This is a genomic window from Dolomitihabitans soli (genome assembly GCF_022213955.1).
Taxonomy (GTDB): Bacteria; Actinomycetota; Actinomycetes; order Streptosporangiales; family Streptosporangiaceae; genus Streptosporangium_A; species Streptosporangium_A soli.
Window position 1 is genome coordinate 57,672 of record NZ_JAKNTW010000005.1, and the last position, 461,373, is coordinate 519,044.

Genomic DNA, 461,373 nt, shown 5'->3' on the forward strand with positions numbered 1-461,373 from the left:
GACTGCGCCGCGGGCGAGATCGCCCTGAAGCTCGGCGCGACCGGCCCCTCCGGCGCGGTGAGCACGGCGTGCGCGTCAGGCACCTCCGCGGTGGGCGAGGCGATGCGGATGATCCAGCGCGGTGACGTGGACGCGGTCATCGCCGGCGGCGCCGACAACTCCATCACCTCCTTCGACATCGGCTCGACCGCGATGTCCAGGGCGCTCTCCCGCCGCAACGACGACCCCCAGCGGGCCAGTCGTCCCTTCGACAAGGAGCGGGACGGGTTCGTGATGGCCGCCGGGGCGGGGGCCCTGGTGCTTGAGGACGCCCGCTCCGCCGAGCGCCGCGGCGCCCCGATCCTCGCCGAGGTCGTCGGGTACGGCGCGACCAGCGACGCCTACCACCCGACCGCGCCGCACCCGGAGGGGCTCGGCGCCCGCCGGGCCATGCAGCTCGCGCTGGACGACGCCAGCGTGGCCGCCTCCGACATCGACCACATCAACGCGCACGGCACCAGCACCGTGCTCAACGACCGGACCGAGGCCGCCGCCATCCGCAGGGTGTTCGGCGACCACGCTCCCAACATCCCGATCAGCGGCGTGAAGTCGATGACCGGGCACATGATCGGCGCGGCCGGCGCGGTGGAGCTCATCGCGACGGTGCAGGCACTGCTCACCGGATGGGTGCCGCCGACCATCAACTGCGACGACCCCGAGGACACCGGGCTGAACTTCGTTCCGCACCGGCCGCAGGAACACGACGTCAAGGTGGCGATGAGCAACTCGTTCGGCTTCGCCGGGCACAACGCCACCCTCGTCGTGCGGCGCTACGAGCCGTAACCGACCCACCAGATCAGACCGACCCACCAGATCAGACCGACCCACCAGATCAGACCGACCCACCAGATCAGACCGACCCATCCGATCAGCCGACCCATCCGATCAGACCAACCGATCGAACAACCCACTGGATCGAACACCCCGCACGACCGAACAACCCGCACGATCGCACGACCGAAGAACCCGAACAAAATCAACGAAAAACCACGAAACACCACGAAAGAGGAACACGACATGAGCAACGAGCGGATTCTCGCGGAGCTGGCCGAGATCGTCAACGAGGTCGTCGGACTGTCCGCCAACGAGGTGCAGCCCGACCGCCACCTGCGCGACGACCTGGACATCGACTCCCTCTCCATGGTCGAGATCATGGTCGCCATCGAGGAGAAGTTCGGCGTGGCGACCCCCGACGAGCTGGCTGCCGAGCTGGAGACCGTCGCCGCGGTCATCGCCCACATCGAGAGCAACAGCCCGGTAGGCGTGGCCTGAACCGGGTGAGTGGCGGGGACGGCCTACCTGTGGCCGTCCCCGCTCCCCGGTCCCCCCCATCACATCAAGGAGGTTGCGCACGTGAGCAGCACGGTTGACCACGAGAGGTCGGCGGCCCTGTTCCGGGAACTTGAGCCGGTCGTCGCCGAGAACATGAATCGCCACCTCGCGGTGGTGCGGGACTGGAATCCACATGACTACGTGCCGTGGAGCGAGGGCCGCAACTACAAGCTGCTCGGCGGCGCCGACTGGGAACCCGACGACTCCAAGATCGATCCGGCGGCCCGGGCCTCGTTGATCGTGAACTTGCTGACTGAGGACAATCTGCCCGCCTACCACCAGAATCTCGTCACCGCCCTCGGCACCGGCGGCGCCTGGGGCGAGTGGGTCTACCGCTGGACGGCCGAGGAGGCCAGGCACGCGATCACGTTGCGCGACTATCTGGTGGTGACCCGCGCCGTCGATCCGGTCGACCTGGAGCAGCGCCGCATGCAGTTCGTCGCGTCCGGTGGCGCCGGCGAGCCCACGGAGCTGTTGCCCAACGTGGTCTACACCGCCTTCCAGGAGCTGGCCACCCGCCTCTCGCACCGCAACACCGGCACGGCCACCGGCTGCGCCATCGGCGAGCAGCTCCTGGCCAGGATCGCCGCGGACGAGAACCTGCACATGCTCTTCTACCGGAATCTCGTCGCTTCGGCGCTGGAACTGGCGCCCGACGAGACGATGGAGGCGATCAGGGACGTCGTCATGAACTTCGAGATGCCCGGTGTGGGCCAGCCAGGCTTCCGGCGTTTCGCCGCGATGATCGCCAACGCGGGGATCTACGACCTGCGGCTGCACCACGACAAGGTCATCATGCCCATCCTGCGGCACTGGCGCATCTTTGAACGCGAGGACTTCTCCGGCAGAGGCGACCAGGCCCGCTCGGAACTCGCCGCCTTCCTGCACCGCCTCGACACCCTGGCCGGCCGCTTCACCGAACGCCGTGCCGAACGCAATGCCGCAGTGGCCGTGTAGCGCCCGGCGAGGCGCCGCCCTTACGGCGGCGCTTCGCTTCAGGCCGGACAGGCCCGCACGACGTCGTGCCGACGCCGGAACCGCCGCCCTGAGGGGCGGCGTTTCCTTTGCCGGTGTGCGGTGCCGCCGGGTGAGCGCACCGTTCAGCCCGTTCCGGGCGGTCGGTCTGCCGAGGTGCCGGGTGAGCGCGCCGCTCAGGCCGTCCGGTCTCGGTGGCGTGCGGTGGCGGCGAGCGCGCCGCTCGGGCCGTCCGGGGCCATGGGCCTGCCGGGGTGCCGGGTGAGTGCACCGTTCAGCCCGTCCGGGGCCGTCGGTCTGCCGAGGTGCCGGGTTAGTGCGCCGCTCGGCCGTCCGGGGGCCGTCGGTCCGGGGCCGTTGGTCTGCTGGGGTGCCGGGTGAGTGCACCGTTCAGCCCGTCCGGGGCCGTCGGTCTGCCGAGGTGCCGGGTTAGTGCGCCGCTCGGCCGTCCGGGGGCCGTCGGTCCGGGGCCGTTGGTCTGCTGGGGTGCCAGGTGAGAGTGCGCCGCTCGGGCCGTCCCGTGCGGCGCCGGTGAGCGCGCTGCTCAGGGCGGCGGGTGGTGTATCGGGCTGACGGCGAAAAGCGCCGCCCTGGTGGGCGGCGCTTCGCTTCGGCCGAGGTCGGTTCGGGATGCGGGTCGTGCCGGGCCGGCGGCGGGAGCACGGGCCAAGGTCAGCTCGCCTTGACGAGTGCCACCCGGCTGGAGACGTTCAGCTTCCGGTAGATGTTGGTCAGGTGGAGTTCGACGGTGCGCTGGGAGACGAACAGGATCTGTGCGATCTCCCGGTTCTTCCTGCCCTCGACCACCAGCTGGGCCACCCGCCGCTCGGCGGGGGTGAGGGCGGCCCATCCGGTCTGCGCGCGCCGCCGGGGCCGCGCGCCGTACCTCACCAGTTCGGCGAGGGCGTGGTCGGCGAGGGCGGTTCCGCCGCAGCGCTGGGCGAGGTCCAGGCCGCGGCGCAGCATGTCGCGGGCCTCGCTCTCCTGGTTGTCCTCCGCCAGCGCGGTGCCCAGATCGACGACCGCGCGGCCGAGATCCAGTGCGGCGGGCGACCTCTCCAGGACCTGTACGGCCTCGCGGAGCATCGTCAGCCGCTTGCCCGAATCGGTGGTGAGCAGGGCGAGCGCTCTGAGGCTGACGCCGAGGGACCGGCCGGCGAGCCAGCTGCGCGCGGCGATGACCTCCTCGCGCGCGAGCGCCCGTGCCCTGGGGCGTTCGCCGAGCCGGTCGAAGGCGAGTGCCGCGTCCGACCGCCAGGTGCTCACCGACGGGTTGGTCACCCCCCAGCGCGCCAGGCGCTCGCCGCACGCGAGCAGGTCCTCGATGCCGGCCCGGATGTCGCCGCACGCGATCCGCAGCCGGCCGCGGCTGTGCAGCAGGTGGTTGTGCCGCCAGGTGACGGGCAGTTCGTGGGGGAGCCCGGCCTGGCGGAGCATCTCGGCCGCCTCCTCGTGCTCGCCCCGTTCCAGCATGACGTCGACCAGCACGGCGAGATGGTGCAGCAGCACGGGTTCTGGGAGATCGTCCGCCACGGCCGCGGTGGCGGCCCATGCGGCTACCTCGGCCTGCGCGACGTCTCCCCGTCGTAACGCGACGTGCGACCGCAGCGCCGCCAACTCGGGAACCTGTACGGCGGGCAGGTGCTGCTCGGCGTCGAGCAGTTGCCGCTCCACCGCGTCGAGACGGTCGGCGTACACCATGGGCAGCAGGGCGAAACCGATCACCAGGGAGCCCGCGCCGGTCAGCCGCCCGGTCGCCAGGGCCGCCTCCGCCTCCCCGGCCGACCGCTCCAGGTTCTCGCCCTTCCAGGCCAGCCCGGTCGCCAGGGCCGCCCGCGTCCCGCTGTCGCATTCGATGTGCGTGGAGCCCCGGCTCGGCTGCTCCCACGCGAAACCCTCTGAGGACCCGCCGCGGAGCATGCTCAGCATCCGCCGGTACCCTCTCAGCCGTCGCCCCAGCCCCGGATCTCGCTCGTGGAGCAACCCGACGTGCTCGTCGAGCACGCCGATCGCGCCGTCGAGGTCGCCCAGCGCGGCGGTGGCGAGGGCGAGGTGCTGCCCGATGACGGCGTGCTCGGCGGAGGTCCTGACCCCGGTGCTGGCGTGCCGCAGATGCTTGATCGACGCCCGCGCGTCGTAGCCGCCGAGGGCGACGCCGAGTTGCAGGGTCAGTTTCGCGCGATGGGCGGGGGACAACGAGCCCTGGATGGCCCGTTGCAGGCAGGCGGTGGACTGTTCGAGGTCGCCCATCGACGCCAGCCGTACGGCCACGTCGCAGAGCAGGTCGGTGATCTCCGGGTCGGTGGTGGAACCGGCCGCGAGGAGGTGCCGGCCGAGGAGCGCGGCGTCGGCGTCCCGGGCGGCCAGCACCTTCGCGGCGGCCAGGTGGCGGGTGCTCCGTTCCGCGGTGCGCATGCACCGGTACAGGGTGGTCCGCACGATGGGATGGACGAACGCGACGGTTCCTCCGGCGCGCAGCAGCCCCAGTTCGGTGAGCGACTGGATGGTGTCGTCGCACGTCGACCCCTCGAACCCGCACAGCTCCCGCACGACGGAGGGCCGGGCGGTGCCGCCGAGGACGGCGAGGACCTTGGCGACGTCCAGCGCCTGGGCCGAGTGGCGGGCGAGCCTGTCGGAGATGTACCGCGCGATGCGCGGCGGGGCCAGACCGGCCAGCAGCCCGGTGGACTCGTCGTCCGCGGCGATGCCCTCGGCGTTGAGCAGCCGGGCCAGATCCCAGGTGAAACGCGGGTTCCCGCCGGTCAGCCGCAGGCACAGGGCCGCGAACTGAGGGCTGACCGGAGTCTCCCGGTTGGTCGCGAGGACCTGCTCGACGTCCTCCTGCCCGAACGGGTTCAGGTGGATCTCGGTGAGGTTGAGCGTGTTGCGCAGATCGTCGTACGGCTCGCGGGCGGCGGGCCGTTCGCCGGTGGACACGGAGGCCACCAGCAGGAGCGGGAGCCCGGACAGTCCGCGGGCCAGGTGGGCCAGCCAGCTCAGCGACGGCTCGTCGATCCGCTGCACGTCGTCCACCACGAGCACCAGCGGTCCTTCGGCGGTGAGGTGGTGGACCCGGGCGTCGAGTTCGGCGAACTGGTCGTCCAGTCCGGGGTCGGGGCCGAAGCCGAGTCCAAGGTCGGGGCCGGAGGAGAGGGTGGGGACGGCGGGCGGCACGCCGAGAAGTTCTCTCGCGCAGCCGAGGATCCGCTGCGGGCGCCGATGGCCCCCGGAGGTGTAGAGGACGCGGAGCTCACGCTGTCGCGCGGTCTCCACCACATAGTCGAGCAGGGCGGTCTTCCCCGCCCCCGCTCCGCCTTCTATGATCACTACGGCGGAGCGGTTCTCCGCGACACCGTCTATGAGCCCCTCAATGATCTCGGTTTCCCGGCTGCGGCCGAACAATGGATGGTTTTCGTGCACGTCATCCCCATCTCATCGGGTGAAATAGCTGCACCTGCCGTCAGTATCGTGATGAGCGGTAGCAGCTGACTCGAAGCGGGTTCAGCGTGACACGACGCGACCGGGCGGCCCTCCGGCAGCCGGATGGAGGGCCGTGACGCGGTCAGCGGCAGGATGCGCTCCCCCGGGACCGGCAGCCGGGTGCCGGGGCCGTGAGGTCACTCCCCGTTCCGGGGCCGGTCGCGGAGCCGGACCGGCCGCGGTGTCGGGGCCGTGAGGTCACTCCCCGTTCCGGGGCCGGTCGCGCAGCCGGGCCAGCCGGTTGCGGACGCCGTCGAAGTGGGCGCAGACCGCGGTGACGGCGGCCTCCCGATCTCCCGCCGCGACGGCGGTGTAGATGTCGCGGTGTCTGCGGGCCACGTCGGCGGCCGGCTCGTCCGGTGTGCCCAAACTGTCGCGCAGTTGGAAGTAGACGTCCCAGAACGCTCCCAGTAACTGGCTGACCAGGGGGTTCTCCAGCGGACGGTAGAGCAGGTCGTGGAAGAGCCGGTCGGTGTCCGGGGAGACCTCGCCCACCAGCGCCTCGGCCTCCATCCGGGTCAGGACCTCGGCGACGGGGGTCAGGTCGACCTCGTCCAGCTCGATCAGCCGCTGGACCAGGCCGCTCTCCAGGATCTCGCGGATCTCGATCAGGTAGCCGAGGTCGTTGCGGCCGTCCTGGAGGGTGATCCGGCTGTGGAAGGCCAACTCGTCGACGAGACCGGTCAGGGACATCGTGCCGACGAACATCCCGAAACCGTGGCGGATGTCCACGATGCCGACGGCCTGGAGGGCTTTGAGCGCCTCGCGGACCGAGTTGCGGCTGATCCCGAGGTCCTCCATCAGTTCCGTCTCGGTGGGCAGGGGGTCGCCTGCCACCAGCCTTCGTCGAAGGATCATCTCCTTGACGGCCTCCTGGGCCTCGACCGCACGGCTGAGCCGTCCGCGCAGCGGGCGTGGGGCAGTAGTCATCCGGTAATCCCATCGGATCGAGAAGGCAAAGACGAAACAATCCGGCAACATCCTGTTGACCTGGATCACAGTCTCCCTTTACCGTCCAACACTAACGCACAACATGGGACATGGGACGTCCTATGTTCAGAGGAGGCACAGTGAGCGCCCCGTCATCTCGGCCGGTCTTCAGCCGTCGCGACTTCCTGCGCTACAGCGGGGCGACCGGTGCGGCCGCGGTCATCGCGTCCACCCTCGCGGCCTGCTCGGGAGGCCCCGCCTCGACCGGCTCGGTCGGCGCCGGTACGGACAAGGACCTGATCACCGCCGTCATCGGATACGGAAACGACGGCAGCTGGGATCCCACGCAGACCGCCTCCGCCTTCGGGATGGCCGGCATCCAGCACATCTACGAGGGGCTGCTGGACACCGACCCGATCACCCGCGAGCCGTACCCGGCCCTGGCCACCGCGCTGCCCGCCGACGTCGAGGCCACCACCTGGAAGTTCACCCTCCGGGAGGGCGCCAAGTGGCACGACGGCAAGCCGGTGACGGCCGACGACGTGGTCTTCACGTTCCAGCGGGTGCTCGACCCCGAGGCGAACGTGCTGGTCGGCTCGTTCTTCAAGTCCTGGCTCAAGGAGGTCAAGAAGATCGACGACCGCAACGTCGAACTGGTCTTCAAGTTCCCCTTCCCCGACGCGGCCCCCCGGCTGTCGATCGCCAAGATCATGCCGAAGCACGTCTTCGAGGCCCCCGGCGCCTGGGACGCGGCCAAGGGCGGCAAGACCTGCGGCTCCGGGCCGTACAAGATGACCTCGCACCAGCCCAAGTCGAACACCACCTTCGAGGCGTTCGCCGACTACAACGGCCCCCGGCCGGCCACCGTGAAGAAGATGAACTGGCTGACCATCGTGGACGCCTCCGCCCGGGTCGCGAAGATCTCCGGCGGCGGGGCCGAGGCGCAGATCGCGGACAACGTCCCGTACGCCAACATCGACCAGCTCACCAAGTCGGGGCTGACCGTCGAGGGCGGCAAGGGCATGAACCACATGTTCCTGATGTTCAACACGGCCACCAAGCCCTTCGACGACGTCCGTGTACGGCAGGCGCTGCACTACGCCATCGACAAGCAGAAGATGATCGAGGTGGCGCTCAAGGGCCACGGCACGGCGTCCAGTTCCTTCCTCAACGAGGAGAACGCGGCCTACGCCAAGGCGTCCACGGTCTACGACTACGACCCGGACAAGGCCAAGGCGCTGCTGAAGGAGGCCGGGGTCGAGAACCTCACGGTCAACCTGATGTCGGTCAACGTGAGCTGGATCGTCGACTGCCTGCCCACCATCGCGGCCTCCTGGGAGGCGGTGGGCATCAAGACCACCCTGGAGCCGCAGGAGACCACGGCCGTGTTCACCAAGATGGACCAGTTCCAGGACTACCAGGTGGTCGCGGCGGCCTCGAACCCCAACCAGTTCGGGCTCGACGCCGACCTGATCATGCGTTACAACTACGTCGCCGAGGGCCTGTGGATGCAGTACAGCAAGTGGGACAAGAGCGCCGACGCCAAGGCCCTGTTCACGCTGATGGACAAGGCCACCGAGGAGCTGGACCCGAAGAAGAAGCTGCAGCTGACCCACGAGTACCTTGACGTGATCGCCGAGAAGGCGGTGCTCTACCCGGTGGTGCACACCGAGCTGATGACCGCCTGGGATCCGAAGAAGGTGTCCGGGCTCAAGGCCCAGGCGTACCCGGGGATCAACGTGCTGCAGGCCAAGCGCGTCTGACCATGGCCGTCATCGTCAGAATGCTGGTCCGCCGGCTGCTCATCCTCGTCCCGTTGCTGCTGGGCGTCATCCTGTTCGTGTTCATCGTCATGCGGTTCTCGAACAACAAGCCGGAGTACGCCTACTTCCAGGGCGCCAATCCGAGCCCGGCGCAGATCCACCAGTTCCAGCTGGAGAACGGCCTGCTGGATCCGCTGCCGGTGCGTTACCTGCGCTTCGTCGGCGACCTGTTCCAGGGGGACATGGGCACCAGCGTGCTCACCAAGGCGCCGGTGCTGGACTCGGTGCTCACCGCGCTGCCGCTGACCTTCCAGCTCACCCTGCTGGGGCTGGCGATCGGGATCGTCCTCGCGCTGCTCTTCGGCGTCACGGCGGCGATCTTCCGGGACCGCTGGCCCGACCAGCTGATCCGGGTGGTCTCGCTGGTCGGGGTGGCGGCCCCGTCGTTCTGGCTGGCCCTGCTGATGATTCAGTGGCTCGCGGTGGGGGAGGGGCTCTTCCCCACCGGCGGCTACATCAACCCGGCCGACTCCTTCCTCGGCTGGCTGCGGTCGATGACGCTCCCCGCGCTGTCGCTGTCCCTCCCGATCGCGGCCCAGCTCATCCGGATCATCCGCACGTCGATGGTCGAAGAACTGGACCGCGACTACGTGCGGACCGCGATCGGCAGCGGCCTGCCGCCGATCGTGGTGGTCGGGCGCAACGTGCTGCGCAACGCGCTGATCAACCCGCTCACGGTGCTGGGCCTGCGGGTCGGCTACCTGATCGGCGGCGCGGTGGTCATCGAGCAGATCTACTCCCTCCCCGGGATGGGCCAGCTCATGATCAACGCGGTCCGCGACGGCGACCCGGCCGTGGTCCAGGGCGTGGTGCTGACCATCGCCGTCGGTTTCATGGTCGTCAACCTGCTGGTCGACGTCCTCTATCTACTGATCAATCCCCGACTCAGGAGCGCCGCTTGATGAGAAGAGGACTGGCGGAGGCCCTCTCGCGGCCGGGCATCGACTTCAAGAGGCTCTCCTGGTCCTCCTGGGTCGCCCTCGCGGTGCTCGCGGTGGTCATCCTCGCCGCCGTGCTCGCCCCCTGGCTGGCGCCGCACTCGCCGTACTTCCAGGACGCGGCCGGCGGCGGCCCGTCCGCCGCGCACTGGATGGGCGCGGACAGCGCCAACCGCGACATCCTGAGTCGCCTGATGTACGGCGCGCGGTGGTCGCTGCTGATCGGCCTCGGCGCGACCGGGCTGGCCCTGGTCGCCGGGGCCGCGATCGGCGCGGTGGCCGCGACCTCGCGCAAGGCCGTCGACGAGACGATCATGCGCCTGCTCGACGTGATCATGGCCTTCCCCGGCATCGCGCTGGCCGCGGTGCTGGTGGCGGTCTTCGGCGGCAGCGTCCCGGTGCTGGTGATGGCCATCGCCTTCCTCTACATGCCCTCGGTCGCCCGGGTGGTGCGGGCCAACGTGCTGGCCCAGTACGGCGAGGACTACGTGGCGGCCGAACGGGTCATCGGCGCCCGCACCCCGCACATCCTGACCCGGCACGTGGCCGTCAACTGCGCCGCGCCGGTGCTGGTGTTCTGCACGGTGATGGTCGCCGACGCGATCGTCTTCGAGGCGTCCCTGTCGTTCATCGGCGCCGGGGTGCGCCCGCCCGACCCCTCCTGGGGCAGCGTCATCGCCGACGGCAGGAACATGGTGCTGCTCGGCGGCTGGTGGGCCACCGTGTTCCCCGGCCTGCTGATCCTGATCACCGTGCTGGCGCTGAACATCCTGTCCGAGGGCGTCTCCGACGCCTGGGCCGCGCCCGCCACCCGTACGGCGGGCAGCGGCGGCAAGGGCGACGCGTTCGAGCAGGCCCGGCCGGGTTCCGGCGAGACGACCGAGTTGCCCGGACTCGCCGAGGCCGCGCGCCGCCTGGCGGAACGCGCCCGCCCCCTCCCGGACGGCCCGCCGATCCTGCGGGTCACGAACCTGGCCATCGGCTTCGAGGGCAGGCACGACGGGGTGGACATCGTCGACGGCATCTCCTTCGACATCCGGCCGGGCGAGGTGCTCGGGCTGGTCGGCGAGTCCGGCTGCGGCAAGTCGCTCACCGCGCTGGCCGTGATGGGCCTGCAACCACGCGAGGCGAGGATCCGCGGCGAGATCCACTTCGACGGTCAGGACCTGCTGAGCCTGTCCCGCAAGGCGCGGCGGCGGCTGCTCGGCCACGACATGGCGATGATCTACCAGGACGCGCTCTCCTCGCTGAACCCCGCGATGACCATCAGAGCCCAGCTCAAACAGGTCGTCAGGCGCGGCGGCAAACGCAGCGCGACCGAACTCCTCGAACTGGTCGGCCTCGACCCGCCGCGCACCCTGTCCTCCTACCCGCACGAACTGTCGGGCGGCCAGCGTCAGCGCGTGCTGATCGCGATGGCCCTGTCGCGCAACCCCAAGCTGATCGTCGCCGACGAGCCCACCACCGCCCTGGACGTCACCGTGCAGGCCCAGGTGATCGAACTGCTGCTGCGGCTGCGCGAGGAACTCGGCTTCGCGCTCATCCTGGTCTCCCACGACCTCGCGCTGGTCTCCGACGTCACCGACAGGGTCGTGGTGATGTACGGCGGGCAGATCGTCGAGACCGGCGTCACCTGGGAACTCGTCGGCGCCCCCGCCCACCACTACGCCCGTGGACTACTCGGCTCGGTGTTGTCGCTGGAGTCCGGCGCCGCCCGGCTCACCCAGATCCGCGGCGTGGTCCCCTCACCCGCCGACTTCCCGGCCGGTTGCCGCTTCGCCGACCGCTGCCCGATGGCCACCGACGTGTGCCGCGCCGAGACCCCGGCCCTGACCGGGGACGCGCACCGGCACTCCGTGGCCTGCCATCATCCGGCGAAGATCGAGGTGCCCGCATGAGCCTGCTGGAACTGGACGGCGTGCATGTCGTGCACCGGGCCCGGTCGGGCGGCCTGTTCACCCGGGACCGGGTGCACGCCCTCACCGCCGCCGATCTGACGCTCTCGGCGGGCGAGACGGCCGGAGTGGTGGGCGAGTCGGGGTGCGGGAAGTCCACGCTGGCGAAGGTACTGGTCGGGTTGCAGCGGCCGACCTCCGGCACGGTGTCCTTCAAGGGCGAGGACCTGTGGTCGATGAAGGAGAGCAGGCGCAGGGCGGTCATCGGGTCCAGCGTCGGGATGATCTTCCAGGATCCGTCCACGGCGCTGAACCGGCGGCTGTCCGTCGGGCAGGTCCTGCGTGACCCGCTCAACGTGCACCGCCGCGGCACCCCGGGGCAACGCGACGAACGGGTGCGGGAACTGCTCGACCTGGTCGGCCTGCCGCGGAGCGCCGCCGGCCGGCTGCCCGGCCAGCTCTCCGGCGGCCAGCGGCAGCGGGTGGCCATCGCCCGCGCGCTCGCCCTCGAACCCGAGCTGCTGATCGCGGACGAGCCGACCAGCGCGCTGGACGTGTCGGTCCGCGCCCAGATCCTCAACCTGCTGCTGGACCTCAAGGACCGGCTCGGCCTCGCCCTCGTCTTCGTCTCGCACGACATCCAGACGGTACGGCGGATGAGCGACCGGGTGATCACCATGTACCTGGGCCGGATCGTCGAGGACACTCCGGCGCACGCCGTGCCGATGAACGCCCGTCACCCCTACACCCGGGCGCTGTTCTCCGCCACGCCCGGCCTCATCTCACCGATCACCCCCATTCCGCTGGTGGGATCCGTGCCGTCGGCGACCCGCCCGCCCAGCGGCTGCCCGTTCCGCACCCGGTGCTGGAAGGCTGACGACGCGTGCGCGGCGAGCATGCCCGCCGTACAGAACACCACCGGCCATCTCTTCCGTTGCCACCACCCGGTCCCCGCGGGGGCCACCGACCTCGAACTGATCAGCCAAGTACAGGAGCGTCCTTGACATCCTCTCCCCCGTGAACGAGGGGATTCCCACAGTCGCCCGCAGGGTTTCCTGCCCCGCCTCAAGGCAGGGGTATCCACGCTCAAGGAGAAACGATGAATTCCGCCGCCGCACTGACCGGCGTGATCCCCCCGGTGTGCACCCCGCTGACGCCTGATCACGAGGTGGACACCGGCTCGCTCATCCGGCTGGTGGACCACCTTCTGGACGGCGGGGTGGACGGGTTGTTCGTGCTCGGCTCCACCTCGGAGGTGGCGTTCCTGACCGACGCGAAGCGTGCCGTCGTGCTGGACACCGTGCTCGGGCACGTGGCGGGGCAGGTTCCGGTGCTGGCCGGGGCGATCGACATGACCACGCCCCGGGTGCTGGACCACGTGGCGGTGGCGGTCCGGGCGGGGGTGCAGGGCATCGTGGCGACCGCGCCGTTCTACACCCGCACCCATCCGGCGGAGATCGCCGTGCACTTCCGGATGATCGCCGACCGGGCCGGGCTGCCGCTGTACGCCTACGACCTGCCCGTGGCCGTGCACAACAAGCTCAGCGCCGAACTGGTGCTCGGCCTGGCCGCCGAGGGCGTGCTCGCCGGGGTCAAGGACTCCAGCGGCGACGACGGCGCGCTGCGCGAGGTGATCCTCGGGCGGCGCGGCTCCTTCAGCGTGCTGACCGGGTCGGAGCTGACGGTCGACTCCGCGCTGTGGATGGGGGCCGACGGCGTGGTCCCCGGCCTGGGCAACGTCGACCCGCACGGTTACACGCGGCTGTTCCGCGCCGCTTCCCAGGGTGACTGGGAGGCCGCGCGGCTGGAGCAGGAACGACTGTTCCAGCTGTTCGAGCTGGTGCACGTCGGCGGCGGCCGGATGGGCGGCTCCTCCTCCGCCCTGGGCGCCTTCAAGGCCGCGCTGTACCTGCGCGGGATCATCGACCACCCGACCACCGCGCTCCCGCAGATCCCGCTGGACGAGTCCGAGATCGCCCGGGTCGGCAAGCATCTGGCCGCCGCCGGCCTGCTGTGACGGGGCGCACCGGCCGGTGATACCACTGACGCGGACCTGCTGGGGAGGCCGGTCCGCGTCAGTCGTCGATGGTCACGCCCGGACGTAGATGACCCCGTTCTCGATGATGACCTGGTGAACCCGGACCGGCCGCCTGGCCGGGAGGCCGGTGGGGATTCCGGTGCGCAGGTCGAAGCAGGAGGAGTGCAGCGGGCACTCGATCGTGCGGCCCTCCAGCCAGCCGTCGGCGAGGGAGGCGTCCTGGTGGGTGCAGGTGTCGTCGATGGCGAAGATCTCGCCCTCGACGTTGAAGAGGGCGATCGGCACCTCGCCCTCCATCCGATGGGACTCTCCGGGACGTAGCTCGTCGAGCCGGCAGACCTCGGTGAATCCGAGGGGCGCAAGCGCGGCAATCTCCATGGAACGCACCTCCGCAGTAAGTTGCCTATAACGCAACTTGAACTCCTATACGCAACAAAATGCGCTTATCGCAGGCCGCTCGTCAAGTGCCGATTCGATCCAAGGCTTACAGTTTCGCCATGAGAAACAACGCGGGACCGGGAGCGCTGGTGCAGTCCGTCGACCGGGCGGTGAGCGTGCTGGAGCTGCTGGCCAGACGGAAGGAGGCGGGCGTCACCGAGATCGCCGCTGAGCTGGGCGTCCACAAGTCCACGGCCTTCAGACTCGTCGGGGTCCTGGAGAACCGGGGCCTGGTGGAACAGGTCACCAGCCGCGGCAAGTACCGCCTGGGCTTCGGCCTGGTACGGCTGGCGGGCGCGACCGTGGCGCAGTTCGACCTCGTCAGGGAGAGCCGCTCCATCTGCGAACGGCTCACCGAGGAGACCGGGGAGACCGTCAACCTCGCCGTGCTCGACGAGGGATACGCGATCAACATCCTCCAGGTGCGCGGGTCGTCGGCCATCTCCTCCTACAACTGGATCGGCCAGCGCACCCCGCTGCACGCGACGTCGAGCGGCAAGGTGCTGCTCGCCTTCCAGCGGCCGGAGACGCGCGAGGCGCTGCTGAACCGGAAGCTGGCCGCCTACACGCCCAGCACGATCACCGACCGCGAGTTGCTGAGCCGTACGCTCGACGCGGCCCGCGAGCTCGGCTGGGCCTGCACGGAGGAGGAGCTGGAGATCGGCCTCAACGCGGTCGCCGCGCCCATCTTCGCGCAGGACGGCTCCATCCTGGCCGCGGTGAGCGCCTCCGGCCCGTCCTACCGCCTCACCTCCGACCACATCGCGCAGGTCGTGGAGCCGATCAGGGCGGCGGCGGCCGAGATCAGCGCGCGCGGCGGCTATCTGCCCGCCGGAATGGGCTGAGGCGCGGGCGCTCCCCGCCCGGAGAGCACCCGCGCGGTGGATCAGACCGGCGACTTCTCATCCACGGGTCGCTCCGGGGCCGCCGCCGCGAACCGGGGCTCGCGCCGCAGCTCCTTGACCAGGCTGACGCACATGCCGCAGATGACGAGCAGGAACGGCCCGGCGACCAGGATGCACAGCGTCTGCAACGCCGACAGGCCGCCCGCGAGGAGCAGCACCGCCGCGACCCCGCCGGTGAGCGTGCCCCACACGATCACCACGGTCCGGCTCGGCTCCAGCACCCCACGGCTGGACAGCATGCCGAGCACCACCGATCCGGCGTCGGCGCCGCTGACGAAGAACAGCGCCACGAGCACGATCGCGATCACCGACATCAGTCCCGCCAGCGGGAACTCCTGGAGCAGCGCGAACAACGCGAACTCCGCGCCCTTGGCGTTCGCGACGGACAGGTCGGCCTGCCCGGTGAGCTGCACGTTCAGCGCGGTGCCGCCGAGGATCGCGAACCAGACGAAGCTGACCAGGCTCGGGATCAGGATGACGCCGACGACGAACTGGCGGATCGTGCGGCCCTTGGAGATGCGCGCGATGAACATCCCGACGAACGGGGTCCAGGAGATCCACCACGCCCAGTAGAAGAGCGTCCAGCCCGACAGCCAGTCGGCCCCGCCGAACGCCCCGGTCTGGAAGCTCATCGGCAGCAGGCTCCCCATGTAGCCGCCGATCGACTCGGTGAAGGTGTTCAGGATGAACACCGTCGGCCCGACGACGAACAGGAACGCGAGCAACACGATCGCCAGCACCATGTTGGTGTTGGACAGCCACTGGATTCCCCGCCGTACCCCTGTGACGGCCGAGATGACGAACGCGACGGTGAGGACCGCGATGATGCCGATCGCCAGTGGTGTCGACTTCGGCACGTCCCACAGTGTGGTCAGGCCGCTGTTGATCTGGAGCGCGCCCAGGCCGAGCGAGGTCGCCGAGCCGAAGAGGGTGGCGAAGATGGCGAGGATGTCGATGGCCTTGCCCGGAGCCCGGCCGGCGCGCGCCCCGATCAGCGGGAAGAAGGCGGAGCTGATCAGGTTGGCGCGTCCCTTGCGGAAGGTGAAGTAGGCCAGGGCCAGGCCGACGACCGCGTACATCGCCCACGGGTGGACGGCCCAGTGGAAGTAGGAGTACTCCATGGCGATCCTGGCCGCCGCCGCGCTGCCGGCCGCCGCCTGGCCCAGCGGAGGGGTGCCGAGGTGGCTGAGCGGTTCGGAGACGCCGAAGAACATGAGGCCGATGCCCATGCCGGCGCTGAACATCATCGCGACCCACGACGCGGTGCGGAACTCCGGCCGGTCGGTGTCCTTGCCCAGCCGGATCCGGCCGTAGCGGCTGACGGCGAGCACCGCCGCCAGGACGACGAACATGCCCGAGGTGAGGACGAAGACCCAGCCGAAGCCCTTGATGACGGCGTCCAGGGCCGACTGGGCGACGCTCGCCAGGTTCTCGGTGGCCAGCACGCCCCAGACGACGAAGACGGCCGAGAGGCCTGCGGCGATGGCGAACACCGGCAGGTCGATGCGTTTTTGGTGCGCTTGCGGGATGGACTCTTCGGTCGGTGGTGCGGACACGGAGGCAACCTCCCAGGGGGTGTTGGGAGCCGCGGGACCAGAGCCCGCGGCGGACTCCGGGCGGCCGGTCGTCCAGGCCGGCCTCCCCGCCCCCAAGCTGTTGCTGATTATGCGCTTCATCGCCCACCACGCAACAGCCCTCACGTGTTACCAGTCGATCACGTGTGCCCCGCCGTCCCCGGAGATCACCTGCCCCACTCCTCCGGCCGTGCCGGTCACGTGTGCCCCACGGTCCGCGCCGGTCACGTGTGCCTACCGGCCGCGCCGATCACGTGTGCCCCACGGTCCGCGCCGGTCACGCGTGCCCACCGGCCGTGCCGATCACCTGTCCTCCTTCGGGCGGGCGGACGCCGACCGGGGTTCCCTGCGCAGCTCGATGACCAGGCTGACGCACATGCCGAGCACGACCAGCAGAAAGGGGGCGGCGGCCAGGATGAGCACGGTCTGCAGCGCGTCCAGCGCGGTCTCGCCGCCGGCGAGCAGCAGCACCGCGGCCACCGCGCCGGTGAGGACGCCCCACATGATGACGACCGTCGTGGCCGGCCGCAGGGTCCCGCGCGAGGACAGCGTCCCCAGCACGACGGACGCCGCGTCGGCCCCGCTGACGAAGAACAGCGCGACGAGCAGGGTGACCAGCACCGCCGTCACCCCGAACAGCGGGAACACCCTGAGCATGGCGAACAGCACGTACTCCGGGCCGGAAGCGGCGGCGGCGGCCAGGTCGGCCCGGCCGCTTTGCTGGAGGTGCAGCGCGGTGCCGCCGAGGATCGCGAACCAGACGAAGCTGACCAGGCTGGGGACCAGGATGACGCCGACGACGAACTGGCGGATCGTGCGGCCCTTGGAGATGCGCGCGATGAACGCGCCGACGAACGGGGTCCAGGAGATCCACCACGCCCAGTAGAAGAGCGTCCAGGTGGACAGCCACTTCGCCCCGCCGAACGCGGCGGTCTGGAAGCTCATCGACACCAGGCGGGTCAGGTAGGCGCCGATCGACTCGGTGAAGGTGTTCAGGATGAACACCGTCGGCCCGACGACGAACAGGAACAACAGCAGCAGTACGGCCAGCACCATGTTGGTGTTCGACAGCCACTGGATGCCGCGATGGACCCCGGTGACGGCGGAGATCACGAACGCGACGGTGAGCGAGGCGATGACGCCGATCGCCAGCGGGATGGAGCCGGGCACCCCGAACAACGCGTTGAGTCCGCCGTTGATCTGGAGCGCGCCCAGGCCGAGCGAGGTCGCCGAGCCGAAGAGGGTGGCGAAGATGGCGAGGATGTCGATGGCCTTGCCGGACCCCCCTTCGACGCGTTCCCCGATGAGCGGCCGGAAGGTCGAGCTGACCAGGTTGGGCGCGCCCTTGCGGAAGGTGAAGTAGGCGATGGACAGCCCGACGACGGCGTACATCGACCAGGGATGGATCGCCCAGTGGAAGTAGGAGTACTGGATCGCCAGCTTGGCGGCCTGCGGCGACTCCGGGGCCGCCTGGCCGAGCGGCGGGTCCTCGAAGTGGCTGAGCGGCTCGGCCGCGCCGAAGAACATCAGCCCGATCCCCATCCCGGCGCTGAACATCATCGCCACCCAGGAGACGGTGCGGAACTCCGGCCGGTCGGTGTCCTCGCCCAGGCGGACCCGGCCGTAGCGGCTGACGGCGAGCGCCGCCGCGAGCACGACGATGGCCGCCGCGCTGAGGATGAAGAACCAGCCGAAGGCCTCGATCACGTAGGCCAGGGCGGCGTTCGACACGCGTACCAGGCTGTCCGTGGCGAGCACGCCCCACAGCACGAACAGCAGCGTCAGCCCGGCCGCGACGAACAGCACCGCCCGATCGACGTCCTTCCGCACGGACACGACAGCACCCCTCCCGGGGGGTGTAGGTCCTGACGTCTCTCTTCCCTCACCGGTCGCTCCCATGCGAACGAGCACCTGAGAAATCGACCGTTACGCGAGGCTTGACACCCCTGATCGGATGGGCGCAATCTGTTGCTTATGGAGCTGTCTGTTCCATCAAGCGCAACAAATCCGCGTCTCTGGCGCGATGCCCGTCCGCGAAACACCTACGACGTGGTCATCGTGGGAGCCGGCGGTCACGGCCTGGCCACCGCCTACTACCTGGCCAGGAACCACGGGATCACCGACGTGGCGGTGGTGGAGCGCGGCTGGCTCGGCGGCGGCAACATGGCCAGGAACACCACCATCATCCGCTCCAACTACCTGCTGGACGAGAGCGCCGGGATCTACGAGCACGCGCTCAAGCTGTGGGAGGGCCTGGCCGAGGAGCTCGACCACGATCTGCTGTTCAGCCAGCGTGGCGTGCTCAACCTGGCGCACACGCCGCAGGACGTGCGCGACGGCATGCGGCGGATCAACGCCAACCGGCTCAACGGGGTGGACGCCGAATGGCTCACCCCCGAGCAGGCCAGGGAGTTCTGCCCGATCCTGAACATCTCGCCCGACTCCCGGCACCCGGTGCTCGGCGGCACGCTCCAGCGCAGGGGAGGCATCGCCAAGCACGACCGCGTCGCCTGGGCGTACGCCGGTGCCGCCGACGCGCTCGGCGTGGACCTGATCCAGGACTGCGAGGTCACCGGTTTCACCACGGCCGGCGGCCGGGTGACCGGCGTCCGCACCACCCGGGGCGACATCGGCGCGGGCCGGGTCGCGCTCGCCGCCGCCGGGCACACCTCCGTGCTGGCCGCCCTGGCCGGGTTCCGGGTGCCCATCCAGAGCCATCCGCTCCAGGCGCTGGTCTCCGAGCTGCTCGAACCCGTCCATCCCTGCGTGGTGATGTCCAACGCGGTGCACGTCTACGTCAGCCAGGCGCACAAGGGCGAGCTGGTCATGGGCGCGGGCATCGACTCCTACAACTCCTACGCCCAGCGCGGCGGCTTCCACGTCATCGAGCATCAGATGGCCGCGGCGCTGGAGCTGTTCCCGATCTTCGCCCGCGCCCGGGTGCTGCGCACCTGGGGCGGCATCGTCGACGTCACCCCCGACGCCTCGCCGGTGATCGGCCGCACCCCCGTCGACGGGCTCTACGTCAACTGCGGCTGGGGCACCGGCGGCTTCAAGGCCACCCCCTCCTCCGGCTGGGTCTACGCGCACACCATCGCCACCGGCGAGCCCCACCCGCTGAACGCGCCCTTCTCCCTCGACCGCTTCACCACCGGCGCCCTGATCGACGAGCACGGCGCCGCCGCCGTGGCGCACTGAGGAGGGTGCCGTGCTGCTGATCCCCTGCCCCTGGTGCGGGCCCCGCGCCGAGATCGAGTACCGGTACGGCGGGCAGGCGCACGTCGCGTACCCGCCCGAGCCCGCCGCGCTGACGGACGCCGAATGGGCCGCCTACCTCTTCCTCCGCGACAACCCCAAGGGCCCCTTCGCCGAACGCTGGTGTCACGCGGCCGGGTGCCGCCGCTGGTTCAACGTGCTGCGCGACACCGCCACCCACGAGATCCACTTCTCCTACCGCGCCGGGGAGCGTCCATGACCAGGCTCGCCACCGGCGGCCGGATCGACAGGTCCGCCCCGCTGACCTTCACCTTCGACGGCGCCCCGTACACCGGCTACCAGGGGGACACGCTGGCCTCCGCGCTGCTCGCCGCCGGGGTCCGCACGGTCGCGACGAGCATCAGGTACGGCAGGCCGCGCGGGATCTTCGCGGCCGGGGTGGAGGAGCCCAACGCGCTGGTCGAGGTCGACGGCGAGCCCATGGCGACCGCGACCACGGTAGAGCTGCGTGACGGGCTGACGGCACGGAGCCTGACGGGCAGGGGACGGTTGACCGCGCCCGACGACCAGGCCGATCAGGCCGGTCATGACCGGATGCACGCCCACTGCGACGTGCTCGTCGTCGGGGCGGGACCCGCCGGGCTGACCGCCGCCCTGGAGGCCGGCCGTACCGGGGCCCGGGTGATCGTGGTGGATGAGCGGACCGAGGCCGGCGGCACCCTGCTGGAGACCCGCGACCTGGTCGGCGACGCGCCCGCGCTCGCCTGGGTGGCCGCCGCCACCGGCCTGCTGGCCGAGCTGCCCGAGGTCCGGGTGCTCACCCGGACCACCGCCCTCGGCCGCTACGACGACGGTTACGTGGTCGCCGCCGAACGGCGGGGGTCGCGCGGGCGGCTGTGGCGCATCCGGGCGGCTGAGGTGGTGCTGGCGACGGGCGCGCACGAGCGCCCGCTGGTGTTCGCGGGCAACGACCTGCCGGGGGTGATGCTCGCCGGCGCGGCCCGAGCGTACGCCAACCGGTACGCCGTGCTGCCGGGGCGGCGAGCGGTCGTCTTCACCACGGACGACAGCGCCTACGCGGCGGCGGCCGAACTGGCCGAGGCGGGCCTGGAGATCGCCGCCGTCGTCGACCCGCGCCCGGGAGGCGGCCCTGACACCGCGTTCGAGGTGCTGGCCGGGCACGTGGTGGCGGGCGCGACGGGGACGGCGGAGGTGACGGGGGTCCGGGTCGCGGGCCGGGAGATCGCGTGCGACCTGGTGCTGGTCTGCGGCGGCTGGAACCCGGTGGCGCACCTCTACGGCCAGGCGGGCGGCCGGCTGAGATACGACGACGACCTCGCCTGCTTCGTGCCGGAGGGGACGGCCGGCCGCTGCCGGGTGGTGGGCGCCGCCGCCGGGGAGTTCTCGCTGGCGGGGTGCCTGGGGGAGGAGCCGCGCCCCGGCCCGCCCGCGGCCCCGGTGTGGCTGGTGCCAGGGGACGAACCCGGCTACGACACGCACTTCGTGGACCTCCAGCGTGACGTGACGGTCGCCGACATCGAGGCGGCGCTGGCCACGGGCATGACCTCGGTGGAGCACGTCAAGCGGTACACGACCGCGGGGACCGCGCACGACCAGGGCAAGACCTCGGCCGTCACCGCCGTCGGCGTGATCTCCGCGTTGCGCGGCGTGCCGATGGGCGACCTGGGCACCACCACGTTCCGCCCGCCGTACACGCCGGTGTCCTTCGCGCTGCTCGCCGGGCGGGACCGGGGGGTGCTGCACGACCCGGTGCTGACCACGGCCATGCACCCCTGGCATGTGGCGCGCGGCGCGGTGTTCGAGGACGTCGGCCAGTGGAAGCGCCCGCACCACTACCCGGGGCCGGGCGAGGACATGGCCGCCGCGGTACTGCGGGAGTGCCGGGCGGCGCGCGAGGGGGTCGCGGCGATGGACGTCTCGACCCTCGGGAAGATCGACGTCCAGGGGCCCGACGCGGGGGAGTTCCTCAACCGGGTCTACACCAACGCCTTCGCCAAACTGCCCGTCGGTTCGTGCAGGTACGGGGTGATGTGCCGGGCGGACGGGATGGTGTTCGACGACGGCGTCACGATGCGCCTGGCGCCGGACCGCTTCCTGATGAGCACCACGACGGGCAACGCGGCGGCCGTGCTCGACTGGCTGGAGGAGTGGCTGCAGACCGAGTGGCCCGACCTGCGGGTGCGCTGCACGTCGGTCACCGACCAGTGGGCCGGGGTCGCCGTCGTCGGGCCGCGCTCGCGCGACGTCGTCGCCGCCCTGGCGCCGGGACTCGTGCTGGACAACGCGGGCTTCCCGTTCATGACCTGGCGGGAGACGGACGTGCCCGGGGCGGGGGGCGCCGCGCGGGTGGCCAGGATCAGCTTCTCCGGCGAGCTGGCCTACGAGGTGTACGTCCCGTGGTGGTACGGCCTGGCGCTGTGGGAGGCCGTGCTGGCGGCGGGCGAGCCGTACGGGATCACGCCCTACGGGACCGAGACCATGCACGTGCTGCGGGCGGAGAAGGGCTACCCGATCATCGGGCAGGACACCGACGGCACGGTGACGCCGGTCGACCTGGGCCTCGGCTGGGCCGTCTCGAAGACCAAGGACTTCATCGGCCGCCGGTCGCTCTCCCGCTCCGACACCTCCCGGCCGGACCGCCGGCAACTGGTCGGGCTGCTGCCGATCGACGGCGAGGAGTCGCTGCCCGAGGGCGCGCAACTCGTCGAGGACCCGGACGTGCCGGTGCCGGTGCCGATGATCGGGCACGTCACCTCCAGCTACCGCAGCGCGGCGCTCGGCGCCACCTTCGCGCTCGCGCTGGTGAAGGGCGGCCGGGACCGGATCGGCACGACGGTCTTCGCCCCGCTCGGCGACCGGGTGGTCGCCGCCCGGGTGGCCGATCCGGTGCTGTACGACAAGGAAGGAGCACACCGCGATGGGTGAGCCCCCGCAGGCCGTACGGCGCAGCCCGCTCGGCCATCTCGCCGCCGAACTGCGGGCGGCCTCGGTGCCCGGCACGGTGACCGTGCGCGAGGTGCCGTTCGTGCGGCAGGTGAACGTGCGCGGCCCCGGCGGGAAGCCGTTCCCCGCCGAGCCGAACACGGTGGCCACGACCGGCGACGCGGCGGGTGACGCGGCGGGTGACGCCGAGGGTGACACCGTCCTGGTCTGGCTCGGCCCCGACGAGTGGCTGGTCGTCGGGCCGGGAGAGGTGCCCGGCATGCCCGGCGCGGAGCACGAGTCGGTGGCCGACGTCTCGGCGCACCGGACCGTGGTCGAGCTGGCCGGTCCTGCGGCGCGCGAGGTGCTGCTCAAGGGCTGCCCGATCGACCTGCATCCCGGCGTGTTCCCGCCGGGCCGGTGCGCCCAGACCCTGCTCGGCCGGGCCCAGGTGATCATCGTGTGCGTGGACGAGCGCCCGGCGTACCGGCTGTTCGTGCGGGCCTCGCTGGCCGGTTACCTCGCCGGATGGCTGATCGACGCGATGAGGGAGTACCAGTGCCACACGTACTGATCATCGGTGCCGGGATCGTCGGCTGCGCCCTCGCCGACGAGCTGACCGAGCGCGGCTGGACCGAGGTGACGGTCCTGGACCAGGGGCCGCTCTTCACGACGGGCGGATCCAGCTCGCACGCGCCGGGACTCGTCTTCCAGACGAACCCCTCCAAGACGATGACCGAGTTCGCGGCCTACACCGTGGGCAAGTACTCCGGGCTGACCCTGGACGGGCGGTGGTGCTTCCGCCAGGTGGGCGGCCTGGAGGTGGCCACCACCCCGGAACGGTGGGCCGACTTGTCGCGCAGGCAGGGCTGGGCCGCCTCCTGGGGCGTCGAGGGCCGGATCCTGTCGGCCGCCGAGTGCCTGAAGCTGTACCCGCTGCTCGACGGCGAGCGGGTGCGAGGCGGCTACCACGTGCCCTCCGACGGGCTGGCCAGTTCGCCGCGCGCCGCCGAGGCGCAGGCCCGCCGGGCGATGGGACGCGGTGCGCGGTTCCTCGGCGGGCACGAGGTCACCGGCTTCACCCGGGCGGGCGGCCGGATCACCGGGGTGGAGACGAGCGAGGGCGGGTTCGCCGCCGACGTGGTGGTGATGTGCGCCGGATTCTGGGGCGCGAGACTGGCCGCGCTGACCGGTCTCACGGTGCCGCTGCTGCCGCTGGCCCACCAGTACGCCAGGACCGGTCCGGTGCCCGCGCTCGCCGCGACCGCCGACGAACGGCTCGAAGCCGTCCTGCCGATCCTCCGCCACCAAGACCGTGACCTGTACTTCCGCGAGCACGTGGACCGGATCGGGATCGGCTCCTACGGGCACCGGCCGATGCCCGTCGAACCGGCGGAGTTCCTCGGCCCGGCCGACGCGCCGGTGATGCCGTCGATGCTGCCCTTCACCCCCGACGACTTCGCCGACGCCTGGTCGGCGAGCGTCGAGCTGCTGCCCGCGCTGGCCGCCACGAAGGTCGAGGAGGGTTTCAACGGCATCTTCTCCTTCACCCCCGACGGTTTCCCGATCATGGGCGAGCACCCGGAGCTGTCCGGCCTGTGGGTCGCGGAGGCGGTGTGGGTCACCCACTCGGCCGGGGTGGCGAAGGCGATGGCCGAATGGCTCACCGAGGGCCGCCCGCGCGCCGACGTACACGAGTGCGACCTGAACCGGTTCGAGGACGTGCAGCTCTCGCCGGCCTACATCCGCGAGCGCGGGATGCGGAACTTCGTCGAGGTCTACGACATCATCCACCCGTCGCAGCCGATGGAGTCGCCCAGGCCGCTGCGGGTCAGCCCGTTCCACGCCAGGCAACGGGAGCTGGGCGCGTACTTCCTGGAGGCGGCCGGCTGGGAGCGGCCGCACTGGTTCGAGACGAACGACGCGGTCCCGGTTCCCCGGCGGGACGCCTGGTCGGCGCGTTACTGGTCGCCGATCGCCGCCGCCGAGTCGGCGGCCACCCGGGAACGGGTCGCGCTGTACGACATGACGCCGCTGAAACGGCTGGAGGTCACCGGGCCGGGCGCGCTGGACTTCCTGCAACGGCTCACTACCAACAACCTGGACAAACCGCCCGGTGCGGTGACCTACACGCTGCTGCTCGACATCGACGGAGGGATCCGCAGCGACCTCACCGTGGCCCGGCTCGGCGAGCACCGGTTCCAGGTGGGCGCCAACGGCAACCTCGACCTCGACTGGCTCAGCCGGCACCGGCCGGACGACGTCCAGGTGCGCGACATCACCGCCGGCACCTGCTGTCTGGGCGTCTGGGGACCGCTGGCCAGGGACCTGGTCCAGCCGCTGTCCCCGGACGACTTCTCGCACCGCGGGTTCGGCTACTTCCGGGCCAGGCGGGCGTACGTCGGTGACGTCCCGGTCACCGCCATGCGGCTGTCGTACGTGGGGGAACTGGGCTGGGAGCTCTACACCACGGCCGATCTCGGCCTGAAGCTGTGGGACACGCTGTGGGCGGCGGGCGAGCCGCTCGGCCTGGTCGCGGCGGGCCGCAGCGCCTTCAACAGCCTGCGCCTGGAGAAGGGCTACCGCGCCTGGGGCGTCGACATGACCCCCGAGCACGACCCCTACGAGGCCGGTCTGGGCTGGGCCGTGCGGATGGACAAGGGCGACTTCGTGGGCCGCGCCGCCATCGAGGGCCGCTCCGCCGCGACCGCGCGGCGCAGGCTCACCTGCCTGACCCTCGACGACCCGGCCACGATGGTGCTCGGCAAGGAGCCCGTCTACCTGGGGGACGTCCCGGTGGGCTACGTCACCAGCGCCGCGTTCGGCTACACGATCGGCCGGCCGATCGCCTACGCCTGGCTGCCCGCGGCGGTCGCGGAGCCGGGCACCCATGTCACCGTGGCCTACTTCGGCGAGCGGCTGCCCGCCACGGTCGCCGCGGAACCGCTGGTCGATCCGGACATGAGCCGGATCCGTCGCTGAAAGGTCGTGATCGCCGGTGACGAGCCTGGTCTCCACCCTTCCCGGCCGCTACTACACCGATCCCGCGGTGTTCGCCGAGGAACAGCAGCACGTCTTCGAGTCCATGTGGGTCTGCCTGGCGAGGTCGGCCGACCTCGCCGTCCCCGGCGCGTTCCGGACGTTCACGGTCGGGTCCGAGAGCGTCATCGTGACCAGGGCCAGGGACGGCTCCTGCCGGGCCTTCCTCAACGTGTGCCGGCACCGGGGCGCCCGGCTGTGCGTGGCGGAGTCCGGCCAGGTACGGCGGGCCTTCCAGTGCCCCTACCACGCCTGGACCTACGACCTCGACGGCAGGCTGATCGCGGCGCCCAACCTGACCAGCATGCCCGACGTCGACCGCGTCGCCTACGGCCTGATCAACGTGCACGTCCGGGAGTGGCTCGGCTACGTGTGGGCGTGCCTGGCCGACGAGCCGCCCTCCTTCGAGGAGGAGGTCGTGGGCGCCTGCGTGGAGCGGCTCGGCGACCTCGGCGTCCTCGACCGCTACCAGGTGGGCGAGCTGGAGGTGGGCCGCCGGATCACCTACGACGTGCGCGCCAACTGGAAGCTGATCATCGAGAACTTCATGGAGTGCTACCACTGCGCCACCATCCACCCCGAGCTGACCGAGGTCCTGCCGGAGTTCGCCGACGGCTACGCCGCGCAGTACTACGTCGGCCACGGCGCCCGGTTCGGCGACGACGTCCGCGGCTTCACGATCGACGGGAGTGAGGGGCTGGACCGGATCCCGGGCGTCTCCGGCGACCACGATCGCCGGTACTACGCGATCACCGTGCGCCCGCAGGTCTTCATCAACCTGGTGCCCGACCACGTGATCTTCCACCGGATGTACCCGCTGGCCGCCGACCGCACCGTCGTGGAGTGCGACTGGCTCTATCTGCCGGAGGTGGTGGCGGGCGGCAGGGACGTCTCCCGTTCGGTGGAGCTCTTCCACCGCGTCAACCAGCAGGACTTCGACGCCTGCGAGCGCTGCCAGCCCTCGATGTCCTCCCGCGCCTACGCGGACGGGGGCGTGCTGGTGCCGAGCGAGCACCACATCGCCGGTTTCCACGAGTGGCTGCTGGCCAGGCTGGGCCGCGCCTGATCCACGCGTCGGGAACGCGTAACCTGGCGGGCAGGTGGGCGGCTCGGCACGTCGAAGGGGATCGCTCCCGGGACGGCGATCGGCGCGCTAGCATGGAACGCAGCGCAGCTATTGAGAGGCATACTGCCTCGGTTAATTGTCTCACGGAGGACCAAATCTTGTCAAGCGGAGAGATCGGCCACGAGCAGGAAAACGTCTCGATGCTCTACGGCAAGCTCGACGAACTCCGGGAGAGGACCTCGAAACGGCTGGCGGTCGCACTGACGGACGAGGCGGAGAACGATCAGGCCAAAGTCGAACGCGACGCCGCCGCGGCCCGCTACACCGAGCGGCTCGGCCACCTCGACGCCGCCGAGAACGGCCTGTGCTTCGGCAGGCTCGACTTCCGTGACGGCGAACACTTCCACATCGGCAGGATCGGGATCACCGACGACGAGGGCGACTACGAGCCGCTGCTGCTCGACTGGCGGGCCCCGGCCGCGCGGCCGTTCTACCTCGCGACCGCCGCCGCCCCCGGCGACGTACGGCGGCGCAGGCACATCCGGACGAGCGGCAGGACCGTGACCGCCGTCCACGATGAGACCCTCGACCCCGACAGTGCGGGCCCGGAGGGGCTCGTCGGGGAGGCGGCCCTGCTGGCGGCGCTGGACGCCGGCCGTACGGGCAGGATGGGCGACATCGTGGAGACCATCCAGGCCGAGCAGGACCGGATCATCCGCTCCGGCCATCGGGGGGTGCTCGTGGTGCAGGGCGGTCCGGGCACCGGCAAGACGGCGGTGGCGCTGCACCGGGCCGCGTTCCTGCTCTACACCCACCGTGACGTGCTCTCCAGGCGCGGTGTGCTGATCGTCGGCCCGAACACCACCTTCCTGCGCTACATCGGGGAGGTGCTGCCGTCGCTGGGCGAGAGCGGGGTGCTGCTGTCGACGGTCGCCGAGTTGTTCCCCGGCGTGCTGGGGGACCGGGTGGAGCCGGACGAGACGGTGGCGGTCAAGGGCCGGGCCGCCATGGCGGAGGTGCTGGCCGGGGCGCTCGCCGACCGGCAGTGGGTGCCGGACGAGGTCCTGGAGGTCGCGGGCGAGACGGACACCCTCCAGCTGGACGGCGCGACCTGCCGAGGGATCCGCGACCACGCCAGGGAGTCGCTGCTGCCGCACAACGAGGCCAGGCGGATCGTCGTCACGGAGGTGATCGGCACGCTGGCCGGGCAGGTCGTCCGGCGGCTGGGCGGCACGGACCTCGTCGACGACGGGGAGATCAAGCGGATCTGCGCGGATCTGATCGGCGACGAGGGAGTGCAGGCGGCCATCGACACATTGTGGCCGAGCCTGAGCCCGCAGCGGTTCCTGGACGACCTGTTCGGTTCGCCGGAGCGGCTCGCCTCGGCGGCGCCCGAGCTCACCGAGCGGGAGCGCGCGGCGCTGCTGCGCGAACCCGGCGGCTGGAGCGCCGCCGACGTGCCGCTGCTGGACGAGGCGGCCGAGCTGCTCGGCGCGGACGAGCGGCTGACCGCTGTGCTCGCGGAGCGTGAGCATCGCCGCCGCGTGGAGTACGCCCAGGGCGTGCTGGAGATCGCGCACGGCTCGCGGTCCACCGATCACGATGTGCTGTCGGCCGCAGACCTGGTCGACGCCGAGTGGCTGGCGGCCCGGCACGAGGCCCCCGACCACCGCACCACCGCCGAGCGCGCCGCCGCCGACCGCTCGTGGACCTTCGGCCACGTCATCGTGGACGAGGCTCAGGAGCTGTCGCCGATGGCCTGGCGGATGCTGATGCGGCGCTGCCCGACCAGGTGGATGACGCTGGTCGGCGACGTCGCGCAGACCGGCGACCCGGCGGGCACGTCGTCGTGGGAGGCCGTGCTCGACCCCTACGTGCGGGACCGGTGGCGGCTGGAGCGGCTGAACGTGAACTATCGCATGCCCGCCGAGGTCATGGCGGTCGCGGCCGACGTGCTCGCCGCGCTCGGCACCGCGCTGGAGCCGCCCCGCTCGGTGCGCGAGACCGGTGTCGTCCCCTGGCACACGGGTCCGGACGCGCTGGCGGAGATCGTGGCGGCCGAGGCGGCCCTGCCGGGCACGCTCGCGGTGATCGCGCCGGAGGGCCGGCTGGCCGACCTGGCCGAGGCCCTGCCCGACGCCGTGCTCGGCGACCCGGAGAGCCCGTTCTCGATCCTGGGCGTACGGCAGGCCAAGGGGCTGGAGTTCGACTCGGTCGTGCTCGTCGACCCCGCCCGGATCGTCGCCGAGTCGGCACGCGGTCTGAACGATCTCTACGTCGCCCTGACGAGGACGACCCAGCGCCTCGGCGTCGTCCATTCCGGCGACCTCCCGGCGACGCTCGCCCGCCTGCGTCACCGCTGAACCACGCCTGAACCACACCGCCGCGCGTAACACGGTTGAAACTTTCATCGGTGCCGACCGTGCGCGCGGTGGTGTTGTACGAGGTCAACTGTGGGACGCCTGCTCCGCGCCGGTCAGAGAGCCGGCGGCCTGTGTACTTCCGCCCGAAATCCCAACACTCTGGGAGCGCTCCCACCGGCGACTGCCGAGCTGGGTGCTGCGAGGCCGTCCGCACGAGGCGGCGGACTCATCGGTTTCATTAAGGGAGACGAAACAGCGATGGAACCCCAACGGAGTTCCTGGCGCAGAGCGCTGACGACGGTGGTCGTCTCGATGCTCGCCGCCGTCGGACTCATCGCCAGCCCGGCCCCGGCCAGTGCTGCGGTCGCATGTGAGGTCACTTACGCCAAGGCATGGGAGGGCGGGACCGGATTCGGGGGAAACCTCACGATCCGCAACCTGGGCGATCCCCTCACCTCGTGGCGGCTCACCTACGCCTTCCCGGGTAACCAGCAGGTGACCCAGGGGTGGAACGCCACCTGGTCCCAGTCGGGCCAGAACGTGACGGTCGAGAATCTGTCATGGAACGGCGCCCAGGCGACCGGCGCCCAGTGGACCGCCGGATTCAACGGCAGCTTCTCCGGCACCAACGCCAACCCGACCAGCTTCTCGATCAACGGGACCGTGTGCACCGGGCAGCCCGGCCCGACCCAGTCACTGGTCGTCACCCCCACATCGGTCAACGTCCCCGAGGGCGCCAGCGCCACCTACGGCGTACGGCTCGCGAGCCAGCCGTCCGGCAACGTCACGGTCACCTCGGCCGCCGCCTCCAGCGGTGACGCCAACCTCACCGTCTCCGGCGGCGCGAGCCTGACCTTCACCTCCGCCAACTGGAACACCGCCCAGAACGTGACCGTGTCGGCGGCGCAGGACACCGACACCACCAACGGCACCCGCACGATCAACGTCTCCTCCTCCGGCCTGACCACCGTCCCCGTGACGGCCACCGAGGTGGACGACGACTCGGGCACCGGGACCCAGGCGCTCGTGGTGACCCCGACCAGCGTCAGCGTCCCCGAGGGCTCGACCGCGACCTACGCGGTACGGCTCGCGGTTCAGCCGACCGCCGGCGTGACGGTCACCTCGGCCGCCGCCTCCAGCGGTGACACCAACATCACCGTGACCGGTGGCGCGAGCCTGACCTTCACCACCGCCAACTGGAACACCGCCCAGAACGTGACCCTGTCGGCGGCGCAGGACACCGACACCACCAACGGCACCCGCACCATCAACGTCACCTCCACCGGCCTGACCGCCGTGGCCGTCAGCGCCACCGAGGCGGACGACGACGGCGGCGGCGGCGAGGGCCACGTCAACAACCCCTACGCCGGCGCCACCGGCTACGTGAACCCCAACTGGTCGGCCAAGGCGCGTTCGGAACCGGGCGGCAGCGCGGTGGCCAACGTCTCGACCGGTGTGTGGCTGGACCGCATCGCCGCGATCACCTCGGGCTCCGCCGGGAGCAACACCATGGGTCTCCGCGAGCACCTGGACGAGGCGCTGGTGCAGGACGCGGCCAACGGCAGCTCGGCCCTGACGATCCAGATCGTCATCTACAACCTGCCGAACCGCGACTGCTCGGCGCTGGCCTCCAACGGTGAGCTCCACATCGCGCAGAACGGCCTCAACAGGTACAAGACCGAGTACATCGACCCGATCGCCGCGATCATGGCTGACCCCAAGTACGCCGGCCTGCGGATCGTGTCGGTCGTCGAGATCGACTCGCTGCCCAACCTGGTCACCAACCTGAACATCGCGAAGTGCCAGGAGGCGCAGTCGACCGGCGCCTACGTGCAGGGCGTCCAGTACGCGCTGAACAAGCTGCACGCGGTGCCCAACGTCTACACCTACGTGGACGCCGCGCACCACGGCTGGCTCGGCTGGGACTCCAACTTCGGACCCGCGGCGGACCTGTTCGCCAGCACGGCCCGGGGCACCACCGCCGGCATGGCCAGCGTGGACGGCTTCATCACCAACACCGCCAACTACTCGGCCCTGTCGGAGCCGCACTTCACCATCAACTCCACCGTCAACGGCACCTCGGTCCGCCAGTCGAAGTGGCTTGACTGGAACTTCTACGTCGACGAGCTGACCTACGCCCAGGCGTTCAGAAACCGGCTCGTCTCATCGGGCTTCTCCAGCAACATCGGCATGCTGATCGACACCTCGCGCAACGGCTGGGGCGGCTCCGCCCGCCCGGCCGCGCCCAGTACCTCCACCGTGCTGGAGACCTTCGTCAACGACTCCCGGATCGACCGCCGGTTCCACGCCGGCAACTGGTGCAACCAGAGCGGTGCCGGCCTGGGCGAGCGGCCGCGCGCCAACCCGGCCACCGGTATCGACGCCTACGTCTGGATCAAGCCTCCGGGCGAGTCGGACGGCTCCAGCGAGTTCATCGAGAACGACGAGGGCAAGGGCTTCGACCGGATGTGCGATCCCACGTACCCCGGCAACGAGCGCAACGGCAACAACATGAGTGGCGCGCTGAACGGCGCCCCCCTCTCCGGGCACTGGTTCTCCGCCCAGTTCCGCCAGCTCCTGCAGAACGCCTACCCGCCCCTCTAGATCACCTGGTAGATCACCTGAAGTGAGAGGGCCCCGCCACCGGTGCGATCCGGTGGCGGGGCCCTCGCCGTTCCCCGCGGGCCGTCAGTCCGTGCCGGGGATCGGGGGCGGCGAGCGCGAGCTCGGCGAGGCCCCGAGTCGCGACGGAGGTTTCGCGACGCTTCGAAGAGGGCCCGCGCCGCGTCCCCATTCGTCAGCCGAGGAGCCTGGACAGTTCGACGCGGGAGCGGACGCCGAGCCTGGCGAAGATGTTGCGCAGATGGTGCTCGACGGTCCGGGGACTGAGGAAGAGCTGGGCGGCGACCTCGCGGTTGGTGGCGCCCCCGGAGACCATCCGGGCGATCTGGTGCTGCTGGGCGGTCAGCTCGGCGCCGGGCGGGGCGGTGCTCGGCCGTACGGCCTCGCCGGACGCGCGTAACTCGCTGCGGGCCTGGTCGACCCAGAGGCGCGCGTCGAACCGCTCGAAGGTCGCGAGGGCGCTGTGCAGGTGTTCGCGGGCGGCTCCGGGGCGGCGGCTGCGGCGCAGCGCGCTGCCGAACAACAGCTGGGTCCTGGCCAGCTCGAACTCGGACGAACCCCGCCGGTGCAACTCCAGCGCCTCCTCGAACCTGGCCGCGGCCTCGGCCACGGGCGCGAGCAGGGCGTGACAGCGGGCGGCGAGCGCGAGCCGGTCCGGGCTGCCGGTGCTGATCACCCACGGGTCGAGCACGCCGAGCGCGGCGCGGGCGCGCTCCCGGTCGCCGGTCCGCACAGCCGCCTCGACGAAGTGCGGCGTCGCCATGACCTGGACGACGAGGTGGCCGTTCCCCGATCCGGACCAGGCCGTGGCGCGCAACCGGTTCGCGGCGCTCGCCGTACGGCCGCCGGACAGGTCGAGGAAGGCCAGCGCCCAGTTGCTGAGCGCGCTGGTGAGGCCCAGGCCGTGCGCGCCGGCGAGTTCGATGGCGGTCTTCGAGCGGATCCGGCAGGTCTCCTCGTCGCCCTGGATCGCGGCCATCAGGGCCAGCCAGGCGAGGTGCTGCCCGGCGCTGTTGTGCTGCCCGGTCGCCTTGGCCAGCCGGAAGCCCTCCAGCGCGTTGGCGGTGACCGAGGCGTAGCGCCCCATCCACATCTCGGCGTTGACCAGGAACTCCAGCGCGTGCGGGACGGTGGCGTTCGCGCCGCGGGCCCGCGCGGTCTCCACGGCCCGGCCGGACAGGGAGAGGGCGTTCTCGTCCTCGCCGAGCATCAGGCTGGCGACGCTCGCCCACACAAGCACCGAGGGATTGCGCACCGAGGGGGCGAGCGAGAGCACCTGCCGCAGCGGGCCCGCCGCCTCCTCGTGCCGGCCGCGGAAGGTGGCCGAGATGCCCGCGAGGTACTCGAACATGAGCTGGGTCGCCGCCGGGTCGTCCGGCCTGCGCAACGCCCCGGCGTGCCGGGCGATGGCCAGGTAGCGCTGATGATCGCCGGCGAGGTAGCTCGCCTCGCCCGCCCGCATCAGGGCCCGTACGGCGAGCGCCCGGTCCCGGTCGAGCAGCCATTCGGCGGCGGCCAGCAACTCATCGCGCGCCTGGCCGGTCTCGCCGCCGCGTAACTCCAGGTTGCCGCGGATCAGCTCGGCCTGGACCCGCAGTCTCGGCGAGTTCGTCAGCGGATACAGGCGGGCGAGCAGCATCCGGGTGCGCTGCGGCTGGCCCGCGAGCCACGCGTCGTAGGCGGCGGCGGCCAGCCGGGTGGCCTTGGGGCCGCGCGGCGCGGTCAGCTCGGCGGCGCGTTCGAAGGCGAGGGACGATTCGAGGTGGCCGCCGTGGTGGCGGGCCTCGGTGGCGGCGGCGTCCAGCTCGTCGGCGAGCGCCTCGCGCGGCCCGTCGAGCGCCGCCGCCCGGTGCCAGGCGCGGCGCAGCCGCTGGTGCTCGTGGTCCAGCACGGCGGCGAGCCGGCGGTGCGCCGCGCGGCGCTGGGCCAGCGACGCCTCCTGGTAGATCACCGGCCCGATCAGCGGCTCGTGGAAGCCGATGGCGCGGCCGGTCACCCGGGTGATTCCGGCGGCCTCGGCGGGTTCGAGCGCGGCCAGCGCGTCCTCGGGCTCGACCGCCCGCATGAGGGTGTCGGTCTCCATCTCCGGATCGGCCGCGATCAGCAGCAGCACCCGCCGGGTGCGGGCGGGAAGCGGGGCCAGCCGTTGCCGGTGGGCCCGCCACAGCCGGCCGCCCTGCGGCAGCGTCTCGGGCGGCGGGGCCTCGCCGGAGCGTTGCCGCGCGGTGAGCGACGCGGTGAGCTCGATCAGCGCCAGCGGGTTGCCGCCCGCGATCTGGACGAGGGGGCCGCGCATGTCGTCGGCGAGCCCGCTCGTCCCGGCACGCGCCGAACCGGCGACGGGTCCGGTCGCCGAGCCCGTCTCAGGGCCCGTCTCGTGGCCCATGACGGGGGCGGCCGCGGGGCCGGTCACCAGGTCGTCGAGCAGTTCGTGGCTCGCCTCCTCGCTCAGGGCGGCCAGGCGGAGTTCGGGGATCGCCGGGACGTCCGCGCCGTCGTGCCCGCCGAAGAGCAGCGCGACGGCCTCGCCGCCGAGCCGTCTGGCGGCGAAGAGGAGCGCCTCGCGGCTGGGCGGATCGAGATGGTGCACGTCGTCCACGCAGGCGAGGACCGGTCGCTCACGGGCCGTGGCGGAGAGCAGGTTGAGCACGGCGGCGGGCACGACGATCCCGTCGCCCTCCAAGCCCGAGGTGAGGGCCGTGGCGAGCGCGGCGGCCTGCGCGGGCGGCAGGCGGGGCAGGCGGTCCATCACCGGCCGGAGCAGGGCGTGCAGCCCGGCGAACCGCAGACCCGCCTCCGGCGCTGCCGCCCCGGCCCGCAGCACGGTGAACCCGGTCGCCTCCGCCGCCGCGTGATCGAGCAACGAGGAGACGCCCGCGCCGGGCGGGCCGAGGAGCGTCATCGCCCCGCCGGAGCCGTTCCTGGCCCCGTCGAGCAGTCGTTTGAGCGCGAGTTGCTCGGCGCGCCGCCCGCGTAACGGGGGCACACCCGAAACGTGCGCGAACTGCGAGGGTGCGGACACGCCACAAGTGTTACGCCCTGATGTCCCGGCGTGGAAGGGCCCCTCCCCGCCGGCGACGGCAGACCGGTGAATCCACCGATGCGCCGGGGAAGCGGTCACGGGCATGGTTGTACGCGCCGTGTGCCCGGGGCTCGAAAGATAACGTCACGGCGTCAAGCTGGCATAGAACCCATCAAGAGATATTGCTACCCGCTCAGCGTGACATGAGACATTGCGCTCGCTCTTCCCCACTTGTCAGGTGAATAACGGGAGGAAACGCGTGTCACGAACACGACGGCGTGGCGGTTTAGCCTGCCTGTCGATGGCGCTCGTCTGCGGCATCATGGCGAGCCCACAGGCCCAGGCGGCGACGGAACCCACGATCACCATCGAGCAGGGGCGCACCCAACCGGTGTTCTCCTACGCCGAGGCCATCCGCGAGCACGTCTACGTCGAATCGAGCCTCGACAGCGACGGCGACGGCAGGAACGACCGCGTCCGGGTCGACATCATCAGGCCCAAGGAGTCGGGTCCCGGTCTCAAGGTGCCGGTGATCATCGACGAGAGCCCCTACTACGACAACTCCGGGCGCGGGAACGAGGCCGAGCGCAAGGTCTACGACGACGCCGGCAACCTCGCCAGGTTCCCGCTCTACTACGACAACTACTTCGTGCCACGCGGCTATGCCGTACTCAACGTGGACATGCTCGGCACCACCAGGTCCGAGGGGTGCCCCGACACCGGCGGCAGGGCGGACGTCCTGGGCGGCAAGGCCGTCATCGACTGGCTGAACGGCCGCGCGAAGGCCTACGCCCCGGACGGCGGCCCGGCCACGGCGACCTGGACCACCGGCAAGGCCGCCATGATCGGCAAGTCGTACGACGGCACGCTCGCCAACGCCGTCGCCGCCACCGGCGTGCGGGGTCTGGAGACCATCGTGCCGATCTCCGCGATCAGCACCTGGTACCGCTACTCGCGCTCCAACGGGGTCGTCTACAACTACGACTACTCCTCCTGGCTGGCCGGCCGCGTCGACACCGACGGCGCCGAGAAGTGCGCCGCCGTACGGGCCAGGATGGACGCCGAGGACGCCGACGACACCGGTGACCACAACGCCTTCTGGGCGGAGCGCGACTACCTCGACGGCACGCTGGCCAAGGCGTCGAACGTGCGCGCCAGCGTCTTCGCCGTGCACACCGTCAACGACCTCAACGTCAAGCCCGACCACTTCTCCCTGTGGTGGCAGGCCCTGGCCGACCGCGGGGTGCCGCGCAAGGTGTGGGTCGGGCAGTACAGCCACGTGGATCCCTTCGACTTCCGCCGCGAGGAGTGGGTGGACACCCTGCACCGCTGGTTCGACCGCTGGCTGTACGGCGTGCGCAACGGCATCGAGCACGAGCCGCGCGCGGACGTGCAGACCAGCCCGGACACCTGGGTCACCCAGCGCGACTGGCCCGCGCCGAACGCGCTCAAGCTGCCGCTGTTCCCCGCCGCCGACGGCTCGCTCGGCCTGCTGCCGGCCCGGAAGGGCTCCGGCGCGACGTTCACCGACGTGCGCCAGACCGAGGACGCGATGGTGGCGGACGCCGGCGAGGTCAAGCCGGGCCGGGCGGCGTTCGTGACCGGACCGCTGCCGCTGGACCTGCGGCTGTCCGGCACCCCGACGGTCGATCTGCGGGTCAAGCTGGACAAACCGACGGCCAACCTCACCGCGTTGCTCGTCGACTTCGGCGACGACACCCGTGTCGACTGGCGGCGTCTGCAGGGCATCACGACCCTGCCGGAGGAGAGCTGCCACGGCGACGCCACCGCCGCCGACGACGGCTGCTACCGCAAGACGGTCACCAACGTGGCGACCCGCCCGCTGGAGATCGTCGGGCGCGGCTGGATCGACGTGCAGAACCGCGACTCGCTGAGCCTGCCTTCCCCGCTGCCGGTCGGCGACTACGGCAGGGTCCGCTGGCAGACCCTGCCGCACGACTACACCTTCAAGAAGGGGCACCGCCTGGCGCTCGTGCTGGCCGGTACGGACGCGAACTACAGCCAGGAGGCCGCCACCGGCGCGCTGGTCACGGTCGACCTGGCCAAGAGCAAGGTGACCGTGCCGCTGGTCCTGACCGGGACGCCGGCTGATCTGCGCAAGAAGGACAACTGGCGCGGACCACCTCAGATCAACCTGCCGATCCCCCAGGAACGCCTGTTCTGATCCCCTCCCCGCCGCCCTCGCCACGGGCGGCGGGGAGGTGTTCCGGCGTATCGCGGGTGTGAACGCGGTCTGACGGGCCATACCAATCCGGGGCGGGAAAAGTCCCTCCAGGAAAGGGGATCGCGTGCCGACGGTGCAAGCCGTCCCGCCCCGGCTTTCGATCTGGCGACGGCCGGCCGCTCCATCAGCTCCATCCCCTCGCGGAAAGGTTCCCGGTGACCCGACAGGACATCCTGGCCCGGCTCAGATGGGCCGTCGTCGACGGCAAGCCGATCATCGGCGCGGGCGCGGGCACCGGCCTGTCCGCCAAGTGCGCCGAGGCCGGCGGCGTCGATCTGCTCATCGTCTACAACTCCGGCCGCTACCGGATGGCCGGTCGCGGCTCACTGGCCGGGCTGCTGCCGTACGGCGACGCCAACCAGATCGTCGTCGAGATGGCGGCGGAGGTGCTGCCGGTCATCGAGGACACGCCGGTGCTCGCCGGGGTGTGCGGCACCGACCCGTTCAGGCTGATGCCCAAGTTCCTCGACCAGCTCGCGGCGATGGGCTTCGCGGGGGTGCAGAACTTCCCGACGGTCGGCCTGTACGACGGCGTCTTCCGGCAACACCTGGAGGAGACCGGCATGGGCTACGACCTGGAGGTGGACATGGTACGGCTGGCCGCCGAGCGCGACCTGCTCACCGCCCCCTACGTCTTCGACGAGGGCCAGGCCCGCGCGATGGCCGAGGCGGGCGCCGACGTGCTGGTCCCGCACGTCGGGCTGACCACCAAGGGCAGCATCGGCGCGTCCACGGCCCTCACCCTGGACGAGGCCGTGGAACGGGTGCAGGCGATGCGCGACGCGGCCGCCGCCGTACGGCCGGACATCCTCGTGCTGTGCCACGGCGGGCCGATCGCCGAGCCGGACGACGCCCGTTACGTGCTCTCCCGCACCGAGGGGGTCGTCGGGTTCTTCGGCGCGTCGTCGGTGGAGCGGCTGCCGACCGAGCGGGCGATCACCGGTCAGGTGGCCGCCTTCAAGTCGCTGAAGATCTGAGCGGGAGCCTCCCGCGCGGCAGGTGGGCGGTGGCCGGTGCGCCCTCGGCCCGGCTCGCGAAGGGGGCGGGAGACTCCGCCCGTAAGGGGTTCCCAGGGGTCGCGTTGATCCACATTGCGAAATGGGTTGGCGAAGACCCCGGGGGGGTTGCCTATCCTTGCGGTGGGGCGGCCGTCCGGTGAGGCGGCCGGGAAAGCGACCATGGGAACCTCTTCGGTGAAATCTCCGCTCGATGATCTGCGCATCCGCCTGTCCGAGCTGACGCTGCGTGACCAGCGCCGGTTGCGGCGGCGGCTCGACGGCGCCCGCAGGACGCGTGACCGCGCGGCGCAGCAGAAGATCGCCACGCAGATCGCGGCCGAGGTGGAGCGGGCGGAGGCGCGCGTCGCGGCGCGGCGCGAGGCCGTGCCCGAGGTGAGCTACCCCGAGGCGCTGCCCGTCAGCCGGCGCAGAGACGACATCCTGGCCGCCGTGCGCGACCACCAGGTCGTGATCGTCGCGGGGGAGACGGGCTCGGGCAAGACCACCCAGCTCCCGAAGATCTGCCTGGAGCTGGGGCGCGGGGTCAAGGGCCTGATCGGTCACACGCAGCCGCGCAGGATCGCCGCGCGCACGGTCGCCGAGCGGGTCGCCGAGGAGCTGAAGACGGAGCTCGGCCACGCCGTCGGCTACAAGGTGCGCTTCACCGACCAGGTGGGCGACGACACCTTGATCAAGGTGATGACCGACGGCATCCTGCTCGCCGAGCTGCAGAACGACCGGATGCTCGACCAGTACGACACGCTGATCATCGACGAGGCCCACGAGCGCAGCCTCAACATCGACTTCATCCTCGGCTACCTGAAACAGCTGCTGCCCAGGCGTCCCGATCTCAAGGTCATCATCACCTCGGCGACGATCGATCCCGAGCGGTTCTCACGGCACTTCGGCGACGCGCCGATCGTGGAGGTGTCCGGCCGTACATTCCCCGTTGAAGTGCGATATAGGCCGATAAATGATGAACAAGAGGATCAGATCGGGGCGATCTCCGATGCCATCGACGAGCTGTGCGCCGAGGGGCCCGGCGACATCCTCGTCTTCCTCAGCGGTGAGCGGGAGATCCGCGACACCGCCGACGCCCTCGCCAAGCAGAACCTCCGGAACACCGAGATCCTCCCGCTCTACTCCCGGCTCTCGGCCGCCGAGCAGCACCGCGTCTTCCAGCGGCACTCCGGCCGCCGCGTGGTCCTCTCCACGAACGTGGCGGAGACCTCGCTGACCGTCCCCGGCATCAAGTACGTCGTGGACCCCGGCTTCGCCCGGATCTCCCGCTACAGCCACCGGACCAAGGTGCAGCGCCTGCCCATCGAGGCCATCTCGCAGGCGTCGGCCAACCAGCGCAAGGGCCGTTGCGGCCGCGTCTCCGACGGCATCTGCGTCCGCCTCTTCTCCGAGGACGACTTCGTCGGCCGGCCGGAGTTCACCGACCCGGAGATCCTGCGCACCAACCTCGCGTCCGTCATCCTGCAGATGACCTCGATCGGCCTCGGCGACATCGCGGCCTTCCCCTTCGTCGAGCCACCCGACCAGCGCCAGGTCAAGGACGGCGTCAACCTCCTGCAGGAACTCGGCGCCTTCGACGAGGGCAAGCGGATGACCCCGCTGGGCCGCAAGCTGGCCGGCCTGCCGGTCGATCCCCGCCTGGCCCGCATGGTCGTGGAGGCCGACAAGAACGGCTGCGTGCGCGAGGTCATGGTGATCGCCGCCGCGCTGTCGATCCAGGACCCCCGCGAGCGCCCCGCCGAGAAGCAGCAGGCGGCCGACGAGAAACACCGCCGGTTCGCCGACAAGGAATCCGACTTCGTCTCCTACCTCAACCTCTGGGAACACCTCCAGGAGCAGCAGAAGGATCTCTCCTCCAGCCAGTTCCGCCGCGCGTGCAAGACCGACTTCCTCAACTACCTGCGGGTCCGCGAGTGGCAGGACGTCTACGGCCAGCTACGCCAGATGTCCAAGTCGCTCGGCGTGACCCTGAACAGCACCCCGGGCGACCAGCACAAGATCCACGTCTCGCTGCTGTCCGGCCTGCTCTCCCACATCGGCCTGAAGGACCTGGACAAGAAGGACGGCCCGCGCCGCGCGATCCAGGAGTACACCGGCGCCCGGAACGCCCGCTTCGCGATCTTCCCCGGCTCCGCGCTGGCCAAGAAGCAGCCCCAGTGGGTGATGTCGGCCGAACTGGTGGAGACCTCCCGCCTCTGGGCCCGGGTCAACGCCAAGATCGAGCCCGAATGGGTCGAGCCGCTCGCCCAGCACCTGGTCAAACGCACCTACTCCGAGCCGCACTGGGAGAAGACCCAGGGCGCCGTCGTGGCCTACGAGAAGGTCACCTTGTACGGCGTGCCGATCGTGGCGCAGCGCAAGGTCAACTACGGCCGCATCGACCCCGAGCTGTCCCGTGACCTGTTCATCAGGCACGCCCTGGTCGAGGGCGACTGGAACAGCCACCATGCGTTCCTGAAGGAGAACAGGAAGCTGCTGGAGGAGGTCGAGGAGCTGGAGAACCGGGCGCGGCGACGCGACATCATGGTCGACGACGAGGCGCTGTTCGACTTCTACGACGAGCGGGTGCCGGCCGACGTCGTCTCCGCCCGCCACTTCGACAGCTGGTGGAAGCAGGCCCGCCACGAGCAGCCCACCCTGCTCACCTTCTCGACCGACATGCTGGTCAACGAGGGCGCGGACGTGTCCACCCGCGACTACCCCGACACCTGGCGGCAGCTCGGCCAGCGGATGAAGCTGACCTACCAGTTCGAGCCGGGCACCGACGCCGACGGGGTGACCGTGCACGTACCGCTCCAGGTGCTGAACCAGGTCAGCGCCGACGGCTTCGACTGGCAGATCCCCGGCCTGCGCGGCGAGCTGATCACCGCGCTGATCAGGTCGCTGCCCAAGAACGTGCGGCGCAACTTCGTCCCGGCGCCCGACTTCGCCAGGCGGGTGCTCGCCGGGGTCGAGCCGGGGGGTGAGCCGCTGCTCGCCGCGATGGAGCGTGAGCTGTTCAAGCTGACCGGGGTCAGGGTGGCGCGCGAGGAGTGGCAGGTCGACCAGCTTCCCGACCATCTGCGCGTGACCTACCGGGTGGTCGACGAGCGGAAGCGGACCATCGCGGAGGACAAGGACCTGGCGGCGCTGAAGAAGCGGCTGGCGCCGAAGCTGCGCCAGACGCTGTCGGCCGCCGCCGACGACCTGGAGCGCTCGGGCCTGCGCACGTGGAGCTTCGGCACCCTGCCCAAGCTGTTCGAGCAGGGCCGGATGAAGGCGTATCCGGCGCTGGCCGACGACGGTGACAGCGTCTCGGTCAGGATGTTCGAGACCGAGGCCGAGCAGCGCAGGTCGATGTGGCCGGGCACCCGCAGGTTACTGCTGCTCAACGTCACCTCTCCGGCCAAGTCGCTGCTGGGCGGGCTGAACAACCAGGCGAAGCTGGCGCTCTCCCGCAGTCCGCACGGCGGCGCGATCGCGTTGTTCGACGACTGCGTCCAGGCCGCGGCCGACAAGCTGATCATCGATCTGGGCGGCCCGGCCTGGGACGCCGCCGGATTCGACCGTCTCTACCAGCACACGCGCGCCGAGCTGTACGAGACCGCGCGGGAGGTCGTCTCACGCGTCGAGCAGATTCTGAGCGTCTGGCACTCGGTCTGCACCCGCCTGGACGCCCTGCGCTCCGGCGTCTCCACCCAGGACGTCAAGGACCAGCTCGACCAGCTCGTCTACGCCGGTTTCGTGACCGCCACCGGTTACCGGCGGCTCCCCGACATGTTGCGCTACATCCGGGCGATCGATCGGCGCCTCACCAAGCTCCCCGAGGAGCCCTGGCGCGACGAGGAGTGGATGGCCAAGGTCCACAAGGTCGAGGACGACTACCACGACCTGCTGGCGAAGCTGCCGCCCGCGCGGCGGTCCGATCCCGACGTGCTGGAGATCCGCTGGATGATCGAGGAACTCCGGGTCTCCTTCTTCGCCCAGACCATCGGCACCCCCACCCCGGTCTCGGAGAAACGCATCGCGAAGGCGATGGACAAGATCACTTAAAGATCGACGTGTCCATTGCTATCCCTTCGTGTTCGAACAGGCACGCTAAGTATTCCATGCAGTCGGCGCGGGCGCGTGGTGTTTCGGCGGGTGCAAGGGAGCAAAGCCGGAACTCTAGAGTGGATGACGTCGTCGTCGTCTCAGCAGGGGGTTCCGTGGTCAGGGCGCTGGTTTTCGACGTGGGGGAGACGCTGGTCGATGAGACGCGGATCTGGTCGCGGTGGGCCGACAGGCTGGGCGTGCCGAGGCTGACCATGCTGGGGGTGCTCGGCGGGATGGCGGCGCTCGACCGGTCCTACGGTGACGCGTTCGAGCTGCTCCGGCCGGGGCTGGACGTCGAGGCCGAGCTGGCCGCGTGGCGTCGTGACGACCCGTCCGGCCTGAGGGAGAACTTCGACGCCGCCGACCTCTACCCCGACGTGCGGCGGTCGCTCACGGACCTGCGCGAGGCCGGCTACCGGATCATCGTCGCGGGCAACCAGCCGCCGCAGGCCGCCGCCACGCTCGCCGCGATGGACCTGCCGGCGCACGCCGTGCACACCTCGGCGGAGTGGGGCGTGGAGAAACCGGATCCCGCCTTCTTCGACAGGGTCGTGGCCGTGTCCGGGCAGGATCCGGACGAGATCCTCTACGTCGGGGACCGGCTCGACAACGACGTGCTGCCCGCGCAGCGAGCGGGGCTGCGGGCCGCGCTGCTGCGCCGTGGCCCCTGGGGCCACCTGCACGCCGTACGCCCGGAGGCCGCCGTGGCGGACCTCGTGCTGGACGGCCTCGACGACCTGGTCGTCGCGCTGGCCGAGGGCCGGCTACATCCGGTGGGGTAGTCAGGGAACCGCCTGGCGGCGGATGCCGCGCCGCCGCCGTACGGCGATGCTGGGCGACGTTCGTTTCGGTCGCGCAGAAGGACGGTTCCCATGCAGTCAGTCGACACCGCGAAGATGACCAAGAGGCCGGGGGCGGCGCTGATCACCCTGCGGTACGCCGCGGTGCTGCACGTCGTCGCCATTCTGATCCAGGCGGTGACCGCCGGGCAGATCGTCGGCGGAGCGGACATGGCGGGCGCGCACGGGGTGGGCGCCGGCCCGGTGCACCTGTTCGGGCTCCTGCAGCTCGTGATGGCCGTGCTGTTGTGGCGGCCGGGACGCGGGCCGGGCTGGCCGGCGATGGCCTCTCTGATCCTGTTCCTCATGGGAGGCGTCCAGTCGGCGATCGGCGGGCGGGGCGACATCGCCCTGCACGTGCCGCTGGGGATGGCGACCTTCGGCCTGGCGGTCGCGGTGCTCGTGGGGGTCTGGTCCTCGCGCGTCCAGCGAGCCGGCCGCTGAGCACCCATGCGGATGCCGGGTGGGGTCCCGCGTGGCCGCGCGGGACCCCACGTCCTTCCCTCGTGGCGGAGGTCAGCGCGCGGTCTTGGCGGTGGGCTCGGCGGTGGGCTCGGCGGTCGCGAGGTCGAGGTCCCGCGTCTCCGGGGCCAGGGCGAGGCCGATCACGGTGATGACCAGGGTGACGACCACGTAAAGGGAGATCGCCACGGTGGTGCCGGTGGCCTGGAGCAGGGCGAGCGAGATGATCGGGGCCAGCGCTCCGCCCAGCACCCCGGCGATCTGGTAGCCCATCGAGGCGCCGCTGTAGCGCAGCCGGGTGCTGAACAGTTCGGCGATGAACGCCGCCTGCGGGCCGTACATCGCGGCGTGGGTGATCAGGGCGATGACGGCGGCGAGGATGATCAGCGGGGTCGAGCGGGTGTCGAGCAGCGGGAAGAAGGCGAACACCCAGATCCCGGCGCTGACCGCGCCGATCAGGTAGACCGGGCGCCTGCCGTACCGGTCGGAGAGGGTGCCGAACAGCGGGATCAGCACGAGCTGGCAGGCCGATCCGATGAGCACCGCGTTCAGGCCGACCGTGCGGTCCAGGCCGAGCGTGCCCGAGACGTACTGCACGATGAACAGCGCGAAGGTGTAGAAGGCGACGTCCACCCCGACGCGCGCGGCGATGGCGGCCAGCAGCGCGCGGGGGTGCGAGCGGATGACGTCGATGACCGGCATCCGGGCCTTCTGGTTGTTCCGCTCGACCTCGGTGAACAGCGGGGACTCCGAGATCCGCAGCCGGATCCAGAGCCCGACGATCACCAGGACGCCCGACAGCAGGAACGGGATCCGCCAGCCCCAGGACAGGAACGCCTCGTCGGAGAGCGTCAGCGACATCACGCCCAGCGCCGCCGCGGCGAGCAGGTTGCCCGCGGGGACGCCGACCTGGGGCCAGCTCGCGTTGAGGCCGCGCCGCCGGGGGTCCCCGTGCTCGATCGACATGAGTACGGCGCCGCCCCACTCGCCGCCGAGCCCGAGGCCCTGCAGGAACCGGAACGTCACCAGCAGCAGCGGCGCCGCCGCGCCGATCGTCGGATAGCCGGGCAGCAGGCCGATCAGGACGGTCGCGACACCCATGATCAACAGAGTGATGATCAGCACGTTCTTGCGGCCGACGCGGTCACCGAAGTGGCCGAAGACGATGCCGCCCACGGGCCTCGCGACGAAACCGATCGCGTAGGTGGTGAAGGCGAGGAATGTCCCTGTCAGCGGTTCGAAGGTGGGGAAGAACAGCTCGTTGAAGACGAGGATCGCCGCGGTTCCGTAGAGGAAGAAGTCGTACCACTCGAGTGACGTGCCGATGAGACTGGCGATGATCACCCGCCTGGCCTGGTGCTGGGAGCCTGCCATGGCGTTCGCTCCTGTCGGGGGTGGCTTTCACTCAACATAAGTATTGTTCAACAATTCGACAAGAGTTTTGTGGGATGATTTCTCACATGGACGATGTCGCCGGGCTTGAACACGACCGTGACCGCCTCGGCCGGAGCAGCACCGCGGAGCGGGTCGCCGACATCCTGCGCGAGCGCATCGCGCAGGGCTTCTTCTCGCCGGGCCAGCGATTGTCGGAGGAGGCGATCGGGGCCGCGCTCGGCGTCTCGCGCAACACCCTGCGGGAGGCGTTCCGGCTGCTCTCCCACGAACGGCTGCTGGAGCACCGCCTCAACCGGGGCGTCTTCGTCAGGGTCCTGTCGACCGACGACGTGGCCGACCTCTACCGGGTGCGCCGGGTCATCGAGGTCTCCGCCGTACGGCACGCGTCGGCCGAGGGGATCGCGGCGATGCGCGAGGCGGTCGAGGACGGCGAGCGGGCCGCCCGGGAGAACCGGTGGCGCGAGGTCGGCACCGCCAACATCCGCTACCACCAGGCGCTGTCCCGGCTCAACGGCAGCCAGCGGCTCGACGACCTGATGCGCCAGCTGCTCGCCGAGCTGCGGCTGGTCTTCCACGTCATGCGCAACCCGCGCTCCTTCCACGAGCCGTTCGTGGCCCGTAACCGCACGTTGCTCGAACTCCTCGCGGCGGGGGAGACGGAGAAGGCCGAGCGTGAGCTGGTGAGCTACCTCGACGACGCCGAGGCCCTCCTCATGGAGGCGTACCGGCCACAACCGTGACGGATCACGCGACCGCCTCGGCGGGAGCGGCGCGCGTCGTGCTGACGTGCCGTGCCTTCGGGTGCGTGCCAGGGCCACGGCGGCGGCAGGCGTGGCGGCGATCGTCAGCACGCCGGCGAGCTGGATCTCTCGCACACCCTCCGTGCGCGGCTCCGCAGGCGGTTCACACGCGCGGGCGGTACCGTCCGGACAACCGGGCGAGCTTCAGGCTGAGGTGCAGGGTCAGCCGCTCGGCGCCGTCCTTGAGATCGGTTCCGGCGAGGGTCTCCAGCCGTTGCAGCCGGTAGTAGAGGGAGGTCCGGTGCAGGCGCAGCGTGCGCGAGGTGGCCACGGCGCTGCCCGCGAGGTCCAGGTAGGTCTCCAGGGTCTCCAGCAGCGGCAGGTGAGCCTCGTCGCCGAGTAGCGGTTCCAGCCCGGGATGCAGCCCGACCGTGCCCGGCGGGAACTGGGTGAGCAGCCGGTAGACGCCCAGCTCGGCCCAGTGCGCCGTGTCGCCGAGCCCGGGGACCCGCGCCGCCACCTCGGCGGCCTGCAGCGCCTCCGCGTACGAGGCGGCGGCCTGTTCGAGGAGCGGCCGGGGCCGTCCCACGCCGACCACCACGGGCGCGGCCATCGCCGCGTGCACCTCCTCCGGGGCGACCGCCGCCCCGGCGGCCAGCAGCACGCCGTGGTCGTAGCGGACCAGGTGCAGCGGATTCCGCGCGCCCATCCTCCGGCGTACGGCGAGCAGCCCCTGCTCCAGGCCGAGCCGGGACGCCTCGTCGGCCGGAGCGGCGGACGCCGGACGCGCCACCAGCACGGTGACCGGCTCGCCCTGGGGAAAGCCGCCCGCCTCGATGAGGGTCCTGGCGGCCGGTTCCGGCGTGCCGGACAGCAGTTCGGTGACCGCCTCGAACTCACGCCGGGAGGCGAGACCGGTGGCCAGGCTCTCGCGGAACAGCGCCAGGGCGACGCCGGGGGCGGCCTCGGTGGCGAGCGCGATCTCGACGGGCGTCATGGGCGGGTCCACGTCGATGAACCAGAGGAAGCCGAGCAGCCGGCCGCCGTGCCTGGCGGGCAGGCAGATTCGGGGGAGCAGGCCGAGCGCCGGCGCCCCCGGGGTCCGCAGCGGCCCGGAGGCGTCGTGGATGCCGGCGCCGCGCAGCCAGGCGCGCACCTCGGGCGCGGTGTGCCGGCGCAGGATCGAGTCGCGGCGGATCTCGTCGAGCGGGCCCGTCTGCTCGCTGTAGGCGATCACCCGCTGAACGTGGTCCTCCAGCAGGAGCGGCCGGCGCAGGCGCAGCGCGAGATCGTCTACGAGCCGCTGCAAGTCGCCCGCCATGTGTGCCTCCGGAGCAGCCCGTTTCAACATTTGTCGGAAAGATGACTGTGCACCTTCTCTACAACTGATCGATGATCTCCGTCAAGGGCGTCTATAGCGTCCTTCGCTGAGTGTGTGCCGGTTTCGCTCAGGTGGAAGGTGTCCGTGACCATCGGAAAGCTTGCGAAGATCCTTGTGGCGACTGCCGTACTGCTCCCCGTGGGGCTGGCGGCGGCGCCCGCGTCGGCCGAACCGCCGCCAGAGCCCGCTCATCCGTGGCGATACGACCACTGGCCGCAGCAGCAGCCGTGGCAGCAGGACGCGCCCGCGTCGACGTTGAAGACCAAACCGGGCGCGCCCGCCCCGATCGACCCGCAGAACTGGAAGAACCCCGACAACATGACCTGGGCGGACTACAAGCAACCGCCGGGGACGAATTGGGCTGATCCAGCGGCGAAGGGCACGAAGCGCACCTTCAAGGGCGCTCTGGTGCTGCTCGACTATCCCAACCAGCCCTTCGTGGTGACCCAGCCCAAGGGTTCGTCGGTGTTCAAGAACCCGAGCGCCGAGGCCCACGACGTGCCGCGGGACAAGGTCGCCCAGTTCTACAAGGACTTCCTCAACACCCCGAACGACCTCAACCGGGGGCACACCATCCACGAGTACTGGATGGAGGACTCCGGCGGCCGTTACGGCGTCGACCTGACCGCGTTCGGCCCGTTCACGATGCCGGGCAAGGACCACGAGTACGGCATGGAGTTCCAGGCCGGCACCGCCTGCCCCGCCGGCGACACCTGCACCAGGAACATCCGGACCGACGGCCGCGCCGCCTGGGTCGCCGAGGTGGGCGAACAGGTGCCCGCCGGATACGACTTCATCTTCTTCCTCAGCGCCGGACAGGACGAGTCGGCCACCTGGCAGGAATTCGGAATGATGAAATTTCCGGATAAGGAGGCGGTGACCGACGACTTCGGCCCGCCCGACGACGCCCTGCCCAACTGGTCTGCGACCCGCTACGTCGACTGGACCTCCTGGGCGGCGGGCTCGTCGATCTGGCCGAACGCCGGAGGCGGCTCCTCCACCCAGGCGGAAAGCTCCGGCCAGGGCGTCTACGCCCACGAACTGAGTCACATCCTGGGCATCGGCGACAACTACAACAACCCGTACGGCGTGCCACCCCGCCGCGCCTACACCGGCGTCTGGGAGATGCTCAGCCGGGGCAGCTTCAACGGCCCCGGCGGCCCGCACAGCCGCTGGATGATCCCGCCGACCGGCGGCGGCTCGATGGGCGCGCAGCACATGCTGCGTAACAAGATCAAGCTGGAGATGGTCGACGAGGCGAACGTGCTGCGGCTCTCCCGGGCGGCCCTCGCCCAGTCGGGCATGGTCGTGGCCAAGGTGACCTCCCGGGTGGCGCAGCCGGGCGACAAGGGCCTCTCGGGCGTCAACATCGAGTTCGGCGACGGCGACAAGAGCCCGGCCTGCGACATCCGGACGCAGCCGCTGTGCGACGGCGGCGGCTACCAGAACTACACCGTCGAGGTCGTGGACCGGATGGGGGCCGACTCCTTCACCCCCGACTCCGGCGTGCTGCTGGCCAAGACCAAGAACGAGGACCGCGCGCCGTTCGAGTGGGTGATCGACGCGAACCCGCAGGACATCGGCATGACGGACTACGTGCTGCCCGACGGCACGCAGGTGCCGATCACCGTCGGCGACTACCGGCAGCTCTCCGACGCCCTCTTCCACGCGGGCACCGATTCGGGCAGTGAGTTCGAGTTCACCGACGAGGGCAACCGCCTGCACTTCTACGTGCTCGACGTGCACCGTGACCGCAAGGGCGTGTTGTCCTACACGGTGGCGGTCCGATCGCTCGACGGCGCGGGTCCGTACCAGCGGGGCGTGAAGGTGCTCCCGGCGGCGGGCGTGCCCACCGGCGACGGCTGGGCCAAGTGCGCCTTCCCGCTCCGCAACACCGGCAAGACGGCGCCGGCCGCGGGGCAGCACCCCGAGGACGTCTCCGCCCACCTCGGGTCGGACGTCTACCGCCTGTCGGCCAAGGCCGGAACCAAGGGCTGGTCGGTCCAGGTGCCCAACCAGCTCGCCAGCGCCGAGCCGGGCAAGACCGTGCTGGTTCCCGTCCACGCCAAGCGCGACAGCGGGAACCGGCTCGCCAAGATCGAACTGACCGCGACCTCGGAGAGCGACCCCACGAAGACCGCCACCGCGACCTGCGTCGCTGTGGCCACCTGAACCCCCGGTAACCACGCGTCTCACCGGCCGCCCCGAACGCCCGGTGAGACGCGTCACGCCGGTCACCTGAACGGCCGGTGAACAGTCTCCGTACGCCCCGCTTCGTCCCCCCGGAAGCGGGGCGTACGGTTGCCGCCACCCCGGCCCCTTGGTTGAATCATCCAGAAACCGATCTCTCCCCGAGTAGGTGTGCCGATGCCCCGGGCGTCGCGATTGCCCGACAAGCGGGACGATGGCCGGCGGCGTACCGTGCCTCTCGCGGCGCCCGCCGCGGCCGGGATCGCGGCGGCGGTCGCCAGCGTCCTGGCCACCTCCCTCGACGTGTGGGACCTGCCCACCGAGGCCAAGGTCGGCGTCACCGTCCTGGCCGGCCTCCTGGTCGGACTGCTGACCTGGGCGACGACCAAGTCCACGCCACCGCCCGACCAGGACGCCACTCCCGCGGGCCCCTCCTGGCGCCCGCCCGACCAGTGGCCGCCCGTGCCCGCCCACTTCACCGGCCGCCACGAGTCGCTGGCCGAGCTGGGCCGCGTCTTCGCCGACCACCGGGACCGCCGCCACCAGGTCGAGGAGATCACCTCCCCGCTGGTCGTCTCGATGTACGGCAGGGCGGGCGTCGGCAAGTCGGCGCTCACCGCGCGGTTCGGGCACGAGATCGCCGACTCCTTCCCCGACGGGCGGCTCTACGCCGACCTGCGGGGCGGCGGCGACACCGGGGTCGGCCCCGAGGAGGTGCTGATCGGCTTCCTGCGCGCCCTCGGCGTACGGCTGACCACCGACCCCGGCGGCCTCACCGAACTGCGCAAACTCTGGCTGACCTGGACCAGGGGCCGCCGGATCCTGATCGGCCTCGACAACGCCCGGGACGGCGACCAGATCAGGGAACTGCTGCCCGCCGAGCCCGGCTGCGCGGTGATCGTGACCTCCCGCCAGCCGCTCTACCTGCTCAACGCCTACGACAAGCGCCTGACGGTGTTCACCCCCGAACAGGGCGTCGAACTGCTCGCCCGGCTGGCCGGTCGCGAGCGGGTGGCGGCCGAGCCCCCGGCCGCGGCGGACATCGTGCGGATGTGCGACAACCTCCCGCTGGCCATCAGCATCTGCGGCGGGCGTCTCGCCACCCGGGAGAACTGGTCGCTCGCCGAGCTGTCCCTGCGCCTGGCCGACGAGCGCAGGCGGCTCGACCAGCTCGAACTGACGGGCAGGATCGACAAGAGCGTGCGCGCCTCGCTCCAGCTCAGCTACGCCGACTGCACCGGCATCCAGCGCCGCCTGCTCCGCCTGCTCAGCCTGCTCAGGGCGCCCGACGTGCCCGGCTGGGTCGCCGGCGAACTGCTGTCCATCTCCTCCCTCGAAGGCGCGGACCAGCTCGAAGCGCTGATGGACGTGCAGCTCGCCGATTGCTCGGGCACCGACGCGGCGGGCGTCCTGCGCTACCGGCTGCACGATCTGGTGCGGGTCTTCGCCCAGGAGATCGCGCGCCAGGACGAGCCCGAGGACCGCCGCCGCGCCGCCATCGAGCGGGTCCTGTCGGGCTATCGCCGCCGTGCGGAGGCCGCCGCCATGGCCCGCTGGCCGCAGGACTGGGGCCGCGCGGGCAGGCACGGCGACCGGGACGCGCAGGGGCCCGCCGCCGACTGGCTCAACGCCGAGCGGCTGACCCTGGTCGCCGTGGTCGCCGAGGCCCGGGACCTGGAGCTGTGGGAGCTCACCTGGGGGGTCGGCCGGGCCTTCTGCTCGCTGTGCCACTCGCTGCGGGCGTACTGGTCCGACTGGCGGGCCGTCGCCGAGATCACGTACGACGCGGCCGTGCGGATGGACGATCCGCGGTCCCTGGGCATCGCGCTGCTGGAGCGCGCGGCGGTGACCGGGGGACAGGGCAGTCACGAGAAGGCCCTGGCCGACGCCGAGCGGGCGCTGGAGATCTTCACCGGGCTCGGCGAGTCCTGGTGGGCGGCGCGCGCGATGCGCAGCGTCGGCATGACGCTGTTCGGCAACGGCAACGTCGACCGGGGCCAGGAGTATCTCATCGCCGCCGTCGCCGCGTTCAAGGGCGAGGACGACCGGTGGTGGTCGGCGCGCACCCAACGCAACCTGGCCGAGCTACGGCTCGCCCAGCGCCGTCCCGAGGAAGCCCGAGACCTGCTCGAAGAGGCGCTGGGGGTGTTCAAGCGCGACGGCAACCGCTACTCCGAGGCGCAGACCCTGCGCGTCTACGGCGAGGTGCTCGCGGCCCAGGCGCGCGGGCTCCGCGCCGAAGGACAGGCGCAGGCGGCGGCCGACTCCTTCGCCAAGGCGGGATTCAGCCTCGACCGGGCGGCCGAGATGTTCCGGCTGCGCGGCGAACTGTGGGAGGAGGCACGGTGCCTGCGCGCCGCCGGCGACGTCGGCGACCCGGGCAACGGGCTGCGCGAGCTGACCTACGTGCGCCGCGCCGCCGAGATCCTCAGCGCGCTCGGCGACACCTGGGGGGAGGCGCGCACCCAGCTCTCCGCCGGGCGGGCGCACGCCAGGCTCGGCCGTTTCGCCGAGGCCGACGCGACCCTGAACGGCGCCGTCCGCGCCTTCACGGAACTCGGCGACCGCTCGTGGCTGGCCCGCTGCCTGCGCTACCTCGGGGAGATCCGGCTGGAGGCGGGCAGACCGGACAGGGCCCTGACGCCGCTCGTCCAGGCCCAGGACCTCTATCGCAGCCTGGGCAACGAGTCGGGCATGGCCCGGACCCTCGAACTGCTCACCCGCGCTCGGGATCGGTGAGGTCACGGCTCGCCAGCAGGTGCGCGGCGGCCAGCCTGGCGTCCTGGATGCTCTGCTTGAACAGCTCGCGCACCTGGTCGGCCCGGCCGGAGAGCTGCTCGATGTGCGGTACGGCCAGCTCGTCGTCGACGATGTCGGCGAGCAGGCTCTCGTACTCCGGGGTCCGCTCGGCCAGCACCTCCAGCCGGCCGTACGCCCGATACATCCGGTCGGCCTGGTGGACCCGCCACGCGTAGTCCTCCAGCGCCCGCACCCGCGCGGTCAGCGAGCCCAGCGCCGTGTTCAGCGCGGCCGTGTAGGGCCGGAACGCCTCCGCCAGCTCGCGGGGCAGGTCCTGGGGCACGATCCGGTAGTGCTCCGCATGCATGCCGGAGAGCCGGGCGAGCTGCCGCGCGATCCGCCACGTCTCCTCGGGCAGGGTGATCCGGTTGTCGATGGTGTCGATCAGCCCGGCCTGGTTGACCTGCGAGGCCAGCACCGACTCCACGGCGTCCTGGGTACGGCGCAGCAGATCCTGGCACGCGTGGTCCAGGTCCTCCGGCAGGACGTATCTGTCGGCGTTCTCGATCGCGACCCGGAGCTGCCTGCGGGCCTTCCTGTTGCCCGAGCCGGCCGTCGCCCACTTGACCGTGGCGACGGCGCCCACGACCATCATCGCGAAGATCACGCCGCCGGCGTTCGCCAGGCCGGTCATCAGCACCATGAACGCGACCACCGAGAAGAACGTGAACAGGTCGGCGTTCCCGGCCTTGCGCACCTGCCCGGCGGCCTCCCCGCTCTGGTGGGCGACCGACCGGGCCGCCGCCGCCGCGCTCTCCGCCCGCCGGCGGCCGTCGTGGTCCCGTGCCAGGTGCGCCCGTGCCTCGCGGAGCAGCAGCGGGTTCGACCGCAGGGTCCACGACACCTCCGGTGCGAGCAACGGGTCGATCACCAACCGCGGCCCTCGTGGCGGCCGCTGCTGCTGCCACGCCCGGTACCCGTGGCCCGGTTCCCTGGCCCGCCCGGCGCCATACCCCGGCCCATACGCGGCGGTGTTGTGCCCGTGGGTGCGGGGGTCGTAGCGTCCGGGTTGATGGGGCGGGCCGACTCCCGGGGCGGGTGGCCCGTTGCGGTACGGAGCGCGGAAGCCGATGCCTCCGGGGGCGCGTGGCGGGCCGCCAGGCTCCGCGACGGGAGCGCCGTCGCCGGACGGGGCCGGTGCGGGGAAGGGAAGCGGCGGGCGGCCGCCGCCGGGCGTGCGGGTGGGATGCTCGTCGCCGGTGTCGTAGGCCTGTTCCCGTGGATCCACGTGATCTCCCGATGGCTGCGGACCCTTCCGTTCCTAACCCATCTGACGCGAGATATGACTATTTAGGTCACCTAGTCGCCAACATCGGGATTTACGGAAGCTCTCGCAGACCATTAACCGACGGTCCATAAATCGCCATATAAGCTGACCCGTGATGAACGACTTCAGACGATGGATCGATCTCGAAGGCGCCGCGAACGTACGCGATCTCGGCGGTCTGGCCACGGCGGACGGCGGGACGATCCAGTCCGGCCGAGTCTTCCGCTCCGACAACCTCCAGGGACTGACCGACGGCGACATCGCCGTACTCGTCGGCGACCTGAAGCTCCGGCAGGTCGTGGACCTGCGCTCCGGTCCCGAAGTCACGCTTGAGGGCCCGGGACCGCTGACCCGGGTGCCCGAGGTGACCATCCACCACCTCACGCTCTTCGCCGAGGGCGGCGTCCACACCGACGTCGAGGCCGACACCGTCGACGCCGACCGGGTGCTGCCCTGGCAGAACGAGCGCGTCGACGAGGACCTCGCCGAGCTCCGCGTCACCGGCTACTACTACGCCTACCTGCGTGACCGTCCCGACTCCGTCATCGCCGCGCTCCGCGTGCTCGCCCACGACGACGGCGCCGCGATCGTCCACTGCGCGGCCGGCAAGGACCGCACCGGCGTCGTGTGCGCCCTGGCCCTGGAGGTCGCCGGAGCCACCCGCGAGGCCATCGTCGCCGACTACGTGGCCACCGGCGACCGCCTCACCGCCGTCCTGGCCCGCCTCCGCGCCAGCGCCACCTACCGCGACGACCTGGACACCCGCCCCGCCGACGCGCACCGTCCCCAGGCGGAGTTCATGGAGCAGTTCCTCGCCACCCTCGACACCCGTTTCGGCAGCCCTCTCGCCTGGCTGACCGCGAACGGCTGGACCCCCGCCGACACCACCGCCCTCCACTCCCGCCTCCGCGACTAGGAGCTGTTCCGTCAGATCGCCGAGGCGGCGGCCGTTGCGCCGCGCCGTCCTCCGGCGGCAGCGGGATCGTCGTGCCCGGTTCTCAAACGATCGGAGGGCGACCGGCTCGGGCCAGCCGCAGCACCGTGCTCCAGGACATCGGCCGGCGCTGTCCGTGCCCGCCCCTGAGACCTTCTCTCAGGCCGGCGAACCAGACGGCCAGGTTCGCGCGGGAGCGGACCCGGGCGAGGCTGAGCAGCGTCCATGTCGTCAGGTAGACGGGGATCAAGAGGGCGGGGAGGCGGCGGTAGGCGAGCCAGACCCTGTTGCGGGCGACGAGACGGTAATACGTGGCGTGCCTGGCGGGGTCCGTGGCGGGGTGATGGATGACGATACTGGGCGCGTACCAGCCGGTGCGCCCGAGGTCCCACAGCCTCCAGCTCAAGTCGATGCCTTCGTGGAAGAGGAAGAAGTGGCCGGGCCAGCCGCCGGCCTGCTCGTAGTCGGCGCGGCGTACGAGAACGACGCCTTCGGCCATGACGGTGATGGTGCCGGGCCGAACGGCGTCGCCGGCGCGCAGGCGCGGAACCCAACGGCGCAGGGTGGCACCGGTATCCGGATCGGCGATGCGGGGTTGGATATAGGCGGCTTCTGGATGACGGCGGGCTTCGGCGACGAGCCCCGCGAGGATGTCGGGGGTGGGCAGGACGGCGTCGTTGTCGAAGAAGAACACGAATTCACCACAGCCCGTCCCGGCCAGGGCGTCAGCGCCGACGTTGCGCCCCTGGGGGATTCCTTCGTTGACGGGCAGGACAACCGTCCGCACACCGGCGGGCACATGGTCGGGCTCGACCCCGTTGCCCACGATGACCACACGCAGATCGACACCCTGCTGGGCGAGAAGCGACGCCATCGCCTGCGGAAATGCGACAGGCCGATCGTTCATGGTGAGAACCACCACGTCGATGGTGGTCTTCGGGCTGGTCATTCCGTCTCCCGGGCAGGTGAAGCGCTCGGCGTGGATAAGCGGCGCCACCTGCCGGGGGACAAGCGAGGTGGATCTTACGATGTGAGTTCGTCATCCTACTGACCTCTCCGTTCCCAGTCAGCCGAACATCGCCCAGCTGACCGCGGGCGTGATGCCGGGGCCGGGTGTGGAGGGTGGGCGTGACGGTCAGAGGAGGGGGACGACCTGGCGGTGGGTCGCCGAGCGGCGGGCGGCTTCGAGGACGGTCAGGGTCTCGATGGCCTCGGCCGGGTCGACCGGCGGTGGCGTGCCGTCGGTGAGGCTGGCGGTGACGGCCGTGTAGAAGTCGGGGTAGGCGCCGGGAACGGTGGGGATCACGCGGCTGTCGTCGTCGTTGCCGAGCACGCCCCAGTGTTCACGCGGGTCCTCTCCGAAGCCCGGGTCGCCGGGGAACGCTCCGGCACGCAGCCGCTCCTCCTGCACGTCGAGCTCGTATTTGACGTAGGCGGCCCGCTCGCCGAGGACGCGGAAGCGGGGCCCCAGCCGGGCGGCGACGGCGCTCACCCACAGGTGGGAACGGGCGCCGTTCGCGTGGGTGAGCGCGATGAAGGTGTCGTCGTCGGCGTCGACCCCCGGGCGGCGCACGTCGCTCTCGGCGTAGACGTCGCGGGCCGGGCCGAGCAGGCGGAGCGCCTGGTCGACCAGATGGCTGCCGAGGTCGTAGAGCAGGCCGCCGATCTCCTCGGCGCCGCCGGTCTCGCGCCAGCCGCCCTTGGGGACCGGCCGCCAGCGCTCGAACCGCGACTCCAGCCGCCGCACCTCGCCCAGCTCGCCGGTCTCGACCAGCCGCCGCAGGGTCAGGAAGTCGCCGTCCCACCGGCGGTTCTGGAACACGGTCAGCATCAGCCCCCGCTCGCGGGCCAGCCGTACCAGGGATCTGGCCTCGTCGGCGGTGCCGGCCAGGGGTTTGTCGACCACCACGGGGAGCCCGGCGCGCAGGGCGGCCTCGGCGAGCGGCACGTGGGTGCGGTTGGGGGAGGCCACCACGACGAGATCGCAGTGCTCCCACAGTTCGGCGGCGTCGGCGACGACCCTGGCGCCGGGATGGGCCGCCTTGACCTTGGCGGCCCGCCCGGGATCGCGGGTCACGACGGCGGACAGGGTCAGGCCCGGCGCCGCCTGGATCAGGGGCGCGTGGAAGACCTCGCCCGCCGTGCCGTACCCGATCAGACCGGTGCGCACCGGCTCAGCCCCCATGAGCTTGATCCTAGGACATGCCGCGCAGATCCCAGAGGGCTATGTCGATGGCCGCCACGGCGGGAAGGCGCACCGGCGCGCGGGCCTTCACCCCTCCGGGGGCCCCTACCATACGCGCATGGCCACGTACGGATTCACGCTCACCGCCGAGGGCCCGTTCGACTTCGGCGCCTCGCTCCGCTTCGTCGAGGACTGGCCGGCCACCAGCGCGCTGCCTTCCGACGGGCGGGCGCTGCGCTTCGCCTACAACGCGGAGTCCGACTGGCTGCCGATCGGTGTGACCGTGACGGCCGCGCCGGGCGGGGTCGCCGTCGCCACGACGCGGGCCGCAGGGCCGGGAATCCGGGGCGAGGTGGCGCGAATCCTCTCCCTCGACGTGGACGGCACCGGCTTCGCCGACCTCGGCGAAGCCGACCCGGTGCTCGGTGACCTGCAGCGGCACAGCCCCGGCCTGCGGCCGGTGTGCTTCTGGAGCCCGTGGGAGGCGGCGTGCTGGGCGGTGATCGTGCAGCGCTCGTCGATGCTCATCGCCTCCCGCCTCAAGCAGCGCATCGCGGAGCGGTACGGCGCGAAGGTCACCGTGGACGGGCAGGCGTACGCGGCCTTCCCCCCGCCCATGACGCTGCTGGAGGCCGGCGGCCTCGGCCTGCCCGCGCAGAAGGAGGAGTGGGTGCGCGGGCTGGCCCGGGCGGCGCTTGACGGCGTGCTCACCGCCGAACACCTGCGGGCGCTCGATCCGGCAGAGGCCCTGGCCGAGTTGCGCGCCCTGCCCGGCGTGGGGCCGTTCTCCGCGGGCCTGATCCTGATCCGCGGCGCGGGCGCGCCGGACGCGTTCCCAGGCGACGAGCCGCGCCTGTTCGCGATCCTGCGCGAGGCGTACGGCCTGCCGGAGGACGCGGCGCCGGCCGCCTACCGGAAGCTGGCCGAGGCGTGGCGGCCCTACCGCTCCTGGGCCTCCTTCTTGTTCCGGGCGTCCACCTATGGCGTCATAAACGATCGAGAGTGACGCAGAGCTGATCAGCGAGGTGGACCAAGGGCCGCTCCGCCACCCGGCCGGGTGGCGGACACGTCGGCGCACCCACCGACCGCCACGACGCCGACCGTATGAGATCGATTGAGCCCCACGTCGCTCACCGACCGGATGTGAACCATCGCGAAAAGTGGCGACCAGAGGCCGAGCTGACGGCCCTCGGATACGCCGATCAGGCCGCCCCTAGAGGCCCTCGCGGTCGTCGCGCTCGGCGAGGAACCGTTCGAACTGGGCGGCGAGTTCGTCGCCGGTGGGCATCGGGGCGCTCTCGGCCATCAGGCTGTCCTGCGCCGCGCCGGCCGCGAACGCGTCGTACTGCTGCTCCAGGCCGGTGATCGCGGTGGACAACTCGGTCGAGGTCTGGATCTGCTCCTCGATCTCCGCCGTGGTCTTCTCCGCCGAGTTGCGCAGGCTGTCGGTCGGGAACACCAATCCGGTGCTTTTGGTGACGGCCTCCAGAGCGGCGACCGCCGCCTGCGGGTACTCCGCCTGTGCCAGGTAGTGCGGCACGTGTACGGCATAGCCCAGGGCGTCGTGCCCGGCCGTACCGAGGCGGAGCTCCAGCATCGCCGACACGCTCCCCGGCACCTGAACCTTGCCGAAGGAACTGGTGGTCTGACTGCTGATCAACTCAGGACGGCTGGCGTGCGCGGTGATACCGAGCGGGCGGGTGTGCGGGATGGCCATCGGGATGCCGTGCACGGTGACCATCTTGCCGACGCCCAGCCGCTTGGCCAGCCCGCCCACGGCCGTGATGAACAACTCCCACTCCCGGTCCGGCTCGGGACCGGTCATCAGCAGGAACGGAGTGCCCGTGGTATCGGTCACCAGGTGTACGGCGAGCTCCAGCGACTCGGCCTCCACCCAGTGGTCGGTGTCGAAAGTCATGATCGGGCGACGGGACCGGTAGTCGAGCAGCCGGTCGACGTCGAAGGTCGCGACGACCCGGTGCTCCAGTTCGGAGAGCAGGTGGGCGATGGCGAGCCGGCCGGCGCCGCCCGCGTCCACGAACCCGTCGAAGTGGTAGAGCAGCACCGGATCGGTCAGCTCGGGAAGCTCTTCACCGAGCCGGTAGAGATCCGTCGGGTCGAACACCTTATCCAGCCTTTCCTCGAGTCCTTCCTCCCACCTCAACCAAGGGTGTACCGGGGGGAATTCCATCTAGCGCACCTTATCGGTGCAGAATTGGATTCATGGACCCGGATCAGGACGTCGAGGAGCTTGCCACCCGGATGTTCGATCTCGCCCGTTCTGGGGAGACCGAGCTGCTGGCCGACTATGTGGACGCGGGAGTGCCCGCCAACCTGACCAACGGAAACGGCGACACCCTGGTGATGCTGGCCGCCTACCACGGGCACGCCGAGACGGTCCGCGCGCTGGTGGCCAGGGGAGCCGAGCCCGGGCGGCCCAACGACAAGGGGCAGACGCCGCTGGCGGGCGCGGTCTTCAAGAAGGCGCCCGAGGTCGTGAGGGCCCTCCTGGATGCGGGCGCCGACCCGGAGGCGGGGGCGCCCTCCGCCGTGGAGACCGCCCGGATGTTCGCCAACGAGGAGTTCCTCGGCTGGTTCGCCGAGGTCAGTCGGCCAGCTCCCGATGGAAGCTCCCGGTCTGACCCGGAAGCACCGGGTCGGTGAACCGGCGGGTCTCCAACGCCCAGTCGAGGTAGCCGCGCATCCAGTCCTCAAGACCGGTCACGCATCGTCGGGTGGCCAGCCTGACCGGCTCCGCGATCCCGAGACTGTCGAACCTGACCTCGAGCGCATCCCTCGCGGCCAGGAAGTGCTCGATGCGGTCGTAGATCGTCTGCTCCACCTGGTCGACGGCCTCCTGGAGCGTGCAGTCGGTGGCGTTCCACAGCACGATGGCGAGGTTGTGGAACTCGCCCTGCACCAGCTCCCTGCGCAGCCCGATGATGTCGTTGGTGCACACGACGACGTGTCCGGCCTCGTGCAACAGCATGGAGTACTCGCGGGAGGCACGGATCGCCGCCGGCACGTCGAAGTGCTCCACCAGTTCGATGAGATCGAACGACGGGGGCACGTAGGCGATCTCCAGCTTGCGCTCCACGTAGGCGACCGGGTCGGGGATCTTGCCGGAGGCCCGGTTGTCCACCTCCCACAGCGCCGCGTCGAAACAGGTCCGCAGGTTCCCCGCGAACCGGTCCCACCAGAGGTCGCCGGCCCTGATCCGCATCCGCTCTCCCAGGTCGGCCAGCCCGTGCAGCAGCGCGCCCGCCGCAGGACCCGGCGGCTCGCCACGCAGCAGGCCCTCGGCCCGGTCGGCGAGCCTGCGGGCCAGCTCCAGGTCGCGACCCACCTCGGCCAGCTCGAACTGGTCGTCAAAAACGTGAAACCAGCTGTTGAGGTCGGCGGCCAGTTCCAGGTCGGGCAGTGAGGCCTCGGGGTAGAGGCGCGCGACCAGCCGGGCGTACGACTCGCCCGCGAACCTGGCGGCTGCCAGTCCCTCGGTGATCAGGCCGTGCCGCATCGCCCAGCTGGTCGTGTGCCGGGCCACCTGAGCTTCAAAGGGATTGACCCGTGAGGGGAAGGGGATTCGCAAATCGGGCAAAACTATATTTTCCACCCAAACCTCCCTAGGGGCTGCAACAGTCCGAAAAGAGTATTTATGGCACTAAAAGTGCCGAATAACGATACGGCCATACCCCGGGCGGGAGACGATCAACCCTGCCCAGGGGACAAGTCACGTGGCCTACTCCGGCCACTCCAGCCCCAGGAGCACCGCGTGGCGGTTCCCAGCAGCCCCATGAGGTGTCCGCACGCTCTCCTTGCACAGATTCCCGTAAGCGCGATTACCTCTTTAGAATGAGGGGTATGCGGAGATTCAGGCACTTTCCCCCTACGACTCATAATTGAGGCTCTATATCTGGTTCCGGACACTGGTGCGATTACGGAGAGTACAAATGCCGGCCGATGTGACCTTCGATATTCCTCTCCCGCTCAAACAACACAATGGCTGGCACGCCGCCGCCGAACGCAACCTCTCCTGGCTCACTCGCCGTCGTCTGATCAGTGACGGGACCATAGGTCTCTACGACCTGTTCAAATCGGAGAAACTCGTCGGCTACACGTTCCCCGACGCCACCGAACGCGGTCTCGACCTGGCCAACCGGATCGTCTCTGTGTGCACCCTGCTCGACGACCAGTTCGACGGCCCCGCCGGACGTGACCCGGCCAAGGCGCGCGAGATCAGCGACGGCTTCACCGCCCTGCTCGAACCGCTGGTCCGGGAGCCCAGGCCACGCACCCCCTTACAGGCCGCGTTCTGCGAGACCTGGAGCGACTCGTGCAACGGGAAGACGCCCGCGTGGCGCGCCCGCGCCGCCGAGAGCTGGCGGCGCTACTTCGGCTCGCTGGTCCACGAGTCGGGCAACCGCCGCCGGGGCGTATTCCTGTCGCTGGACTGCTATCTGGAACAACGCCTGGTCACCGGGGCCATGCAGCAGTTCACCGACGCCTGCGAAGTGGCCGGGGAGTTCGAGGTCCCGCCGATCGCCTTCAATATTCCACACGTGCGCATCATGCGCAGGCTCACCGCGGATTTCGTGAATCTGGCCAATGACCTGGCCTCCCTGGAGAAAGAGATAGCCGCCGGCGAGACGGACAATCTGGTGATGGTCATCCGGCACGAGCGGAACTGCTCGATGGACGAGGCGATTCAGCGGGCCTACCATTTCGTGGAGGGCCGGGTGGCCAGATTCGTGCAGCTCAGGAATGAGATTCCCGAGGTGTGCGACGGCCTTCAGCTGCCCGACGCGGAAAGGGCGGTCCTGCACCGTTACACCGACGCGCTCGCCGCCTGGATCAGCGGCTACGAGCGATGGCAGCGCGAGACCTTCCGCTACCGCCGGGCCGGCGACGTCAGCGAGGTGACCGGCGCGGGCTACCGGCTGGAGGACCTCCTGGAGCGTTAGTCCGGCCTGGAGCGTCAGTCCGCCGGCGAATTGCCGGAGACGTCGTCGTCGAGCGCGTAGGCGATGGCCTCCTCCAGGTTGAGCCGTGCACCCTGCTGGAACTGCCGGTCGTAGTCGGCCTCGCCGATGAGCCGCTTGCACTCCTTCACGCTCTGCTCGTGCTCGCCGCTCAGGAACGGCGAGCCGAGGAGCGGCAGGCCGAACAGCGGCCAGTTGGTCTCCGCCGCGCCCAGCAGGTGGGCCGCGCGGTTCGCGTCGCCGGAGTCGGCGGCGATCCGGGCCAACGCCTCCAGGCACATCATCGCGCCGAGCACGTCGTGGAAGTGGCCCTTGATCCGCAACGCCTCGCGGGCGTGGCCGAGCGCCTCCTCGGGCCGCCCGGTGGCCCGCTGCGCCAGCGAGGTCGCCCAGTGCGCGTAGGACCGCAGCCACAGCTCGCCGCGCTGGTCACAGGTCTGGCGAAGGTCGCCGAGCAGAGCCTCGGCCTCGGTCGCCTCGTTCTGCGCGGTGAGCACGAACGCCAGCTCCAGAATGGCCGGCAGCAGGCCGGGATTCAGCTCGGGCCCCGACCGGTTGAACTCGATGGCCACGCCGAGCAGGGCCGTCGCCTTCTGCAGGTCGCCCTGGAGCGCCGCGGCCGTCCCCTGCATCTTGGTCGCCAGGATCACCGCGCCCGAGTCGCCGACCAGCACCGCCTGGGTGCTGCACTCCTCGGCGTACCGCTGGGCGGACTCGATGTCACCCTGCGCGCTGCACAGGTAGGACAGCACCCACAGCGCCTTGCAGCGCTCCTTGCTGGCCTCGGTGTTGGCGGCCAGAGCACGGTCCAGATAGACGCGGCCCTCACGGGCGAACCCGCACGCCACCCACATGAACCACAGCGAGGACAGCAGCCGGAGCGCGACCTTCTTGTGCGCCGGGTGGCCCAGGCAGTATTCGAGCGCGGCGCGCACGTTGTCGTGTTCCTGGCGCATGCGGACGAACCAGTAGACCTGCCGGGGACCCGACCAGGCGTGCTCACCCGTCTGGGCCAGCTCCAGGTAGTAGTCGCGGTGCCGCTCCTTGATCGCGTCGGTCTGGCCGAGCTTGTCGAGCCACTCCACGCCGTACTCCCGCAGCGTGTCGATCAGCCTGTAGCGCACGCCCGCGTTGTTGCTCTGCATGAGGAGCACGGACTTCTCGACCAGCCCGGTGACGAGATCCATGATCGAATCGGCGGGCAGGTGGTCGGGATCGGCGCAGACGAACCTGGCCGCGTCGAGTTCGAAGTCGCCCGCGAAGACCGCCAGTCGTGCCCACAGCAGGCGCTCCGCCGGCTCGCAGATCTCGTGGCTCCACCCGATGGCCGCGCGCAGCGTCTGGTGACGGGGCAGCGCCGTACGGCTGGCGCCCGCCAGCAGGCTGAAGCGGTCGGTGAGCAGCGTCAGGATCTGCTGCACCGACAGCGCGCGCAGCCGCACGGCGGCCAGCTCGATCGCCAGCGGGATGCCGTCGAGCCTGCGGCACAGCTCGGCCACCGTGCCGATGTTGCCCTCGTCGAGCGAGAAGTCGGGCACCACCGCGCCCGCCCGCGCCCCGAAGAGCTGCACGGACTCGTTGGTGAAGAGGCTCTCGTCAGGGTCGTCACCCGGTACGGCGAGCGGCGGGATCGGCACCACGTGCTCGCCCGGCACCTGCAACGACTGGCGGCTGGTGGCCAGGACCGTCAGGTTGGGCGCCTGGTTGAGCAGCTTGACGACCAGCGCGGCGCAGGACTCGATCAGGTGCTCGCAGGTGTCGATGATGAGCAGCATCTGGCGCTGCCCCACCCACTCGGTCAGGGTGTCGGACTCCGAGCGGGCCGACTGGTCGGCGATGCCCAGCGCCGCGGAGATGGTGTGCTCGACCATCCCGGCGTCCTGCAGCCTGGCCAGGTCGGCGAACCACACGCCGTCCTCGTACTGCACCCGGACCTGGTGGGCGAGCCGCAGGGCGGTCCTCGACTTGCCGACGCCGCCGATGCCCGTCACCGTGACGAGCCGGGACTCCCGGAGCTGGCGCTTGAGATTGGTCAGCAACCTGGTGCGCCCGACGAAGCTGGTGAGCTCCGCGGGCAGATTTCCCTCTCGCCGCCATCCTGATGGCGTTGCCATGGCCGCCTCACGGGGGGTAGCTGACACCTGCCACCGCATCGTACCGCCGATGCCCGGGCCTGTCCTTGGGCCCGGAGAGCCGTGGTGGATGAGCTTTCCACCGGACCGAGAAGATCTCAGCCTTCTCTCAGCAGTGCTAAGTAGGCTCTGCGCATGAAGTTCGCGGGGAGACACAGAGTCGTGGTCCTGCTGGTCGTGCTGGCGCTGGTCGGCGTGGCGGCCTGGGCCCTGTGGCCCGCCCCGCCGCCCCTCGACCGGCTCGACACCGAGATCGCGGTCGTCGACGGTCCCGACGACGACCAGAACGTCGTCCTCGACGCGACCTACTTCGCGCCGGACGGGGGCGGCAAGGCGCCCGCCGTCCTGCTCGCGCACGGGTTCGGCGGCAGCAAGCAGAGCGTCAGGGAGCCCGCCGAGCGGCTCGCCCGCGAAGGCTATGCCGTGCTCACCTGGTCGGCGCGCGGCTTCGGCCGGTCCACCGGCGAGATCGCCCTCAACTCGCCCGACTACGAGGTCAAGGACGTCAAGCAGCTCCTCGACTGGCTCGCTGAACGTCCCGAGGTACGGCTCGACGCCGCCGGCGACCCCCGCGTCGGCATCGCCGGCGGCTCGTACGGCGGAGCCATCGCGCTGCTGGCCGCGGCGTACGACCAGCGGATCGACGCGATCGTCCCGCAGATCACCTGGCACGATCTGTCCGATGCCCTCTTCCCCAACGCCGTGGTCGACGACGACGTCGAGGACGGCGTCGGGAAGGCGCGGACCGGCGTGTTCAAGCGGATGTGGGCCGGCCTGTTCTTCAGCAGGGGCGGCGCCCCCACCGGCGCGCAGGACGGTGCGGACGAGCGGAGCGGGCTGGCCGCGCTGGGCGGCTCCGCGCGGTCGCCACGCCCGTTGAACGAGCAGGAGGCCGCCTGCGGCCGGTTCCTGCCGGAGATCTGCGCCATGTACCAGTCGGTGGCCACCACGGGGGAGGCGACGCCCGAGGCCGTAGAGCGGCTCAGGAGGTCGAGCCCGGTCTCCGTGCCGGGACGCATCAAGATCCCGACCCTGCTGTTGCAGGGGCAACGCGACTCGCTGTTCCCGCTGGACCACGCCGACGCCAACGCCAGGGCCGTCGCCGCGACCGGCGCGCCCGTGCAGGTGGCCTGGTTCGACGGCGGCCACGACGGCGGCGACGGAGAGATCGACTGGACCCACGACCGCACCCTCGCCTGGTTCGACCACTGGCTGAAGCGCGACGGCGGGTCCGGCATCCCCGGCAGCGGCTTCGAGGTGACCAGGGACGGCGGGCGCGACCCCGGCACCCGGCGTCCCGTCCTGCTGCACGCGGGCGCGGACGGCTATCCGGGGCTCGGCGGCAGCGGGCAGAGCACCGTGCTCCTCTCGGGCCCCGACCAGAACGTGGCGTCCCCGCCCGGCGGATCGCCCGCCGTGGTCTCCTCCGTGCCGGGCTTCGGCGGCCTGCTGGGCAACGGCAACCTCAGCGTGTCCGTCGACGTGCCGGGGCAGAGCGCCAGCTTCGACTCCGCGCCGCTCACCGGCCCCCTCCAGGTCACGGGCAGTCCCACGATCAGTGTGCGGGTGCACGGCGGCGGCGAGACCGGCGAGGTGACGCTCTTCGCCAAACTGCAGGACGTGGCCGGCGGCACGCAGCCGCCGACCCTGCCGGAGGGCCTGGTCTCCCCGGTCAAGATCTCGGTTCCCGCCGAGAAGGACGAGGAGGACGGCGGGACCACGGTCACGATCCGCCTTCCCGCGATCGACCACCGCTTCGACGCCGGGCACCGGCTGCGGGTCACCCTGAGCACCACCGACCTCGGCTACGCCATGCCGGCCACGCCGTCCGTGCACCGGATCGGCCTCGCCTCCCAGACGCTCACCCTGCCCACCGTGGCGGCGCTGCGCACCCCCGCCGCGGGCCCGGCCTGGTGGACCTGGGCGCTGCCGGCGGCGGCTCTCGTGTTGGCCGCCGGCATCCTGCTCGCCGGGCGCCGCCGTACCCAGGACATCGTCGATCCCGCGTCGGCCGAGGTGCCGCTGCGCATCAGCGGCCTGACGAAGGCCTACCGCAACGGCGAGCTGGCGGTCGACGACCTGTCCTTCCGGGTGGAGCGCGGGCAGGTGCTCGGCCTGCTCGGGCCCAACGGGGCGGGCAAGACCACCACGATGCGGATGCTGCTCGGCCTGATCCATCCCGACGCGGGCGAGATCCACGTCTTCGGGCGGCGGGTGACCCCCGGCGCCCCCGTGCTCTCCCGGCTGGGCTCCTTCGTGGAGGGTCCCGGATTCCTGCCGCACCTGAGCGGGCGGGCCAACCTGGAGCTCTACTGGCGGGCGACCGGCCGGCCGGCGGGAGACGCGCGGATGGCGGAGGCGCTGGAGATCGCCGGGCTGGGCGCCGCCCTCGACCGCGCGGTCCGCACCTACTCCCAGGGCATGCGGCAGCGCCTGGCCATCGCGCAGGCCATGCTCGGCCTGCCCGACCTGCTGGTGCTCGACGAGCCCACCAACGGGCTCGACCCGCCGCAGATCAGGGAGATGCGCCGGGTCCTGATCCGCTACGCGGAGGGCGGCCGCACGGTCATCGTCTCCAGCCACCTGCTCGCCGAGGTCGAGCAGACCTGCGACCACGTGGTGGTCATGCACCGGGGCCGCCTGGTGACCACCGGCCCGGTCAGCGACCTGCTGGCGGGCGCGGCCAAGGACAACGGCTCCACCCGCCGACTTGAGGACGTCTTCCTCACCCTGATCGGAGACCACAGTTGACCGAGCGGACCGAGACGCACGGGAGCCCCGCTCCCGGATACGCCGCCCGGCACACGCTGCCGCTGTCGGTGGAGATCGTCAGGCAGTTCAGACGCCGGCGCACACTGGTCATGTTCGGCCTGCTGCTGGCCCTGCCCTGGGTGCTGGTGATCGCCTTCAAGGTCGGCACGGGAACGACCGGGCAGAACACCCTGCGCCTCTCCGACCTGGCCACCGAGAGCGCGCTCAACTTCGCGGCGTTCGCGCTGTCGGTGTCGGTCGGCTTCCTGCTGGTGGTCGCCGTCGGCCTGTTCTGCGGCGACACGGTGGCCAGCGAGGCGAGCTGGTCGTCGCTGAGATACCTGCTGGCCGCGCCCGTGCCGCGGAGCAGGCTGCTCCGGCAGAAGCTGATCGTGGCGCTCGGCTACTCGGCCGCGGCCGTGATCTCGCTGCCGCTGATGGCCCTGCTGGCCGGCACCGTGGCCTTCGGCTGGGACGACATCCAGGTGCCGATCACCGGCGAGATCATCCCCGCCGCCGCGGCGCTGCCCAGGTTCGGCATCGTGATCGGCTACGCCCTGGTGAGCCAGCTCGTCGTCGCCTCGGTCGCGTTCCTGCTCTCGACCACGACCGACTCCCCGCTCGGCGCCGTGGGCGGCGCGGTCGGCCTGGTCATCGTCAGCAACATCCTGCAGGCCGTCGAGGCGCTCGGGGTGCTCCGCGAGTTCCTCCCGACGTTCTGGAACTCGGCCTGGCTCGACGCCCTCGCCCCGGAACTCGAGTGGGGCGGGATGCTCAAGGGCGCCTCGGTGTCGGTGACCTACTCGGTGATCCTGCTGGCGCTGGCGTTCCGCCGCTTCCGCCGCAAGGACATCGTCTCCTGACCGGCCACTCCTGACCGGCCACCGGGCCACCGGTCTCCGGCTCGCTTCGGCGCGTGCCGTTCGCGTGACCCGCCGTACAGTGTGCGCCGGTGACGCCGAACGGTGTCGTGGCCCGCTCAGGCGGCTGCGCCGGGAGGCGGGCCGGTCACCAGTGCGGCGGGCGTTCCGCGATCAGCCGTGCGGTGTCGTCGTCAGGCTCACGCCAGCCGCCCCACCCGAGGTCGGTGTCGTCACTCGTCTGATCTTCCAGCACCGGTGGCCCCTCGTCGGAGAGATCCACGGGGCGCAGGTCGTCCGGCCCGTGTGTCACGTCCTCCATCGTAGCGCCGCACCCCTTGGCCTGCGCCTCCATCAGGGTCATCCCCGATTGCGCGGCGGGTGGTCGCCCGGCATCATTCGACGCGTGAACGTAGGAGCAACCCTCAGACAAGCCCCCTCCCGGATCCTGGCGTGGGCCCTTCCCTACTGGACTCGCGGGGAGGCGGGACGCGAGACCCCCACCGAGCTCTTCAGGGTGCTCTACCTCGGTTGGCTGGTGGCCTTCGCGCTCAAGGTCCTCGGCTCGTCGTGGGACGTGTCGTGGCACTTCAAGTGGCTGCGCGACGACCTTGCGCCCCCCCATCTGATCAACAGCGTCGGGACCGCCATCGCGGTCGCCCTGACGATCATCCACGGTTACACCGGCTACGGCGCCGACAAGACGGCGCTGCGGCTCATCCAGTGGGGCACCGGCATCTTCCTGGTCGCCGTCCCGCTCGACCTGATCAACCACGCGGTGAACGGCCTGGACATCACGTCGTGGAGCCCGTCCCACGTCATGCTGTACGGCGGGACCGCCGTCATGATCGCGGGAGTGACCCGCGGCTGGTTCCTCGGCGCCCCCGAGGGCAGCCGCCGCCACCTGATCCTCGCCGCCTTATTCCTCTTCTCCCTGGAGAACACCTTCTTCCCCAACCAGCACCAGGAGTACGGCGTGCTGGGGATCGCCGCCTGGGACAGGGGCACCCCCACGGCCGAGCCGATCCTGCTCCAGTTCGCCGCGGACCAGCTGAACCGGCCGGTCGACCGGGGGATGGTCGTGCAGTTCTCGTTGCCCATGCCCGACTGGCTCTACCCGGTCTACACGGTGGCCGCCTGCCTGCTGGTGCTCGTCATCGCCCGCATGCTGGTCGGCAGGACGTTCACCGCCACCGCGATCGCCGCGGCCTTCGTCGCCTACCGGTGCGTCATCTGGCCGCTGCTGACCGTCGCCGACTTCCCGCCCTCCGCCGTGCCGTTCTTCCTCATCGCGGGGGCGCTCTGCATCGATCTGGCGTTCCTGATCCGGGTCTGGGCCGTCCGGGCCGTCGCCGGGGCGGCGCTGGTGACCGCGGGCACGTACGGGGCGCTGGCCGTACAGGGGGAGGTGCTGGCCGCGCCGCCGGTGGCGGTGGGCTCGGCGCCCGTCGCCGCGGCGTTGCTCGGGGTGCTGTGGCTGGGCGCGGAGTGGGCGGCCAGGCGGCCGGCCGTTCAGCCCACCGGTGCCCTGCTCAACACCACCGCGATGCCGTAGGCCACACCCATCACGGTCAGTTCCACGGCCACCCAGCCGACCAGGGCCGTCGCCTGCTGCCGTTCGATCCGCGGCAGCAGGCGGTAGCGGATGTGCGCGGCGAGCGGGATCAGCACCGCCACGCAGGCCACCTTGGCCACCCCCAGCAGGCCGTACGAGCTGGTGAGGATCGCGCCCGGCAGTTCCACGCCGGGGGTGAGGGCCAGCGTCGCCAGCCCGGTGATCACGCCTGACGCCGAGACGAGCAGCAGGCAGACGGTGGCCAGTCTGGAGAACCTCGGCAGCACCTCGGCCAGCAGGTCACGCCGGCGGGCGAGGTACAGCACGGTCACGGCGAGCCCGCCGGTCCAGGCCGCCGCGCCCATCACGTGCAGCTCCATCGAGATCATGATCGGGTCGTGCCAGACCGAGTCGACCGCGTGGCCGGTCACCGGGATCGGCAGCAGCCCGAACAGCGCGACCACGATCCGCAGCTCGGCCGGCACCTTCTCGCCGAACCGCACCGCCAGCAACCCCACCGCCGCGTACGCCAGGGCGCACGCTCCGCTGATCACGAGTCCCTGGCCCGCGCCGACGTCGTTGACGTAGCTCGCGATCGACCCCGGCGTCGGGAACGCGCCCGGATTCAGCTCGGCCGCGTGGAACACGACCGCGGTGAACGCGCACACCGCCCAGATCCACGCCGCCGTCACCGCGACGGGCCTGACCCGGCGCATGACGGGCTCGGTCCGGTCGGGGTCGCGCCAGCCGAGGAGCTTGGGCAGCAGGCTCAGGCCGACCACCGCCAGCGCGGCGAGGTCGAGCAGCACCCGCACCACCGGCAGGCCGTACTCCACGACCGGCCCCGGCAGCATGATCGCCGGCACCGCCTCCGCCGCCGTCAGCGACGTTCCCGCGAGCGCGGCCAGCACCGCCGCCGTCACCATCGGCCCGGCGAGCACCGTCCACCGCCATACGGGTGCGCCGGTGGACGGTGGACTGCCGGCGGGCGGGGACGCGGAAGGGCCGGGGCTGGTCTCTGTCAGGGACATGGGAGCGGCGCCTACTTGTCTGAGGGCTTGTCAGAGGGCTTGTCAGAGAGCTGGGTGGAGTCGCGGGGGGCGCTTCTGCGCATGGCCACGACGGTGGCGCCGCCGAGCAGCACGAGGGCTCCGGCGATCCAGACGACCGCCATGCCGGCGCCGCCGTTCTGCGCCGCCTCGGTCGCCTGCGCGCTCAGCTCGCCGCCGTCGGCCTGCCGGGACTGGAGGGTCGCGGTGGCGGCCGGTTCGTCGACGGGTACGGTGACCGCGTCGCCGCCCTCGGAGGCGTCGAGCGTGAAAGTGATCTTTCCGGTGACCGGGTGGCCGTCCGACGACAGGATCCGGTAGCCGATCACGTAGGAGCCCGCTGGACCGGGAGCCTTCAGCTCGGCGGTCACCTTGACGCCCGACGTAGACGGCTTGCCCTGGTCGAACCGCACTCCGCCCGGCCCCGTCACGGTCACCTGCGAGAAGCCCCGCCGGGCCGGCTGGTCGAATTCGAGGGTGACCTTCGAGGGCCACCGGGACAGCTTCGCGTTCTTCTCGGGATCGCTGCCGACCAGTACGTTGTGGGCCTGCGCGGGGGCCGCCACCGTCGTGAGCGCGGCGCAGGCGAGCAGCAGGACCGTCAGTAGCCGCCTCAACGAGATTCCTTCCAGCGGGACACATCCGTCACTCAGCCATGGTCCCACCAGTCAGCCGCGGCCCTCCCCTGGACATGGCCCGGGACATGTCCATGGGACGGCGGCCGGTCCCGCGGGGCGCTCGCTCCGTCCGGCTCGCGTGCCGTACGGACGAGGGAAGTCGTGTGGCACCGGATGCTCGCCGGTATTAAGTCTGACATCTAATAACGTGTGAAGAGCGTGCATAATTCATTACCGTCAGCTATGAAGACGCTTTAAGAATGAGACTCGGTGTGAGGCCATCCACCCCGAGTGGAACAGGAGCAAACCCCTCTGCGAGGAGTGACACGCCGGTAGCGATTGGTAGTGGGAGGCTGCCTGCCATGGCAGTACCCGCTCCCCGCCCCCTGATGGGAGCCGTGCTTCTGTTGTTCGTCAGTGCCGCCTGGGGGTCGGCGTTCCCACTGATGAAGGATCTGATCATCCGGATACCGGTCGCCGATCTGCTCACTGAGCGTTACGGACTGGCCGTACTGGTCCTGCTGGTGATCAGGCCGCGCTGCCTGCGCGGGCTGACCGCCGGCACCTGGTCACGGGGAATTCTGCTGGGCCTGCTCTTCGGAGTGGGACAGACCGCGCAGGCCTTCGCGTTGCAGAGCCTGCCCTCCGCCGTCTCCGGCTTCGCCGTGGGATGCAACGTGGTGATGACGCCGATCCTCGGCCTCGTCCTGCTACGTGTGCGGGTGTCCAGCCGCATCTGGACCGCCGTCGTGCTCTCGGTCGCCGCGATGGCGGCGTTCACCCTGCTGCACGGGTTCGAGGGCGGCGACATCTCCGGCCCGGCCCTGTCCGCCACGCTCCTCGCGGCGGCGCTCTACGCCGGGCACACGCTCATGCTCGGCGAGCTGCCGGGCGCCCGGAAGGAGGGCTACGCGATCACGGTGATCCAGCTCGGCACGATCGCGGCGCTGACCGGCGTGCTCGCCGCCCCCGGCGGCCTGACGCTGCCCGCCACGAACGCCGACTGGATGGTGCTCGGCCATCTGGCGATCGTGTCGTGCGCGCTCGGCTTCCTGGCCAGGACCTTCGGCCAGGCGCACGTGCCCGCCGTACCCGCCGCCGTGATCCTCTCCTCGCAGCCGCTGTGGGTGGCCGGCCTCGCGGTCGCCCTGTACGGCGAAGCGCTGACCTGGAGCGTGACACTGGGCGGCTGCCTCGTGGCGTTCTCGATGCTGCTCGTGGTGATTCCGGGCCGGGCCAGACCCGAGCAGGAGGCCGCCCCGCTCCCGGACGAGAACCGTGAACAGCTTCTCCGGATCCGATGGCGGGCGTCGGAGATCCTGCTCTCCCTCCGGGAGGAGAGCCGGGGGGAGGCGGCCCGGGCGCCCGCCGACGACTCCTTTCCCGGCTGGCGTCAACTGCCGGCCGGCGCCCCCGCGGAGGCGCAGCCCGCGGAGGACGGTCGGGACGCACCCGACGACATGGTCGAGCAGGTCGTACAGCACGCGATCGCCGTGGTCCGCGGCAGGACGACCCCCGCCCTCACCGAGAGCTGCGCCCCTCTCATCGCGGTCGTCGACGGGGAGGCGCCGGCACCGCCGGACATCGGCTCCGACTCGGGCTCTGGCTCGGGCTCCGGCTCCGGCTCCGGCTCCGGCTCCGGCTCCGGCTCGGGCTCCGGCTCGGGCTCCGGTGACGCTCTCGTCGAGCATCCCGGCCGTGATCCGAACACCGCTCTCGGTGGCCGTCCGGCCGGATTTCCCGGCTGTGACCTGGATGCCGGGCTCGGTGGCCGTCCTGCCGAGTCTCTCGGTTGTCATCCCGACGCCGGTCCGGGCGGCCGGCTGGGTGAGCGTCCTGGCGGTGATACGGCCGCCGGTCTCGGCGCGAACCCCGGCCGTGATCCCGGCCATGATCTCGACCTCGGTCTCGGCGGCCGTCTCGCGGAGTTCTCCCGCCGCGACCTGGACGCCGGCCTCGGGCGCCGTACCGCCGGCCATCCCCGCCACGCCCTCGACACCTGCCGTGGCCTGTGACGGCGCCCGAACCGGGGGATCGATGAGAGGAGTGGGGGAGCGCCGGTTCGGCGTCAGCGGGTCGCGCTGTGGCGGGGGACGATGTTCTCGCAGTGCGCGAGCGGGAAGCGGGCGACCAGCTTGGCGCCGTGGGGGGAGTCCTCCACCGTGAGGGTGCCGCCGTGTTCCTTGGCGATCTCCCTGGCGATCGGGAGTCCCAGGCCGGTGCCGCCGGCGTCCTTGCTGCGGGCCGCGTCGAGGCGGGTGAAGCGCTGGAAGACCTCCTCACGCTTCTCGGGCGGGATTCCCGTGCCGTCGTCGACGACCTCCACCACCGCCATGCCGGCCTCCGGGCGGACCGTCACGGCGACGTGCCGGCTCGCGTGCCGTTCGGCGTTGTCCACCAGGTTGGTCAACAGCCGCGCGAGCCGTAGCTGGTCGCCCGTCACCTTCACGCCGGGGGTCAGTCTCCTGGTGATCGGCACCCGGCGGGGGCGGCGGTCCAGTTCGCTGCGTATCAGCTCGGTCAGGTCGAGCCGCTCGCGCAGGGCGGGCGCGCCCGCGTCCAGTCTGGCCAGCATCAGCAGGTCGCTGACCAGCGCCTCCAGGCGTTCGAGGCTGCCGAGCAGGGCGACGGACACCTCGGGCCAGTTGGTCTCGCGGGGGTGCAGCAGCGCCGCCTCCACCTGGGCGCGCATCGCGGTGAGCGGGCTGCGCAGGTCGTGTGAGGCGTCGGAGGCGAAGCGGCGCTGACGTTCGACGAGGGACTGCAGCCGGTCCAGCGTCTGGTTCACCGTCTCGGCGAGCCGCCGGATCTCGTCCTTGTACTGCGGGATCGGGACCCGGCGGCCGATGTCGGTGGCCTTGATCTCGGCCAGTTCCGAGCGGATGGCGTCCACGGGCGCCAGGGTCCTGCTGACGGTGCGGTAGGTGCCCGCGGCGGTCACCCCGACCAGCAGGAGCGATCCTCCGAGGAGCACGAGGATCAGCGCCGGGCTGACGTACCACTCGACATGGGGGCTGGCGGCGTAGACGATGTAGTCGCCGTTCGGCTGGTAGACGCGGGTGCCCACGATGATCAGGCACTCGCCGGGCGGGAAGGCGGGGGAGTCGCAGACCACCCGGTCGGTTCGCACGCGATCCTCGCTCCCGGCGAACCGTGCCATCGGGGGCTTGCCCCTCATCGGGGGCGTGATTGCGACGATCTTCCCCTGCGGGTTCAGGACCTGGATGTACGGCACGTTCTCCACCGGGAGATCCGGCCGCAACTGGTCGCGCTGCACCAGGTGAGTGACCCTGAGCGTCGCCTTGACGGTCTGCTCGCGCCGGTGCTGGGCCACGAGGTCGCGTAGCCCGATCAGTACAAGAACGGAGCAGAGCAGGCAGATCAGGGCCATCGCGGCGCTGGCGATCAACGTCATGCGCTTTCTGACCGACCAGTCATGCCTCCGGCTCACCCGACCCCCCGGCAATCAAATGATCACACTAGGCATATGTTGCTCGGAGTCGTGGAGATTCATCCCCAAGGCAGGCTAAAAATAGCTTTCTATGATGCAAACGGCGTTATATGCATGATTAAGGCGTTATGACCGGTATCGCATCCCGGGGCCTGGACACCCACCTGACGTCCGGACGGCCGGGCACGTGACAATGGGACGGTGAGTGACTTCGCCTATCGCGAGCCGGTGGCTCCGGCGTTCCTGTTCGACCTCGACGGCACCCTGATCGACAGCGTCTATCAGCACGTGATCGCCTGGCGTTCGGCGCTGGAGGGGCTCGGCATCGACCTGTCGGTGTGGCGGATCCACCGGCGGATCGGGATGAGCGGCGGGCTGTTCGTCTCCGCGCTGCTGCGGGAGACCGGTCTTTCCCTGACCCAGGAGCAGATAGACGACCTGCAGCGGGCGCACGCCGCGGCCTACACGGAGCAGATCGACACCGTGGGCCCGCTGCCCGGCGCCGTCGACCTGCTCGCGGAGCTGACCGAGCGTGCGATCCCGTGGGCGATCGCCACCAGCGGATACGCCATGACCGCGCGCCCCGCGCTGAACATGCTGGGACTCCCCGAGGACACCCCGATGGTCACCCGCGACCGGGTACGGCACGCGAAACCCGACCCCGACCTCTTCCTGGCCGGTGCCGCCCTGCTGGACATCGACCCGCGGTCCGCCATGGTGGTCGGCGACAGCGTGTGGGACCTGCTGGCCGCGCGCAGGGCGGGCGCGCTGGGCATCGGGCTCCTCTCCGGCGGCTACGGGCGCGACGAGCTGGAACGCTCGTCCGCCTTCCGCGTCTACGCGGACCCCGCCGAAATGCTCAGCCGCCTCGACGAACTGGGCGTCCGGTAGGACGGCCACGGGGTCCCGTGCCCCGTGGCCGTCATCCGGCTATCTCAGCGCGTACGCCCGCTTGACGGTCTGCGTCGTCGAACCGCCCTTCTTGTCCGAGGCATGCACCCGGAGCGACACGTAGCCACTGGTGGCACCCAGCGGCGGGTGGTCCACGGTGACCCGGTAGCCGTCGTGGCCGTGCTTCCACACCCGCCGGGCGTCCCGCCAGGTGGCTCCGTCGTCGACGGAGTACTCCACCTCGACCTCGCGCACGTCGGGCGCGCGGCGGATCGACGAGTGCGCGCCGGCCCGCAGGCCGAAGGTGAACGCGCGCCCGGCCGGGGCCCGGTTGAGCAGGTCGAGCGGCACGTCGTAGGTCACCTGGATCGCCGGCTGGAACGAGCAGGCGGGGCCGAAGGTGCAGGAGTACCCGCCGGGCGTGCCGGTCGGCGGCGTGGAGGTGAACCGCGAACTGGTGGTCACCTGCTCCGACAGCTTTCGGTCAGAGGTGTCCACGGCGTCGAGCCGGTAGGCGGCGGAGCCGTCCGGGACGATGAACGAGCGGGGACGCCGCCCCTGCGGAGTGATCACCGCGTCGCCGGCGGTCAACCGGGGATCGGCTTTCAGCGGGCTCAGGCGGCTGTAGTGCCGGGGATCGGAGTCCAGCCAGTACTCGGCCGGGACGAACCGGTCGCCGTCCCGGCACAGCACGCACGGCACCTGGGCCGGATAGCCGTCCGGCACGTCCGCGGCACCGGGCACCAGGGGCGCCTTGAACCAGCTCTCGTCCAGCCGGGCGCGGGAACGCGGGAACCGGTCGTGCGCGAAGAGGTCCAGGCCCTGGCTGCTGATCTCGCGCGACCAGACCACCTCGCCGGACGCCGGGCCGAAGTACTCGGTCCTGGAGAGCGGCAGCTTCATCGCTTCGCCGTACGACAGGCTGGTGGACGCGTCGCCCGCGGTGGACTGGCCGAACTCCCAGCCGCTGGTCTCCGGCTGGTCGGCGTGGTAGTCGGACTCGATGCGGATGAGCTCGCGGTTGTCGAGGCGTTCCGGCTTGGCCGGCACCCGGCCGCGTTCCTCGAAGCGCAGCCGGTAGACGGTCTCGCGCCCGGTGTACGGCTCCAGCTTGATGGACAGGCCGTTGCCGGACTCCACGGCGGCGCGCAACGCGCGTCCCTCGGTCACGTTCAGGCCGAGCCGGTGGGTGGTGTAAGCCCCGCCGGGAACGCGCGGCCCGGCCCCGTCCACGTCGAAGTAGCCGACGAAACCGGCCGCGCCCCGCTGCCCGGCGAATCTGGCCGCGGTATCCATCTGCTTCGCCGCGTCCAGGTACGGCGAGGCGCCGGAACCGACGGGGACACCGGTCAGCACCAGCTGGCCCGTCACGTCGAGGTTCTCGAAGTCCTCGGCCCGGCCCTGACCGGCCCACACGACCGGATACGACACCGGGCCGGTCAGCATCTTGCTCATCGACACGCGGTCGTAGGTCGGGTGCAGGTCCAGCCGGCCCGCCGTGGCACGATCCAGTACGGCCCGCTCCAGGCTCCACTGGTGGGAGAGCCGCATCTTGCCCGACTTCACCTTGGAGACGGGCGTGATGAAGAGATCGTGGTCGGCCCCTCCGTCGGACGTGCCGCCGTAGACCATCACGGGGGAGGGCCTGTCGGTGAACGTCCGGGTGTAGCGCACGTGGCCGCTGCCGTCGGTGGCCTGCGGGGTGATCGGGCGCAGGGGCACGGTCTCGCGGGCGTCCAGGGCGACCTTCTGGTCCTTGTCCAGGGACACCTCCTTGATCACCCAGCTGTTGCGGGTCCGGGGGTAGTACTCGCTGGCGATGCCGACGATCTCCCAGTCGCCGCCGGGCAGGTAGAGCTCGCCGTCGCCGGAGAGGTCGAGCCGGAAGGAGTACCAGGCGTAGGGGTTGAAGGGATCCTCGGGGCTGTTCGTCCGCTTCATCGGGATCGCGTAGACGAGCGGGCCGAACTGGGAACTGGTGTAGAACTCCTTGGTTCCGTAAGAGTTGGTCATGGAGAACGAGAGCCGGTGCGTGTCCGGGCCGGTGTAGTAGCTGAACGGGGTGGTGAGCCGGACGTCGCCGCCGCTCGCGGTGACCCACCCGCCGTACGCGCCGGTCCTGGCGGCGGCGGGATCGACCCTGAGGTCGACGGTGGCGGTCCCGCCCGCCGGCACGGTGACGGTCTGGGAGCCGAGACCGATCGCCTCGGCGGGGGCGGCGGCGCCGCTCCAGCCACGGGTGTGCAGCGCGACGTCCAGCGTGACCGCCTCGCCGCCCGTGTTGCGGTAGGTGACCTGCCTGGTGACCGGTCCCTTGGCCGGATCGAGGAGACGGAAGTCGACGACCGAGGTCGCGAACACCGTCTGGGTCACCGCACGGCCCGCGTCGAGACGACCGGAGCCCTGCTCGAACCAGTTGTGCGCCTCGTTCCGTTCGGCCGTCGAGGTCAGCGCCTCGCGCAGTTCCCCCGCCCGCCAGTCCGGGTGCTGCTGGGCCAGGAGGGCGGCGGCCCCGCTGACGTGCGGGGTGGCCATCGAGGTGCCGCTGTTGGCGGTGTACCTGTCGTTGCCGGGGATCGGCTTGGCGGCCGAGTCGGCGGAGCGGGCGGCGACGATGTCGACACCCGGGGCGACGATGTTGGGCTTGACCGCCGCGTCGTCGAGCCGGGGCCCGCGGCTGGAGAACTCGGCGAGGGTGGTGCCGGTGGTCTTGTCCACCGCGCCGACCGCCAGGGCCTGGTCGGCCGCCGCGGGGATGCCCACGGTGAGCGGGTCGGACTCGTTGCCCGCCGCGACGACGAACAGCGTGCCGTGCTGCTCGGTGAGGCGGTCGACCGCCTGGCTCATCGGGTCGGTGCCGTCGCCGCAGCAGGAGCCGAGGCTCAGGTTGACCACGTCGGCGCCCTGCTCGGCGGCCCATTCCATGCCGGCGATGGCCCAGGACCAGTCGCCGTTCCCCGCGTCGTTCAGCACCTTGCCGACGAGCAGGGAGGCGGCGGGCGCGACACCCTTGTACTTGCCGTCCGAGGCGCTGCCGGAGCCCGCGATCGTGGAGGCGACGTGGGTGCCGTGCCCTGACCGGTCGGCGAGGGCGGGGGCGTCGGAGAAGTTCTCACCGGCGACGATCCGGCCCGCGAAGTCAGGATGGGCGGCGTCGATGCCGGTGTCGAGGACGGCGACCTTGGTTCCCTTGCCGTCGAAGCCGCGGTCCCAGGCGGTGGGCGCGCCGATCAGGGGGACGCTCTGGTCGAGGGACACCTCGATCCGGCGGTCCAGCCAGATCTTGGACATGCCGCCCGCCAGGGTGGGCCGGTCGCCGAGCGCGGCCCAGAACTTCGGCGCCTCCGCGACACGCACCGTGACCGCGGCGCCGTTGACGGCGTCGAGGGTGCGGGTGGTCTCGGCGGCGGGCAGCGCCGCCGCGGCCTTCGCGACGGCGGACTCGGCGGGGTCGCCGGCGTAGGTGACGATCAGCGGGATCGTCTCGGTGCGCTGCTCCGCGGCCAGCGTCTCGACGTCGAACAGTTCGTCGTCGAGGGCTCCCGAGGCGATCATCCCGGCGGCGTCGGAGGGCATGACCAGGTGGCCGCCGTCGCGGTCGGGGAGGGTGGTGAAGGTGACGGGCGCCCCGTCGGGCCTGGGCGCCTCGCGGATGTCGAACGACGGCACGCCGCCGTCCTTCGCCGGGGTGTACTCGACGACGTCACCGGTGATCAGCGTGACGGTGGTCGTGGCCGTGACGGCCTGCCCACCGGGTTCGGCGCCGACCGGTTCGGCCGGGGTGGCCGCCGATCCGGGAGCGGCGAACGCGGTGAGCACGAGTGTGGCACCGGATAAGACCGCGGTGATTCTGGCGCGGGTGCGAGACAAGGGGTTTCCCTCTCGATCTATGACGTGGAGCGGGAGCGCACCCGATCGCGGGAGCGCTCCCATATGCAAGATGCATGCTTCCACGCCCAGTGATCAAATCATGCCGAATGTCGCCATATGGGATGACCGAATTCGAGTGACCTGTCAGGTGCTCCGCGTGATCGCCGCGCGGAGTTCTGGGGCAGTGAGCCGGCCACTGGCGATCGAGGGGGTGGCCGCTCTGCCGTACAGATCAATGCTCTGTACGGGTGGTGGGTCGCTGGTTAGAGTAAGTAAGCACTGATTTCCGATGCGGTGGAGCGAAGATGGATCTTGAGGAATACCGTCGCCGGGCCAGGGCGTGGCTCGTTGAGAACGCCGTGGAGGGTGCCGAAGGGGTCGCGGCGGCCAGGCGTTTCATGGCCGCGATGTACGACGCGGGCTACTCGGGGATCTCCTGGCCGAAGGAGTGGGGCGGCCAGGGGCTGACCCAGGCGGAGGAACTGGCCTTCGCCGCGGAGGCCCGCGACTTCACGCTGCCGATCTACGCCTTCTCCATCGGGCTGGGCATGTGCGGTCCCACGATCGTCGACCTGGGCACCGACGAGCAGCGCCGCCGCTGGGTCCGGCCGCTGCTGCGCGGCGAGCGGATCTGGTGCCAGCTCTTCTCCGAGCCGGGCGCGGGCAGCGACGTCGCGAGCCTGCAGACCAGGGCCGAGCCCGCCGAGGACGGCTGGATCGTCAACGGCCAGAAGGTGTGGACCAGCGTCGCCCAGTACGCCGACCTGGGCCTGCTGCTGGCCAGGACCGACGTCGAGGCGCCCAAGCACCGCGGCCTGACGATGCTGGTGATCGACATGCACGCGCCCGGCGTGACCGTCAGGCCGCTGAAGGACATGAGCGGGCGCAGCAACTTCAACGAGATCTTCTTCGACAACGTGCACATCCCGGCGGAGAACCTGATCGGGCAGGTCGACGACGGCTGGAGCTGCGCGGTCACGACCCTGCTGCACGAGAGGCTGTCGATCTCCGGCGGGGTCGGCATGAGCGGGGCGCGGGACAACCCGGCCTCGTTCGAGCGGCTGCGCGAGGTGGTCGACACCGGCGACCCGATCGTCCGCGACCAGCTCGTCGAGCTCTACGTGCGCTCCCGCGCGCTCACCCTGTTCAACCAGCGGCTCGCGGAGGAGACCAGGGCGGGCGTCTTCCCCGGGGCCAGGGGCAGCGCCGCCAAGCTGCTGCTGGCCGAGCTGACCAACTTCGGCGCCGACCTGGCGATCTCGCTCGCCGGTCCGGAGGCCGTCGCCTACGACGACGACGGCGGCGGCCTGGCCCGCGCCGTCTCCCAGGCGCCGGGGCTGTCCCTCGGCGGCGGCACCAACGAGATCATGCGCAACATCGTCGGCGACCGGGTGCTGAACCTGCCCCCCGAGCCGAGGTCGGACAAGAACGTGCCGTTCAAGGACCTGAAGGTGGGGACCCAGCAGTGAAGCTCGTGCTCAGTCAGGAGCAGCAGGATCTGCGTGGCTCGGTCCGCTCCTTCCTCGCCTCGGTCTCGCCCATGTCCGGGGTCCGCGAGGCGATGGAGTCCGCCGACGGCTACGACCGTTCGGTCTACGACCGCCTGAACGGCGAGCTGGGCCTCGCCGGCCTGATCGTCCCCGAGGAGTACGGCGGGGCCGGGGCCGGGCACGCCGACCTGGCCGTAGCGCTGGAGGAGACCGGGGCCGCGCTGCTTCCCGGGCCGTTCCTGGCCACCGTCTTCGCCACGATCGCGCTCCTCCCGGAGCGGGACAAGGAGTTGCTCACCGCGGTCGCCGGCGGCGGGCTCACCGCGACCGTCGTCTCCGGGCCGTCGGCCGGGCCGGACGGCGTGGTCAGCGGCATCGCCCCCCAGGTGATCAACGGCCTGGACGCCGAGGTGCTGCTCGTCCGCGACGGCCGGCACGGACTGGTGGCCGTCGACGCGGACGCCGGCGGTGTCACCCGCGAGGCGCTCGGCACCCTGGACCCCACCCGCCGCCAGGCCAGGATCACCTTCGACCGGGCGTCCGGCCGGGTCATCGCGGGCAGCGCGGCGGGGGAGGCGCGCAGCCGCGACCTCATCGCGGTGGCGCTGGCCGCCGAGCAGCTCGGGGTGCTGCGGGCGAGCCTTGACGCGATCCTCGCCTACAGCAGGATCAGGGTCGCCTTCGGCCGTTATATCGGGTCCTACCAGGCGGTGAAGCACAAGCTCGCCGACATGCACTGCAAGCTGGAGCAGGCCGAGTCGATCGTCCGCCACGCCGCCTGGGCGGCCGACGAGTCGCCCGGCGAACTGCCGGAGGCCGCCGCGCTCGCGCAGATCTACCTGGGCCGCGCCTGCTTCGAGGTCGCTCGCGACCACTTGCTGCTGTTCGGCGGCATCGGCTACACCTGGGAGCACGACGCGCACCTGTACTACAAGCGGGCCAAGGCGGACGAGGTGCTCCTCGGCCCGCCGCGCGCCGCCCGCGCCCGTCTCGCCGACCTGCTGGAGCTCTGACGATCGGAGGCCCCGATGCCTGAGATCAGCCGGTTACCCGGCTTCTACAAGATTGCGGAGGCCGACCCCGGCCGCCGGGCCGTGATCGACGCCGACGGCTCCGTGACGACGTACGGCGAGCTGCTCGCCCTGGTGAACCAGGTGTCGCACGGCCTGCGCGCGCGGGGTCTCGGCACGGGCGACGTGGTCGCGGGGGTGCTGCCCAACGGGCTGGACGCGGTGGCCATGCTGATGGCCACCGGGCAGCTCGGCCTCTACTACGTGCCGATCAACTGGCATCTCACGCCGGGCGAGATCGAGTACATCCTCGGCGACTGCGACGCCCGTCTCGTGGTCTCCGCCGAGCCGTACGCGCAGTCGGTGCGGGCCGTCGCGAAGGAGGTCGTGACCGGGGCCGGGGCGCTGGCGGCCGGGCAGCCCGCCACCGCGCCCGCGGACCGTACGGCAGGCAACGTGATGTGGTACACCTCGGGCACCACCGGCTTCCCCAAGGGGGTGCGGCGACCGCTCTCCGGCGCCGAGCCCGAGCAGGTCGTGCCGCTCTACCTCTGGTTCCTCGGCGAGGTGTGCGACCTGGTGCCGGGCGACGGCGTCCACCTGGTGACCTCGCCGATGTACCACTCCTCGCCGTGCGCGCACTCCACCTTCGCGCTGCACCTCGGCCACACGCTGGTCATCACCCCCCGCTTCGAGCCGCAGACCATCCTGGAACTCGTCGAACGGCACCGGGTCACCAACGCGATGATGGTGCCGACGATGTTCCACCGGATGCTCCAGCTCCCCGAGGAGACCAGGCGGGGATACGACGTCTCCTCACTCGCCCAGGTGATCCATACCGCCGCGGCCTGCCCCGTCGCGGTGAAGAAGGGAATCATGGACTGGTGGGGGCCGGTGCTGTACGAGTACTACGGCTCGACCGAGTCCGCGATCGCCTTCGCGGTCAAGCCGCACGACTGGCTGGCCCACCCGGGCACGGTGGGCAGGACCGCGCCCATGTTCGAGGCGCGGATCCTCGACGAGGACGGCGCCGAGCTGCCGCCGGGCGAACCCGGCATGATCTACGTCAAGTCGTCCCTGGGCCGGTTCGAATACCTCAAGGACCCGGCCAAGACCGCCGCCGCCATGCGCGGAGAGTGGTACGCCCCCGGCGACATCGGCTACCTCGACGAAGACGGCTTCCTGTTCCTCTGCGACCGGCGCACCGATCTGATCATCTCCGGCGGGGTGAACATCTACCCCGCCGAGATCGAGGCCGCCCTGCTCGAACACCCCGCGGTGGCCGACGTGGCGGTGATCGGCGTGCCCGACGAGGAGTGGGGCCACTCCGTGGTCGCGCTGATCCAGCCGGTCGAGGGCGTCACGGGCGACCCCGGCCTCACCGCCGCGCTGCTGGCGCACTGCGGCCCCCGGATCGCCCGCTTCAAGCACCCCAGGCGGATCGAGTACCGCGCCGAACTGCCCCGCACCCCCACCGGGAAGCTCTCCCGGTCGAAGGTGCGCGAGGAGTATCTGGCCGCCCGCTAGAGGGGGATCCACTCGGTGGCGGTGGTGACCTCGTCGAGGATGGCGGTGATCGGCTCGACGCCGAGGCCGGGGCCGGTCGGGACGGGGAGATGGCCGTCGTCGAGGATGAACGGCGGGGTGATGTCGGTGGCGAAGTAGCGGTCCGAGGCGGAGGTGTCGCCCGGCAGGGTGAAGCCGGGCAGCGCGGCCAGGGCGATGTTGGCGGCGCGGCCCAGGCCGGTCTCCAGCATGCCGCCGCACCACACGGCGACGCCGTGGGCGCGGCACAGGTCGTGGATGCGGCGGGCTTCGAGGTAGCCGCCGACCCGGCCGGGTTTGACGTTGATGATGGAGCAGGAGCCCAGGGTGATCGCCGCGGCGGCGTGCTGGGCCGACTCGATCGACTCGTCCAGGCAGATCGGCGTGGTCAGGCGCTTGGCGAGCAGGGCGTGCTGAACGAGGTCGTCGTTGGCGAGGGGCTGTTCGATCAGTAGCAGGTCGTAGAGGTCCAGGCGGGCCAGGTGGGGGGCGTCGGTGAGGGTGTAGGCGGCGTTGGCGTCGACCTGGAGCAGGACATCGTCGCCGAGCCGTTCGCGGACCGCCCGCACCGGGGCCAGGTCCCAGCCGGGCTGGATCTTCAGCTTGATCCGCACGTAGCCCTGCGCGCGGTAGCCCTCGACGGCGTCCAGGAGCTGCGGGATGGAGTCCATGATGCCGACCGAGACTCCGCACGGGACCCGGTCGCGGGCCGCCCCCAGGAAGGACCCGAACGACTGGCCGGTGGCCCGGAGCCGGGCGTCGAGCACCGCGGTCTCCAGCGCGGCCTTCGCCATCCGGTGCCCCTTGACCGGTGCCAGCGCCCGTTCCACCGCGTGGACGTCGGCTCGGTCGGGGAGCGCCGGGATCAGGAACCGCCGCAGCACCTCGGCGGCGCCCTCCACGTACTCGGAGGAGTAGAGCGGCTCGGCCATCGCCACGCATTCCCCCCAGCCCTCCGCCTCGGGGGTCACCACCCGGACCAGCAGCACGTCCCTGGCCGTCTCGGTGCCGAACGAGGTGCGGAACGGCGACACCAGCGGCAGCGCGATCCGCCGCAGCTCCACTCCGGTGATCTTCATGCTTTCCTCTCGAGCACGTAGTAGGTCCTGCGATGGAAGCCGGTGACCCGGGCGCCGTCCGCCAGCAGCCCGCCCAGCACCTCCCGCACCGCGTGCCGCCACTCCGCGGCGACCTCCGGCGCGCCGCGGCGCAGCGCCTCGACGTCCTCGGGCACCGCGACCAGCACCACCGCGGCGTCGGCCCGCCCCGGGACGGGACGGCCCGCCCGGTCCTCCAGCGCGATCACCGCGTCCGGCGGCACCTCCGGCCGGTACGGCTCGCCCCCGGCGGCGGCCACCACGTGCGGCGCGCCCAGCTCCCATGCGGCGAGAATCCGGTCGGACTCGTCGCCCGCGTTGACCTCGTCGTCCATCGCGCCGTAGAACCGCTGGAGGTACTCCACCGGTGCGGCACCCAGCTTGGCCAGATTGAAGTAGGCGTTGCGGCGCACCAGCGGGTCGTAGGTCCAGGTGATCCGATCCAGGCCGCGGGCCAGCGCCCAGGCGCGCTGGTGCAGTTTGAGCGCGAAGCCGGTGCCGCCGAGCGTGACCCCGGTGACGTGGGAGTGCATCCCCCGCCCCACCGGCTCGGCCAGGAACCCCACCGAGCCGCCCACCAGCTGATCGTTCCGGTAGGCCCCGGCCACGTAGTTGCCCGAATGCGCCAGCGCGCGCATCAGCTCCACCGTGATCGGCGGGTTGGTCGGGGTGGGATGCCAGATCTCGTCGAAGAGGCGGGACACCTGTTCGAAGTCCTCGATCTCCCGCAGCTCGCACACCCGTACGCCACGGCTCGCTGCGGCCAGGCTCGCCGCCTCCCCGGCGTTCACCGGGCGGCCGTCCGCCCCGAGAGGACCGCGGTGACCAGCGCGGCCAGCAGTTCGGTACGGCGCGGCAGTTCGGCCACGATCATGTGCTCGTGGTCGGCGTGCGCGCCCCCGCCCACGGCTCCCAGCCCGTCGAGTGTCGGGCAGCCGACCCCCGCCGTGTAGTTGCCGTCGGACGCGCCGCCCACCGCGACCTGTTCGAGCGGGCCGAGGCCCAGTTCGGCGGCCAGTTCGGCGGCGAGCGCGAACAGCCCGGCGGAGGACGACGGCTCCATCGGCGGCCGGTTGGGGCCGCCGATGAGCTCCAGGCGGGTGCCGGCCAGCCGTGGCGTCAGCGCCCGCATCCGCCGGTCGACGCGCTCCTGGGCGACGAGATCGGTCACCCGCACGTCGACCTTGAGCCGCGCCTCGGCGGGCACAGTGTTGGGGCTGGTCCCGGCGGACAGCACGGTCGGGGTGACCGTCGTGGCGCCCTCGGCGAGTCCGGCGATCGCGATCACCTGGTACGCCAGCTCGATCCCCGCGTTCGCGCCCAGTTCGGGCTCCAGCCCGGCGTGCGCGGCCTTGCCGTGCACCACCAGTTCGTACCGGGAGACGCCCTTGCGGGTCGTCTTCAGCGCGCCGCCGTCGGCGCTCGCCTCCAGCACGAAAGCGGCGTCCATGCCCCGCGCGCAGTCTTCGATCAGCGTCCGGGAACTCGGCGAGCCGAGCTCCTCGTCACCGGTGACGAGGACGGTCACCCCGTCGAGGGACGGCAGCGAGGCGAGCGCGTGGAAGGTCTGCACGAGTCCGGACTTCATGTCGAACACGCCGGGCCCCCTGGCGACCCCGTCGACCACCGACCACGGGTGGGTGGCCAGCGAGCCGATCGGCCAGACCGTGTCGTGGTGCCCCACCAGCAGCACCTTCGGCGTGCCGAAGCGCCAGCGCAGGTGGGTGACGCCGTCGATGACGATCGTCTCCGGCGCGGCGCCGAGCAGGCGGGCGCCCAGCGTGGCGACCACCTTGGCGCTGCGCGCGACGGCGGCGAGGTCGGCGGAGAAGGACTCGCACAGGACGAGCTCCTCCAGGTCGGCCAGCATCCGCCGCTGATCGAACGGGCTCACGCCTGGCGTCCGAGCTCGGCGCGGAACAGGCGCAGCACGTTACCGCCGACGATCTTCGTGACGTCGTCCTCGGCCAGGCCGCGTTTGAGCAGCCCCTCGGTGACCAGCGGCAGGCCGGCGGGCCCGTCGACGCCGGGCAGGACCGCCTTGACGTCGACGCTGCCGTAGCTGAAGTCCTCGCAGCACGGCGGGGTGAGGTCGGCCATCACCTCGCGGATGAAGTCGGGGCCCAGGCCGACGTGGTCGATCCCGGCGACGCCGGCGACGTGCTCGATGTGGTCGAGCAGCCGTTCGACGGTGAAGTCGACGGGGTCCTCGGCCAGGAAGCCGGGCAGGAAGTTGACGCAGACCACGCCGCCCGTCGCGGCGACGCCCCTGAGCTGGTCGTCGGTCAGGTTGCGGTGGTGGTCGCGCAGGGCGCGGGCCGAGGAGTGGGTGGCCATGACCGGCCGGGTGGCGAGTTCGAGCACGTGGGCGACGCCCGAGGCGCCCAGATGGGACACGTCGAAGATCATGCCCAGCCGTTCCATCCGGGCGAGCGCCGCGACCCCGGGCGCGGTGAGCCTGCTCCCGGTGGCGTCCTCACCGCTGCCGTCGGCCAGTGCCGTACGGCCCCAGTGGGCGATCGACGCGACGCGCACTCCGAGCCGGTGCATGGTCGGGAACAGTTCCACGTCGGCGTCGAGGCCGGGCGCGCTCTCCAGCGCGAGCACCAGCGCGATCCGGCCCGCGGCGAGCGCGTCGTCGATCTGCCGGCCGTCGAGGCAGAGCCGTACGGTGTCGGGGTTGCCCTCGGCGATCACGTGTGCGCACTCGATCATGCGCAGTGTCTGCCGGAGCGCGCCCTCGGGACGATACTGGTTGTCGATGAAGACGGGCAGCACCTGGAGGTTCACCCCGCCGGCGGTGAGCTGGGGGAGCCAGCGTTCGCGGAAGAACGACGCCCAGTGCTCCGGTGGCCGCGCGCTGACCGCCATCAGCAGGTCGTTGTGGGTGTCCGCGACGACTGCGCGGTCATGAAGATCAGGTGCCACGGTCTCGCCCTCCGATACGTCGATGCCTCAGCCCCAACCGTAGGCTTCCAGGCGGGGGGAGCGGGTCAGGCGGCGGTAGAGCGTCGTGGTGCCGGGCCAGTTGCCGGTCACCTTGCCGTCGGCGTTCTGATACCAGCTGCGGCAGCCGTCCTGCCAGACCATCTCGCCCATCTTCCGCTCCAGCCGTTGACGCCAGGCGTCCATCGCGTCCTGACGCACCTCCATCGGACCTCGCGCGGCGATGTGCGGGAGGCAGGCCATGATGTACCGCACCTGACATTCGATCATAAAGACGATCGAGTTGTGGCCGAGGTTGGTGTTGGGCCCGTACAGCAGGAAGAGGTTGGGGAAGTTCGGCACCGTGATCCCCAGATACGCCTCGGCGCCCCGCTTCCACTGCCCGGCCAGCGTACGGCCCGCCCGGCCGGTGATCTCGATGGGGGCGAGGAAGTCGGAGGTCTCGAAGCCGGTGGCGTAGATGATCGTGTCGTGCTCCCTGGAGCCGACGCCGCGGGGTGTGATCCGGGTGATCGGATCGGTGACGACCTCCACGTTCGGCCTGGTCAGCGCGGGATAGAAGGCGTTGTCCAGGAGGATTCGCTTGCAGCCGATCCGGTAGCCGGGGGTCAGCCTGGCGCGCAGCTCCGGGTCCGGTACCTGGTCGCGGAGGTGTTTGAGCGCCAGACCGCGGACGTATCCGGCGCTCCAGCCGTTCCTGCGCAGCGCCGGGTAGAACGTGGCCTCCACCCGCCGGTAGATCCACTCGCGGTAGGCGCGCTGGAGGAACGGCAGGTAGCGGAAGGAGAGCCGGTGCGGCAGGGTGAAGCCCGCGTCCGGCTTGGGGATCACCCAGTTGGGCGTGCGCTGGTAGAGGTCCACCCGCCGGGCGATCGGCGCGATCCGGGGGACGAACTGGGCGGCCGACGAGCCGTTGCCGATCACGGCCACGTCGCGGCCGGTGAGATCGTGGCCGTGGTTCCACCGGGCGGAATGGAAACTGGTGCCCGTGAACTCCGTCATTCCCTCTATGTCGGGGAGATGGGGGCGATTCAGCTGGCCCACTCCGGCCACGAGCACGTCGAACTCCTCGACGTCGCCCGCGGCCGTGGTGACCCGCCATCTCTCGCCGGTGAACTCGGCGGCGACGACCTCGGTGTTCAGCCGGATCCGGGGCCGCACGCCGTACTTGTCGGCGCATCGCTCCAGGTAGGCGAGGATCTCGGGTTGCTCCGGGTAGCGGCGGGTCCAGCTCGCGTACTTCTCGAAGGAGTAGGAGTACAGGTGGGAGGGTACGTCGCAGCCCGCGCCCGGGTAGGTGTTGTCGCGCCAGGTGCCGCCGATGTCTCCGGCCTTCTCGAAGACCGTGTAGGTCGCGGTGCCCGCCATCTGGAGGCGGATGGCCATGCACAGCCCGCCGAAACCGGCGCCGATGATCGCGACACTGGGCATGCCCGGCCTCCTCGCTGTCAGTAATCACTTACATTACGAGATCTGGCGCGTGTAGTGAATACCGTTCTGCGGTACGGCGATAGGGTGCGCAACGTGCCTGGTTCAACGCTCGCCGCCATGGTCGCGGAGCTGGAGACGATGTACGACCCCACGTGGGCCGAGACGTGGGACGCGGTCGGCCTGGTCTGCGGCGACCCCGGGGCGGAGGTGCGCAGGGTGCTGTTCGCGGTCGATCCCGTCCGCGCGACGGTGACCGAGGCGCTCGACTGGAAAGCCGACCTGATCGTCACCCACCACCCTCTCTACCTGCGCGGCACCACCAGCGTGGCGGCCACCACCGCCAAGGGCCGGGTGATCCACACCCTCATCCGGAACGACGTCGCCCTCTACACCGCGCACACCAACGCCGACGTCGCCGACCCCGGCGTCTCCGACTCGCTGGCCCGTGCCGTCGGCCTGACCGGCGACCTCGTCCCGCTGCTGCCCGCGGGCGCGGAACCCAGGCGCGGCCTCGGCCGCGTCGGCTCACTGCCCGCCCCGCTCACCCTCGCCGAGTTCGCCGCCCGCGCCGCCGCCGGCCTGCCCCGCACCGCCTCGGGCCTGCGCGTCGCCGGCGACCCCCACCGCGTCCTGCACAGGGTCGCCGTCAGCGGCGGAGCCGGCGACTCCCTCCTCAGTACGGCCCGCGCCGCCGGCGTCGACGCCTTCCTCACCGCCGATCTTCGCCACCACCCGGCCAGTGAGTTCGTCGAATCCGGCGGCCCCGCCCTGATCGACGCCGCCCACTGGGCGACCGAATGGCCCTGGCTGGCCGATGCGGCCCGCCAGTTGACGACCAGACTGCGCGCGCGGGGGATTACTGTTGAGACGCGCGTATCCGAGACGGTCACGGACGCCTGGACGACAACAGCACAGTGCGAGGAAACGTAGTGAAAGCAGCCCCGGAAGCCCAGAAGCGCCTGCTCGAATTGGCCAAGCTCGACTCCGTCCTCGACCGGCTGGCACATCGCCGGCGCACTCTGCCCGAGCTCGCCGAGATCGACGAGCTGTCCGCCCAGCGCGCCCGCCTGGGCACGGCCGCCATCACGGTCGCCACCGAGGCCGGCGACCTCGGACGCGAGCAGACCAAGGCGGAGAGCGACGTCGACGCGGTGCGTGCCCGCGCGGCACGCGACCAGCAGCGACTCGACTCCGGCCAGGTCTCCTCCGCCAGAGACCTGTCCGGCCTCCAGTCGGAGATCGCCTCCCTGCAACGCCGCCAGAGCGACCTTGAGGAGGTCGTCCTGGAGATCATGGAGCGCCGGGAGGCCGCCGACGCCCAGGTCGCCAAGCTCGGCGGCGAAAGCGAGCGGGTCGCCGCCGACCTCGCCGCCGCCGAGGAGCGCCGCGACGCCGCCCTCGGTGAGATCGACAAGGAGCACGGCGAGGTGGCCGGCACCCGTTCGGGCCTGTCCGGCGAGATCCCCGCCGACCTGCTCGCCCTGTACGAGAAACTGCGCGGCCAGTACGGCGTGGGCGCGGCGATGCTGCACGGCGGACGCTGCCAGGGCTGCAAGGTGACCCTCTCCATCGCCGACATCAACCGGATCAGGGTCGCCGCCCCCGACGAGGTGATCCGCTGCGAGGAGTGCCGCCGAATCCTCGTCCGCACCCCCGAGTCAGGACTGTGACCTCCTTCGTCATCGAGGCCGACGGCGGGTCCCGCGGCAACCCCGGGCCCGCCGGCTACGGCGCGGTCGTCATGGACGCGGCCGACGGCCAGACCCTGCTGGAGACCGCCGAGGCCATCGGCACGGCCACCAACAACGTCGCCGAGTACCGCGGGCTGATCGCCGGCCTCGCCGCCCTGCTGACGCTGAGCGGCGACGGCGCGGTGGTCGAGGTCCGGATGGACTCCAAGCTCGTCATCGAGCAGATGGCCGGCCGCTGGAAGATCAAGAACGAGGGTCTGCGTCCGCTCGCCCTGGAAGCCGCCTCCCTGGCCCGGCGCCTCCAGGTCACCTGGACGTGGATCCCCCGCGAGCGAAACCGGCACGCCGACCGCCTGGCCAACGAGGCCATGGACGCCGCCGCCAAGAACCTCCCCTGGCACCCCTCCGGAGCTGCCCCCGGAACCTCTCCGAAGGGCGACCGTCCGGCTCAGGACGGCCCGGGGCGCACCCGTGACGGCGCCGGCGCCGCCTCCCGAGGCGGTGACCGTACGACGGCTCAGGACTCCGCGAGCGGCGTCCGTGTCGTGTCCGGCGAGATCGGGCAGGCGTCGCTCTTCGACGAACCCGACGCCGACACCCCCGTCGCCGCCGCGGCCACGCCGGGAACCGGCTGGCGCGCCCCGGCCAGTTCGGCGATGACCCTGCTGCTGCTCCGGCATGGTGAGACCCCGTTCTCGGTGGAGCGCAGGTTCTCCGGGATCGGCGACCCGGAGCTGACCCTGAACGGCGTGGCCCAGGCGGAGGCCGCCGCCGCCCGTTTCAAGCGCGAGCCGTACGAGGTCGACGTGATCGTGACCTCCCCGCTGAGACGGGCACGGGCCACCGCGGAGATCATCGCCGGGCGGACACGCGCCAAGGTGGTCGTCGACGAAGGGTTCAGGGAGACCGACTTCGGTGACTGGGAGGGCCATACCTTCACCGAGATCCAGCGTCGCTGGCCCGATGAACTGGCCGCGTGGCTCGCGGATCCGGACGCCGCGCCGCCGCGAGGGGAGAGTTTCGCGGTCGTGGCAGAGCGGCTCCAGGAGACCAGGGAGCGGCTGCTCGGCGAGTACACGGGCAAGACCGTGCTCGTCGTCTCCCATGTGACCCCGATCAAGATGCTGCTCCGGTTCGCGCTGATGGCTCCCCCCGCCGCGCTCTACCGGATGCACCTCGACCTGTCCTCCCTCTCGGTGATCGAGTACTACGAGGACGGTCCCGCCGTCGTCAAGGCGGTCAACGACACGGGCCACCTCCACTGACCTGACCGGGTGGATCTCCGGCCGGCGCGCTCGTCGGCCGGTTGGAGCCCGCTTGGGACGCGTTAGGCTGGATATACGGCGGACGAGCCGGCCGGGCGGTCGCGTCGGGTCCTTCAACGGGCCCGCCGAGGAAGGTCCGGGCTCCACAGGGCAGGGTGGTCGGTAACGCCGACCCGGGGTGACCCGCGGGACAGTGCCACAGAGAACAAACCGCCTCCCGGCGACGGGAGGTAAGGGTGAAACGGTGGTGTAAGAGACCACCAGCGCCCACGGTGACGTGGGCGGCTAGGTAAACCCCACCCGGAGCAAGGTCAAGAAGGGGCGGTCCGCAAGGATCGCTCCGCGCGCGACGTTCGAGGGCTGCCCGCCCGAGCCGCGCGGGTAGACCGCTTGAGGCCGTCGGCAACGACGGCCCTAGATGGATGGCCGCCGCCCGCCAAGCGCGGGCACAAAACCCGGCCTACAGGCCGACTCGTCCGCCCTTAACGCGCTGGCCTGGTGTGGAGAATCCACCGGGCAAGATGGCGCATTTAGCTGGCAATCGTCGTAGCCCGTGCCGGCCGGTGGATTCCGCCGTTCTGTGCGCGACTGCCGGGCGGATTGTCGGTGAAGCCCTCACTCGGAGCCTCGCCGCAGCCGAACGACCCGGTTGTGAGGAAGGCTCGGGAGCTAGATGCGCCAGAAGGCGCAGGTGAACGGCCTACCTGGAATTAACCAGGTGAGAAGGAAGCTCTCGAATGGCCTCACGACCGGGATGCGAGGAAAGCGGGGAGACTAGAGTCAAAAAAATCATTTTTTGAGAAGGAAGTCCTCCCATGGCCTCGCGGGCCCAACCGTATCAGGCAGGGATCAGTTCATGCAGAGTCCCAGGCGTGTACACCTGCGATCCCGGTGGGAGGTCGGCCGGAGCCTCCAGTCCGATGTAGGTCGTGTGCTCGGCTGAGGAGCCTTTCGTGTTCAGCAGGTCGGCCAGGTAGCGCACGCGCAGGTGGTCGCGTTCCACGATCGAGCGCACCAGCAGGGCCGCGGTGACCCGGTTGCCTTCCACCTGGTTGAAGCTGGGATGCCCCTTCAGGTAGAGGTGCAGCCATTTGACCCGCCATGCGCCATCGTCGCCGCGGAGGAAGACGAGCGGCAGGGCGACCCGGCCGGAGCCGCGCAGATCGGACTTCATACGCACGGTGCGCGGCTCGAACGGCCTGCCTTCCTGCTCGGCGTCCCTGGTCATGTATCCGAAGAACGCCTCGGCTGCTTCGCCGAACGGCTCGCCGTCGTAGACGTTCACCTGGGGAATGATGATCGGCTGGGTCGCGTCGGCGAGCCGGATGTTGACGAACTCCGACGCGCCGTCGGGGGCCTCGGTGAGGTCGCCGGAGTACTCGGCGAAGCCGTTGGCGTAGTTCGTCCACGAGATGTGCGTCGCATTGTCGTAGGAGGCGTCGAGCATGAGCGCCGACAGGTCGTAGTCGGTGCGCCGTTCGGCCTGGCGCCAGTGCACGAAGAACCTGAGCAACTCGCCGTCCACCGCCGAGAGCGAGCCGCGAGGCAGCATGCCGAGCCCGGGAGAGAAGGCTTTGCCGGACAGCGGCAGGGCGACGTCGAGTACGTCGGGATCGACGATCAGCCGGCCGGGTTCGGGGAGGCGGCGGGTGATCTCCTCGTCCAGGATGGCCACCGCCCGCCAGAGGACCTCCTCATCGAGCGGTGAGCGGGAGTCGGGCACCGTCCACGCCTTGCCGTGCTGGTTGGTGAAGATGCGGCCGGCGGCGGGGGCGAGCCGATTCTGCAGGTGCTCGCGCAGAGACAGCAGGACGCGGCCGGAGGCGTCCGCCACGGTTCTCTCCACGGCGTCCAGTACGGCCGACGCGGACTGGCTGGTCCGCAGCAGATGGTCGAGGCGGCGCAGCAGCGCGCCGGGCGCGTTCTCCAGCAGCTTGACGGCGTCGGCGGTACGGCCCGCCGACAGGGCGGCTTCGACGCGGCTGTCGAAGCCGGCGGCCTCGCGCACGCCCCTGGCCACCTCGAAGACGCCGGCGGCACGTGGGAACTGCGGGTACTCGTGGGGATGCAGCCGCTCGCCGAGCCGCTTCCACTGCTCCCGGTGGCGCCGTACGTCGCCGAGCTTGGCCGGGGTGGCGACGGTGTCCAGGGCCTGCAGGAGGGCACGGCGCTCGGCGCGGCGGAACGAGCGGAACCTGGTGCGGGTGGCCAGCGTGACATCGCCGCCGGAGCAGCCGCAGGCGAGCCGGAGCACGTCGGTCACCGTGTCGACGAGCAGCGTACGGCCGGCGGCCAGCCGTACCTCGTTGACGACGGCGCGGTTCTCGCGAACGGGGATGTGCTCCGGCTGGTCGGCGCAGAACGAGGCGAGGGAGCGCAGGGCCGTCAGATCCTCGGCGGCCGGCGGCGTCTCGGAGCCCGCCAGCGAGAAGTAGAGCTCACGCGCCTCGGACTCCAGGCTCCCGCCCAGCTCCAGCACGGTCACCCGGTCCCCGGCCAGCGGGATCAGCTCGGCGTGCGCGGCCAGCAGGTCGGTGTAGGCGTGCTGGTAGCGGCCGTAACCCGGCAGGGTCAGCAGGTTGAGCGTCGGCGCCTGGACACGCGCGGCGGTGACCGGGTCGAGCAGGGCCTCGCGCAGCAGGCCGGCCCAGAACTCCAGGGTGTCGGGCACGTTCTCGGGGAAGTCGATGAAGTAGGCGTTGTGCTGGACATGGTCGCCTACCAGGTCGCGGACGGCGGCCAGGACCCGTACGCCGAGATCCACCACGGTCTCACCCCGTAGCCGCGTCAGGCGTTCGAGCAGGGCCGCCGAGCACGTGAAGCCGACGCTCAGCAGCGCGGCGTCGAGTTGGCGGGCGGCAATCTCTCCCCAGTCCGGCGTGGAGTCGGCGGGGGCGTCGATGGGGACGCGTAGCCGCCTGGCGATGATGAGGCTTTCAAGATTGTCCACGAGCGCACCTTATAGCCGAACCACGCCTGCAATCTGCGGGTTTCTTGTGCTAGAGGCGTGCAAGCGTAGTTCCTGCTCAGAGGCCCTGAATGCGGTGTGAGAACGGACGTCCGCGCGGGTCAGCGGCGGCCGGCGGCGCAGGTGACGCAGGTCCTGGTGGCCGGGAGGACCATCAGGCGCTCGAGGGCGATGCGTTGCCCGCAACCCGCACAGATCCCATAGGTGCCGTCGTGCAGTCGCTCGAAGGCGAGGTCCAGCTCGGCGAGGTGCGTCAGGGCCTGGTCGAGGAGAGCCTGGATGTGGGCCCGCTCGAACGCGGTGGACGTTCCCTCGGGGTCGTGCTCGTCGTCGGAGGCCGTCGTCGCCGACGATTCGACCATCTCGTCCCGGTCACGGCCCAAGATGGCGACGCGGGCCGTGGTCATCTGATGGTCGGCGTCGAGAAGTTCTCGCATGGTCGCCTGTTCCGAGGGGGAGAGCGCGGCGTCCCCATGGCGTTCGGTCATCACGGTTCTCACCTTCCCCGACCAGGCTGTTCGCAGTCCTTTCAACTGGTACGGGCGGCCGGTGGCCGGGCGCTTGTCCAACGAAAGCCGCATGCCCTAGCTTTGCGGCGAGTTGACAGGGTGTGGTGGGTCGCCGCGTGTGGTGCCGGTCACGGTCCAGGCCAGGCGGCGCCGTCATGAGCAGCTCAGCGCTGTACCACGTAGTCGGTGCCGGTCGTGTGCGATCCATGGGCGATGGCGTCGAACGCTGCGAACACACCGGTAGGTCGAGGAAGTAGTCGGCCATGCGGGACTGCTGGCCCGCCCCACGTCTTCGACGTGGGGCGGGCCGCGCGCAGGTTCGCGAGGGTCCAGAGTGCGCCCGTGGGGAACGCCGCTTCGATGCTGTGGTCGGCGGTCAGGCCGGCATGGGTGTCGGCTTGTTGATGAGCGCGATGTTCATCCAGAAGCCGGCCGAGGCGAGCACCATCATCAGGGTGGCCATCGCCTTGTCGTCGTAGTGTTTCGCGACCTCGATGTACTGGTCGTCCGGTACCCGTTCCCCGCCACGCGCGGCGGGCTGGAAAACGGCGTCGGTCAACGCCAGTGCCGCCCGCTCGGCGTCGGTGAAGTACGGCGCGTCCCGCCAGGTCGCCACGGCGGCGATCCTGGCCTCGGACTCGCCCGCCTCACGCAGGTCGACCGAGTGCCGCTTCACCTGGTAGGTGCTGCCGACGATCTGGCCGGCACGCAGGTAGACCAGGCTGGTCGTGGTCGCCGGCACCGAGCCGTTGCCGGTGGCCTTGACCATCGCGCCGGCCAGCTCCTGGATCTCGGGCAGGTGTGTGTTGGCGTCGGGGATCCGTGGTCCCACGGTGTCCTCCATGGTGCTCGGGAAATGTTGTCGCCCCTATGAACCCTCGCGTGCCGTAGATGTGACAGGCGGCGGAGGAATCCCGGCGGCGTCGGCGAACTGGCGGACCCGCTCGGGGTCGCGGAGCCCCCGGGCCACAACGGTGGTCAGCCAGCCGCCGAGGTTGTCGATCTGGTCCGCGTCGGACCGGCAGAGCCGCAGCCAGGCGTCCTGGACGGCGTCATCGGCCTCGGCCATCGAACCCAGCATCCGGTAGGCCGCCGCCCGCAGCCGGGGCCGGTGCTGCTCGAAACACTCGGCCAGCCACTCGGTCTCCTCCATCGGTCACATCATCCCCTCGTCAAGGCTCAAGGACATGAACCCGCGAAGGCGCCGAATGTGACAGGAGACCGGCTCAGGAACATCGAAAAAGCCTCAACAAATGGGGTTCTACGTCATCTCCATGCACCGCCGGTTTCCGTGGAAGGGCGGATGCTGGAGGAGGTGTGCACCGAGCTCGGGTTCGATCTGGAGGCTCACGACGGCGCCCAGGCCCGCCAGTCCAGCACCTCACCTCGACCAACTCCGCGGGAACATTTGTCCAAGACTGATAGTCGACCGCCCGTGCATAGTCTCCGCATGAGTCAGTACGACATTGAGCACTCGCATGGGATGCACGTGGTCCACGAAGGCCCGCGGCAGGCGCCGCCGTTGTTGCTGATCCACGGATCGGGGGCCTCGGGCGGCTTCTGGAGCCCGATGGTCCCGGCACTGGTCGGCCACCATCACGTCATCCGGGTCGACCTCCCGGGCTGCGGCCAATCCCCGCCCGCGCCCTCGTACGACGTGCCTGCGCAGGCGGGCCGGCTGGCGGCGCTGCTGGACGACCTCGGTCTTCGTCACGTCGCCGCGGTCGGGCACTCCAGCGGCGGCTACGTCGCCACCGCGCTTGCCGAACAACGTCCCGACCTCGTGGGTTCGCTTGCACTGATCAGTAGCGGCCCGAGTCTGGATGCGCTCCTTCCGCAGCCGTTCATCCTTCGGGTCCTGTTGGCCCCGCCTGTGGGCCCGCTCCTGTGGTCGAGGCGTTCGGATGCGTTGATCCGCAGGGGGATCAGCGCGACGGCCGCTCGCCCGGTGGACGTCCCGGACGACGTGGTCGCCGACGTACGGGGCATCACCTACCGCGTGATGAGGACGGTGCTGCGCTGGAACACCGCGTACATCGCCGAGCGGAGCGTGCCCGAGCGTCTCGCCGTCCTCGGGGTCCCCGTGCTGGTGATCTTCGGCGCTGCCGACCCCCGTTGGGAGCCGTCGTCGGCGCACCAGTACGACGCGGTGCCGAACGCGCGGGTCGAGCTGCTGCCCGGCGTCGGGCACCTACCCCTGTTGGAAGCGCCCGAGACGACCAGCGAACTGCTGCTGGGCTTCACGGCAACGGACCGCTGACAGCCCGCCCGAGATCCCTGAGACCTAGACCGGTCACGTGTTGTCGACCGGGACGCCACCTGACCGGGCGTGGGTGGACTGGAGCCGGCCGGAGGCAGGGACGCTGCAGCCGCGTCGTGTCCACCACGAACCCGGGTCCGGGTGTCGCTGAACTGCACCAACCCGGCACCGCGCAGGATGATCCAACACCGGGACTTGGCGGCCGGTTCAAACGGCTGCGGTGCTCGCCGTACCTTTTTTGGGTGAATGTTTGTCAGGTGGGTTCTTCCCAGTTGACGGGGCGGCTCAGGGGAGGGATGAGCCAGTTCGCGACCCGGTAGCCGGGTTGGATGTAGCCGATCGGGACATAGTCGTCCTGGGGGCAGGATGATTCGGGTGGGGAGTGGTGACGGTCGCCGCGTTGAATTCTTTCGGCGACGATGTCCTTCTCGTTCTGCCCGTAGGCGGTCCGCACCCCGGAAATGGACATTCCGGTGGCGGTGGCGAGCGCGTGGAGGCGGTACGGCTCGGGGCGGGTGAAGTCGCGGGCATAAGCGAGGAGCAGGCGAATCAGCTCCTCCAGGTGCTGTTTGGCGATGCTCAGCTGGTTGAGCTGGTCCAGGACGGGGTCACTGGGCTCTATCGAGGTGAAATATGCCTCGGCCGCTTTTCTGGCGGCTTTGATGGCCTTTAGTTGCTCTTGGTAGAAATTGTCGTTCTCTTCTGTGCTTTCCGGGGGATCCGGATGAAAGATCAGGGCAAGCTCACGTGCGGTATCCGTCATGTGCTGCGCCTTACGTGAGGTGCTGTGGTAGGCGCACGAGAATACCCGTTGCGTCGTCCTCGACAGCACCGTCCGCCGTGCTCTGTGGATACTGCGGTGGGGTATATATACGCGTTTGTGGGATATATATGTGTTCAGAGGTGGATAAATCCTACTCTGGGATTCCAGCGACGCTCATCGGTTGGATCGCTTCACGATCACTGCGGTGAGGGAAGGCCGGGAGGCCACGGGACGGATCACTCCGGTGTCGCCACGCGCCCCGAGTACAGGTGACTCGACGGGGAGGGGCCGATCCGGGGCTGGAGTGGGTACGGTCGGAAGCAGGTTCCCGGTGTGGGATCTGATGACTTGTGTGAAGGATGAGATCGATGAGTGGAATACCCGCGGCCCCGACCGCTGACCTGGTCAACGGGGCGTCGATCCCGCGGATCGGGCTCGGCACCTGGCCGATGTCGGACGCCGAGGCGGAGAAGGCCGTCGCGCAGGCGGTCGAGCTGGGCTACCGGCTGGTGGACACCGCGTACGCCTACGGCAACGAGGTGGGGGTCGGGCGTGGGCTGCGGGCGTCGGGAGTGCCGCGGGAGGAGCTGTTCGTCACCACCAAGCTCAACGGCGAGTGGCATGGTCACGACGCGGCCCAGGAGGCGTTCGCGGCCAGCGCCGAGCGGCTGGGCGTCGACTACGTCGATCTCTACCTCATTCACTGGCCGTTGCCCGCGCAGGACCGATACGTCGACGCGTTCAGGGGTATGGCCGAACTTCTGGAAGACGGCAGAGTCCGGGCGATCGGCGTGTCGAACTTCAAGCCCGCGCAGATCGACCGGCTGCTCGCGGAGACCGGGGTGGTCCCCGATGTCAACCAGATCGAGCTCGACCCGACGCTCACCCGCGACGCCGCCCGGGCCTGCCACGCCGCGCACGGCATCCTCACGCAGTCGTGGAGCCCCATCGGCCAGGGCGGCGACCTGCTGGAGAACCCGATCGTGCGCCGGATCGCCGAGCGGTACGGCAGAGCCCCGGCGCAGATCGTGCTCCGCTGGCACATGGAACTGGGCCTGGCCGCCGTGCCCAAGTCGGTCAACCCCGAGCGGATGCGGGCGAACATCGACGTCTTCGACTTCGAGCTGACGCCCGAGGAGGTCGCGGAGCTCTCGTCGCTGGACCGGGGCGAGGCCGCCGCCACCGACTCCGACCTGGCCGGTCACTGAGCCGGTCACTGAGCCGGTCACTGAGCCGGAGCCCGGCCATCGTCCCTGGGGGTGATCGTGAATCCTCCTCAGGGGCGATGCGGCCGGCGGGCCCCAGGCCCTAGGTTTCTCAACCGATGACGCCGGATGCCACGGGAAGGATCAGATGACGCGGTTGCGCGAGATTCCAGACATGATGCACCGGGTGCTCTTCAAGAGCCTGTCGCTGCTGGCTCCGGGCAAGCAGGGGGCGGTGCTGGGCCGCTACTTCGACTGGTGGCACCGCAGACCTGATCCCTGGAGTCTGTCGAGCGACGCCTACGAGCGCTACAAGTACACGACCACGCTGAGTCAGGTGCCCGGCCGGCCGTACCGGAAGATCCTCGACGTGGGATGCAGCGAGGGGGTCTTCACCGAACTCCTGGCCATGACCTACCCCGAGGCGGAGGTGACCGGGGTGGACGTCTCCGCGCGGGCGCTCGGCCGAGCCCGTGACCGTGCGGGCGGACGGGCCAGGTTCATCGAAAGCGACATCCTGACCCACAGCTCGAAGGAACGCTTCGACCTGGTGTTCTGCGCCGAGACGCTCTACTACCTCGGCCGGGACGAGCGACTCCGCCTGGCCTCCACACGGCTGAGCGACCTGCTCGAACCGGGAGGGCTGCTGGTCCTGGTCCACCCGTGGCCGGAGGCCCGCCGGCTGCATGGCTACCTCGACTCCAACCCCGCGGTGTCGCGGATCGCGGAGCAGGTGGACGAGATCGAACAACGACCCTTCGCCGTCTCGCTCTACCAGGCGCCGCTAGGAACTGTTTCTTAGATCTCCTGACAGTAGGTGCCTGACTTGTCACGCTTGGCGTATGGGTCGTGGTGACTTAACGAACGCCGAACGGGAACGGCTGGCGCCGCCTACTGACTGCCGTCCAGGCCGCCACCGATGCCGAGGGCCGCGTGGACTGGGACATCTCGGTGGACTCCACCACTATCCGGGCGCATCAGCACGCGGCTGGTGCGCCTCGCAACGCCCCACCGCCGGCCCAGTTGCGATCGCACCCAAGCTAGGCCGCCTGCTCACCGAACTGCTCGACAACGCCCGCCGGCACGCCCGGCACACGGTGCGGGTACTGGCCTGCCGGACCGGGGGCCTGAACACCCAATCGGGGCCCGAGCGACAAATGCTCGTGTATCCCGGCGGCCGACAGCAATGATGCATGGGAGGCACGCCAGGCACATGGAAATCGCCGACCGCGACGAGTTCGGCAGCGTGACGCTTCCAAGAAGCCTCGCGTGATCAGCCGCTACATCGCCTGACGATACAGGCACGCTTGAGACGAATGGCTACACGTAGTCACCAGCAAGGCGAGCGTTGCAGATGCTCTACCCCTCGGGCACGTCACGCGCGTCAGAGCCGGCCGGGTATTCCTCAAGGGGGACAAGGTCTCTGGACCAAGCGGACATGACAGGTTCGAGCACCCGCCATGCCTCTTCCGCTTCGTCGCCCCGGATCGACAGGGCGGCGTTCCCGTTCAGTACGGCGAGCAGGAGCCGGCCGTAGGCGGGGAGATCGGCGGGCTCCATCTGGGCGGTCAGCGTGAGTGGGGCAAGGGCGCGCGTGCCAGGGCCGATGCCGGTCAGGGCCAACGTCATGCTCTCCGGTTCGAGTCCGAATCGAAGCACGTTGGGGGTGGCCTCCTCGCTCTCCTCGAACGGCAGATGAGGCACCGATCGGAAGCGTACGGCGACCTCTTTGCGGTCGTTTCCGAGCGCCTTGCCGGTGCGGAGGCGGAAGGTGGTGCCGGACCAGCGCCAGTTATCGAGTCGCAGCTCCACCTCGGCGAAAGTCTCGGTGCGGCGGCGGGGGTCCACACCGTCCTCCTCAACATATGCGGGGACTTCGCGATCACCGATGCGGCCGGCCAGGTAGCGTGCGCGGCGCGTACGGCGTACGACGTCGTCGTCGGTGAGCGGGCGTACCGAGCGCAGCACGTCGATCTTCCGGTCACGGAGGTCACGTTCGCCGAGGCTGAGCGGTGGTTCCATGGCCACCAGGCACAGCACCTGGAGCAGGTGGTTCTGCACCATGTCCTTCAGCGCCCCGACCCCGTCGTAGTAGCCCGCTCTGCCCTCCAGAGCCAGGGTCTCGTTCCAGACGATCTCCACTTCGGCGATGTGGGAGCTGTTCCAGATGGGCTCCAGCACGCGGTTGGCCAGCCGGCTGCCGAGCACGTTCTGGACGGTCGTCATGGCCAGGAAGTGGTCGACGCGGAACACCGCCTGCTCTGGCACGACGCCGGCGAGCAGCCGGTTCAGCTCCGCGGCACTGTTCAAGTCCTCGCCGAACGGCTTTTCCAGCACGATGCGGCTGCCTGAGGGCAGGCCCGCGCGGTGCAGCGCGGTGACCGTGCTGGGAAAGATCACCGGCGGGAGGGCCAGGTAAACGACGACGGGCCCCTCCCCTGCGATCATCGGCGCGAGGTCAGCGGCTTCGGTGGCGTCCGCCTGACGGTAGCGTGCTAGGTCGGCGATCGCCTGCTTGACGCCGGCGGGCTCGGACGGGCAATGCCGGTCAAGCTGATCGTTCACCCAGGCTCGGAACTGCTCGCTGGTCCAGTCTTCCCGGTCGGCGCACGTCAACACGAAGCGGTCGTCGAGGTGTCCGGCCGCGCGCAAGGCGGTCAGCGCCGGTAGCAGGTAGCGGGCGTTGAGGTCGCCGGTGGCACCGACGATGACCAGCCGGTCGATCATGCCGTGCCACCTGCTTTCGCTCGCGCGAGGTTGACGCCGCTGGCGATGATGCCGATGTGGCTGAACGCCTGCGGGAAATTGCCCATGAACGTGCCGGTGGACGGGTCGATCTGTTCAGGCATCAGCCCGAGCGGGCTGGCGCGGGCGCACAGTGACGCGTACAGGTCTTCGGCTCGTTCGAGGTGGCCTTGCAGGATCAGGTTGTCGACCAGCCAGAAGCTGCACAGCAGGAAGGCGCCCTCGTCACCGGGCAGCCCGTCGGGTGAGCGATGGTGCAGGTAGCGGTAGAGCAGGCCGTCACCGGCGGACAGGCGTTCGGCGATGGCCGCGGTGGTGGCCGCCATCCGCGGATGGTCTGCCGGGATGACCTGCCGCAGCGGAAGCGCGAGCAGGCTGGCGTCGAGACTTCCACCGCCGTCGAGGTGCTCGCTCAGGCACTGTGCCTTCTCATCCCAGGACTGGTCGAGGATGAGCCCGCGCAGCTTCTCGGCTTCTGCGCGCCATCTCGCTATCTGTCCGGGCAGGCCGAGCCGCTCGCCGATCGTCGCGGCCCGATCGAGGGCGACCTGGCACATCCCGGCCGAGTAGGTGAAGACCCGGCCTTCGCTGCGTACCTCCCAGATGCCCTGATCCGGCTGCCGCCACATGGCCGCGGCGGACTCGGCCAGCTCCGCCAGGCCGGACCACAGCGCGGACTGGAGCTCGTGGCCGGGGCGCAGCCACTGGTCGGCGCAGTCCAGCACCTCGCCGTAGACGTCGTGCTGGCGCTGGTCGGCCGCGCCGTTGCCCCATCGCACCGGAGCCGAGCGCCGGTAGCCTTCCAGCTCGGCGTCCTGGATCTCCTCGGGTACGGGGTCGCCGCCCAGGGTGTACATGATCCGTGGATAGCGGCTCTGCTCGAAGGCGTCGAGAACCCAGCCGAGAAAGGCGTCGGCCTCCTCGCCGAAACCGACGCGGCGCAATGCGAACACGGCATAGGCGGCGTCCCTGATCCAGGTGTAGCGATAGTCCCAGTTGCGGACACCGCCGATCGGCGCGGGCAACGAGGAGGTGGGGGCCGCGAGGAGCGAGCCGTTGACCCAGTCGTCGCACAGTTTCAACGTGATCACGGCGCGCCGGACCAGCGCTTCCTGCGGGCCGCTGTAGTCGCACTTCGACATCCAGCGGCGCCACGCGTCGGCGGTCTCCCGCAGCATCACCTCGGGCGCGAACCGGTGATGGCGGTGGATGCGCCCCCAGGACAGCACCAGATCGAGCCGGTCGCCCTCTTCCAGGTCATGCACGGTGCGCAGACCGGTCAGGGGTCGGTTGGACCGCAGATGCAGGCGCAGATCCGGCCGCCGCAAAGCCCGTACTTCCAGGCCGCTGCCCAGGGCTCGGGCCTGTCCGCCGCCACGCGGCTCCAGCTCCGCCCGCAGGCGCACGGTCCCGGTCAGGACGACGGCGGAACGGACGAGCTCGGCCCGGCCGGCGCCCGCGTCATCGCTGAGGTCGGCGCCGGCGCGCAGGGCCAGCGCGTCGGTGATCCTGACCAGGCCGGTCGGGCCACGCATCTCGGTCACCAGCACCGCGGTGTCGGGCTCGTAGCGCTGGCGCCCCTCCAGCAGATCCTCCACGGTCAGCGTGAAATGCCCGCCCTGCGCGTGATCCAGCAAGCCGCACAGCAACGGCTCGCTGTCGAAACGAGGCAGGCACAGCCACGGAATCGAACCGTCCAGGCCGATCAGCGCCGCCGTCGCGCCATCGCCGATGAGACCGAGATCTTCCAGAGGCAGGTAGCCATCCCGGCGGCGTACCGGGCGAAACGGTGGATCAGGATCAAGCATTGCCGAGTTCTCTTCCGTTGGGCGCCCTTAGCGTGGACGAACATCGCCCGGTCGTGGCCCTAGAAGGTGATCAGAACCTTCACGACATCTTCCAGTTTCTTGTCCGAGATCTCGAAGCCTCGTTCCATCTCGTCGAAGCGAAAGGTATGGGTCGTCAGGTGTGTGGGGTCGAGTCGCCGCGTCAGGAGCATGCGCAGCAGCCGTTCCATGCGCAGCCGACCTCCTGGGCACAGGCCGGTGGTGATCGTCTTGTCAGCCATCCCGACACCCCATTCGACACGGGGAATGCGGACGAATTCACCTTCTCCGTAATAGCCGATGTTGGACACCGTCCCACCGGGCTTGGTGATCTTGATGGCCGCCTGGAAGGTCGCGTCCGCGCCGAGGGCCTCGATCGCGGTGTCCACCCCCTGCCCCTGGGTCAGTTCGTGAACCCGTTCGACGACGTCCACAGCAGTGAAGTCCACGATTTCGTCGGCGCCGTAGGTACGCGCGAGTTTCTGCCGGCTGGGGACCGATTCGACCCCGATGACAAAGCCGGCGCCGCGGAGCTTGGCACCTGCGGTGGCCATGAGTCCCACCGGCCCCTGGGCGAGCACGGCCACGGTCCCGCCCATCGGGATGTTTCCGTGCTCCGCGCCCATGAATCCGGTCGAGAGCATGTCGGCACAGTAGACCGCCATCTCATCGGGAATCTCATCAGGTATTTTCGCCAAATTAGCGTCAGCGTCGTTCACATGGAAGAACTCGGCGAACACCCCGTCCTTGGAATTGGCGAACTTGAACCCTCCCAAAGGCCCGCCCGACTGGGACGGGTGGCCGTTCTGCGAGGCGAGGTCGCCCCAGTCCGGAGTGATCGCGCCCACTAGGACGCGATCGCCAGGCCGAAAGACCCGCACCTCGCTTCCCACCTCACGCACCACGCCGACCGCCTCATGGCCCAGGGTCAGGTTCTCGCGCGGGCCGATGCCACCCTTGACGGTATGCGAGTCGGACGTGCAGATCAGGGCTGCCGTCGCCTGCACGACGGCGTCGAGCGGGCCCGGTTCGGGAAGAGGTTTCTCCATGAAACCGACGCGCCCGATCTCCTTCATCACGAACGCTTTCACGTCGCCCCCGGTTCGTTCTTACGCCTGTACTTACCGATGTGCCGACACCGCCGACGACTAAGCGCGCCATCCGCCTAATCCAACAACCCTCGAACGGGCGGCATCATCGGTCACGAGAAATGCCGCGATCCCCTGACGTGTCTACCCTCAAGAAATCATCTCTTAACGCCGATCTCTTCACCCGGCCGTTAATGTGTTCTTGATGAATATCTGGTCGCCGAATTACTGCGCGGCAGGGTGCAGGTCGCTCGCCTGGCAGTTGACGCCGACCACGGTGGGCCCGCCCGGCGGGCTGTCCACCCAGAAGCGGCTGTCCAGCCCCACCCCGGACGGCAGTGGGCCGAACGCGGTGGAAAGCACAAGGACCCCGATCGCGATCCCAGAGCCCGCCGCCGGGCGACCTACACCCGGCGGAACAAGCACGCCGCCGACGAACAACTACACAGGGTCGTCAACAGGGCAAACGCTGCCTGACACGGCACTAGGAGTGGGCCTCGGCGAGCACCTCCTCGGGGATCACGTCGGGGACCCCGCGCAGTCCGAAGAGCGAGACCACCGCGAGAACGGCGACCACCACGCTGGTGGCCAGGGTGGTCACCGCGATCGCGTCGACGAATGACTGTTTGGCGGTGGCGGCGACCGCTGTGGCCAGTTCTACGGGCAGGGCCGAGGCGGCCTCCAGGGCGGTGGGCAGCGACTCCCTGATCGGGTCGACGGCCTCGGCGGGCAGCCCGGCGGGAAGCCGCAGGTTGGTGCGATAGAAGCCGCTGAGGATGCTGCCCAGAACGGCGATCCCCAGCGCGCCGCCCAGCTCGAAGGAGGACTCCGAGATCGCCGCCGCCGCGCCCGCGCGCTCCCTCGGGACGGAGGCGAGCACCGTGTCGTTGGTGACGGCGAAGGTCAGCCCCATGCCCACGCCGCCGATGATCATCGGGGCGAGGAAGTAGAGGTAGGTGCTGTCGAGGCCCATCTGGCTGTAGAAGACGAAGGAGACGGAGGCCATCGCCAGGCCCAGGGCGACGACTCGCGCCCGGCCCCACCATGAGATCAGCGTGCCCGCGATCATGCCGCCGACCGCCGCGGACATGCCGCCGGGGAGTCCCGCCAGCCCTGCCTGGAGCGGGGACCAGCCGAGGACGAGCTGGAAGTACCACGCGAAGACGAGTGACAGCGCGGACATGCCGAAGATGGCCACCAGGTTGGAACCGACCGAGGCGGTGAAGGCCCGGCTGCGGAACAACCGGACATCGATCAGGGGCTCGGTGAGCCGGGTCTGGCGCTTGGCGAATACCACCATGGAGAGCACGCCGACGACGGCGGAGACCAGGACGTTCGTCTGGGCGAGGCCGCCGGTGGCCGCCTCCTTGATCGCGTAGATGATGCCCACCATCCCCAGCACGGACAGCAGCACGCTCGCCGGATCCAGCCGTCCGGCGCGGGGGTTGCGCGACTCGGGGAGCACCAGCGCGCCGCCGATCAGGACGAGCGCCATCACCGGCAGGTTGATCAGGAAGACCGAGCCCCACCAGAAGTCGTCGAGCAGCAGACCGCCGACCACCGGGCCCAGCGCGAAGCCCGCGGCGCTCATCCCGCTCCAGATGCCGACCGCGGTGGTCCGCTCGCCCGGCTCGGTGAAGACGTTCCGGATGATCGACAACGTGGACGGCATGATGGTCGCTCCGGCGACGCCGAGGAGCACGCGGGCCGCGATGAGCAACTCGGCGCTCGGCGCGTAGGCGGTCACCAGCGAGGCGGCGCCGAACGCGGCCGACCCGATGAGCAGCAGCCGCTTCCTGCCGATCCTGTCGCCGATGTTGCCCATCGTGATGAGCAGGCCGGCCAGGGCGAAGCCGTACGCGTCGCTGATCCAGAGGATCTGCGTGGCCGAGGGCGAGAGGTCGGCCGCCAGCCTCGGCAGCGCCAGGTGCAGCACGGTCAGGTCGATGGCCAGGAGGAGTACGGCGAGGCAGGCGATGACGAGAGTCGCCCATTTGCGCCGCCCGCTGACAGGGATGTGGTTCATGCCCGTGAGCGTGACGGGAGCCGCTGACGGGTCGCGCACCATTCGCTGACGGCGCGGGTCAGCCCCGGCCGGGGCGCTTCTCCAAGGTCAGGACTTTCTGGCTAGGCCGCCGACGAAGGTATGGTAGGTGATGCCCTGATCGGAGAGGTGGCCGTCCTCGGGACGCCACTCCGGCAGGGGCACCAGGCCCGGCTCCAGGAGGTCCATGTCGCCGAAGAAGGCGAGGATCTCCTCCCGCGAGCGCCACCTGCCGGTGCCCAGCGTCTCGTTGAAGATCTTCTCGGCCGATGCGGCCTGCGCGGCCACCTCGGGACGCAGCGCGCCGGGATTGTGGAAGTGCGAGATGGCCAGGTGGCTGCCGGGGGAGAGGGCGGTACGGTAGCGGGCCGCCAAATCCTGCGGATTCTCGTCGTCGTTGAGGTGGTGCAGGATCGCGAAGAGGAGCAGGCCCACCGGCCGGCTGAAGTCGATCAGTTCGAGCACCTCGGGGTGGGTCAGGATGCCCTCCGGTTCCCTGACGTCGCCGGCGAGGACCAGGGTGTGGCTGCTCTTGGTGAGCAGCGCCCTGCCGTGCGCGAGCACCATCGGGTCGATGTCCACGTAGACGATTCGTGCGTCCGGCGCGATCTCCTGGGCGATCTCGTGCACGTTGCCCTGCGTCGGCAGGCCGGAACCGATGTCCAGGAACTGCCGGATCCCCGCCTCGGCGGTCAGGTGGCGTACCACCCGGCGGAGGAAGTCACGGTTGGCGCGCGCGGCCTCGGGCGCGTCCGGCGCGATCTTCAGCGCCATCTCGGCGACCTTGCGGTCGGCGGCGAAGTTGTCCTTGCCGCCGAGCATGAAGTCGTAGACACGGGAGATGTTGGGCTGGTTGACGTCGATTTCCGGCGGCACCCGCTCGGGATCTGTGTCGGACACGGCAGACCTCCCCGTTCGACCCCTTTGTAGTGGAGCGTAACGCGAATTCTCCCGAAATATCGTGATTCTGTGGTCTTTAGGTATTTCTAGGGCTGTGTACGGCGGGCGGACAGAGCCGAAGGTAGGGGGCGGGAAATACCTTCGTTCGATGACGGCTCCGCAGGGCCGTAGAACCATGGGGACATGGCGTTCATCGGTGTCCTTCTTATGATCCAAGGCTTCGGGAGTCTTATCGCCAAGCACTTGTTCGACCGGGATTTCGGATTGTTGCAGCGGGTGTTCGATGGGGGCGCACATACGTTGGCAGGAGCCGCCGAAGGCCTGCTCGGTCTGGCGTTGGTGGTGCTCAGCGTCCGGCGCGAGGCGAAGAAGGGGTCGTGAGGGCTTCCTGCGCTGGTGTCCCCGCGGTGTTTCGCGGCCGGTCCTGACGGGACGCGGCCGGTCCTGACGGGACGCGGCCGGTCCTGACGGGACGGCCGGTCCTGACGGGACGCGGCCGGTCCTGACGGGACGCGGCCGGTCCTGACGGGACGGCCGGTCCTGGCGGGGTGCGGCCGGCCCTTGGCGGGGCGAGTGCCGGACGGCGTTGGCCCCGGCCGCCCAAGCCGACAACTATCGTCGCCTTGACAATAAAGATTGTCGGTGGCACGCTGGTCTCATGTTCGATGTGGCGGTGATCGACGACCCGGCCGCGGCCGAGGCCTCCCTGGATCCGATGCGATCCAGATTGCTCGCCGAGTTGGCCGAGCCCGGCTCGGCCACGATGCTGGCCGTCAAGGTCGGCCTCCCCCGGCAGAAGGTCAACTACCATCTGAAGGCGCTGGAGCGGCACGGGCTGGTCGAGCTGGTGGAGGAGCGCAGGAAGGGCAACGTCACCGAGCGGGTGATGCGTGCCACCGCCGCCTCCTACGTGATCTCACCCGCAGCGCTCTCGGCGGTGCAGCCGGATCCGTCCCGCTCGCCGGACCGGTTGTCGGCGCGCTGGCTGCTGGCGGTCGCCTCCCGCCTGGTGCGCGATGTCGGCGACCTCCTCGCCGGCGCCGCCAAGGCGCGTATGCGGGTCGCGACGTTCGCGCTCGACGGGGAGGTGCGATTCGCCTCGGCGTCCGACCGCGCCGCCTTCGCCGAAGAACTGGCGACCGCGGTCACCGCACTCGTCAGTAAATACCATGATGAGACGGCAGAAGGCGGGCGCGAGCACCGGTTGATCGTTGCCGTCCATCCGAGCGTCAAGGCAGAGACCAAGGAGCCCTGAGAGATGCCGCACGCGTTCGAGGTGCACAAGGAGCTGACGCTCGACGCCACCCCCGAGCAAGTCTGGCAGGCGATCGCCACCGGCCCCGGCATCGACTCGTGGTACATGGGACGCAACGAGATCGACCCCGGCGCGGGCGGGGCTACCCGCCTCACGATCGGCGGTCACACCGAAGCGGCGGATGTGACCGCCTGGGAGCCGTCGAAACGGCTTGCATATCGGGGTGAAACAGGTGAAAACGGGGCCTTTATGGCCTTCGAGTGGCTTATCGAGGCCCGCGATCGTGGCAGCACCGTGCTCAGGCTCGTGCACAACGGATTCCTCGGCGACGACTGGGAAACCGAATACGACGCCCTGAACAAGGGCTGGGATATGTATCTCCACAAGCTGGTCCAATACCTCACCTACTTCCCCGGCCGGACCGCGACACCCGTCTTCGCCGCGCGCCCCGAGGCAGGCGCCCCCGATCACGCGTTCGCGTCGATCAGAGCCGCCCTCGGCCTCACCGCTCCCGTCGCCGAGGGCGATCACGTCCGGCTCACCCCCGACGGGTTCGCCCCCATCGAGGGCGTCGTCGACTACGTCTCCCCGACCTTCCTCGGCGTCCGCACGAGCGACGCGCTCTACCGTTTCATCTACGGCATGCGCAGCACGTTCGTCGTGGGCCACCACCTTTTCGCCGGCCACCCGGACCCGGAGCGGGCCGACGCGGCCTGGCAGTCCTGGCTGGACCACACCTTCGCCTGATCAACTCCTGCCGGGTTTAGCGCCTGACCTGATTCGCCAGATTCGCCGTCCAACGAGCTTTGCGCCTGACCGACCTGAGCGGGCCGACGCCGGGACGAGCCCACCCCGAAGATCCCTGGAGTCAGGACCGCCCCGCCACGGCATTCGGGCGATCGACCAGTCGGCTGACCCCCGGGTGGATGTCGCCCCGGCGCCTTCGGCCGCTTGTCAAGAGAGCGGGGCGGTCGGAGCCCCCGGAAACAGTCGCCGGGGAGCATACGGCCGCCGACCGGGGCCGGCCGCGCCTTCGACGCCAGAACCCTTTCCTGTCCCTTCTGCGGAGCGATGCAGACTCAGCGGGACGACCATTCGGCCAGGATCTTTGCCTCCTTGGCGGGATCGATTCCGTGCTGGAGCTTTTCGGTGCTGAAGACCCGTCGCTCCTCCGGGATGTCGCGGAGCCACTCCCAGGTGTCGCGGACGGTCTCCGCGACGGGACGGCAGCGCAGTCCGGCGCCGAGGGCCTTGGCCGACGACATCTTCCAGAGGTTGGGCATGGTTCCCGTCCACAACGGGAACTCCGTCCAGGGCTGCACACTCCTTTCGAGCAGGAAGGAGTCGTCGGCCCAGACGAACTCGGCGTCTGCGCCGGTCACCGCCGCGCACTCGGCGAGCCAGCCCCCGTAGGTGACGGCGCCGGGCACCCCGCTGGTCAGGAACCGGTCGTCGGTGCCCGCCTCCGCCTGGTCGAGCGTGAAGACGGCGATGTCACGCGCGTCGATGAGCTGGATGGGGGTCGCCGGGTCGCCGGGCGCGAGGACCTGGCCGCCCCGGGCGATCCTGGTGAGCCACCAGGGGAGCCGGCCCACGTTCTCGTGCGGGCCGATGATGAGACCGGGCTGGATGATCAGCCGGTTGCCGTCGAAGCCCTCCTCGACGGCTCGCTCGCAGCCTGCCTTGAGCGTGCCGTACTCGCCGTCGTCGGGACCCGCGTCGGAGGCGCAGGCGAACAGCGGAGAACTCTCGTCGACCGGTTCGGCCGGAAAAGTGGAGATCGCGGAGATGCTGGAAATGAAGGCGTAGGTGGCGGCGTGACCGGACAGCGCGCGCACCGACTCGCCCACGTTGCGGGGCACGTAGCCGCACACGTCGATGACCGCGTCCCACTCGCGGCCCTCGGCGAGGCGATCGAGGTCGGCCGGTACGTGACGGTCGCCGCGCACCGCGTCGACACCGGGCAGGTCGGGCCCGGTTCTGCCCCGGTTGAACGTCGTCACCTGGTCCCCGCGCCGCAGCGCCTCCGCCACGATCGCCCTGCCGAGAAACTGGGATCCACCGATGATCAGAACTTTCATACGCGCCATTCTTGGCGGATCGCCCGCGCCGCGTCGCCTTCCTTTCACTCGCAGCGCAAACCGTACGCGCAGAGCTGATCGGCAGAGCTGATCGGCAGAGCTGATCAGCAGATCTGGCGGCTGCGGTCGGTGGCGAGCGGCTCGAAGTTCTCGCGGTCGAGGACGTGCACCCGCGCGGACGGGATGTCGAAGTAGAGGCCGACCAGCTCCAGCCGGCCCGCCGCGACCTGCTCGACCACCTGCGGATACGTATGCAGGTTGGCCAGTTGCTGGATCACGTTCAGCCGGCAGAGCCGGTCGAGCGGCCCCGCGTCGGTGCCGTCGCTGTCCGTGCCGATGAACCTGGCCAGGCTGTGGTCGCCGTGCCGCAACCAGCGGCGCAGCCCCGGCAACTCCTCGACCTCGACCCCGCCGCTGAGCAGGGCGGCCATCGCCCCGCAGCCGGAGTGCCCGCAGACCGTGATCGTCCGTACGCCCAGGACATGGATGGCGTACTCGATGGTGGCCATCACCGAGTCCTCCGGCGGAGCTGAGCCCATGCGCGGCACCAGGTTGCCGATGTTGCGCAGGGTGAACAGGTCGCCCGGCCCGCTCGCGGTGATCAGGCTGGGCACGATCCGCGAGTCGGCACAGGTGATGAACAGGTGGGAGGGCTCCTGCTTGCGGGCCATCCGGGTCAGGATCGGCCTGATCAGGTGCGCGGTCCTGCGGTGGAACTCGTGCGCGCCCGCCAGCAGATCGGGCCCGCCGGGGCCGCCCGCGGGGCTCCGGGCGGTGGTCACGGCGGTCGCTCCCGCGTTCGGCAACCCCTTGCGGCGGCGGTCGGCCCACGGCAGCCACCACCGCTCCGGGGCCCGCAGGGGTGTCTTGGCGGGGAACATCCTGGCGCCGCTGGCGGCCAGGGAGTACCACTCGTCGTGGAGTTCGTCGATGTGCACGATGCCGCCGGACCGCTCGTGCTCCAGCCGCCACGCGTGGATCGCCTCGAAGGCGGCGTTGTCCATGAAGTCGATGTTGAGGTCGAGGTCGACCGCCGTTCCCGGTGGTACGGCCCGCAGCCCGGCGGTGACCCGTGGCACGCCGAGAAAGGTGAGCGAACCGGCGATCAGCACATGCCACCGGCCGCCCGCGTCGGGCCTGAGCCGAACCGTCACCCAGGTGAGGCGGCGCAGGGCGAGCAGCGCGGCCAGGCCGAGGCCCAGCAGCACCCCCTCGGCCAGCCCGAGCAGCGCGACACCGCCGAACGTCACCACGTAGACCGGCACCTCGCCGTGGCCCCGCAGGTGCGGGATGTGGCCCAGGTTGATCATCTGGATGCCGATGAAGACGAGCAGCGCCGCCAGCGCCTCCATCGGGATGAGCTGGACGGTCCAGGCGAAGCCGACGGAGAACAGCAGCACCCACACCCCGTGCAGCGTCGCCGACCAGCGGCTGCGGCCGCCGGCCCGGACGTTGGTGGTGCTCCGGACGATCACCCCGGCGACCGGCAGCCCGCCGAGCGACCCGGACACGATGTTGGCGAGACCCTGCCCGGTGAGGTCCCTGTCGAGATCGGTGCGGGGACCGTCGTGCAGCCGGTCCACACCCACCGAGCAGAGCAGGGACTCCACCCCGGCGAGCAGCGCGACCAGCAGGACGGCGCCGACGATCCCGTGCCAGTCACCCTGCGGCCACAGCGGCGACACCCAGCCGTCGAGGCTGCCGGACAGGTCGACGCGGCTCACGTCCCACCCGAACATCCAGGCGGTGATCGCCGCGACCAGCAGCGCGGCCAGCGGCGCGGGGAACATCCGCAGTCCGGCGGGGAGCCGGGTCCAGATGATGAGGACCACGATGGTGAGCAGCCCGACACCCACCGCGTGGCTGTGGTTGCCCGCGATCTGGGCGGGCAGTTCCACCAGGTTCTCGATCGCGGACCGCTGCGGGCTGCCGCCGAGCACCACATGGAGTTGCGACAACGCGATGACCGCGCCGACGCCGGCCAGCATGCCGTGCACGACCGCGGGAGAGACGGCGAGCGCCGCCCGGGCGACCCTGAAGACCCCGAGGACGAGTTGCACGACCCCGGCCAGCAAGGTGATCATGCAGGTCGCGCGCCAGCCGTAGGTGTGGACCAGGTCGGCCACGACCAGCGAGAGACCGGCGGCCGGACCGCTGACCTGCACCGCGGAACCGCCGCACAGACCTGCCACCACACCCCCCACCACGGCTGCGATGAGGCCGGCCACCAACGGTGCGCCGGAGGCCACCGCGATGCCGAGTGAGAGGGGCATGGCCACGAGGAAGACCACCAGAGAGGCGGGCACGTCGTGTCTGAGCACGGAGGTGAGGCGACGCTGTGGAGTCGTCGTATCACTCAGAGTGTTCGTCATGAAACAGACCCTACGTGCAGGGCCCGTGCAGATTTGAAGTGGCTGAGAAACTGCTTTACATCTGGCGGAGAAAGGGTCGGGAAATCAGCGGTAATAGTCGGGATAGTCGGGCTCGGCGGGGGCCCGGTGGTGGCCGCCGCGTCCGCCCGTCGCCGGCGAGGTGTCCGGCACGGCGGTCGGCTCGGGAGCTCCGCCGTACAGGTCGCTGTAGGTGGGCCAGTTGTTGTTGCCCGGCACGGCCGCCGAGGTCTGCTCGGACCAAGCGGGCGCGGGAACGGGGGCCGGGGTGGGCGCCTGGTAGCCGCCGGTGTTGTAGGAGTAGCCGGAGCCGCCGGACAGCACGTCGTCGGCGGGCGGTGTGTAGTCGTAGCCGGAGCCGGAGACGGCCCTGCTCGGACTGGTGGGTGTGCCGGTCGCGGGGGAGGGGCCGGTCACGGTGTCGGAGTCGTCGATCGTGGCCCAGCCGGCGCTGACCTCGTAGGACGGCGCCGCGTAGGAGCTGTCGTACGACGCCGCGGGGCGCTGGGGCTCGGCGGGGGCCTGCCAAGGGGAGGTCGAGGGGCCGGGGTCGTCGAGGATGTCGGCGGTGGCGGGCCAGCCGCCGTATCCCGGCTGCTGCTCGGAGACGGGGCTGGACAGCGGGTCGGACCCGCCGTAGGGCGTGGTGGCGAACGAGGTCGTCGCGGCGGGGGCGGCGGGGAACTGGCCGCTGGAAGCCGCGGGCCTGGCACCGGAGTGCGCGGCCGCGGGCCTGGCGCCGCTGCCCAGAGGATCGACGGAGAAGGAGCCGGCGCCGCGTGTCTGGGCGGCCGGGTAGGAGCCGCCCGACAGCGGGTCGTTCGTGACGGTGGGCCGGGGGCCCGTCAGCGGATCGGAGGAGATCACGGGGCGGGGCCCGGTGAGCGGGTCGGGCCTGACGGCGGGTCGCGGGCCGGTCAACGGGTCGTGCCCGTTGGCTCGCGAATCCATCAGCGGGTCGCGGGGTCCGGCGAGCGGGTCGTTCGTGACGGTGGGCCGGGGACCGGTCAGCGGGTCGTGTGCGGCGCCTCGCGGGCTGGTCAGCGGATCGTGTGCGGCGGCTCGCGGAGCGGTCAGCGGGTCGGGGCGCGACGGGGTGCGCGGGTCCTGCCGGGACGGGGTGCGCGGGCCGGTCAGCGGGTCGGGACGCGACGAGGTGCGGGGCTCGGGCCGGGCAGGAGTGCGCGGTGCGGCGGGATCGGGTCGCGAGGGTGTGCGCGGCTCGGAGCGGGGAGCGGGCGGCGTACGGCGCGTGGCGCCGTTGGACCCCCGCCGTGGGGTGCCCGCGGGAGCGCGACGAGGAGACCCGGCGGACGGCTGCGGCCTGGAAGGCAGGCGGTTCGGAGCCTCGCCGGCCTCAGGAGTCGGCGCGGAGAAGGTGACCGTCCGCTGCTCGGACGCCATGGCCGCGGCGGAAACGGGGGCGGGAGTGACGGGCTCGACGAGATCGGCCAGACCGCTGGCGCGCGAGGCCGCCGGGGCGGGCATCTGGGTGGTCCGCTCGCCGGAGTCGGCGGCGGACTTCGCTTCTTCCTCGGACAGCGGGCGGCTGGCGCCCTTCCTGGCCGCGATGGTTCCGCCGAAACCGCCTTCGTCGGCGCGGACCCTGGTCCAGTAGCCGTCGTCGTAGTCGTCGGCGCCGCCGAACTCGTCTACACCGCGTTTACCGCGGGGCCCGGGGCGGCCGCCCGGCGGGCGGGGGCGCGGCGCGGGCTTCTCCACCGGCTCGTCGATGGGGCTGAGGTCGGGGCTGAAGTGGTGGACGCGCGGCTCTCTGGTGGCGAAGTCGTCGCAGGAGAGCTCACCCGCGACCTCCGCCTGTTCGGCCATCTTCTTACGCCGGTCGGCTGGAAGGGAGCTCTCCCGTCGGTTCATCGACCGCATACCCAGCACGACGACGACGAGCACGAGGAGCACGACGGCGACCAGACTACCTACGACCGGGATCATTGCACCACCCTCAAGGCCATGGCCTGCCAGCGGCGCCGGTGAGATCGCGCGGCCATTGACGCGACCTGCCCAAATTGATCATCTACGCTCAGCGGTTGGATCTGATTGTGTCGGACCACTATGACCGTTGTCACACCCTAAGTGAAGAATTGGTAACCATTACTACCTCCGGTGCTCGGCAGGTCACTCGATGTGAACCGATGTCAGGCGACCCCGGGCGATGGTCCGGTCCGCGATGCGCTCCAAGGTGTCGGAGAGTAGGGCACCCTCCTTGAGGTTCACCTTGGCACTGAGCGCATAGACAGTGAAACGATAGTTGCCATCGGGCCTGCATGGGGCCGAGTAGCCAACCTTGCCACTCGTCGTGCGCCCCTGTCTGGCACCTTTCGGGAGGTTGGCGTCGAGGTTCTCCCCCAGCTCGGTGGTGCGCGGGTCGATGTCGAACAGCACCCAGTGCACCTCCGCTCCGGCTCGAGCGTTGTCGGCGTCGACCACGACGGCCATCGACTTGGTCTGTGGTGAGGGGACCCCCGACCAGCGCAACGGCGGGCTGCCGAGCTTGCCCTTGCAGGAGTAACCCGCCGGAAGCGGGGCACTCTCACTGAGGCGCGGGCTTGACACGCTGATCGAATCGAGGGGCTGGCCCGTGGCCGAGCCGTCGCCCAGGATCCCGCAGCCGGTGGCGACGCTCGCGAACGCGCAGGCAGCCACCGTGTGTACGGCGGCGCGCCACGCGTGCGCTGATCTCCTAGGCTGCCCCATGACCGTTGATGCTACGCGGATCTGGAAGAAGTGCTGACCGGATCGACGGGTTCAGTACCGTCGAGATGACCGGGAATCAGCCACAATCGAGGGCATGGACAGGGTGAGCGGGGACCCGCGCGTGAGCTTCGCCGTCCTCGGCCACCTGGAGATCCGTCTCGACGGCGAGGTCGTCGAAGTGAGCGGGCACCGGCTCAGGACACTGCTCTGTCTCCTCCTCCTGGAACCCGGCCGGACGGTCGGTCTGGGCACCCTCGTCGCGGGAGTCTGGGAAGATCATCCGCCGGTGGGCGTCGGCAACGCGCTTCAGTCGCTGGTCTCCCGGTTGCGATCGGTGCTGGGCCCGCGACTGGTCGCCGCCGACAACTCCGGCTACCGTCTCGCGATCGAGCCCCGGCAACTCGACTCCCATCGCTTCGCCCGCCTGGCGGCCGAGGGAGCGAGGGAACTGGACGGGGGAGCCCCCGACGCCGCCGCCGAGACCCTCCGGGCCGCGCTCGCGTTGTGGCGCGGTCCCGCCTTCGCCGACCTCACGGGCAACCAGGCCGCCGCCGCCGAAATCACCAGGCTCGACTCGCTCCGGCTGGCCGCCGTGGAGGACCGCTTCGAGGCCGGCCTCCTGCTCGGCCGTACCGCCGAGGCGGTCGCCGAACTGCCCGCGCTGATCGCCGCCCACCCGCTCCGCGAGCGACTGCGCGGCCAGCAGATGCGCGCCCTGTACGGCACGGGCCGTCATGTTGAGGCCCTCGCCGCCTACGAGAGGGCACGCGCGAGTTTCGCCGCCGAACTCGGCGTCGATCCCTCGCCCGAACTCTCCCGCCTGCACGTCGCGATGCTCCGCCGTGACTGGACCGAACCCCGGCCCGCCCAGCCGGTACGGCCCGCCCGAGACGCCCACGACGACGGCCGCACCCAGGACACCCCTCCCACCCAGGACACCCCTCCCACCTGGGGCGACCCGGACGCCCGGGGCGTCCGCGAGCCCGCCGCCGGGGACGTCTCCGATGCCCGGGAGCTTCGCGAGCCCGCCGCCGGGGGCGTCGAGGACGTCCGTGAGTCCGCTACCCGCGACGCCCCTGCCGCCCAGAGTGTCCGCGATCTCGCCACACTGGACGCCCCCGGGACCCGGGAGGCCGCCGATGCCCCCGGACCCCGGCAGATCCACCGTCCCGCCCCCCACGACGACGACAGGGGCAGACGGCGAGGCAACCTGCGGGCCCGTCTCACCAGCTTCGTCGGGCGTGAGCGCGACGTGGCCAGGACCGGGGAACTGCTCGCCGAGCGGCGGCTGGTCACCCTGCTCGGCCCGGGAGGCGCGGGCAAGACCCGTCTCGCGATCGAGTCGGCCGAGGCCATGGCCGAAACAGGGACCGAAACAGGGACCGGAATAGGGGCCGGAATAGGGGCCGAGGTCGAGACCGGGGATGCGATCAGGCGGATGCCCGACGGGGTGTGGCTGGCCGAACTGGCCTCGGTGCGGGATCCGGGGGAGGTGCCGCAGGCGGTGCTGACCGCGATGGGCGTGCGTGACCCGATCGCGTCGGCGGCCCGGCCGGCGACGCAGCCGGACGGCGACCCCGTCGACCCGAGCACCCGGCTGGTGGACGTGATCGCCCGGCGTGAGCTGCTGCTGATCCTGGACAACTGCGAGCACGTGGTGGAGGCCGCCGCCGTACTGGCCGACAGGTTGCTGGCCGAGTGCCCGAGGGTGCGCGTCCTCGCGACGAGCCGCGAACCGCTCGGCATCACCGGCGAGACCCTGTGGCCCGTCGGACCGCTCGGCCTGCCCCCCGACGACGTGATCGGCGACCTGACCGAGGAGGACGCCCTGCGCCACCCGGCGGTCAGGCTGTTCGCCGACCGGGCCTCCGCCGTACGCCCGGGATACCGTTTCGGCGATGAGGTGTCCGCCGTGGCCCGGATCTGCCGCGAGCTCGACGGCATGCCGCTGGCCATCGAGCTCGCCGCGGCCCGTCTGCGCGCACTGTCCGCCCGTCAGATCGCCGATCGGCTCGGCGACCGGTTCCGGCTGCTCACCGGCGGCAGCCGTACCGCGTTGCCCCGCCACCAGACGCTGCGCGCGGTCGTCTCCTGGAGCTGGGACCTGCTCGACGACGCCGAGCGCACCCTCGCGGCCCGGCTGGCGGTGTTCGGCGGCGGCGCGACGCTCGACAGCGCGGAACAGATCTGCGCGGGCGGCGGCGTCGACCCGGCCGACGTGCTCGAAGTGCTGGCCCGCCTGGTCGACAAGTCCCTGCTGACCGCCGAGGACGGCCGCTACCGCATGCTGGAGACCGTCCGCGCCTACGCCGCCGAGCGCCTCGCCGAGTCCGGCGAGGAGGACCGGGTACGGCAGGCGCACGCGCGGTTCTTCACCGGATTCGCCGAGTCGGCGGAGCCGGGGTTGCGTGGCGGCGAGCAACTCGGCCGGATCGCCGATCTGACGGCCGAACACGACAACCTGGCCACGGCCCTGCGCTGGTCGATCGACGCGGGCGTCAGCGATCTGGTGTTGCGGCTGGTGGGAGCACTCGCGTGGTACTGGTGGCTGGTCGGGCACCGGGTCGAGGGCGCGCACCGGGCACGCGAGGCGCTGCGGCTGGCCGGTGACGCGGATCCGGACCTGCTGGCGATGGCGCACATGTCGTTCGCCATGAACGCCAGTGGCGCCTCGATCTTCGGCCAGGAGCCGTACGCCTCACTGGAGACCGCCGTCAAGCTGGTCCGTGATCACTGCACGCCGCCGCTGACGCCGTTCCTCGCGCTGGCCGAGCCGATCCACGCACTCTACGGCGGCCGCTGGTCCGAGGAGGTGGAAGAGATGTTCGACGGGCTGATCGGGCATCCCGACCCGTGGGTGATCGCGGCGGCCTACATGATGCGCGGGCACGTCCACTTCAACGGGGGCCGGATCGCGGAGGGCCGGGCCGACCTCACCGAGTCGCTGCGGCGGTTCCGGGTGACCGGCGACCGGTGGGGCATCGGCAACGCCCTCGCCACGCTCGCCGAACTGGACTTCCTCAAGGGCGAGCCGGCACGGTCGATCTCCGCGATGCGCGAGGCGATCGCCTACATCGAGGAGCTCGGCGCGGTGGAGGACACCCTGTACATGCGGTGCCGCCTGGCGGCCGGACTCAGGCTGGCCGGTGACCGGGAGGCGGCCGACCGGGTCCTCGCGGAGGCGCTGGCACTGGCGTCCGGGGTGGGAGACGTGATCGGGGAGTCGGGCGTGCAGACCGTGCTCGGCGACTTCGCCCGCGAGGACGGCGACCTGACGACCGCCCGCCGCCGTTACGCCGCCGCGTCGGCTCTGATCGACGACCGGGAGAGGATGCCGGAGCAGGTGAGGTCGCTGCTGGACAGTTCGCTCGCGATGCTGGCAGAGGCCGAGGGCGAGCTGGAGCAGGCCCGGCTGCTGCACATGCGGTCGCTCGCGCAGGCCGAGCGAGTCGCCGACGGGCCCGCGCTCAGCGTGGCGGTCATCGGCTGCGCGGCGCTGGCGCTCGCCGACGGGGACGCCCCGCTCGCCGCCACCCTGCTGGGCGGTGCGGCGGCCATCAGGGGCATCGACCAGGTGATCGACTTCGATCATGTACGGGTCACCGAGACGGCGAAGGCCGCGCTCGACCCGGAAGACTTCTCCCGGTGCTTCGAGCGCGGCCGTGGCCTGCCGTCCACCGAGATCGCCGCCCTCGCGGGCGACCTCGGCCGAGGCGGCGATCCTGGCGCGGAGATCTAGCCGGCCGCCCCGGATCGCGTCGATCTCGCCGCAGCCCGCCCCCCCGGCGCACGCTGCGGCGCCCACTCACGTCCGGCGGAAGACGCGGATCGCCAGCGGGGCGAACACCAGCACGAAGCCCGCCGACCAGAGCAGCGAGATCAGCGCCGGCTGGGCCACGTCGCCGCCGATCAGCAGCCCGCGGATGGCGTCGGCCAGGTGGGTGACCGGGTTGATGTCGGACCAGGTCTGCAGCCAGGAGGGGAAAGTGCTGGAGGGCACCAGCGCGCTGCTGGTGAAGGTCAGCGGCATCATCGTCGAGAAGGCGATCATCTGCACCTTCTCCGGGCTCGACGCCTTGAGCCCGATCACCACCGACATCCACGACATCGCCAGCGCGACGACCACCAGCAGGGCCAGCGCCCCGACCAGCCCGGCGACGCTGGTCGTCACCCGGAAACCGAGGATCATGCCGAACCCGACGAGCAGCAGGAACGCCCACACCTGCTTGAAGGTGTCGGCGATGATGCGGCCGGACAGCGGGGCGGTGCGCGCGATGGGCAGGCTGCGCAGCCGGTCGAACACGCCCTTGGTGATGTCGGTGTTGAGCCCGATCGCCGTCGACAGGGTGTAGAACAGGGCGTTCTGCACCAGCAGCCCCGGCAGCGCGAACTGCAGGTAGTCGCCCGTCGAGCCGGAGATCGCGCCGCCGAACACGTAGGTGAAGAGCAGCAGGAACATGATGGGCTGGATGCTGAGATCCAGCAGTTCCCACGGGTTGTGCTTGATCTGGACCAGGCTCCGCCAGGCCAGCGTCATCGTCTGGCTGATCGTGGCGCCGGGACTGACCCGCTTCGCCACGGGGGGCGCCGTCGTCGTCATCGTGGTCATGCGAACGCCTCCTCCTTCTCCGTCGCGATCTCGTCTTCGGCACGGTGTCCGGTCAGGGCCAGGAACACCTCGTCGAGGCTCGACTTGCGCAGCGTCAGCTCCGAGGCGATCACCCCGAGCTCGTCGAGGCGGCGGACGATCGCCGGCACCACCGCGGGGTCGTGGACGGCGGCCGTGACCTTGCCGCCGGACGTCTCGGGCGCGGTCTCGACCATGTCGCCGACCACCTGGACGACCAGGTCGAGATGGCCCTCCTGGAGCGGCCGGACCTCCAGGACCTGGGCCCCGGTGGTCGACTTGAGCTGGTCGGAGGTGCCTGAGGCGATCACCTTGCCGTGGTCGAAGACGATGATGTCGTCGGCGAGCTGGTCGGCCTCCTCCAGGTATTGCGTGGTGAGCAGCACCGTCACCCCGTCGGCCATCAGACCGCGCACGACCTCCCACAGCTCGGTGCGGCTGCGCGGGTCGAGACCGGTCGTCGGCTCGTCGAGGAACAGCACCTGGGGCCTGCCGATCAGGCTGGCCGCGAGGTCGAGCCGCCGGCGCATGCCGCCGGAGTAGGTTTTGGTCGCCCGTGCGCCCGCGTCGGCCAGGTTGAAACGGGCGAGCAGCTCGTTCGCCCGCTGCTTGGACGCGCTCCGCGACAGGCCGAGCAGCCTGCCGATCATCACCAGGTTCTCCGCCCCGGTCAGCATCTCGTCGACCGCGGCGTACTGCCCCGTCAGCCCGATCAGCGAGCGAACCTGGTGAGACTCACTCGCGATGTCGTACCCGCCGACGGCGGCCCGGCCCGCATCGGGTCGGAGGAGCGTCGCCAGGATGCGCACCGCGGTCGTCTTGCCCGCCCCGTTGGGACCGAGCACGCCGAGCAGGCGGCCCTGCGGCACCACGAGGTCGACCCCGTCGAGCGCCTTGGTCTGCCCATAATGCTTCACCAGCCCCTCGGCTTCGATCGCATATGCCATGTCCGTGGATCCCTTCTTCGTCACCTCCGCAACGATGCACCAAGGCACTGACAATTCTCTGAGCCGCGGCCGTCCCGTCCGCCGCCCGCTGAGATCTCGCTGGCACCACGCTGAGACCCCCCGCGAAACCGCAGGCCACGGACTCGCCGTACGCGTGGCGCCCGACAAGCCGACCTGCTTGCCCGGCAGCGCCCAGCTGTGCCACCCGAGCGTGTGGACCGGCTCGCGGGGCCTGGCGCGGTCCGGTGAGGTGAGCGGGTGGACCGCGTCCGGTGAGGTGAGCATGATGGGCCGGCTCGCGGGGCCCGGCGCGCACCGGTGAGGCGAGCGGGTGAACCCGCTCGCGGAGGACGGCTCACACTGGTGACGTGAGCGGGTGAATCCGCCCGTACGGCACGGCTTAGGCTGGCAATGTGAGCGAGCGATCGAGCTTGTACGGCACGGCCGTCCACCGGGAGGCCCGGTGACCGTTCCCCTGCGTGCGCCCGCCAACCAGGTCTCCCGCAAGGCCATCACGTTGTGGCTGCTGGAGGCGTTGTTCGGCTTCGTGCTCCTGGTGGGCGGCTCGATCCTGGCCGCCACCTGGATCGGCGGCAGCGGCTGGTCCTGGGTTCCCGGCTGGCTGTCGGACAACATCTGGCTGCTGCCCGTCGTGGTCGGCGTCGTGATGGCGCCCCTGGTGGTCATCGAGCCCTTCTGGCGCTACGCCGTACACCGGTGGGAGCTCTCCGGCGACGTGGTCTACGCCCGCGCCGGTTGGATCAGCCGTGAATGGGTCTTCGTCCCGGTCAGCCGCATCCAGACCGTCGACAAGGCCCAGGGCTGGTTCGAGCGGCTCCTCGGCCTGGCCACCGTCGAGATCCGGACGGCCTCGTACGCGGGCTCCTCCAGCATCAAGGGCCTCGACTACGCCATCGCCGCCAGGCTCTCCGAAGACCTCGCCCGCCGCGCCGAGGAGCTCAGGGACGACGCCACATGACCGCCGGCGAGCCCCCACGAGACCCGGACGTCCCACCGTCCCGCAGACCTGGTCCCCCCTGGCCGCCGCCTGACCCGGGCGGGGCCCGGCGGCCGGGTGCCCCGCCGGCCGAGGAGGGGCGGCGAGCTGAGGGAGGGGCAGATCGGCCGCCGTTCGAGAATCAGGGCGGGGCAGGTCGGCCGCCGTTCGAGGAGGGGCAGGCGGCGCGGCCCGGAGCTGAGGGTCAGGCCGGTCCGCAGGAGCGTCCGGGTGCCGGAGACCGGGCCGTGGCCGAAGGGTTCGCGGGGGCTCCGCCGTACGGGGTGGCGCCGGTGGGGGTGCCTTCGAGGCTGAGCCCGCGGGTGCTGTTGATCGATCCGGTCCGGATGCTGCCCTCGTTGTTCCTGCCGCTGGCCGGTGTGCTGTTCGTCGGCGGGTTCTCCCCGGCGTCGTTCGGGTGGGCGGCGATGGGGATCGTCGGGTCGATCGTCTTCTCGGTGGTGCGGTGGGCGACGTTCACCTATCAGATCGTCGGGGGACGCCTGGAGCTGACGCGTTCGCTGGTCAGCCGTTCGGTCAGGACCATCCCGCTGGAACGGGTGCGCGGCGTGGACATCAGCACGCCGCCGTTGCACCGCCTGCTCGGCCTGTCCGTGCTCAGGCTCGACACGGGCGCCCACGGCGGAGGCGACAAGCAGGAGGGGGAGCTCAACGGGGTCACGGTCGCGGAGGCCGAGCGGCTCAAGACCGTTCTGCTGCGTACGGCGAAGGCCCGCCGCGGAGAGCCGGCCGTACTGCCGCAGGACGTCTCCCGGTCGTTCCCCGGCATCCCCGAATCGCGCGCGGAGCCGGGCGATCCGTCCGGCCCGCTCGCCCGCCCTCCAGCGCAGGAGGGCGGGCCGGGAGACCGGGAGGGGCAGCGGGCGGGCGATCAGGCCTACGGACGTCCCAGCGTGCCCTTCGAGGGCCGCGCGGGGGTGGCTGAGGGTGGGGGAGTGGCGAGTTCCGGGGCGGAGGAGGTCGTCTACGCCCGGGTGTCTCGCGGCTGGCTCACCTATGGGCCGCTCTCCGGCGCCTATCTGCTCACGCCGTTCGCCCTGATCGCCGGTGCGGTGGGGCTGGTCTTCCAGTGGGGGGAGCAGCTCGGGCTGAGCCGGAACCAGGCGTGGAGCGCGGGGATGTGGCTGTGGGAGCGGCCGTACCTGCTGGTGGTCTTCGTGATCCTGTTCATCCTCGCCATGCCCGTCGCCGGCGGCGTGATGTACGCGGTGTTCAACTGGGATTTCACGCTGCGCGCGCGAGACGGTTACCTGGTCGCCGAACGCGGGCTGATCAACCGGCGCAGCGTGTCGCTCGAACGTCGCAGGGTCAGGGGCTACGAGATCGTCGAGGGACTCGCCGAGCGGTGGGCCGGGGTCATGAGGGTCTGGGCCATCGTGACCGGCCTCGGCGACTCGGAGACCCGCGGTCAACTGCTGCCCGTCGTGCCGCGCGCGGCGGCGCTCGGCGTCACCACGGAGGCGATCGGCGCCCTCGGCGCACCGCTGCGCCCCCATCCGCCGGCCGCCCGCCGGAGGCGGCTCTTCCGGGCCATCGCCCCCTGGCTGGCGGTCGCGGTGGCCGGCGCGGTTCCCGCCCTGCTCACCGGGCCGTGGGAGTGGTGGCTGCCGGCGTCGCTCGGACTGCTGCTCGCCGTACTCGGCATTCCCCTCGGCCTCGACCGCTACCGCTCACTCGGGCACACCTACGACGGGACGCGGCTGTCCGTCCGATCCGGCTCGCTGCGCCGTTCCCAGGCGGTCGTCGAGCGCCGGGCCGTGGTCGGCTGGACCATCAGGCAGACCTGGTTCCAGCGGCAGGCAGGAGTCCTCACGGTGATCGCGGGCGTGGGCGCGGGGAGCGGCGGGTACGCCGCGCTCGACGTCGCGGAATCCGCGGGCCCGGTCTTCGCCGCCGAGGTGACCCCCGACTGGCTCACCCCGTTCCTGCTGACGGAGCCTGCTGCCGGGACCTCGCGGCCGGAGTGACCCGGCCGCCGGGTCGGCCCGGTCCTCGTGGCCCAAGCGACGCGGCCGGTCCGTTGACGGGCCGGCCCGGGTCCTCGTGGCCGGAGTGACGCGGCCGGCTCACCGACGGACCCGGCCGGTCTCGTAGTCGTGCGGGTCGATCTTCGGCCGGAGCTCGATCTCCTTGATGATCGTGTGCGCCTGGTTGCGGCGCGTCCCAGGGCTTGATGATCATCGCTTGGGTGTGTTCTGCGCCGTTTGCGGAGCCGCTGGGTGTGAGGTGGCTGGGCATTCCGCGTGAGGGCGGCGTGCCGGAGCCGTTGAGGTAGCCGGGTATCAGAAAGCTGGGCGTCCCGCGTGAGCGGCGTGCCGGAGCCGTTGAGGTGGTCGGGCATCAGAAAGCTGGGCGTCCCGCGTGCGGGCGGGACGCCGGAACGTGGCTGGTCGGAGTCAGTCCTGGCGGCGGGCGCCGAACATGATCTCGTCCCAGGAGGGGACCGAGGCGCGTCGGCCACGGCTCTTCTTGGCGGGGCGGGCGGGGGCCGGCTTGGGCTGGGGCGGCGGAGCAGGCTGGGCAGGGGGCTCCGGCACCTGGTCGGACGGGGGTTCCTCGGCGGGTGCCTGGGCGTCGTCCTGCTCGGCGGGGTCGTTCTTCGGGGCGTCCTTCGCCGCGGGCTTGGCGGACGCCGCCGCGGCGGGTGCGGCCTGCTCCTCTGACCGGGCCGGTGCCGGGGACTTCTTCTGCGCCGTCTTCTCGGCGGGCTCACGCGAGGTCGCCGCCTCGGTGGACGCCGTGGGCGGCACCTCCTGCGCCGCCTTCTTCTGCTCGGTGGCGGCCTCGGAGGGATGCTCCTCCTGGGCGGTGGCCCGCTCGGCTGGGGCCGGGGGCGCCGGAGGGGCGATAGAGGCCGCGTCGTCGGCCGCCGCGGCGTGCTCTGCGGCGACCGGCTCCGCGGGAGTCACCGGGGGCGCGGATTCGGGAGCGGTGGGCTCGGCCGACGGCGTCGTGGGCTCCGCGGCGCCGGTGACCGCAGCTGGTTCGTCGTGCGCGGGCGTTGACCGCGTGTCCGCCGACGCTGCGCGCTCGTCCTGCGACACGGGCACGGGCTCCGGCACGAGCTCCGGCGAGGTGGCGGGCGTGGGCGTGGTGGCGGGCGTGGACTGAGCGGTGCTGGGCTCGGCGGCCACCGGGGTGGCAGGGGCGGCCACAGGCTCGGCCGCCGGTGCCGTCTGGGGCGGTGTGGCGGCGGCCTCAGCAGGCGCTGCCGCCGGCTCTGCTTGAGGTGGCGTGGTGGCAGCGGGTGTGGCGGCCGGTGTGTCGGCGACCACGGGAGCCGCCGTGGTGTCTCCGGCTGCCGGAGACGCCGGGGCCGATGCGAGATCGGTGGCCTCCGGGACGGACGTCACCGCGTCCGGAGCCGGTTCCACCCTCTCCACCGGCGCCGGTGCGAGCTCGGACTCCGCCGGGGTGGGCTCCGCCGATGCCGGGGCGGTGTCCGCCGCCGGTTGGGTGGGCTCCGCCGGAGCCGTGAGGTCGTTCACCGGGGCCGCCGGCCGTTCCGTCGGCGTGAAGCTCGCGGGGTCCGTGGTCGAGTCTGTGGTCTCCGCCGGGGTGGTGGCGGCTGCCGGTGCGGCCTCGCGAGCCGGGGCCGGCGAAGCCGACGCGGTGGGAGCCGACGGCTGAGGAGCGGGTGCGGTGGGAGCCGGCGCCTGGGGAGCGGGTGCGGTGGGCATCGGCGGAGCCGATTCCGTGGGAGCCGAGACCTGGGGGGCGGAAGGCGGGGGAGGGACGGCTTCCTGGCGGGTGACGTCGGGGTACTGGGGCGGCGTGGGGGTGCTTCTCGGGGGGGAGTAGCTCTGCTCGGGGCGCGCGGGAGGGGCGCTCTGGTCGCCCGCCGGGCGGTACGGCTGCTTGGCGTCGGCGGGGCGGGAGGGGGTGAACGTGGGATCCGGGCGGGAGGGGGTGAAGCCGGGGTCCCGGCGGGACGGGGTGAAGGTCGGCTCGGTCGGCCGGGACGGGGTGAAGGTCGGCTCGGCGCGGGAGGAGGCGAAGCCGGGCTCGGCGCGCGGCAGGGCCGGGGGCTCCGCGCGAGGGAGGGCCGGCAGGGCCGGGCGGGGGTCGGCTTCCGGGCCGGGGGGCTCGTGCCGTACGACGGAGGGGAAGTGGACGGGCGGCTGGGAGAGCGGCTCGGGAGCCAGCGAGGGAACGGGCTGGAGTTTGGCGACGCGCGGCACGAAGGGCGTCACGGTGGTGTCGGCGGCGGGCTCGACGTAGTCGGCGGCGGACAGGCGCATGGCCTCGTCGTCGTGCGGGGAGACGTGCCGGCGGCGGGCGTCGAAGAGCCATTCCGCGTGGCGGGTGTGACCGTTCCATACGTAGCCGAGCTTGACTCGCCACAAACCGTCGTCGCGCTTGCAGGAATCCCAGTCGATCTCGTCGGCGGGCACGCCGCGCCTGGTCAGCCGTTCGGCGACCAGGTCGCCGAGGGTGGGACCGGGCACGGACTCGCCGGGCAGCCGCACCGCGACGCGCTGCGCCTGCTGGGCGACGTACTCCCGCTCTTGCAGGACGGGACCCTCGAACCAGCGGACACGCTCCACGGGGATCCCCGCGGTCGCGGCGATCTCCTCGGCGGTCTCACCAGCGCGGATGCGAGCCTGGATCTCCTTGGGACGCAACGGACTCTCCACTTCGATCTCGTACTGGCCGAGACGGGAGAAGTTGCCGCGAACCGCAGCTCGGAGCCGGTCGTCGACGGGAAGCGTGAACCGCGTACCACGGCCGGCCGTCGCCAGCACGAGGTAGGTGCCGTCCTCGCTCACCGCGACGAGTCGGAGCTCCTGCATGCGAGTCCCTTCGTCGTCGTGCTCAATCTTCCCCCGGACCCTTGAGTCTCTCGCGTGTGCCGGTTGCCTGCCAGCACCGTACCCGGCATGTCCGAACATCGCCTTCCTGGAGGGTACGCCGATCGATGTGACGCCGGTCACATTGAGCGCGTTCACCGGTCTGCAACCCCGCCCGTGATCAGGAGAAGGTTCCTTGACGGATTCTGTCCTATGCGACGGCGATGCGGCGAGGGGGGCGCGACAGGAGGCACGGAGGGAGGCGTGAACGGCATGCGGGAGGCGGTCATCTCCGGGGAACTCCCTCGGGATCGGGCGGCGGGAAGGCGGTCACGAATGTGCCGGTCGCGCGGACCGCGCAAACGGCGGGACACGCCGACGCGTCCATTCCGAGGAAGCTCTTTACCGGGGGAGGGTCAGCCGAGCACCCCTTGCAGATAGTCGTTGGTGAACAGGCGGTCCGGGTCGAGCCGGTCACGCAGGGCGACGAAATCGGTGAACCTGGGATAGACGGCGGCCAGGTACGAGGCGTCGCGGGTGTGCATCTTGCCCCAGTGCGGCCGGCCGCCCAGTCTGACCATGATCTCCTCGACGGCCTCGAAGTAGGCGGGGTGCGGGGTGGACCGGTAGACGTGGCAGGCGAGGTAGGCCGACGGCCTGCCGTACGCGGTGGAGAGCCAGGCGTCGCTCGGCGGGGTGACGCGGATCTCGACGGGGAAGCTGATGTTCCAGCCCTTCAGGTCGATCAGGTCGCGTATCTCCCGGATGCCCTGTGCGAGGTGTTCGCGGGGGATGGCGTACTCCGTCTCCAGGAAGCGCACGTCCCGGACGGTGGCGAAGATCCGATGCGAGACGTCGACGGAGGCCGACTCCGACAGCAGCCGGCTGGAGATCTGGTTGATGGCCGGGATCGCGCCGGGCAGCCGGGCGCCCACCGCGCAGGCCGCGCCGAAGAGCGTGTTCTCCAGGAATCGCTCGTCGAGCCAGCGGCGGAACGGGCTCGGCGGTGCGGCGGGGCCGGGGGAGCGGTTGTTGCGCTTGGTCAGGCAGGTGTCGGTGTGGGGCAGCCAGAAGAAGTCGAGATGCTCGTTCTCCGCGGTGAGCCGGTCCAGATCGGCGAGCATCGCGCTGAGCGCCATCGGCCGGCGCACGTTGTGCAGCAGGAACGCGGGCTCGACCCGGAAGGTCACGGCGGTGATCACGCCGAGCGCGCCGAGCCCCACCCGGGCGGCGTCGAACAGGTCCTGTTCGGCGACGCCCTCCCTGACCGTGGTCGCGCCGCCGTCGCGAACCGTGACGATCTCCCCGTCGGCGAGCACCAGTTCGAGCGCGGTGACCTGGTCGGCCATGCCCCCGGTGTCCCGGCCCGTGCCGTGGGTGCCGGTCTGGATCGCGCCCGCCACGGTCTGCACGTCGATGTCGCCCATGTTGGCCAGTGCCAGGCCGAGCCGGTCCAGTTCGGCGTTGAACACGTGCAGCGGGGTGCCGGCGGCGACCGTCACCCAGTCCGCGCCGGCCGCGCGGATCCCGGTCAGCGCCTCCGGGCGCAGCAGCAGGCCGTCGGTGAGGGCCACGCCGGTGAAGGAGTGACCGGTGCCCACCATCCGGACCCGCCGCCCCGCGGACGCCGCGTCCCGTACGGCCCGCGCCACCTCCTGCGGGGACGCCGGAACCCGGATCTCGGCGGGCGTGACGGACTGGTTGCGCGCCCAGTTGCGGAACACCTCGGCCTCCTCCCCTCTGACAGCTCAAGGAATTCGATGAACGCGAACGATACTCATGAACAGCGGGGTGTAACAGGGGCCTCAGACCCGCCCGCCGGCGGGCTCCGGGGAGCGCAGCAGGCCTGAACCGCCGATCCCGACGGCCACCGCCAGCAGGGCGCAGCCGAACGAGAACGAGTATGCGGCCGAGGCCCCGAACGTGTCCGTCAGATGCCCGCCCACCCAGGCTCCCAGGGCCACCCCGGACCCGACGGACGTGGAGATCCACGACATGCCCTCGGTGAGCAGGCGCGGCGGGACCAGCCGCGCGGTCAGCGAGTAACCCGTGATCACGGTCGGGGAGATCGCCAGCCCGGCCAGGAACAGCGAGACGGCCATCAGGGGGACGTTGCCGATGAGGGTGATCGGGGCGAGGCCCGCGGCGAAGACCCCGAGGCTGCGGACGAAGCGCCGGCGCAGCGAGATCTTCCAGTCGTGCGCGCCGTACCAGAGGCCGGAGACCAGGCTGCCCGCCGAGAAGGACGCGAGCAGCACCCCGGCCAGGCCCGCGGAGCCGTGCTCGGCCGCGAAGGCCACGGTGATCAGGTCCACCGAGCCGAAGACCGAGCCCATCGCCAGGAACACGCCGCACATCAGGGCCACCCCGGGGATGGTGATCGGGCTGCCCCCGCTCAGGCCGCCCGGGCGGATCGGCGGCTCGGTACGGCGTTGCAGGGCGAAGACGATCGTGCCGGCGACCGTGGAGACGAGCGCCACGATGAGTCCCGCGTAGCTGTTGACGGCGCTCGCCAAGCCCGTGACCAGGGCGGGACCGGCCACGAAGATGACCTCGTCGGCCACCGACTCGAAGGAGAACGCGGTGTGCAGCTTGGCCGAGCCGCCGAGCAGGTGGCTCCAGCGGGCCCTGACCATCGAGCCGAGCGAGACCGCCGCCGCGCCGACCACCACGCCGGTCGTGTAGAGCGTCCACTCGGGCGCGCCGTACTCCACCGACAACATGAGCGCGACCAGCGCGGCACCGTGCACGAGGACCAGTGGGATGAGTACCTTGGCCTGACCGAACCTGTCCGCCAGACGGCCCGACAGCGGTGCGGCGACGGCGTAGGCGATCGACACGGTGGCCGCCACGGCTCCCGCGGTGGCGAAGGACCCGGTGAGCGCGTGGACGAGCAGCACGATGCCCAGGCCGAGCATCGACATGGGCATCCGCCCGATGAAGCCGCTGATGACGAAGCCCTTGACGCCGGGCATCGCGAACAGCCCGCGATACGAAGCCACCACCACGACGAAACTCCTCCCGCACGCGCACGGCGTGAATCAGAACGCTTTCACCCGCCCGCGTGCCCGGTACGGCGTCTGCCGACTCGGGTCGCCTGGTGGCACGCGGGATCATCTCCCCGCCGCGTGCCTGTTCCCGCGCGAGCGTGCGCGTTCCATCTGGGACGCGCCGCCCGCCGGCGGTTTGCTGGACAGCTGACTGCCCAATCTGACGATGACCCACGATTGAGCGGCAGATCAAGTGATTTTTCGCATCATTCAGCTGCCATGTCACCGTATCGGCTACTGTGAGCCGGATGCCCGCTCCTCCCCGGCCGACGCTGCTGCGCGCCCTCGTGGCGGGACTGGCCACGACGATCGTGCTCACGATCGCGGGCGGCGGCGTCTTCCTGCTCCGGCAGGACGCCCCCCGCGCCGTCACCGCCGCGGAGAAGCCGCTCAACGAGCTGGACCGGCTGGTGCCCACGCCGGCCCCCGTCACCGGGCGGCCGCAGGCCTCCGCCCGATCGGAGATCTCCCGCCGACCGGTGACGACCACGCGGCCTGAGCCGTCGCCGACCCCCGAGCGGCCCCGGATGACCGGCGGTCCCGGGGTCACGCCGACCCCGCCGAACCTGATCGCGATCGCCGACGCGTCGGTCCCGCGCGAGACCCTGTTCAAGATCTCCGCGCTGAAGCACGTGCAGAAGGTCGCGGCCGTCGACGCCGGCGCGGTGAAGGTGTCGGGCACCAGGCTCAACCTGCTGGCCGTCGACCCGACCGAGTTCCGGTCGTGGGCGCCCAAGGCGGTCGCCGACCAGCCCGCCGTGTGGGAGGCGCTGGCCAAGGGGGAGTTCGTGGCCGAGACCGACGCCGCGCGCAGGCTCGGCCTGGTGCTGGGCGCCAAGTACCAGGTCGACCGCGGTCCCCGGCTGCGGCTCGCCGCCTCCGCGCCGTTCGGGCTGCCCGGCATCGACGGGCTCGTCGGCACCGGGACCGGGCGGACGCTCGGGCTGATGCCCGGCGTCGCGGTGCTGGTCCACGGGCCGCGCGGGGTCGGGGCGCTCGACGCGAAGGTGCGCAAGCTGCTCGGCACGGGCTCCCAGGTGGTCGCCATCGGGGCCCGCAAGGCGCCGGTCATCGGGAAGCCCAGCGCCAAGCCCACCAGGAAACCCGTCGCCAAGCCCGCGCCGTCGTCACGCGTCCAGGTGGGCCGGCCGGGCAGCTACCTGGAGCTCTACCGGCTCTCCGCGCAGGTCTGCCCCGGACTCTCGTGGACCGTGCTGGCCGCGATCGGCCAGGTGGAGAGCTCGCACGGGCGCAACAACGGGCCGTCGTCCGCCGGCGCGCAGGGGCCGATGCAGTTCATGCCCGCCACCTGGAAGGCGTACGGCGTGGACGGCGACGGGGACGGCGTCGCCGACATCTGGAGCCCGTACGACGCGGTGCCCTCGGCGGCCAACTACCTGTGCGCCAACGGGGCCGCCAAGGGCGGGAAGAAGCTGGAGAAGGCCATCTGGTTCTACAACCACTCCTGGTCCTACGTCAGCAAGGTCATGGGCATCGCCGCGGCGTACGCCCGCGACTACCCCTGACGGCGTACGGGCGCGGGGCAGCAGGTGGCCGCGCACCCGACCGGCTCCGGCTCCGCCGCCAGTTCGGAGATCATGCGGACGAACCGGGGATGGGTGCCCGCGGTGGCTGCCCGGGACAGGTGCATGCCCAGCTCCCGCGCCAGGTCGGCGGCCTCGACGTCGAGGTCGTAGATCACTTCCATGTGGTCGGACACGAAGCCGATCGGCACCAGGACGGCCGCCTCGACCCCGTCCTTGTGCAGCGCGCCCAGATGGTCGCAGACGTCGGGCTCCAGCCACGGCACCTGCGGCGGCCCGCTGCGGCTCTGCCACACCAGGTCGTACGGCCGGCCGAACGACCCCGCCACCAGCGAGGACGCCGCGTGCAGCTGCTTCTCGTAGAGGCCGCCCGAAGGGCCCGCGGAGGCCGCCATCGAGACGGGCACGCTGTGCGCCGTGAACACCAGGCGAGCCGTCTCCCGGTGCTCGGCCGGCAGCCTGCCCAGCGCCGCCGCGGTGTGGTCGATCATCGCCGCGAGGAAGCCGGGGTGGTCGAAGAAGTGGCGCAGCTTGACGATCTCCGGGGCGCCGTCCACGGCCGAGGTCGCCCGGGCCACGTCGTCGAGGTACTGCCGGCAGCTCGAATAGCCGCCGTACGCCGAGGTCACGAACGCCGCCGCCCGGCGCACGCCGTCGGCGGCCATCTGGCGCACGGTCTCCTCAAGGAACGGGTGCCAGTTGCGGTTGCCCCAGTAGACCGGCAGGCCGATCTCGGGCCGAAGCGCCTCGATCAGATCCCTGCACTGCTGGTTGATCGGGCTGACTCCGCCGAACCGCTGGTAGTGCGCCTCCACGGCCAGCAGCCGCTCCCTGGGCACCCCCCGGCCCCGCACGACGTTCTCCAGGAACGGCAGCACGTCCGCCGGTCCCTCCGGCCCGCCGAACGAGACCACGACCAGCGCGTCATAGTTCCCCATGCCCTCCATCCAACCCGATCCACGCCCCGGGTCCCGAACCGGCGTGGGCACCGGGGCCGGCGAAATCTCGGACCGGTGCGCGGGCTGAGGGCGTTGTAGGTTCGTCAGGTGACGTTGTTCAAGGACATTCGCGAATATATCGGCGTGCCCCGGATGCTGGATCTGAAGCTCTCGCCGGACGGGGCCAGGCTCGTCGCCGTGGTGCAGGCGCTGAACCCCGACGGGAAGTCCTACGGGACCTCGTTGTGGGAGGTGCCGCTGGACGCGGGCGGTGAGACCACGAGGCTGACCCGGTCGGCGGCGGGTGAGGCGGCCACCGAGTTCACCGAGGCGGGAGACGTGCTGTTCGTCTCACGGCGGCCCGATCCCACCGAGAAGGACGCCGACGACGAGGTGCCCGGCCTGTGGCTGCTGCCCGCGCGCGGCGGCGAGGCCCGGCAGATCGCGGCCCGGCCCGGCGGCGTCGGCGGGACGCGGACCGGCGGCGGGACCGTCGTCTTCGCCGCGGACGTGCTGCCCGGTGACGAGGCGGGGGAGGCCGACCGGCGCAAGAAGCGCAAGGAGGCGGGCGTCAGCGCCGTGCTGCACGAGTCGCACCCGGTGCGCTACTGGGACCACGACCTGGGCCCCGGCCAGACCCGGCTGTTCGCCTCGACGGCGCCGATCGGCGACCGGCTGGCCGAGGTCAGGGACCTGACCCCCGAGCCGGGGCGGGCGCTCGACGAGTTGTCCTTCGCGGTCACCCCCGACGGGTCCACGGTCGTCACCACCTGGACCGTCGCGCTTCCCGGCGGTGAGCTGCGCACGGACCTCGTCACGATCGACACCGGCGACGGCACCCGCAGGGTGCTCGCCTCGGCCGACGGCTACGACTTCGGCGGCCCGGTGGCGGTCTCGCCCGACGGCGGTCACGTGGCCTGCTGCCGCGAACTGCACGCCGGCCCCGACCGGGTGCCCGAGATCACGCTCTGGGTGATCGACCTGGCCACCGGCGAGGGCGTGGCGCGCGGCGGCGAGCTGTCGCCGGGCGGCATCCGCTGGGCCCCCGACTCCCAGTCGCTCTACGTCGTGGCCGACCACCTGGGCCGCCGCCCGGTGTTCCGGGTCGGCGTGGACGGCGGCGACCCGGTCAGGCTCACCCCCGACGACTCCTCCTACCTGCAACTCTCACCCGCCCCCGACGGCCGTTCCGTCTACGCGTTGCGCAGCGGCGTCGCCGAGGCCCACACCCCCGTGCGGATCTCCGTGGACGGCGGCGGCGTCGAGGAACTGCCCTCGCCCACGCCCCGGCTCGACCTCCCCGGCACCCTGACCGAGATCAGCGCCGTCGCCGACGACGGCCAGGAGATCAGGGGGTGGCTGGCCCAGCCGGCCGGCGCCTCCGCCGACGATCCGGCGCCGTTCCTGCTGTGGATCCACGGTGGCCCGATGTCGAGCTGGAACGACTGGTCGTGGCGGTGGAACCCGTGGATCATGGTCGAGCGCGGCTATGCCGTACTGCTTCCCGATCCGTGTCTGTCGACCGGTTACGGGCAGAAGATGCTGGAGCGCGGCTGGCAGGACTGGGGGCCGCGGACGCACGCCGACCTGACGGCGATCACCGACGCGGCGCTGGCCAGGCCGGAGATCGACGAGACCCGGATCGGGGCGATGGGCGGCTCGTTCGGCGGCTACATGGCCAACTGGATCGCCGGGCACACCGACCGGTTCAAGGCGATCGTCACGCACGCGTCGCTGTGGAACCTCGACCAGTTCGCCGGGACCACCGACGTGCCGCACTACTGGCAGCGCGATTTCGGGCCGCCGGGCTCCGACCTCTACGAGCGGCTCTCCCCGCACGCGTCGCTGGCCGAGATCTCCACGCCGATGCTGGTCATCCATGGCGACCGTGACTACCGGGTGCCGATCGGCGAGGGTCTGCGCCTGTGGTGGGATCTGCAGCGCTCGGGCGTCGAGTCCAAGTTCCTCTACTTCCCCGACGAGAACCACTGGGTGCTCAAGCCGGGCAACGTCGTCGTCTGGTACGAGACGGTCCTGGCCTTCCTCGCCCAGCACGTGCTCGGCGAGGACTGGCGGCGCCCGGAGTCGCTGTCATGACCCCCGCCGACTTCGCCGCGCTCGCCGAGGAGATCGCCCGCGAGACGGGCGACATGCTCAAGGCCAAGCGGCCGGCCAGGCCGGAGGTCCTGCAGACCAAGTCCAGCCCGACCGACGTGGTCACCGCGCTCGACCGGGCCGCCGAGGAACTCATCCGGATGCGGATCAAGCAGGCCAGGCCCGGTGACGCGGTCCTCGGCGAGGAGGGCGGCGCGACCGGCGACGGCGCGGTCCGCTGGATCGTCGACCCGATCGACGGCACCGTCAACTTCCTGTACGGCCTGCCCGACTGGGCGGTGAGCATCGCCGTCGAGGTGGACGGCGTGGCCGTGGCCGGGGTGGTCAACGTGGTGCCGCGCGGCGAGGTGTTCACCGCCTCGCTCGGCGGCGGGGCCTGGCTCGCCGGGGAACGGCTGCGCTGCAACACCGGCGTGCCGCTGGCCGGGGCCCTGGTCGCCACCGGCTTCGGCTACATCCCCGCCCGCCGTGCCGTACAGGCGCAGGTCCTGGCGCAGCTCGTGCCGCAGGTCCGCGACGTACGGCGGGGCGGGTCGTGCGCGTCGGACCTGTGCTCGGTCGCGGCGGGGCGGGTGGACGCCTACTACGAGCGCGGCCCCGAGCACTGGGACTACGCCGCGGGAGGTCTGATCGCCACCGAGGCGGGAGCGGTGATCGGCGGGCTGAACGGCAAGCCGGCCAATCCGGGCCTGACCCTGTGCGCGTCACCCGGCCTGTTCGAGGAGTTGCACGACCTGCTCGTCCCGCTCGACCCCGAGCGCGACGGCTAGCCGGGCCGGACAGGGGAAGGGGCCCGTCCTGGCGGACGGGCCCCTTCCGTGGTTGTCGGTGTCGGTCAGCGCTGCAGAGATACGCCGTTGTCGACGGCCAGGCGTCGCAGGTCCTCTATCTCAGCGGTGAGGGTGTCGGCGAGGAATTCGTCGCCGTCGGACCTGGCCTCATGAAGACCTTGGTAGGCCTGGTCGAGCCGGTGTTCGATCGTAGTCGTGAACTCGCCCATCTCACCTTCTTTCTACGGGGGCGAAGGGGGTGACGCTGCGCGCGACACGGGTTTGGCACACCCTCTACCCACTGGCCTGGCAACCTCAAACCATCCGATGCGGAACTCCTCGGTGTGTTTACGGTCACTCGGGTCGTCCTATCGTGAAAGACGACGCTTACCGTGCGCTTACGACGGCTGTGATGACAATGAGGGGCCGTTCCGGCGCGCCATGACGGGGACTTATCAGGAGGTGCCAGAGGCCGATGCGAGTGCTTGTGGTGGAGGACGAGCGGGTGCTCGCGGATGCGATCGCGACCGGGCTTCGACGTGAGGCCATGGCGGTGGACGTGGCCTACGACGGCGGCGGCGCGCTGGAGCGGACCGGCTACATCGACTACGACGTGGTCGTGCTGGACCGCGACCTGCCGGTGGTCCACGGCGACGAGGTCTGCCGGCGGCTGGTGGCCGAGCGCACCTCGTCGCGCATCCTGATGCTGACCGCCTCGGGCGACGTGGACGACAAGGTCGAGGGGCTCGGCCTCGGGGCCGACGACTACCTCGCCAAGCCGTTCGTGTTCGTCGAACTGGTCGCCCGGGTGCGCGCCCTGGGCCGCCGCTCCGCGCCCGCGCTGCCGCCGATCCTGGAACGCGGCGGGGTACGGCTGGACCCGGGCAAGCGCCTGGTCACCCGGGACGGCAGGGAGATCGCGCTGACCAAGAAGGAGTTCGCGGTCCTGGAGGAGCTGATGCGCGCCGAGGGCGCGGTCGTCAGCCAGGAGGACCTGCTGGACAAGGCGTGGGACGAGAACATCGACCCGTTCACCAACGTGGTGCGGGTGACGATGATGACGCTCCGCAAGAAGCTCGGTGACCCACAGGTGATCGAGACCGTGCCAGGAGTCGGGTACAAGCTGTGAGCGAGGCACGCGAGCCCGAGGGGCCCGGCGGGCAGACCGGGCGGGATCGTTCGCGGCCGGCGTTCGCGGCACCCCGGCCGGCCGAGCCGACGCATCCCATGATCAGCCCGCACCCGGAGAACCGGGGCCGTACGGAGCGGCTCGACACGGCCATGCCCAAGGGGCAGCCGCCGCCGCCGACCGGCCCGCCCGCGTGGGACGGGCCGCCGCCGCTGGACGCGCACCCCGTCGACAAGGGGACCTGGGACTCCATCAGGTCGATACCCGGCCGGTTGAGCATCCGCTGGCGGCTCACGCTCACCTACGGCGCGCTGTTCTTCGCGGCCGGGGCGCTGCTCGAAGTGGTCATGTACGTGATCGTCCAGTCCGTCCTCGACAGCCAGCAGCAGATCAATGTGAAACTGCCCAGCAACCTGGATCCGGGGCTCATCGAGTACCTGAAGGACACGATCGTCGTCCAGCGGCGAGTGACCAGCGAGACCGTGCTCCAGGGGCTGGTGAGCAACTCGCTGCTGGCGCTCATCGGAGTGGGGATCCTGGCGTTGATCCTCGGCTACTTCGTCGCCGACCGGGCGTTGCGGCCCGTCGCGCAGATGACGGCGGCGGCCAGGAAGATGTCGGAGAACACCCTGGCCCACCAGCGGATCGACCTGAAAGGGCCCGACGACGAGCTCAAGGAGCTGGCCGACACCTTCGACGAGATGCTGACCCGGCTCAACGTCGCCTTCCACACCCAGCGGAGGTTCGCGGCCAACGCCTCGCACGAGCTGCGCACGCCGCTGACCATCAACAGGACCGTGCTGGAGATCGCCCTCAGCGATCCGGAGGCGTCACCGGACCTCAAGACGCTGGGCCGTACCCTCCTGGAGGTCAACGCCCGCAACGAGCGTCTCATCGAAGGACTGCTGCTGCTGGCCCGCAGTGAGCGGGAGCTGAGCGTGCGGCAGCCGGTGGACGTCAAGGACGTCGCGGAGACCGCGCTGGAGCAGCTCGCCACCGTGACGCGGGAGGCCGGGGTCACCGTCAGCAGCGACCTGAGCCCCGCCGTCACGACAGGAGATCCTGTCCTCCTTGAACGGTGTGTGGCCAATCTTGTGGAGAACGCGGTCAAGTACAACATTCCCGATTCGGGAAAGATTTGGGTGCGGACGGGAATGGTGGACGGGGCCCTGCTTGTTCAGGTGGCCAACACCGGGCCGCACGTTCCCGCGTACGAGGTGGGCAGCCTGTTCGAGCCGTTCAGACGGCTCGCCGCCGACCGGGTCGACTCGGCCAAGGGGGCGGGTCTCGGGCTGTCGATCGTCCGCGCGGTCGTGCAGGCGCATGGTGGCAATGTGACCGCTGTTCCCCGTGAGGGCGGCGGTCTGGTGGTCACCGTGCGCCTTCCCAGAGCTTCGATCACGCCCGGAAAGGCACACTCGGGCCGTTGATCCGGCGGGGGGCGTCTCGTTCGCGCCGTACATGTGGTTGGATGTGCCGTCGAACGCGGTGCTGCATGGCGTCAATGCTGTGGTTTTCGCCATATTTGGCTAACTACTCCCATTGGCGGTGGCTCACTCACGTGTGGGGAGGTTCAGTGGCCGTCCCGGCGGGGTACCGAAGCACAAATCTCTCGGACCTATCGGGCACAAGATGGGCCTCCCAGGCGTTATACGCGCGCGACGGAGCGCAGAGAGATAGATGAGGGGGATGGAGTACACACAATGGCTACCGATTACGACAGCCCACGCAAGACAGATGACGACCTGAACGAGGACAGTCTCCAGGAGCTCCAGGCCCGGCGGACCGACAAGTCCTCGGGCAGCATCGACATCGACGAGACCGATCTCGCCGAGTCGCTGGAGCTTCCCGGCGCCGATCTGTCCAACGAGGAGCTCTCGCTCCGGGTGATACCTCGTCAGGCCGACGAGTTCACCTGTGCGCGATGCTTCCTGGTGCACCACCGCAGTCAGCTCGCCTCGGAGAAGGGCGGGCAGCAGATCTGCAGGGAGTGCGCGGCCTGATCGTCCCGACGGACCTTGAGGGAGGTTCCGCAGCGTGACAAACAAAGCGGATCGACCGTCGAACGACGATTCCGGCAACCCACCGGGCGGCGAGCCCGGCGCAGAGCACGACGATCCCGTGGCCGCCGGGTCGTCGAAGGCGCTCGCGCCGAGCGAAGCCGACCCGGTGGACCCCGTCGGTGCGGAACGATCTGATGCAGACCAGTCAGATGCAGACCAGTCAGATGCAGACCAGTCAGGCGAAGGCTGGTCGGGTGAGAACAAAGAGGTCGCCGAGCTCGTCGGCAAACTCGCCGAGCGCGGCGACATGGACCGCACCGAGCAGCGGAAGCTGCTCCGCCGCCTCATGTCCTCGCTCGCCGCGGGCGCGCGAAAGGCCGGCGCCTCAGGCGTGGGCCGCGGCAGATGGCTCGCCGACGTCTACATGGCCGTCGCCCCCCGCGTCCCGATCCGCGATCTCGCCACTCTCCAGGAACACCACTACGGCCTGTACGGCGAGGCCCTGGCCGACGACCTCGTACGCACCGCGGCAAAGGCGACGATGGCGGTCGGCGCCGTCGGCGGCGCCCTGGCCGCGGCCGAGTTCGGCGCCCCTCCACTCCTGCTCTCCGCCCCCGCGCAACTGGTCGCGGAGACCCTCGTGGTCGCCGCCATCGAGACCAAGCTCATCGCCGAGTTGCACGAGGTCTACGGCATCCAGGTGCCCGGCAGCGGCGGTCAGCGCGCGATGGCCTTCGCCGTCGCCTGGTCCAAGCAGCGCGGCGTCGACCCCCTCGCGCCCAGTTCGGTGACCCTCGCCCTCGGCGCCGCCGCCAAGACCGCGCTGCGCAACCGGCTCATGCGCACCCTCGGCCGCCACCTGACGACCCTCGGTCCCTTCCTGACCGGCGCCGTCGCGGGTGGCACGCTCAACCGGCTGGCGACCCGGCGGATGGCGGCAGCCGTACGCGTCGATCTCCGCCGGCACCACGCTCTTCCCCCAGGTTCGTGAACGGTTCACCCGGTAGCCGCCCGAAAGCGGTCCGTGTCGCTTTCGTAAGGTGGTCGTAAGCCGATCATTTGGAGGACGCGTGCAGGGGCGCAGCTCATTTCTCATCGTCGCCAACCGACTACCGGTCGACCGGGTCGGCGAGGCGGAGTGGCGCCGTAGCCCAGGCGGTCTGGTGACCGCGATCGCCCCTGTCATGCAGCGCCGCGACGGCGCGTGGCTGGGCTGGCACGGCGCTCCCGACGAGCAGCTGGAACCGTTCGAGAACGACGGCATGCACCTGATCCCGGTGCCGCTCTCGGCCACCGAGGTCGAGCTCTACTACGAGGGCTTCTCCAACGCCACGCTGTGGCCGCTCTACCACGACGTCGTGGCCACGCCCATCTACTCCCGCGTGCTGTGGGACGCCTATCGCACGGTCAACGAGCGGTTCGCCCAGGCCGCCGCCGACGCCGCCGCCGAGGGGGCGGTGGTCTGGATCCAGGACTACCAGCTCCAGCTCGTCCCCGCGATGCTCCGGCGCCTGCGGCCCGACCTGCGGATCGGGTTCTTCCTGCACATCCCCTTCCCGCCGTCGGAGCTGTTCACCCAGCTCCCGTGGCGCAGAGAGATCCTGGAGGGCCTGCTCGGCGCCGACCTGGTCGGATTCCAGCGGCCGGGTGGCGCCTCCAACTTCATCCGGCTCTCGCGCCGCCTGCTCGGGCTGCAGCACCAGAAGCACGAGATCTACCTCGACGGCCGGGTCATCCGCGCCGAGGCGTTCCCGATCTCGGTCGACTTCGGCGAGCTGGACAGCCTGGTACGCGAGCCGCGCGTCATCGAGCGGGCCAAGGAGATCCGCGCCGAACTCGGCGAGCCCGAGTACGTGCTGCTCGGCGTCGACCGGCTCGACTACACCAAGGGCATCGGGCAACGGCTCAAGGCGTTCGGCGAACTGCTGGCCGACGGCTCGATCAAGCCGGGCGAGGCGGCGTTCGTGCAGATCGCGACCCCGAGCAGGGAACGCGTCGAGGAGTACCGCCGCCTGCGGAACGACATCGAGCTGCGGGTCGGGCGGATCAACGGGGAACAGGGGGAGATCGGCACCCAGCCCGTGCAGTATCTCCACCAGTCCTACAGCCGCCAGGAACTCGCCGCGCTCTACCTGGCGGCCGACGTCATGGTGGTGACCCCGTTGCGCGACGGCATGAACCTGGTGGCCAAGGAGTACATCGCCTGCCGCCACGACCTGCGCGGAGCGCTGGTGCTCAGCGAGTTCGCCGGGGCGGCCGACGAGTTGCGGCAGGCGTTCCTGGTCAACCCCTACGACGTCGACGGGCTCAAACGCGCCATGCTCACCGGGATGCGCGCCACCCCGCACGAGCTGGCCAGGCGGATGCGCTCACTGCGCAGGCGGGTGGCGACCTACAACGTCGACCGCTGGGCCGGTGAGTTCCTGACGGCGCTGGAGAGCTAGGGCTACGCCTTCGGCGTGGCCGCCTGGGCGACCGCCTTGGCGGACCACGCCCGGTAGCGCTTGGCCGCGGCCCGGGTCGCCACGATCCGGGCCACCTCCATGCCGACCGCCGTGACCACCGCGTAGCCGACCGCCTCGGCCATGCTGATCTCCAGGGAGTCGGGATCGGCGGGCGGCTTCTTCCCCGTCGCCTTCTGCCAGCCGTACTCGATGCCCTTGCGGGTCGCGAAACCCACGCCGAGTGCGACCAGGCCCCCGATCACGCGCCACGCCAGGTCCGGCTTCTCCTTGTCGGCCATGACTGTGTCCCCTTTCGCCAGCTGTGCGGAAAACCCTAGTCCTTCCCGGCAAGTGGTCCGACTACCATAGGGACGCATGACCGATCAGCGACCGCGCCATGCCGCCGTGCCCGAGAAACCCACTCTCGACGGGCTCGAAGCGGTATGGGTAGCCCGCTGGGAGGCCGAGGAGATCTACCGGTTCGACCGCTCGAAGCCGCGCGAGGAGATCTACTCGATCGACACGCCGCCGCCGACCGTCTCCGGTTCCCTGCACGTCGGCCACGTCCTGTCCTTCACGCACACCGACCTCGTCGCCCGGTTCCAGCGGATGCGCGGCAAGTCCGTCTTCTACCCCATGGGGTGGGACGACAACGGGCTGCCGACCGAGCGCCGGGTGCAGAACCACTTCGGCGTGCGCTGCGAGCCCGCCATGCCGTACGACCCCGACTTCGTGCCGCCGGAGAGTCCGGGCAAGAAGCAGATCCCGATCTCGCGGCGCAACTTCGTCGAGCTGTGCGACCGGCTCACCGAGATCGACGAGCAGGCCTTCGAGGAGGTCTGGAAGCGGGTCGGGCTGTCGGTCGACTGGTCGCTGCTCTACACGACGATCGGTGAGCGGTCCAGGACCGCGTCCCAGCGGGGCTTCCTGCGCAACCTGGCGCGCGGCGAGGCGTACGTCGCGGAGGCCCCCACCCTCTGGGACGTGACGTACCGCACGGCGGTCGCCCAGGCCGAGCTGGAGGACCGGGAGTGGCCCGGCGCCTTCCACCGGATCGCCTTCCACCAGGCCGACGGCGCGCGGGTCTGGATCGAGACGACCCGGCCCGAGCTGCTGCCCGCCTGCGTGGCCCTGGTGGCGCATCCCGGCGACGAGCGCTACCAGGCGTTGTTCGGCAGCATGGTGCGGACGCCCGTCTTCGGGGTCGAGGTGCCCGTCGTGGCCCACCGCCTCGCCGAGCCCGACAAGGGCTCGGGCCTCGCGATGATCTGCACGTTCGGCGATCTCACCGACGTGATCTGGTGGCGCGAGCTGGGTCTGCCGACCCGGCCGGTGATCGGCTGGGACGGGCGGCTGCTGCCCGAGCCGCCCGACCGGGTCCCCGCCGGCCCCTACTCCGAGCTGGCGGGCCGTACGATCCACGCCGCGCGGGAGCGGGTGACCGGCCTGCTCCGCGACAGCGGCGACCTCGACGGGGAGCCGCGGCCCGTCACCCGTCCGGTGAAGTTCTACGAGCGCGGCGAGAAGCCGCTGGAGATCGTCACCACCCGGCAGTGGTACATCCGCAACGGCGGCCGCGAGGAGGCCCTGCGCGGGAAGCTGCTCGACCGGGGCGCCGAGCTGTCCTGGCACCCGAAGCACATGCAGGTCCGCTACGACAACTGGGTGCAGGGCCTGGCGGGCGACTGGCTGATCTCCAGGCAGCGGTTCTTCGGCGTGCCCATTCCGGTGTGGTACACCCTCGACGACGCCGGCCGCCCCCGCTACGACCGGCCCATCGTGCCGGACGAGGACACGCTGCCCGTGGACCCGTCGAGCGACGTGCCGCCCGGCTACACCGAGGACCAGCGGGGCAAGGCGGGCGGCTTCGCCGGCGACCCCGACATCATGGACACCTGGGCCACCTCCTCGCTCTCGCCGCAGATCGCGGGCGGCTGGTGCGCCGACGACGACCTGTTCGAGCGGGTCTTCCCGATGGACCTCCGTCCCCAGTCGCACGAGATCATCCGTACCTGGCTGTTCGCGACCGTGGTCCGGGCGCATCTGGAGCAGGGCCGGCTCCCGTGGAAGCACGCGGCCATCTCCGGCTGGGTGCTCGACCCCGACCGCAAGAAGATGTCCAAGTCGAAGGGCAACGTCGTCACCCCGATGTCGTTGCTGGAGCAGCACGGCTCCGACTCGGTGCGCTACTGGGCGGCGGGCGGCAGGCTCGGCGTGGACACGGCCTTCGACCCGGGCCAGCTCAAGATCGGCCGGCGCCTGGCGATCAAGATCCTCAACGCCTCGAAGTTCGTGCTCGGCCTCGGCGGCGGCGAGGGGGCGGAGGTCACCGAGCCGCTCGACCTGTCGATGCTGGCCCGGCTGCGGGGCGTGGTCGAGGAGGCCACCCGCGCGTTCGAGGACTACGACCACACCCGGGCGCTGGAGGCGGCCGAGCGGTTCTTCTGGGAGTTCTGCGACGACTACCTGGAGCTCGTCAAGTCCCGCGCCTACGGGTCCGACGCGCCCGCCCGATCCGCCCAGGCCGCCCTGCGCCAGGCCCTCGGCGTGCAGCTCCGGCTGTTCGCGCCGATCCTGCCGTTCGTCACCGAGGAGGTCTGGTCCTGGTGGCACGAGGGCTCCGTGCACCGTGCCACCTGGCCGGAGCCCGCCGAGCTGGGCGCCGGCGGCGACCCCGGGGTGCTCGCCGCCGTGGGGGAGGTGCTGGGCCGCGTCCGCAGGGCCAAGTCGGAGGCCAAGGTGTCGATGCGCGCCGAGGTCGCCCGCCTGACCGTCACGGGCCCCCAGGCCGACGCCGTACGGCAGGCACAGGACGACCTGTGCGGAGCCGGGCACGTCGAGGAGTTCGTCCTGGACACGACCCCGGGGCCGCTCGCCGTGGAGGTCACCCTCACCTGAGCCGTGGGTGGTCGCCCTGACTTGAGCCGTGGGTGGTCACCCTGACCTGAGCCGGGCGTGGTCACTCTGACCTGAGCCGTACCTGACGCCGGGATCTGCCATCGCGTGGCCCTCGCCGGGTCGCGCGGTGGCAAAACAGGTGCGCGTTTCGCGGACCGGCGTGCCAGTCTGGACACGTGATCCCCGACCCGGAACGACGCTCCCAGCTCGTGCCGCCCGCGCTGGCCACGATGGCCGCCTGGAGCGGCTGCCTCATCCTGCTCGGCGTGGTCGTCTACTTCTCGGCCCAGGTGGTGGCGACGCTCCGGTTCGTCGCCCTGCCCGTCGCCATCGCGCTGTTGCTGACCGCGTTGCTCTTCCCGATCACCAACCGGCTGCGGCGGGCGGGGCTGCGGCCGATCTGGGCCACCTGGATCACCATGCTGGTCGCGTTCGCCGTGCTGGTGGCCACCGGCTGGATCGTGGGTGTGCGGGCCAACGACGAGTTCCCCCGGCTGGTCGCGCAGGTCCAGAGCACCGCGGGCGAGGTGCAGAAGTGGCTGCTCACCGGGCCGCTGCACCTCCAGCAGGCGCAGCTCACCTCGTGGTTCGACGAGATCGCCAACCAGCTCAACGCGCAGCGCAGCGCGATCACCAACACGGTGCTCACCGGGGCCACGGTGGCCGTCGAGGTGCTCGCGTCGATCGTGCTGCTGCTGTTCGTCACGTTCTTCCTGCTCAAGGATGGCGACCGGATCTGGTCGTGGTTCCTGCGCGCGTTCGGCGGGGCGGCTCCCCGGGTCAACCGGGCGGGCACCGCGGCCTGGGAGACGCTGTCGCACTACGTGCAGGGCACGGTGGCGGTCGCGGCCGTGCACGGGGTGATCATCGGCATCGTGCTCGCGGGCATGGGGGTGCCGCTGTGGGCCCCGCTGGCGATGCTGATCTTCCTGGCGAGCTTCATCCCGATCGTCGGCATCCTCTTCGCCGGCGCCCTGGCCACCCTGGTCACGCTCGGCGCGCAAGGCCCGGTCTACGCCCTGGTCTTCGTCGGCATCCTGGTCGTCGAGCAGCAGCTGGAAAACCACGTGCTGCAGCCGCTGATCGTGGGCCGCGCGCTCAACTTCCACCCGCTGGCGATCATCTTGGTGCTGGCGGTCGGCGGCGTCCTCGCGGGCATCACCGGGGCGGCGGTGGCGGTGCCCATCGCCGCCGTCCTCTACCGGGCGTTGCCGGAGCTCCGGCGAGATCCACCCGTCGAGCAACCCGCCCTGGGGCCCGCGCCGACGCCCCCGACGCCACCGCCTCCGACGTCGACGTCCGAGGCTCCGGAGGCGCCCGTCCCGGCCGCGGCGACCGCCGCCGGAGCCGCGACGCCCGCCGTCGGACACGACGAGCCGCGAGACAAGGGCTGAGAAGCGCGCCGGTAGCGGTAGTGTTCCCCACCGTGACTCGTTCCACCATGACCACCTCGCCCTGCGGCTTCGGGGTGAACGCATGATCGAGGTCCTGATCCACCGGCTGGATCCCGGCCTGCCCGCGCCCTCCTACGCCCATCCGGGCGACGCCGGGGCCGACCTGTGCACGGCCGAGGACGTCGAGTTGCTGCCCGGAGAGCGGGCCATCGTCGGCACGGGGGTGGCGATCGCGCTGCCCGAGGGCTACGCCGCGTTCGTCCATCCGCGTTCCGGCCTGGCCGCCAAGTACGGTGTCACGCTCGTCAACGCGCCGGGCACCGTGGATGCGGGTTACCGTGGCCAGATAAGGGTGACGCTGCTCAACACCGACTCCAAGCAGGCCGTCCGCCTCAGGCGTGGTGACCGTGTCGCCCAGTTGGTGATCCAGCGTGTGGAGCGGGCAACCTTCCACGAGGTCGACAGGTTGCCGGAGTCGGCGCGCGGCGCCGGCGGATTCGGGTCCACCGGTCGCTGATTCTGTTCAAGGAGCGTGAGGAAAGTGTTCCGACGTCGTCGTCGTGCGGAGCCGCAAGCGGAGGCCGTGACCGAGCAGGAGCCGCAGGCCCCCGCCAGGGACACCGGTCCATGGGACTCCGAGGAGCCCCACCCCAAGCGGGACCGGGTGGACCTGGGAGGTCTGCTCATGCCCGTCGGCGAGGGGTTCGAGGTGCAGCTGAACGTCTCGGGCGACCAGGTCATGGGCGCTGTCGTGCTGGTGGAGGGCAGCGCCATGCAGATCCACGCGTTCGCCGCGCCCAAGCGGTCCGGCGTGTGGGACGAGGTGCGGGCCGAGCTCGCCACCGGAGTCGCCGACGCGGGCGGCAGCACGGAGGAGCGTGACGGGCCGTTCGGCGTCGAGCTGGCCGGGAAGGTTCCCGTCGAGGGCCAGGAGTCCCAGGCCGTGCGATACGTCGGGATCGACGGCCCGCGCTGGTTCCTGCGCGCGGTGATCTCGGGTCAGGCGGCCGACGATCCGGCGGCGGCGGAGCCGCTGGAGGAGGTCGTCCGCGACATCGTCGTCGTCCGCGGCGACGAGCCGATGGCACCCAAGGAGGCCATCGCGCTGCGGCTGCCCGCGGACGCGCGGCAGGCCGCCGAGCAGCACGCCGCGGAGAACGACCGGCCCGGTCTCAACCCGCTGGAGCGAGGGCCCGAGATCAGCGAGACCCGCTGACGCTCACCTCGTCAGGAAGCGGGAGCCCGAGATCGGTGAAACTCGGTGACATCGAGAAGGCGACCGCTGTCATGCCATCGCATAGGCTGACTCATCATGGTTGAGAGGAAAAGGTCGTGAGTGCGGCAGAGCCCCACAAACAGAAGGGGTTCCGCGGATTCTTCCGGCGGCTGGCCACAAGCCAGGCCGAACTGGAGGCCGAGGAACTCCAGGAAGACCTTGACCGCCACGGAGCCACTCCCATCGCCTCGTGCGCCGAGCGGCGCAGATTCTGCGTAGCGGGTACGCTACGGACGGTGACGTTGCGTCCCCGCGGTGGAGCCCCCGCCCTGGAGGCGGAGCTGTACGACGGCTCTGACGTGATCGACCTGGTCTGGCTCGGCCGTAGAAAGATCATCGGTATCGAGCCCGGCCGCCTGGTCAGAGCCGAAGGCCTCGTCAGCCTGCAAGACGGGCGCAAGGTCATGTTCAACCCCAGATACGAGCTCCGCCCGGTAGGCGGTGCGTGATCAGGAAATGGTGGGCGAGTCGATGAGCACGGCCGACGTGACCTCGGGTGGGACCAGCGCCCACGACACGGTGGAGGCCGCCGTCCGGGCCCAGTTGGCCAAGGCGCTCGGCGGTAAACGCGGCATCCTGGAGGCCGCCGTGCCCACCGTCGCCTTCACCATCGGCTGGATCAGCACCGAGGACCTCAAGACCTCCCTGATCATCAGCATCAGCCTCGCCGTCCTCCTGCTGGTCGTACGGCTGGCACAGCGCTCCACCCCGCAGTTCGTGATCAACAGTTTGATCGGCATCGGCATCGGCGCGTTCTTCGCCTCCCGCACCGGCGAGGCAAGAGACGTCTACCTGCCGGGCATCCTCTACAACGCCGGCTACGCGGGCGCCATGCTGCTGTCGATCGTGACCCGGTGGCCGCTGGTCGGCTTCATGATCGGCTCGGTTACCGGTGACCCGACGGGCTGGCGCCGCGATCCCGGCATCGTCAAGCTGTGCTCCCGGCTCACCTGGCTGCTGATCGTGCCCTGTGTGATCAGAGTCGTGGTCCAGCTCCCGATCTATCTGACCGCGGGCGACGACGGCGTGGCCGCGCTCGGCATCGCCAAGGTGGTGCTCGGCTGGCCGCTCCAGGTCGCCTGTCTGGGCGCGATGGTGTGGCTCCTCGCCAGAGGGCGAACCCCGATCCAGTCAACCCCCGCCTGAGCGGTTCCCGGACCGGGATCTGCCCCAGTCCCGTCTGAGCGGTTTCAGGGCCAGGATCGGCCACAGTCCCGTTTGAGCGGTTTCGAACCAACGAAAACGGTCGACACTTCGGCGAAACGGCGGCTGGCCACGGCCGCCCGAGGAGCGTTGACCCCGAAGACCGCATCGCCCGCGGCGCGTGGTCGACAGCGGGCGTGCCGTACGGGACAGAACAGCTAGTGGGGGGAGAGGAGTTGGGCCAGCTCCTGTTCGACCTCCTGTGAGGCCACGAACAGCAACTCGTCTCCGGCCTCCAGCGGGTCGTCGGCGCTGGGCACCAGCACCCGGCCCTCCCGCAGGATCGCGACCAGCGCCGAGTCGACCGGCCACGGCACCGCACCCGAGCGCTGTCCCACCACGGGCGCGTCGTCGGGCAGCGTGAGCTCGACCAGGTTGGCCTGCCCCTGCCGGAAGGTCATCAGCCGGACCAGGTCGCCGACGCTGACCGCCTCCTCGACCAGCGCCGACAGCAGGCGCGGCGTGGAGACCGCCACGTCGACGCCCCACGACTCGTTGAACAACCACTCGTTCTTGGGATGGTTGGTCCTGGCCACCACGCGCGGCACGCCGTACTCGGTCTTGGCCAGCAGCGACACCACCAGGTTGACCTTGTCGTCACCGCTGGCGGCGACCACCACGTGGCAGTTGCGCAGGCCGGCCTCGTCGAGAGAGGAGATCTCGCAGGCGTCGGCGAGCAGCCACTCGGCCCGCGGCACGGTGTCGATCTTGATGGCCTTGGGGTCGATGTCGATGAGCAGGACCTCGTGGCCGTTCTCCAGCAGTTCGGCGGCGATGGACCGGCCGACCGCCCCGGCGCCCGCGATCGCGACGCGCATCAGTGATCTCCCTCCGGTGCGCTGGAGAGCACCTTGTTGATCCGCTCCATGTCGGTGCCGGCGGCGATCACGTGCAGGATGTCGCCCTCCTGGATCACGGTGTCCTGGCCGGGCAGCAACGCCTCGCCCATCCGGTTGACGAACGCGATGCGCGCGCCGGCCGCGGCCTCCAGATCGATCGCGGTGATGCCGATCCAGCCGGGGTTGCAGGCGACCTCCGCCAGCACCACGGTGCCCGTGGGGTCGCGCCAGAGCGGCTCGGCCCCCTCGGGGAGGATGCGCCGCAGGATCTGGTCGGCGGTCCAGCGGACCGTGGCGACCGTGGGGATGCCGAGCCGCTGGTAGACCTCCGCGCGCCTGGAGTCGTAGATGCGGGCCACCACGTTGTCGACGCCGAAGGTCTCCCTGGCCACCCGTGCGGAGATGATGTTGGAGTTGTCGCCGCTGCTGACCGCCACGTAGGCGCCGGCGGCTCCGATGCCGGCCTCTTCCAGGACATCCCTGTCGAAGCCGACGCCGGTCACCCGGCGGCCGCGAAAACCGGCGCGCAACCGGCGGAACGCCTGGGGATCCCTGTCGATGATCGCGACGGAATGGCCGTTGTCCTCAAGGATGTGCGCGAGGGTCGACCCGACCCGTCCACATCCCATGATCACGATATGCATTCTCCCCCGCCGCTCACGTTTTGAGGCGGTCCGAATATGTACCTAGTCAGTATGGCCCGCTTATGGAGTGCCGAAGCAGCAGACCCCGGCTATCGGGACTAGCATCGGCTGGCGTGCCGAAAGTGACGGATCTCGCCAAGCGCCTCCTCGTGGGACGGGCGCTGCGGAGTACGCAGCTGCACGAGCAGCTGCTTCCGAAGCGGATCGCGCTGCCCGTGTTCGCCAGTGACGCGTTGTCGTCGGTGGCCTACGCGCCGCAGGAGATCCTGGTCATCCTCTCGCTCGCCGGAGTGTCCTTCTACCACTTCAGCCCATGGATCGCGCTCGCCGTCGTGGTGGTCATGCTCACCGTGGTGGCCTCCTACCGGCAGAACGTGCACGCCTACCCGAGCGGCGGCGGCGACTACGAGGTGGCCACGGTCAACCTCGGCAGCAACGCCGGGCTCACCGTGGCCAGCGCGCTGATGGTCGACTACGTGCTCACCGTCGCGGTGTCCGTGGCCAACGGCGTCGACTACGTCGGCGCGACCATCCCGTTCGTCGCCGAGCACAAACCGCTGGTGGCCATCCTCATCGTCGTCGTCCTGACACTGGTCAACCTGCGCGGCCTCCGCGAGTCCGGCGCCGCCTTCGCCATCCCGACCTACGCCTTCATGGTCGCCGTGATCGGCATGATCCTCTGGGGCGGGTTCCGGCTGCTGGTCCTGGGCGACGAACTGCGCGCGCCCACCGCCGACTACGAGATCGTCGCCGAGCAGACCGACCTGGCGTCCTTCGCGCTGGCCTTCCTGGTGCTGCGGGCCTTCTCCTCGGGGTGTGCGGCGCTGACCGGTGTGGAGGCGATCAGCAACGGCGTGCCGGCCTTCCGCAAGCCCAAGAGCCGGAACGCCGCGACCACGCTGCTGATGATGGGCGTGGTCGCGGTGACCATGTTCAGCGGCATCATCACTCTCGGCCTGGCCTCGGGAGTGAAAGTGGCCGAGCCCGCCTATGCCTACCGCGACGTCCTGATCGACGGCCGGCCTGCCGGGACCGGCTACTACCAGCAGCCGATCATCTCCCAGGTGGCCGACGCGGTCTTCGGCAACGGCTCGGTCCTGTTCTTCGTGATCTCGGCGGTGACCGCCCTCATCCTCTTCCTCGCGGCCAACACCGCCTACAACGGCTTCCCGGTGCTCGGCTCGATCCTCGCCCAGGACCGCTACCTGCCACGCCAGCTCCACACGCGCGGGGACCGGCTCGCGTTCTCCAACGGGATCGTCATCCTGGCCAGCGCCGCGTGCCTGCTGCTGTGGGGGTTCGACGCCGACGTCAGCAGGCTGCTCAACCTCTACATCGTCGGGGTGTTCGTCTCCTTCACGCTCAGCCAGACCGGCATGGTCCTGCACTGGACCAGACGGCTGCGGACCGAGACCGAGTTGAAGATCCGCGCGCAGATGATGCGCTCGCGGCTGATCAACGGGTTCGGCGCGATCATGACCGGGGTCGTCCTGGTCGTGGTGCTGGTCACCAAGTTCGTGGCGGGCGCGTGGATCGTGTGCATCGCGATGCCGGTCATCTTCCTGATGATGAAGGCCATCAGGAAGCACTACGACAACGTCGCGGCCGAGCTGGCCGTGGCCGCGGAGTTCGAGAAGGACGCGTCGATGCTGCCCGCGCGCAACCACGCCATCGTCCTCGTCTCCAAGATCCACAAACCCACCCTGCGGGCCCTCGCGTACGCCAGGGCGACCCGGCCCTCCACCCTGGAGGCCGTCACCGTCGGAGTGGACGGCGCGGAGGCCCGCGCGCTGGAGGAGGAATGGGAGCGGCACGGCATCCCGGTGCCGTTGAAGATGCTCGACTCGCCGTACCGCGAGATCACCCGTCCCATCCTCGAGTACGTCAAGACGCTGCGGAGGCGATCTCCCAGAGACGTGGTCACCGTCTACATCCCCGAATACGTCGTCGGCCACTGGTGGGAGCACATCCTGCACAACCAGAGCGCCCTGAGGCTGAAGGGCAGGCTGCTGTTCGTGCCGGGCGTGATGGTGACCAGCGTGCCGTGGCAGTTGCACTCCGCGGACCGGCTCAAGGGCCGCCCCGAGCCGGTCGCTCCCGGATCGGTACGCAGGCCGCGGCCGGAAGTCGGTCGGCACGACTCGTGAAAGGGTACGGTGACAGGTCGCCAACACCTTCGGGGGAACAGTGGAGATCACGGTTGAACGCGTCGCCAATGGTGGCTGGTGCGTCGGCCGGCATGAGGGGCGGGTCGTCTTCGTACGGCACGCGCTGCCGGGTGAGCGGGTCCGCGTCGAGGTGACCGAGGAGACCGCGAAGTTCCTGCGCGCCGACGCGGTCGAGATCCTGGAGCCCTCGCCCGACAGGGTGTCACCACCCTGCCCGTTCGCGGGACCGGGCAAGTGCGGCGGCTGCGACTGGCAGCACGTCGAGCTGGCGGCGCAACGCGGGCTGAAGGCCGAGGTGATCGCCGAGCAGCTCAGCCGGCTCGCCGGGATCGACCGCAAGGTCACCGTCGAGGAGGTGCCGGGCGCCCCCGACGGCCTCGGCTGGCGCACCCGGGTCCAGTTCGCCGCCCAGCACGACGGCACGCTGGGTCTGCGCCGCCACCGGTCGCACGAGATCGAGCCGATCGACGCCTGCCTGATCGCGCATCCCGAGGTGGAGGCGGTCGGCGCGGAGCGGAAGAACTGGCGCGGGGCCGCGGGCGTGGAGGTGATCGCCGCCTCCGGCGGTGACCGTGCCGTGGTGGTGGCGCCCAAGGGCCGCAGGTCGGTGGCCGTTCCCGAGCTCGACGCGCCGGCCGCGGTGCTGGTGAACGAGGGCCGCGGCCGTACCGAGGCGGCGCGCGGCTCCGGACGGCTGCGCGAGCGGGTGGGCGACCGGACCTTCGAGGTGACCGGAAGCGGCTTCTGGCAGGTGCATCCCGGCGCGCCGGAGACGCTGCTGGGAGCGGTGCTCGACTTCGCGGCGCCGCGGCCGGGGGAGTGGGTGCTCGACCTGTACTGCGGGGCCGGGCTGTTCACCGCCGCGCTCGCCGAGGCCGTCGGGCCCGACGGCGGGGTGCTGGGCGTGGAGTCGGAGGCCGCCACCGTGCAGGACGCCCAGCGCAACCTCGCCGACCTGCCGCAGGCGGAGATCGAGCGCGGGAGGGTCGAGAACGCGCTGGAGAAGTTCGGCATCGAGCGGGCCGACCTGGTGGTGGTGGACCCGCCGCGCGCGGGGCTCGGCCGTGACGTCGTCGACCGGATCGCCTCGCTCGAAGCCGGCCGGATCGTCTACGTCTCGTGCGACCCCGCCACCCTGGCCAGGGACATCGCCTGGCTGGCCGGGCACGGCTACCGGCTCGCCGAGCTGCGCGCCTTCGACGCCTTCCCGATGACTCACCACGTGGAGTGCGTCGCGCTGCTCACACCCGCGGCTCCCTGAGGTCGCACGCTCGCTGAGACCGCGCCCGCGGCTCGCGGATCGCTCCGTGGGTCGCTCGGGTGTATATGCGGTTCGTGGGTCGCTGGGGTGGCATTTGGCGGCCCGTCGGGGTGTACGTGTGGCTCGCGAGCCGCCCCGCAGGTCGCACGCGCGGCCGGCGAAGTCACCCCGCGGATCGCCGGCGACGCACCTCTGCGGTTCGCGAGGTCATACCCGTGGTTCGCTGAGGATCTTCAGCACGTCGGCGGTGGGTCGCGCTCCCCTGGTGGAGAGCCAGGCCAGTTCGTTGCGCGCGGCGAACGCGGTGAGTTCCTCCGCGTCGGCCTGGCTCAGGTCGGTGGAGGCCGCCAGCACCGTGGTCAGCGCGACGCGCCGCCAGGCCCGCGCCGGGGGGATGCCCAGCGCGATGGCGATCTGGTCACGGGCGACGCGGGCGGCGGACGCCAGCGCGTGCCGGTGCCCGCCGTCGGGGACGGGACGCAGCGGCGCGAGGAGGTTGACCGTGTCGACGACGGCGCCCGCCTCGGCGGTCTCGCGGAGCATCCGCACATGGTGGTCGGCGAGGCCGGTGGGGGAGAGCGGCAGCGAGAAGCCCACCTCCAGCTCGGGGGCGTGGTCCTTGAGCGCGATGACGGCCCCGGCCCGGCGCAGGGCCGCCGCGTGGTCGGAGTCGCCGGTGACCTCGAAGTCGAGATGGGACGGGTCGAAGGCGCCGACCACCCGGCGGTAGGCCGCGGTCAGCCGGTCCTGGTCGGTGCAGGCGTCGGCCGGGTCCCGGCCCGCGCCGCCGAAGGACAGCCCCGCGTCGCCGCCCGCGGTGCGCAGGCCCGCCAGCCGGTTGGCCACCGGGTCGCGACCCTGCGCGAGCATGCCGTGCCATCGGGGAGTGCAACCGTCAGGCCCGGCGGTGAGGTGGCCGAGGGTGTAGAACCGCACGCCGGTGCGCCTGGAATCGGCGGAGAGGTCGAACCCCGGGGTGCGGGCGGTGTCCACGAAGCCGACGAACCCCCGAGGCCGGGAGGTCATCGAGGGGACCAGCCTGCGATCGATGCCGGACAGCTCGGTCGCCGCGCTCAGGGGCAGACCGGCGGCTGCGGCTGCGGTTGCGGGAGCCCTCCGGTCGTCTCCGGCCTCGGCGGGCAGCAGCCAGATGGCCGTGCCGGTGGCGGCGGCCAGCGCGATCGCGGCCAGCGCGGTGACGGGCCCTGGAAGGGTGCCGGGAGGTCGCTCCGACATCGGACAGGGCCTCCTGTTCACCATGCGGCTACTCAGCGCACTCGCAATATTACCGCGTGCTCCTCAGAAGGGGGGGCGCTCAGCCGATCGAGTCCGATGTGCCCGGATAATGAAGTCATGAAGTTGAGGATCTTCACCGAGCCCCAGCAGGGCGCCAGCTACGACGACCTTCTCGCGGTCGCCCGGGCCGCCGAGCGGCTCGGCTTCGACGCTTTCTTCCGTTCCGACCACTACGTCCGCATGGGGGACGGCGATCCGGGGCCGGGCGGCACGGACTCCTGGATCACGCTGGCCGGCCTGGCCAGGGAGACCTCCACGATCAGGCTCGGCACCCTCGTCACCGCCGGCACCTTCCGGTTGCCGGGCGTCCTCGCGATCAGCGTCGCGCAGGTCGACCAGATGAGCGGCGGCCGGGTCGAACTCGGCATCGGCACCGGCTGGTTCGAGGAGGAGCACCAGGCGTACGGCATCCCCTTCCCGCCGCTCGGCGAGCGTTTCGCCCGGTTCGAGGAGCAGCTGGAGATCGTCACCGGCCTCTGGGGCACCCCCGCGGGCAAGACCTTCTCCTTCGACGGGGCGCACTACCGCCTGGTCGACTCGCCCGCGCTGCCCAAGCCGGCGCAGCGGCCGAGGCCGCCGGTCATCATCGGCGGCTCGGGCGCCAAGCGCACGCCCCGGCTCGCGGCGGCCTTCGCCGACGAGTACAACGTGCCCTTCAGCAGCCTGGAGGACACCGCGACCGCCATCGAGCGGGTGCGCGCCGCCTGTGCGGCCGTGGACAGGCAGTCGATGATCTACTCGGCGGCGCAGATCGTGTGCTGCGGCACCGACGAGGCCGAGATCGCCAGGCGCGCCGCCGCGATCGGCCGCGAGCCCGCCGAGCTCCGGGAGAACGGCCTGGCCGGCACTCCCGCCGAGGTGGCGGAGAAGATCGGCGCGTTCGCCGAGGCCGGCTGCGAGCGGATCTACCTGCAGGTTCTCGACCTGTCCGACCTCGACCACCTGGAACTCCTGGCCGCAGAGGTCCTGCCGCACATGTGACGTCATCAGCCGGTACGGCCTGCCGTACCGGCTGATAACGGGTCGCGGTGCGGTGCCGGGTGCGCCAGACTGGCGAGCGTGCTGCTGACGATTACGACGACCGCGAAACCCGCCACCGACCTGGGTTTTCTGCTGCACAAGCATCCAGATCGGGTCCAGGAGTTCGGGCAGTCGTTCGGCATGGCACGCGTCTTCTACCCCGAGGCGGCAGCGGACCGGTGCACGGCCGCGCTGATGCTCGACGTGGACCCGATCAAGCTGGTGCGCTCCCGCGGGCGCTCCTCCCCGGACTTCAGCCTCAGCCAGTACGTCAACGACCGTCCCTACGCCGCCTCCTCGCTGCTGGCCGTGGCGCTGGCCGACGTGTTCCGCACGGCGCGCACCGGGCGCTGCGACGCGCGGCCCGGGCTCGCCGCCGGGCCGGTTCCGCTGGAGATCACGCTGCCCGCCCTGCCCTGCCGGGGAGGTCCCGAGCTGGCCGCCCGGCTGTTCGAGCCGCTGGGCTGGCGGGCCGAGGCGCGTGCCGTACCGCTGGACGAGGGGTTTCCCGAGTGGGGCGACTCGCGTTACGTACGGCTGGCCCTGAGCGGTGAGGTCAGGCTGGCCGACGCGCTCAACCAGCTCTACGTGCTGCTGCCCGTCCTCGACGACGCCAAGCACTACTGGATCGCGGCCGACGAGGTCGACAAGCTGATCAGGGCGGGGGAGGGCTGGCTCGCCACCCACCCCGAGCGAGGGGTGATCACCCGCAGATACCTGGGCCGCCGCTGGGCGCTGACCCGCACCGCGTTCGCCCGGCTGGCCGAGGTCGGCGACGACGTCGAGGAGGACCTGGAGCCGCCCGTCGAGGAGGAACCCGCCGCTCCCGAGCACGAGCCGAGCCCACCGCCCAACGCGAGCGCCCTTGAGAGTGCGGCCCTTGAGGGCGTGGAGTCTGAAGGTGTGGAGTCTCCCGGGGTTGTGCCCCAGGGTGCCGGCTCGCCGGGGGAGGAGAGCGGCGGGGAGCCGAGGGTGCCGCTCAGCACGCTGCGGAGGCAGGCCGTGCTGGCCGCCCTGGAAGGGCTGGGCGCGCGCAGCGTCGCGGATCTCGGGTGCGGATCCGGGCAACTCCTCGCCGACCTGCTCAAGCGGCCCGCCTTCGCCAGGATCGCCGGCGTGGACGTCTCCACGCACGCGCTCGCGATGGCGGCCAGGAAGCTCAAGCTGGACCGGATGCCCGACGCCCAGCGCGGCAGGCTGGAGCTCTTCCAGGGGGCGCTGACCTACACCGACCGGCGGCTGGCCGGGTACGACGCCGCCGTGCTGATGGAGGTGATCGAGCATGTGGACCCGCCGCGGCTGCCGGCCCTCGAACGGGTCGTCTTCGGCGCGGCCCGGCCCGTTCATGTGCTCGTGACCACCCCCAACGCCGAGTACAACGTCCGCTACGAGTTCCTCACCGGGCACCGCCACCCCGACCACAGGTTCGAGTGGGACCGCGCCGAGTTCGCCGCGTGGGCCGCCGCCGTCTGCGAGAGGTACGGCTACCGCGTCGTGCTCCAGCCGGTCGGCGAGGAGGACCCGGAAGTGGGCGCGCCGACCCAGATGGGCGTGTTCAGCCGTGCCGAGCGAGCGGAGACCGGCGAATGAGTTCTGAGATCAGCGTTCCCGAGCTGTCACTGGTGGTGCTCGTCGGGGTGTCGGGCAGCGGCAAGTCGACGTTCGCGTCGCGCCACTTCAAGCCGACCCAGATCGTCTCCTCCGATTTCTGCCGCGGTCTGGTGGCCGACGACGAGACCGACCAGGCCGCCACCGGTGACGCCTTCGACGTGCTGCACTACATCGTCGGCACCCGGCTGCGCAGGGGCCTGCTCACCGTGGTGGACGCCACCAACGTGCAGTGGGAGTCCCGCAAGTCGCTCATCGAGCTGGCCAGGTCGCACAACGTGCTGGCCGACGCGATCGTGCTGGACGTGCCCGAGCAGCTGGCGATCGACCGCAACGCCGTACGGCCGGAGCGCGCCTTCGGGCCCGCGGTCGTGGTGCGGCAGCGCAAGGACCTGCGGAGATCCATGAGCAAGATCTCCAGGGACGGTTTCCGCCGGGTCCACGTCCTGCGCGGCGTCGAGGAGATCGACGCGGCCACCGTGTCCCGCGAGCGGGCGTGGACCGACAAACGCGACCTCACCGGCCCCTTCGACCTGATCGGCGACGTGCACGGCTGCCGCTCCGAGCTGGAGACCCTGCTCGGCACCCTCGGCTGGCAGATCGAACGCGCCGACGGCCGGGCGGTCGGCGCCACCCACCCGGAGGGCAGGACCGCCGTCTTCGTCGGCGACCTGGTCGACCGCGGGCCCGACTCGCCGGGCGTGCTGCGCCTGGTCATGGGCATGGTCGCGGCCGGGACCGCGCTGTGCGTCTCGGGCAACCATGAGCAGAAGCTCGCCCGCTCGCTGAACGGCAGGAAGGTCAGGGTCGCGCACGGCCTGGAGCGATCACTGGAACAGCTCGCGCTGGAGCCGCCGGAGTTCGTCGAGCGGGCCAGGCTGTTCATGGACGGCCTGATCAGCCACTACCAGCTCGACGGCGGCGGGCTGGTGGTCGCGCACGCGGGGCTCAAGGAGGAGTACCACGGCCGCGCCTCCGGCCGGGTCCGCTCCTTCGCCCTCTACGGCGACACGACCGGCGAGACCGACGAGTACGGCCTGCCGGTGCGCTATCCCTGGGCCGAGGAGTACCGCGGCCGCGCGACGGTCGTCTACGGTCACACGCCGATCCCCGAGCCCGAATGGGTCAACAACACGATCTGCCTGGACACCGGCTGCGTGTTCGGCGGCGCCCTGACCGCGCTGCGCCACCCCGAGCGAGAACTCGTCTCGGTGCCCGCCGAGCAGGTCTGGTACGAGCCGGTCAAGCCGCTGGCCGCCGCCGCCGGGCGCCGCGACCCCGCGGTGCTCGACCTCGGCGACGTCGCGGGCACCCGGCACGTCGACACCAGGTTCGGCGGGCGGATCAAGGTACGGGAGGAGAACTCCGCCGCCGCGCTGGAGATCATGAGCCGGTTCGCGGCCGATCCCCGCTGGCTCGTCTACCTGCCGCCGACCATGGCGCCGCCGGAGACCTCCAGGCTGGAGGGCTATCTGGAGCACCCGGCCGAGGCGTTCGCGGAGTATCACCAGGCGGGTGTGGGCGAGGTGGTGTGCGAGGAGAAGCACATGGGCTCGCGGGCGGTGGCCGTACTGGCCCGCACCCCTGAGGTGGCCGCGGCCAGGTTCGGCGTGGACGACGGCGGTACCGGGGCCGTCTACACGCGCACCGGCCGTCCGTTCTTCACCGACCCCGCGCTGGTCACCGAGCTGGTCGCCCGGCTGCGGCACGACCTCGCCCCGCTCTGGGAGGAGCTCGGCTCCGACTGGGTGGTGCTCGACTGCGAGCTGCTGCCCTGGTCGGCGAAGGCGGGCGAGCTGATCCGCCGGCAGTACGCCTCGGTGGGGGCGGCGGCCCGCACGGCGCTGCCGGAGGCCGTCGCGGCGCTGGAGTCGGCCGCCGCGCGCGGGATCGACGTGGGCACGCTGCTCGACCACACCCGCCGCCGCCACGAGAACGCCGCCCGCTTCCGCGACGCCTACGCCCGTTACTGCTGGCCCGTCTCCGGCCTGGAGGGCGTACGGCTCGCCCCGTTCCAGATCCTCGCCTGCGAGGGCCGCCTGCTCGCCACGCGGGAACCGCACGCCTGGCACCTGGGCGTGCTGTCCCGCCTTGAGTCCGAGCTGATCGCGCCCACCAGGAGCGTCTTCGTCGACCTGGCCGACGAGGCGTCCCGGGAGGCGGCCGTCGGCTGGTGGAAGGCGCTCACCGCCGAGGGCGGCGAGGGCATGGTCGTCAAGCCCGCCCAGTTCACGGAGGGGCGCGTGCAGCCGGGGATCAAGGTGCGCGGCCGGGAGTATCTCCGGATCATCTACGGCCCCGACTACACCGAGAGCCTCGACGTGCTGCGCAACCGTTTCCTGGGCCGGAAGCGGTCGATGGCGCTGCGGGAACACGCGCTGGGGCTGGAGGCGCTGGCCCGGCTGACGGAGGGGGATCCGCTGTGGCGGGTCCACGAGCCCGTCTTCGCGGTGCTGGCCCTGGAATCCGAGCCGGTAGACCCTCGTCTGTGACCACAGAACGCCTGATCAGCCCACAAAGGTGACGGTACGTGAGCGATGGGTAGGTGTCTCCCACCTGCCGTAGTCGCTACGGCGTCCTTTTCGGGGTAAGGATCGGCATGGGAGCCACATCTTCGCCGGGCACGCACCAGGAGAGGCTGGGCCACGTCGTTTTCATCACGGCGGCAGCAGCCATCGGCGGTTTCCTGTTCGGCTATGACAGTGCGGTGATCAACGGGGCGGTCACCGGCATCCAGAAGCACTTCAACGTCGGGCCTGTCCAGATCGGGGCGACGGTCGCGGCGGCCCTGCTGGGCTCGGCACTAGGCGCGTGGATAGCCGGCATGCTGGCGAATCGGCTGGGCCGCACCCGAACCATGCAGATCGCCGCGATCGTGTTCGCGATCAGCTCGATCGGGCAGGCGCTGCCGTTCGCGATCTGGGATCTGGCCCTGTGGCGGGTCATGGCGGGTGTCGCGATCGGGATCGCCTCGGTGATCGGGCCCGCCTACATCGCGGAGGTCGCGCCGCCGGCGTACCGGGGCAGGCTGGGCTCGTTCCAGCAGCTCGCGATCGTCCTGGGCATCGCGGTGTCGCAGCTCGTCAACTACGCGATCGCGCAGCGCGCCGGCGGGAACGTGAACAACGAGATCTTCGGGCTGCAGGCCTGGCAGTGGATGCTCGGCGCCTGCGCGGTGCCCGCCCTGCTCTATCTGATCTTCGCGACGATCATCCCGGAGTCGCCCAGGTTCCTCGTCTCGGTGGGCAGGATCCCTGCGGCCAAGCGGGTCCTGCGCGACGTCGAGGGTGACAAGGTCGATGTCGACGCCCGGGTGGCGGAGATCCAGGCGGTGCTGAAGGGCGAGCGCCGGCCCACGCTGCGCGACCTGCGAGGGACGGCGCTCGGCCTGCAGAGCATCGTCTGGGTCGGCATCGCCCTGTCGGTGTTCCAGCAGTTCGTCGGCATCAACGTGATCTTCTACTACTCGGCCTCACTGTGGCAGTCGGTGGGCATCAACCAGAGCGACTCGCTGCTGATCAGCTTCTCGACCTCGATCATCAACATCGTGGGCACGTTCATCGCGATCTCGCTGGTCGACAAGATCGGCCGCAAACCGCTGCTGCTGGTCGGCTCGGCGGGCATGGCGATCGCACTGGGCACCGCGGCCTGGGCGTTCAGCGGCGCGATCAAGGTCGGCGAGGCCGTCACCCTGCCGGAGACGCAGGGCACGGTGGCGCTGATCGCCGCGCACGTGTTCGTGCTGTTCTTCGCCCTGTCCTGGGGTGTCGTCGTATGGGTGCTGCTGGGTGAGATGTTCCCCAACCGCATCCGCGCGACGGCCCTGGCCGTCGCCGCCACCGCGCAGTGGCTGGCCAACTGGCTGATCACCGTGTCGTTCCCCAGCCTGTCGGCGTGGAGCCTGTCGGGCGCCTATGTCGGCTACTCGGCGATGGCCGTCCTGTCCTTCATCTTCGTGGTCGTGTTCGTCAAGGAGACCAAGGGCAAGAAACTTGAGGAGATGGGGTGACGGCCGTCACATCCGGTGCGCCCGGTGATGGCGGTGGCGCGCCATGCCCACCGTGGCGAAGATCAGCCAGGCCAGGAAGATGAACGGCAGCGGGCCGAACCCGCCGACGAACATGACCAGCCCGAGCAGGAACAGCACCGGCGCCACCGGCGGCCCGTGCCGCCGCCCGCGCGCGCGGTGGCCGTGCCAGTGGGGCCGGTCGTAGGCGCGCGCCGGGCGGAAGGGCTCATGCCTGGGCGCGACGGGCCGGGGATCGGGCAGATCCTCCGCCACCCGGGCCAGCTCGCGGCCGGTCCGGGCGGTGAGGGTCAGCCCGAGGCGCTCTTCGAGTTCTTCATGGGTGATGCGGCCCTGCGCGAAGTGCTCGCGCAGGGCGCCCATCATCTCCTCGCGCTCCGCGTCACCGATGCGCAGGTCGTCGCGAGAGGTCATGGGGTCACTCCTCTGCTGGGTCACCGTCTGCCAGGATTTGGTAGAGCTTGCGTCGGGTCTCCACTAGAGTCTGCCTCGCCTGACGGATCTGTGCCTCGCTGCCCGTCTGCAGGATCTGGACCATGGCGAATCCCGACTGCTTGGCCAGGTCCATCAGTTCCCAGGTGCTGTCGTCGACGTCGGGCCTCATCTCCTCCCAGGGGGCACGCACCTCCTCGGAGTGGTCGGCGACGTAGGCCAGGCCGGCCTCGGTGAGCCGGAAGGTCTTACGTCCCTCGCTCTCCTCGGGACGGACGAGGCCCTCGTCGGTGAGCTGCTGCAGGGCCGGATAGACGGCGCCGGGGCTGGGCTTCCAACCGCCCTCGCTACGCTCGGCGATCTCCTGGATGATCTGGTAGCCGTTGCGCGGCTCCTCGGCGAGCAGAGCCAGGATCGCGGCCCTGACGTCGCCGCGCTTGGCCTTGCGCCCCCGCCCGAATCCCCTGCCTCCGGGCGGGAAACCGGGACCGAAGACGCCCCTGCCGAAGTCCCAGGGGAAGGGGCGGTGGCCGCCGTGTCCCCGGTGGCGGTGCTCGTGCGGGCCGCCGCGCGGCGGCCCTGCCTGCTGCCAGGCGGAGGCGGCCGTGGTCATCGCCGCCCAGGCTCCTCTGGCCGCGCGCCGCATCTCGCGGCGGATCTCATGGGGGTCCTGTCCGGCCCACCCCATGGTGTGTGCCGATGTCATCTCGTCCTCCGAATAGGTGTCGATCGTTCTTCGATGCTTCAAAGATATATCGAGAGCGTTCTTAGGGCAACCCCGTGCCGAGTGAGCCAGATCACTGGATTTCTGGATAACGAGGGGAACAAACGCCTGAGATCTACGCGTTATCAGGGCATAGACGGGATCGTTCCCGCCTCGGAAGGGCTGGGGGGTGCTTTCGAGGGCCGGTGAACGATCCCGTCTGTTATTTCCGGCGGGACGCCGTGGGATTTGCCGCCGCTTTACCGTAGGCTCGGTAAGCGTGATCTTGACATGATGGGCCACACGCACGCGCTCACCGGAGCCGTCGCCTGGCTGGCCGTGGCGCCCGGGCTGGCCGCGCTGCCCTACCTCACCGAGTCGAACAGGTTCGTCGAGACAGGGATCATGGCGACCGCGTTGACCCCGGCCGAGTTCATCGCCGGCACGCTGGTGTGCGCGGGAGCGGCCATGCTCCCCGACCTCGACCATCCGAGCGCGACGATCGCACAGACCTTCGGGCCGCTCACCTGGGGGCTGAGCAAGGCGGTCGCCTGGGCCAGCGGCGGGCACCGGGGGGCGACGCACTCCCTGGTCTTCGCCATATTGGTCGGCATCGGCGCGCACCTGCTCGCGGACAACTATCCGATCGGCAGGGACATCCTCGTCGTCCTGATGATCGGGCTCGCGCTGCGGGCCATCGGCATCGGCATTCCGGGCAAGAAGCTCGCCTCGGCGTTGGTGAACGCCGGGCTCACCATCGGGCTGTACGCCGTCTTCCGGTCCTTCGACGTGGGATACGCCTGGCTGGGCCTCGCGATCGGGGTGGGCAGCCTGATCCACGTGGTGGGCGACTGCTGCACCGAGCGGGGATGCCCGGTGCTCTGGCCGCTCAAGGGGCGGTGGGTCCTGCCGTACAAGATCGGGATCAAGACCGGGCGGGCCTTCGAGCAGAAGATCCTCGCTCCGGTGCTGTCCGTCGTGATCGTGGGACTGCTCTACTTCCGCCTGGTCCCAGCCTGACAGCGATAACTTGATGTCGAGATATATCTGGCGGTATCTTGATATCGAGACATCCGCCGCGCTCGGTGATGGGGTTAGGCATACCTAAGTGGTTGAGCCACTCCGTCGGTGCGGCAGGATCTCTGCTGAGACAGACAGCAATGGAGGAGGCGATTCATCGTGTCCGCGAACAGCTTCGGCAGCCGTGACACGCTCCACGTAGGCGACGCCGCTTACGAGATCTACCGGCTGGACGCTGTCGAGGGATCGGCGCGCCTCCCGTACAGCTTGAAGATTCTGCTGGAGAACCTGCTGCGCGCGGAGGACGGCGCGAACATCACCGCCGACCACATCCGGGCGCTCGGCGCCTGGTCGCCCTCGGCCGCGCCCAGTGTGGAGATCCAGTTCACCCCCGCTCGCGTGATCATGCAGGACTTCACCGGCGTCCCGTGCGTGGTCGACCTGGCCACGATGCGCGAAGCCGTACGTGACCTGGGCGGCGACGCGTCCAAGATCAACCCGTTGGCGCCGGCCGAGATGGTCATCGACCACTCCGTCATCGTCGACTTCTTCGGCGGCAACGACTCCTTCCGGCGTAACGTCGAGCGGGAGTACGAGCGCAACCGGGAGCGCTACCAGTTCCTGCGCTGGGGCCAGACCGCCTTCGACGAGTTCAAGGTCGTCCCGCCCGGCACCGGCATCGTGCACCAGGTCAACATCGAGCACCTGGCCCGCGTCGTGATGATCAGGGACGGCAAGGCGTACCCCGACACCTGCGTCGGCACCGACTCCCACACCACCATGGAGAACGGCATCGGCGTGCTCGGCTGGGGCGTCGGCGGGATCGAGGCCGAGGCCGCCATGCTCGGCCAGCCGATCTCGATGCTGATCCCCCGCGTGGTCGGCTTCAAGCTGACCGGGAAGCTGCCCGCCGGGGCCACCGCCACCGACCTGGTGCTGACGATCACCGAGATGCTGCGCAAGCACGGCGTCGTCGGCAAGTTCGTCGAGTTCTACGGCGAGGGCGTCACCAGCGTGCCGCTGGCCAACCGGGCCACGATCGGCAACATGAGCCCCGAGTTCGGCTCCACCTGCGCGATCTTCCCGATCGACCAGCAGACCATCGACTACCTCACCCTCACCGGGCGCGAGGAGCAGCAGGTCGCACTGGTCGAGGCGTACGCCAAGGCCCAGGGCATCTGGCACGACCCGGCGCACGAGCCCGACTACTCCGAGTACATCGAGCTCGACCTCGGCACGGTCGTCCCGTCGATCGCCGGCCCGAAGCGTCCCCAGGACCGCATCGCGCTGACCGAGTCGAAGGAGACCTGGCGCCGCGACGTGCGGGTGTTCGTCGCCGACGAGGACGGTGTCGACGAGGCGAGCAAGGAGTCCTTCCCCGCCTCCGACTCGCCGGCCTCCAACTCCAGTGCCAACGGGGTGCGGCCGCACAAGCCGACTCCGGTCACGATGGCCGGCGGCGACTCCTTCGAGATCGACCACGGCGCCGTCGTGATCGCCGCGATCACCTCGTGCACCAACACGTCCAATCCCTTCGTCATGCTGGCCGCGGCCCTGCTGGCCAGGAATGCCGTGGACAAGGGCCTCTCCAGGAAGCCGTGGGTGAAGACCTCGCTGGCTCCCGGCTCGCAGGTCGTGACCGGCTACTTCGAACGGTCCGGCCTCCAGCCGTACCTCGACAAGCTGGGCTTCAACCTGGTCGGCTACGGCTGCACCACCTGCATCGGCAACTCGGGCCCGCTCCCGGAGGAGATCTCCGAGGCGGTCCAGGCCAGCGATCTCGCCGTGACCGCGGTCCTGTCGGGCAACCGCAACTTCGAGGGCCGGATCAACCCCGACGTGAAGATGAACTACCTGGCCTCGCCGCCGCTGGTGGTCGCCTACGCGCTCGCGGGCACGATGGACCTCGACCTGAACAACGAGCCGCTCGGGCTCGGGTCCGACGGCAAGCCCGTCTACCTCGCGGACATCTGGCCCGCCCCCGAGGAGGTCGCCGAGGTCGTCAACTCCTCGATCGGCCAGGACATGTTCAAGCGCGACTACGCCGACGTGTTCAAGGGCGACGACACCTGGCGCTCGCTGCCGATCCCGACCGGCGACATCTTCGAATGGGACCCGGCCTCGACCTACGTCCGCAAGGCCCCCTACTTCGACGGCATGCCGCCGGAGCCCACGCCCGTCACCGACATCCACGGCGCCCGGGTGCTCGCCCTGCTCGGTGACTCGGTCACCACCGACCACATCTCGCCGGCGGGCTCCATCAAGGGCGACTCCCCGGCGGGGCGGTACCTCCGCGAGCACGGCGTGGCGGTCAAGGACTTCAACTCGTACGGCTCGCGCCGCGGCAACCACGAGGTGATGATCCGCGGCACGTTCGCCAACATCCGCCTGCGCAACCAGCTCGCACCGGGCACCGAGGGCGGCTTCACCCGCGACTTCACGGCCGAGGGCGGTCCGGTCGCGGCGATCTACGACGCGTCCGCCAACTACCAGGAGGCGGGCATCCCGCTGGTGGTGCTCGCGGGCAAGGAGTACGGCTCGGGGTCGTCGCGTGACTGGGCGGCCAAGGGCACCGCGCTGCTCGGCGTCCGCGCGGTCATCGCGGAGTCCTACGAGCGCATCCACCGCTCCAACCTGATCGGCATGGGCGTCCTGCCGCTGCAGTTCCCCGAGGGCGGCTCGGCCGCCTCCCTGGGCCTGACCGGCGAGGAGACCTTCGAGATCACCGGGGTGGAGCGGCTCAACGAGGGCGGCATCCCCGCCACCGTGACCGTGACGGCCGGCGACAAGACGTTCGAGGCGGTCGTGCGCATCGACACGCCCGGCGAGGCCGACTACTACCGGCACGGCGGCATCATGCAGTACGTCCTGCGGTCGCTGCTCGCCAAGAGCTGAGCAGCGGGACGCGGGAACCGGGCCGCACCTGATCGGTGCGGCCCGGTGGGGCGTTACCTCAATACGCCCCATTCGGGGGAACCACCCGAGACAATGAAGAGCCGCCCGGCGAACTATCACTTCGCCGGGCGGCTCTTCGCTGTCAGATCATTCGTCTCAGCAGAGTGGACACCTCGGCGATCGTCTCATCCGGCACCCGGCCGATATGAAACTCGAATCGCTGCGGTGAGACGGCCCGGATCTGCTCGACCATGGCCCAGCTCGTTCGTGAGAGGTTGGTCTCAGCGGCCTTGATCTCGACGTGAGTTCCGAACCGGCGTTCGCGGGTGGTGAGCGGAACCGCGAAGACGAGGGCGAACCTCGACTGGTTGACATGCTCGTCGCTCACGATCAGGACAGGGCGGCGATAGCCCTGCTCGCGGCCGATCGGCTCGCCCATGTCGGCGAACCAGATCTCACCTTGAGCTATCTTCATCGTTCTCCTCGGGAAATTTGATCAGGCCCTCCCACTCGGGAGCTATCCTGCGAGAGCCTGCGGGCGGACCCATGAACAGCTCCCGCTCCGCGACGTATTCGGCCCAGGACTCGGGTTCCTCCCGCTGGGTCCGCTCGATCGCGGCGTTGAGCTCCTGCCAAAACATCTTGTTCTCGTAGTCGCTGATGGCTTCGTTGAGCACCTCGGTCATATTGCGACCCTCCTGTCGGGCGAGTTTCGCGAGCTTGTCTCTCGTGCTGACGCTGACGCGGATCGTCGTCGCTTTAGGCTTCATCGTCATACTCCTGAGGCTACGTCCGCGTCTACGATGCAGTCTACTACGAATTGCTCACTCTGGTCACACGCTCTGCAACACAGAGTAAACCATGTGGACGTCGGTAGCGGAGATGGTTAGCTCGTCGTCATGGGTGATGACGCTTTTCTCCTTGTTTTGGCGGGTGTGGCCGTCTTTGTAGGGGCCGTGGTGCAGGGAAGTGTGGGTTTCGGGGTGGGGCTGGTGGGCGCGCCGGTGATCATGATGCTGGATCCGGGGGTGATGCCCGGCGCGATCCAGGTGGTCAATCTGACGATGCCGCTGTTCACGCTGGCCGTGGGGTGGCGCCGGGTGGACTGGCGGGGAGTCGGGTGGGCGCTGCTCGGCCGACTACCCGGCAGTGCTCTCGGCGCAGTCATTCTGGTCTACATATCCGCATACACCTTGGGCATTCTCGTGGGCGGCATGGTGCTCGTCGCGGTGGCCCTGAGCGCGTGGACGGTGGCGGTGCCGCGCAACGCGGGGACGATCACGGGGGCGGGGCTCGTCTCGGGCGTCACGGGCACCGCGACCGGCATCGGCGGGCCGCCGATCGCGCTGGTCTTCCAGGGGGACAAGGGGCCGCAGATCCGGGCGACCTTGGCCATGTACTTCTTCCTCGGCGCGGCGCAGGCGCTGCTCATCCTCTGGCTCGTCGACGAGTTGACCGTCGAGGCGGTGCGTTTCGGGGGGCTGCTGGTCCCGTTCATGATCGCGGGTTTCCTGGTCTCCGGGCCGCTGCGCCGCTACCTCGACGGGGGCCGGGTCAGGGTCGCGGTCCTGGTCGTGGCCGGAGCGTCGGCGGTGGCGTTGATCGCGCAGAGCCTGGGACGTTAGGGCGACGTTTCTGGATTGTTACCAGGAACAACAAACTCACCCCTGTGGGGGTCTTCCTAAGCAGGCCGTCGGCGGATTACGTTGCCGCAAACAACTTTCAACTCCCCCCAACCCCCCACGAAAGGACCCGTGCGATGCGCAAGGGGATCCTCAGCCTTACGGCCGCCGCGGCGGCGATCACCCTCGGTCTCACCGCTTGCGGGGGCGAGAGCGGTGGCACCACGGGCGCCCAGGAGACCGCCACCCAGGCGGCCAAGCCGGGCAAGATCGGTGTCATCCTGCCCGACAGCAAGTCCTCGGCCCGCTGGGAGACGGCGGACCGCAAGTACCTCGAAGAGGCGTTCAAGACCGCCGGCGTCGCCCACGACATCCAGAACGCCCAGGGCGACAAGAACACCTTCCAGACGATCGCCGACCAGATGATCACCAATGGCGCCACCGTGCTGGTCATCGTCAACCTCGACAGCGGCACCGGCAAGGCCGTACTGGACAAGGCGAAGTCGCAGGGCGTGGCCACGATCGACTACGACCGGCTGACCCTGGGCGGCAGCGCCTCCTACTACGTCAGCTTCGACAACGTGAAGGTCGGCACCCTCCAAGGGGAGGGACTGGCGAAGTGCCTGACCGAGAAGAAGGCGGACAAGCCCATCGTCGCCGAGCTCAACGGCTCTCCGACCGACAACAACGCCACGCTGTTCAAGCAGGGGTACGACGGCGTGCTCCAGCCCAAGTACGACTCGGGTGACTACGTCAAGGGCCCGGACCAGTCCGTTCCCGAGTGGGACAACACCCAGGCGGGCACGCTCTTCGAGCAGATGCTGACCCAGGAGCCGAAGATCGCGGGAGTGCTGGCCGCGAACGACGGGCTCGGCAACGCAGCCATCACGGTGCTGAAGAAGCAGAAGCTCAACGGCAAGGTGCCGGTCACCGGCCAGGACGCCACCGTGCAGGGGCTGCAGAACATCCTCACCGGCGACCAGTGCATGACCGTGTACAAGGCGGTCAAGAAGGAGGCCGACGCGACCGCGGAGCTCGCCATCGCCCTGGCCAAGGGCGAGAAGCCGACGGTGAGCGGGTCGGTGAAGGACCCCGAGGGCGGCAGGGACGTGCCCTCGGTCCTGCTGGAGCCCCAGGCGATCTTCTTCGACAACGTCAAGGACGTCGTCACCGACGGGTACGTCAGCAAGGACGAGCTGTGCACCGGCGACTTCGCCGAGAAGTGCACCGAGGCCGGCGTCTCCTGATCCCGCACGGCCGGCATGTCCAGACGGGACGTGCCGGCCGTACCATCCGCATCAGCGCCCCCGAAGAGGAGCAGCCCCCATGCCCCCCGTACTCGAGCTACGCGGGATCGACAAGAGCTTCGGCCCCGTGCAGGTCCTGCACGACGTCGCCTTCTCCGCCCACTCCGGCGAGGTCACCGCGCTCGTCGGAGACAACGGCGCGGGCAAGTCCACGCTGGTCAAGTGTGTGGGCGGAATCTATCCGATCGACGCCGGAGACTATCTCTTCGAGGGCAGGCCGGTGCAGGTCAACGACCCGCGTGCCGCCGCCGAACTGGGCATCGAGATCGTCTACCAGGATCTGGCGCTCTGCGACAACCTCGACATCGTGCAGAACATGTTCCTCGGCCGGGAGCGCAAGAGCGGCTTGGTCCTCGACGAGCCGACCATGGAGGAGATGGCCGAGCGGACCCTCGCCGGCCTCTCCGTCAAGACCGTGAAGTCGATCCGCCAGCTCGTCTCCAGCCTCTCGGGCGGCCAGCGGCAGACCGTGGCCATCGCCAAGGCCGTGCTCTGGAACAGCAAGATCGTCGTCCTCGACGAGCCGACGGCGGCGCTCGGCGTCGCACAGACCGCCCAGGTGCTCGAACTCGTCCGCAGGCTCGCCGACAACGGCCTCGCCGTCGTGCTGATCTCGCACAACATGAACGACGTGTTCGCGATCTCCGACCGGATCGCGGCCCTCTACCTGGGGCGGATGGCGGCCCAGGTCAAGACCTCCGACGTGACGCACGCGCAGGTCGTCGAACTGATCACCTCGGGCCGTAGCGGGGAACTCGGCCTCAACAACGGCAGCGGAGTCGCGTCATGAGCGCCACCTTGACCCCCGACCGCACGGTCGACACCCCCTCGATCGCCAACAACACCCGCGGCTACTTCGAGCGGGTACGCGGCGGGGACATGGGCGCGCTGCCCGCCGTCTTCGGCCTGATCGTCCTCTGCACGGTCTTCGCCGTGCTGCGGCCCTCGTTCCTCACGTCGGGCAACTTCGCCAACCTGTTCACCCAGGGCGCCCCGGTGACCGTCATCGCCATGGGCCTGGTCTTCGTCCTGCTGCTCGGCGAGATCGACCTGTCGGCGGGCTTCGCCAGCGGGGTGTGCGCCGCCGTGCTCGCGGTCCTGCTGACCGGGCAGGGACTGCCGTGGTACATCGCGGTCAGCACCGCGATCGCGGTCGGGGTGCTGATCGGGGCGGTGCTCGGGCTACTCGTCGCGAAGGTGGGGATCCCCTCCTTCGTGGTCACGCTGGCCGCCTTCCTGGCCTTCCAGGGACTGGTCCTGCTGCTGGTCAAGAACGGTACGATCATCGCCGTCCGCGACGAGACGATCCTGGCCCTCGCCAACAACAACCTGCCGCCCGCCCTCGGCTGGGCCCTCTTCGCGGTCTGCGTGGCCGGTTACGCGGCCGTGCAGGTGGTGCGGGCACGCAAGCGGGCGACCCGGGGGCTGACCGCCGACCCGCTCACCCTGATCGCGCTCCGGGTGGGCCTGCTCGCGCTGATCGCCGGGCTGGCCGTCTACGCGCTGAACCTGGAGCGCAGCCGCAACGAGCTGATCGTCTCGCTCAAGGGCGTGCCGATGGTGGTGCCGCTCATCGTGGTCCTGCTGCTGGTGTGGACCTTCGTGCTGCGCCGTACGGCGTTCGGGCGGCACGTCTACGCGGTCGGCGGAAACGCGGAGGCCGCCCGCCGGGCCGGCATCCCGGTGGACCGCATCAAGATCAGCGCGTTCGTCATCTGCTCCGGCATGGCGGCGATCGGCGGCATCATCTTCGCCTCCAAGGCCGCCTCCGTGGACCCCACGACGGGAGGCAGCACCGCCCTGCTGTACGCCGTGGGCGCGGCCGTCATCGGCGGCACCAGCCTGTTCGGCGGCAAGGGCAGGGTGATGGACGCGGTGCTGGGCGGCGCCGTGGTCGCGGTGATCGAGAACGGCATGGGCCTGATGGGCTACAGCGCCGGGGTGAAGTACATGGTCACCGGGTCGGTCCTGCTGCTGGCGGCGGGGGTCGACGCCCTCCTGCGCAAGCGCGCCGCCGCCACTGGTCTAAGGTGATCAGCGACTCGGACCCCTCCCTCGAACGGCAGGCACCCACGGCCATGCGCGCAGGCCCCTCCCAAGAGGAGATCCGGCGCCACAATCTCGGCGCGCTGCTCCGCCATGTCCATCTCGGCGGGCCGACCTCGCGCGCCGAGCTGACGACCCGGATGGGGCTCAACCGCAGCACGATCATGGCGCTCACCGCCGACCTCACCGCCGCCGGGCTGGTCCGCGAGGAACTGCCGCGAGACACGGGCCGGGCGGGCAGGCCGTCGCTGGTCGTCCGGCCCGAGTCGGCGAAGGTCTACGTCTTCGCCTTCGACGTCGGGGTGGACCGCGTGGCGGCGGCCCGCGTGGGCCTCGGCGGGACGATCCTGGACCGCCGCGACGCCGTACGGCACCGCGGCCCGTTCGAGCTGGACGAGGTGGTCGGCGGGCTGGCCTCGTTCGCCAGGCAGATGCACCGAAAGACCCGTTCCGACACGGTGTGCGTGGGGGCGGGGGCCGCGTTCGCCGGCGGCGTGCGCAACGACGGCGTGATCAGGTTCGGCCCGAACATGGGGGCGTACGACGTGCCGTTCGGCGAGGAACTGGCCCGCAAACTCGGCCTCGGGCTGACCGTCGCGGTCGGCAACGACGCCAACCTGGCGGCCATGGCCGAGCAGTCACGCGGGCTCGGGGTGGGCAGCCGTGACCTGATCTACCTGCACGGAGACGTCGGCATCGGCGGCGGTGTGATCGCGGGGGGCCACCTGCTGGGCGGCCACGAGGGCTACGGCGGCGAGGTCGGCCACATGGTGGTCAATCCGGGCGGCCGCGCCTGCGGCTGCGGGTCGCACGGCTGCCTGGAGGCGGAGGTGGGGGAACGCGCCCTGCTGGAGCTGGCCGGCCGGTTCGGCCAGCAGGTCGGCAGGGACGCCGTGCGGGCCGTGGTCGACGCCGCCGACCGGGGGGACATCGTCGCCCAGGAGGCGCTCAGCCGGGTCGGCGACTGGCTCGGCCTGGGCGTCGCCAACCTGGTCAACGTGTTCAACCCGGAGATCGTGGTGTTCGGCGGGATGCTCCGCGAGGTCTACCTGGGGGCGGCGGCGCAGGTGCGCAGCCGCATCGCGACCGAGGCACTGGCCGCCTCACGGGAGCGCCTGCGTCTGCGCACCTCCGCGCTGGGCGATGACGCCACCCTGGTGGGCGCGGCCGAGCTGGCCTTCTCACACGTGCTGGCCGATCCCCTCGAAGCCCTCGCGCGGGTGAGCTCCTAGCCGGTCGCTCCCCGTAAAAAGATCGTACGGCCGCGCCCGGAGGCACGGCCGTACGTCATCGGAAGGTCGGGTCGGGGATCAGGCGACGCGCCCGTTCGGGGCGGTCCAGGTGTTGCAGCCGCTGGGGCCGCCGGTGCTGAATCCGCGCTTCATCCAGTACGCCTGGGTGTAGCCCTTGCCGTGGTCGTTGGTCGGCCAGCCCTTGTGGCCGTTCTTGGAGGTCCAGTCGACCATGCCGCTCCACTCCTGGGAGTTCACCGGCAGGGAGCTCTGGACGCTGCGCAGGAAGGCGGAGGCCATGCAGTCGGCCTGCACTTCGAAGCGCCGCGAGAGCGCGAGCTTGGCGGATCCGCGAGCCCGCGCGTGCACCGGGAAGTAGTAGTTGGTGGCGATGCCGCTGACGGTCTGCACGTGGTGCGCGTACTCGTGCGCCATGAACTGCGCGAGACCGAGGTCGAACGGGTCGCGAAGGATCTTCTTCGTGACGCCGATGTACATCGTCTTGTTGGACGAGCAGTAGTAGCCGCCCGCACCCGAGGGCCACCTGCCGCACGGGCTGCTCACCCGGCTGGTGACGAAGCGGAGGCGCGGCTTGCTGAAGGGCAGCTTCGCCTTCTTGAACTGGCGGGCCCAGGAGTTGTTGAGACAGGTGTTCACCCGGCTCATGAAGGTCTTGTACGACGCCGCACTCCCCGTGCGGATGGAACCCGGTCGGCAGTTGATCCGGGAGAGCAGTCCGGTCCGGTAGATGGGGTTGTGCGTCGCGGCACGCTTGCCCTGCGGCACGGCCTGCCGCGTGTTCTGCTGCTGCGTCTCCTTCGTGGCGGCCGGCGCCGTGGCGCCCGATGCCTCAGCCGTGCCCGCCCCGAGGAGGGTGAGGACCGCGGCCGCGGCGATTAGGGATGAGAGTTTGCTGATGGGGAGGGTGTTCATAATGGTGCAAAGATTAGACCATTACGTCGCAAATCGGGCCAGCTTCACGATCCTTCGAAGGATCGCCTGAAGTACCGGCCCCCCGGCGAACTACACTCGTGGAATCGGTAGCGCGAGCAGAGAGGATGATTCCGTGGCTGAGCGGGCTGGACTCCTTAAGTCGATCACGGGTCCCAAGGACCTCAAACGGCTGGAAGCAGAGGAGCTGCCACGGCTCGCGGCGGAGATCCGCGACCTGCTCGTCACCTCGGCAGCCAGGAACGGCGGCCATCTGGGCCCCAACCTCGGAGTGGTCGAGCTCACCATCGCGCTGCACCGGGTCTTCGACTCCCCGGTGGACAAGGTGCTCTGGGACACCGGTCACCAGGCCTACGTCCACAAGATGCTCACCGGCAGGGCCGGCGACTTCGGCTCGCTGCGGCTGGAGGGCGGGCTGTCGGGCTATCCGAGCCAGGCCGAGTCCGAGCACGACGTCATCGAGAACTCGCACGCCTCGACCGTGCTGTCCTACGCCGACGGCCTGGCCAAGGCGTACAAGGTGCGCGGCGAGCCGCACCGGGCGATCGTGCCGGTGATCGGCGACGGCGCGCTCACCGGCGGCATGGCCTGGGAGGCGCTGAACAACATCGCCGCCGGCAAGGACCTGCCGGTGATCATCGTGGTCAACGACAACGGCCGCTCCTACTCGCCGACCATCGGCGGGCTGGCCAGCCACCTGTCCTCGCTGCGGGTGACCCAGCGCTACGAGGAGACGCTGGAGTTCGTCAAGGACAACCTGGGCCGGGTGCCGGTGGTGGGCGGTCCGTTCTACGAGACCCTGCACGGCATCAAGAAGGGCCTCAAGGACATCCTGGCCCCGCAGGCGATGTTCGAGGACCTCGGCCTGAAATACGTCGGTCCCATCGACGGGCACGACGAGCAGGCCGTCGAGGCGGCCCTGCGCAAGGGGCGCGACTTCCGCGGCCCGGTCATCGTGCACGTGATCACCCGTAAGGGGTTCGGCTACTCGCCCGCCGAGAACGACGAGGAGGACTGCTACCACTCGCCGGGCGCCTTCGACCCGGTCACCGGCGAGGAGCTGCCCAAGCCGCCGGGCTGGACGAGCGTGTTCAGCGAGGAGATCGTGCGCATCGGCCAGGCGCGGTCCGACGTCGTCGCGATCACCGCCGCGATGCAGCACCCGGTGGGCCTGGCCCCCTTCGCCGAGGCCTTCCCCGACCGCTTCTACGACGTCGGCATCGCCGAGCAGCACGCGCTGACCTCCGCGGCGGGACTCGCCCTCGGCGGCCTGCACCCCGTGGTCGCGCTCTACTCCACCTTCCTCAACCGTGCCTTCGACCAGCTCCTGCTCGACGTCGCCCTGCACCGGCTCCCCGTGACGGTGGTGCTCGACCGGGCCGGGGTCACCGGAGACGACGGCCCCAGCCACAACGGCATGTGGGACCTGTCGATCCTGCACGTCGTGCCCGACCTGCGCATCGCCGTGCCACGCGACGCCGTACGGCTGCGCGAGCTGCTCGCCGAGTCGGTCGAGGTCGCCGACGGCCCCACCGTGGTGCGCTACCCCAAGGGCCCGGTCGCGGCCGAGATCGAGGCGGTCGGCAAGCTGGGCGGAGCCGACGTGCTGCGGACCGGCGACCCCGACGTGCTGCTGATCGCGGTCGGCCCGATGGCCGGAGTCTGCCTGGAGGCCGCCGTGTTGCTCGACGCGCAGGGCATCTCGGCCACGGTGGTCGATCCCCGCTGGGTCCGGCCGCTCGACGAGGCCCTGGTGCTCGCGGCGGGCGCGCACAAGCTGGTCGCCGTCGTCGAGGACGCCGGCCGGGTGGGCGGTGTGGGCGACGGGGTGGCGCGGATGCTCCACGACGCCGACGTGGACGTGCCCGTGCGCACGTACGGCATCCCGCAGCGCTTCCTCGACCACGCCAAACGCGCCAAGATCCTCAACGAGATCGGCCTCAACCCGCAGGATCTCGCCCGCGAGATCACCGAGGCGGTCGCCAAGCGGAGCCCCGCGCTGGAGCACCACCCGAGCAACTGATCCTCCTCCCTTGGCAAACCCTGGGACATCCCAGCCCTTAGAAGGAGAAAGAAGGGGGCAACCAGGGACTAGGGAGCCGATCAGGGGGCAGGGCGGTGGTCATGTTCCGCACGAAGCCCATCGAACAGTCGATCAGGGACACCGAGGAGCCGGAATACCGGTTGCGACGGCGGCTGAGCGCCGTCGACCTGGCGGTCTTCGGTGTCGGCGTGATCGTGGGCACCGGCATCTTCGTGCTGACCGGTCAGGTCGCACGCGACACCGCCGGGCCCGCGGTCGCCCTGTCCTTCGTGGCGGCGGGGATCGTGTGCGCCCTCGCCGCGCTCTGCTACGCCGAGTTCGCCGCCACGGTTCCGGTCGCCGGTTCGGCCTACACCTACTCCTACGCGACCCTCGGCGAGTTCCCCGCCTGGATCATCGGCTGGGACCTCATGCTGGAACTGGCCCTGGGCGCGGCCGTGGTCTCGGTCGGCTGGTCGGGATACTTCGGCTCGCTGCTGTCGTCGCTGGGCGTGCCGCTGCCCGCCTCGATCGCGGGCGAGGACGCGCTGATCAACCTCCCGGCGATGATCGTCGTGCTGCTGCTCACCGCGATCCTGGTCGCCGGAATCAAGCTCTCGTCGCGGACGACCCTCGTGCTGGTGACCGTCAAGGTGGCCGTGGTGCTGCTGGTGATCGTGGCCGGCCTGTTCTTCATCAAGGGCGCGAACTACACCCCGTTCATCCCGCCGAGCGAGGCGACCCCCGGGGTCGCCGGCTTGGGCGCGCCACTCATCCAGGTCATCTTCGGGGTCACGCCCACCGCGTACGGCGTGGCCGGGATCTTCTCCGCCGCCGCCATCGTGTTCTTCGCCTTCATCGGGTTCGACATCGTCGCCACCGCCGCGGAGGAGACCAAGAACCCGCAGCGCGACATGCCGATCGGCATCCTCGGCTCACTCGCCATCTGCACGGCACTCTACGTCGCGGTCTCGCTGGTCGTGGTCGGCATGCAGCCGTACACGCAGCTCAGCACCTCCGCCCCGCTGGCCGACGCGTTCACCGCGGTCGGGCAGCCGTGGCTCGCGACGGTGATCAGCATCGGCGCGATCGCGGGCCTCACCACGGTGGTGCTGATCATGATGCTCGGTCAGAGCAGGGTGCTGTTCGCGATGAGCCGCGACAACCTGCTGCCGAGAGGGCTGGCCGCCGTTCATCCGAGGTTCGGCACGCCCGCCAGGGTGACGGTCATCATCGGCGTCGTGGTGGCGCTGCTCGCCGGCTTCATCCCGCTGGCCGCCCTCGCCGAGCTGGTCAACATCGGCACCCTGTTCGCCTTCATCGTGGTCTCCGCCGGAGTGGTCATCCTCCGCCGAACCCGCCCCGACCTCCCCCGTGCCTTCCGCACCCCGCTCGTCCCGCTGATCCCGATCCTGTCCGTGCTCGCCTGCCTCTACCTCATGCTCAACCTTCCCGTCGAGACGTGGCTGAGGTTCGTGGTGTGGATGCTCATCGGCGTCGCCCTCTACTTCCTGTACGGCAGGCGGCACAGCCGCGTCGGCCTGGAGGGAACCTCGGAGGCGTCTCCGCGGTAAGCAGGGCGGAGGTGCTCGATGAGCAGAACGATCGCACGACTGGTGACGGTGCTGATGGTGCTGGCCGCGGTGGCCGCGCCGGGAACGGCCCAGGCGCGGGGCAACTGGGCGGTGACCTACCTCGACCCGGTCCCCGCCCGGTTCTCCGCCGGGACGGCGTACACCTTCGGGTTCTGGGTGCTGCAACACGGCACGCACCCGTTCTGGGGTGAGGACATCGGTGAGGTCGCGTTACGGTTCACCGGCGACACGGGTGAGGTCCTGACGTTTCCCGGGGTGGAGCTGAAGGAGGCCGCGCACTACGCGGCGGCCGTCTCGCTGCCCGCGGGGTCGTGGCGGATGACGGGCGTGCAGGGGATGTTCCAGCCGCACGAGGTCGGCCTGCTGACCGTGCCCGGCGGCCTCAAGGTCAACCCGCTGCCGCAGGATCTGCCGACCATGGAGCCGCCGGAGGGCGGCAAGGAGTACTGGGGCGCGATCCGCCCGCCGGGGTTCCCGGCGGGGGACGGTGAGACGCAGCCGGTCGGCCCGGCGGGGGACGGCGGGACGCAGCCGGCCGGCACGCCTGAACCGGCGCCGGCGAGCGGGGCGGCCGGGAACACGATCACGGCCACGGTGGCCGGCCCCGCCACCCCGTGGTGGCGCTCGCCGTACACCGTGGCCGCGCTGGTGCTGCTGCTGGCGGGCACGGCCGGCGCCGTCGGCGTCGTCCGTGCCCGCAGGCGTTAGGCGATGCCGGTGCGCTTCAGGTAGGGGGTGATGCCGCCGAGGTGGAAGGGCCAGCCGGCGCCCAGGATCAGGCACAGGTCGATGTCCTCGGCGGCGGCGACGACGCCCTCGTCGAGCATGAGACGGATCTCCTCGGCGAGGGCGCGCAGCACCCGGTCCCGGACCTGGTCGGCGGTGGACGGCGACGAGCCGCCGGCGAAGAGGGCCACCGCCTCCGAGTCGAGGGTGAGGTCGGGGAGGTGGACGCCGGGCTTGCCGGCGGCGACCAGCTTGACCATGCCCTCGGAGACGCCGAAGCGGTCGGGGTAGGCCGCGTGCAGGGTCTCGGCGACGTGCAGGCCGACGGCCGGGCCGACGAGCTGCACCAGCGTGAACGGCGTCATGGGCAGGCCCAGGCCGTCGAGCGCGTGGTCGGCGACCTCCAGCGGCGTGCCCTCGTCGACCGCGGCGGCGACCTCGCCCATGAAGCGGGTCAGCAGCCGGTTGACGACGAACGCCGGTGAGTCCTTCACCAGCACGCACGACTTCTTCAGCGACCTGCCGACGGCGAACGCGGTGGCGAGCGCGGCGTCGTCGGTCCGGTCACCGCGGACGATCTCCACCAGCGGCATGACCGCGACCGGGTTGAAGAAGTGGAGGCCCACCACCCGTTCGGGACGCCGCAGGCCGGCGGCCATCTCGGTGACCGACAGCGAGGAGGTGTTGGTGGCGAGCACGCACTCGTCGGAGACGACCGCCTCGACCTCGGCGAACACCTTCTGCTTGACGGCGAGGTCCTCGAAGACCGCCTCGATGACCAGGTCGGCGTCGGCGAAGGAGTCCTTGCTGAGCGAGCCGGTGATGAGCCCCTTCAGCCGGTTCGCCGCGTCGGCGGAGACGCGGTTCCCGGCCTGCAGCTTGCCGATCTCGGCGTGCGCGTAGCCGACGCCCTTGGCGAGGCGGGCCTCGTCGAGGTCGGTGAGCACGACGGGGACCTCCAGCCGCCGGGCGAAGAGCAGCGCGAGCTGGGAGGCCATCAGGCCGGCCCCGACCACGCCGACCTTGGTGACCTTGCGGGCCAGGGCCGCGTCCGGGGCTCCGGCGGGCCGTTTGGCCCGGCGCTGCACCAGGTCGAAGGCGTAGAGCCCGGCCCGTAGTTCGTCGCTCACCAGGAGGTCGGTCAGGGCCGCGTCCTCCGCGGCGAAGCCCTCGTCGCGGCTCGCCGTACGGGCCAGTTCGACCAGGTCGATCGCCCGGTAGGGCGCGGGGGCGGCGCCGTGGAGCTTCAGGTCGGCGAGGTCGCGCGCCCGCTGGACGGCCGGGGCCCAGTCGCCGGCGGTGTGGTCCGTGCGGGTGACGGTCACCTCGCCGCGGAGCACCTGGGCGGCCCAGCGCAGCGACTCCTCGAGGAAGTCGGCCGGCTCGAACAGGGCGTCGGCGACGCCGAGCTCGAACGCCTGCCGCCCCTTGGTCATCCGGTTCTGCGACAGCGGGTTCTCGATGATCAGCTTCAGGGCCGGCTCGGGGCCGATCAGGCGGGGCAGCAGCTGCGAGCCGCCCCAGCCGGGCACCAGCCCGAGGAAGCACTCGGGCAGCGCGACGGCGGGCACGCCCGAGGAGATGGTCCGGTAGGTGCAGTGCAGCGCGACCTCCAGGCCGCCGCCCATCGCCGCGCCGTTGACGAAGGCGAAGGAGGGGACGTCCAGCTCGCCGAGCCGCCGCATGACGTGGTGGCCGAGCCCGGCGATCGCGGCGGCCTCCTCGCGGCCGGTCAGCGTCGCCGCGCCCTTGAGGTCGGCCCCGACGGCGAAGACGAACGGCTTGCCCGTCACGCCCACCGCGGCCAGGTCGGTGCGGGCGGCGATGCCGTCGAGCGCGCCGTTCAGCGCGAGCATGCCCTGCGGGCCGAACGTGCTCGGCTTGGTGTGGTCGAGGCCGTTGTCGAGCGTGATCAGGGCCATGGTGCCCGCGCCGTGCGGCAGTTCGACGTCGCGGACCAGCGCCTTGGTGACGATCTCGCCGGTGTCACGGCGCAGCAGCAGCGACCGCCAGGTGTCGAGACTCACTTGCCCTCCCCGTTCAGGTTCTCCCAGATGACGGTCCCGCCCATGCCCATGCCGACGCACATCGTGGTCACGCCGTACCGCACCTGCGGGCGCTCGCCGAACTGGCGGGCCAGCTGGGTCATCAGCCGTACCCCCGAGGAGGCCAGCGGGTGGCCGAAGGCGATCGCGCCGCCGTAGGGGTTCACCCGCGGGTCGTCGTCGGCGATCCCGAAGTGGTCGAGGAAGGCCAGCACCTGTACGGCGAAGGCCTCGTTGATCTCGAACAGGCCGATGTCCTCGATGGACAGGCCCGCCATCCGCAGTGCCCGTTCGGTGGACGGGATCGGGCCCACGCCCATCACCTCGGGGTCGACTCCGGCGAACGCGAAGGAGACCATCCGCATCTTGGCGGTCAGCCCCAGCTCGCGGGCGACGTCGGCGGCGGCGACGATGCAGCCGGTGGCGCCGTCGTTGACGCCGGAGGCGTTGCCGGCGGTGACCCGGCCGTGCGGGCGGAACGGCGTCTTGAGGTCTCTCAGCGCCGCCAGGGTGGTACCCGGGCGTGGCCCCTCGTCGGCCGTGGCCAGCCCCCAGCCCCGCTCGGCGGAGCGGGTGGCCGTCTCCACCAGGTCGGGCTGGATCAGTCCGTCGGCGTACGCCTTGGCGACCTTCTCCTGGGAGGCGACCGCGTAGGCGTCCGCCCTGTCCTTGGTGACAGCGGGGTAGCGGTCGTGCAGGTTCTCCGCGGTCATGCCCATGACCAGGGCGGAGGGATCGACGAGCCGCTCGGCGAGGAACCTCGGGTTGGGGTCGACGCCCTCACCCATCGGGTGCCTTCCCATGTGCTCGACGCCGCCCGCGATCGCGACGTCGTACGCGCCGAAGGCGATGCCGCCCGCGACGTTGGTGACCGCTGTCATGGCGCCGGCGCACATGCGGTCGATCGCGTAGCCGGGGACGCTCTTGGGCAGGCCCGCGAGCACCGCCGCCGAACGGCCGATGGTCAGGCCCTGGTCTCCGATCTGGGTGGTGGCCGCGACGGCCACCTCGTCCACACGCGCCGGCGGCAGGCCGGGGTTTCGCCTGAGCAGCTCGCGGATGACCCGGATCACCAGGTCGTCCGCGCGCGTCTCGGCGTACAGGCCCTTGGGGCCCGACCTGCCGAAGGGTGTGCGCACTCCGTCGACGAACACGACGTCACGAGAGGAAGGCACGGTTCGCTCCTCGTTGGTGGATGGCTTCCCGTCCTATGCTACTGGTCAGTAACAACTGTGCACGCGACGAGTCCGGAGATCCCCGCGAGCGCCAGTACGCACACGGCGGGGGAACTCGGGTCCCACAGATGGGCGCGGGCCGCGAGCAGCGCGCCGGCGCACCCGGCCGCCCCCGCCCAGAGCGTCCGGCCGCGGGCCGGCCGCCTGCCGCGCTCCGGGTCCCACGGGTCGCCGGGCGAGTCCTCCGCCTGGCGGGCACGCGCCAGCGCTCGCGCGACGTCCCGTGCCCACCAGGCGGTGAACACGACGCCCGCCGCGTAACCCGCCAGTGCCAGCGGTCCGGCCGCGTTCGCCAGCGGGCCCGCCACGCCGTACAGCCCGGAGTCGCCGAACAGGCGCGGCAGGGTGAGCCCGAGCAGCAGGACCACCGCCCAGCCCGCGGCGACCCCCAGCCTGCTCAGGGTCCGCGTGCGCGGCGGCACGACGAACAGCTCCCGCTCGAAGGCCGCCGACTTCCGCGCCCGCAGACCCCAGACGAGCTGGGTGAGCGCCAGGGCGGGCAGCGCCAGCACGAACGTGCCGAGCGCGACCACCGCGTACGGCAGGGCGGGCTCGCCGGCCGGGGCGCGTTCGGTGAGTATCTGGGCGGTGGCGAGCAGGCACACCGCTCCGAGGAGGCCGGCGAGCGCCAGGCGCCTGGTGGCGCGCGTCCGCGCGCGCAGCCGCGTCAGCGTGACCGAGCCGGGAAGGACGCCGGTGGAGAGGGTGGGGCCAGACACGATGCAATCATGCCGTCACTGATCGCGAGCGGACGTCCTTTCCGGAAAGGATTCCGCGACGCGGTATTCCGGCATTTCGCTCGGCTCCGTCAAACCGGGCGGGGCCTAAATGCCGAACGGAGCTCATGATTGCGATTTATAGCGATATTTCGCACTAGGCCGTGAATTGAGATCAAACTTCACCCTTGGTCGCCAGCCTCGTGAGTGCCTTGACGATGGGATGCACGGTCAGGGAGATCTGCCAGGAACGGGCCCCCAGCTCGCGCAGCCGCGCGGCCACGGTCTCCTCGTCGAGCTCCTCCGGAGGCTCCCAGGTGAGCCGGCGGACCGCGTCGGGCTGCAGGAGGTTCTCCGTCGGCATGCGGTGCTCGTCGGCGAGCGCCGCCACCACCGCGCGGGCGGCGGCCAGGCGCTTGGCGGCGACCGGATCGCGGTCGGCCCACCGGTTGGCGGGCGGCGGTCCGTCACCCGCCGTGCTCGGCTGGGGGAGCTGCGACTCCGGCAGCCCCCTGGCCCGGGTCACGGCCGCCAGCCAGTCGCGCAGGTGCCGCCTGGCGCTGCGGCCGGTGAAGGGGGCGATCTCGGTGAGCGCCTTGGTCGTGCGGGGGATCTCCAGCGCGGCGGTGACGATCGCGGAGTCGGGCAGCACCCTGCCCGGTGCGAGATCGGAGTCGCGGGCGAGCGTGTCACGCAGGTTCCACAGCTCGCGGACGATCGCCAGCCCGCGCAGCGAGCGGACCTTGTGGATGCCGGAGGTGCGCCGCCACGGATCGGAGCGGGGGGAGGGCACCGGCGACGCGAGCACCGCGGTGAACTCCTCCTCCGCCCAGTCGAGCTTCCCGCTCTCCGTCAGCTCCCCGTGCAGCACGTCGCGCAGTTCGACGAGGACCTCGACGTCGAGCGCGGCGTAACGCAGCCAGGCCTCAGGCAGCGGGCGGGTGGACCAGTCGGCGGCGGAGTGGCCCTTCTCCAGCCGCAGTCCGAGCACGGTCTCCACCATCGTGCCGAGCCCGACCCGCTCGTAGCCCAGCAGCCTGCCGGCCAGCTCGGTGTCGAACAGTCTCCTGGGCCGGAAACCCAGCTCGGCCAGGCAGGGGAGATCCTGGGAGGCGGCGTGCAGCACGATCTCGGCGTCGGCGAGCGCGGTGTCGAGGGGGGCGAGGTCGGGGCAGGCGGTCGGGTCGATCAGCACGCTGCCCGCGCCCGCCCGGCGGAGCTGGACGAGGTAGGCCCTGCCGCTGTAGCGGTAACCGGAGGCGCGCTCGGCGTCGACGGCGACCGGTCCGTGCCCGCGCGCGAAGGAGTGCACGGCCTTGGCCAGGTCGCCTGGGTCATTGATCACCGGCGGGATGCCCTCGCGCGGCTCCAGCAGAAGGACGACCTCCTCCGCCGGCATGGTTGTCTCGTCGGTCACTGCCTGAAGGACTCCGGATCTTCGCGTCGACGTGGTGGCAGAGCCGCCACATCAGGTGGTAGCGGTGGGATACCCGCCGCGAGGCACATCAGATCGCACCATGCCGCCACATGGCTGGACAAGTCGTCCTCGGCCGGGGACCACGAGGCGCGCAGCTCCAGCTCGGTGGTGACCGGATCCTCGGCCTTGTTGCCGAAGCCCTCGGACACCGCGCGGGTCACGGTGCCGCCCGCCGCCGAGTAGCCGGCGCCGTGCGACTCCAGCGCGTCGGTCAGCCAGCTCCACGCGACCGGGCCCAGCAGCGGATCGGAGGTGATCTCCGGCTCCATGTCGGCCCTGACGTAGGCGACCAGGCGGAACGGGCCGTCCCAGCCGCGCTGCCCGTCGGGGTCGAAGAGCACGATCAGCCTGCCGACGGCCAGCTCGTCGTCGTCGCGGTAGACGGAGGCGCCGATCGCCGCCGAGAAGGGGGCGAGACGCTGCGGTGCGGGGAGGTCTTCGAGCTCGATCTCCGGCCGGACCGCGGTCTGACGCATGCTCTCCACCGCGCGCCTGAAGGCCGCGGGGGCGAGAGCCGCATCACCGGTGGTCATATCCGAAGAGTAGGTCGAAGGCGGGCGCATGGGGACCACGGGGGTATGTATAGGTGCCATGGAAGTCGATCAAGCCGTGGCCGGCACCCGGCGGGGGGCACGGCGGCCCTGGCGCCCGGGTGATGCGATGAACGACGCGTGACCGTGTCCGGCCCCGGCCCGGGAGGGGGATCGGCCCTGCCGATGTCCCTCTGGAGAGGGCGGCTGCTCGAACACCCGTTCGCCGGCGCAGGAAGTGCGTCGCTCACTGCGGCGCTCGGGGGAACTCCACATCGCGGTCATCTCACGGGCCTTTCGTCGGGTCGTGTTCCGAACGTTGGCACGTGGTGCCGACAATTCCGTGCAACGCGCTCGGCGTGTCCCGAAAGTGGTGCTGGAATCGATGCCGCGCGGTGTGTTGGCGAACATTTGGACCAGCCGGGGAGAGGTCACGGGACATCCCTGACGCGCACTGTACCCTTCAGCGCTCGTTCAGACAGTGTTCAGCTCTCGCGGCGCGCCCGGAAGAGCCCTCCTCGGCGTGCGGGCGAACCGGGTGAAGCGGTTAAACCTCGGCTCGTCTCCCTGATTATGACTTGGGCTCAGCCATGCCCACTTTTCCGGCATCTCCGCTGCGGGGTGGGGAGCGGACCGGCACCCCGGCATGGGAACCTTGGGGGGTGAATCCCGCCGACTCCACGTTCCTGCGCGCCTGCCGCCGTCAGCCCGTCGAGCACACCCCGGTGTGGTTCATGCGCCAGGCCGGCCGTTCGCTTCCCGAGTACCTCGCCGTGCGCGAGGGCGTGCCGATGCTCACCGCATGTGCCACGCCCGACCTGATCGTGGAGATCACGATGCAGCCGGTGCGCCGTTACGGCGTCGACGCGGCCATCTTCTTCAGCGACATCGTGGTGCCGCTGAAGGCGATCGGGGTCGACCTCGACATCAAGCCCGGCGTCGGCCCGGTGATCGCCGACCCGATCAGGTCGCCCGAGGCGCTCGCCGTGCTCCGCGACCTCGAACCGGGCGACGTGCCCTACGTCACCGAGGCGATCGGGTCCCTGGTCAAGGAGCTCGGCGAGGTGCCGCTGATCGGCTTCGCCGGTGCGCCGTTCACGCTGGCGTCCTACCTCATCGAGGGCGGCCCGTCGAAGAACCACGACCACACCAAGGCCATGATGTACGGCCGGCCCGACCTGTGGCACGCGCTGATGACGCGCCTGACCGACATCACGCTGGCCTACCTGCGCGTCCAGGCCGCGGCGGGCGCGTCGGCGCTGCAGCTCTTCGACTCCTGGGTCGGCGCGGTGGCCCCCGACGACTACCGCACCTTCGTGCTGCCCCACACCAGCCGGATCTTCGCCGGTCTGGCCGATCTGGGCGTGCCCCGCATTCACTTCGGGGTGGGCACGGGCGAGCTGCTCGGCCTGCTCGGCGAGGCGGGCGCCGACGTGGTCGGCGTCGACTGGCGGGTGCCGCTGGACGAGGCCGCCCGCCGGGTCGGTCCCGGCAGGGCGCTGCAGGGCAACCTCGACCCCGCGATCCTGCTGGCCCCGTGGGAGGTCGTCGCGCCGCGCGCCCGCGACATCCTGGCCAGGGGCCGGGCCGCCGAGGGGCACGTGTTCAACCTCGGGCACGGCGTGCTGCCCAGCACCGACCCCGACCAGCTCGCCCGCCTCACCGCCCTGGTCCACGAGGAGTCCGCCCGCTGATCACTCGGTGTCCGGCGCCCCGGCCGTCACCGGCTCGCGAGCGGCGGCGGGAGCAGGGGCGGCGGGAGCGGGACGCCGCCGCCTGTACCGGCGCACGATCACGAGCGTCACGAGCGCCAGCGGGATGATCAAGATCATCCACGGGAGCAGCGCGCCCAGGACGGCCAGCACCACCTTCCCGAAGCCGACCAGTGCGCTCCAGCCGGCGGCGAGACCGCCGGCGAAGCCGTCCGCGACGGGCTCGGGTGTGGGCCTGGCGGTGGCCGGGCCGACCAGGCGCAGGGTCAGGGTGGCCATGCTGGTCTGCCCGGCCAGCGACTTCTGCCGCGCCTGCAGCGACTCCAGCTCCGCCTCCCGGTTGTTGATCTCCCGCTCGACCTCCAGCACCTCGCCGATCGTGTCGGCCCTCTTGAGCAGCGTCCGCAGCGACTCGAGGGCCGACACCGCCGACTTCAGCCGGGCGCCGACGTCGGCGACCTCCTCGGTGACGTCCTCGGTGCCCTGCTCGATCGACATCCGGGTGCCGAGTTCCTTGCCCAGCCGCCCCAGCACGCCCTGGTACGCCACCGGCGGGATCTTGAAGATCAGCTTGGCGGAGCCCCTGCCGTTCCTGGCGGAGTTCGACTCCTCCCGCGCGAGGTAGCCCTGCGCGGCGGTGACGATCTGCTTGGCCTTCTCCGCCGCCGCCGTGACGTCCGTGGCCCGCACGGTCATCTCGGAGACGTAGATGATCGACCGCGCCTCCAGGGTGATCTCGACGGCCTTCTCCGTCTCATCTGCGGCCTTGGCCGATTGGGAGGCCCTCGGCTGTGGCTGGGCGGAGGTGCTTTGACGCTCGGCGTTCCCGGAGGTGTACTCCCGATCGCCCTTCGCGTTCTCCTGAGCCAGCGAGACCGGCGCCGCCTCGTCCGAGGCCGCCGTCCCGCTCTCGCCCCCGCCGCAGGCCGTCGCGAGCAGTGCCGCCGCGGCCAGGGACAGAGCGAGGCGCGCGCCGTACCTGTATGTGTTCATGCCCTCATTGACGGAAGCCGGGGGCGGCGCGTTTGATCCGGCGCGTCACGATGACATCACGTTCGGAGCGCCCGCGACACGCGGCGGGAGGGCGGTCCGGCGGGGTGGGCGGGGCCGGGTGGCGGTAGCGTCGGGTGGCATGGAAGGGAATCGGCGGCATGTGGTGGTCGTCGGCGGCGGGATCGCCGGCCTCGCCGCTGCCTGGTACCTGCGGCAGGCCGGCGGCGACACGCTTCGCGTGACGATCCTTGAGGGGTCGCCCAGGATCGGCGGGAAGCTGTGCGCGAGCGAGGTGGCCGGGCTGGCCGTCGACGTGGGCGCGGAGGCGATGCTGGCCCGGCGGCCGGAGGGCAAGGAACTGGCCCGGCTGGTCGGCCTCGGTGACGACCTCGTCTACCCGGGCACCACCCGGTCGGCGATCTACAGCAGGGGCGGGCTGCGCGACATGCCGAAGGGCCAGGTGCTGGGCGTGCCGTCCGACCTGGCGGCGCTCGGCAGGACCGGCATCCTCAGCCCGGCCGGGCTCGGCAGGGTGGCGCTCGACCAGGTACTGCCGCCCACGATGATCACCGGCGACGTGTCGGTGGCCGCCTACATCCGGGCGCGGATGGGCGGCGAGGTCGTCGATCGGCTGATCGAGCCCATGCTCGGCGGTGTGTACGCGGGCCGGGCCGAGACCCTCTCGCTCGACGCGACCATGCCGAGGATCGCCGCCGTGGCCAGGTCGGAGCGTTCACTCCTGACCGCCGCCAAGGCGATCACCGCCGAGACGCCCGAGGGCGCGGGCCCGGTCTTCACCACCCTGCGCGGCGGCATGGGCAGCCTGCCGGACGCCGTGGCCGCCGCCTCGGGCGCGGAGATCAGGACCGGCGTGACCGTCCGCGAGCTGCTCCGCGCCGAGTCGGGCTGGCGGCTGGTCACCGGTCCGGTGCCCCGGCCGGAGACCGTGACGGCCGACGCCGTGGTGATCGCCGTCCCCGGCCCCGCCGCGAGCAGGCTGCTGGCCGCCGAGGCGCCCGCGGCCGCCACCGAGCTGGCCAGGATCGAGTACGCCAGCATGGCCATCGTCACCCTCGCCTACCCGCGCGCCGCCTTCCCCGAGCCGCCCACCGGCAGCGGCTACCTGGTGCCGCCCGTGGAGGGCCGCCCGGTCAAGGCCGCCACGTTCAGCTCCGTCAAGTGGCCGCACCTCGCCGAGGCCGACCCGAACGTGATCGCGCTGCGCTGCTCGGTCGGCAGGATCGGCGAGGAGCACGTCCTCCAGCGCGACGACGCGGAGCTGGTCGCGCTGGTCATGACCGAGATGTCCGAGATCATGGGGGTCCGCGGGTTGCCCATGGACAGCCGGGTCACCCGCTGGGGCGGCGCCCTCCCGCAGTACGAGGTGGGCCACCTCGACCGCGTGGCGAGGGTCCGCGCGGCGGTGGCTGGCCTGCCGGGGCTCGCGGTCTGCGGGGCGGCCTACGACGGGCTGGGCGTGCCCGCCTGCGTCGCGGGCGCGCGCAGCGCCGCCGCCCGGGTGATGGACCACCTGGATCCCACGCGAGAATGGCAGTCGGTGGGTTCACCGACGAGATGATCGAGGGGTAACGATGGCAGGCGACGGCGAGGCACGGCCCAAGGCGCGAGACCTGAACCAGGTGATCCGCTACACGATGTGGTCGGTCTTCAAGCTGCGCGGGCACTGCGAGGGGGACCGGGAGCGGATGGCCGCGGAGGTCGCCGACCTGCTCGCCCAGGTGGCCGAGAAGGACGTGGTGACCAGGGGCTGTTACGACGTGGCCGGGTTCCGCGCCGACGCGGACTTCATGTTCTGGTGGCACGCGCCGGCCGCCGAGGACCTCCAGGAGGTCTACTCCCGCTTCCGCCGTACCGACCTCGGGCTGCGCTGCGAGCCGGTCTGGTCGGCGATGGCGCTGCACCGGCCGGCGGAGTTCAACAAGTCGCACGTGCCGGCCTTCCTCGCGGACGAGGAGCCGCGGGCCTACGTGAGCGTCTATCCCTTCGTCCGCTCCCTGGAGTGGTATCTGCTCGACGACGCCGAGCGCCGCACGATGCTCGCCGAGCACGGCCTGATGGCCAGGGAGTACCCCGACGTGCGGGCCAACACGGTGGCCTGCTTCGCGCTGAACGACTTCGAGTGGATGCTCGCCTTCGAGGCCGACGAGCTGCACCGGATCGTCGACCTCATGCGTCATCTGCGCGCGGCCAAGGCCCGTGCGCACACCCGGGTCGAGATTCCCTTCTACACCGGCGTCCGCAAGCCGGTCGGCGAGCTCATCGCGGGACTTCCGTAAACGGTTGACGCCGTCATCCGGGTCGTTGCAGGATGACGCGGCGGGGCGTGCGCCGGACGGGGGGTCCGGTCGCCTCGGCGAGGTGCCGCCCTGCCGGGTGTCGAAATAGGCGATATCTCGTCATTCGTTTATCATAATTAGGGAAAATCCCCTGTCTTAGTGAGGCAATGGGTGAAAACGGGCGGAAGTGTGGCACGGTCCACGCGGCGGAAGGGGCGTCGCCGCAAGAAGCGGAGCCGATCGTGGGTGGGGGAGGGCGCGGTCGGCCTGGCCACGCTCGCCGTACTGGGGCTGGTGGTGGCCGGGCCGCTGCTCGGCCGGGACGAGCGACCCCCTGAGCGGGCTGTGGCGGAGCCGGGGCCGCAGGCGGACCGTGCGCCGGTGGTGGCCGCCGACGCGGGCCGGGTGATCCAGGAGCCCGCCGAACCGGCGAAGCAGAAGTCTCCGGAGCAGGCGAAGCAGGAGCCGGAGAAGCAGGAGTCCGCGAAGAAGCCCGCCGCGAAGAAGGCGAAGCCGAAGAAGGCCAAGGACGTCGAGGACGAGGCGTCCGGCGAGTCCAAGCACACGGACGCCGGTGCCGTGGAGTATCTGCGCAGGACGAAGGACAAGGCGTCCAGCCGGGTCAAGGACGTCCGCTCGGTCGGCGGCTATCTGCGGATATATACGGATCTGCCGCAGTCGGCGGACAACTCCAGCCAGGCGATCGAGCTGTGCCAGCGCGGCCTGCGCTACCTCATCGAGGAGCAGGGCGTCCCCGACCCGGTCGTCTTCGTGCAGGCCGAGTTCGGCGAGAACGGCAACCCGGTCATCGCCAACATCCTCGGCCCCGCGGACGAGAACTGCCGGGTCACCTACCCAGAGCCGGGGTGACCCCTACCGCACCCGGACCCTGGTGGTGGTGCCCATGACCACCCAGCCCGTCGAGGGGCGGCCCCTACCGCACCCGGACCCTGGTGGTGGTGGCCATGACCACTCAGCCCGTCGAGGGGCGGCCCCTACCGCACCCGGACCCTGGTCTTGCCGCATCGGGAGCAGCGTTGGACGACCACCCGTCCGATGGTCTCGACGCTCTTCCACCTGTGACGCAGATGCACTTGTCCCCACACCGCGACCGTCACCCGGCGTGCGTCGACGCGCACGCTCAGTAGTCGGTGTACCCTGCGGAGGCGCTCCTGCAACCCCGTTTCCGGCCGGCTCACGGCTCAGGGGCGCACGTGGCCGCCGGTTCCCCGGCGGGAGGGCGCAGCGGATCCGGCCGGCCCGCCGGGACGAAATGGGACCAGGCGCGCGGCTCGGGGCGGAGCAGGTCACGTAGGGCATCAACGCGGGCGTGCGCCACCCGCCGCGGGACGGCGTCTCCTGACCTGATACCCCGGCTCACCCCGGCTTCCAGCCGGGAGCACCTTGCCACACGACTAGTCGCCGGTGGGTCGCAGGCGCAGTGACACCGAGTTGATGCAGTACCGGTCGTCCGTGGGGGTCGGATATCCCTCGCCCCGGAAGACGTGGCCCAGGTGCGAGTCGCATCGGGCGCAGCGCACCTCGGTCCGCACCATGCCCATCGAGGAGTCCTCGATCAGGACCACGGCGTCGGACTCCGAGGGCTCGAAGAACGACGGCCAGCCGCAGTGGGACTCGAACTTCGTCTGCGAGCGGAACAGTTCGGCGCCGCAGGCACGGCAGGAGTAGACGCCCTCCGTCTTGGTGTCGACGTACTCCCCGGTGAAGGGACGCTCGGTGCCGGCCTTCCGGAGCACCTGGAACTCCTCAGGCGACAGCTCGACCCGCCACGCGGCATCGCTCTTGACGACTTTTTCCATACCTTCAGGGTACGAGCTGAGCGGGCCAGCTATTTCGCGGGGGAAGCATCCTTTCGCGGGTAATTTGGCGTCTTTGTAAGTGTGGGGGGTGCATGTCACCTCCCCAGATGGGTGAGACCGTCCGCCAGGCTGCCCCGGGGAGCGCTGGCCCACGCCCGTGCTGGGCGCCTCCGGAGCGGCCGGTCCAGGCCGCCCGGCACGGGTGGTGCGCCAGCACTCCTGCCGGGTATGGCGAGGTGGGCGGCCTAAGAGGTCCGTCCCGTCCGAGCGCCCGGTCCCGCCGCCGGGGAGCTCCGGGACGGACCCGCCCACCCACGTACGGACCCGCCCACCGCGTAGGGTCAGAGGATGGCTTCGCCGTACATCGAGTTGGAGGTCGGGACGCGGACCGTCAAGGTCAGCAACCCCGACAAGATCTATTTCCCGGGCATCGGGGCGACCAAGCGCGACCTCGTGGAGTACTACGTCAGCGTCGGCGAGGGCGCGCTCAGAGCGTTGCGCGATCGGCCGACCTACATCAAGCGGCACCCCGACGGGGTGCTGAACGACGCGATCTACCAGAAACGGCTGCCGCCCAGGCACCCCGACTGGATGCGCACGGTCACGGTCACCTTCCCGAGCGGGCGCAAGGCCGACGCGCTCCGCGTCACCGAGGTGGCCGACCTCGCCTACTGCGCCAATCTGGGCACCATCGACTTCCACCCGTGGCCGGCCCGGGCCGATGACCTCGAGCACCCCGACGAACTGCGCATCGACATCGACCCGCAGCCCGGCACCGGCTTCGAGCAGGCCCGCGAGGTCGCCTTCGTGGCCCGTGACGTGCTCGGCGAACTGGGCGTCACCGGCTTCCCCAAGACCTCGGGCAGCCGCGGCATCCACATCAACGTCAGGATCGAGCCGCACTGGGACTTCACAGGCGTACGGCACGCCGCGATCGCCCTGGCCCGCGAGGTGGAGCGCCGGGTGCCCGCGCTGGCGACGACCGCCTGGTGGAAGGAGGAGCGCGGCGAACGCGTCTTCATCGACTTCAACCAGAACGCCCGTGATCGTACGGTCGCCGCCGCCTACTCGGTGCGCGCCCAGCCGCACGGCCCCGTCTCCACCCCGCTGACCTGGGAGGAGCTGCGCGACGCCGACCCGCGCGACTTCGACCTCCGCACCGTCCCGGCCCGCTTCGCCGAACTGGGCGACGTGCACGCGGCCATCGACGACAAGTCGTACTCCATCGACACGCTGGTCGAGTGGTTCACCCGCGACGACCGCGGTGACATGCCCTATCCGCCGAACTATCCGAAGATGCCCGGCGAACCCAAGCGGGTGCAGCCCAGCAAGGCCCGCGAGTGACCGGGCGGCCCGCCGAACCCACGGGCCGCCCGGGTCAGAGGCGCCAGGCCGTCCTCACCGGGTGGCTCCGGGAGGCAAGGGTCGGCGATCAGGGCCGCACGGCGGCGAGGAGGCGGTTGTCGCCGCGTTGCCACAGCGTGCCCACCTCGGTGAACCCGGCGTCGCGGAGCGCGGAAAGGTGGGTGGAGAGCAGCCGGGACTCCGAGCCGTGGTGCGCGGCCGATTCTCGCTGTCCGGCGAGGGCGGCCAGAGCCGGGTCCTGGCCGACCGCGTCCCACCAGGCGCGCCAGTCTTCCGGGTGGGAGTCCGCGAAGCGCCGCCGAGTCTCCCGCTCGTGTACGGCCAGCTCCAGGGCGGCCAGCACGGGGGTGGTGTCGTCGACGTCGAGGTGGTCGCCGTTGAGGAACAGCGCGCCGGGCCGCAGGGCCGTGAACAGCTCCGCGTAGACCTCGCGCAGGTGGGGCTCGGGCAGCCAATGTAGCGCGGTGGTGCTGACCGCGACGTCCGCCGGCCGGTCCAGGCCGAGGGCGCCGGTCCATCCCGGGGTGCGTAGGTCGACGTCGGCGAAACGCAGGCCGCGCACGTGGGCGTAGCCCGCCTGACCGAGCGAGAGCAGCAGCGGATCGGTGTCGACGGCGACGACGCGGGCCTCGGGCAACCGGTCGAGCAGCCGTACGGCCAGCGAACCGGGGCCACAGCCAAGGTCGATCACCAGGGGGTCGGGCCGGCCGGCGGCCTCCACGGCGTCGATCAGCACGGTGAAGCGGTCCTCCCGGTCAGGCAGGTAGCCCTCCTGCTGGAGGTCCCAGCGGGTGATCCATCCCTCGGCTGTGTCACGGGTGAGCATGTGAACCTCCTGCGTCACTGTCTTCTATACTTTTGCCAGTCACCAACATAGATAGTAAGGATGTAACTGGTCAAGTGGATTTCAACAGTCATACAGATGCGGTGGTGACGGTGGCCGTCGATCTGGTGAACGCGCTCACCCCGGGCGGGCGGCGCGGCAGGCCGTACCTTCCACCGGAGGGCGAGGAGGGACGCGCCGTCATCACGCGGGCGTTGCGGCTCGGCAGTCGCCGGCAGGGCGAGGTCACCGAGGAGGAGGCCGCCGAACTGGGCGCAGTGGCGGCGGCCCTGCGCGTGGTCTTCGACGCGGTCGCCGCCGGCGCCCTCGACGACGCCGCGCACCAGGTGAACCGCCTGCTGAGTGAGACGGAGGCCAGGCCGCACCTCGATCGGCACGACGGCGAACCCTGGCACCTGCACTTCCACGGCGCCGGGGGCGGTCCCGCCCGCGACTGGGCCGCGAGTTGCGCCACCGGGCTCGCCATCGTGCTCGGCAGTGACCTGCACGACCGGCTGGGGGTGTGCACGGCGCCCGGCTGCGACCGTGTCTACGTCGACACCTCGCGCAACGGGATGCGCCGGTTCTGTTCGACGGCCTGCCAGAACCGCGTCAAGAGCGCCGCCTTCCGCGCCCGCACCCCCTGAGCGGCCGCGATGATCTCCAGCCGGATCGCGCCGGTGATGCGGTGTCCGGTAGCGCTCGCCGGCTTCAGTAAGGGGCCGGGTCGCCGATCACGTACGCCAGGCCGGGCCACGCCGATCCCGCAGGGGCGCCGTCACCGGTGATCAGGTGACCGGAGAACCTCGCCGGCGGGCCGGTCGTGACGGCGATCAGCCGGTCGCGCCCGAGTGGCGTGCCCCCGCAGACCGCCACGGACGACGGCGCGTGGCGCCGGCCTGGCCTGCCGTACGGGATCGGAATGCAGACCCCCGGTAAGGCCGGGGACCGGGGAGCGCATCAACCGATCGGTGGATGTGCGGATCAGCCGTACCAGCGGACGATCAGGGCCGGGCGGGCGATTCGGGGAAGGGGGCGTCTGGCCGAAGCTTGGTGCATGGCAGTCATCGAGGTGAACGACCTCACCAAGAGGTACGGCAGGTTCCCGGCCGTGAACGGGGTGTCCTTCTCCGTGGAGCAGGGCGAGATCTTCGGCATTCTCGGGCCCAACGGGGCGGGCAAGACGACCACCGTGGAATGCGCCGAGGGTCTGCGGCGGCCCGACTCCGGGTCGATCAGGGTGCTCGGGCTCGACCCGGTCAAGGACCGGCGGCGGCTGACCGGCAAGGTCGGCGTGCAGCTCCAGGAGACGCTCCTGCCCGAGAACATCAAGGTCTGGGAGGCACTCCACCTGTACGCCTCCTTCTACGAGGCGCCCAGGGACTGGCGTGAGCTGCTGGTGCAGTGGGGGCTGGCCGACAAGAGCAAGGCCAGGTTCGGCACGCTGTCCGGCGGCCAGAAGCAGCGCCTGTTCATCGCGCTGGCCCTCGTCGGCGACCCGCGCCTCGCCTTCCTCGACGAGCTGACCACCGGGCTGGACCCGGCCGCCCGCCGCGTCACCTGGGAGCTGATCAAGCAGGTTCGCGAGAGTGGCGTGACCGTGGTCCTGGTCAGTCATTTCATGGACGAGGTCGAGGAGTTGTGCGACCGGGTCGCGGTGTTCGACCGGGGACGGATCGTCGCCCTCGACACCCCCTCTGGCCTGATCTCGGCCGTGGACGCCGACCAGCGCATGCGGTTCCGCCCGCTGGTGCCCTTCGACGACGCGCTGCTGGCCGGCGTGCCCGGCGTGGCGTCCGTGTCCCGCTCGGGCGACCAGGTGGTGGTGACGGGCCGTGGGGACTTCGCCGGCGCGGTGACCTCGGTGCTGGCCCGCCGGGACGTCCCGGTGGCCGGGTTGCGCGTCGAACAGCACACGCTCGACGACGCCTTCGTCGCACTGACCGGCCGTACCTTCGATGCCGAGGAGTCCCGATGACCGGCTTCGCCACCCTGGGCGGGATCGAGATCAAGCTGCTGCTGCGCGACCCGGGCGCCCTGTTCGCGATGGCCATCCCGCTGTTCATCCTGGTCGTCTTCGGCAGCGCCACCGAGCCGGGGGACACCACGGTCCCCACCATGGCGCTGACGATCGCGGTGGGCCTGATCGGGCTCTACACCGTGCCGACCACGCTGGCGACCTACCGTGAGCGCGGGATCCTGCGCCGGATGTCCACCACCCCGGTCAGCCCCGGCTCGTTGCTGGCGGCGCAACTGCTGCTGCAACTCTTCTTCGCGGCGGTCGCCTCGGCGCTGCTGGTCGCGGTCTCCGGGTTCGTCTTCCAGGCCGCCTGGCCGGCGCGGGTGCTGCCGTTCGCGCTGGTCTTCCTGCTCGGCACCACGGCGCTGTTCTCCATCGGGCTGGTCATCGCGGCCCTCGCCGCCAGCGGGCGTGCGGCCAACGGCGTGGGCGTGCTGCTCTACTTCCCGCTGGCCTTCCTCGGCGGGCTGATGCAGCCGAAGGAGGCTATGCCGTCCTTCCTGGCCGCCATCGGCGAGTTCACCCCGCTGGGCGCTTTCAGGCAGGCGATCGGGGACGCCTGGACCGGGGTCGCGGTCCAGCCGCACCTCCTTGGCATAATGGCGGCCTATGCGCTGGTCGTGGGGTTCGCGGCCGTCCGTTTCTTCCGGTGGGAGTGAGGCGGCGGTGAGCTCGGGCGATCCGCTCGACGTCGCGGCGGGACGGCTGGCCAAAGGGCTGGCCGTCGTTCCGTACGCGCTGCTGGGCATCTCCCTGGGGCTGTCCTTGCTCCTCGACGACGACCCGTGGACCGTCAGGCTCGGCACGTTCGGCCTGGTCCTGCTCACCGCGGCCTGGATGCTGTGGATGCTCACCCTGCATCCGCGATGGGCCGGCGACCAGCGGAAGATGGCCGTCTACATCGCCGGGCTGGTGGTCCTGGTCGCCGTGCTGGGCCTGCGCAGCGTCTGGTTCGCCGGTTTCTTCTCCTTCATCGGCTACATGCACTCCTGGGCGTTGCTGCGGGGGCGGTGGCGGATAGCCGGCGTGACCACGACGGCCGTCGGCGCGGTCACCGGCTACTTCGGCGGGCTGCCCGGCCCTCATCTCGCCACGATCCTTTCCTTCCTGCTGTTCGTCGTCGCCATCGTCGTCCTGGTCGCCATGTTCAGCTTCGTCGGCGAGCTCGCCAACGACCAGAGCGCCCGGCGCCAGCGGATGGTCGACCAGCTGGCCGAGACCAACGCCAGGCTGGAGGAGACGATGCGGGAGAACGCCGGCCTGCAGGCCCAGCTCCTGCTCCAGGCGCGCGAGGCCGGCGTCACCGACGAACGGCAGCGGATGGCGCGGGAGATCCACGACACCCTGGCCCAGGGGCTGGCCGGGATCATCACCCAGGTCCAGGCGGCCTCCCGGGCCGCGGACGACCCGCCGGAGTGGCGGCGTCACCTCGACAACGCGGCGCTCATGGCCAGGGAGAGCCTGGCGCAGGCCCGGCGGTCGGTGCAGGCCGTCGGCCCGGTGGAACTGGAGTCCGCGCGCCTGCCCGAGGCGCTGTCGGAGGTGGCGAGACGCTGGGAGGAGACCAACGACGTGCGGATCGAGCTGGCCACGACCGGTTCCGCCCGGCCGTTGCACCCCGAGGTGGAGGTGACCCTGCTGCGGGTCGCGCAGGAGGCGCTGACCAACGTCGGCAAGCACGCCGGGGCGACCCGGGTCGGTGTGACGGTGTCGTACATGGAGGACGTGGTGACGCTGGACGTGCGCGACGACGGCGCCGGGTTCACCCCCGGCGCGAAGAGCGGCGGTTTCGGGATGACCTCGATGCGGCAGCGGGTGACCCGGCTGGCGGGCACCCTCGCCGTCGAGTCGGAGCCCGGTGCGGGCACCGCCGTCTCGGCCACCGTCCCGGCGCGGGAGGCCAGGTGAACGAGCCGCCGATCCGGCTGATCATCGTCGACGACCATCCCATCGTCCGCGACGGCCTGCGCGGCATGTTCACCGGCGAGCCGGGCTTCGAGGTGGCCGGGGAGGCGGCCGACGGCGCGCGGGCGGTCAGCCTCGCCGAGGAGCTGCGGCCCGACGTGATCCTGATGGACCTGCGGATGCCGGGCACCGACGGGGTGACCGCGATCAGGCGGCTGGCCGAGCGCGGCAATCCGGCCAGGATCCTCGTGCTGACCACCTATGACATGGACAGCGACGTGCTGCCGGCGATCGAGGCGGGCGCGACCGGCTACCTGCTGAAGGACGCGCTGCCCGAGGAGCTCGTGCGGGCCGTACGGGCCGCCGCGCGGGGCGAGGCCGTGTTGTCGCCCTCGGTCGCCACCCGGCTGATCGGCCAGGTGCGGGCCCCGTCCGACCCGCTGAGCGCGCGCGAGCTGGAGGTGCTCGCGCTGATCGCCCGGGGCTCCACCAACCGCGAGGCCGCCTCCCGGCTCTTCATCAGCGAGGCCACCGTGAAGACCCACCTGCTGCACATCTACGCCAAGCTCGGCGTCAACGACCGGGCCGCCGCCGTCGCCGTGGCCTTCGAGCGGGGGCTGTTCAACCGGTCTGGATGATCGCCGCCTTCTCCCTGGTGTAGGCCCGGACGGAGTCGTCGCCGTAGCCGCTGTCCTTGGTGCCGCCGAAGGGCAGGCCGGGAGGCATCTGGCGGAAGGTGTTGACCCAGACGGTGCCGGTGTCCAGGTCGCGGATGAACCGGTGGGCGCGGGCCAGGTCACGGGTCCACACCCCGGCGGCGAGGCCGTAGCGGGAGTCGTTGGCGATCGCCAGCGCCTCGTCGTCGGTGTCGAACGGGATCGCCACCGCCACCGGGCCGAAGATCTCCTCCTGGCAGATCCGCAGCGAGTTGTCGGTGGTGGTGTACAGCGTGGGCGCGACCCAGTAGCCGCCGGGCATCGAGGGCACCACCGCGGCGCCGGTCCGGCCGCCGAAGATCAGTTCCGCGCCTTCCTTCTCGGCGATCTGGAGGTAGGAGGCGACCCGTTCGTACTGGCCGGCGGAGACGATCGGGCCCATCGTGGTCGCCAGGTCGAGCGGGTCCGCCAGTCGTATGTGGCCGGCGATGGCGGCGATCCGCTCGATCATCTCGGTCCAGACGGGCCGGTGGATCAGGATGCGCGAGCCGGCGACGCAGACCTGCCCGGCGTTGCCGGTGTAGACCGAGTTGACCGTCACTCCCTGGGAGGCGGATTCCAGATCAGCATCCTCGAAGATGATATTTGGGGATTTGCCGCCTAACTCGAAGGTGAGCGGCTTCAGTGAGTCGGCGCTCGCCCGGGTGATCGCCTGTCCCGTCTGGGTGGACCCGGTCAGACTGACCTTGTCCACTCCGCGGTGCCGTACAAGCGCGTCGCCGACCTCCTCGCCCGTCCCGCTGACGATGCCGAGCACCCCCGGCGGCAGCACCCCGGCCAGCAGTTCGCCCAGCCGCAGCACCGACGCGCACGCCTGCTCGGCCGGCTTGATGATCACAGTGTTCCCCGCCGCCAGCGCGTAGGCGGCCTTGGCCGAGAAGGTGGAGACGGGGGAGTTCCACGGAATGATCCCCACCACCACGCCGTACGGCTCGCGCCTGGTCAGGCCGAGGGTGTCCGGGCCGAGGATCACCGTGTCGCCGGTGACGGCGTCGAGGACCTCGCCCGCGGCGAACTGCCACAGGAAGGTCATGCCGGGCAGGTCGCGCTTCAGGGTGTCGCGCAGGATGCGGCCGTTGTCCCTGGTCTCGATCCGGGCGAGCTCCTCCGCGTGCCCGGCGAAGACCTCGGCGACCTGGCGCAGGTAGCGGGCCCGGCCGAGCGCGGGCATCCCCGACCAGCCGGGCAGGGCCTGCCTGGCGGCGGCCACGGCGGCGTCCGCGTCACGGTCGCCGCAGGCCGGGATGCGGGCCCACACCTCGCCCGTCGCCGGATTGACCGAGTCGAGCGTTCCGCCGTCGGCCGCCGGGACCAGCCGGCCGCCGATCAGGTTGTGGTACTCCTCCATGCCGAGCTCCCGGGGTGCGCACGCCGTACAGGGACCGATGCCAAGCGTACGCTTGCTTGATCCAGAAGTCAGCGGCGGCGGCGGCCGATCGCGAACGCCACGTTGATCGAGACGATCCCGAGCCAGACCAGCAGCAGCATCTCGAAGTCGACCGCCGAGATGCCCATCCCGATGGACCCGAACACGCCGAGGGACAGCGAGACGATCGCCAGCGCCAGCCCCTGGTTGTCGGTCGGCCGCGCACGGGGCTCGCCGCCGCGGGAGGCCGTGGCGAGCCGCTCCTCGACCCGCCGGTCGATCTGCTGGTCGACCTTGTCCAGGAACGACTCGACGATCGCGTCCTCGTAGTCGGGGCCCAGGTCGCGACGGGTCGAAACGGCGGCGCGCAGCTCGTCGTCGAGGGGGCCGGATTTTGTCATGCTTGAGATTTATCGCACTAGCCGGAGGAGGTCCATCGGGGACAACCCTGAGATTCTCAGCGGGCCAGGATGTCGTCCAGGTCGTAGGAGGTCGGGCTTTCGAGTTGTTCGTAGGTGCACGACTCCGGCGTGCGGTCCGGCCGCCAGCGACGGAACTGGGCGGTGTGCCGGAACCGATCGCCCTCCATGTGGTCGTAGGCCACCTCGATCACCAGCTCGGGGCGCAGCGGGATGAACGAGAGATCCTTGCCCGCGCTCCACCGCGACACGTTGCCCGGCCGGCGCTGCGCGGGCTGGTCGGCGGCCTCCGCCATCCAGCCGCCCCACGGATGCTCGGCGAACTCGGTGAGGTACGGCTTGACCTCCTCGACCAGCTCGGCCCTGCGCGCCATCGGGAACGACGCCGCCACCCCCACGTGGTGCAGCCGCCCGCTGTCGTCATGGAGCCCGAGCAGCAGCGAGCCCACCACCGGCCCCGACTTGTGCTCCCGGTAACCCGCCACCACCACGTCGGCGGTGCGCTCGTGCTTGACCTTGAACATCGTCCGCCGGTCCGGCTCGTACGGCAGGTCGCGAGGCTTGACGACGATCCCGTCGAGCCCGGCCCCCTCGAACATCTCGAACCACTCCGAGGCCCGCTCGAAATCGTCGGTGACGGGCGTCAGGCGGATGCTCCCGCCGGGCTCGCCGAACAGCTCCCGCAGCCGCGCCCGCCGCTCGCCGAACGGGGTATCCATCAGATTGTCGTCGCCGTGGGCCAGCAGGTCGAAGGCGATGAACGACGCGGGCGTCTGCTCCGACAACATCTTCACCCGCGAGGCGGCCGGGTGGATGCGCTGCTGCAGGGCGTCGAAGTCGAGCTCCTGACCGCGCCTGAGCACGATCTCCCCGTCGACCACCACCCGGTCGGGCAGCTCGGCGAGGACGGCCTCCACCAGCTCGGGGAAGTAGCGCGTGAACGGCCGCTCGTTGCGGCTGCCCAGATAGACCTCGTCGCCGTCGCGGAAGATGATGCAGCGGAAGCCGTCCCACTTCGGCTCGTACAACAGGGTGCCGTCCTGCGGCGGCATCCCCTTGATCGCCTTGGCCAGCATGGGCGCCACCGGCGGTTCGACGGGCAGCTTCACATTTCCCCCTTGAGATATCTGGTGAAGAGGTACCCGTCCTCTTCCAGAATGTGAACCAGGCGCAGGCCGATCTGCCCGGCCGGGCCGTTGAGGACCCGTGCCGCCCCGCCGCCGACCATCATCGGGCTGATCGTGAGACACAGCTCGTCTATCTGCCCGGCGGCGGCGAGCTGGCCGTTGAGCCGCGGCCCGCCCTCGCACAGGATCCTGGTGAGCCCCCGCTCCCGCAGTGCTCCGACGGCTCGCTCCATGTCGACCCGGTCGTCACCGGCGACGACCACGTCGGCCAGCTCGGCCGCCGCCGCACGCCGATCGGCCGGAGCCGCGTCGCAGGTGATGACGATCGTGCGGGCCCGCGGATCCGCGTCGGTGAACAGCGGGCCGCCCAGATCGAGGTCCAGCCTGCGGGTGACCACGGCGATCGGCGGCGCGGGCGGCCGGTCGGTGCGCAACGGCCGCCACGACTCGCGCGGCCTGGCCGGGCCGTACCCCTCGGTGCGGACCGTCGCGGCCCCCGCGAGCACCACGTCGGCCAGCCCGCGCAGCACCCCGAACACCCGCCGGTCGGCCTTGCTGGACAGCCCGCCGGACAGCCCCTTGAACCAGGTGGCCCCGTCGGCGCTCGCGACCATGTTGACACGCAGCCACGGCTGGTCAGGATAGGCGTAAAGACTGCTGAGCTCGACGTCTTCCGAGGAGTGGGCAGGGTGGATACGGCGCACATCCCTACCCTGTCACAGTCTCGGTCCGCCCTGATTCCCCGGTCTGGATACCCGCTCGCGCGTATGTCGTGGAGCCGGCGGCGAGATGTGCGTAGCGTTGCGGCGGCGCCACGCGATGTGAACGTGGGGATCGGCGAACCTGGGAGGGCTCGTGCGGCTGGCCGCGATCGTGACATGGCTGATCACTGCGACGGTAGGGGTGTATCTCCTGTATCTGTGGCTGTCCGGAGGCGGGCTGCACCAGCAGGCGACCAAGGTCACCAGATTTCCCGCCGCGCTCATCTTCTCCCACCCGGCCCTCGCCGTCGGCGCGCTGGGCTGCTGGGTCGGCTACCTGCTGACCGGGCACCGGGCCGTCGCCTGGGTCGCCTTCGGCGTGCTCGCGGCCTCGGCGGCGCTCGGCTTCACCATGTTCACCAGGTGGCTGGGCGGGGGCCGGCACGCCAGGGGCGCGGAACAGCGCTTCCCCGTCCTGGCCGTCCTGCTGCACGGCTTCGCCGGCGTCACCACGTTCGTGCTGGTGCTGCTCACCGCCGCGGTGGCCTCCGGCCTCTGAACGGGCACGTCGCGGCCGAGGGGTCACTCGCGGGGGCGGCGCGGGATCTGTACGGAGCGGCCTCTGAACGGGCACGTCGCGGCCGAGGGGTCACTCGCGGGGGCGGCGCGGGATCTGTACGGAGCGGCCTCTGAACGGGCACGTCGCGGCCGAGGGGTCACTCGCGGGGGCGGCGCAGGATCTGCACGGAGCGGCCGGTGACCGCGACGAGCGCGTCGGTGGCCCACCGGTCTTCGGGGAAGGGGTCGTCGCGCGGTCCCTCGTCGGCCGTGTCGAGCACGGGCTGCCAGCCCTCGCCGAACTCCGGGCCAGGCAGGGTGAAGGTCAGGTCCTCGTGGTGCGCGTTGATCAGCAGCAGGAAGGAGTCGTCCGCGATCCGCTCGCCCCTGGGGCCCAGCTCCGAGATCGCCTCGCCGTTGAGGAAGACGGCCAGCGACTTGGCGTAGCCGTTGTGCCAGTCGCTCGCCGACATCTCCTCGCCCGCCGGGGTGAACCACACGATGTCGCGCACGCCGTCGTCGTTCTTGCCGCCGTGGAAGAACCGCCGCCGCTGGAAGACCGGATGGTCGCGGCGCAGCCGGGACAGCGTCTGGACGAACCCGAGGAGCTCGGGCTCGGTACGGGGCAGCGACCAGTCGACCCAGGAGATCTCGTTGTCCTGGCAGTAGGCGTTGTTGTTGCCCTGCTGGGTGCGGCCGAACTCGTCGCCCGCGGTCAGCATCGGCACCCCCTGGGAGATGAACAGCGTGGTCAGCAGGTTGCGCCGCTGCCGTCTGCGCAGCGCGACGATCGCCGGGTCCTCGACGGGGCCCTCGGCTCCGCAGTTCCACGAGCGGTTGTCGTCGGTGCCGTCGCGGTTCGCCTCGCCGTTGGCCTTGTTGTGCTTGCGGTTGTAGGAGACCAGGTCGTTGAGGGTGAAACCGTCGTGGCAGGTCACGAAGTTGATCGAGGCGACCGGGCGGCGGCCGGAGGAGGCGTAGAGGTCCTGCGAACCGGTCAGCCGGGTGGCGAACTCGGGCAGCACCGAGCCGTGGCCGCGCCAGAAGTCGCGCACGTTGTCGCGGAACATGCCGTTCCACTCGGTCCACAACGGCGGGAAGTTGCCGACCTGGTAGCCGCCCGGCCCGACGTCCCACGGCTCGGCGATCAGCTTGACCTGGGAGATCACCGGATCCTGCTGGATGAGGTCGAAGAACGCGCTCAGCCGGTCGACGTCGTGCAGCTCGCGGGCGAGGGCGGCGGCCAGGTCGAACCGGAAGCCGTCGACGTGCATCTCCAGCACCCAGTAGCGCAGCGAGTCCATGATGAGCTGGAGCGCGTGCGGCGAGCGCACGTTGAGGGAGTTGCCGCAGCCCGTGTAGTCGAGGTAGTAGCGCTTGTCGCCGTCGTGCAGGCGGTAGTAGGCGTTGTTGTCGATGCCGCGGAAGCCCAGCGTGGGCCCCATGTGGTCGCCCTCGGCGGTGTGGTTGTAGACGACGTCGAGGATGACCTCGATGCCCGCCTCGTGCAGCGCCCTGACCATCGCCTTGAACTCCAGCACCTGCTCGCCGCTCTGCCCGGCGGCGGCGTAGGCGTTGTGCGGCGCGAGGTAGGCGATGGTGTTGTAGCCCCAGTAGTTGGTCAGCCCGCGGGCGACCATCGCGTGCTCGGGCACGAACTGGTGGACCGGCATCAGCTCCACCGCGGTCACCCCGAGGCTGAGCAGGTGGTCGATGATCGCCGGATGCCCCAGCGCCGCGTAGGTGCCGCGCTGCTCCTCCGGCACCGCCGGGTGGCGCATGGTGAGCCCGCGCACGTGCGCCTCGTAGATCACCGTCTTGTGGTACGGCGTGCGGGGCGCCCGGTCGGCGCCCCAGTCGAAGAACGGGTTGATGACGACGTTCTTCGGCATGTACGGCGCGCTGTCGTCGGTGTTGACCTGCGACGGATCGGTGAAGTGGTAGGAGAACAGCGCCTCGTTCCACCGGAGGTCGCCCTCGATCGCCTTGGCGTAGGGGTCGAGCAGCAGTTTGGCGGGGTTGCACCGGTGACCGCGGGCCGGGTTGTAGGGCCCGTGCACGCGGAAGCCGTACCGCTGGCCCGGCATGACGCCGGGCAGGTAGCCGTGCCAGACGTATCCATCGGATTCGGGCAGCTCGACGCGTTCCTCACGCCCGTCGGCCGAGAACAGGCATAGCTCTACCGCCTCGGCGGCCTCGGAGAACACCGAGAAGCTGGTGCCCGCGCCATCCCAGGTGCCACCGAGCGGGTACGACTCTCCGGGCCAGACTTCGCGCATGTAGCCCCATTGTCCTCTTGTCTCGCCGCTTCGCGCAGCCGGTACGAACTCTTACCGTCCGGATGCCCGCCCTCCGGCTCAGAGGGCGGGCATCTCGGACGATCAGCCGAGCAGTTCGGCCTTCAACGTGATGGTGGTACCGGTGAGCGCCTTGCTCACCGGGCAGTTGGCCTTGGCCGTCTCCGCGGCGGTCTGGAACTGCTCCGCCGTGATGCCGGGCACATGGGCCTTGACCGACAGGACGATCCCCGTGATGCCCTCGCCGGGCTGGAACGTCACGTCCGCGCTGGTCTCCACGGACTGCGGCGGCGTGCCGGCCCCGGCCAGCCCGTGCGACAGCGCCATCGAGAAGCACGTCGAGTGCGCCGCGGCGATGAGCTCCTCGGGCGAGGTCTTGCCGTTGGCCTGCTCCGACCTGGAAGGCCAGGAGACGTCGAACGTACCGATCCCCGACGAGTCGAGCGAGACCGTGCCGGAACCGTCGAGCAGCGCGCCCTTCCACTGGGTCGTCGCCGTGCGAACCGTTGCCATGTGTGTTCTCCCTTCGTTCGGAACCGAGCCTAGGGGGCCCGCGGAGTCACGCCGTCGCCGCCCGGGCGATGAGCGTGTCGAGGTCGAGCCCCGAGGGCAGGGTGCCGAACGCGCGGCCCCCCTCGCCGGTCAGCCGGGAGGCGCAGAAGGCGTCCGCGACCGCCGCGGGCGCCAGCCGTACGAGCAGGGAGCCCTGCAGGACCAGGGCCATGTCCTCGGCCACCCGCCGGGCGCGGCCCTCCAGGTCGTCGAGGTCGCTCAGCGACTTGCGCAGCCGGTCGGCGGCGTCGTCGAGCCGCCGGTCGGCGCCGGCCGCCTGGGCGACCTCGGCGAAGAACGCCTCCAGCGCGTCGGGCTCACGCGACAGCACGCGCAGCACGTCGAGCGCGGCGACGTTGCCCGAGCCCTCCCAGATGCCGTTGAGCGGCGACTCCCGGAACAGCCGCGGCATCTGCGACTCCTCGACGTAGCCGTTGCCGCCCAGGCACTCCAGCGCCTCCGCCGCGTGCATGGGCGCGCGTTTGCACACCCAGTACTTGCTCACCGCGAGGGCCGTACGGCGCAGCGCGGACTCGGCCCGGTCGCCGCGCAGCGCCTTGTCGGCGGCGCCCGCCAGGCGGAGCATCAGCGTGGTCGCCGCCTCGGACTCCAGGGCCAGGTCGGCCAGCACGTTGCGCATCAGCGGCTGGTCGGCGAGCCGTTTCCCGAAGGCGGCCCGGTGCTTCGTGTGGTGCAGCGCCTGGGTCAGCCCGGCGCGCATGCCCGCCGCCGAGCCGACCACGCAGTCGAGCCTGGTCATGTTCACCATCTCCAGGATGGTGCGCAGTCCCCTGCCCTCCTCGCCGACCAGCCAGGCGACGGCCCCGTCGTACTCCACCTCGGCGGAGGCGTTCGACCGGTTGCCCAGCTTGTCCTTCAGCCGGATCAGCCGCATCGCGTTGCGGGTGCCGTCGGGCAGCACCCGGGGGAGCAGGAAGCAGGACAACCCCTTGCCCGTCTTGGCCAGAACCAGGAACAGGTCGCACATCGGGGCGGAGTTAAACCATTTGTGGCCGGTCAGGGCGTAGGCGCCGGAGCCGAGCGGCTCGGCCGTCGTGGTGTTGGCGCGGACGTCGGAGCCGCCCTGCTTCTCGGTCATCGCCATGCCCGCCAGCAGTCCCCGCTTGCCCGCGGGGGCCCGCAGCCCGAAGTCGTAGCTGCGCGAGGCCAGCAGCGGCTCCCACTCGGCGGCGAGCGCAGGGGAGTGGCGCAGCGCCGCGATCGAGGCGTACGTCATCGAGATGGGGCACCCGTGACCGGCCTCGACCTGCGACCACACGTAGAACTTGGCCGCCCTGGCGACGTGCGCGCCCGGCCGGGCGGCGGTCCACGGCGAGGCGTGCAGGCCGTTCTCCACGGCCACCGTCATCAGCTCGTGCCAGGCGGGATGGAACTCCACCTCGTCGATCCGGTGGCCGTACCTGTCGTGGGTCCGCAGGACGGGCGGATTGTCGTTGGCCAGACGTCCCCACTCCTGAGCCTGCTCCGACCCGGCCAGCCTGCCGAGCCGATGGAGCTCGCCGATCGCCCAGTCGGCGCCCTCGCGGCGGACACCCGCCAGCAGCGGGGCGTCGGCGGACACGTCGTGGCCGGTCAGCGGGTGGGCCTGGTTGAAGACGTCGTGGGTCACGGTGGGGCCTCCTGGTACGGGTGCCTGCTGGACCCCTCCTTTATCTCATTTATGGTGTTACGCCGAGTTTCTTGGCCGCTTCGGTCGCGAGATCGCGCGCGTACTCGTCGTCGCTCTCCGCCAGCACCCGCCGCACTCCGGCCTCCGCCCGCGCGTCACCCCGATCCGCCAGCCCGCGTACGGCCTCCGCCACGGTCGTCAGGCTGGGATCGTCGAGCCGGGCCAGCAACGCCCCGGTGACCAGCTCGTCGTTCCGCTCCAGACCGGCCACCCCGAGGGTCGCCCAGTCGCGCACCTCCGCGTCCGGGTCCTCCGTCATGGCGATGAGCAGGGCGACGCCCTCCTCGTGGTCCGGCGGCAGGACGGCGGCCAGCGTGACCGGGTCGGCGGGGGTCGGGGTCCTGCCGGGGCGGCCGATGACGTCGAGCACCTCGGGCAGCGCGCTGCGGTCGCGCAGGCGGCCGAGGGCGGCGAGCACCGAGTCGAGCACCGCCTCCGTGCCCTCCGTGGTGGCCATCCGCCGCAGCTGCGGCACGGCACGCTCCCTGACGTCGTCAGGGGCGTCCTCCGCCTCCGCGAGGCGGCCCAGCACGTCGGCGCCGAACTCCCGCTCACGGGGGTCCTCAGCCGTGCACAGGCGGAGCGCGGCCTCCAGGGTCTCCTCGTCGGCCCGCGCGCCGAGCGCCTCGGCCACGACCCACCAGGTCTCATGGTCCTCGTCGGCGTCGCGGTGCGCGACCGCCCGCCTGACCATGTCCTCGGCCGCCACGTAGGTGTCCTCGGCGCTCTCCAGGAGGGTGGCGACCGCCGCGTGGCCGCGCTGAGCCTGGATCTCCGCGCCCGGCGAGCCGTCCTCGCCCAGCGCCGTCACGCTGACCAGCTCGGTCCCGTCGGCGGCGTAGGCCCGCGCCACCGCGTAGCGCGTGCCCTCGGGCATCTCGCCTTCGAACTGTTCGAGCAGCGCGCTCTCCAGGTGTACACCCAGCCAGTCCTCGGCGATGGACAGCGCCGTGTCGCCGTCCCCGTCGGGGAGCGAGGCGTCGGCCCCGTGGGCGAGCAGCGCGCGCACCACGCCGAGCGCCCCGCGCCTCGCGGCGAGCGTGAGGGCCGTGTCGCCCTGCTCCTTGGCGCCGTCGGGGTCGGCGCCCGCGGTCAGCAGCGCCTCGGCGCAGTCGCCATAACCGTTCGTCGCCGCCCAGAGCAGGGCGGTCCAGCCGCCGGTCTCCCGGGCGTCCGGCTCGGCGCCGGCCGCCAGCAGCAGGTCGATCACCTCGGGGTGGCCCCAGGCCGCCGCCGCGCACAGCGGGAGTCCTTCGTCGTCGCCGCCGTCGCTGAGCCGGTTGGCGTCGGCGCCGTGGTCGAGCAGCACCTTCACGATCTCCGCCCGCCCGCTCACCGCGGCCCGGTAGAGCGCGCTGGTCGTGCCCGCCTCCTGCGGGTCGGCGGCCGTGCCGTCCTTGAGCGCGCCGCGCACCCGCTCCACGTCGTTCCCGATCACCGCGTCCAGCAGTTCCTCGTACATAGGCCGAGCATAGTGCGGGTACCGGGCTGCTCACGGCCTCGTCGCGACCGCTCCGCGCCCCGGCCGCGGCGACCGCCTGCCGTACCTGCGCCGGGCGCCCGGCATTCTCGGCCCGCGTGGGACCGGCTCCTTAGACGTACGAGGTTCCTCCTTTCGGAGGACGGTGGACCCTGCCGGGGCCGTCTAGATTGGAAGGCGTGAACGAGCCGGGTGGAATGCGCGCGTCAGACGCCGAGCGGGACGCCGTCGTCGAGAGGCTGAAGACCGCCTCCGTCGAGGGCCGTCTGACCCTGGGCGAGCTGACCGAACGCACCGAGGCCGCCTATCTGGCGACCACCCACGCCGAGCTGGCCGTGATCACCTCCGACCTGCCCGCGAGCGGCTCGGCCCCGATGTCCGTCCCCGCACCGGCGCCCGCTCCCGCCCACGGCGCCCGGCGCTGGTTCGTCGCGGTGCTGGGCGACTCCAAGCGGCGCGGCAAGTGGCGCGTCGACCAGCAGCTCGGCGCGATCGCGGTGATGGGCGACGTGCTGCTCGACCTGCGCCAGGCCGAGGTCCGCACCAACGGGATCGACATCGTGGCGACCGCCGTGATGGGCGACGTGAAGATCATCGTTCCCGACGGCGTCGACGTCGACCTCGACGGCATCGCGATCATGGGCGACAAGAAGATCGAGGTCGCCGAGGCTCCCGCCGGGATGAACGTCCCGGTGATCCGGGTCAAGGCGTACGCCGTGATGGGCGATGTAAAGATCGTCGGTGACTCCTACGCCGGTCCCCTGCAACGCGGCTGGGCCGCCTGGCGCGACCAGTGGCACGAGCTCCGCCGCGACCTCCTCGGCCACCCGCTTCCGCCGAGCCACGGCCACCCGAACCCGCCCGGCCACGGCCACCGGCTCCCGCCGAGCCACGGCCACCCGAACCCGCCGCACCCGCCCGCCCCGCCGCACTGGTGACGGGAGGCGGACCTTCGCGATCCACCCCCCGCGTCCGCATCTCGTCGTAGCCGGCGCCGGTCAGCGCGCGTTGCCGTCCGGAGCCTTGCCGAGGCATCCGCGGATCTGGTCGGCCAGGACCTTGGTCATCTCGGCGGCCAGTCGTGTGGAGGTCGCGTCCCGCCCGGTGGTTCCGGCTATCAGCGTCTGCTGGATCCGCCGGTGGCCGGTGTGGCCGAAGGCGCTCGGCCGCGTGGTCAGCAGATGGGACAGCACCGACCGATCCCAGCCCGCGGGCGTGTGGTCCAGCAAGGCGTGGGCGGCGTGCCTGTTGAACCGGGTCGTGTGCAGCAGATCGTCGACGACCGTGTGGGCGTCGGCGGCCGTGCGGCCCAGCAGGCCGCCGAGACCCAGCGCTCCCGCCAGGTCGAACATGGGCACCTTCGAGAGGCCGATGATCTCGCTCGCCGGCCATCCGTCCGCGTACCGCTGCTTCTCGTGCACGATCACGTCACGGCCGACGATCTCCGCGAACCGCTCGGAGAACGGCGGCCGGCCGTTGTGCGCCCGCCAGAGCAACGCCTGGGCTTGGTATCCCGTGTAGCTGACGTCGCCGGCGGTGTGTTCCGCCCGGCCCTCGTCGGCGAGGGCCCGCAGAAAACCGTCGCCCGCGTAGGCGGGATTCCTGGGATCGGTGCCGCGGGCCAGCGCCGTGCTCAGCAAGGTCAGGGCCTGCCTCCCCTGCGTGGCGAGGTGGTTCACCGACGCGAGATCGCCGTTTTCGCGAGCCTCGACGAGCTGCGCCCCCAGCGAGCCGGGTAGTTCGGTGACGCCCTTGGCTCCCAGCCTGCCGAGAAACGCCTTGACGAAGTCCGCGTTTCCGGCATCTCGCGCGTACTTCTGGAGTTCGGCGAGGGCTCTGGCGTCGCCGCCCGCGGCCAGCAGAGCGGCGTCGGCGGCGAGCAGACCGCAGGCGGACTCCAGGCCGTCGGGCATCGCCACGAAGGACCCGGCGGCCGTGGAGAAGCCGAAGGTCGACCTCTGGTGTTCCATCTCGCGGAGCAGGGTCTGGCGGCGTCGCAGGTCACCGGCCTGCTTGCCGACCCGCTGGGCGAGTTCGCGGATGCGGAGCGCGGGAGAGGTGTCCAGCCCGGCGCGGTAGAGCTCGCCGTACAGGGCCTTCGCCAGTTGGTCGATCCGGCAGGCGGCATGGGTGTGTTTGCCGGTCATCGCATCGAAATCGGGCTGCTTTACTCCCGTGAAACCACGCCGGCTCATGATTTGTCCGGCAATGACGCCAGTTTCGCCTTCGCGCTGTGCACCGCCTTGGCGAGCATGTCGCGCAGTTCCCGCTGATCGGCGTGGACGTCGGCGCCGAACCGCGTACCCGCGGGGCCGACCCACGCGTCACCCGCTATCAGCCGGCAGGAGGGATCGAGCGCCCACCAGTGCTCGTCCGACAGTCGTTGAACCCGCTCCACCACTGCCCGCATCGCCTCGCGATCGAGGTCGGCCACAACGATCCCCTCGTATGGCTCGCCGTACAACAACAGACCAGGAGGCGACATCCCCAATAAACATTTCTCGAAAACATCAATTTCAAACGCGGCGGAACGCTGCGAAATAACGTCCGATATCCATTTCAGATGTGGCTGGTGGCTGAAAAGGATGCCTGTCTGGAATATCAGGCTTCACAGTGAATGGGCGCGGGCGGTCGCGTTCCCGGAGACGATCGAAGGGATCGTGCCCGCCCGCGCCCTGCCGGGATCAGGCCACGTCGGTCAGGATCGTCTGGATCGGGCGGGCGGCGACTTCGTCACCGGGGCGGGAGAGATACACGTTCACGTGATACTCGCCCGCGGACTCCTTGCCGAGCGGGTCAAGGCCCTGTTCGGCCAGCGCCCGCATGGCGTAGTCGCGTTCCTCGGGGCCGGCGAAGCGGCGCTGCGGGAAGGTGTGCTCCTCCAGCTGCTCGGTCACCAGCCCGTGCCGGGCCAGGGACTCGGCCACGGGTTCGTAGCTGACGGTCCGCAGGCACAGGGCGGCGAACCACGGCCGCCGTTCGGGGGATGTGCAGTCGAGCAGGCGGTCGATCGACTGGTCGGTGATGTACCCGATGCCGCCGGTGACCGTGATCAGATCGGCCTCGCCGACGGCGTCGGCCAACTCCGATGAGGGTTTGTCCCGTTCCATGTCCTCCACGGCCCCGCCGTCCAGCAGGCCGACCTCCAGGGCGTACTCGATGGCGGAGGCGGCGGTGTCCACCCCGATGACGCGTGGCGCGTCGGCGCGGCGGCGGTCCGCGTAGAAGGCGCGGTCCGCGTCGGTCAGTTCGTCGGTCGCCAGGCCGGCGATCTGGTCGGAACCGTAGCGGTCGTAGAGGTTCTCAAGCGTGAGGTCGTGCTTCAGCAGCGCGGCGTTCACGCCGTAGGAGCAACACAGGTCCACGATGGTGGGCCGGTCGACGTCGAGGGCGTCGAGCACCTTGCGGAACACGCGCTGACCGTGATGGGGAGCGGCGTAGTCGAGGGCCCCCAGGCCGTTGTAGTAGTCGCGAGGATCTGGGCGATCATAGATGGCGTTGAAGTCGGCTTTCTCAATCTTCACGTCAAGACTTTGATCGTGAACTCGCACGTCTGCCTTCCGTCGTACGGCGGGGCACGCCGGCCCCCTTGCAGGATGTGTCCTATTTCTCCCTCTAACGTTAACACTGCGCTGCAAGTGGCAATTTGACTAATTTGGGTGATTGAGTGGGACTGGCGAACCCACTATGATCGCGTACGCCCCCGAGTCGTCGACGATGCGCCACTGCTGAGAGGACGCCCAGGTCAGGCCGTCGCGGAACGCTCTTCCTGATGGACGGCCCGCGCATGGCGGTCCAGGATCACGGTGGCGAGTTCCGGCGCGGGGCCGAGGACCTCGGCGACCACGGACGCGCCGGCGGCCAGGGTGTCCCGGCGGATCTTGTCGGCGAAGTGACCGGGAGCCAGCAGGTAAGGGGCGACGACGATGCGCGGGGCGCCCGCGCGGGCCAGCCGCCGGACCTCCGCAGCCGGCGTCGGGGACGCGGCCGACGCGTAGGCGGCGGTCACCGACCACCACCGGCGGTCGCGGGCCCACTGCCTGGCCACCCCGGCGACGACCGCGTTGGCCCGGCGGTCGCTGGAGCCGGCGGAGACCAGGACGACGGCGGTGTCCGGATCGCCGACGGTGACGCCCGCCTCGGTCAGGCGCCGCTCCATGGCGGTGGTCAGCAGCGGGTCCGGGCCCAGGGTGGTGCCGCGGTGCAGGAGCTGTCTGGGGGCGCGGGCGGCGGCCTCGCGGAGCACGCCCGGGATGTCGACCCGGCTGTGGTACGCCTCGGTGAGCAGCAGCGGCAGGACCACGGCCTCGGGAAGGCCGCGCAGGGCCCCGGTGAGGGTGGGCGGGGCGTGGTCGAGGAAGGCCGTCCGCACGTCGAGGTCCGGGCGAGCCTGCCGTACGAGGTCGAGGAGCGCCTCGACCGTCGCGGCGGCCCGCGGGTCGCGGGACCCGTGTGCCACCGCGATCAGCGGGACGTCTGCTGCGTGCATGTGACCTCGATCTGGTTCTGGCGTGTGGTGGCCGACCCGGGTGTCACACGGGTCGGGTCCGGACGTCGGTGGGTGAGCCGCGCGCGACCCGGGGATGGCTGGGTCGCGCGTGGCTGGGGGACGTTCGCGGGCGGCGTCAGACGTGGATGCCGCACTCCGTCTTGCCCATGCCGGACCAGCGGCCGCTGCGGGGGTCCTCGCCGTCCATGACCTGGCGGGTGCAGGGGGCGCAGCCGATGGAGGGGTAGTTGTCGTAGTGCAGGGGGTTGATGAGGACGCCGTTGTCGGCGATGTAGTTGTCGACGTCCTCCTGGGTCCAGCGGGCGATGGGGTTGACCTTGACCATCTGGCGCTTGGTGTCCCACTCGACGACCTTGATGTTCGCGCGGGTGGTCGCCTCGTCCCTGCGGATGCCCGACACCCAGGCGATGTAGGGCTCCAGCGCGCGGTTCAGCGGCTCGACCTTGCGCAGGTAGCAGCACAGGTCGGGGTTGCGGCCGAAGAGCCGGGGACCGAGGTCACGGTCCTGCTCGGCCACGGTCCGCGACGACTCCACGTTGATCAGGTTGACGTCGTACACCTGCTGTACGGCGTCGCGGGTGCCGATCGTCTCGGCGAAGTGGTAGCCGGTGTCGATGAACAGCACGTCGACACCGGGCTTGACCCTGCTGACCAGGTCGATCAGCAGGGCGTCGCTCATCGAGGAGGTCAGGCACAGCCGGTTGCCGAAGGTCGCCGCCGCCCACCGGATGATCTCCCTGGCGGAGGCGTCCTCCAGGAACTCGGCGGCGGACTCGACGATTTCCTGCAGGTCCAGGGCACTACGCCGCTGCTGTTGTGCCTCGATCTCTATGTCCACCAATGTCATGACGAACGCACCCCAATTCCGAGAAACTTCAGCTTGAACGCGCGGACGCAGGAGCGGCAGTACCAGCCACCGTCACCCTCGTACGGCTCCAGGTCCTCTTCGCCGCAGTAGGGGCAGTGGAAGGGCACCGCCCTGGCCGTGGTCACTTGAGATCCGGTTCTTCGGCGCGCTGGACCCACTCGGCGAAGGTCTCGCCTTCCTTCTTCTGCGCCTGGAAGTTGCTCGCGACCCGCACGACGTAGTCGGGCAGCTCGGCGGCGGTGGTCTTCAGGCCGCGCACCTTACGGCCGAAGCCGGGGTTGACGCCGACGGAGCCGCCGAGGTGGATCTGGTAGCCCTCGACCTGGTTGCCCTCGCCGTCGATCACGAGCTGGCCCTTCAGGCCGATGTCGGCGACCTGGATGCGGGCGCAGGAGTTGGGGCAGCCGTTGACGTTGATGGTCAGCGGGTCGGTGAAGTCGGGCAGCCGCTGCTCCAGCTCGTCGATCAGCCTGGAGGCGGCGTCCTTGGTCTCGACGATGGCCAGCTTGCAGTACTCGATGCCGGTGCAGGCCATCGTCTGGCGGCGGAAGGTGGAGGGGTTGACCTGGAGGTCGTGCGCCTCCAGGTCGGCCACGATCGCGTCGACCCGCTCGGGGGCGATGTCCAGGATGACCATCTTCTGCTCGACCGTGGTGTGCACCCGGCCGGAACCGTGCCGCTCGGCGATGTCGGCGATCCGGTGCAGCTGGTCGCCGCTCAGCCGGCCGACCTTGGGCGCGAAGCCGACGTAGAAGTTGCCGTCCTTCTGCGGGTAGACGCCGACGTGGTCGCGCCGGCCGCCGCGCGGCAGCTCGGGGGAGGGGCCGTCGGCCAGCGTGTAGCCGAGGTACTCCTTCTCCAGGACGTCGCGGAACTTCTCCGGGCCCCAGTCGTTGACGAGGAACTTGATCCGGGCGCGGTGCCGGAGCCGCCGGTACCCGTAATCACGAAATATCCCGCAAACTCCGGCCCAGACCTCGTGCACCTGCTCCGGCTGGACGAACGTGCCCAGCCGCTTGGCGAGCATCGGGTTGGTGGACAGCCCGCCGCCCACCCAGAGATCGAACCCCTTGGTGCCGTCGGCCAGCTCCACGCCCACGAAGGCGATGTCGTTGATCTCGTGGACCGTGCAGTGCGCCGGGCAGCCGCTGATCGCCGTCTTGAACTTGCGCGGCAGGTTGGAGAAGGCCGGGTCGCCGATGTAGCGGTCGAGGACCTCCTCGATCTGCGGCGTGCCGTCGACCACCTCGTCCTTGTCGATCCCGGCGAGCGGACAGCCGAGGATCACCCGGGGCGTGTCGCCGCAGGCCTCCATGGTGGACAGGCCCACGGCCTCCAGCCGCTTCCAGATGTCGGGGACCGACTCGACCTCGATCCAGTGCAACTGGATGTTCTGCCGGTCGGTGACGTCGGCGGTGCCCCTGCCGTAGTCGTTGGAGATGTCGGCGATGGCCCGGAGCTGCGCCAGGCTGAGCCGGCCGCCGTCGATCCGCACCCGGAGCATGAAGTAGCGGTCGTCGAGCTCCTCCGGCTCCAGGATGGCGGTCTTGCCGCCGTCGATGCCGGGCTTGCGCTGGGTGTAGAGCCCGAACCAGCGGAACCGGCCGCGCAGGTCGGCGGGGTCGATGGAGTCGAACCCCTGCTTGGAGTAGATGTCGATGATCCGCTGGCGGACGTTGAGCCCGTCGTCGTTCTTCTTGTTCTCTTCGTTCTTGTTGAGCGGTTCGCGATAGCCGAGGGCCCACTGGCCTTCGCCACGCGGGCGCTTGTGGTGGCGATTCGCCGGCTTGGCCGGGGTGGTCATAGCGCGTCCTTTGCGTCAGCTGAGTGCGGGTAGCACGTGGGGCGCGGACGCGCGGGTCACAGGATCGTCTCCCGCCTCATCGTCGAGTGCGGGGCCATCTCACAGAAGAGACGCCTGTTGAACCACGCGCCCAAAGAGAGAACAGGGCGATGGTCAGCGGGCGTCGATACAGATCGCGCTGCGGACGCGCAGGAAGTCGACGTGGCGTCGCACGACGAGAAGCGGATCCGCTGGCATGTCCAAACCATACCTCGTGCGTCCGCGATGTCCAATGTCGGGTCCACAGTGTGGGACGGGTCACCCCTGCCTGAGCCAGTCGAGGGGCGTCTCGGAGGGCTGTTCGCCCTGCTGGTGCTGGCAGTCGCACCAGGAACCGCCGCGGCATTCCTCGTGCAGTCTCTCCTTGCACTTCTCACAGATCACGTCTCCATTATTTCCTCCAGAACAACGCTCGGTTACGCTGAGGCCCATGGCCGTCTCGATGCCCGCCCTCATCGCCGACCTGCGCGCCGAGACGGCCGAGCTGGAGACCGTGCTCTCCGCCCTGCGCGCCGGCGACTGGGAGCGGCCGACACCCGCCGAGGGATGGTCGGTCCGCGACCAGATCGGCCACCTGGCCTGGTTCGACGACGCCGCGACCACCGCCGCGACCGACCCCGACGGGTTCCGGGCCGTGCTGCCCGCCCTGCTGTCCCGCGGCGACGCGGCGGTCGACGAGATCGCCGTGGCCGCGCGCAGCCTGACGGCCGGGCAGGTCCACGCGTGGTTCCGTACGGCCCGCGCGCGCAGCCTGACCGCCTTCGAGGGGCTCGACGCCAGGACCCGGCTCCCGTGGTACGGCCCGGACATGTCGGCCGCCTCCTTCGTCACGGCCCGGCTGATGGAGACCTGGGCGCACGGCCAGGACGTCGCCGACGCCGTCGGCGTGCGCCGCGCCCCCACGGTCCGCCTGCGCCACATCGCGACGCTCGGCGTGCGCGCCCTGCCGTACGGCTTCGCGATGCGGGCGATGGACGTGCCGGCGGAGCCCGTGCGGGTGGAGTTGACGCTGCCCGACGGCTCGCCGTGGACGGCGGGGCCACCGGGGGCGCCCGACACGGTGCGCGGGCCGGTGCTCGACTTCTGTCTGGTGGTCACGCAGCGAAGGCACCTCGCCGACACCGCGCTGGCCGTCACGGGGCCCGCCGCGCACGCCTGGATGGCGGTGGCGCAGGCGTACGCAGGGCCGCCGGGCAACGGGCGTTCCCCCTCCGCCCCCATCTGAGGGCGGGGAAGGGCAGACTTGAGGTGTGCGCACACTACTGAACGTGATCTGGCTGGTCTTCGCCGGAGTCTGGCTGGCACTGGGCTATCTGGTGGCCGGAGTCATCTGCTGCATTCTGATCATCACCATCCCGTTCGGCATCGCCTCGTTCAGGATCGCGGCCTACGCCCTCTGGCCGTTCGGCAGGACCGTGGAGCGCGATCCCGGGGCGGGCTGCCTGACCACGGTGGGAAACGTGATCTGGGTGGTGGTGGCGGGGATCTGGCTGGCGATCGGGCACGTGATCACCTCGATCCCGCTGTTCATCTCGATCATCGGCATCCCGCTCGGACTGGCCAACCTCAAGATGATCCCGATCTCCCTGCTGCCGCTCGGCGCCCGGATCGTGGACGTCGACGACACCGGCCACCTGGGCCGTTGACCGTTAGCCGGGTCGCCCGCCGGGTAGGGGACCCGAGATCCGATCGTTGCGGGTGGGGCGTCCAGCCGAGCCCGTCCTGCGAATACCGTTGGGTGCCATGACCTCCACCGATGCGCCGCCGCGGCGCGGGCGCTTGAAGAAGCGCCCGCTCCTGTCGAGCTTCGCGCCGGTCGTCAGACGGGCCGCCGTCCGGGCGCGGGCCCTGCTCCGGCGGGTGCGCGGCACCCATGCCTGGGCCGTGGTGCGGGCCACCACGCTGGCCGGTGTGGCCTACCGGGTCACCGGCCTGGCGGGGGAGGCGGCGTTCTTCGCCCTGTTGTCGCTGCCGCCGTTCGTGCTCGGGCTGATCGGCATCCTGGCGCATCTCAGCACCTTCCTCGGCCCGGCGACGGTCGTCGAGGTCCGCAGCTGGGTCGACGAGCAGGCTCACCTGTTGTTCACCGACAACGCAGTCGAAAGCGTGGTCAATCCGCTCATCGACGACGTCCTGCGCGGCGGGCAGGTGCCGCTCATCTCGCTGGGCTTCCTGCTGTCCCTCTGGTCGGGGTCGCGCGCCCTGTTCGTCTACGTGGACCTGATCTCCGTCGCCTACGGCCTCGGCGAGGAGCGCGGCATCATCCGCACGCGCATCATGTCCTTCGGGCTCTACCTGGTGGCCCTGCTGATCGCGCTGATCGTGATGCCCATCCTGGTGATCGGCCCCACCCTGCTGTCGGACGCGCTGCCCGCGCCGTACGGGCTCGTGGTCGACATGCTCTACTGGCCGGTGATGGTCATCGGCACGGTGCTCTTCCTCACCGCGCTCTACCACGTGAGCGTCCCGGTGCGCACCCGGTGGTGGCGGGAGTTGCCCGGGGCGGTGCTCGCCCTGGTCATCTGGATCCTGTGCGCCGCGGTCCTGCGCGCCGTGCTGGCCGCCTGGTTCACCCCGCTCTCCGTGTACGGCTCGCTGGCCGCGCCCATCGCGGTGCTGCTCTGGCTCTACATCACCGCGCTCGCCGTGCTGATCGGCGCCACCCTCAACGCCGAGGTCGACCGCCTGTGGCCGGTGGACGGGCCGAGCGGGAAGAGCCGCAGGCAGGCTCTGGAGCAAGGGTAGGAGGGGGGCGGTCCGCGTCCGCTATCGTCTGATGAGTCGCGACTGGCGCATCAAGGTGGGGCCTACCACCGGGGAGCGGAAGGGCGGAGGCCGGGCGCCTGGGTCTTCGCGAGACGTCCAACTCAAGGAGGAGCGATGAGTCTCGCCCACGTGGATCCGGAGATCGCCGAGCTCATCAAGGCGGAGGAGCGGCGTCAGGCCGACACCGTCAAGTTGATCCCGTCGGAGAACTACGTCTCCAGGGCCGTCCTGGAGGCGACGGGCACCGTCCTGACGAACAAGTACTCAGAGGGCTACGCAGGCAAGCGTTACTACGAGGGCCAGCAGGTCATCGACCAGATCGAGAGCATCGCGATCGACCGGGCGAAGTCGCTGTTCGGCGTGAACCACGCCAACGTGCAGCCGTACTCGGGCTCGCCCGCCAACCTCGCGATCTACCTCGCCTTCCTGCAGCCGGGCGACACGGTCATGGGGATGGGCCTGCCGTTCGGCGGCCACCTGACGCACGGCTGGTCGGTCTCGGCCACCGGCAAGTGGTTCACCCCGGTCCGGTACGGCGTGCGCGAGGACACCGGCCGCATCGACATGGACGAGGTGCGCGCCCTCGCCCTGGAGCACCGGCCCAAGCTGATCTTCTGCGGCGGCACCGCGATCCCGCGCGAGATCGACTTCCCGGCCTTCGCCTCGATCGCCAGGGAGGTCGGCGCGGTGCTCGCGGCCGACATCGCGCACATCGCGGGCCTGATCGCGGGCGGCGCCCACCCGTCGCCCGTGGGGCACGCCGACGTCATCTCCACCACCACGCACAAGACGCTGCGGGGCCCCCGCGGCGCCATGCTGATGGCCACCTCCGACGAGCACGCCACCGCGCTCAACAAGGCGGTCTTCCCCGGCCTCCAGGGCGGCCCGCACAACCACACCACCGCGGCCATCGCGGTGGCGCTCAAGGAGGCCTCCACACCTGAGTTCTCGGTCTACGCCCACCAGGTGGTCGCCAACTCCCGGGCGCTGGCCGAGGAGCTGCTGGCCCGCGGGTTCGACCTGGTCTCCGGCGGCACCGACAACCATCTGATCCTGATCGACCTGACCTCCAAGGGCGTCGCCGGCAAGCCCGCCGCCAAGGCCCTTGACCGTGCCGGTCTGGAGACGAACTACAACACGGTCCCGTTCGACCCGCGCAAGCCGTTCGACCCCTCGGGCATCCGCATCGGCACCCCGTCGGTGACCTCGCGCGGCATGGGCGAGGCCGAGATGCGGCAGATCGGCGCCTGGATGGACGAGGTCGTCACCGCCGTGGCGAAGGACGACGCGGAAGACGTCATCGCCCGCGTGCACGGCGAGCTCAGCGAGCTGACCGCCAGGTTCCCCGCCCCGGGCCTGGCCTGACGAAGGACGGCGCCCGAGGTTTCCCGCCCCGGGCCCGGCCTGACGAAACGACGGCGCCCGCCGCGCGAAGGAAGTCCTTCGCGTGGCGGGCGCCGTCGTCTGCCGGCGGGTCACCAGCCGCCGTGGGCGCCCCGGAGCTGGCCGCGCACCGCGCCGCCGGGGAACTCTCCGGTGTGCAGGTTGCTGTACCAGTTCTTCGGGTTGGCCTTGATCCCCTTGCCGATGGCACGCTTCACCGGCGCGACGCCGGCGACGCCGCTGATCGACTTGGGCAGGCCGTTCGCGTCGGCGAAGAAGTCGACCACGACAGGGCCGTTCTTGCCCTTCTTGCCCCGGTGGATGTGCCCGTTGGTGGGCGCTCCGATCCTGTCCCAGATGGTCGCGTAGTAGAGCTTGCCGCCGCTGACCCGGAAGAGCCACTCGGCCCGGCCGTCGCGGTCGCCGACCTTCTGCCCGGGAGCCGGCACCTCCTGCCTGCCGTTCGCGTCGGATTTGATCGACGCCTTCACCCCGGCGGCCAGCACCGAGGAGAGGTGCACGGGACGGATCCGGTGCAGCTGGGCGCGTACGGCGCCGCCGGGGAACTCGCCGGTGTGCAGGTTGGCGTACCAGTTCTTCGGGTTCTTCCTGATGCCGGCCAGCAGCCCGGAGTCGCCGACCTTGACGGTGCCGGTCACGGCGCGGAGCCCGCCCGGCAGGGCCTCACCGAAGAAGCCGATCTTGACGTCGCCGTTCCTGCCCGCCTTGCCCTGGTGGATGTGGAACGCGGTGGGGGCGGCGACGCCGTCCCACCTGATGGCGTAGGACATCTTGTTCCCGTGGATGCGGAACACGCCGACGGCCTCGCCGTTCCGGTCGCCGACCGCCGGGCCGCCATCGGTCGGGACCTCGTTCTCGCCGAGGAGCGTCGCGGCGAAGTAGACGTCGGCGGCTGTCGTCGTGTCGGCGTGGGCGGTGGCCGGGCCCAGGGAGGCCGCGATCAGACCGGCGGCGACGGCCACGCCGGGGACGGTGAGGATGCGCTTGGACATGATCAAACCTCTCGGTGACTGGCTGGGTGGTGCGTTGCCATCACGTTGTACGAAGCGCCGTGCGTGCCAGGTTCAACCCCTGAATACGTAAAAATGCATACTCGTTTATGGCCGTGAAAAAGCCCTTCCGGCGAACGGAAGGGCTAATGTTCAAAGTTTCAGAGATCGATGGTCAGCAGAGTCGAGCCGGTCGTCGTCGTCACTTCGAAGCGGTCGATCTCGCCCGGCCGGAGCGCACTCCCACCGTGCACGTAAAGGGCGCCGGGGGAGCCGGTGGTCCCGTATCCCTCGTCGGGCACCGCCCATCCGGTGACGACCCGCCTGTCTCCGGACCGCGACACGGCGATCAGCTCGCACTCAAGGGGGCCCCTGATCCCCTTGAGTTCGAGCGCGGCATGGGTGCCCCAGGCCTTGGCCTCCAGCACGACGCCGCCGCTGACCCCTGGAGCGCCCTGTCCGGCGATCGGCTCGCCCTGGAGGTAGAACTCCTCGGCGGGGCCGTGCGCGGAGTGCCCGGCGGGCGGGGCCGTGCCGCCACCGGCCATCGTGGCGCCCACCGCGACGCCGCCCGCCGCCAAGGCGGCCGCGGCGGCGATCCCGATCACGAAGGTCCCTCTCCGCGCCCTCCGGTCGGCCGCCTTCCGCCGGCGCAGCAGATCCAGCAAGGCGGCCGGCGGCTCCGGTGGTTCCGGTGGTTCCGGCGGTCTGCCCCGGTCGTCGTCGAGGGGCTCGACGCCGGCGAACACGCTCGCCATCCCGGACAGTTCGGCCAGCTCCGCCGTACAGGAGGGGCAGCCGGGCAGGTGCGCGGCGAAGGCGCGGCGGTCGGGCTCCTCCAGCAGTCCCAGGGCGTAGGCGGCGACGTCGGTGTGCTCGATCGCGGGGTTCACGCCGTCACCCCTCTCTCCTCCATGGCCAGGCGCGCGGCGCGGATGGCGTAGTAGACGCGGGACTTCACCGTGCCCACGGGGATGCCGAGCGCCGCGGCGGCCTCGTTCACCGAGCGGTCGCGCAGGATCGTCTCGTTCAGGATCTGGCGGTGGGCGGGGGACAGCGAACTGAGCGCGTCCGCGACCACCACCTGACGCAGGAGATGGTCCGTCTCGTCGGGCATCGGCACGCTCTCCAGCGGTTCCTCACCCGTTTCCAGGGGCCGCGCGTCCTTGCGACGACGGTCGTCGATCACGATACGCCGGGCGACGGTGGCCAGCCAGGGCATCAGGGAGGAAGCCTCGGAGTCGAGCCGTCCGGCGGTGCGCCAGGCCCGGAGCATCGTCTCCTGCACGACGTCCTCCGCCCACTGCCGGTCGCCCGACGTGAGACGCATGACGAACGAGAGCAGCGGCCGGTGGTACTCCCGGTACAGCTCCGCCACGACGCGCTCGTCGTCGGGCGCCTCGACCGGGCGCAGCCGGCGCAGCCAGCCGCGCTCCCCGTCGGCCCGGGTGGGGGTCTTCGCCATCGGGTCGGCTCCGGGGAGATCGGCGGGCGGTGAGCACGTGCCTTGTCGCAACTCCTGTCGCAACCCTTGTGGCAACCCTTGTCGCAACATCGCCTGACCCTTCGGTAAGTGCGAAAAGTCCGCTGTCATGCTGTACGGCGCGCACCGGGTGGATGGTTCACCGGCGACCGGAAATCGTTCCTGAGGGCGGTCCCCGCGTTCGACCGATACACGCCGCAGAAATGAAGATGAAGGGCTGCGAGCCGTGGTGCTAGAGTTGCCACGATGGGTCGCCGTGATCGAGGCGACCCCCGGCATCCGAGGAGGTGGGGTTCATGCGGGTCTTTCTGACGCGCCTGTCAGCCACCAGTCCCCGGGTGTCCGCATTTATGTAGGGATGCCCGGTTTTCGAAGGGTTTCCTGATCATGTCTTCGCCAGTTAGCACTGGTTCTTTCGATCTTTCCTTGCTCGGCTGGGACGAGTCGCTCGCCGCCGGGCTTCCAGAGCACACCACGCCTGCCAGGGTCGCCCGCGTCGACCGGGGCGCCGCCGAGGTCATCGCCGCGGACGGGCCCCACCACGTCCAGTACAACGCACGGGTACGGCGGGCCGCCGCCGAGGATCCCGTGGCGCTGCCCTGCGTGGGCGACTGGGCGGCGCTGCGGCTGCTGCCCGAAGGCCGCCTCGAACTGGACGGCGTGCTGCCCCGCCGTACCGCGTTCGTCCGTGGCGGTGTGAGCCGCGACTCGCGGGGCGGGCTGTCGGGCGACGGCCAGGGCCAGGTGCTCGCGGCCAATGTGGACGTCGTCTTCGTCGCCGAGCCGTCCATGCACTCCACCGATTTCGCCGACCTGGGGCGGATCGAGCGGCTCGTCGCGCTGGCCTGGGAGAGCGGCGGCACGCCCGTGGTGCTGGTCACCAAGGCCGACCTGTTCGACCAGGGGCTGAGCGAGCTCTTGGCCGACGTCGCCGCCGCCGTGCCCGGGGTGGACGTCCACGCCGTCGCCGCGGAGCGGGGCGACGGCGTGGCGGTCGCCCGCGGCTACCTGTCAGGGGCCAGGACCGCCGTCGTCCTCGGGCCGTCGGGAGCGGGCAAGTCGACGCTGGTCAACGCGATGGCCGGCGGCGAGCTCATGGAGACGCAGCAGGTCAGGGCGGGTGACGGCCGGGGAAGGCACACCACGGTGCACCGTGAGCTGATCGTGCTGCCCGGCGGCGGCCTGATCATCGACACGCCGGGCATCCGGCGCGTCGGGCTCTACGACATCAGCGACGGCGTCGACCTGGTCTTCTCCGACATCGAGGCGCTCGCGGAGCAGTGCCGCTTCGCCGACTGCGGGCACGGGGGAGAACCGGGGTGCGCGGTCATGGCCGCGGTGGAGACGGGCGACCTGCCGGAACGCCGGCTCGCGAGCTGGTACAAGCTCCAGCGCGAGGCGGCCTGGATGGCGTCCAGGGCGGACGCGCGGCTGCGTCAGGAGCAGACCCGCAAATGGAAGATCATCCACAAGGAGATGCGCCGTACCGGTCGTAATCGCACTTGACGATCTCTGCGCCGGGCCTGTCCCTTCCCGGGGGCGGGTCCGGCGGCGGGAAACGGGGGTAGGCCGGGGAGAGTGAGCGGTGCTCGTGTGACGTTGCCCTTCGCCGATCGGGAGGCGGCGGGGGAACTGCTCGCGGCCCGGGTGAAGGGGATCGTGGATCCGATCGTGCTGGCCCTGCCCCGTGGCGGGGTGCCGGTGGCGGCGCCGCTCGCGGCACGGCTGCGGGGCACGCTGGACGTGCTGGTCACCAGGAAGATCGGCTATCCGCCGCAGCCGGAGCTGGGAGTGGGGGCGATCGCCGAGGGCGGGGAACCGGTGTTCGACGACGACCTGCTGCTGCGGCTGGGACTCACCCGGGCCGATCTGGCGAGGGTCGTCGAGGCGGAACGGGCCGAGCTGCGCCGTCGCGTGGAGGTGTATCGGGGGAGCCGGCCGCTGCCGGAGCTGACCGGGCGGGACGTGGTCGTCGTGGACGACGGGCTGGCCACGGGGGTCACCGCCCGCGCGGCCCTGCGCACGGTGCGCCGTGCCGATCCGCTGAGGCTGGTGCTCGCCGTGCCGGTCGCGTCGGCGGAGACGGCGGCGGCGATGTCGGCCGAGGCCGACCAGGTCGTGGTGCTGGCCACGCCGCCGCGGTTCCACTCGGTGGGGCAGTGGTACGCCCGCTTCGGACAACTGTCCGATGATGACGTGCTCGGCATTCTCGGCACACCGGAATGAGCCCGGACGGGCCGGAATGACGTTGGACATGCACATCCCCCGGGCGGATCAGGCCCGGGGGAGCGTGGAAGCCGGGTGTGAAGGGGGGTCAGGCGGCGCTGATGCCGGCGCTGGCAGCACGGCGCATGCGACGGCGACGCTCGGAGGCGCGCTCGTCCTCGTTCAGTCCGCCCCAGGTGCCGTACTTCTCCGGCCGGGACAGCGCGTAGTCGAGGCATTCCGCCCTGACGGGGCACTGTGCGCAGATGGCCTTGGCCTTGCGCTCCCGGATGTCCCGCTCAGGCTGACGCTCACCGTCAGGGCCAAAGAAGAGTACGAGGTCCTCACCCCGGCACGCGGCATCATCCTGCCAGCCCCAGCTGGGCCGCGGGCGGGCGATCTGCCGACGTACCTGAGACATGAGACAACCACCTTTAGTGAGAGGTATTTCGTGTTTCTGCCGCATTGGACGCTTGTGGCGTCCCTGGTTGCAACGTGCGAAATAGCCGTGATGTTCCCACTCGTCAGGTCAGGGCGGGCGTGGCATAGCGGACAGGCGTTAGCCTGTCCAGCGACACCAGCCGGTAGGTCGCGATCGATTCGGCGCAAGCCGTACCGCATGGCGAAGGGAACGCCATGGGCTCGACCACAACCCGGAACCGGACGTCTCCGCAGCGCATGACCGCTTCGGTGACGTCACCGTCCGACCTTGAGGATTCCACGGCCACTCCGCCGACCGAGAGCTCATCCGTGTGTTGACGCACGAAATGCTCAGCGGCCTGCAGTGGCTCAGGGATACCCGCGCGTCCCCGGAAACGGTCAAGAACGATCTCACCGTGCCGGTACGCGTTAGCCGCCACGAGCGCGGCGGCCTGAGACATGCTGCCGTAGTAAAGCCCGTGTGGCAAGCACACCAGGTTGGCGGCGTAACGATCGCCGCCAACGTGTGATGTTTCCCACACCCTCCCCGGGTGATTTTCACCGAGAAGGCGTGCGAGAGGTAGTCCAATGCGGGCGCAGCACACATTGCGCCTGGCGTGCGTGCAGACCAGAAATACCGCCTCGCTCACCAGTATGCAGGACCTGGGGACCACTCCGTCCACCAGCGCTTCCAGGTCAAGATCGTCTGGATCAGCGAAAACGCCCTCTGCCAGCCACGGAGTCTCGGTGGCGGTGTAGGCCAGTAGCACACGGAGGTCCTGCCCCGCCGGGCGGGTGCGATTTCTGGGGCGATCACCGGGGCGGCGGATGAGTTGCGGCCGGATGCCCAGGGCGGTGGCTCTTTCGATCAGTGAAAGAGTCTTGCCGGGAAGGTCGCAGTCCGGTAGATAGGCGGCCCAGGGGCCCTCGTGCTCCACGAGCAGCCATGTCCTGGCTCCGACCGTGGCGCTGGCCAGCACGGGCACTTCGCCGGTGTGGCACCCGGCCGGATGCGTGCAGCCCTTCGGCGGCTTTCCCCCCGACAACCCGACCCCTCCTCCATGTACTTAGGTAAGTCTAACCTAAGTGTTAGGAGAGTGTATCTCCCGGGTTATGGCGGCGAGCGCCGCGGGGAGGGCCAGCGCACGATCCTCGGCCACCAGGCCGATCCGGGTGCGGCGGTCCAGCAGGTCGTCCGCGTCCAGCGCCCCCTCGTGCCGCGCGCCCCACACCAGCTCCGCCCCGGTGACGCCGAGCGCGACGGGCTCGGCCAGCGCCGGATCCTCGTCCGCGAGCGCCTGTACGGCGGGAGCCTCGCTGCCGTACCTCTCCACGAGCCGTGAGGCCGCCGCCACGGGCCCTGCGGCGGCTCCCACGAGTCCAAGTCGCGCCGTGACGCTCGGGCCCGCCTGAAGGGATCTGAGGGCCACGGCGCGATCCACGGCGTCCTGCGCCATCCGCCGGTACGTCGTCAGCTTCCCGCCCACCACCGTCACCACGTCCTCGGGGGACACCAGTACGGCGTGCCGGCGCGACAGGTCGGCGCTCGGGCCGTCGGGACCCCCCTCGCCGAGGAGCGGCCGCAGTCCGGCGAAGGCGCCCGCCACCTCGGCGCGCTCCACGGCCGAGGACAGGACCGAGTTGAGCACCTTGAGCAGGAAGACGATGTCCTCCTCCGGAGCCTCGGGGACGTCGGGGACCGGCCCGTCGAGCGGCTCGTCGGTGAGGCCGATGTAGGTCCGCCCGTCGGCCTGCGGCAGCACCAGCGCGAAGCGGTCGCGCTCGCCGGGGATCGGCACGTGCAGCCCGGCCCTGAGTCCGGGCAGGGTCCCCGGGCGCAGCACGAGGTGGGTGCCCCTGGAGGGCCGCAGGGTGACGGAGGGGACCAGTTCGCCCGCCCACACGCCGGTGGCGTTGATCACCACGCGGGCCCGGATCCGCAGGGTCTCGCCGCTCAGCTCGTCCCTGACCAGCGCGCCGTCGCCGTCCAGCGAGAGCGCGCGGCACCGGGTGAGCACCCGCGCGCCGTGCCCCGCCGCCGTGCGGGCGAGCGCCACCACCAGCCGGGCGTCGTCGACCACCCGCCCGTCCCACGACAGCAGCGCGCCGCGCAGGCCGTACGGGCGGAGGGCGGGGGCCAGGGAGATCGCCCGCTCGACGGAGACCCGCGCGGGGCCGGGCAGCAGGCGGCGCGGGGTGCGGGCGGCGGCCCGCAGCGAGTCGCCGAGCCGGTACCCGGTCATGACCGTCGCCGCCTGCCGCCGCGTCACGGCCGCGGTGAGCGGGAGCAGGTACGGCTGGGCCCTGACCAGGTGGGGGGCCGTGCGGGTGAGCAGGATGCCGCGTTCGACGGCGCTCTCCACGGCCACGCCGACCTGACCCCTGGCGAGGTAGCGCAGTCCGCCGTGGATCATCTTGGAGCTCCACCGGGAGGTGCCGAAGGCGAGGTCGTGCGCGTCGATCGCGGTGACGGACAGGCCGCGGGAGGCGGCGTCGAGCGCCACGCCCGCACCGGTCGCGCCCAGCCCCACGACGAGCACGTCCGCGACGGCGTCCCCGTCCTGGGTCTCGGTCAGCTCGCGCGTCCTGCGTCTTGCGTTGAGGGAGGTGTTCATGAACGGAAGAGGGAGAGGCGGGGCATATGTCACAGTTTAGGCGTGGAGACTCCGACGACGCCCGCCGAACCCATGCTCTGGTCCGGCTGGGGCGATCCCGCCAAGGCCGCCGACCTGCCGGAACCCCTGCGCAAGCTGCTGGTGGACCTGCTCGGCCTGCGCCCCCCGGAAACGCCGGCCGCGAGCTTCGGCGAGGTACGGCTGCCGCCGGTCGCGCTGTCCCCGCTCGTCCTGACGGAGCTGCGCGGCGTCGTGGGAGCGGACCACGTCCGGTTCGACGACGACACCCGCATCCGGCACACCCGCGGCAAGTCCACCCCCGACCTGATCCGGATGCGCGCCGGCGACGGCTCCGACGCGCCCGACGCCGTGGCGCTCCCCGGGTCGCACGAGGAGGTGCTGGAGGTCCTGCGGCTCTGCGCCGCCCACCGGGTCGCGGTCGTGCCGTTCGGCGGCGGCACCTCGGTCGTCGGCGGCCTGGTCGCCACGCGGGCGGGCTTCGCCGGCGTGGTCGCGCTCGACCTGAGCCGGTTGAACCGGCTGCGCTCCGTCGACGAGGAGTCGATGATCGCCGACCTGGAACCGGGCATGCGGGCGCCCCAGGCCGAGCGGCTCCTCGCGGGCCGCGGGCTGACCCTCGGGCACTTCCCGCAGTCCTACGAGTACGCGACGCTCGGCGGTTACGCCGCCGCGCGGTCCAGCGGCCAGGCGTCGGCGGGATACGGCCGCTTCGACGACATGGTCGCCGGGCTGACCGTCGCCACCCCGAGCGGCACCCTGGAGCTGGGCCGCGCCCCGAAGTCGGCGGCGGGCCCCGACCTGCGGCAACTCGTCCTGGGCTCCGAGGGCGCCTTCGGGGTCATCACCTCGCTCAGGCTCAGGGTCCGCCGGGCCCCCGCCGAGAAGGTGTACGAGGGATGGCGGTTCGCGTCCTTCGCCGCCGGCCGTACGGCGCTGCGCGTGCTCGCCCAGCGCGGGCCGCTGCCGACGGTGCTGCGCCTGTCCGACGAGACGGAGACGATGGCGGGGCTCGCCAGGCCCGGGGAACTGGGCGGCCTGGACACCGACGCCGGCTGCCTGGCGATCGTGGGCTACGAGGGCGACGACGCGGCCGCGCGCCGGGAGTCCGCCGCCTCGGCGCTGGCCGAGCTCGGCGGCGTCTACCTGGGCGCCCAGCCGGGAGAGTCGTGGGCGCACGGCCGGTACGCCGCGCCGTACCTCCGGGACTCCCTGCTGGCGGCGGGCGCGACCGCCGAGACGCTGGAGACGGCGGGGTTCTGGTCGAACCTGCCCCGGCTCTACGACGAGGTACGGCGGGCGCTGCACGCCGAACTGGGCTCCCCGCTGGTGATGTGCCACATCTCGCACGTCTACGAGACCGGCGCGTCGCTCTACTTCACGGTGGTCACCGCCCAGTCGGGCGACCCGCTCGGGCAGTGGGAGCGGGCCAAGCGGGCGGCCGGTGAGGCGATCATCGGCGCGGGGGGCACGATCTCGCACCATCACGGCGTCGGCCGCGACCACCGCGACGCCTACGCCGAGGAGATCGGCGAGCTGGGCGTCGCCGTCCTGCGCGCGGTCAAGGATCGGCTGGATCCGTCAGGAGTGCTCAATCCGGGCGTGCTGATCCCTTCGGCGACGGCCAGTTTTCGCTAATCCGACGGTATTCCAGCAAGATCGCGGCAAGGATGTGACCATGGTGGAAGTCGCCGCGGAACGAGGTAGAGGGCTGTCCTCCCGGATCTCGGAGGAGGGCGCGGGGTGGGTCTGCGCGGAAGAGGGCACCTTTCGCGCGTTGCAACCAGATGGGCGGAGTTTCTCCTGGCTCAATCCGGTCACGCTGTGGCGCTCGCGCAACGAGATCCTGGCGAGCCTGTTCGGCGACCCGTCCCAGGAGGTGCGGCGCCGGTGGATGGCGGCCCAGCGGGAGCGCGGCGCGGATCCCGGCTGCCGGATCGACCGCGACCCGGGCCACGAGTTCTCCTTCCTGGTGCTCGGCGATCCCGGCGAGGGCGACGCCTCGCAGTACGCCACGGTGCCGGGCCTGCTCAAGATCGGCGAGGACACCTCGTTCACGGTGGTCGCCAGCGACGTCATCTATCCGACCGGCTCCGGCAACGATTACGAGGACAAGTTCTTCCGTCCCTACCAGGAGTATCCCGCCCCGATCTACGCGATCCCCGGCAACCACGACTGGTACGACGGGCTCGGCGGCTTCATGCGGGTCTTCTGCGACGCGCCCCCGCTCAGGCCCGTCCGCGACGCCTTCCGCTTCTCCCCCTCGGGCCTGCGCGGCCTGCTCTGGCGACGGCCGGACAAGATCGACGAGGTACGGCTGGCGGCGGCGCGAGCACGGCGTGCCCGGCCGGAACAGCAGGCCGTGCAGCCCGCGCCCTACTGGGTGATGGAGTCCCCCGACCTGCTGATCGTCGGCATCGACACCGGGATCCGCGCCGGTCTCGACCGCGACCAGGGCGAGTGGCTGCGCCGGGTCTCCGCGGATCCACGGCCCAAGCTGCTGATCACCGGTAAGCCGATCTACGTGGGCAACGAGCACCGGCCGTGCCCGATCGAGGGCGGCGGCACCGTCGACGACGTCGTCCGCGACCCGGCGCACCGCTACGTCGCGGTCATCGGCGGCGACGTGCACAACTACCAGCGTTATCCGGTCAAGGTGGGCGACCGCGTCATCCAGTACGTCGTCGCGGGCGGATCCGGCGCGTTCACCCACGCCACCCACACGATCCGCCGGGTCGACGTCGCGGGGGTGACCGAGGACGAGTTCCGGTGCTACCCGCTGCGCGGCGACTCCCTGTCCTTCTACAGCCTTCTCTACAGCCGCAGGCTGCGCATGCGCTGGCTCTACCTGCGCCCGGAGGAGGCGGCGTGCATCATGCGGGAGCAGATCGGCAACGATCCCGTCCGCCCGATCGCCCGAGAGGTCACCCTCACCCGCCGGATGCGCTGGGCGGCCCGGTTCCTCGGCTCGTGGCCGATGCCGTTGCGGCTCCCCGTCGGGCGCGTCTTCCACCGCTACCTCTCCGAGCTGTCCGACTGGGACTCCCCGCCGTTCTTCAAGAGCTTCCTGCACGTCCAGGTCACCGCGGGCGAGTTGCGGATCCGCTGTTTCGCCGCCACCGGCTGCCGCACGCAGGAGCTGGACCCGCCCCTGGAGGACGAGGTCGCCATCCCGCTCGCCTGAACTGTCAGACCCCCGTGGCAGGCTGGCCCCGTGCATGTGACAGTGGCGTCCACCGCCGGTGGCGGCGGGGTGCTGCGGCCCGGCGGTCCGGTGCCCGACCTGGCCACGGCGGTGCGTGAGGCGGAGCGTGCGCGCCCCCGGTGGGTCTGGGCCGACGGCCGGGCCGTCTATCCGGAGCTGCTCGCCAGGGGCGTCCGCCTGTCCCGCTGTCACGACCTCGCGCTCACCGAGACGCTGCTGCTCGGCCACGAGGGGCGGTACGGCGAGCCCGCCTCGGCCGCCGCCGCCTACGCCCGGCTGCACGGCCTCCCGGTGCCCGACGACCCCTCGGGCCGGCCCGCGCAGGCGACCCTGTTCGAGACCGCCAGGCGGGGCCCCGACGTCACGGAGATCGACCTCGTCGGCGAGGTGCACGACGACCAGCTCGAACGGATCGAGGCGACCGCCGACCCCGGCAGGTTCCGGCTGCTGGTCGCCGCCGAGTCGGCGGGCGCGCTGATCGCGGCCGAGCTGGGCCACGACGGCATGCCCTGGCGGTCCGACGTCCACGACGAGCTGCTCACCGGGCTGCTCGGCCCCCGCCCGGTGCACGGGATGCGCCCCGTCAAGCTCCAGGCCCTCGCCGACCAGGTCAGCGCGGCCTTCGGCCAGGCGGTCAACCCCGACTCGCCGCAGCAGATCGTCAAGGCGTTCAAGTCGGCCGGCATCTCCGTCCCGTCCACCCGCTCCCAGGTGCTCAAGGAGGTCGAGCATCCGGGGGTCGCACCGCTGCTCGCCTACAAGGAACTGGCCCGCCTGTTCAGCTTCCACGGCTGGACCTGGGCCGACGCGTGGGTGCGCGACGGCAGGTTCCGGGCGGAGTACGTGGTGGGCGGCGTGGTGTCGGGCCGCTGGGCGACCAGCGGGGGAGGGGCGTTGCAGATCCCCAAGGTCATGCGCAGGGTGGTCGTGGCCGACGAGGGGTGGGACCTGGTGGTCGCCGACGCGGCCCAGCTCGAACCGCGGGTGCTCGCGGCGATGGCCGGCGACCGCGGGCTGGCCGAGGCGGCGGGCGAGATCGACCTGTACGCCGCGCTCGCCCAGTCGTTCGGCGGGGCCAGGGACCACGCGAAGATCGCCATGCTGTCCGCGATGTACGGCGGGACCAGCGGCGACGCCCCCAAACTGCTGGCCGTGATGCGCCGGCGTTATCCCCAGGCGTACGCCTTCGTCGAGGAGGCGGCCAGGTCCGGGGAGGAGGGCAAGCTGGTCCGCTCCTGGCTGGGCCGTACCTGCCCGCCTCCCTCGTCCCGCTGGCGCGAGCTGGTCTCCGGGCCCGGCGGCAACGGGGCCGCGCGCGAGCGGGGCAGGTTCACCCGCAACTTCGTGGTCCAGGCGACCGCCGCCGAGTGGGCGCTCGCCATGATGGCCGTGCTGCGCGGGCGGCTGCCCGAACCGGCCCGGCTGGTGTTCTTCCAGCACGACGAGGTGATGGTGCACTGTCCCGCCGAGTTGTCCGGCGAGGTGGTCGCCGCCGTCGCCGGAGCCGCGGAGGAGGCGACCCGGCTGTTGTTCGGCGCGACCGAGGTGCGCTTCCCCATGGAGGCCGTGGCGGTCACCTGCTACGCGGACGCCAAGTGAGCCGCCGCGGTGGCCGGGTGTCGCGCGGACGTGGGGGAGCGGCGTGGCCGGGGTCGTGCGGACGTGCGGTGGGCGGGCGGGCGGTCAGGTGGTTCGCGGGCGGGACAGGAGCAGCCAGGCCGCGCACAGGGTGACGAGCAGGGCGACGGCCAGCCCCAGCGTGCCGTAGGACAGCCAGCCCACGACGGCGCCGGCGACCACTGTGCCGGTCGCGCCGCAGACGTTCATGATCAGGTCCGACAGCCCCTGTACGGCGGGCCTGCGGTCCAGCGGCACCGCCTCGGAGAGCATCGCGGACCCGGCGATCAGCCCGCAGGACCAGCCGGTGCCGAGCAGGAAGAGCCCGGCGCTCACCTGGACCACGCCGTGCTGCCCGGCGGTGCCCGCGAGCACGGCGGCGGCGAGGAGCTGGCCCATGCCGAGCACGAGCACCGGCACCCTGCCGATCCGGTCGGCCAGCCAGCCGACCACCGGGGACAAAACGTACATCCCGGTGATGTGCAGGCTGAGCACGATGCCGATGACCGAGATGGCCGTCCCGCCGTGGTCGAGGTGGACCGGGGTCATCGACATCACCGACACCATCGCGGTGTGGCTGACGGCGATCGCGATCAGCGCCAGCCGGGCGGCGGGGGTGCCGCGCAACGTCTGCCAGGCGTCGCGCAGGGCCCGCTTCGGCCGTGCCGGGGCGCCGGCGCCCGCGGTGCTGGTGAGCCGCCTGGCCAGCAGCAGGGGGTCGGGGCGCAGGGCCACGCCCACGACGACCAGGGCGACGGCGAAGGCGGCCGCCGCGAGGGCGTAGGGCCCGCTCGCCGGGTCGAGACCGAGGGTCGCGCCCAGGCGTTCCGCGGGCTGGGCGAGGTTGGGGCCCATGACCGAGCCGATGGTGGCCGCCCACACCACCAGGCCCAGGTGCCTGGCGGTGTGCCCGGGCGGCGACAGGTCGGTCGCGGAGTAGCGCGCCGCCAGGTTGCCCGCGCTGCCGCCGCCGAGGAGGAGCAGCCCGGCGAGCAGGAGCGGCCAGGAGCCCATGGTGATCGCCGCGACGCTGATCAGCGAGCCGGCCAGGGCGACGCCGTAGGCCAGGGAGAGGCCCGCTCGGCGGCCGCCGCCGCCGGACGCCTTGGCCGTGGGCAGCGCGAACAGGGCGGCGCCCAGCACGGTGGCGGTGCCCGCGAAGCCGCTGATCGCCACCGAGCCCGACAACCTCTCGACCATCAGCGAGCTGAAGGTGAGGCCGACGGCCACCCCGACGCCGCCGACGATCTGGGCCGTGGACAAGGTGGCCAGCGTCCGCCGCTGGGTCTGCCGGACTTCGCGCGACGCCAGAGGTTGCAGGGATTTATCGTGATTAGTCTGGGTCGTCGTCACGGGTGAAGTCTGCCATCACACCTGACCCTGACGGTTGGTGAGGTGGGGGCTCAGTCTTCCGGGGCGAAGTTGTCGAAGAACACCGATCGCGTCTCCGCGCTGTCGTCCCATCGCAGGTCCGGCGTGGCGAATGTGATCTTGTACGCCCGTCTGGCGTCCACGGTCACGTGTCGCACCAGCGTGTGCATCGGCACCCCGTTCGACAGCGTGTGGGTGTACTCCCAGTCGGCCGCCTTCCACGAGCCGTAGGAGGCCCGCTGCAACTGCACCTGGATGTATTCCGTCAGCTCCGACCCCTCCCGCGCCCTGCCGAGCGCGGCCAGCCCGCCGTCGGACGCTGGGCCCGCCCGGTCGACCGTGATGCTCTCCCCGCTGCTCCTCGGCCCGGCGAAGGTCACCCGGTTGCCCGCCACGGACGTCTTCCAGTCCTCGGGCACCGCCGCCGTGATCCCGGCCTGGGCCCGGGTCGTGAAGCCGTCGGGTACCTCGCCGCCGCCGGTGTCCGCCGTCAGGGTGCTCGGTGCCGCCGCGGTCGGCGCCGGGGAGGACGGCGGCGCCGGTTCCGGCGAACCGCCCTGGAGCAGCAGCACCGCGAGGACCGCCACCCCTGCCGCGCCCGCCGCCGCCAGCAGCAGCCTCAATGTGGGCCGCCTGCCGCGCAGCCACCCGCCACCGCCGTCGGGATTTCTACGCCGGGCGTTCCTGGCGCTCTCGGCGCGCCGCTCGTCGAGCTCGCTCCGCGGCCTGCTCGCCCGGGTCTCGCCGGTCTGCTCGCGCAGCGCCTCGAAGGCCCCCACGGCGCCCCGGCCAGGCTGTGGCGCCGGGGCCGCGCCGAGGGCCTGGAACTCGGCGGGCATCGGCGTGGACGGGCTGCTCAACGCGTCATAACCGGCGCGCCGCGGCCGGACCGCCTGCTGCCTGCCCGGCGCGTCGCCGAACGGATCCCGCTGACCCTGACCGCCGAACGGGTCCTGCGGGCCCGACGCGTTGCCGAACGGGTCCTGCGGAGCGGACGGGTTGTTGAACGCGTGCGGGCCCGACGGGTTCCCGAACGGGTCCTGAGGGCCTGACGGGTTGTTGAACGCCTGTGGGCCTGAAGCGTTGCCGAACGGGTCGTGTGGGCCGGACGGGCTGTTGAACGGGTGCGGGCCGGACGGGTTGCCGAACGGGTCCTGTGGGCCCGACGGGTTGTTGAACGCGTGCGGGCCCGATGGGTTGCCGAACGGGTCGCGTGGGCCCGACGGATCGCCGGACCCGTTCTGCGGGCCCGACGGGCTGCCGAAGGCGTCGTACCCGCCGGACGGGTTGCCGAAGGCGTGCGGGCCGGATGGGTTGCCGAACGGGTCCTGCGGCCCGGAGGGACCGCCGAACGCGTCATGACCACCCGACGGGTTGCCGAAGGGATCCCGGACCCCCGCGAACGGGTCCTGCGGCCCGGCGGCCCGGCCGAAGGGGTCTCCGGAAGCACGCTGGTCGAACGGGTCCTGCGGCCCCGACGGGCTGCCGAACGCGTCGAACCCCTGCGGCGCGGACGGGCTCGTCATCGGGTCGAAGGCGGCACCGGCCCGCCCGGCCCCGGCGCGGTGCGGTCCGGAGGGGCCGGCCAGCGCGTCGTACGGCGTCCCGTGACCGTCGGAGACGTCGGCCGCCGGCTCGTACGGCACGCGCACCGGGCCGGACGGGGTCTCGACGATCCGCGAGGGCATCGGCCCCGAAGGCGGGTCGAGCGGCGGAAGCAGGCGCATCGGCGTGGAGTCGGCCGGCGTCGGCATCGGCGCGGGTTCGGGAGGCTGTCCCGTGCTGCCGGACCCGTGGCTGCGGAGCACGCGTTCCAGCAGGTCGGAGACTTGGACGGCGGTCAGTCTGTCAGCCGGGTTCTTCCGTAGCAGGCCCTCGATCACGGGCAGCAGCGCGCCGGCTCGCTGCGGCCTGGACGGCTCCTGGGTGAGCACCGCGCCGAGCACGGCCATCGCGTCGGGCCCCTCGTACGGCGGGCGCCCCTCGACGGCGGCGTAGAGGGTGGCGCCGAAGGACCAGAGGTCGGCGGAGTGGGTGATCGCCTGTCCCTGGAGCCGCTCCGGCGGAATGTAGGCGGGGGAGCCCATCAGCAGCCCGGTCTGCGTGATCGTGACGTCACCCTCTATGGCGGCGATGCCGAAGTCGGTGAGCACCACCCGGTCGGAGGTCAGCAGCACGTTGCCGGGCTTGACGTCACGGTGCAGGATCCCGGCCGCGTGGGCGTGCCGCAGCGCGTCGAGCACCCGGATGCCGATCTCGGCGGCCTGGACCACGGGCAACGGCCCGCTCTGCCGTACGGCCTGCTCCAGCGACCAGGCGCGGACCAGTTCCATCACGATCCAGGGCCGGCCGTCCTCCTCGACCACGTCGTGGACGGTCACGATGCCGGGGTGGCTCAGCCGCGCGGCCGAGCGGGCCTCGCGCATCATGCGGCGGTGCGCGACCTGTTTGCCCGCGTGATCGAGGCCGAAGGGCAGCAGCAGTTCCTTGACCGCCACATCGCGGTCGAGCAGCACGTCGTGGGCGTGCCACACCATGCCCATGCCGCCGCGGCCGACCGGTGACACTAGGCGGTAACGCCTGCCGACCAGCCGGTTCTGACCTTCGACGGTTTCTCCCGTGGTTTCATGACCATCCGGCATGGAGGGGACATTACCGAGCATGCGGTCAGCGGTCATATCCGAGCCCCCATATCCAGTCCCAAATCGAAACCCCCGTCTCGCTGACAGGCATGAGTCGCGATTCTTCCAGATTGTGAGGTGCGACACGATATCGGGAATGGTAGTTGGCCGGGTGACAAACCCCCGAACCCTTATCCGGCCAGGCGCGATGCCATTAGATCGATGATCGTTTCCGGCTATTCCTGTCGGTTACCCGATTTGCGCGCGGGACTCCCCGGCCAGCGCCTCCAGCGCGGCGGTGAACGCCGAGGCAGGCGGGCTGACCAGCCCCGCGCCGACCTGACCGGTGCCCGCCAGGCGGCCCGCGATCCCGGTGTTCACCACCGGGAGCAGGCCCGTCCTCGCCACCAGGGTCACGTCGACGCCCACCGGGGTGCCGCGAAAGCCGAGGGCGGGGATCTGGTAGGCCGGATGCTCGGCCAGGGTGATCTCGTACATCGACCGGGTGGCGGCCACCGCGTCGGCCACGTCGCCGCCGACGAACCTGACGATCGCCGGCGCGGCGGCCATCGCGAACCCGCCGAGCCCGGCGGTCTCGGTGATCGTCGAGTCGCCGATGTCCGGGTTGGCGTCCTGCGGGCCGTACGCGCCGAGGTAGAGGCCGTCGGGGACGCCGGAGGGGCCGGTGAACCAGCGGTCGCCCAGCCCCGAGACCTGGATGCCGAAGTCGGTGCCGTTGCGCGCCATCGCCACGACCATCGTCGAGCCGGGCACGTCCCTGGCCGCGTCCGCCCCCACCTTGCAGGCCGCCATCCCGGCGTTGAGGTAGAAGTGGTCGTTGCCGTTGACGAAGCGGAGCACCTCGGCGGCGTGCGTGGGCGCCGCCTCGACCACGGCCGGGGCCAGCTCCCTGACCAGCAGCGAGGTCGCCGCCCGGTTGCGGTTGTGCAGCTCGTCGCCCATCTGCAGCGCCTGGGTCGCGAGGGCGCGCAGGTCGAGCGGGCCCGCGCGGTCGAGCGTGGCCGCGAGCACCGGCCCGAGCACCTCGCCCATCCACCGCAGCCGCGTCAGCACCTCCTCGCCGTACGCGCCGTAGCGCAGCACCTTGCCGAGCCCTTCGTTGAGCGAGCAGTAGGCGGTGCCCCCGTGCTCGGCGTCGCGCACCTCGAACACCCACATCGACGGGCTGACCACGCCCGCCATCGGCCCGACGGTCCGGTGATGGTGGCAGGAGTCCAGCCGGGCCTCGCCCGCCGCCAGCCGGCGCTCCGCCTCCTCCGGATCGGCGGCCAGGCCCTCCAGCAGCATCGCGCCGATCAGCGCGCCCCGCATCGGCCCCGAGGCCCGCTCCCACTCGATCGGCGGTCCCGCGTGCAGGAACGTGCCCGGCGGGAGGTCCAGCGCCTCGCGGGCCGGCCGTACGCCGACGAGTTGCGGCCTGGCGGAGACCAGCCGGCCGGCGGCCACCTCGTTGGCGCGCACCCGGCGCGGATCGGCCAGCACGGTGGCCAGCGCCTCCTCGGTGCCCGGCAGCGGCGGCCGCCACGCCACGTCCACCCGTGGCACGGCCTGCGCGTCCAGCGCCTCACCGAGCAGCCCGGCCCCCACGGTGATCACTGTGGGCTCCCCCTGAAGCATGGAAAGCGTCATGTGCCGACTCCCGATTCCGGCGCGTCGCCGAGCAGGGCCACCGCGTGACGTGCCGCGTGGGCGTTGGAGACGAACACCGAGGCGCCCGCCGAGTGGAACGCCTTCGCCTGCCGGTGCAGGCCCTGCGGGTCGCCCTCGGTCCCCACCAGCGCGACGACCACGGCGACCCCTCGTCCGGTGGCGTCCGCCACGGCGGGGGCCAGCGTCACGGCGGGATCCGGGTCCGCGCCGTGCCCGAGCACCACGTCGAGCAGCGCCACGTCCCCCTCGGGCACCTTGGCGAGCGCCTCCAGCCGGAGCGCCGGGTCGATCATCGGATGCGGCCTGCCCCGGGTGTAGGCGTCGTCGCCGTAGTCGGTGAACGTCCCGCGGCCGGCGATGATCGACGCCTCGACGCACAGGGTGCCGCCCGAGTAGATCCCCCAGAGCGCCGACCCCCGGCGGCGCGCGGCCGGAGCGAGCCAGGACGGCCAGCGGGGGACGGCGAGGCCCAGGGCGCGCAGCACGGCTTCGGCGGCGGCGGTCAGATCGGACGCGCCGGGGACGTCCAGCAGCGCGGTGATCGCGGGGGTGGCGAGGGTCGTCAGCGTCCGCTGGACGGTGTCGGCCGCCTCCGGGGCGGGGGGCTTGGAGATGAGGACGATCAGTTCGGTGGCCGGGTCGGCGTCCAGCGCGGCGAGGGCGCGCAGCGTCGACAGGCCGCCGACCGCCGCGGAGAGGTCGCGGCCGCCGACGCCCAGCACGTGGCTCACGCCGGCGCCGGCGAGGTCGAGCAGGGAGGTCACCTGCTGGGCCCCGGTGCCGGAGGCGGCGACGACCCCCACCGGTCCCGGCCGCAGCACGTTGGCGAAGCCCAGCCCCGTGCCGCCGATCACCGCCGTGCCGCAGTCGGGCCCCATGACCAGCACGTCACGCAGCCGTGCCCGCTCCTTCAGCACGATCTCCTGCGCCACGGGCACGTTGTCGCTGAACACCATCACCGACAGGCCCGCCTCGACCGCGTCGAGCGCCTCGGCGAAAGCGTGCTCCCCCGGCACCGAGACCAGCACCACGTCCGCCGGGTGCGCCCGCGCGGCCGCCCCGGTGGTGCGCGGCGGCGCCTCGGCGGGCCCGCCGCCCGCCGTACGGCCGGCCAGCGCGGTGAGTCGGCGGTCGAGTTCGCCGGTGGCGGCGTCGGCGGTCGCCGCGTCGCACGCCCTGATCGCGATCAGCAGGTCGGCCGGCCGCGCCTCGGGCAGCGTGAACCCCAGCTCTCCCGCGAGCCCCAGGTTGAGCTCCGTCGCCATGGCCACGATCGCCACCTCGACGCCGTCGAGAGCCGCCAGGGCCCGGCTCACCCCCATCAGGCCGACCGAGTCGTGATAGACGCCCGCCCGGATGAGGACCAGATCCACCGCCGGCCCGTCCCCGGTGCTCAACGGGGAGACTCCGTCAGCGCGAGGACGGCGGCGAGACCGATCCGGAGGCCCCAGGCGAGGTCGGCGCCCGATGTGTGGCCGAGGTGCAGCAGACGGCGCAGGGCGGGTTCGAGGGACTGCCGGCCGGCGATCCCGCGCAGGGTCGCGAGGATCTCCCCGCTGGCCTCGCCCCTGGCCGCGCAGTGCAGGAGGGTCGCCGAGATGGGGGTGGTGCGGGTGCGGGCGTCGAAGGTGACGGCGGCGGCGAGCCAGTCGGCCAGCCAGACCGCGCGGCCGGCGCCGCAGGCCAGGCCCAGGTGGCGCAGGGCCACCAGCAGGCCGGCCAGCACGTCGTCGCCGCTGGGGGTGAGGCCGGGGCCGAGGCCGACGAGGTGCTCGGCGGCGGTGATCGTGTCCACCAGGGAGCCCGTGACGCAGCCTTCGGCGAGCAGGGCGGCGGCGCCGTCGCGTTCGAGTCCGGGCTGTCTGGGGGAGGCGGCGCAGATCGCCTCCAGCTCGGGGAGGGCCCGCGCCAGCTGGGGGAGGTCGACGGGGCCGAGCGGCGGGGCGGGATTCCACCAGCGGCGGGCCCGCAGGATGTGCGCGCCGACCTCGATGGCGCCGTCGCCGACCGCGGCCTCCTCGCCGACCGCCGCCTGGGGGATCGGCCCGGCGAGGATCATGGCGTTGGGCAGCCGGGTGGCTCCGCCGTTCACGACGGCGATCACGTGGGGTTCCAGCGCGGTCCTGACCTCCAGGTAGAGCCCGGCGGGGAAGGCCGCGAGCACCCGCGCGGGGCGGCGTGGCGCGTCGAGGAGGGGCCGCAATGCGGTGCTGCAGGCGCCGGAACCGTGTGTCCGTACGGTCATCCGCGCAGGGCCGCGCCGCGCACGCGGACGCGTTCCAACGGTCACCGAACCTCCCCTGGATCGCCGGTTCGCGCACGTCGGGCGCGTATGGACAGACCTGCCCTCGCGGCGCGAACTCTGAACCCGACCGTAGAACGCTCCTTGACAGCCCCCGTACGGAGAAAGCTGACAACAGTCAGCTGAAAGGTTGGCTCTTCCTGCCAGACACACCATCAGTCACAATTCACTCATGGAACCCCCCGTGCGGCTGGCGAGCACCGGAACGATCATTCATGGCGTCGCGGTCGGCGAGGTCCTGGGCGTCTCCACGCTCGCGGGCGCGAAGCTGATCGCGGGCGAGAGCGGCCTGGGCCGGATCGTGCAGCGTCTCAACGTCATGGAGGTGCCCGACGTCCTCGCCTGGGTGAAGCCGCACGAACTGCTGCTCACCACCGGCTACCCGCTGCGCAACACCCCGCAGTCCCTCGACCGGCTGGTGGCCGACCTCGACGAGCGCGGCCTGGCGGCCCTGGCCATCAAGCTCGGCCGGTACCTCGACGACCTGCCGGAGAACATGGTGGAGCAGGCCGACCGGCTGGGCTTCCCGCTGATCCGGCTCCCCGACGACGTCGGCTTCGACGACATCCTCAACCAGGTGCTCACCGACATCCTCAACCGGCAGGCCGCGGTGCTGGCCAGGGCCGAGGAGGCGCACCGGGCGCTGGTCCAGGTGGTGCTGGCCGGCGGCGGGCTGCACGAGGTGAGCGCCGAGGTGGCCGGGCTGCTCGACGTGGCCGTCGCCGTCCTCGACGGCGCGGGGCAGCAGCTGGCGGCGGCCGGGCCGAAGGAGCACGTGGCGGTGCTGCGCCTGCTGGCGGCGGGCGAGGGCACGATGCCGCCCGAGCCGTCGGGACAGCCGGGCCCCGGCGGCGTGGGACGCGCGTTCGCGACGGTCCCGGTCGTCGCGGGAGGGCACCACCACGGCAGGTTCGTCGCCTACAGCCCGGGAGGGACCATCCGTGACAGCGACGTCGGGATATTGGAACGTGCCGCCACGGTCGCGGCGCTCGTGGTGACCAGACAGGAGGCGGTCAACGCGGTGGAGAGCAAGTATCGCGCCGACTTCCTGCGCGACGTCCTCACCGGGCGGGCCGGGTCCGCCGAGCGGATCGCCGGCCGGGCCCGTGCGTTCGGCTGGGACCTCCAGCGGCCGGTCACGGTGATGGTCGCCGAGCTCGACCCGGAGACCGACGAGCGCACCGCGCAGGACCGCCTGGTCACCTCGTGGACCACCGCGATGCGCAGGCACGACGCGCGGGGAGCCGTCGCGGGCTTCTCGCACGAGGTGGTCGCCGTCCTCGACGCCGCCGCCGACACCGCCCGCGTCGCGAGGGACGCCGCCGCGACCTTCGCCGAGGCGCTGCCCGCGACCTTCTCCACCGGCACCAGCCGCCCGGCCGCGGGTCCCGACGCCCTCCCCGAGGCGTACGGCCAGGCGCTCAAGGCCGCCAGGGTGGGCCGTCAGCTGCACGGTCCCGGCGCGGTCGCCCACTTCGACCAGCTGGGCGTCTACCGGCTGCTGTCCCTGGTCAACGACACCGCCGAGCTGCACGCCTTCGTCCGGGAGACGCTCGGCCCGCTCGCCGCCGACGACGAGGCGGAGAACGCCGACCTGCGCCGCACCCTCCAGGTCCTGCTGGAGACCAACCTGAACGTCGCCGAGACCGCCAGGCGCCTGCACTTCCACTACAACACCTTGCGTTACCGCATCGGCAAGCTCGAACGCCTGCTCGGCAACTTCACCGAGGACTCCCATCTCCGTCTCAACCTCACCCTCGCCCTGCACGTCCTGCGCATGCGCGGCATCTGAGTCCCTATGCTGGAATCCGTGGAAGAGACCTTCGAGCTGGAAACCGACTACATCACCCTGAGCGACCTGCTGAAGGTCTGCGGTGTGACCGACACCGGGGGCGTCGCCAAGCAGCTGATCGTCGACGGCGAGGTGATGGTCGACGGCGAGGTCGAGTTCAGGAAGGGCCGGAAGATCCGCCCGGGTCAGGTCGTCACCGGCGAGGGCTTCGAGATCGACGTGGTCGCCGCGGGCTAACGGAGGGCGCCGTCCCGAAGTGCGCGACGGGAGTACTGGTCTTCGGCCCAGATTTGGCAGATCATGCCCGTGTAGGACCGTGAGATCGGGCCTAATGTGCCCGGCAATACGGAGAGCCATCGTGCGGGAGACCTGCGGGATGGTGACCGGGCGACGGCCTGAGTGAAGAGGGGCTCCCATGGTTGCGGGTTGGACCAAGCACGGTGACGGACGGCGGCTGGCTCCCGGTGAGGTCGTCAAACCGGACGAGCGGCTGACCTGGCCGCGCATGGTCGGCTTCGGCGCCCAGCACGTGATCGCGATGTTCGGCGCGACGTTCGTCTTCCCCATCGTGATGGGGCTCGACCCCAACGTCGCGGTGATGATGTCGGGAGTCGCGACGATCCTGTTCCTGCTCATCGTGCAGGGGAAGATCCCGAGCTATCTCGGCACCAGCGCCTCGTTCGTGGGCGGCGTCATCGCGATCCGCGCGGCCGGCGGCGACAGCGGCACGGTCACCGGGGCGATCCTGGTGGTGGGCGCGGTGCTGGCGCTGGTCGGCCTGGCCATCCACTTCCTCGGCGTACAGATCATCAACCGGGTCTTCCCGCCGGTGGTCACCGGCGCGGTCGTCATGCTGATCGGCTTCGGGCTGGCCTACGTCGTCGCGGACGTCTACTGGCCGCAGGACCACTGGCTGGCCCTCGCCACGATGGTCGTGACCTTCCTGTTCATCGTGGTGTTCCGGGGGTTCCTCGGCCGGATCGGGATCCTGCTGGGGCTGATCGTGGGGTTCGTGCTCTCCTGGGGCGCGGACCTGGTCTTCGGCCCGGTGACCTCGGTGCTCCCCGGGCAGAACCTGCGTGACGCCGCGGGCGCCACCTGCTCGCCGGAGGGCGTCTACTGCGTGGCCACCGCCTTCCCGCACGACCGCGTCGACCTCTCGGCCGTCGCCGACGCGCCCTGGTTCGGCCTGCCGAGCTTCCACGGCCCCGATTTCAAGATCTCCGCCATCGTCCTGGTGCTGCCCGCGGTGATCGCCCTGATCGCGGAGAACGTCGGCCACGTCAAGGCGGTCGGCGAGATGACCGGCACCGAGGTCGATCCCTACCTGGGCAGGGCCATCGCCGGCGACGGTATCGCCACCGTGGTCACCAGCGCGGTCGGCGGCTCGCCCACCACGACGTACGCGGAGAACATCGGGGTGATGGCCGCGACCCGGGTCTACTCCACCGCCGCCTACTACATCGCCGCCGTCATCGCGATCCTGTTCGGCCTGTGCCCGAAGTTCGGCGCGTTGATCGCGGCCACGCCCGGCGGGGTCCTCGGCGGGATCACCGTCATCCTCTACGGCATGATCGGGCTGCTCGGCGCCAAGATCTGGATCGAGAACCGGGTCGACTTCGCGAACCCGGTGAACATGGTGCCGATCGGCGCGGGCATCATCCTGGCGATCGGCCCGGTCGGACACATGATCACGGGAGAGTTCTCGCTTGAGGGCATCGCGCTGGGCACCATCGTGGTGCTGGTCGGCTACCACGTGCTGCGGGCCCTCGCGGGACGCGGGCGCGGCGGCGAAGAGGTCTCCGGCGGCGAGGTCGGCTTCGAACGCGTGGGACGCTGACCGGTGAAGCCGCCACCCTTCGACTACCACGCGCCACGCGACCTCGGCTCGGCGTTGTCCGCCCTGGCCGAGGCCGGAACGGACGGCAAGGTGCTCGCCGGCGGCCAGAGCCTGATCCCGATGCTCAACATGCGGCTGGCCGCGCCCGGACACCTCATCGACATCAACCGCCTCGCCGGACTCGACACCGTCACGGCCGGTCCGGACGGCGTGCGGGTCGGGGCGCTGGCCCGGCACTCGCGGGTGGAGCGTTCCGCCGAGGTGGCCGCCGCGCAGCCGCTGCTGCGCCAGGCTTTGCGCCAGGTCGCCCACCCGGTGATCCGCAACCGGGGCACGGTGGTGGGCAGCCTGGTGCACGCCGACCCCGCCGCCGAGCTGCCCGCCGTACTGGCGTTGCTGGGCGGGTCGGTACGGCTGGCGCGGGCCGGTGAGCGGGAGCGGGACGTCGCGGCCGGGGAGTTCTTCACCGGTCCGCTGGAGTCGGCGGCCGAACCCGGCGACCTCGCCGTCTCCGCCTTCTTCCCGGCGTCGCCGCCCCGCAGCGGCACCGCGTTCAGGGAGCTGGCCAGGCGGCACGGCGACTACGCGCTGGCCGGGGTCGCCGCCGTGGTGAGCCTCGGCGAGGCGGGCGAGGTGGTACGGGCGCGGGTGGCGTGCATCGGCGTCGGCGCGGTGCCCATCGTGGTCGACGTGACCTCTGCCGGGCGGCCGGGCGACTGGGCCGCCGCGGCGCGTGCCGTACAGGATCGAGTGGAGCCGGAGGACGACATTCACGCGACGGCCGGTTACCGGCGGCACCTGGTGGGGGTCCTGGCCGAACGGGCGCTGGGCGAAGCGGCGAGGGAGGCGGCCGATGCATGAGATCACGCTGACGGTCAACGGCGTCGTACGGCAGGCGCGGGTGCCCGCCCGGCGGCTGCTGTCCGACTGTCTCCGGCACGACCTCGGCCTGACCGGCACGCACGTCGGCTGCGAGCACGGGGTGTGCGGGTGCTGCACGATCCTGCTCGACGGGGAGCCGGTCCGGTCGTGCCTGACGTTCGCGGTGACCGTCGACGGGCGGGAGATCACCACGGTCGAGGGGCTGGCCGGTCCGGACGGCGCGCTGTCGCCGGTGCAGCGGGCCTTCGCCGAGTGCCACGGCCTGCAGTGCGGCTTCTGCACGCCGGGATTCCTGTGCACGGCGACGGCCCTGCTGCGGGAGAACCCCGCGCCCACCGAGGAGGAGGTGCTGGAGGGCATCTCGGGGAACCTGTGCCGCTGCACCGGCTACCAGAACATCGTCAAGTCGGTCCACCGCGCGGCCGAGCTGATCGCGGAGGAGCCGTGACGACCAGGATGTCCGGTGGGATCGAGCTGATCGTGGGGATGTCGTGAGGACCAGGTCCTTCGGTGTGGCCGAGCTGAGGGTGGGGACAAGGCCCTTCGGTGTGGCCGAGCTGATGGTGAGGACCGGAGCCTTCGGTGGGGTCGAGCTGATCGTGGGGGAGTCGTGAGGACCAGGACCTTTGACGCGGCCGAGCTGATCGCGGAGGAGGCGTGACCACGCGGATGTTCGGCGAGCCCGTGCTCCGGCGGGAGGATCCGCGGCTGCTCACCGGGCAGGGCCGCTACCTCGACGACCTGGGGCCGCGCGCGCTGGCCGCCGCCTTCGTGCGCTCGCCGCACGCCAGCGCGCGGATCCGCGACATCGACGTGTCGGGCGCCCTCGACGTCGAGGGCCTGGTCGCCGTCTACACCTGGGAGGACCTGCCCGAACAGGTCGGCGCGCCGCTGCCGCTGCTGATCCCGCATCCGGCGCTCACCCACGGCCGCACCGCCTATCCGCTCGCCCGCGACCTGGTCAGGCACGTCGGCGAGCCGGTGGTGATGGTCGTCGCCCGTGACCGCTACCTGGCCGAGGACGCGTGCGCGCTGATCCGGGTCGACTACGAGGTGCTCAAACCGGTCGTCGGGGTGGAGGAGGCGGCCCATGGCGGGCTGCTCGTCCATGCCGACGTGCCCGGCAACGCGGGCGCCCACCTGGTGCAGGAGGTGCCCTCGGCCGCCGGGCTCGGCGCGGGCGAGGCGATCGGCCGGGCCCCGCACGAGCTGTCGTTCCGGCTCGACATCGAGCGCAGCGCGTCCATGCCGCTTGAGGGGCGCGGCGTGTACGCGCGCTGGGACGCCGACGACCGTTCGCTGCGGGTCTACTCCAGCACCCAGACCTCCACCAGCGTGCGGATGGCCATCGCCGCCAGGCTCGGCCTGCCGCTGCCCTCGGTGGAGGTGATCGCCCCGGACGTCGGCGGCGGTTTCGGCGTCAAGATCGTGCACCCGTGGCCGGAGGAGGTCCTCGTCCCGTGGGCGGCGATCCTGCTCGGCCAGGAGGTCAAGTGGACCGAGGACCGGCGCGAGCATTTCATCTCCGCGGCGCACGAGCGCGGCCAGGTGCACTTCGTCAGGGTCGGCTTCGACGACGAGGGCCGCGTCCTGGGCCTCGACGTGACGATCCTGCACGACCACGGCGCCTACACCCCGTACGGCATCATCGTGCCGATCATCACCGCCACCCAGCTGCTCGGTCCCTACCGGATCGGCGCCTACCGGGTGGAGTTCACCTCGATCTACACCAACACCGTCCAGGTCACGCCGTACCGTGGCGCCGGACGCCCGCAGGCCGTGTTCTGCATGGAACGCACGATGGACCACATCGCCGCCCACCTGGGCCTCGACCGTACGGCGGTGCGCGCGGCCAACCTCATCCAGCCCGACGAGTTCCCCTACGACCAGGGCCTGATCTTCCAGGACGGCCGCCCGCTGATCTACGACAGCGGCGACTACCCCGAGTCCCTCCGCATGATCAAGGAGCTCATCGGCTGGGACGGCTTCCCGGCCGTGCGCGCCGCCGCCGAGGCACAGGGCCGCCGCCTCGGCATCGGGATCGGCTGCTACGTGGAGGGCACCGGGGTCGGGCCGTACGAGGGCGGGCACGTGCAGGTGACCTCCGACGGCCGGGTGCACGTCTCGACCGGTCTCACCTCGCAGGGACAGGGTCACGAGACGGCCTTCGCGCAGATCGCCGCCGCGGAGCTGGGGGTGCCGCTGGAGCGGATCTCGGTGGTGACCGGCGACACCCGGCGGTTCGGGTACGCCGTGGGCACCTTCGCCTCGCGGGCGGCGGTGATGAGCGGCAACGCGATCGCGCTGGCCTGCCGCAAGGTGCGCGCGAAGGCGCTGCGCATCGCGGCCGACGCGCTGGAGGCCGACCCGGGCGACCTGGAGATCAGCGAGGGCGTGGTGCGGGTGGCCGGGTCGCCGGGTGCGTCGATCCCGCTGGCCACGGTCGCCACGCTGGCCAACCCGCTGCGCTACGCCTTCGACGAGCAGGCCGCCCGCGCCACCCAGTTCGCCGCGACCCCGGCGATGGACCGGCCGCCGGTGGCCGAGGGGGAGGAGCCGGGGCTGGAGGGACGCGACTACTACTCGCCGATCCGTTCCACGTTCGCCTCCGGGATGCACGCGGCGATCGTCGAGACCGACCCGGAGACGGCCGAGATCAAGATCCTCCGGTACGCCGTGGTGCACGACTGCGGAAAGCTGATCAACCCGATGATCGTCGAAGGGCAGATCCACGGGGGAGTGGCCCAGGGCGTCGGCGGCGCGCTGTACGAGCGCATGGTCTACGACTCGCACGGCCAGCTCCTGAACGCCTCCTTCATGGACTTCCTGATGCCCTACGCCACCGAGATCCCCCATGTGGAGACCGCGCACCTGGAGACCCCCTCGCCGCTCAACCCGCTCGGTATCAAGGGGGCGGGCGAGGCCGGCGTCATCCCGGTGTCGGCCGTGATCGCCTCGGCCATCGAGGACGCCGAGGGCATCGTCATCGACCGGATGCCGATCTCCCCCTCGGACCTGTTCCACCTGAGGGCGACCCGCTGACCGCTCGTCCGTGTGGGCGGGGGTCCTGGGCGGGTGACGGTGGAGGTCGGCAAGGTGAACGCTGAAAAAGGAATACAGGGCCACAAAGGGGGCAAATGGCTCAGGAGTGCCATTTTTTCTCGCCCTGGAGGGGTTATGGTCACCCAGTCGCGGCGTGTGACCCGAAACCGCACGCCGACCAGCAGAGGCGTTCCAGCGGCCGGCGGGCCCGCGGCCGGAGACGGAGCCGGAGACGGGCACCGGGCCGGCCGAGAGTTCACGCTGGACCTGCCACTTCTTTCCATCCAGGTGCGGCCGCCCAGCGTCAAGCCGCCGCACGTGCCGCTACCACGGCTCCCGCACGTCCCCGGCGTCAGCCGCCGGGAACTGGGGCACGCGATGGACGTCGCACGGACGTTCCTGCCGCCGCCTGAGCGCATCGCCTACTACGGCGGGCTCGGCGCACTCGCCGCGTTCGGCGTACTGGATTGGCCGGTGGCGGCCGCGATCGGCGCGGGAACGGTGATCGCGCAGCGCGGCCGTACAGAACAGCGCGGTGGTACGGCACAGCGCGGGCGTACAGCACCGCGAGCTCGTACAGCACCGCGAGGTCGTACGAAGTCGCCCGACGTCGGGAAACCGAAGCAGGCCAGGAGCTCCGCCAAGAGCTCCGGGGAGAAAGTGACAACACGCCGCACGCGGGCCGGCAAGTAGGTCCATCCTGTCCGACCGGCATGTCCACAGGACTCCACCGGAGGTGACATGAGCCTGCTCGGCGCGCTTCGCCCGGACACCCTGCTGAGCCTGCTGCCGGAGCCGGTACGGAGTCTGGTGCCGCGCGGTCGCCGGATCGAGACGTGCGCGGGCGGGATCCGCGTCGAGTTGCGGAACATCGGCGGCCGGGGCGGCGAGCGGGCCGCCCGGGAGCTCGAAGACCGGCTGCGCGCCGCAGGTACACGACGTGCCGAGGTGAACGGCGCGCTCGGCTGTGTGTACATCGGCTGCGACGCGACCACGGCCGACACCGAGAAGCTGGTCGCGATCGTGGCGGAGCTCGACGAGGGCCAGGAGGCCGGCGCCGGGCCCAGTGCGCGCCACGGCGCGGAACACCATGCCAGGGCCGCCGTCAGCCTCGGCGGAAGTCTCCTGGGCACCAGCCTGGCGCTGGCCGGACGGGTCACCCGGATGCGGCTCCTGCACTCGGCTGTGCCGACCTTCCTCCAGTTGGCCGAGCACACCCCCAGGATCCGCAGGGAGCTGGACCGTCTGATGGGGCCGCCCGCCGCGGCCGCCATGCTCGAAACGGCACGGACCGTCACCCAGACGCTCGCGATACGGCCCATCGGGCTGCTCATCGACTCGGCCGCGGCCGCGGGCAGATACATCGACGCACGGGCCGGGCTGCAGGCATGGGCGAGCTGGGAGGAGGAGTTCGCCGGGGCGAACGGCACCTACCGGCACCTCCGGACGGCCGCGCGGCCACGGCCTGTCCCGCTGCCGCCCGGGCCGGTAGAGCGGTACGCCGACGCGGTGAGCCCTGCGGCGCTCGCCGCGCATGGAGTGACCGCGATCCTGAGCCGAAGCCACCAGCGGGGGCTCTCCGTGCTGATCTCGGGGACGCCGAAGGCCGCCGCGGTCGGCCGGGACGCGTTCACCGGCGCTGTCGTGCGGGCTCTCGCCGGTCGCGGCGCCATCGTCCTCCAGCATGACGCCCTGCGCCGGATGGATCGCATCGACACGGTCCTCATCGACGCCACCGCGCTCACCACGGGCGCGTGGGCGCTGCACGACGTGGTCTCCACCGGCTCGGACGTCGATCCCGACGAACTGCATGCCCGGCTGCACAGCCTCCTCGATCTCACCGACGTCACGGTCCGGCGGGAGAGCGACGGGTGGGTCGCCAGGCCGTACTCCGCCGCGCGGGGGCCGCGGCAGGTCGGGCGGTGGCGCCGTGCGGGGGTGACGCCTGTCGTGGTCTCGCGGCACGGGACCGTGGTGGCGTTCGCCGGCCTGGTGCCGGAGCTCCATCCGCTGGCCGAGGCCGTCGCGGCCGCGGCGAAGGGCACCCGTACGGTGCTGCTGGCCGGAGGTGAACCGTGGCTGGCCGAAACGCTCGGCCTCGACCGTCTCTCCGGCGGCCGGTCCCGGCTCGACGCGTCGGTGCGGGCGTTGCAGTCCGACGGGCACGCCGTGGCCGTGCTCTCGCGACGCTCCATGCGCGCGCTACGCGAGGCCGACCTCGGCATCGGCGTGCTCGACCAGCCGAGGCGGGTGCCCTGGGACGCCCATGTGATCGGCGGTCTGGACGGGGCGCAACTGCTGCTCCGCTGCCTGCCCGCCGCCAGGACGGCAAGCGTGCGGAGCGTGCGGCTGGCCGCCACGGGGGCGATCATCGGTGCCGGCCTGGCATTCCTCGGCGATCACCGCGCCTCGGTCGGCCGGGCTCACCTCGTGAGCGAATGCACGTCGGTGGCCGCGCTCGTCGCCGGGAGGTGGGCAGGCCGTCATCTCGGCCGCGAGCCGCCGCCTTTCCGCGCGGACCGCACGCCCTGGCACGCCATGGGGGCATCCGAGGTGCTGGCCAGGCTGCACACCTCGCCCGACGGGCTGCCGGAGGGAGAATCGGCACGCCGCAGGCGAAAACCCGGACCGGGGACCTTCGCCGAGCCGGAGTCGCTGACGCGCGCGACCGTGGAAGAGCTCGCCAACCCGCTCACTCCCGTCCTCGCCGTGGGCGCGGGCGCGTCGGCTGTCGTCGGTTCCGTCCTGGACGCCACGCTCATCGGGGGCGTGATAATCGTCGACGCGCTCCTCGGCGGTGCGCAGCGAAGGAACACCTCGCGCGCGCTGCACCGCCTCACCGAGGAGACGGCTGTGCTGGTACGGCTGTGCCGCCCGGACGGCCTGAAGGAGGGAACCGCCGACGACCTCGTTCCGGGCGATGTGATCGAACTACGCGCGGGCGATGCCGTACCGGCGGACTGCAGGCTGGTCACGGCGGCCGGGCTGGAGATCGACGAGTCCAGCCTCACCGGTGAGTCGCAGCTCGTCGCCAAGACCACGGCGCCGACCGCCACGCCCATCGTCGCGGACCGGGGATCGATGGTGTACGCGGGCACCACGGTCGCGGCCGGGCATGGCCGCGGCGTGGTCGTGGCCACGGGGACCGAGACGGAGTCCGGAAGGACCGCGAGGCTCGCCCTCGACGCGCCGCCGCCGACCGGCGTGGAGCTACGGCTGCGCGCGCTGAGCCGCAGGATCCTCCCTGCCGCGATCGGGTCGGGTGTCCTCCTGGGGAGCATCGATCTGCTCCGTGGCTCGCCGCTGGACCGGGCGCTCGCCCCTGCCGTGAACCTGGCGGTGGCCGCGGTCCCCGAAGGGTTGCCGTTCATCGCCACCATCGCCGAGCTCGCCGCGGCCAAGCGGTTGTCGCTGCGGAACGCGCTGGTGCGCAACCCGTCGACCATCGAGGCCCTCGGCAGGGTCGATGTCCTCTGCTTCGACAAGACCGGCACCCTGACCAAGGGACGCATCAGCTTGCGGCGGATCTCCGACGGACGGGTGGAGCGCCCGATGGAACGGTTGACGCCCGAGTTGAGAGCGATCGTCGCCGCGGCGCTTCGTGCCGGACCGCGGTTCGGCGGCGGGCGTGCCATTCCCCATCCGACGGATCGCGCCGTCGTGGAGGGAGCGGAGAGGCTGCGGGTGTCGCCCCGGGACGGCCTCCGCGCGTGGCGACGCGTCGACGAGCTTCCCTTCGAGCCGGCGCGGGGCTACCACGCCGTTCTGGGCCTGTGCGAGTCCGGCCATCTGCTGAGCGTCAAGGGCGCTCCCGAGGTCGTGCTGACCCGCTGCGAGAGCCTGGTCCACGCGGGGGAGACCGTCCCCTTCGACGACGCGGCCAGGCGCGAGCTGGAGCGGGAGGTCGACAGGCTCGCCATGCAGGGCTACCGGGTCCTGGCCGTCGCGGAACGCACGGCCTCCAGCCGCTCGGATCTCGACGAGTCCAGGATCAGCAGGTTGCGCTTCCTCGGACTGCTCGGCCTGGCCGACCCGGTCCGTCCGACCGCCGCACGGAGCGTCCGGGGACTGATCCGGGCCGGGGTCCGCGTCATCATGATGACCGGAGATCATCCGAGTACGGCGGAGGCCATCGCCGCCGAGGTGCGGGCGTTGAACGGGATGCGGGTCATGACCGGCCAGGAACTCGACGCGCTCGACGACGAGGCCGTGGCCGCAGTGCTGGACGACGTGTCCGTCTTCGCCCGGGTGACTCCTGCGCACAAGGCACGTATCGTCACGAGCCTGCGGCGTTCGAGGAAGGTGGTCGCCGTAACCGGGGACGGCGCCAACGATGTTCCCGCGATCCGGCTCGCCGACGTGGGGGTGGCGCTCGGGTCTCATGCCAGTCCCGCCGCCCGGTCCGCCGCCGACATCGTCGTGACCGACAATCGCATCGAGACGATCATCGATGCGATCAGCGAGGGCCGGGCGATGTGGGGCTCGGTGCGCGACGCGTTGAGCATCCTGCTCGGCGGCAACATCGGGGAGATCGCCTTCACTGTGGGGTCGAGCCTGCTGACCGGCCGCAGCGCGTTGAACGCCCGCCAGTTGTTGCTGGTCAACCTGCTCACCGACATGTTGCCCTCGATGGCGGTGGCGGTACGGCGACCGAGCGCCGTCGACCCGGAGAAGTTGCTGGCGGAAGGGCCGGAGGCATCCCTTGGCACGCCCCTGACCCGCGACATCTACGTGCGTGCCGTCACCACCGCCGCGGCCGCGGCCATGGCCTGGTCGCTCGGCAGGATGTCGGGCACGCGCAGCCGGGCGGACACGATCGGGCTGATCGCCCTGGTGACGGCGCAGCTTCTGCAGACGGTGGCGACGGGAAGCCAGGATCGGACCGTGCTGCTAGCCGGCCTGTCGTCCGTGGCCGTGCTGGCGGCGATCGTGTCGGTCCCCGGCATCAGCCACTTCTTCGGCTCACGTCCGATCGGCCCGTTCGGCTGGGCCATCGCACTGGGCTGTGCCACCGCCGCCGCGTCGCTGGGAAGGCTGGTCGAACGGTCCGCCCCGGGATGGTCACCGAACGTTAACCCCTAGTTCGACCCAATCGTCCCCATTTTCAACTATTGAACCCGAACCTATAGATACATGTCGTTATATCCCTTTAAGGTGCACTATGTCGGAGTTTCTGGGTTCTGTGCTCGCGCGAGCAGCGGTACTGCTCATCGAGGCCTTGATCACGCGTCTCGTCCAGGTCATCGTCACAACGGTCATTCGTCCAGCGCCGGTCCCGACCATCTGATCCGGGAGCGGTTTACGGCAAGCCGGTCGTAATCAACCCGGTGATCGTCGAAGGGCAGATCCACGGGGGAGTGGCCCAGGGCGTCGGCGGCGCGCTGTACGAGCGCATGGTCTACGACTCGCACGGCCAGCTCCTGAACGCCTCCTTCATGGACTTCCTGATGCCCTACGCCACCGAGATCCCCCGGGTGGAGACCGCGCACCTGGAGACCCCCTCGCCGCTCAACCCGCTCGGCATCAAGGGGGCGGGCGAGGCCGGCGTCATCCCGGTGTCGGCCGTGATCGCCTCGGCCATCGAGGACGCCGAGGGCATCGTCATCGACCGGATGCCGATCTCCCCCTCGGACCTGTTCCACCTGAGGGCGACCCGCTGACCGCTCGCCGGTTCCCCTGACGGGCCGTCGAGGAGCGGTGTGGAACTCCGACGGACACGCGAACGCCCGCCTGGCCTCGGCTGTTTCCCCGGCGATGGGCGGTCGCATCGAACGGATTGAAGCCGCGGTCAGGGGACCGGCTGGAGCGTTGTGAGATCCTCTCTGCCGATCTGATCACCGTTCCGGGTGATGATCACTTCGTTGCCGCGCACCTCGTAGGCGTAGGAACCGTTGAGAGCGACATACCCATAAGGAGTCTCCTCGGCGGGGAAGGCCAGTCCGGTATCCGGCTGACCGGTGTATTCCCCGTAGTAGTACACCTGGCCGGAGTTCCCGCGACACAGGATGATCTGTTTGTTTGCGGTGCTGTAGGCGGCGACCAGTTCGGCGGTCTCCGATCTGGGCAGCATTTCGACCACGCGGTCTGGGCACCCAGGTGGACGAGCCTCTGGTTCGACCTGTGGCCCGGTGGTGGATAGATGCCGGAGGCCGGATGGGCGATTCGCCGAGATCAGCGAGGCGACGTAGGCGGAGAACATCAGCAGCACGAAGCAGATGACGAACGCTATGAGGCAGCCGGCGCACCCACTCACTGACGAGCCGCTGGATGGCCGGACGATTGGTGACGGCGGATGATATCCGCCGGCCGGTGGGTATCGGGCCGGTGGGGGATGACCGTACGGCGGTGTGCCGTACGGGGATACGGGTGGTCTGGGGCCCGTGGGCGGGGGGCCTGGTCGGAGAGGGGCGTATCCCATTCGTCCCCCTGCGCCGGCGGGGGGTGCGAAGAAGATGGCGCCATCCGATAGAGAGCGGGAAGGTACATGGGGCGTCGCCGCCGCGCCGCTGGTGGGCATCCCCGCGCCGGTGGATCTGACTCTCTCCGACGGCCTCTCTCTCCCGCTGAATCTCGTGCCGCTCCTGAACGGTGGAGTCGAAGGACCGTCATTCGGAAAGACTTTCGTATGGTCGGTCGCGGCCTTCCGGTCGGTGTCGCATCCCTGGCAGTTGATCTCGCCGGGGTCATTCCACACATCACAGCGAAGGCATCGCCATGTCGGCCTGCGGGCTGGGTCGCCGCCGCCCGGATTTGGAGGACCCTGCCGTTCCTCGCACGCTTGGCAACGGCGGCGTTCCGCATCGTTGTAGGTATCGCATGATTTGCAGCGCCACGTGGCACCTGCCACGATGATTCCCCTTCCAAGGATCAACCGCAGTGTTCAGGGCACAGGAGTTTCCCGTGCAGGTCATCGATGAGTTCCTCGGTTTCGGACGACGGTTGGAAGCTGATCCAATGCTCGGTGTCCGGTACGGTCCGCGCTTGTGCACGAACCGTCAGCCAATGAGCCATCTCGCGGGCGTGCAAGGCCTGTTCGCGTTGCAGGAGAATTCGCAATGTGAGCATGTCACCCGATTGGAGCGACCTTTGTGGGCCGGCGGCAAAGCGCAGTATGAGCTGTATCGGCTCGGTCTCTCGGACATCGGCTGCGGCACACCACTCGCTGGGTAGTTCCAGGCATCCTCCACCGCGCCAGCGTACGGTGATCGATTCTCCGTCGTAGATCAGTCGCGCGTCGAGGCCTTCCACAACGGAAGCGGTCACAAGCTGTTCACGATAGTGTTGATGATCTCGTCCATTTCCAGCTCCTCCAGGCCCAGGCCGGCCGTGGAGGGGAAGTGCATGGTCATGTTCCACTCCTCGGTGATATCGGTCCAGGGGTAGGCGTCGGGCGCGAAGAGCACGAGGCGCTTGGCTGAATTGTCCATCACGGCGGTCTGGCTTCTGGCATATCCCCACCGCTCGAAAAGTTCGTCCATGTCCCGGGGAATGTTCTGCGGATAGGTGTGGGCGGAGACCGCTGCCGGCGTGCGAAGCGGATGAGCGGGCGCGTCGGTAAACATCACGATGACATGGCGACGCCGATCCAGTCCCGTCTCCCATGGTGCGTCGATGGCCAGGGAAAGGGCTTCCAGGCCGGACTCCGGGATATCGCCGCCCCCTGACGGATAGAGGCTGCGCACGAAAGTCTCGAATTCCGCTGACTGGTCGGGAAAAAGCAGGAAAGGGGTTTCCTGGATGGCATCCTCCGCGTAGTCGCCGAAATCGCGGAAGGCAATGAGCTTCAAGCGGAGCTGGGAGATTGCTTTACCCTTCTCCCGCATCACGAGGTTCAGCCTCTCGTGAAACATGACAGCGCTCTTCTTTACCGTGTCCAGAACGGGCATCATGCTGTCGGTCGCGTCGATGCAGAGCACGATGTCCACCGCATACTGCAGATTTCCTTGATACTGCTCGGCGTGTGTCATCGATGGTTCTCCTTTTTGTCGATGTTGATTCGCACTCGGGAAACTTTCGGTGTTACCGGTTTAGATTTTGTCGATTCTCTTCGGTGCAGCTCGCACACGTTCGGTTCTTTCAGCGTTTCCATGAAGGTTGCTATCTGTGGCCGGGCGTCAGGCGCCCGAGACGTCATCGCGCCCACTAGCTCTCGCATGGGATCACTCAGTCGGTGGTCGAGGTGCAATGTCGTACCGGCGTTGACGGCGTCGGCGGGCGATCCGAACCGTTCGTCGTAGCGTGGGACAGCCCCCGTGAGATAGTGATGCGCTAGTAATCCAAGGGCGAAGATGTCCACCTTGGTGGTCAGATAGCCGGCCAGCACGTCCGAGTCACTCTGCATGTACCGCCGCCACTCGGGAGCCCCGTACAGCGAGTCCCCCGCTATGTCCTCTCGTTCCGGAGGCTGTCGCGAGACGTAGGCATCGTCGAAGTCGATGAGCTTGGCGGTGTAAAAGGCACCGCCCCCCTTGTTTTGTACCAGAACATTGGCCGGCTTCAGGTCCCCGTGTACCACGTCGATACCGTGTAGCAGGCCCACACTCAGTCCGAGGGTTCTCAGCAGCACGGCCTTCTGACCCGGGGTGAGTGACTGCGGCCGGTGCAGGTTTTCGGTGTCTATGCGCTCTGTGACCTTGTAGTAGGTGGTGCCGTCGTGAAAGAAGTCGAGGGCGAGGATGAGATTGCCCCCTCCGACCGTGTCGTACGACAGACGATTCATAATCATCTTGTGTCGCTGCTCGAATTCCTCACATGACTGCAGTCGCAGGCTCTTGCTGACCGTTGTCGCGGTTGAGCCCGGCTTGGGGCGTTTCGGGTCGAGGAAGCGCTTGATAAAATATTCGCGTCCGTTCTTCTCGGCAAAAGCCCACACGCATTTTCCGCCACCGTCGTTTGTTGGCTCGCTGGTTATGCGGTAGCCGCTGATGATGTCCCCAGCCTTCATCTCAACCCTTCATCGACGGGCGGCATGAGCTGTTCATAGTCCGATCGGTAGTAACTCCACGTGCGTGTCCGCCACTGCCGTACCGTTGCGGGATCGTCCCTCATCAGGGAATCGCGGGGCTGATAGCGCGTATCAATCTCCCGTGTGCGTGGGCCGAAACTTTCCCGGAGCTGTTCGAAGTCGGAGAAACCGAGCGCGGCGAGGCTGAGCGAGGCGTCGTCGCCCGAGTAGGACGATACCTGCCTGGCCAATCGTTCTGCCCATTCTCGTTGATGGCCCGACACTTGGAGAGTGTTCAGAAGATGGCATTCGAAGTGGGCAGGCGTATCGACGTAGCCGTAGAAGCCGTCGGTGGCGCACACCAGTACGCATGGCAGGTCGAGAAGTAGGACGTGCGAATCGATCGTGAAGTCCCGGTCGGCGCAAAGCACGTTGGTCAGCGGCGGATCCTGTAACAACTGCTCCAACCCATCGGTCTCCACCGTGTGGTCCCGGGTCAGCGCCTGAAGGCCACTGCGAGGATTCAGCGCGTAGGCCCTTGAATCGCCCGCCCACAGAATCTGACATTCGGCCTGTTCGCCACTGAGGCGATAGCGGATGGCGGCCATCGTGGAAGGCAGGGATCTGCGCATGCTCCCGACAATCTTGCTACGGCCGAGCGGGCGCATTTCGGCCAGTAACTTTGCCAGATGGACCCGCAGCGATTGCGCTTCAAAGGAGGAGCGTTCGTTGACGCAGTGGCGGAACCAGGAGTCGACGCCGATCCTGGCCACTCGCGCACCGATCCACGCACTGCTGCGGCGTGTCCCGTCGCGTGAGGTGTGGGCGATCTCAGCCCCTGAGCCGCCCAGCCCGTCGAAGACGCCCAGGATGCCCTCGGCTGTCGGAATATGGTGGGCCAGCAGCGGTTCCGCGTCCTCTCCTCGTCCGGTGTTTCGCTCAGTCCACACCCCGATGGCCAGCACACCTTCCCCGTTGTGATGCCAGACCGTCCGTTGCGCACGTGTCGCGTCGTGGTTCATCCTTGCCCGCCGTCGGGCCGCTCATCTGGATATTCGGTCCTTGGCAGTGGGATGCCGCGCACTCTGCTGGGGCGCCGTTCGCCCTTCCGCTCGTGGAAATGGGTTCCGCCGACCGGTTCTTCGTCCGGCGGAGCTGCTGCCGGCCGTACGCGGTTCTCCGCTTTTGGGTCTTCTCGGTGAGCAGCGGGCGTGGGCTCTCGTGCCGCGCCCGCGTCCGGTTCTCCGGCGCTCGCGCCCATCCTGTCCTCGCCGGTGCCGATTCGGCCCGCCCTCGGGTGGGCCTCGCTCGCCGCGAGCGAGCTGCGGAGGCGGCTGGACCGGGTGCCTCCGAAGGGGGCGGCAGAGTCACCGACGAGGCGATCCCGAAGGGCGCGTTCTGCCTGGAGGAGTTCCCATGACTCGCGGTCGGCGTCCGAATGCTTCAATACGGCTTCCCACGCTCTGAGCAGTTCCGTGCGTTCGGCGCCTTCTGCGGCCGTGATCAACTCGTGCGCGGCGCGCGGACCCTCGCGTTCCATGATTTCGGCGATCAAGCCTTCCATGCCGTCCGCGCGCAGCATTTTCAGATGACGGTTGCGGCGCATGGCCATGAGCCGGGTATCGCGTTCGATATCGCGGTACGCGCGCCCGCTGGTGTGGATTTCGTCCTCATCGACCAGCAGTTCCACGGAGATGTTGCGTAGCCGGATAGCCGAATCTCCGGTGAAGATGCGAATCGAATCGTTCAGTGCGTCCTCGGCGATGTGGAACTCGCTGATATCGAAATTTCTGGATACCTTGCGGAGCATTTGCTGGATAGCCGGATAAAGGGCGGCGCTGACATCGCGAATTCTACGGTGCACGATCTCGTCGGGTGCCACCACGCGGCAGTTCAGCCTGATCAGGCTACGGAAGCCGAAGGCGGCGTCATTACTGAGAAGGGGGATCTCGAGCATGAGTCGATGCTCGCCGACATTGACCAGATATGATCGCTGGTAGGTGCCGTACCTCGCATCGATAATGGGTTCGCCGTGTCTGATTACAAGTGGCGTGCCATTGTGCGGGACGAGCACCAGCGCGGTGCCCGGAGCGGGAGGGCGCAGTGGCTTCAGAAGCCTGAAGCGGGAGAGAATATGGCTCTCCATAATTGGATCATAGGTGAACGGTTGCATAGTTATTGTCTTCCGGTCTGGGATGAGTAAGGTTAGTCATGCGGAATTCCGTAATGCGTGGTGAATTCGTGCCGCTGAGCCGGAGGGATTCTTCCCCGCACGCGCCCAGCCGTCCAGGTAATAATCGAGGCGTTCCCGATGCCTTCCCGGCCGGGCGGCGACGGCGAGCAGGATGTCGTAGATATTGCTGAATGCCGTGCGATCGTGGTCAGCATATTTATCCAGATACTCGCGCAGCGCATCGAGCGCCTGAGTTTGTGCTGGTTTACGGGCCAGGGCGCGGGCCCAGAGTTCCACGAGTTGCGGGAGGTGTTCTCTGGCGTTGGCGAGCAGGAGGGGGAGTGGCGGGTCGCCAGGTGAGGATGCCGTCCAGGACAGGGCGCCCCCTCCGGGGTATTCTGCCGGCGCCGGTTGGCTGGCCATGAAGACGAAGGCCGACAGTGACTTCGTCACCATCGGAGAGGAATCCTGCGGCTCCGACCATGTGAGCAGGGCGGACAGGACCTCGGAGGCACAGCCCTGCTCGATCAGATGCAGCAGGCTCCGGCCGACCGGTGGCAGGGTGCTCCAGTCCTCGCGGTCGAGCATTGTGCGCAGCGCCGTTGTGGCACGTGCCGGCTGCTGTGCCCCCAGCCAGCCGCCGAGCGTCGTGGCCGCGGTGAGAGACAGGCGTCGCTGAAAGGGCGTGTCCTTCTCCGCGACCCAGGATTCGAGCAGGACCCAGACGGCTTCTGCGAGATCGCGATTTCCGCCCACGACCCCCAGCGCTGTTGCGGCCCCCTGACGAAGCGCCGGGGATTCGTTTCCCGCCCACTGCCTCAGGTAGCGGTTGACCGCGTGGGAGTGGTCACTCCAGGCGATCACTCCTGCGGCTACGGACGCCCGCGCCCGCACGTCGATGTCCGGATGCGTCATCAATCGGCGTAGCCAGGCAAGCATCGTGGGCCGGTAACCGTCGAGATACGTCCACGCGTATCCCAAAATCGCCTGTTGTACGAGCGGGTTGACGAAGCGGACCCGTGGCAGTGCGCTGCCCTTGGTACGTCCGGTCTCCTCGGCGGTCACGGACACCTGGATCCACGGATGGTCGGATTCGAGCCGCTCTCGGAACCTCAAGTCCGCAGGTGAACCCGTATCCGGGGTCAACATGCCGTACAGCGTCATGGCGGCGTCGGACACGGTGAGATATGTCGCCTCCTCCAGCGTCGCCGCCGCCAGCGCGAAGCTCGTCACCTCCGGAGACCGGAACTGGCTAAACCAGGCGTGTACCTGATCGGTCGGATCCCGTAGCGACTCGACCCCGGCCGCCAGGTCTCCGCCACTACGGATCACGGCGGCAAGGTGTACGGCGTTGCGCGGACGGGGAACTTCACGCAGCAGCTCCAGCGCGCGGGAATCGGCGAGCTTGCGGTGTAGTTCCGCAATTTCCTCTGGTGTTGGAGGGACGTCGAACGCGTGACTTTGCACGATGTGCACCGGGTCGACGAGGCCGAGCGAGGTCATGATGTGCCCAGACCGGGCAGCGGCCTCCACCAGCGTCCCGCGAGGAGGCCCCGTCACCAGGATCATGAAGCTCTTGCTCTCCTGGAGTATGGCCGCCGTGTCGTCGATCCACTGCTCGTCGATCGTGTCCATGGACAGACCCGCCGTACCCGAGGAGCCGTCGTCGAGTACCAGGAGATACCCGCTTCCTGCTGCTGGCCAGTTCGACCCGTCCAACGCCGACGAGTCGACGATGCGATAGCACTCACCTTCGGCGTGCGTCTTCAGCACTTCGGCCAGCAGGTTGAAACCCGTGGTCTTCCGCCCGCCCGGTGAGAGGGCCAGGATCAGCAATCCGCGATTGCGGAGGACGTCCAGCGCGTCGTCCCATCGGGGCGGCCGAAGGTAACTCTCGGTCCACCGAGCGAGCCGCTTCTTGTTGACCTTTATTGTCGTGTCGCCGGTACCCCGACTATGACCGGCCATGGTGAATCCACCGCCGATGCTGACGGAGTCGTTGAACAGCGCGAGCGTGTCGATCCGCACGCCCAGGGAGTCACGCTGTAACCGTTCGGTCACTCGGGCCGCGATGGCCGCCGCCTGGGCGGATTCGGCGTCGTCCGCTCCGCCGCGGCGCAGTGCCCGCAGCGCGTCTTTCTCGCTGAGCGGTGCATCATCGTCCGTTTCCGGGCGTGCTTCAGATGACTCCGCTTGGTCGGCAGCCTCCGGCTTCCTGCTGGACTCGTCGTCCCCCGCCGGAGAGCCTTGCTGTTTCAGCGGGCCGTCGATCTGGCTCATGCGCCTTCCGCCTTCGAGAGGGACTCAGGAGATGTTGAAGTCGCCCGAGATGGTCACGGGTGCGTGGTAGACGGCGGCGGTCTTGATCGTGTTGGCGACGATCGCGGGTCCGCTGGCCGCCTGCTTGGCTGTGTGCGCCTGGTCGACCAGGCGCGTGATGTCCTCGAAGAAGGCCAGGTCACGTATGAGGTGCATGATGAGCACGCGCTCCAGGGCGGTGACCGCGACCACGTCGGCAGGATTCAGTTCGACCTGCGCAAGCGTGCCTTGTGCTGCCAGGTCACCATGGAATCGAGTGCGCACGCGTTCGATCAGAGGAGCCGACGGGCTCAACCATGCGGCCCCAATCCCCTTCGAGTTGCCCTTCCTGGCGCCCTCCGCCACGAGGCGGGCGGCATGCCTCCCGACCTCGTCAGGTGATCGGGATTCGGTTCTGGAGCCGGAGGGATCATCGGTATCCGCTGCGGAGCCGGAACCGGCGGCAGTGAATCGGTTAGCATCGATGGGCAGGTCAAGGCCAGGGTCACGCTGGAGAATGCGTTGGTGGAATCGCTCGATATCCGCGCCAGGATCGGCCCCGATCTCCTCGGCCAGTCGTGTCCGCAAGCCCGAGAAGGCGGCCAGGGCTTCAGCCGAGCGGCCAGCGCGGTAATAGGCCAGCATGAGCAGAGCCGTCACTTGCTCGTCGGGCGGTCCAGCAGCGGTGAGATCCAGCAGTTCGGGGATGAGTCGCGTATGGAGGCCAAGCCGTAGCTCGGCTTCCATACAGTCGATCACTGCGGCGCGGTGCTCCTCCTGCAGATTGTGACGATGGTTGAGCGCCCACTGGCCGGTCACGTCGTTGAGTGGTTCGCCGACCCGCAGCCCAGGGGTTCCCCACTGACTGAGGGCGTCGCGGAGGGTTCGCACGGCTCGGGCGTCGTCGTGGCGAATCAGCGGTTGAGCGGTGCTCACCAAGTCGCGGAATCGGTGCAAGTCGACCTGGTCACGACTGGCCAGCAGTCGGTATCCGCCATCGTGTTTGGGCAGCAGGTCGGTGGATCCGGATACGGTTCTGCCCAGATGGCCGCGCAGTTCGCTCATGTAGTGGTGGATGACCTTGCGTGCGCTGGCTATCGGCTCGTTGCCCCAAACCTTGTCGATCAACTGTTCCATGGGGACCGGCCGCGACTCCGCCAGCAGGAGTATGGCCAGTACCAAGCGTTGCTTCCGGTCACCGAGGTGAATCCACACCCCCTCGCTGTAAGCCGCCACACCACTCAGCAATCGAAACTGCATCGCTCGTCCCTTCTGACCTTGCGTTGGATGTGTCATACAGCACGCGTGACCCGTCCTGCAGAGTTGCTATGGCAGACCTACAGCACGGCACCCAGCGGATAACCGAGTCGACCGCCCAGCGCGGTATTCGATCCTTATTTCCATCGGGCGGCACAAGGCCCCCTCGAAGGACAGGAGAAGGATGATGGGTACTGCAAAGGAAAATCAGCCACAGCGCGGATGGTTCAAGGCGACCTTCAGCGACAACGGCGGCGGTTGCGTCGAGGTCGCCCTTGGCGAGAACTTGGTCGCGGTTCGTGACTCCAAGGACCCCAGGGGGCCTGTGCTCTACTTCAATGACCAGGAGTGGGGCGCGTTCATTGCCGGCGTCTGTGCGGGGGAGTTCGACCTGAGGTGATCCGGGTCTGCAGGGGGCGTCACGATGATCAGGTTGCGATGTCCCCTGCGCCCGCAGGACGTATCTCAGGGAGAGAGGCGTTCGCCGACTGCGCCGCCAGTACCCCATATCCGAGGCGGCGGGGATGACGCTCACTGGGCAGTGGCTCTGAGGTCGGCGCTGAGCGTGGCGAGGAACTCCCGCGCCTCGTCGTTGAACACCGCCGTCTCGCTCAGCAGCGACCATTGCCGCTGATAGATGGCGATGTCCTCGGCGTTGTTCGCGGTCAACCTGACATGTGTCGTCTCTACCTCGACAAAAGTGTCTCCGGCGCTGCCGTCGCTCTCGTAGACGATGAAACCGTGCGGCGGGCAGACGACCGCTTCCCTGTTGTGCGGTATTAACCCGACGGAGATGTTTTCCAATGTGCTCAGTGATGCTATTCGGTCCAACTGGGCTACCAGGAGTTTGAGTGGTCCGGGCCGGCACCTCAGGGCTGCCTCCGTAATGAGAAATTCGAAACGCCGGCTTTCCTCATACAGTGCGAGTTGGCGCTGCAAACGACCGGCGATGGCCATGGCCAGGTCACCGTCGGAGTACGGCGGGTCGAAGAGGGAGAAGATCCGCCGGGCGTACTCTGCGGTTTGCAACAGTCCGGGGATGAGCGTGGGCTGGAAAACACGCACGATCTTTGCTTGATCTTCTTGATCCCGGATGTCGTCCTGAAGGTGGGCTTGACCTTGCAGCGCGTCCCGCCACGTGTGCACCTCGGTGAACGCCGCCTCGGTTGTGTCCGTCAGCCACGCCCGAGTCTGATCGGAGGCACCCACAGCTTCGGCCCATGCCGTTACCTGCGGTAGTGAGGGGATCACGGTTCCAGACTCGATGCGTGAGACCTTGGACTGGCTGATTCCGATCCGGTGGGCCAGATCACGCCCTGAGATACCGGCCAGGTCGCGCAGGCGCCGAAGCTCCATTGCGAGACGCTGCCGCTTGGTGCCCTGTCCCCCTCCGTCACCTGCGGGTATGTTCATCGCTTCGCCCCCCATGGCGTCCTGTCAGCATCTCGCAGACGGATTACCTGATCCACTATGATTCGGAATGATGTGGAACTAAATCAGATCGAGTCGTGCGTGTCAAACCATGTGCGCACACGTCGTGCTTCTAGCGTTCCGCGAGGATTGGCCAGTATGGGCGACTTTCTCTTGACGAAGGGCTTCCGATGATTCAGTATGAGTCAGTATGATGCGAAGCGTGCACAGGACGTCATGCTCGACCGCTACTCGCCCCGGACTGCCCCGCCGCCCTCGTCGTGGACCTCGTCGGACCAACTCCCGGTTGGCTCTCGTGCTGTGGAGTAACGTGCTGCTGAGCCTGGCGCAGGAGTCGGCTCTTTTCAGGTTCCTCGTACTCGCGATACTCCTGACCGCGCTCCCAGTCGTCTTAGGAAGGCGGCGGGTGGCCCTTGGAGGACGAACGGCTTCGGGAGAACGGTGGGGGCCATGTCCGTCAGCCCCAAGGCGTCACAGCCCGGCCTGCATGGCGGAATTTCCATCGCCATGTGTCTCGCTCGGATCGCCCAGGCGGCGCCGTACTCGGTCCCTAAGCTATGCCAGGCCGTGTCGTCATATGGGCGCGGGGCGTCAAGTCGTGTGTCCGTACCCCATGTCTGCGGGGATCCCTGGTCGGGACACCGGAAGGGCCGATCCCGCTGATCAGCCGATGTGTCGTACGGCGACGCCGACGGGCCCGTGCGTGAAGTGAACGACGCGCCGGTCGCCCGCACCAGAGCGCGCCCGCGCGGCCGTGATGTCCGATCGAGCGGTCAGGCCGGAGGCAGACGCCGCGGGTCAGGCAGGCGCGGGGCCGGTGGAGGCGCGGATCACGAGTTCGTGCCCCGTACGGCGGCGCCGGGGGCGGGCGGCCGAGGGCTGGAGGACGAGCTCCAGCGCCTTCCTGCCCATCGTGATCATCGGCAGGCGGATCGTGGTCAGGCCGGGATAGACGTCCACGGCCACCGGGATGTCGTCGAAGCCCATCACCGAGATCTGCGCCGGGATCCGGCGGCCGTCGTGCAGCAGCCAGGACAGGGCGCCGACGGCCATCGGGTCGTTCAGCGCGGCGACGGCGGTGAGACCGGGATGCTCGCCGAGCAGCCGGGCCGCCGCGGCGGCGCCACCCTCCCTGGTGAAGTCGCCGCAGGTCACCGGGATCGACTCCCAGGCGAGCCCGTGGGCCTGGGCCGCCTCGCGCAGCCCGCGTAGCCGGTCCTCGACCGTGGTCAGCTGCTCGGGGCCGCTGATCACGCCGATCCGGCGGTGGCCGAGCTCCAGCAGATGCCCCATCGCGGCGACCCCGCCGGCCCGGTTGTCGGGCAGCACCGCGTCGACGGGCAGGTGGTGGCGGCCGATCACGGCCACCCGCCCGCCGGCGGCGCGGAAGGAGACCAGCTCGGCGGCCGTCTCGGCGCTCGGCTGGATGTAGCCGGACCCGGCCAGCACGATGGAGTTGACCCGCTGGGCGCGCAGGCCGCGGATCCGGCTCAGCTCCGCGCGCGGATCGCGCTCCGTCTGACTGATCATGGCGGTGTAGCCGCGGCTCTCCGCCTCGCGCAGCACGCCCCTGGCGATCTCGGCGAAGTAGGGGTCGCCGACGTCGTGGACGATCAGCCCGACCGTGGAGACCTGCCCGCCGGCCAGCGCGCGGGCGTGGCTGTTGGGCACGTAGCCGACCTGGGCCGCGACGGCCTGGACGTGTGCCGCGAGGGTGGCGCTGACGCCGTTGCTGCCGGTCAGCGCGCGGGAGGCCGTCGCCAGGGAGACCCCGGCGGCACGTGCGACGTCGACCAGCCGCGGAGTGGACGGGCGGTCTTCCATCTCGTTACCCAACCCCCTTGTCACACCGCTGTAACACGTGCCATCGTAGCCGAAAGCGCTTACGAAAGCGCTTTCGTCTTTCCGAACAATCGCCTCTGATCTGGAGGTTCGCGATGACTAGGGGTCAAGGCGCTCGCAGGAGCCTGGCCATTCTGGCGATCGGCAGCCTGGGGCTCACCGCATGCGGTGGCGTGAACGGCGGGGCCGAGAAGGATGACGGGACCGGCCCGGTCAAGGTCGGCATCTCGCTCCCGCTGACCGGCGACTTCTCCGAGCCCGGCAAGGGGGTCCAGGAGGGCTACCAGGTCTGGGCGGACCAGGTGAACAAGGCCGGCGGCCTGCTGGGGCGCAAGGTCGAGCTGCTCTTCCGCGACGACGCCTCCGACCCCAACCGGGTCGTCTCCGACTACGAGTCCATGATCACCCAGGACAAGGTGAACCTCGTCTTCGGCCCGTTCTCGACCCGGCTGGTGATCCCCGCCGCCGAGGTCGCCGAGTCCTACGACATGCTCTTCGTGGAGCCCGCCGGTGCCGCGAAGGAGGTCTTCGAGCAGGGCTTCAAGAACCTGTTCTACGCCGCTCCCGCCGTGGCCGACGACCACTACAACTACCTGGCCGAGTACATCATCGCGCTGCCCGCGGACCGGCGTCCCAAGACCGCCGCCTACGCCTCGCTCGACGACCCCTTCGCCCAGGGCACCGCGTACGGCCTGCGCGACAAGCTCGCGGCGGCCGGCATCAAGACCGTTGCCGACGAGGTCTACCCGCCGGAGACCACCGACTTCGCCCCGATCGCGGCAAAGATCGCCGCTGCCAAGGCGGACATCGTCGTCGGCGGCACCCAGTTCGAGGACTCCGTCGGGCTGGTCAGGGCGCTCCAGGAGCTCGGCTCCCAGCCCAAGCTCGCCGCCTTCTCCACCGGCCCCACCCTTCAGGAGTTCCCCGAAGCGGTCGGCGGAGCCGTCGAGCACATCCTGTCGCCCGTGGGCTGGTCGGTCTCCTCCGGCTTCTCGGGCAACGACGCCTTCGTCAAGCGCTACAAGGAGATGTTCAAGAACGAGCCCAACGAGGACGCCGCCAACGGCTACACCGTCGGGCAGATCGTCGAGGCGGCGGTCAAGGCGGTGGGCTGCGTGGACCCGGTGGCCGAGTGCCAGGGCAAACTCGCCGACCACATCCGGGGCGGCAAGTTCGACACGATCGTCGGCCCGCTGACCTTCGACGACCAGGGGCGTCCCGAGGCGGCGCACATGATCCAGCAGTACGTGGACGGCAAGGTGGAGATCGTCCTCCCCGAGGGATCGAAGGCGCAGACCAGCAAGCTCGTCTTCCCGAAGAAGGAGTGGTGACCCTCCTTCTCCAGGGGCTGGCCCTGGGCATCCTGACCGGTGGCCTGTACGCGCTGCTCTCCTCGGGCCTGTCGCTGTACTTCGGCGTGATGCGGGTGGTGATGGTGGCGCACCCCGCCTTCCTGATCGTCGCCGCCTACCTGACCTTCACCCTGCACACCGGGCTGGGCCTGGACCCGCTGCTCACCCTGCCGATCACGGTCCCCGTCTTCTTCGTCGCCGGGGTGGCGATCCAGCGCCTGCTGATCGCCAGGCTCGCCTCGGACACGATGGCGATGATGTCGGTGCTGCTCACCTTCGGCCTGGCGCTCATCATCGAAGGGCTGCTCGGCACGTTCTACACCGGTTCGTACCGGTCGATCAGCATGGAGTACGCGACCCAGTCGCTGGCCCTGGGGCCGGTGCGCCTGCCGTACGACCGGATCATCGCGTTCGCGGTCGCGGCGGTGACGCTGGGCGTGTTGTTCGCGGTGTTGCGGATGACCCGGTTCGGGCAGGCGCTGCGGGCGACCATCCAGCATCCGGAGGCGGCGCGGCTCATCGGGATCAAGACGGAGCGGGTGACGGGGTACGGCTTCGGCGTCGGACTGGCGACGGCGGCGGTGGGCGGCGCGGTGCTCGCGCTGATCACGCCGTTCTTCCCGGCGGCGCACTGGGTGTGGATCGGCAAACTGATGGCGATCATCGTGGTCGGCGGGCTCGGCAGCGTGCAGGGAGCGGCCGTGGCGGCGCTCATGCTCGGCGTCATCGAGAGCCTGGTGCTGGTCACGGTCGACGCGACCTGGGCGACGATGATGTTCTACATCTTCCTGTTCCTGACCCTCGTCGTGCGCCCCCAGGGATTCTTCGGAGGTCGCCTTGCGCAGCGGTTCTAGGTACGGGCTCCTCGCGCTGGGCGCCGCGCTGGTGATCGCCTACCCGTGGCTGGCGCCCAACACCTACCTCCTCTACGCCGGCGTGCTGACCGTCATGTACGCGGTGCTGGCCACCTCGTGGAACCTGCTCGGCGGCTTCACCGGCTACGTCTCGCTCGGCCACTCGGCGTTCTTCGGCCTCGGCGCGTACGGCACGGGCCTCCTCGTCACCAAGGCGGACTGGCCCTGGATACCGGCGCTTCTCGTCTCCGCGCTGGTGGTGGCCGTCTTCGCCGGACTGGTGGGCGTCGCGGCGGTCAGGGTGCGCGGCGCGTCGTTCGTGATCGTCTCGATCGCCCTGGTCTCGATGATGAACCTGCTGGTCCAGGGCTGGCGGTCGCTGACCGGCGGCTCGACCGGGCTGCGGGTGCCCACGCCGTTCCGCGAGCTGAACCGCGGCGAGAGCCACCTGGTGTTCTTCTACCTCTTCCTCGTCCTGCTCGTGCTGGCGCTGCTCACCTGGTGGGTCATCAGCCGGTCCCGGTTCGGCAGCGGCCTGAAGGCGATCAGGGAGGACGAGGACAAGGCCGAGTCCCTGGGCGTCCCGACGACGGCGTTCAAGGTGGTCGCCTACGGGCTGTCGGCGCTGTTCGTGGCGCTGGCCGGCGGGCTCTACGCGCTGTGGTTCCGCAGCCTGGACCCGATCTTCGTCTTCTCCATCCTGGTCGGCTCGTACATGGTGCTGATGAGCCTGCTCGGCGGGGTGCGTCACCTGTTCGGGCCGCTCCTCGGCGCGCTCATCGTGGCCCCGGCGGGGGAGTACTTCCTGGTGGCGCTGGGCGAATCGCAGATCCACCTGACCGCGACCGGCGTGCTCCTGGTGCTCGTGGTCATGTTCATGCCCGAGGGCATCATCCCGGCGGTGGCCAAGCTGGTGCGCAGGTTCCGGCCGCCGGAGGCGTCCATCAGGGAGGAGACCGCGGAACAGCGGTCGAAGGAGGCGGTCGCATGACGTCGTCGCTGCGCACGGAAGGGCTGACCAAGTCGTTCGGCGGCGTGACCGCGGTCGACGGCGCGTCGATCGAGGTGCTCCCCGGCAAGATCAACGGCCTGATCGGGCCCAACGGGTCGGGCAAGACGACCTTCTTCAACCTGGTCACCGGCATGATCCGTGCCGACTCCGGGCGCGTCCTCTACGGCGACCGCGAGATCACCCGCTACTCGCCGCACCGCATCGCGCACGCCGGGCTCGGCCGTACCTTCCAGCTCTGCCGGATCTTCCCCCGGATGACCGTCATGGAGAACATGCTGGTCGCGGTCCGCCGTACCCGCCTGCGCGAGCTGCTCGCGGGCAGCCACGACAAGGCGGAGGTCGAGCGGGCCCGGCACTGGCTGCGTCGCGTCGGCATCGACCACCTGGAGTCCGCCGAGGGCCGCAACCTCTCCTACGGCCAGCAGAAACTGCTGGAACTGGCCGCCGTCTTCATGGGCGACCCGGAGCTGGTGCTGCTCGACGAGCCGGCCGGCGGCGTCAACCCGGCCCTCATCGAACGGATCGTCACCCTGGTCCGCACGCTCAACGAGGAAGGCCGCACGTTCCTGGTCGTCGAGCACAACATGGACATGGTGATGGGGATGTGCGACCACGTCATCGTCTTCGACCGCGGCGCCCCCATCGCCGCAGGCACCCCCGAGGTCGTCCGGAACGACCCCCGCGTCCTGGAGGCTTACCTTGGCGTCTGAGACGGTCCTCGAACTCCGCGAGATCGAGGCGGGGTACGGCAGGGCGGCGCTGGTGCTGCGCGGGCTGTCGGTCACGGTCCGCCAGGGCGAGGTGGTCTGCCTCGTCGGCCCCAACGGCGCCGGCAAGTCGACCGTGCTCAAGGTGGCGAGCGGGCTGCTGGCCCCTCGCTCGGGCACGGTGCAGCTGTCGGGTGCGGACGTGACGGGCCGCACCCCGCAGGCGCTGCTCGGGCTGGGCCTGGCGCACGTGCTCCAGGGGCACAGCGTCTTCCGCGAGATGACGGTCGAGGAGAACATCCGGCTCGGCGGCTACACGGTTCGCGATCCCGCGGTTCTCAGGAAGCGGGTGGCGGCGGTCAAGGAGATCTTCCCCGTCGTCGGCGAGCGGTGGACCAGCATCGCCGGGCTGCTCTCCGGCGGCCAGCAGAAACAGGTCGAGTTCGCCCGCGCCCTCATGCTGGAACCCAAGGTGGTGCTGCTCGACGAGCCGTCCATGGGCCTGGACCCGAAGACCACCCAGACCGTCTTCGACCAGATCGACCTGATGCGCCAGACAGGCGTCGCGGTGCTCCTGGTGGAGCAGAACGCCCGCCGGGCGCTGGAGATGGCCGACGTCGGCTGCGTCCTGGACCTGGGCCGCGTCCACATCTCCGGCCCCGCCCGCGACCTGGCCGCCGACTCCCGCCTGGGCGCGCTGTACCTCGGCGGCGCCGCGGCCAGGGAGGCCGGGGAGCAGTCACCGGCGGCGGGCCAGGCCGACGTCCGCTAACCAGTGGGCGGCGGCGTCGACCCTGCGCGGCGTCCTCTACCTCGACGTGGTCCATACGACATTGGGCAGGTTACTGGTGCGGGCTCAGCCGCCGTACATGCCGCTCAACGCGGCCATGTCGTACAGCGCCGCGAACCCTGGGTCCTCGCCCACCCAATGAGGACGGCCGATGGGGCCGAGCACAGGGGCGACACGGTCGAACAGGTCACGTGCACCGCTGTAGAGGATGAAGGCCCCCTCCGTCCCCACCGTCGGAGGCACCGCCTGATCCCGCCGGCGAGGAAACGCACCCCGTGCCCCTCGACCCATCCGGCGAGCTCGCGCGCCTGCCGTACAGAGCCGCTGGTGAGGTTGACGAGCGTCCCGCCGGCCGGCTTCCGCACGGCCGGTGCGAGCGCCTCGCGGACGCTGGCGTCGTCCAGCAGGCACGCGACCGTCAGGTCGCCCGCCTCGATCGCCTCTACCACGCTCGACGCCTCCCGCGCACCGCGCGCAACGAGGTCGCCCGCTTTCCCGGGGGTACGGTTCCAGACCGTCACCTCGCGACCGGCTTCGAGGAGCGCGCTCGCGAGCGCGCGCCCCATGGCTCCCAGACCGAGGATGCTGATTCGTTCATTCCGCAAGTTCGCCGGACCAAAACAGCAGCTGGGCGTTGCGGTGGCCGATGTCGGTGGTGTCCTGGGCGAAATTCTGGAGGTGGCCGTTGAAGTAGGAGACAGCGAGTTCGGGGACGAAGGGGCCAGTCGCTGGCGTACAGCACGTGCCCCGGCTTGGCGAAGGCGCCGGTCATGCGGGTTCTTGTCCTTCTTCCTGTCGATGGGGCACGTCGGGGAGCCGTAGTAACCGGTCGGCTTGGCGGAGGACGCCCTCCAGGTACTGGCGTGTGGCGGCGGGATCGGCTGGTGCGTCCGGGTCGATGAGCATGCGGTACATCGCCGCACCGACGACCATGTCGATCACGGTGTCGAGGTCGGCGTCGGCGGCCAGCTGGCCGCTGCGGCGGGCGCGTTCCAGCGCGGCGTGGATCAGCCTGCGGCGGGGCTGGATGTACTGTTCGCGGTAGGTGGCCAGCAGCGACGGCTGGGTGACGCTGGAGCCGATGAGCTGGGCGAGGATCGCCCTGAAGCGGGCGTCGCCGAGGGTGTGCACCCAGGTGTCCATGAGCCGCTCGTCGACCGGCTGCGCCGCGGCATCGGTGGTGGCCCAGATGTCGGCCTCGGGGACGAGGGTGCGGGCCTGCTCGATCGCCTGGATGAGCAGTTCCTCCTTCGACGACCAGCGCCGGTAGACGGTCACCTTGGCCACGCCGGCGCGCTTGGCGATCTGCTCGAAGTTCGCGCCCTCCAGGCCGCGTTCCACGAACAGTTCCAGTGCCGCCTTCATGATCGCCTCGTCGGCATCGGGGTCGCGGGGTCTGCCCCGGGTGCGTCGTGTAGAGGTCATCGGAACTCCACCCGCCCCGATCCCGTGCCGGATGCCGGCGGTACGAAGTGGGGAATGTGCCCGGGCCGCAGTCGCCAGTCGGGGGTGAGGACGGCCTGCATGTGTCGGCGCAACTCCCGCAGCCCCTCCTTGCCGGGCGTCCCGTGGGCGAACGCGGAGGCGACCCGGTCGTATTGGTAGCGGGTGTTGTCGTGGGCGAACAGCGGCACGGTGCCGGGGTCGGAGGCCAGCAGATTCTGGATACGCTGGGCTGCCTCGATCTGGTGGATCGTATCGGCGCCACCGATGGTCGTCTGGCGTACCTGGCCTGTGGCCAGGTGGGGCAGCGTGTAGAGGGTGTCGCCCATGAACAGCACGCTGCAGGCGTCCATGCGCAGCAGCACGCACATGTGGCCGGGCGAGTGGCCGGGGGTGGGTAGCAGGATGAGGCTGCCGTCGCCGAAGTGGTCCTGGCTGTCGGGGAAGGCGCCGAAGGCGCCGGAGTCGAAGGCGGGGAAGGAGAGGTTGTCCTTGACCAGGTCGAAGGAGTACGGATACAGCACGCCGTGGTCCCAGTCACGGCGGTCCATCACCACCGTCGCCTGGGGCAGGTGGCGCAGCCCTCCCGCGTGGTCGTCGTGGACGTGGGTGAGGAACACGGTGTTGATCTCCTTGGCGTCGTAGCCGAGCCGGGCCAGGCGGACCCGCAGGTCCTGCTCGGGGGTCATCTGGTACTCGTCGCGCTGGGTCAGCAGGCGCGAGACCATGCGGTTGTGGTCGTAGTACCCGTCGTGATCGTGGGCCTGTTCCCAGTTGACGCCGGTGTCGACCAGCAGGAGGCCGTGCCGGGGGTGGTCGATGAGGTAGGCGTAGACGGGCACCGCGATCTGCGTCTTGTCGACCAGCGTGCGCACGTAGCCGTTCAGCCCCTCCCAGCCGTCCAGGCCGCCGTAGAACTGGCCGTAGGTGACGATGGTGTCGCCGGTGTGGATCGGGAACACCCGCACGGTGCCGTCGGTGATCCGCCGCCGCGCGTTCGGGGCGCGCACGGCCGCTTGCCGCTCCTGCTCGCCCCGCGCCAGCACTTCGCGGCGCTGCCGTTCCACCCAGCTGACCGACAGCCCGCTCAGCACGCCCAGCACCAGCCCGGCGCCGCCCGCCAGGAAGGCGCGCCTGGTATGCCGGGCGCCCCGGCCACCCGCCGCCCGGCGTCCGCGCAGGAGGGCGGCCGCCGCCCATGCCAGGCATCCCACAGCAGCCAGGGCGAGCAGCACCGGCAGGTCCGTGACGTAGTAGACGACCGCGAGGTAGAGCACCAGCGTGCCCAGGCCGACCGGAACCCCGATGACCATCAGTACCCGGCACCGCGTGGATAGCCGGCCGAGCACACCGGGCCACAGCAGCCCGACCACCAAGCCAACCAGCAGCAGCCCATAGGCCACCAGCACCGGCACCGGCACGTCCTTCAACCGCAGGACAACCAACCAGGCAGCGCCGACCGCGAGGGCGGTAACGATTAACCCGATCTTGCTCAGGGTCTTCAGCATCCGGCCACCTCATTTCGTAAACGCATACGGATGCGTTTGCATAATAGCGCGAGCCGTAATCACCTCGCGTCCCACCGCCAGGCCCGGGGACGTTTGATTCCGCAGCGGTTCCTGCCGCCGCGCCTTAGGCGCCCCGTCTCAGGTGAGCTTCGCTAAGCCCGGGGAGGTACCTCACTCCGCGGACGGCGTCACCCTCACCGAGCAACAGCAAGCCGTCCTGCGCTTGCTCGCCACCGGTGCGAAGGACTCCGCTATCGCACGTAGCCTGGGCGTTTCGATCCGTACGGTCACCCGCACAGTCGGCGAACTGACCAGGATCCTCGGCGCGACCAGCCGCTTCCAAGCCGGAGTGCGGGCAGCACGGCTCGGCTGGCTGGACTGAGCCGGACCACGAAGCAACACACCCTTGCCGTGCAGCTCGGCGTCGAGCCCCACTGGCCGGACCAGTACGCCCATGCCGTACGGCCGCGCACCAAGCGATAACCGCACAGCACCCGCGCTCGACGGAACCACTGCCAGAGATAGCCGAGTTCGCCCGACGTTCCCAAGATTTCGGTTATCTGCTCGCTCATGAGCCGCTGCTCGTCCTGGACGGTGTCGGGGCGGAGACGTATGTCTATTCCGGTCGGCGGCTATGTGTCGCGCATCCGCAGGAGCAGCCCACCGCCCAGGAGCGCCGCGGTGGCCCATGCGACGAGTACGCTCAAGCCGGCCCATGGGCTGAGGGGCAGGCCGGCGAGGTTGGTGGTGGCTTGGATGGCGAGCCCGGCGTTCATCGGGGAGATCTGCCAGAGAAGCCGCTGCCAGTCATCGTCGCCGATCATGAGGATGAGGGCGGGGAAGAGGTAGAGCAGACCGAGCACGACCCCGATGGCGGTGGCGGGGTCTCGTACGGCGGTGGCGACCCCCAGGCTGAACAGGGCTATCAGCGCCAGGTAGAGGACCGAGCCGACGGCGGCGCGCAGCATGGGACCGCTGGTGAGCATGAGCATTTCGGCGGTGAAGCCGTTGTCGAGCAGAATGCGTCGCGCGGCCAGCGCGGAGGCGAGCACGGCGACGCTCCCGGCGATCAGGGTCAAACCGACCAGAATGATCGCCTTGGCGGCCAGGACGCCGGTCCGGCGCGGCATGGCGGTCAGGGTGAGGCGGATCATGCCGCTGCTGTATTCGCCGCTGATCGCCAGGACGGCCAGGATGGCGACGGCCGCCTGGCTCACCTGGACCCCGAAGAGGCTTATCTTGGCGGGGTCGTAGCCGCAGCCTTCCGAGGCACAGGACACGACGGCGGATGCCGCGACGCTGACGGCGGCGGTCAGCACCACGATCGCGAGCAGCAGCCATCCGGTGCCGCCCAGGGTGCGGAGTTTCGTCCACTCCGCATGCAGGTGCTCTCTCATGCGCTCCTCCCGCGACTCCGGGAGACGTCCAGATGGGGATGTCTCATGCGTCCCTCCTACGCAGCTGGAAAACGGCCAGGCCGAGGGCGAGCGCGGTATAGCCGGCCAGTACGGCCAGGCCGGCCAACGGCGGCAGCGGGTAGAACCCGGCGATGGGCGCGTAGTGGCCGAGCACGTGCGCGTACTCCGGGATGCTCTGCTGCGTGGCGAAGCCGGCCGCGGGGGTGACGCGCAGCAGCCATCGCGCGGCGCTGTCGGGCAGGACCGAGGTGGTTGCGAGGACGTGCGGGACCACGATCACGGCGATGGCGGTGATGACCGCCGCGACGCTGCGCCGTAGCAGCGTGCCGAGGGCGAGGGCGAGTACGGCGGCCAGCGCGAACAGCGCCGCCATGCCGACCACGATGCGCACCTGGGTGAGCAGGGACACCGGGAGGACGGCGTTGCCGTTGTCGCGCAGAATCCGGCCGCCGATCGTGAACGTGATCGCGGTGGCAGGCAGGGCGGCGGCGAAGGTGACCAGGCCGAGCGCCAGGGCCTTGGCCGTCAGCATCCGGCCGCGGCGCGGGCCGGCCAGCAGGGTGAGGCGGATCAGGCCGTGCCGGTACTCGGTGGTGATGAACATGACCGCCACCACGATCACGAGGATCAGCCCGGTCAGCGCGCTGCTGAGGGGACGTTCGGCGGTCGGGCCCTCGATGGTCGGCGCGATGTCGCCGACGCCGGTGACGGAGAAGGCGCCGTCGGACTGGCTGGCGCGGCCCGGGTGGTGCTCCGACCCGTCGGGCGCGATGCTGACGCCGATGTCGTCGTCGCGCCACGCGCCGGACGCGTTGCCCTGGAGCGTGACCTGGTCGAACTCCCCGGTGGCCTCGGTGAAACGGGACGCCGCGATGGACCCGCCGAGGTCCCCCTGGGTGACTGTCAGATCCCCGGGGGACGTCGCGAACATTCCGATCTGGACGGTCTGCGGTAGTCCGGCGAGGGTTGCGGTGCCGATCTGGGTCCAGTTCGTGCCGTCGGCGGATTCGTATCCGGTGAGGGTGTCGCCGGCGCGAGTCAGCCGGAGCCAGCGCGGCGATTGCCTGGAGACGCCGCCCGGCCGGCCGGCCACGTCGTGGGTGAAGTTGTGCTGCATCCGCACCCCGTGCTCGCCGGTCATCATCATCGCCGCGTAGGCGGAGCCTTGCTTGGTGCTCTCCTTGATCATGACTCCGGCCTTGGCCCACGGGACGACGCCGGGAACCACGTTGCGCTGCCCTGGGGTGACGTCGGGCTTACGGATCTGGCCGGTCATGGAGGTGAGGCGGGCGGTGATGCTGCCGTCCCCCGCCAGCGGCCGGTGCACGAAGTAGAACTTGTCGTCCACCGCTTCACCGCCCGGACCCACCAGAGGTGGTGGACAGGCGACCTCGACCGGACCAGAACTGCACGAGCCGTGGTTGCTGGACGCGGACATCAGCCCGAGCAGCACGGTGACCAGCGCCGCCGCCGTCATCGCGACCACCCAGCCGCGTACCGTCCTGAACTTGATCCACTCGGCGCGCAGCAACCGCCCGAAGCCCTCGCGCCCGGCCTGCGGTTCCGAGCGGTGTGCGGAGCGTTGTGAAATGGCGCTCATCGTGCCGCTCCCCGGTATTCGACCGCATCGCCGGTGAGGTCCATGTAGGCCTGCTCCAGCGTCACCCGGTGCGTCGCCACCTCGGAGAACGGCACCCCGTTGGCGTTGAGTACCGCCACGATCCGCTCGGACGGCAGCCCTGAGACGACGATCGTGTCGGGATCGGTCACGGCCATCGTGGCGCCGGTGTGACCCAGCACCGACATCGCCTCGGAGCGCGCCGCCGTACGCAGTGTGACCTGGCCGCGGGAGGCGGTCGTGATGAGGTCGGCCACGCTGGTGTCGGCGATGACGCGGCCCTTGCCCACCACCACGAGATGGTCGGCGGTGTCCTCGAGTTCGCTCATCAGATGGCTGGACACCAGCACGGCCCGCCCCTCGCCGGCCAGGGCCCGGAGGAAGCCGCGCATCCACACGATGCCCTCGGGATCCAGGCCGTTGACCGGCTCGTCCAGCATGAGCACCGGCGGGTCCCCGAGCAGCGCGGCCGCGATGCCGAGCCGCTGGCGCATGCCCAGCGAGAAGCCGCCCGCCTTGCGCCGGCCCGCGGACTGCATCCCGACCTGTTCGAGCACCCCGTCAACCCGCCTGCCGTCCAGGCCCTGGGAGTGGGCCAGCCACAGCAGGTGGTTCCGCGCGGTGCGGCTGGGCTGAAGCGCGCCGGCGTCGAGCAACGCGCCGACGTGGGTGAGCGGGTTGCGCAGGCTGGTGTACGGCCGTCCGCCGATCAGCGCGTGGCCCTCGTCGGCCGCGTCCAGGCCGAGGATCACCCGCATCGTGGTGGACTTGCCCGCCCCGTTGGGGCCGACGAACCCGGTCACCTGGCCGGGCAGCACGGTGAACGACATGCCGTCCAGCGCCAGGGTCTGGCCGAACCGTTTGCGCAGCCCGTTGACTTCGATGGTTGCTTGCATGTGATCGGTTGTACGGACCCGGCCCTAACACGGGCCGAACAGAGGCTGTCACATCGCTGTTAGGTCCGGCACGGCATGCTGGAACCCATGCGAAAGTGGCGACGCCCGGCGCGCACCGTACGGCTGCGCTTCACCGTCTTGTACGGTGCCATGTTCCTGCTGTCCGCCGTCGGACTGCTGGTCATCATCAATCTCGTGGGCCTCGGAGGGATGCAGGTCACCCAATCCGCTCCTGTCGGGACCACGCCGGTCGAGCCGACCACGCTCGCCGCCGCCACCGATCGCATCACCTGGCTCCAGGCCCAGCTGGCGGACACCCACGCGGCCCAGTCACGCCAGCTTCTGATCGGCTCGGCGCTGGCACTCGCAGTCATGGCCGTGGTGTCGGTCGTCCTGGGCAGGGTCATCGCGGGCCGGGTGCTGCACCCGCTGCGGATGATCACCGCGGCCACCCGCCGGATCTCCGCCGACAACCTGCACGAGCGGCTGGCCGCACAGGGCCCGGCCGACGAGGTCAAAGATCTCGCCGACACCATCGACGAGCTGCTGGGACGACTGGAGAGCTCGTTCGCCGCACAACGCCGGTTCGTTGCCAACGCCTCCCACGAGCTCCGCACACCGCTGACCACCATGCGCGCGTCCCTGGACGTGGCCCTGGCCAAGCCGGAGCCCGTACCGGTGCAGACCGCCGCGCTGGCCGACCGGCTCCGCACCGAGCTCGACCAGGTCGACCGGCTACTCGAAGGTTTCCTCATGCTCGCCCGCACCCAGCACGGCGCCCTGGCCGACCGCACGACGCTCTCGCTCCGCCATCTGGCGACCGCCGCCCTGGACGCCCGGACCGCCGACCTCACCGCCGACAACCTCACCGCCCACAACCGCACCGTCCACTTCGCGGGCGCCGTCGACGACGGCGCGTGGACGCAGGGAAACCGGACGCTCCTCACCCGCATGATCGACAACGTCATCGACAACGCCATCACCCACAACCACGAAGGCGGTTGGATCCGTCTCGCCACCACCGCCGACGGCACGACTGCTCAGCTCGTCGTCGAGAGCGGCGGACGCGTCCTCGACCAAGAGCAGGTCGACCGGCTGGCGCAGCCCTTCCAGCGACTCGGCGCCGACCGCACCCACTCCGGCAACGGCTCCGGGCTCGGCCTTTCGATCGTCGCGGCCATCGCCGCCGCCCACGGCGGCACCCTCGACCTGCGGGCCCGGCCGGAAGGCGGCCTCCGCGTCGCCATCGCGCTGCCCCTGGCGGAGGTGCCGGCGGAGGTGCCGGCATGAGGGTGCTCGTGGTCGAGGACGCCCGCTCCCTCGCCGCCGTACTCGTCGAAGGTCTGAGCGATCAGGGCATGGCCGTGGACGTGGCGTACGACGGCCTGGAGGCCGCCGCCAAGTTGGACCTCAACGCCTACGACGTGGTCGTCCTCGACCGCGACCTGCCGGGCATCCACGGCGACGTCATCTGCCAGATGATCACTGAACGCGACGACCGCGTCATGGTCCTGATGCTGACCGCCTCCGACTCGCCCGTCGACCGAGTCACCGGCCTGACCCTGGGGGCCGACGACTACCTGGCCAAGCCCTTCCACTTCCCCGAGCTGGTGCTGCGCATCCGCTCGCTGGCCCGCCGCCAGCCCACCGCCCGGCCCCGCACGCTGCGCGCGGCCGGCATCGAGATCGACCCGCTGCGCCGCGCCGCCACCCGCGACGGCCGCCACCTGGATCTGTCGGTCAAGGAGTTCGCCCTGCTCGAAGCCCTCCTCCGCGCCGCCCCCGCCTTCCTCAGCGCCGAGGACCTGCTCGAACAGGTGTGGGACGAACACGCCAACCCCCTGACCAACACCGTCACGGTCACCATCGGCCGCCTCCGCCGCAAACTCGGCGAGCCCCCGGCCATCACGACCACGCCCGGGGTGGGGTACCGGATCACGGCCACGCCACCGCCACCCTCGCGCTGAACGGCAAGGTCGTCGTGTCACTCGACGTCGTGGGCCACCGCCGAGCCCGACGCGGGGCGATGCCGTACGGCGAGCGGGGTGATCAGCGGGTGGGCCGCGAACGGCGCCGAGCCGATCCTCAGGGAGGCGCCGCCCCCGGTGAGGGCCACGACATTCGCTCCGGCGCCCATGAGAGCGCCGTACGGCCGGCCGGCGTGCGGATCAGACGACGTCCGCGGTGAGCCGCTTGCGGAAGACCCAGTAGGTCCATGCCTGGTAGGCCAGGACGAACGGCAGGGCGATCAGGCCGATCCAGGTGAGCACCTGCATCGTGTAGGGGCCGGAGGCGGCCTCGGTCACGGTGAGGCCGGTCAGCGGTTCGGGCCACAGGCCGTCGAACAGCGCCGCCGTACCGAGCACGATCGCCGTGGCGGTCGCCGCGAACGCCCAGCCCTCGCGCCGCCGCCAGATCAGCGCGACCGCCGCCGCGACGGCGGCCATCGCGACCAGCGCCCCCGCCCACGCGAACGCGGTGCCTCCCTCGGGGACGCTCGACAGGGCGAGCACCCCGACCGGGACCGCGACCACGGAGGCGGCCAGCGCGGCGCGCCGTGCGGCCTGCCGTACCCGGCCGGTGGTCTTGAGGGACACGAAGACCGCGCCGTGCAGCAGGCACAGGGCCAGCGAGAACAGTCCGCCGATCACCGCGGCGACCGCGCTGTCCTTCAGCAGGTCGGCGAAGATCGCGCCCCACAGGAACGCGGGCAGCGCGCTGCCGATGCCGATGCCGAGGTCGCACAGGCGGCGTTCGCCGGCGTTTCGCACCTTGCCGCGCCACTCCAGGCCCACGCCCCGGATGATCAGGCCGACCAGGAGCAGCACGAGCGGCAGGTAGAACCGGCTGAGCATGCCCGCGTACCACGCGGGGAAGGCGGCGAACATCGCGCCGATCGCGGTGATCAGCCAGACCTCGTTGCCGTCCCAGACCGGGCCGATCGTGTTCAGGACCTGCTTGCGCTCCCCCTCGTTCCTGGCCAGTACGGGAGCCAGCAGGCCGACGCCGAAGTCGAAGCCCTCCAGCACGAAGTAACCGGTCCACAGGACGGCGATGAGGACGAACCAGACGGTGGTGAGTTCCATTTCTGCGCCCCGATCAGTACATGAGGGTGGGCTGGAGGACAGGGGCCTCGTCGTCGCCGGGCTGCGACTCGGCGGCGGGGACCTCGGGCCCGGCCTTGATGTAGTGGATGAGGAGTACGGCTTCGCCCACGGCCAGCGCGCCGTACAGGAGGGTGAAGACGGCGAGTGAGATCGCCACCTCGGCCAGGCTGACGCCGGGGGAGACGCTCGCGGCGGTGAGCAGTTCGCCCGCGACGGTCCACGGCTGGCGGCCGATCTCGCTGAGCAGCCAGCCCGCGATCATCGCCAGGGTGGGCAGCGGCAGCGCGAGCAGGCAGATCCGGGCGAACCAGGTGGGCAGCGGCCTGCGCCTCCTGGTCAGCCAGAGGCCGAGTACGGACAGGCCGATGGTCGCCAGCCCGAAGCCGACCATCACGCGGAAGGACCAGAAGACGACGGCCTGGTTCGGGCGGTAGTCGCCGGGCCCGAACTGCTTCTCGAACCGGGCCTGGAGGTCCTCGGTGCCCTGGATGACGGCGTTCGGATCGTTGGTGGCCAGGAAGCTGAGCAGGTAGGGGATCTCCACGCCGGGGAGGGGGGAGAACGGCGCGCTGCTCTCGTCGTGCTGGAGACCCTCGGCGGAGGCGAGCTTCATGGGCTGCTGCTCGTGGAGCAGTTTGGCCGACATGTCGCCGGTGCCCGCGACGACGGCTCCCGCGATGGCGGTCATGACGAGGGCGGCGCGCAGGCTGGTGCGCCACATCGCCGGGTCCCCGGTGCTCGCCTTCGCGTTCGCTGGGGTCGTCGTGCTCGTGTCAGGGACGGGGACGGCCGGCACCGCGCGGCGCTCGTGCAGGATGCGGTACGCGCTGACGGCGATCACGAAGCCGCCGGCGACCACGAACGCGGCCCCGACCACGTGCGGGACCTGGGCGATCGCGGTGGAGTTGGTCAGCACGGCCCAGATGTCGGTCATCCTGGCTCGGCCGTCCTCGACGACGTAGCCGACGGGGTGCTTCATCCAGGCGTTCGCAGCAAGGATGAAATATGCCGACAAGTTGGAGCCGATGGCCGCCGCCCAGATGGTGGCGAGATGGACCCGCTTGGGCAACCGGTCCCAGCCGAAGATCCACAGTCCCAGGAAGGTGGACTCGAGGAAGAACGCCAGCAACGCCTCCATGGCCAGCGGCGCGCCGAACACGTCGCCGACGAACGTGGAGTACTCACTCCAGTTCATCCCGAACTGGAACTCCTGCACGATCCCCGTCACCACGCCCATCGCGAAGTTGATCAGGAACAGCTTCCCGAAGAACTTGGTGAGCGTGAGGTAGTGCTCCTTGCCGGTGCGATGCCAGGCGGTCTGCAGCCCGGCGACGAAGATCCCCAGGCCGATCGTCAGCGGTACGAACAGAAAGTGGTAGACGGTGGTGATGCCGAACTGCCACCGCGCCAGGTCGAGTGCTTCCATCTTCCCCTCACGGGATGCTGAGCTCTACGGCTTGTAGTTCTACTCCTAGTAGTACTACAGGCTGTAGAGCAAATGGCGGGGATGGAGCGGTCGATGGCTGCGATCTTCGTCACACGGCTTCGCCGTACAGGTGCGGGCCGCGCGTCCCCGCGACCCCCACCTGGTCTTCCCCTGTCATCCCTTCACGGAATGGGGACTTCGGCCCGGGCTCGGTTCCAGGCGAGGGTGGCGGGGATGGCTGCCGCGATCCCCGCGACGCCCGCGATCGCCAGCCCGTTGGCGGGGCCGGCCCACTCCGCGAGCAGGCCGCCGAGGAGGATGCCCAGACCTTGGACGGCGACCAGCGCCGAGGAGGCCAGGCCGATCGCCTGACCCCGCCGGTCCGGCGGCAGGATCCGGACGAACTCCGCGTTCGCCATCACCTGGTAGGAGGTGAGCGCCCCGGAGACCGTCCACAGCACGAGCAGGACCACGAAGCCGGGCTGTAGCAGGCTCGCGGCGAGGGGCACGCTCGCCGCGATCGCCATCGGGCCCATGAGCCGCAACCGGGAGTCGAGCGGCACGTATCGCGTCAGCAGGAACACGCCGAGCACGTTGCCCACCGCGACGACCGCCATCAGCACTCCGGCCTCGGTCGTGCCCAGCCCCAGGGAGGCGGCGTACGGCACCGCGATTCCTTCGGGGATCACATGGAAGGCGGACATCAGGGCCAGCACGAGCAGGCTGCGGAGCGTCGCCGTACCCGTGACCAACCGCAGTCCGCCACCGGTGGAGGCGAGCCAGGAGCCCCCCTCGTCCTGCCTGCCCGACGCGGGGCGACGCCGTACGGCGAGCGTGGTGATCAGTGCGCAGGCGGCGAACGTCGCCGCGTCGATCACCAGGGAGACGCCGGGCCCGGTGAGGGCCACGATGAGCCCTCCTCCCGCGAACCCGATGAGCGTCATGAGCTGGCTCGTCAGGTGGTTGACCGCCACGCCGGTCGGGTAGGCGTCGGCGGGCAGGATGTCCGGGAGCATCGCGATGCGGGCGGCCCGTGCCGGCGATTCGAGCAGTTGCGACGCGAAGACCAGCGCGCACAGCACCGGCAGCGGCACGTCGGGGATGGCGACCAGGGCGATGAGGACCGTCCTGACCAGATCGCAGGAGATCATCACCTCGCGCCGCGGGTAGCGGTCGGCGAGCCAGCCGAGCAGCGGCCCGCCGAGCAGGGCGGGCACCAGGGTCAGGGCGTAGACGACGGCGGTCAGCGCGGCGGAACCGGTGCGCTGGTAGGCGATGACGGCCAGCGCCACGCGAGCCAGTTGGTCACCCGCTCGGGAGAGGAGGGCGCCCATCCACAACCCGCGGAACTCCGCGTAGCCGAACACCTGCCGGAACCCCGCGCCATGGCCGCGTCGCCGCATCGTGCCCTCTCTTCGCATAGCCGATGGCGGCGCCCGTATCCGGACGCCGCCACCAGGTGTTCACCCGATCACTGCCGCTCGGGGCGGGTTACGGTCAGGTCCACTCGTGTTCCGGTGCGCCCCAGTCGTGTTCCGGTGCGCCCCACTCGTGATCCGGTGCGCCCCAGTCGTTGTCCCGTCGCATGATTTCCTCCTACGTCGTCGTCTCTCTGATTCCTCTGGACGCACTCTAGAAAGAGCCGTTATGGATCCGCTTTAGGTGTATTTGTCGTACGGGCAGCCGTTCACGGGGGGAGACGAACAGGATCCGGATCTCCCGATCCCGCGCGGTTCCTCACCGGCCGGCAAGACCTCCAGCGCGCTCCATTCGCGTCAACGTAAGTTGACACGAGAAGGCTCGTCAACTTATGTTGACACCATGACCAGATCATCACACTCATCCCCGGTGGCCCCGGGTCCCGGCGGGGGACTCCGGCTCACCAAGGTCACGAAACGGCTGCTCCGGTGCGGTGTGGTCGCCGGTCCGCTGTTCGTCGTCGCGTTCCTCGTCGAAGGCGCGACGCGCGACGGCTACAGCGCGCTGCGCCACCCGGTGAGCTCGCTCGCGCTGGGCGACTTCGGCTGGACGCAGATCGTCAACTTCATCGTCGCGGGCCTGCTGACGGTGGCGTTCGCCGTCGGCGCGCGGCGCGCGCTGCGGTCCGCCCCGGGACCGGCCAAGGGGTCGACCGGGGGGCCGCTGCTGATCGGCCTGTGGGGGGCAGGGCTGCTGGGCGCCGGGATCTTCGTCACCGAACCGGTGAGCGGCTATCCGCAGGGGACGCCCGACCGGATGACGTACACCTCGTTGCACGGCGTGCTGCACGACGCGTTCTCGGTGCCGGCCTTCTTCGGGCTGGCCGCGGCCTGCGTGGTGTTCACCGTCCGGTTCGCGGTACGGCGCGAGCGCGGCTGGGCGCTCTACTCGGCCGTGACCGTCGTGGTGTTCCTGACCGCGTTCTTCCTGTCCGGCCGCGCCTTCGAGCAGACCGAAGGACTGGTCGAACTCGGCGGGCTGTACCAGCGGATCTCGGTCTGCGCCGGCTACGCCTGGTTGACCGCGCTGGCCGTACGCCTGCTGGGCACCCGGCCGGACTCCTCGGCCACGACCGCGGACCGCGGTGTCACGGACGCGCCCCACGACCCGGCCCGCGCGGCCAGATGAACGGGGCCGGCCAGGGCGTTCGAAGGCGGCCAGATCGTGGCCGGGCCCTTGGCAGGCGGGATCAGGGCACCTGTGGGAGGCGATGGATTACTCGTTGCCCGGCTCAGCAGTGGCAGTCGATCGCCACGGCCCGTCAGATGGCGCGTTCGAAGGTGACCAGGTCGTGGCCGGGGCCGTTGTAGTCAGGGGTCGGGCCGCCGACGGTGAAGCCCATCCGCTGGTGGAAGGCGATGGAGGTCTTGTTGGCCGGTGAGGTGACGGCCTTCACGATGTGCCGGTCGTGGCGGCGGGCGATCTCGAAGAAGTGCTCGTACATCTCGCGGGCCAGGCCGCTCGTTCTCGCGTGCGGCGCGACGCCGACGAAGTGGATGTAGGCCTGCTCCGGTTCCGACGGGGAGATGATACCGACCAGAAATCCCGCCAGCCCGACCGCGTTCTCGGAGACGAGGCTGGTGCGATGAAAATGGTCGAGGAAGAGCCGGGGCAGAATCGGCAGGATGGGACGTCCCCACCAGTCGTCGACGACGGCGGCGATGGCGTCGTAGTCGGCAGGGACGGCGGGCCGCAACCGATGTCCGTTCCGCTCGATCATGGGTTCCTCCGGGTGCGCTGGCTGTGCAGATCACGATATGCCCGGCCTTTGTGCCCTCTTGTCCGGCCAGGCGTCCGGACGTGGTGGCACAATGCGGACATGCGATGCACCCAGTGTGAGGGCACGGATCTGGAGCCGGGCTTCATCGAGGACAATGGTGAAGGGTCCCAGGGATATGGCCGTTGGATTCAGGGCGCCCTGGAGCGTGGGCCGTTCGGCGGAGCCAGACGTTTGGGGAAGCGGCGCTGGATCATTGACGCCTTCCGCTGTACCCGGTGCTCGCATCTCGAACTGTCCGTCCGCCCGAAGGACTGACCCGCCCGGTTGCGTGCCGCACATCTGGCCCTCTCGCAGGTGCCATTCCCTCGTCTGATCGTTTCGTCGCTGAGAGGGCGGTATGAGAGGGCATGGGAGTTTTGTCGTCACCTGAACGGCAACACCGGGGGCCTTGCGGTGGGAGCCTGGGGGTGCTTACTACGGCATGGGGTGCGCTCCGTCGACCTCGGCTTGCAGATGACGTAGCGGAATGTGCTGGCATGTAGCCCATGCACGCGACAGATTTTCTTGACAAGCCGCTGTCCATCGGCGAGGTCGCCGAGCTGACCTCCCTCACGCCCCGGGCCATCCGCTACTACCACGAGATCGGCCTGGTGCCCGAGCCTGACCGGAACGGCACGAGCAACCGGGCATACCGCATGGGGGAAATCACCCGACTGCTGTGGGTTCAGCGGATGACCGCAGCCGGGCTGAGCCTGGAGGCTGTCCGCGAGGCCGCTAACGCCGGCGATGACGAGCAGGTTCAGACACTCCTGACCGAGCTGGACCGCGTCCTGGCGGCCAAGGAGGAGGGGTTGCGGCAGCAGCGGGCGGTGATAGCGCGGCTCCGCGAGTTCGGCACCACCACGGGCCTGTTCACCCCCGAGGTGGCTGCCGCCTACAAGGCAGCCGGACTTGAGGTCCCCAGCAAGGACAAGCAGGAGTTCATACTCCTGCTGGAGGCGACCCTCGGCACCGGCTTCGCGCTCGACATAGTGCATGCTGAAGCCTTCCTGGAGAGCCGTCCGGGCCTCAAGGCGGAAGACTTGCGGCTGAATACGCTGTTCGAAGAGCTGGCTGACGTCCATGTCGATGACGTCCGCGTCGAGCGGTACGCCCAGGAGATGGCGGCGTACCGCGCGGCGGTGGAGGCCGCAGAGGAAGCAGCCGGCGTGCGCCCGCCGGAGCCGGACCTCAGCGAGGCCGACAAGCGGGGGATCACGCTCGGGGCTCAGGCCATGCGCACGGCGACTGTCCAGCCGTCACCTGCGCAGACCCGCGCTATGGAGCGCTACGTGGAGCTGATGATGGCCGACTACTTCGAGGAGAAGGGCCATACGGGCGCGGAGTAGCAGGCGGGTCGCCATGGGCGGTGGTCCTTCCGTGCCGGAGATCAGGCATCGAAAAGGTATGGATCACCGCGTGTAGTCGGCCTCCCCCTGGAGAGCGCACATTTCGGGTAGCTCTGAAGTGCTACGGCGTGCCGTACAGGCTGGCGGTCGTCGCGATGGCCGGTTCGTCGGTGGGACCGCCGTTCACTGTGCGAGTGGGCCGCCGACGCTGTGACCAGCAGGTATATTGCGGCATTCGGCGGGAAGGATCCCTGTTTGGGTGGCCGGCATCATGGCTCTCATGATGGGCCGCCGACCGGGGGAGGAAACATCATGGCGGGAAACAAGGCGGTCGCGTATCTCGGGCCGGGCAAGGTGAAGGTCGAGGATACCGACTACCCGGAGTTCGAGCTGAAGGACGGGCCGGGCGTCAACCCGGCGAACGTGGGACGCAAGGTCCGACACGGGGCGATCGTCAAGACCGTCGCGACCAACATCTGCGGCAGCGACCAGCACATGGTGCGTGGCCGTACCACCGCCCCGCCGGGTCTCATCCTCGGTCACGAGATCACCGGTGAGGTCGTCGAGGTGGGCCCGGACGTGGAGTTCATCAAGGTCGGGGACCTCGTGTCCGTGCCGTTCAACATCGCCTGCGGACGCTGCCGCAACTGTAAGGAGGGCAAGACCGGCATCTGCGAGAACGTGAACCCGGACCGGCCGGGCTCGGCGTACGGGTACGTCGACATGGGCGGCTGGGTCGGCGGGCAGGCCGAGTACGTGCTGGTCCCGTACGCCGACTGGAACCTGCTGAAGTTCCCCGACAAGGACCAGGCGATGGAGAAGATCCTCGACCTGGCCATGCTCGCGGACATCTTCCCGACCGGTTACCACGGCTGCGTCACCGCGGGCGTGCAGCCGGGATCGACCGTCTACATCGCCGGCGCCGGTCCTGTCGGGCTGGCCGCGGGCGCGTCGGCGCTGTTGCTGGGCGCCGCCGTGGTCATCATCGGCGACCTCAACGCCGACCGCCTGGCGCAGGCGCGCAGCTTCGGCTGCGAGACCATCGACGTGTCGGCCGGCGAGCCGAAGGACCAGATCGAGCAGATCCTCGGGGCGCCCGACGTGGACTGCGCCGTCGACGCGGTCGGGTTCGAGGCGCGCGGTCATGGCAGGGAGGCGTCGACGGAGCATCCCGCCACGGTGCTCAACACGGTGATGGACGTCACCCGGGCGGGAGGCGCGCTCGGCATCCCCGGCCTGTACGTGACCGGCGACCCGGGAGCGGCGGACGACGCGGCCAAGCACGGCTCGCTGTCGATCAAGATCGGTCTCGGCTGGGCCAAGTCGCTCTCCTTCACCACCGGCCAGTGCCCGGTGATGAGATACAACCGCCAGTTGATGCAGGCGATCCTGCACGACCGGGTGCACATCGCCAAGGCCGTCAACGCCACGCCGATCCCGCTCGACCAGGCTCCGCAGGGCTACCACGACTTCGACCAGGGGGCGGCCCGGAAGTACGTGATCGACCCGCACGGCCTTCTCGCCAAGACCGCCTAGCCTCGATGGCCGGATGATCGCCGGGCATCCCTGATCAGGGCATCCCTGATCAGGGATGCCGTCATCGGCGTCCGGCCGGCTCGGCGGCACCGGTGCGCGGAGCCGGTGCCGGCGGGTGAGATGCCCGCAGGGGCCGGGGTGCGGCGGTGTGCCGCGCCGATGGGCCGGGGCAGGCGGCGGTCTGATGAGCAGTGCTCGGGATACGAGGGATAGAGACTGCTCGTGAGGGCCCATATCGGGCGTCCGCCATAGGCTGATATAGCAGGAATTCATAGCAGTGGTCTAATCTGTTTAATTATGCCTCACGGACATCACCAGCCTCAGCTTTTACATGAACAGTCGAACGTATATGCGGTGCCAAGCCCGCAGCCGCTCCTGCGGAAGGGATCGCGAGCGGCCACGGTCCTGGTCGCGGCGTTCGCCGGGCTCACGGTCCTCGCCGGATGTGCGGGCGGAGGAGGTGGCAAACCAGATTTGGTCAGTTCGTCCGACGATAAGGTCAACAGTTCAAATGCCATCCCCTCACCGAACGCCGACGAGAAGACCGCGCTGATGGAAGGGCTCGTCGCGATCGATGCGGCGCTGGATCACAACCGGTCGATCGACAGAGCACTGGAGACCTGCAAGGAGGTGCGGACCGGCGTGGAACAGGCGGATGTGGTCGCCCGGATCCAGGAACGGTTCGGCACCAACGGCGCTCAGATCAACAAGACCGAGGCCGGGCGTATCAAGACGTTGGTCGAAGGCACGTTCTGCCGAGCCGGCTAATCCTGAGCGGACACTCGGGACCGGTTCGAATACACGGCATGCAATTCGTGCCGTGCAATTCTCTAATTCCCGCCCGCGTTGACGAGTCGGTAGTGGCGGTGTTCATCGTTCCGGTGGAAGGCCGGCCTGCTCACGCGTACGCGTTGAGCACGCGCCGGCACCCACCGTGGGCTCCGTTTTGCGAAAATCCCGTACGGCGTGGGCGAAGCCGGCGGGATTTTCGTCGTGCACCCGATAGCCGCGGCCGGGCGGTTCGCGTCGACCTCAAGGCGCAACTCGCCCAGGTGCCGAAATCCCATGGGCGAGGCTCGCGCAGACCGGGCGGGTGCGGGTGGCGTAGGAGGGCGGCCGTGATGCCGAGACCGGCGAAGGCCGGTCCGCCGAATTCGATCATCCAGGTGGCGCCGGTGCCACAGGCGGTCAGGCCGAGGGCGCCGATCAGGAGGAGGGCCGTCACTTTACGCTTGGTGGGGGGTCTTTCCTATCGAGACGACGGTTCGGGTGTGCCTGGCCTGTTCCGCAGCCCAGACCACCCGGTGCGTGGCGAGGCTGGCTTGTGCGTCGGTCGAGACCAGGGCCGGGTTGTTGTCGCGGACGGCGGCGATGAACGCCTCCATCAGCGCTCCGTCACCCCCTCCGTGCCCGGAGGCGGCCGAGGCGTCCGCTCCGGAGAGGGCGTCGACCACCGACACCTCATCGGTGATGAAGTCGTGGACGCGGAGTGTCTCGCCGTCGCACTCGATCGAGCCGTGCGTGCCGAAGATCCTGGTCTTCCTGTGCTCGAGCGCGCCGAACGCGGTCATGGTGCAGGTGGCGCTCGTGCCGTCGGCGAACTCCATGATCACCACCTGACTGTCGACCACGTCGTTGTCGCAGGCGTAGACGCATCTGCCGTACGGGCCCTCGCGCAGGGCCGTGAGCACGCCCTCCTCGGTGAAGTCGCGGGTGATCGCGCCAAGCGGCCAGACGTGCCGGTCCGGATCGGCGAGGCACTCCATGTACAACCGCCTGGCCGAGTAGGGGCAGGTGGGTTCTATCGAGCAGTCCAGGCATCGGTCGGCAGCCCCTGCGGGCTTGCTCTCCTCGGTGAAGTGGACGAGCTTGCCGAAGGAGGAGACCCGCTCGGGCACATCGCCCTTGATGTGCACGAGCCAGTCGAGATCATGGCAGGCCTTGGCGAGTAGCATCGGGGCCGACTCAGCCTCGTTGCGCCAGTTCCCCCGCACGAAGGAGTGTGCCTGGTGCCACCAGCCGACCTGCTCCAGGTGCTGGATGTTCATGATCTGGCCGATCCTGCCCTCGTCCAGGAGCTCCTTGAGCCTCATGGTGTAGGGCGCGTAGCGCAGCACATGGCAGACCGCCAGGATCACGCCGTTGCGGTCGGCGGCCTCGGCGATGGCCTCGGCGTCCTCCGCCGTCGGCGCCATCGGCTTCTCCAGCAGGATGTGGTAACCCAGCTCGGCCGCGCGTACGGCGGGCTGGAGGTGCAGGCGGTCCTGCGTGGCCACGATCACCGCGTCGGCCAGCCGCCCGTCGGCCAGCAGGTCCCGCCAGTCGGCGAAGACGCGCTCGGCCGGGATGCCGTGCTCGGCCGCGAAGTCCGCCCGCCTGCCCTGGTCGGGCTCGGCCACGGCCACGACCTCGGCCAACCCGCCCTGGCGCGCCAGCCTGGCGTAACCGGTGCCTCGCAGGCCCGCCCCAATGACGGCAAGAGTGACCATCCGCATCCCCTATGAGTTTGCACATTACTAATGAAGGATGTTTTTATTTCTACGGTGCAGCATCTGTCAAGGGGGCAAGCGTGACAATTCGCGGCGGCGACACCTCGCGGCTTCGCCGGATCAATCTTGCGACGACGCTCCGCACGGTCCGGTCGCAGGGGCCGCTCGGACTGACCGACCTGGCCAAGGCGGCCGCGCTCTCCAGGCCGACCGTCGAGAGCTTGGTCGAGGAGCTGCTGGCGGCGGGCTGGCTCAGGGAGCTGCCACCGGAGAGCGGCCAGATGGGACGGCCGGCCAGGTTGTTCGCCTTCCACGCGACGGGCGCCCACGTGCTCGGGATCGACATCGGCTCCTACACGGTCAGGGCCGGCGTCGCCGATCTGGAGGGCACGGTCGTGGCCGCGCACGTCGAGCGGATCGCCGCCACCGCCGGCCGCGCCGAGCGACTGGCGGGTCTCAGGACGGCGGTCGCGGCCGCGCTGGAGGCCGGTGGGCTGACCGTCGACCGCATCGCCGCGGTTTGCGCGGGCACCACCGGGGTGGTGACCGCCGAGGGCGTGGTGAGGCTGTCGGTCGCCCTTCCCGAGTGGACCGGGCTCGATCTGGCGGGCGAACTGCGCGCGAGCTTCGACTGCCCCGCGCTGGTGGAGAACGACTGCAACCTGGCCGCGCTCGCCGAGCGTTGGCGCGGCCAGGCCGGGAGCGTCGACGACCTGGTGTTCGTGCTGTCCGGCGTGCGCACGGGCGCTGGCATCGTGGTGAACGGCAAGCTGCTCAAAGGCGCCAGGGGCGGCGCGGGCGAGATCGGCGCGCTGCCGCTGGTCGGCTGGCACCGCGCGCCCGTCCATCTGACCGGTTTCCAGGGCCTGCCGCCCGGCACTGCGCCATTGGACGCCGCCGCCCAGGTCTTCGCCGCGGCCAGGTCCGGCGACCCGGCCGCGCAGTGGGCGGTCGAGCAATACGCGCGTGACCTGGCGGAAGGCATCGCCGCCTTGGTGCTGACCGTAGATCCCGAGCTGGTGGTGCTCGGCGGTGGCGTCTCGCGCTCGGGCGACGTGCTGCTTGCGCCGGTGCGCCGGCATCTGGACCCGTTCTGCCTCGAACCTCCCGTGGTGGCGATCTCCGATCTGGGGGAGCAGGCCGTGGTCCTGGGTGCGGTACGGCGCGCGCTCGATCACGTCGACGCCCGCCTCTACGACTTCGACGCTCCCCTCCCGAAGCCATTCTCCTGACGACCACGCCCCCGCTTATTGAAGAGTTGATGATTACTGAGCGAGAGGGTTCCCTGAACGGGTTCACTCCTCCTCATGACGAGTGTGCGGGCGGCGCAGTGTAAGGGGAGGGCTCGAAGTCGCATGCCTACTTATGATGTGTTCTTGTGTAAGTCTGGTCATCAAGGGTGTACCCGCCTGGCGGTCCACTGTCGGACGGTCCGGCCGCCGTCGGCTTCGCCGTGTCCAGGTCGACGTCCGTCCAGCGCAGCCCGGCCTGGGTCTGAGGGTGCCGTCGACAATTCGGGGGCGCGCCGGTGGGCAGGTGTTGCTCTTACCGGCGTGGTCGGGGATTGTCTACTGTCTGGGCTCTGGAGGTGTCGATGAAGGTCGTCGGAAGTGCTCTGCTCGGGGTCGAACGGAGGCGGCTGTGGACCGCGCTGCGCGATCCGGCGGTGCTGGTGACCACGATTCCCGGCTGCGAGCGGCTCGAAGCGCTCGGTGACGACGCCTACCGGATGACGGTCAGCGCGGGGGTCGCCTCGATCAAGGGGGTCTACCAGGGCGAGGTGGCGCTGTCCGATCTCGACGAGCCGGGTGCTTTCGTCCTCAAGGCCAGTGGTCAGGGCGCGCCCGGAACCGTCGACGCGACCGTTCAGGTACGGCTGACCGATGCCGAGGGCGGCACCCGGGTCGACTACGACGCCGAGGCGGTCGTCGGCGGCATGATCGGCGGGGTGGGGCAGCGCATGCTCGGGTCGGTGGCCAAGCGCACCGCCGCCGAGTTCTTCACCGCGGTCGAGTCCCATCTCACGGCTCTGGCCGCCCCGGTGGGGGAGCCGCCCGCCGTCGCGGGTACGGCGACGCCCATCGTCTCGGGTACGGCGACGCCCATCGTGCCGGGTATGGCGGAGCACGGGGCGGTGGCCGGTGAACCGGGGCGGCCCGTCTATTCGCGTCCCGGCAAGGAGGTGCGTCCCGGGGTGCCCGCGTGGTCGTTGCTCGCGGCCTTCGGCATGGGCGCGGGGGTCGCTCTCGGCAGCGCCGTCATCGGGTGGCTGCTCGGTCGTGGCGGCCGCCGGGGCTGACCGGGCCGCTCGCCGTGCAGGGGCCGGCGGGCTGACCCGGGGCCGCTCGGCGTACAGGGCTGAGCGCTGACGGGTGGCTCGCTGTACAGGGCTGAGCGTTGACGGGTGGCTCGCCGTACAGGGCTGAGCGTTGACGGGGTCGTTCGGCGTACAAGGCCGGGCGTTGACGGGGTCGCTCGCCGTACAGGAGGCGTCGGGCTGCTCGTCGTGCCAGGGGCGGCGGGGCTGACGGGGTCGCTCGCCGTGCCAGGGCTGCGCGCTGGAGGGCGGTCCTTGCCGTTCCGTGTGTTCTCGGTCGCCCGGTTTCGAGGTCGGTGGTGCGCCGCGTGCGGTGGAACCGTCGGCGCCAGGTCCGGTGATTTGTCTCTTGCGTCCGGTTCTCTCTGTTGGTATAACGTTTCACTGGGTCGTGAAAACGTTATACCAACAGAAGTTCGGCAGCAGGGGATGAGGAGATCGCTGGTGCGCACGATCGAGCGACACTACGAGGACATCGAGATCGGTGAGGTCCGCCGGACCATGGGGCGCACCATCACGGAGTCCGACATCGTGCTGCACGCCGGTCAGACCGGCGACTGGTTCCCGCACCACGTGGACGCCGAATGGTGTGCCGCCCAGCCGTTCGGCGCCCGGATCGCGCACGGCACGCTGATCCTCTCGGTCGCGGTGGGGATGACCGCCGGTGACATCAACCCCGCCTCGATGAGCTACGGCTACGACCGCATCCGCTTCATCCGGCCGGTGCACATCGGCGACACCATCACGGTGGCCGCCGAGATCACCGCCAAGCGCGCCCATCCCCGGCGCGCCGACGCGGGTTTCGTCGAGGAGACCGTGACGGTCGCCAACCAGCGCGGCGAGGTGGTCCTGTCACTGGTCCACCTCTACCTCGTCGGCCACCGCCCCGCGGTGCGGGCGTGAAGGGCCGTCGCGCGCCGGGCCTGTCGGCGGTCGCCGAGCGGGCCGGGGTGTCGGTCTCGCTGGTGTCCCGGATCCTCACCGGTGACGCCACCCTCAGGGTTCGCGACGACACCCGGCAGCGGGTGATCCAGGCGGCCGAAGAGCTCAAGTACGTTCCCCACGTCTCGGCCCGTGCCCTGCGGCTGGCCAAGGCCGGGGCGATCGGCCTGGTCGTGCAGGACGTGAGCAACCCGATCCACGCCGAGATCATCCGCGGCGCCCAGCTCGCCACGGCCGCCCACGGACAGGTGCTGCTGCTCGCCGACTCGCCGGAACTCGCCTCCAACGCCCAGGCGTTCGACCGGCTGATCGGCGAGGGGCGCATCGACGGTCTGCTCTGGCAGAGCAGCGGCCTCGACTTCGACGACGAACTGGCCTCGCGCGCCGCCGGCCATCTGCCGACCATCCTGGTCAACAACCGGCCCCGGGCGGGCGTCCCGGGAATCCGGCTCGCCGACGAGGAGGCCGCCGCGCTCGCCGTCGAGCACCTCATCGAGCTCGGCCACCGCGACATCGGGTTCGTCGGCGGCCGTGCGGTCACCGACATCTCCGTGCGCCGCCTGGCCGGCTTCCGCGAGGCGATGGATCGGCACGGGTTGCCGATCCGGCCCGAATGGATCATCGCGCAGGAGTGGGACGCCGCCGCCGGCCACGCGGCGATGACCTCGCTGCTCGCCTGCCCGCGACTTCCCACCGCGGTCTTCGTGGCCAACGTGGTGGTGGCCGTCGGCGCGCTGGCCGCGGCTCGCGAGCACGGCGTCGGCGTGCCGGGCGACCTGTCGATGATCGCCGTCCACGACGCGTGGTTCGTCGAGCACGGCGCTCCGCCGCTGACCACGGTCCTGCTTCCGTTGCGCGAGCTCGGCCGGCGCGCGGTGGAACTGGTCCTCGGCGACGACCTCGACGGTCCCGAGGGCGGCCATCTCATCACCGATCCACCCCCGCGACTGGTCGTGCGCGGTTCGACCGGCCGTCCCTGAACCTCTCCGATTGGACCTTCGATGACCCATCTGCGTGGCATGACGTGGAACCACCCCCGCGGCATGTCCTCGATCCAGGCCGCGACGACCGCGTTCCTCGCCGGGCACCCGGGCATCACGGTCGAATGGCACGCGCGGGCGCTGCGGGAGTTCGAGGACACCCCGGTGACCGAGCTGGCGGCCCGCTACGACCTGCTCGCGATCGACCACCCGTTCACCGGCCAGGCGGCCGCAAGCCGTGCCCTGCTTCCGCTGGAGGAGATCCTGCCGCCCGAGGTGCTGGACGAGCAGCGGGCCAACAGCGTCGGCCCGAGCTTTCGCAGCTACTCGATGGACGGCTCGCAGTGGGCGTTGCCGATGGACGCCGCCGCGCAGGTGAGCGCGTACCGGCCGGACCTGCTGCCCGGCGCGCCCCCGCGCACCCTCGCGGAGGCGCTGGACCTGCTGCGAAACCTCCCCGCCGGAGTGTCCGCGCAGATCCCGGCCAACCCGACGCACCTCTGGTCCTCGTTCCTCTCGCTGTGCCAGCATCAGGCCGCCGACGTGTCGAGCGGGAACGGCCACAACGGCGGGCGTCCCGCGTGGTGGCCGGAGACCGGGATCGAGCCCGGCGTCGCCGCGGACGGCCTGGCCCTGCTGCGGGAACTGCTGGGCCTGGTGGACCCGGTCTCCTTCGACCGTGACCCGATCCAGACGCTGGACGGCATGGCCGCCGGCGAGCCGGTGGGCTACGCGCCGCTGATCTTCGGCTACTCCAACTACGCCCGCAGCGGCTTCGGCCGGCACCTGGTGAGATTCGCCGACGCGCCGGTACGGCACGGCACCATGCTGGGCGGCGTCGGCCTGGCGATCTCCGCCCGGTGCGCCGGAATGCCCGCCGCGACGGCGGCGGCGGAGCTGGCGTCCTGGGTGGTGTCCCGGTCGTGTCAGACGGGGATCTTCGCCACCGCCGGCGGACAGCCCGGGCATCGGGCCGCCTGGAACGATCCAGAGCTGAACCGGCTGACCCACGGCTTCTTCGACGGCACCCTCGCCACCCTCGACCGCGCCTTCCTGCGCGACCGCACGCCCGGATATCCGCTGTTCCAGCAGCGGGCCGGTGAGCTGCTGCACCGGATGGTGTCCCGCGGCGAGTCCGACACCGCCGTCGTCACCGCGATCGGCGAGCTGTGGCGGGAGGTGATCGCGCCGTGAGCACTCTCGCCGCGCTGGCACGGCAGGCGCACGAGCGGCACGCGGAGCTCCCCGCCGTCCACGACGGCACCCGCTGGCTGACGTTCGGGGAACTGGGCGCCGGTGCTCGCGCCATCGCCGTACGGCTGCGCGAGCGGGGCGCCCGGACCGGCGACCGGGTGGTGATCGCCCTGCACAACCAGGCCGCGATCCTGCGGATCGAGCACGCGCTGTTCCTGTCCGGCCTCGTCCGGGTGGCGGTCAGCAGCCGGCTGCACGGGCGTGAGATCGCGGGCATCGCTGATGACTGCCAGGCCGCGGTGGTGATCTGCGAACCGGAGCACCTCGAGGCGCTGGTGAGCGCGGCGCCGCCGGCCCGCGTGCTGGTGGTGGACGCGCCCGGCGGGAGCGGCGCGCTCGACCTCGCCGACCTGATCGCCCTACCCGGGGAGCCGGTGCGGTTCGACGTCGCCGACCCCGAGCCGGACGCCCCGGCCGCGCTGATGTACACCTCCGGGACGACCGGGGATCCCAAGGGCGCGGTCGTCACCCACCGCATGTGGCTCGCCATGATCAGGGCGCTGTCGGAGAACCTGCCGGTGCGCGGTCCCGGCGACGTCGTGCTGCACGTGGCGCCCATGAGCCACTTCGGCGGTTCGGTCGGTTCGGCGTACACCTTCGCGGGCGCCGCCGTCGTGCCGCTGCTGCGCTTCGAGGCCGGTGCGGTGTTCGCGGCGGTCGAGAGGTTCGGCGTCACGGTGCTCCCGCTGGTGCCGACCATGCTCAAGGAGCTGACCGTGGCCGCCGAGGCCGTGCCCGCCCCCGGGATCTTCGGCGGCCTCACCGCCGTGCCGTACGGCGGGTCGGCGATCTCCGTGCCGGCGGCGGTCCGCGCCACCCAGGTGTTCGGCGACGTGCTGTACCAGTGCTACGGGCTGAGCGAGGCGCTCGCTCCGCTCACCGTGCTCTCCGCGGCCGACCACCGGCGCGGCGGTGACCGGCTGGCGTCCGCGGGCCGGCCGGTGAGCGGGGTGGAGGTCGAGGTCGTCGACGTGGCGGACCGTCCGGTGCCCGCCGGCGAGACCGGCGAGGTGCGGGTGCGCGGCGACGCGGTGATGCCGGGCTACTGGAACCGTCCGGAGCAGTCCGCCGAGGTGCTCGGGGCCGGCGGCTGGTTCCGCACGGGCGACGTCGGCCGGTTCGACGGCGAGGGGTACCTGTACCTCGTCGACCGGCGCCGGGACGTGATCGTGTCGGGCGGCTTCAACGTGTATCCCGGCGAGGTCGAGCGGGCCATCGCCGAGTTGCCGAGCGTGCACGAGGTCGTGGTGTTCGGCGTGCCGCACGCGCGCTGGGGCGAGGCGGTGGCCGCCGCCGTGGTCCCCGCCCCCGGCTGCCACCCGACGGCGGACGACGTCGTCACCGCCTGCCGTAACAGGCTCGCGAGCTACAAGAAACCGTTGTTCGTCGACTTCGTCGGCGAGCTGCCGCTGTCCAGCACCGGCAAGATCAACCGGCGGGAGATACGCGACCGCTACTGGTCGGCCGGGGGCAGGCATGTCGGCGAATGATTCGGAGGATCACATGACCGAGACACGCGGGGCCCGACCGGTCGCGCCCGAGCGGGAGCGGGGAATCCGCTACCGCTGGGGTGTGCTGTCCATGAACTTCCTCGTTCTTGGGCTGAACTACGCGGACCGGGCGGCGATCGGGGTGGCCGCACCGGTCATCATCGCCGAGTACGGCTTCAGCATGTCCACCTGGGGGTGGATCTCGGCGGTGTTCTTCGTCGGATATGCCCCCTTCTGCTTCGTGGGCGGGTACACCTCCGACAGGTTCGGGCCGCGCAAGGTGATGGCGTGGGCGATCGCCTGGTGGTCGCTGTTCACGGCCCTCACGGCGGCCGGGTTCAGCGCCGTCAGCTTTATGATCATCCGGTTCCTGTTCGGCTTCGGCGAGGGACCGCAGGCCGCGGTCACGGCCAAGACCATGTCCAACTGGTTCCCGCAGCGGCAGTTCGGCACGGCGCTGGGTCTGTCGCAGGCGTCCACCCCGCTCGGCGGGGCGATCGGCACGCCGCTCGTGGTGGCGCTGATGGCCGCCTTCAACGGCAACTGGCGGGCTCCGTTCATCTGTCTCGGCGCACTCGGCGTGTTCTTCGTCATCGGCTGGTGGATCGTCGTACGCGACAAGCCGTCGGAGCACCCCCGGGTCGGCCCCGCCGAGGCGGCGGAGATGGCCGCCGACGAGCGTGCGCAGGACGCCACCCGTCTCGGGAACGGCGCGGACGACGACGCGCCCCTGCTGAGCTACCTGCGCAAGCCGCTGGTGCTGACCACCGCGTTGAGCTACTTCGGGTACGCCTGGGTGCTCTACACCTTCCTCACCTGGTTCCCGGTCTTCCTCACCGAGGCGCACGGCGTCGAACTGGAAGGGCTGGCGGTCGCCGGCGCGCTGCCGTGGGTGGCCGGTTTCCTGGGCCTGGCCCTCGGCGGCGTCTTCACCGACGCGCTCGGGCGGCGGTTCGGAGTGTTCGCCGCCCGCAAGTGGACCATCGTGATCGGACTGATCGTGGTGGCGCTCGCCTTCACCCCCGTCGGGCTGGTCGACTCCACCGCCGCGGCGGTCGCGCTGATGGGCGCGGTGGTGTTCGTGCTCTACGTCGTCGGGGCCCAGTTCTTCGCCCTCATCGGACCGGCCATCCCCAAGGCACGGTTCGGATCGGTCTCCGGTTTCATCCACTTCATCGCCAACCTGTCCGGCATCTTCGCCCCGGTCGTGGTCGGCTACCTGGTGGAGGACAGCGAGTCCTGGGTGCTCGCCTTCGGGATCTCGGCCCTGATCGCCGGCATCCCCGCCGTGCTCCTGGCGCTGTTCGGCCGTGCCGCCCGCCTCGCATCCACCGCCACCAAGAACTAGCCACCAAGAACTTAGGGAGGACCTCATGCCCGAAGCACTCGACGGAATCCGCATCCTCGACTTCACCCAGATGATGCTCGGTCCGTACGGCACGCAACTGCTGGCCGATCTCGGCGCCGACGTCATCAAGGTGGAACGAATGGGCGGTGAGTGGGAACGCGGTCTGGAGATGATGGGCGAGCTGGTGGCCGGCGACTCGGCGGCCTTCCTGGCCATGAACCGCAACAAGCGCTCGATCGCGGTGGACCTGAAGGCGCCCGCCGTACGTGCCGCCCTGCTCAAGCTCGCCGAAACGTGTGACGTGGTGGTGGAGAACTTCCGGCCCGGTGTGCTCGACCGGCTGGGCCTCGGCTACGACGACTTCAAGGCCGTCAAGCCGGACATCGTCTACTGCTCGGGCTCAGGCTGGGGCAGGGACACGGTGTTCGCCGAGCAGCGGCGTCCGGGCCAGGACCTGTTGATTCAGGCGATGTCCGGCCTGGCCGCGGCGGGCGGGCGGGCCGGCGACCCGCCGACCCCGGCCGGCACGTCCATCGTCGACGCGTCCACGGCGCTGTGCCTCGCCAACGGGATCCTCGCCGCCCTCCTCGCACGGGCCAGGCACGGCCTGGGGCAGCGCGTCGAAGTGGATCTGTACTCCACCGCGATCGCCCTGCAGTGCCAGGAGATCTCCGCGATGGTCAACCAGCGTCAGGACTGGGAACGTTCCAGCACCGGGATCGGCCAGGCGTGGCTGTCGGCCCCGTTCGGCGTCTACCGTGCCTCCGACGGCTGGTTCGCGCTGGCCATGGCCCCGGCCGGCGAGGTCGCCGGGCTCCTCGGGGCCGAGGGCGTCGACGCGCTCGACGCGTGGGCCGACCGCGACGAGATCAAGGAGCGGCTGGAGCGGGTCACCGCGACCAGGCCGGTGGCCGAACTGGTCGACCTCCTGCTGCCGCGGGGCATCTGGTGCGCGCCGGTGCGCACCACCCGTGAGGCCGTCGACGAGCTGCGCGAGCAGGGCCACGACATGATCGTCGAAGTCGAGCATCCGCGCGCCGGCAAGCTGGAGCTCATCGGCTGCCCGGTGCGGCTGTCGGAGACGCCGTGGCGGCTGCGCCACGCGCCGCCGGTGACCGGTCAGCACACCGACGAGGTGCTCGGCGAGGTTCTCTCGGCCGGCGAGATCGCCGCCCTGCGGCGGGACATGGCCGCGCAGTGAACGGGGAACGGCGGGTCCACGAGCATCTCGTCGAGACGTGCGAGGGAGCCGTGGCGGTGCTCCGCATCGACCGCGAGGAAGCGCTGGGCGCGCTGTCGAAGAGCATGGTCGGCGCGCTCGGTGACTATCTTCGCGGGCTGCGCGGCCGTACCGACGTCCGGGTGCTGGTCCTCACCGGCACCGGCCGGGGTTTCGTCGCCGGCGCCGACATCGGCGAGTACCACGGTGTCGACCTGCCCGCCTTCGACGCCTACCAGCGGTTGTCCCGCTCGGTGTTCGAGGAGCTGGAGCAGCTCCCGCAGCCCGTCATCGCCGCGGTCAACGGCTACGCGCTCGGCGGCGGTTTCGAGGTGGCCCTGTGCTGCGACCTCATCATCGCCTCCGAGCACGCCCGGTTCGGGCTGCCGGAGGTCAAGCTGGGCCTGCTGCCCGGCGGTGGCGGCACCCAGCGCCTCTCCCGCGCGATCGGCACACGGGCGACCAAGGAACTGGTGATGACCGGCCGCGTCATGAAGGCGGACGAGGCCGACCGTCTCCGCCTGCTGCACCGCGTCGTCCCGGCGGCGGACCTCCTGCCGACGGCCCTCGCGCTGGCTCAGGAGATCGCCGCACGGGCTCCCCTCGCGGTCCGTGAGGCCAAGCGCCTGATCGATGACGGCGTCCAGCAGTCCCTGGGCGCCGCGCTCAGCACCGAACAGTCCGTGCTGTCCCGGTTGTTCGCCACGGCGGACGCCGCCGAGGGCATCGACGCCTTCGTCGCCAAACGGGATCCACGCTTTTCCGGCCACTGACCGCTGTTTGGGGTCGTTGTGACGGAGCCTCGCGGAAGAGGATCTCTGGGCGTAACGTGGCGGTATGCGGGAGGCACGCGCGGATGATGCTCGGAGCCAGGCCAGGCGGTTGGTCAATGATCTCTTCGGAGAGGAGCAGCCGACCGGTGGGGCGCTGGTGGGCGAGGCGAGGGCGGCACTCGGTGCGGAGCGGACGGCGCGGTGTGCCGAACTGGCCAGATGGGCGCCGCTGACCCGGCGTTCGGCGGAGCTGGCGTCGCTGGCGAGCCTGCTGGTCGGCACCCGCGACCTCGGGTCCGGCTGGTGGGAGCGGGGCCGGGGCGTCAAGCTGCCGGCCCCGGACGAGGTCCTGGCCACCAGCACGGCGATCGAGCCGTGGACCGACCTCACCGTGCTGGAGATGCTGGCCGCCTGGATCGCCGACGACGCCGCCGACGCGCGGTGGGGCCCGGCGGTGGCGACCGCCGACCTGAACTCCTGGCAGGCCGAGGACCGGATCGAGCTTCCGGAGGGGGCCGAGCCGGAGCAGCGGCTGGTGGTGGGCTTCGACGCGGGCGGCCGGCTCGACGCGGTGGTGGTGCGCAGGGCGGACGAGGAACTCGGTTCCAATCTCGACTTCGCCTCGCTCAGATACTCGCCCCCGGCCGAGGCCCAGTGGAGCTGGGGAGTGGCCGCCGGGCTGGGGCCGCACCCGCTCCCCGGCGAGGAGCCCGACCCTTACGCGGAGCCGGTCGAGCCGGGCGCCGCCGAGCCGCTGCGCGCCTGGGCGCTCCGCCACGGGGCCACGGTCGAGCAGGCGGGGCCGCCGTGGCGGTTCAAGGGTGAGGTGATCGCCGCCATCGAGCGGGTCGACTGGATGTGGCGCAGCGGCGAGTGGTTCGCCTGGTGGCGGGCCGTCTCGGCGCTCGTCGACGGCGACGGACCGCAACTCGCCGCCCGTCTCGACGACATCGAGGACGCCTCCTGACCTCACGTCGTCTTCGACGGACCAGGTTGGTTTAGGCGGGAAGACGTGGGAGATTGCCTCCGAGCATCCGAATCTTCGCCATGGGAGGCCCCAATGTCCGCTCCGCCGACCGAGAAGCCGCTGCCGCTGGAGCCGGCCGAGAGGACGTCGGCGCTGGAGGCGATGATGGTGTCCGACGACCTGACGGCGGCGCAGGCGGACGCGTCGCGGTGGCGGTACGGGTTCTACGTGGTGATCACCGGGCTGGTGGTGGTGCTGGTCGCGTTCGGGGCCGCGGTGTTCGCCAGCGCCGACTTCGCGACGCTGTTCGCCGGGGTGTGCGGGGTGGCGGGCACGATCACCGGGGCGTACTTCGGCGTCCAGGCCGGACAGTCGGGCAAGGCCCGGACCGACCTGCAGCTCCAGCGCTCCCACGAGCTGTCGGTACGGCTCGCGGCCCACGTCGGGGCGCACAACGCCTCCCAGGTGATCAACGAGGTGATGGGCTCTCCGCGCAAGTCCTAGCGGTGTTCGCGGGGGGCTTCGCCCGCCGCGAGAGCGCCACCGCCGGCAGGGCTGCCAACGCGAGGAGGCCGCCGAACCACATCGCGCCAGACGGGCCGGCGGCGTCCACCACCAGGCCGCCGACCAGCGCGCCGAGCGCGATCGCCAGGTTGAAGGCGAAGACGAACAACGCGGAACTCGCCTCCGGGTTCTGCGGCGCCGACGAGACCATCCAGGTCTGCAGGGAGACGGAGACACCGCCGTAGGCCAGGCCCCACACGACGAGCAGGGCGATCACCCCGGCCGTTCCCGGGCCGAGCGCCGGGATGAGCGGCATCGCGGCGGCCAGCAGGACGATGATCGTGAGGAGCGTGCCGCGCAGGTCGCGCGGCGCGGCCCAGCCCGCCGCGAAGTTGCCGGCGACCCCGGCGACGCCGTACACCAGGAGGAGTGCGCTGATCAGGCCTTGCGCGACGCCCGAGACGTCGCGCAGCACGGGTGTCACGTAGGTGTAGGCCGCGAAGTGGCCGGTCACGACGAGGGCGGTGGTGATCAGGCCGGCCCGCAGGCGGGGGTCGCCGAGGGGGCCGGTGAGCTGGCGGAACCGGATCGGCTGGGCGGTGGGCAGCGGCGGCACCAGCAGGGCGATCGCCGCGAGCACGGCCAGGGACAGGATTCCCATCGCGGTGAACGCGGCCCGCCACCCGGCGACCTCGCCGATCAGGCTGCCGGCGGGGACTCCGGCCACGGACGCCACCGAGATCCCGCTGAAGATCATCGCGGTGGCGGTGCCGACCGACCGCTCGGGCACCAGCCGTACGGCGAGGCCGACCGCGATCGCCCAGAAACCGCCGACGGTCACCCCCGACAGCACCCGGGCGAGCAGCATGACGGGAAAGGACGGCGACAGCGCGGCGAGCAGGTTGGCCGCCGCCAGCAGTGAGATCAGCACGCCGAGCACCAGACGGCGATCGAGCCGACCGGCCGCCACGGTGACGGCGGGGGCGGCGAACGCGGCGACCAGACCGGGCACCGTCACCATCAGGCCCGCCCGGCCGTCGGAGACGTCGAGGGTGGCGCCGATCGAGCTGAGCAGCCCGACCGGCAGCATCTCGGTGGTGACGACGGCGAAGGTCCCGACGGACACCGATATGACGGCGAGCCAGTACATGAGCGGCGATCGAGTCGTTGCAGGCATGGCTCCCACCCTTCAGCCGTCCCACCTGGGGAACAACGCCGAAGATCGAATCATTGGATCAGTGGGGCTTATCGATCGAGGGAGTGCGTGGTGGGCGGGCTGGAGATCAGGGAACTGGAGTGCTTTCTCGCGCTGAGCGAGGAGTTGCACTTCGGCCGGGCGGCGGAGCGGATGTACGTGTCCCAGGCACGGGTCAGCCAGTTGCTGCGGTCGCTGGAGACGCGGGTCGGGGCGCGGCTGTTCGAGCGCACCAGCCGCCGGGTGCGGCTGACCCCCCTCGGCACCCGGTTCCTCGCGGACCTGAGTCCCGCCTACGACTCGCTCAGGCAGGCCGTCGAGTCGGCGACGGCGGCGGCCCGAGGGGTCACGGGGGTGCTGCGGGCCGGGTTCGTCGGCACGCCGCACCAGATCGTGATGGAGATCGTCGCAGCGTTCCAGGCAAGGCATCCCGGTTCGGCGGTGGAGGTCTGCGAGATGCCGTTCAGCGACCCGTTCGGGCCGATGCTGCGGGGCGAGGTCGATGTGGCCTTCGTGTGCGAACCGGTGGCGGAACCCGGGCTGGTCCTCGGCGCGAAGGTGAACAGCGAGCCGCAGTCGCTCGCCGTCTCCACCCGGCACCCGTTCGCCGGCCGGGTGTCGATCTCCGCCGAAGAACTGGCCGACTGCCGGTTCGTCCAGATCGCCGAGCCCGCGCCGCCGTACTGGCGGGAGCTCTTCTCGCCCACCGTCACCCCCGGCGGGCGGCCGGTGCCGCGCGGGCCGGTGGCGGCGACCATGCAGGAGGGGTTGTGCCTGATCGCGGCCAATCAGGGGGTGCTGGTGCTGTGCGCGCTGACCGCCGACTATCACAGCCGCCCGGACATCGTCTTCGTCCCCGTGGAGGGACTGCCCAGGTCGATGCTGTCCCTGGTCTGGCACGCGGACGGTGAGACCGCCATGGTGCGAGCCTTCCGCCAGGTCACGGCCGAGCGGGTCAGCGGCGAGGTGCTCCAAGGCGGGCCGATGATTTCGGCATAGTCCGCCGAATCGCGGGTGCCCGGCAGGTGGGTAGACACCATTGCATGCGCAGCGTCCGAATCGGCGTCGACACCGGGGGCACGTTCACCGACGTGGTCGTGGTCGACGAGCAGACCGGTGAGATCATCACGACCAAGACCCCGTCGACGCCCGCCGATCCCGCGGAAGGGTTCCTCGCGGGCATCGAGAAGATCATGTCAGGTGCCGGCCCGTACGAGGTGGCGGGCATCGTGCACGGGACCACGGTGGCGACCAACCAGCTGCTCGAAGACCGGATCGAGGACCTCGGTTTCGTCACCACCGAGGGGTTCGAGTTCATCCTGGAGATCGCCAGGCAGAGTGTCCCCGACGGCTACGGCAACTCCTACTTCTGGGTCAAACCGCCCCGGATCGTGCCCGTGGAGCGGGTCAGGACCGTCGGCGGCCGGCTCGATCATCTCGGGCGGGAGGTCCGCCCGTTCGACGAGGAGCAGGCCGCGAGCGTGGCCGGGTGGTTCCGCGAGCGGGGGATCACCGCGATCGGCGTGTGCTTCCTGCACTCCTACGCCAATCCCGAACACGAGCTGCGGATGCGCGAAGTGCTGGCCAGGGAGCACCCCGCGGCGGTCGTCTCGCTGTCCAGCGACGTCCTGCGCGAGTACCGGGAGTACGAGCGGTCGGTCACCACGCTGGTCGACGCGGCGGTCAAGCCGACCATGCGGCGCTACATCGCCAACCTGTCCGAACGCCTGCAGACCTCGTTCTCGGTGATGAAGAGCAACGGCGGCATGCTGTCCGCCGCCGAGGTCGTGCACCAGCCGATCACCACGGTCCTGTCGGGGCCCGCCGCCGGAGCCCTGGGCGCGGCTCTGATCGCCGGTACGGCGGGGCACGGCTCCGTGATCACCCTTGACGGCGGCGGCACCTCGACGGACGTCGCGGTGGTGATCGAGGGGGAGCCGTCGCTGACCACCGAGGGCGCGATCGGGCGGTACCCGTGCAAGATCCCGATGATCGACATCGGCACGGTGGGCGCGGGCGGCGGCTCGGTCGCCTGGATCTCGCCCGAGGGCACCCTCAAGGTCGGCCCGAAGTCGGCCGGCGCCGACCCCGGTCCGCTCTGCTACGGCAGGGGCGGCAGCGAGGTCACCGTCACCGACGCCCATGTCTTCCTCGGCAGGGTGCCGCCGCACCTGCTCGGCGGCGAGATCCCGCTCGACGCGGCCGCGGCCGCCGGTGGGATCCAGGAGCTGGCGGCCAAGCTGGGCCTGACCCCCGAGCGCACGGCGACCGGGATCCTGGAGATCAGCGCCTTCAACCAGTCGAACGCGATCCGGCGGCTCACCGTCAAACGCGGCCTCGACGTGCGCGACTTCCCGCTCGTCACGTTCGGCGGCTCGGGGCCGCTGCTGGCCTGCCGGCTGATGGACATCCTGTCGCTGCCCGCCGTCATCGTGCCGCGCGACCCGGGCAACGTCTCGGCGTACGGCCTGCTCACCGTGGACGTCAAGAACGACTACGTGCGCACCTTCGTCACCCGTGACCTGGCCCCCGCGACCGCCGCCGTCGTCTACGCCGACCTGGAGGCGCAGGCGGCCGAGGCGCTCGACCGCGAGGGCTTCCCCCGCGAGCGCCACGTCTACGCCCGCAGCGCCGACCTCCGCTACTACGGCCAGGCGTACGAGGTCCGCGTCCCCGCTCCCGGCGGCCCCATCGACGACGCCTGGCGCTCGGCGGTCCTGTCCCGCTTCCACACCGCCCACCAGAGCCTGTACGGCTACGCCTACCACGACGATCCCCGGCACAGCCCCGAATGGGTCAACCTCCGCGTCTCCGCCATCGGTCCGACGACCCACCCGGCCCCCCGCTTCGCCCCGCCGCCCCCCGCCGCCGGCCCGCCGCGCAGCCGTCCCGTCTTCTTCGACACCCGGGAGGACACCCCCGTCCACCAGCGGGCGGACCTCCCGCCGGGCGCCCGCGTCACGGGCCCCGCCGTGATCGAGGAGTACGGCTCCACGCTGCCCCTGCACCCCGGCTTCACCGCCACCGTCGACGACCACGGGAACCTGACGATCCGCAGGGAGCAAGCATGATCATCGATCCCATCCTGGTGGAGATCGTGGAAGGCACCCTCGCCTCCGTCGAGCAGGAGGTCGAGACGGCCATCGCCCGTACGGCCCGCTCTCCGATGATCCGTGACGCCCACGACTTCCGCGCCGGAATCCACGACGCCCGCCTGCGCAAGCTGACCGGCAGGTCCTACTCCGCCCTGGTCCAGCCGGTGGTCAGGGACTTCCCGATCGAGGAGATGCACCCGGGCGACGTCTACTTCCACAACGACGTCTACCTCTCCGAGGGCGGCATCGGCCATCTGCCCGACCTGTGCGTCACCGTCCCCGTCTTCCACGACGGCGCGGTGGTCGCCTTCGTCCAGGCGTTCGGCCACCATGACGACATCGGCGGGGCCGTACCGGGTTCCATGCCGTCGCACGCGACCAGCGTGTTCGAGGAGGGGCTGATGGTCCCCCCGATCAAGCTGTGGGACCGCGGCGTGCCCAACCGCGCGGCCCTGACGATCATGACGCGCAACTCCCGGATGCCCGACTCCCTCGCCGGCGACCTCGACGCCGAGTGCTCCGCCTGCCTGATGGGCGCCCGCCGCCTGGCCGAGCTGTTCGACCGGTACGGCAGGGCGGCGGTGGAGTCGTGCTTCGACGCGATCATCGCCAAGACGACGGAGACGTTCCGCCGCGAACTGCTCACCAAGATCCCGGAAGGCGTCCACGTCTGGGAGGACTACGCCGAGCACGACGGGGTCGATCCGCCCCGGCTGCACGCCCAGCGGATCACGCTCACCGTCGACCACGCCGCACCCGAGCCGCTGACCATCGACTTCACCGGTACCTCGCCCCAGGCCAAGGGCCCGATCAACCACGCGGGCGACTACGCCGACGGGGTCTTCCTGAAGAAGTGGCTGGCCCCGATCCTGCGCAACCTGGCCGACACTCCCGAGCGGATGGCCGAGCTGGACGTCAACGAGGGCGTCGTGCCCCTTATAAAGATGATTTTTCCGGATAAGGGGACTTTGCTCACCCCGATCTTCCCCGCCCCCACCAACGCCCGTACCTTCGTCATCCTGCGCCTGCTCGGCGTGCTCGCGGGCGTCCTGGCCAAGGCCACCGGCGGCCGGATGCCCGCCGACCAGGAGACGATCCGCTACACCGGCGTGTACGGCACGGCCGCCGACGGCACGCCGTACCTCATGCGCGAGGTCCTCGGCGGCGGCTCCGGCGGACGCTGGTACGCCGACGGCGAGGACACCATCCACGTGGTGCCCGACTCGCGCAACATCCCCGTCGAGTTCGCCGAGTCGCGCTGGCCGTTCCGGGTCGAGCGGCTGGGCCTGGCGGTCGACAGCGGCGGCCCCGGGCTCTTCCGCGGCGGGCTCGGCTACGACAAGCACCTGCGGATGCTCCGCGACGCCTCGTTCATGTCGATCGCCGACCGTGCCATCCTGGCCTGCTGGGGCGTCAACGGCGGCCGTGCCGGACGCCCGTTCCTGGTGACCGTCGACGGCGAGGAGATGGACGGCCTGGTCGACGACTCACCCGTACGGCAGGGCCAGGTGATCCGGATCCGGACCACCGGGGGCGGCGGCTGGGGCTCGCCGTACGAGCGCGATCCCGCGCTGGTCGCCGCCGACGTCCGCGACGGCAAGGTGTCGCCCGGCGGCGCCCGCGACGACTACGGCGTGGCCCTGCGCGACGACCTCACCGTGGACGAGGCGGTCACCGCCCGCCTGCGCGCCCACCCCCCGTCCCCCGCCTTCTTCGACCGCGGTCCCGGCTACCCCCGCCTCTCAGGCGGCAGCCCGCACGCCGACGTCGATCGCATATCCGAGGAATGAACACGTTCTGTAAAGACGTGATGCGTATCAGGGACCTGATTCCACCTCGGCTCAGGGTTCGCAGGCAGAAGTCGGAAGCAGAACCGCTCATCTGGATGCCGGACATTGTCGCCGGCGCCGCCTCGTTGGCGGAGGCCGGACAAGAACGGTTCTGGAAAGAACTGGGGGCGGGAGTGGTCATGGAGCGATGCTCTATTGGATGACCTTGAACAACGCGAAGCCCGGGCTTCCGTCGTCCGGCGGTCCACCCGGGCTCACTTCCTCTCCCCTCAGCGAGGGGCGGCAACCTCAATGTACCCACTCGGGCACTCGCTGTCACCTGAACAACGCGAAGCCCGGGCTTCCGTCGTCCGGCGGTCCACCCGGGCTCACTTCCAGTTCCCCCCGTAGGAGGCGGCCAGCCTAGATTACGACGGCGGGAGTCCGGTGGGGATGGGTTTGAGTGTCGTCGATGTGGCCGGTGGGTGGAACAGGGGGTGTGGACGAGAGCGGGGTTCGGGCAGGATCGAGGGTAGGTGTCCGGGCCCACCACCGGGCGCGATGGGGGCACCTGGCAGGCTGGGGCAGGCGAACGCACTACTGCGATTCGGCTAGGCTCGGCGACCACCACAGGAGGCTGATCTTGCAGGGACCTCTCGCCGACATCGTCGTGCTCGATCTCTCGCGCGCGCTGGCAGGACCACACGCCGCCCAGATGCTGGGCGATCTCGGAGCCAAGGTCGTCAAGGTGGAGCATCCCGACGGAGGCGACGAGTCTCGGGGATGGGGCCCGCCGTTCGTCGGCCCAGATCACGACATATCCACCTACTTCCTGGCGAGCAATCGCAACAAGGAGTCGCTCGCCGTCGACCTGAAGTCGCCCGAGGGCAAGACCCTCATCGAGCGGCTCGTACGGCAGAGCGACGTGCTGATCGAGAACTTCCGGACCGGCGTCCTCGACCGGCTCGGCTTCCCCGTCGAGCGGCTGCACGAGCTCAACCCGCGCCTCGTGGTGTTGTCGATCACCGGGTTCGGGCACGACGGTCCCGAGGGCGGCCGGCCGGGATACGACCAGATCGCCCAGGGCGAGGCGGGGCTGATGAGCCTCACCGGGCCCTCCCCGGCGGAGCCGTACCGGGTCGGCGCCTCGATCGGCGACATCCTCGCGGGCATGTACGGCGCGTACGGCGTGGTCGCCGCGTTGCACGAGCGGGAGCGGACCGGGCGGGGCACGGTCGTGCGCACCTCGCTGCTCGCCGCGATCACCGGCGTGCACGCCTACCACGCGACCGCGTGGACGGTCGGCGGCGTGGTGCCCCGCGCCAACGGCAACCACCATGCCAGCATCGCCCCCTACGGTGCCTTCCGATGCGCCGACGGCATGCTCCAGATCGCCGCCGCAAATGACTCACAATGGAGAAAAGTCGCCCCTCTTCTCGACATCGACCCGGAAATGCCGAAATATGCGACAAATAGGGAGAGATTTGCGCACCGGGAGGAGTTGATCGCCGACATGGAGAAGGCACTGGCCGCGCACGACCGCGCCCACTGGCTCGCCGAGCTGGCCACGCTCGGCGTCCCCGCGGGCGCGATCCGCACCCTCGACGAGGTCTACGAATGGGAGCAGACCCGCTCCCAGGGCCTCATCGTCGACGTCGAGCACCCCGTTCTCGGCCGGATCAGCCTGCCGGGGCCGCCCCTGCGCTTCGACGGCGCGCCGGCCGTCGAACACACCGCCCCGCCCGCGCTCGGCCAGGATGGTGAGGCGGTGCTCGCCTGGCTGGAGGAGCGGGAGCGGTGAGCCTGCCGCAGCGCCCCGACGCCCGCACGCTGATCGAGGTCGTGCTCGACCCCGGCTCCTGGAAGAGCTGGGACGCGCCGCCGGTGGACCCGGCCGAGCCGGGCTCCTCCTATGCCGAGGAGCTCGCCGCCGCGCGGGCCAAGACGTCGTACGACGAGTCGGTGGTGACCGGCGAAGGGCTGCTCGACGGGCGCAGGGTCGCCGTGGTGGCCTGTGAGTTCTCCTTCCTCGCCGGGTCCATCGGGGTGGCCGCGGCCGAGCGGCTGGTGCGGGCGGTCGAGCGGGCCACCCGCGAGCGGCTGCCGCTGCTGGCCGCCCCGGCCTCCGGCGGCACCCGGATGCAGGAGGGCGCGCTCGCCTTCACCCAGATGGTCAAGATCACCGCTGCGGTGTCCCTGCACAAGGACGCCGGCCTGCCGTACATCGTCTATCTGCGGCACCCCACCACCGGCGGGGTCTTCGCGTCCTGGGGCTCGCTCGGGCACGTGACCGCCGCCGAGCCGGGCGCGCTGATCGGGTTCCTCGGGCCCCGCGTCTTCGAGTCGCTGCACGGTTATCCCTTTCCCGAGGGCGTGCAGGTCGCGGAGAACCTCTTCACGCACGGCCTGGTCGACGCGGTCGTCTCGGCCGAGGAGGCCCGGCAGCTCGCCGTCCGGGCGCTCGCGGTGCTGTGCGGGCCGCGGGAGGGGCTGCCGGTGGGCCCCGAGCCGGTCGCGCCGGTACGGCCGGTCGAGGCGTGGGAGGCCATCAGCCGATCGCGCCGCGACGACCGGCCCGGCGTGCGTGCCGTGCTCAAGCTCGGCGCCTCCGACGTGACCCCGCTCAACGGCACCGGCACGGGGGAGAACGACCCGGGACTGCTGCTGGCCCTGGCCAGGTTCGGCGCGGCGCCCGCAGTGGTGCTCGGCCAGGACCGGAACCGGCAGCGGGCGGTCGCCCCGCTCGGGCCGGCCGGCCTGCGGGTCGCCAGGCGCGGCATGAAACTGGCCTCCGACCTCGGCCTGCCCCTGGTGACCGTGATCGACACCGGTGGCGCGGCGCTGTCCAAGACGGCCGAGGAGGGCGGCCTCGCGGGTGAGATCGCCCGATCGCTGGCCGACATGGTCATGCTCGACGCCCCGACGGTGTGCCTGATCCTCGGCGAGGGTGCGGGCGGCGCGGCGCTCGCCCTGCTGCCCGCCGACCGGGTGCTCGCGGCCCAGCACGGCTGGCTCTCCCCGCTGCCCCCGGAGGGCGCTTCCGCGATCCTCTACCGCAGCGTCGACTTCGCCCCCGAGATCGCCGCCGCCCAGGGAGTGCGGGCGGCCGATCTGCAACGCGACGGGATCATCGACAGGATCGTCCCCGAACTCCCCGACGCCGCCTATGAGCCCGAGGCGTTCTGCGCGCGGATCGCCGCCGCCCTGGAGTACGAGATCGCGGGGCTGCTCGGCCGCCGGCCCGCCGACCGCCTGGCGGTCCGCCTCGACCGCTACCGGAGGCTAGGACTCTGACTCGGTGAGCGGGACCCGGGTGCGCTCGATGCGGATCGAGAAGACCTCCTCGCGGGGGACGACCACCTCGTAGGCGCCGTGGTCGACCATCCAGTAGCCGAGGGTCTCGGCCTTGGTGCCGCTGTGCCCGGTGTAGGCGATGTGCAGGCCGTCCTCGTCCTCGTCGAGGACCACGCACGGCTCGCCGCCGAACGCGCCGACGGTGCGGATCATCACCAGCCAGGTCAGCTCCGCCCGGGTGACGACCCTGCGCCAGTAGCCGGCGACGTCGGTGAAACCCTCGTGGGCCTCCTCGCTGAACAGCACCACGTCGTCGAAGCCGCCGCCCAGCGCGGCGGCGTAGGTCTGGTCGCCGAGATGGGCGACGAATCCGGAGGCGACCGGTTCGAGCTCGGCGCTCATGCGGCCCGCCGCCAGGTGAGGCCGTCGTAGACGCCGAAAGGGCGCTCCGTGCCAGGGGTGACGCAGACGATCTCGGCGCCGGCCGGGATCGGCATCGGCACGGTGTGGAACTGGAGCACGACATGGTCACGGGAGGTGGTGAAGCCGTTGCCGGCGAAAGGGGGTGCATCGCTCCAGTCGCCGCCCATGTGCGGGCCGTACGGCACGACGTAGGTGTCGACGTCGCGCGCCTCCCACTTGACGAGGTAGAGCTCGGGCACGTCGGCGGTCAGTTCGGAACCCTCGAAGCCCAGGTCGAGGGCATGGAAGTAGTGCTTGGGCGTGGTCAGCCTGGTGCAGTCCTGTGCGCGGTAGACGTAGCCGGAGATCACGTTGCGTTTACCGGAGAGATACGGGACGAGCAGCCGGGGGGGAATGACCTTTAACATCAGCGTTCTCTTACCCGGCTCGTTCACAGGAATCAGTTTACGATCGCTTGACGCCCAGGACGCGGTGTTCCAGGCAGGGAAGGGTGGCCCTGATCTCGGCGGTGGCGGCCGCGTCGACCGTGCAGGTCCGCACCCCGGCCAAGGGGCCCATGTCGCAGCGGACCACGCCGAGCGGATCGACGAGCATGCTGCGGCCCACCCCGAAGCCGTCTTTGCTCTCCGCGCTCGGGGCCTGCCCGACGGCGGCGGTCCACATGGTGTTCTCGATCGCGCGGGCCCGGACCAGGGTGATCCAGTGGTCCTCCTTCATCGGGCCGGAACCCCAGGCGGCGATCACCGCGAACAGTTCGGCGCCTTGGTCGACCAGATCCCTGGCCAGTTCGGGGAAGCGGACGTCGTAGCAGGTGATCAGCCCGACCCGGAGCCCGGCGAGCTCCACCACGGTGGCGGAGTCGCCCGGCGCGACCAGGTCGGACTCGCGCGCCCCGAAGGAGTTGTACAGGTGGATCTTCCGGTAGGCCGCCTTGATCTCGCCCGACTCGTCGATCGCGACCGCGGTGTTGTGCACCCGGCCCGCATTCGGCTCGAACACCCCGGCGATCACCGCGATGCCGTGGGCGGCGGCGGCCTCGGCGAGGCCGGTGACGAACGGCCCGCCGAGCGGCTGGGCCAGCTCGACGATCCGCTTGCCGAACCTGGTCAGCGTCGCCTCGGGGAAGATCGCCAGCTTGGCGCCGCCCGCCGCGGCCTCGGCGATCGCCCGGACGGCCCGCTCCAGGTTGACCTCGGGGTCGACGGAGACGGGGATCTGGCACAGTGCGAGAGTCGTCACCGGTCCACCCTATTGGGAACCCATGCCCCCCAGGTAAGGCACCTCCACACCCATTCCAGCGGGCCGTACCTGAACCTGGCGAGCCACCAGCGGGACGCCGCGACCTGCGCGGCGAGCGCCACCACGCTGAGGACGACCCCGGCCAGGCGGGTGCGATCGGCGGCCAGCAACGGCAGCGCCAGCAGGATGATCGGCGTGCTGAGCACGTAGTTGGTCAGGGCCATGCGGCCGAGCGGAGCGAGCACGGCGATGAGGGCGCCGCGCATCGGGGTGCGGAGCAGGATCAGCAGCCCCGTGACGTACGCGACCGCGGTGACCAGGCCCGCCATCGGGTAGACCGCCGCGACGAACGTGCGGGAGTCGCCGCCGGTGAGCACCCACAGGGTGGTGAGCGCGGCCCCGAGCGGGGCGCTGACCAGGAAGACGGGCACCACCAGCCGGGGAGACGGCCGATACTCCGTCGCGGCCGCCCCCAGCAGGAACAGTCCCGGGATCAGGATCACCCCGCCGCCCTGCCCGGCCGCCCACGCGGTCGCGGCGACGCCGAGGACCAGCACGGCGAGCCGGGGCAGAAACGCGGCGGGTAGCAGCACCGCCAGACCGAAGGCCGCGTACGGCAGGAGCACCTCGCCGGGGTTGACGGCGGTGTGCAGGACGCCGAAGCCGGCCAGCACGACGAGCCGCCGGAACAGCGCCCACCGGTCGTCGTCCGTGGAGCGCAGGAACAACACCAGGCTGACGCCGAACAGGAAGGAGAAGATCGGGTAGAACCTGCTCTGCAGGAGGTTCTCCGCGACCCAGTCGACGGGGACGTCCGGCTGGCCCTTGAAGGCGTCGTTCGGCTGCTGCCAGGAGTTCACCAGCATGATTCCGCACAGCGCGAAGCCGCGGACAGCGTCCAGTTCGTGGATGCGCCCGGCCTTCTCCTGGCGGGTCAGCTCGGCCAGCCCGACCACCCGTACACGGCGGAGATCACACAATGCAGGCTAGTCCACCGGATAGGCGTCCAGGTGCCCGCACATCCCCATCCGGGCCTCGGGTCCGGCCTTGCGCACCCTCGCCTCGCGCAGGTGGGACAGGTCGCCCCGGCGGAGGCCGGCGAGGTGTCCGCGGGTCTCCTCGGCGGCGGCCAGCGCGCCCGCCCGCCACCGGTCCTCCAGCGCGTCGAGGCTGGGCGCGATCAGGCGGGAGGCGGCCAGGTGGAAGTCGCCGACCGCCTTGCGGCCGTTCCTGCGGAGGTCGAGGAAGCCCTGGATGGCCAGGTCCCGCCGGGGACGCGGGTCGGCCGCCGCGGCCCTGCCGTACGCCTCCGGGTCGGCGAGGACGGGAGCGGGGAAGGTGAACACCGAGTCGCCCGCCTCGGGGAGGCCGTCGTTCTGCATGATGACGACGAGCCGCAGGCGGCCGTCGAAGGTGAGCAGGCGGTGGATCGTGCCGGGCGGGACCGACACGACGTCGCCCGGTTCCAGGGGGGTCTCGGCGTAGCCGGAGAGCGTCAGGGTCTGCACCGCGCCCGAGCCGCCGATGACGACGTACGCCTCCGTGCAGGCCAGGTGCATGTGCGGGGAGCCGCCGCACAGGCCGTCGGTCGTCGGCCAGTCGTAGACGCGCAGGCCGGAGACGCCCACACCACCTGGAAAGAACAATGCCTGCCCCTTTCGCCGTCGGGGATTCCCGCCTCTTCCTGCATGGATCGGATGTATGAAACTTTCGGTTAGATCTTGAGAAGTTTCGCTGGCCAACGTATGTGGTGATCTCGGCAGCGTCAATGCCACGGCTTCGCGCACGACAGGACGAGGCCGCCGGATCATGGTGAGACCCGACGGGCGGACTCGCGGGGTCATCCGAGCCGAACGCCGCCTCCGGTGCGGGCGTGTCACCCTGCGCGGCGGGTTTCTCCCAGGTCCTGGCCGGAGGGCGCGCACTCGCCGGCGGGGCGTCCCCGGGTCAGCGGGCGAAGGGGGCGGTGCTGTCGCGGACGACGAGGTCGGTGGAGAGCTCCACGCGGCGGGTCTCCGGGGGCTCGCCGCGGGACATGGCGAGAACCATGCGGGTGGCCAGGGCGGACATCTCCTGGAGGGGCTGGCGGACGGTCGTCAGCGGCGGCCAGGCGGACCTGGCCAGCGGGAGGTCGTCGAAGCCGACGACGCTGAGGTCGTCGGGGACGCGCAGGCCGCGGCGGCGGGCGGCCTCGAAGACGCCGAACGCCTGCATGTCGCTGCCCGCGAAGATCGCGGTCGGCGGTTCGGGAAGGTCGAGCAGCGCGTGGGCCTGCTCGTGGCCCGAGCCGACGAGGAAGTCGCCGTAACGGATCAGGTCGGGGTCGACGTCCAGACCGGCGGTCTCCAGGGCGGCGCGGTAACCGTCTATGCGCGCCCGGCTGCACAGCATGTCGGGCGGTCCGCCGATCACCGCGATCCGCCGGTGTCCCCACTCCAGGAGGTGCCGGGTGGCGGCCAGCCCGCCCTGCCAGTTGGTGGCGCCGACCGAGGCCACGTCGGGGCCGGGCTCTCCCTCGGGATCGACGACGACGAACGGGATCTTCCGGGCGCCGAGCTGGCCGTGCTGCACGGGGGACAGGCGGGAGGCCACTATCACCACCCCGTCGGTACGGCGGGCCGCGATGCGGTCGAGCAGGTCGCGGCCGGGCCCGGAGTGCGTGTGCATCACCGAGATCACCACGCTGGCCTCGGCCTCGTGGGCGGCGGTCTCGGCGCCCCTGATGACCTCCATCGCCCACGGGCTCTCTATCTCGGCGAAGACGAGGTCGATCAGCCCGACGGGACCGTCGCCCTGCCCGCCGCGCCGTTGGTAGCCGTGCTTGTGGAGCAGCTTCTCCACCCGGCGGCGAGTGTCGGGGGCGACCTCGGGCCTGCCGTTGATCACCTTCGAGACCGTGGGGACCGAGACACCGGCCTCCTCCGCGATCAGCGCGATCGTGACCCGCCGTTTCACTGCCATGCGGAGAATTCTAGCCGAAAACTTTCGGGGGCATTGACGTCGGCCTCTCACCAGACGAGCGTGACTTGTGGGAGCGCTCCCGTTTCATCCTATTGACCGGGGCACGATGGTTGCGTACGCTCCGGATCACGAAATATTCGGTATATTATCGAAAGTTTCACACGCCAGGAGCGGTCCATCAGCGAAGATCTCGCCACAAGAGGAGAGTTGATGCTCGACAACCAGGTGGCCCTGCGCGTCTCGGGATCCCGCCTCGTCGACGCGGCGGGCAGCCCGGTACGGCTGCGCGGTGTCGGCCTCGGGGGCTGGATGAACATGGAGAACTTCATCACCGGTTATCCCGCCAACGAGGGCACCATGCGCACCGCCGTCCGCGAGGTCCTCGGCGAGGAACGCTACGAGCTCTTCTTCGACCGGCTGCTGACCGCGTTCTTCGGCGAGCGCGACGCGGAGCTGCTCGCGGGGATGGGGGTGAACTGCGTCCGGATCCCGATCAACTACCGGCACTTCGAGTCGGACGAGCGGCCCATGGAGATCATCGAGGACGGGTTCCGCCACCTGGACCGGGTGATCGACCTGTGCGCGGCCGAGGGCATCTACAGCGTCATCGACCTGCACGCGCTGCCCGGCTCGCAGAACCAGCACTGGCACTCCGACAACCCCACCCACATCGCCGCGTTCTGGCAGCACCGCCACTTCCAGGACCGGGTGGTGCACCTGTGGGAGGCCATCGCCGACAGATACCGCGACCATCCCTGGGTGGCCGGCTACAACCCGGTGAACGAGCCGGGCGACCCGAGCGGCAAGGTGATCGGCCCGTTCTACGACCGGCTGGTCAAGGCCGTGCGCGACGCCGACCCCGGGCACGTCCTGTTCATGGACGGCAACACCTACTCCACCGACTTCTCGGTCTTCCGCGAGGTGTACGCCAACACGGTCTTCGTCTGCCACGACTACGCGCTGGCCGGGTTCGCGCACGGCGGGCCGTACCCCGGTCACACGCGTGGTGAGTGGTGCGACCGCGCGCAGCTGGAGCAGGCCTTCGAGAAGCGGACCCGGTTCCAGCGCGAGACCGGGACCCCGCTGTGGGTGGGCGAGTTCGGGCCGGTCTACACCGGCGACCCCGTCGTCGACGCGCAGCGGTACCAGATCCTCGCCGACCAGCTCGACATCTACGACGCGCACGACGCCGGCTGGTCGATCTGGACCTACAAGGACGTCGGCCTGCAGGGGCTGGTGCACGCCACGGGCCCCTACCTTGAGCGGTTCGGGCCGTTCATCGAGAAGAAGCGGCGGCTCGGCGCCGACCGGTGGGGCTCGACGATGGAGGAGTCGTCCGGCGTCCTCGGGCCGCTGCACGAGATGCTGGAGACGGAGTTCCCCGCCTGGCACCCCTACCCGTGGGGAGCCCGCTACCAGATCGACGACCTGATCAGGCACGTCCTCATCGCGCAGGCCCTGGTCCCGGAGTACGCGGAGCTGCTGCGGGGGTTGCCGGACGAGGAACTGCTCGCCCTGGCCGACTCCTTCGCGTTGCCCGCCTGCACGCGCAGGCAACCCCTGATCGACCTGCTCGCCGGCAGCCTCGGCCGCTGAACCGAAGGAGCCCCCCGATGCGCACCCTCCGCCTGTGGGCGGCGGCTCTCCTGTTATGCGTGGCGCCCGTGGTGGCGCCGGCCCAGGCGAACGCCGTACAGATCGAGAAGCACGACTTCGAGGACGGCACCGCCCACGGCTGGGGTCCCCGGGGCGACGGCGTGTCCGTGACGGTCACCGGCGCGGCGGCGCACACGGGTACGCGCGCGCTGCTCGTCGACGGCCGCACCGCCACCTGGCACGGCGCGAGCGTCGACGCGCTGCCGTTCCTCGACGTGGGCGTCACCTACACCGTGACGGCCCACGCCCGCCTGGTGAGCGGGCAGCCGTCCAGCACCGTCGCGCTCACCGCGCAGCGCACGCCGGACGGCGGGACCACCGCCTACGAGCGGGTGGCGGCGGGCACCGTCACCGACGCGGCCTGGGTGGAGCTGTCCGGCGAGTACACCTACGGCGCGGCCTCCAGCGAACTGCTGCTCTACGCGGAGAGTTCGGACGCCACCTCCCGCTACTACCTCGACGACATCACGATCACGGCCGACGAGGATCCCGGGCAGAGCGGGCTGAGCACCGACTTCGAGTCGGGAACCGCCCAGGGCTGGACCCCCCGCGCGTCGGCGGCGCTCGCGGTGACCGGTGAGACGGCGCACGGCGGCACCCGCAGCCTGGCGGTCACCGGCCGCTCGGCCTCCTGGGACGGCCCGTCGCTCAAGGTCCTCGGCAGGATGAACAAGGGCTCGAAGTACGCCCTGTCGGTGTGGGTACGGCTCGGCCCGGACGTGACCTCCGGCGACCTCGGCCTCTCCCTCGAACGCCGGACGGCGGGCGAGCCCGTCTACGAGCGGGTGGCGGCGCCCAAGGCGATCACCGCCGGCGAGTGGACGCGGCTCACGGGCACCTACACGCTGGCGCACGACGTCGACTTCCTGGCCGTCTACGTCGAGTCCGGGACCGGCACGTTCCCCTTCCTGCTCGACGACTTCGCCCTCTCCTACATCGAGCCCAAGCCGATCCAGACCGACATCCCCGACGCCGCGGACGGCCTGCCGTTCGAGCTGGGGACCGCCGTCGAGCGCGCCGCGACCCTGGGCGAGCACGGTGAGCTGCTGCTCAAGCACTTCTCCAGCATGACGCCGGGCAACGACCTGAAGTGGGAGGCCACCGAGCCGCGCGAGGGCGAGTTCACCTTCGCCGAGGCCGACCACCTGGTGGGCTTCGCGGAGCAGCACGGCCTGAAGTTCCGCGGTCACACGCTCGCCTGGCACAGCCAGACGCCCGCGTGGGTGTTCGAAGGGCTGGAGGCGACCCCGGAGGACAAGGCGCTGCTGCTCAGCAGGCTGGAGAAGCACATCAGGGCGGTGGCGGGAAGGTACCGGGGCAAGATCGACGCCTGGGACGTGGTGAACGAGGTCATCGACGAGAACCAGCCGGACGGCCTGCGCCGCAGCAGATGGTTCGAGATCACCGGGCTCGACTACATCCGCACGGCCTTCCGGGTGGCCCGCGAGGCCGATCCGGACGCCAAGCTGTTCATCAACGACTACAACACCGAATACCCGCGCAAACGGGAGGCCCTGCACGCCCTCGTGGCCAAGCTGCGCGCCGAGGGCGTGCCCATCGACGGCGTCGGCCACCAGCTGCACGTCAACATCGAGCAGGCGCCCGCGGCGGAGATCGAGAAGACCATCGAGCGGTTCGCCGATCTGGGCGTCGACCAGCACGTCACCGAGCTGGACGTGAGCGTCTACACCGACTTCGTCCAGTCCTACCCGGAGATCTCCCCGGAACTGTTCAACGAGCAGGGCCACCGGTACAAGGAGCTCTTCGACGTCTTCCGCCGCCAGTCGGACCGGCTGAGCTCGGTCACGGTCTGGGGCCTGGCCGACGACGGCACCTGGCTGTCGACCTTCCCCATCACACGGCTCAACCCGCCGCTGCTCTTCGACGACGAACTCCAGGCCAAGCCCGCCTACTGGGGCGTCGTCGATCCCGCGAAGCTGGCCCCGCTGGTGCGCGAGCTGAGCGCGCCCGAGGCGGGCGTGCGGATCGACGGCAAGCGCGAGCTCGAATGGGACCTGCTCCCCGACACGCCGATCGCCAGGCAGGGCGAGCTGTCCGCCGGGTTCCAGGCACGCTGGTCCGCCTCCGGGGTCGCGGTGCTCGCCGAGGTGCGGGATCCGTCGTACGGCAAGGCGGACACGGTGACCGTGCGGGCGGGCGGCACCGACTACGTGGTCAGGCGTGGTGGCACGCACGCAGGAGGGTTCAAGGCGCACGTGAAGAAGGTGGACGGCGGGTACCGGGTGGAGGCGCTGCTGCCGGTCACGCTGGGGGAGCCGGTGCCGTGGCGAGTCACGGTGACGTCCGGTGGTGATGAAATTTCATGGAATGGGCGACTTAAGGCGATAAATCGGGTGAAAGTGGCGTCTGCGCCCGGCGGGACGCCGACCCTCGACGGCGTCGAGGAGGCCGTCTGGGCCGCCGCTCCCGCGATCACGACGGCCACCGTGATCGAGGGCGCCCCGAAGGCCGTCGCCAAGGTCAAGGCCCTGTGGTCGCCCGGCCGCCTGCACGTCCTGGCCAAGGTCACCGACGACGACCTCAGCGCGGAGTCGGCGAACGCCTGGGAGCAGGACTCCGTCGAGTTCTTCGTCGACCCCGGCAACGGCAAGACCAAGGGCTACGACGATGACGACGGCCAGTACCGGATCGGCTTCACCGGCAGGCAGACCGTCGGCGGCACCTTCGACGCCTTCGCCATCAAGGACAACCTGACCTCGGCGGCCAGGCAGGTGCCCGGCGGCTACGTCATCGAGGCGACGATCGCACTGCCCACCGTACGGCTCGCCAGGGACGCCCTGCTCGGCTTCGACGTCCAGGTCAACGACGCCACCGGGCCGGCCCGCACCGGGGCCGCGACCTGGCACGACGCCGGCGGCCGGTCCTACCTCAGCACGGCCGGCTGGGGCGTGCTACGCCTGACCAGATGACGGGACCGTGGCCCCGCCCCATGGCGGCGCGGGGCCACGATCGTCCCCAGGGGCGGCCCTGCGAAGGATCTCCGGTCTCGGGGCTGGGGACGATGATGGCCGACCCCGCGCCGGACCGCCACGGACCTCCCGAACGGCCCCAGGTATCACGGGCGCGGGTTCGGACTTCCCCCCTTTCTCCATGCGCGCGTGTACCGGGATCGAATACGCCTGTCACCCTCTGGCGCGGGTCAGATGCCTCGTGCGATCGAGTCCATGAGTCGTTGCCCGGCCGCATGGGCTTGCGCCGGGAGCAGGCCGCGCAGCGGGCCGTCGATGAGGAGGACGGCCAAGCCGTGCACGGCGGGCCAGACGAAGTATTCCGCGCCGGGGCGGCGCTCGGCCGGCAGGACGCCGCTCTCGACGAGGTCGTCCAGCGCGGTGCTCAGGAGTTGGAACGCCGTCACGCCGCCGGCTTCGGTGCTGGATCCGGCTTCGGTGCCGACCATGTCGGTGGTGGAGAACGCGGCGCGGAACAGTCCCGGTTCGGCCTGGGCGAAGCGCAGGTAGCCGGTGACGAGGGCCAGGATGCGGCCGTACCCGGGCACGGCCGGGACACCGGCCGGTTCGTCCTCCGGTTCGCTCTCCATGGCGACGGCCAGCCGGGCCAGCGCCACCTGGGAGACGGCGCGAAGAAGGGCACGACGATCCGCGAAGTGGCGGTAGGCGGCGTTCGGGACCACGCCTGCCCGCCGGGTGGCCTCGCGCAGGACCACCGCCTCCGGGCCGCTTTCGCGGGCCAGGTCGACGCCGGCCTCTATCAGCGCGTTGCGCAGATCGCCGTGGCGGTAGGTGCTCCGTTTCGGCGCTTCGGCAGGGGAAACCATCACCACTCCCTTATGTGGACGGCATCCACTTAAGTGTGTAGCCTACAGGACGTCCGCCCGTCGGCGGTGTCGCTCGTAGCGGCACCGAAAATGTGGACATCGTACACAAGTCCAGGGCGGCCTGACCCGTTCATCCTGCGGCGCCCGTGCCCGGCCCGGAGCCGCCACCACACGACACGTACGGAGAACTCATGGATGACGCGGTCCGGCTTGAGGCACTGACCAGGTCATACGGATCCGGCGACCGGGCGACGGTCGCGCTGCGCGAGGTCCACCTGCGCTTTCCCCAGGGAGGCTTCACCGCCATCATGGGGCCGTCCGGGTCGGGGAAGTCGACGCTGCTGCAGTGCGCCGCCGGCTTGGACCGGCCCACCTCCGGCCGGGTGTTCATCGACGGGAAGGACCTCACGGGACTGAGCGAGACCGCGCTCACCGAACTGCGGCGCGAGTCGGTCGGGTTCGTCTTCCAGGCGTTCAACCTGCTGCCCTCACTCACCGCGGAGCAGAACGTGGGGCTACCGATCCGGCTGGCCGGGCACAGGCCCGACCGGCGGGCGGTACGGCAGGCCCTCGCCCAGGTGGGACTGGCGAACAAAGGGGGTAGCCGCCCCGGTCAGCTCTCCGGCGGCCAGCAGCAGCGCGTCGCCATCGCCCGCGCCCTGGTCACCCGGCCGGCCGTACTCTTCGCCGACGAACCGACCGGTGCGCTGGACCTCACCGCCGGACGCGAACTCCTGGGCGTGCTGCGCGACCTGGTCGACGACCCGGCGGACGGCCGGCCGGCCACGGTGATCATGGTCACGCACGATCCGAACGTCGCGTCGGCCGCGGACCGGGTGGTGTTCCTCGCCGACGGCCGGGTGGCCGGCGAACTGCCGGCACCCGCGCCCGAAGCGGTCGCCGCGCGGATGACGGATCTGGCGGTGTCGCGATGATCAGGCTGGCCGTGCAGACGCTGCGGGCCCGGTGGGTGTCGCTCCTCGGCACCGTCGTGGCGCTGGTGCTGGGAGTCGCCCAGGTCACCGCGATGGGCATCCTGCTGATGACCATGATCGATCCGCCAGACCGGCCCGTGGAACGGTTCGCCCAGGCCCCGGCGGTGGTGCTGGCCTCCGATCCGGCATGGGACCCCGCCCGGCACGACCTCGGCGTCCGCTCGTGGGCAGCGGCCAAGGGCATCTCCGCGGACCTGCGGCGGAAGGTCGCCGCCACCGGTGAGACCGTGGTGGACCGGGCCTTCTACGCCCAGCTCGAAAACGGCTCCAAGGACCAGGTCGGGCACCCGTGGCCGGTGGCGCGGTTCGGTGGTCACGCGTTGCGGGACGGCCGGCCGCCCTCCTCCGGCAAGGAGATAGTCGTCGCCTCCGGCCAGGCGCGGACCGGGGACCAGGTGACCGTCATGACCGCCGCGGGCGTCACCCGGTACACCGTGAGCGGCACCGTCTCCCCGGTGGGCTGGGAGGAGGCGATCTTCTTCGACGAAGCAGAGGCGGCCAGGCTCTCCCCGCGCATCGAGGCCCTGGTGGCGCTCGGCCCGCTCGACAGGGTGCGTGCGGCCGTCGGCGGAGAGGCCGAGGTGCTCACCGGGCAGGATCGCCACCGGGCGGACGCCAGTGCGGCGCGCGACCGCGAGACCCTGGACAACACCGTCACGCTGCTGCCGGTGATGGCCATCGTGGCGGGCACCACGGCGATCTTCGTGGTGGCCTCCACCTTCGCGTTCGCGGTGATCCAGCGCCGCCGCGAGATCGCCCTGCTCCGTATCGTCGGCGCCACCCCCGGGCAGGTGCGCGGCATGGTGCGGAACGAGGCGCTGCTCGTCGGCGTCCTCGCCTCGGCGGTCGGCACGGCACTCGGCCTGCTCGGCGCCCAACTGCTCGCCGACCTGCTCATCACGATGGGCATCTCCCCACCCTGGTTCGGGGTCGAACCCTCCCTGACCTGGCCGGTGCTGGCGCCGATCGCCGTCGCGTTCGTGGTCGGCGTCGTGGTGGCGCTCGGCGGGGCGGTCTTCGCCGCTCGGCGTGCGGGAGTCGTCCGGCCTGTCGAGGCGCTGGACGCGGCGGTCGTCGACGACCCCGGGACGACCCCGGGCAGGCTGTTGCTCGGGGCGGCCGGGCTGGCCTGCGGCGTCGGGTGGACCGCCTGGATCGCCGTCGGCGAGCCGGACCGTGTGCTCTCGCCCACCACCTACGTCCTGTCGCTGATGGTTCCGGTGCTGGCGGCCGCGGTGCTCGCACCGCTCGCCGTCCGGCCGCTCACCATGGTGCTGATGTGGCCGTTCCGGCGATCGCCCGGACCCACCGCCATGCTGGTGCGCGCGAGCGTGCTGACCTCGCGGCGGCGCGTCGCCGCCACGGCCGCGCCGATCCTGCTCACCGTCGGGCTGGCGGGTTCGCTGTTCGCCGCCACGGACTCGCTCGGCGCCGCACGCGACAACGGTCTGCGGAACCAGGTGCGATCGCAGTACGCCCTCGCCCCCGACGGCACCCCGGGGATCAGCCCGCAGGTGATCGACCGGGTCTCCCGCATCGGCGGCGTGCGGATCGCGGCCCCGATCCTCACCACCGTCTACACCCGAGACGAGGGCCGGCTGGAGGAGAACGACGGGCTCGTCGTGGATGCCGCCGCGCTGAGGCGCACGATGGACCTGAAGGTGGTCGACGGCTCGCTGGACGACCTCGATGAGGACAGCGTGGCCGTCGCCGAGGTCTGGGGCATGCGGGTCGGCTCGACGTGGAAGGTCTTGATGGCCGATGGCGAAGAGGCCGACCTGGTGGTCGCCGCCACCTACCGGGCGATGCGCGGTGAGGACGTCGCCTACCTCCCCCAGCGGTTCGCGAAGAGCGCCGCCTACGCTCGCGACGGGCTCGCGCGGCGTGCCTACATCTCTCTGGATTCCGGCACCGACCCGGCCGCCGCCACCGCCGCGATCAGCCGGGCGATCAGTGGCACCGGAGCGATCTTCATGACCAGGGATCAACTGGTCGCGTCGGAGAGCGCGTACGCGCGGCATCTCACCGAGGTACGGCAGCGCTCCACCGCCGTGATCGTCATGCTGTTCTGCTTCATCGCGATTCTCAACACCCTGCTCATGGCGACCGCCGACCGGCGGCGTGACCTCGCGGTGCTCCGGATGGCAGGCGCCACGCCGAAACAGGTCATGACGTTCTTCGTCGCCGAATCGCTGCTGGTGGCCGCCCTCGGCCTGGTGCTCGCCCTGGTGGCGAGCGCGATCAATCTGGCCGGTCTGTGGGGGGCGTTGCTGCAGTTGTTCGGCGCGACGCCCATTGTGGTGCCCTACACCCTCGTCATCGGCGTCGCGGTCGTGTCCACGCTGCTCGCCGTGGTCGGCACCGTGCTGCCCGTCGGAGCGGCGTTGCGCAAGGCCGCGTCTCCGTTCCGCGCCTCCTGACGTCTCGCGCCCGGGCATTGCCGCACCCGAGGTGTGCGGCCTGAGGCTGATCGGATGACGGAACCGTGGCCCCACCCTGGTACGGAGCAGGGGCGGGGCCACGATTTCGCCGGAGGTCGCCGAGCGCGGGACGGGGGATCAGGTCGAGTCGCGGACCACCAGACGGGTGGGCAGGACCGTCGGGGGCGGGGCCTCGCCCGCCGTACCGTCGATCATCGCGACCAGCGCGGCGGCGGCCGAGGTGCCGAACCCCGCCTTGTCCTGGGCGACGGTCGTCAGCCCCGGGCGCACCAGGGCCGCCAGCTCGATGTCGTCGTAGCCGACCAGCGCGATGTCCTCGGGCACCTTGAGGCCGGCCTCCGTGATGGCCCGCAGCGCGCCCACGGCCATCTCGTCGCCGGCCACGAAGACCGCGCGGGGACGCTCGTCGAGGTCGAGCAGGCGGCACATGGCGGCCTGACCGCCCGCGAGGTAGAAGTCGCCGTCGACCACCAGTTCCGCGCGGTACGGCAGGCCGAGGGCGGCCAGCTGCTCGCGGTAGCCGGCCAGCCGCTCGGCTCCGGGACGGGTGGTGGCGGGGCCGGTGATCGTGGCGATGGAGCCGTGTCCCCTGGCGTACAGGTGCGCGACCGCGCTGCGTGCCCCGCCCGCGTTGTCGGAGATCACATAGGTCGCCCGGGGCCCCGAGACCGGGCGGTCCAGCGACACACAGGGCACTCCGGACGCGGCCAGATGGTGCAGCGCCGGGTCCTGCCGGCCATTGTCTATGAAGACGACGCCGTCCAGGTTGTGCCTTGTGACGGCGCGTGAATAAATGTCGGGGCCGGGAATCTCCGAGCCGCTCGTGGCGAGCAGGAGAAGGTGATATCCCCGGGCGCTCAGAGCGGTTTTCAGGCCGATCAGTATTTCCTGCAGGAACGGGTGGCGCCAGCCGGGGCGGCGATGGTCGGTGTCCCAGATCAGCCCGACCATGTGCGACTTCTTGGTGGCGAGCGTGCGCGCCGACTCGTTCGGCTGGTAGCCGAGGTCCGCCGCGACACGGAGCACGTGCTCTCGGGTCTCCTGGTTCACCACCTCCGGGTTGTTGAAGACGCGGGAGACAGTTGCCACCGACACGTCGGCAAGGCGTGCGAGCTCTCGGATCGTTGCCACGGTCACACGCTATCGCATCCCTTGTAACCGGTTTCATGTAACCGGTTTCATGGACGCTAGCGTTTGATGGAATGTTCGTCAACCCCCTCTGTTGGTTATTCGTAAGGGACTTGACAGTCGGTGGTTTGGCATTGTGCAATCGACCTCGAATTCGGTCGCTCCCGTTGCCCGGCGACCGGTCGCATCCCTTTCCCCGTGACAATCAGGAAAGGGAGTAAAGCCGTGTTCTCCAAGAGACTGGCCGCCGGCCTGCTCGCGCTCGGTGTGCTCGCCACCGGTTGTGGGTCCGGCGGCGAGCCCGCCGCCTCCGGCGGACCGATCACCCTCACCCTCAACCTGTTCGGCAACATGGGCTTCAAGGAGCTCTACGCCGAGTACGAGGCGGCGCACCCGAACATCAAGATCGTCGAGCGCACCTCCGCGTACAACGACCACCACCGCAACCTCGCCGCGCACCTGGCCACCAAGCAGGGCGCGGCCGACGTCGAGGCCGTCGACACCGGCTTCGTCGCCCAGTTCCGCGGGCAGCCGCAGCACTTCACCGACCTCAACCAGCACGGCGCGGCGGCGCTCAAGGACCGGTGGCTGCCCTGGAAGTGGGAGGCGTCGCTGGCCAAGACCGGGGCCCAGATCGGTTACGGCACCGACGTCGGCGGCCTGGCCATGTGCTACCGGCGGGACCTGTTCGAGAAGGCCGGGCTGCCCGCCGCGCGGGACGAGGTCTCCAAGCTGTGGCCCGACTGGGCCGCCTACTTCGAGACGGGCAAGCGCTACACGGCGAAGAAGCCCGCGGGGGCCGCGTTCTTCGACGGCGGCCCGCAGGTGTTCAACGCGATGATCGGCCAGGCCCCCGTCGGCTACTACGACACCGCGGACCAGGTCGTCGTCGCGACCAACCCGGAGGTGCGCAAGGCGTACGACCAGGTGCTCGGGGCCGTCGCCGCCGGGCAGTCGGCCAAGCTCGTCGGCAGTTCGCCCGCCTGGAACACCGGATTCGCCAAGGGGCAGTTCGCGACCATCGCGTGCCCCGCGTGGATGCTCGCCAAGATCCAGGACCAGGCCAAGGAGTTCGCCGGGAAGTGGGACGTGGCGGCGATCCCGGGCGGCGGCGGCAACTGGGGCGGCGCCTACCTGACCGTGCCCGCCCAGAGCGAGCACACCAAGGAGGCCGTCGCGCTGATCGCCTGGCTCACCGCGCCGGAACAGCAGGTCAAGGTGTTCACGAAGCACGGCATCCTGCCCTCGACGGTGGCCGGCTACGACAAGCCCGAGGTCACCGGGCTCACCAGCGAGTTCTTCAATGACGCGCCGATCGGCCAGATCTTCACCACCGCCGCGGTCAACCTCGAGCCGCAGTACCAGGGCCCGCGGGCGGGCGACATCCAGACCGCGATCCGCGACGCGATCAACCGCGTCGAGGAGGGCAAGCAGGACGGTCCCCAGGCATGGGAGCAACTGCTCAAGGACGTCGACCGCATCGAGAAGTGAGCCAGGGGCACCGGCGGGCGGGTCAGGGCCCGCCGGTGCCCCTATCCCCCCGGATAGGACCACCGATGACCTCTGCACGAACCCGGCCGCGCCGCCGCTGGGCCTACGTCCTCGACGTCAAGGGCTCGCCGTACATCTACATAGCGCCCTTCTTCCTGCTGTTCGGCGCGGTCGGCCTGTTCCCGCTGCTCTACACCGCGTACGTCTCGATGACCGACTGGAACCTGCTGGAGACCACCCGCGAATGGGTCGGGCTGGAGAACTACGCCGAGCTGATCGGCGACGCGTACTTCTGGAACTCGCTGGTCAACACCGTCAGCATCTGGCTGCTGTCCACCGTGCCGCAGCTCCTGGGGGCGCTGTTCATCGCGCACATGCTCAACCGGAGCCTGCGGGCCAGGACCTTCTTCAGGATGGGCGTGCTGCTGCCCAACGTGACCTCGATCGTCGCGGTCACGATCATCTTCGCCCAGCTCTTCGGCCGCGACTTCGGCATGGTCAACTGGCTGATCGGGCTGGCCGGGCTCGACCCGATCGACTGGCAGGCGGGCACGCTCAGCTCCCACATCGCCATCTCGCTGATCGTCATCTGGCGCTGGACCGGCTACAACGCGCTGATCTACCTCGCCGCCATGCAGGCGATCCCCAACCACCTCTACGAGGCCGCCACCATCGACGGCGCTGGCCAGGCCACCCAGTTCTGGAAGATCACGATTCCGATGCTCAGGCCGACGATCATCTTCACCGCTGTGGTCTCCACCATCGGCGGCTTCCAGATCATCGCCGAGCCGCTGTTGTTCCAGTCGGGCACGGGCAACCCCACGGGCGGCTCGGACCGCCAGTTCCAGACCGTCGGTCTCTACCTGTACGAGCAGGGCTTCGGCCGGTACGAGTTCGGCTACGCCTCCGCGATCGCCTGGACCCTCTGCCTGATCATCGTGGTGATGGCGGTCGTCAACTTCTCCATCACCCGACGGATCAAGAGCGGCTGACCCATGGCGACCATAACCAGACCATTCCGCGGCGTGCTCCGGCCGGGCAGGTCGGCCGGCTTCTGGACCTACGCGGCGCTCATCGCGGTGCTGCTCGGCTCGCTGTTCCCGATCTACTGGTCGCTCGTCGTCGCCTCGCAGAGCAACGACGCGATCGCCAAGGTGCCGCCCGTGCTCACCCCCGGCGGCCACCTGTTCGAGAACATCGCGCGGGTCTTCGACACCACGGTGTTCGGCAAGGCGCTGCTGAACTCCTTCATCGTCTCCGGCTCGGTGACGGTGTCGGTCGTGTTCTTCTCCACCCTGGCGGGCTTCGCCTTCGCCAAGCTCCGCTTCCGGGGGCGCGGCGGGCTGCTCGTCGCGGCCATCGCCACCACCACCGTGCCGCACCAGCTCGGCATCATCCCGCTCTACATCCTGATGGGCGAGCTGGGCTGGACGGGCCGGATCGAGGCGGTGATCGTGCCCGGCCTGGTGACCGCGTTCGGCGTCTTCTTCATGACGCAGTACCTCACCGGAGCCGTGCCCGACGAATTGCTGGAGGCCGGGCGGATGGACGGCTGCACCACGCTGCGCCTGTTCTGGCACGTCGTGCTGCCCGCCGCCAGGCCCGCCGCGGCCGTGCTCGGCCTGTTCACCTTCATGCAGGCCTGGAACGACTTCTTCTGGCCGCTGGTCGTGCTCACCCCGGGGAACCCGACCGTGCAGTACGCCCTCTCCGCTCTGGCCAGCGGCTACACCACCGACTACACATTAGTGTTGACAGGCACCGTGATCGCGACCGTGCCCATCGTGGTCGTCTTCGCGCTGCTGGGCCGCCAGATCATCGGAGGGATCATGTCAGGAGCGATCAAGGGATGACGGCCATCGACGAGCAGACCGCGCGGCGCGCCGCCTTCCCGCCGGGCTTCGTGTGGGGCACGGCCACCTCGGCCTACCAGATCGAGGGGGCCGCCGCGGAGGACGGCAGGGGCCCCTCCATCTGGGACACCTTCTGCGCGATCCCGGGCGTGGTCGCCGACGCCGCCTCCGGCGACCACGCCTGCGACCACTACCACCGCTGGGAGGAGGACCTCGACCTGCTCACCGGCCTCGGCACGGGCGCCTACCGGTTCTCGCTGGCGTGGCCGCGCGTGTTCCCCACCGGGTACGGCCAGCCCGACCGGCGAGGGCTCGACTTCTACCGCAGACTGGCGGACGGCCTGCGCGACCGCGGGATCACCCCGTTCGCCACCCTCTACCACTGGGACCTCCCGCAGGGGCTGGAGGACCGGGGCGGCTGGCGGGAACGGGACACCGCGCTGCGGTTCGCCGACTACGCCGCCGTGGTCCACGAGGCCCTCGGTGACGCCGTGCCGTACTGGATCACGTTGAACGAGCCCTACTGCTCCTCGATCGTGGGCTACGGGGAGGGGCGGCACGCGCCGGGGGCGCGCGAGGGGCACGGCGCGCTGGCGGCGGCGCATCACCTGCTGCTCGGCCACGGACTGGCCGTGGCACGGCTGCGCGAGCGCGCCGGGCCGGAGGAGCAGATCGGCATCACCCTCAACATGTCGCCCACCGTGGCCGGGACCGGCGCGCCCGAGGACGTGGCGGCGGCCCGCCGGATGGACCTGATGGTCAACCGGCAGTTCACCGAACCGCTGCTGGGCGGGCGCTACGCCGAGGACCTGGCCGAGGTCTACGGCCCGATCAGTGACCTCTCCTTCCAGCGAGAAGGTGATCTGGAGATCATCGGCGCGCCGGTCGACTTCCTCGGGGTGAACTACTACTACCGGCTGCACGCCGTGGCGGCGCCGTACGCCGAAGCCGACCCGGCCAGGCGCACGGCGTGCGACCTGGGCGCGCGGACGGTCGAGCCGGCCGCCCCGCGGACCAGCGGCCTGGGCTGGGTCGTCGAGCCGCGCGGGCTGTACGACACGCTGAGCGGGCTGGCCGCCCGTTACCCCGGCCTGCCGCCGGTCTACATCACCGAGAACGGCTACGGCGACCGCGGCGAACTCGACGACCAGGGCCGGATCGCCTACCTCGCCGACCACCTGGCGGTCACCGGCGACGCCATCGCGGCGGGCGTCGACGTGCGCGGCTATTTCTGCTGGTCGCTGATCGACAACTTCGAGTGGGCGCGGGGATACGACGCCAGGTTCGGCCTGGTCCACGTCGACTACCGGACCCAGGCCAGGACCCCCAAGGCCAGCTACGGATGGTTCCGTGACTACATCGCGGACGCCGGGACGGGACGGTGACCCAGCGACCCGCGTCCCCTTCAGGGACGGCCGCCGCATTAGGCTGGGCCGGGTGAGAGAGCCACTGATCGCCCGCATGAGAGAGTTCGGCACGACGGTCTTCGCCGAGATGACGGCGCTGGCCGTACGGACCGGTTCGATCAACCTGGGGCAGGGGTTCCCCGACACGGACGGCCCGCCCGGGATGCTGGCGCGGGCCGTCGAGGCCATCGGCGGCGGCTTCAACCAGTACCCGCCGGGGCCCGGCGTGCCCGCGCTGCGCGAGGCCGTCGCGTGGCACCGCAAGGAGCACTACGGCCTCGACTACGACCCCGACGGGGAGGTGCTGGTCACCGTGGGGGCCACCGAGGCGGTCGCCACCTCGGTGCTCGCGCTGTGCGAGCCGGGTGACGAGGTGATCGTCTTCGAGCCGTTCTACGACTCCTATGCGGCGGCGATCTCGCTGGCCGGCGCGGTCCGCAAGGCCGTCACGCTGCGCCCGGACGCGGGCCGCTTCGCCTTCGACCCCGACGAGCTGCGCGCCGCCGTCGGCCCGCGTACCAGGGCGATCCTGGTCAACTCACCGCACAATCCGACGGGCACCGTGTTCACCCGCGCCGAGCTGTCGGCCATCGCCGAGGTCTGCCGCGAGCACGACCTGATCGCGATCAGCGACGAGGTCTACGAGCACCTCACCTTCGACGGCGTCGAGCACATCCCCATCGCCACCCTGCCCGGCATGCGCGAGCGCACCGTGATGATCTCGTCGGCGGGCAAGACCTTCTCGGTGACCGGCTGGAAGACCGGCTGGATCTGCGCCCCGCCCGCGCTGACCTCGGCCGTGCAGACCGTCAAGCAGTTCGTCACCTTCACCGCCGGCGCCCCCTGGCAGCTCGCCGTCGCCCACGCCCTGCGCCACGAGCAGCCCTGGGTGGCCGACCTCCGCCTGGCCCTGCAGGGCAAACGCGACCGCCTCATGACCGGCCTGGCCGCCGCCGGCTTCGAGGTGCTGCGCCCCTCGGGCACCTACTTCGTGCAGACCGACATCCGTCCCCTCGGGTTCACCGACGGCCTCGCCCTGACCCGCGAGCTGCCCTCCCTGGCCGGCGTCGTGGCCATCCCCACCCAGGTCTTCTACGACAGGCCGGAGCGCGGCAGGCACTTCGTCAGGTTCGCCTTCTGCAAACGCGACGAGATCATCGAGGAGGCCGCCGCCCGGCTGGCCACCCTCGGCGAGGCGGCGCGGGGCGAACGATGACGGTTCACCCTCCACGACAGGTGCCAGAGATCGTAGGCTAGGCGTAACGATCACACGATGCCGTAGTGGGGCGATCGGGCATGGCCGACGAGCACAACTCGCGCAGTCCCGAGCCGGGCAGGCATGCGCGGGAGCCGGACAAGAACCGCAGGGACCGCGACCGTCAGTCGGCCTTCGCGGCGGGCACGGCGCTCACCCTGCTGCTGGGCGGCTGGATCTCCCTTGCCGCCTCCGAGGTCCCGCCGTCCGAGATCCCCCTGCGGGCCGTCGTCATCCTGACCCTCGCAGCCGTCGGCGGCCTCCTCATCCTCTTCGGGACCGCCCTCACGCTGCTGCTGCTGCGCGCGCACGACCGCTTCCCGCACCGGCCGGAGGAGCGCCGGCTGCGGCTGACGCCACCGCGGGCGGCCACGGCGCTCCGGGTCCTGCTCGCCCTGGCGTTCCTCGGCGCGGTGATCGTCGTCGCCAATCCGCCGTGGGGGCAGTGCCGGCTGCCCGCGGAGTTGCGCGTGCTGGCCTCCTCCGAGACGGCTCCGCTGATCGAGACGGTCGCGGACCGCTTCGCCGACGAGCGCCTCGACTGGCGGGGCTGCCGTGCCGTACACGTCTCGGTGAACGCGCCGCGGTCGGCCGCCGACCTGCGCACCTGGCTGAGCGAGGGCTGGGACGGTGAGGTGGCCGGGCCGACGCCCGACCTGTGGGTCGCCGACTCGCTCGCCGAGATCACGGAGGTCGGCGCGAAGACCGGCGGCGAACTCACCCTGGGCGGGAATCCCGAGGTCGTCGCCTCCTCGCCGCTGGTGCTCGCGCTGCCCGAGGCCGACGCGGCCAACCTGGCGGGCCTGACCGACAAGACCTGGCTCAACGTGCTGCGGAAGAGCCTCACCCAGCGCGTGCTGCGGACCCATCCGCGGACCTCCAACGTCGGGCTGTTGTCGACCGTCGGGCTGTACGAGGGCAGGCTCGACGACCGGGGGCTCCCGGAGCGGCAGTACGTCGAGGGCAGGGTCTCGACCGAGGTGGGCTGGTTCGACGACGCCTATGACCTGATGTGCCGCGAGGCCGGCGCCGGCAGTCCGGTCGCTGTCTACCTCACCGAGCAGCAGTTGTACGACTTCAACCAGGCGAGGGCGGGCAAACCCGGCGGCGTGTGGGAACCCGCCGACTGCTCCCGCGCGGTCACCCTGCCCGGCGGCGGCGGACTGCCGCCGCTGCACCCGCTCTATCTGGAGGGCGGCCCGAGCGTGGTCCATCGCTGCGTCCCCACCACCTGGGCGAGCCGCCGCACAGCCGAGACGGTCCCCGCCCTCGCCCGCGCCTTCTGCGCCGCGCTGAAACGGGAACTGCCCCGGCTCGGCCTGCGCTCCGCCGAGGGCCGGCTCTCGGTCACCGACGAGGCGAAATTGCTGAAGCGGACCCCGATCGGGAACCACCGATGGCCCGAACGGCTCGCCCCCACCCTGGCGCAGGCGAAGGTGCCGCCGCAGATCGACCACCTCGCCCTGGCGGTGGACGTGTCGGGTTCCCTGACGAAGCCGCTGAACGCCGGATCCTCCCGCTGGCAGGCGTCGATCAGGACCGCTCAGGCGTTGATCGGCAGCCTGTCCGGGCAGCTCACGACCAGTTTGTGGGCGTTTCCCGACGGCCCGCGCACGTTCCGCCGGGTGATCGGCCCGAGCGAGGCGGCGGCGCGCGACCCCCGGGCGGCGGAGCGTGAACTGGGCCGCCTGTCCGCCGACCGCGCACTGAGCGATCCCCCGCTGCGTGACACGATCGCGGACGGCCTGGCCGCGCTGAGCGGGCAGCGGGGACGGCGGACGCTGATCGTCCTCTCCGACGGCGGCGATCCGTCGGGCCTCACCGCCGATCCCCTCGGCGATCTGAACGGCGTGCAGATCATCGTGCTCGCGTTCGGCGGGCCGGGCTGTGACCAGGCACCGCTGCCCGCCCTCGTCGAGGCCGAGACGATCACCTGCCACACCGCCGACGAGACGGAGCCCGCCGCGGTGCTCAACGCCATCCGGACCGATCTGCTGGACAGGGAGCAGTCTTGACTTCCTCCCCACGCCTGACAAGGGCGGGGGATTCCAACCTTCACAGGCTGGGTTTCCTGCTTCACCGACAACTGCGCCCAGGTAGGCCCGGAATGAGGCGCGCGCTCGCCGCCGCCCTGGCGCTCTCGGTCCTCGCCGTCCCCTCCTGTACGGCGGAGCCCGCCGCCGAGGCCAAGCCGTGCGACCTGACGATCGCCACCGGCACCGACCTGTCGGGCGACGCCCGCCAAGACGTGCTCGACGCCTGGAACGCCGACCCCGCGAACACCGGCGCGCAGGCGTGCTTCGTCGTGGTCGCCGGATCGACCGACGACCAGCACAGCGAGATGCGGGCCGCGGCGCAGGCGGGCAGCGGCCGCTTCGACGCCTTCAACCTCGACATCCAGGCGATCCCCAGTTTCGCCGCCGGCGGGCACCTGGTGCCGATCGACGTGTCGCTGCACGGTGACACCGGCGACTTCTACGACAAGGTCTGGAAGTCGGGCAAGTGGGACGGCACGCAGTACGGGGTGCCGTTCAACAGCGACGCCGGGCTGCTGTTCTACCGTTCCGACCTCACCACCCCCCCGGGGACCTGGGGCGAGCTGCGCGGCCTCCTGTCGGGCACCCAGCCGCGCACCCGGTTCGCCGGCCAGTTCGCCGCCTACGAGGGCCTGGCCGTCAACGCCCTGGAGATCATCCGGGCGCACGGCGGCGAACTGGCCGACGACGACGGCGACGTCCTGCTCGACGACCCGAAGGGCATCGCCGGAATCCAGGCGCTCATCGACGCCGTACGGCCGCCGGTCGTGATCCCCCGCCCCGTCCTGGAGTTCGCGGAGGATCAGGCACTGCGGGAGTTCAAGTCGGGCGACGCCCTCTTCATGCGCAACTGGCCGTACGCCTACCGGGTGCTGGCGGCGTCCCGCACCAAGGGCCTGGCGGTGACCATGCTGCCCTGGCGGAGCGTCCTCGGCGGGCAGTACCTCGCCGTCTCCGCGTACGGCAGGCAGCAGGGCCGGGTCCAGCGGCTCATCCAGGCGCTCACCGGGCCGGCCCAGTCCGCGATGCTGTACCGGTGCGGCGGTTTCGCCCCGGCCCGCGCGTCGGCCTTCGACCTGCCCAGGCCCCGGTGCGAAGTCAGCCCCACGCCGGTGCGGGAGCTGGGCGACGACGTGCCGGAGCTGAGCGACGGCGTGCTGGAGCGGGCCATCCAGGATGCCGTGCCCCGCCCCAAGACGCCCTACTACCTGGAGTTCAGCCGGACCTTCCAGACCGGGCTGCACGCGCTGCTCGCCTGCCACTCCGCGGTCGAGCGGACCGACTGCCGGACCGCCCGGCAGTTCGTCGAGGAGATCACCCCGCGGCTGGAGAGCGCCCTCACCGGCCGCTGACGCCCGCCGACCAGGGCACTTCCCCGGCCACCGCCCCCAGCCCCGGCCGGGTCTCAGGGGTTTGTCACCGCGCGTCGCCGGCGGCTTCCGGTGTCCCGCTCGCCGGGGCGGGCGCCGCCGTCATCTGCCGCCCGCCGAGGAGATCAGCGCGCGCGGGTCGGCCGCCCCGCCGAGGACCCCGCCGGCGACCTCGATGAGATGGGCGTGGCCGAACGCCGACCCGTACGGCGTGACGTTCACGTCATGGCCGCGCGAGCCCAGCCCGTCGGCCCACGGCGTGCCCTGCTCGATGTCGAGGGAGGCGGCTCCGCCCGGAAGCCAGGTGTCGAACCCGGTGGGCCCGGGGGCGATCCGCCAGCGCGGAGCGGTGATCGCCTGCGCCGGCGTCTCCCCGTGGCGCAGCAGCCGGGTGAGCACCTGGAGCAGGACCTGCGGCTGCGCGTCGCCCCCCATGGTTCCCAGTACGGCGCGCAGCGAGCCGTCGGCGCGGGTGACGAGGGCGGGGGCGAGCGTGTGCGGCGGGCGGCGGCCGGGACCGTACTCCGCGGGATGGCCGGGCGACAGGGAGAAGCCGATGCCCCGGTTGTGCAGGTTGATCCCGGTCCGCGGCTCGAACAGCATGCTGCCGAAGCCCGCCGCGTTCGACTGGATCAGTGACACTCCCATCCCGTCGCCGTCCACCGCGCACAGGTAGGTGGTGTCGCCGGGCGAGGTGAGGTCGCGCACGTCCAGGCGGCGTGACGGGTCGATCGCCGCCCGGCGGGCGGCGGCGCCGGCCAGGACGGCGGCCACGTCGGCGTGCTCGTGCAGGACGTCGGGGCGGTCGTGACCGGCGATCCGGGCCGACTCGGCCAGCAGGTGCGCCCAGAGCGGGTCGCCGGGGTCGTCCGGCAGGTCGAGGCCCTCGCTGACGGCCGTCGCGAGGAGCAGCAGGTAGCCCTGCGAGTTCGGCGGCATGGTCCACACGTCGTGGCCGTAGGCGCGGGCCCGCAGCGGAGTGACCCACTCGGCGCCGGGCGTGGCCAGGTCGGCCTCGCCGTACTCGCCCTCGCCGAGGTCGAGCAGGCCGTCGGCGAACTCGCCGAGGTAGAAGGCGGCGCGGCCGGAGGTGGCGAGCGCGGAGAGGGTGCGGCCGACGCCCGGCCGGGTGATGGGGTCGCCGGGGGAGAGGGGGGAGCCGACCTCGGGGAGTACGGCCGCGCCCGGGGCGAGGAGCGGGGAGGCGGGGAAGCCGTCGAGGGCGTGGCCGATCGCGGGGCTGAGGATCTCGTCCAGCGGGAGGCGGCCGAACCGGTCGTGCAGGGCGAGCCAGCCGTCCGCGCAGCCGGGGACGGTGACCGAGCGGATGTCGTGCTGGAAGGGCATCCGGTCGTGCCCTTCGGCGCGCAGCCGGTCGGGGTCGGCTCCGGAACCGGCCCGGCCGGAGGCGTTCAGCGCGACGGGGGGACCGGTGGACGCGTGCACGAGGGCGAACAGGTCGCCGCCCAGCCCGCACATGTGCGGCGCGGTGACGGCCAGGACCGCGTTGGCCGCGATGGCGGCGTCCGCGGCTGAGCCGCCCCGATCCAGCATGGCGAGCCCCGCCGTGGTGGCCAGATGGTCGATGGTGCAGACCATCCCGTTCGCCGCGTATCGCGTTTGGGGCACGGCTCGCAGTCCTTCCGTAACCGGGATAAATCACGATTTAGAGGGCGATCCTAGCCGGGTGGCCGCGGGCCGTACCAGGTGGTCAGTCGGTGGAGCGTGCGGACCTGAGCGGGAGCTCCTTCAGGGCCAGCACGGCGACCGCGCCCAGGATCGCGACCGGCACGCCGACCAGGAACACCATGTTGATGGCCCGGGTGAAGGCTTCCAGGACGATGTCCAGCACCGGCCCGGGCAGGTGGCGGATCGCGTCGGGGGCGCCCAGGTTGGGGGTCGCGCCGCCGGTGAGCGGGATCTTGGCGGCCCGCAGTCCGGCCGTCAGCTCCGCGCTGAGCCGGTTGGACAGGATCGCGCCGAACGCGGCCACGCCGACCGCGCCGCCGAGCGAGCGGAAGAAGGCCACGCCCGAGGTGGTGGAGGCCATGTCCGTACGGTCCACCGAGTTCTGCGCGGCGAGGATGAGGATCTGCATGCACGCGCCCAGCCCGATGCCCAGCACGGCGATGTCCACGCCGACCACGATCAGCGAGGAGTCGACGTGCAGCCCCGAGAGCAGGAACAGCCCGGCGGCGACCAGTAGCATCCCGGCCACCGGGAAGACCTTCCAGCGTCCCGTCCTGGTCACGATCCGGCCGGTGACGATCGAGGAGAGCAGCAGGCCGCACACCATGGGCAGCGTCATCAGGCCGGAGGCCGTCGGGCTCAGGCCCTTGACGATCTGGAGATACTGCGGCAGGAACATCAGCGCGCCGAACATCGCCGCGCCGACCAGCAGCGAGGCCAGCGCGGTGAGCACGAAGGTGCGGTTGGCGAACAGCCGGGGCGGCAGGATCGGCTCGGCCGCCCTGCGCTCGGCGAACACGGCCAGCGCGAGCATGACGAGGCTGAGCGCGCCCAGCCCGTAGGTCCAGGCGGAGTTCCAGGCGAACTCCTGGCCCCCGAAGGACAGCAGCAGCATCAGCGCGGTGGTGCCTCCGGTGATGAAGGTGGCCCCCCACCAGTCGACCTTGGCGTCCCGCCGGACCAGCGGGAGCTTGAGCACCTTGTGGATCACGACGGAGGCGACGACGGCGAGCGGCACGCTGATCCAGAAGCACCAGCGCCACGACATGTTGTCCACGATGAACCCGCCGAGCAGCGGCCCGGCGACGGTCGCCACACCGAAGACGGCGCCGATGTAGCCGGAGTAGCGCCCGCGCTCGCGCGGCTCGACGACGTCGCCGAGGATGATCTGGGGAAGCGCCTGCAGGCCGCCCGCGCCGATGCCCTGGACCGCCCGGGCCGCGATGAGTTGCCCCATGTCCTGTGCGAAGCCGGCGGCGACCGAGGAAAGCACGAAGATCAGCAGCGACACCTGGAACATGCGCTTTCTGCCGTACAGGTCGGAGAGCTTCCCCCACAGCGGGGTGGACGCCGTCATCGTCAGCAGTGTCGCGCTCGCGACCCAGGCGAGCTGCTCCTGGCCGCCGAGCGTGCCCACGATGGTGGGCAGCGCGGTCCCCACCACGGACGTCGAGATCATCGACGTCAGCATGGCGAGCATGAGGCCGATCATGATCTCCAGCACCTGTTTGTGCGTGAAGCGCGGCGCCGCCTCGGCCTCCACCTGTTCTTCGGTCAGCAAGTGACCCTCCCCGATACGTGTATGGTACATATGAAATTAGTAGACGCGTGTTTACAGGTCAAATCTGGGAGCATGCCGAGATGCGACGGGACAGAGAGGACACCCGGCGGCGGATCCTCGACGCCGCGCGGCGGCTGTTCGCCGAACTCGGATACGAGCAGGTCACGATGCGCCTCATCGCGGCGGAGGCCGATGCGAACATCGCGCTGATCAATCGCTATTTCGGGGCCAAGCGCGAGCTGTTCGCCGAGGTGCTCGCCCAGCAGGGGCGCTTTCCCGGTGTGCTCGACGTCGACGAGGAAGGGCTGCCCCGGCGGCTGGCCGAGTACGTCGCCGACCGGCTGACCTCCGGCACCGGCAGCCCCGTGGTGGCCACGATCAGCCGCTCCGCCGCGAGCCCGGAGATCCACGAGCTGATCCGCGACCGGGTGCTGAGCGCGATTCTGGAGCCGCTGGAGGCTCGCCTCACGGGTCCCGACACGCGGCTGCGGGCCGGCATCGCCACCGCGCTGATCATGGGCACCGGCACCCTGCGCCAGCTCTTCGGCACCGACGTGGTCCGCGCGCAGGACCGCGACGCCTTGGTGGCCAGGCTCACCGCCGTCTTCGAGGCGTGCCTCACCGTGGTTGACCGGCCTTCGTCGCCGACTTAAACTCATCACATGATGAGTTAGCGGCGAGGGAGTGTGGCGCGATGCGCAGAGCACCGGCGGCGGTCGGCAGTGCGGTCTTCTTCGCGGTGGCTCCGGGCGCCGTCGCGGTCCTGATCCCGTGGTGGATCACCGGCTGGGAGTCGCGCGACTGGCCGCCCGGCGCCCTGTCCTGGGCGTCGGCGCCGCTGCGCATCCTGGGCGCGGCACTCGCCCTGGCCGGCGTCGTGGTGCTGATCCAGGCGTTCACCCGGTTCGTCGTGGAGGGGTTCGGCACGCCGGTCCCGATCGCGCCGACCGAGCACCTGGTCGTCGGCGGCGTCTACCGGTATGTCCGCAATCCGATGTACGTCGCGATCTTCGCCACGGTCGCCGGGCAGGCGCTCATCTTCGGCAGCCTCGCCCTGGTGCTCTACGGTGTCGTCATGGCCGTGCCGCCGGTCGCCTTCGTCCGGTGGTACGAGGAGCCCGTGCTCCGCCGGAGGTTCGGCGAGGAGTACGACAGGTACCGCGCCGCCGTGCCCGGCTGGTGGCCGCGCCTGCACGCCTACCGGCCCTGACCTTCGGCGGAACACCCGTACGGCAGGCCGGGCGGGGTCCGCAGGCGGCGAATCCCAAGAACCCGCGTTCTCTCGGCGAGAGTTGCCGATGCAGCCGGGCCGTCACCTGGTTAGCTTCACGCTGTGAGGGAACGCGTACTGATCGCGCTCGGCGGCAACGCGATGACGGCGGCCGACGGCAGCGCCTCGCCCGAGGACCAGCGCCGCGCGGTGGAGAAGGCGATGGCGCACGTCGAGGCCCTGCTCGCCGACGGGCACCAGGTCATCCTGACCCACGGCAACGGCCCGCAGGTGGGCAACCTGCTGCTGAAGAACCAGCTCGCCGCCGACGTCGTCCCGCCGGTGCCGCTCGACTGGTGCGGCGCCCAGACCCAGGCCACGATCGGCACCCTGATGCTCAACGCGCTGCCGGGCAGGGCGGCCGTGGTGGTCACCCGCACGCTCGTCGATCCCGCCGATCCGGCCTTCGCCGACCCCGTCAAGCCGATCGGCCGCTACTTCACCCAGCGCGAGGCCAGGCGCTTCGAACGGCTCGGCCAGACCTGGCGCGAATTCGAGCGTGGCTGGCGGCGCGTCGTGGCCTCGCCGGAACCGCGGGAGATCCTCGACGCCGCCGCCGTGTCCGCCCTGATGGACCAGGGTTTCGTGGTCGTGGCGGCCGGCGGCGGCGGAGTCCCGGTGACGCGCGCCCCCGACGGCTCGCTGCGCGGCGTGGAGGCGGTCATCGACAAGGACCTGGCCGCGGCGCTGCTGGCGCGGGCCGTACGGGCGACCGTGCTGGTGATCGCGACCGACGTGCCCTGCGCGTTCGCCGGGTACGGCACGCCGCAGGCCCGGCCCCTGCACCGCGTCGCCCCCGCCGAACTGCGCGCCCTGCACACGGCGGGCCACTTCGCCGGCGGCAGCATGGGCCCCAAGGTGGAGGCGGCGCTGCGGTTCGTGGAGTACGGCGGGGCGCGGGCGGTGATCGCCGCGCTCGACGACCTCGGCGCGGCGCTCACCGGCGCGGCGGGCACCGTGGTGACCCGGACCTGATTTGGGAAGAGTTGCCGAAGACCGGGCCTCCGACTCGCGAAGAGTGCCAGTGAATCCAGGCCGTCCGCTGGGTACCTTCGGCGGGAGAGAGTGACCGTGAACCAACGGAAGGTGCCCAGGCATGCCCGAACCGATCGAAGTGCGCAAGGTCGCCATCGAGAGCGTGACCGACGCCTCAGGGCTCGCCCAGTTGATCGACGACGGGGTGATCGAGGCAGACCGGGTGCTCGCGGTGATCGGCAAGACCGAGGGCAACGGCGGTGTGAACGACTACACCCGCATCCTGGCCGACCGTGCGTTCCGTGAGGTGCTGATGGCCAGGGGGACGCGCAGTGCCGAGGAGGTGGCGCAGGTCCCGCTCGTCTGGTCGGGCGGCACCGACGGCGTGCTCAGCCCGCACGCCACCATCTTCGCCACCACGGCCGACGCCCTGCCGAGCGACGAGCCGCGGGTCAGCGTCGGCGTGGCGATGAGCGACGTGATCCTGCCCGAGGACATCGGCCGCCCCGCCATGGTGGAGAAGGTCGCCGCGGGCGTCCGCGAGGCCATGAAGCTCGCCGGCATCGACGACCCGGCCGACGTCCACTACGTGCAGACCAAGACGCCGCTGCTGACGCTGGCCACCATCACCGACGCCAAGTCGCGCGGCCACGACGTGGTGACCGAGGACACCGGGCCGTCGATGGACATCTCCAACTCCACCACCGCGCTCGGCATCGCCGTCGCGCTCGGCGAGATCGAGATGCCCGCGGCGGACCAGATCCACCGTGACCTGTCGCTGTACTCCAGCGTCGCCTCCTGCTCCAGCGGCGTGGAACTGGACCGCGCCCAGATCGTGGTGGTCGGCAACGTGCGGGGCATCGGCGGCCGTTACCGCGTCGGGCACAGTGTGATGAAGGACGCCATCGACGCCGACGGCATCTGGGCCGCGATCCGCTCCAGCGGCATCGACCTGCCGGACCGCCCGCACCCGAGCGACCTCGGCGACCGCCTCGTCAACGTCTTCATGAAGTGCGAGGCCGACCCGTCGGGGCGGGTACGCGGCCGGCGCAACATCATGCTCGACGACTCCGACGTGCACTGGCACCGCCAGATCAAGGCCACGGTCGGCGGAGTCGCCGCGAGCGTGACCGGCGACCCCGCCGTCTTCGTCTCCGTCGCCGCCGTGCACCAGGGCCCATCGGGCGGCGCCCCCGTGGCGGCCATCGCCGACCTCGGCTGATCCTCCCGATCCCGCCTCCCCTCGGTGCCGAGGGCCGTCGAGGGGAGGCGGGAGACGGGTAAACTCGCCCAACGTGCCGAGCATTCCGCGACCCCTGGTTCCCGACGACGACGGCAGCGCCGACGCCCGCGTGGCGGCGGTGCTCCTGGAGTTCTCCCGGGGCGCGGCCGACGCCGCCGAGGTGCTGACCGTCCTGAGCACGGCTCGCCTGCTGGTGCCCGTGGTGGCCCTGCTGACCGAGTCGGAAGTGGGCGAGCACGGGATCACGCGGGAGAAGGAGAGCGAGATGGCCCTCCCCAAGCTGATCGGTGAGGACGGCAGGGAGGCAGTGCTCGCGTTCACCGGTGCCGAGCCGCTCACCCGCTGGCGCGCCGACGCCCGCCCGATCCAGGCCACCGGCCCCCAGGTCTGTCAGGCCGCCGTCTCGGAACGGGCCGCCGCCGTGGTCGTGGACGTCGCCGGACCGGTCTCGTTCGTCATCGAGGGCACCGCGCTCCAGGCCCTCGCCGCCATGGACGGCCCCGCGAGCCAGGTCGCCGCCCGCCTCGCCGGATCCGGCGTGACCGTGGCCCGTCTCGCCCCCGCCGTTCCACCCCGCCGCCGTTTCCCCTGGTCCCGCCGTTCGTGAGCTGCTGCCGCTTTCCCTGGTCCTGCCGTTCGTGAGCCGCCGCCGTCCGCGGCTGCACGCTCCGCGGCCCGGCCGCCGCCCGTGACCTCCCGGACCTCCGCGTGCGGGAGGCCGCTCGCCGTACCGGCCGTCGTCGCCGTTCCCACCCCTCGTCCCAGGGTTCAGCGCCGCTGCGGAACTTGATCGACAACGGAACGGCCAGTGCGTTGCCTCTGACCTGCGGTGACGCCCTCAGCAGACCTTCTGGACGGCTGGCCGCGGCGGTGTCGCCCTGCAGTGCCGTGCCGCCTGGGACGGACAGAGGATCCGGGGGCGACGGGAGGAATGGAGTACGCTGAACTCCAGTAGCCAAATTTAGCTACTGGAGTGCGTTGGGAGAGAGAGTATGGCTGGCGAGATGACCGTGCCCCTGCTGCCCTGCGAGTCGATCGACGAGATCGTCGAGTTCTACGAGATGCTGGGCTTCACCCGGACCTACCGCCAGGTCCGGCCTAACCCATACGTGTCGTTGAAGCGCGAGGATCTCCAGCTGGACTTCTTCGGCATCCCGGGCTTCAAGGCCGAGGACTCCTACGGAACCTGCCTGGTACTGGTGCCCGACACGGGCGAGCTGTTCGGTGCGTTCGCCGAGGGGATGCGCGCGGTCCACGGCAAGCTGCTGGTCTCCGGGATTCCCCGGATGACCCGGCCCCGGAAGCGGAAGAACGCCGGCAACCTGTCCGGGTTCACCGTGATCGACCCCGGCGGGAACTGGATCAGGATCATGGCCGCCAAAGCCGACCCCGTCGATGAGGAACCGGCCCTGAGCCGGCTCGCCACGTCCCTGCGCAGCGCCGTGGTCATGGGCGACTCCCACGGCGAACACGGTCAGGCCGCCCGGATCCTGGACAACGCGCTGCTGCGGGACCAGGCTGAAGCGACACCGGCCGACCTGCTGGAAGCCTTGGCCTACCGAGCCGAACTCGCGGCACGGTCCGACGACACCGCCGGCGTCCGCACCTTCCTTACCCGGGCCGAGCGCGTCCCCCTCACCGACGCCGAGCGGGACGCACTCACCGACACCCTCACCGGCCTCCGCGACCTCGCGGCCACCCTGCCGGCCTGACCGGCACGCGGGCCGGGCACCGGTCCGGCGGGCAACACGAAGGACAACAGCACATGTCAGTGATCCGCCTGCTGGTGCCGGCGCGGTCCGGCGGCACGGTCGCGCCCACGGCTACCGGGTCCGAGCCGACCTGGAATCCTGGGGCGCGCACGAATGGTCCACCGCCCGTTCCGTGCTTCGCGTTTGTTCGCCGTGCGTCCCGGGATCCGGGAATGCGGGGCGGGGGATCGGCGTAGGGTCGCCGTGTGGCGGTGGTTCTGGTCGTGGCGGCGGTGGTCGCCGTTTCGCTGGTGGCCGGCGGGTGGCAGCGTGGCGCGGCCTTCCGGCACGAGGCCGGTGAGGGGCAGCGGACCCACTGCCCGGGCTGTGCCGTACGGCTGGCGGGTGACGGGCCGCGGCCGGTCCTGTTGCCGCTGACCGGTCGTTGTCCCGCCTGCGCGGTGCGGATCGGGCCGCCCGCGCTGACCGTCGAGGTGGTCACCGCGGCGATTCTCGGGTTCCTGGTGATGTCCACGTCGTCGGCGGGCGAGCTGGCGGCCTTCGGGTGGGTCGCGGTGCTGGCGGTGCCGCTGGCCCTGGTCGACGTCGCGGTCCTGCGGCTGCCCGACCGGCTGACCCTGCTCGCCTATCTCGGCACGCTGGCCCTGCTCGCGGTCGCCGCCGTCGTCGAGCGCCGTCACGACGACCTGATCCGCGCGCTGCTCGGCGGGCTGGCGCTGGCGGCTTTCTACCTGGTGCTGTTCTCCGTCAACCCGGCGGGCGTCGGGCTGGGCGACGTGAAGCTCGCCGCCGCGCTGGGCACCGCGCTCGGCTGGCTCGGCTGGACCAGCGTGCTGACCGGTACCTTCGTCGCCTATCTGGCCGCGGCCCTGTACGGCGTGGCCCTGATCGCCACCAGGCGGGGCGGCCGGAAGTCGGAGATCCCGTTCGGCCCTTTTATGATCATGGGAACGCTGGGCGTGCTCCTCGCCGGTGGATGAAGCTTCTGTCTCACCTGTTGAGCGCGGTGTGCTTCGCCGTTCACCACACATGGAAGAATTGCCACCATGTTGCGCTGGTTGACCGCAGGGGAGTCACACGGCCCCGAGCTCGTCGCGATACTCGAAGGCTTGCCCGCCGGGGTGGAGGTGACCACCGCCGAGCTGGCGGAGGCGTTGCGCCGTCGCCGCCTGGGCTACGGGCGTGGCGCGCGGATGAAGTTCGAGCAGGACGTCGTGACCGTCGTCGGCGGCGTCCGCCACGGGCGCACGCTCGGCAGCCCGGTCGCCATCCGCGTGGGCAACAGCGAGTGGCCCAAGTGGGAGACCGTGATGGCCGCCGACCCGGTCGATCCCGAGGTGCTGGCGGGCCAGGCGCGCAACGCGCCGCTGTCCCGGCCGCGCCCTGGCCACGCCGACCTGTCCGGCATGCAGAAGTACGGCTTCGACGACGCCCGTCCGGTCCTCGACCGGGCCAGCGCCCGCGAGACGGCCGCCCGCGTCGCGCTGGGCCAGGTCGCGACCAACTTCCTCAAGCAGGCGCTCGGCGTCGAGATCGTCAGCCACGTGGTGGGCATCGGCACGGTCAGCGCGCCCGACGGGGTCATCCCCGGCCCGGGCGACCTCGCCGCCGTCGACGAGGACCCGGTGCGCTGCCACGACCCGGAGACCAGCGCCGCCATGGTCGAGGAGATCGAGACGGCCCGCAAGGAGGGCGACACGCTCGGCGGCGTCGTCGAGGTGATCGCCTACGGGCTGCCTCCGGGCCTCGGCAGTTACGTCCATTGGGACCGCCGCCTCGACTCGCGCCTGGCCGGTGCCCTGATGGGCATCCAGGCGATCAAGGGGGTCGCGGTCGGCGACGGCTTCGAGACGGCCAGACGCCGGGGCTCCCAGGCGCACGACGAGATCGTCGGCGAGTCCGACGGCGTCAGGCGGGTCACCAACCGGGCCGGCGGCATCGAGGGCGGCATGACCAACGGCGAGCCGCTGCGGGTCCGCGCCGCGATGAAGCCGATCTCCACCGTGCCCAAGGCGCTCGCCACGGTCGACGTGCTCACCGGCGAGCCCGCCAAGGCGATCAACCAGCGCTCCGACGTGGTGTCCGTGCCGGCCGCCGCGATCGTCGCCGAGGCGATGGTCGCGCTGGTGCTGGCCGACGCCGTGGTGGAGAAGTTCGGCGGCGACTCGGTCGAGGAGGTCGCGCGCAACCTGTCGGGCTACCTCTCGGCCATGCTCAAGCCGCCGCATCCGGGTGCGGAGGCGGGGTCATGACGTCGGCCGTGCTGATCGGGCCGCCGGGCTCGGGCAAGTCGACCGTCGGGCAGCTGCTGGCCGAACGGCTCGGCGTGCTCTTCCGCGACACCGACGCCGACGTGGAGGCGGTGGCCGGCAAGCCGGTCAGCGACGTGTTCGTCGAGGACGGCGAGGAGAGGTTCCGCGAGCTGGAGGCCGCCGCCGTGCGCGGCGCGCTCGGCGAGCACACGGGAGTCCTGTCGCTCGGCGGCGGCGCGGTGCTGGCCGAGGAGACGCAGCGCCTGCTGGCCGGGCACACCGTCGTCTACCTGGAAGTCGGCCTGACGCACGCGGTCCAGCGGGTCGGGCTGGCCTCGGCCAGGCCGCTGCTGGTGCTCAACCCCCGCAGCCAGCTCAAGAAGCTGATGGAGAGCCGCCGTCCGATCTACGAAGGGCTGGCGACCATCACGGTGGCGACCGACGACCGTGAGCCCGCCGACATCGTTGACGAGATCGCCAAGGCGCTGACCCGATGAGCGCCACCAGGATCGCCGTGAAGGGCGACCAGCCGTACGACGTGGTGATCGGCACCGGCGTGCTCGGCGAGCTGCCCTCGCTGCTCGGCGCCGACGCCCGCACCGTCGCCGTGGTGCATCCGGAGAGCCTGCCCGAGATCGCGCGGCCGGTGTGCGGCGCGATCGAGGCGTCGGGCCGCACGCCGGTGCCGCTGCCGGTGCCCGACGGTGAGCGGGCCAAGACCTCGCAGGTCGCCGCCGAGCTGTGGTCGGCCCTCGGCAGGCACGGCCTGACCAGGTCCGACGCGGTCGTCGGCGTCGGCGGCGGCGCGACCACCGACCTGGCGGGTTTCGTCGCGGCGACCTGGCTGCGCGGGATCAAGGTCGTCCAGGTGCCGACCACCCTGCTCGCCATGGTCGACGCGGCCGTCGGTGGCAAGACCGGCATCAACACCCCTGAGGGCAAGAACCTGGTGGGCTCGTTCCACCCGCCGGCCGGGGTGCTGTGCGACCTGGCGACGCTCGTCTCGGTGCCGAGGGAAGACTACATCGGCGGCCTGGCCGAGGTGATCAAGGGCGGTTTCATCGCCGACCCGACGATCCTGCAGCTGATCGAGGCCGACCCCGAAGGCGCCGGGCGGCCCGACGGCGCGCACACCCGTGAGCTGATCGAGCGCAAGATCCAGGTCAAGGCCGACGTGGTTGGCGCCGACCTGAACGAGTCGGGGCTCCGCGAGATCCTCAACTACGGCCACACGCTGGCCCACGCGATCGAGCGCGTCGAAGACTATCGGATCCGGCACGGCGAGGCCGTGGCCATCGGCATGGTCTACGCCGCCGAGCTGTCCCGGCTCAGCGGCAGGGCCGACCTGGTCGCGCGCACCCGGGCGGTGCTGACCTCCGTCGGCCTGCCCACGGCCTACCGCGCGGACGCGTGGCCGGAGCTGCGCGACCACATGCGCCTGGACAAGAAGAACCGCGGTGCCAAGCAGCGTTTCGTGGTGCTCGACGGCCTGGCCGAGGTCGGCCGCCTGGAGGACCCGCCGGAGGAACTGCTGGCCGCGGCCTACCACGAGGTGGCGCGATCATCATGACACTCGTCTACGTCCTCAACGGGCCCAACCTGTCCCGGCTCGGCACCCGTGAGCCCGACGTCTACGGCGCGGAGACCTACGCCGACCTCGTCACCCTGTGCGAGGAGACCGGGCGGAGCCTCGGCCTGAAGGTCGAGGTGCGGCAGACCGACAGCGAGGCCGAGCTGATCGGCTGGCTGCACGAGGCCGCGGACGGCCGCGTCCCCGTGGTGCTCAACCCCGCCGCCTTCACCCACTACTCCTACGCCGTGCGCGACGCGGTCGCGATGCGCACCGCGCCGCTGGTCGAGGTGCACATCTCCAACCCGGCGGCCCGCGAGGAGTTCCGCCACACGTCCGTCGTCTCGGCGGTCGCCAGCGGCACGGTCACGGGCTTCGGCCTGCGGTCCTACGTGCTGGGGCTGCACGCCGTCGCCACGGGGTGAGGCCGTTGCGCTCCTTCGTCGCCCTCGGGGACAGCTTCACCGAGGGGCTGAACGATCCGGGTGCGGACGGCAGGTTCCGGGGCTGGGCCGACCGGGTCGCCGAGCGGCTGGCCGAACTCGACCCCGGGTTCCGCTACGCCAACCTCGCCGTCCGGGGACGGCTGCTCGACCAGGTCATCGAGCAGCAGGTGCCCAGGGCCGTCGAGATGAGTCCCGACCTGGTCAGCTTCTGCGCGGGCGGCAACGATCTGCTCCGCCCCGGCTGCGACCCCGACCGGATGGCCAAGAGGTTCGCGCACGCCGTACGAGAGTTGCGGGCGACGGGGGCGGAGGTGCTGGTCTTCACCGGCGTCGACCCGCGCGACACGCCGCTCATGCGCCAGGTCCGGGGCCGCTTCGCGGTCTTCTACCTGCACGTGCGCTCCATCGCCGACCTGTACGGCTGCCGCGTCGTCGACCAGTGGTCGATGCAGGGGCTGCGCGACTGGCGTGCCTGGAGCGAGGACCGGCTGCACATGAACGAGGACGGCCACCGGCTGGTCGCGGCCCGGGTCCTGGACGTGCTCGGCGTTCCCTGCGAGGACTCCTGGCACAAGGTGTGGCCGGCCCGCGAGTCGGCCGACCCCCGGATCAGGCGCCGCGAGGACACCCAGTGGCTCCGCCGCCACCTGCTGCCCTGGATCGGCCGGCGGCTCCAGGGCACCTCCTCCGGCGACGCCGTGGATCCCAAGCGCCCCGACCTGACACCTTACGACTGACCCGGCTTGGTTCTGGAGAAAGTACGGCACGCCAGGCCGGCGCTACTCGCCGTCGTTGGTGGCGGCCTGCCGGTCCATGGCACTCGGGCGGCGGGGGCCGGTCGCCGTAACCCGTTGAAGGCAGGAGTGGATCCTTCGGTTCGGATCCGGTGCCGGTTCGGCTCCGTGTTCGCCCCGATCTCCTGCTGGTCGGCCCCGTGTCGGGTCGGCCCTGTCGGGTCGGCCTCATGCGGGGTCGCCCCTTGCCGGTTCGCGCGTCGCCGTGGTTCTGCGGCGTGCGCGTGCGGCGTTACGACTGGGACAGGCGTTTGAGGGCGGAACGGACCTGGTCGGGGTCGCTGGTGGTCCAGAACGGCGGGATCGAGGCGCGCAGGAACGAGCCGTAGCGCGCGGTGCTCAGACGCGGGTCGAGGATGGCCACGACCCCCTTGTCGGACTGGGTGCGCAGCAGCCGGCCCGCGCCCTGGGCGAGGAGGAGCGCGGCGTGGGTGGCCGCCACGGACATGAAGCCGTTGCCGCCCTTGGCCGCGACGTGTCGCTGCCTCGCCGAGGTGAGCGGATCGTCGGGACGGGGGAACGGGATCCTGTCGATGATCACCAGGCGGAGCGCGGGACCGGGCACGTCGACCCCCTGCCACAGGGACAGCGTGCCGAACAGACAGGTCGGCTCGTCCTCGGCGAACTGCTTGACGAGCAGCATCGTGGAGTCGTCGCCCTGGCACAGCAGCGGCACGCTCAGCCGTTCGCGCAGCGCCTCCGTGGCGGCCTTGGCGGCGCGCATCGAGGAGAACAGGCCGAGCGTGCGCCCGCCCGCCGCCTCGATCAGCTCGGCGATCTCGTCGACGTAGGCGGCCTGGAGGCCGTCACGGCCCGGCTGGGGGAGGTGCTTGGCGATGTAGAGGATGCCGCTGCGCGGATGGTCGAACGGCGAGCCGACGTCGAGCCCGCTCCAGCCGGGGTCCTTGCCCTCGTTCTCGGCGGCGGGCCCGGACAGGCCCCACTGCCGGGCGAGACCGTCGAAGGAGCCGCCGAGGGCGAGCGTGGCGGAGGTGAGGATCACGGTGCGGTCGCCGAAGAGCTTCTCGCGCAGCATCCCGGCGACGGACAGCGGGGCGACCCGCAGCGCGGCGGGCCGCCGGTCGCCGCCCTCGTCGAGCCAGACCACCTCGGCCCGGTCGACCTCGCCCGCGTGGCCGTACGCGTCGAGCATGCGCTGGGCGGTGTCGTGCACCTCGTCGAGGAGGGTGAACGCGCCCTTGCGCAGGCCCGCCTCCTCGGGGTCGCCCTTGTCACGCCCGCCGCGCGGGCCCAGCGCGGTGATGCATCCGAAGGCGGCGTCGCGGATCAGCGCCAGCGTCATCCCGAGCACCTCGGGCAGTTCGTCGATCCGGCCGGGCGGGGCGGCGGCCAGCAGCGCCTTGAGGTCCTCGCCCGCCTGCTGGAGGCGGTCGGCCGTCGACTGCTCGATGAGCCTGCCGACCCGGCGCACCGCGATGCCGACGATGGTCTCCGACAACTCGTCGGTGACCACCGAGGTGACCCGGTCGGCCAGCTCGTGCGCCTCGTCGACGACGACCACCTTGTGCTCGGGCAGGACCTCGAAGTCCTCCATGGCGTCGATGGCCAGCAGCGCGTGGTTGGTGACCACCACGTCGACCTGCCCGGCGCGTTCGCGGGCCAGCTCGGCGAAGCACTCGGTGCCGCTCGGGCACTTCTGCGCGCCCAGGCACTCCCTGGCGCTGACGGAGTACTGCCGCCAGGCCTGCTCGCTGACGCCGGGGACCAGCTCGTCTCGATCGCCCGTCTCGGTCTTCTCCGCCCATTCCTGGATGCGCTGGACCATCCGCCCGGTGGCGCTCACCTCGCGCGGGTCGAAGAGCTCGTCCTGGTCGTCTTCGGGCCAGCCGGCGGTCATCTTGTAGCGGCACAGGTAGTTGCGGCGGCCTTTGAGGATCGCGAAGTCGGGCTCGCCGGGCAACTCGGGCGCCAGGGCCACGGCGAGCCGGGGCAGGTCGCGGTCGACGAGCTGACGCTGCAGGGCGATGGTGGCGGTGGAGATGACCACGGGGCGGCCCGAGGAGATCGCGTGCCGGATCGACGGGACCAGGTAGGCCAGCGACTTCCCGGTGCCGGTGCCCGCCTGGACGGCGACGTGCTCGTCGGCCTCGATGGCGTGCTGCACCGCCTGCGCCATCTTCACCTGCCCGGGGCGCTCGCTTCCGCCGAGCGCCTGCACGGCGTGTCTGAGCAGCTCTTCGACGGACGGCAGTGCTGTTTCAGCGGTCTCGGAAGTCTCGTCGGGCACGGCAGTCAACGCTACCCGCTCTCGGGGGCGCTCGCGTCCTGTCAGGGGGTGACGAGGCAGATGCATCCGGGTATTCCCGAACACGGACATGATGCAGCGTGGCAGACTGTCTGGAGCCCTTGAGGCTCTCCCGGACGATCGATAATGATCTTCGTTCTGTGTCAAATGGGGCCAGAGAAACGGACGAAAGGGACGGTTCGGTAGGGTTCTGCGAGGTCGAGTGGACGAATAAAGGCTGGTTAAAGCACTATGTCTGCCATGTCGGAAGTTGTCCCGTTGCCGTCGTTCGGTGAGGTGTTCTTCGATTCGCGGGGCCAGGAGCGGGTGCTCCGGGTCACGTGGCATGAGGGGACCCTTGTGCTGAGCCTCTGGCGAGGCGAGATGTGCACAGCCAGTTTCCGCATGCCCCTTGAGGACGTCGGGCGCCTGCTCGACACCCTCGACGACGGGTATGCCGAGGCCGGCGGTGACGAGCTCGTCGAGTCCGGCCAGCACGCCATGCAGCCCCCCGCCGCCGGGGAGCCGCCTGAGGAGCACCACGGCGACTATCCCCAGACGGGGCACTACGCGCGCCCGGGCGAGGCCGAGTACGGCCTGCTCCCCGCGCAGGGTGAGGGCGACTACGGACAGTACGGCACGCCCGCCGAGAGCGAGTACGGCCAGTACGCCACCTCCGAGGCCGCCGAGTACGGCCAGTACGGCACCCCGGCCGAGGGCGACTACCAGGCCGGCCAGTACGGCACGTCGGCCGAGGGCGACTACCAGTACGGCACGTCCGCCGAGGGCGACTACTACACCGAGCCCGAGCAGGGGCTGCCGGACGAGCGTCCCGCTCCCGCCCGCGGGCAGAACGACGTGCTCGTCGCCCGCGGCGCCCCCGCCGCCGACAAGCTCGTCGCCGGCTACGGGACCGGCGCCGGCGTCGAGTCCGTGCCCCGCGAGAACCTCATCGTGAACGACTCCCTCCAGTACGGCCAGCCGTCCGCCGGCGGATACCCGTCCGACCAGTACGCCACGCTGCCGCCGTCCCAGGGCGGAGGCCCGGCCACCGATCCCTACGGGTTCGCCGCCAGCGAGGTGGCGGAGCACAATCCGGCCTACTCCGTGCCGTCCCAGCCCGGCGGCGACCCCTACGGCTCGCCTGATCACTACGGCGGCACCCAGCCGGATGCCTTCTCCCAGCCGGATGCCTTCTCCCAGCCGGACGCTTTCTCCCAGCCGGATGCCTTCTCCCAGCCCGATGCCTTCTCCCAGCCGGATGCTTTCTCCCAGCCGGACGCTTTCTCCCAGCCGGACGCGCTCGATCCGCCCGAGCAGGGCGAGACGTACGGGAGGCAGGTTCCCCACCCCGATCCCTACGGCACCCCCGGGTACGGCGAGGAGCAGGGGGGAGCCTACGGATCGGTGGACCCGTCCGACCCGCTCGGCCTCGGCCAGCAGCAGCCTCCTCCGGGCGCCACGGACGACTACTACCCGCGCGACCCGCACCTGCCCCGCCCCTACGTCAACGACTCGCTGTACGCCACCGGTGAACGCCTGCGCCCCGAGCAGGGCCACGACGACAGGGACGAACGCCGCGGCGACTGGTGACCCCCTCCCAGGTCCGTGAGTTCCGACCGGTGAACGGAACCCCTGAAACCGAAGGTCCCCGTCGAGGGCCGGGGACGTGACGGCGTCCGGTCACCCTTGTCCGAGCGGTCGTCGGTGGTGCGCGGGGTTGAAACCGAAGGGGCCACGTCGAGGGTCGGGGCGTGACGGTGCTTGGCCGCCGCGCCCGAGTGGCGTGGGTTCGCGGGGCGGTGTGCCGGCGGTGGGTGGTGCCGGCCTGGCTTGCCGTACGAGGGGCGGAGGGGGTGTCGGGCGGGGATCGGCGGGGGATCGTACGCTGATCCTCTGAGGGGGGATGGCGTGGACGCTGCTATGGCGGTTCAGTTGCTGGCGCTTCCGGTGGGGGCGGTGGCGTTGGCGGCGGTGGCCAGGAGCAGGGGGTGGCCCGCTCCGCTGGTGCTGGTGGCGGCCGGGTTGCTGGTGTCGTTCCTGCCGGGGGTGCCGGAGTACAGGCTCGACCCGGAGATCGTGCTGCTGGTCTTCCTGCCGCCGTTGCTGTACTCGGCGGCGTTGGACAGCTCGTTCCTGAGGTTGCGTGACTTCAAGCGGGCGGTGGGGTTGCTGTCGGTCGGGCTGGTGCTGTTCAGCACGGCGGTGATCGGCCTGGTGGTGCACCTGATGATCCCGGAGCTGCCGCTGGCGGCGGCGTTCGCGCTGGGGGCGATCGTGGCGCCGCCGGACGCGGTGGCGGCGGTGGCCGTGGCGCGGCGGCTGGGGCTGCCCAGGCGGGTGATCACGATCCTGGTGGGGGAGAGCCTGTTCAACGACGCGACGGCGCTCACGGCGTACCGGGTGGCGATCGCGGCGGCGGTGGGGCAGGGGATCAGCTGGCTGGGGGCGACGGGCCAGTTCCTCTACGCGGCGGCGGGCGGAGTGGTGATCGGGCTCGGGCTGGCCTGGGCGCTGAGCTGGATCCTGCAGCGGCTGCGCGACCCGCTGGTCGAGAACACGTTGCTGCTGATCATCCCGTTCGGCTCCTACCTGGCGGCGGAGATCGTGCACGCCTCGGGTGTGATCTCGGTGGTGATCGTCGGCCTCTACATCGGCCATCGGATGCACACGGTGGGGTTCGGCACCCGGTTGCTGTCGGACGCCGTCTGGCGGGTGATGGACTTCCTGCTGGAGGCGATCGTGTTCGCGCTGATCGGCCTGCAGCTCCACTCGATCGTGGAGGCGGGGCTGCGCGAGCAGGATCCGTGGCGGCTCGCGGGCTACGCGGCGGCGGTGTTCGTCACGGCGGTGCTGGCGAGGGCCGTCTGGGTCGTCCCGACCGCCCTGCTGCCGCGGCTGTTCTCGCGCAAGATCCGCGAGCGGGAGCCGGCGCCGACGTGGCAACTGATCACGGTGGTGTCGTGGGCGGGGATGCGGGGCGTGGTGTCGCTGGCGGCGGCGTTCACGATCCCGCAGGACTTCCCCGGCCGCGACCTGATGCTGTTCCTCACCTTCGCGGTGGTGATCGGCACCCTGCTGGTCCAGGGGCTGTCGTTCCCCGCGCTGATCAGGTGGCTGAAGGTGTCCAGCGAACGGGAGATCTACGCCGACAACCTGTCCGAGGCGGCGGCGCAGCAGGCGGCGTCCTCCGCCGCGCTGGCCCGCCTGGACGAGCTCGCCGCGGAGCTGAGCGAGACGCACGACGCGGTGGTCACCCAGCTCAGGGTGAAGGAGGAGCGCCGGTCGCTGAACGCCTGGGAGCGGCTCGGCGGCGGCACCGGGCAGGAGGGCGAGGAGACCCCGGGCACGGTCTACCGCCGTCTGCGCCGCGAGATGCTCGTCGCCGAACGGCAGGTCTTCGTACGGCTCCGCAACGAGCGCCGGATCGACGACGAGGTGCTCCGCCGGGTGACCCAGGAACTCGACTTCGAAGAGGCGATCATGGAGCGGTCCTAGCCTCCCCGCCGAGTGCGTGACCCGGCCGTCACCCCATCACCTGGTCGACGAAGCACCACTTCCATTCCTCGCCCGGCTCGAACGAGCGGATGACCGGATGACCGGTCCCCTCGAAGTGCGCGCTGGCGTGCCGGTACGGCGAGGAGTCGCAGCAGCCGATGTGCCCGCACCCGAGGCACCTGCGCAGGTGGACCCATCGGGTGCCCTGTGCCAGGCACTCCTCGCAGCCGTCAGGCGTGCGCGCGGCAGGGTCCGCCGCTTCCGCGATGTGCTCACAACCAGCCATGAGTCCCCCTCGGCGCGTCTACTTCTCTCGATCCTAGTTCCGGGGGCCGAGTTCCGATCCGGCCACCTCTCCATCGACCGCGACGACGCGTCGGCCCCCGCGTCCCGCAGGACCGCTGATCGCGATCACGGCGGAAGAGGGCCGTCTTGGGTAGGCTCTCAGGCATGCGACTCCTCCCCCGTACATTGGTTTCCTTCTCGGCCGCCGCCATCCTGATGACCGGGTGCAGCGAGGTCCAGGAGGTCACGGGCGCCGTCGACAAGGCCCAGGCATGCCTGGAGGCAACCAAGATCGTAGGCGAGATGACCAGTAAGGTCGCCAGCCTGCGCGACAACCCCGAGCAGTTGGAGAAGGCGCTCAACGACAGCGCCGCCAAACTTGAGGACACCGCGGCGAAGGCCGGCGACACCACCCTGACGGAGGCGCTCAACGGTCTCGCGGGCGTCTACCAGAGCATCGACATCACCGACGTCAACAGTGCGGTCGACGCCGCGCAGAAGGCCACCACGGAGACGGCCAAATACCTGTCGGACATCACCGCGGCCTGCGCCTGACCGGCTGTGCGACCATTCGTGATCCTCGCCGCCGTCGTCATGCTCGCGGGCTGCGGCGAGGTTCAGGAGCTCAGCGGCGCGGTGGTCCGCGTGCAGGCGTGCGAGGACGCGATCAAGCTAGCCTCGGAGACGACGGGTACGGCGCAGCGCCTCGGCGGCGACCCCGGCAAGCTCGGCGAGGCACTCGACACCGCCGCTGACGATCTCGATGACGCCGCGGCACGGGCCGGTGACGCCACCCTGAAGGACGCGGTCGAGGGACTGGCCGACTACTACCGTGACCTCGAAGTCGACGGCGAGGCGGCCAGGAAGGTCGCCTCGAACACCGCGAAGTACCTCCAAGTGATCACCGCGGCCTGTGCCGCCCAGTAAGGACGTATCCCAGGTTCTCTAGGGGAAATGGTGCCGAATTAGCCTTTAGGGCATGAAAGCCGAAGGAAAGGAGCCGGACCCCCGGTTCACGCTGGCCAACGAGCGCACCTATCTGACCTGGCTGAGTACCTCGCTCGCGCTCAGCGCCGGCGGGGTGGCGATGGCGGCGGTCCGGGCCGATTTCTTCGTGCCGTGGGTGCGCACGGCCATGGCGGTCATCCTGGTCGTGCTCGCCGCGCTGGCGGCCGGCATGGCCTACCCGCGCTGGCGGCGGGTGCAGCGGGCGCTGAGGCGCGAGGCCCCGCTGCCGCCGCCCGCGCTGGCCTCCCTCTTCGGGTACGGCGTGGCGGTGGTGGCGGTGCTCGCCCTCATCCTGATCCTGGTCGCCATCTAGTGTCACCGGAGCCGTGGGACTCCGGCGCGCAGAGCGAACGCACCCGCCTGGCCTGGGTCCGCACGGCGACGACGCTGGCCGCGGGCGGGCTCGTCGCAGGTGGGGTCGCCGCCCGCGGCGGCCTGCCGCCGGTCGCCGTCAGCGCCTTCCTGCTGGCCGCGTTCTTCGGCGGCGTGCTGCTCGCCCGCACGGGCGTGCGCTATTCGAAGGTCCAGCGGGCGCTGCACGAGGGGCGCCCGCTCGACGAGCAGGCCGACGCCGTGCTCGCCTGGCTCGGCACCCTCGCCGTGGCGGCCGGAGCCGTGACCTTCGTCCTCGCCCGCTAGATGACCGAGCGCCACGCGCGTGGCGCGTCCCCTCGCGTGATGGCGAACTCGCGAACCGGTCACCTGGCGACCGCGTCCCCCACTGGGCGGGACCTCCATGCGCCCGCCGGGTGGGTCGTGCGTTCGGCTATTCGCCGGCGCCCAGCGTGACGGTGGCGGCGACCTCCTCGGCGCGGTCGGCCTCCTCCGCGGCGAAGCGCTCCTGGTCGAGCTTTTCGGCGAGGTCCTCGTCCTGCTTCATCAGCGCGTCGAGGTTCTGCCCGGCCATGTCCAGCACGCCCATGTCGGCGTACGCCTGCTGCAGCCGCTCGCTCCACAGCCCGATGTCCTTCACGCAGGGGACGATCCGGCTGAACAGCAGCGAGCGGAACGTCCGGATGTACTGCGACTCCTCGACGGCCCGCATCGCCTCCTTGACCTCCTGCGGGGACGAGCACAGGTTCTCCCACTGCTCCAGGCCGCGCAGCCGGTCGCGCATGAGGTAGCAGCCCTCGATGACGAAGTCCTCGCGCTCGCGCCGTTCCGCCTCGGTGAGCTGCTTGTAGTAGTCGCGCAGCGCCATCCGGCCGAAGGCGACGTGCCTGGCCTCGTCCTGCATGACGTAGGCGAGGATCTGCCTGGGCAGCGGTTTGGTGGTGATGTCGCGGAGCACCCCGAAGGCCGCCAGCGCCAGCCCTTCGATGAGCACCTGCATGCCGAGGTACGGCATGTCCCAGCGGGAGTCGCTCAGCGTGCTGTCCAGCAGTGACTTCAGATAGGGGTTGATCGGATAGGCGATGCCGACCTTCTCCTGCAGGAACCGGGCGTAGGTCTCGGCGTGCCTGGCCTCGTCCATGGTCTGGGTCGCGGCGTAGAACTTGGAGTCGAGGTCGGGCACCGACTCGACGATCCTGGCCGAGCAGATCATCGCCCCCTGCTCGCCGTGCAGGAACTGGGAGAACTGCCAGGAGGCGCCGTGCCTGCGCACCTCCTTGCGCTGCTTGTCGTCCATCCGGTGCCACAGCGGCGTGTCATAGATCGCGATGGACTGGTCGGGGATGCCAAGGACGTCGTAAGGATCGACCTCAAGATCCCAGTCGATGCGCTTGGTCGAATCCCACTGTTTGTCCTTGCCCTTCTGGTAGAGGGCGAGCATCCGGTCCCTGCCGTCGTCGTACTCCCAGGTGAATCGGCTGGCTCCGGCCATCCCCACATCCCAGGTGGAGAGTTCGGCCGGGATCGTGTACAGGTCATGAGTCGTCATGCGAGGGGCCTCCAAACGACGTACACCGTACGTACCCTAATGAGCGTTGCATATACGGTGTATGGCAGTCAATGGGCGAGAATGGCATGATGAGCACGGAACCGCTGTCTCGCGGACGCATCGTCACCGCCGCAGTCGATCTCATCGAACGTGAAGGGGCTGACGCGGTGTCGATGCGGCGCATCGCGGCCGAGCTGAACGTGGGCGTGATGTCCCTCTACAACCATGTGCCGAACAAGGCGGCGCTGCTCGACGCGGTGGCGGAGGCGGTGCTGTCGGAGATCGAGTTCACCGACGACCCCGACGCGGACTGGACCGAACGGGTCCGGATGCAGGCCCGCGCCTTCCGCCAGATCGCCCATCACTATCCGCGCTGCACGATGGTGGTCGTCAGCCGTCAGCTCCAGTCGCCGGCCGGACTGTTGCCCGTGGAACGGGCGCTGGCCACGCTGCGCGACGCCGGCTTCGACGGGCAGGACGCCGTGCGCATCCTGCGCACCTTCATCGCCTACATCGTGGGCTCGCTGCTCCGCGAGGTCGGGGTGACGCCCACGTTCGCGCCCGTGCCGCGCGTCGGCGTCCAGGTGGAGAACGTCGATCCCGCCCTGTTCCCCGAGGTGGGCCGGTTGGCGCCGATCCTGGGGTCCTGCGACGAGGAGCCCGACTTCGAGTTCGGCATCGACCTGCTCATCCAGGCGATCGCCCTGCTGCCGCGCCCCGAAGGAAGAGGCGGCGCCCGGAGCTGAGGCCCGCCCCGGGCGCCGCGCGGGAGCGCGCCCTTCCCCTGGGCGCTCCCTGATGACTCGCGGGATCAGTACCAGTTGTGCGACTGGAAGTGACCCCACGCACCGCACGGCGAGCCGTAGCGGACCTTGATGTAGTCGAGACCCCAGCGGATCTGGGTGACCGGGTTCGATCGCCAGTCGTAGCCGGCGCCGGCCATCTTCCCCCCGGGCAGGGCCTGCGGGATCCCGTAGGCCCCCGAAGAGCTGTTCGTGGCCCGGTGGTTCCAGTTGCTCTCCCTGGTCCACAGGCTGTCCAGGCAGCGGAACTGCCGGACCTTCCACGCCCGCCGCACCACGAAGCGGAACGCGATCGCCCGGTTCCTGGTCACGGGTCTCCTGATCGCCCGACGCGGCTCGGCGGTCGTCGTCCAGGTCGCCTCGTGCACGATCATCGGCGCGGCGGCGTTCCCTCCCCTCGTGGTACCGGTGGACGCGGTCTGCTCGGTGCCGGGGTCCTCCGTCCCTTCGGCCGCCGGTGTTCCGGCGGTCATGGGCGGCGGGCCGCCGAGGTCCCCGTCGGCCATGGTCGCACCGGCGGTCACGGCCTGTCGGGCGTCGGGGTATCCGACTCCCTCGGTCGTCGCCGGGCCGGTGTTCGTGTTCCGCGGACCGTCAGGGTCGCTCTCGGCCGTCGCCGTACCAGCGGTCACGGTCTGTCGAGTGTCGGGGCCCTCACCCCCCGGCATCGGCTCGGCGTGCGCCGCCGTCGCCGTACCGACGGTCAGGGCGGCGGCTATCACGGTGGCGCGCAGAGCGCGGTAGCTGTCCAAATCGCTCCTTGTCGTCAGGTCGCGTGCGAGTGGCGCATAAGCACTGCCGTGCCCGTGCGCGCTGCCGCGCCACGCCCGTGGCTCGGACGTGGCGGGCCCGCGTGGCCGATCCGGCCGGACATCCCCGAGGAGATGCTCCGGACGGCGCCGCGACGGTTCCCTATACGCGGATTGAAGTACGCCGACCCGCTCGCGGCGGGTATCCCGCGACACGCACAGGGAGGAACTTTGCACGGCTACCGCGATCTTCATGCGTTCCCGCTGCGGTCCGTTTGATCAGGAGCCCGCGGGGAGACCGGGGGATGGGCCCCGGTTGCCGGTTCCTTTCAGTACCAGCCGCGCGATCGGAAGTGCGCCCACGCGCCACAGGGCGTGTCGTACCGCTGCGCTATGTACTTCAGGCCCCATTTGATCTGGGTTCGGGGGTTGGTGCGCCAGTCCTTGCCGGCGCCGGACATCTTGCGGCCGGGCATGGCCTGGGGGATCCCGTAGGCCCCCGAGTAGCCGTTGTGCGCCCGGTGGTTCCACCCGCTCTCGCGGTGCCACAACCGGCTGAGACACCGGAACTGGGCGGCCTTCCAGCCCTTCTTGGCGGCCAGCGGCCGGGCGATCCGCTTGTTCTCGGTCGACCTCTTGACGGTCTTCTTCGCCTGCTCGGTGGCGCCTGACTCGGCGGCCGTGGTGACGGAGCCGTCCGCATGGGCGACCGCGGCGCCGGCGGTGCTCGCGCCGGCCGCGATGACCGCGGCGGCCACGAGCGAAGCGCCGGTACGGCGTGGCGTCGGCATGCATGTTCCCTTCATCGGGGTCGGAGGACGGCCGTCACCCTGCCGTATCGCCGATTTTCAGGCGAATTGACCGCTATGTGTGAAGATCGGAGTCAAAGATCCTTTTAATGTCGATCATGTGCTTATAGTGCTACAAGTGATGTTTGATGTGTTTTGCGGCACACTTTCGGCGACCGGGGCCTGTTGATCGGCCTACCGGGTCGTTGAGTAGCCTCGGGGGATGAGTCCTCGCGAGATTCCCGTCCGCACGCTGGCGGACGTTCCCACCACGCTTGCCGAACTGGCCGGCGACAAGTCCGTGCTGGTCGTCAACGTGGCCTCCCGCTGCGGCCTCACGCCGCAGTACACCGGCCTGGTCCGGCTCCAGCAGGAGTACGGCGAGCGCGGCTTCACCGTCGTCGGCGTGCCGTGCAACCAGTTCATGGGGCAGGAGCCGGGCAGCGCGGAGGAGATCCAGGAGTTCTGCGCCACGACCTACGGCGTCGACTTCCCGCTGCTGGAGAAGACCGAGGTGAACGGCGACGACAGGCATCCGTTGTACACGGAGCTGACCGGCACGCCCGACGCCGACGGCGAAGCCGGCGACATCCAGTGGAACTTCGAGAAGTTCCTGCTGGACCGTGACGGCACGGTGCTCGCCCGGTTCCGGCCGGGGACCGTCCCGGACGACCCCGCCGTCATCCAGGCCATCGAGAAGACGCTGGGCGCCTAACGGCGCGGGCCGCAGCTTCCCCTGATGATCAATTCGGTGGGGAGGCTGACTCCGCGCGCCCTGCGGCCCGCCGAGCGCAGCACCAGCTCGGCGGCGCGGTAGCCGATGTCCTGCGCGGGCGGCGCGATCACGGTCAGCGGGGGAGCGCAGAGCTCGGCCCACGGCACGTCGTCGAACATGATCAGAGACAGGTCGCGGGGCACCCGCAGATCCAGTTCCCGGGCGGCCAGCACCGCGGCCTCGCCCAGTTGGTTGCCGCCCGCGACCAGTGCCGTCAGGTCGGGGCGGTGCTGGAACAACCCCGAGGCGGCGGCATAGGCCGAGTCTCTCGTCGCCCTGCCGAAGACGACCAGCTCCTCGTCGACGGTCACGCCGAGCGCGCCCAGCGTGTCGCGGAAGGCCGCCGCGCGCTGTCCCTGGCCGTGGCCGCCGAGATAGGCGATGCGGCGGTGCCCGAGCCCGACGAGATACTCCACCGCGGTGCGCACGCCGCCCCGCTCGTCGGCGAGCACCGCCGGGATGTCGTCGCGGCCCGTCGCCCGCCGGTCGGCGAAGACGACGGTCAGCCCGGCCCGGACCGCCGGCCCCCACGGTTCGTGGTCGCCCGAGGGCACCGCGACCACGCGCTCGACGCCCTGTTCGAGGAGCATGCCGATCAGCTCGGACTCGCTCTCCGCGTCGTCGCCCGTCACCCCCATGATCACCGGCTCGCCGGCCGCCCTCGCGCAGGCCAGCACGCCGTCGGCCACCCTGCCGTAGAAGGAGTCGGTGACGTCGGGCACGAGCAGGCCGATCCCGCCGGTCCGCCGCTGGCGCAGGTTGCGCCCGAGCGCGCTCGGGCGGTAGTCGAGCTGCGCCGCCACGGCGAGCACCCGCTCCCTGGTCTGCGGGCTCGCGGAACCGCCCGACAGCACCCGCGAGACCGTGGCGACGCCGACCCCGGCGGCCTCCGCCACGTCCTTGATGGTTGTCCGCGCCCTCATGGAAACGATTCCATCATTATTTCCGCGCGAATGCGAGCGCGATTGCGTAACGGTGAAGGTCGTGACCTACGGGGTCTTGACACCGATGTCCGTTTCGGGTGAGATGCATGAAAACGTATCCACATCCGCGGGGAAACCCGTGGACGAGCGGGCGTTACCACCCGCAAGCACGAAGGACTGTCATGGCATCCATCGTTCTGAGCAATGTCGACAAGATTTACGCCGGTGGCGTGAAGGCCGTTAACGACCTGAACCTTGAGATCAAGGACGGGGAGTTCATGGTGCTGGTCGGCCCGTCGGGTTGCGGTAAGTCGACCGCCCTGCGGATGATCGCCGGTCTGGAGGACATCAGCGGCGGTGAGATCGCCATCGGCGAGAAGGTGGTCAACCACCTGCCGCCGAAGGACCGTGACATCGCGATGGTCTTCCAGAACTACGCGCTGTACCCCCACATGACGGTCGAGGAGAACCTGGCCTTCGGCCTGAAGCTCCGCAAGATGCCCAAGCCCGAGATTCAGAAGCGGGTCAACGAGGCCGCCAAGATGCTCGGCCTCGACCAGTACCTCAAGCGCAAGCCGGCCGCGCTCTCCGGTGGTCAGCGCCAGCGTGTCGCGATGGGCCGCGCGATCGTGCGTGAGCCGCAGGCGTTCCTCATGGACGAGCCGCTGTCCAACCTCGACGCCAAGCTCCGCGTGTCGATGCGCGCCTCGCTGAACACCCTGCACGAGCGCCTCGGCGTCACCACCGTCTACGTCACCCACGACCAGGTCGAGGCCATGACCCTGGGCGACCGCGTCTGCGTGCTCCGCGACGGTCTGCTCCAGCAGGTCGACACCCCGCAGAACCTGTTCGACAAGCCGGTCAACCTGTTCGTCGCCGGCTTCATGGGTTCCCCCTCGATGAACTTCGTGACCGCCGACCTGGTCCGCACCGACGGCGGCGGCGCCGCCGTCACCTTCGCCGACATCAGCCTGCCGGTGCCCGAATCGACCTTCACCGAGAAGGCCGGCCTCGACGCCTACATCGGCAAGCAGCTCATCCTCGGCATCCGCCCGTCCGACTTCGAGGACGCGGCCGCGGCCAACGGCCACAGCGGCACCACGGGCTGGGCCCGCATCCCGGCTCGCGCGGAGGTCACCGAGGAGCTGGGCAGCGAGATCAACGTGCTGTTCCTGATCGACGCCCCGCCGGTCGAGCACAAGGACACCGTGGCCGCCAAGGACGCCGACGAGGACGAGGAGACCATCCCGCTGGCCGGCGACAAGTCCCTGTGGACCTCCCGCGTCAACGCCCGCAGCCACGTGCGCCCCGGTCAGAACATCGAGCTGATCGTGGACACGCACAACCTGCACTTCTTCGACTCCGTTTCGGGCCTGGCCATCGGCCACCCGGCCAACGCCGGTCGTTAAGCCGGGCCGTACGAACCGAGAGGCCCTCGCCGTGACCCCCTCCTACGGCGAGGGCCTCTCGCCGTCCTGATCCGGACGGCGGCAGCGGTCCGCGGATGTCCGGAACCGCCCGGCGACCCGGCTGCGGACCGGCTGCGGACCGGGCAGCCGCGCGGGCGGGTATCGCGGGCGGTGAGCCGGAGCGCGGTTCAGCGGCGGGCCGGGCGGCGTGTGCTGCCCCGAGGGCCGGCGGGGCCCACGTGGCCGGTGAGCCGGATCCTCAGGGCCACGGCCGTCGCGACCAGCCACGCCAGGCCACACGCGCCGATCGCCGTCGTCGGCGCGACCGCGCCCGCGGCCACCGCGAGGCCGAGCATGCAGGTCACCGCGGCCGAACCGGCCTGCAGGCAGGCCGCCGTCTGCCTGCCGATGCCGAGCGCCCGCATCCGGTGCGAGAGGTGGTCGCTCGCGCTGCGGAACAACGGCCGCCGGTCCAGCAGGCGTGCGAGGAGCACCACCGAGGCGTTCACGGAGCCGAGCAACGTCACCGCCAGCACCCCGGCGAGCATGCCCGCCAGGGACCCGGCGGCGACCTCGGAGAAGATGAGCACCGCCGAGCACGAGATCGCGAACCCGATGAACAGCGCGCCGGAGTCGCCCATGAACATCCGGGCGGGCGGCCAGTTGTGCGCCAGGAAGCCCAGGCAGCCACCGGCCAGCGCGGCGAGCAGGATGCCCGGCGCGGGCAGGCCGCCGGCCAGCGCGGTCAGCGAGAGCAGGAGCGCCGTCGTCACCGCGACCGCGCCCAGCGCGCCGTCCATGTCGTCGAGCAGTTCGGTGGCGCAGGTGGTCACCACGATCCAGCAGGCCGTCAGCGGGATGTCGGCCCAGCCTCCGGTCAGCGGGACGGTGACGCCGCTGAGCGCCACCCCGCACGCGGCCAGGCCCACGACGGCCGGCCGGGTCCCCATGCGCAGCGGCCGCATGTCGCCGAGCAGGCCCAGTACGGCCAGCAGCAGGGCGCCGGCCAGGATCGCGGCCAGCCGGATGTCTCCCGCGGCCCACGGCACGGCCATCAGCGTGCCCGCCGCGATCGCGAGCCCGCCCAGGAAGGGGATGGAGCGGCGCTGCGGCCGGTGCGCGGCGGGCCGGTCCGTCAGCCCCCAGCGCCGCGCCTCGACCCGGAGCGGGCTGCCCGTCGCCGCGCTGATGCCACAGGCCGCCATGCCCACCGCCGCCGCCACGATCATGTTCATGGCGCGGCCGCGATCCTGGTACGCGTTCCACCGGTCGACGGATGGCTGATTCGTGTTATGTCACACTTCTGCTGGCGCACGCGGACATCCTGCCTTTCCTCGATCAGACGTCCGGATGCGCTCCTTGTTACAGCTAGAAGGGCACTCTCCGCCGGGGCAACACGCGGCGGAGAGTCATCCTTGGCGGAGCTTTGGCCGTGCGCCCGCGCCGCCGCTCAGCCGGGGCGGGCTCAGCGGGGCGGGCTCAGCGGGGCCGGACGCAGCGGGGCCGGGCTCAGTCGGGTGGGCGTCAGCCGGGCGGCTCATCTGAAGTGGCGGCCGACGCGGGAGGAGACGCGGGCCGCCAGGTTGCGCGGGATCAGCCTGCCGGCGGCGACGATCAGCTTGTAGCGGAGCGAGGGGACGCTGACGACCTTGCCCAGGGCCAGGTCGCGCAGGCCCTCCCGGATCACCTGGTCGACCGGGATCCACAGGATGCCGGGGATCCCCGAGGTCTCCATCCCGGCACGCTGGTGGAACTCGGTGCGCACGAACCCCGGGCACAGGGCCATGACGCGCACCTTGGAGCCGTACAGGTCGGCTCCCGCCGACTCGCTGAAGTTGAGCACCCACGCCTTGCTCGCGTTGTAGGTGCCGCTGGCGAAGAACGCGGCGACCGACGCCACGTTGATCACGGCGCCGCGGTCGCGTGAGCGCATCGAGGGCAGTGCGGCCAGCGTCAGCCGCAGGACCGCCTCGCAGTGCACGCGGAGCATGCGCGCCTCGTCGTCGGCGGAGACGTCGGGGAACGCTCCGGGGTGGGCGAAGCCGGCGTTGTTCACCAGCAGGTCCACCCCTTCCCGCAGGCGCTGCTCGACGGCCGAGAGTCCCTCCGGCGTGCCGAGGTCGGCGGGCAGGGTGTCGGCCGCCACGCCGTACCTGAGGGTGAGCGCCGCGGCTGCCTCGTCGAGCCGTTTCTCGTCGCGGGCGACCAGTACCAGGGCGAATCCGTCGGCGGCGAGGCGGCGGGCGAAGGCGGCGCCGATCCCCGAGGTGGCACCCGTGATCAATGCGGTAGGCATGAGTGCAGGGTAACGGCACCGCTCGCCGTGGCCGCGTTCAGTCTTTCATGACGCGGGCGATCAGCTCTTCGACCTGGGTGTTGAGCCTCGCGCCGCGGGGCCAGCCCGCGTAGTGCGTGAGGAAGAGGACGATCTCCCGCAGCTCCTTGGGGGTGAGTTCGCCGGTTCGCAGGGCGGCGTCGAGCTGGACGTTCACGGCGTCGTCCAGGTTCTGGCCGACCAGCAGGCCGATCAGGAGGAGGCGGCGCTCCCGCACGGTGAGCACGTCACGTGCCCACACCTCCGCGAACAGGTGCTCGACGGTCTTCGCGAGGAAGTCGCCGGGGCCGTCATCCCCTTGGTCCCTGCCGTAGACCGACTCCATGATCTCCAATCCGGGCTCCCGGTCAGGAGCGTTGTCGATGCTCCTCACGCGTGCGACCCCTGCTTCAGACGAGGGCGGAAACGCGGGCGCGGAGGCGCGGGATTCGGTAATGTCGCCGAGGGCGGTGATGACCACGGCTGTCACCCGCGCGGTCCGTGCCGACCTCGCCGTCTGGCCGACGGAGAGGTGAAACGCCTGTGCTTCTGGGGTGCGACCTCAAGGAAGATCCTTTCCGGGCGAGCGGGCGAGCGGGCGGCCGGCGGTGAAGACCGGGGAATTCTCCTCCCTTCTGAAGGGAGGAGACCGAATGCTGTCTCCTAACAGGACTCCTGTCACCACGTTGAGGGCGGTCGTTCGCGAGTGGGTTGCGCCGTGACGTTCATTGCCAATTTCGGCCCCGACAACAGAGTGGTTTCACGCGGGCATTTCCACCCGTACCCATATGTCGTGTCTGAGAGGCCGGCGTTACAGCCGGATGAGGTCGAAACCAGGCGATGGCCAGGCCGTATCGGCGCCGCCGGGCAGCTGTTGATCTACTTTGTAAAGGCGGTGGGGCGGCAGCGCCGGCGAGCGCGTGCTGCGGAATCCGCCACGGACACGGCTCCGATCCGGCCCGCCTGGAGGTCTTGGAGCGGCCAAGGGCGGAAGAACCGGAAACGGCATGTCGCGCCGCGCCGCTCGGGTACGCCGGTGGCCGGGACGCGCCAGGAGATCACAGGTCGCGAAATTTGGGCCTTTCGCGACTTCCCTAATGGCCTGACTCTCAGTGCAGGCACGTGGCAAACCCTTTAGACCACGTGCCTGAGGAGGGTTTCATGGGACGCCGATTACTCATTGGGCTGGCGGTAATCACGCTGCTGTGCCTCAGTGGGATCACCGGGGTGGGAGCCTCGGCGGAACCACCGCCGAACAGGCAGTACCGGGTCGAAGGACCGGCCACGGCCCAGCAGCGCAGCGCGGTCGCGCGCGTGGGAGCCGCCATCGACGAGGTGGCCGCCACCTCGGTGGTGGTGACCGCGTCGGAGACGGAGGTCGCCGAGATCAAGAAGCTCGGGTACACGGTCACCGTGCTGCCCCGTCCGTTAGCCCCGGCCCTGCCCCAGCCGCAGGACTTCCCGCCGGCCGACTCCGGCTACCACAACTACGCCGAGCTGAACGCGGTGGTGAACCAGGTGGTCGCCGATCACCCGACGATCGCCCGCAGGATCAGCTACGGCAGTTCCTACGAGGGCCGCGACCTGATCGGCGTCAAGATCAGCGACAACGTGGCCTCCGACGAGAACGAGCCCGAGGTGCTGTTCACCCACCACCAGCACGCCAGGGAGCACCTGACCGTCGAGATGGCGATCTACCTGCTCAACCTGCTCACCGACGGCTACGGCTCCGACAGCCGCATCGCAGACGTGGTGAACGGCCGGGAGATCTGGATCCTGCCCGACCTGAACCCGGACGGCGGCGAGTACGACATCGCCACCGGTTCCTACCGCTCCTGGCGCAAGAACCGGCAGCCCAACTCCGGCTCGTCCGCCGTCGGCACCGACATGAACCGCAACTGGGGCTACAACTGGGGCTGCTGCGGCGGCTCTTCACCCACCCCCTCCAGCGACACCTACCGGGGAGCAGCCGCCGAGTCGGCGCCGGAGGTGCGCGCGGTGGCGAACTTCGTCCGTTCCCGCGTGGTGGGCGGCGTGCAGCAGATCAAGGCGCACATCGACTGGCACACGTACGGCGAGCTGATCCTGTGGCCCTACGGCTACACGTTCAACGACACCGGTCCCGGCCTGACGCAGGACGACAGGGACGCGCACGCCACACTCGGCCAGAGCATGGCCTCCACCAACAACTACACCCCGCAGCAGGCGAGCGACCTCTACATCACCGACGGTTCGATCGACGACTGGATGTGGGGCACCTACAAGATCTTCAGCTACACCTTCGAGATGTATCCGGTGAGCTCCTCGCCCGGCTTCTACCCGCCGGACGAACAGATCGGGCCGCAGACGACCCGTAACAGGGAGGCGACCCTGCGCCTGCTGGAGTACGCCGACTGCGTCTACCGGATCATCGGCAAGGACGCCCAGTACTGCGGCGGCACCCCGCCGACCGTCGTCTACACGGACACCTTCGAGACGGCCACCGGATGGGCGACGGTCCCCGGCGCGGCCACCGCCGGCCTGTGGGAGCGCGGCGACCCCGAGGCGACCACGTCCAGCGGGGCCAAGCAGCTCGGAACCACGGTCAGCGGCGCGAACGACCTGGTCACCGGGCGTCTCGCCGGCGCCGCCGCAGGCGATCACGACGTCGACGGCGGCCTGACCTCCATCCAGTCGCCGCCGATCACGCTGCCGGCCTCGGGCACGCTCACGCTCTCCCTGTCGTGGTATCTCGCCCACGGTTCGAACTCCTCCAGCGCGGACTTCTTCCGCGTGAAGGTCGTGGGCTCGACGACCACCCAGGTGTTCCAGCAACTCGGTGCGGCCACCAACCGCAACGGGGCGTGGAGCACGGCGACCGCGAACATCTCCGCGTTCGCCGGTCAGAGCGTGCGCATCCTGATCGAGGCGTCCGACACGTCCACGGCCAGCCTCGTCGAGGCGGGCGTGGACAACGTGCAGATCACCCGCCAGTGACCGGGTGATCTCCGGCGGGCGGATCGGGCAGGCCCGCGTACGGCCTGCGGAGCACCCGCCGTCCATGACGGCTGGAACCCGATCCTCCTGACCACGTCACCAGCGGTGCCGCCCGGAACCGGATACCCACATCCGGCCGTATCGGGCGGCACCGCCCCAATGAAACCGCCCCAATGAAACCGCCACAAACAAACCGCCATAAAGAGACGGCTCCAGGACCGCCCACTGCGCGGCGGTCAAATCCCCACGGCCCACCCAAGGATCATCCTGGAAGTCGATCACTCATGTGATCCACTTCTGAAACAGGCCGTAGGACCGACCGCTGTCGGCCGCCGCTCAGGTAGCTGCAATCGGACGCAATGCAGCTCTGCGCTGCCGCCCGCCCAGTCTGTGTGTCCTTAAGAAGGCCGCGTCACCTCGAACGAGTAGCAGAGCCTCTCTAACACGAGTTCTGCGGGCTGAGGCCTGCAATGGCCAGCTGGAACAGGCGGTTCGCGCGGGTGGCGGGGTCGGGGTGGTGCTCTGTTGCGAGGGCGATGCCGACGATCAGTGCGATCAGGTCGGCGACGGTGATGCCTTCCGCCACCGCGCCGTCCTGCGCGGCGCGGCGCAGCAGGGGGTTTCCCGCCTCTTCCAGCATCGCCGAGCAGGTGTTCTCGTGTACGGAGTCGAGTTCGGCCCCGTCGTGAACCAGTGCCGGCGCCAGTCCCCGGGCCGCGACGCAGTAGGCGACGACGTCGCTGAGCCATTCCAGGAGCGCATCGCGGCTGTTGCCCTTGCCTGCCAGTTCGCGGGCGCGGTCGCTCAGGGCCTCGATCCGTTGGTGGGAGACCGCCTCCAGCAGTGCCCGGCGGGTCGGGAAGTGGCGCCGTACGGTCGCCGAGCCGACCCCCGCGATGCGGGAGATCTGTTCCAGGGAGGCGCCGGCGCCGTGCGCGGCGACCTCCTCCTCGGCCACGGCGAGGATGCGCGCGTAGTTGCGCCGGGCGTCCGCGCGTTGGCGGTCGGGCATGGCGTCGTCTCCAAGGTTGCTAAGTGGCGGGCCCCGCCGTATCGTACCGCAAAGAAAACGGCGGGCCTCGCCGTTTATGAGTCCGAAGGGGAACCATGTCCACCGATTCCGCGCCTGTCCTGGTCACCGGCGCCACCGGCAAGCAGGGCGGGGCCACCGCACGTGTCCTGCGCGCGGCCGGCATTCCTGTCCGCGCCCTCGTGCGCGATCCGGCCGCCGCCCGGGCCAAGGCCGTCGAGGCGCTCGGAGCCGAACTCGTCACCGGCGATCTTCACGACCGCGATTCGGTGGTCCGGGCCGCCGAGGGCGTGCGCGCCGTCTTCTCCGTGCAGATAGCCGCCCTGACCACCGAAGGCTTCGATTTCGACGGAGAGGTAGCCCAGGCCGTCAACCTCATCGAGGGCGCGAAGAGCGCGGGAGTGCCGCAGTTCGTGCACACCTCCACCAGCGGTGCCGGCCAGCACACCGAGACACCCGGCTGGATCCCAGGCCGCTGGGGCTCGCTGGACGACAGCCTGGGAGCCAAGAGCACGATCCAGGACCGGGTACGCGCGGCCGGCTTCTCCCACTGGACGATCCTCAAGCCGGCCTTCTTCATGGAGAACTTCCTGCCCTCCATGGCGTTTCTGTTCCCCCGCGGCATCGAGGGCGGGCTGGTGAGCGTCGTCAAGCCCGAGACGCGGCTGTCCCTCGTCGCGGTGGACGACATCGGCACCGCGGCCGCCGCGGCCATGGCCACACCCGAGCGGTTCGACGGGCTGCAGCTGGAGCTGGCGAGCGACTATCTGTCCATGACGGGGATAGCCGAGGTCCTCTCTCGAGCGTTGGGCACACACCTGTCCGCGCCGAACATGACCGAGGAAGAGGCGCTCGCCGCCGGAATGCCGGCGATGGGCATTTCGCACGAGTGGATGAACGTGGCCGGTCAGCCAGCACGCCCGCAATACGCCAAGGACCTTGGCCTCCCGCTAACCAGCTTCGAGGAGTGGGCGCGGCAGCACGTGCGGCCCACGCTCCCCTGACGCGCGTCCGGGCGGCGGCGAGGTAGAGGCTGGTGCCGGTCCAGCCGTGGTGGTAGGCGACGCGGCCGTCGTCGGCGAGGATCCAGGCCAGGCCGCGCTGCCAGGACCTGACCCCCGCAGAGCGCGATGACCAGCGACAACGGTCGTTGCCCCGGCCCACGGAGCGGGTATCGACCGTGGACACCACCGTCGATACCAGGGGCGATACAGCCATGAAACAGTCCGCGCCGATCAGCGGAGAAGACGTCGATCAGGAGCAGCAGAACATCCGGTACGAGCTCGCGATCCTTGCCTTTCGTCTGCTCGATGCCGAGAAGGCGGCTGCCGGAGTTGAACCCTGGGTGAACAGCCCTGACGCATACGGAGAGCTCCTTGGCTGCTGGCAAACGGAGAACGGCACACTGGGGCGCCTGATCGTGCTGCGTGGCTTCGCCGACGACGCGGAGCTACTGCGGGAGCGGATGCGAGCGCGTGCCAGTGACCGGCCGTTCGGCGCCGGTGATCATCTGACCGATCTGACGACGCAGAGTTTCGTTCCGTTCCCGTTCGTCCCGCCGGTGCGAACGGGCCCGTTCGGGCCGGCGTACGAGATCCGCGACTATCACCTTCGGCCTGGCGGCCTTCCCGCGACGATGGCGGGCTGGCGAAAGGCCTTGCCGGCAAGGCACCGCATCGATCCGTTGACGGTGGTGATGTACGCACTGGACGGTCCCGATCGTATTCTCCAGATCTGGCCGTTTCACAGCCTTGACGAGCGGGTCGCCATCCGCAGAGATCTGTATGCGTCGGGGCAGTGGCCACCGCCGGGCGGGCCCGAGCAGATCCTCGAAGCCACCTCGGTGATCGCCTGGCCGACGCAGTTCTCTCCGCTCACCTAAGGACACCGGTCGCTGAACCGGCACTGAGCACTTGAGCCGGTTATGCCGCCGTCCAGCGGCTCACAACCGGCATTGTGAACGCAACCCGGGGCCGACCGGGGAACCGGCGCGTTCGCCGGTGTTCCCCGCCGGGCTGCCCGCGGCCGGACCGCGGCGAGCGTTGTGTACATGGCCCAGTACTCCGGTGCGTGCCAGCTCCGACCGCCGTTCACCCCAAGATCATCCCAATGTGGGGTTTGGGCTTATGTGGGCTGACCCCCTCCTTGACTCGAGGCGGCTCACCTGAGATTCGAGCTTGGATCGAGGCCGGTCAGGCTGGCGGTGGAGGTCCACAGGCGCGCCGCGAGTACGGTGTCGGCCAGCTGGCCTTGGATGGGTTCGAGGGTGGGCAGGCCGCGGATCCCGAATATCCGAGGTCCCCAGAGCTGGCCGCCGCGCACGGACGGGTCGAGGACGGCCCGGACGGCGGGCCAGGCGGCGGCCTCCTTGCTCTGCAAGAGGAGGCCGGCCAACAGGCCGCGCAGTCGTACGCCGGTGGTTCGGAGGTGGACTGGCGGGCGTGAGGGGGTGAGGGAGTCGAGTGCGCCGCCGGGGTGGGTGATCACGCTCAGCGTCGTGCTGCCGGCGGCGCGCAGGCGGCGGTCGAGTTCGAAGCCGAAGAGCATCTGCGCGAGTTTTGATCGTACGTAGGTGCGTTTCGGCCGGTAGTCGCGTGCGCTCTGGAGATCGTCAAGGTCCAGAGTCTCGGACTTCGCCGTGAAGCTGCCGGTGGCGACGACGCGGCTCCCGGGACCCGGGGGCCCTTCACCAACGATCTCCCGCCCGAACTTCGGCGCAAGCGCGACCTGATCGTCAGCACGCCCGCCCTGCGGGAATACTCACGCAAGCTGTGGATAGCCAGCGAGGGGGCACTGGCCGAGGCGGTCGCCGCCGAGAGCGGCCGCGACCCCTCCGACATGACCGTCCGCGCTCTCGCCCGCTATGTCCTGGAGATCCCCGAGCTCGCGGGCACGGAACCCGACCCCCTGGCCGCGCTGAACGCCATCTTCGACCTTCTCGCATCCGGCTGGCCCGAGTCGCCCAAAGAAGCCTGACCAAGCCCCCGCCTGGCCGACTCGCCCGCCGCGCTGAAGCCGGTGATGCCGTCGACAGTGCCATGGGCACACCGCAGCAGAGCGACGGCGTATGCCGTGTTCATCCGGCACGCTCGCAGACCGAGACCAGGTCGGCGAGCGGCCGGATTCGGCACGGTCAGGCGGCGCCGCCCCAGACCGAGGCCAGGTCGGCGAGCGGCGGGATTCGGCGCGGTCAGGCGGCGCCGCCCCAGACCGAGGCCAGGTCGGCGAGGAGGGGGACCAGTTCGGTGTCGTCGGCGGTGGCGAGCGCCGACCTGGCCACCTCCGCGCCCCGCCGGTAGCTCTCCGCCTGCTCCTGCGCCCAGGCAGGGGTACGGCCGAGCGCCCCGGCCAGCAGGCCGGCGATGTGCGGGGCGGCGTCGGCGCCGCTGTCGCGCGTCTCCAGCCCGGCCCGGCTCCGGCGGCGCAGCACGTCCTCGACGGTCATCGCCGCCTCGTACCGTGCCGCGTAGATCACCTCGGCGCGCAGCAGCGACGGCGCGCCGGGCACGGGTTCGAGCAGGGCGGGGTCCCGGCGGCCCATGGAGAGCAGCGTCGGGTAGTCGGAGCCGTAGCGGCTCGCCAGCCGTTCCACCGCGGCGACGTCCACGCCCGCGGCGGCGGCGGCCGAGTCGCGCCTGGCCCAGGACTGGGCGAATCCGGCGGCTCCCACCAGCCCGAGGTGGCCGGTCGGGGACGCCTTGACGCCGAGTCCGCGCGTCGCGGCGTCGACCGCGTCACGGGCCATGATCCGGTAGGTGGTCAGCTTGCCGCCGACGATGACCACGCACCCGGGCGCGACCTCCTTGACGACGTGCTCCCGGCTGATCGACTGCGTCTGGTCGCGGGTGGGCTGGTCCACGAGCGGGCGCAGGCCGGCGTAGACGCCGAGCACGTCGTCGGGGGTCAGCGGCTCGCGCAGCCACCGGTTGGCCTCGTCCAGCAGGTAGCGGACGTCGCCGCCGGTCGGCAGCACCGGACCGGGACCGATCTCCCACGGCGTGTCGGTCGTGCCGAGCAGCACCACGTCGCCGGTCGGGATGACGAACAGCACCGACCTGGGGGTCCGGGCGATCAGGGCGCTGGTCATGGGCAGCCGCTCGCGGGGGATGACCAGGTGGACGCCCTTGGAGGCGCGCACGCGGACCCGCTGGTCGCCGAGCATCTCCTGGGTCAGCCCCGACCACGGCCCGGTCGCCAGCACCACCCGGCGGGCGCGGACCGTGAACCGCTCGCCGCTGAGCAGGTCCTCGCAGGTGGCCACGGTGTGGTCCATCCTGGAGGCGAGTGCGATGACCCGGACCCGGGTGAGCACCGTGGCGCCCTCCCGCGCCGCCGTACGGGCCAGGGCGACGACCAGGCGGGCGTCGTCCACGTGCCCGTCGTCGTAGGCCAGGGCGCCCACGGCCGCGTCCCTGCGCAGGTGCGGGACCTCCTTCAGCAGGGCGCGGCGGGACAGGTGGCGGTGCCGGCGGAAGCCGTGGCGGTCGCCGATCCCGGCCAGCGCGTCGTAGAGCGTCAGCCCGGCGCCGACGTAGCCGCGCTCCCACACCCGGTGGGTCAGCGGGTAGAGGAATGACAGCCTGCTCACCAGGTGCGGAGCCAGCTCGCCGAGCAGTCCCCGCTCGTGCAGGGCCTCACGGACCAGGTTGAACTCCATCTGCTCCAGGTAGCGGACGCCGCCGTGGAGCAGCCTGCTGGAGTTGCTGGAGGTACCCGAGGCCAGGTCGCCGGACTCCAGCAGCGCCACGGTCAGCCCGCGCGCCGCCGCGTCGAGGGCCGCTCCGGCGCCCGTCGCGCCGCCGCCGACCACCAGCAGGTCCACCGTCGAGGAGGTGAGCCCGGTCAGGTCGTCGTCGCGGCGCAGCGGGTCGAGGCCGGCTCCGGCGCCGAACGGCAGCCCGGCCGCGGTGGGTTCCATCGTCTCGTGTGTCATTTTTTCGCCCTTTCACCCGACCAGCTCTTCGCTGATCTTGTGCAGCCGGCCGTCGAGGAAGAGGCCGTTCTCCACGCTGCCGGTGCCGTCGGTCCACCTGCTGCCGACTCGGACGCCGACCTCGCGGCCGTCGTGCCGGGGCGCAGGCGCCATGCCGTACGCCCCGGAAACGGGGTGGTCAGCGGTTCTTGTCGAGGCCGGCGCGGCGGAGGGCTTCGGCCATGGCGCTGTTGGCCGGCGGGGTGCCGCCCTGACGTTGCTGGCCGCCGCCGCGACGGCCGTCCTTGCCGCCGCCCTTGGGGCGTCCCTGGCCGCCGCCCTGGTTGCCGCCCTGGCCACCCCCCTGACCGCTGCCCTGGTTGCCGCGTCTGGGGTCGGCGGCCGGGTCGCGGCGGGTGGGCTCGTCGTCGAGGCGGAGGGTGAGGGAGATGCGTTTGCGCGGGATGTCGATCTCCAGCACCTTCACCCGGACCACATCGCCAGGCTTGACCACTTCGCGGGGATCCTTCACGAAATTTCTGGACATGGCGGAGACGTGGACCAGCCCGTCCTGATGCACGCCCACATCGACGAACGCGCCGAACGCGGCGACGTTGGTCACCACGCCTTCGAGCAGCATGCCGGGATTGAGGTCGGAGAGCTTCTCCACGCCGTCGGCGAAGGTGGCGGTCTTGAAGGCGGGCCGGGGATCGCGTCCCGGCTTCTCCAACTCCTTGAGGATGTCGGTGACCGTCGGGAGACCGAAGGTGTCGTCGACGAACTCCTGCGGCTTGAGCGTACGGAGCACCGTGCCGTTGCCGATCAGCGTGCCGAGGTCGGCGCTGGTCGCCTTGAGGATGCGCCGGACGACGGGGTACGCCTCGGGGTGGACGCTGGAGGAGTCGAGCGGGTCGTCGCCGCCGGGGATGCGCAGGAAGCCCGCGCACTGCTCGAACGCCTTCGGCCCGAGCCTGGCCACCTGCTTCAACGCCGTCCGTGAGCGGAAGGGGCCGTTGCTGTCGCGGTGCAGCACGATGTTCTCCGCCAGCCCGGACCCGATCCCGGAGACGCGGGTGAGCAGCGGCGCGGACGCGGTGTTGACGTCGACGCCGACCGCGTTCACACAGTCTTCGACCACCGCGTCGAGCGAGCGGGACAGCTTCAGCTCCGACAGGTCGTGCTGGTACTGGCCGACCCCGATCGACTTGGGGTCGATCTTGACGAGCTCGGCCAGCGGGTCCTGCAGGCGCCGGGCGATCGAGACCGCGCCGCGCAACGACACGTCCAGCTCGGGCAGCTCCTGACTCGCGTACGCCGAGGCGGAGTAGACCGACGCCCCGGCCTCGGACACCACGATCTTGGTGACTCCGGGGACCAGCTTCACCAGCTCGCCGGCGAGCTTGTCCGTCTCCCGCGACGCCGTGCCGTTGCCGATCGCGACCAGTTCGACGCCGTGGGTGGTGGCGAGCCTGCCGAGGGTGGCGAGCGACTCATCCCATCGCTGCTGCGGAACGTGCGGGTGGATGGTCGCGGTCTCCACGACCTTGCCCGTCGCGTCGACGACCGCGACCTTCACGCCGGTCCGGAAGCCGGGGTCGAGCCCCATGGTCGCCCGGGTGCCGGCCGGCGCCGCGAGCAGCAGGTCGCGCAGGTTGGCGGCGAAGACGCGCACCGCCTCCTCCTCGGCCGCCTGCCACAGGCGCATCCGCAGGTCGATCCCGAGATGGACCAGGATGCGGGTGCGCCACGCCCAGCGCACGGTGTCCGTCAGCCACTTGTCGGCCGGCCGGCCGTGGTCGGCGATCCCGAAGCGCTTGGCGATGCGCGCCTCGTAGCCGCCCTCCGCGTCGTCCTCAGGCTCCAGCGCGAGCGTGAGGATCTCCTCCTTCTCGCCCCTGAACATCGCCAGGATGCGGTGCGAGGGCAGCTTGGTGAACGGCTCGGCGAACGCGAAGTAGTCGGAGAACTTGGCGCCGTCCTCCTCCTTGCCCTCGCGCACGGCCGACTTCACGCTGCCCCGCGACCACATCCGCTCCCTGAGCGTGCCGATGAGGTCGGCGTCCTCGCCGAACCGCTCGACCAGGATCGACCGCGCGCCGTCGAGCGCCGCCGCCGCGTCGGCGACCCCTTCGGTGACGAAGCCGGCCGCCTCGCTCGCCGGATCGAGACCCGGGTCGGCGAGCAGCCGGTCGGCCAGCGGTTCCAGCCCAGCCTCCCGGGCGATCTGCGCCTTGGTCCGCCGCTTCGGCTTGAACGGCAGATAGATGTCCTCCAGGCGGGCCTTGGAGTCGGCCGCCATGATCTGGGCTTCGAGCGCGTCGTCGAGCTTGCCCTGCGACCGGATCGACTCCAGGATCGCGGCCCGCCGTTCCTCCAGCTCGCGCAGGTAGCGCAGCCGTTCTTCGAGCGTGCGCAACTGGGCGTCGTCGAGCGTGCCCGTCGCCTCCTTGCGATACCGGGCGATGAACGGCACGGTCGCGCCGCCGTCGAGCAGGTCGACCGCCGCCTGCACCTGCCGCTCGCGTACGCCGAGCTCCTCGGCGATCCGCTGATGTATAGAGGTCGTCACGATCCTCCGCCTTCCCCCTTGGTCCCGCGGAGAATTGTGCCGCGCTCCGCCGTACTTGTCGCCTCGTGGCCGGTCACGTAACAGTCCTTCAGAGGCGGAAGCCCAGGTCCGGGGTGATGTCGGCGACGTCCATCTGGGCCTTCTGGAGCCGGCCGCTGTAGTCCCAGTTCATGGATTGCCAGCGGGTGAACTGGTCGAGGACCCACATGCCCGACTGGCGGCTGCCGTTGCCCGACTTGCCGTTGCCGCCGAAGGGCAGGTGGGCCTCGGCGCCGGAGGTGGAGTTGTTGACGCTGACCATGCCCGCGCCGATGCCCGCCCGGAAGCGGAAGGCGGCCTTGGGGTCGGTGGTGTAGATGGAGGAGGACAGGCCGTAGCCGGGGAGGTTGGCCAGGGTGATCGCCTCGTCGAGGGTGTCGTAGGACGTGACGCCGACGATCGGGCCGAAGGTCTCCTCCTTGAACAGCCGGTCGTCCGGGCGCAGGCCGTCGACGATCACCGGGTGGTAGTAGAGCCCGCCCTCGCCGGTGAAGTCACCGCGCCGGTTCTCCGGGGTGATCCGCCCGGCCGGGCCCGACACGACCGTGTGGTGCGGCTCGATCCAGGTGAGGTACTCCTCGTAACGGCCGGCGAACTTGTGGTCGAGCAGCGGCCCGAGCACCACGTCGCCCGCCGGGTCGCCGAGCGGCGCGGCCGCGACCGCCCGCGCGAAGCGGTCGACGAACTCCTGATGGATCGAGGAGTGCGCGATGACGGTGCCGAGCGAGGTGCAGCGCTGGCCCGCCGTGCCGAAGCCGGCGAACAGCGCGCCCTCCACGGCGAGCTCCAGGTCGGCGTCGGGAGCGACCACCATCGGGTTCTTGCCGCCCAGCTCCAGGCAGGGCGACTGCAGGTGCCTGCCGCACAGCTCGCCGATCGAACGGCCGGCTGCGGTGGAGCCGGTGAAGCCGACCTTGTGCACGGTGCCCTCGTCGAGGGCGGCCGACAGCCCGTCGTAGGTCGTCTGGCCGTCGGCGAAGACGATGTTCAGCACGCCGTCGGGCAGCCCGGCGGCGGTGAACAGCCGGTAGAGCGCGTGGGCCGAGGCCGCGGCGTATTCGGCGGGCTTCCACACCACGGCGTTGCCGCACAGCAGGGCGGGCACGAGATACCACGACGGGACGGCGACCGGGAAGTTGCCCGCGGTGATCACCGCGGCCACGCCGACCGGCACCCTGAAGGTGAACAGGTTCTTGTCCGGCATCTCCGACGGCACGGTCTGGCCGTACAGCCGCCTGCCCTCGCCGAGGAAGAAGTCGCAGGTGTCGACGATCTCCCTCACCTCGCCCAGCGCCTCGGCGTACGGCTTGCCGATCTCCCGGGTGACCAGCGCGGCCAGGGTCTCCGCGTTGGCCTCCACCAGCCGCCCGATCGAGGCGATCACCCGCCCGCGCACCGGCGGGGGGACCGCCGCCCACTCCCGCTGCGCCTCGCGTGCCGTCCGGCAGGCGGACGCGAACGTGGCGGCGTCGGCCAGCCCCACGCCGGCGACCACCTCACCGGTGCGCGCCGGGTTGATCGATTCGTACGGCGTGCCGGGGTCCGGCACGTCCTTGCCGCCGATGGCGGAGACGATCTGTCGGGTCACCGTTGACCTCCTCGTGGTTCCTGCCCCAAGCAAATCACCTCCCTCCGACAACGGCGAAAAACGCCTAACCCCTATTTCCTACTTGTTTTGTTGACTTTAGACGCGCCTCCGACTTACGTTGGCACCGTGACGACCACCGCTCTGATCATCCGCGCCCACGTGGATTACTGCCGCGTGGCCAGTGCGCTGTGTCCCTCCTTCCGCCCCTAGGCCAATCCCTTCCGGAAGGACGAAATCCAATGTCAACCCTTTCCCTCGCGCCCGTCTCGGGCCGGATAGGCGCCCAGATCTCCGGCGTACGGCTCGGCGGCGACCTCCCCGCCGACACGGTCGCGGAGATCCGAGCCGCGCTGCTCCGCCACAAAGTGATCTTCTTCCGCGGCCAGGGTCATCTCGACGAGCAGAGCCAGGTGGCCTTCGCCCAGCTGCTCGGCGAGTTGACCACCGCGCACCCGACCGTGCCCGCGCTCGACGGCAACGCGCACATCCTGGACCTCGACTACGGCCACGGTCAGAAGGTCGATCGATGGCACACCGACGTGACCTTCGTCGACCGGCCGCCGCTGGCCTCGGTGCTGCGGGCGATCGTCGTGCCGCCCGCGGGCGGCGACACGTTGTGGGCCAACACGGTGACCGCCTACGAACAGCTCCCGGCCGAGTTGCGCGACCTGCTGGACCGGCTGCGGGCCGTGCACACCAACCAGTACGACTACGCCCGGGTCGCCACCTCCGTGAATCCCGAGCGGTCCCGCCGATACGCCGAGACCTTCTCCTCGATCGCCTTCGAGACCGAGCACCCCGTCGTCAGGGTGCACCCCGAGACTGGCGAGCGGTCGATCCTGCTGGGCGACTTCGCCAAGCGGCTGGCGGGACTGTCCACCGAGGTCTCCGCCTCGATCATCAAGCTGGTGCAGGAACAGGTCACCCAGGTGGAGAACACCGTCCGCTGGCGCTGGGCGTCCGGCGACGTGGCGATCTGGGACAACCGGGCCACCCAGCACCGGGTCGTGCACGACTTCGGCGACCAGCCGCGGCGGCTGCACCGGGTGACCATCGCCGGTGACCTTCCCGTCGGCGTCGACGGCCGTCCCAGCACGGCGCTGGCGGGTGATGCCGCCGCCTACTCGCCGATCGCCGCCTGACCGCACGCGTAAGAGCCCGGCCGCCCCCTCGCGGCCGGGCTCTTCGCTGCCGGGGTCAGGTCCGCCAGGTGGAGAAGCGGCGTTCGACGGTGAGCAGGAGCAGGTTGAACAGCAGGCCGAGCACGGAGATCGTGATGATCCCGGCGTACATGTCGGTGATCCGGAAACTGGACTGGGAGTCCTGGATCAGGTAGCCGAGACCGGCCTTGGCGCCGACCATCTCGGCGAACAGCAGGACGAGGATGGAGTACGCGCCCGCCAGCCGTACGCCGGTGAAGATGGTGGGCACCGCCGCCGGCAGGATCACCTTCTGGAACAGCCTGATCGGGCCGAGTCCCATGGACCTGGCCGACTTGATCAGCAGCGGCTCGACGGTCTTCACACCGCTGACCGTGTTGAGCAGGATCGGCCAGGAGCACGCGTAGAGCACGAAGGTGATCTTCGACGTCTCGCCCAGGCCGAGAACCAGGATGAAGACCGGCAGCAGGGCCACCGCCGAGGTGTTGCGGAACAGTTCGAGCAGCGGCATCAGGAGGTCGGCCACCGGTGTGTACCAGCCGATGAGCAGGCCGAGCGGGATCGCCAGCACGATGGCCAGGCCGAATCCGGCCAGCGAACGGGTCAGGGACGCCTGGAAGTGCTCCAGGAGCTGTCCGCTGAGCAACAGGTCGTACCAGGCGGCGAGGTTCTCCGACAGCGGCGGCACGAACACCGGGTCGAACACCTCCAGCCTGGGCAGAACCTCCCAGAGCGCCAGCAGCAGCACGATCGCCGCCGACTTACGGATCGCCTTCGACGCCACCCGCACGACCTCCGGCCGAGCGCGGCGCGTCTGCCCGATGCCGGCGGGTTCGCGCCACACGGTGTCTCGCGGGCCCGCCGCCCGCCGCGTTCCGGTCTGGACGTCAGCCACGGGGGACCGCCACCTTTCGCTCCTGCACCACGGCCGCCGCGACCTCGTCCCGCAACAGGGTCCAGATGTGGTGCCGGTACTCGCCGAACCGGGGGTCGGCCCGCAGATCTCCCTCGCGCGAGTCGAAGGAGACGTCGACCACCTCCTTGATCCGGCCCGGCCGCGAGGTCATCACGGCGACCCGCTGACCCAGGTAGACGGCCTCGTCGATGCCGTGCGTGATGAAGATGACCGTCTTGCCGGTCTTCCCCCAGATGCCCAGCAACTCCTCCTGGAGCGATTCGCGGGTCTGCGCGTCGAGCGCGGCGAACGGCTCGTCCATCAGCAGCACGTCCGGGTCGAAGGCCAGACTGCGGGCGATCGCCACCCGCTGCCGCATGCCGCCGGACAACTCGTGCGGATACCGCTCCTCGAACCCGGTCAGCCCGACCAGGCCGAGATACTCCCGCGCCCGTCCCTCCCGCTCCCGCCTCGGCACGCCTTTCGCCTCCAGCCCGAACACGACGTTGGCCAGGGCCGTACGCCAGGGGAAGAGCGCGTACTGCTGGAAGACGATCCCCCGATCGAGCCCCGGGCCGGTGATCGGCGTCCCGTCGATGGTGATCTCACCGGCGGTCGGGCCGGTGAGCCCGGCGACCAGGTCGAGCAGGGTGGACTTGCCGCAGCCGCTGGGGCCCACCAGGGTGAGGAACTCGCCCTCGCGGACGTCCAGGGAGACGCCGCGCAACGCGGTGAACGCCCCGCCGGTGTCCCTGACCTCGAAGTCCTTGGTCACGTTCCGGATGTCGATCTTCGTCAGGGTGGCGGTCTCGCTGAGCGTGGCGGTCATGATCCACTCCCGTAGGGGTTGAACGCGTTGCTGTAGAGGTCGGACGCCTTGACCTGGCCGGGCTTGATCTCGCCTTCCCGCTGCAGCCAGTCGATCCAGGTCTGGAACTCCTTGCCGGCGATCACCCCGCCCTTGCCCGCGATGCCGGTGCTCTTCCAGAAGGCCACCGTGGCGGCGCTCTCGTTGCGTCCGCGCTTGGCGATGATCTGCTCGAACCTCGCGATGACCTCCTTCTGGGAATGGGTCTGCGCCCAGTGGACGGCCTTGGCGAACCCGGTCACGAAGGTCCTGGTCGTGTTCGGGTTCTCGGCGATGAAGTCCTCGCGCAGGACGACGGCCCCCGCGGTGAACGGCCCGAACAGCTCGACGTCGGTGAACAGCGGCCGCACCCCGCCACGTTCCAGCGCCTTCTCCTTGAGGACGCCGCCCAGGGTGCCGACGTCGAGCTGTCCCTGGCGGAGGGTCTGCTCGGTGTTGACGGGAGGCACCACGACCAGCTCGACCTGCTTGACCTCCGCGGCGGTCAGGCCCCCTCTCCGGAGATACTCCTTGATGACGGCCTCGTGGTGCGCGCCGAGGGTGTTGACCCCGATCTTCTTGCCGATGAGGTCACGGGCGGTCCTGATCGGGCTGTCATCGGTCACGTAGTAGCCGCTGAAGCTCTTCTCGTCGGAGCCGTAGTAGCCGATCACCGCCTTGATCGGCGCTCTGGCCGCCTTCAGCTTGATGATCGCGCCGTTGAACGCGCCGCCGAAGTCGGTCTGGCCCGTCGCGGCCGACTGGATGTCCTGCGGCCCGGAGGTCGTGTTGCCGACCCACTTCAGCTTGAGGTTCCCCAGATAGCCGAGGTCCTCGGCCAGCTCGGGGAAGGACACGGCGCCGGCGCTGCCCTGGTAGCGCAGCTCGGTCACCTCTGACTCGCCTGGTTTCGCCGAGCCCTCGGCCGAACCGCAGGCGGCCAGCGTGGTCACCAGCAGCACGGACGACAGGGCGTTTCTGATTCTGATCACGGGAGATCCTCGGGAGGAGTGGGGCATGCTCGCGGGACATGCCGGAGGAGGGAGACGCCGGGGGGACGTGGACGACGTCGGCCACGCGGGGAACGCGACGGGCGGATGCGGCTCGCTCGCGAACCGCGACGCACCCGGGAGGGCTATCGGTCCGTGATCAACGACACTGCGCGCTGGCGACGTGGCCGAAATCCACGTGCGGGCGCCGGGTCAGGTAAAGGCCCACGCTCATAGCTGGGAATCTACGTACAGGCCGACCCTAAGTCAATATTTCCTACTGGTTTTACATGAAATACACTAGGGCCGCACGTCCTCGGTGGTGAAGTCGGCGAAATCGAAGCCGGGGGAGACCACACAGCTCACCAGGACCTCCTGGTCACCCGCCGGCCTGGCCGCCTGCCAGACGCCCGCGGGCACCACCGCCTGCACGACCTGACCCCGCTCCAGGTCCGGGCCCAGGCAGACCTCCTCCTCGCCGACGACCAGGGTCAACGGCCCGCCCCGGTGCCAGAACCAGACCTCGTCGGAGCGTACGGCGTGCCGGACCGACTCCTCGCCGGGCATCAGCAGGAAGTGGATCCCGGTGGCCGACGCCCGCGCCCCGCCGTACCCGGGCGGCTCGAAGGTCACCCCGGTGCGCCAGGTCTCCCGGTACCACCCGCCTTCGGGGTGCGGCAGCAGGTCGAGCGCCTCGGCCGTCGCGGGCCGCTCCTCGATCGCCACGAACGCCCCCGTCACGTCACGCCGCAGGAACCGGACCCGCCCAGCGTCGACCGCGACCACCGGCTCGGGCCCGGGGAAGGCCTCGCCCGCGACGCGCAGCGCGTCCGTCTCACCGTCGACCTCGATCGGCGTCCCATCGGGATAGATCTTGACCAGCACCCCCCGATGCTACCGAAAACATTGGTGCGGAACGGGTCGAGAACGATCATTCAGACGGTGCTGTTTCTGTCGGTGAACGCCGCTAATGTGCGCTGCGTGATCGAACGTTGGAGCCGTGATCAGGTGTTGGAGCTCGCGCCCGACGCGTCCTCGCGCAAGGCGGCGCAGGGGGTCGCGTCGCCGGCCAAGTGGTCGGAGGCCGGAGTGGCGCCCGGCGTCGTGTGGGGCGCGTGCAAGGGCAGCGGCGCGAATCCGTACCGGGCGTGCGTCGACCTCTCCGAGCCCGCGTACAAGTGCGGCTGCCCCAGCCGGAAGTTTCCCTGCAAGCACGCGCTCGGCTTGCTCCTGCTGTGGTCGGCCGACGGAGTCCCCGCCGCCGAGACGCAGCCGCAGTGGGTGGCCGAGTGGCTGGCCCAGCGCCGCGCCCGCGCCGCCCCCGCCACGACCGGACGGGCGGCACGCCCCGCCACGACCGGACGGGCGGCACGCCCCGGCGACGATCCGGCCGCGGCGGACGACGACAAGAGCGGTACGGCGGAGCAGTCGGGCGCGGCGGAGCGTGCCGGCGCGGAGGCGGCGCGGCGGGCGGCCCAGCGCGACCAGCGGGTCACCGCCGGACTCGCCGAGCTGGAGCGCTGGCTGACAGACCAGATCAGGCAGGGCCTGGCCGGCACCCGGCAGGCGGGCTTCGGCCACTGGGACGACCTGGCCAGGCGACTGGTCGACGCCCAGGCTCCCGGCGTGGCCGGCGTGGTGTCGCGGCTGGCCCCGATCCTCGCGGAGGAGGAGTGGCCGGGCCGGATCCTGGAGGAGTACGCGATGCTGCACCTACTGGCCGTGGGGCATCGGCGGGGGGTGCCGGGAGCGCTGGGCGAGACCGTCAGATCGCGGATCGGGTTCCCGGTCACCCGTGAGGAGGTGCTGGCCGGCGAGGCGGTCAGGGACGACTGGTACGTGCTCGGCCGGCGCGACCAGGAGCAGGATCGGTTGATCGCCCGGCGGGTCTGGCTGCGCGGGCGGGCCACCGGCCGTGCCGCGCTGGTGCTGTCGTTCGCGCCGATCGGTCAGGCGCTCGACGCGTCGCTGGTCACCGGCACCTGCCTCGACGCCGAACTGGCCTTCTACCCGGGCGCGGCCCCGCTCCGCGCCCAGATCGCCGCCCGGCACGACCTGCGCGTCGATCGCAGGCCGCGCGGCACCACGGTCGCCGCCGCGCTCGACGAGGTCGCCGCCGCGCTGACCGGCGACCCCTGGATCGAATCCTGGCCGGTCGTCCTCGCCGGCGTGGTCCCCGTCCCCGGGCCCGGCCCCACCTGGCTCCTCGGCGTCCCACCCGACGGCGCACCGGCGGAAACGGCCGGCGGCTCCGCTCGCGAGCCGGTCCCGGGGCCTGACGGGGGAACGGGCGCATCCTCGTCGGCCGCCGTCCCGGAGGGTGACGACGACGTGCACCAGGAGCCGCCCGGCGGCCGTCCGCCGCTGGAGACCGCCGCGGCGACGGACGACGGCTCGCTCCGGGTGCCGGCGGGCGTTGCCGGGTGGCCGCTCGATCCCGCCGTGGGGACGCCGTGGCGGCTGGTGGCCGCGTCGGGGGGACGGCCGGTGACCGTGGCCGCCGAATGGAGCCCGCGAGGGCTCGTGCCGTTGTCGACCTGGGACGAGGAGGGGCGGGTGGTGGTGCTGTGAGCGACCACCGGGACGACGTGGTGATGGACGACACGTGGCAGGAGCTGGTCTCCGCCGCCCTGGTGGGCACCGACCGCCGCCCCCTCGCCACGGCGGGGGAGTTGCTGGAGCGGGCGGCGGTGCAGGCCGTACGGCGGCGGGCGGGGCAGCGGCTCAGCAGGGGCGAGCCGTTGCCCGCCGCGCCGCCGGAAGAGCGGCCGGTGGTGTCGCGGGCGGCGGGCGATCGGCTGGCGCGGATCTGTGACGGCGAACATCCGCGGCTCCTGCCCGAGTGGCTCGCCGCGGCCGCCACGCGTGGGCTGCGGGTGCCCCCGCACCTGCTCCCCGAGCTCCTCGACCATGCCGCGCGTGACCGTTCGATCCGGGGGCACGTCGGAGCCCTGGCCGGTCAGCGAGGCAGATGGCTCGCGGGGCTCGGCAACGAGAAGTGGGCCTACCTCCTCCAGGAGCCCACGGGTGACGGCGAGACGTGGCAGCTCGGCGGCTCGGGTGACCGCCGCGCGCTCCTGACCGCACTGCGGGCGAGCGACCCGGACGCGGCGCGGGAGCTGCTGGAGCGCACCTGGGGTCAGGAGACCCCGGACGACCGGGCGGCGTTCCTCGCGGCGTTCGGTGCTGGATTGTCCATGGCCGACGAGCCGTTCCTGGAGGCCGCGCTCGACGACGCCCGCCGTGAGGTACGGCAGTGCGCGGCCGACCTGCTGACGAGGTTGCCGGAGTCGCGGCTGGTGGCGCGGATGACCGAACGCGGCGGGCGTTGCCTGCGGCTTGCCCAGGACAAGATCGTTGTCGAGCCGCCGCGCGAGTGCGACACCCTCATGCAACGCGACGGCATCCGGCCGAACCCGCCCCGAGGCACCGGTGCGAAGAGCTGGTGGTTGCAGCAGGTGGTGGCCAGGACGCCGCTGACGCTGTGGACCGGCGGGTTCGGCGCGCCCCCCGAGCGGATCGTCGGCATGAAGATCGTCGACTGGCAGCGGGAGGTCCGGGCCGGTTGGGTGCGCGCCGCCGTACTGCAGGGCGACCCGGCGTGGGCGCGCGCGCTCTTCGCCTGGGATCCGCTCGCCGAACTGCTGGCCGCGCTCCCGCCGGCCGAGCAGGAGGAGATGGCCGTCGACTTCGTCAGGAGCCATCCCGTCGACGGACAAATGATCATGGTGCTCGGCGGCGCGACCGCACCATGGGGCCCCGCCCTGACCGGCGCGGTCCTGCACAAGATCCTGGAAGTCGCCGACACCCAGCCCTGGAACCTCGGCGAGCTGGTCAGGCTCGCCGGTGAGCGGGCCGACCCCGACCAGCACGAGCCCGCCGCGCGCCTCTCGCCCGAGCAGCCCGTCCAGGAGGTCGCCGCCGTCCTCCGTTTCCGTAGCGACATGCTGAAGGAGATCCTGTGACCGACGTTCTGCGGCCCCACGCAGAGGAGCAGTACGCCGAGGAGCTCGCGCTCCTGGCCAAGAACGACGACCGGCCGAGGCCGCCGGGATGGCGGCTGTCGCCCTGGGCCGTGACGGCCTACATCCTGGGCGACGGCGACCAGATCACCCCGAAGTACATCGGGCCGCGCCGGATCGTCGAGGTCGCGGTCGCCACCCTGGCCACCGACCGCGCGCTGCTGCTGCTCGGCGTGCCGGGCACGGCCAAGACCTGGTTGTCGGAGCATCTGGCCGCGGGCGTGAGCGGCGACTCCACACTCCTGGTGCAGGGTACGGCGGGCACGGCGGAGGAGGCGATCCGCTACGGGTGGAACTACGCCAGGCTCCTCGCGGAGGGACCCTCCCGGGAGGCGCTCACCCCCAGCCCGGTGATGCGCGCGATGTCGGAGGGCACGATCGCCAGGGTCGAGGAGCTGACCCGGATGCCGTCCGACGTCCAGGACGCGCTGATCACCGTGCTGTCGGAGAAGACGCTGCCGATCCCGGAGCTGAACGAGGAGGTTCAGGCGCAGCGCGGGTTCAACGTCATCGCCACCGCCAACGACCGCGACCGCGGGGTGAACGAGCTGTCCAGCGCCCTGCGCAGACGGTTCAACACGGTGGTGCTGCCGGTGCCCGCCACGGCGGAGGAGGAGGTCGACATCGTCTCCCGCCGCGTCGGCCAGCTGGGCCGGTCCCTGGACCTGCCCGACATCCCGGCCGGGCTCGACGAGATCCGCCGGGTCGTGACGGTCTTCCGCGAGCTGCGTTCCGGTGCGACGGAGGACGGCCGCACCAAGGTCAAGTCCCCGAGCGGCAGCCTGTCCACGGCCGAGGCGATCTCGGTCCTCACCGGCGGCATCGCCCTCGCGGCCCACTTCGGCGACGGCGTGCTGCGGCCCGCCGACGTCGCGGCCGGCATCCGCGGGGCCGTCGTGCAGGATCCGGTTTCCGACCGGGTGATCTGGCGGGAGTACCTGGAGACCGTGGTCCGCGAGCGCGACGGATGGCGCGATTTCTACCGCGCCTGCCGCGATGCCGACTGACCACCCCGACCGCCCGCGCTCCGTACGGCGAGCCCGCCGTCAACCAGGCCGCAGACTCAGTGAGGGAGGAAGCCGATGACGCCGGCGATCCTTGGCGTCCGGCACCACGGGCCGGGGTCGGCCCGCGCGGTGCGCGACGAACTGGAGCGGCTCAAGCCCGACGTCGTGCTCATCGAGGGCCCGCCCGAGGCCGACGCGCTGCTCGCGCTGGCCGCCGACCCGGAGATGGAGCCGCCGGTCGCGCTCCTGGCACACGTCCCCGGAGCGCCGGCCAAGGCGGCCTTCTGGCCGTTCGCCGTGTTCTCCCCCGAATGGCAGGCGATCCGTTACGCGGTGGAGAGGGGGATCCCCGTCCACTTCTTCGACCTCCCGGCCGCCGTGACCCTCGCCCTCCCAGACGAGCAGCCGCCGCTCGGGCGACCGGAGGCGCCTCCGACGGGTGCCCCCGGCGAAGAGGGAACCGACGGTCCGGCCGCCCAGCCGGATCGCGGTCCCGAAGACGAGTCGGCGGGCGGTGCCGGAGGAGAACGGGCCGACCGGCCCGAGCCAGAGCAGACGAGCGGCCCCGGAGCAGAACAGGCGCGGCCGGCGGCGGCCGGCGGATCCGAGGGGCCGACGGGTGGTTCTCCGGAAGAGCGGGCGGGCGGCTCCCCGGAAGAGCGGGCGGGGGCCGGCGGTCCGGAGCGGGCGGCGGACGCGGATGCTGCCGCGCGGGCCGATCCGATCGGCGCGCTGGCCACCGCCGCCGGATACGACGATCCGGAACGGTGGTGGGAGGACGTCGTCGAGCATCGAGGCGGGCTGACCCCGTTCGAGGTGATCGGGGAGGCGATGGCCGCCGTTCGCGAGGGGTATGTCGCCGAAGGCAGGGAGGCGTGGCGTGAGGCCCACATGCGCCGGACGCTCCGCCGTACGGTGAAGGATGGGTTCGAGCGGGTTGTGGTGGTGTGCGGTGCCTGGCATGTGCCCGCGCTGACCGCGCCCGTCACCGCGAAGGCCGACGACGCGCTGCTCAAGGGGTTGCCCCGGGTGAAGGTGGAGATCACCTGGGTGCCGTGGACGCACGGCAGGCTCGCCTCCTGGAGCGGTTACGGCGCGGGCGTGACCTCGCCGGGGTGGTACGCCCACCTGTTCGCCGCGCCCGACCGGCCCGTCGAGCGGTGGCTGACCCAGGCCGCCCGGGTGCTGCGCGACGAAGGCCTGCCCGTCTCCTCCGCGCACGTGATCGAGGCCGTACGGCTGGCGGAAGGGCTCGCGGCGCTACGCGGGCGGCCCCTCGCCGGGCTGGGCGAGGTCACCGAGGCGGCCAGGGCCGTGCTCTGCGAAGGCGACGACCTCCCGGTCGAGTTGATCCAGCGGCGGATGGTCGTCGGCGAGCGGCTCGGCCAGGTGCCCGACGCGACGCCGATGGTCCCGCTCCAGCGGCACCTGCGTGACGAGCAGCGCCGGGTCCGGCTCAAGCCGGAGGCACTCGACCGCGACCTCGATCTCGACCTGCGTAAACCGCTCGACCTGGAGCGCAGCAGGTTGTTGCACCGGCTGCGGCTGCTCGGCGTCGGCTGGGGCGAGCCGCGGGGGTCGCAGAGCAAGGGGACCTTCCGCGAATCATGGCGGCTGGCCTGGCACCCCGAGTTCGACGTGGTGCTGATCGAGGCGAGTGCCTGGGGCACCACCGTCCCCGCCGCGGCGACCGCCCGCGTCCGCGATCAGGCCAGGTCGGGCGACCAGCTCACCGGCGGCGCCGCGGGTCACGGCGGTTCGGGTCAGCCCGGTCCGGGTCGATCGGGCTCCGGTCCCGGCGCTGGTGGTCAAGGCGGTGGTGGTCAAGGCGGTGGCGGGATGCGGCAGGCGGAGGGCGGGGTGACGCTGGCCGATCTCACGGGGCTGGTGGAGAAGTGCCTGCTGGCCGAGCTGCCGCAGGCGTTGCCGTACGCGCTGGGGGCGTTGTCCGAGCGGGCGGCGCTCGACCCCGATGTCACCCGTCTCATGGCGGCGCTGCCCGCCATGGTCAGGGCGTGGCGGTACGGGGACGTGCGCGGCACACCCGCGGACGGGCTCGGGAGCGCCGTCTCCTCGATGCTGGCCAGGATCCGCGCCGGGCTCTCCCCGGCGCTGACCGGTCTCGACGACGACGCCGCCCGTGAGACGCTCGGCCACATCGACGCGGTGCACGCCGCCACGGCACTGCTCCGCGCACCGGAGCGGGAGGCGTGGCTGGCGACCCTGCGCGGTGTCGCCGGGCGGAGCGACCTGCACGGGCTCATCGAGGGCAGGCTCACCAGGATCCTGCTCGACGCGGGCGACGTCGACGGTGACGAGGCCGCCAGGCGGATGGCCAGGGCGACCTCGCCGGGGCATCCGCCGGCGCGGGTCGCCGCCTGGGTCGAGGGCTTCCTGTCGGGCGGTGGTCTGCTGCTGGTGCACGACGACGGCCTGCTCGGGCTCGTCGACGGATGGCTGGCCGGGCTCACGGCGGAGGCGTTCGTCGACGTCCTGCCGCTGCTTCGCCGTACGTTCGCGGCCTTCGACGCGCCGGAACGGCGGGCCATCGGCTCCCGGGTGCGATCGGCCGGCGATCGGCGCGGCGGCACGAGCGACGTCGAACCGGACGACGTGCGCGCGTCCGGAGCCGTGGCGACCGTCCTGACGATTCTGGGGAGGACCGGCTGGTGATGAGGAAGCCGGACGGACCGGTCGGTGAACGGGCCGGTGCCGGAGCGGTGGCAGCGGTCCGGCATGAGCGGCAGCCGGGAGCAGCGGTGGCGGGCGAGCGGATGGGGAGGGACGCGACATGACCGATGGACCGGGAGGCGTGGCGGGTGCGGAGCGGATGCGGCGGTGGCGGCTCGTGCTCGGCGGCGACGCCGACGGCACGGGGTGCGCGCTGACCGGCGCGGACACGGGGATGGACGGCGCTCTCGCCGCCCTGTACGGCGGGGCGCCCGGTCAGGCGGGGGACGGTTCGCGGGGGGCGGGACTCGGGGCCTCGGCGCCCAGGGCGGCACGCTGGCTCGGCGACATCAGGAGCTACTTCCCGAGCACCGTCGTGCAGGTCATGCAGAAGGACGCGATCGAGCGGCTGAACCTCACCCGGCTGCTGCTGGAGCCGGAGATGCTGGAGGCGGTGGAGCCCGACGTGCATCTGGTCGGCACGCTGCTGTCGCTGAACAGCGTGATGCCGGAGCAGGCCAGGGAGTCGGCCAGGGCGGTGGTCCGCAAGGTGGTCGTCGAGCTGGAGCGCAGGCTGGCCCAGCGGACCAGGGCCGCGGTCACCGGGGCGCTGGACCGTTCGGCCCGCACGCACCGCCCACGCCGGGCGGCTGACATCGACTGGGATCGCACGATTCGCGCCAATCTGAAGAACTATCTGCCGGAGCGGAACACCGTGGTGCCCTCCCGCCTCGTCGGCTATGCCCGCAGGCAGCAGGCGGTGAAGCGGGAGGTCGTGCTGTGCGTCGACCAGAGCGGTTCGATGGCGGCGTCGGTCGTCTACTCCAGCGTCTTCGGCGCGGTGCTGGCCTCGATGCGTTCTATGAAGACCTCGCTGGTCGTCTTCGACACCGCCGTGGTCGATCTCACCGACCAGCTCCACGACCCGGTCGAGCTGCTGTTCGGCACCCAGCTCGGCGGCGGCACCGACATCAACCGGGCCATCGCCTACAGCCAGGGGCTGATCACTCGCCCGGCCGACTCCATCTTCATCCTGATCAGCGACCTGTACGAGGGCGGGGTGCGTCAGGAGATGCTGCGCCGGGTGGCGGCGATGACCGCTGCCGGGGTGCAGGTCATCGTGCTCCTCGCGCTCTCCGATGAGGGGGCGCCGTCCTACGATCACGAGAACGCCGCCGCGCTGGCGGCTCTGGGCGTGCCCGCCTTCGCCTGCACGCCCGACGTCTTCCCCGATCTGATGGCCGCGGCGGTGGAGCGCCGTGACATCGGCGTCTGGGCGGAGCGTCACCTGGAGAGGTCGACGTCCAGCTGACTACCGCGCCGGAGACCGAGGTCCGCGATGTCAGGGGCCGGCCTGGCGGGGGCGGGCTCGGGAGGCCGACGTTCAGTGGCCGCCCGAGGTCTCCGGGCGGGCGCGCCGCGGCATCAGGAGGGCGAGCAGGCAGGTCAGGACCAGCAGGCCGGCCACGGTCCAGGCGGTGAACCACATGGCGTCGGCGAAGCCTCCCGCGTCGTCGGCCAGGCCGAGGAGGATGGTGCCGAACACCGCGACGCCGAGCGCGCCGCCGAGTTGCTGGATCGAGGTGAGGGTGCCCGAGGCGGAGCCGGTCTCCTCCGGCTCCACCCCGGCGAGCACGATGTCGAAGAACGGTGACATGGTCAGGCCCATTCCGACGCCGATCACGACGAGGGAGGGGCTGATCTGCCAGTTGCCGGGTTCGCCGACCAGCCCGAGCGTGACCGCGAAGCCTGCCACGCCGACCGCCATGATCAGTGTGCCCAGGTGGATGAGCCCCCGGCCGTACTTCTCCTGGAGCCCCGCGCCGGCCAGCCCGAAGCCGATCAGGGTGCCGATCGCCTGCGGGAGGAAGGCCAGCCCGGCCTGCAACGGGGTGTAGTGGAGTCCCGCCTGCAGGTAGACGCTCAGGATCAGGGAGAAGCCGATCATTCCCGCGAAGAAGGTCAGGCCGGCGAGCAGGCCGCCGGAGAACGCCCTCTTGCGGAACAGGCTGATGACGATGAGCGGATCCCCGCCCGCTCGCTGCTTGCGTGATTGGTGGACGGCGAAGACCGCGAACAGGGCCACCGAGGCGGCCATGGACCCGAAGCTCCAGGCCGGCCAGCCCAGTTCCCGGCCCTGCACCAGCGGGTAGATCAGCAGGAACGCGGCGGCGGAGGCGAGCCCGACGCCGGTCAGGTCCAGCCGGGCGGTCCGCTCGGACCGGTGGCCGCGCAGGAACCGCCATCCGCAGGCGATGACCAGCAGTCCGATCGGCAGGTTGATCAGGAAGATCATGCGCCAGCCGGCGTCGAAGAGGTCGGCGTCGATCAGCCAGCCGGCCAGGAGCGGCCCGCCGACCGAGCCAAGCGCCATGACCGGCCCGAAGGCGCCGAACGCGGTGCCCAGCTCCTTCGGCGGGAACATCTCCTTGATCATGCCGAGACACTGCGGAATCATCACGGCTCCGCACAGGCCCTGGAGCACGCGGGCGCCGATCAGCATCTCGGGCGACACCGCCAGGCCGCACAGCAGCGAGGCGGCGGTGAAGCCCACGGCGCCGGCGAGGAACATGCGCTTGCGGCCGTAGAGATCGCCGAGTCGTCCGCCCGTCATCAGGCCGACGGCCATGGCGAGGGTGTATCCGGCGCTCAGCCACTGGATCAGGCTCTCGGAGCCGCCCAGTTCGCCCTGGATGGACGGCGCGGCGATGGTGGTGATCATCGAGTCGAGGAGGTCCATGACCTCCGCGCCGAGGAGCACGAACAGGGCGGCCCATCGCCGGCGGTACGGCTGGCTCACCTCGCCTAAGGCGGCGGTTTCCATCGTCATCGAAACTCCTTGCGAACATCGATCGATGAGCGAACAACGTACATACAACGAACGTGGTTCGTTCTATACGAACACTGTTTTAAAGGCGAACGCCGTTCGTGTCAAGTACGATGTTCGTGACAGGGTCGGGTCGAGAGAAGGCGGGAAAGGTCGAATGGATCACGAGGCGTCAGCCGTACCCGTGCCGCCCTGGCGGACGCCGCGCAAGACCACCGAGGCCCGCCGGCCACTCAGTCAGGACCTGGTCGTCGAGGCCGGACTGCGGGTGCTCGACGCCGACGGCTTCGAAGCCCTGAGCATGCGCAGGGTCGCCCAGGAGCTGGGCACCGGCCCCGCTTCGCTGTACGCCCACGTGACCGGCAAGGACGAGCTGCTCGAACTGATCTACGATCGGGTGATCGGCGAGATCGAGCTGCCCGAGCCGGATCCCGATCGGTGGCTGGAGCAGCTCCGCCAGGTGGCCGTGGACACCTTCACCGTGCTCGCCGCGCACTCCGACATCGCCAAGGTCTCCCTGGCCAACATCCCCACCGGGCCGAACTCGCTGCGCATGGCCGAGGGGGCGCTCGCGATCATGATCAAGGGCGGGGTGCCGCCCCAGATCGCGAGCTGGATGGTCGACCGGCTCGGCCTCTACGTCGCGGCCGACGCCTACGAGGGGTCGCTCCACCTCGCCAGGCAGCGGACGAGCGGCCAGGACATCGGCGACTACATGGACGGCATCTTCGGCCAGCTCGCCGTCTTCTACCGATCACTTCCCGCGGACCGGTTCCCCATGATCGTCGGTCACGTGGACGAGCTGATGAGCGGTGGCGGCGTGGAACGCTTCGAGTTCGGACTCGACCTGCTGCTCAGCGGCCTGGCGCGATTCGCCCGGCCGATTCCGGAGGTTTAGCACGCTCTGCGCGGCGTAGACGGGGTAGCCCCAGAGTCGGGTCTCCAGCTCCTGGGGCAGCCTTTCGGCACGTCGGCCGCGATCTCCGCGTCGACCGCCATCGCCGCCGGATCGCGCCATGGTGGATGGTGCGGTCAGCCCGATGTCGTGGCGGGCGGCCGGGCCACCCTCGACGTCCTCGTTTCCGCGCGAGAGCGCCGGAGCGGACCGGACCCGTTGACAGCCGAAGTCTGGCCAAGTTACGGTCTGGACCGTAAATGGGAGAGGCACGTGCGGACGACGGTTGAACGTGAGGAGCGGCTGCCACGGCCGGTCACGGGGGTCGTCGGCGTGCCGCGCGACTGATCATCTCGCGAAATGGCTCGAGAAAGAGGGGGGCCTCACGTGCTCAGCACGGCTCCAGAGGCACAGATGTCCGTGCGCGACCTGTTCAGGCGGGGCCTGGTGATCCCGGCGCACCCACTGGCCCTGACCGAGGAAAGGAAGCTGGACGAACGCCGTCAGCGCGCGCTGACCCGCTACTACGTCGAAGCGGGCGCAGGCGGGCTGGCAGTGGGCGTGCACACCACGCAGTTCGCCATCCACGGGACCGATCTGCTGCCGCCCGTGCTCGAACTGGCGGCACTCACAGCGCGCGAGGTCGAACGCGAGGTGGTGCTGGTGGCCGGTGCGACAGGGCCCACCGCGCAGGCGGTGGCCGAGGCCGAACTGGCCAGGTCGCTCGGCTATCACATGGTGCTGCTCAGCCCGTACCGGGAGTTGGACGAGGACGGGCTGATCGAGCGGGCCCGCGCGGTGGGCGAGGTCCTGCCGGTGATCGGCTTCTACCTGCAGCCCGCGGTGGGGGGACGCCACCTGTCGCGAGATTTCTGGACGAGGCTGGCCGCGATCGACTCCGTGGCGGGCATCAAGGTCGCCCCCTTCGACCGGTACCGCACCCTCGACGTGCTGCACGGTGTCGTCAGAGCGGGCCGCGCGGGCGAGGTGGCCCTCTACACGGGCAACGACGACCACATCCTGGCCGACCTCATCACCACTCACCGCGTCGTGGTGGACGGGCGCGAGGTGGAGGTGGAGTTCGTCGGCGGCCTGCTCGGCCAGTGGGCGGTCTGGGTACGGCGCGCGGTGGAACTCCTGGAGGAGGCCACGCTGGCCCGCTCAGGCGACGACGCGGCGGTGCGCCGCCTCCTCACCCTGGACGGCCACCTCACCGACGCCAACGCGGCCATCTTCGACTCGGCGAACGGCTTCCACGGCTGCATCCCCGGCATCCACGAGGTGCTCAGGCGCCAGGGCCTGCTGGCGGGGCGCTGGTGCCTCGATCGGACCGAGGAACTGTCCCCCGGGCAACTCGCCGAGATCGACCGAGTCTGGACCGCCTACCCTTGGCTCCGAGACGACGACTTCGTCGCGGACGGCCTCAGCCGCTGGCTCTCCTGACCGGTGTGCGCCCGTCGCCCGCCCGCCTCGGCCCCGCCTTGGCCAGGCGGTCAGAAGACAATCCGGCAGCGGGTGCGAGGTCGCCCGCTGGTGAGATCGCCGGTGCGCTCGGCGGGTCCGGCGAGCGCCGGCCGGTGGAGCATGCGGTGAGCCGTTCGTCGCCGCACGGCCAGGCGATCGGCGATCTCGCCTGTGGCGTGGGCCTCCACGATCTCGGGAGCCTGCGACTCGTCGTCGAGTCGCAGGGCGCTGACGCCGGGGGTGGTCCTCGCACGTGACCGCGACGCCGTCGAGCGGGTCGTGCGGGCCGACGACCCCGATCTCCATATTTCGGAATAGACCGAAAGGTTGACCTGTGAATCTGCACTTCCCCAGCATGGCCGAACCCGCGGGCCGTACCCTCGGCGACGAGGAGGTGGCCGCGCTTGAGCGGGTGATCCGTACCGGCATGCTCAGCTCCGTTTGGGGGACCGAGACGCGGGCGCTCGAGCGCGAGATCGGAGAGTTGTACGGTTCCCGCCACGCGATCGCGTGCAGCTCCGGCACCGCGGCTCTCCATCTGGCCGTCGTGGCGGCCGCGCCGAACCCGGGTGACGAGATCATCACGACGCCGATCACGGACTTCGGGACCGTGGCCCCCATGTTGGCGCAGAACGCCGTTCCCGTCTTCGCCGACGTGGACCCGTCGGACGGCAATCTCGATCCGGACGCGGTGGCCGCGGCCATCGGGCCGCGGACTCGGGCGATCATGGCGGTCCACCTGTTCGGCGCGCCCGCCCGGGTGGACGAGCTGCGTGCGCTGGCGGACGAGCATGGCCTCGCGTTGATCGAGGACTGCGCCCAGGCCTGGCTCGCGGAGCTGCCGGGCGGGCGGCTGGCGGGCACGGTGGGCGAGGTCGGCACACTCAGCCTGCAGCAGTGGAAGCACATCACCTGTGGTGACGGTGGTCTGGTGATCACCGACGACGACCGGCTGGCGCGCGCGATGAGGCTCTTCGCGGACAAGGGCTGGGACCGCGCGGTAGGCCGGTCGCACGAGAGTCTCGGCCTCAACTACCGGATGACCGAGTTGCAGGCCGCGGTGGCGCGGGCGCAATTGGCCAAGCTGCCCGGCGTCGTTGCGTCCCGCCGGCGCTCCGCCGGGGAGCTGGTCAAGGCGATCCGAGGGCTCGACGGAATCCGGCTGCCCCGGCTCGACGGGCACGCGTGGTGGCTGTTTCCGCTCGTCCTGCCCAATGGCGACGCGCCGGAGCTGGCCTCCCATCTCCAGGCCTCCGGAATTCCGGCCCGGGCCGGATATCTGCGAGAGCCGCTCAACCGTGCGCCGGTGTGGGACGGGCCGATCTATGGCGAGTCGCGCTTTCCGCTCGACTCCGTCAGCGCGGGCGAGGGGCCCACCGCGCCATGCCCGGAAGCCGAGCGGCTGGTGGACCGGACATTGCTGGTCATCGACTGGAACGAGAACTACACCGATGAACACGTACGCCTGATCGCGGAGGCGCTGGCCGCGTACCGGCGTCATTGACGGGTGTGCCACGTCACCCTACTATTTCGGCGCTGACCGATATTGCAGCACCCCCCCAGGAGGCATCATGGATCGCCGTACGTTCCTCCGCACCACCGCCGTGGCTGGCGGCGTGGGCGTGGCCCTGTCCATCAGCGACCTGGGCGTCGACTCGGCGGCCTACGCCGAGGGCGTGACCAAGGTCGACCTCGGCCCCGCGACGCTCGCCTGCAGCACGCTCAACGGCGGATTCGTGGGCGACAAGCCGTACATCGTCTCCCACCTGCTGACCCCCGTCCGGCTGGGGGTGTTCGACGTGGCCGCGGGCCGGGCGGACAGCCTCACCGAGATCCCCACCGGCGGCGGCGCCTGGACCGGCCTGGTCGACGGGACGACCATCTACATCGGCACCCACACGGTCGCCGACGTGTACGCGTTCGACACCACGAGGGGGGCGCTCGACCGGATCGGCCGCGTTCCGGGAGCCACGTACATCTGGGACATGTGCCAGGTGGACGGGAAGCTCTACCTGGGCACCTACCCTGACGGCAAGGTGTGGGAGCTCGATCCGGGATCCGGCGCGCTGCGCGACCTCGGCGTCGCCGTGCCGGGCCAGACGTACGTGCGGAGCATCGTCGCCGACGCCACCACCATCTACGCGGGGGTGGGCTCGAAGGCGCGGCTCGTCGCGCTCGACCGCTCAGGCGGAGCTCCCCGCGACATCACCCCGCCGGAGCTGGTCGGGGAGTCCTTCGTCTACCAGCTCACCCAGACCGCCACCCACGTCATCGCGGGCACCCACGGTTCCGGCCTGATCGCGATCATCGACAAGAGCGATCCCTCCTCCTACCGTGTCGTCCATCCAGAAGGCGTCATCACCATCGGCAAGATGACCGCCGCCGGCGAGGGCGAGGTGTACTTCGGGGCCGGGGACTCGCTATGGCACCTCGACCTGGACGGCGGCGTCACCCGCAAGGTCGGCGTCACCGCCGAGGGTGACTTCGTGACGGCCGTCCACATCAAGGATGGGAAGGTGGTCGTGTTCACCAACTCGGCCACGATGTGGACCTATGACCCCGCGTCGGGGGAGATGGACATGGCCGACTTCCAGGCCATGGGGATGCCCACGGCGCCCGAGCTGCCCCAGTCGGTGGCGGGCCACGACGGGAGCCGGGTGTACGTGGGCGGGCACGGCGGGGTGGAGCTGCACGACCTGGCCGACCCGGGTGCCACGACGCGGATCCGGCTCGCGGGGGAGACCAAGGCCATGACCACGGTCGGCAGGCACGTCTACATGGCGACCTACCCGTCCGGTTCCCTGGTGGAGCACGACACGGAGACCGGGCGGACGAAGGTGCTCGCGGTGATCGGCAATGAACAGAACAGGCCGGGGGACATGGCCTACGACGCCCGGCGCAAGCTGCTGATCGTCGGTTCCAGCCCTGACTACGGCAAGATCGGCGGCGCGTTGTCGATCTACAACCTGGTCACGCGCAAGCTCCAGGTCCATCGCGACGTCGTCCAGGGCCACGGGATCGTGTCGGCCGCGACTCACGTCGGCAGGGGCCGGGCCTACGCAGGGTCGGAACGGCCCACAGGCTCGACGGCCCCCGCCGCGATCGCGGTTCTCGACTCCACCTCGGGCCACAAGTACGCCGAGATCGTCCCCGTGCCGGACGCGGTCTCGATACCGAGCCTGGTAGTGCTCGGCGAGGTGCTCTACGGCACCACCAGCAAGGGGGTGCTGTTCGCCGTCGACACCGGCACGGGAGCCGTCCTGGCCACCACGACCGTCGCGACCGCCAGGGTGGACCTGGTCGTCGCGGATCAGCGGCTGTACGCGGTGAGCCACCAGCGGCTGCTCAGGATCACGCCACGGACTCTTGCCGTCGAGGTGGTCGTCGACGGCTTGGCCACCGATCCGACCAGCTTCCCCATGGCCGCCTACGACAAGCACAACGGCGCCCTGTACACGATCACCGGCCGCAACCTGCTGAAGGTCACGGTCGGGAGCTAGGTGTCCTGGTCCGGAAATTCGCGCGCAGTCGCAGCCGAGACCGGCGAAGCCGAGGTCGGGACGAGCGGACGTCCAGGTCTCCCCGCCATCTCCCTGTTAAACAACAGTTTCGAAACCGGAACGCTAGTTACGGTCATGTATCAAGCATTGACCCCCATCCGCCAGATAGCTAGATTTCGGTCTGGACCGGTATTGCAAGGGAAAGGTAGGCCAATGAGGAAGGTAGCGGTGGCCGGCCTCGCGGCCGCACTGGGAGTGGTGGTAGCCGGATGTGGTTCCGGCAGCTCCGACTCCGGAGGCAAGAGCACGGTGACGATGTGGATGTATCCCGTCATCGACGACCAGGTGAAGAGCAAGGCATTCTGGGGCAAGGTCGAGAAGGACTACGAGGCCAAGAACCCCACCGTCGACGTCAAGATCGACCTGCAGCCCTGGGACGGCCGTCAGGAGAAGGTGACCACGGCGCTGGTCTCCAAGAAGGGCTTCGATCTGGTCGTGCTCGGCCCCGACCAGATCCCGCAGTACGCCAAGCAGGGCACGATCAGCCCTGTCGATGATGTCGTCGCCGCCTCCAAGGCGTCCTACCTGCCCAACGCGCTGACCGCGCTGACCGTGGACGGGAAGCTGTACGGCGTGCCGATCTATCAGACGATCACGGCGCCCATCTTCAACAAGAAGCTCTTCGCGGACGCGGGCGTCAAGGAGATGCCCGACACCTGGGCCGAGGTCATGGAGGCCGCGCCCAAGCTGGCGGCCAAGAAGACCCCGATCTTCATGTACACCGGCGCCCCCGAGGTCTCGCTCAACCTGAGCTTCTTCCCGATCCTCTGGTCGAACGGCGGCACGGTCTTCTCTCCCGACGGGAAGAAGGCGGCGTTCAACGGCCCCGAGGGCGTGCAGTCCCTGCAGTACCTGCTCGACCTCCAGAAGATCGGCGGCCTGCCCGAGAACGCCGCCACGCTGTTGAACACCGTCGAGGGCAGCCCGCTGGCGCAGGGCAAGGTGGGCTTCTACCATGCCGCCGCCAACGTCAGCGCCGAGCAACTGGGCGCGGCCATCGGCGAGGAGAACGTGGCCGTCGGGCTGCCCATCGAGGGTACGAAGCGGGTCGCGTTCGGCATTCCCGGCGCGCTGATCCTGCCCAAGCACGTCAAGAACCCCGAAGCGGCGAAGAAGTTCGCCGAGTACGTGGCCTCACCTGAGGTGGCCGCCGGGCTCTCCAAGGAGTCCGGTTACTTCCCCGCCCGCACCGACGCCGAGCTCGGCGAGCTGAGCGCGACGGCGAAGGAGTTCGAGAAGTCGCTGGAGTTCGCCTTCCCGGGCGACACCCATCCCCTGGCACGCCAGGTGATGGCGTTGCTCTCGCCCGAGATCCAGGCGGCCCTGCAAGGTAAGAAGACCGCCAAGCAGGCGCTCGACGACGCCGCGAAGCAGGCCGACGGCCTTCTGACCAGCGCCGGATGATGTCCTGGGGAGGTCGCGCGAGCGGCCTCCCCCTTGGTTGAAAGGCTTAAACCTGTGCGACACCGGTGGCGCGACCCCGTCACGGGCCTGCTGTTCGTCCTGCCCATGCTGGTGCTCTTCGCGGTCTTCCGGTTCGTTCCCGCGCTGGGCGCGGCGGGCATGAGCCTGACGGACTATCAGATCAGCGGGGAGTGGACCTTCACCGGCGTGGACAACTACGCCAGGCTCTTCGACGACCCGATCTTCATGAGCAGTCTCCGCGTCACCTTGGTGTATGTGGCGATCTACGTTCCGTTGACCGTGTTGGTCGCACTGGGTACGGCGCTGCTGCTCAACTCGGTGATCTTCATGCGCGGGCTGTTCAGGGGAATGCTGTTCCTCCCGTATGTGACCAGCTTCATCTTCGCCGGTGTGATCTGGAAGTGGGTGTACGACTTCGACGGCCTGATCAACGGGCTGCTCGCGCACCTGGACCTGGGGCCCATCGGGTTCCTGGACGACACCGCGCTCGTGCTGCCGTCGCTCGCTCTCGTACAGGTGTGGAAGGGCTTCGGCTACTCGATGCTCATCCTGCTCGCGGGGCTGAAGTCGATCCCCTCCTCCTATCTGGAGGCGGCCCGCGTCGACGGAGCGAGCGCCTGGCAGCGCTTCCGCAGCATCGTGCTGCCGCTGCTGCGGCCCGCACTCTTCTTCGTGCTGGTCATCGAGACGATCGGCGGGTTCCAGACCTTCGACATGATCTACGTCATGACCGGCGGCGGGCCGTCAAGGGCGAGTTACAACCTCGTCTACGCCCTTTACGACCAGGGCTTCAAGTTCTTCAACCTGGGTTACGCGGCGACGATCGGCATCGTGCTCTTCGTCCTCGTCTTCGTCGTCTCGATGATCCAGCGCCGCTTTCTCGACCGGAGCACGACATGACCCTGACCACGTCCAGGCCGAGCGCCGCCGGCGCGAAGAAGGCCGTGCCGTCCCGCCGCCGTCGCGGCAGGAAGTGGCCACTGACGGTGCTGCTCGGGCTCGTCTCGGTGCTGACCGTCAGTCCCTTTCTGGTGATGCTGGTGGTGGCGCTGACGCCGCCGCGCAAGCCCACCGTTCCGAACCAGTGGCCCGACACGCTGACCATCGACAACCTGCTGGGCACGCTGTCGGCATCGGGCTTCGTCGGCTGGACCGTGAACTCACTGATCTACGCCGGAGTCTCGGTGGTCATCATCTTGCTGACCGCCTCGATGGCGGGCTACGCCTTCGCCAAGAAACGCTTCCCCGGCCGGGACATGATGATGTGGGCGTTTCTCGCGACCGTGATGGTGCCCTTCCAGGCCCTGCTGATCCCGCTGTTCGTGCTGGTGTCCGATCTGGATGGGGTCGACACGTTCTGGGGGATGATCGTACCTACGCTGGCCAACTCGCAGGCGGTGTTCCTGATGCGGCAGTTCATCAGGGACCTGCCCAGCGAGCTGTTCGAGGCGGCCAAGGTCGACGGAGCCTCCGAATGGCGGATCTACTGGCAACTCGTGGTGCCGCTGACCAAGCCGATCCTGGCCACCCTGGGCGTCTTCGTGTTCCTGTGGCATTGGAACGACTTCCTCTGGCCGCTGGTCGTGGCGCAGAGCGACGAGGTGCGCACACTCACCGTCGGCCTGACCACGCTGAAGGGCGAGGAGTACCCGCTGGCCATGGTGATGGCCTCCGCCGCGGTCTCGGTCGTGCCGTGCCTTGTGGTCTTCGCTCTGCTGCAGCGCTACCTCGTCAACAGCATCGCGATGACGGGCTTGAAGTGATCGCCGCCTCCCCTGGAGGCGGCGCCCGCGAGCCCGAGGCTGAAAGCCTGGCGCCGGCGGCCTCATAGGGAGGCCGCCGGCGCCAGACTCGCGCGCCGCCAGACTGCGTGATCGGCTGTCCGACGGCCTGATCGCGGGTTCTCCCTTGTGGGGTCGGACCGCGCGCTTTACGGCCTAGGCCGTAATTCCCAGATCAAAGAGTTGCGCGGCATTGCGCCACGCGATCGCCTCGGCCGTCTCCGCGTCCAGGTTCGCCGCGGCGAGCGCGCCGACGACCGAGGCGGGGTCGATCAGGGTCGAGTCGGTGCCGAAGAGCAGCCGTGCGGTGTCGGTCCCGGCGACCACCTGCGCGATACGGCCGGTCGGGGCGTGGGAGTAGCAGGGTTCGAGATAGAGGCGGTCGCAGGCGTTCGCGGCCTCGATGGCGTGCGTGAAGCCGTCCGCGCCCATGTGTCCGGCGATCACGCGCAGGCCGGGGATGTCCAGGCAGGTCTGTGCGAGGTCCAGCACGGAGGCGCCCCAGGTGTGCACGAGCGCGGGCACCCCGGCCGCGGCCACCAGGCCGAGCGCGTCCCGCACCCGCCGCGAATCGGCCGGCGACCTCGTGTAGTCGGTATGGATCTTGACACCGACGAAACGCCCCGTGGGGAGATATTCGCTGAGATCCCGCTCGGCTTCGGCAAGCCTCCGGGGGTTGATGGTGACATATCCGAAATGCCGACGTGCGCTGGGGTGTTCCTCACTCCCGTCACCGCTACGTGAACTCGCGCCGGTCCCGGCTGAGCGCTCCTCATCCTGTACGGCCAGCCACGAGGCCAGCGCCCGGTTGCCCGCGGCGGCGTCGTAGATGACCGCCTCCGTGGCCGACACGATGGAGATGTCGATGCCGTAGCGGTCCATGGTGGCGAGGTTCGCCTCGGCCACGTCCATGGTGAAGAACCAGGGGCCCCAGTGGGCGTGCACATCGATGATCATCCGAGCAGCCTCTTCGCGTTGCCGCCTGCCACCGCGGCGATCTCGTGGGGGTTCAGTCCGCTGGTCGCCAGCCGTAGCAGTGGGACGACGGGTTCGTAGTGCGGGGTTCGCGAGCCGTACAGGAGCCTGTCGGGCGGTACGGTCTCCAGGGCGTCCGGGGAGTTGAGCAGCCGTGTCGAAGTGTGGAAACCGGGCTCGTCGGCGGCTATCACGAGAAAGTCGCCGAGGTGGTAGAAGTGCGTGTCCAGGAAGACGACCTTGGCGTCCAGCCCGGAGAACGGCTGCCAGAACCGCCGGACGTCCCCGCCGGTGAGTACGACCAGGCCGAGAGCCGCCGCCTTCCTGGCGACATGCCGGACAGAGGGGAAGCCTGCCTCCACGCCCTGCTCGTCGGGGAAGAGCCTGATCGCCTTCACCCCCAGCGGAACCAGCCGATCGATCTCCCGCACCGCCCCGACGGGGTCACGCAGGTCCACGGTCCCGACCGGGACGACCGCCGGAGTAATGGCCGCCATGGGGCCGGCTGCGGAGGCGTCCGAAGGGCTGGGTGGGACGGTCTCCGGAGAGACAAGCGGCTCGCGGCGCCCATCGAGCGGGTGAGCAGACGCCAGGGTGAGCACCTCGTCGTTGCCCGAGCGCATGTCGAACAGAGCCGCCCGCAGCGACGCGATCGCGCCCGTCCGGATGCGTTGCTCCGCCAGCGTGCCCAGCACGGATTCCGGCGTGCCGGGTGGGCCGTCGCGGTCGGGATAGGCACCGACCAGCACGTCCACGTCGAGTGTCACCTCGAGTTCGCCGACCAGCTTGCGTGCGTCGAACGCCGTCACTGCCGCCTCCATTGACTAATCGCGCTGAGCAGATTACGGTCTGGACCAAAATTGAGCAAGGGGTACAGGCGATGACTCGGCCGCGCCCTCGACGAGCGGACCGGCTGGTTCGGCACGTTCTGCCGGGACCGGCACACCGGTCTGTGAGGCCATCGGCCGATGCCTGGTCCGGCACCCGGGCCGGCCGTACCAGGCGTGGTCACGAGTGGTACGGCCGGCCCGGGGGCGTCCCCGTTCGCCGGGCGGGCCCACCGGCGCCGGTCCTCGCGCGCCGCTTCGCCGTACCCGTTCCGGCGGCTCTGACCGGGGGCGCCGGCCGCGGGTAGGGGTGCTCGGCGTTTTGCTCAGCGCGCCGCAGGGGGCACCATGGAGGGGAGGAGAGACGCGCGCCGAACGGCTTGGGCGGGTCACTCGCAGCAGCGTTCAGGAGTGACCAGGGGGGTCAATTGCCGCGCGTCCGGGAAATCGAGGTGTTCCGGCTGACCCTGCCGTACGGCAGGCGGCCGGAGAGCATCCTGGTGCGCCTGACCGACTACGGCGGCATGACCGGGTGGGGGGAGATCGTCGAGCCGCCGGGCCTCGACAAGACGTGGGCCACGCTGGCGGAGACGCTCGCCCCCGCGCTGCTCGGCGTCGACTGGGAACACCCCGACGAGTTCGCCGCCGTCGTGGGCGGCACCGCCGGCGACATGGCCTGCTGGGACCTGTGGGCCCGGATGCGCGGCGTTCCGCTGTCCCACGCGCTGGGCGGCACCAAGACGTCCCTGATGGCCACCGTGCGGATCGGCGCGGAGCGCTCGCTGGAAAGCCTCGTCGGCCGGGTCAACAAGCACATCTGCGGCGGTTACGCCCACGTCACGCTCGACGTCCACCCCGGTTGGGACATCGACCCCGTGCGGGCCGTACGGCACGCCTTCCCCGGGCTGGCGATCTCCATCGACGCGCAGGCCGCCTACACCGACGCGGAGGCGCTCCTCGCGCTCGACTCCTACGGCATCGCGGTCATGGAACGGCCGTTCGCCCTCGCCGACCTGACGGCCCACGGCGATCTGCAGGACCAGGTGGCCGCGGCGGTGGCGATCGAGCCGAGCTCCGAGACCGTGATCGCCGACTACGTCACCGCCCGTGCCGCCCGCGCGCTGCTGCTGCGCCCGTCGCGCTTCGGGTCGCTGAGCGAGGTACGGCAGGCGCACGACCGGGCCATGGCCGCCGGGTGGGACATCCTCTGCGCCGGCGGCCAGGGGACCGGCCTGGCCCGTGCCGCCACCGTGGCGGTGGCGAGCATGCCCGGCTGCACGCTGCCCTGCGACGTGACGCAGCCGCCGCGCAACGCGCAGATCGTGCTGCCCCCGGTGGGCGCCTCGGGCGGCGTCGTCGCCGTCCCGCTCACCCAGCCGGGCCTCGGCCACAGCGTCGACGAGCCGCGGCTGCGCCGGCTGGCGAAGGAGTCCTTCACCGCGTCAGCTTCTCGGCAGTAAACGCGTTTACGGCCGAGCTTGCAGCTCCTCGTCGTCGATGGCTTCGACGGTCTGGTCCGCGTCAGGCAGCGTGACTCACTGCCCAGCCCACCACACCGCGTGCGGCGATGTTGCGGGCTGCGTTGACGTCGGCGTGCTCAGCGAAGCCGCACGACGTACAGGAGAACAGTGCCTGGCCGGGCCGGTTGGCCCGGTCGGTATGCCCGCAGTGCGAGCATTGCTGGCTGGTGTAGGCCGGGTCGACGTGGACGAGCGCGATCCCGGCCCGGCGGGACTTGTAGGCGATGAAGCTCCCCAGTTGGTGGAAGCTCCATGAGTGCAGCGTGACCCGCTGGGGCTTGCGGAGCCGTACCCGGTCGCGGATTCCTTGGAGGTCTTCCAGGGCGATCCCGCGTCCGGTGCGTTCTGCCTCGGTCACGATTGCTTTGGCGATCACATGGTTGGTGTCGGCGGCGAAGCGGGCTTCGGTTCGGCGGCGTTTCTTCAGCAGCCGTCTGGCGGATTTGGTGTTCTTGGCCTGCAGCCGGCGGCGTAGTTCCCGGTTGCGGTGCCGGACCGCGTTCAGGCCCCGGCCCGTGTGCCGGGTTCCCTCACCGGTGGCGGTGGCGGTGGCGGTGGTGGCGATGTTGGCGATGCCCAGATCCACGCCGAGGAATCCATCCGGGTCGGCGACCGGGACGTCGGGTAGGTCGCAGGTGGCGATCAGGAACCACCGGCCGTCTCGCACGAGTAGATCCGACTCGCCTCGGCGATGGGCGCTCAGCATCGCGAGTTGCCGGTCGGAGCAGGTGAACGCGACGCCGCGCAGCCGCCCGGCGGTGGTCCAGATCGATACCGTGCCCGCTTGTAGTTGCCAGGACAGGCAGCGGTCGTCGTAGGGCTGGGCGGCATGCGGGCGGAAGGTGATCGGTTTGCTCATCGCGCGGATACGGCGTGGCGAGGTCGGCGGTCCCAGGTTTCCGGCCCGCAGGTTCGCCTTCAGCGTGGTGCAGGCGGCGGCGACTTTCTTGATCACATGCTGGGCGGCCTGAGCACCCAGGCCCCGCTCCTTCAACGCGGTGTAGGTCTGTTTGCGCAAGTCGTATTCGCGGATGATTCCGGTGGTGAACGCGGTCCGCGCGACGAGGTCGGCCGCTTGGTTGCATTCGCGCAGGGTCGCTTCCAGTGCCGCCGCCTGCTCAGGCGTTGGCAGGAGTTTCACCTGCACCACCAGCTTCACAATCGAACACTTTATCATTCGGTCCATGTCACCGTGATGGGAACCGAACCTCGATTTTAGAAGGGGCGAAGCGTCGTTTGCGCTGCTTCATGCGTATTTGGTCTTCATCACGAAGTGTTGGCGGGGTGTGTTCACCGGCGAGATCCTTCGCCGCTGTGAAGACTTCATGATCGAGGTGTGCGACAACTTCGGCGCTGCCCTGGTCGAATTCAACGGCGAGCACGATCATGTGCACCTGCTGGTCCGCTATCCGCCCGAAGTCGCCCTGTCGGTCCTGGTCGGGCTCCCTCAAGGGGCGTCTCGGCCCGGCTCCTGCGCAAAGAATTCGGCCCGCACGTCCGCCGATACCTGTGGAGTGGGCACTTCTGGTCCCCGTCCTACTTCGCCGCTTCCTGCGGCGGCGCCCCACTGTCGATCATCAAGGAGTACATCGAGAACCAGAAACGACCAGGCAGAGCTGCTCAGCAGGGCCGGCCGTCACGGCACCGCTCGGCCCTTGGCGGACCTCCCGCGCTGTCGTTTCCTCCCGGGCGTAAACAGTAAACGCCCGGGCTTCCACGCCAGATCACGCTGAACCGGTGAGCCCGCCCGCGCAGCTTGCCGCGGTGCACGCCCTATGCGATCCCGGCCACCACCCCACGCGTTGCTGCGCGCCGAGCTGACAGCGGCGGCAGTTGGGCACCCTTGACGAAAGACGAAGGCGGAGATCGTCACGACCAGCGGCCCGGACGGCAGCCAGGCGGCGTCGGTCCCGATCTCGCGGGCGAGGTAGCCTGTGACGTCGACTGGCGGCTCGGCGTGGCCGGTGACCTCCAGGTCCTCAAGCATCGCGGCTTCTTTGACGCTCCGGTGGCCCTTACCGGCGACCCGAACCGATTCGTGGCTCCTGGCGGCGTCTAGGCCGGGACGGGGGCGGTGTTTCGGATCATCTGCCGCAGGACCTTGAGCGTCGTGACGTAGTCGACGTCGTCGATGCCCTCGTGGATCTGGGCGCGGATCTCGGGGGCGTGCCGCTTCAGGTCAACGCGAGCCGCCTCGCCCGCGTCGGTGATCCACAGCCGATCGTCGGTGTCGCGGCTGAGCCAGCCGCGCTCCAGGAGGACTCCGGCCTCGGCCGGAAGTTCGTCCTCGGCCCTGAGATAGCTGCTCATGGCCTGCTGGAGTTCGGGGAGGGTCTTACCTTCGCCATTGGGTGACAGGTCGTTTTCGGACAGGTTGCGCAGCAGCCAGAACTGGGGCTGAGTGAAACCATGCGCGGCCTGTTGAGCCCTGGTGAAGGCGATGAGGGCCTCATAGGCCACGCCAGTCCAGTAGGCGGCGGGTTGTGCGGCAAGTTCGGTGTCTGAGATCTGCTGGTTCGTCACGCTCGGTCCCCGGTGTTGATTGCTGATGCGATCACCGTAGAACCTCAACAAAGGTCGAGGTCAAGCGACGGGCGCGGGCGGACAAGGACCCTGTTGCTCCGCCGCGGTTGTGCGCGGGTGTCGCCAGGGCCGCACCGGCCCGTCCTACGCGACGTGCCGGTCCGGCCCTGCGTCAGCCGGGATCCAGGCCCGGGGCAGCACCGTGCTTCTCCTCCGCCGAGACCGGCTTGCCGGGGTCGGGCGTTCGTGTCGTGGGGTGCGGTTCAGGCGTTCGCGCAGCCGTCGGTGATGCCGGTGGCCGGGCCGGGATCGGCGCTGGGAGTGGCCTTCGCCTGCTCCGCCGGGCGCTTCTTGGCCGGTGCCGACGGCTTCGCCGTGGGCGCGTCGGGCGGCGTGACCGAGCTGTGGATGGCCTTGGCGGTGACCGTACGGATCTTGGTCCAGTCGGGGTACCCCGTGTTGATCAACGGGGGCACGAACTGGAGGCTGGTCACGTCGGCCTCCTTGACCTTGAGCCCGAGCGGGACCAGATGTTCCAGCATGCTCCGCGGGATGTCGGTGCGCAGGAGTTCCTTGGTGGCCAGGGCGACCCGGTTGAAGCGGGCCAGCACCGTCGCCGGGTCGGCCTGGTCCAGCAGCGCGCCGAGCACGCAACGCTGGCGGCGCATCCGGGTGAAGTCATCGCTGAAGGTGCGCGAGCGGGCGAACCACATGGCGTCCGCGCCCTTGAGCTTGCGGGTGCCGGCCTTCACCAGGCCCTCGTTGTACTTGCCGAAGACCACGTCCTGGTCGACGGTGAGGGTGACCCCGCCGATGGCGTCGATGAGCCGGGCGAAGCCCCACATGTTGACCAGGGCATACCAGTCGATCTTCAGCCCGAGGGTGTACCCGATGGTCTCCTTGAGCGTCTGCGCGCCCTGGCCGGTACGTCCGCCGAAGACCTCGGGGTGGGCGTCGGCATACTCCCAGACGGCGAAGAGCAGGTCCTCCCGGCCGGCGCCGGCGGGGGTCGGGATCCGGAAGCCGTCGGGGAAACGCTTGTGCATGGGGGTGCCCGGCGGGAACCGCACGTTCTCCAGGTTGCGGGGGAGACTCACCAGCACCGTGTTGCCGGTCTTGACGTCGACGCTGGCCACGTTGATGCTGTCGGTCCGGACGCCCGGCCGGTGGTCGTCGGCGTCGCCGCCCAGCAGCAGGATGTTGACCCGGCTGCGCCCGGCCCACGCGTCCTCCGGCCGGGCCGGGCCCCGGGGGTCGGGCGCCGTGTCGAAGACCTGGTCGAGGGTCCGCTGGGAGATCATGACGTACTGCGCCACCAGCGCGAAGGGCACCATCACCGCCACCGCCAGCAGTCCGGCCACGACGCCCGCCGCGACCTGGCCGCCGGCCGGCAGGCTGCCCGGCCGCAGGATGACGAAGGAGTGCACGACCATGACGAACCACGCCAGGCCGATGACCATGGAGACGACCGTGATCGTGGTCAGCCAGGACGACGAGGTCAGCTGCCCGAGCAACTGGGCGTCGGCGGTGAGGGCCAGGACGGCCGCCGTGAGCAGCAGCGCCGCGTAGATCCCGAGCAGGGTGTAGCCGGTCCGCCGCCACCCGGCCCGCAGGTGGGCGGCTCCGGGTGCGAACGCGGCGAGGATCGTCCAGCCGACGACGAGTGTTGTGGATCTGTCTCGCACGCCTGCCCCGTTCCCCTCGCTTTGCCGTGCCGTACCCGGCGTCGAGGAGGGATCGTAGACCGGCGTCCCTGGCGGATGGGCGACAGATGTGTGAACATCCCGGGAACGCAAATCATCACATCCTGGGCTTAATCGGATCTCATGGCCTGTGCCGAGATCGGCGGTGTGTGGTCTCTACCACATTGAACCCCGAGCCATCGCATAATCCCGTGATCTACGTGCCACCCGGCGAGTTGATCGGGTCGCCGGCGTACGGATGCGGATGAACCGGTCACCGGTTAGCGTGACAGCCATGCGCGATCTCCTCGGCCCCGACTACGAGGCGACCGTCCTCCCGATGGGACGCGACGACGAGGGCGAGGTGGTCGCCACACTGGTGCGCCGCCGGGCGCCCGAACCGTCGCGACGGGCCGTCCTCTACGTCCACGGCTTCACCGACTACTTCTTCCAGACCCACCTCGCCGACCACTTCACCGGCCAGGGCATCGACTTCTACGCCCTGGACCTGCGCAAGTACGGCCGGTCCCTGCTCCCGCACCAGACCCCGGCCCTGGTCCGCAGCCTCACCGACTACTTCCCCGAGATCGACGAGGCCGTCCGCGTCATCCGCGAGGTCGACGGCAACCGGACCCTCACCCTCAACGGCCACTCGACCGGCGGGCTGATCGCCGCCCTGTGGGCCGACCGGGTCCGCGGCAGCGGCAAGGTGCAGGGGCTGGTCCTCAACAGCCCGTTCCTCGACCTGAACGTGCCCACGTTCATGCGCGCCGTCGCCGACCTCATCAAGGGCCCCCTCTCCCGGGCGCCCGCGCGCGCCGTACTCCCCATGGGCGTGGCCACGGCGTACGGCACGAGCCTGCACCGCACCCACAACGGCGAATGGGACTACGACCTGACGTGGAAGCCGCTCATCGGGTTCCCCGTGCACGCGGTGTGGCTCGCCGCCGTCCGGCGCGCCCAGCGGCGGCTGCACGCCGGGCTCCAGGTGGACGTGCCCGTGCTGGTCCTCTGCGCGGACAAGGGACTGCGGATGCGCGACTTCGCCCCCGAGGCGCACGGCGCGGACATCGTGCTCGACCCCGACCACATGGCGCGCTGGGCCACCAGGATCGGCGGTCACGTCACCTGCGTGCGGGTGCCCGGCGGCATCCACGACCTGGTGCTGTCCGCCGAGCCGGTACGCAAGCAGGTGTTCGCCGAGATGGACCGCTGGATGCGCTGCTACCAGGGGAACGAGAACAGCCCGTAGTAGGCGGCGAAGGCGAGGAGCAGGCCCGTGCCGCCCAGCACGCCGGCGATGGCCACGTGCTGCCAGCGGCTCGGCTGCCAGCCCTCGCGCAGCCCGGACACCACCGCGGCCACCGCGGTGACCTCCTGGAACAGGATCAGCACCGCCAGCACCCTGACGACCAGCCAGCCGGCCAGCACGGCGGGCCACGCGCCCGCCTGGTGGATCGAGAACAGCACCAGCAGCGTGATGAACGCCACCACCGAGAGCAGCAGCCCGAGCCCGGTCCAGGCCATCCGGCGCAGCCTGCGCCTGATCGGCGGCCACAGGCGGGCGTTGGTCTCGGCCGGGGTGGTCCGCCCGCGCAGCCGTACGACCAGCTCCGCGACCGGGCCCGCCACGTAACCGACGGCGGCCAGGCACAGCGCCAGCCCGAGCACGGTGCCCCCGGCGTACCACGGCGCGACGGGGACGTCACTGGCCTGGAAGCGCTGCACCGGCGTCGCCCCGGCCATCCGCACGCCGTCTGCGGGCTGCCCCGACTTCGGAAGCCCGTAGATCCAGTTGGCCAGCGTCTCCAGGTAACCCGGTGCGTACCGGCCGCCGCCGCCGTGGACGCGCATCGCGTGGTCCGCGCCGCCGAGGAAGCGGATGGTGTAGTCGTCGTTGCCGCCCGCCGCGAGCGAGGTCATGAGCGTCTGGGTGCTCTCGACGAACGGGATCGAGGGATCCATGGTGCCGTACAGCGAGAGGACCGGCTGGGTGACCTTCTTCAGCGGCGGCACCGGATCGTGGCGCAGGAAGTCGAAATCGACCACCCCCATCGCGCGGGCCAGCAGGTCGCGTACGCCGACCGGCGCGTACAGCCGCAGGAGCTGCTCGTTGAGCGCCCACGCGACCTGCCGCATCGGCGAGACGTTGGGCGCCGACACCATCACCGCGAAGCCGATCTCCTTGCTCGCCTGCGCCGCGATCGGGACCACCCAGGTGCCCTCGCTGACCCCCCACAGGCCGATCCTGCTGTGGTCGACGTCAGGCCGCTTGCCCAGATGCCGGACCATGCGCAGCGCGTCGTCGGCGAGCAGCGCGAAGTCGCGGCTGCGGAAGGAGTAGCCGACGGTCCGCTTGTCCCAGGACAACGTCATGATGCCCGCCTTGGCCAGCCACTCGGCCTGGGCGGCGAACTCCGATCCCGCGCTCGACCCCGAGCCCTGCACGAACACCATCGCGGGATGAGGTCCCGGCCGCAGCGGCACCCAGATGGTGGCCAGCAGGTCGGTGCCCTTCGCCGGGATGCTGACCGTCTCGATGCTGATCGGGCCGGTGACCGGCACCTGAGCGATCTCGGCGGTCGGCTGGGCGGGCAGCGCGGTGAACGCCTTGTCGGGTTTCAGCGGCGGCGGATCGAAGGACGGGGGCAGCGCATAACCCACGGCCGCGAGGACGACCAGCACCAATCCGCCGGCAACGCCCAGCGCGCCACGCCCAGTCCGCATCCGAACCGCTCCCCGCAACGCCTGACTCCGTGACGGCTCAATGTCGTTAATGTTCCCTACGATCTTCCAGCGTACTCTCGCGCGCGGACGCGCGTAGCCGTTGTAGCCACGGGGAAACGAATGTGAGACTTCGTTGCCGGAGCGGCCGAAATTGTCGCTGGGACCTGTTAGCTTCCTGCGAATGCGGGTGCTGCACACCTCCGACTGGCATCTCGGCCGGTCCTTCCACCGCGAGAGCCTTCTCGCGGCCCAGGCGGCGTTCGTCGACCACCTGGTGGAGACCGTCACCGAGCAGCGGGTCGACGTCGTGGCCGTCTCCGGCGACGTCTACGACCGGGCCCTCCCGCCGGTCGACGCCGTGGCGTTGTGCAACGAGGCGCTGACCCGGCTGGTCGACGCCGGGGCCAGGGTGATGCTGATCAGCGGCAACCACGACTCCGCCCGGCGGCTGGGATTCGGCGCGGGGCTGATCGACGCGGGCGGCGTCCACCTGCGTACGGACCCCGCGTCGGTGGCGGCCCCCGTGATCGTCGGTGACGTCGCGTTCTACGGCATCCCCTACCTGGAGCCGGAGCTGGTGCGCGGCCCGTGGGAGCTGGCGGAGCGCAGCCACACCGCCGCCGTCGCCCACGCGATGTCGCTGATCAGGGCCGACCTGCCGCGTCGCGGCGGCCGCTCGGTGGTGCTCGCCCACGCGTTCGTGACCGGCGGGCAGGCCAGCGACAGCGAGCGCGACATCAGCGTCGGCGGGGTCGCCCACGTGCCGCTGTCGGTGTTCGACGGGGTCGACTACGTCGCGCTCGGCCACCTCCACGGCCGTCAGCGCATGAGCGAGAGCGTCCGCTACTCCGGATCGCCGCTCGCCTACTCATTCTCCGAGGCCGGCCACCTCAAGGGCTCGTGGCTGGTCGGCCTCGGACCATCCGGGCTGGATGGGGCCGAGTTCGTGCCCGCGCCCGTACCGCGCCCCGTGGCCAGGATTCGCGGGCCGATCGAGGGGCTGCTGGCGGCGCCGGAGCACGCACGTCATGAGGATCACTGGCTGCAGGTCGTGCTGACCGACCCGGTCCGCCCCAAGGGCGCGATGGACCGGCTCAGGCAGCGCTTCCCGCACACGCTGTCGCTCGGCTTCGAGCCGGAGGGCGGGGCGCGGGAGCCGGTCGCGCGGCCCAGGCTCGCCGGGCGGCCGGAGATCGACGTGGCGCTCGACTTCGTCCGCGAGGTGCGCGGCGAGGCCGCCGACGACGCCGAGCGGCGGCTGTTCGAACAGGCCGTCGAGGCGTGCAGGCTCAAGGAGGCGACGGCGTAGATGCGTCTGCACCGTCTCACGCTGACCGCCTTCGGGTCCTTTCCCGGCGAGGAGACCGTCGACTTCGACGCCCTCGGCGAGGCCGGCCTGTTCCTCATCCACGGACCCACGGGCGCGGGCAAGACCACCGTGCTCGACGCCGTCTGCTACGCCCTCTACGGCCATGTGCCCGGCCAGCGTGACAACGCCAGGCGCCTGCGTTGCGACCACGCCCCCGCCGGCACCGGCCCCCGCGTGGTGCTCGACGTCACCGTCCGGGGCCGCCGCCTCCGGCTCACCCGTTCCCCCGTCTGGCAGCGTCCCAAGCGCAGGGGAGAGGGCCTGATCGAGGAGAAGGCCAAGGTCTGGGCCGAGGAGCTCACCCCATCGGGCGACTGGACGACCCTCTCCACCCGCGCCGACGAGACCGGCGATCTCGTCGGCGGCCTGCTGGGAATGAACGCCGACCAGTTCTGCCAGGTCGCGATGCTCCCACAGGGTGATTTCGCCAGATTTCTCCGTGCTGACGGCGATGAGCGCCGCGCCCTGCTCGAACGCCTCTTCGCCGTGAAGATCTTCAGCCAGATGGAGCGCTGGCTGGCCGACCACCGCACCCAGACCTGGCGCGAACAGCAGGAGCTCCGCCAGGCCGTCGACTCGGTGGCCGACCGCATCCGCGGCGCCGCCGGCCTCCCCGACCCCGCCCTCGACGCCACGGGCCGTGACGCCCTCGACGGCACGGTCCCTGCCGCCTCCGGTCATGCCGACGCGGTCCGCGCTCCCATCGCCCCGGACGGTGCGATCCCGGCCGCCTCCGCGGGCTCCGCCCTGGTTCCCGCGCAGGTCGCCCCCGATGGCGCGTTCCGCGGCGGCGCTGTCCCTGACGTGTCGGCACGTGAAGATCCGGCTGCCTGGGCCCGCGCGGTGCTGGCCGCCGCCGACGAGACCCTCGCCGAGGCGAGCGAGTCCGGTACGGCGAGCGAGATCGTCCTCAAGGCCGCCCGTGCGCGGCTCGAAGACGGACGTGTCCTCGCCGCCCGCCGGCACCGCCACACCGAGGCGCTCGCTCGCAGGTCCGCCCTCGACCGGACCGCCGAGGAGCGCGCCGACCTCGAAGCCCTCCTCGACGAGTCCTTCCGCGCCGGCCGCGTCGTCCCGTTCGTCCAACGTGCCGAACACCGCGCGGAGACCGCGGCGAAAGCACGCCGTCTCGCCGCCGACGCACTTTCCCGAGCCATTCCACTGCTTCCTCCGTCAGTCTCCCCAGCGGTCACCGCCGTTCCCGGCTCGCAGCAGGACGAAGGGCGGGGCCACTCGCCGGCGGGGCTCGTGGCGGGGGAGACCGGGCCCGAGGAGCTCGCCGTACTCGAACGTGGGCGCCTGGACGAGATCGCCCGCCTCGACGGGTTACGCGCGGAGGAGGAACGCTGGTCGGTGCTGCGGGGTGAGCTCGCGCAGGCCGAGGCGTCCGTGGATGAGCTGGTCTCGCGCGAGGCCGTGGTGGCCGGAAGCCTGGCGCTGCTGCCCGGGCGGCGGGGGGAGGCCGAGCGACGATGGGAGGCCGCGCGCCGGGCCGCAGCCGGCATACCCGCAGCCGGCGCGGCCCGCGACACCGCGTCCAGGGTCCTGGTGGCGGTCCGCCGCCGCGACCGTCTCGCCGCCGACCTCGCCGCCGCCGGTGATGATCTCGCGGAGGCTCTCGCCGTCGCTCTGCCCGGAGCGGAGGGCGGTCTCGCCGCTGGTGGCGATCTCGCAAACACCCACGTCCTGTCCGGGGCGGGAGACGGTCTCGCCGCCGCCGGTGACGACCTCGCCCAGATCCTCGCCTTTCCCGGAGCGGACGGCCACGGATCGACGGCAGGGGCGGTGCGCGAGCATCTGACAGGGCTGGAGCGGGCCGTCCGGGACGACCTGGCGGCCCTCGCGCCGTTGCGCGCCGACGAGGAACGAGCCGATGACCTGCGCGTCCGGCTCGCCGGGGTGGAGACCGAGCTGGCGGATTTCGCCGATCGGGAGGTCGCCGCGCGAGCCGCCGTCGCCGAACTGCCCACCCGGCTGACCGAGCTGGGTGAGCGGCTCGGGGCGTTGCGCGCGCAGACGTCGGCGCTGCCGGCCGTGCAGAGCGCCTGCCAGGCGGCTCACCGGCTGCTGGAGACGGCCGAGCTGCGCGACTCCCTGACCGCCGAGCTCGCCGAGGCGGAACAGGCCCGCGTGGCGGCGACCGATCTGGCCCAGGAACTGCGCGACCGTTTCCTCGAGGCCCGCCAGGCGCGGATCGACGGGATGGCGGGCGAGCTGGCCGGCGGCCTGGTCCCGGGGGAACCGTGCGTGGTCTGCGGCTCCGGCGATCACCCCGCGCCCGCCGCTCCGACGACCGTGTCCGTGGCCGACGACGAGGCGGCGGCCGAGGCGCGCTACCTGTCGGCTCAGGACGACCGGCAGTCCGCCGAGAGCCGGTCGGCGGCCCTCGCCGCCCGGCTCCAGGACGCCGCGGCCACCGCGGGGAACACCACGCGGGAGGCGGCGCGGACCGCCGCCACCTCCGCCGAGAACGAGCTCGTACGGCTGGCCGCGCTCGACGACCTGGCCACCGGCCTGGCCGACGAGGCGACCCGCGCCGAGCACGCCCTGGGGGAGGCCCGGGAGCGGGCGGCCGAGGTCGACCGGGCGCTCGCCGAGATCGCCGCCCGCCGATTCGAGGTGCGGTCCGAGCTCGACCGTCTCACCCGCCGCCTCGAAGCGGCCCGTGGCGACGACCCCACCGTTCAGGACCGCCGTGACCGGCTCACCACCGAGTCCGCCCACCTCGCCACCGCCATCACCGCCGCCACCCGCCTGGCCGAAACCGCCGCCGCCCACGAGGAGGCCCGCGCCGCCGTACCTCTGCTCGCGGCGCGGTCGCCGCTCCCGGGCTCGGATGCGCAGGAGCAGACCGAGGCCGGTGCCGCCGGGGTGCTGGCGGAGGCCGAGGAGATGCTCGCCGGGCTTCGGGAGGCCGCGGCGGGTGAGGAGGAGGCCGGGGCCGAGGTGGCGCGGCTGGCCGGGGAGATCGCCGAGCTGGAGCGGGAGAGCCGGGAGATCGACCGGGAGCTGGCGGCGAGCCGTACGCACCGGGACCAGGCCGGGGCCGAGGCCGAGCGGCTCAGGCGACGGCTCGACGCGGCCAGGGGCGAGGACCGCACGCTGACCGCGCGTCTGGAGCGGCTGGCCGACGAGGCCGCGTTGCTGCGCGAGGCCGCCGAGACCGCCGGGCTCGCCAGGACGGCCGCCGCGGAGGCCGAGAGCACCACCGCGGAGGCGGCGGAGGCCGCGATCGACGCCGGGTTCGGCAGCGCCGGTGAGGCCCAGGCCGCCGCCCGTCCGGCGGAGGAGCGCGCGGCCATGACCGAGCGGCTCCGGGCGCTCGACGCCGAGGCCGCCGCGGTCGCGGGCCTGCTGGCCGACCCCGAGCTCGTCGCCGCGGCGGCGGAGCCGGAACCCGACCTCCCCGCGCTGATCGAGGAGCACGAGACGGCCGAGGGCCTGCACGCCGGCCGTACGTCCCTGCGCGACCAGGCGCTGCACCGCCGCGGGCAGCTCGCCGAGCTGGTGGCCGAACTCGACCGGCGGCAGGCGGAATGGCTACCGGCCGAGGAGCGCCATGGGGTGGCCAGGCAGCTGGCCGAGCTCGCCGGCGGCACCTCCGCGGACAACGCGCTGGACATACGGCTCTCCTCCTACGTGCTCGGTGAACGGCTGCGGCAGGTCGTCGACGCGGCCAACGAGCGGCTCGACCACATGTCCGGCGGGCGTTACCTCCTGGAGTACGACATCAGGAAGACCGCCGGCAGCCGCAAGCGATCCGGCGGCGGGCTCGGCCTGCGCGTGCTCGACGGCTGGACCGGCGTCGACCGCGACCCCGCCACGCTGTCCGGCGGTGAGAGCTTCGTGACCTCCCTGGCCCTCGCCCTCGGCCTGGCCGACGTGGTGACCGCCGAGGCGGGCGGCGCCGAGATCGGCACCCTCTTCGTCGACGAGGGCTTCGGCACCCTCGACGAGGACACCCTCGACGACGTCCTCGACATCCTCGACGACCTACGTGACGGCGGCCGGGCCGTCGGCATCGTCAGCCACGTCGCCGAACTCCGCACCCGCATCCCGGCCCAGCTCTCCATCACCAAACACCGCTCCGGCTCCACCCTCTCCATCCGCGTCTGACCGCGTTCGCCTCCGTAGGCTGACGGCCGGGCTCAGACTCTCCCTACCTTGCTGATGGACCACCGGCATCGCCAACGCCCGCACCGCAGGGACCAACTGGCGAATCCAGACACACGGCCCGTCTGCCGTGCCTCGACATGAATACTTTCCGTGTTTGCATGGCGACGGTATGCTTATGCTTGTATCTCCGTCACGGACTCGACGTGTGAAGTCACGTATGGTCACTTCTCCGCATGTGGTGCCACACTGGGAGATGTGGAGAGTGAGGATGACATGAGCGCGCAACCAGAGGCTCCGCCGCTGCCGCCTCCGGTGTCCTTGTTCCCGAACATCTCAGGGCCCTACACGATCGAGGACTGGCTGGCGTTCCCCGAGACCCGGGAACGCGTCGAATTCATCGATGGGAGCTTTTGGGTGAGCACGGCCCCTGCTCTGGCGCATGCCATCTGTGCCCACCGGCTGGCGGCTCTGCTGCTGGCCTCCGCGCCGCCCGATATGGAAGTCGTCGAGGCGGCCAACATGCGCGTCGGGGATGAGGGATTCATTCCAGACATCGTTGTTGGATGGTCCGATGTGATGCTCTCGGATGCCGCAGTGCTGGACGTGGGCGATGTGGTCATGACCGTCGAGATCGTCAGCCCGAGCAACCGCAAACGTGATTACATCATCAAGCCCGCCTCCTACGCCGCCGCCGGGGTGCCGGTGTTCATGCGGGTCGAGCTGCATGGCGACGGCGTCATGCCGTACGTGGAGGTGTTCGCGGCCAAGGAGGGCCGGCCGATGCCGATCGCGTCCGCTCGGGCAGGCCAGATCCTGTCGCTGACCGAGCCGTACGAGATCAGCTTCGACCCGGCGGCACTGGTGGGTCCGCGCCAAACCACCGGTTGATTTCCGGGTTCCGGATGAATGCGGTCTCTCGCGGCCGTCAGATGGCAGCAACGTCGGGGATGGGCGAGATCCGCTCGTGGCTTGAGCGGATGCGTTCACCGGGTCCCGGTTCCTCCGAGTGCCGCGAGGGTGAGAGCTTCCCGGCATCGATCGGCGGCCGTGGCGTGCCGGATGCGTTCACCCGGTGCTGATTCCCTTCCCGCCGCGACCGGCGGGAAGACGCGCTTCCCCGGGCCGATTGGCGGGAAGACGCGCTTTCCCCCGGCCGATCGGTGGGGGAAAGCAAGTGAACGTACGTGGGCCTAGTTGCCGGGAGGCGGATCAGCGGGCGGGGAGGGATCGTGGCCGGTCCGGGTGACGTATTCGGTCAGTTCCCTGACGCGGTCGGCGTGCGCGTCGTGGCCGACGATCACGGGAGGCTCGTTGTAGGGCATGGCGTCGGAGGATCGGCGGAGTTTGATGTACTGGCCGCAGGCGTCGATCGCATAGGGCTCCATGTCGTCCTGGAGCGCGCCGATCACGGTGATGCCGTACGTCTCGCCGATGCGCCTGAACAGGGCGACCGCCTCGCGGCGGTGCTCCTTGCCGAGGTTGCGGCCGAGCTCGTCGAGCACCAGGCACAGATGGCCGCCGCCGGAGGACGCGATCGCGGCGGCGCACACCAGTTTGACCGCCTTCTCGTCCATCAGCGCGGTGTTGGCGCGGCGGTTGTACGGGACGTAGCCCTGGCCCTCGCCGCGCCGCCACTTGGGGACGACCTTCCACGCCCACCGCTGCTCGGGATCGGCCGGGGCGGCGGGGACGGGGAACTCCAGGGTGGCGCCGTAACCGCCGTAGGCCAGGTCGAGTTTCTCGAACTCCTCGGCGACGCGGGTGAGCCGTGACTGGATCGCCGCGGTCAGCGCCGCCCGGTGCACCGCCGTGGACTGCGCGGCCTCCTCGGCTCCCTTGTCGGCGGCGGACAGGTCGCGTTGCCGGGTGGCGACCTGCGACTCGATCTGCCGGCGCTGGTGCCGCTCGTAGTCTTCCTGGCCACGCAGGTAGGAGGCGAGCGCGGCGCACACCCCGGGGAAGGTGGCCTGCTCGCGTGCCGTACGGCCGGCGCCTGACTCGGTGCGTTCGCGGATGAGGTAGCGCAGTTCCTCGGGCATCTCCTCGTCGTCACCGGGGAAGGTGTCGCGCAACGCCCGGTCCAGGTGCCGCTCCGCCGTACGCCACCACTCCTCGGCGGTGAGCGGACGCTCCGCCTCCGGCAGGGCCGCTATCCACCCGCGGGCGTCGGCGGCGGCCTCGTCCCGGCCCCCTTCTCCGGCGGCGTCGGGTTTCGCGGTGGCGATCGCCTGGCCGCCCCACTCGGTGGCGAGCGACTCCAGGGCGAGGGCCTGACGGTCGGCGGTGACGCGGGCCTCCTGGGCGCGGGCGTCGTCGCGGTCGCGTTCGTGTCTCGCGCGGCGGTCCTCCAGCCGTTCGATCTCCATGTCGCGGGTCCGGGCACGGAAGTCGAGGGCCGCCGCACGCCGCTCGGCCTCGGTGACCCTGGGCGTGAGTTCGGCCAGCGCGCCGGCCAGCTCGGCCAGCCTCTCCCGCCGCCCCGTCAGCCGGCGTTCGACGTCGGCGAGCTGCACGGCCGCCTTCGCCCCCTCCAGCCGCCTGGCGGCCTCGGCCACGCCCTCCTCGGCCTCGCGCACCACGTCCGCCGCTTCGTCCTGGGTGTCCCGTGCCCGGTTGAGCCGCTGCTCGGCCGCCTTGATCCGGGCCTCCCGCCCGGTCGCCACCGCCTCGAAGGAGCCGATCACCGTGACACCGGCCGAACTGACCAGCACCGATCCGGGAAGCCCGGCCAGCGACTCGGCCGCCGTCTCCAGCGCGCCGGCGTCGACGATCACCGCGTGCTCATGCGGCCACCCGCGCAACCCGCCCGCGGCGTGATCGCGGGCCTGTTCGGCCACGTCGACCGCGTCGAGCAGGCCGGCGGCCGGCACACCGGCCGCCGCCAGGGCGTCGAGCTGGGCGGCGGCGGGACCGCCCTCGGCGTCGGCGAGTGCCGCCGCGGCGCCCTCCGCCTCGCGGTCGGCGACGCCCAGCGCCTTGAGCGCCATGGTGAGCCGCTGCCTCGCCTCGGCCAGTTCGCGCTCGGCGGCAGGGACCTCCCGGCCGTCGGCGAACCGCCTGACCTCCTCCAGCCCCGGAATCCGGCCGCGCAGCTCATCGGCGGAGTTCTCCGCCACGGCGCGGTCGGCCTCCAGCCTGGCGATCCGCGACTGTGACTCGACGTGCTCCCGGCGAGCGTCGGCGAGCCCCCGGTCGAGCGTGTCGTCCTTCAGCGTCGAGATCTCCGCCTTCACCACCGCGATCGCCTCGGCCGCGGCGCGGGTGGACGCCTGGTGCCTGGCCAGGTCGGCGGCGAATGCGGCGTCACGGCCCGCTGCGTCGACGAGCCTGCGGGCCAGCCGCCCCCGCCAGCAGCGCAGCGCGTCGGCCAGCCGTACCCTCGCCTGGTCGCGGCGGTCGAAGGTGGCCAGCAGCGCGTGGGACTCCGCCTCGAACTCCCGCAGCCGCTCGCCCGCCTGGGCAGCCCGCAGCCGTCTGGCGTGCTCGTCGCGTCTGGCCTCCCGCTCCTGGTCGAGCTCCGTGTCGAGCCCGGTGAGCGCGGCGACCGCCTCGAAGACCCGCTCGGGCGAGATCTCGTTGAGCGGCTGGGAGAGCAGATTGGTGGCCACCTTCGTCCGGACCGAGGTGGACAGGAAGGACACGCAGCGCACGCGGTCGCCGTAAAGGACCTTCGTCAGGTCGCGGGCCACCACGTCACGGCGGCCCGCCGAGCGCGGCAGCGTCAGCCACATCTCGTCGGCGCGAGCCACCCGCTCGGCCTCCGAGGGGGCGGCGGCGAGGTAGACGCCCTCGGTCCAGCGGATCTCCAGGTGCGGAGCCTCCTGATTGACCCGCAGCCACACCGTCACGGCCCGGCCCGGCGTGGTCTCGTCGAAGACGCCCACGATGTAGCCGTGGCTCGCGCTGGCCCACTGCCTGCCGCCCGCCCCGGCGGCCAGCTCGGCGTTGAACAGCAGCTCCGACACCGTCTTCGCGCCCGAGGCGAAACGCCACTGCTCGTCGCCGAGCAGGGCGGTGATCGCCGCGATGAACGACGACTTGCCCGCGCCGTTGGAGTCCTTCGGGCCCGCGCCGGCCACCACGATCAGTGTCCCGGGGACCGTCGGCACCGGGTGCGTGGACAACCGGGAGATGTTGACCGCCTGCACGGCGATCAGCACCCGGTCGCCGACGACGTTCTCGACCTGCGTCACGCCATGTCCCCCTGATCCCCCCGCAACTCTGACTCCACCCCTGCGCGGTCCACTTCTGCGCGGTCCGCGCTTGCCTGGTCCGCGCTTGCCTGGTCCGCGCTTGCCTGGTCCGCGCTTGCCTGGTCCGCATCTGCGCGGCCTGTTCCTGCCCGGTCCGCGATTTTCCGGTCCGGGCTTGCTTGGTCCGCGCTTGCTTGGTTCATGCTTGCTTGGTTCATGCTTGCTTGGTTCGCCCCTGCGCGGTCCGCGCTTGCCCGGTTCGCGCCTGTCTGGTTCGCGCTTGCTCGGTCGGCCGCTGCCTGATCTGCCCCTGACCGGGCCGCTGCCGTTCGGTCGGCCCTCGCCGGGGCCGCTGCTGGGCGGTCCGCTTCCGTCTGGGCCGCGCTCGGCCGGGCCGCGAGGTCGTGCGCGGATGGTTTCCGCCTCGCTCGTACGGCTTCCGCCAGCGGGGTGTGCGGGCCGGCGGCGAGGATCAGCTCCTCCTGGAGACGTCGCCGGCTCCGTGGCGTGAACCGGTGGAACTGCGGGCCCGGCACGTAGCCCCCTGTCTCCTCCCCGGCCTTGACCTGGACGAGCAGCCCGGCGTGCCGCAACGATCGCAACGCCGCCTCAAGCTCGCCGATCGCCAGTTGCGTGTGGCGGCGCAGCTCGTCCACGGGGGTCGGATGCGGTGAGAGCCAGGTGTCCTCGCCCAGCAGCCCTTCCGCCCGGGGGATGGCGACCGAGTGGACCAGGACCAGCACCAGCACCGCCCGCTCCGTCTCGCCCAGCGTGGTGCCCACCTCGGCGGCGGTGGCGTCGTCGTAGCCGGAGGTCCATCGTTCGCGGCTCTGGATCAGGGTGCGCCCGCGCTTGGCGAGCATGTCGGCGAGGCCGCGGCGGAGCGCCGGGTCGCGCAGCGCGGCGAACCGCGCCTCCTGAACCGGCTCCGCGGCGTGCTCCACGGCCATGAACGCCGCGACCAGCTCCGCCCGCCGCCGCTCGTCATAGACGCCGAGCAGCTCGTCGTCCCACCCTTCCTCGCTCACCGCCGTCCCGGCGGTGAAACCGGTAGCGGACGCGAGGACCGTGGAGGACTCGTCGGCTGCCGGGAGGTGACCGGCGTCGGGCGTGGTGGCCTGGAGCGGGTCGGGGTCGTCTGGTGACGTGTTTCCGGCGGCGGGGCCGTCCGGGTGCCCGATGAGGGCCACCGCGTGCTGGTCGGAGGGGGTTGTGGGATCCGGCGGCGGGTCGTCGACGGTGACGGATGGGAGGGGGCCGACGGTGATGGCGGCATCCGGTGCCGAGGTCTCGGGGGTCCGAATCTCAGGGTGGGAGCCGGGAGCCACGGGGAGGTGTCTCGGGGGAGTCGAAAACGGCAGGGTGAGGGTGGCGGGGGGTTCCGGGTCGGGGAGGCGGCGGACGAGCTCACGCAGGTGGGCGTGGGACTCGGCGGGCCAGGTGGCGCAGCGTGGGCCGAGACGGACGGTGGCGCCGGACAGGATGACCCAGGCCGAGTCGTGCAACCGGCGCAGCGCGCCGATCGCCCAGTTGCGCATCAGGTCGTCGTTGCGGCCGATCAGCGCGCGGTAGGCCGCGAGGACCAGGTCGAGAGGCGCGGGATCGCCCGGCCACGGGTCACCGGCGTGGTCACTCCAGCAGCACTTCAGGCATGCCGCGAGCACCCGCCGCGCTTCTCCGGACCGTTCCGCCGAAACCGGGTTGACCTGGTATTCCTCCAGCAGGGACGGGGTGACCCCGTCAGGCCACAGCGGCAGCGCCAGCCCGGTGCCGTCGCTGCGCGCCAGCCGTACCATGCCGGGCGGCGCGGCCACGCCGGCCGTCAGCGACAGCGGGCCCGTCGCCCGGACGGCGGCATGAGCCACCCGCGCCGTGTCGGTTCGGGCGGATACGGCCGAGGGCGGAGAGGCCGAGGACGGGGTGGCCGAGGACGGGGTGGCGGCGCGTGGCGCGGGGGAGAGGGGGGAGGTGGCGGGCTCAGCCGGCATGGCCGGTCCTCTCCAGGTGGCCGTGGGAGAGCCAGGTGGGCTCGGTCGTGGGAGCGGCGGTGAGTTCGTCGGACCAGCGGATCCGGTAGGGCAGCTCGGGGCGGAGGTCGGCGGCGGTCAGGTCGGCGAGGAGCCGCCGGGCGGAGACCCACTCGCCCGGATGCGCCAGCAACTCCTCCACGGGAACCGAGTCACGGCCGGCCAGGGCCTGCTCGGCGACGGCCGTGAGACGTTCGAGCGCGGTGGCGGCGTCGGCCTCGTGGGAAGACGCCGGGCCGGAGTCGGGCAGGTCGGAGCGGGGCGGGGTCGGCTGGACCGGGGCGGGACGCGGGCTCTCGTCGACGGCGCGGACGATCGCGGCGGGATCGTGCCACGGCGCGGGGGCGTCGAAGACGAAGCCGTCGAGCACCGCCGCGAGCCGCTCCTTGGGGGCGGTCTGGGCGAAGGTGCGCCAGGTCTCGGACGGCAGCAGGGTGAGGTTGCGCGTGGTGCCCGCCGAGTCGGCCAGGCGGCCGGCCGCGCGGCGGGAGGCGTCGCTGTAGGAGTAGATGGCCGCGCGGAGCTCGGTGCAGGTGCGGTCGAGCTCGGGCCAGCGGGTCAGGATCGTGCCGTGCAGGCTCTGCGCCCGCCGGGCGATCTCCTCGGTCCCCCACAGCTTCGGCGCCTGCTCCCGCAGCTCCTCGATGGTGCCGGTGCTGAGCGTGATGAGCTCGAGCGCCCACAGCCGGAACGCCCGCGCGAGGTTGTGGGCGCTCTGCCGCGCCTCCTCCATGGTGGTGCGCGGGTCGGCGACGTTGAGGTCTTCCAGTGCGAGCAGCCGGTGCATCTCGGACTGGCCGCCGTCGTCCATCATCCGGCGGACGAACATCAGGCCGACGACGCTGGTGAACGACGCCCGGTGGCGGAGCTGGTTGGGTTTGGGGAACACCTCGCGGATCGCGCCGAGGCTCTTGAGCACCCGCAGCCGGTTCTCGAACAGCGGGCCGGGGTAGGCGCGGCACGCGTGCCGCATCTGCTCGTGGGTCAGCCACTCCTCGCCGGCCTCGGCGAACGCCGCGAACAGCGTCTCGGCGATGTCGACGAGCGCCGGATCGTCCACGACCGCGCCGGAGTCTCTGGCGAGGGCCGCGAACATGCGCCGGTAGGTCGCCAGCACCGCCTCCTCGGTCAGCGCGGCGTCGAGGGTGATCTCGTGGTTCGTCTCGGGCACGCGCCCTACCGTAAGGCTTGCCGCCGACATTTCCTGACCACCTCAGCGGCCGGGCGGACGCGTGCCGTACGGAAAATGGGGTCTTGGTGGGTTAACTGCGGCCACCCTCGGCTGCACGCTAAGGTGACCCTCGGTAAAAGGGGGACATTTCAGGGCGCGTGGGGTGAATGACGGGTGAGAATCCCCAAGTTAAGGGGTGACCGTGCCACGGCTGTGATCGCGACGACAGTGGTCGGAGTGCTGGTCGTCGCCACGGCCGCCTTCGGCGTGGGCATCTCCAGCGCGCAACCCGCGACCGCCGACGTGGGCGCCTGGTCGTGGAGCAAGTCGCGCGGGACCGTCGTGCACGCCACTGGGCTGTCGGGCGCGGTCGACGGCCGGATCACCCGGACCGGCTCCAAGGGCAGGCAGCTCAAGGTCGTCGAGGACGGCTCGACGGTGCTGCTCCTCGACGAGGAGAGCGAGAGCGGCGAGACCAGCGACATCTGGAACCGCATCGAGTGGAACGGAGGGGTCGGCTATCTCAGCGACACGCTGATGGCGACCCCGAGAGGTGGCTTCCCGGCCGCCCCGCTGTTCCAGTGCGACGACTGAGGAGGGGCTCAGTGAGCAACCAAACACCGGAGAACGGCACGTCTCGCGAGACGTACGGGGAATCCACTGTCAGGGCCGGCGAGACCTCCGGCCCTGTCGACGCGCTGGGCTTCCCCACGAACGACCGCCCCAGCCCGCAGCCCCGGTACGGCGAGCAGAACGCGCCGGCCACGGGCTACGACGCCCAGGCCCAGACGGGGGCGTACCCGGTGCCCGTCCCGCCCGGTGGGAGCGCCGGCCAGCCCGGTTACGACTCATCGGGACCGAACGGCTACGACACCGCGAACCTGGGCAAGTACGAGGCCCGGCCGGGCGGTGACGGCGGCTACCGTGACCAGAACGTCTCGTACGGCATCCCCGGCTACCCGGCCGGCGACTCCCCCCGTTCCGACCCGCCACCCCCGTCCGACCGGTACGGCACGCCCGACCAGACCCGCCCTCCGGCCCCCGGTCCCTACGGTTCGCCCGAGCAGTCGCCCACACCCGACCGCTACGGCACGCCCGAGCAGTCGTCCGCCCCCGACCGTTACGGCTCGCCGGACCAGCCGTCCACACCCGACCGTTACGGCCCGGCCGACCAGGCCCGGCCGCCCTCGGCGGACCGGTATCCGACGGACGGCCAGCAGGACTCCGCCGACCGCTACGCCGCCGATCCGGCCCGCCAGCGGTCCACCGGCGCGTTCGCCGCCGACTCCGCACAGCCGCCCGCCGCCGGCGGGTACGACCTGGCCTCCGGCACCTATCCCGCCGCCGACGGCAGCGGCCGCCGTACCCCCGCCCCGCCCGCACAAGCCGCCCCGCCCGCCGGCGCCCCGTCGTACGGCCAGGGACAGCCCGGCCAGTACGGCGACGCCCCGTCGTACCAGGGACAGCCGCAGAGCCCCGAGAGCTACCGCTCCCAGCCCGACCCCGGCTACGGCAAGGACGCGGCGCCGCACAGCCCGCCGTCCTACGGCGTCGACCCCGCCGCCGGCGGTACCCCGTCCTACGGCGTCGACCCCACGGCCGGCGGCTCCCCGTCCTACGGCGTCGACCCCGCCGCCGGCGGTACCCCGTCCTACGGCGTCGACCCCGCCGCCGGCGGTACCCCGTCCTACGGCGTCGACCCCACGGCCGGCGGCTCCCCGTCCTACGGCGGCGAGTCCAAGAGCTACGGCGGCGACCCCGCCGCCTCCTACGGGATTCCCTCCGACACCTCCTACACCTCGCAGCCGAGCCCTTACGGCGCCGACTCCTACGGCTCCGCCGGGAACGCCGACCCGCAGCAGTACCGCACGCCGGCCGCTCCGCCGCCGCCGGCGCAGGGTGAGGTGGCGGCGCTGGCGGAGCAGTTCGCGCAGCGGTTCAACCTGCTGGCGGAGAACATCGAGCGGGTGATCAAGGGCAAGCGGGAGGCCGTGGAGCTGGCCCTGGTGTGCCTGTTCTCGGAGGGTCACCTGCTGATCGAGGACGTCCCGGGCACCGGGAAGACCACGCTCGCCCGGTCGATCGCGGCGAGTGTGGACGCCCAGTGGCGGCGGATCCAGTTCACTCCCGACCTGCTCCCCTCCGACATCACCGGTGTCTCGATCTTCAACCAGACGACGCAGAAGTTCGAGTTCCACCAGGGGCCGGTCTTCGCCAACATCGTGCTCGGCGACGAGATCAACCGTGCCTCGCCGAAGACCCAGTCGGCGCTGCTGGAGGTCATGGAGGAGCGCCGGGTCACCGTCGACTCCGAGGCGCACTCCGTGCCCAGGCCGTTCCTGGTGGTCGCCACGCAGAACCCGGTCGACATGGACGGCACCTATCCGCTGCCCGAGGCGCAGCTCGACCGGTTCCTGATGCGGATCTCGGTCGGCTACCCGGACCACGCGGCGGAGGTCGAGGTGCTCAAGGGCATGCCGACGGGGCCGCAGGTCGAGCGGCTGCCGATGGTGGCCAGGGCCTCGGACGTCGCGGGGATGATCGACTTCGCGACGCGCATCCACGTGGCGGATCCCATCTACGACTACGTGGTCGGCCTGGTCACGCAGACCCGCACCTCGCCGGAGGTCAGGCTCGGCGCCAGCCCGCGTGCCAGCCTGGCCCTGGTCAGGGCCGCCAAGGTGCGGGCCGCGGCGGCCGGACGGCACTTCGTCGTGCCCGAGGACATCAAGGCGCTCGCCGTGGCCGTGCTCGCGCACCGCCTCGTCCTCACCCCCGAGGCGGAGCTGCGCGAGCGCACCGCGGAGGCGCTGGTTGGCGAGATCCTGGCGGGAATACCGGTGCCCCAGGCGCTCGCCGGGGTGTAACCGGATGCCGACGCCACTCGGTTAGGGGACGACGGCGGGCTCGGCACTGCTCTACACGGCGGGTTTCGCGCTGGGCTATCCGGAGCTCGCCGTCCTGGGCTGCGGGGGAGCGCTGGCCCTCGCCGTCGCGCTGCTGTGGACGGCGCCGAGGGTGCGACTCGACGTGCACAGGGAGATCACGCCGCTGCTCCCTGGTCTGGGCGGCGGCCCTGCGCCGGGGCGGAGATCAGATCACATCTCCGGCCGTTGGCTGATATTTCGAACTTTGCGGGATTCTCTCTGGATGAGGTGACCCCGCTCGACGCGGACGAGGCATGGCGTCGCAGTGATGCCGTCCGTGCCATCGTCGCCCGCCGTACTCCCGCGCTGCGCCGCCCCCGTCGCCGGCTGCACGCGCGCACCCTCCTGGGGGCAGGCGGATACGGCAGAAGGACAACGCGGGCTGACGGCTGATCGCCGTCGCGTTGGTGGCGGTCTCGGGGGCGTGTGTGACTTCGATGCCAGACAGGTACTGCCGTTACCTGGAACGGCAGTGACTCCCGCTGGTCGGTAAAACAACGTTTGCTGGAGTTGGACCGGCAGCAAGGGGCCGGCCCTTACCGGACGCTCAGCGTCTGGGTAGGGGAGTTTCGATGTGATTTCAGCTGGAGCGATATGCGCGCGACATTCATTTACGGGGCCGGTGACGTGCGGATCGAGCAGATCCCCGACCCGGTGCTCCAGGAGCCGACCGACGCGCTGGTGCGGGTCGTCCGCTCCTGTGTGTGCGGTTCGGACCTGCATCCGTACCACACCCTGCCCGCCACCTCCGAGGGCAGCCCGATAGGCCACGAGTTCGTCGGCGTGGTCGAGGACGTCGGCTCCGAGGTCGTCACGCTGCGCCGCGGTGACTTCGTGATCGCCCCGTTCGCCTGGTCGGACGGCACCTGCGAGTTCTGCAGGGAGGGCCTGCAGACCTCCTGCCTGCACGGCGGATTCTGGGCCGTGGACGGGGTCGGCGGAGGCCAGGCCGAAGCCGTACGCGTCCCCTTGGCCGACGGGACCCTGGTCAAGGCACCCGTGGCCGAGGACTCGGCGCTGCTGCCAGGGCTGCTGACCCTGTCGGATGTGTACGGGACGGGGTACCACGCGGCCAAACGCGCAGACGTGGGTCCGGGCGACACCGTCGCTGTGATCGGCGACGGGGCGGTGGGCTTGCTGGCCGTGCTGTCGGCCAAGCAGCTCGGCGCCGAGCAGATCGTCCTGATGGGCCGCCACAAGGCCCGCACCGACCTGGGGCGGGAGTTCGGCGCCACCGACGTGGTCGCCGCACGCGGCGAGGAGGGCATCGCCGAGGTCCGTGAGCTCACCGGCGGGTACGGCGCCGCCAAGGTCGTGGAGGCGGTCGGGCACATGCCTGCCTACGAGCAGGCCGTCGGCATCGTCCGTCCCGGTGGTGTGATCTCCCGGGTCGGGGTGCCGCAGTACGACGACGCGCCGGTCGGGTTCGCCAGCCTTTTCGGGCCGAACATCACCCTGACCGGCGGCCCCGCTCCCGTCCGCGCCTACATCGAGGAACTGTTGCCGGGAGTGCTGGAGGGCGCCGTGCAGCCGGGCAAGGTCTTCGACCGCACCATGGATCTCGACGAGGTTCCCGATGCCTACCGCGCCATGGACCGGCGTACGGCGCTCAAGGTCCTCATCCGGCCCTGACCCCGCCCTGGGGGACGGACATCACCGGAATGCCGGCCGTACCCCGCGAGTGCGTCGCGGACCGAGAGCCGGACTGAACCGGCCGCGTCCACCTGGTGGCGAGCCCGCGCGCGACACACGGGCCCGCCGGGTGGGTCAGCTCACAGCCTCTGCCAGAGCGCCGGGACGTTCGGCGGCTCCCAGCCGCTGATCGCGGTGTGGGGCTGGAGGCAACGGTAGGTCGCGCCGCCGTAGGTGACCTGGCTGCCCGACTGGTAAGCGGTGCCGGCGGCCCAGGTGCCACCCGGTGCCGGCGGGTCGGTCGGGGTCGGGGTGGGGGTGGGAGTCGGGCCGGGGTTGCCGCCTCCGCCGCCGACCTGCAGGTCGACGCAGGAGTAGAAGGCCATGGCGGTGTCCGCGATGTTCCAGATCGCCAGTACCTTCTGCGGGCCGGTCCTGCCGCCCAGGCTCACGTTGTGCGTGACCGTGGCTCCGGGTTGCCTGCCTCCGTCGTTGAACAACGCGATCCGGGTGCCGCCGATGTAGTACTCCCACGTGCTGGTGGCGTGGCGGGCGGTCAGCACCCAGTTGAAGGTGACCGAGTTGCCGACGCTGGCCCTCGGCCACGCCCTGCTCTCGTCGTTGAGCTGGGCGAACCGCCCGACGCCACCGTGGCAGTTCCGCTGGCCCTTGGGCCCTTCCACGCTCTGCGGCTCGTAGATGATGTCGCCGCAGTTCGCGACCCGGCCCTGTGCGCAGTTCGCCTGCCGGCTCGGCGGGGAGGAGATGTAGCCGTGGGCCATGGCCGGCGACGCGATGAACACCGAGGCCCCGATGGCGAGTATCGCCAACGAGAGGAACGTGATCGTTCTTCGCATGGGTGACTCCTTTTGCTGGGGGTCACTCAAATATAAAAGAAAGTTTCCTAACAGTAAATCCCTCTGGTCATCATAATTCGGGTCCGTTGTCAAGATCGGTGTCGTGCCACGGGCTCCGTGCGGGCCCGCCCGTCAGTTCGCGACGGCGCCGCGGATGCAGGTGGGGCGGGACCAGGCGGTGGTGGACTTCTCGCCGATGCTCAGCGGAACGCCCAGCACGAAGCAGTAGCCGGAGTCGGGCTTGAGGCCGAAGACGCGGGTCGACGTGGACCCCTGGTCCAGCACGGTGGTCTGCTGCCCGTCGGCCGGCTCGCGCTGCAGCACCAGGGGAAACCTTTTGGCGTTCGCGGGCAGGGTCCAGCGGAGCGTGATCGAGGCGCCGTTGTCGGCCGCGATCTTCAGGTTGCGGGGGGTGAGCGCCTTGACGGCGGCGGGGTCGACCGCGTCGGCCTCCCCGGACGGCACGGCGGTCGCGGTGGGACGTGCGGTGACGGGGTCGTCCTGCGCGGAGACGAAGAGGGCCACGCCGATGCCCGCGCCCGCCAGCCCCGCCACGGCCATCCCCACGACCAGGTGCAGGCGCAACCGGGAACGGGGGGCGGCGGGCGGGCGCGGCATCGTCGTGTGCTCGCGGCTGGGCTCACCCGGCAGGTCGCCGCCCACCATGTCGGTGGCGGGCAGGCCCAGCTCGATCTGGATGGCCTGGAGCCGCTGGGCGAACTCCCGTGCCGTGCCGTACCTCTCCTCGGGCTGCTTCGCCAGCACGCGCATGATCGCCTCGGAGACCGCCGGGGGCACGTCACGCCTGCTGAAGGGCGGTGGCGGCCGACTCAGCACGCGGAGCATCAGCGGCGCGATCGACGGGTCGGCCGGATTGTGGAAGGCGGGCTGCCCGGCGAGCAGGTGGTAGAGGGTGGAGCCGAGGGAGTAGAGATCGGAGGAGACGCTGTGCGGCTGGCCGCGCAGCACCTCGGGGGCGGCGTGCAGGGGAGTGAAGGCGTGGGCCGCGGCCGAGACCTCGGCCATGTCGACGACCCGCGCGACGCCGAAGTCGGCGATGGCCGGCTCGCCGTACTTCGAGATCAGGATGTTCTGCGGTTTGATGTCGCCGTGCAGCACTCCCGCCTGGTGCACGGCGGACAGCGCGCCCGCCAGCTTCACCCCGGCGCGCAGCACGTCCGCCACCGGCAGCGGCCCCTCACGGCTCAGCCGGTCGCGCAGCGAGCCGCCCTCGAAGAACTCCATCGCGATGTACGGCCGGCCGGCCCTGGTCGTGCCGGTGTCGAACACGGTCACCACGTTGGGGTGGCCGGTCAGCCGCCCGGTGAGCTGGAGCTCACGCTGGAACCTGCGCAGCGTACCCTGATCGACCTTGTCGACGGACAGCACTTTGAGCGCCACCTGCCGGTCCAGACGTTCCTGGTAGGCGCGGTAGACGACGGCGAACCCGCCCTGCCCGGCCTGATCAAGAACGCGATAACCGAGGGCCTCCTCGATTGGTTGCACCCGTTCTCCCCTATGTCCCCGTTCCGGCTGATACTAGTGGGCCGGGGGAGATCGCTCAGGTGAAACTCAGCGGCCAGGGCACCATGAGCACGGCGCCGGCCACCAGGGAGGCACCCGCGACAAGAAGGAAGAACAGGACATAGAGCCCGCCGGGGAGCACGGTGAGCCTCGCGAGCTGATCGGCGTCGGAGTCGGGCGCCCGCCCCCCGCGCCGCTTGCGCTGCAGCTCGATGATCGGCCGTATCCCGCCGAGCAGCAGGAACCACACGGCCAGGTGCGCGCAGATCGCCTGCACCTCCTGCGGCGCGAACCAGGACAGCGCGAACACCGCGCCCCCGGTCACCACCAGCGACAGCACCCCGAACAGGTTCCGGATCAGCAGCAGCATGCAGGCGAGCAGCACCAGCACGCCCCAGAGCAGGATCGTGATGTAGCCCTCGGCCACCAGCCACGCGCCGCCCAGCCCGAGCAGCGACGGCGCGACGTAGCCCGCCAGGGCGGTGAGGATCATGCCGGGCCCGGTGGGACGGCCACGGGTGAGCGTCACTCCCGAGGTGTCGGAGTGCAGCCTGATGCCCTGCAGCTTGCGGCGGGTGAGCACGGCGGCCAGCGCGTGCCCGCCCTCGTGGGCGATCGTGATCAGTCCGCGTGACAGATGCCAGGAGGCGGTCGAAAGCACCACCACCAGGGCCACTGCGGCCGACAGCAGGATCGCCCAGTCGGGGGGATCCTGCTGGGCCGTTGTCAGGTGGGCCCACACCTCGTTGAGCGACTCCATCGACTTACAGCTTGCCCGAAAGATGACCATCCCGCGACTCGGAGGTTATGGTCGGTCACGGTTCTGGATGTTCTGCGACGGTAATGCCGCCAAATTGTCGACCTACACTCATAACGTCTGAGCGGAGGGGGTGTCCATGGCGGAGCGACGGACTCGGGGTGTGCGCGCCTTTCTGCGATCTCCCGGACGGCATCAGGACGAGGCGCCTCCGGAGCGGTTCCTGGACCCGCGTGGGGAGGAGGAGGACACGTTCCGGCCGAGCGTGATCGACAGCGCCGTCTACGTCGACGGCCGCCGTGTTTCGAGCCCCGACTCGCTCGCCGCCGCCTTCGAGACGTTGAAGAACACTCCCGGCGGCCTGGCCTGGATCGGGCTCTACCGCCCGAAGGACTGGGAGATGGCCGAGGTCGCCGAGGAGTTCGGGCTGCACGAGCTGTCCGTCGAGGACGCCATCGTCGCCCACCAGCGCCCCAAGGCCGACCGCTACGGCGACATGCTCTTCGTCGTCCTGCGCGCCGCCCGTTACGTCGACGATCTGGAGGAGGTCGACTTCGGCGAGCTGCACGTCTTCGTCGGGCCCAACTTCGTGATCACCGTCAGGCACAGCGAGGCCCCCGACCTGTCCACCGTGCGCCGCCGGATGGAGTCGGATCCCGACCTGCTCCGCCAGGGCTCCCAGGCCGTGCTCTACGCCATCCTCGACGCCGTGGTCGACGGCTACGCGCCGGTCGTGCGCGGCCTGCAGAACGACATCGACGAGATCGAGGTCCAGGTGTTCGGCGGCGACCCGGCCGTCTCCCGGCGCATCTACGAGCTGTCCCGCGAGGTGATCGAGTTCCAGCGGGCCACCCGGCCGCTGCTCGCCATGCTCGACGGCTTCATCGCCGGCTCCGAGAAGTACGGCGTGGACGAGGAACTGCAGAGCTACCTGCGCGACGTGGCCGACCACGCGATCACGGTCGACGAGCGGGTCGGCAGCCTCCGCCAGATGCTCCAGGACATCCTCGTCGTCAACTCCACGCTGGTCAGCCAGGCGCAGAACGCGGAGATGACGAAGCTCAACGAGGCCAACTTCGCGCAGAGCGAGGAGGTCAAGAAGATCTCCGCCTGGGCCGCCATCCTGTTCGCGCCCACCCTCGTCGGCACGATCTACGGGATGAACTTCGACTTCATGCCCGAAACCCACTGGACGTTCGGCTATCCCTTCGCGGTCCTCCTGATGGCCGGAGTCTGCGTGACCCTGTACGTGATCTTCAAGCGTCGCGACTGGCTCTGACCTCGCGGCTCACCCCGAGCGACTCGCCTCGCGCTCACGCGAGCATCTTGCGGGCCGCCTTCTCGATATCCGCCTCGGAGAGCAGCACGTGGCCGGCCGCGTCGCCGAGCGGGATGAAGCTGTCCTGGGAGGTGACCCGGGAGATCTTCCCGCCGAACCCGGCGTCGAGCAGCTCGGCGATGATCCCCTCGGACACGCCGCCGGTCCTGCGGGTCTCGTCGGCGATCAGCACCCTGCCGGTCAGTTCGGCCGCCCGGAGCAGGTCGTCGGTGGGCAGCGGAGCCAGCCAGCGCAGGTCGAGGACCCGGCAGCTGTGTCCCTCCGCGGTCAGCCGTACGGCGGCGCGCAGGCTCATCCGCACCCCGTTGCCGAAGGTCACGATCGTCAGGTCACGGCCGTCGCCGTAGCTGCGGGCCCGGCCGAGCGGCACGTGCGTCTCCACCCAGCGCGCGGGCGGCGCGTACGGCGCGAGCCAGCCGTTGTCACCCTCGTCGAACAGGTCACGGGTGTTGTAGAGCGCGATGGGTTCGAGGAACACCGACACGGTCCCGTCGGCGCGGCCGGCCGCGAGGCAGGTGCGCAGCATCGAGGCGGCGTCGTCGGGCCGGGCGGGGGAGGCGATGACCAGGCCGGGGATGTCGCGCAGGGCGGCGATGGAGTTGTCGTTGTGGAAGTGGCCGCCGAAGCCCTTCTGATAGGCGTAGCCGGCGACCCTGACCACCATCGGGTTCCGGAACGCGCCGCGGGAGAAGAACGACATGGTCGCCGCCTCGCCGCGGATCTGGTCGAGCGCGTTGTGCAGGTAGGCGAGGTACTGGATCTCGGGGACGGGGAGCAGCCCCGAGACGCCGGAGCCCAGGGCGAGGCCGAGGATCGCCTGCTCGTCGAGGAGCGTGTCGAAGACCCGTTCGGCGCCGAACCGCTTCTGCAGGCCGCGGGTCACGCCGTACACGCCGCCCTTGCGCGCCACGTCCTCGCCGAACAGCAGCATGCCGGGATCGGCGGCCAGGGCGTCGGCGAGCGTGCGGTTGATCGACTGGGAGAGGGTCAGCGGGCCCTCGTCCTCCGGCGGGTGGCCGCCGAAGGCGCGGCTTCTGGCCGCGGGCCCGGCGCTGACCGAGGCGGTCCTGGTGACCTGGTCGGGGTGGCGCGGCGCGAGCGGCGCGACGATCTCCTGCGCGGAGCCGAGCCGTGGCCGTCTGGCGGTCTCGGCGGCCATCTTGAGCACGTGGTCGCGGGTGGTCTCGTAGCGCGCCAGCACCTCGTCGGCGGTGCGCAGCCCCGTTCGGACGAGGAGGGCCGCGGTGGCGACCAGCGGGTCGCGGGCCAGGCCGGCGTCGATCTCGCGCTTGGTGCGGTACGACGACTCCACGTCGGATCCGGCGTGGCCCATCAGCCGGACCGTCTTGACGTGCAGCAACGCGGGCGTGCGGTGGGTGCGGACGTATTCCGCGGCCCGGAGCGCGGTCTCGTAGACGTCGATCAGGTCGCTGCCGTCGGCCCGGAGGTATTCGACCGCCGGGTGGCGGCTCTTCTCCACCCAGTCCTCCGGGGTGCGCACGCTGATGCCGAGGCCGTTGTCCTCGCAGACGAACAGGACCGGCATCGGCAGCCCCTGGTGGGAGCCGTAGACGGCGGTGTTGATCCCGGACAGCGCGCTGGCGTGGTTGGCGGAGGCGTCACCGAAGCTGCACACGGCGATCGAGTCGGCCGGCCACGCGCACGGCACGTCCAGTTTGCGGGCCCGCTCGATGGCGAAGGCCACCCCGACGGACCGGGGGAGGTGACTCGCGATCGTGGAGGTCTGCGGGAGCACCGCGAGCTCGGGATGGCCGAACACCTTGTGCCTGCCGCCGGCGATGGGCTCCTCCGCCGAGGCGGTGAGCCCGAGCAGCACGTCGCGCAGGCCCTCCTCGAACAGCCGGCCGGCCGCCGCCGACCGGGTCAGGTAGAACGCGCCCGACCGGTAGTGCAGCAGGGCCGGATCGGTGGGCCGCAGGGCGGCGGCGACCGCCGCGTTGCCCTCGTGCCCGGCCGAGCCGATCGTGTAGAACGACTGGCCGTCCGCCCGGAGCACCCGGGCGGCGATGTCCAGCAACCGGCTGCCGACCTGGTAGTCGAACAGCTCCAGACAGCGGTACCCGGTCAGGCCGGTGCCCTCGGCGACGGGCAGGTCCGGGTCCCGCGGAACTCCCCCCTGCAGTGCCGCAACCGCCTCGGTGAAATGCGTCTCAACAGTGTCGCGCGCCACGTGCCGATTATGTCGCGATGAACCGTGCTCCGTCTGCCGCCCACTCACATCCATCCCGGAGCCGTCCTTTCCGACATCATTAATGACAGATTGTCAGGTTATACAACTCTTTACCGTTTCCAGACGTCTACTTGTAAGGAATGGCATGACGTGGCACCCTCAAGCCGCGTTCCGACCTACGGGAGGATGACACCCGCATGTTGCAACGCATTCGAGTCGTCGTTGTCGCATTGGCGACGGCTGCCGGGGCTGTGGCCCTGGCCCCACCTGCTACCGCGGCGGCGGCCCCCGCCGTCGGCGAGATACAGGTGAATCCCAGTCCCGTCGTGGTGAGCGGTGGGGACGTCGACGCGACGTTCACCGTCATCACCAAGGAGGCGGGCAAGGCCGAGCTGCAGATCAAGCCGCCCGGCACGGGCACCTGGACGTCCCTCGACCTGAAGTCGGACCCGCACGGCAGCGAGACGAAGTGGACCGCGACCAGGGAGTTCGACACCAAGAGCAAGGACGGACGGTGGAGCGTCCAGGCCATCGCCCACGGCGAGGGCGGCGCCTCTGACTCCAAGAGCAGCAGCTTCGTCGTCAAGCAGGTCCTCGACACCCGGATCGTCGACTTCAACGCCTCGCCCGACCTGGTCTCCAAGGGCGACACCATCCAGACCTCCGGCAGGCTGCAGATCGACCGCGGCGGCTGGACGGGATACCGGGGCGAGTCGGTGACGATCACCTTCAGGGAGCAGGGGACCGACGCCTACCGGCACGTCACCACTGACAGGACCGGCCACAACGGCTGGTTCAGGGCGAGCGTCAAGGCCGAGGCCACCGGCTGGTGGCGGGCCGAGTTCGGCGGCGGCGGCGGAGCCAAGGGCTCGGTGAGCGACACCGACCGCGTCGACATCAGGCACCGGTCGAACGACACCCGGATCGTCGGCTTCGACGCGGGACCCGAGCCGGCCGAGCGCGGTGACCGCCTCACCCTGCGCGGCGAGCTGCAGATCGACGGCAGGCGCGGCTGGGACGGCTACGGCGGCCAGCGGGTCTCGCTCCTGTTCAAGGCCCACGGGTCCAGCAGGTGGGAGCACGTGGACTCCGACCACACCGATTCGGACGGCCGGTTCCGCGAGTCCGTGACCGCCTCCCGGTCGGGCTGGTGGAAGGCCGAGTACGAAGGCAGGGACGGCGTCCGGGGTTCGACCAGCGGCACCGACTACGTCCGCGTCTCCGACCCGACCCCGCCGCCCACGCCGGACCGGGCGGACAGCCGGATCACCAAGTTCAACGCCTACTACGAGCCGGCCAAGCGTGGCAAGACGCTGCGGTTCAAGGGCAAACTCCAGGTCGACGAGGGCTGGAGCTGGGACGGCCACCGGGCCAAGGTCCGGCTCTACTTCAAGCCCGCCGGCTCCGGCAAGTGGTACTGGGTGAAGTCGACCTGGTCCACGGGCAGCGGCAAGATCTACACCAAGACCACGGCCAAGCGGTCGGGCACCTGGAAACTGGTGTTCAAGGGTGACGAGGACGCCTACGGGTCCTCCAGCAAGAGTGACTACGTGCGCGTGAAGCGCTAAGGGTTTCCTGAAACCCAGGGACGAACGAGATCGGGCCGGCCTGCCTGTAAGGGGGCCGGCCCGATCTGCTGAATCCTGACGATTTCCGCGCCGGCCCGCCTGGAGGCCGGTAGATGGAACCCGGGACCGCCCGTCGCCGGCGGCGGCCTGCCGTACTGCAGCGTTAGTAGACGCTAACCAAGGCGGACAGGGCGAGGCGGTGCAGGAGCGCCGCCATGTCCTCGGGGGCGAGCTCTCCCGCGCTGTGCGGGGTGGAGTTGAGCAGGCCGAGCACCGCGTGTACGGCGGCGCGCAGGCGGGGCGGCGGGCACGAGGGGTGCAGCTCGCTGAGCACGGTCACCCACTCCTCCAGGTAGAGCCGCTGGAGCCGGCGGATCCGCCGCCGGTCGGGCTCCGGCACGTTGTCCAGTTCCCTGTCGTGCACCACGATCAGCGCGGGATGGCCGAGCGCGAACGCGATGTGTCCCCTGACCAGAGCGTCCAGCGCCTCGTCCGGGCCGGCGGCGGTGGTCGCGCAGGTGGCCCCGGAGGTGCGCAGCCGCTCGCTGACGTCGAGCAGCATCTCGGCCAGCAATGCCTCCTTGCCGGCGAAGTGCCGGTAGAGCGCCGGCCCCGAGACCCCGACCGCCGCGCCGATGTCCTCGATGGAGACGCCGTGGAAGCCCCGGGCCGCGAACAGCCGGGAGGCGGCGTCGAGGATCCCGGTGCGCCGCGACCTTCGATCGCGGGTAGGGGCCGAAGTGGTCGTCACACCGTCCATGGTAGACGGTGACGTTAATGATTACTAACATTGGTCCCAGCGAGCAGTCGCCCGCGAGGACCGAGATGAGGGGACGAGTGCGCGTGCGAGCCGACGAGACCGGCCGTCCGGACGGAGGCGCGGGATGAGCGCCGGGCCGGTGCTGGCGACCGCCGCCGACCCCGGCGCGGAGGTGTTCAAACGCACCGCCGAGGCGAACGAGGGCCTGGTCGCCGAGCTGCGGGAGCGCCTCGCGACGGCCGCGAAGGGCGGCCCGGAGCGGTCCCGCGCCCGCCACGTCGAGCGCGGCAAGCTGCTGCCCAGGGACAGGGTCGACGCGCTGCTCGACCCCGGCTCCCGCTTCCTGGAGCTGTCGCCGCTGGCCGCCACCGGAATGTACGGCGACGAGGCCCCGGCCGCCGGCATCATCACCGGCATCGGCCGGGTCGACGGCCGTGAGGTCGTGGTCGTCGCCAACGACGCGACCGTCAAGGGCGGCACCTACTTCCCGATCACGGTCAAGAAGCACCTGCGCGCCCAGGAGGTGGCCCTCCACAACCACCTGCCCTGCGTCTACCTGGTCGACTCCGGCGGCGCGTTCCTCCCGGAACAGGACGACGTCTTCCCCGACCGCGAGCACTTCGGCCGGATCTTCTACAACCAGGCCACCATGTCGGCCAGGGGCATCCCGCAGATCGCCGCGGTGCTCGGCTCCTGCACGGCGGGGGGCGCCTACGTCCCCGCGATGAGCGACGAGGCCGTCATCGTGCGCGGCCAGGGCACGATCTTCCTCGGCGGCCCGCCCCTGGTGAAGGCCGCGACCGGTGAGGAGGTCACCGCCGAGGAGCTCGGCGGTGGCGACCTGCACGCCCGCACCAGCGGCGTCACCGACCACCTCGCCGAGGACGACACCCACGCCCTGGCCATCGTCCGCGACATCGTGGCCACCTTCGGGCCGAGGTCCCCCGTGCCGTGGGAGGTCACCGAGGGGGAGGCGCCCGCGCACGATCCCCGCGACCTGTACGGCATCGTCCCGCCCGACAGCCGCACGCCGTACGACGTGCACGAGGTCATCGCGCGGATCGTCGACGGCAGCCGGTTCCTCGAGTTCAAGGCCGAGTACGGCGCGACGCTCGTCACCGGGTTCGCCAGGATCCACGGGCACCCGGTGGGCGTCATCGCGAACAACGGCATCCTGTTCGGCGAGTCCGCGCTCAAGGGCGCGCACTTCATCGAGCTGTGCGACCGGCGGAGCATCCCGCTGGTCTTCCTGCAGAACATCAGCGGGTTCATGGTCGGCAAGGCGTACGAGGCGGGCGGGATCGCCAAGCACGGGGCCAAGATGGTGACCGCCGTCGCCTGCGCGCGGGTGCCCAAGCTGACCGTCGTCATCGGCGGCTCGTTCGGCGCGGGCAACTACGCGATGGCCGGGCGGGCCTACTCCCCGCGCTTCCTGTGGATGTGGCCGAACGCCAGGATCTCGGTGATGGGCGGCGAGCAGGCGGCGAACGTGCTCGCCACCGTGCGCCCGGGGATGACGGCCGAGCAGGAGGAGGCGTTCAAGGCGCCCATCCGCGAGCAGTACGAGCGCCAGGGCAACCCCTACTACTCCACCGCCCGGCTGTGGGACGACGGCGTGATCGATCCCCTCGACACCCGGACCGTGCTCGGCCTCGCCCTGGGCGCCGTGGCGAACGCCCCCCTCGAACCCGTCGGCTACGGCGTCTTCCGGATGTGAGTGAGATGTTCGAAACGGTGCTCATCGCCAACCGGGGCGAGATCGCGGTCCGCGTCAGCCGTACGCTGCGCCGGCTGGGGGTTCGCGCGGTGGCCGTGCACACGGCGGCCGACGCGGGAGCCCGGCACGTGCGCGCGGCCGACCTCGCCGTGAGCGTGCCCGGCTACCTCGACATGGACGCCATCGTGGCCGCCGCGCTGGCCACCGGCGCGCAGGCGGTCCACCCCGGTTACGGCTTCCTCGCCGAGAACGCGGCCTTCGCCCGGCGGTGCGCCGAGGCCGGCCTGGTCTTCGTCGGGCCGCCGCCCTCGGCCATCGAGGCCATGGGCGACAAGATCCAGGCCAAGGCGACGGTGTCGGCCGCCGGGGTGCCCGTGGTGCCCGGCGGCGCCGAGCCCGACGACGACCTGGCCGAGGCCGCGCACCGGGTCGGTTTCCCCGTCCTGATCAAGCCGTCGGCCGGGGGCGGCGGCAAGGGCATGGTCGTGGTGCGGGCCGCCGCCGAACTGCCCGCGGCGATCGAGTCCGCCCGGCGCGGCGCGCTGGCCGCGTTCGGCGACGGGACCCTGCTCGTCGAGCGGTTCGTGGCCGGGCCGAGGCACATCGAGATCCAGGTCCTCGCCGACGCCCACGGCAACGTGGTCCACCTGGGCGAGCGCGAGTGCAGCCTGCAGCGCCGGCACCAGAAGATCGTCGAGGAGGCTCCCTCCCCGCTGCTGGACCCCCCGACCAGGGAACGGATGGGCGCGGCCGCCGTGGAGGCAGCCCGCTCGGTCGGCTACACCGGCGCGGGCACCGTCGAGTTCATCGTCGACGGTGCCACCGGCGAATATCACTTCATGGAGATGAACACCCGCCTCCAGGTCGAGCACCCGGTCACCGAACTCGTCACCGGCCTCGACCTGGTCGAACTCCAGCTCCAGGTCGCCGCCGGCGCCGTCCTCCCCATCACCCAGCGGGACGTCCGGCTCACCGGCCACGCCGTCGAGGCCCGCGTCTACGCGGAGGATCCCGCCCGCTCCTTCCTGCCCACCGCCGGCCCGCTGCTCGCCGTCCGGTTCCCCGCCGACGGCGACGCGTCGCCGAAAGGCGGGGCGGTGCGATCCGGCGGGCCGATCGTCAGGGTCGACTCCGGTCTCATGGCGGGGGGCGTCGTGGGGACCGGGTACGACCCGATGCTCGCCAAGGTCATCGCCTGGGCGCCGGACCGGGAGGGCGCGTTGCGGGCCCTCACCCGGGCGCTGTCCGAGACGATGATCCTCGGGATCACCACCAACGTCCCCTTCCTGCGCGCGCTCCTCCGGCATCCCGCCGTCCGCGCGGGAGACCTGGACACCACCCTGGTCGAACGCCACCTCGACGATCTGGCGGGAACCGCCGAGGTTCCCCCCGACGTCCTGGCCGCCGCCGCCATGGTCCTGCACGACTCGGGCTCCTCCCCCTGGGAGATCGCGGACGGCTGGCGGCTGGGCGAACACGCGTGGACGACCTGGCGGCTGGAGAGCCGGGGCGAGGTGATGGAGGCAGAGGTGCGAGGACTCCCGCTCACCGGGGCCGAGGTACGCCTCCCGCCGGGCTCAGCCGTCCAGGATGCCCGGCTCGTCCCGGACGGGAGTGGTTTCCTGGTGACGCTGGGCGGAGTCACCCGCCACTACGCCGCCGCCCGCGACGGTGACACCGTCTGGCTGGGCAGGGACGGTGAGACCTGGTCGCTGAAACGGCACCTCCTCGGCGATCCCGGCGACCGGCTGGGCGCGGGACACGCGGGGGACGGGGTGGTGCGGAGCCCGATGCCGGGAACCGTCCTGGTGGTGAAGGTGTCGCCGGGGGAGCGGGTCGCGCCGGGCCAGCCGTTGCTGGTCGTGGAGGCGATGAAGATGGAGCACACCGTGACCGCCCCGGTCGGCGGCGTGATCGCCGAACTGAGCGCGCGGGCGGGCCGGCCCGTCGACATGGACGCCGTGCTCGCCGTGGTGCGTCCGGAGGAGGAAGGGGCATGATGCGCGTGCCGTACGAGGTTCCGGCGGACGGGCTGCCGGAACGGGTCACGATCTACGAGGTGAGCCCCCGCGACGGTCTGCAGAACGAGTCGGCCGTCGTCCCCGTCGAGGTGAAGGCAGAGCTGATCGCGCGGCTGGCCGAGGCGGGGCTGACCACGATCGAGGCGACCAGCTTCGTGCATCCCCGGTGGGTGCCGCAGCTCGCCGACGCGGGGGAGCTCCTGACACGGATGCCGAGGGTGCCCGGCGTCCGCTACCCCGTGCTGGTGCCCAACGAGCGGGGCCTGGACCGGGCGCTGGAACACGGGGTCACCGAGATCGCGATCTTCGGCAGCGCCACCGAGACGTTCGCGCAGCGCAACCTGAACCGCAGCGTCGCCGGCTCGATCGAGATGTTCGCCCCGGTGGTCTCCCGGGCCCTCCAAGAAGGGATCAAGGTCAGGGCGTACGTCTCGATGTGCTTCGGCGACCCGTGGGAGGGGCCGACGCCGCCTGCCCAGGTCGTCGACGTGGGCGCCCGCCTGCTCGACCTCGGCTGTTACGAGCTGTCGCTCGGCGACACGATCGGCGTCGGCACCCCGGGCCACGTCGCCGCTCTGATCGCCGCGTTCGACGCCCGGGGGATCGGCGCAGGCCGGCTCGCCGTGCACTTCCACGACACCTACGGCCAGGCGCTGGCGAACACCCTCGCGGCGCTGACCGCCGGGGTGACCGTGGTGGACGCCTCGGCCGGGGGGATCGGCGGCTGCCCCTACGCCCAGTCGGCGACGGGCAACCTCGCCACCGAGGACCTGGTCTGGATGCTGCACGGCCTCGGCATCGAGACCGGCGTGGACCTCGGCTCGCTCGCCGCCACCAGTGTCTGGGTCGCCGAACGGCTCGGCCGTCCCAGCCCTTCCCGCGTCGTCCAGGCCCTCGCGAAGGAATGATCATGAAGCTCACCGACGAGTACGAAGCACTGCGCAAGACCGTGCAGGGGTTCGCCCGCGACGTGGTCGCCCCCGTCATCGGCGACTACTACGAGCGCGAGGAGTTCCCCTACGAGATCGTCAGGCAGATGGGCGCCATGGGGCTCTTCGGCCTGCCGATCCCCGAGGAGTACGGCGGCATGGGCGGCGACTACTTCGCCCTCTGCCTCGTTCTCGAGGAACTGGCCCGGGTCGACTCCAGCGTGTCGATCACCGTGGAGGCGGCGGTGTCGCTCGGCGCGATGCCCATCTACCGCTTCGGTACGGCGGAGCAGCGGGCGACCTGGCTGCCCCGGCTCACCTCCGGCGAGATGCTGGGCGCCTTCGGCCTGACCGAGCCCGGCGGCGGCACCGACGTGCCCGGCGGGATGCGGACCACCGCCACGCTCGACGGCGGCGAATGGGTGATCAACGGCACGAAGGCGTTCATCACCAACTCGGGCACCGACATCACCGGAGTCGTCGGCGTGGCCGCCATCACCGGGACCACGGCGGCCGGCAAGCCGGAGATCTCCACCATCCTGGTCCCCTCGGGCACGCCCGGCTTCACCGTCTCCAAGAAGTACTCCAAGGTCGGCTGGTCCGCCTCCGACACCCGCGAACTGTCCTTCGCCGACTGCCGGGTCCCCGCCGCCAACCTGCTGGGCGAGCGCGGCCGGGGCTACGCGCAGTTCCTGCAGACCCTCGACGAGGGCAGGATCGCGATCGCGGCGCTCGCCGTCGGGCTGGCCCAGGGCTGCGTCGACGAGTCGCTCCGCTACGTGCGCGAGCGGCGGGCGTTCGGCCACCCGATCGGCCACTACCAGGCCATTCAGTTCAAGATCGCCGACATGGAGGTCAGGACCCACACCGCCAGGCTGGCCTACCACCACGCGGCCGAGCGGATGCTCTCCGGCCTGCCCTTCAAGAAGGAGGCGGCCATCGCCAAACTGGTCGCCGGCGACGCCGCCATGGACAACGCGCGGGCGGCCACCCAGATCTTCGGCGGCTACGGCTTCATGAACGAGTTCCCGGTCGGCAGGTTCTACCGCGACGCCAAGATCCTGGAGATCGGCGAGGGCACCAGCGAGGTCCAACGTCTCCTGATCGCCCGTGAACTGGGACTCGCCGACCTGTGACGGGTGCTCTCACCCCGTCCGGTGATCCGCCGGCCCCGTTTCCGCATGTGAGCGATCCTCAGCGGAGGTCTAAGGAGATCCAGGAGTTGAAGATCGGTGGGCTGCGGGACGGTCGGGGGTGACCGGCCGGCACCCGGGATCAGCCGGATGCCGGCCGGCGCGTCCAGGATGAGCTTGCCGGTGGGGACGATCCGGGTAGAGCTACAACTGACGCAGCACCTGCATGGCATCCCTCTCGATGCGCGAAAGATCGTGGAGAATGACGCGGGCCTGTTCGAGATGCCCCACATCGCCGTCCTCTCCAGCCTTCGTGATCAAGGTGGCCACGTCCGTCCACAGGGTGGCGGCCTCGGCGTACAGCTTGTGACCGGCGCGGAGGCCGCTGTCGTCGATCAGCTGGAGGCACTCGCCGAGGAAGTCGCGATAGAGGGCGCGAAACAAGGCACCGCCGGTGCCCGCTTTCTCCATCAAGAGGGCGGCTTGCGGTAGGTCCTGCTGCGGGTTGCCGACGCGCGCCAGCCATTTGGGCACCTGTTCGGCGGCTTTCTCGATGCCGCGGTGGCCCAGGTTCGCGATGGGGGCGGCGAGGAAGGCGTCGGCGCAGTCCCTGATGGCGGGGACGATCTGGTCCTGCCAGCGAGGCGGGTGCTCCGGCAGGGTGATGGTGAAGGATCGGTTTCTGGCGGTCATCGGGCCGCGTTCGGTCCGCGCCATGGCCAGGCTGACCCTGCTGGTGCGCACCGCTCCTCCCTGCTGGCCGGTGTCCACCAGGTAGACGTCGTGCTCGTCGTAGCCGTACATGGCGACGACATGGCCGCCGAAGTGCACCTTGGACCGGAAGTACTCCAGGTGATAGCAGTCGAGCTGAAGGCCGACCGGCCGACCGGCATCGATGGGGGCGGCCACGTTCTCCCACGCCTTGCGCGGCGAGGTGGTCTCCTCGACCAGCAATGTCAGCCCCAGCCTGACAGCCAGGTTCCTGGTGAGCTCGAAGGGCTTGACGCGACCTCCGAGAAAGGGGAACGCCATCCCCTTGCTGTCCCAATAGATGAAGGACAGGCCCGAGCCCAGCCCGAACAGCATGGGCTCGGACAGATCAAGCCCTTCATGCCGCAACAGCACCCCCAGCGCCGTCGTCTCGCAGTGCTGCATGCCGCGAGCCTCGATGTCCTGCACGGTGGGCATACGTTCTCCCCGCTACTTCCTTGACCGGCTACCAGGATCGTCAGGCGTAGCATGAGGCCTCCCACAGGGGGAGAGTCCAGCCGCATGATCCTCACCTCGCCGGGGCCGGCTCGGCGAGTGCCGGCTTCCATCCGGCGGGCGGCCCTGAGGTCGGCCGGGGCCTCGACGTGGTGGGTCCTGTGCCCACGGCTGTGGGCACAGGATATGGACACCCGTCAGCTCGGCAGCTGGGCGTCCAGGCGGTAGCCGTCCACCGTCACGTAGACCTGGTCGCCCGGCCGCGCGTTGAGCCGCATCAGCACCGGCTGGAGCGAGTCGAAGACGGGCTGGCGGTCGCGCCACACCAGCACCACCGCGTTGTCACCCGGCCCGGTCACGGACAGCAGCGTGCCGGGCCGCATGCCGAGCTGCGCCGCGTACCCCTCGGGCACGGCGACCGGCTCACCACGCAGGTGTTCGCTGGTGACGTCGATCCGCTGCCAGCGCCTCGGGTCGGAGGCGGGGTTCGGCGGCGGCGGCGGAGGCGTGGCGGGCGCTCCGGCGCGCTGGCCGGGCATCAGGTGGGTGCGGCCGTTGCCGGACAGCGCCGACAACGTGGCGAGCGCCGCACTCGGATCGATGCTGGCGGTGCTGACCTGCGGGACCGGCTGCCCGCCGCGCGGATGACCGTTGGCCCCCGGCGTACGGCGGGGCAGCGGCGTCTGCGCGGCGAACGCGCCCGAGGCGGTCTCGGCGCCCCGTTCGTGCTGCGCCGCCTCCTGGGCCGGCGGGGCGGTCAGCAGCGCGTCCATCCACGCTCTGGCCGAATGCGAGCGGATGCCGAGCTGGCCGAGCAGCTCCACCATGTCGCCCCCCGCCTGGTTGGCGGCCAGCAGCTGGCGGGTGCGCTCGCGGAGCCCGCCGAGGTCGCCGACCACCAGCCAGCCGTCCTGGAGGCGGCGGTCGGGCATCAGGGTGACCAGGACCCGCCACAAGGAGGTGCGCAGGACGGGCACCTCGATCGGGTGCGCGGGATCGGCCCCGATCAGCTGCTCCTGAGTCGCCGCCGCGCCCAGCCACTCGGTGAGCCGGAACAGGTGGCCGGTGAGGGCGGAGGACGCGGGAGAGCGGAGCCAGTGCAGGACCCGCTCCTCGGCGCTGCGCTGGGCGAGGGAGAGGACCTCGCGGTCCACGTCGAGCCGGTGCGCCAGGGTGCGGAGGCTGATCGGGTCGGCCGCGAACAGCCGCTCGACGGCCACGGCCCGCTCCAGCGGCTGCCATTCGCGGAACATCCCGTCCACCAGCCCGACCAGCGGGAACTCGGTGGACGCGGCGGGCGCGACGGCGGGCTGAGGGGCGGTCGCCGGCGGTTGCGCCTGAGCGGGCTGCGGCGGCTGGGCCGGCGCGCGTCCGGGCTGCGGTTGCCGCGGGACCTGCGCGGGGGCAGGCGGGTGCGGCACGGCGGTCTGAGGCTGGGTCTGGGTCTGGGTCGTGGCGGCGGGCGCGCCCGCCGCGGAGCGGTGGGCCGGGATCCGGCTCAGCACCTCGCGGAAGACAGCGGACACCACGGCCTCCGGCGGGGCCGCGCCGCCAGGGGCGGCCAGGTCGCCAGGGGTGAGCCGGGTGACGTGCGACCATCCGCCGAGCGCCGCGACGACCGAGCGGGCGGGCGCGGGCCAACCGGGCAACGCCGGATCGGCCGCGTGCACCTGCAAGGCGGGCAGCACGTCGGTCAGTGCGAGGTGGTCCCACCGGGTGAGCGACAGGCGGGACAGCCGGTCGCAGAGCCAGTCCATTCCCATCACGGCCATGGCGCGTGGCAGCGCCACAGAGGCCCACCAGCCGGTGGGCAGTCGGGGGTCGGCCAGTACTTCGGCAACCTGCTTGGGCCGGCTCCAGCGCAGAGCCGGAACCAGATCGCTCAGGCAGATCGATGACTCGGCGTCCATCGGCAGACCGCAACCTCCCCAGAGTGACGCGTGTGGCTAGTGGTGCAGCCTACGCCGCAAGCTATCAATTGGTGTCAATAGGGTAAAGCTCGTTGGGCGGTGAATCGGGCGAATCACGTATTTGGGGTCGGCCACCTATCTGGGTTACGGCCCTCGCCCCCGCCCGGCACCCCGCTGTCAGGGCGTCGGCCTCGGAGGATCCGGCGAGCACGGCCGTCAGAAATCCCGCGGCGAACGCGTCGCCCGCGCCGGTGGAGTCGACGACCCGGGCGGGCAGGCCCGGGACGGCGGTCTCCAGACGCCCGTCCCTCGCGAACAGCGCACCCCTCTCGCCGACTTTCACCACGGCCGCACCGTATCGGGAACTGAGCTCTCGTGCGGCCCGCTTCACCTCGGTCACCCCCGTCAGCACCTCTGCCTCGTCCTGGTTCGGGATGATGAGCCCGGCGGATGAGGTCTCCGAAAGGAAGCGCTCGACACCGAAGCCGCGCAGGAATCCCGCCGATCCGGGATCCACGCTGATCCGCACGCCGCGCGCGGACGCCGCCGCCATCGCCAGCCGGGCCAGTTCGAGGCCGGGCTCGGCGAACAGCAGGTAGCCCGACATGTGCAGCAGTCCCACGCCGTCCAGCAGCGCGTCGTCCCAGTCGCCGGGGCCGATCCAGGCGCCGGCCCCCCGGTTGGTCAGCATCGAGCGCTCGCCGGTGACGTCCACCATCGCGATCACCACGGCCGTCGGGTGATCGGGGTCGACGTCGACGTGCGGGCGCACCCCCGCGCGTACCAGTTCGGCCGTGTGCCACTCGGCGGTGTCGTATCCGACGCGGGCCAGCAGGCGCGCGTCGGCTCCCAGGTGGGCCGCCCAGCAGGCGGTGTTTGCGCCCGAGCCGCCGGGCCGCAGGACGATGTCGGCGGCGGTGTCGGTGCCGGTGCCGGTGCCGACGCTGGTGCCCGCGTCGAACGCGGCGGCCTGGTGCAGGGCGACGACGTCGGTCACGACGTCGCCGATGACGAGCAACCCGGCCACGTGGTCAGTCCCTCGCCGACCAGGCGGCCGCGATGAGTCCCGCGAGGCGGGCGTTCCCGCGGACGGCGGCCAGGTTCGCCTCCAGCGAGGCCCCCTTCGTGCCCTCGGCCAGGAACTCCAGCAGGAACGGCGTGATCGCCTGGCCGGTGACCCCCGCGCGCTCGGCCGCCGCGAGGGCCTCGGCCAGCACCCGGTCGTGCAGCGCGGGATCGAGCTGCGCCGCCTGCGGCACCGGGTTGGCCACGATCAGCGCCGTCTCGGTGCCGAGCCGATCCTGAGCGAGCATGATCGCGGCTGCCTCGTCGGGCGACTCGATGCGCCAGTCGACGGGCTCCCCCGAGCTGTGCAGGTAGAAACCGGGGAAGGTGTCGCTCCCGAAACCCGCGATCGTGACCCCGCGGGTCTCCAGCCGCTGCAGCGTGGCGGGCACGTCGAGGATCGACTTCACCCCGGCGCAGACCACGGTGATCTTCGTACGGCTCAGCGTGTCGAGATCGGCGGACTCGTCCTGGCTGTCCGTCCACCCCCGGTGCACCCCGCCGAGCCCTCCCGTGGCGAACACCCGGATGCCCGCCCGTGCGGCGAGGAACGACGTCGCGGACACCGTCGTCGCGCCGCTCGCCCGCAGCGCCGCGGCGGCCGCCAGATCGCGCTGGCCCAGCTTGCGCAGGCCGGGCTCGGTGGCGACCCGCGTCAGCTCCGCCTCGTCCAGCCCGATGCGGGCGACCCCGTCGAGCACCGCGATCGTCGCGGGTACGGCGCCGGCCGCCCTGACGATCTCCTCCAGCTCGACGGCCACCTCCAGGTTGCGTGGCTGAGGCAGCCCGTGGGAGATGATCGTGGACTCCAGGGCCACCACCGGATCGCCGGCGGACAGCGCCCCGGCGACCTCCTTCGACAGGCTGAGCACGGTGTTCGTAGGCATGGGGTGGTTCTTACTCCTCGTCCATGGGCTGCTCCGGCGCAACTGGAACGGCACGCTGAGCACGGTTGTTCCAAGACGGGCACGCTATCCGGACCCGCTGGAACGTCGCGTTGAGCGGGGTTCCACGCCGGCAGGCCACCCGGAGCGCCGTGAGCGGCGCGTCGGACGGGCTCCAGGCTGCACGCCACCCGGAGCGGCGCGTTGAGCGGGGTTCCACGCCGGCAGGCCACCCGGAGCGGCGCGTTGAGGATGGTTCCAAGCCGGCACGTGGTGCGGAGCCGCCGGACTGTCGCCGGCACACCACCAGAGCCGCCGAAACGTCACGCGGAGCGGTCGTTCGAAGGCGGTACTGTCACCCGAAATCAGTACTGTCACCCCGGAGTCGGTAGGTACGGTCACCCGGAGTCGGTACGGTCACCCGGAGTCGTCCGGCGGCGGCTCGGAGCGCTGTCGTCCGGCGTGCCGTACGGAGTCGTTGCGGATCACGCCACGAGGGTGACGCCCGCGAGCGAGACGGTCGCGATGATCATGGTGGCGATGCCCCCGAGCAGCAGCGACCGGCCGCCGCGCAGCAGCCGGCGCACGTCGACCCCGGTCCCGAGCCCGAACAGGGCCGCCGCCAGCAGCACGTTCGTCACCTGCGGTGTCGCCTGCACGATCGCCGCCGGCACCAGCTCCGCACTCCGTACCACGGCCAGCACGGCGAACCCCGCGACGAACCAGGGCACGCCCGCCCCACGCGTCCGCCCCGACCCCGGATCCGTACGGCGGGCCGTCAGCGAGACCAGCGCCACCATCGGCCCGAGCAGCAGCACCCGGGACAGCTTGGCGATGATCCCAGCGGCCAGCACGGCGGCTCCGCCGGCGGCCCCGATCGCCGCCACCTGCGCGACCTCGTGGACCGATGCTCCCGCCCACAGCCCCACCTCGCGAGGCGACAACCCCAGCGCCGCCCCGATCATCGGCACCAGCACGATCGCCGCGCTCCCGAAAAGCGTCACCACGGCCACCGCGCTCCCCACGTCGTCGTCCTCCCGGCCGTCGCCGGAGGGCGTCGTCCCCTTCGCGGTCGTGCCCGTCTTCGTGGCCGTGTCCATGGCGGCGATGGCGGCGGCGCCGCAGATGGACACGCCGGTCGCGATGAGCAGCGCCCGGCGCGGCGGCACGCCGATCCGGGCGCCGAGCGCCCGGGTGCCCAGGAACGTGATCGCGGTGCTTCCGGCGATCACCACCAGGGCCTGCCAGCCCAGCGCGAGCAGTTCGGGCAGTGCGATCTGCAGCCCGAGCAGCACGATCGCCACCCGGAGCACCCGCTTGGTGATGAAGGCGAGTCCTGGCCGTGTCGCTCCGGGCAGCCACCCCAGGTTCGCCAGCGCCGCCCCGGCCGCCACCGCCACCACCGCCGGGCTCACCCCCGGCACCACCCGCGCCGCCGCGACCCCGGCGACCACCACGCCCCCCGTCAACGCCACACCCGGCCCCAGCTCCCGCAGCCGCTCCCGCACCCGCGCCGCCACGCTCACCCGCGCCGTTTCCTGCGACAGCGCCCGCGTCCCGGCCCCTGACAGTGCAAGCGCTCCGTCACCCGGCGCGGCCGAGGGCTTCGGCGATGGCGCAGCCGATTCCGGAGCCGCCGCCTGGGCCCGCGTCCGTCCGCGCGGCTCGGGTCGTGCCTCTATCGGCGGCTTGGCCCGTGTTTGCTCCTGTGTCGTGGTCGAGGCTCTGGCCGGTGGTGTGGTCTGTGGTTGCGTGTGTGGCCGGGTCTGCGTTCGATCCGGGGATGTGGTCGAGGCTCTGGCCGGTGGTGTGGTCTGTGGTTGTGTCTGTGGCCGGGTCTGCGTTCGATCCCGGGATGTGGTCGAGGCCCCGACCGGCGGTGTGGTCTGTGGGTGTGTCTGTGGTTCGGTCCGCGCCCTCGCCTGTGGTTCGGTCCGCGCTCGGTTCTGGAGTGTGTCCGGGGCGGGCGGAGTGGTGGCCGCATACCGGGCTGAACCGGGAGGGAAGGGCATGCTTCGAGTCTTCGGCAGGTTGGGCACGCCGGGTAGGCGGCAACTGGCTGGGAGGTCATAGCCTGGGGCTATGAGTGAGCTGCCGGATCTGGAGTCGCTGAGGCTACTGGTGGACGTGGGCGAGTTGGGCAGCCTCGGTCAGGCGGCGCGTGCCGCCGGGATCGCCCAGCCGTCGGCGAGCAAGCGGATCGCGCTGCTGGAGAGACGGCTCGGGCTGCCGCTGCTGGAGCGCACGCCCAGCGGGTCCAAGCTCACCACCCAGGGTGCGATGGTCGCGGGGTGGGCGACGCAGGTGCTGGCCGCGGCGGAGGAACTGGTGCGGGGCGCGCAGGCCGTACGGCGGGGGCGTGAGGGGCATCTGCGGGTGGCGGCGAGCATGACCGTGGCCGAATACCTGCTGCCGAGATGGCTTGGCGAGTTCCAGGCGCGCGAACCGCAGGTCCAGGTCGGGCTGGACGTGCTGAACTCCGCCGAGGTCGCCGCGCTGGTGCTGGGCGAGGAGGGGCAGCGGCCTGCGGTCGGCGGCGAGGACGCGGAGGTGGAGCTGGGCTTCGTGGAGGGGCCGGTGGTGCCCGCCGGGCTGGAGTCGGAGGTGGTGGCGACGGACCGGCTGGTCGTGGTGGTGGCCGGCGGGCATCCGTGGGCGCGCCGCCGTACGCCGTTGCGTCCGGCGGAGCTGGCGGCGACCGCGTTGGTGGTGCGGGAGCGTGGTTCGGGGACCAGGGACACGCTGGACCTGGCGATGCGCGGGCACGTGGTGGCCGCGCCGAGGCTGGAGCTGGGCTCGAACACGGCGGTCAAGGGCGCCACCCGGGAGGGGGCGGCGCCTGCGGTGCTCAGCGGGTACGCGGTGGAGACCGAGTTGGCGACCGGCCGGCTCGTGGAGGTCACCACGGCCGGGATCGACCTCGGCCGCCGCCTGCGCGCGGTCTGGCGCCGCGGCCGGAGACTGGCCGGGCCCGCCGCCACCCTCCTCGCGATCGCCAGGTCCGGCGCGAAGTGATCGTTGGCGGACTCGAGTGCTCATAGCGATCGCCAGGTCTGCTGCGAAGTGATCGTTGGCGGGCCCAAGTGCTCATAACGATCGCCAGGTCCGGCGCGAAGTGATCGTCGGCGGACTCAAGCGCTCATAATTCAGATAGGGTCCGGATTTGATGCGATACGACGTTGTCATCGTCGGGGCCGGCCACAACGGGCTGGTCGCCGCCGCCTACCTTGCCGGGGCGGGCCGCCGGGTGTTGGTCCTGGAGCGGCTCGGGCACGTCGGCGGGCTCGCGGTGTCGGCCAGGGCCTTTCCCGGCGTGGACGCGCGCCTGTCCCGCTACTCGTACCTGGTCAGCCTGCTGCCCTCCAAGATCACATTCGATTTGGGGCTGAAGCTGGAGCTGCGTGGCCGCCGCTTCGCCTCCTACACCCCGGTCGGCCGTACCGGACTGCTGGTCGACGGTGGCGACGAGGCCAGGACCGCCGCCTCGTTCGCGGCCGTGACCGGCGGCGGAGCGGAGTACGAGGCATGGCGCCGGTTCTACGCGCTGACCGCCCACGTCGCCCGGCGGGTCGCGCCGACGCTGCTGGAGCCGCTCGTCGGCGCTTGGGCGATGCGGGCGGCCGTGGGCGCGGAGGCGTGGCGCGATCTGTTCGAGCGGCCGGTCGGCGAGGTGGTGGACGAGCGGTTCGCCGACGACACGGTGCGCGGCGTGGTGCTCACCGACTCGCTGATCGGGACCTTCGCCGACCCGTCGGCGCCCGACCGCCTCGCCAACCGGTGCCTCCTCTACCACGTGATAGGTGACGGCACCGGAGACTGGAACGTGCCGGTCGGCGGCATGGGGGCGGTGACGGATGCGCTCGCCTCGGCCGCGCGGGCGGCGGGGGCCGAGATCCGCACCGGTACCGAGGTGCTGGCCATCGACCCCGCCGGCGAGGTGACGTTCCGCGACGACCGGGGCGAGCACACGGTGACCGGCGGGCACGTACTCGCCAACGTGCCGCCCGCCGTACTGTCCCGGCTGCTCGGCGAAGGCGAAGGCGAGGGCGGGGACCTGCCTGAGGGCGCCCAGCTCAAGATCAACATGGTGTTGTCCCGGCTGCCCCGGTTGAAGGACCCGGCGGTCGATCCCGCGCAGGCGTTCAGCGGGACGTTCCACATCAACGAGGGCCGCGACCAACTCGCCGCCGCCCATGCCGAAGCCGCCGGCGGGCGCGTCCCCTCGCTGCCGCCCGCCGAGGTCTACTGCCACTCGCTGACCGACCCGTCGATCCTGGGAGCCGACCTGCGGGCGGCGGGGGCGCAGACGATGACCCTGTTCGGGCTGCACATGCCCGCCAGGCTGTTCCGGGCCGACCCGGAGAAGGCCAGGAAGGAGGCGCTGGCGGCGACGCTGGCCTCCGTGGGCGGCGTGCTCGCGGAACCGCTGGAGGAGTGCCTGCTGCGCACCCCCGGCGGCGAACCCTGCCTGGAGGTCAAGACCCCGGTCGACCTGGAACGCGAGGCAGGGCTGCCCGGCGGGCACATCTTCCACCGAGATTTGTCGTGGCCGTACGCCGAGGAGCCGGCCGACGAGGGACGGTGGGGCGTGGAGACCGGGCACCCGAAGGTGCTGCTGTGCGGCGCGGGCGCGCGGAGGGGCGGCGGCGTCAGCGGCATCCCCGGCCACAACGCGGCCATGGCGATCCTGCACGGCGGCTGACGCGACGAGGCCGACGAGGCTCCCCGGGTCCCGTGGTCCGGTGGCGGAGGTCCGGTCACGCGTGGCATGCGGCGGAGACGGATGGCGTCCCCGCTCAACGAGGCACGCGACGAGGCTGGCCAGACTTCCCCGGGTCCCGTGGTCCGGTGGCGGAGGTCCGGTCACGCGTGGCATGCGGCGGAGACGGATGGCGTCCCCCGCTCAACGAGGCACGCGACGAGGTCGGCGGGGGACGCGGCGGGACGACGGGATCGGTGCTTAACGGGATTCTCATCTGGTGCGGTTAGCGTGACCTGGTGAGCGCACATGTTCTGGTCGTCGACGACGAGCCCGCCCTGCGGGAGGCCCTGCAGGCGAGCCTGGAGTTCGAGGGATACTCCGTCGGCCTGGCGAGCGACGGGCAGGCGGCGCTCGACACGCTGGAACGCGTGCCGTACGACGTGGTGCTGCTCGATGTGATGATGCCGCGCCTGGACGGGCTGACCGCCTGCCGGCGGCTGCGGGCCGCGGGCAACCAGGTGCCGGTGCTGATGCTCACCGCGCGCGAGGCGGTCGGCGACCGGGTCTCGGGTCTCGACGCGGGCGCCGACGACTACCTGGTCAAGCCGTTCGAACTGGACGAGCTGCTGGCCAGGGTCAGGGCGCTGCTGCGGCGCGGTACGGCGGCCGCCGGGAGCCTCCTGGACGACGGCGTGCCGGCCTTCGGCGACCTGCGGATGGACACCGTGAGCCGGGAGGTGACCAGGGCGGGTCGCAGGCTCGACCTGACCCGGACCGAGTACCTCCTGCTGGAGCTCTTCCTGCTGCACCCGAGGCAGGTGCTGACCCGGGAGCAGATCCTCAGCGAGGTCTGGGGCTACGACTTCGCGCCCTCGTCCAACTCGCTCGACGTCTACGTGATGTATCTGCGCCGTAAGACCGAGGCGGGCGGCGCGCCCCGGCTGATCCACACGGTCCGGGGCGTCGGCTACGTGTTGCGGGCCACCCTGTGAACAGGCGCACGCTGCGTTCCCGGCTGACCCTGCTGGTGGCCACGGCGGTCGCGCTGGCGATCGCGGTGTGCGCGGGCGCGTCCTGGTTCATCGTGCGCGCCGAGATGCTCAGGCAGGTGGACCGCAGCCTGCAGGGCCCGGGTGCGGACCCCAGACCGCCCCGCGAGCTCGCCAAGATCCTGGAGCGCTGCACCGAGGGCGGGCCCCCGCCGGGCGGCGACGGGCTCCGGCCGTTCCTCCCGCCGTTGCAGATCGCCTACGCCGGGGGCGAGCGGTGCGTGATCGGCCCCGAGGGGATCGTGGTCACGGCCGCCGACCGGCGGATCGCGTCCGACGGGGGATCCGCGTTCCGGTACGGCGTCACCGACCAGGGCTCGGCCGTACGGGTCAGGACCTCGGGCGTCGCCCCCGGGGTCGCGGTGATGGAGTCCCGGCAGCTCGCCGAGCTGGAGTCGACGCTCGCCGGACTGGCCTGGATACTCGCCGGGGTCGCCGCGGTCGGCGTGCTGGGCGCCGCCTCGGCGGGCCTGCTGATCTCCCGTACGGCGCTGCGTCCCGTGGCCGGCCTGACGGAGGCGGTCGAGCACATCGCCCAGACCGAGGACCTCGGCACCACGATCCCGGTCGAGGGCACCGACGAGATCGCCCGGCTCAGCGCCTCCTTCAACGCGATGACGGCGGCGCTCGCCGGATCACGCGACCGGCAGCGGCGGCTGATCATCGACGCGGGCCACGAGCTGCGCACCCCGCTCACCAGCCTGCGCACCAACATCGACCTGCTGCTGCGCAGCGAGCACACCGGGCGCGCCCTGGAACCCGGCGCCAAACGCCGGCTGCTCGGCAACGTCAAGGCCCAGTTCGAGGAGTTGTCCACGCTCGTCGGCGACCTGCTCCAGCTCGCCAGGTCCGACGAGGACCACGAACCGGGGGAGCGGGTCGCCTTCCACGACGTGATCGAGGCGGCCGTCGCCAGGGCCAGGCTGCGCGCCCCCGGCGTACGGGTGGACACCGAGCTGGCCCCCTGGCACGTCACCGGGCACGCCGCCTCGCTGCAGCGCGCGGTGATGAACCTGCTCGACAACGCGGTGAAGTTCAGCCCGCCGGGCGGCTCGGTGCGGGTGTCCCTCAAGGACGGCAGGCTCACCGTCACCGACCACGGGCCCGGGATCCCGGAGGAGGACCTGCCCTACGTCTTCGACCGGTTCTGGCGCTCACCAGCCGCGCGCAGCCTGCCGGGCTCGGGACTGGGCCTGGCCATCGTGGCGCAGGCCGCGCGGGAGGCCGGGGGAGAGACCGGCCTGGGCAACGCGCCGGGCGGCGGCGCGGTGGCGTGGCTGTGGCTGCCCGGCTCGTGATTCTCATCGAGCGTTAACTCTCGCCTCAGTTTCGTCCAAGACCGGCTTCCGAATGTGGAGCCATGAACCAGCCGACCGGGGCGCCACCACGCACGCGAGTGGTCGAGATCGTCGTTCCCGTACACAATGAGCAACGGGTGCTCGCCACCAGCGTGCGCCGCCTGCACGACTACCTGACCCGCACCTTTCCCTACGGCTTCCGCATCACCGTCGCCGACAACGCCAGCACCGACGGCACCTGGGAGATCGCCACGGCCCTCGCCCGCGAACTGCCCTCCGTGCACGCCGTGCACCTGGCGCGGAAGGGCCGGGGGCGGGCGCTGCGCCAGGTGTGGCGGGAGAGCGCCGCCGACGTGGTGAGTTACATGGACGTGGATCTGTCCACCGATCTGGACGCGTTCCTGCCGCTGGTCGCGCCGTTGCTGTCGGGCCACAGCGACCTCGCGATCGGCACCCGCCTGTCGTCGGCCGCCAACGTGGTGCGCGGGCCCAAACGCGAGCTGATCTCCCGCGCCTACAACCTGCTGCTGGTCATCGCGCTCGGGGCCCGGTTCTCCGACGCCCAGTGCGGCTTCAAGGCGGTGCGCACCGAGGTGGCCCAGGCGCTGCTGCCGGCCGTCGAGGACGAGGAGTGGTTCTTCGACACCGAGCTGCTGCTGCTGGCGGAACGGCACGGGCTGCGCATCCACGAGGTGCCGGTCGACTGGGTCGACGACCCCGACAGCCGGGTCGACATCGTCAGGACTGCCCTGGACGACCTGCGCGGCATGCTGCGCGTCGCCACGTCCGGGGCCAGGGCCGTCGTGCCCGGCGGAAGGGCCGGCGGACGGGGACGGCAGGCGGAGCTGCCGCCGGGGATGGCCCGGCAGCTTCCGATCTTCGCGATCATAGGAGTCTGCTGCACGCTCGCCTACCTCGGGCTCTTCCTCCTGTTGCGGCTCGTCATGCCCGCGCTCGCCGCCAACGCGGTCGCGCTGCTCGCCACCGCGATCGCCAACACCGCCGCCAACCGCCGCTTCACCTTCGGGGTGACCGGCCGGGCGGGAGCCGTACGGCACCAGCTCGAAGGCGGCCTCGCCTTCCTGATCGGGCTCGGCCTGAGCACCGGAGGGCTGGCCGTGCTCCACCTCGCGGTCCCAAGCCCCCCGACCGGCGCCGAACTGGCCGCCGTCGTCGCCGCCAACGCGCTCGCCACCCTCGTACGTTTCCTGCTGCTGCGTGCGTGGGTCTTCAACCCGTCGAGGAGAACCCGTTGACCACGACCCTGGCTCGCGTCCGGCACCGCGCCGCCGCCGCGCCCGGCACCCCGAAGTGGGCCCGGCCCCTGCTCGTGGCCGTGCTCGCGCTGGCCGCCGTCCTCCACACCTGGGCGCTCGGCGCCAACGGCTACGCCAACTCCTACTACTCCGCGGCGATCCTGTCCGGCACCGAGAGCTGGAAGGCGTTCTTCTTCGGCGCCCTCGACGCGGGCTCGTTCATCACCGTCGACAAGCCGCCCTTCGCGCTGTGGGTCATGGGCCTGTCCGCCCGGATCTTCGGGGTCTCCGCGTGGAGCATCCTGCTGCCCCAGGCGCTGGCCGGCGTCGCCGCCGTCTGGCTGGTCCACTCGGCGGTACGGCGGAGCGGCGCGGGACACGCCGCCGCGCTGCTCGCCGCCCTGGTGCTGACGCTGACCCCGATCACCGTGGCGATCAACAGGGACAACAACCCGGACACCGTCCTGGTGCTGCTGCTCGTCGGGGCCGCCTGGCTCTGCCTGGAGGCGATCCGCACCGGGCGGCTGCGCACGCTGGTCCTGTCGGCGGTGCTCGTCGGGCTCGCCTTCAACACCAAGATGCTCCAGGCCTACCTGGTGGTCCCCGCCTTCGCCGCGACCTACCTGTACGCGGCGCCGGGGACGATGCTCCGGCGGTGCGGCCGGCTGCTCGCGGCCGGGGCGGCGCTGGTGGTGTCCAGCGGGTGGTGGATGGTGCTGGTGGACCTGTGGCCGGCCGCCGATCGGCCGTACATCGGGGGCAGCACCGACAACACGGTCTGGGACCTGGTGATCGGCTACAACGGGCTCGGGCGGATCTTCGGCCAGGGCGGCGGCGGGCCGGTGCCGGCCGGTGCCGGGGATGTCGTGAGCGGTGGTTTCGGCGGTGGTCCCGGGCGTGGTGGCGGTTTCGGCGGGGAGGCGGGGGCCGGGCGGTTGTTCAACGACACCATGGCCGGGCAGATCTCCTGGCTGCTCCCGTTCGCGGTGCTGGCCCTGATCGTGGGACTCGTCCTGCTCTCCCGGCTGTCCGGCCCTGTCGTCTCCGCCGGTCCGGATCCGGCCGCTGCGCGTTCTCCCCTTCCCCGGACGGATTCCGTGAGAGCCGCCCTGTTGCTCTGGGGCGGATGGCTGGCCGTGCACTATGTGATCTTCAGTTTCTCCGGCGGCACCTTCCACCCCTACTACTCGACGGCGATGGCTCCGGCGATCGCGGCGCTGACGGGGATCGGCGGGGTGCTGATGTGGCGGGCGAGGTCCCGGGCATGGGGGTGGGCGTTGCCGGTGGGGGTGGCGCTGACCGGGGGGTGGGCGTTCGTCGTGCTGCGCCGTACGCCTGAGTTCGTGCCGTGGCTCGTGTGGGCGGTGGCGGGGGCGTCGGTGGTCGCGGTGGCCGGGCTGGTCGTGGCGCGCGCCGGGCGGCGGGTACGGCGGCGCGTGGCGTCCGTCGCGCTGATCGCCACGCTGGCGGCGGGGCTCGCCGGGCCCACCGCCTACGCGCTGACGCCGCTGGGTTCGGCGGTCAACGGCACCAACCCGACGGCGGGCCCGGCGGGCAGCGGCTTCCCTGGCGGTTTCCCCGGCCAGGGTGGTCCCGGTGGTCCCGGTGGTCCCGGTGGTCCCGGTGGTTCCGCCGAGCCCGGCCAGGACGGCGCGCGCACGCCTGAGCGGGCCGGCGGCGGCCGGCGGGGGCCGGGCATGGGCCGGGAGGCGGTCAGCACGCGGCTCGCCGCCTACCTGCGGCGTGAACGGGGGAGCGCGGACTGGCTGGTCGCGGTTTCCAGCGCGCAGAGCGCGTCGGCCCTCATCCTGTCCACCGGCGAGCCGGTCATCGCGATGGGCGGCTTCACCGGCGGCGATCCGGCGATGACCGTGGCGAAGCTGAAGGAGTACGTCGCCGCCGGCAGGCTGCGATTCGTCATGCCGGGCGGCGAGGGCGCCGGGGGCGCGGGGAGGGGAGGTCCGGAGCGCGGCGGGGCCGAGGTGACGGCGTGGGTCGAGGCCAACTGCGCCAAGGTCACCGATCACGGAGGGACGGAGATCCTCTACCGGTGCGATCACGGGGGTTGAGGAACCGGCGGACAGCCGTTGGCGCTGAGAAGGATCATGGTGGATGTCGCTTGTTCCCGCCGTTGAGGACTCGGTAGCGGTCAGCGCGTGGTCGCCGCAGGCGCCGTGGCGTTTCACCTCGTCGTGTTCGCGGAGCATGCGCAGGACGGCGACAGGGGAGGAGGGCTGTCCTTTCTGCTGCCCTGGGTGATGACAGCTCAGCCTGCGGCCACGTGGCGCGGCCCTCCGGTGTGGGGGCTTCAGGCGAGACGCTGGGTCGCGTCACGTGCCGCCGGATGATGGGGGCTCAGCGAAGGCGCCGGCGGACGCGGCGAGGGCGGCGGTTCTGGCCGCGTGCTCGGGTAAGCGCGGATCGGGTGTTGTGCGGAGGATCAACAGCTGATGGTAGAGCGGCGCGGTGGCGGCGACGAGCAGTCGCCGAGCGTCGGTGTGCGACGGGAGTTCGCCACGCCGGATGGCTCGGCTGACGATGATCTCGCAGCGGGCGTACCGGTCCTCCCAGAGCCGCTGTTGGGCTTGGTCGGCCTTCTCGGAGCGAAATGAGGCGGCGATCAGGGCTGCGACGATCGGCGGCTGCGCAGTTAGAGCTGCCTGGATCTCATGGTTGAGTGCCGCCAGGTCGCCGCTCAGCGAGCCGGCGTCCGGGGGTTGCCAGGCGTCCTCGCCCGCAGCGTCGAGGACGTCGGCGAGCAAGCCGCCGACGTCCCCCCAACGCCGGTACACCGTTGCGCGGTGCACGCCCGCGCGCGCGGAGACGGCGTCCATGGTGAGCCCGTCATAACCGTGTTCTCCAAGCTCTGCGCGGACTGCGTCGAGTACCTGCGCACGAATACGTGCGGTACGGCCACCAGGGCGTCGGCCGGGCGTCGGCCGGGGGTCCTCCGGTCGTGGTGCTGGGTAAGTCATCGCTGGTCATCCGGTTTGCTCAGTGGGACGGCGTCGTGCCAGTATCTTAATGCAGCAGTTGTCGCACTAGTGGAGTTTTTCGATGCTCTCTCGTAGCGTCCGCCCGGTCGTGCGGCCTTTGACGGTCGCCGGCTACGACGGCACTCTCATCGTCGGCCGCGAGCGCCTGCTGTGTCGGCACCGGCAGGGCGCGCATCCGGGCGTGCAGGCGGCTCTGGCTTCCCGCGCCAAGGCCTGACGTCGTTCAGTCCCATAGACAGCTTCAGCAAGGAGATGATTTGTGATGCCCGTTCCCGCCGACCCGGCCGTGGTGCATCCCATGCCCGAGCAGCCGCGTCTGGTGCTGCTGAAGCCGCTGGTCACCTCGCCGCTGATCGAGGTCGGGGAGTTCTCCTACTACGACGATCCGGATGATCCGACTGCCTTCGAGACCCGTAATGTGCTGTACCACTACGGGCCGGAGAAACTGGTCATCGGGAAGTTCTGCGCGTTGGGCGAAGGCGTACGGTTCATCATGAACGGCGCCAACCACCGCATGGACGGTGCCTCGACGTTCCCTTTCCCGATCATGGGCGGTTCCTGGGCCGAGCACTTCGACCTCATCACCGGCCTGCCCGGACGGGGTGACACCGTGGTGGGCAACGACGTCTGGACCGGTTACCAGGCCATGGTGATGCCCGGTGTCCGCATCGGCCACGGGGCGATCATCGCCGCCGGCTCCGTCGTCGTCGACGACGTGCCCGACTACGGCATCGTCGGCGGCAACCCGGCCAGGCTCATCCGCCGCCGCCACAGCGAGGCCGACATCGACCGCCTCCTGGCCTTGGCCTGGTGGGACTGGCCGCTACAGCTCATCACCGAGCACGTCCGCACGATCATGTCCGGCAGCATCGACGACCTGGAGAAAGCGGCCCCCGCGCAGGTGTAGGGGGTACGTCAGGCCCGCCGCCAAGCGGGGTGAGGACCGCTCGACAGTCCTGGCACAGGACAACCGGCAGCCGGGTGCGGCCCGGCGACTTCACCGCTATGCCGCCGAGCTCCCGTGGCGCCCCGCGTGCGGTGACCCGCACTCCCACCCCGCGTCATTTGATTCACCTTCCAACGCCAGAATCGAGCTGTCAGCATGCCTGCTCCGTCCCACCCCACCTCATTCGCCGGCTGGCTTGGAGCCCATGCCGTCCCGCTCACCCACCTCGACCCTGAGGCGCCGCTCGATGACCTGGAGCCGCTGCGCGAGCTCATCGGCAACGCGCGCGTCGTCGCGATCGGTGAGAATTCCCACTTCATCACCGAGTTCTCGCTCATGCGCCGGCGCATCCTGCGGTTCCTGGTCGAACGCTGCGGCTTCACCGTCCTGGCCTTCGAGTACGGCTTCAGCGAAGGCTTCCCTCTGGACGC

General features: G+C 70.9%; 373 protein-coding genes, 1 other RNA gene, 4 pseudogenes and 1 riboswitch (2 of these 379 running past the window's edge). Of the genes and pseudogenes, 214 read left to right on the forward strand and 164 right to left on the reverse strand.

What is annotated here, in order from left to right; all coding sequences use genetic code 11:
- The 3 genes from fabF to MBA17_RS11300 all read left to right on the forward strand — a co-directional run.
- A protein-coding gene (fabF, locus tag MBA17_RS11290) for a beta-ketoacyl-ACP synthase II (protein WP_238496316.1) crosses the window boundary here: on the forward strand, positions 1 to 822 show its 3' portion. Its footprint begins 429 nt before the window's first position; only the last 822 of its 1,251 coding nucleotides appear in the window; its start codon lies off the left edge, out of view; its stop codon occupies positions 820 to 822.
- A 234-nt stretch (positions 823 to 1,056) separates the two neighbouring features.
- Positions 1,057 to 1,311, forward strand: coding sequence for an acyl carrier protein (locus MBA17_RS11295; RefSeq protein ID WP_238496318.1), 255 nt, complete (start codon positions 1,057 to 1,059; stop codon positions 1,309 to 1,311).
- Between the two features lie 81 nt (positions 1,312 to 1,392).
- Positions 1,393 to 2,328, forward strand: coding sequence for an acyl-ACP desaturase (locus MBA17_RS11300; RefSeq protein ID WP_238496319.1), 936 nt, complete (start codon positions 1,393 to 1,395; stop codon positions 2,326 to 2,328).
- A 690-nt stretch (positions 2,329 to 3,018) separates the two neighbouring features.
- Here the strand turns inward: MBA17_RS11300 and MBA17_RS11305 are convergent.
- Together MBA17_RS11305 and MBA17_RS11310 are read right to left on the reverse strand one after the other, a co-directional pair.
- Positions 3,019 to 5,766, reverse strand: a complete 2,748-nt coding sequence (locus tag MBA17_RS11305; protein WP_238496320.1) for an ATP-binding protein — start codon at positions 5,764 to 5,766, stop codon at positions 3,019 to 3,021.
- A gap of 258 nt (positions 5,767 to 6,024) precedes the next feature.
- Positions 6,025 to 6,756, reverse strand: coding sequence for a FadR/GntR family transcriptional regulator (locus tag MBA17_RS11310; RefSeq protein WP_238496322.1), 732 nt, complete (start codon positions 6,754 to 6,756; stop codon positions 6,025 to 6,027).
- A 140-nt stretch (positions 6,757 to 6,896) separates the two neighbouring features.
- Here MBA17_RS11310 and MBA17_RS11315 point away from each other — a divergent pair, with 140 nt between their 5' ends.
- The 5 genes from MBA17_RS11315 (at position 6,897) to MBA17_RS11335 (ending at position 13,429) form a co-directional block, all read left to right on the forward strand.
- The gene (locus MBA17_RS11315) at positions 6,897 to 8,519 is read left to right on the forward strand and encodes an ABC transporter substrate-binding protein (protein ID WP_238496324.1); all 1,623 of its coding nucleotides are present in this window, start codon (positions 6,897 to 6,899) and stop codon (positions 8,517 to 8,519) included.
- A 2-nt stretch (positions 8,520 to 8,521) separates the two neighbouring features.
- A complete protein-coding gene (locus MBA17_RS11320; protein ID WP_238496325.1) occupies positions 8,522 to 9,481 on the forward strand; it encodes an ABC transporter permease in 960 nt (319 codons plus the stop codon).
- Positions 9,481 to 11,415, forward strand: coding sequence for a dipeptide/oligopeptide/nickel ABC transporter permease/ATP-binding protein (locus MBA17_RS11325; protein WP_238496326.1), 1,935 nt, complete (start codon positions 9,481 to 9,483; stop codon positions 11,413 to 11,415). Before MBA17_RS11320 ends, MBA17_RS11325 begins: the two co-directional genes overlap by 1 nt.
- Positions 11,412 to 12,416 carry an oligopeptide/dipeptide ABC transporter ATP-binding protein gene (locus MBA17_RS11330; RefSeq protein WP_238496327.1) on the forward strand — a complete coding sequence of 335 codons (1,005 nt, stop codon included), beginning with the start codon at positions 11,412 to 11,414 and terminating at the stop codon, positions 12,414 to 12,416. Before MBA17_RS11325 ends, MBA17_RS11330 begins: the two co-directional genes overlap by 4 nt.
- A gap of 95 nt (positions 12,417 to 12,511) precedes the next feature.
- Positions 12,512 to 13,429: a dihydrodipicolinate synthase family protein gene (locus tag MBA17_RS11335; RefSeq protein ID WP_238496328.1), complete on the forward strand. Its 918-nt coding sequence runs from the start codon at positions 12,512 to 12,514 to the stop codon at positions 13,427 to 13,429.
- Positions 13,430 to 13,501: 72 nt separating this feature from the next.
- Here the strand turns inward: MBA17_RS11335 and MBA17_RS11340 are convergent, their stop codons facing one another.
- Positions 13,502 to 13,828 carry a bifunctional 3-phenylpropionate/cinnamic acid dioxygenase ferredoxin subunit gene (locus tag MBA17_RS11340; protein WP_238496329.1) on the reverse strand — a complete coding sequence of 109 codons (327 nt, stop codon included), beginning with the start codon at positions 13,826 to 13,828 and terminating at the stop codon, positions 13,502 to 13,504.
- 119 nt (positions 13,829 to 13,947) lie between these two features.
- Here MBA17_RS11340 and MBA17_RS11345 point away from each other — a divergent pair, with 119 nt between their 5' ends.
- Entirely contained in the window at positions 13,948 to 14,733 is a 786-nt protein-coding gene (locus MBA17_RS11345; protein WP_238496330.1) for an IclR family transcriptional regulator, read from the forward strand.
- A 41-nt stretch (positions 14,734 to 14,774) separates the two neighbouring features.
- Here the strand turns inward: MBA17_RS11345 and MBA17_RS11350 are convergent, their stop codons facing one another.
- Both MBA17_RS11350 and MBA17_RS11355 read right to left on the reverse strand, forming a co-directional pair.
- On the reverse strand, positions 14,775 to 16,349 hold the full coding sequence (locus MBA17_RS11350) for a BCCT family transporter (protein WP_238496331.1): 1,575 nt from the start codon (positions 16,347 to 16,349) through the stop codon (positions 14,775 to 14,777).
- A gap of 321 nt (positions 16,350 to 16,670) precedes the next feature.
- Positions 16,671 to 18,203 carry a BCCT family transporter gene (locus MBA17_RS11355; protein ID WP_238496332.1) on the reverse strand — a complete coding sequence of 511 codons (1,533 nt, stop codon included), beginning with the start codon at positions 18,201 to 18,203 and terminating at the stop codon, positions 16,671 to 16,673.
- Between the two features lie 138 nt (positions 18,204 to 18,341).
- On the opposite strand from MBA17_RS11355, the gene MBA17_RS11360 reads away from it, so the two are divergent.
- The 8 genes from MBA17_RS11360 to MBA17_RS50370 all read left to right on the forward strand — a co-directional run bounded on the left by MBA17_RS11360 (position 18,342) and on the right by MBA17_RS50370 (position 31,598).
- Positions 18,342 to 19,565, forward strand: coding sequence for a sarcosine oxidase subunit beta family protein (locus tag MBA17_RS11360; protein WP_238496333.1), 1,224 nt, complete (start codon positions 18,342 to 18,344; stop codon positions 19,563 to 19,565).
- A gap of 10 nt (positions 19,566 to 19,575) precedes the next feature.
- A complete protein-coding gene (locus MBA17_RS11365) occupies positions 19,576 to 19,842 on the forward strand; it encodes a sarcosine oxidase subunit delta (protein WP_238496335.1) in 267 nt (88 codons plus the stop codon).
- On the forward strand, positions 19,839 to 22,529 hold the full coding sequence (locus MBA17_RS11370) for a 2Fe-2S iron-sulfur cluster-binding protein (protein ID WP_238496336.1): 2,691 nt from the start codon (positions 19,839 to 19,841) through the stop codon (positions 22,527 to 22,529). Before MBA17_RS11365 ends, MBA17_RS11370 begins: the two co-directional genes overlap by 4 nt.
- Complete coding sequence (locus tag MBA17_RS11375) at positions 22,522 to 23,100, forward strand: sarcosine oxidase subunit gamma (RefSeq protein ID WP_238496337.1); 579 nt, start codon at positions 22,522 to 22,524, stop codon at positions 23,098 to 23,100. Before MBA17_RS11370 ends, MBA17_RS11375 begins: the two co-directional genes overlap by 8 nt.
- A complete protein-coding gene (locus MBA17_RS11380; protein WP_238496338.1) occupies positions 23,055 to 25,508 on the forward strand; it encodes a GcvT family protein in 2,454 nt (817 codons plus the stop codon). The genes MBA17_RS11375 and MBA17_RS11380 overlap by 46 nt, the downstream gene beginning before the upstream one ends.
- Positions 25,509 to 25,524: 16 nt before the next feature.
- Positions 25,525 to 26,631 (forward strand): aromatic ring-hydroxylating oxygenase subunit alpha, encoded by a 1,107-nt coding sequence (locus MBA17_RS11385; protein ID WP_238496339.1) that lies wholly within the window; start codon positions 25,525 to 25,527, stop codon positions 26,629 to 26,631.
- Positions 26,632 to 26,789: 158 nt separating this feature from the next.
- The gene (locus MBA17_RS11390) at positions 26,790 to 28,994 is read left to right on the forward strand and encodes a HelD family protein (RefSeq protein ID WP_455432743.1); all 2,205 of its coding nucleotides are present in this window, start codon (positions 26,790 to 26,792) and stop codon (positions 28,992 to 28,994) included.
- A gap of 258 nt (positions 28,995 to 29,252) precedes the next feature.
- Entirely contained in the window at positions 29,253 to 31,598 is a 2,346-nt protein-coding gene (locus MBA17_RS50370; RefSeq protein ID WP_455432744.1) for a glycoside hydrolase family 6 protein, read from the forward strand.
- 193 nt (positions 31,599 to 31,791) lie between these two features.
- On the opposite strand, the gene MBA17_RS11405 is transcribed toward MBA17_RS50370, so the two are convergent.
- Positions 31,792 to 34,638 (reverse strand): helix-turn-helix transcriptional regulator, encoded by a 2,847-nt coding sequence (locus MBA17_RS11405; protein WP_238496340.1) that lies wholly within the window; start codon positions 34,636 to 34,638, stop codon positions 31,792 to 31,794.
- 301 nt (positions 34,639 to 34,939) lie between these two features.
- Here MBA17_RS11405 and MBA17_RS11410 point away from each other — a divergent pair, with 301 nt between their 5' ends.
- The 5 genes from MBA17_RS11410 to MBA17_RS11430 all read left to right on the forward strand — a co-directional run bounded on the left by MBA17_RS11410 (position 34,940) and on the right by MBA17_RS11430 (position 43,259).
- Positions 34,940 to 36,823 carry a Xaa-Pro dipeptidyl-peptidase gene (locus MBA17_RS11410; protein ID WP_238496341.1) on the forward strand — a complete coding sequence of 628 codons (1,884 nt, stop codon included), beginning with the start codon at positions 34,940 to 34,942 and terminating at the stop codon, positions 36,821 to 36,823.
- 215 nt (positions 36,824 to 37,038) lie between these two features.
- A complete protein-coding gene (locus MBA17_RS11415; RefSeq protein WP_238496342.1) occupies positions 37,039 to 37,860 on the forward strand; it encodes a phosphoenolpyruvate hydrolase family protein in 822 nt (273 codons plus the stop codon).
- Positions 37,861 to 38,061: 201 nt separating this feature from the next.
- The gene (gene hrpA, locus MBA17_RS11420) at positions 38,062 to 41,934 is read left to right on the forward strand and encodes an ATP-dependent RNA helicase HrpA (protein ID WP_238496343.1); all 3,873 of its coding nucleotides are present in this window, start codon (positions 38,062 to 38,064) and stop codon (positions 41,932 to 41,934) included.
- Between the two features lie 119 nt (positions 41,935 to 42,053).
- Complete coding sequence (locus tag MBA17_RS11425) at positions 42,054 to 42,758, forward strand: HAD family hydrolase (RefSeq protein WP_238496344.1); 705 nt, start codon at positions 42,054 to 42,056, stop codon at positions 42,756 to 42,758.
- Between the two features lie 90 nt (positions 42,759 to 42,848).
- Positions 42,849 to 43,259, forward strand: a complete 411-nt coding sequence (locus MBA17_RS11430) for a hypothetical protein (RefSeq protein WP_238496345.1) — start codon at positions 42,849 to 42,851, stop codon at positions 43,257 to 43,259.
- Between the two features lie 72 nt (positions 43,260 to 43,331).
- On the opposite strand, the gene MBA17_RS11435 is transcribed toward MBA17_RS11430, so the two are convergent.
- Entirely contained in the window at positions 43,332 to 44,651 is a 1,320-nt protein-coding gene (locus tag MBA17_RS11435) for an MFS transporter (RefSeq protein WP_238496346.1), read from the reverse strand.
- An 86-nt stretch (positions 44,652 to 44,737) separates the two neighbouring features.
- On the opposite strand from MBA17_RS11435, the gene MBA17_RS11440 reads away from it, so the two are divergent.
- Positions 44,738 to 45,412, forward strand: coding sequence for a GntR family transcriptional regulator (locus MBA17_RS11440; protein ID WP_238496347.1), 675 nt, complete (start codon positions 44,738 to 44,740; stop codon positions 45,410 to 45,412).
- Positions 45,413 to 45,575: 163 nt separating this feature from the next.
- Here the strand turns inward: MBA17_RS11440 and MBA17_RS11445 are convergent, their stop codons facing one another.
- Positions 45,576 to 46,733 carry a PucR family transcriptional regulator gene (locus MBA17_RS11445; RefSeq protein ID WP_238496348.1) on the reverse strand — a complete coding sequence of 386 codons (1,158 nt, stop codon included), beginning with the start codon at positions 46,731 to 46,733 and terminating at the stop codon, positions 45,576 to 45,578.
- A gap of 144 nt (positions 46,734 to 46,877) precedes the next feature.
- Between MBA17_RS11445 and MBA17_RS11450 the strand changes: the two genes are divergently transcribed.
- Both MBA17_RS11450 and MBA17_RS11455 read left to right on the forward strand, forming a co-directional pair.
- Complete coding sequence (locus MBA17_RS11450) at positions 46,878 to 48,965, forward strand: M6 family metalloprotease domain-containing protein (RefSeq protein WP_238496349.1); 2,088 nt, start codon at positions 46,878 to 46,880, stop codon at positions 48,963 to 48,965.
- A 195-nt stretch (positions 48,966 to 49,160) separates the two neighbouring features.
- Entirely contained in the window at positions 49,161 to 51,722 is a 2,562-nt protein-coding gene (locus MBA17_RS11455; protein WP_238496350.1) for a tetratricopeptide repeat protein, read from the forward strand.
- Here the strand turns inward: MBA17_RS11455 and MBA17_RS11460 are convergent.
- Positions 51,700 to 53,010, reverse strand: a complete 1,311-nt coding sequence (locus tag MBA17_RS11460; RefSeq protein ID WP_238496351.1) for a hypothetical protein — start codon at positions 53,008 to 53,010, stop codon at positions 51,700 to 51,702. The genes MBA17_RS11455 and MBA17_RS11460 overlap by 23 nt on opposite strands.
- Positions 53,011 to 53,164: 154 nt before the next feature.
- Here MBA17_RS11460 and MBA17_RS11465 point away from each other — a divergent pair, with 154 nt between their 5' ends.
- Complete coding sequence (locus tag MBA17_RS11465; RefSeq protein ID WP_238496353.1) at positions 53,165 to 53,965, forward strand: tyrosine-protein phosphatase; 801 nt, start codon at positions 53,165 to 53,167, stop codon at positions 53,963 to 53,965.
- An 82-nt stretch (positions 53,966 to 54,047) separates the two neighbouring features.
- On the opposite strand, the gene MBA17_RS11470 is transcribed toward MBA17_RS11465, so the two are convergent.
- The gene (locus MBA17_RS11470; RefSeq protein ID WP_238496354.1) at positions 54,048 to 54,932 is read right to left on the reverse strand and encodes a glycosyltransferase family 2 protein; all 885 of its coding nucleotides are present in this window, start codon (positions 54,930 to 54,932) and stop codon (positions 54,048 to 54,050) included.
- A gap of 186 nt (positions 54,933 to 55,118) precedes the next feature.
- Positions 55,119 to 56,168: a Gfo/Idh/MocA family oxidoreductase gene (locus tag MBA17_RS11475; RefSeq protein ID WP_238496356.1), complete on the reverse strand. Its 1,050-nt coding sequence runs from the start codon at positions 56,166 to 56,168 to the stop codon at positions 55,119 to 55,121.
- Between the two features lie 118 nt (positions 56,169 to 56,286).
- Here MBA17_RS11475 and MBA17_RS11480 point away from each other — a divergent pair, with 118 nt between their 5' ends.
- Positions 56,287 to 57,174: a DNA-3-methyladenine glycosylase family protein gene (locus MBA17_RS11480; RefSeq protein ID WP_238496357.1), complete on the forward strand. Its 888-nt coding sequence runs from the start codon at positions 56,287 to 56,289 to the stop codon at positions 57,172 to 57,174.
- Between the two features lie 207 nt (positions 57,175 to 57,381).
- Here MBA17_RS11480 and MBA17_RS11485 read toward each other — a convergent pair whose 3' ends face one another.
- Positions 57,382 to 58,293, reverse strand: a complete 912-nt coding sequence (locus MBA17_RS11485; RefSeq protein WP_238496359.1) for a proteasome assembly chaperone family protein — start codon at positions 58,291 to 58,293, stop codon at positions 57,382 to 57,384.
- A gap of 98 nt (positions 58,294 to 58,391) precedes the next feature.
- Here MBA17_RS11485 and MBA17_RS11490 point away from each other — a divergent pair, with 98 nt between their 5' ends.
- Positions 58,392 to 58,832 (forward strand): ankyrin repeat domain-containing protein, encoded by a 441-nt coding sequence (locus tag MBA17_RS11490; RefSeq protein WP_238496360.1) that lies wholly within the window; start codon positions 58,392 to 58,394, stop codon positions 58,830 to 58,832.
- Here the strand turns inward: MBA17_RS11490 and MBA17_RS11495 are convergent.
- The gene (locus tag MBA17_RS11495) at positions 58,774 to 59,712 is read right to left on the reverse strand and encodes a terpene synthase family protein (protein WP_238496362.1); all 939 of its coding nucleotides are present in this window, start codon (positions 59,710 to 59,712) and stop codon (positions 58,774 to 58,776) included. The two genes, MBA17_RS11490 and MBA17_RS11495, sit on opposite strands and share 59 nt — an antisense overlap.
- 406 nt (positions 59,713 to 60,118) lie before the next feature.
- On the opposite strand from MBA17_RS11495, the gene MBA17_RS11500 reads away from it, so the two are divergent.
- A complete protein-coding gene (locus MBA17_RS11500; RefSeq protein ID WP_238496363.1) occupies positions 60,119 to 61,129 on the forward strand; it encodes a terpene synthase family protein in 1,011 nt (336 codons plus the stop codon).
- 14 nt (positions 61,130 to 61,143) lie between these two features.
- On the opposite strand, the gene MBA17_RS11505 is transcribed toward MBA17_RS11500, so the two are convergent.
- Positions 61,144 to 63,261, reverse strand: a complete 2,118-nt coding sequence (locus MBA17_RS11505; RefSeq protein ID WP_238496364.1) for an ATP-binding protein — start codon at positions 63,259 to 63,261, stop codon at positions 61,144 to 61,146.
- Between the two features lie 153 nt (positions 63,262 to 63,414).
- On the opposite strand from MBA17_RS11505, the gene MBA17_RS11510 reads away from it, so the two are divergent.
- Positions 63,415 to 66,030 (forward strand): CocE/NonD family hydrolase, encoded by a 2,616-nt coding sequence (locus MBA17_RS11510; protein WP_238496365.1) that lies wholly within the window; start codon positions 63,415 to 63,417, stop codon positions 66,028 to 66,030.
- Positions 66,027 to 66,893 carry an ABC transporter permease gene (locus tag MBA17_RS11515; RefSeq protein ID WP_238496366.1) on the forward strand — a complete coding sequence of 289 codons (867 nt, stop codon included), beginning with the start codon at positions 66,027 to 66,029 and terminating at the stop codon, positions 66,891 to 66,893. Before MBA17_RS11510 ends, MBA17_RS11515 begins: the two co-directional genes overlap by 4 nt.
- 145 nt (positions 66,894 to 67,038) lie before the next feature.
- On the opposite strand, the gene MBA17_RS11520 is transcribed toward MBA17_RS11515, so the two are convergent.
- Positions 67,039 to 67,203, reverse strand: a complete 165-nt coding sequence (locus MBA17_RS11520; RefSeq protein ID WP_238496368.1) for a hypothetical protein — start codon at positions 67,201 to 67,203, stop codon at positions 67,039 to 67,041.
- A gap of 93 nt (positions 67,204 to 67,296) precedes the next feature.
- On the opposite strand from MBA17_RS11520, the gene MBA17_RS11525 reads away from it, so the two are divergent.
- Positions 67,297 to 68,445 (forward strand): hypothetical protein, encoded by a 1,149-nt coding sequence (locus MBA17_RS11525; RefSeq protein ID WP_238496369.1) that lies wholly within the window; start codon positions 67,297 to 67,299, stop codon positions 68,443 to 68,445.
- Here MBA17_RS11525 and MBA17_RS11530 read toward each other — a convergent pair.
- Both MBA17_RS11530 and MBA17_RS11535 read right to left on the reverse strand, forming a co-directional pair.
- Positions 68,403 to 69,476 carry a copper resistance D family protein gene (locus MBA17_RS11530; RefSeq protein ID WP_238496370.1) on the reverse strand — a complete coding sequence of 358 codons (1,074 nt, stop codon included), beginning with the start codon at positions 69,474 to 69,476 and terminating at the stop codon, positions 68,403 to 68,405. The two genes, MBA17_RS11525 and MBA17_RS11530, sit on opposite strands and share 43 nt — an antisense overlap.
- 11 nt (positions 69,477 to 69,487) lie before the next feature.
- On the reverse strand, positions 69,488 to 70,111 hold the full coding sequence (locus tag MBA17_RS11535; RefSeq protein ID WP_238496371.1) for a copper resistance CopC family protein: 624 nt from the start codon (positions 70,109 to 70,111) through the stop codon (positions 69,488 to 69,490).
- Between the two features lie 362 nt (positions 70,112 to 70,473).
- Here MBA17_RS11535 and MBA17_RS11540 point away from each other — a divergent pair, with 362 nt between their 5' ends.
- Positions 70,474 to 72,126 (forward strand): DMT family transporter, encoded by a 1,653-nt coding sequence (locus MBA17_RS11540; protein ID WP_238496372.1) that lies wholly within the window; start codon positions 70,474 to 70,476, stop codon positions 72,124 to 72,126.
- A gap of 53 nt (positions 72,127 to 72,179) precedes the next feature.
- Here the strand turns inward: MBA17_RS11540 and MBA17_RS11545 are convergent, their stop codons facing one another.
- Entirely contained in the window at positions 72,180 to 73,526 is a 1,347-nt protein-coding gene (locus tag MBA17_RS11545; protein ID WP_238496373.1) for a sensor histidine kinase, read from the reverse strand.
- Between the two features lie 237 nt (positions 73,527 to 73,763).
- Here MBA17_RS11545 and MBA17_RS11550 point away from each other — a divergent pair, with 237 nt between their 5' ends.
- Positions 73,764 to 74,453, forward strand: a complete 690-nt coding sequence (locus MBA17_RS11550; protein ID WP_238496374.1) for an HAD family hydrolase — start codon at positions 73,764 to 73,766, stop codon at positions 74,451 to 74,453.
- 39 nt (positions 74,454 to 74,492) lie between these two features.
- Here the strand turns inward: MBA17_RS11550 and MBA17_RS11555 are convergent, their stop codons facing one another.
- A complete protein-coding gene (locus MBA17_RS11555; protein ID WP_238496375.1) occupies positions 74,493 to 78,323 on the reverse strand; it encodes a S8 family serine peptidase in 3,831 nt (1,276 codons plus the stop codon).
- Between the two features lie 305 nt (positions 78,324 to 78,628).
- On the opposite strand from MBA17_RS11555, the gene MBA17_RS11560 reads away from it, so the two are divergent.
- Genes MBA17_RS11560 through MBA17_RS11570 form a run of 3 tightly spaced genes read left to right on the forward strand, consistent with a single transcriptional unit; the run spans position 78,629 to position 82,350 of the window.
- Complete coding sequence (locus MBA17_RS11560; protein WP_238496376.1) at positions 78,629 to 79,792, forward strand: acyl-CoA dehydrogenase family protein; 1,164 nt, start codon at positions 78,629 to 78,631, stop codon at positions 79,790 to 79,792.
- Complete coding sequence (locus tag MBA17_RS11565; protein WP_238496377.1) at positions 79,789 to 80,826, forward strand: acyl-CoA dehydrogenase family protein; 1,038 nt, start codon at positions 79,789 to 79,791, stop codon at positions 80,824 to 80,826. Before MBA17_RS11560 ends, MBA17_RS11565 begins: the two co-directional genes overlap by 4 nt.
- A 15-nt stretch (positions 80,827 to 80,841) precedes the next feature.
- Positions 80,842 to 82,350, forward strand: a complete 1,509-nt coding sequence (locus tag MBA17_RS11570; RefSeq protein ID WP_238496378.1) for an AMP-binding protein — start codon at positions 80,842 to 80,844, stop codon at positions 82,348 to 82,350.
- Here the strand turns inward: MBA17_RS11570 and menC are convergent.
- Genes menC through MBA17_RS11595 form a run of 5 tightly spaced genes read right to left on the reverse strand, consistent with a single transcriptional unit; the run spans position 82,347 to position 87,842 of the window.
- Positions 82,347 to 83,447 (reverse strand): o-succinylbenzoate synthase, encoded by a 1,101-nt coding sequence (menC, locus tag MBA17_RS11575; RefSeq protein WP_238496379.1) that lies wholly within the window; start codon positions 83,445 to 83,447, stop codon positions 82,347 to 82,349. The two genes, MBA17_RS11570 and menC, sit on opposite strands and share 4 nt — an antisense overlap.
- Positions 83,444 to 84,256, reverse strand: coding sequence for a GNAT family N-acetyltransferase (locus tag MBA17_RS11580; RefSeq protein WP_238496380.1), 813 nt, complete (start codon positions 84,254 to 84,256; stop codon positions 83,444 to 83,446). Before MBA17_RS11580 ends, menC begins: the two co-directional genes overlap by 4 nt.
- Entirely contained in the window at positions 84,253 to 85,359 is a 1,107-nt protein-coding gene (locus MBA17_RS11585) for a M20 family metallopeptidase (protein WP_238496381.1), read from the reverse strand. Before MBA17_RS11585 ends, MBA17_RS11580 begins: the two co-directional genes overlap by 4 nt.
- Entirely contained in the window at positions 85,356 to 86,393 is a 1,038-nt protein-coding gene (locus tag MBA17_RS11590) for a dipeptidase (RefSeq protein WP_238496382.1), read from the reverse strand. The genes MBA17_RS11585 and MBA17_RS11590 overlap by 4 nt, the downstream gene beginning before the upstream one ends.
- A 27-nt stretch (positions 86,394 to 86,420) precedes the next feature.
- A complete protein-coding gene (locus MBA17_RS11595) occupies positions 86,421 to 87,842 on the reverse strand; it encodes a flavin-containing monooxygenase (RefSeq protein ID WP_238496383.1) in 1,422 nt (473 codons plus the stop codon).
- Positions 87,843 to 87,959: 117 nt separating this feature from the next.
- Between MBA17_RS11595 and MBA17_RS11600 the strand changes: the two genes are divergently transcribed.
- The 4 genes from MBA17_RS11600 to rnpB all read left to right on the forward strand — a co-directional run bounded on the left by MBA17_RS11600 (position 87,960) and on the right by rnpB (position 91,277).
- Positions 87,960 to 88,772, forward strand: coding sequence for a Nif3-like dinuclear metal center hexameric protein (locus MBA17_RS11600; protein WP_238496744.1), 813 nt, complete (start codon positions 87,960 to 87,962; stop codon positions 88,770 to 88,772).
- Complete coding sequence (locus MBA17_RS11605) at positions 88,772 to 89,512, forward strand: zinc ribbon domain-containing protein (RefSeq protein ID WP_238496384.1); 741 nt, start codon at positions 88,772 to 88,774, stop codon at positions 89,510 to 89,512. Before MBA17_RS11600 ends, MBA17_RS11605 begins: the two co-directional genes overlap by 1 nt.
- Positions 89,509 to 90,798 (forward strand): bifunctional RNase H/acid phosphatase, encoded by a 1,290-nt coding sequence (locus MBA17_RS11610; protein ID WP_238496385.1) that lies wholly within the window; start codon positions 89,509 to 89,511, stop codon positions 90,796 to 90,798. Before MBA17_RS11605 ends, MBA17_RS11610 begins: the two co-directional genes overlap by 4 nt.
- An 83-nt stretch (positions 90,799 to 90,881) precedes the next feature.
- Positions 90,882 to 91,277: RNase P RNA component class A (rnpB, locus tag MBA17_RS11615), an RNA gene on the forward strand.
- A gap of 359 nt (positions 91,278 to 91,636) precedes the next feature.
- On the opposite strand, the gene MBA17_RS11620 is transcribed toward rnpB, so the two are convergent.
- From MBA17_RS11620 to MBA17_RS11635, 4 genes are all read right to left on the reverse strand, one after another.
- Positions 91,637 to 93,748: a TerD family protein gene (locus MBA17_RS11620; RefSeq protein ID WP_238496386.1), complete on the reverse strand. Its 2,112-nt coding sequence runs from the start codon at positions 93,746 to 93,748 to the stop codon at positions 91,637 to 91,639.
- A gap of 119 nt (positions 93,749 to 93,867) precedes the next feature.
- Positions 93,868 to 94,254 carry a TraR/DksA family transcriptional regulator gene (locus MBA17_RS11625; protein ID WP_238496387.1) on the reverse strand — a complete coding sequence of 129 codons (387 nt, stop codon included), beginning with the start codon at positions 94,252 to 94,254 and terminating at the stop codon, positions 93,868 to 93,870.
- Between the two features lie 397 nt (positions 94,255 to 94,651).
- Positions 94,652 to 95,107, reverse strand: a complete 456-nt coding sequence (locus MBA17_RS11630; protein ID WP_238496388.1) for a carboxymuconolactone decarboxylase family protein — start codon at positions 95,105 to 95,107, stop codon at positions 94,652 to 94,654.
- 36 nt (positions 95,108 to 95,143) lie between these two features.
- The gene (locus MBA17_RS11635; RefSeq protein ID WP_274385273.1) at positions 95,144 to 95,428 is read right to left on the reverse strand and encodes a sigma factor; all 285 of its coding nucleotides are present in this window, start codon (positions 95,426 to 95,428) and stop codon (positions 95,144 to 95,146) included.
- A gap of 297 nt (positions 95,429 to 95,725) precedes the next feature.
- On the opposite strand from MBA17_RS11635, the gene MBA17_RS11640 reads away from it, so the two are divergent.
- Entirely contained in the window at positions 95,726 to 96,535 is an 810-nt protein-coding gene (locus tag MBA17_RS11640) for an alpha/beta fold hydrolase (protein ID WP_238496390.1), read from the forward strand.
- A gap of 253 nt (positions 96,536 to 96,788) precedes the next feature.
- Here the strand turns inward: MBA17_RS11640 and MBA17_RS11645 are convergent, their stop codons facing one another.
- Complete coding sequence (locus MBA17_RS11645; RefSeq protein ID WP_238496391.1) at positions 96,789 to 97,298, reverse strand: hypothetical protein; 510 nt, start codon at positions 97,296 to 97,298, stop codon at positions 96,789 to 96,791.
- Positions 97,299 to 97,666: 368 nt separating this feature from the next.
- On the opposite strand from MBA17_RS11645, the gene MBA17_RS11650 reads away from it, so the two are divergent.
- The 3 genes and pseudogenes from MBA17_RS11650 to MBA17_RS11660 form a co-directional block, all read left to right on the forward strand.
- Entirely contained in the window at positions 97,667 to 98,506 is an 840-nt protein-coding gene (locus MBA17_RS11650; RefSeq protein WP_238496393.1) for an aldo/keto reductase, read from the forward strand.
- Between the two features lie 145 nt (positions 98,507 to 98,651).
- Complete coding sequence (locus MBA17_RS11655) at positions 98,652 to 99,305, forward strand: class I SAM-dependent methyltransferase (RefSeq protein ID WP_238496394.1); 654 nt, start codon at positions 98,652 to 98,654, stop codon at positions 99,303 to 99,305.
- An 80-nt stretch (positions 99,306 to 99,385) separates the two neighbouring features.
- Positions 99,386 to 99,499: pseudogene (locus MBA17_RS11660) on the forward strand (IS5/IS1182 family transposase); the annotation flags it as partial.
- Between the two features lie 363 nt (positions 99,500 to 99,862).
- Here MBA17_RS11660 and MBA17_RS11665 read toward each other — a convergent pair.
- The 6 genes from MBA17_RS11665 to MBA17_RS11690 form a co-directional block, all read right to left on the reverse strand.
- On the reverse strand, positions 99,863 to 101,230 hold the full coding sequence (locus MBA17_RS11665; protein ID WP_238496396.1) for a glucose-6-phosphate dehydrogenase: 1,368 nt from the start codon (positions 101,228 to 101,230) through the stop codon (positions 99,863 to 99,865).
- Positions 101,227 to 103,056, reverse strand: coding sequence for a glycoside hydrolase family 15 protein (locus MBA17_RS11670; protein WP_238496398.1), 1,830 nt, complete (start codon positions 103,054 to 103,056; stop codon positions 101,227 to 101,229). The genes MBA17_RS11665 and MBA17_RS11670 overlap by 4 nt, the downstream gene beginning before the upstream one ends.
- Positions 103,057 to 103,115: 59 nt before the next feature.
- Positions 103,116 to 104,165, reverse strand: a complete 1,050-nt coding sequence (locus MBA17_RS11675; protein ID WP_238496400.1) for an NAD(P)-dependent alcohol dehydrogenase — start codon at positions 104,163 to 104,165, stop codon at positions 103,116 to 103,118.
- 222 nt (positions 104,166 to 104,387) lie between these two features.
- Positions 104,388 to 104,525 (reverse strand): hypothetical protein, encoded by a 138-nt coding sequence (locus MBA17_RS11680; protein ID WP_238496402.1) that lies wholly within the window; start codon positions 104,523 to 104,525, stop codon positions 104,388 to 104,390.
- Positions 104,526 to 104,646: 121 nt separating this feature from the next.
- Positions 104,647 to 106,188, reverse strand: a complete 1,542-nt coding sequence (locus tag MBA17_RS11685; RefSeq protein WP_238496403.1) for a DHA2 family efflux MFS transporter permease subunit — start codon at positions 106,186 to 106,188, stop codon at positions 104,647 to 104,649.
- Positions 106,189 to 106,275: 87 nt separating this feature from the next.
- Positions 106,276 to 107,106, reverse strand: coding sequence for an SAM-dependent methyltransferase (locus MBA17_RS11690; RefSeq protein WP_238496404.1), 831 nt, complete (start codon positions 107,104 to 107,106; stop codon positions 106,276 to 106,278).
- Between the two features lie 183 nt (positions 107,107 to 107,289).
- Between MBA17_RS11690 and MBA17_RS11695 the strand changes: the two genes are divergently transcribed.
- The 3 genes from MBA17_RS11695 (at position 107,290) to MBA17_RS11705 (ending at position 109,108) form a co-directional block, all read left to right on the forward strand.
- On the forward strand, positions 107,290 to 107,487 hold the full coding sequence (locus MBA17_RS11695; RefSeq protein ID WP_238496405.1) for a hypothetical protein: 198 nt from the start codon (positions 107,290 to 107,292) through the stop codon (positions 107,485 to 107,487).
- A gap of 277 nt (positions 107,488 to 107,764) precedes the next feature.
- Positions 107,765 to 108,361, forward strand: coding sequence for an ArsR/SmtB family transcription factor (locus MBA17_RS11700; RefSeq protein ID WP_238496406.1), 597 nt, complete (start codon positions 107,765 to 107,767; stop codon positions 108,359 to 108,361).
- A gap of 3 nt (positions 108,362 to 108,364) precedes the next feature.
- Positions 108,365 to 109,108 (forward strand): SRPBCC family protein, encoded by a 744-nt coding sequence (locus MBA17_RS11705; protein WP_238496407.1) that lies wholly within the window; start codon positions 108,365 to 108,367, stop codon positions 109,106 to 109,108.
- Between the two features lie 332 nt (positions 109,109 to 109,440).
- Here MBA17_RS11705 and MBA17_RS11710 read toward each other — a convergent pair whose 3' ends face one another.
- The 4 genes from MBA17_RS11710 to MBA17_RS11725 form a co-directional block, all read right to left on the reverse strand.
- Positions 109,441 to 110,442 carry an NAD-dependent epimerase/dehydratase family protein gene (locus tag MBA17_RS11710; RefSeq protein ID WP_238496408.1) on the reverse strand — a complete coding sequence of 334 codons (1,002 nt, stop codon included), beginning with the start codon at positions 110,440 to 110,442 and terminating at the stop codon, positions 109,441 to 109,443.
- A gap of 104 nt (positions 110,443 to 110,546) precedes the next feature.
- Positions 110,547 to 112,814 (reverse strand): SulP family inorganic anion transporter, encoded by a 2,268-nt coding sequence (locus tag MBA17_RS11715; protein ID WP_238496409.1) that lies wholly within the window; start codon positions 112,812 to 112,814, stop codon positions 110,547 to 110,549.
- Between the two features lie 84 nt (positions 112,815 to 112,898).
- Positions 112,899 to 114,782 (reverse strand): hypothetical protein, encoded by a 1,884-nt coding sequence (locus MBA17_RS11720; RefSeq protein WP_238496410.1) that lies wholly within the window; start codon positions 114,780 to 114,782, stop codon positions 112,899 to 112,901.
- Between the two features lie 183 nt (positions 114,783 to 114,965).
- On the reverse strand, positions 114,966 to 115,493 hold the full coding sequence (locus MBA17_RS11725; RefSeq protein WP_238496411.1) for a YbhB/YbcL family Raf kinase inhibitor-like protein: 528 nt from the start codon (positions 115,491 to 115,493) through the stop codon (positions 114,966 to 114,968).
- Positions 115,494 to 115,638: 145 nt separating this feature from the next.
- On the opposite strand from MBA17_RS11725, the gene MBA17_RS11730 reads away from it, so the two are divergent.
- Positions 115,639 to 119,283: an AfsR/SARP family transcriptional regulator gene (locus MBA17_RS11730; protein WP_238496412.1), complete on the forward strand. Its 3,645-nt coding sequence runs from the start codon at positions 115,639 to 115,641 to the stop codon at positions 119,281 to 119,283.
- A 66-nt stretch (positions 119,284 to 119,349) separates the two neighbouring features.
- On the opposite strand, the gene MBA17_RS11735 is transcribed toward MBA17_RS11730, so the two are convergent.
- Both MBA17_RS11735 and MBA17_RS11740 read right to left on the reverse strand, forming a co-directional pair.
- Positions 119,350 to 120,153: an ABC transporter permease gene (locus MBA17_RS11735; RefSeq protein WP_238496414.1), complete on the reverse strand. Its 804-nt coding sequence runs from the start codon at positions 120,151 to 120,153 to the stop codon at positions 119,350 to 119,352.
- A complete protein-coding gene (locus MBA17_RS11740) occupies positions 120,150 to 121,118 on the reverse strand; it encodes an ATP-binding cassette domain-containing protein (RefSeq protein ID WP_238496415.1) in 969 nt (322 codons plus the stop codon). The genes MBA17_RS11735 and MBA17_RS11740 overlap by 4 nt, the downstream gene beginning before the upstream one ends.
- A 463-nt stretch (positions 121,119 to 121,581) precedes the next feature.
- Between MBA17_RS11740 and MBA17_RS11745 the strand changes: the two genes are divergently transcribed.
- Both MBA17_RS11745 and MBA17_RS11750 read left to right on the forward strand, forming a co-directional pair.
- A complete protein-coding gene (locus MBA17_RS11745) occupies positions 121,582 to 122,097 on the forward strand; it encodes a PH domain-containing protein (RefSeq protein ID WP_238496416.1) in 516 nt (171 codons plus the stop codon).
- Positions 122,098 to 122,363: 266 nt separating this feature from the next.
- Complete coding sequence (locus MBA17_RS11750; RefSeq protein WP_238496418.1) at positions 122,364 to 124,103, forward strand: PH domain-containing protein; 1,740 nt, start codon at positions 122,364 to 122,366, stop codon at positions 124,101 to 124,103.
- A 429-nt stretch (positions 124,104 to 124,532) separates the two neighbouring features.
- Here MBA17_RS11750 and sepH read toward each other — a convergent pair whose 3' ends face one another.
- The 3 genes from sepH to MBA17_RS11765 all read right to left on the reverse strand — a co-directional run bounded on the left by sepH (position 124,533) and on the right by MBA17_RS11765 (position 129,934).
- Positions 124,533 to 126,929, reverse strand: coding sequence for a septation protein SepH (sepH, locus tag MBA17_RS11755; protein WP_238496419.1), 2,397 nt, complete (start codon positions 126,927 to 126,929; stop codon positions 124,533 to 124,535).
- 413 nt (positions 126,930 to 127,342) lie between these two features.
- Positions 127,343 to 128,650 (reverse strand): D-arabinono-1,4-lactone oxidase, encoded by a 1,308-nt coding sequence (locus MBA17_RS11760; protein WP_238496420.1) that lies wholly within the window; start codon positions 128,648 to 128,650, stop codon positions 127,343 to 127,345.
- A gap of 81 nt (positions 128,651 to 128,731) precedes the next feature.
- Positions 128,732 to 129,934 (reverse strand): MFS transporter, encoded by a 1,203-nt coding sequence (locus MBA17_RS11765; RefSeq protein WP_238496422.1) that lies wholly within the window; start codon positions 129,932 to 129,934, stop codon positions 128,732 to 128,734.
- 290 nt (positions 129,935 to 130,224) lie between these two features.
- Between MBA17_RS11765 and MBA17_RS49360 the strand changes: the two genes are divergently transcribed.
- Positions 130,225 to 131,502 carry a lytic transglycosylase domain-containing protein gene (locus tag MBA17_RS49360; protein WP_274385276.1) on the forward strand — a complete coding sequence of 426 codons (1,278 nt, stop codon included), beginning with the start codon at positions 130,225 to 130,227 and terminating at the stop codon, positions 131,500 to 131,502.
- Here the strand turns inward: MBA17_RS49360 and MBA17_RS11775 are convergent.
- Positions 131,493 to 132,458 carry a ferrochelatase gene (locus MBA17_RS11775; protein WP_238496424.1) on the reverse strand — a complete coding sequence of 322 codons (966 nt, stop codon included), beginning with the start codon at positions 132,456 to 132,458 and terminating at the stop codon, positions 131,493 to 131,495. The two genes, MBA17_RS49360 and MBA17_RS11775, sit on opposite strands and share 10 nt — an antisense overlap.
- Before the next feature lie 153 nt (positions 132,459 to 132,611).
- Between MBA17_RS11775 and MBA17_RS11780 the strand changes: the two genes are divergently transcribed.
- The gene (locus MBA17_RS11780) at positions 132,612 to 134,555 is read left to right on the forward strand and encodes a S9 family peptidase (protein WP_238496746.1); all 1,944 of its coding nucleotides are present in this window, start codon (positions 132,612 to 132,614) and stop codon (positions 134,553 to 134,555) included.
- Complete coding sequence (locus MBA17_RS11785; protein ID WP_238496426.1) at positions 134,552 to 135,343, forward strand: inositol monophosphatase family protein; 792 nt, start codon at positions 134,552 to 134,554, stop codon at positions 135,341 to 135,343. Before MBA17_RS11780 ends, MBA17_RS11785 begins: the two co-directional genes overlap by 4 nt.
- 65 nt (positions 135,344 to 135,408) lie before the next feature.
- Here the strand turns inward: MBA17_RS11785 and MBA17_RS11790 are convergent, their stop codons facing one another.
- Entirely contained in the window at positions 135,409 to 135,573 is a 165-nt protein-coding gene (locus MBA17_RS11790; protein ID WP_238496428.1) for a hypothetical protein, read from the reverse strand.
- A 245-nt stretch (positions 135,574 to 135,818) separates the two neighbouring features.
- Between MBA17_RS11790 and MBA17_RS11795 the strand changes: the two genes are divergently transcribed.
- The 5 genes from MBA17_RS11795 (at position 135,819) to MBA17_RS11815 (ending at position 140,919) form a co-directional block, all read left to right on the forward strand.
- Positions 135,819 to 136,472 (forward strand): response regulator transcription factor, encoded by a 654-nt coding sequence (locus MBA17_RS11795; RefSeq protein WP_238496430.1) that lies wholly within the window; start codon positions 135,819 to 135,821, stop codon positions 136,470 to 136,472.
- A gap of 98 nt (positions 136,473 to 136,570) precedes the next feature.
- Positions 136,571 to 137,902 carry a sensor histidine kinase gene (locus MBA17_RS11800; RefSeq protein WP_274385324.1) on the forward strand — a complete coding sequence of 444 codons (1,332 nt, stop codon included), beginning with the start codon at positions 136,571 to 136,573 and terminating at the stop codon, positions 137,900 to 137,902.
- 273 nt (positions 137,903 to 138,175) lie between these two features.
- Positions 138,176 to 138,475, forward strand: coding sequence for a DUF4193 domain-containing protein (locus MBA17_RS11805; RefSeq protein ID WP_203983026.1), 300 nt, complete (start codon positions 138,176 to 138,178; stop codon positions 138,473 to 138,475).
- Between the two features lie 34 nt (positions 138,476 to 138,509).
- The gene (locus MBA17_RS11810; protein WP_238496433.1) at positions 138,510 to 139,466 is read left to right on the forward strand and encodes a hypothetical protein; all 957 of its coding nucleotides are present in this window, start codon (positions 138,510 to 138,512) and stop codon (positions 139,464 to 139,466) included.
- A 79-nt stretch (positions 139,467 to 139,545) separates the two neighbouring features.
- Complete coding sequence (locus MBA17_RS11815; protein WP_238496434.1) at positions 139,546 to 140,919, forward strand: alpha,alpha-trehalose-phosphate synthase (UDP-forming); 1,374 nt, start codon at positions 139,546 to 139,548, stop codon at positions 140,917 to 140,919.
- Positions 140,920 to 140,921: 2 nt separating this feature from the next.
- On the opposite strand, the gene MBA17_RS11820 is transcribed toward MBA17_RS11815, so the two are convergent.
- Complete coding sequence (locus tag MBA17_RS11820; protein ID WP_238496435.1) at positions 140,922 to 141,218, reverse strand: DUF4235 domain-containing protein; 297 nt, start codon at positions 141,216 to 141,218, stop codon at positions 140,922 to 140,924.
- Positions 141,219 to 141,294: 76 nt separating this feature from the next.
- Here MBA17_RS11820 and valS point away from each other — a divergent pair, with 76 nt between their 5' ends.
- From valS to MBA17_RS11850, 6 genes are all read left to right on the forward strand, one after another.
- Positions 141,295 to 143,817, forward strand: coding sequence for a valine--tRNA ligase (gene valS / locus MBA17_RS11825; protein ID WP_238496436.1), 2,523 nt, complete (start codon positions 141,295 to 141,297; stop codon positions 143,815 to 143,817).
- 176 nt (positions 143,818 to 143,993) lie between these two features.
- Entirely contained in the window at positions 143,994 to 145,211 is a 1,218-nt protein-coding gene (locus MBA17_RS11830; RefSeq protein ID WP_238496437.1) for an AI-2E family transporter, read from the forward strand.
- 82 nt (positions 145,212 to 145,293) lie between these two features.
- The gene (gene dut / locus MBA17_RS11835) at positions 145,294 to 145,728 is read left to right on the forward strand and encodes a dUTP diphosphatase (RefSeq protein WP_238496438.1); all 435 of its coding nucleotides are present in this window, start codon (positions 145,294 to 145,296) and stop codon (positions 145,726 to 145,728) included.
- Positions 145,729 to 145,752: 24 nt separating this feature from the next.
- Entirely contained in the window at positions 145,753 to 146,427 is a 675-nt protein-coding gene (locus MBA17_RS11840) for a DUF3710 domain-containing protein (protein ID WP_238496439.1), read from the forward strand.
- A gap of 116 nt (positions 146,428 to 146,543) precedes the next feature.
- Complete coding sequence (locus MBA17_RS11845; RefSeq protein WP_238496440.1) at positions 146,544 to 146,936, forward strand: OB-fold nucleic acid binding domain-containing protein; 393 nt, start codon at positions 146,544 to 146,546, stop codon at positions 146,934 to 146,936.
- A gap of 22 nt (positions 146,937 to 146,958) precedes the next feature.
- Complete coding sequence (locus MBA17_RS11850; protein WP_238496441.1) at positions 146,959 to 147,633, forward strand: DUF3159 domain-containing protein; 675 nt, start codon at positions 146,959 to 146,961, stop codon at positions 147,631 to 147,633.
- Positions 147,634 to 147,848: 215 nt separating this feature from the next.
- Here the strand turns inward: MBA17_RS11850 and MBA17_RS11855 are convergent, their stop codons facing one another.
- Together MBA17_RS11855 and MBA17_RS11860 are read right to left on the reverse strand one after the other, a co-directional pair.
- Positions 147,849 to 148,508: a potassium channel family protein gene (locus MBA17_RS11855; RefSeq protein WP_238496442.1), complete on the reverse strand. Its 660-nt coding sequence runs from the start codon at positions 148,506 to 148,508 to the stop codon at positions 147,849 to 147,851.
- Complete coding sequence (locus MBA17_RS11860) at positions 148,508 to 149,173, reverse strand: potassium channel family protein (protein WP_238496443.1); 666 nt, start codon at positions 149,171 to 149,173, stop codon at positions 148,508 to 148,510. The genes MBA17_RS11855 and MBA17_RS11860 overlap by 1 nt, the downstream gene beginning before the upstream one ends.
- Before the next feature lie 113 nt (positions 149,174 to 149,286).
- On the opposite strand from MBA17_RS11860, the gene MBA17_RS11865 reads away from it, so the two are divergent.
- Entirely contained in the window at positions 149,287 to 151,320 is a 2,034-nt protein-coding gene (locus tag MBA17_RS11865) for an APC family permease (protein ID WP_238496444.1), read from the forward strand.
- Positions 151,321 to 151,360: 40 nt separating this feature from the next.
- Entirely contained in the window at positions 151,361 to 152,602 is a 1,242-nt protein-coding gene (locus MBA17_RS11870; RefSeq protein ID WP_455432745.1) for a class I SAM-dependent RNA methyltransferase, read from the forward strand.
- Between the two features lie 207 nt (positions 152,603 to 152,809).
- Here the strand turns inward: MBA17_RS11870 and MBA17_RS11875 are convergent, their stop codons facing one another.
- On the reverse strand, positions 152,810 to 153,838 hold the full coding sequence (locus MBA17_RS11875; RefSeq protein ID WP_238496445.1) for a glycoside hydrolase family 18 protein: 1,029 nt from the start codon (positions 153,836 to 153,838) through the stop codon (positions 152,810 to 152,812).
- Positions 153,839 to 153,955: 117 nt separating this feature from the next.
- Here MBA17_RS11875 and MBA17_RS11880 point away from each other — a divergent pair, with 117 nt between their 5' ends.
- The 4 genes from MBA17_RS11880 (at position 153,956) to MBA17_RS11895 (ending at position 160,535) form a co-directional block, all read left to right on the forward strand.
- Complete coding sequence (locus tag MBA17_RS11880) at positions 153,956 to 154,879, forward strand: LLM class F420-dependent oxidoreductase (protein WP_238496446.1); 924 nt, start codon at positions 153,956 to 153,958, stop codon at positions 154,877 to 154,879.
- 78 nt (positions 154,880 to 154,957) lie between these two features.
- Positions 154,958 to 156,508, forward strand: a complete 1,551-nt coding sequence (locus MBA17_RS11885) for a 3' terminal RNA ribose 2'-O-methyltransferase Hen1 (RefSeq protein WP_238496447.1) — start codon at positions 154,958 to 154,960, stop codon at positions 156,506 to 156,508.
- Positions 156,505 to 159,018 (forward strand): polynucleotide kinase-phosphatase, encoded by a 2,514-nt coding sequence (locus tag MBA17_RS11890; RefSeq protein WP_238496448.1) that lies wholly within the window; start codon positions 156,505 to 156,507, stop codon positions 159,016 to 159,018. The genes MBA17_RS11885 and MBA17_RS11890 overlap by 4 nt, the downstream gene beginning before the upstream one ends.
- Positions 159,019 to 159,125: 107 nt before the next feature.
- The gene (locus MBA17_RS11895; protein ID WP_238496449.1) at positions 159,126 to 160,535 is read left to right on the forward strand and encodes a sugar porter family MFS transporter; all 1,410 of its coding nucleotides are present in this window, start codon (positions 159,126 to 159,128) and stop codon (positions 160,533 to 160,535) included.
- Between the two features lie 6 nt (positions 160,536 to 160,541).
- Here MBA17_RS11895 and MBA17_RS11900 read toward each other — a convergent pair whose 3' ends face one another.
- Both MBA17_RS11900 and MBA17_RS11905 read right to left on the reverse strand, forming a co-directional pair.
- On the reverse strand, positions 160,542 to 160,967 hold the full coding sequence (locus MBA17_RS11900) for a DUF1707 SHOCT-like domain-containing protein (RefSeq protein WP_238496450.1): 426 nt from the start codon (positions 160,965 to 160,967) through the stop codon (positions 160,542 to 160,544).
- 4 nt (positions 160,968 to 160,971) lie between these two features.
- On the reverse strand, positions 160,972 to 161,691 hold the full coding sequence (locus tag MBA17_RS11905) for a PadR family transcriptional regulator (protein ID WP_238496451.1): 720 nt from the start codon (positions 161,689 to 161,691) through the stop codon (positions 160,972 to 160,974).
- 288 nt (positions 161,692 to 161,979) lie between these two features.
- On the opposite strand from MBA17_RS11905, the gene MBA17_RS11910 reads away from it, so the two are divergent.
- Both MBA17_RS11910 and acnA read left to right on the forward strand, forming a co-directional pair.
- Positions 161,980 to 162,708 carry a metal-dependent hydrolase gene (locus MBA17_RS11910; RefSeq protein ID WP_238496452.1) on the forward strand — a complete coding sequence of 243 codons (729 nt, stop codon included), beginning with the start codon at positions 161,980 to 161,982 and terminating at the stop codon, positions 162,706 to 162,708.
- A 159-nt stretch (positions 162,709 to 162,867) separates the two neighbouring features.
- Entirely contained in the window at positions 162,868 to 165,603 is a 2,736-nt protein-coding gene (gene acnA / locus MBA17_RS11915) for an aconitate hydratase AcnA (RefSeq protein WP_238496454.1), read from the forward strand.
- Between the two features lie 142 nt (positions 165,604 to 165,745).
- On the opposite strand, the gene MBA17_RS11920 is transcribed toward acnA, so the two are convergent.
- On the reverse strand, positions 165,746 to 166,078 hold the full coding sequence (locus tag MBA17_RS11920) for a type II toxin-antitoxin system PemK/MazF family toxin (protein WP_238496455.1): 333 nt from the start codon (positions 166,076 to 166,078) through the stop codon (positions 165,746 to 165,748).
- A complete protein-coding gene (locus tag MBA17_RS11925) occupies positions 166,059 to 166,379 on the reverse strand; it encodes a ribbon-helix-helix protein, CopG family (RefSeq protein ID WP_238496456.1) in 321 nt (106 codons plus the stop codon). The genes MBA17_RS11920 and MBA17_RS11925 overlap by 20 nt, the downstream gene beginning before the upstream one ends.
- Before the next feature lie 123 nt (positions 166,380 to 166,502).
- Between MBA17_RS11925 and MBA17_RS11930 the strand changes: the two genes are divergently transcribed.
- The 5 genes from MBA17_RS11930 (at position 166,503) to MBA17_RS11950 (ending at position 171,810) form a co-directional block, all read left to right on the forward strand.
- Positions 166,503 to 167,228, forward strand: coding sequence for a sulfite exporter TauE/SafE family protein (locus MBA17_RS11930; protein WP_274385277.1), 726 nt, complete (start codon positions 166,503 to 166,505; stop codon positions 167,226 to 167,228).
- Positions 167,229 to 167,362: 134 nt separating this feature from the next.
- Positions 167,363 to 168,472 (forward strand): sugar ABC transporter substrate-binding protein, encoded by a 1,110-nt coding sequence (locus MBA17_RS11935; RefSeq protein WP_238496458.1) that lies wholly within the window; start codon positions 167,363 to 167,365, stop codon positions 168,470 to 168,472.
- A gap of 79 nt (positions 168,473 to 168,551) precedes the next feature.
- Positions 168,552 to 169,322: an ATP-binding cassette domain-containing protein gene (locus MBA17_RS11940; RefSeq protein WP_238496459.1), complete on the forward strand. Its 771-nt coding sequence runs from the start codon at positions 168,552 to 168,554 to the stop codon at positions 169,320 to 169,322.
- A complete protein-coding gene (locus MBA17_RS11945) occupies positions 169,319 to 170,566 on the forward strand; it encodes a sugar ABC transporter permease (protein ID WP_238496460.1) in 1,248 nt (415 codons plus the stop codon). Before MBA17_RS11940 ends, MBA17_RS11945 begins: the two co-directional genes overlap by 4 nt.
- A 44-nt stretch (positions 170,567 to 170,610) precedes the next feature.
- Positions 170,611 to 171,810: an ROK family transcriptional regulator gene (locus MBA17_RS11950; RefSeq protein ID WP_238496748.1), complete on the forward strand. Its 1,200-nt coding sequence runs from the start codon at positions 170,611 to 170,613 to the stop codon at positions 171,808 to 171,810.
- 78 nt (positions 171,811 to 171,888) lie between these two features.
- Here MBA17_RS11950 and MBA17_RS11955 read toward each other — a convergent pair whose 3' ends face one another.
- Positions 171,889 to 172,743 (reverse strand): neutral zinc metallopeptidase, encoded by an 855-nt coding sequence (locus tag MBA17_RS11955; protein ID WP_238496461.1) that lies wholly within the window; start codon positions 172,741 to 172,743, stop codon positions 171,889 to 171,891.
- A 133-nt stretch (positions 172,744 to 172,876) separates the two neighbouring features.
- On the opposite strand from MBA17_RS11955, the gene dxs reads away from it, so the two are divergent.
- The 3 genes from dxs (at position 172,877) to MBA17_RS11970 (ending at position 177,087) form a co-directional block, all read left to right on the forward strand.
- Positions 172,877 to 174,784 carry a 1-deoxy-D-xylulose-5-phosphate synthase gene (dxs, locus tag MBA17_RS11960; RefSeq protein WP_238496462.1) on the forward strand — a complete coding sequence of 636 codons (1,908 nt, stop codon included), beginning with the start codon at positions 172,877 to 172,879 and terminating at the stop codon, positions 174,782 to 174,784.
- 101 nt (positions 174,785 to 174,885) lie between these two features.
- A complete protein-coding gene (locus MBA17_RS11965; protein WP_274385278.1) occupies positions 174,886 to 176,358 on the forward strand; it encodes an amino acid permease in 1,473 nt (490 codons plus the stop codon).
- A gap of 18 nt (positions 176,359 to 176,376) precedes the next feature.
- A complete protein-coding gene (locus tag MBA17_RS11970) occupies positions 176,377 to 177,087 on the forward strand; it encodes a hypothetical protein (RefSeq protein WP_238496464.1) in 711 nt (236 codons plus the stop codon).
- Here MBA17_RS11970 and MBA17_RS11975 read toward each other — a convergent pair.
- From MBA17_RS11975 to MBA17_RS11995, 5 genes are all read right to left on the reverse strand, one after another.
- On the reverse strand, positions 177,084 to 179,132 hold the full coding sequence (locus MBA17_RS11975; RefSeq protein WP_238496465.1) for a 3-hydroxyacyl-CoA dehydrogenase NAD-binding domain-containing protein: 2,049 nt from the start codon (positions 179,130 to 179,132) through the stop codon (positions 177,084 to 177,086). The two genes, MBA17_RS11970 and MBA17_RS11975, sit on opposite strands and share 4 nt — an antisense overlap.
- Positions 179,129 to 180,304, reverse strand: a complete 1,176-nt coding sequence (locus tag MBA17_RS11980; RefSeq protein WP_455432756.1) for a thiolase family protein — start codon at positions 180,302 to 180,304, stop codon at positions 179,129 to 179,131. Before MBA17_RS11980 ends, MBA17_RS11975 begins: the two co-directional genes overlap by 4 nt.
- Before the next feature lie 59 nt (positions 180,305 to 180,363).
- Positions 180,364 to 181,104, reverse strand: a complete 741-nt coding sequence (locus MBA17_RS11985; protein WP_238496469.1) for a hypothetical protein — start codon at positions 181,102 to 181,104, stop codon at positions 180,364 to 180,366.
- A gap of 172 nt (positions 181,105 to 181,276) precedes the next feature.
- The gene (locus tag MBA17_RS11990) at positions 181,277 to 182,500 is read right to left on the reverse strand and encodes an HRDC domain-containing protein (protein ID WP_238496749.1); all 1,224 of its coding nucleotides are present in this window, start codon (positions 182,498 to 182,500) and stop codon (positions 181,277 to 181,279) included.
- 14 nt (positions 182,501 to 182,514) lie between these two features.
- Positions 182,515 to 183,111: a DUF3000 domain-containing protein gene (locus tag MBA17_RS11995; RefSeq protein ID WP_238496470.1), complete on the reverse strand. Its 597-nt coding sequence runs from the start codon at positions 183,109 to 183,111 to the stop codon at positions 182,515 to 182,517.
- Positions 183,112 to 183,770: 659 nt separating this feature from the next.
- On the opposite strand from MBA17_RS11995, the gene hemE reads away from it, so the two are divergent.
- Positions 183,771 to 184,802 (forward strand): uroporphyrinogen decarboxylase, encoded by a 1,032-nt coding sequence (hemE, locus tag MBA17_RS12000; protein ID WP_238496471.1) that lies wholly within the window; start codon positions 183,771 to 183,773, stop codon positions 184,800 to 184,802.
- Here the strand turns inward: hemE and MBA17_RS12005 are convergent, their stop codons facing one another.
- Positions 184,803 to 185,813 carry a DUF4349 domain-containing protein gene (locus MBA17_RS12005; protein ID WP_238496472.1) on the reverse strand — a complete coding sequence of 337 codons (1,011 nt, stop codon included), beginning with the start codon at positions 185,811 to 185,813 and terminating at the stop codon, positions 184,803 to 184,805.
- A 139-nt stretch (positions 185,814 to 185,952) separates the two neighbouring features.
- On the opposite strand from MBA17_RS12005, the gene hemG reads away from it, so the two are divergent.
- The 3 genes from hemG (at position 185,953) to MBA17_RS12020 (ending at position 188,980) form a co-directional block, all read left to right on the forward strand.
- Complete coding sequence (gene hemG, locus MBA17_RS12010) at positions 185,953 to 187,392, forward strand: protoporphyrinogen oxidase (protein ID WP_238496473.1); 1,440 nt, start codon at positions 185,953 to 185,955, stop codon at positions 187,390 to 187,392.
- A 13-nt stretch (positions 187,393 to 187,405) separates the two neighbouring features.
- The gene (gene hemQ / locus MBA17_RS12015) at positions 187,406 to 188,110 is read left to right on the forward strand and encodes a hydrogen peroxide-dependent heme synthase (RefSeq protein WP_238496474.1); all 705 of its coding nucleotides are present in this window, start codon (positions 187,406 to 187,408) and stop codon (positions 188,108 to 188,110) included.
- A gap of 246 nt (positions 188,111 to 188,356) precedes the next feature.
- Positions 188,357 to 188,980 carry a hypothetical protein gene (locus MBA17_RS12020; RefSeq protein WP_238496475.1) on the forward strand — a complete coding sequence of 208 codons (624 nt, stop codon included), beginning with the start codon at positions 188,357 to 188,359 and terminating at the stop codon, positions 188,978 to 188,980.
- Between the two features lie 545 nt (positions 188,981 to 189,525).
- Here MBA17_RS12020 and msrB read toward each other — a convergent pair.
- On the reverse strand, positions 189,526 to 189,930 hold the full coding sequence (gene msrB, locus MBA17_RS12025) for a peptide-methionine (R)-S-oxide reductase MsrB (protein WP_238496476.1): 405 nt from the start codon (positions 189,928 to 189,930) through the stop codon (positions 189,526 to 189,528).
- Positions 189,931 to 190,278: 348 nt separating this feature from the next.
- Here msrB and ligD point away from each other — a divergent pair, with 348 nt between their 5' ends.
- Complete coding sequence (gene ligD, locus MBA17_RS12030; protein WP_238496477.1) at positions 190,279 to 191,274, forward strand: non-homologous end-joining DNA ligase; 996 nt, start codon at positions 190,279 to 190,281, stop codon at positions 191,272 to 191,274.
- 88 nt (positions 191,275 to 191,362) lie between these two features.
- On the opposite strand, the gene MBA17_RS12035 is transcribed toward ligD, so the two are convergent.
- Positions 191,363 to 192,121: a class I SAM-dependent methyltransferase gene (locus MBA17_RS12035; protein ID WP_238496478.1), complete on the reverse strand. Its 759-nt coding sequence runs from the start codon at positions 192,119 to 192,121 to the stop codon at positions 191,363 to 191,365.
- 104 nt (positions 192,122 to 192,225) lie between these two features.
- On the opposite strand from MBA17_RS12035, the gene MBA17_RS12040 reads away from it, so the two are divergent.
- The gene (locus MBA17_RS12040; RefSeq protein ID WP_238496479.1) at positions 192,226 to 192,765 is read left to right on the forward strand and encodes a CGNR zinc finger domain-containing protein; all 540 of its coding nucleotides are present in this window, start codon (positions 192,226 to 192,228) and stop codon (positions 192,763 to 192,765) included.
- Between the two features lie 64 nt (positions 192,766 to 192,829).
- Here the strand turns inward: MBA17_RS12040 and MBA17_RS12045 are convergent, their stop codons facing one another.
- A complete protein-coding gene (locus tag MBA17_RS12045; protein WP_238496480.1) occupies positions 192,830 to 192,994 on the reverse strand; it encodes a hypothetical protein in 165 nt (54 codons plus the stop codon).
- A 181-nt stretch (positions 192,995 to 193,175) separates the two neighbouring features.
- Here MBA17_RS12045 and MBA17_RS12050 point away from each other — a divergent pair, with 181 nt between their 5' ends.
- Genes MBA17_RS12050 through MBA17_RS12065 form a run of 4 tightly spaced genes read left to right on the forward strand, consistent with a single transcriptional unit; the run spans position 193,176 to position 196,681 of the window.
- Positions 193,176 to 194,096: an ABC transporter ATP-binding protein gene (locus tag MBA17_RS12050; protein ID WP_238496481.1), complete on the forward strand. Its 921-nt coding sequence runs from the start codon at positions 193,176 to 193,178 to the stop codon at positions 194,094 to 194,096.
- Positions 194,093 to 194,797, forward strand: coding sequence for an ABC transporter permease (locus MBA17_RS12055; RefSeq protein WP_238496482.1), 705 nt, complete (start codon positions 194,093 to 194,095; stop codon positions 194,795 to 194,797). The genes MBA17_RS12050 and MBA17_RS12055 overlap by 4 nt, the downstream gene beginning before the upstream one ends.
- A gap of 7 nt (positions 194,798 to 194,804) precedes the next feature.
- Positions 194,805 to 196,046, forward strand: a complete 1,242-nt coding sequence (locus MBA17_RS12060; RefSeq protein WP_238496483.1) for a sensor histidine kinase — start codon at positions 194,805 to 194,807, stop codon at positions 196,044 to 196,046.
- Positions 196,043 to 196,681, forward strand: coding sequence for a response regulator (locus MBA17_RS12065; protein WP_455432746.1), 639 nt, complete (start codon positions 196,043 to 196,045; stop codon positions 196,679 to 196,681). The genes MBA17_RS12060 and MBA17_RS12065 overlap by 4 nt, the downstream gene beginning before the upstream one ends.
- On the opposite strand, the gene MBA17_RS12070 is transcribed toward MBA17_RS12065, so the two are convergent.
- From MBA17_RS12070 to MBA17_RS12085, 4 genes are all read right to left on the reverse strand, one after another.
- A complete protein-coding gene (locus MBA17_RS12070; protein WP_238496484.1) occupies positions 196,665 to 198,107 on the reverse strand; it encodes an aldehyde dehydrogenase family protein in 1,443 nt (480 codons plus the stop codon). The two genes, MBA17_RS12065 and MBA17_RS12070, sit on opposite strands and share 17 nt — an antisense overlap.
- Before the next feature lie 68 nt (positions 198,108 to 198,175).
- Entirely contained in the window at positions 198,176 to 198,526 is a 351-nt protein-coding gene (locus tag MBA17_RS12075) for a hypothetical protein (RefSeq protein ID WP_238496485.1), read from the reverse strand.
- 56 nt (positions 198,527 to 198,582) lie between these two features.
- A complete protein-coding gene (locus MBA17_RS12080; RefSeq protein WP_238496486.1) occupies positions 198,583 to 199,653 on the reverse strand; it encodes an ATP-dependent DNA ligase in 1,071 nt (356 codons plus the stop codon).
- A complete protein-coding gene (locus MBA17_RS12085) occupies positions 199,650 to 200,375 on the reverse strand; it encodes a pyrimidine reductase family protein (RefSeq protein ID WP_238496487.1) in 726 nt (241 codons plus the stop codon). The genes MBA17_RS12080 and MBA17_RS12085 overlap by 4 nt, the downstream gene beginning before the upstream one ends.
- Positions 200,376 to 200,526: 151 nt before the next feature.
- Between MBA17_RS12085 and MBA17_RS12090 the strand changes: the two genes are divergently transcribed.
- A complete protein-coding gene (locus MBA17_RS12090; protein ID WP_238496488.1) occupies positions 200,527 to 200,931 on the forward strand; it encodes a hypothetical protein in 405 nt (134 codons plus the stop codon).
- A 157-nt stretch (positions 200,932 to 201,088) separates the two neighbouring features.
- On the opposite strand, the gene glgX is transcribed toward MBA17_RS12090, so the two are convergent.
- From glgX to MBA17_RS12110, 4 genes are all read right to left on the reverse strand, one after another.
- Entirely contained in the window at positions 201,089 to 203,209 is a 2,121-nt protein-coding gene (gene glgX, locus MBA17_RS12095; RefSeq protein WP_238496489.1) for a glycogen debranching protein GlgX, read from the reverse strand.
- A gap of 102 nt (positions 203,210 to 203,311) precedes the next feature.
- Positions 203,312 to 203,740: an OsmC family protein gene (locus MBA17_RS12100; RefSeq protein ID WP_238496490.1), complete on the reverse strand. Its 429-nt coding sequence runs from the start codon at positions 203,738 to 203,740 to the stop codon at positions 203,312 to 203,314.
- 46 nt (positions 203,741 to 203,786) lie between these two features.
- Entirely contained in the window at positions 203,787 to 205,409 is a 1,623-nt protein-coding gene (locus tag MBA17_RS12105; protein WP_238496491.1) for an isovaleryl-CoA dehydrogenase, read from the reverse strand.
- 49 nt (positions 205,410 to 205,458) lie between these two features.
- Positions 205,459 to 206,931: an ankyrin repeat domain-containing protein gene (locus MBA17_RS12110; RefSeq protein WP_238496492.1), complete on the reverse strand. Its 1,473-nt coding sequence runs from the start codon at positions 206,929 to 206,931 to the stop codon at positions 205,459 to 205,461.
- Positions 206,932 to 207,128: 197 nt separating this feature from the next.
- On the opposite strand from MBA17_RS12110, the gene MBA17_RS12115 reads away from it, so the two are divergent.
- Complete coding sequence (locus tag MBA17_RS12115) at positions 207,129 to 207,887, forward strand: DUF1707 SHOCT-like domain-containing protein (protein WP_238496493.1); 759 nt, start codon at positions 207,129 to 207,131, stop codon at positions 207,885 to 207,887.
- A gap of 60 nt (positions 207,888 to 207,947) precedes the next feature.
- On the opposite strand, the gene MBA17_RS12120 is transcribed toward MBA17_RS12115, so the two are convergent.
- The 7 genes from MBA17_RS12120 to MBA17_RS49365 form a co-directional block, all read right to left on the reverse strand.
- Entirely contained in the window at positions 207,948 to 209,096 is a 1,149-nt protein-coding gene (locus tag MBA17_RS12120; protein WP_238496494.1) for a hypothetical protein, read from the reverse strand.
- A 44-nt stretch (positions 209,097 to 209,140) separates the two neighbouring features.
- Positions 209,141 to 209,383 carry a hypothetical protein gene (locus MBA17_RS12125; RefSeq protein ID WP_238496495.1) on the reverse strand — a complete coding sequence of 81 codons (243 nt, stop codon included), beginning with the start codon at positions 209,381 to 209,383 and terminating at the stop codon, positions 209,141 to 209,143.
- Between the two features lie 250 nt (positions 209,384 to 209,633).
- The gene (locus tag MBA17_RS12130) at positions 209,634 to 210,473 is read right to left on the reverse strand and encodes a hypothetical protein (protein WP_238496496.1); all 840 of its coding nucleotides are present in this window, start codon (positions 210,471 to 210,473) and stop codon (positions 209,634 to 209,636) included.
- A 221-nt stretch (positions 210,474 to 210,694) separates the two neighbouring features.
- Complete coding sequence (locus MBA17_RS12135) at positions 210,695 to 211,438, reverse strand: sirohydrochlorin chelatase (protein ID WP_238496497.1); 744 nt, start codon at positions 211,436 to 211,438, stop codon at positions 210,695 to 210,697.
- A 136-nt stretch (positions 211,439 to 211,574) separates the two neighbouring features.
- Positions 211,575 to 212,306: a phosphoadenylyl-sulfate reductase gene (locus tag MBA17_RS12140; protein ID WP_238496498.1), complete on the reverse strand. Its 732-nt coding sequence runs from the start codon at positions 212,304 to 212,306 to the stop codon at positions 211,575 to 211,577.
- 142 nt (positions 212,307 to 212,448) lie between these two features.
- Positions 212,449 to 214,131, reverse strand: coding sequence for a nitrite/sulfite reductase (locus MBA17_RS12150; protein ID WP_238496500.1), 1,683 nt, complete (start codon positions 214,129 to 214,131; stop codon positions 212,449 to 212,451).
- Positions 214,132 to 214,428: 297 nt separating this feature from the next.
- Positions 214,429 to 214,554 (reverse strand): hypothetical protein, encoded by a 126-nt coding sequence (locus tag MBA17_RS49365; protein WP_274385281.1) that lies wholly within the window; start codon positions 214,552 to 214,554, stop codon positions 214,429 to 214,431.
- Positions 214,555 to 214,600: 46 nt separating this feature from the next.
- Between MBA17_RS49365 and MBA17_RS12155 the strand changes: the two genes are divergently transcribed.
- The 4 genes from MBA17_RS12155 (at position 214,601) to glyA (ending at position 218,301) form a co-directional block, all read left to right on the forward strand.
- A complete protein-coding gene (locus MBA17_RS12155) occupies positions 214,601 to 215,395 on the forward strand; it encodes a TIGR03084 family metal-binding protein (protein ID WP_238496501.1) in 795 nt (264 codons plus the stop codon).
- A 25-nt stretch (positions 215,396 to 215,420) separates the two neighbouring features.
- Positions 215,421 to 215,816 (forward strand): YccF domain-containing protein, encoded by a 396-nt coding sequence (locus tag MBA17_RS12160; RefSeq protein WP_238496502.1) that lies wholly within the window; start codon positions 215,421 to 215,423, stop codon positions 215,814 to 215,816.
- 97 nt (positions 215,817 to 215,913) lie between these two features.
- On the forward strand, positions 215,914 to 216,915 hold the full coding sequence (locus tag MBA17_RS12165; protein ID WP_238496503.1) for a YihY/virulence factor BrkB family protein: 1,002 nt from the start codon (positions 215,914 to 215,916) through the stop codon (positions 216,913 to 216,915).
- A 28-nt stretch (positions 216,916 to 216,943) separates the two neighbouring features.
- Positions 216,944 to 217,026: riboswitch (ZMP/ZTP riboswitch) on the forward strand.
- A gap of 24 nt (positions 217,027 to 217,050) precedes the next feature.
- Complete coding sequence (glyA, locus tag MBA17_RS12170; RefSeq protein ID WP_238496504.1) at positions 217,051 to 218,301, forward strand: serine hydroxymethyltransferase; 1,251 nt, start codon at positions 217,051 to 217,053, stop codon at positions 218,299 to 218,301.
- A 110-nt stretch (positions 218,302 to 218,411) separates the two neighbouring features.
- Here the strand turns inward: glyA and MBA17_RS12175 are convergent, their stop codons facing one another.
- The 3 genes from MBA17_RS12175 to MBA17_RS12185 form a co-directional block, all read right to left on the reverse strand.
- Complete coding sequence (locus MBA17_RS12175) at positions 218,412 to 219,332, reverse strand: CHRD domain-containing protein (protein WP_238496505.1); 921 nt, start codon at positions 219,330 to 219,332, stop codon at positions 218,412 to 218,414.
- Between the two features lie 158 nt (positions 219,333 to 219,490).
- A complete protein-coding gene (locus MBA17_RS12180; protein WP_238496506.1) occupies positions 219,491 to 220,222 on the reverse strand; it encodes a zf-HC2 domain-containing protein in 732 nt (243 codons plus the stop codon).
- On the reverse strand, positions 220,219 to 220,794 hold the full coding sequence (locus tag MBA17_RS12185) for a sigma-70 family RNA polymerase sigma factor (protein ID WP_274385282.1): 576 nt from the start codon (positions 220,792 to 220,794) through the stop codon (positions 220,219 to 220,221). The genes MBA17_RS12180 and MBA17_RS12185 overlap by 4 nt, the downstream gene beginning before the upstream one ends.
- Before the next feature lie 444 nt (positions 220,795 to 221,238).
- On the opposite strand from MBA17_RS12185, the gene rsgA reads away from it, so the two are divergent.
- The gene (gene rsgA / locus MBA17_RS12190) at positions 221,239 to 222,318 is read left to right on the forward strand and encodes a ribosome small subunit-dependent GTPase A (RefSeq protein WP_238496507.1); all 1,080 of its coding nucleotides are present in this window, start codon (positions 221,239 to 221,241) and stop codon (positions 222,316 to 222,318) included.
- Between the two features lie 87 nt (positions 222,319 to 222,405).
- Positions 222,406 to 223,038, forward strand: coding sequence for a phosphoribosyltransferase (locus MBA17_RS12195; RefSeq protein WP_238496508.1), 633 nt, complete (start codon positions 222,406 to 222,408; stop codon positions 223,036 to 223,038).
- Positions 223,039 to 223,126: 88 nt separating this feature from the next.
- Here the strand turns inward: MBA17_RS12195 and MBA17_RS12200 are convergent, their stop codons facing one another.
- From MBA17_RS12200 to MBA17_RS12210, 3 genes are all read right to left on the reverse strand, one after another.
- Positions 223,127 to 223,438, reverse strand: coding sequence for a WhiB family transcriptional regulator (locus MBA17_RS12200; RefSeq protein ID WP_093171423.1), 312 nt, complete (start codon positions 223,436 to 223,438; stop codon positions 223,127 to 223,129).
- Between the two features lie 103 nt (positions 223,439 to 223,541).
- Positions 223,542 to 224,417, reverse strand: coding sequence for a sucrase ferredoxin (locus MBA17_RS12205; RefSeq protein ID WP_238496509.1), 876 nt, complete (start codon positions 224,415 to 224,417; stop codon positions 223,542 to 223,544).
- A 102-nt stretch (positions 224,418 to 224,519) separates the two neighbouring features.
- Positions 224,520 to 226,052 carry a glycerol-3-phosphate dehydrogenase/oxidase gene (locus MBA17_RS12210; protein WP_238496510.1) on the reverse strand — a complete coding sequence of 511 codons (1,533 nt, stop codon included), beginning with the start codon at positions 226,050 to 226,052 and terminating at the stop codon, positions 224,520 to 224,522.
- 72 nt (positions 226,053 to 226,124) lie between these two features.
- Here MBA17_RS12210 and MBA17_RS12215 point away from each other — a divergent pair, with 72 nt between their 5' ends.
- Genes MBA17_RS12215 through MBA17_RS12225 form a run of 3 tightly spaced genes read left to right on the forward strand, consistent with a single transcriptional unit; the run spans position 226,125 to position 230,874 of the window.
- On the forward strand, positions 226,125 to 227,708 hold the full coding sequence (locus MBA17_RS12215) for an FAD-binding oxidoreductase (RefSeq protein ID WP_238496752.1): 1,584 nt from the start codon (positions 226,125 to 226,127) through the stop codon (positions 227,706 to 227,708).
- Positions 227,709 to 227,748: 40 nt separating this feature from the next.
- A complete protein-coding gene (locus MBA17_RS12220; protein WP_238496511.1) occupies positions 227,749 to 229,254 on the forward strand; it encodes a metallophosphoesterase family protein in 1,506 nt (501 codons plus the stop codon).
- Between the two features lie 30 nt (positions 229,255 to 229,284).
- Positions 229,285 to 230,874, forward strand: a complete 1,590-nt coding sequence (locus MBA17_RS12225) for a bifunctional 3'-5' exonuclease/DNA polymerase (RefSeq protein WP_455432747.1) — start codon at positions 229,285 to 229,287, stop codon at positions 230,872 to 230,874.
- An 84-nt stretch (positions 230,875 to 230,958) separates the two neighbouring features.
- Here the strand turns inward: MBA17_RS12225 and MBA17_RS12230 are convergent, their stop codons facing one another.
- From MBA17_RS12230 to MBA17_RS12250, 5 genes are all read right to left on the reverse strand, one after another.
- On the reverse strand, positions 230,959 to 232,245 hold the full coding sequence (locus tag MBA17_RS12230) for an MFS transporter (RefSeq protein WP_238496512.1): 1,287 nt from the start codon (positions 232,243 to 232,245) through the stop codon (positions 230,959 to 230,961).
- Positions 232,246 to 232,295: 50 nt separating this feature from the next.
- A complete protein-coding gene (locus tag MBA17_RS12235) occupies positions 232,296 to 234,905 on the reverse strand; it encodes a serine/threonine-protein kinase (RefSeq protein WP_238496513.1) in 2,610 nt (869 codons plus the stop codon).
- A 228-nt stretch (positions 234,906 to 235,133) separates the two neighbouring features.
- Complete coding sequence (locus tag MBA17_RS12240; RefSeq protein WP_238496514.1) at positions 235,134 to 236,534, reverse strand: YlbE family protein; 1,401 nt, start codon at positions 236,532 to 236,534, stop codon at positions 235,134 to 235,136.
- The gene (locus MBA17_RS49370; protein ID WP_274385283.1) at positions 236,531 to 237,952 is read right to left on the reverse strand and encodes an FdrA family protein; all 1,422 of its coding nucleotides are present in this window, start codon (positions 237,950 to 237,952) and stop codon (positions 236,531 to 236,533) included. Before MBA17_RS49370 ends, MBA17_RS12240 begins: the two co-directional genes overlap by 4 nt.
- Complete coding sequence (locus MBA17_RS12250; RefSeq protein WP_238496515.1) at positions 237,949 to 238,800, reverse strand: oxamate carbamoyltransferase subunit AllH family protein; 852 nt, start codon at positions 238,798 to 238,800, stop codon at positions 237,949 to 237,951. Before MBA17_RS12250 ends, MBA17_RS49370 begins: the two co-directional genes overlap by 4 nt.
- Positions 238,801 to 239,029: 229 nt before the next feature.
- Between MBA17_RS12250 and MBA17_RS12255 the strand changes: the two genes are divergently transcribed.
- The 9 genes from MBA17_RS12255 (at position 239,030) to MBA17_RS12295 (ending at position 252,073) form a co-directional block, all read left to right on the forward strand.
- On the forward strand, positions 239,030 to 240,649 hold the full coding sequence (locus MBA17_RS12255) for a PucR family transcriptional regulator (RefSeq protein ID WP_238496516.1): 1,620 nt from the start codon (positions 239,030 to 239,032) through the stop codon (positions 240,647 to 240,649).
- A gap of 18 nt (positions 240,650 to 240,667) precedes the next feature.
- Positions 240,668 to 240,886 carry an RNA-binding S4 domain-containing protein gene (locus MBA17_RS12260; RefSeq protein WP_238496517.1) on the forward strand — a complete coding sequence of 73 codons (219 nt, stop codon included), beginning with the start codon at positions 240,668 to 240,670 and terminating at the stop codon, positions 240,884 to 240,886.
- 178 nt (positions 240,887 to 241,064) lie between these two features.
- The gene (locus MBA17_RS12265) at positions 241,065 to 242,489 is read left to right on the forward strand and encodes a uracil-xanthine permease family protein (protein ID WP_238496518.1); all 1,425 of its coding nucleotides are present in this window, start codon (positions 241,065 to 241,067) and stop codon (positions 242,487 to 242,489) included.
- Between the two features lie 3 nt (positions 242,490 to 242,492).
- Entirely contained in the window at positions 242,493 to 243,350 is an 858-nt protein-coding gene (locus MBA17_RS50375) for an FAD binding domain-containing protein (RefSeq protein ID WP_238496519.1), read from the forward strand.
- Positions 243,343 to 243,819 carry a (2Fe-2S)-binding protein gene (locus MBA17_RS12275; protein WP_238496520.1) on the forward strand — a complete coding sequence of 159 codons (477 nt, stop codon included), beginning with the start codon at positions 243,343 to 243,345 and terminating at the stop codon, positions 243,817 to 243,819. Before MBA17_RS50375 ends, MBA17_RS12275 begins: the two co-directional genes overlap by 8 nt.
- Before the next feature lie 209 nt (positions 243,820 to 244,028).
- Positions 244,029 to 246,413 carry an aerobic carbon-monoxide dehydrogenase large subunit gene (gene cutA / locus MBA17_RS12280; protein WP_238496521.1) on the forward strand — a complete coding sequence of 795 codons (2,385 nt, stop codon included), beginning with the start codon at positions 244,029 to 244,031 and terminating at the stop codon, positions 246,411 to 246,413.
- A gap of 156 nt (positions 246,414 to 246,569) precedes the next feature.
- Positions 246,570 to 247,106, forward strand: coding sequence for a hypothetical protein (locus MBA17_RS12285; protein WP_238496522.1), 537 nt, complete (start codon positions 246,570 to 246,572; stop codon positions 247,104 to 247,106).
- 48 nt (positions 247,107 to 247,154) lie between these two features.
- On the forward strand, positions 247,155 to 251,495 hold the full coding sequence (locus MBA17_RS12290) for a cation-translocating P-type ATPase (RefSeq protein ID WP_238496523.1): 4,341 nt from the start codon (positions 247,155 to 247,157) through the stop codon (positions 251,493 to 251,495).
- A 245-nt stretch (positions 251,496 to 251,740) separates the two neighbouring features.
- Positions 251,741 to 252,073 carry a molybdopterin cofactor-binding domain-containing protein gene (locus MBA17_RS12295; protein WP_238496524.1) on the forward strand — a complete coding sequence of 111 codons (333 nt, stop codon included), beginning with the start codon at positions 251,741 to 251,743 and terminating at the stop codon, positions 252,071 to 252,073.
- 128 nt (positions 252,074 to 252,201) lie between these two features.
- Here the strand turns inward: MBA17_RS12295 and MBA17_RS12300 are convergent, their stop codons facing one another.
- From MBA17_RS12300 to MBA17_RS12335, 8 genes are all read right to left on the reverse strand, one after another.
- Positions 252,202 to 252,621, reverse strand: coding sequence for a hypothetical protein (locus MBA17_RS12300; RefSeq protein WP_238496525.1), 420 nt, complete (start codon positions 252,619 to 252,621; stop codon positions 252,202 to 252,204).
- 659 nt (positions 252,622 to 253,280) lie between these two features.
- Positions 253,281 to 253,676 (reverse strand): hypothetical protein, encoded by a 396-nt coding sequence (locus tag MBA17_RS12305; protein ID WP_238496526.1) that lies wholly within the window; start codon positions 253,674 to 253,676, stop codon positions 253,281 to 253,283.
- Positions 253,673 to 254,380 carry a vWA domain-containing protein gene (locus MBA17_RS12310; RefSeq protein ID WP_238496527.1) on the reverse strand — a complete coding sequence of 236 codons (708 nt, stop codon included), beginning with the start codon at positions 254,378 to 254,380 and terminating at the stop codon, positions 253,673 to 253,675. Before MBA17_RS12310 ends, MBA17_RS12305 begins: the two co-directional genes overlap by 4 nt.
- Positions 254,377 to 255,357, reverse strand: coding sequence for a protein kinase domain-containing protein (locus tag MBA17_RS12315; protein WP_238496528.1), 981 nt, complete (start codon positions 255,355 to 255,357; stop codon positions 254,377 to 254,379). The genes MBA17_RS12310 and MBA17_RS12315 overlap by 4 nt, the downstream gene beginning before the upstream one ends.
- Entirely contained in the window at positions 255,354 to 256,379 is a 1,026-nt protein-coding gene (locus MBA17_RS12320; RefSeq protein ID WP_238496529.1) for a hypothetical protein, read from the reverse strand. The genes MBA17_RS12315 and MBA17_RS12320 overlap by 4 nt, the downstream gene beginning before the upstream one ends.
- The gene (locus MBA17_RS12325) at positions 256,376 to 257,530 is read right to left on the reverse strand and encodes a ferritin family protein (RefSeq protein WP_238496530.1); all 1,155 of its coding nucleotides are present in this window, start codon (positions 257,528 to 257,530) and stop codon (positions 256,376 to 256,378) included. Before MBA17_RS12325 ends, MBA17_RS12320 begins: the two co-directional genes overlap by 4 nt.
- Positions 257,531 to 257,566: 36 nt before the next feature.
- Positions 257,567 to 259,810: a HEAT repeat domain-containing protein gene (locus MBA17_RS12330; protein ID WP_238496531.1), complete on the reverse strand. Its 2,244-nt coding sequence runs from the start codon at positions 259,808 to 259,810 to the stop codon at positions 257,567 to 257,569.
- A 24-nt stretch (positions 259,811 to 259,834) separates the two neighbouring features.
- Complete coding sequence (locus MBA17_RS12335) at positions 259,835 to 261,088, reverse strand: AfsR/SARP family transcriptional regulator (protein WP_238496532.1); 1,254 nt, start codon at positions 261,086 to 261,088, stop codon at positions 259,835 to 259,837.
- Between the two features lie 184 nt (positions 261,089 to 261,272).
- Between MBA17_RS12335 and MBA17_RS12340 the strand changes: the two genes are divergently transcribed.
- A complete protein-coding gene (locus MBA17_RS12340) occupies positions 261,273 to 261,485 on the forward strand; it encodes a DUF397 domain-containing protein (RefSeq protein ID WP_238496533.1) in 213 nt (70 codons plus the stop codon).
- A 131-nt stretch (positions 261,486 to 261,616) separates the two neighbouring features.
- On the opposite strand, the gene MBA17_RS12345 is transcribed toward MBA17_RS12340, so the two are convergent.
- Both MBA17_RS12345 and MBA17_RS12350 read right to left on the reverse strand, forming a co-directional pair.
- Positions 261,617 to 262,441, reverse strand: coding sequence for a helix-turn-helix domain-containing protein (locus MBA17_RS12345; RefSeq protein WP_238496534.1), 825 nt, complete (start codon positions 262,439 to 262,441; stop codon positions 261,617 to 261,619).
- An 873-nt stretch (positions 262,442 to 263,314) separates the two neighbouring features.
- Positions 263,315 to 264,340 carry a LacI family DNA-binding transcriptional regulator gene (locus tag MBA17_RS12350; protein WP_238496535.1) on the reverse strand — a complete coding sequence of 342 codons (1,026 nt, stop codon included), beginning with the start codon at positions 264,338 to 264,340 and terminating at the stop codon, positions 263,315 to 263,317.
- A 113-nt stretch (positions 264,341 to 264,453) separates the two neighbouring features.
- Between MBA17_RS12350 and MBA17_RS12355 the strand changes: the two genes are divergently transcribed.
- Genes MBA17_RS12355 through MBA17_RS12375 form a run of 5 tightly spaced genes read left to right on the forward strand, consistent with a single transcriptional unit; the run spans position 264,454 to position 269,055 of the window.
- Positions 264,454 to 265,689 carry an amino acid ABC transporter substrate-binding protein gene (locus MBA17_RS12355; RefSeq protein WP_238496536.1) on the forward strand — a complete coding sequence of 412 codons (1,236 nt, stop codon included), beginning with the start codon at positions 264,454 to 264,456 and terminating at the stop codon, positions 265,687 to 265,689.
- Positions 265,686 to 266,564: a branched-chain amino acid ABC transporter permease gene (locus MBA17_RS12360; protein ID WP_238496537.1), complete on the forward strand. Its 879-nt coding sequence runs from the start codon at positions 265,686 to 265,688 to the stop codon at positions 266,562 to 266,564. Before MBA17_RS12355 ends, MBA17_RS12360 begins: the two co-directional genes overlap by 4 nt.
- Positions 266,548 to 267,555: a branched-chain amino acid ABC transporter permease gene (locus MBA17_RS12365; RefSeq protein WP_238496538.1), complete on the forward strand. Its 1,008-nt coding sequence runs from the start codon at positions 266,548 to 266,550 to the stop codon at positions 267,553 to 267,555. Before MBA17_RS12360 ends, MBA17_RS12365 begins: the two co-directional genes overlap by 17 nt.
- A complete protein-coding gene (locus MBA17_RS12370) occupies positions 267,552 to 268,286 on the forward strand; it encodes an ABC transporter ATP-binding protein (RefSeq protein ID WP_238496539.1) in 735 nt (244 codons plus the stop codon). Before MBA17_RS12365 ends, MBA17_RS12370 begins: the two co-directional genes overlap by 4 nt.
- Entirely contained in the window at positions 268,276 to 269,055 is a 780-nt protein-coding gene (locus MBA17_RS12375) for an ABC transporter ATP-binding protein (protein ID WP_238496540.1), read from the forward strand. Before MBA17_RS12370 ends, MBA17_RS12375 begins: the two co-directional genes overlap by 11 nt.
- Before the next feature lie 84 nt (positions 269,056 to 269,139).
- Here MBA17_RS12375 and MBA17_RS12380 read toward each other — a convergent pair whose 3' ends face one another.
- From MBA17_RS12380 to MBA17_RS12390, 4 genes and pseudogenes are all read right to left on the reverse strand, one after another.
- Positions 269,140 to 269,316 carry a hypothetical protein gene (locus MBA17_RS12380; protein WP_238496541.1) on the reverse strand — a complete coding sequence of 59 codons (177 nt, stop codon included), beginning with the start codon at positions 269,314 to 269,316 and terminating at the stop codon, positions 269,140 to 269,142.
- 17 nt (positions 269,317 to 269,333) lie between these two features.
- A pseudogene (locus MBA17_RS50380) lies at positions 269,334 to 269,678 on the reverse strand (NAD(P)-binding domain-containing protein); the annotation flags it as partial.
- Positions 269,679 to 269,841: 163 nt separating this feature from the next.
- Positions 269,842 to 270,498, reverse strand: coding sequence for a TetR/AcrR family transcriptional regulator (locus tag MBA17_RS12385; RefSeq protein ID WP_238496542.1), 657 nt, complete (start codon positions 270,496 to 270,498; stop codon positions 269,842 to 269,844).
- Positions 270,495 to 272,024 (reverse strand): N-acyl homoserine lactonase family protein, encoded by a 1,530-nt coding sequence (locus tag MBA17_RS12390; RefSeq protein WP_238496543.1) that lies wholly within the window; start codon positions 272,022 to 272,024, stop codon positions 270,495 to 270,497. The genes MBA17_RS12385 and MBA17_RS12390 overlap by 4 nt, the downstream gene beginning before the upstream one ends.
- 142 nt (positions 272,025 to 272,166) lie before the next feature.
- Here MBA17_RS12390 and MBA17_RS12395 point away from each other — a divergent pair, with 142 nt between their 5' ends.
- Positions 272,167 to 272,406, forward strand: coding sequence for a response regulator transcription factor (locus MBA17_RS12395; protein ID WP_238496544.1), 240 nt, complete (start codon positions 272,167 to 272,169; stop codon positions 272,404 to 272,406).
- Positions 272,407 to 272,656: 250 nt separating this feature from the next.
- Here MBA17_RS12395 and MBA17_RS12400 read toward each other — a convergent pair whose 3' ends face one another.
- Genes MBA17_RS12400 through MBA17_RS12410 form a run of 3 tightly spaced genes read right to left on the reverse strand, consistent with a single transcriptional unit; the run spans position 272,657 to position 275,956 of the window.
- Positions 272,657 to 273,421: an ABC transporter permease gene (locus tag MBA17_RS12400; RefSeq protein ID WP_238496545.1), complete on the reverse strand. Its 765-nt coding sequence runs from the start codon at positions 273,419 to 273,421 to the stop codon at positions 272,657 to 272,659.
- Positions 273,422 to 273,464: 43 nt separating this feature from the next.
- Positions 273,465 to 275,042 carry a DUF1349 domain-containing protein gene (locus MBA17_RS12405; RefSeq protein WP_238496546.1) on the reverse strand — a complete coding sequence of 526 codons (1,578 nt, stop codon included), beginning with the start codon at positions 275,040 to 275,042 and terminating at the stop codon, positions 273,465 to 273,467.
- The gene (locus tag MBA17_RS12410) at positions 275,039 to 275,956 is read right to left on the reverse strand and encodes an ATP-binding cassette domain-containing protein (protein WP_238496547.1); all 918 of its coding nucleotides are present in this window, start codon (positions 275,954 to 275,956) and stop codon (positions 275,039 to 275,041) included. The genes MBA17_RS12405 and MBA17_RS12410 overlap by 4 nt, the downstream gene beginning before the upstream one ends.
- An 87-nt stretch (positions 275,957 to 276,043) precedes the next feature.
- On the opposite strand from MBA17_RS12410, the gene MBA17_RS12415 reads away from it, so the two are divergent.
- On the forward strand, positions 276,044 to 277,246 hold the full coding sequence (locus tag MBA17_RS12415; RefSeq protein ID WP_238496548.1) for a sensor histidine kinase: 1,203 nt from the start codon (positions 276,044 to 276,046) through the stop codon (positions 277,244 to 277,246).
- Entirely contained in the window at positions 277,243 to 277,923 is a 681-nt protein-coding gene (locus tag MBA17_RS12420) for a response regulator transcription factor (RefSeq protein ID WP_238496549.1), read from the forward strand. Before MBA17_RS12415 ends, MBA17_RS12420 begins: the two co-directional genes overlap by 4 nt.
- 17 nt (positions 277,924 to 277,940) lie before the next feature.
- Here MBA17_RS12420 and MBA17_RS12425 read toward each other — a convergent pair whose 3' ends face one another.
- The 4 genes from MBA17_RS12425 to MBA17_RS12440 form a co-directional block, all read right to left on the reverse strand.
- Entirely contained in the window at positions 277,941 to 278,093 is a 153-nt protein-coding gene (locus MBA17_RS12425; RefSeq protein ID WP_238496550.1) for a hypothetical protein, read from the reverse strand.
- A gap of 31 nt (positions 278,094 to 278,124) precedes the next feature.
- Positions 278,125 to 279,042, reverse strand: a complete 918-nt coding sequence (gene cydB / locus MBA17_RS12430; RefSeq protein ID WP_238496551.1) for a cytochrome d ubiquinol oxidase subunit II — start codon at positions 279,040 to 279,042, stop codon at positions 278,125 to 278,127.
- Between the two features lie 13 nt (positions 279,043 to 279,055).
- The gene (locus tag MBA17_RS12435) at positions 279,056 to 280,489 is read right to left on the reverse strand and encodes a cytochrome ubiquinol oxidase subunit I (RefSeq protein ID WP_238496552.1); all 1,434 of its coding nucleotides are present in this window, start codon (positions 280,487 to 280,489) and stop codon (positions 279,056 to 279,058) included.
- Between the two features lie 182 nt (positions 280,490 to 280,671).
- Complete coding sequence (locus tag MBA17_RS12440; protein ID WP_238496553.1) at positions 280,672 to 281,892, reverse strand: MFS transporter; 1,221 nt, start codon at positions 281,890 to 281,892, stop codon at positions 280,672 to 280,674.
- A gap of 418 nt (positions 281,893 to 282,310) precedes the next feature.
- On the opposite strand from MBA17_RS12440, the gene MBA17_RS12445 reads away from it, so the two are divergent.
- Positions 282,311 to 283,096 carry a DUF998 domain-containing protein gene (locus MBA17_RS12445; protein WP_238496554.1) on the forward strand — a complete coding sequence of 262 codons (786 nt, stop codon included), beginning with the start codon at positions 282,311 to 282,313 and terminating at the stop codon, positions 283,094 to 283,096.
- Positions 283,097 to 283,229: 133 nt separating this feature from the next.
- Here the strand turns inward: MBA17_RS12445 and MBA17_RS12450 are convergent, their stop codons facing one another.
- On the reverse strand, positions 283,230 to 283,688 hold the full coding sequence (locus MBA17_RS12450; RefSeq protein ID WP_238496555.1) for a GNAT family N-acetyltransferase: 459 nt from the start codon (positions 283,686 to 283,688) through the stop codon (positions 283,230 to 283,232).
- Positions 283,689 to 284,233: 545 nt separating this feature from the next.
- On the opposite strand from MBA17_RS12450, the gene MBA17_RS12455 reads away from it, so the two are divergent.
- From MBA17_RS12455 to MBA17_RS12465, 3 genes are all read left to right on the forward strand, one after another.
- Positions 284,234 to 285,076: a helix-turn-helix domain-containing protein gene (locus MBA17_RS12455; protein ID WP_238496556.1), complete on the forward strand. Its 843-nt coding sequence runs from the start codon at positions 284,234 to 284,236 to the stop codon at positions 285,074 to 285,076.
- 312 nt (positions 285,077 to 285,388) lie between these two features.
- On the forward strand, positions 285,389 to 286,612 hold the full coding sequence (fdhA, locus tag MBA17_RS12460) for a formaldehyde dehydrogenase, glutathione-independent (RefSeq protein WP_238496557.1): 1,224 nt from the start codon (positions 285,389 to 285,391) through the stop codon (positions 286,610 to 286,612).
- A 474-nt stretch (positions 286,613 to 287,086) separates the two neighbouring features.
- The gene (locus MBA17_RS12465; RefSeq protein WP_238496558.1) at positions 287,087 to 287,380 is read left to right on the forward strand and encodes a hypothetical protein; all 294 of its coding nucleotides are present in this window, start codon (positions 287,087 to 287,089) and stop codon (positions 287,378 to 287,380) included.
- 458 nt (positions 287,381 to 287,838) lie between these two features.
- Here the strand turns inward: MBA17_RS12465 and MBA17_RS12470 are convergent, their stop codons facing one another.
- Positions 287,839 to 289,101 carry a Gfo/Idh/MocA family protein gene (locus tag MBA17_RS12470; RefSeq protein ID WP_455432748.1) on the reverse strand — a complete coding sequence of 421 codons (1,263 nt, stop codon included), beginning with the start codon at positions 289,099 to 289,101 and terminating at the stop codon, positions 287,839 to 287,841.
- A gap of 80 nt (positions 289,102 to 289,181) precedes the next feature.
- Between MBA17_RS12470 and MBA17_RS12475 the strand changes: the two genes are divergently transcribed.
- The 11 genes from MBA17_RS12475 (at position 289,182) to MBA17_RS12525 (ending at position 300,895) form a co-directional block, all read left to right on the forward strand.
- Entirely contained in the window at positions 289,182 to 290,333 is a 1,152-nt protein-coding gene (locus MBA17_RS12475) for an ROK family transcriptional regulator (RefSeq protein WP_238496560.1), read from the forward strand.
- Between the two features lie 362 nt (positions 290,334 to 290,695).
- The gene (locus MBA17_RS12480) at positions 290,696 to 291,400 is read left to right on the forward strand and encodes an SRPBCC family protein (protein WP_238496561.1); all 705 of its coding nucleotides are present in this window, start codon (positions 290,696 to 290,698) and stop codon (positions 291,398 to 291,400) included.
- Positions 291,401 to 291,862: 462 nt separating this feature from the next.
- On the forward strand, positions 291,863 to 292,321 hold the full coding sequence (locus MBA17_RS12485) for a MaoC family dehydratase (RefSeq protein ID WP_238496562.1): 459 nt from the start codon (positions 291,863 to 291,865) through the stop codon (positions 292,319 to 292,321).
- On the forward strand, positions 292,318 to 293,340 hold the full coding sequence (locus MBA17_RS12490) for a LacI family DNA-binding transcriptional regulator (RefSeq protein WP_238496563.1): 1,023 nt from the start codon (positions 292,318 to 292,320) through the stop codon (positions 293,338 to 293,340). The genes MBA17_RS12485 and MBA17_RS12490 overlap by 4 nt, the downstream gene beginning before the upstream one ends.
- Before the next feature lie 21 nt (positions 293,341 to 293,361).
- Complete coding sequence (locus tag MBA17_RS12495; protein WP_238496564.1) at positions 293,362 to 294,534, forward strand: extracellular solute-binding protein; 1,173 nt, start codon at positions 293,362 to 293,364, stop codon at positions 294,532 to 294,534.
- Positions 294,531 to 296,084 (forward strand): class I adenylate-forming enzyme family protein, encoded by a 1,554-nt coding sequence (locus MBA17_RS12500; protein WP_238496565.1) that lies wholly within the window; start codon positions 294,531 to 294,533, stop codon positions 296,082 to 296,084. The genes MBA17_RS12495 and MBA17_RS12500 overlap by 4 nt, the downstream gene beginning before the upstream one ends.
- 13 nt (positions 296,085 to 296,097) lie before the next feature.
- On the forward strand, positions 296,098 to 297,432 hold the full coding sequence (locus tag MBA17_RS12505) for an MFS transporter (protein ID WP_238496566.1): 1,335 nt from the start codon (positions 296,098 to 296,100) through the stop codon (positions 297,430 to 297,432).
- Between the two features lie 25 nt (positions 297,433 to 297,457).
- On the forward strand, positions 297,458 to 298,633 hold the full coding sequence (locus MBA17_RS12510; RefSeq protein WP_238496567.1) for a CaiB/BaiF CoA transferase family protein: 1,176 nt from the start codon (positions 297,458 to 297,460) through the stop codon (positions 298,631 to 298,633).
- Positions 298,630 to 299,424: an enoyl-CoA hydratase/isomerase family protein gene (locus MBA17_RS12515; RefSeq protein ID WP_238496568.1), complete on the forward strand. Its 795-nt coding sequence runs from the start codon at positions 298,630 to 298,632 to the stop codon at positions 299,422 to 299,424. Before MBA17_RS12510 ends, MBA17_RS12515 begins: the two co-directional genes overlap by 4 nt.
- Positions 299,425 to 299,488: 64 nt before the next feature.
- Complete coding sequence (locus MBA17_RS12520) at positions 299,489 to 300,391, forward strand: hypothetical protein (RefSeq protein ID WP_238496569.1); 903 nt, start codon at positions 299,489 to 299,491, stop codon at positions 300,389 to 300,391.
- A gap of 93 nt (positions 300,392 to 300,484) precedes the next feature.
- Positions 300,485 to 300,895 carry a hypothetical protein gene (locus tag MBA17_RS12525; protein WP_238496570.1) on the forward strand — a complete coding sequence of 137 codons (411 nt, stop codon included), beginning with the start codon at positions 300,485 to 300,487 and terminating at the stop codon, positions 300,893 to 300,895.
- Here the strand turns inward: MBA17_RS12525 and MBA17_RS12530 are convergent.
- Positions 300,861 to 302,072, reverse strand: a complete 1,212-nt coding sequence (locus MBA17_RS12530) for an MFS transporter (RefSeq protein ID WP_238496571.1) — start codon at positions 302,070 to 302,072, stop codon at positions 300,861 to 300,863. The two genes, MBA17_RS12525 and MBA17_RS12530, sit on opposite strands and share 35 nt — an antisense overlap.
- A gap of 90 nt (positions 302,073 to 302,162) precedes the next feature.
- On the opposite strand from MBA17_RS12530, the gene MBA17_RS12535 reads away from it, so the two are divergent.
- The 5 genes from MBA17_RS12535 (at position 302,163) to MBA17_RS12555 (ending at position 310,248) form a co-directional block, all read left to right on the forward strand.
- A complete protein-coding gene (locus tag MBA17_RS12535) occupies positions 302,163 to 303,089 on the forward strand; it encodes a LysR family transcriptional regulator (RefSeq protein ID WP_238496572.1) in 927 nt (308 codons plus the stop codon).
- A gap of 44 nt (positions 303,090 to 303,133) precedes the next feature.
- Positions 303,134 to 305,161 carry a hydantoinase/oxoprolinase family protein gene (locus tag MBA17_RS12540; protein WP_238496573.1) on the forward strand — a complete coding sequence of 676 codons (2,028 nt, stop codon included), beginning with the start codon at positions 303,134 to 303,136 and terminating at the stop codon, positions 305,159 to 305,161.
- Positions 305,158 to 306,975 (forward strand): hydantoinase B/oxoprolinase family protein, encoded by a 1,818-nt coding sequence (locus MBA17_RS12545; RefSeq protein WP_238496574.1) that lies wholly within the window; start codon positions 305,158 to 305,160, stop codon positions 306,973 to 306,975. Before MBA17_RS12540 ends, MBA17_RS12545 begins: the two co-directional genes overlap by 4 nt.
- A gap of 622 nt (positions 306,976 to 307,597) precedes the next feature.
- A complete protein-coding gene (locus tag MBA17_RS12550; protein ID WP_238496575.1) occupies positions 307,598 to 308,755 on the forward strand; it encodes a CaiB/BaiF CoA transferase family protein in 1,158 nt (385 codons plus the stop codon).
- A gap of 2 nt (positions 308,756 to 308,757) precedes the next feature.
- Positions 308,758 to 310,248, forward strand: a complete 1,491-nt coding sequence (locus tag MBA17_RS12555) for a carboxyl transferase domain-containing protein (RefSeq protein ID WP_274385349.1) — start codon at positions 308,758 to 308,760, stop codon at positions 310,246 to 310,248.
- Here the strand turns inward: MBA17_RS12555 and MBA17_RS12560 are convergent.
- From MBA17_RS12560 to MBA17_RS12585, 6 genes are all read right to left on the reverse strand, one after another.
- Positions 310,237 to 310,650 carry a hypothetical protein gene (locus MBA17_RS12560; protein WP_238496577.1) on the reverse strand — a complete coding sequence of 138 codons (414 nt, stop codon included), beginning with the start codon at positions 310,648 to 310,650 and terminating at the stop codon, positions 310,237 to 310,239. The genes MBA17_RS12555 and MBA17_RS12560 overlap by 12 nt on opposite strands.
- Complete coding sequence (locus MBA17_RS12565; protein ID WP_238496578.1) at positions 310,647 to 311,078, reverse strand: hypothetical protein; 432 nt, start codon at positions 311,076 to 311,078, stop codon at positions 310,647 to 310,649. The genes MBA17_RS12560 and MBA17_RS12565 overlap by 4 nt, the downstream gene beginning before the upstream one ends.
- Before the next feature lie 37 nt (positions 311,079 to 311,115).
- On the reverse strand, positions 311,116 to 311,910 hold the full coding sequence (locus MBA17_RS12570) for a carbon-nitrogen hydrolase family protein (protein ID WP_238496579.1): 795 nt from the start codon (positions 311,908 to 311,910) through the stop codon (positions 311,116 to 311,118).
- Complete coding sequence (locus tag MBA17_RS12575) at positions 311,907 to 312,866, reverse strand: DUF418 domain-containing protein (RefSeq protein ID WP_238496580.1); 960 nt, start codon at positions 312,864 to 312,866, stop codon at positions 311,907 to 311,909. The genes MBA17_RS12570 and MBA17_RS12575 overlap by 4 nt, the downstream gene beginning before the upstream one ends.
- Before the next feature lie 30 nt (positions 312,867 to 312,896).
- Positions 312,897 to 313,556, reverse strand: a complete 660-nt coding sequence (locus MBA17_RS12580) for a cupin domain-containing protein (RefSeq protein WP_238496581.1) — start codon at positions 313,554 to 313,556, stop codon at positions 312,897 to 312,899.
- Between the two features lie 301 nt (positions 313,557 to 313,857).
- Positions 313,858 to 314,871 carry a LacI family DNA-binding transcriptional regulator gene (locus MBA17_RS12585; protein ID WP_238496582.1) on the reverse strand — a complete coding sequence of 338 codons (1,014 nt, stop codon included), beginning with the start codon at positions 314,869 to 314,871 and terminating at the stop codon, positions 313,858 to 313,860.
- 210 nt (positions 314,872 to 315,081) lie between these two features.
- On the opposite strand from MBA17_RS12585, the gene MBA17_RS12590 reads away from it, so the two are divergent.
- Positions 315,082 to 316,467 carry a glycoside hydrolase family 5 protein gene (locus MBA17_RS12590; protein ID WP_238496583.1) on the forward strand — a complete coding sequence of 462 codons (1,386 nt, stop codon included), beginning with the start codon at positions 315,082 to 315,084 and terminating at the stop codon, positions 316,465 to 316,467.
- 17 nt (positions 316,468 to 316,484) lie between these two features.
- The gene (locus tag MBA17_RS12595; RefSeq protein ID WP_238496584.1) at positions 316,485 to 319,457 is read left to right on the forward strand and encodes an endo-1,4-beta-xylanase; all 2,973 of its coding nucleotides are present in this window, start codon (positions 316,485 to 316,487) and stop codon (positions 319,455 to 319,457) included.
- Positions 319,458 to 319,687: 230 nt separating this feature from the next.
- Here MBA17_RS12595 and MBA17_RS12600 read toward each other — a convergent pair whose 3' ends face one another.
- The gene (locus MBA17_RS12600) at positions 319,688 to 320,323 is read right to left on the reverse strand and encodes a TetR/AcrR family transcriptional regulator (protein WP_238496585.1); all 636 of its coding nucleotides are present in this window, start codon (positions 320,321 to 320,323) and stop codon (positions 319,688 to 319,690) included.
- A gap of 191 nt (positions 320,324 to 320,514) precedes the next feature.
- Here MBA17_RS12600 and MBA17_RS12605 point away from each other — a divergent pair, with 191 nt between their 5' ends.
- Together MBA17_RS12605 and MBA17_RS12610 are read left to right on the forward strand one after the other, a co-directional pair.
- Complete coding sequence (locus tag MBA17_RS12605) at positions 320,515 to 321,258, forward strand: ABC transporter ATP-binding protein (protein WP_238496586.1); 744 nt, start codon at positions 320,515 to 320,517, stop codon at positions 321,256 to 321,258.
- On the forward strand, positions 321,255 to 323,738 hold the full coding sequence (locus tag MBA17_RS12610; RefSeq protein WP_238496587.1) for an ABC transporter permease: 2,484 nt from the start codon (positions 321,255 to 321,257) through the stop codon (positions 323,736 to 323,738). The genes MBA17_RS12605 and MBA17_RS12610 overlap by 4 nt, the downstream gene beginning before the upstream one ends.
- 138 nt (positions 323,739 to 323,876) lie before the next feature.
- Here the strand turns inward: MBA17_RS12610 and MBA17_RS12615 are convergent, their stop codons facing one another.
- Positions 323,877 to 324,890, reverse strand: coding sequence for a LacI family DNA-binding transcriptional regulator (locus tag MBA17_RS12615; RefSeq protein ID WP_238496588.1), 1,014 nt, complete (start codon positions 324,888 to 324,890; stop codon positions 323,877 to 323,879).
- Positions 324,891 to 325,112: 222 nt separating this feature from the next.
- Between MBA17_RS12615 and MBA17_RS12620 the strand changes: the two genes are divergently transcribed.
- The 7 genes from MBA17_RS12620 (at position 325,113) to MBA17_RS12650 (ending at position 334,280) form a co-directional block, all read left to right on the forward strand.
- On the forward strand, positions 325,113 to 326,378 hold the full coding sequence (locus MBA17_RS12620; RefSeq protein ID WP_238496589.1) for an ABC transporter substrate-binding protein: 1,266 nt from the start codon (positions 325,113 to 325,115) through the stop codon (positions 326,376 to 326,378).
- 65 nt (positions 326,379 to 326,443) lie between these two features.
- Complete coding sequence (locus MBA17_RS12625) at positions 326,444 to 327,370, forward strand: carbohydrate ABC transporter permease (RefSeq protein ID WP_238496590.1); 927 nt, start codon at positions 326,444 to 326,446, stop codon at positions 327,368 to 327,370.
- A gap of 3 nt (positions 327,371 to 327,373) precedes the next feature.
- Positions 327,374 to 328,231, forward strand: a complete 858-nt coding sequence (locus MBA17_RS12630) for a carbohydrate ABC transporter permease (RefSeq protein ID WP_238496591.1) — start codon at positions 327,374 to 327,376, stop codon at positions 328,229 to 328,231.
- The gene (locus MBA17_RS12635; protein WP_238496592.1) at positions 328,228 to 329,616 is read left to right on the forward strand and encodes a GH1 family beta-glucosidase; all 1,389 of its coding nucleotides are present in this window, start codon (positions 328,228 to 328,230) and stop codon (positions 329,614 to 329,616) included. The genes MBA17_RS12630 and MBA17_RS12635 overlap by 4 nt, the downstream gene beginning before the upstream one ends.
- Positions 329,617 to 329,668: 52 nt before the next feature.
- Positions 329,669 to 330,853: a pyridoxal phosphate-dependent aminotransferase gene (locus MBA17_RS12640; RefSeq protein ID WP_238496593.1), complete on the forward strand. Its 1,185-nt coding sequence runs from the start codon at positions 329,669 to 329,671 to the stop codon at positions 330,851 to 330,853.
- Between the two features lie 65 nt (positions 330,854 to 330,918).
- Positions 330,919 to 332,907 (forward strand): substrate-binding domain-containing protein, encoded by a 1,989-nt coding sequence (locus tag MBA17_RS12645; RefSeq protein WP_238496594.1) that lies wholly within the window; start codon positions 330,919 to 330,921, stop codon positions 332,905 to 332,907.
- Positions 332,908 to 332,999: 92 nt separating this feature from the next.
- Positions 333,000 to 334,280: an extracellular solute-binding protein gene (locus MBA17_RS12650; RefSeq protein WP_238496595.1), complete on the forward strand. Its 1,281-nt coding sequence runs from the start codon at positions 333,000 to 333,002 to the stop codon at positions 334,278 to 334,280.
- Positions 334,281 to 334,400: 120 nt separating this feature from the next.
- Here the strand turns inward: MBA17_RS12650 and MBA17_RS12655 are convergent, their stop codons facing one another.
- Both MBA17_RS12655 and MBA17_RS12660 read right to left on the reverse strand, forming a co-directional pair.
- Complete coding sequence (locus tag MBA17_RS12655) at positions 334,401 to 335,927, reverse strand: gamma-glutamyltransferase family protein (protein ID WP_238496596.1); 1,527 nt, start codon at positions 335,925 to 335,927, stop codon at positions 334,401 to 334,403.
- A gap of 82 nt (positions 335,928 to 336,009) precedes the next feature.
- A complete protein-coding gene (locus tag MBA17_RS12660) occupies positions 336,010 to 337,548 on the reverse strand; it encodes an MDR family MFS transporter (RefSeq protein ID WP_238496597.1) in 1,539 nt (512 codons plus the stop codon).
- An 80-nt stretch (positions 337,549 to 337,628) separates the two neighbouring features.
- Here MBA17_RS12660 and MBA17_RS12665 point away from each other — a divergent pair, with 80 nt between their 5' ends.
- The 13 genes and pseudogenes from MBA17_RS12665 to MBA17_RS12725 all read left to right on the forward strand — a co-directional run bounded on the left by MBA17_RS12665 (position 337,629) and on the right by MBA17_RS12725 (position 347,753).
- Positions 337,629 to 338,201 (forward strand): TetR/AcrR family transcriptional regulator, encoded by a 573-nt coding sequence (locus MBA17_RS12665; RefSeq protein ID WP_238496598.1) that lies wholly within the window; start codon positions 337,629 to 337,631, stop codon positions 338,199 to 338,201.
- A 41-nt stretch (positions 338,202 to 338,242) separates the two neighbouring features.
- On the forward strand, positions 338,243 to 338,758 hold the full coding sequence (locus MBA17_RS12670; protein ID WP_238496599.1) for a methyltransferase family protein: 516 nt from the start codon (positions 338,243 to 338,245) through the stop codon (positions 338,756 to 338,758).
- 123 nt (positions 338,759 to 338,881) lie between these two features.
- On the forward strand, positions 338,882 to 339,793 hold the full coding sequence (locus MBA17_RS12675; protein WP_238496600.1) for a carbamate kinase: 912 nt from the start codon (positions 338,882 to 338,884) through the stop codon (positions 339,791 to 339,793).
- A gap of 121 nt (positions 339,794 to 339,914) precedes the next feature.
- Positions 339,915 to 341,015, forward strand: coding sequence for a barbiturase (gene bar / locus MBA17_RS12680; protein ID WP_238496601.1), 1,101 nt, complete (start codon positions 339,915 to 339,917; stop codon positions 341,013 to 341,015).
- Positions 341,016 to 341,088: 73 nt separating this feature from the next.
- The gene (locus MBA17_RS12685; protein WP_238496602.1) at positions 341,089 to 341,643 is read left to right on the forward strand and encodes an SseB family protein; all 555 of its coding nucleotides are present in this window, start codon (positions 341,089 to 341,091) and stop codon (positions 341,641 to 341,643) included.
- Positions 341,644 to 342,028: 385 nt separating this feature from the next.
- A complete protein-coding gene (locus MBA17_RS12690) occupies positions 342,029 to 342,748 on the forward strand; it encodes a VOC family protein (RefSeq protein ID WP_238496603.1) in 720 nt (239 codons plus the stop codon).
- 53 nt (positions 342,749 to 342,801) lie between these two features.
- Positions 342,802 to 342,917 (forward strand): annotated as a pseudogene (locus MBA17_RS12695) (PadR family transcriptional regulator); the annotation flags it as partial.
- A gap of 76 nt (positions 342,918 to 342,993) precedes the next feature.
- Entirely contained in the window at positions 342,994 to 343,728 is a 735-nt protein-coding gene (locus MBA17_RS50385; protein WP_238496604.1) for a prepilin peptidase, read from the forward strand.
- A gap of 66 nt (positions 343,729 to 343,794) precedes the next feature.
- Positions 343,795 to 345,000 (forward strand): chorismate synthase, encoded by a 1,206-nt coding sequence (aroC, locus tag MBA17_RS12705; RefSeq protein ID WP_238496605.1) that lies wholly within the window; start codon positions 343,795 to 343,797, stop codon positions 344,998 to 345,000.
- Positions 344,997 to 345,497: a shikimate kinase gene (locus MBA17_RS12710; RefSeq protein ID WP_238496606.1), complete on the forward strand. Its 501-nt coding sequence runs from the start codon at positions 344,997 to 344,999 to the stop codon at positions 345,495 to 345,497. Before aroC ends, MBA17_RS12710 begins: the two co-directional genes overlap by 4 nt.
- Positions 345,494 to 346,570, forward strand: a complete 1,077-nt coding sequence (gene aroB / locus MBA17_RS12715; RefSeq protein ID WP_238496607.1) for a 3-dehydroquinate synthase — start codon at positions 345,494 to 345,496, stop codon at positions 346,568 to 346,570. Before MBA17_RS12710 ends, aroB begins: the two co-directional genes overlap by 4 nt.
- Entirely contained in the window at positions 346,567 to 346,995 is a 429-nt protein-coding gene (gene aroQ / locus MBA17_RS12720; RefSeq protein ID WP_238496608.1) for a type II 3-dehydroquinate dehydratase, read from the forward strand. The genes aroB and aroQ overlap by 4 nt, the downstream gene beginning before the upstream one ends.
- Positions 346,992 to 347,753 carry an SGNH/GDSL hydrolase family protein gene (locus tag MBA17_RS12725; RefSeq protein WP_238496609.1) on the forward strand — a complete coding sequence of 254 codons (762 nt, stop codon included), beginning with the start codon at positions 346,992 to 346,994 and terminating at the stop codon, positions 347,751 to 347,753. Before aroQ ends, MBA17_RS12725 begins: the two co-directional genes overlap by 4 nt.
- A gap of 289 nt (positions 347,754 to 348,042) precedes the next feature.
- Here MBA17_RS12725 and MBA17_RS12730 read toward each other — a convergent pair whose 3' ends face one another.
- Complete coding sequence (locus MBA17_RS12730) at positions 348,043 to 350,124, reverse strand: ATP-dependent DNA helicase (protein WP_455432749.1); 2,082 nt, start codon at positions 350,122 to 350,124, stop codon at positions 348,043 to 348,045.
- A 192-nt stretch (positions 350,125 to 350,316) separates the two neighbouring features.
- On the opposite strand from MBA17_RS12730, the gene MBA17_RS12735 reads away from it, so the two are divergent.
- On the forward strand, positions 350,317 to 351,648 hold the full coding sequence (locus MBA17_RS12735) for a hypothetical protein (RefSeq protein ID WP_238496611.1): 1,332 nt from the start codon (positions 350,317 to 350,319) through the stop codon (positions 351,646 to 351,648).
- 330 nt (positions 351,649 to 351,978) lie between these two features.
- Positions 351,979 to 353,553, forward strand: a complete 1,575-nt coding sequence (locus tag MBA17_RS12740; RefSeq protein ID WP_238496612.1) for a Na+/H+ antiporter — start codon at positions 351,979 to 351,981, stop codon at positions 353,551 to 353,553.
- A gap of 28 nt (positions 353,554 to 353,581) precedes the next feature.
- On the opposite strand, the gene MBA17_RS12745 is transcribed toward MBA17_RS12740, so the two are convergent.
- Complete coding sequence (locus MBA17_RS12745; protein WP_238496613.1) at positions 353,582 to 353,839, reverse strand: ubiquitin carboxyl-terminal hydrolase 14; 258 nt, start codon at positions 353,837 to 353,839, stop codon at positions 353,582 to 353,584.
- A 164-nt stretch (positions 353,840 to 354,003) separates the two neighbouring features.
- On the opposite strand from MBA17_RS12745, the gene MBA17_RS12750 reads away from it, so the two are divergent.
- From MBA17_RS12750 to MBA17_RS12765, 4 genes are read left to right on the forward strand one after another with little or no spacing between them, the layout of a single operon-like run.
- Positions 354,004 to 354,393, forward strand: coding sequence for a hypothetical protein (locus MBA17_RS12750; RefSeq protein WP_238496614.1), 390 nt, complete (start codon positions 354,004 to 354,006; stop codon positions 354,391 to 354,393).
- A 6-nt stretch (positions 354,394 to 354,399) separates the two neighbouring features.
- Complete coding sequence (locus MBA17_RS12755) at positions 354,400 to 354,765, forward strand: hypothetical protein (RefSeq protein WP_238496615.1); 366 nt, start codon at positions 354,400 to 354,402, stop codon at positions 354,763 to 354,765.
- 52 nt (positions 354,766 to 354,817) lie between these two features.
- Positions 354,818 to 355,159 (forward strand): YidH family protein, encoded by a 342-nt coding sequence (locus MBA17_RS12760; RefSeq protein ID WP_238496616.1) that lies wholly within the window; start codon positions 354,818 to 354,820, stop codon positions 355,157 to 355,159.
- The gene (locus tag MBA17_RS12765; protein WP_238496617.1) at positions 355,159 to 355,485 is read left to right on the forward strand and encodes a YidH family protein; all 327 of its coding nucleotides are present in this window, start codon (positions 355,159 to 355,161) and stop codon (positions 355,483 to 355,485) included. Before MBA17_RS12760 ends, MBA17_RS12765 begins: the two co-directional genes overlap by 1 nt.
- Positions 355,486 to 355,612: 127 nt before the next feature.
- Here the strand turns inward: MBA17_RS12765 and MBA17_RS12770 are convergent, their stop codons facing one another.
- Positions 355,613 to 356,728: a ferritin-like domain-containing protein gene (locus tag MBA17_RS12770; RefSeq protein WP_238496618.1), complete on the reverse strand. Its 1,116-nt coding sequence runs from the start codon at positions 356,726 to 356,728 to the stop codon at positions 355,613 to 355,615.
- Positions 356,729 to 356,817: 89 nt separating this feature from the next.
- Here MBA17_RS12770 and MBA17_RS12775 point away from each other — a divergent pair, with 89 nt between their 5' ends.
- Entirely contained in the window at positions 356,818 to 357,474 is a 657-nt protein-coding gene (locus MBA17_RS12775) for a TetR/AcrR family transcriptional regulator (protein WP_238496619.1), read from the forward strand.
- A 65-nt stretch (positions 357,475 to 357,539) separates the two neighbouring features.
- Here the strand turns inward: MBA17_RS12775 and MBA17_RS12780 are convergent, their stop codons facing one another.
- Together MBA17_RS12780 and MBA17_RS12785 are read right to left on the reverse strand one after the other, a co-directional pair.
- Entirely contained in the window at positions 357,540 to 358,283 is a 744-nt protein-coding gene (locus MBA17_RS12780) for an aggregation-promoting factor C-terminal-like domain-containing protein (RefSeq protein WP_238496620.1), read from the reverse strand.
- A 326-nt stretch (positions 358,284 to 358,609) separates the two neighbouring features.
- Positions 358,610 to 359,071: an aggregation-promoting factor C-terminal-like domain-containing protein gene (locus MBA17_RS12785; RefSeq protein WP_238496621.1), complete on the reverse strand. Its 462-nt coding sequence runs from the start codon at positions 359,069 to 359,071 to the stop codon at positions 358,610 to 358,612.
- A gap of 220 nt (positions 359,072 to 359,291) precedes the next feature.
- Between MBA17_RS12785 and MBA17_RS12790 the strand changes: the two genes are divergently transcribed.
- Positions 359,292 to 359,783: a glutathione peroxidase gene (locus tag MBA17_RS12790; RefSeq protein WP_238496622.1), complete on the forward strand. Its 492-nt coding sequence runs from the start codon at positions 359,292 to 359,294 to the stop codon at positions 359,781 to 359,783.
- On the opposite strand, the gene MBA17_RS12795 is transcribed toward MBA17_RS12790, so the two are convergent.
- Positions 359,780 to 360,766, reverse strand: coding sequence for a LacI family DNA-binding transcriptional regulator (locus MBA17_RS12795; RefSeq protein WP_238496623.1), 987 nt, complete (start codon positions 360,764 to 360,766; stop codon positions 359,780 to 359,782). The two genes, MBA17_RS12790 and MBA17_RS12795, sit on opposite strands and share 4 nt — an antisense overlap.
- 182 nt (positions 360,767 to 360,948) lie before the next feature.
- Here MBA17_RS12795 and MBA17_RS12800 point away from each other — a divergent pair, with 182 nt between their 5' ends.
- A complete protein-coding gene (locus MBA17_RS12800; RefSeq protein ID WP_238496624.1) occupies positions 360,949 to 362,175 on the forward strand; it encodes an ABC transporter ATP-binding protein in 1,227 nt (408 codons plus the stop codon).
- Positions 362,176 to 362,363: 188 nt separating this feature from the next.
- Here the strand turns inward: MBA17_RS12800 and MBA17_RS12805 are convergent, their stop codons facing one another.
- The 3 genes from MBA17_RS12805 to MBA17_RS12815 form a co-directional block, all read right to left on the reverse strand.
- Positions 362,364 to 363,410, reverse strand: a complete 1,047-nt coding sequence (locus tag MBA17_RS12805) for a glycosyltransferase family 4 protein (protein WP_238496625.1) — start codon at positions 363,408 to 363,410, stop codon at positions 362,364 to 362,366.
- A gap of 302 nt (positions 363,411 to 363,712) precedes the next feature.
- Complete coding sequence (locus MBA17_RS12810) at positions 363,713 to 364,471, reverse strand: SDR family NAD(P)-dependent oxidoreductase (protein WP_238496626.1); 759 nt, start codon at positions 364,469 to 364,471, stop codon at positions 363,713 to 363,715.
- Between the two features lie 37 nt (positions 364,472 to 364,508).
- Positions 364,509 to 364,883 (reverse strand): carboxymuconolactone decarboxylase family protein, encoded by a 375-nt coding sequence (locus tag MBA17_RS12815; protein WP_238496627.1) that lies wholly within the window; start codon positions 364,881 to 364,883, stop codon positions 364,509 to 364,511.
- Positions 364,884 to 365,650: 767 nt separating this feature from the next.
- On the opposite strand from MBA17_RS12815, the gene MBA17_RS12820 reads away from it, so the two are divergent.
- Entirely contained in the window at positions 365,651 to 367,465 is a 1,815-nt protein-coding gene (locus MBA17_RS12820) for a M14 family metallopeptidase (protein ID WP_238496628.1), read from the forward strand.
- Positions 367,466 to 367,904: 439 nt separating this feature from the next.
- Here the strand turns inward: MBA17_RS12820 and MBA17_RS12825 are convergent, their stop codons facing one another.
- Positions 367,905 to 368,477 (reverse strand): TetR/AcrR family transcriptional regulator, encoded by a 573-nt coding sequence (locus MBA17_RS12825; protein WP_238496629.1) that lies wholly within the window; start codon positions 368,475 to 368,477, stop codon positions 367,905 to 367,907.
- 95 nt (positions 368,478 to 368,572) lie between these two features.
- On the opposite strand from MBA17_RS12825, the gene MBA17_RS12830 reads away from it, so the two are divergent.
- Together MBA17_RS12830 and MBA17_RS50390 are read left to right on the forward strand one after the other, a co-directional pair.
- Positions 368,573 to 369,499 carry an NmrA family NAD(P)-binding protein gene (locus tag MBA17_RS12830; protein WP_238496630.1) on the forward strand — a complete coding sequence of 309 codons (927 nt, stop codon included), beginning with the start codon at positions 368,573 to 368,575 and terminating at the stop codon, positions 369,497 to 369,499.
- A gap of 176 nt (positions 369,500 to 369,675) precedes the next feature.
- The gene (locus MBA17_RS50390; protein ID WP_238496631.1) at positions 369,676 to 370,377 is read left to right on the forward strand and encodes an NIPSNAP family protein; all 702 of its coding nucleotides are present in this window, start codon (positions 369,676 to 369,678) and stop codon (positions 370,375 to 370,377) included.
- A gap of 278 nt (positions 370,378 to 370,655) precedes the next feature.
- Here MBA17_RS50390 and MBA17_RS12840 read toward each other — a convergent pair whose 3' ends face one another.
- Complete coding sequence (locus MBA17_RS12840; RefSeq protein ID WP_238496632.1) at positions 370,656 to 371,042, reverse strand: SDR family NAD(P)-dependent oxidoreductase; 387 nt, start codon at positions 371,040 to 371,042, stop codon at positions 370,656 to 370,658.
- Between the two features lie 60 nt (positions 371,043 to 371,102).
- On the opposite strand from MBA17_RS12840, the gene MBA17_RS49400 reads away from it, so the two are divergent.
- Positions 371,103 to 371,471 (forward strand): acyl-CoA-like ligand-binding transcription factor, encoded by a 369-nt coding sequence (locus MBA17_RS49400; protein ID WP_455432757.1) that lies wholly within the window; start codon positions 371,103 to 371,105, stop codon positions 371,469 to 371,471.
- A gap of 214 nt (positions 371,472 to 371,685) precedes the next feature.
- Here the strand turns inward: MBA17_RS49400 and MBA17_RS12855 are convergent, their stop codons facing one another.
- From MBA17_RS12855 to MBA17_RS12870, 4 genes are all read right to left on the reverse strand, one after another.
- Entirely contained in the window at positions 371,686 to 373,428 is a 1,743-nt protein-coding gene (locus tag MBA17_RS12855; RefSeq protein ID WP_238496634.1) for a glycerol-3-phosphate dehydrogenase/oxidase, read from the reverse strand.
- A gap of 12 nt (positions 373,429 to 373,440) precedes the next feature.
- Entirely contained in the window at positions 373,441 to 373,581 is a 141-nt protein-coding gene (locus tag MBA17_RS12860) for a DUF2804 family protein (RefSeq protein ID WP_238496635.1), read from the reverse strand.
- 25 nt (positions 373,582 to 373,606) lie between these two features.
- Positions 373,607 to 375,976: a Tex family protein gene (locus MBA17_RS12865; RefSeq protein WP_238496636.1), complete on the reverse strand. Its 2,370-nt coding sequence runs from the start codon at positions 375,974 to 375,976 to the stop codon at positions 373,607 to 373,609.
- Positions 375,977 to 376,064: 88 nt separating this feature from the next.
- Positions 376,065 to 377,603, reverse strand: coding sequence for an aldehyde dehydrogenase family protein (locus MBA17_RS12870; protein ID WP_238496637.1), 1,539 nt, complete (start codon positions 377,601 to 377,603; stop codon positions 376,065 to 376,067).
- A gap of 239 nt (positions 377,604 to 377,842) precedes the next feature.
- Between MBA17_RS12870 and MBA17_RS12875 the strand changes: the two genes are divergently transcribed.
- Positions 377,843 to 378,745: a TauD/TfdA dioxygenase family protein gene (locus MBA17_RS12875; protein WP_238496638.1), complete on the forward strand. Its 903-nt coding sequence runs from the start codon at positions 377,843 to 377,845 to the stop codon at positions 378,743 to 378,745.
- A gap of 55 nt (positions 378,746 to 378,800) precedes the next feature.
- Here MBA17_RS12875 and MBA17_RS12880 read toward each other — a convergent pair whose 3' ends face one another.
- The 4 genes from MBA17_RS12880 to MBA17_RS12895 form a co-directional block, all read right to left on the reverse strand.
- A complete protein-coding gene (locus tag MBA17_RS12880) occupies positions 378,801 to 379,658 on the reverse strand; it encodes an ABC transporter permease (RefSeq protein ID WP_238496639.1) in 858 nt (285 codons plus the stop codon).
- Positions 379,651 to 380,487 carry an ABC transporter ATP-binding protein gene (locus MBA17_RS12885; protein ID WP_238496640.1) on the reverse strand — a complete coding sequence of 279 codons (837 nt, stop codon included), beginning with the start codon at positions 380,485 to 380,487 and terminating at the stop codon, positions 379,651 to 379,653. Before MBA17_RS12885 ends, MBA17_RS12880 begins: the two co-directional genes overlap by 8 nt.
- On the reverse strand, positions 380,484 to 381,497 hold the full coding sequence (locus MBA17_RS12890) for an ABC transporter substrate-binding protein (RefSeq protein ID WP_238496641.1): 1,014 nt from the start codon (positions 381,495 to 381,497) through the stop codon (positions 380,484 to 380,486). The genes MBA17_RS12885 and MBA17_RS12890 overlap by 4 nt, the downstream gene beginning before the upstream one ends.
- 297 nt (positions 381,498 to 381,794) lie before the next feature.
- On the reverse strand, positions 381,795 to 382,379 hold the full coding sequence (locus MBA17_RS12895) for a cupin domain-containing protein (protein ID WP_238496642.1): 585 nt from the start codon (positions 382,377 to 382,379) through the stop codon (positions 381,795 to 381,797).
- Between the two features lie 96 nt (positions 382,380 to 382,475).
- Between MBA17_RS12895 and MBA17_RS12900 the strand changes: the two genes are divergently transcribed.
- The 5 genes from MBA17_RS12900 to MBA17_RS12920 all read left to right on the forward strand — a co-directional run bounded on the left by MBA17_RS12900 (position 382,476) and on the right by MBA17_RS12920 (position 390,505).
- Complete coding sequence (locus MBA17_RS12900; RefSeq protein WP_238496643.1) at positions 382,476 to 384,065, forward strand: SWIM zinc finger family protein; 1,590 nt, start codon at positions 382,476 to 382,478, stop codon at positions 384,063 to 384,065.
- The gene (locus MBA17_RS12905; protein WP_238496644.1) at positions 384,062 to 385,459 is read left to right on the forward strand and encodes a DUF5691 domain-containing protein; all 1,398 of its coding nucleotides are present in this window, start codon (positions 384,062 to 384,064) and stop codon (positions 385,457 to 385,459) included. Before MBA17_RS12900 ends, MBA17_RS12905 begins: the two co-directional genes overlap by 4 nt.
- Entirely contained in the window at positions 385,456 to 386,523 is a 1,068-nt protein-coding gene (locus MBA17_RS12910; RefSeq protein WP_238496645.1) for an ATP-binding protein, read from the forward strand. Before MBA17_RS12905 ends, MBA17_RS12910 begins: the two co-directional genes overlap by 4 nt.
- 75 nt (positions 386,524 to 386,598) lie before the next feature.
- On the forward strand, positions 386,599 to 389,196 hold the full coding sequence (locus tag MBA17_RS12915; protein WP_238496646.1) for a DUF5682 family protein: 2,598 nt from the start codon (positions 386,599 to 386,601) through the stop codon (positions 389,194 to 389,196).
- A 118-nt stretch (positions 389,197 to 389,314) separates the two neighbouring features.
- Complete coding sequence (locus tag MBA17_RS12920; protein WP_238496647.1) at positions 389,315 to 390,505, forward strand: VWA domain-containing protein; 1,191 nt, start codon at positions 389,315 to 389,317, stop codon at positions 390,503 to 390,505.
- A 72-nt stretch (positions 390,506 to 390,577) separates the two neighbouring features.
- Here MBA17_RS12920 and MBA17_RS12925 read toward each other — a convergent pair whose 3' ends face one another.
- The gene (locus MBA17_RS12925; protein WP_238496648.1) at positions 390,578 to 392,023 is read right to left on the reverse strand and encodes a DHA2 family efflux MFS transporter permease subunit; all 1,446 of its coding nucleotides are present in this window, start codon (positions 392,021 to 392,023) and stop codon (positions 390,578 to 390,580) included.
- A gap of 154 nt (positions 392,024 to 392,177) precedes the next feature.
- Here MBA17_RS12925 and MBA17_RS12930 point away from each other — a divergent pair, with 154 nt between their 5' ends.
- The 7 genes from MBA17_RS12930 (at position 392,178) to MBA17_RS12960 (ending at position 401,127) form a co-directional block, all read left to right on the forward strand.
- Positions 392,178 to 392,918 carry a TetR/AcrR family transcriptional regulator gene (locus MBA17_RS12930; protein ID WP_238496649.1) on the forward strand — a complete coding sequence of 247 codons (741 nt, stop codon included), beginning with the start codon at positions 392,178 to 392,180 and terminating at the stop codon, positions 392,916 to 392,918.
- A 411-nt stretch (positions 392,919 to 393,329) separates the two neighbouring features.
- Positions 393,330 to 394,358, forward strand: a complete 1,029-nt coding sequence (locus MBA17_RS12935) for a dihydrodipicolinate synthase family protein (RefSeq protein WP_238496650.1) — start codon at positions 393,330 to 393,332, stop codon at positions 394,356 to 394,358.
- 355 nt (positions 394,359 to 394,713) lie between these two features.
- Positions 394,714 to 395,883 carry a DegT/DnrJ/EryC1/StrS family aminotransferase gene (locus MBA17_RS12940; protein WP_238496651.1) on the forward strand — a complete coding sequence of 390 codons (1,170 nt, stop codon included), beginning with the start codon at positions 394,714 to 394,716 and terminating at the stop codon, positions 395,881 to 395,883.
- Positions 395,884 to 395,950: 67 nt separating this feature from the next.
- On the forward strand, positions 395,951 to 397,879 hold the full coding sequence (locus tag MBA17_RS12945; RefSeq protein ID WP_238496652.1) for an NHL repeat-containing protein: 1,929 nt from the start codon (positions 395,951 to 395,953) through the stop codon (positions 397,877 to 397,879).
- Between the two features lie 213 nt (positions 397,880 to 398,092).
- Positions 398,093 to 399,343, forward strand: a complete 1,251-nt coding sequence (locus MBA17_RS12950) for an ABC transporter substrate-binding protein (protein ID WP_238496653.1) — start codon at positions 398,093 to 398,095, stop codon at positions 399,341 to 399,343.
- A 54-nt stretch (positions 399,344 to 399,397) separates the two neighbouring features.
- Positions 399,398 to 400,264 (forward strand): carbohydrate ABC transporter permease, encoded by an 867-nt coding sequence (locus tag MBA17_RS12955; RefSeq protein WP_238496654.1) that lies wholly within the window; start codon positions 399,398 to 399,400, stop codon positions 400,262 to 400,264.
- Positions 400,261 to 401,127 (forward strand): carbohydrate ABC transporter permease, encoded by an 867-nt coding sequence (locus MBA17_RS12960; protein WP_238496655.1) that lies wholly within the window; start codon positions 400,261 to 400,263, stop codon positions 401,125 to 401,127. Before MBA17_RS12955 ends, MBA17_RS12960 begins: the two co-directional genes overlap by 4 nt.
- A gap of 174 nt (positions 401,128 to 401,301) precedes the next feature.
- On the opposite strand, the gene MBA17_RS12965 is transcribed toward MBA17_RS12960, so the two are convergent.
- Together MBA17_RS12965 and MBA17_RS12970 are read right to left on the reverse strand one after the other, a co-directional pair.
- Complete coding sequence (locus tag MBA17_RS12965) at positions 401,302 to 402,102, reverse strand: amidohydrolase family protein (protein ID WP_238496656.1); 801 nt, start codon at positions 402,100 to 402,102, stop codon at positions 401,302 to 401,304.
- Positions 402,099 to 402,929, reverse strand: a complete 831-nt coding sequence (locus MBA17_RS12970) for an amidohydrolase family protein (RefSeq protein ID WP_238496657.1) — start codon at positions 402,927 to 402,929, stop codon at positions 402,099 to 402,101. The genes MBA17_RS12965 and MBA17_RS12970 overlap by 4 nt, the downstream gene beginning before the upstream one ends.
- A gap of 446 nt (positions 402,930 to 403,375) precedes the next feature.
- On the opposite strand from MBA17_RS12970, the gene MBA17_RS12975 reads away from it, so the two are divergent.
- Positions 403,376 to 404,407, forward strand: a complete 1,032-nt coding sequence (locus MBA17_RS12975) for an enolase C-terminal domain-like protein (RefSeq protein ID WP_238496658.1) — start codon at positions 403,376 to 403,378, stop codon at positions 404,405 to 404,407.
- Positions 404,408 to 404,468: 61 nt separating this feature from the next.
- Here MBA17_RS12975 and MBA17_RS12980 read toward each other — a convergent pair whose 3' ends face one another.
- On the reverse strand, positions 404,469 to 405,626 hold the full coding sequence (locus MBA17_RS12980; RefSeq protein ID WP_238496659.1) for an RNA-guided endonuclease InsQ/TnpB family protein: 1,158 nt from the start codon (positions 405,624 to 405,626) through the stop codon (positions 404,469 to 404,471).
- A gap of 82 nt (positions 405,627 to 405,708) precedes the next feature.
- Here MBA17_RS12980 and tnpA point away from each other — a divergent pair.
- Positions 405,709 to 406,076, forward strand: a pseudogene (gene tnpA / locus MBA17_RS12985) (IS200/IS605 family transposase); the annotation flags it as partial.
- Between the two features lie 446 nt (positions 406,077 to 406,522).
- Here the strand turns inward: tnpA and MBA17_RS12990 are convergent.
- Both MBA17_RS12990 and MBA17_RS12995 read right to left on the reverse strand, forming a co-directional pair.
- Complete coding sequence (locus tag MBA17_RS12990; protein ID WP_238496660.1) at positions 406,523 to 406,990, reverse strand: MarR family winged helix-turn-helix transcriptional regulator; 468 nt, start codon at positions 406,988 to 406,990, stop codon at positions 406,523 to 406,525.
- A gap of 263 nt (positions 406,991 to 407,253) precedes the next feature.
- Complete coding sequence (locus MBA17_RS12995; protein WP_238496661.1) at positions 407,254 to 408,675, reverse strand: LCP family protein; 1,422 nt, start codon at positions 408,673 to 408,675, stop codon at positions 407,254 to 407,256.
- 292 nt (positions 408,676 to 408,967) lie between these two features.
- Here MBA17_RS12995 and MBA17_RS13000 point away from each other — a divergent pair, with 292 nt between their 5' ends.
- Positions 408,968 to 409,924 (forward strand): alpha/beta hydrolase, encoded by a 957-nt coding sequence (locus MBA17_RS13000; RefSeq protein ID WP_238496662.1) that lies wholly within the window; start codon positions 408,968 to 408,970, stop codon positions 409,922 to 409,924.
- Here MBA17_RS13000 and MBA17_RS13005 read toward each other — a convergent pair.
- Entirely contained in the window at positions 409,897 to 411,399 is a 1,503-nt protein-coding gene (locus MBA17_RS13005; RefSeq protein ID WP_238496663.1) for an alpha/beta hydrolase family protein, read from the reverse strand. The genes MBA17_RS13000 and MBA17_RS13005 overlap by 28 nt on opposite strands.
- Positions 411,400 to 411,580: 181 nt before the next feature.
- On the opposite strand from MBA17_RS13005, the gene MBA17_RS13010 reads away from it, so the two are divergent.
- The 3 genes from MBA17_RS13010 to MBA17_RS13030 all read left to right on the forward strand — a co-directional run bounded on the left by MBA17_RS13010 (position 411,581) and on the right by MBA17_RS13030 (position 417,772).
- A complete protein-coding gene (locus tag MBA17_RS13010; RefSeq protein ID WP_238496664.1) occupies positions 411,581 to 412,708 on the forward strand; it encodes an exonuclease SbcCD subunit D in 1,128 nt (375 codons plus the stop codon).
- Complete coding sequence (locus MBA17_RS49405; protein WP_274385288.1) at positions 412,709 to 416,884, forward strand: AAA family ATPase; 4,176 nt, start codon at positions 412,709 to 412,711, stop codon at positions 416,882 to 416,884.
- A gap of 255 nt (positions 416,885 to 417,139) precedes the next feature.
- Positions 417,140 to 417,772 (forward strand): Uma2 family endonuclease, encoded by a 633-nt coding sequence (locus tag MBA17_RS13030; RefSeq protein WP_238496665.1) that lies wholly within the window; start codon positions 417,140 to 417,142, stop codon positions 417,770 to 417,772.
- A 302-nt stretch (positions 417,773 to 418,074) separates the two neighbouring features.
- Here the strand turns inward: MBA17_RS13030 and MBA17_RS13035 are convergent, their stop codons facing one another.
- Genes MBA17_RS13035 through MBA17_RS13045 form a run of 3 tightly spaced genes read right to left on the reverse strand, consistent with a single transcriptional unit; the run spans position 418,075 to position 424,275 of the window.
- Positions 418,075 to 421,077, reverse strand: a complete 3,003-nt coding sequence (locus MBA17_RS13035) for a coiled-coil domain-containing protein (RefSeq protein WP_238496666.1) — start codon at positions 421,075 to 421,077, stop codon at positions 418,075 to 418,077.
- Entirely contained in the window at positions 421,074 to 423,065 is a 1,992-nt protein-coding gene (locus tag MBA17_RS13040) for a hypothetical protein (RefSeq protein WP_238496667.1), read from the reverse strand. Before MBA17_RS13040 ends, MBA17_RS13035 begins: the two co-directional genes overlap by 4 nt.
- Complete coding sequence (locus MBA17_RS13045; protein WP_238496668.1) at positions 423,055 to 424,275, reverse strand: hypothetical protein; 1,221 nt, start codon at positions 424,273 to 424,275, stop codon at positions 423,055 to 423,057. Before MBA17_RS13045 ends, MBA17_RS13040 begins: the two co-directional genes overlap by 11 nt.
- Positions 424,276 to 424,488: 213 nt before the next feature.
- Between MBA17_RS13045 and MBA17_RS13050 the strand changes: the two genes are divergently transcribed.
- The 3 genes from MBA17_RS13050 (at position 424,489) to MBA17_RS13060 (ending at position 428,834) form a co-directional block, all read left to right on the forward strand.
- Positions 424,489 to 424,869: a hypothetical protein gene (locus tag MBA17_RS13050; RefSeq protein WP_238496669.1), complete on the forward strand. Its 381-nt coding sequence runs from the start codon at positions 424,489 to 424,491 to the stop codon at positions 424,867 to 424,869.
- Positions 424,870 to 426,179: 1,310 nt separating this feature from the next.
- Complete coding sequence (locus MBA17_RS49410) at positions 426,180 to 427,142, forward strand: AAA family ATPase (protein ID WP_455432758.1); 963 nt, start codon at positions 426,180 to 426,182, stop codon at positions 427,140 to 427,142.
- Positions 427,143 to 427,796: 654 nt separating this feature from the next.
- Positions 427,797 to 428,834, forward strand: a complete 1,038-nt coding sequence (locus MBA17_RS13060; RefSeq protein WP_238496671.1) for a zinc-dependent alcohol dehydrogenase family protein — start codon at positions 427,797 to 427,799, stop codon at positions 428,832 to 428,834.
- Positions 428,835 to 428,974: 140 nt separating this feature from the next.
- On the opposite strand, the gene MBA17_RS13065 is transcribed toward MBA17_RS13060, so the two are convergent.
- The 3 genes from MBA17_RS13065 to MBA17_RS13075 all read right to left on the reverse strand — a co-directional run bounded on the left by MBA17_RS13065 (position 428,975) and on the right by MBA17_RS13075 (position 431,975).
- Entirely contained in the window at positions 428,975 to 429,691 is a 717-nt protein-coding gene (locus tag MBA17_RS13065; RefSeq protein WP_238496672.1) for a lytic polysaccharide monooxygenase, read from the reverse strand.
- A 132-nt stretch (positions 429,692 to 429,823) separates the two neighbouring features.
- On the reverse strand, positions 429,824 to 431,197 hold the full coding sequence (locus MBA17_RS13070) for a serine/threonine-protein kinase (RefSeq protein WP_238496673.1): 1,374 nt from the start codon (positions 431,195 to 431,197) through the stop codon (positions 429,824 to 429,826).
- Between the two features lie 55 nt (positions 431,198 to 431,252).
- Positions 431,253 to 431,975, reverse strand: coding sequence for a M50 family metallopeptidase (locus MBA17_RS13075; RefSeq protein WP_238496674.1), 723 nt, complete (start codon positions 431,973 to 431,975; stop codon positions 431,253 to 431,255).
- A 136-nt stretch (positions 431,976 to 432,111) separates the two neighbouring features.
- On the opposite strand from MBA17_RS13075, the gene MBA17_RS13080 reads away from it, so the two are divergent.
- On the forward strand, positions 432,112 to 433,251 hold the full coding sequence (locus MBA17_RS13080) for a magnesium and cobalt transport protein CorA (RefSeq protein ID WP_238496675.1): 1,140 nt from the start codon (positions 432,112 to 432,114) through the stop codon (positions 433,249 to 433,251).
- 34 nt (positions 433,252 to 433,285) lie between these two features.
- Here MBA17_RS13080 and MBA17_RS13085 read toward each other — a convergent pair whose 3' ends face one another.
- A complete protein-coding gene (locus MBA17_RS13085) occupies positions 433,286 to 435,502 on the reverse strand; it encodes a thiamine pyrophosphate-dependent enzyme (RefSeq protein WP_238496676.1) in 2,217 nt (738 codons plus the stop codon).
- A gap of 308 nt (positions 435,503 to 435,810) precedes the next feature.
- Between MBA17_RS13085 and MBA17_RS13090 the strand changes: the two genes are divergently transcribed.
- Positions 435,811 to 437,070: a hypothetical protein gene (locus MBA17_RS13090; protein ID WP_238496677.1), complete on the forward strand. Its 1,260-nt coding sequence runs from the start codon at positions 435,811 to 435,813 to the stop codon at positions 437,068 to 437,070.
- Between the two features lie 163 nt (positions 437,071 to 437,233).
- Here MBA17_RS13090 and MBA17_RS13095 read toward each other — a convergent pair whose 3' ends face one another.
- Positions 437,234 to 437,830, reverse strand: coding sequence for an SACE_7040 family transcriptional regulator (locus MBA17_RS13095; protein WP_238496678.1), 597 nt, complete (start codon positions 437,828 to 437,830; stop codon positions 437,234 to 437,236).
- Between the two features lie 124 nt (positions 437,831 to 437,954).
- Between MBA17_RS13095 and MBA17_RS13100 the strand changes: the two genes are divergently transcribed.
- From MBA17_RS13100 to MBA17_RS13115, 4 genes are read left to right on the forward strand one after another with little or no spacing between them, the layout of a single operon-like run.
- Positions 437,955 to 439,547 carry a carboxyl transferase domain-containing protein gene (locus MBA17_RS13100; protein ID WP_238496679.1) on the forward strand — a complete coding sequence of 531 codons (1,593 nt, stop codon included), beginning with the start codon at positions 437,955 to 437,957 and terminating at the stop codon, positions 439,545 to 439,547.
- 5 nt (positions 439,548 to 439,552) lie between these two features.
- Positions 439,553 to 441,547, forward strand: coding sequence for an acetyl/propionyl/methylcrotonyl-CoA carboxylase subunit alpha (locus tag MBA17_RS13105; RefSeq protein WP_238496680.1), 1,995 nt, complete (start codon positions 439,553 to 439,555; stop codon positions 441,545 to 441,547).
- Positions 441,544 to 442,476 (forward strand): hydroxymethylglutaryl-CoA lyase, encoded by a 933-nt coding sequence (locus tag MBA17_RS13110; protein ID WP_238496681.1) that lies wholly within the window; start codon positions 441,544 to 441,546, stop codon positions 442,474 to 442,476. The genes MBA17_RS13105 and MBA17_RS13110 overlap by 4 nt, the downstream gene beginning before the upstream one ends.
- Complete coding sequence (locus MBA17_RS13115; RefSeq protein WP_455432751.1) at positions 442,473 to 443,633, forward strand: acyl-CoA dehydrogenase family protein; 1,161 nt, start codon at positions 442,473 to 442,475, stop codon at positions 443,631 to 443,633. Before MBA17_RS13110 ends, MBA17_RS13115 begins: the two co-directional genes overlap by 4 nt.
- Before the next feature lie 201 nt (positions 443,634 to 443,834).
- On the opposite strand, the gene MBA17_RS13120 is transcribed toward MBA17_RS13115, so the two are convergent.
- The 5 genes from MBA17_RS13120 to MBA17_RS13140 form a co-directional block, all read right to left on the reverse strand.
- Complete coding sequence (locus tag MBA17_RS13120) at positions 443,835 to 444,818, reverse strand: BtrH N-terminal domain-containing protein (protein ID WP_238496683.1); 984 nt, start codon at positions 444,816 to 444,818, stop codon at positions 443,835 to 443,837.
- A 215-nt stretch (positions 444,819 to 445,033) separates the two neighbouring features.
- Positions 445,034 to 446,746, reverse strand: a complete 1,713-nt coding sequence (locus tag MBA17_RS13125) for a hypothetical protein (RefSeq protein ID WP_238496684.1) — start codon at positions 446,744 to 446,746, stop codon at positions 445,034 to 445,036.
- A 64-nt stretch (positions 446,747 to 446,810) separates the two neighbouring features.
- Positions 446,811 to 447,773, reverse strand: coding sequence for a carbohydrate kinase family protein (locus MBA17_RS13130; protein ID WP_238496685.1), 963 nt, complete (start codon positions 447,771 to 447,773; stop codon positions 446,811 to 446,813).
- Between the two features lie 4 nt (positions 447,774 to 447,777).
- Positions 447,778 to 448,698 (reverse strand): pseudouridine-5'-phosphate glycosidase, encoded by a 921-nt coding sequence (locus tag MBA17_RS13135; protein ID WP_238496686.1) that lies wholly within the window; start codon positions 448,696 to 448,698, stop codon positions 447,778 to 447,780.
- 482 nt (positions 448,699 to 449,180) lie between these two features.
- Positions 449,181 to 450,221, reverse strand: coding sequence for a YeiH family protein (locus MBA17_RS13140; protein ID WP_238496687.1), 1,041 nt, complete (start codon positions 450,219 to 450,221; stop codon positions 449,181 to 449,183).
- A 556-nt stretch (positions 450,222 to 450,777) separates the two neighbouring features.
- On the opposite strand from MBA17_RS13140, the gene MBA17_RS13145 reads away from it, so the two are divergent.
- The 6 genes from MBA17_RS13145 (at position 450,778) to MBA17_RS49415 (ending at position 459,069) form a co-directional block, all read left to right on the forward strand.
- A complete protein-coding gene (locus MBA17_RS13145; RefSeq protein ID WP_238496688.1) occupies positions 450,778 to 451,710 on the forward strand; it encodes a LysR family transcriptional regulator in 933 nt (310 codons plus the stop codon).
- Between the two features lie 151 nt (positions 451,711 to 451,861).
- The gene (locus MBA17_RS13150; protein ID WP_238496689.1) at positions 451,862 to 453,397 is read left to right on the forward strand and encodes a phytoene desaturase family protein; all 1,536 of its coding nucleotides are present in this window, start codon (positions 451,862 to 451,864) and stop codon (positions 453,395 to 453,397) included.
- Between the two features lie 296 nt (positions 453,398 to 453,693).
- Positions 453,694 to 454,389: a response regulator transcription factor gene (locus MBA17_RS13155; RefSeq protein WP_238496690.1), complete on the forward strand. Its 696-nt coding sequence runs from the start codon at positions 453,694 to 453,696 to the stop codon at positions 454,387 to 454,389.
- Positions 454,386 to 455,744, forward strand: a complete 1,359-nt coding sequence (locus MBA17_RS13160; protein WP_238496691.1) for a sensor histidine kinase — start codon at positions 454,386 to 454,388, stop codon at positions 455,742 to 455,744. The genes MBA17_RS13155 and MBA17_RS13160 overlap by 4 nt, the downstream gene beginning before the upstream one ends.
- A gap of 62 nt (positions 455,745 to 455,806) precedes the next feature.
- Positions 455,807 to 457,000, forward strand: a complete 1,194-nt coding sequence (locus tag MBA17_RS13165) for a glycosyltransferase (protein ID WP_238496692.1) — start codon at positions 455,807 to 455,809, stop codon at positions 456,998 to 457,000.
- On the forward strand, positions 456,997 to 459,069 hold the full coding sequence (locus MBA17_RS49415) for a glycosyltransferase family 39 protein (protein ID WP_274385291.1): 2,073 nt from the start codon (positions 456,997 to 456,999) through the stop codon (positions 459,067 to 459,069). The genes MBA17_RS13165 and MBA17_RS49415 overlap by 4 nt, the downstream gene beginning before the upstream one ends.
- 261 nt (positions 459,070 to 459,330) lie before the next feature.
- On the opposite strand, the gene MBA17_RS13180 is transcribed toward MBA17_RS49415, so the two are convergent.
- The gene (locus tag MBA17_RS13180; protein WP_274385292.1) at positions 459,331 to 459,975 is read right to left on the reverse strand and encodes a TetR/AcrR family transcriptional regulator; all 645 of its coding nucleotides are present in this window, start codon (positions 459,973 to 459,975) and stop codon (positions 459,331 to 459,333) included.
- Between the two features lie 82 nt (positions 459,976 to 460,057).
- On the opposite strand from MBA17_RS13180, the gene MBA17_RS13185 reads away from it, so the two are divergent.
- The 3 genes from MBA17_RS13185 to MBA17_RS13195 all read left to right on the forward strand — a co-directional run.
- Positions 460,058 to 460,213: a hypothetical protein gene (locus tag MBA17_RS13185; RefSeq protein ID WP_238496694.1), complete on the forward strand. Its 156-nt coding sequence runs from the start codon at positions 460,058 to 460,060 to the stop codon at positions 460,211 to 460,213.
- A 45-nt stretch (positions 460,214 to 460,258) separates the two neighbouring features.
- Positions 460,259 to 460,903 carry a CatB-related O-acetyltransferase gene (locus MBA17_RS13190; protein ID WP_238496695.1) on the forward strand — a complete coding sequence of 215 codons (645 nt, stop codon included), beginning with the start codon at positions 460,259 to 460,261 and terminating at the stop codon, positions 460,901 to 460,903.
- A 195-nt stretch (positions 460,904 to 461,098) separates the two neighbouring features.
- Positions 461,099 to 461,373 carry the beginning of an erythromycin esterase family protein gene (locus MBA17_RS13195; RefSeq protein WP_238496696.1) on the forward strand. 997 nt of this gene lie beyond the right edge of the window, so 275 of the gene's 1,272 nt are visible here — the first part of the coding sequence; it begins with the start codon at positions 461,099 to 461,101; its stop codon lies off the right edge, out of view.

Coding starts and splice junctions, on each gene's coding strand:
- MBA17_RS11295 (WP_238496318.1), top strand. CDS start 1,057: ATGAGCAACGAGCGGATTCTCGCGGAGCTGGCCGAGATCGTCAACGAG.
- MBA17_RS11310 (WP_238496322.1), bottom strand. CDS start 6,756: ATGACTACTGCCCCACGCCCGCTGCGCGGACGGCTCAGCCGTGCGGTC.
- MBA17_RS11320 (WP_238496325.1), top strand. CDS start 8,522: ATGGCCGTCATCGTCAGAATGCTGGTCCGCCGGCTGCTCATCCTCGTC.
- MBA17_RS11325 (WP_238496326.1), top strand. CDS start 9,481: ATGAGAAGAGGACTGGCGGAGGCCCTCTCGCGGCCGGGCATCGACTTC.
- MBA17_RS11330 (WP_238496327.1), top strand. CDS start 11,412: ATGAGCCTGCTGGAACTGGACGGCGTGCATGTCGTGCACCGGGCCCGG.
- MBA17_RS11335 (WP_238496328.1), top strand. CDS start 12,512: ATGAATTCCGCCGCCGCACTGACCGGCGTGATCCCCCCGGTGTGCACC.
- MBA17_RS11340 (WP_238496329.1), bottom strand. CDS start 13,828: ATGGAGATTGCCGCGCTTGCGCCCCTCGGATTCACCGAGGTCTGCCGG.
- MBA17_RS11345 (WP_238496330.1), top strand. CDS start 13,948: ATGAGAAACAACGCGGGACCGGGAGCGCTGGTGCAGTCCGTCGACCGG.
- MBA17_RS11360 (WP_238496333.1), top strand. CDS start 18,342: ATGGAGCTGTCTGTTCCATCAAGCGCAACAAATCCGCGTCTCTGGCGC.
- MBA17_RS11370 (WP_238496336.1), top strand. CDS start 19,839: ATGACCAGGCTCGCCACCGGCGGCCGGATCGACAGGTCCGCCCCGCTG.
- MBA17_RS11375 (WP_238496337.1), top strand. CDS start 22,522: ATGGGTGAGCCCCCGCAGGCCGTACGGCGCAGCCCGCTCGGCCATCTC.
- MBA17_RS11380 (WP_238496338.1), top strand. CDS start 23,055: ATGGCTGATCGACGCGATGAGGGAGTACCAGTGCCACACGTACTGATC.
- MBA17_RS50370 (WP_455432744.1), top strand. CDS start 29,253: ATGGAACCCCAACGGAGTTCCTGGCGCAGAGCGCTGACGACGGTGGTC.
- MBA17_RS11410 (WP_238496341.1), top strand. CDS start 34,940: ATGGCGCTCGTCTGCGGCATCATGGCGAGCCCACAGGCCCAGGCGGCG.
- hrpA (WP_238496343.1), top strand. CDS start 38,062: ATGGGAACCTCTTCGGTGAAATCTCCGCTCGATGATCTGCGCATCCGC.
- MBA17_RS11430 (WP_238496345.1), top strand. CDS start 42,849: ATGCAGTCAGTCGACACCGCGAAGATGACCAAGAGGCCGGGGGCGGCG.
- MBA17_RS11435 (WP_238496346.1), bottom strand. CDS start 44,651: ATGGCAGGCTCCCAGCACCAGGCCAGGCGGGTGATCATCGCCAGTCTC.
- MBA17_RS11440 (WP_238496347.1), top strand. CDS start 44,738: ATGGACGATGTCGCCGGGCTTGAACACGACCGTGACCGCCTCGGCCGG.
- MBA17_RS11445 (WP_238496348.1), bottom strand. CDS start 46,733: ATGGCGGGCGACTTGCAGCGGCTCGTAGACGATCTCGCGCTGCGCCTG.
- MBA17_RS11455 (WP_238496350.1), top strand. CDS start 49,161: ATGCCCCGGGCGTCGCGATTGCCCGACAAGCGGGACGATGGCCGGCGG.
- MBA17_RS11465 (WP_238496353.1), top strand. CDS start 53,165: ATGAACGACTTCAGACGATGGATCGATCTCGAAGGCGCCGCGAACGTA.
- MBA17_RS11470 (WP_238496354.1), bottom strand. CDS start 54,932: ATGACCAGCCCGAAGACCACCATCGACGTGGTGGTTCTCACCATGAAC.
- MBA17_RS11475 (WP_238496356.1), bottom strand. CDS start 56,168: ATGGGGGCTGAGCCGGTGCGCACCGGTCTGATCGGGTACGGCACGGCG.
- MBA17_RS11480 (WP_238496357.1), top strand. CDS start 56,287: ATGGCCACGTACGGATTCACGCTCACCGCCGAGGGCCCGTTCGACTTC.
- MBA17_RS11490 (WP_238496360.1), top strand. CDS start 58,392: ATGGACCCGGATCAGGACGTCGAGGAGCTTGCCACCCGGATGTTCGAT.
- MBA17_RS11500 (WP_238496363.1), top strand. CDS start 60,119: ATGCCGGCCGATGTGACCTTCGATATTCCTCTCCCGCTCAAACAACAC.
- MBA17_RS11505 (WP_238496364.1), bottom strand. CDS start 63,261: ATGGCAACGCCATCAGGATGGCGGCGAGAGGGAAATCTGCCCGCGGAG.
- MBA17_RS11510 (WP_238496365.1), top strand. CDS start 63,415: ATGAAGTTCGCGGGGAGACACAGAGTCGTGGTCCTGCTGGTCGTGCTG.
- MBA17_RS11530 (WP_238496370.1), bottom strand. CDS start 69,476: ATGTCCCTGACAGAGACCAGCCCCGGCCCTTCCGCGTCCCCGCCCGCC.
- MBA17_RS11540 (WP_238496372.1), top strand. CDS start 70,474: ATGGCAGTACCCGCTCCCCGCCCCCTGATGGGAGCCGTGCTTCTGTTG.
- MBA17_RS11545 (WP_238496373.1), bottom strand. CDS start 73,526: ATGACGTTGATCGCCAGCGCCGCGATGGCCCTGATCTGCCTGCTCTGC.
- MBA17_RS11560 (WP_238496376.1), top strand. CDS start 78,629: ATGGATCTTGAGGAATACCGTCGCCGGGCCAGGGCGTGGCTCGTTGAG.
- MBA17_RS11570 (WP_238496378.1), top strand. CDS start 80,842: ATGCCTGAGATCAGCCGGTTACCCGGCTTCTACAAGATTGCGGAGGCC.
- menC (WP_238496379.1), bottom strand. CDS start 83,447: ATGAAGATCACCGGAGTGGAGCTGCGGCGGATCGCGCTGCCGCTGGTG.
- MBA17_RS11595 (WP_238496383.1), bottom strand. CDS start 87,842: ATGCCCAGTGTCGCGATCATCGGCGCCGGTTTCGGCGGGCTGTGCATG.
- MBA17_RS11600 (WP_238496744.1), top strand. CDS start 87,960: ATGGTCGCGGAGCTGGAGACGATGTACGACCCCACGTGGGCCGAGACG.
- MBA17_RS11625 (WP_238496387.1), bottom strand. CDS start 94,254: ATGACCGAACGCCATGGGGACGCCGCGCTCTCCCCCTCGGAACAGGCG.
- MBA17_RS11635 (WP_274385273.1), bottom strand. CDS start 95,428: ATGGAGGAGACCGAGTGGCTGGCCGAGTGTTTCGAGCAGCACCGGCCC.
- MBA17_RS11640 (WP_238496390.1), top strand. CDS start 95,726: ATGAGTCAGTACGACATTGAGCACTCGCATGGGATGCACGTGGTCCAC.
- MBA17_RS11645 (WP_238496391.1), bottom strand. CDS start 97,298: ATGACGGATACCGCACGTGAGCTTGCCCTGATCTTTCATCCGGATCCC.
- MBA17_RS11650 (WP_238496393.1), top strand. CDS start 97,667: ATGAGTGGAATACCCGCGGCCCCGACCGCTGACCTGGTCAACGGGGCG.
- MBA17_RS11655 (WP_238496394.1), top strand. CDS start 98,652: ATGACGCGGTTGCGCGAGATTCCAGACATGATGCACCGGGTGCTCTTC.
- MBA17_RS11665 (WP_238496396.1), bottom strand. CDS start 101,230: ATGATCGACCGGCTGGTCATCGTCGGTGCCACCGGCGACCTCAACGCC.
- MBA17_RS11670 (WP_238496398.1), bottom strand. CDS start 103,056: ATGCTTGATCCTGATCCACCGTTTCGCCCGGTACGCCGCCGGGATGGC.
- MBA17_RS11685 (WP_238496403.1), bottom strand. CDS start 106,188: ATGAACCACATCCCTGTCAGCGGGCGGCGCAAATGGGCGACTCTCGTC.
- MBA17_RS11695 (WP_238496405.1), top strand. CDS start 107,290: ATGGCGTTCATCGGTGTCCTTCTTATGATCCAAGGCTTCGGGAGTCTT.
- MBA17_RS11700 (WP_238496406.1), top strand. CDS start 107,765: ATGTTCGATGTGGCGGTGATCGACGACCCGGCCGCGGCCGAGGCCTCC.
- MBA17_RS11705 (WP_238496407.1), top strand. CDS start 108,365: ATGCCGCACGCGTTCGAGGTGCACAAGGAGCTGACGCTCGACGCCACC.
- MBA17_RS11710 (WP_238496408.1), bottom strand. CDS start 110,442: ATGAAAGTTCTGATCATCGGTGGATCCCAGTTTCTCGGCAGGGCGATC.
- MBA17_RS11715 (WP_238496409.1), bottom strand. CDS start 112,814: ATGACGAACACTCTGAGTGATACGACGACTCCACAGCGTCGCCTCACC.
- MBA17_RS11720 (WP_238496410.1), bottom strand. CDS start 114,782: ATGATCCCGGTCGTAGGTAGTCTGGTCGCCGTCGTGCTCCTCGTGCTC.
- MBA17_RS11730 (WP_238496412.1), top strand. CDS start 115,639: ATGGACAGGGTGAGCGGGGACCCGCGCGTGAGCTTCGCCGTCCTCGGC.
- MBA17_RS11735 (WP_238496414.1), bottom strand. CDS start 120,153: ATGACCACGATGACGACGACGGCGCCCCCCGTGGCGAAGCGGGTCAGT.
- MBA17_RS11740 (WP_238496415.1), bottom strand. CDS start 121,118: ATGGCATATGCGATCGAAGCCGAGGGGCTGGTGAAGCATTATGGGCAG.
- sepH (WP_238496419.1), bottom strand. CDS start 126,929: ATGCAGGAGCTCCGACTCGTCGCGGTGAGCGAGGACGGCACCTACCTC.
- MBA17_RS49360 (WP_274385276.1), top strand. CDS start 130,225: ATGCCCGCTCCTCCCCGGCCGACGCTGCTGCGCGCCCTCGTGGCGGGA.
- MBA17_RS11775 (WP_238496424.1), bottom strand. CDS start 132,458: ATGGGGAACTATGACGCGCTGGTCGTGGTCTCGTTCGGCGGGCCGGAG.
- MBA17_RS11780 (WP_238496746.1), top strand. CDS start 132,612: ATGCTGGATCTGAAGCTCTCGCCGGACGGGGCCAGGCTCGTCGCCGTG.
- MBA17_RS11785 (WP_238496426.1), top strand. CDS start 134,552: ATGACCCCCGCCGACTTCGCCGCGCTCGCCGAGGAGATCGCCCGCGAG.
- MBA17_RS11790 (WP_238496428.1), bottom strand. CDS start 135,573: ATGGGCGAGTTCACGACTACGATCGAACACCGGCTCGACCAGGCCTAC.
- MBA17_RS11795 (WP_238496430.1), top strand. CDS start 135,819: ATGCGAGTGCTTGTGGTGGAGGACGAGCGGGTGCTCGCGGATGCGATC.
- MBA17_RS11800 (WP_274385324.1), top strand. CDS start 136,571: ATGATCAGCCCGCACCCGGAGAACCGGGGCCGTACGGAGCGGCTCGAC.
- MBA17_RS11805 (WP_203983026.1), top strand. CDS start 138,176: ATGGCTACCGATTACGACAGCCCACGCAAGACAGATGACGACCTGAAC.
- MBA17_RS11820 (WP_238496435.1), bottom strand. CDS start 141,218: ATGGCCGACAAGGAGAAGCCGGACCTGGCGTGGCGCGTGATCGGGGGC.
- valS (WP_238496436.1), top strand. CDS start 141,295: ATGACCGATCAGCGACCGCGCCATGCCGCCGTGCCCGAGAAACCCACT.
- dut (WP_238496438.1), top strand. CDS start 145,294: ATGATCGAGGTCCTGATCCACCGGCTGGATCCCGGCCTGCCCGCGCCC.
- MBA17_RS11850 (WP_238496441.1), top strand. CDS start 146,959: ATGAGCACGGCCGACGTGACCTCGGGTGGGACCAGCGCCCACGACACG.
- MBA17_RS11855 (WP_238496442.1), bottom strand. CDS start 148,508: ATGCGCGTCGCGATCGCGGGCGCCGGGGCGGTCGGCCGGTCCATCGCC.
- MBA17_RS11860 (WP_238496443.1), bottom strand. CDS start 149,173: ATGCATATCGTGATCATGGGATGTGGACGGGTCGGGTCGACCCTCGCG.
- MBA17_RS11875 (WP_238496445.1), bottom strand. CDS start 153,838: ATGTCGGAGCGACCTCCCGGCACCCTTCCAGGGCCCGTCACCGCGCTG.
- MBA17_RS11880 (WP_238496446.1), top strand. CDS start 153,956: ATGAAGTTGAGGATCTTCACCGAGCCCCAGCAGGGCGCCAGCTACGAC.
- MBA17_RS11890 (WP_238496448.1), top strand. CDS start 156,505: ATGAGTTCTGAGATCAGCGTTCCCGAGCTGTCACTGGTGGTGCTCGTC.
- MBA17_RS11895 (WP_238496449.1), top strand. CDS start 159,126: ATGGGAGCCACATCTTCGCCGGGCACGCACCAGGAGAGGCTGGGCCAC.
- MBA17_RS11900 (WP_238496450.1), bottom strand. CDS start 160,967: ATGACCTCTCGCGACGACCTGCGCATCGGTGACGCGGAGCGCGAGGAG.
- MBA17_RS11905 (WP_238496451.1), bottom strand. CDS start 161,691: ATGACATCGGCACACACCATGGGGTGGGCCGGACAGGACCCCCATGAG.
- MBA17_RS11910 (WP_238496452.1), top strand. CDS start 161,980: ATGATGGGCCACACGCACGCGCTCACCGGAGCCGTCGCCTGGCTGGCC.
- MBA17_RS11920 (WP_238496455.1), bottom strand. CDS start 166,078: ATGAAGATAGCTCAAGGTGAGATCTGGTTCGCCGACATGGGCGAGCCG.
- MBA17_RS11925 (WP_238496456.1), bottom strand. CDS start 166,379: ATGACGATGAAGCCTAAAGCGACGACGATCCGCGTCAGCGTCAGCACG.
- MBA17_RS11930 (WP_274385277.1), top strand. CDS start 166,503: ATGGGTGATGACGCTTTTCTCCTTGTTTTGGCGGGTGTGGCCGTCTTT.
- MBA17_RS11935 (WP_238496458.1), top strand. CDS start 167,363: ATGCGCAAGGGGATCCTCAGCCTTACGGCCGCCGCGGCGGCGATCACC.
- MBA17_RS11940 (WP_238496459.1), top strand. CDS start 168,552: ATGCCCCCCGTACTCGAGCTACGCGGGATCGACAAGAGCTTCGGCCCC.
- MBA17_RS11945 (WP_238496460.1), top strand. CDS start 169,319: ATGAGCGCCACCTTGACCCCCGACCGCACGGTCGACACCCCCTCGATC.
- MBA17_RS11950 (WP_238496748.1), top strand. CDS start 170,611: ATGCGCGCAGGCCCCTCCCAAGAGGAGATCCGGCGCCACAATCTCGGC.
- MBA17_RS11955 (WP_238496461.1), bottom strand. CDS start 172,743: ATGAACACCCTCCCCATCAGCAAACTCTCATCCCTAATCGCCGCGGCC.
- MBA17_RS11965 (WP_274385278.1), top strand. CDS start 174,886: ATGTTCCGCACGAAGCCCATCGAACAGTCGATCAGGGACACCGAGGAG.
- MBA17_RS11970 (WP_238496464.1), top strand. CDS start 176,377: ATGAGCAGAACGATCGCACGACTGGTGACGGTGCTGATGGTGCTGGCC.
- MBA17_RS11990 (WP_238496749.1), bottom strand. CDS start 182,500: ATGCCGGCGGAGGAGGTCGTCCTTCTGCTGGAGCCGCGCGAGGGCATC.
- MBA17_RS11995 (WP_238496470.1), bottom strand. CDS start 183,111: ATGACCACCGGTGATGCGGCTCTCGCCCCCGCGGCCTTCAGGCGCGCG.
- MBA17_RS12005 (WP_238496472.1), bottom strand. CDS start 185,813: ATGAACACATACAGGTACGGCGCGCGCCTCGCTCTGTCCCTGGCCGCG.
- hemG (WP_238496473.1), top strand. CDS start 185,953: ATGGAAGGGAATCGGCGGCATGTGGTGGTCGTCGGCGGCGGGATCGCC.
- hemQ (WP_238496474.1), top strand. CDS start 187,406: ATGGCAGGCGACGGCGAGGCACGGCCCAAGGCGCGAGACCTGAACCAG.
- msrB (WP_238496476.1), bottom strand. CDS start 189,930: ATGGAAAAAGTCGTCAAGAGCGATGCCGCGTGGCGGGTCGAGCTGTCG.
- ligD (WP_238496477.1), top strand. CDS start 190,279: ATGGCTTCGCCGTACATCGAGTTGGAGGTCGGGACGCGGACCGTCAAG.
- MBA17_RS12035 (WP_238496478.1), bottom strand. CDS start 192,121: ATGCTCACCCGTGACACAGCCGAGGGATGGATCACCCGCTGGGACCTC.
- MBA17_RS12050 (WP_238496481.1), top strand. CDS start 193,176: ATGGCAGTCATCGAGGTGAACGACCTCACCAAGAGGTACGGCAGGTTC.
- MBA17_RS12055 (WP_238496482.1), top strand. CDS start 194,093: ATGACCGGCTTCGCCACCCTGGGCGGGATCGAGATCAAGCTGCTGCTG.
- MBA17_RS12070 (WP_238496484.1), bottom strand. CDS start 198,107: ATGGAGGAGTACCACAACCTGATCGGCGGCCGGCTGGTCCCGGCGGCC.
- MBA17_RS12075 (WP_238496485.1), bottom strand. CDS start 198,526: ATGACAAAATCCGGCCCCCTCGACGACGAGCTGCGCGCCGCCGTTTCG.
- glgX (WP_238496489.1), bottom strand. CDS start 203,209: ATGCGCGAAGTCTGGCCCGGAGAGTCGTACCCGCTCGGTGGCACCTGG.
- MBA17_RS12100 (WP_238496490.1), bottom strand. CDS start 203,740: ATGGCAACGGTTCGCACGGCGACGACCCAGTGGAAGGGCGCGCTGCTC.
- MBA17_RS12110 (WP_238496492.1), bottom strand. CDS start 206,931: ATGTACGAGGAACTGCTGGACGCGGTGATCGGGAACGACGTGGAGCGG.
- MBA17_RS12120 (WP_238496494.1), bottom strand. CDS start 209,096: ATGACCGGCAAACACACCCATGCCGCCTGCCGGATCGACCAACTGGCG.
- MBA17_RS12135 (WP_238496497.1), bottom strand. CDS start 211,438: ATGCACGCAGCAGACGTCCCGCTGATCGCGGTGGCACACGGGTCCCGC.
- MBA17_RS12140 (WP_238496498.1), bottom strand. CDS start 212,306: ATGACATTGGTGGACATAGAGATCGAGGCACAACAGCAGCGGCGTAGT.
- MBA17_RS12150 (WP_238496500.1), bottom strand. CDS start 214,131: ATGACCACCCCGGCCAAGCCGGCGAATCGCCACCACAAGCGCCCGCGT.
- MBA17_RS12155 (WP_238496501.1), top strand. CDS start 214,601: ATGGCCGTCTCGATGCCCGCCCTCATCGCCGACCTGCGCGCCGAGACG.
- MBA17_RS12165 (WP_238496503.1), top strand. CDS start 215,914: ATGACCTCCACCGATGCGCCGCCGCGGCGCGGGCGCTTGAAGAAGCGC.
- glyA (WP_238496504.1), top strand. CDS start 217,051: ATGAGTCTCGCCCACGTGGATCCGGAGATCGCCGAGCTCATCAAGGCG.
- MBA17_RS12175 (WP_238496505.1), bottom strand. CDS start 219,332: ATGTCCAAGCGCATCCTCACCGTCCCCGGCGTGGCCGTCGCCGCCGGT.
- MBA17_RS12185 (WP_274385282.1), bottom strand. CDS start 220,794: ATGGCGAAGACCCCCACCCGGGCCGACGGGGAGCGCGGCTGGCTGCGC.
- MBA17_RS12200 (WP_093171423.1), bottom strand. CDS start 223,438: ATGTCTCAGGTACGTCGGCAGATCGCCCGCCCGCGGCCCAGCTGGGGC.
- MBA17_RS12210 (WP_238496510.1), bottom strand. CDS start 226,052: ATGAACACCTCCCTCAACGCAAGACGCAGGACGCGCGAGCTGACCGAG.
- MBA17_RS12215 (WP_238496752.1), top strand. CDS start 226,125: ATGCTCTGGTCCGGCTGGGGCGATCCCGCCAAGGCCGCCGACCTGCCG.
- MBA17_RS12220 (WP_238496511.1), top strand. CDS start 227,749: ATGGTGGAAGTCGCCGCGGAACGAGGTAGAGGGCTGTCCTCCCGGATC.
- MBA17_RS12235 (WP_238496513.1), bottom strand. CDS start 234,905: ATGCCGGATGGTCATGAAACCACGGGAGAAACCGTCGAAGGTCAGAAC.
- MBA17_RS12240 (WP_238496514.1), bottom strand. CDS start 236,534: ATGACGCTTTCCATGCTTCAGGGGGAGCCCACAGTGATCACCGTGGGG.
- MBA17_RS12250 (WP_238496515.1), bottom strand. CDS start 238,800: ATGACCGTACGGACACACGGTTCCGGCGCCTGCAGCACCGCATTGCGG.
- MBA17_RS12255 (WP_238496516.1), top strand. CDS start 239,030: ATGGAACCCCCCGTGCGGCTGGCGAGCACCGGAACGATCATTCATGGC.
- MBA17_RS12265 (WP_238496518.1), top strand. CDS start 241,065: ATGGTTGCGGGTTGGACCAAGCACGGTGACGGACGGCGGCTGGCTCCC.
- MBA17_RS12275 (WP_238496520.1), top strand. CDS start 243,343: ATGCATGAGATCACGCTGACGGTCAACGGCGTCGTACGGCAGGCGCGG.
- MBA17_RS12290 (WP_238496523.1), top strand. CDS start 247,155: ATGAGCCTGCTCGGCGCGCTTCGCCCGGACACCCTGCTGAGCCTGCTG.
- MBA17_RS12310 (WP_238496527.1), bottom strand. CDS start 254,380: ATGACACACGCCGAGCAGTATCAAGGAAATCTGCAGTATGCGGTGGAC.
- MBA17_RS12315 (WP_238496528.1), bottom strand. CDS start 255,357: ATGAAGGCTGGGGACATCATCAGCGGCTACCGCATAACCAGCGAGCCA.
- MBA17_RS12320 (WP_238496529.1), bottom strand. CDS start 256,379: ATGAACCACGACGCGACACGTGCGCAACGGACGGTCTGGCATCACAAC.
- MBA17_RS12325 (WP_238496530.1), bottom strand. CDS start 257,530: ATGCAACCGTTCACCTATGATCCAATTATGGAGAGCCATATTCTCTCC.
- MBA17_RS12330 (WP_238496531.1), bottom strand. CDS start 259,810: ATGAGCCAGATCGACGGCCCGCTGAAACAGCAAGGCTCTCCGGCGGGG.
- MBA17_RS12335 (WP_238496532.1), bottom strand. CDS start 261,088: ATGCAGTTTCGATTGCTGAGTGGTGTGGCGGCTTACAGCGAGGGGGTG.
- MBA17_RS12340 (WP_238496533.1), top strand. CDS start 261,273: ATGGGTACTGCAAAGGAAAATCAGCCACAGCGCGGATGGTTCAAGGCG.
- MBA17_RS12345 (WP_238496534.1), bottom strand. CDS start 262,441: ATGGAGCTTCGGCGCCTGCGCGACCTGGCCGGTATCTCAGGGCGTGAT.
- MBA17_RS12350 (WP_238496535.1), bottom strand. CDS start 264,340: ATGGAAGACCGCCCGTCCACTCCGCGGCTGGTCGACGTCGCACGTGCC.
- MBA17_RS12355 (WP_238496536.1), top strand. CDS start 264,454: ATGACTAGGGGTCAAGGCGCTCGCAGGAGCCTGGCCATTCTGGCGATC.
- MBA17_RS12370 (WP_238496539.1), top strand. CDS start 267,552: ATGACGTCGTCGCTGCGCACGGAAGGGCTGACCAAGTCGTTCGGCGGC.
- MBA17_RS12385 (WP_238496542.1), bottom strand. CDS start 270,498: ATGACCTCTACACGACGCACCCGGGGCAGACCCCGCGACCCCGATGCC.
- MBA17_RS12390 (WP_238496543.1), bottom strand. CDS start 272,024: ATGCTGAAGACCCTGAGCAAGATCGGGTTAATCGTTACCGCCCTCGCG.
- MBA17_RS12400 (WP_238496545.1), bottom strand. CDS start 273,421: ATGAGAGAGCACCTGCATGCGGAGTGGACGAAACTCCGCACCCTGGGC.
- MBA17_RS12405 (WP_238496546.1), bottom strand. CDS start 275,042: ATGAGCGCCATTTCACAACGCTCCGCACACCGCTCGGAACCGCAGGCC.
- MBA17_RS12410 (WP_238496547.1), bottom strand. CDS start 275,956: ATGCAAGCAACCATCGAAGTCAACGGGCTGCGCAAACGGTTCGGCCAG.
- MBA17_RS12415 (WP_238496548.1), top strand. CDS start 276,044: ATGCGAAAGTGGCGACGCCCGGCGCGCACCGTACGGCTGCGCTTCACC.
- MBA17_RS12420 (WP_238496549.1), top strand. CDS start 277,243: ATGAGGGTGCTCGTGGTCGAGGACGCCCGCTCCCTCGCCGCCGTACTC.
- MBA17_RS12425 (WP_238496550.1), bottom strand. CDS start 278,093: ATGGGCGCCGGAGCGAATGTCGTGGCCCTCACCGGGGGCGGCGCCTCC.
- cydB (WP_238496551.1), bottom strand. CDS start 279,042: ATGGAACTCACCACCGTCTGGTTCGTCCTCATCGCCGTCCTGTGGACC.
- MBA17_RS12435 (WP_238496552.1), bottom strand. CDS start 280,489: ATGGAAGCACTCGACCTGGCGCGGTGGCAGTTCGGCATCACCACCGTC.
- MBA17_RS12440 (WP_238496553.1), bottom strand. CDS start 281,892: ATGCGGCGACGCGGCCATGGCGCGGGGTTCCGGCAGGTGTTCGGCTAC.
- MBA17_RS12445 (WP_238496554.1), top strand. CDS start 282,311: ATGACCAGATCATCACACTCATCCCCGGTGGCCCCGGGTCCCGGCGGG.
- MBA17_RS12450 (WP_238496555.1), bottom strand. CDS start 283,688: ATGATCGAGCGGAACGGACATCGGTTGCGGCCCGCCGTCCCTGCCGAC.
- MBA17_RS12455 (WP_238496556.1), top strand. CDS start 284,234: ATGCACGCGACAGATTTTCTTGACAAGCCGCTGTCCATCGGCGAGGTC.
- fdhA (WP_238496557.1), top strand. CDS start 285,389: ATGGCGGGAAACAAGGCGGTCGCGTATCTCGGGCCGGGCAAGGTGAAG.
- MBA17_RS12470 (WP_455432748.1), bottom strand. CDS start 289,101: ATGGTCACTCTTGCCGTCATTGGGGCGGGCCTGCGAGGCACCGGTTAC.
- MBA17_RS12480 (WP_238496561.1), top strand. CDS start 290,696: ATGAAGGTCGTCGGAAGTGCTCTGCTCGGGGTCGAACGGAGGCGGCTG.
- MBA17_RS12495 (WP_238496564.1), top strand. CDS start 293,362: ATGACCCATCTGCGTGGCATGACGTGGAACCACCCCCGCGGCATGTCC.
- MBA17_RS12505 (WP_238496566.1), top strand. CDS start 296,098: ATGACCGAGACACGCGGGGCCCGACCGGTCGCGCCCGAGCGGGAGCGG.
- MBA17_RS12510 (WP_238496567.1), top strand. CDS start 297,458: ATGCCCGAAGCACTCGACGGAATCCGCATCCTCGACTTCACCCAGATG.
- MBA17_RS12520 (WP_238496569.1), top strand. CDS start 299,489: ATGCGGGAGGCACGCGCGGATGATGCTCGGAGCCAGGCCAGGCGGTTG.
- MBA17_RS12525 (WP_238496570.1), top strand. CDS start 300,485: ATGTCCGCTCCGCCGACCGAGAAGCCGCTGCCGCTGGAGCCGGCCGAG.
- MBA17_RS12530 (WP_238496571.1), bottom strand. CDS start 302,072: ATGCCTGCAACGACTCGATCGCCGCTCATGTACTGGCTCGCCGTCATA.
- MBA17_RS12540 (WP_238496573.1), top strand. CDS start 303,134: ATGCGCAGCGTCCGAATCGGCGTCGACACCGGGGGCACGTTCACCGAC.
- MBA17_RS12545 (WP_238496574.1), top strand. CDS start 305,158: ATGATCATCGATCCCATCCTGGTGGAGATCGTGGAAGGCACCCTCGCC.
- MBA17_RS12560 (WP_238496577.1), bottom strand. CDS start 310,650: ATGAGCGCCGAGCTCGAACCGGTCGCCTCCGGATTCGTCGCCCATCTC.
- MBA17_RS12565 (WP_238496578.1), bottom strand. CDS start 311,078: ATGTTAAAGGTCATTCCCCCCCGGCTGCTCGTCCCGTATCTCTCCGGT.
- MBA17_RS12585 (WP_238496582.1), bottom strand. CDS start 314,871: ATGGCAGTGAAACGGCGGGTCACGATCGCGCTGATCGCGGAGGAGGCC.
- MBA17_RS12590 (WP_238496583.1), top strand. CDS start 315,082: ATGCTCGACAACCAGGTGGCCCTGCGCGTCTCGGGATCCCGCCTCGTC.
- MBA17_RS12595 (WP_238496584.1), top strand. CDS start 316,485: ATGCGCACCCTCCGCCTGTGGGCGGCGGCTCTCCTGTTATGCGTGGCG.
- MBA17_RS12600 (WP_238496585.1), bottom strand. CDS start 320,323: ATGGTTTCCCCTGCCGAAGCGCCGAAACGGAGCACCTACCGCCACGGC.
- MBA17_RS12605 (WP_238496586.1), top strand. CDS start 320,515: ATGGATGACGCGGTCCGGCTTGAGGCACTGACCAGGTCATACGGATCC.
- MBA17_RS12610 (WP_238496587.1), top strand. CDS start 321,255: ATGATCAGGCTGGCCGTGCAGACGCTGCGGGCCCGGTGGGTGTCGCTC.
- MBA17_RS12625 (WP_238496590.1), top strand. CDS start 326,444: ATGACCTCTGCACGAACCCGGCCGCGCCGCCGCTGGGCCTACGTCCTC.
- MBA17_RS12630 (WP_238496591.1), top strand. CDS start 327,374: ATGGCGACCATAACCAGACCATTCCGCGGCGTGCTCCGGCCGGGCAGG.
- MBA17_RS12635 (WP_238496592.1), top strand. CDS start 328,228: ATGACGGCCATCGACGAGCAGACCGCGCGGCGCGCCGCCTTCCCGCCG.
- MBA17_RS12650 (WP_238496595.1), top strand. CDS start 333,000: ATGAGGCGCGCGCTCGCCGCCGCCCTGGCGCTCTCGGTCCTCGCCGTC.
- MBA17_RS12665 (WP_238496598.1), top strand. CDS start 337,629: ATGCGACGGGACAGAGAGGACACCCGGCGGCGGATCCTCGACGCCGCG.
- MBA17_RS12670 (WP_238496599.1), top strand. CDS start 338,243: ATGCGCAGAGCACCGGCGGCGGTCGGCAGTGCGGTCTTCTTCGCGGTG.
- bar (WP_238496601.1), top strand. CDS start 339,915: ATGCCCGAACCGATCGAAGTGCGCAAGGTCGCCATCGAGAGCGTGACC.
- MBA17_RS12690 (WP_238496603.1), top strand. CDS start 342,029: ATGGCTGGCGAGATGACCGTGCCCCTGCTGCCCTGCGAGTCGATCGAC.
- aroC (WP_238496605.1), top strand. CDS start 343,795: ATGTTGCGCTGGTTGACCGCAGGGGAGTCACACGGCCCCGAGCTCGTC.
- MBA17_RS12710 (WP_238496606.1), top strand. CDS start 344,997: ATGACGTCGGCCGTGCTGATCGGGCCGCCGGGCTCGGGCAAGTCGACC.
- aroB (WP_238496607.1), top strand. CDS start 345,494: ATGAGCGCCACCAGGATCGCCGTGAAGGGCGACCAGCCGTACGACGTG.
- aroQ (WP_238496608.1), top strand. CDS start 346,567: ATGACACTCGTCTACGTCCTCAACGGGCCCAACCTGTCCCGGCTCGGC.
- MBA17_RS12730 (WP_455432749.1), bottom strand. CDS start 350,124: ATGCATCTGCCTCGTCACCCCCTGACAGGACGCGAGCGCCCCCGAGAG.
- MBA17_RS12735 (WP_238496611.1), top strand. CDS start 350,317: ATGTCGGAAGTTGTCCCGTTGCCGTCGTTCGGTGAGGTGTTCTTCGAT.
- MBA17_RS12740 (WP_238496612.1), top strand. CDS start 351,979: ATGGCGGTTCAGTTGCTGGCGCTTCCGGTGGGGGCGGTGGCGTTGGCG.
- MBA17_RS12745 (WP_238496613.1), bottom strand. CDS start 353,839: ATGGCTGGTTGTGAGCACATCGCGGAAGCGGCGGACCCTGCCGCGCGC.
- MBA17_RS12750 (WP_238496614.1), top strand. CDS start 354,004: ATGCGACTCCTCCCCCGTACATTGGTTTCCTTCTCGGCCGCCGCCATC.
- MBA17_RS12760 (WP_238496616.1), top strand. CDS start 354,818: ATGAAAGCCGAAGGAAAGGAGCCGGACCCCCGGTTCACGCTGGCCAAC.
- MBA17_RS12770 (WP_238496618.1), bottom strand. CDS start 356,728: ATGACGACTCATGACCTGTACACGATCCCGGCCGAACTCTCCACCTGG.
- MBA17_RS12775 (WP_238496619.1), top strand. CDS start 356,818: ATGAGCACGGAACCGCTGTCTCGCGGACGCATCGTCACCGCCGCAGTC.
- MBA17_RS12785 (WP_238496621.1), bottom strand. CDS start 359,071: ATGCCGACGCCACGCCGTACCGGCGCTTCGCTCGTGGCCGCCGCGGTC.
- MBA17_RS12790 (WP_238496622.1), top strand. CDS start 359,292: ATGAGTCCTCGCGAGATTCCCGTCCGCACGCTGGCGGACGTTCCCACC.
- MBA17_RS12795 (WP_238496623.1), bottom strand. CDS start 360,766: ATGAGGGCGCGGACAACCATCAAGGACGTGGCGGAGGCCGCCGGGGTC.
- MBA17_RS12800 (WP_238496624.1), top strand. CDS start 360,949: ATGGCATCCATCGTTCTGAGCAATGTCGACAAGATTTACGCCGGTGGC.
- MBA17_RS12805 (WP_238496625.1), bottom strand. CDS start 363,410: ATGAACATGATCGTGGCGGCGGCGGTGGGCATGGCGGCCTGTGGCATC.
- MBA17_RS12810 (WP_238496626.1), bottom strand. CDS start 364,471: ATGCCTACCGCATTGATCACGGGTGCCACCTCGGGGATCGGCGCCGCC.
- MBA17_RS12820 (WP_238496628.1), top strand. CDS start 365,651: ATGGGACGCCGATTACTCATTGGGCTGGCGGTAATCACGCTGCTGTGC.
- MBA17_RS12825 (WP_238496629.1), bottom strand. CDS start 368,477: ATGCCCGACCGCCAACGCGCGGACGCCCGGCGCAACTACGCGCGCATC.
- MBA17_RS12830 (WP_238496630.1), top strand. CDS start 368,573: ATGTCCACCGATTCCGCGCCTGTCCTGGTCACCGGCGCCACCGGCAAG.
- MBA17_RS12840 (WP_238496632.1), bottom strand. CDS start 371,042: ATGCTCTTCGGCTTCGAACTCGACCGCCGCCTGCGCGCCGCCGGCAGC.
- MBA17_RS12855 (WP_238496634.1), bottom strand. CDS start 373,428: ATGACACACGAGACGATGGAACCCACCGCGGCCGGGCTGCCGTTCGGC.
- MBA17_RS12860 (WP_238496635.1), bottom strand. CDS start 373,581: ATGGCGCCTGCGCCCCGGCACGACGGCCGCGAGGTCGGCGTCCGAGTC.
- MBA17_RS12875 (WP_238496638.1), top strand. CDS start 377,843: ATGTCAACCCTTTCCCTCGCGCCCGTCTCGGGCCGGATAGGCGCCCAG.
- MBA17_RS12885 (WP_238496640.1), bottom strand. CDS start 380,487: ATGACCGCCACGCTCAGCGAGACCGCCACCCTGACGAAGATCGACATC.
- MBA17_RS12915 (WP_238496646.1), top strand. CDS start 386,599: ATGACGCCGGCGATCCTTGGCGTCCGGCACCACGGGCCGGGGTCGGCC.
- MBA17_RS12920 (WP_238496647.1), top strand. CDS start 389,315: ATGACCGATGGACCGGGAGGCGTGGCGGGTGCGGAGCGGATGCGGCGG.
- MBA17_RS12925 (WP_238496648.1), bottom strand. CDS start 392,023: ATGACGATGGAAACCGCCGCCTTAGGCGAGGTGAGCCAGCCGTACCGC.
- MBA17_RS12930 (WP_238496649.1), top strand. CDS start 392,178: ATGGATCACGAGGCGTCAGCCGTACCCGTGCCGCCCTGGCGGACGCCG.
- MBA17_RS12935 (WP_238496650.1), top strand. CDS start 393,330: ATGTCCGTGCGCGACCTGTTCAGGCGGGGCCTGGTGATCCCGGCGCAC.
- MBA17_RS12945 (WP_238496652.1), top strand. CDS start 395,951: ATGGATCGCCGTACGTTCCTCCGCACCACCGCCGTGGCTGGCGGCGTG.
- MBA17_RS12950 (WP_238496653.1), top strand. CDS start 398,093: ATGAGGAAGGTAGCGGTGGCCGGCCTCGCGGCCGCACTGGGAGTGGTG.
- MBA17_RS12960 (WP_238496655.1), top strand. CDS start 400,261: ATGACCCTGACCACGTCCAGGCCGAGCGCCGCCGGCGCGAAGAAGGCC.
- MBA17_RS12965 (WP_238496656.1), bottom strand. CDS start 402,102: ATGATCATCGATGTGCACGCCCACTGGGGCCCCTGGTTCTTCACCATG.
- MBA17_RS13000 (WP_238496662.1), top strand. CDS start 408,968: ATGCGCGATCTCCTCGGCCCCGACTACGAGGCGACCGTCCTCCCGATG.
- MBA17_RS13005 (WP_238496663.1), bottom strand. CDS start 411,399: ATGCGGACTGGGCGTGGCGCGCTGGGCGTTGCCGGCGGATTGGTGCTG.
- MBA17_RS13010 (WP_238496664.1), top strand. CDS start 411,581: ATGCGGGTGCTGCACACCTCCGACTGGCATCTCGGCCGGTCCTTCCAC.
- MBA17_RS49405 (WP_274385288.1), top strand. CDS start 412,709: ATGCGTCTGCACCGTCTCACGCTGACCGCCTTCGGGTCCTTTCCCGGC.
- MBA17_RS13040 (WP_238496667.1), bottom strand. CDS start 423,065: ATGCCGGCTGAGCCCGCCACCTCCCCCCTCTCCCCCGCGCCACGCGCC.
- MBA17_RS13060 (WP_238496671.1), top strand. CDS start 427,797: ATGCGCGCGACATTCATTTACGGGGCCGGTGACGTGCGGATCGAGCAG.
- MBA17_RS13065 (WP_238496672.1), bottom strand. CDS start 429,691: ATGCGAAGAACGATCACGTTCCTCTCGTTGGCGATACTCGCCATCGGG.
- MBA17_RS13075 (WP_238496674.1), bottom strand. CDS start 431,975: ATGGAGTCGCTCAACGAGGTGTGGGCCCACCTGACAACGGCCCAGCAG.
- MBA17_RS13080 (WP_238496675.1), top strand. CDS start 432,112: ATGGCGGAGCGACGGACTCGGGGTGTGCGCGCCTTTCTGCGATCTCCC.
- MBA17_RS13095 (WP_238496678.1), bottom strand. CDS start 437,830: ATGGACGGTGTGACGACCACTTCGGCCCCTACCCGCGATCGAAGGTCG.
- MBA17_RS13100 (WP_238496679.1), top strand. CDS start 437,955: ATGAGCGCCGGGCCGGTGCTGGCGACCGCCGCCGACCCCGGCGCGGAG.
- MBA17_RS13105 (WP_238496680.1), top strand. CDS start 439,553: ATGTTCGAAACGGTGCTCATCGCCAACCGGGGCGAGATCGCGGTCCGC.
- MBA17_RS13110 (WP_238496681.1), top strand. CDS start 441,544: ATGATGCGCGTGCCGTACGAGGTTCCGGCGGACGGGCTGCCGGAACGG.
- MBA17_RS13115 (WP_455432751.1), top strand. CDS start 442,473: ATGATCATGAAGCTCACCGACGAGTACGAAGCACTGCGCAAGACCGTG.
- MBA17_RS13120 (WP_238496683.1), bottom strand. CDS start 444,818: ATGCCCACCGTGCAGGACATCGAGGCTCGCGGCATGCAGCACTGCGAG.
- MBA17_RS13125 (WP_238496684.1), bottom strand. CDS start 446,746: ATGGACGCCGAGTCATCGATCTGCCTGAGCGATCTGGTTCCGGCTCTG.
- MBA17_RS13135 (WP_238496686.1), bottom strand. CDS start 448,698: ATGCCTACGAACACCGTGCTCAGCCTGTCGAAGGAGGTCGCCGGGGCG.
- MBA17_RS13145 (WP_238496688.1), top strand. CDS start 450,778: ATGAGTGAGCTGCCGGATCTGGAGTCGCTGAGGCTACTGGTGGACGTG.
- MBA17_RS13150 (WP_238496689.1), top strand. CDS start 451,862: ATGCGATACGACGTTGTCATCGTCGGGGCCGGCCACAACGGGCTGGTC.
- MBA17_RS13165 (WP_238496692.1), top strand. CDS start 455,807: ATGAACCAGCCGACCGGGGCGCCACCACGCACGCGAGTGGTCGAGATC.
- MBA17_RS13180 (WP_274385292.1), bottom strand. CDS start 459,975: ATGACTTACCCAGCACCACGACCGGAGGACCCCCGGCCGACGCCCGGC.
- MBA17_RS13185 (WP_238496694.1), top strand. CDS start 460,058: ATGCTCTCTCGTAGCGTCCGCCCGGTCGTGCGGCCTTTGACGGTCGCC.
- MBA17_RS13190 (WP_238496695.1), top strand. CDS start 460,259: ATGCCCGTTCCCGCCGACCCGGCCGTGGTGCATCCCATGCCCGAGCAG.